The organism is Streptomyces lomondensis (assembly GCF_014651035.1).
Lineage (GTDB): Bacteria > Actinomycetota > Actinomycetes > Streptomycetales > Streptomycetaceae > Streptomyces > Streptomyces lomondensis.
In genome coordinates, this window is record NZ_BMWC01000003.1 from 1 (window position 1) to 461,373 (window position 461,373).

The following is a 461,373-nucleotide window of genomic DNA, read 5'->3' on the forward strand; positions in this document are numbered from 1 at the left end:
CACCGGCACTGAACAGCACCGTCACTTCCCTGCGACCTGATCCAAACGACAGGCCCTAGGGCCTGATCCGAACAACACCCCCTACGACCGGAGCAGCCGCAGGTCGACCGACTCCGCCAGGGCCGCCAGCCCCGCGTCGCCCGGATGCAGATGGTCCCCGCTGTCGTACGCGGGCAGCATCCGGGACGGCCGCTGCGGATCGCGCACCACCGCGTCGAAGTCGAGCACGCCGTCGAAGACCTCGCCGTCCCGGATCCACTCGTTGACCGCGACCCGCTCGGCGTCGACGGCGGCCGTGCACCGCGCCTCGCCCTCGCAGGGCAGGATCGTCGCCGCGAGCATCCTCACGCCCCGGGCGTGCCCGCGCGCCGCGATCTCCCGCAGCCCGGCGATCACCTGCTCCGCGGAGGTGTCCCACCGCAGGTCGTTGACGCCCTCGAAGACGACCGCCGTACGTACCGACGGCTGGGCGAGGACGTCCCGGTCGAACCGGTGCAGGGCGCTCACCCCGGCGGTGTCCGTGGACACCCCGTCGCCGGGGTAGCGGTCGGTGACCACGCGGTTGCCCGAGACGCCCTGGTTCAGCACGCCGTAGCGCGGGACGGTGTTCTGGGCGAGCAGCCGGTCGGCCAGGACGTCGGGCCAGCGCCGGTTCGCGTCCACCGTGGACCTGTCGCCGTCGGTGATCGAGTCCCCGAGCAGCACCACGGACCCGGGCCCGCCGCCCACGTCGACCCCGGCGAGCAGCGGCCAGCTGCTGATCACGGACGTGTACGCCCCCGCCGAGCCGTCCGCCGCGTGGTCGCCGGGCTCGCTGACGTACGACCGCTGCTGGGCGAGCCGGTGCACGGGCGCCGCCGCCACCGTGCCGGGCAGGTGGAAGCTCACCAGCAGGTTGGTGTCCGCGGGCACGGCGAAGCCGAGGGGATCGCTGTAGGCCTGCGCGCCGGCCGGGATCTCCACGCCCGCCGCACCGCCGAAGGACAGCGGCACCGGAGTGCCCCGCGAGGCCGCGCCCGACGCCTGCACCGCCACCGTCGCGCTCCCGATCCGCACCGGAGCCGCCGCGAACGTGTTGTCGAACCGCACCCGCACCCGGGGCCCGCCGGCCGAGGTGTGCACCACCAGCCGCAGCGTCCGGTCGGTCCAGGGCCCCACCGCGGCGTAACCGCCCGTGGACGTCGCCCAGCTGCCCGTCCAGCCCTGCGTCGCGGTCCGTACCGACAGCGCGAAGACATGCAGCCCGGCCGCGCGCGGCAGCCGGACCGAGGCGACCGCGCGCCCCGGCGCGAGCGGCACCGTCACGACGTACAGGCGGGCCCGCTCGGCGAGTTGCCCGCCGGGCGTGTTGATGTGCGGCAGGGCCACCGCCTTCGTGGCGAGCGGACCGGTGCGCCAGTCCGGCGCGGTCAGCCGGTAAGCGGAGCGCGTGCCGTTCGCGTACGTGATCGTGCCCGGCCCGCCCACCTCCGTGCCGGCGGTGCCCGCCACCAGGAAGGCGAGGGCGTCACCGCGCCCCGTGACGCGGACGTCCTGCCCGGCGGCCCGGACGTTGTCCGGCTCGCCGGGCTGCCGCTCGGGCCAGGTCAGCCGGGCCCCCTGGACGGTGAGGGTGCGGCCGGGTGTCCAGCCGGCGGCCCTGAGGTCCCGCGCCGACAGGGAGGCGCCGGCACCGTCGAAGTCGGCCCCCGCGGGCCGCTCGTCGTCGCTGACCGCGACGTTGTCGAACAGTCGCTCAAGCGGTACCGGCGCGGCCGGTCTCTCCTCGGCGGCCTGCGCCGGCACCGCCGAGATCAAGGACCCGCACAGGGTCAGGACGACCAGGACCCCCCGGACACATCGGCGCACGGCCGACTCCTCCCGCTCATCGACACACGACGCGACACCACGAAACGCAGGGACGGAACACGGCGACGGAACAGACGACGTACCGAAGACGTAACGACAGCCGATACGCAAGACGCACGGTGAAGCTAGGGAGACAACAGGGACTCGTCAACGAGCCAGGGGCGAACACGGCGTGAACTCGACCGTCACCGACGGCCCGCGCGCCTGTGGTGCGTACGGCGGTACGAATGACACGCTGGACGTATGAACATCCCTTTCCTGGGCAACCGGCGCCAGAAGGTGGGGTTCCCCGATCCGGCGGGCATCGCGGAACTCCTCGCCGAGTGTGAACTGCTCCGCTCCCAGGCGTCCCGGGCGGGTGTCCGGCTGGACGACTCGGCGGCCTCGCTGGAGGCGCTGGACCAGCTCCTGCCGCGCTGGCGGGACGACGAGGAGACGCTGCCCTGGCTCGGCAACGACGCCGGGCTCTACCTGGGCACGGTCATCGTGCGCACCGTCCCGGGAGCCGCCTGGGAGATCCGCTCCGACGGGCAGCCCGTCGTGCGGCTGGACTCCGGCCGGGAGTTCGACGTCGTGGACTCCGGGCACGAGTGGGCCGCGAACGGCGTGCCCGAGCTGTCGCAGCTGTACGCGGAAGTCGCGGAGGCATGAACGCCATGGCCAGAACCTTTGGCCCAAAGTCCGACGTAAATACGGCTAATGATCGAAAAGTGCGTGTCGCCCGACAAGTCTGATCTTGCCTGGATACGTTGCGGCAACCACCACACAGCTGAGAGTGAGTAGGGCTGAGCATGGCCGTCGATCCGCTGATCGAGCTGCGTGACGTCAACAAGCACTTCGGGGAGCTGCATGTCCTGCGGGACATCAACCTCACCGTCGGCCGGGGAGAGGTGGTCGTGGTCATCGGCCCGTCGGGGTCGGGAAAGTCGACCCTGTGCCGGGCGATCAACCGGCTGGAGACCATCGAGTCCGGACAGATCGTCCTGGACGGGCAGCCGCTGCCGGAGGAGGGCAAGCCCCTGGCCCGGCTGCGCGCCGACGTCGGCATGGTCTTCCAGTCGTTCAACCTCTTCGCCCACAAGACCGTCCTGCAGAACGTCTCCCTGGGGCAGGTCAAGGCCCGCGGGCGCCGGAAGGAGGACGCCGACAAGCGCTCCCGGGAACTCCTCGACCGGGTCGGCGTCGCCGACCAGGCGGACAAGTACCCGGCGCAGCTCTCCGGCGGTCAGCAGCAGCGTGTGGCCATCGCCCGCGCCCTGGCCATGGAGCCCAAGGCGATGCTCTTCGACGAGCCGACCTCGGCCCTCGACCCGGAGATGATCAACGAGGTGCTGGAGGTCATGCGGCAACTGGCCCGCGACGGCATGACCATGATCGTCGTCACGCACGAGATGGGGTTCGCCCGCTCGGCCGCCAACCGCGTCGTCTTCATGGCCGACGGCCGGATCGTCGAGGACCGCACCCCCGACGAGTTCTTCACCAACCCCAGCAGTGACCGCGCCAAGGACTTCCTCTCCAAGATCCTCAAGCACTGAACGGGCGGGCACCGGACGGCTCATCGCATCGGACCTCGACTACGATGTGCCCTTCATCCCTGTCGGAGAGGGGGACTTCGCCGAATTCCGCCGACACCGCCCGGGGTGAGCAGACCGCCCGCCCGGTCCGCGGGGCGTTCCCGCCGGGCGCGGACCCCATGGCGCTGTCGGCCACGGGGGCGGCGGTTCACATCGGCCAGGCCCGTCCGGCGGCAGCCGGAGATCACTGCTCGCGCAGCGGGACCGACACGTACGACGGGTCGCTCACCGGCGAGGAGAAGGTCAGCTGCGCGCCGGACGGGTTGTGCTCGATGTAGAGCGGGTCGACCGTGTCGACGACCAGGGCGAGGCGATGCCCGGCCGGGACGTCGTAGGCCGTGGAGTACAGCTCCAGGTCGACGCCGAACGGCTTTCCGGGGGTGCGCCCGTGGAAGGTGTACGGCGCGTGGGTGACCAGCTTGCCGAGGCCGAGCGGCCCCACGTCGTACAGGTAGGCGACGAGGGTGCCGCTCTCCTTGGCCGGTGTGAGGGTTGTGTGCAACTTCGCCGTCCCCCGTACCTGTTGGGCGGTGGCGTACTTCTCCGACTGCCACACGGCGGCCCAGCGGCGGGGGAGCAGCGGGATCGAGGCCATCGGGGGCAGCTGGGCCATCTGGTCGAGGATGCTGGACAGGAAGACGACCCCGCCGTCCGCGCCCGAGTTCACGTTCGCGTGGATCGTCTTCGAGCCCGCGAGGGCGATCTTCCGGTCGTTCGCGCCGACCGACTTCCAGTCCGGGTAGCCCTCGTAGCCGCCCGCGGAGCGGGACTTGAGCTGGACGGGCAGCTCGCGGTCGATGCCGTTGGCCTCGCCCCGCAGGTAGTGGTCGAACCAGCGCCGGGTGTCCTTCCACACGTCGTTGGGCAGCCCGAACAGGCCGGTCAGCTCGGCGGTGGCGTGGTCCCCGGGCCGCAGCTCCAGCCGCTTGGGGCCGGTCAGCTTCTCGTGGAAGTCGGCGTACTGGTTGGGCGGGAAGACCGAGTCGCCCCAGGCGTTGGCGAGCATGATCGCCGCGCCGTTCTTGTTGATCTGGTCGACGTACGTAACAGCGGAACGTTTCTTCCCCCAGGCGATGAGCTCCGGCTCCTTCGCCAGATTGGAGTTGTAGAAGTCGTCGAAGACCTGCCGGAGTTCGGCGCTCTGCCGGCCCGTGACGATGCTCGCGCCGTCCAGCAGGGCGGCCGCCTGGACGTGCTGGGTGCGCCCGGCGTAGATCGAGCCGATCAGGTCGGCCCAGCCGCTCAGCGAGGCGACCGCCTTGACCCGTTTGTCATGGGCGGCGGTGAGCAGGCTGATGCCGGCGCCGTAGGAGACGCCCGCCATGCCGATGTGCCCGGCGTCCGAAGGGGTGTTCGCGAGCGCCCAGTCGATGACCTTCGACGCGTCGGCGACATCGGGTGGGCCCGCCACTTCTATCTCGCCGCCCGACTGCCAGAAGCCGCGCACGTTGTACGTGACCACGACGTATCCGGAGTCGGCGAGCTGCTGCGCCTGCGCCAGGTACTCGATCTGGGGCAGGCCCCAGCTCGTGGGCAGGACGAGCAGCGGGAAGCGGTCGGTGCCGCGGGCGCCGGCCGGGGTGACGACGTTGGCCTTGAGGACGGTGCCGCCCTCGCCGGCGATGTCGACGAAGCGGACGGGGTTCGGCGCCGCCTGGGCGGTGGGGGCGATTCCGAGGGCGGTGCCGGCGACCAGGGTCGCCGAGACGGCGCCTACGGCGGTGGTGCGCAGGGCCTTGCGGTGATGTCCCACGGGTCACTCCTCACTCGTGTCAGTGCAAAGTGACCGAACGGTAACCGTGCCCCCTTACCAGTGGTAACCCGTCGGTAAGTTACGTGGCAGTAACGATTGTTGAGCAGTGGAGGACTTCAGGAGGCGCGGTGTGTACTGCGTGGAGCCGCGGCGGGCAGCGGCGTCTGGGCCGCACGGGTCACGTCCTCGACCAGTTCGACGACGTCCGGGCCGTACGCCTGGGAGTTGATCACCTTCAGCAGCAGCACGAAGGAGCTGCCGCCGTACTTGCGGGCCAGCCGCTCGTGGTTGCGGGCGAGGTAGCGGGTGGTTGCCTGGTTGGTGATCGACGTCTGGCCGCAGAAGAGGAACACCGGACGGGTGTTCTGGCTGCGCTCGGCGGTGAGCCGGGCGAGCAGCGCGTACTCCTCCCTGCCGTTCTCCACGCGGTAGCGCTCCGAGCCGACCAGGAACGAGCCCCGGTCCGGGCCCGGTTCGGCGTCCACGTTCACTCGCACACCGGGCAGCAGGGAGGACAGATGGGCCGCCATCCGGCGGTTCGACGCCGGGCCGCCCACACAGAACTCGGTGCGCTCACCGAAGCCCTGACGCGCGGTGTCGTGCGGGAGGATCTGGGCGTGGGCGTTGCAGTCCTTGATCAGCGCGGCGAGTTCGAGCAGCGCGAACACGTCGTAGCGCATCACCGCCAACTCGGGTCCCGCGGCACCGCGGTTCACCACCAGCAGCGACTCGGAGTTGTCGGGCAGCCCGAAGAACGCCTGCTTCCGGCGGAGCCTGCGCCGGTACAGGTAGGTGCGGGCCACCCAGCCCAGCGCGGCGCTGATGCCCGCCGCTATGACGCCCAGGACGATGTTGCGCACGTCGTCGTTCATGGGCGCGCATGGTAGCGGGCCCGACGCACCGGGGTTCGACGCCTGCCTGACGCGGCCATGGCGATGAATTAAGCTGCGCGAACGGCCTTTGACTGGAGGTGCGGATGCGTCGCCCTGTCGCACGGAATCTGACGGTCCTGGCGGTCTCGGCCGCCGTGGTGGCTTCGGTGGGGGCGGCAGCGCCACCCGCCGCGCAGAGCCCCGGGGGTGAGAAGACCCCCCTGGCCGTCGGCTACGGCGGCGCCGTCTCCAGCGTCGACCCGGACGCCTCCGCCGCCGGGATCGAGGTCCTCAGGAAGGGCGGCAACGCCGTCGACGCGGCCGTCGCCACGGCCGCCGCGCTCGGCGTCACCGAGCCCTACTCCGCCGGCGTCGGCGGAGGCGGCTACTTCGTCTACTACGACGCCGACTCCCGCACGGTGCGCACCATCGACGGCCGCGAGACCGCCCCGCTGAGCGCCGGCAAGGACCTGTTCGTCGAGAACGGCAAGCCCGTCCCCTTCGCCGAAGCCGTCAGCAGCGGCCTGAGCGTCGGCACGCCGGGCACGCCCGCCACCTGGCAGACGGCGCTGGACAAGTGGGGCACCAAGCGGCTCTCCAGTCTGCTGAAGCCGGCCGAGCGGCTCGCCCGCGACGGCTTCACGGTCGACGAGACCTTCCGCGCGCAGACGGCGGCCAACGAGACCCGCTTCCGCTACTTCCCGGACACCGCCGAGCTGTTCCTGCCGGGCGGGCGGCTGCCGGTCGTGGGCTCCACCTTCAGGAATCCCGATCTCGCGCGCACCTACGCGGAGTTGGGGCGCAAGGGTGTCGGGGCGATGTACCACGGCCCGCTCGGCCGGGACATCGTCGACACGGTCAACAAGCCGCCGGTGGACCCGGACTCGGGCTGGAACGCCCGCCCGGGCGACCTGTCCGCCACGGACCTGGCGGCGTACCGCACCAAGCTCCAGGCGCCCACCAGGACCTCGTACCGGGGCCTCGGCGTCTACTCCATGGCGCCGTCCTCCTCCGGAGGCACGACGGTCGGGGAGGCGCTGAACATCCTGGAGCGGACCGACCTGTCGAAGGCGAGCGAGGCGGAGTACCTGCACCGGTACATCGAGGCGAGCCGGATCGCCTTCGCGGACCGGGGGCGTTGGGTGGGCGACCCGGCCTTCGAGGACGTGCCGACGAAGGAGCTGCTGTCACAGCGGTTCGCCGACTCGCGGGCGTGCCTGATCAAGGACGACGCCGTGCTCACCAGTCCCGTGGCGCCCGGTGATCCGCGTGACCCGCAGCCGTGCGGTTCCGGCGGTACGGCCGCTCCCACGACGTACGAGGGGGACAGCACCACGCATCTGACCGTGGCCGACCGGTGGGGGAACGTCGTCTCCTACACCCTCACCATCGAGCAGACCGGTGGGAGCGGGATCACCGTGCCCGGGCGGGGGTTCATCCTCAACAACGAGCTGACGGACTTCTCCTTCACGCCGGCGAATCCCGCGGTGCACGACCCGAATCTGCCGGGGCCGGGGAAGCGGCCCCGGTCCTCGATGTCGCCGACGATCGTTCTCGACCGGCAGGACCGGCCCGTGGTGGCGCTGGGGTCGCCGGGCGGGGCGACGATCATCACGACCGTGCTGCAGACGCTCACCGGGTTTTTGGACCGGGGGTTGCCGCTCGTCGACGCGATCGCGGCGCCTCGGGCGAGTCAGCGGAATGCCGCGCAGACCGAGCTGGAGCCGGGGCTCGACCGTGAGGTTCGGGAGCGGCTGGAAGCGATCGGGCACGTCTTCAGGTCGAACCCGGAGATCGGGGCGGCTACGGGGGTTCAGCGGTTGCCGGGTGGGCAGTGGCTTGCCGCCGCCGAGACCGAGCGGAGGGGTGGGGGGTCGGCCATGGTGGTGTGGCCTGTGCGTTGAGGGCCGGGTGCGGGCGGGCGGGGGCTGGTCGCACAGTTCCCCGCGCCCCTAGGACGAGGGCGCTGCTGTCTCTTGAGTCCGAAACACCAAGTGACCGTCCTCCACGTCCACCGTCACCCGGCCGCCCCGCTCGACCCTGCCGTCCAGCAACAGCCGTGACAGTTCGTTGTCGACCTCGCGTTGGATCGTGCGGCGCAAGGGGCGGGCGCCGTACTCCGGTTGGTAGCCGCGGTCGGCCAGCCAGTCCACCGCCCGGTCGGTGAAGGTCACCGTGATGCCCTTGTCCTGGACCAGGGAGCGGGTGCGGTCCAGGAGGAGGTTGGTGATCTGGCGCAGCTGCTCCGTGGTGAGCTGGCGGAAGACGACGATCTCGTCGATGCGGTTGAGGAACTCGGGGCGGAAGTGCTCGCGCAGGGGGCGCAGGATCTGCTCGCGGCGGGCTTCCTCGTCGGCGTCGGCGCCGCCCGACGCGAAGCCCACGGAGGCGCCGCGGCGGGTGATGGCCTCGGAGCCGAGGTTGCTGGTCATGACGATGACCGTGTTGGCGAAGTCCACCGTCCGGCCCTGGGAGTCGGTCAGCCGGCCGTCGTCGAGGACCTGGAGCAGGATGTTGAAGACGTCCGGGTGGGCCTTCTCGACCTCGTCCAGCAGGAGCAGTGAGTAGGGGTGGCGGCGGACGACCTCGGTGAGCTGGCCCGCCTCCTCGTGGCCGACGTAGCCGGGCGGGGCGCCGACCAGACGGCTGACGGTGTGCCGCTCCTGGTACTCGCTCATGTCGAGGCGGACCATGCGGTCCTCGCTGCCGAACAGGGCCTCGGCGAGCGCCCGGGCCAGCTCGGTCTTGCCGACGCCCGTCGGGCCGAGGAACAGGAAGCTGCCGATCGGCCGGTCGGGGCTGGCGAGCCCGGCGCGGGAGCGCAGCACCGCGTCCGAGACGACCCGTACGGCCTCGTCCTGGCCGACCACCCGCTGGTGCAGATGCTCCTCCAGGCCCAGCAGGCGGTCCTTCTCCTCCTGGGTCAGGCTGCTGACCGGGATGCCCGTCTGGCGGGACACCACCTCGGCGATCGCCTCGGCCCCGACGACCAGGTCCTGGCCCTCGTCGACCTCGCCCTCGCCGCCGGCCTCGGTGATCCGCTGCTTCAGCTCCATGATCCGGTCGCGCAACTGGGTGGCCTGCTCGTACTGCTCGTCCGCGACCGCCTGGTCCTTGTCCCGGGTCAGCTGCTCCAGCTCCCGCTCCATGGCCCGCACGTCCGTGCCCTTGGTCCGGGCCCGCAGCCGCACCCGGGCACCGGCCTGGTCGATCAGGTCGATCGCCTTGTCCGGCAGCCGGCGGTCGGTGAGGTAGCGGTCGGACAGCTCCACCGCGGCGACCAGGGCCTCGTCGGTGTAGCGGACCTGGTGATGGGCCTCGTAGCGGTCCTGGAGGCCGCGCAGGATCTCGATCGCGTCGGCGGCGGTCGGCTCCGGCACCATGATCGGCTGGAAGCGGCGGGCCAGCGCCGCGTCCTTCTCGATCCGGCGGAACTCCTCCAGCGTGGTGGCGCCCACGATGTGCAGCTCGCCCCGGGCCAGGGCCGGCTTGAGGATGTTGCCGGCGTCCATCGAGCCGCCCTCGCCGCCACCGGCACCGGCGCCCACGACCGTGTGCAGCTCGTCGATGAAGATGATGAGCTGGTCGGAGTGGGCGCGGATCTCGCCGACGATGTTGTTCATCCGCTCCTCGAAGTCGCCCCGGTAGCGGGTGCCCGCGACCACGCCCGTCAGGTCCAGGGCGACCACGCGGCGCCCGATCAGCACGTCCGGCACGTCCGCCTCGGAGATGCGCTGCGCCAGCCCCTCCACGATGGCGGTCTTGCCGACGCCCGCGTCACCGATCAGCACCGGGTTGTTCTTGCCGCGGCGGGAGAGGACCTCGACGGTCTGCTCGATCTCCTGGTCCCGGCCGATCACCGGGTCGATCCGGCCCTGCCGGGCCAGCTCGGTGAGGTCACGGCCGTACTTGTCGAGGGTCGGCGTGTTCGTCGGGCGCGGCCGCTCGGCCTGGGGAACCTCCGGCGCCTCGGGCGGCTCGGAGGGGGCGAAGCGGGCCGCGTTCAGGATGTGCCCGGCGGCCGAGTCGGGGTTCGACGCCAGGGCGCTGAGCACGTGCTCCGGGCCGATGTAGCCGTAGCCGCGGGCCCGGGCCATGTCGTGCGCGTCCAGCAGGGCCCGCTTGGCGGCCGGGGTGAGGGAGAGCGCGGTCGGCGGCGGCGCGTCGTTCGGGCTGTGCTGGGCCGGGCCCGACCGCTCGTCGATCTGCGACGCCAGCGAGTCGGGGTTCGCGCCGGCCTTGCTGAGCAGGGTCCGGGTGGGTTCGGTGGCGAGCGCCGCCCGCAGCAGGTGCTCCGTGTCGAGGTCGCGGCTGCCGTGCTCGGCGGCGTACTGGGCGGCGCCGCGGACGAGCTCCCGGGCCGGCTGGCTGAGCAGCCGGCCCAGGTCGATCTGCCGGGGACCCGGACGCGGTCCGCCGAAGAAGCGTGCGAGGAATTCTCCGAAGGGATCCGAGCCGTAGCCCTCCGGGCTGCTGAAGCCGCTGCTCATGGGCCTTCCGTTCCCGGCGTCCCCGGCGCGCGGGCGGGGGACGCCCTCGCTGGTCGACGTGCCGGGGTCGGGTAACCCGGGTGGCAGCCCGTTACACCTGGGGCGCGCTCGTACAACACCTTCGCACGATCGCCGACAAGGGGCACCTTCGGGGCATACCCGGGTGAATCCGGCGGATGTCAGCGTGCGGTCAGGATCCTCGGGCCGGACTCCATGATCGCCACCGTGTGCTCGGCGTGGGCCGCGCGGGAGCCGTCGTCCGTCATCAGGGTCCAGCCGTCGGGGGCCGCGTGGAAGGTGTCCGTGCCGCCCGCGATGACCATGGGCTCGATCGCCAGCGCCATGCCGTGCCGCAGCCGCATGCCGCGCCCCGGCCGTCCTTCGTTCGGCACGCCGGGGTCCTCGTGCATCCGGCGGCCGATGCCGTGGCCGCCGAAGCCCTCGGGGATGCCGTAACCGGCGGCGCGGCAGACCGTGCCGATCGCGTGGGCGATGTCGCCGATGCGGTTGCCGACGACGGCCGCCTCGATGCCGGCCGCGAGGGCACGCTCGGCGGTCTCGATCAGGCGCAAGTCGGCCTCGCGCGGAGTGCCGACGACGAAGCTGAGCGCGGAGTCGCCGACCCAGCCGCCCAGTTCGGCGCCGAAGTCGATCGACACGAGGTCGCCGTCGCGCAGGCGGTAGCGGGTCGGGATGCCGTGCACGATCGCGTCGTTCACCGAGACGCACAGAACGGCGGGGAAGGGAGTCGGCGCGAAGGACGGCCGGTAACCGAGGAAGGGCGAGGTCGCGCCCGCCTCGCGCAGCACGTCGTGTGCCACCTCGTCCAGTTCCAGCAGGGAGACGCCCACGCCGGCGGCCTTCTGCGCGGCCGTCAGAGCGCGGGCGACGACCTGGCCCGCCTCGTACATGGCGTCGATCGATGTGTCTGTCTTCAGCTCCACCATGCCAATTACTATACCGGTATTAGAATGGGGTCATGGTGCGCACCCCTCTCACCCCCGAAGAGCGCGAACGCGGCGAGCGGCTCGGCAAGCTGCTGCGTGAGGCGCGTGGCGACCGGAGCATGACGGAGGTCGCGGCGACCGCGGGCATCTCCGCGGAGACCCTCCGGAAGATCGAGACCGGGCGCGCCCCGACCCCGGCCTTCTTCACGGTGGCCGCGCTGGCCGGTGCGCTCGGGCTGTCCATGGACGAGCTGGCGGGACAGTGTGTCCTCGTGCCTCTCTGAGGTGCGTGCTGAGACTCCTGCGCCCCATGTGAAAACTCCTTGTAGCACTGCTGTAACACGACTGGTGTTGCCTACTGGGCGGAGTGCTCCGTTCTGGCGGGAGTTGAGCGATGGCGGCGGATCAACTCCCGGCCGAAGTACGGGAGTTCGCGAATTACCTGGACGGTCTGCTGGCGCGTCTCGACCCGTCCGGCGGCTGGTACGCGGTGTTCTGGCAGCGTGACCCCGAAGGCATGCGGGCCTGTCTCGACGGGCGTGAGATGCCGCCCTGGGACGTGGTCGAGGCGCTGTTGCGGGACCTCGCCGGGCAGTACGGCCCGGGGGGCGCGGGCCCGGAGACGGAACGCGCCCGGGCCCTGCATGCCGCCGCGCTGGCCGCGTTCGACAGCAGGCCCGGCGGCCGTGACGCCCTCGGGGACCTGCTGGACGTCATGCTCCGCGAGCAGCGGCTCGCCGCCGAACGCCAGGCCGGCCTGGCCCGGCAGCTGGCCTCCGCCACCACCCGCGAGGAGGCCGACGCCCTGCGGCTGGACCTCGCCTGGGCCCGGGACGACCACGAGCGAGCGACCGTGCGCTGCGCGGAACTCAGAGCGCGGATGGCTTACCTGGACGGGCAGCGGCAGGGGGTGCCGCCGCTGCACAGGGACGATCGCGAAGCCGGTTCCGGGTGGTGGGCCGACGGGGACGGACCGGAGGCCGCGCCGCGTGCGCAAGGCGCGCGGGGTGCGCGGGGTGCGCGGGGTGGTGAGGCGGCGGGCAGTGTGCGCGGGTACGGCACGGGGCCGGTGGTTCCTGTTGCGCCGGAGGCCGGGGATGCGGTCGCGGGCGAGCGCGGCCCGCTGAGGGGCGGGGTGTTCCGGGAAGCCGTCTCACCTGGGGTGTCCCATGCCTTCGCGGGGCCGGGCCCGGCTCCGGCGGAGCGTGGCCCGGCTGCGGCGGGTCCAGACCGAGCCTCGGCTGGGTCGGGTTCGGGTTCGGTTTGGGCTGGGCCGGGTTCCGCTTTGGCGGGTCCGGACCCGGGTCCGGGTCCGGATTCGGCGGAGTCGGGCTGGGCGTCGGCTGCTCCGGGTCGGGCCCCGGACGGGTCGGGTTCGGCTCCGGCGGGTCCGGGTGCGGCCTCGGCTGCCGAAAGCTGGGCGCCGACGGATCCACGTCCGGCCCTGGCCCAGTCAGGCCCGGCTCCGGCGGCTCAAGGCCGGGCTCCGGGCGCCTCAGCCCCGGCCCAGTCCGCCCCAGGCCCGACCCTCGCCGCCCATGGCCCGACCCCGGCCCCTCAACGCCCGGGCCCGACCACCCAAGGCCCGACCCCGGCCATTCCCAGCCAGTCCGCAACCGCTGCGACCCCGTCCCCGGTCGCTCCAGCCCCTGCCCCGGCCGCACCCGAGCCCCCGGCCCCCCAGCCCCCCGCCCCCAAGCAACGCAAACGCCGTCGCGGGAGTGCCCGCTTCGCCGGGATGGTCGAGGAGGAGGCTGCGCCGGTCGTCGTGCCGCCCGCCGCCGTGCCGACGATGCCCGTGCCCGCGCCGGCCACCGGCCATACCCCGCGCGGCGCGCGCTTCGCCGGGGCCGCCGAGGAGGCGGTGGTGGAGCACGCGGCGCCGGAGGCCGGCGCGGTCGGCGCGGCGGAGCGGGCGGAGGTCGTGCGGGCCGTCGAGACGCTGGCGCGGCTGCGGAGCGAGGGGCGCAGCGGGGAGGCGCACGCCCTGCTCGTCGAGGCCGCGTACTGGGCCCCCGCCCGGTTCCCGCTGCTCGCCCACGAGCTGGAGCGGGCCGGGCTGGGGGCGCACTGGCAGACCCTGCTCTGGGAGGCCGCCTCGCTGCCCGCCGGACGGCTGGTCGCCGCCGCGGACGCCCTGGTCGCGGCCGGGCGAGCGGAGGACGGGCAGCAGATGCTGCGCCAGGGGGTCGCCCGGCCTGCGTGCGAGGTCGGGGAGGCCGTCCTCGGGCTGGTCGCCGAGGGGCGCCGGCGCGAGGTGCGCGCGCTGCTCGACGCCTACGTGCGGGCCCGTACCCCCGAGGAGGCCGCCCGCAGCGCCGAGCCCGATCCGCAGCGCCTGATGCCGCTCCTGCTGGAGGCCGCCCAGGGCGTGTCGGACGAGCGCCACTGGGATCTCCTGCACGCCCTCCGGGTCGCCGGATTCCCCGCCTGACCGGCGATATCGTGCCACCGGCGACTCACCCACAGGAGTGCGAATCGCACCCGGCCCCGCGGGTTGGCGACGATGGTCTTGGCAAGCCCGGGCCGGAGGCTTACGTTCGTGGCTCTACGGCCCGTCTCTACGGGCGTAGAGGCGCAGACGTCGCGTCGAAGGAGCAGCTCATGGCCAACGTCGTACGTGCCGCTCTGGTCCAGGCCACCTGGACCGGCGACACCGAGTCCATGGTGGCGAAACACGAGGAGCACGCCCGCGAGGCGGCCCGCCGGGGCGCGAAGATCATCGGTTTCCAGGAAGTCTTCAACAGCCCCTACTTCTGCCAGGTCGAGGAGCCGGAGCACTACCGCTGGGCCGAGCCGGTCCCCGACGGGCCGACCGTGCGGCGGATGCGGGCACTCGCGCGCGAGACCGGCATGGTGATCGTCGCGCCGGTGTTCGAGGCCGAGCAGCCCGGCTTCTACTACAACACCGCGGCCGTGATCGACGCCGACGGCACCTACCTCGGAAAGTACCGCAAGCACCACATCCCGCAGCTCAAGGGCTTCCGCGAGAAGTTCTACTTCAAGCCGGGCAACCTCGGCTGGCCCGTCTTCGACACCGCGGCCGGCAAGGTCGGCGTGTACATCTGCTACGACCGCCACTTCCCGGAGGGCTGGCGGCAACTGGGCCTGGCCGGAGCCCAGCTCGTCTACAACCCCTCCGCCACCCACCGGAGCCTGTCGTCCCACCTGTGGCGGCTGGAGCAGCCCGCGGCCGCCGTCGCCAACGCGTACTACATCGCCGCGATCAACCGCGTCGGCCAGGAGGAGTACGGCGACAACGACTTCTACGGGACGAGCTACTTCGTCGACCCGCGCGGGCAGTTCGTGGGGGACGTCGCCAGCGACAGCAAGGAGGAACTCGTCATCCGGGACCTGGACCTCGACCTCATCGAAGAAGTGCGGCAGCAGTGGGCCTTCTACCGCGACCGCCGCCCCGACGCCTACGAAGGGCTGGTGCAGCCGTGACCGACGACCTCCTGGGCCGCCACCGGGCCGTGCTCCCCGACTGGCTCGCCCTCTACTACGAGGAGCCGATCGAGATCACCCACGGCGAGGGCCGCCACGTCTGGGACGCCCACGGCAACCGGTACCTCGACTTCTTCGGCGGCATCCTCACCACGATGACCGCGCACGCGCTGCCCGAGGTGACCAAGGCGGTGAGCGAGCAGGCCGGGCGGATCATCCACTCCTCGACCCTGTACCTCAACCGCCCGATGGTCGAACTCGCCGAGCGTATCGCCCAGTTGAGCGGCATCCCGGACGCCCGGGTCTTCTTCACCACCTCCGGCACCGAGGCCAACGACACCGCCCTGCTGCTGGCCACGGCGTACCGGCGCAGCAACACGGTCCTGGCGATGCGCAACAGCTACCACGGCCGCTCCTTCAGCTCGGTCGGCATCACCGGCAACCGCGGCTGGTCCCCGACCTCGCTCTCCCCGCTGCAGACGCTGTACGTCCACGGCGGCGTGCGCACCCGCGGCCCGTACGCCGCCCTGAGCGACGACGACTTCATCGCGGCCTGCGTCGACGACCTGGTCGACCTGCTCGGCCACACCCGCCCCCCGGCCGCGCTGATCGCCGAGCCCATCCAGGGCGTCGGCGGCTTCACCTCACCGCCGGACGGCCTCTACGCCGCCTTCCGCGAGGTGCTGCACGAGCGCGGCATCCTGTGGATCGCCGACGAGGTGCAGACCGGCTGGGGCCGCACCGGCGAGCACTTCTGGGGCTGGCAGGCCCACGGGCGCAGCGGGCCGCCGGACATCATGACCTTCGCCAAGGGCATCGGCAACGGCATGTCCATCGGCGGGGTCGTCGCCCGCTCCGAGATCATGAACTGCCTGGACGCCAACAGCATCTCCACGTTCGGCGGCACCCAGATCACCATGGCGGCGGGCCTCGCCAACCTCACCTACCTGCTGGAACACGACCTCCAGGGCAACGCCCGGCGGGTCGGCGGCCTGCTCATCGAGCGTGTGCGGGCCGCCGCCGCGCAGGTACCGGCCGTCCGGGAGGTACGCGGGCGCGGGCTGATGATCGGCCTCGAGATCACCAAGCCGGGGACCGACGAGGCCGACCCGCAGGCCGCGGCGGCCGTCCTGGAGGCGGCCCGCGAGGGCGGCCTGCTGATCGGCAAGGGCGGCGGCCACAACACCAGCTCGCTGCGCGTCGCCCCGCCGCTGTCCCTCAACGTCGCGGAGGCCGAGGAGGGCGCCGCGATCCTCGAGAACGCTCTGAGGAGCATCCAGTAGCAGTGCACTGAGCAAGGGAACCGTCACCATGACCACCACCTGGGATTCCCTGGAACCGGCCCTGTCGGTGCGGCAGGTCCTCACCCTGGAGCGGGTGCTCGCCGGGGAGCCCGAGGTGGTGGCCGGCGCGAGCCACCTCGACCGGCCGGTGCGCTGGGTGCACGTCGCCGAGGCCGCCGACGTCGGGGTGATGCTCAGCGGCGGCGAGATGGTCCTCACCACAGGCGTGCTGCTCGCCGGCGACGAGGACAAGCAGGCCGAGTACGTCCGCTCGCTGCACCGCGCCGAGGCGGCGGCGGTCGTCCTCGGACTCGGTCGCGCCTTCCCCTCCCCGCCGGACGTGATGCGCCGGGCGGCCGAGCGGTGCGGGCTGCCGATGATCGTCCTGCACCGGCCCTTCCCCTTCGCCGAGCTGACCGAGGAGGTCCAGTCCCGGCTGGTACGGCGCAAGTTCGCCGCCGTCAGCCTCTCCGAGGCCGTCCGCACCGAACTCACCGCGCTCATCACGGCGGGCGCCCCGCTGCAACGCCTGCTCGACGAGGTCGCCCGGCACAGCGCCTGCCCGGTCGTCGTCACCAACCTCGCCCACCGCGTCCTCGGCACGGCGGGGGAGCGGCCGGCCGTGGACGACGTGCTGCGCGACTGGGAGCGCATAGCCCGCCAGGCATGGGGGCACCGCCCAGGCCGTTCAGGCACTGGGGGAGGCACCGAGGGTGACGGCTGGATCCGGGCCGAACTGGGCGGGCGCGGGGAGCGCTGGGGCCGGATCGTGCTGTGCGGCTACCGCGGCGACACCGCCACCGGGCAGCTGCTGGCCGACCGCGCCGCCGAGGCCCTCGTCCTGCACCGCATGCTCGGCGGCGGCGCCGCGTGCTCCTGGGAGGAGCAGTCCGCGCAGAGCCTGCTGACCGACCTGGTCAGCGGCATCGTCCCGGCACGCCAGCTGCTGCCCAGGGCGCGCGCGGCCGGGCTGCCGGTCAACCGCCGGACCTTCGTGCCCCTGGTCGTCCGCGACGGCGACCCCTCCCGGTTGGACCGGCTGCTGCGGCTGCTGGGTCTGCCCGGGCTGGTCGCCGAACTGGCCGACGGGGCCACCGCCGTGCTGCTCAGCGTCCCCCGCGACCAGGACGCGGACGCCCTCGCCGCGCACTTCGCGACCCGGCTGCGCACCGAGTCCGGCCCGGACCGTACGGTCGTCGCCGCGGCCGACCCTCGCGTCGCCTGGGACGACGTACCCACCGGCCTGCGCGAGGCCCAGCACGTGGCGGACGCGGTGGCCGACTCCTCCGCCGCCCTCGACCTCCCGCCGGTCGTCCGCCTGAAGGACGTCCATCTGCGGGGCCTGATCCGCCTGCTGCGCGACGACCCGCACGTGCAGTCCTTCGCGGAGCGGGAGCTGGACGGGCTGCTGCGCGAGAGCGACGAGGACCTGCTGTCCGTCCTGCGGACCTACCTCGCCACCGGCCGCAACAAGTCCCGCACCGCCCAGCTCCACCACGTCTCCCGGCCGGCCCTCTACCGCCGCCTGGAGGCCATACAGGGCCGCCTCGGGGTGGACCTCGACGACTTCGAGCAGGCCGCCTCGGTGCACATCGCCCTCCTCGCGCATGACGCGCAACAACAGTGAAACACGCGACCACCTGGGAAAACGGCGGTGAAACATGGGCCCACGGCAGAGTGACACGGTGGCACGCCGCACGCCCTCGGACGTGACACGGTGCAACTCAACGACGCCTTCCGCCCTCCCTAGGCTCACGGCACACCGAGCGACCGGAGGTCCCGATGAGCCGAGTGATCCGTGCCGCCGTCTTCCAGACCGCCTGGACCGGCGACAAGGAGTCGATGATCCAGGTCCACGAGCAGGCGGCCCGCGACGCCGCCGCGCAGGGCGCCCAAGTCCTGTGCTTCCAGGAGCTGTTCTACGGACCGTACTTCTGCCAGGTCCAGGACCCGGCCTTCTACGAGTACGCCGAGCAGATCCCCGAGGGCCCGATCGTCCGCCGCTTCCAGGCCCTCGCCAAGGAACTGGGCATCGTCCTGGTGCTGCCCATGTACGAGGAGGAGCAGCCGGGCGTCCTCTACAACACCGCCGCCGTGATCGACGCGGACGGCTCCTACCTCGGCAAGTACCGCAAGACGCACATCCCGCAGGTCAGGGGCTTCTGGGAGAAGTTCTACTTCCGCCCGGGCAACTCCGACTGGCCCGTCTTCGACACGGCCGTCGGCAAGATCGGCGTCTACATCTGCTACGACCGCCACTTCCCCGAGGGCTGGCGGGCCCTCGGCCTCGCGGGCGCCGAGCTCGTCTTCAACCCCTCGGCCACCTCCCGCGGCCTGTCCGGCTACCTCTGGCAGCTGGAGCAGCCGGCGGCGGCCGTCGCCAACGAGTACTTCATCGGCGCGATCAACCGGGTGGGCGTCGAGGAGTACGGCGACAACGACTTCTACGGCACGTCGTACTTCGTCGACCCGGAGGCCCAGTTCGTCGGCGAGGTGGCGAGCGACAAGGAGCCGGAACTCGTCGTCCGCGACCTGGACATGGCCAAACTCCGCGAGGTCCGCGACCGCTGGCAGTTCTACCGGGACCGGGCGCCCGGGGCGTATGGCCCCCTGACGGCTCCCTGAAGGGCGCCCGGGCTGCATCGTCCTTGAAGGGGCGCGGGGCTGTATTCGATATGCGGCTACCGCCGCGCGGGCGCGAGCAACCACCCACAACCCGCACATACCGACTGCGAGGAGCGACCACGACATGAGCAGCCGTACAGTCATCCGCGGCGGCCTCGTCATCACAGCCTCCGACGAGATCCACGCCGACGTCCTGATCGAGGACGGCCGCATCGCCGCCCTCGCAACCTCCGGCACCCCCGCCGCCGAGGCCTTCACCGCAGACCGCACGATCGACGCCACCGGAAAGTACGTCATCCCCGGCGGCGTCGACGCCCACACCCACATGGAGCTCCCCTTCGGCGGCACCTTCGCCTCCGACACCTTCGAGACCGGCACCCGCGCCGCCGCCTGGGGCGGCACGACCACGATCATCGACTTCGCCGTGCAGAGCGTCGGGCACAGCCTGCGCGAGGGCCTGGACGCCTGGCACGCCAAGGCCGAGGGCAACTGCGCCGTCGACTACGGCTTCCACATGATCGTCTCGGACGTCAACCAGGAGACGCTCAAGGAGATGGACCTGCTGATCGAGGAAGGCGTCACCTCCTTCAAGCAGTTCATGGCCTACCCGGGCGTCTTCTACAGCGACGACGGCCAGATCCTGCGCGCCATGCAGCGCTCCGCCGAGAACGGCGGCCTGATCATGATGCACGCCGAGAACGGCATCGCGATCGACGTCCTGGTCGAGCAGGCGCTGGCCCGCGGCGAGACCGACCCGCGCTACCACGGCGAGGTTCGCAAGGCCCTGCTGGAGGCCGAGGCCACCCACCGCGCCATCAAGCTCGCGCAGGTCGCGGGCGCGCCCCTGTACGTCGTCCACGTCTCGGCGATGGAGGCGGTCGCCGAGCTGGCCCGGGCCCGCGACGACGGGCTGAACGTCTTCGGCGAGACGTGCCCGCAGTACCTGTTCCTGTCCACCGACAACCTCGCCGAGCCGGACTTCGAGGGCGCGAAGTACGTGTGCAGCACGCCCCTCAGGCCGCGCGAGCACCAGGCCAAGCTGTGGCTGGGGCTCCGGACGAACGACCTCCAGGTCGTCTCCACCGACCACTGCCCGTTCTGCTTCGTCGGGCAGAAGGAACTCGGCCGCGGCGACTTCTCGAAGATCCCCAACGGCCTGCCGGGCGTGGAGAACCGTATGGACCTGCTCCACCAGGCCGTCCTCGACGGGCACATCTCCCGCCGCCGCTGGATCGAGATCGCCTGCGCCACCCCGGCGCGGATGTTCGGCCTGTACCCGAAGAAGGGCACCATCGCGCCGGGCGCCGACGCCGACGTCGTGATCTACGACCCGCACGCCGAGCAGGTCATGTCGGCCGAGACCCACCACATGAACGTCGACTACTCGGCGTACGAGGGCAAGCGCGTCACGGGACGGGTCGAGACGGTCCTCTCGCGCGGCGAACCCGTGATCACCGAGCGGGAGTACACCGGGCACGCCGGGCACGGCGTGTACACCCCGCGCTCCACCTGTCAGTACCTGAACTAGGGAGTGGCGATGGACTTCGGACTCGTCCTGCAGACCGACCCGCCGGCCTCGCGGGTGATCAGCCTGATGAAGCGCGCGGAACGGAACGGTTTCTCCTACGGCTGGACCTTCGACTCCGCCGTGCTGTGGCAGGAGCCGTTCGTGATCTACAGCCAGATCCTGGCCAACACCACGAAACTGAAGGTCGGGCCGATGGTGACCAACCCGGGCACCCGCACCTGGGAGGTCACCGCCTCCACCTTCGCCACCCTGAACGACATGTACGGCAACCGCACGGTGTGCGGCATCGGGCGCGGCGACTCCGCGATGCGCGTGGCCGGCCGCAAGCCCAACACCCTGGCCCGGATCAGCGAGGCCATGAAGGTCATCCGGGCCCTCGGCAGCGGCCAGGAGGCCGACCTCGGCGGCACGGTGATCCGCTTCCCGTGGATCAGGCCGGGTGCCGAACTGCCCGTGTGGATGGCCGCGTACGGCCCCAAGGCCCTGAAGATGACCGGCGAGGAGGCGGACGGGTTCATCCTCCAGCTGGCCGACCTGTATCTGACCGAGTACATGGTCAAGGCCGTGAAGGACGCGGCCGTCGCCGCCGGCCGCGACCCCTCCGAGGTGACCATCTGCGTGGCCGCCCCGGCCTACGTCACCGAGGACGACTCGCCCGCGGCGCTCGCCCACGCGCGCGAGCAGTGCCGGTGGTTCGGCGGGATGGTCGGCAACCACGTCGCCGACCTGGTGTCCAAGTACGGCGAGCACTCCGCCGCGGTGCCGGACGAACTCACCGACTACATCAAGGCCCGCGAGGGCTACGACTACTCCCACCACGGCCGCGCCGGAAACCCCGACACCCAGTTCGTGCCGGACGAGATCGTCGACCGGTTCTGCCTGATCGGCCCGGTCGAGCGGCACGTGGAGAAGCTGAACGCGCTGCGCGACCTGGGCGTGGACCAGTTCGCCGTCTACGACATGCACGACGCGCAGGAGGCCGTGATCGACGTGTACGGATCGCGGGTGATCCCGGCGGTCAACGGCTGACCCTCCTGCCCGGCACACCCCCTCGAACTCCCCCTTCCCGGCGGCTCGGGAAGGGGCCCAGGACGCTCGCGAGCGCACCCCCCATCGGCGCCACCCGCATGGCCTTTCCCGTCCCACCTCCCCTGATTGGCCTGGCCCATGACCGATACCGCTCCCACGGCCACACCGCCGACCACCCAAGTCACCCTCGCCGACGGCCGGGTGGAGATCGCCCCGGGCGCCCCGGCGCCGAGCGGTCCCTACGCCAACGAGGACCTGCTGCCGGTTCCCGTCGAGAAGCGCACCTGGACCACGTACAACTTCTCCGCGCTGTGGGTCGGCATGGCCCACAACACCGCCTCCTGGACCCTGGCCTCCGGGCTCATCGCCGTCGGCATGGACTGGAAGCAGGCGGTGTTCACCATCGCCCTGGCCAACGTGATCGTGCTGATACCCATGCTGCTCACCGGGCACGCGGGACCGAAATACGGCATACCCTTCCCGGTCTTCGCGCGGGCCTCCTTCGGCATCCGCGGGGCCAACCTGCCCGCCGTCGTACGGGCGCTGGTGGCGTGCGGCTGGTTCGGCATCCAGACCTGGATCGGCGGCGAGGCCATCTACTTCCTGGCCGGCAAGCTCGTCGGCAGCGGTTGGACGGACGCGGCGAAGGTCGGCGGCTACGCCTGGACCATGTGGCTGTCGTTCGCGATCTTCTGGGCGCTCCAGGTCGTCATCATCTACCGGGGCATGGAGACGATCCGCCGGTTCGAGAACTGGGCGGCGCCCTTCGTGCTCGTCGGCGCTTTCGTGATGCTGTGGTGGATGAGCGACAAGGCGGGCGGCTTCGGACCGCTGCTCGACCAGCCCTCCAAGCTCGGCTGGGGCGCCGACTTCTGGACGCTGTTCGCCCCCGCCCTGATGGGCATGATCGGCTTCTGGTCCACGCTGTCCCTGAACATCCCCGACTTCACCCGCTACGGCAGGAGCCAGAAGGCGCAGACCTGGGGCCAGGCCCTCGGCCTGCCGACCACCATGACCCTCTTCGCGTTCCTGTCGGTCATGGTCACCTCGGGCAGCCAGGCCGTCTACGGCGAGGCCATCTGGGATCCGGTGCAGCTCGCGGCCAAGACCGACAACACGGTGGGCCTGCTCTTCGCGCTGGTCACCGTCCTGGTGGCGACCCTGTCCGTCAATGTCGCGGCCAACCTGGTCTCACCGGCGTTCGACTTCTCCAACATCGCGCCCCGGAAGATCAGTTTCCGGGCCGGCGCCCTCGCCACCTGCGTCCTCGGTGTGCTGATCTTCCCGTGGAAGCTGTACTCCGACCCGCAGGGCTACATCTTCACCTGGCTCGGCCTGGTCGGCGGCCTGCTCGGCACCGTCGCGGGCATCCTCATCGCCGACTACTGGATCCTGCGCCGCTCCCGGCTCGACCTCGCCGACCTGTACCGCACGGGAGGCCGCTACTGGTACGCGGGCGGCTGGAACTGGCGGGCCGTCGTCGCCTTCGTGGCCGGCGGTGTCCTCGCCGTCGGCGGCGCGAGCTTCAAGCCGCTGATCGACGGCCGCCCCATCCCGGCACTGGCCGGTCTGGCCGACTACGGCTGGGCGGTGGGCCTGGGCACGTCGATGGTGCTCTACCTGCTGCTGATGGCGCCGCGGCGCCGCACGCTCTGACGCGGCCCGGTGACGCTGGAGGGCGGACGGATCAGCCCTTCTCGCTCTCCAGCGCGGCCACCGCTTCCTTCGCGGCCTTGATGGCGCCCTTGTTGATCGTGTCCGTGTCGGGCGCCTTCTTCGACTCGAAGTCGCTGCCGTTGTACGTGACCGTCACCAGCGCGTTGGAGGTGCGCGCGACCACGACGCCCTCGCGGGTCTGCTGCTTGTCCTCGGTGGTGAGGTTCACGACGGAGTAGGCGCTGTCGCCCAGCCCGGGGACGGCCCCGCCGCCGCTGTTCTTCTCGGTGCTCTCCCGGTACGCCTTCTCCGCCGCCTCGTCCGACCCCATGACCTCGTACGACACGTCGAGCCAGCGGTAGTCGTAGCCCTTGAGCGCGTTCCAGGAGCAGGTACGGCGCAGCTCCGAGTCCGTGGACGGGATCTCCTTGCCGGCCGTCTTGGCGCCCGGCACCAGCGACTCGATCGTCTTCTTGGCGACGCTCTGACACGGGGCGGGCGCGGCCGTGAACGCCTTCGACACGGTCGACGTCGACGGGGCGGACGCCGACTGCGTCCCGGTCTTCTCGTCGGCCGGCTTGTGCTCGGCGGCCTGCGGCGCGGCGAGCGGACCGGACGACAGCGCCCAGCCCGCCGCGGCGAGCACGGCCACCGGGGACAGGCGTGCGGTCAGGGCCAGGGGCAGAGGTAGGGAACGCACGGCGCCCTTCTCGTGGGGGACGGAGGGTGCGGAGCGGGTCCGCACGGCGGACGGGACGACAGTGTCACATGAGTCCCTGTGGTGCGGAAGTGCGGTCCGGCACACAGGCTGCGGGAATACCATTCGCACCGACGCGGTCGCGCTGCGCAGCCTTGACCCATGCCTTCGCGAGGACATCCTCGCTTACTACACCCTCGGCAAGGAGGACGCCCGCCTCAGACAGGGGCCGGGCCGCCTAGAGTTCTGGCGCACGCAGGACGTGCTCCGACGTCTCCTGCCCGCGGGCCCGGCACGCGTGCCGGACGTCGGCGACGCCCGTGCCTTGCCCGCACGGGACGCCGCGTACGACGCCCTCCCAGGAGGACGGCAGCCTCTTCACCACCGCCTACCTCGCCCGGCCGGACGAGCCGCCACGAGAGTTCACCGAGGCGGGGCTCGCCGTCGACGGCCAGTACGACGTCGAGGGGGTCGCCTGGCTCATGGCGGCGTGGAACGGTGGCTGGACGACCCGGAGCGCCGCGAGGCCGTCCTGTTCGCGACCCGCCGCACGACCTCGAACAGCACGGCGGCCGCACCATCGAAGGTGTCGGCGTCCGGGTGGCCCAGCGGATCCTGGCGAGGAACATCCCGTGCAGGTGGGCGTGTGCGAAGCGCAGCCAGCGGGCCTCGCAGTGAAAGCCCAGCACGGCCTGGGCCACCGCCAGGGTCACCAGCTCGGCATCGGTCAGCCGGGGGTTGGACACCCTCCCTACGTCTGGGAACCCTGCAATCGGAACTACTCGTCTAGTGCTGTGACCGCGTCGGTCCGCCGGGTTGGTGGTCGCCCCGTTCAGCCTGCGAGCGAGCGGTTGCATGGTGCTTCTGTGTGGTGGTGTCACCTACAGGAAAAGCGATTGCCTTGAGGCCAGGGCTACGCCACCGAGGCCGCGCTGTGCATGACCCGAGATCCCGCCGACGACTTCGACGACCCCACCGTGCCCGAGGGACCACTGTGTCCGAACGTGCTGTACCGCATCGCCCGTGGTACGAGCATCTGACGTTCTGCGCTGGGTCGTTCGATCAGGCCACGGTGGCGAGGGGGCGTCCGCCCCAGCGGACGCCCGACGGAATTCGGAACTGTCCGCTTCGCCCTTTCAGGGCACGTATGCTCACCGAGTCATCGCACTCAGCGTCGAGCAAGCGGCGATATCCGGCGCCATCGCTCCCGAGTCGCAGAGGGCTGTCCGCACAGGCATGGCCAACGGTTGAGGTCCGTCGGCGGAGGGTATGTCAGACGCGTCGGAGCCACCACGTCGACGCCGGGGGCGGAAGGAGGCGGTGGCGCGGTGGCCGGGTCCTGACGTCTTCGGGGGCTTCCATGACTATGGCCGAACGGCCGATGGTCGGAGTGGGCGTCATGCTGCTCAGGGGCTCCACCACGCTGCTGGGGAAGCGGTTGCGGGCGCACGGTGCCGGGGCCTACGGCTGGTGCGGCGGTCACGTGGAGTTCGGCGAGTCGCTGGAGGAGGCAGCCGCCCGGGAGGTCATGGAGGAGAGCGGCCTCAAGGTCCACGATCTCAGCCTGCTCTGCGTGAGCAACGTCCGCGAGTACGGACGCCACTACATCGACGTCGAGTTCCTCGCGCATGACTTCGAAGGAACCCCGAGCGTGAGGGAGCCGGACCGGCTGGAGAGCTGGGCGTGGTACCCGCTCGACGCGCTGCCCAGCCCGCTGTTCCTGCCCGTTCGACTGGCGCTTCGCAGCTATCGGACGGGACAGGTGTACAACCCGTGAGCCACCGTGTCGGGGCACCATTCGATTTCATCCGGGCTGGTGATCGATGAGAACGTCGGACGGGACGACGAGTGCTCCGAGTGCACCGACGTGCTATCCCCGTTTGGACTTCGTCACGCAGCCGATCCCGGAGGCCCTGTGCGGCGTCGTGGACGACTCCACCATTCTCCTGGCCGACGGCCACAACTTCCCCATCGTGCGGGGCCTGGGTGAGACGGTGCTCGTCACGGAACCGCATGTCGACACCGTGCACGACATCCGGACCAAGTACCGGTACGCCAAGGTGGTCGCCGTCGGTGGATGTTCGGTGCTGGACGTCGGCCGGGCATGCGCCGAACCGGGATCCTTACGGGTGTTCCCGTCGATTCTCTCCAACTCGTGCTTGAGCACGGACCGCAGTGTGCTGATCCGGGACGGCGTTCGTACCAGCAGGCGTACCGTCGCACCGGTCACCACGGTGATCAGCGAACCCTCCGTCCGGGCAGCCCACAGGGGCCCTGGCGTCAAGTGGACGATCTCGGGCCTGGGCGACCTGTTCAGTTCGCTCAGTGCCTCGATCGAGTACCAGTGCTCCCGCGGCGACGACAGGACCAACGTGTCGCTCAATCGAGTGACATCCTGCGTCCCCGTCGTTTGGGCGGCTGTGGAATGGGTGCTCGGCAGCCCGGTGCCGGTGAGTGAACTGGACCTGCGTTCGCTGGCCCGGTATCTGCACGAGTCGTCTCTCGACGTGCTCCGCCTCGGGCACACCAGGCTGAACGCCGCTAGCGAGCACCTGCTCTGCTATCGACTCCAGGAGAGGTATCACTACCCCGCCGACCGTGCGACACACGGAAGCCTGGTCAGCATAGGCACGTTGCTCGTGTGCGCGACGTTTTCCCGGAGCAGTGGAGAGCGCGATTTCTACAGGATGATCCGCCGGCTCTACGAGAAGTCCGGACTGCCTGGAACCTATGGGGACTTGGCCCGAATCGGTGTCCGGCGTGAGCACGTCCTGCGCGGGCTTGCCGACCTGGCCGACACCGACTGCCTTCTAGGACGGTTGTATCGGAAGTACGGGTGCCGCCTGGTCGACGACGTCTTCGGCTGACGCGAACCCTCCACCAGTGGGTCCATCGCCGAGAAGGGGAGCGGATGGTTCAGCAAACGGACGAGTGGCGGGCCGACGCCCCTCGACCGGACATCGTGGTGACGGGGAACTCGGTCATGGACCTCCTCTACCGTGTGCGGTCCCTGCCGAAGTGGTCCGGGGCCGTACCGGCCTCCGACGTGACCGTGCTGCCAGGCGGCAAGGGGTTCAACCAGGCGCTCGCCGCGGCCCGGCTGGGTGCCCGGGTCCACCTCCTCAGCGCCGCGGGGCAGGACCAGTGGGGTATGCGGCTGAAGGAATCGCTGGCCGACGAGGGAGTGGACGTCTCCCACTTCATGCTGAGGGAGGGCGCTCCCACCTCACCTGTGGCAGTCCTCGTGGGCCCTGGTGGAGAGACGGCCTTCGTGGGGTGGAAGCAGCCCCCGCCCCTGCAACTGCGCGACACTGACATCGAGGTGGCCCGCCCTGTTGTCAGCGGCGCGGACATCCTGATGGCCACGCTGGAAATACGCCCGGCCGCCCTGCTGCAGCTCTTCCAGATCGCGGCGGAATCGGGAGTCACCGTGATGCTCAATCCGGGGCCCACTCCCGACCTCGCCGACCTGCCGGAGGTCGGCAAGCTTCTTCCCTACGTGGACGTCCTGGTACCGAACCGTGAGGAGGCGTCTCTCCTGGCGCACGGCGCGGGTCTCGGCGAGCCGAGCGGTGCCGAGGAACTCGCCGCCGCGCTGCACGGAACGGGCATCCCCGTCGTCTGTGTCACCGACGCGGGCAGCGGATGCGCTGTGGCGTCGGCCGAGGGGACGTTTCGGTCGCCAGGATTCCCCTCCCGGGTGCGAGACGCGACAGGGGCAAGTGACGCGTTCTGCTCCGCGCTTGCGGTCAGCAGGGCCGCAGGAGCGGGACTTCGCGCCGCCGCGGCCTACGCCAATGCCGCCGGGGCCCTCACCGTACGCACGGTCGGGTCCTCCTCCGCCCTCCCTGACGACCGGGACATACAGCGTGTGCTGTCGGCATCGACCAGTGAGCCCCTGACGCAGAGGCCGGGAACTCCTGATGAGTGAGCGTCCCGCCGAGATCAACGCCCGGAATCTGCAGGGCGCCCAGATCGGCGACGGGGGCCACCAGGCGAACATCTGGAACAACACCTGGATCACAACAGGTCCGTCCGTCCAGTGGCCCATGCAGGTGGGACGGCCTCCCACCCGGCCGGCGGCCTTCCAGCAGCGGCACGCCATGTCCGCGATGATCTCGCGGATACTGGACGACGGCGGTGCCACCGTGCTGACGCAGGTGGTGGCGACCGGCGGCGGTGGCGTCGGCAAGACGCAGCTGGCCGCGCATACGTTCCTCCGGGCTCGCGACGAGGGCATCCAGCTGCTGCTGTGGGTGAACGCCATGTCCCGGGAATCGATCGTCAGTACGTTCGCCCAAGCGCGCATCGAGACCAGCCCCGGTGCCCTGCACGCCCAATCCGCCGATGTCCTCTGCGACCGCTTCCTCGACTGGCTCAGCACCACCAGGACGACGTGGCTGATCGTCCTGGACGACGTGAGCGATCCCGCCGACCTGGTGGGACTGTGGCCGGAAGGGCCGGCGGGGCGGGTGCTGGTCACCACGCGGCGCCGGGACTGCGCGCCGGCCGGCGCTCGGCAGATCACGGTGGACGTGTTCACCCCCGAGGAGGCGCACGCCTATCTCCTCCGCAGACTCGGTACCCCTGGTGCGCAGGACACCCATCCTCAGGTGCTGGACGAGGCCGCCGCGCTCGCGGACGACCTGGGGCGGCTGCCGGTCGCGCTGGCACAGGCTGCAGGTGTCATTCGCAACCAGGGCATCACGTGTGCCCAGTACCGGACATCCTTCGCGCAGCGGTCGCAGCGGCTTGACCACCTTTTCCCCAGGGACGCGAGTGCGGACGGCTACGCGCACACAGTCGCCACGACATGGTCCCTGGCCGTCGATCGCGCGGACCAGCTCCCTCCCAACGGACTGGCCCGTCCGGCTCTGTACGTGGCAGCCGTCCTCGATCCGAACGGCGCTCCCGACTCGATCTGGTCGGCCGAGTCCGTACGCCGGTTCCTGGCCGCGACACGGTTCCCCGCGCGGTCAGGGGTCACTCCGGCGGAGGCCAGGGCGGCACTGCGCAACCTGCATCGGCTGAGCCTGGTGACCCACGACCCCGCCGGGGGCTCAGTGGCGATCCGCACACACGCCCTCGTGCAGCGCGCGGTTCTCGACCCGCTGCCGGCCGACACCCGCGATGCCGCGGTGCGCGCCGCGGCGGACGCCCTGGCGCAGGACTGGCCGGAGATCGAGGACGACCCTGAGCACTCGCGCGTGCTCAGGCACAACGTCGCCGCCCTTGCAACCCATGAGGGCGCGGCACTGTGGCAACCCCGGCTGCACAGCGCACTGTTCCGGGCGGCCGGCAGCTTGGGTGAGCTGGGTCTGATCGACGGTGCGGTCGCCAACTGGGAGACACTCACAGCCACGGCGACCCGGCACCTCGGCGCCGACCACCCGGACACGCTGGCGGCCCGCTACGGCAAGGCCTACTGGCTCGGATCGGCAGGCCGCGTCACCGAAGCGCTCGAAGCCATGAGCGCGCTGCTTGAGGACCGGGCCAGGCTTCTCGGTCCGGAGCACCCGGAGACCCTCAACACCCGGCACAATCTCTGTGACTGGCAAGGAGCCGTAGGGGACGCCGCCGCCGCGGCGGCGGCACTGCGAACGCTGTTGCGGGACCGGCTGCGGTTGCTGGGGCCCGACCATCCGCACACCTTGAGCACCCGGCACAGCCTGGCCCGCTGGCAGGGTGTGGCCGGCGATCCGGACGGGGCGGTCCGGGAGTTCGACCGTCTGGTCGCCGACCGCAGTCGGGTGATCGGTCCGGACCATCCGGACACGCTGGCGGCCCGTCACGCCCTGGCGTGCTTCCGTGGAGTCGTAGGTAACCATCGGGACGCGGTGGCGGAGCTGAGGGCACTGCTGAACGCGAAGCTGGAGCTACAAGGTTCGGATCATCCCAGCACTCTGACGACCCGTCATGACCTGGCCTGCTGGCAAGGCGCCTCCGGGGACACCGCCACCGCGGTATCGGCCCTGACGGCACTGTTGGAGGACAGACGGCGGGTGCTGGGCGTGGACCACCCGCGCACCCTCACGACGCGTCAGGACCTCGCCGATTGGCTGGGAGAGACGGGGGACGCCGAAGGGGCCGCGCAGCTTTTCCGGGCACTTCTGGACGACCGGCTCCGCGTACTGGGTGGGCGACACCCGGACGTCACCATCACCTTGCACGGTCTGGCGTTCTGGCTCACCGAGGCGGGCCATACGAAACATGCGGCGGCCGTGGCGCGGGAATGGCAGCAGGCCACGGCAGCGAGCGGTCGCACGGCCTCGACCACCGGACTACGACCGGGGCCGGACGGCTGGCGCGAAGGCAGGGCGCATCGGTGGCTGACGCGCTGGTCCAGCCGGGCGCTCCAGTGAGCCGACCGGCTGGCGTTCCTCACTCCGCACCGTCCTGCTGTGTGCCGAAGCTGTTGTGCTGGTATCCGAAGTCGCCGATCTGCACGCCCTGTGAGTCGCGTACGTCAACCCTGTACTTCCCGCTCGCTGCACCCGTGGGGTCGGCGATGCGCATGATCTGGGCCGACGTGCGCAGTGCCTGTTCGTCGCCGTCGGCACCCGTCTCGGCGAGGTACCTGCGTACGGCCGCCGCGAACGTGTCGGGATCCTGCGCGTGGAGATCGAGGGCGGCCGGGGCCTGTGGATGTCGCGCGAACAGTTGCCGGAGCCGGTCACGCAGTGCGGTGTGGGCACTGTTGACGGCGAGTGTGGCTGATTGACCGACCGCGGCGGTACCACCAATCGCCAGGGCCGCGAGGATCAGGTCGGCGCCTTCCATGCATCCCCCCGGAGTCGCGCGTTCGGACTCCCATCATGACGCAACCGGGGCATGTCGGCCACAGTCACCTGACCTGTGGGTTGTTGAGTGGTACCCGGGCAACGAGGTGGAACTGCCGTGGGGCGGTCCTCAACCTGAAAGGGAGCGGAAGAAGCTCGGCCTCGTGCTGAGCCCAGGGGGCCAATAGGAAAGAGGCGCATGGCGGTCGATAACCTGCTGGGGGAGCGGGCCGGTCCTGGGCGCCGATCGGTCCGGCCGATGCGCGGAAACAGCGAGGTGAGAGCCCCATGTTCACCACCCGCCCCACCCTCCAGGGCACCTTCGGCATGGTGTCCTCCACCCACTGGCTCGCCTCGCAGTCGGCGATGGCCGTCCTGGAGGACGGCGGCAACGCCTACGACGCCGCCGTGGCCGGCGCCTTCGTGCTGCATGTCGTCGAGCCGCACCTCAACGGCCCGGCCGGCGAGGTGCCGATCCTGCTCGCCCCGGCCGGCGGCGAGGTGCGGGTGCTGTGCGGGCAGGGCGTCGCACCCGCCGGGGCGACCGTCGCGCACTACCGCGGCCTCGGCCTGGACCTCGTGCCCGGCACCGGGCCGCTGGCCGCCGCCGTACCGGGCGCGTTCGACGCCTGGATGCTGCTGCTGCGCGACCACGGCACCAAGTCCCTCGCCGACGTCCTGAAGTACGCCATCGGGTACGCCCAGCACGGCCACGCGCCCGTGGAGCGCGTCGGCGAGACCGTCGAGACCGTGCGCGCGCTCTTCGAGACCGAGTGGACCACGTCCGCGCAGGTCTACCTGCCCGGCGGCAGGGCACCGCGCCCCGGGGAGCTCTTCCGCAATCCCGCGCTCGCCGCCACCTGGAAGCGCCTGCTCGCCGAGACCGCCGGGGCGGGCGGCCGGGAGGCGGAGATCGAGGCCGCCCGGCAGGTTTGGCGCACCGGCTTCATCGCCGAGGCCCTCGTACGGCAGTCCGCGCGCCCCACCCTGGACACCAGCGGCGACCACCACACGGGCACCCTCACCGCCGCCGACCTCGCCGCCTGGTCCGCGACCTACGAGACACCGGCGACGTACGACTGGAACGGCTGGACCGTGTGCAAGCCGGGCCCCTGGAGCCAGGGCCCGGTCCTGCTCCAGCAACTCGCCCTGCTCCCGCCCGAACTGCCCCCCTACGGCTCGGCCGACTACGTCCACCTCCTGGTCGAGGGCTGCAAACTCGCCATGGCCGACCGCGAGGCCTGGTACGGGGACGCCGCCGAGGTGCCCCTCGACGACCTGCTGTCCGCGGAGTACAACACGGCCCGCCGCGCTCTTGTCGGCGAGCGGGCCGAGCACGACCTGCGGCCCGGCAGCCCCGGCGGACGCACCCCGCGGCTGTCCGCGCACGCGCGCGTGGCCGCCGCCGCCCAGGAGGGCTTCGACGCCCTGGGCATCGGCGAGCCGACCGTCGCCAAGCTCCCGACCTCGCCCGTGCCCGGCGAACCGGTCGTCACCGCCGACGGGAGCACCCGCGGCGACACCTGCCACATCGACGTCGTCGACCGCTGGGGCAGCATGGTCTCGGCCACGCCCAGCGGCGGCTGGCTCCAGTCCAACCCCGTCGTCCCCGAACTCGGCTTCCCGCTCGGCACCCGGCTCCAGATGACCTGGCTGGAGGAGGGCCTGCCCGGCTCCCTCACCCCCGGCCGCCGCCCCCGCAGCACCCTGTCCCCGTCGATCGCGCTGCGCGACGGCGTGCCCGTCATGGCGTTCGGCACGCCCGGCGGGGACCAGCAGGACCAGTGGCAGCTGCACTTCCTCCTGGCCGTCGCACTGCGCGCCCAGGTGCGCGGCGGCCCCGACCTCCAGGGCGCGATCGACGCCCCGAACTGGCACAACGACAGCTTCCCCGGCTCCTTCTACCCACGTGGCATGCGCCCGGGGAGCCTGACCGTGGAGGCCCGCACGGACCCGGCCGTCGTCGCGGAGCTGCGGCGGCGCGGCCACGAGGTGACCGTCGGCGCCCCCTGGTCGGAGGGCCGGCTCTGCGCGGTCGCGCGGGACCCGGAGACCGGCGTCCTGTCGGCGGCCGCGAACCCGCGCGGCATGCAGGGATACGCGGTCGGCCGGTGACCGGCCCGCACCCGCCGGTGTTCATCGCGATGCCACCCGGGGTGCACCGGGCGGGTGTGGATTGTCAGTGGCACGTGTTGTGATGGAGGGGTGATCGACAGCAACGAAACCATCGAAGAGTTTCTCGCACAGCACGCCTCCGACGTCGAAGAAGCGATCCGCAAGGCCGCAGCCGCCGAGATCATGCCGCGCTGGCGCCAGCTCGCCGCGCACGAGGTCGACGAGAAGAGCGGCCCGCACGACCTGGTGACCGACGCCGACCGCAAGGCCGAGCTGTACCTCACCGAGGCACTGGCCGCCCTGCTGCCCGGCTCGGTGGTGGTCGGCGAGGAGGCGGTCCACGCCAACCCGGCGTCGTACGAGGCGCTGCGCGGCGACGCCCCGGTGTGGATCGTCGACCCGGTCGACGGCACCCGGCCGTTCGTGCGCGGCGAGGCCGGGTTCTGCACGCTGGTCGCGCTGGCCCACGGCGGCACCCTGCTCGCGTCCTGGACCTACGCGCCCGCCCGCGACCGGCTCGCCACCGCCGAGCGGGGCAAGGGCGCCTACCTCGACGGCGAGCGGCTGTTCGCCGGTGTGCCGGAGCCGGGCCGCGACCTCCGGGTGGCCCACTCCCATCCGGACTACACGACGGACGAGCAGAAGCACGCCCTGCTCGGCCTGCGCACCGAGGGTGTGGCACCGCGCGCGTGCGGCTCGGCCGGCCTGGAGTATCTCGCCATCGCCCGGGGCGAGTTGGACGCCGTGGCCTTCTCCTGGGAGGCGGCGTGGGACCACGCGGCCGGACTGCTCCTCGTCGAGGAGGCGGGCGGCGCCCACCTGACCCGCGCGGGCGATCCGTTCCGCATCACGGGCGGCAACGACCTGCCGTTCACCGCGGCCCGCGACGCGGCCACGGCCCGGCGCGTGGCGGGACTGCTGTCGGGCGGAGCGTGAGCCCGCCGGAAGCACGACGAGCGGTCACCGACCGTATGCGTCCCGTAGCCCTGATCACCTCAGGGCTGCCCCCGCGCCCCGGAGATCACCCGCGGCCGGTGACTGTCAGTCCCCGGGCATATCCTGATCCTCAGTGGCCGTCGGCTGACGAAGGGGTCCGAAGGTGCCGTCGATGCTCGATGCCGTCGTAGTGGGTGCGGGGCCGAACGGACTGACCGCGGCCGTGGAGCTGGCCCGCCGCGGCTTCTCCGTCGCCGTCTTCGAGGCCCAGGGCACGGTGGGCGGCGGGGCCCGCACCGAGGAGCTCACCCTGCCCGGCTTCCGGCACGACCCGTGCTCGGCGGCGCACCCGCTCGCCATCAACTCGCCCGCCTTCCGCGCCCTGCCGCTGGAGCGCTACGGCCTGGAGTGGCTGCACGCCGAGCTGCCCATGGCCCACCCCTTCCCGGACGGCACGGCGGCCGTGCTGGCCCGGTCGGTGGGCGAGACGGCCGCCTCCTTCGGCCCGCGCGACGCCGGGGCGTACCGCCGGCTCGTCGAGCCCTTCCTGCCCAAGTGGGACACCCTCGCCCGGGACTTCATGTCCCTGCCGCTCACGGCACTGCCCCGCGACCCGGTCACCCTCGCCCGCTTCGGCCTCGTCGGGCTGCCTCCGTCGACCCTGCTGATGCGCCGCTTCCGCGACGAACCGGCCAGGGCGCTGTTCGCCGGGCTCGTCGCGCATGTCATGGCGCCGCTGGGTGGCTTCGCCACCGGCGCCATCGGCCTGGTCTTCGCCCTCGCGGCGCACGCCCGGGGCTGGCCCGTCGCCCGCGGCGGCTCCCAGGCGATCTCCGACGCCCTCGCCGCCCTCCTGCGCGACCTCGGCGGCAGCGTCCACACGGACTACGAGGTCAAGCGCCTGGACGACCTGCCGCCGGCCCGGGCGTACGTCTTCGACACCTCGCCCACCGCCCTGGCCCGTATCGCGGGCTTCGGCGACCACTACGCCGGCTACCGCTACGGGCCGGGCGCCTTCAAGATCGACTACGCGCTGGACGGCCCCGTGCCATGGACCGCGAAGGAGGCCCGCGTCGCCGGGACGGTGCAGATCGGTGCCAGCCGCGCGGAGATCGGCGCGGCCCTGCGCGCGGCGTCCCGGGAGGGCCGGGCTCCCGACAAGCCGTTCATGATCACGGTCCAGCCGAGTGTCGTCGACCCGACCCGGGCCCCCGCCGGCAAGCACGTCTTCTGGGCCTACGGCCACGTCCCGCACGGCTGGACCGGTGACCTCACCGACGCCATCGAGCGCCAACTGGAGCGTTTCGCCCCGGGGTTCCGCGACCGCGTCCTGGCCCGCGCCACGGCGGGCCCGCCCGAGCTCGCCGCCCGCAACGCCAACTACGTCGGCGGTGACATCGCCTCCGGCGCGGTCTCCGGCCTCCAGCTCCTGCTGCGCCCGAAGCTCACCCTGTCCCCATACCACACCCCTCACCCGGCCGTCTTCATCTGCTCGTCGGCGACCCCGCCGGGCCCCGGGGTGCACGGCATGTCGGGACACAACGCCGCGAAGGCCGTATGGAAGCGACTGAGGCAGACATGACCGCCATCGAACTGGTCCAGGGGGACATCACCCGCGAGAGCGTCGACGCGATCGTCAACGCGGCCAACTCCTCGCTGCTGGGCGGGGGAGGGGTCGACGGGGCGATCCACCGCCGCGGCGGCCCCGCGATCCTGGAAGACTGCCGCAAGCTGCGCGCCTCCCACTACGGCAAGGGCCTGCCCACGGGCCAGGCGGTCGCCACCACCGCCGGGAACCTGGACGCCCGCTGGGTCATCCACACCGTCGGCCCCGTGTACAGCGCGACCGAGGACCGCTCCGGCCTCCTCGCCTCCTGCTACCGCGAGTCCCTCCGCGTCGCCGACGAACTCGGCGCCCGTACCGTCGCGTTCCCCGCCATCTCCACCGGCGTGTACGGCTGGCCGATGGACGACGGCGACCGGATCGCGGTCGAGACCGTGCGTTCGGCGGACACGGCGGTCGAGGAGGTCAGGTTCGTGCTCTTCGACCGGCAGGCGTACGAGATGTTCTCCCAGCAGCTCCGCTGAGGCACTGCGGGCGGGCTCAGACGGGCTCGGGCTCGAAGTGCCGCAGCAGGTCCCGGCCGGGCTGGACGACGCCGTAGCTGCTCTCCGGTACGGCGTTCCAGACGCCGGGGAGATCGCCCAGCGGCTCCGACACGACGAGGCGGGTGTCGTCGGAGATGTGCTTCAGGAACGCGAGGTCGGGGTGGAGGGCGCGTACGTCCTCGACGCGGCTGCTGTAGTACAGCGACCGCGCGTCTCCGCCGCTGGCGTACCGGAAGAACCACATCCGTTCCCCGTCGGTCACCGCGACCGTCATCTGGAGGGGCTCCGGCACGCCGTGCTCGTGCCCGAGCCGCTCGATGAGCCCGGCCATACGGGCCACCGCGCCCGGCGGGTCGGCGTCGAGGCCGAGGGTGAGGGCCACGTGGAACATCACCTCGGAGTCCGTCGTGCCCTCGATCGACGGGAACAGCGCCGGGTCCACCGCCATCATCAGGTCCCGGCGCAGCTCGGCGAACCCGGTGATCGCCCCGTTGTGCATCCACATCCAGCGCTCGTGGCGGAAGGGGTGGCAGTTGGTCTGCTGCACGGCCGTCCCGGTGGAGGCGCGCACATGGGCGAAGAACAGGGGCGAGCGGACGTGGTCGGCGATCTCCCTCAGGTTGCGGTTGCTCCAGGCCGGGCCCGTGTCCCGGATGACGGCCGGACTGCGCAGGTGCCACGCGTACCAGCCGACGCCGAAACCGTCGCCGTTGGTCGTCTCGAGCCCCATCCGCGCGTGCAGGCTCTGATCGATCAGCGAGTGCTGCGGGCGGTAGAGGACGTCGTCGAGCAGCACGGGAGTGCCCGAGTAGGCGAGCCAGCGGCACATGGTCGGTACCCCCGTTCCGAGCCGGCCGCGGCGGTGCCGCGCGGCTCTATGGGTGGTGGTGCGGATACGCCTTCCGCGCGAGTACCCGGAACTCGCGGCCCTCCCCCTCGCACTGGTGGGACCCACGGCCACCTGGGGTGACGCGCCACCGGACGGCCACGCCCACGGGCCGTGCCTCCGCCGCCGGAGAGCACGGCCCTGGCCGGTTGCGCGGTGCTTGGCCCCATGGCGCTTGGTGCGCGCGGCGCCCGGTCACGCAGTGCGTGCCCGAGTGCCGCTCCGCGTCACGGCCGGCACCCGATCGCGCGGTGCCGGGTCTAGCGCGGCACCCGTCCGCGCGGCGTCAGGCCCCGCGGGCACTGGGTCCCGCGGGCCTGGTCCGGCGCGGCTCCTGGTCCTGCGGTGGGCGTGGCCGCGTGCGGTGCCGCGGTCTTGTGCGGCGTCTGGCCGTGTCGGGCGGTCGGGTGTGGTGCCGCGTCTGGTCGTGTCGGGCGGCCACGTGTGGTCGTGTCGGGCGGCCACGTGTGGTGTCGTGTCCTGTCCGGTATCTGGTCGTGTCGGGCGGCCACGTGTGGTGTCGTGTCCTGTCCGGTATCTGGCCGTGTCGGGCGGCCACGTGTGGTGTCGTGTCCTGTCCGGTATCTGGCCGTGTCGGGCGGTCACGTGTGGTGTCGCGTCCTGTCCGGCGTCTGGCCGCGTCGGGCGGCCACGTGCGGCGCGTGGCTCCGCGCCGCGCCTGGCTCCGCGCCGCGCCTGGCTCCGCGCCGCGCCTGGCTCCGCGCCGCGCCTGGCTCCGCGCCGCGCCTGGCCCTGCCCCGCGCCCGGTTCCGTGCCGTGCACGGCCGCTCGCCGGCCCCCGTCACGCGCCCGTCACGCCCGGCGTCTCGTCACCGCGTCACCGTCTCCGCCACCCCCTCCGTGTCCGTCGAGCGGTCCCGCGACAGCGTCAGCCGTGGCCAGGTGCTGATGTCGCGTTGCATCTGGCGGTCGTGGGTGGCCAGGATGACCGCCGCGTAGGTGGTGCGCAGGGCTTCGGTGAGTTCGTCGACCAGGGCGATGGACAGGTGGTTGGTGGGCTCGTCCAGCAGCAGGACGTGGGGGCGGGCCGCGACGGCCAGGGCCAGGTCGAGCCGGCGCTGCTGGCCGACCGACAGCTCGGCCACCGGCTTGTCGGCGTCGCGTGAGGTGAGCAGGCCCAGCGAGCCGAGCCCCACCACCTCGCCCTCCTTCAGCACACCCGCCGTGACCAACTGCGCGGTGTGCGCCTCGTAGAGGTCACGGGCCCGCCGGTGCGCCGCCCGCGGCGACTCCTGCCCGAGCAGTCGCAGCCGCACCCCGCGCGCCCGGTGCACCCGGCCCGTGCCCGGGGAGAGCCGCCCGGCCAGGACGGACAGCAGCGTGGACTTGCCCGCCCCGTTCGGACCGGTGACGGCCAGCCGGTCGCCGGACGTCACCGACAGGCTCGCCGCCCGGTGCAGCCGACCGTCGACCGTCACCTCCTCCGCACGCAGCAGGACGACGCCCGGCCGGGCGGGCAGGCCGGGCAGCGAGAGGCGCTGCGGCGGCACCGGCGCGGTGACCTTGTGCCGCTCCAGGTCGTCCTGGCGCCGGTGCACGGAGCGCACCAGGGCCCCGGCACGGGTGGCGCGCTGATGCTTGCCGGTGCCCTTGCCCGGACGCCACCCGGTGATCTGCCGGTTCTGCGCCTCGGACAGGGCCTGCTGGAGCCGGTGGTGCTCGCTCCGCTGCTGCTCGTACTCCTCCTCCCAGCGGGCCAACTCGGCCTCGCGGCCCTCGCGGTAGCCGGCGTAGCCGCCGCCGTGGACGGCCGGGCGGCCGTCCCGCGTGGGGTCGAGGTCGAGGATCGTGGTCGCCACGTCCGCGAGGAGCGCCCGATCGTGGCTGACCACCACGACGCCGCCCGGGTGGGCGCGCAGCCGTGCGGTGAGGTAGTCCAGCCCGGCCAGGTCCAGGTGGTTGGTCGGCTCGTCCAGGAGCAGGAAGTCGTACTCCGCGCCGAGCAGACAGGCCAGCCGGATCCGGTAGCGCTGGCCGACCGACAGCGTGGCCAGCCGACGGGCACGGTCGCTGACCGCGCCGAGTCCGTCCAGGGCGACGTCCACGCGGCGGTCGGCGTCCCAGGCGTCCAGGGCCTGTGCCGCCTCCAGGGCATCGGCGTAGGCCTGTTCGGCCCCGGGGCACTCCGCGGCGAGTGCTTCCGCGGCGGTGTCCAGGTTCCGCAGGGCCGCGCGGGCGTCGGCCAGGTGCTCGTCGACGAAGTCGCCGACCGTGCGCTCGTCCTCGGCGGGCATCTCCTGCTCGGCCAGGGCGAGGGTGCCCACGCGGTGCACGGTTCCCGCGTCCGGCGCCAGGAGGCCGGCCAGGACGTGCAGCAGGGTCGACTTGCCGCGGCCGTTCTCGCCGACGACACCCCACCGGGAACCGGGGGAGACCTTCATCTCGACGTCGTGCAGCACCGTGCGGCCCCCGCGCTCGACGCGGATTCCGGCACAGGTCAGCTGGGCCCGGGCACGAGCGGGCAGGGTAAGGGTGGTCACGTTCTCTTCCTCCGTGAGGAGGGCACACTTCACCCCCGGTTCGGGGGGATGCGAGCGGGCCTTCTGATCCGACGGACGGCCGGGCCCCAGGACGGGGCGGGCCGTGGGCGACGTCGCGGCTCCCGGCGCCTCAGCCCGTGTGCGACACGGCGTGTGAGGGGCGCGGAGCCAGTGGCCCGGATCAGAGGTAGAGAACGTAACTCACACCAGCATGCTAACAGTTGCGGCCCGAGCCGCCCCTCCGCACGCTCAGGCGCGGGCGCGCACCAGCAGGAGCGCGACATCGTCGTCGGGCTCCGGACGCAGCGCGCCGAGGAGGCTGTCGCCGGCCCGCTGCAGGCTGGGGCCCGGGGTCTCCAGGAGGCGGGTCAGCGTGCTGAGCCCGGTGTCGATCGGCTCCCCGCGGTTCTCGACCAGACCGTCGGTGTAGAGGGCGAGCAGGGAGCCCGGCGCGAAGTCGACTTCGACGGTGCCGAACTCGACACCCCCGACCCCGAGCGGAACGCCGCCCGGCACGTCGACGAGCTTCGCGCCGCCGTCCGCCCCGGCGAGCACGGGCGGCAGATGACCCGCGCTGGACAGGGCGCAGGTGCCGCGCCCCAGGTCGCACACGGCGTACACGCAGGTGGCGATCGCGTCGCCGAGCGAGCCGGCGATGTCGTCGAGGTGCCGCAGCAGCTCGGCGGGCGGCAGGTCGAGGCGGGCCAGCGCCCGCGTCGCCGTGCTCAGCTGCCCCATGATCGCCGCGGCCTGGACGCCCTTGCCCATCACGTCCCCCACGACGAGCCCGGTCCGTCCCGGCCCCAGCGGCAGCACGTCGTACCAGTCGCCGCCGACCTCGCTGAGGGCCGGCCGGTAGCGGGCGGCGATGTCGAGCCCCTCCCGCTCGGCGGGCGTACTGGGGAGCAGACTGCGCTGGAGGGTCAGCGCGGTGCCGCGCTCCCGTCCGTAGAGGCGGGCGTTGTCTATGCAGATCGCGGCGCGGGCGGCGAGTTCCGAGGCGAGCAGCTGGTCCCGGTCGTCGAAGGGGCGCTCATTGACCGTGCGGTACAGCGAGAGCGTGCCGAGCACCTTGCCCCGGGCCATCAGCGGCAGCGCCAGGTAGGAGTGGGCGCCGGCCTCGTGCAGGGCCTGGGCGGCCCGCGCGTCCCGGGCGAGGCGGCGCAGCATCTTCGGGTCCACGCGCTCGACCAGGACCGGGCGGGCCCGGCGGACGCACTGCGTGATGACCCGTGACGAACCGTAGGTCGCCAGCTCGCCCACCGGATCGGCGGCGTGGATGGCGTCGGTGGGATAGCCCGCCGCGACGGCCAGCGCCCGGAACTCGGCCGGGGCGCCGCCCGACACGGGCGTGATGGTGCCGTGGGCCACGACCGACTCCAGGACGTCGACGGCCGCCAGGTCGGCCAGTTGCGGCACGACCACCTCGGCCAGCTCCCGGGCGGTCTGCTGGAGGTCGAGGGTGGTGCCGATCCGCACGCCCGCGTCGGCGATCACCGACAGGTGCTGGCGGGCCTGGGCGACCTCGGCCGAGGCCTGCTGGCGCTCGGTGATGTCCAGCACGGCCATCGCGAGACCGAGCACCCGCCCGTCGGTGTCCTCGATGCGGTGGTACGACTCCGAGTAGGCGCGGTCCTGGGCGTCCGCCACCGTACGGCCGATGGTCTGCTGGTCGAGCAGGGGTGTGCCGGTCTGCAGGACGTGCCGCATCCGGGCCTCGATGGCCGCCACGTCCAGGCCCGGCAGCACCTCGCCGATCCGGCGCCCCACCACGGCCTCCTCGGGGACGCCGTTCATCCGCTCCAGCGCGGGGTTCACGCCGACCCAGCGCAGGTCGTTGTCGAAGACGGCGATGCCGAGCGGGGTCTGGTTGACCAGGCTGTGCGAGAGGGCGAGGTCCCGCTCCACGTTCCGTACGGTCGTCGCGTCCGCGGCCAGGCCCAGCAGGTGGGGCTGCCCGCCGGGGTCGAGGAGGCGCATCGTGCGGAACTCCACGGCGCGGTCCGTGCCGTCGCGGTGTCGCAGCGGGAAGACACCGGCCCACCGGCCCCCCGAACTGACCTGCGCGAACAGCTCCCTGCCGCGGGGGCGGTTCTCGGGCGCGACCAGGAGTGTGTCGGCGCGCTGCCGCAGGGCCTCCTCGGCGGTGTAGCCGAGCAGCTGCTCGATCTCGGGGCTCCACAGGGCGATGTGCCCGGTCCCGTCCAGGACCACGGCGGCGACCTTCAGCAGGTCCAGCAGCCCGCCGGGTGCGGCCGTGACGGCGTCGCGGTCCGAGGTCGCATACCCGTTCATGCGAGCCGCTCCTTCCGGCGCGGCAAAGGTACCGCCAAGATCCGTTGCTCAGGCTGTCCGATGAGGTCACATTACGGTCGGGAGAGCGACACTGTCGCGCCGAAATGACAAAAAAATCGCGGCTCGGTCCGCAGAGAATCGTGGCTCGGTCCGCAGAGAATCGTGGGCCGGTCCACGGAGAGAGGGGAAGAGGCATCTTGGGTGACTGGACATTGCGGGAGAGCCTGGCCACCGCGTCGGGGACCGTGCGCTGGGACCGGCTCGGGGACCCCGGGGGCGAGCCGGTCGTGCTGCTGCACGGGACGCCCTTCTCGTCGTACGTGTGGCACGAGATCGCCCCCGCTCTCGCCGCCTCGGGACATCACGTCCACGTGTGGGACATGCCGGGCTACGGCACCTCCGAGATGCACCCGGGCCAGGACGTCTCGCTGGGCGCTCAGGGCGAGGTGTTCGGGGAGCTGCTGGCGCACTGGGGCCTGCGGGAGCCGTCCGTCGTCGCCCACGACTTCGGCGGGTGCGTGGCACTGCGCGCCCATCTGCTGCACGGGGCCCGCTACCGGCGGCTCGCGCTGGTCGACCCCGTGGCCTTGAGGCCTTGGGGTTCCCCCTTCTTCCGGCTGGTCGGCGAGCACAGCCACGTCTTCGAGCAGGTGCCGGCCGCGCTGCACCAGGCCCTGGTGCGCGAGTACGTCACCTCCGCCAGCCACGCCGGGCTGCGCCCCGCCACGCTCGACGCGCTGGTCCGGCCCTGGACGGGGGAGCGGGGACAGGCCGCCTTCTACCGCCAGATCGCGCAGGCCGACCAGCGCTACACCGACGACATCCAGCCGCTGTACCCCACGATCGACCTGCCGGTGACGGTCTGCTGGGGCACCGAGGACACCTGGATCCCCTTCGCCAAGGGGCGGGAACTGGCCGCCCTGATCCCGGGCGCACGGCTGGTGCCCGTCCCGGAGGCCGGTCACCTCGTCCCGCTGGACGCGCCCGCCCGGCTGACGAGCGAGATACTCGCCTTCCTCAGGGGCTGAACGATCTGCGTCGGGGGCTAATCATCAGGACCGCACAAAGTCCGACGGGGTCATTGCTTCGGTTGTGTTCGAGTCCTAGGGTGTGCCTGCTCAGCAGTTGCTCCGTCACCGTCAGTTGCCACGATTCTCAACAGAAACACCCATCACCGGTGGGCAGTTGAGGAGCGCATCTGACGTGCCCTCAGTCCGTGCAGCACCCTGTCGAACCGAGGAAGGCCACGGTCATGCCGCACCCGCACCCGTCCCCCGCCGACCGGCCCGTCGTCAGCCGTCGTCGTCTGCTCGAAGGCGGCGCCGCCGTGCTCGGCGCGCTCGCCCTGTCCGCGTCGCCCGCCACGGCGTACGCGGCCGGCCGGCGACCGGCGGCGGACGGCCCGCCGGAGTGGAACGACGGCCTGTCCGTGTACCGCGTGGGCACCGAGCCGCCGCACACCACGCTCACGCCGTACGCGGACCTCGGACAGGCCCTGGCCGGTGACCGCGAGCGCTCGCCGTACCGGCTGAGCCTCGACGGCACGTGGAAGTTCGCCTACGCCGACCGCCCCGACGACCGGGACGCCGACTTCCACCGCACCGACGTCGACGACTCCGGCTGGGACACCATCCCCGTGCCCTCGGCCTGGCAGCTGCACGGCTACGACTTCCCGATCTACGTCAACATCACCTACCCCTGGTGGGGCCCGAACGGCGGCGGCGAGGACGCGCAGCCGCCGGCCGCCCCGACCCGCTACAACCCCGTCGGCCAGTACCGCCGTACGTTCACCGTCCCCCGGAACTGGTCGGGCCGGCGCACCTTCCTGCACTTCGAGGGCGTGAAGTCCGCCCACTACGTGTGGATCAACGGCGAGCTGGTGGGCTACCACGAGGACTCCTACACCTCCGCCGAGTACGACATCACCGCCCACCTCAAGCCGGGCACCAACCAGATCGCCGTCGAGGTGTACCGCTACTCCGACGCGGAGTGGCTGGAGGACCAGGACATGATCCGGCTGAGCGGCATCTTCCGCTCGGTCCACCTGTACTCGACGCCCAACGTGCACCTGCGCGACTTCAAGCTCGACACCCCGCTCGGCGACGGCTACACCTCCGCCGAGCTCAAGGTCACCGCGCACGTCCGCGACTACGGCGGCGAGGGCGCGGGCCGCTACACCGTCGAGACCCAGCTGTACGACGCCCGCGGTCACGCCGTCTGGTCGCGGCCCCTGAACCTGCCCGCCGACGTCCCCGACGGCGACGAGGCCACCGTCGAGGCGTCCAGAGCCGTCCCCTCGCCGCGGCTCTGGTCGGCCGAGCACCCGAACCTCTACACCGCCGTGCTGCGGCTGCGCGACCCGTCCGGCAAGGTCGTCGAGACGCTCTCGCACCGGGTGGGCTTCCGCGAGTTCGCGCTCAAGGACGGCCTGATGCGCATCAACGGCAAGCCGGTGTCCTTCCGCGGCACCAACCGGCACGAGATGCACCCCGTCACCGGCTCCGCGCTCACCCGCGCGCAGATGGTCGAGGACATCGAGATCATCAAGCGGCTCAACATCAACAGCGTCCGCACCTCGCACTACCCCAACAGCCCGCTGTGGCTCGAACTCGCCGACGAGTACGGCCTGTACCTCGTCGACGAGACCAACCTGGAGACCCACGGCATCCGCGACCGGTACCCCGGCAGCGGCCACCCCGAGTGGACCGAGGCGTGTGTGGTGCGCGCCCAGAACATGGTCCACCGCGACAAGAACCACGCCTCGGTGGTCATCTGGTCCCTCGGCAACGAGGCCGGCGGCGGCACCACGTTCAACGCCATGTACGACTGGATCCGCTCCTACGACCCCACCCGCGTCATCCAGTACGAGGGCGACGACCGCCCGGGCATCAGCGACATCCGCTCCGAGATGTACGACAGCCCGCAGCGGGTCGAGCAGCGCGCCAAGGACACCAGTGACACCCGGCCGTACGTGATGATCGAGTACTCGCACGGCATGGGGAACTCCAACGGCAACTTCAAGAAGTACTGGGACATCGTCCGCCGCTACGACGTCCTCCAGGGCGGCTGGATCTGGGACTTCGCCGACCAGGCCCTGCGCTGGCCCACCCCCACCCGCAAGCTGCTCACCGAGTCCGGCCCGGGCGCGCTGCGCGGCGAGATCATCGCGCCGGCCGGCACCTTCGACCGCGCCAAGGGCGTCTCCGGCGGCACCGTCTTCCCCCGCGACCCCGGCCTCGACCTCACCGGCTCCCTCACGCTGGAGGCCTGGGTCACCCCGGACGTGGCCTACGGCCACCAGCCCATCCTCGCCAAGGGCGACACCCAGTACGCCCTCAAGCAGACCGACAGGAACCTGGAGTTCTTCATCCACGGCGGCGGCCAGTGGGTCACCGCGAACTGGGCCCTGCCCGACGACTGGACGGGCAAGGAGCACCACATCGCGGGCGTCTTCGACGCGGACGCCGGCACGCTCACCCTGTACGTCGACGGCCAGGTGCGCGGCACCCGCACCACCACCCGGCGCCCCGCCGTCAACACCGCGTCCCTGGCGCTCGCCACCGATGTCGACAACCCCACCCGCGAGTTCAGCGGCACCATCCGCCGGGCCCGCGTGTACGCCCGCGCGCTCAGCGCGTCGGAGCTGGCCTCCGACAGCCGCGGTCCGGACGACGAGGGCGTGCGGTTCTGGTTCGACGCCGCCACCGTCGGCGTCACCGAGCAGCGCCCGCGCGACAAGACGTTCTACGCCTACGGCGGCGACTGGGGTGACAACCCGAACGACGGCGCCTTCGCCGGGGACGGCATCGTCCTGCCCGACCGCGCCCTCACCGGCAAGTCCGCCGAGGTCAAGCAGATCTACCAGGCGATCAACGCCACCTCGGCCTCGGGCGGCCCCGGCGCCGTCACCCTCACCAACGAGTACCTCTTCACCGACCTGCGCGAGTTCGACGGCCGCTGGTCCCTCGTCGCCGACGGCAAGGTCGTCCAGCGCGGCCGGCTGACCCGCGACCAGCTCAGTGTCGCACCGCTGACCAGCAAGGACATCAAGGTCCCGGTCCGGCTGCCCGCCAAGCCCGAACCCGGCACCGAGTACTTCCTGGAGCTCTCCTTCACCACCAAGGAGCGCACCAAGTGGGCGAAGGCCGGCTTCGAGGTGGCCAAGCAGCAGCTCGCCCTCGACGCGGGCAGCCCGGCCGTGAAACCAACGCCGCTGAGCAGCGTGCCCGCCCTGCGCCACACCGACGGCGACACGACCGTCACGGTCAAGGGGAAGGGCTTCTCCGTCACCGTCGACAAGAGCAGCGGCACCATCACCTCGTACGAGGCGGCCGGCACCCCTCTGATCACCTCCGGGCCCGTCCCGAACTTCTGGCGGGCGCCCACCGACAACGACCGGGGCAACGGCCACCACACCCGCAACCAGACGTGGCGCGACGCCGGGGCGCGGCGGAAGGTGGCGGACGTCCGGGTGCGGCCGCTGAGCGACCGGGCCGTCGAGATCACCTGCACCGGCACGCTGCCCACCAGCGCGCAGTCCACCTACAGCACGACCTACACGGTCTTCGGCAACGGCGAGATCAAGGTCGACAACACCCTGCACCCGGGCGCGGCGAACCTGCCGTACATCCCCGAGGTCGGCACCCTGCTGTTCCTGCCGCGCCGCCTTGACCGGCTGCACTACTACGGCCGCGGCCCCGAGGAGAACATGTGGGACCGCAACAACGCCACCGACGTGGGCCTGTACTCCGGCACCGTCTCCGGGCAGTGGACCCCCTATCTGCGCCCCCAGGAGAACGGCAACAAGACCGACGTCCGCTGGGCCGCGCTGACGGACTCCGGCGGCCGCGGACTGCTCGTCTGCGGTGAGCCGCTGGTGGAGGTGAACGCCTCGCACTTCACGCCCGAGGACCTGTCGGTCGGGGCCCGCCACGACTACCAGCTCACGCCCCGCGACGCGGTGGTCCTCCGGGTCAACCACCGCCAGACGGGCGTGGGCGGCGACAACAGCTGGGGCGCGCACCCGCACGACGAGTTCAAGCTGTTCGCCAACCGCGACTACGCGTACACCTACCGGCTGCGTCCCCTGACGGACGTGACCGACGCGATGGCCCTCTCGCGCCGCCCGACAGCGGCGGAGTAGGCGGAGCGGACCGGGGCACGGGCCGGGGAGCGCGTTCGGCTCCCCGGCCCGTGCCCCGTGCTGGCAGCGGTCCCATCGCCATGGGGACCACCGGCGGCCTACGCGCCGACCGTACGGCGCCGCCGTACCCCCACCGCCACGGCGACCGCCACCGGCCCGGCGGCCAGCAGCGCCGCCAGCGCCCCGTACCCGTACGTCAGCGTCGTCGCCGCGGCCACCCCGGCGACGAGCAACGGGCCGCCCGCGTCCCCCAGTTCGCGCCCGAGCTCGGCGGTGCCCATGGTCTGGCCGAGGCGTTCCCGAGGGGTGGACGAGGCCAGGGCCGCGAAGCCGAGCGGGGTGATCAGGCCGGTGCCCGTGCCGATCAGGGCGGCGGCGAGCAGGACGCCCGGCAGGCCGGGCAGCATCGCCGAGGCGAGACCGGCCGCCGTGAGCAGCAGACCGGCGGTGAGCCCGGAACGCGGCGTGATCCGGCCGGTGTCCAGGGCCCGCCCCGCACGCGGCTGGACGACCGCCGCGCAGGCGGCCAGCACCGATACCGCGGCCCCGGTCGCCACCGTCCCCAGCCCGGCCACCGCACCCGACACCGGCAGGAAGCCCACCCCGACCGACAGCGCGGCCGTCGCCCCCGCCAGCGCCGCCGTCGGGACCAGGAACACCGGGTCGGCCAGCCGCCGCGCCAGGTCCAGCACCGTCTGCCGGGCCCGGGGAAGGGGCGCCACGACGGGCACGGCCACCAGCGCCCACACCGCGACCCCGGCGCCCAGCACCGCCAGCACGGCGAACAGCAGCCACAGCCCGCCCGCCCACATCAGCAGCCCGCCGAGCAGCGGCCCGAGCGTGTAGCCGACCGACTTGTAAAAGCCGTAACTACCGAACGCCCGCCCGTGTTTCGCCGCCGGGTTCAGCCGGGCCACCAGGGCGGCGGCCGCCGGCGAGACGCCGAGGCCGCCGCGCCCTGCCCGAGCCGGGCGGCCCACAGCCAGCCGGGGGAGCCGGCCAGGGCGTACACCGCGGAGGCGGCGGCGAAGGCCAGCAGCCCGCCCAGCAGCACGGGCCGCGCGCCCACCCGGTCGGCCAGCGTGCCGAACACCGGCTTCAGCAGCACCTCCGCCCCGTCGTACAGCGCCAGCAGCCCGCCGAGCACGAGCAGTGAGGTGACCGCGTCCTCGCCGGAGGCGCCCAGGTTCGCGGCGATGCCGTGCGCCCCGAAGGCGGTGGTGAAGCCGGCCGCGTACAGGGGCCACATCCGGCGCGCGGACGCCGGGGCCGGCTCACTCGGCGGTGTCACTGATGCCCAGGCGCAGGTGCTCCACGTGGTACACGGCCTGGTCGAGCAGCTCGGCGACATGGTGGTCGTGCAGCGCGTAGACGACCGAACGGCCGCGTCGCTCGCCGACCACCAGGCCCAGGTTGCGCAGCAGCCGCAGCTGGTGCGAACAGGCCGACTGCTCCATGCCCACCTCGGCGGCCAACTCCGTGGCCGGCAGCGGGCCTTCCCGCAGCCGCGCCAGGATCAGCAGCCGGGAGGGTGTGGACAGGGCCTGGAGCGTGGTGGCGACCTTCGCGACGTTGTCCGCGTCCAGGCGTACGCGCTCGCTGGCGTCCTGCGCGGGGATGACGGCTCCATGACCCATGACGTCATCGTACCGGCCCCCACACGAACACATGAATGAATCTTCATCTGTGCCTGCCGGGCGGTGCCGCGCGCACAGGTCGATGTCGGATTCTCGCCAGACCCGGCCCCCGCCGGTGCCCGATGCTGGACGCATGCAGATGGGGATGCACACCGACACCGAGCGCTGCGTGCGCGCCGTCCAGTCCAAGGACGCGCGGTTCGACGGATGGTTCTTCACGGCCGTCCTGACGACCCGCATCTACTGCCGACCCAGTTGCCCGGTGGTGCCGCCCAAGCCGGAGAACATGGTCTTCCACCCGAGCGCGGCGGCCTGCCAGCAGGCCGGGTTCCGGGCCTGCAAGCGGTGCCGGCCCGACACCAGCCCGGGCTCGCCGGAGTGGAACCAGCGCGCCGACCTCGTGGCCCGCGCCATGCGGCTGATCGCGGACGGCGTCGTCGACCGCGAGGGCGTGCCGGGCCTGGCCGCCCGGCTCGGCTACAGCACCCGGCAGATCGAGCGCCAGCTGCTCGCCGAACTGGGCGCCGGCCCCCTCGCGCTCGCCCGTGCCCAGCGCGCACAGACGGCCCGGCTGCTCATCGAGACGACGCCCCTGCCGATGGCACAGATCGCCTTCGCCGCCGGCTTCTCCTCGATCCGCACCTTCAACGACACGGTCCGCGAGGTCTTCGCCCTGTCCCCGAGCGAGCTGCGGACCCGGGCGCCGAAGACGAGCACCGGCGGTACCGCGGGCGCGCTGACACTGCGCCTGCCGTTCCGCGCCCCCCTCAACCCCGACAACCTCTTCGGCCACCTGGCCGCCACCGCCGTACCCGGCGTGGAGGAGTGGCGCGACGGCGCCTACCGGCGCACGCTCCGGCTGCCGTACGGCCACGGCATCGTGGCCCTCACCCCGAACCCCGACCACATCGCCTGCCGCCTCACCCTCAGCGACCTGCGCGACCTCACCGTCGCGATCAGCCGCTGCCGCCGCATGCTCGACCTGGACGCGGACCCGGTCGCCATCGACGACCAGCTGCGCACGGACCCGGTCCTCGCCCCGCTGGTCGACAAGGCACCGGGCCGCCGGGTGCCGCGCACGGTCGACGAGGCGGAGTTCGCCGTCCGGGCCGTGCTCGGCCAGCAGGTCTCCACGGCCGCCGCCCGCACCCACGCGGCCCGCCTGGTCACCGCGCACGGCGACCCGGTCGACGACCCCGAGGGCGGCCTCACCCACCTCTTCCCGTCCCCCGAGGCACTCGCGGAGGCCGACCCGGAGTCGCTGGCCATGCCCCGCACCCGCCGGGCCACCTTCACCACCCTGGTCCGCCGGCTCGCCGACGGCTCCCTCCAGCTGGGCGTGGAGAGCGACTGGCCGCAGACCCGCGCGCAGCTCCTGGCCCTGCCCGGCTTCGGCCCCTGGACGGCCGATGTGATCGCCATGCGCGCCCTCGGCGACCCCGACGCCTTCCTCGCCACCGACCTCGGCATCCGCCGCGCCGCCCGGGAACTGGGCCTGCCCTCGACCCCGGCCGCGCTCACCGCCCGCGCGGCGGCCTGGCGCCCCTGGCGGGCGTACGCCGTCCAGTACCTCTGGGCGACCGACAGCCACCCCATCAACTTCCTTCCGGTATAGGGACGTTCCATGAAGCAGCACACCGTGACCGACAGCCCGTACGGCCCCCTCACCCTCGTCGCCGACGACGGCGTCCTGTGCGGCCTCTACATGACCGAGCAGCGCCACCGCCCCCCCGAGGAGACCTTCGGCCCGCGCGACGACACCCTCTTCGCGGAGGCGGAGGAGCAGCTGAAGGCCTACTTCGCGGGCGAGCTCAAGGAGTTCACCGTCGAACTGCGCCTGAATGGCACCCCGTTCCAGCGCGCTGTCTGGGACCGGCTGCGCCGCATCCCGTACGGCGAGACCCGCACCTACGGCGAACTCGCCGACGCCCTCGGCACCCCCACCGCCTCCCGCGCGGTCGGCCTCGCCAACGGCCGCAACCCCGTCGGCATCATCGTCCCCTGCCACCGCGTCATCGGCGCGAACGGCGGCCTGACCGGCTACGGCGGCGGCCTGGACCGCAAGCGGCGCCTGCTGGACTTCGAGCGGGGCGCCGCGCTTTTCAACTGAGCGGATCCTCAGTCTAGTCAATTTTGACTAGACTGAGGGCATGCCGGAGAAAACGATCCCGATCCTCCCGTGCCGGGCCCTCCCGCCCGTTCTCGACTTCTACACCGCCCTCGGCTTCGAGGTGACGTACCAGCAGCGCAGCCCCAACCCGTACGCCGTCGTGGAACGCGGCGGCATCGAGCTCCAGTTCTTCGCGACGAGCACTGCGAGCCCGACCGATCGCTCAGCACCTGCTACGTCCTGACCGACGACGTCGACGGCCTCTACCAGGCGTTCCGCGCGGGGCTCCGGGCGGCGTACGGCAGGGTCCCCACCCGGGGGCTGCCGCGGTTCGGGTCGGTCAAGGACATGTCGTACGGCGTGCGGCAGTTCCTGATGACCGATCCCGGCGGCAACTGCGTCCGCGTCGGGCAGCGCACCGGCGAGACCCGGGACCACGGACCCGCACCCGAGGAGACCTTCGCGCGGGCCCTGCACCACGCGTCCCTCCTCGCGGACTCCAAGGGCGACGCGGCGGGCGCCGCGAAGGTGATCGACCGCGTGCTGGGCATGACGGACGAGACACCGACGCGCCTCCAGCTGCTTCAGCTCCTCGTCCTGCGCGCGGACGCCGCGGGACGACTCGGCGACCAGGAGACGGCGGCGACCGCCCTGGCCCGGGCCGCCGCGGTCGACCTCACCGACGCCGAGCGCGACCTGGCCCGGGACGCGCTCACGCGCCTGGAGGACCTGCGGGCCGCTCCTCGGCCGTGAGGCCGCGCAACACCTCGGGCAGGGCCGTGCCGATGGGTTCGCGGACGATCTCGTCGGCACGGTCGTCGTACGGCGTCGGCTCCGCGTTGACGATGATCAGGCGGGCGCCGTGGTCGGCGGCGACACCGGCGAGGCCGGCGGCGGGCTGGACCTGAAGGCTCGTGCCGACGGCGACCATCACCTGGCAGGCCTTGCTGATGGCGACCGCCTCGCCGAGCACGACGGGGTCGAGCCGCTCGCCGAACATCACCGTCGCCGACTTCATGATCCCGCCGCACTCCAGGCACGGCGGATCGTCCTCACCGGCCTCGACCCGCGCGAGCGCGTCCTCCATGGGGCCGCGCGCGTGGCAGCCGGTGCACACGAAACTCCGCGCCGTGCCGTGCAGTTCGAGCACCTTGCGGGCGGGCATCCCGGCGAGCTGGTGCAGCCCGTCCACGTTCTGCGTGATCACCCGCACGGGCACCCCGGACCGCTCCAGCTCGGCGACCGCCCGGTGCGCGGCGTTGGGCTCCGCCTGGAGCGTCCGGTTCCCGCGCCGCATCTGCCAGGAGCGGCGGCGGATCTCCGGGTCGCCCATGTAGTACTCGTACGTGACGAGCTTCTCGGCCTCCGGATCCCGCCGCCACAGCCCGTTCGGCCCGCGGTAGTCCGGGATCCCGGAGTCCGTGCTGATACCGGCACCGGTGAGCAGCGCGACGAGTGGCTTGACCATGTCACCGAGGGTAGGCCGGGCCGTACCGGAGCGGCGAGCGGATATCGAACGGGGCGGTGCCGAGCGGACGGCCCGGGTCAGGACACCCGGTGGCCGTTCTCCAGCTCCGCCGTGCCCGAGCCGTCCGCCAGGACGTCCAGCCCGGCCAGGACCCGGCGGCCGAGCGCGCCCGGCAGGTACTCGGTGAGCTCCTCGCGTGCAACCAGCCGCCAGGACAGCAGCTCCTCCTCCTGGAGACGGATCGCCTTGAGGTCGTCCTCGCCCAGCACGCCGCCGTCGTACAGGTAGGCCACCAGCGGCGGCCGGCCCGTGCCGTGCACCCAGTCGACCGCCAGCAGCCGGCCCAGCTCACGGTCCAGGCCGATCTCCTCGGCCGTCTCGCGCCGCGCGCCCTGGCGCGGGGTCTCGCCGCCGTCGGACTCGACGGTGCCGCCCGGCAGCGCCCAACCCTCCCGGTAGTTGGGCTCGACGAGCAGCACACGGCCCTCGCCGTCCCGGAACAGCGCGGCGGCGCCGGCCAGGACGCGGGGCAGGGACGCGATGTAGGCGGCGAAGTCAGGTGAGGTGGTCATCGGTGCAGGGTAACCACCGGCTGCCGCCTCATCCGCACGGGAACCGGTTCCCACCGGTCAGGCCGCCGACTCCGCCAGCCGCACCGTCCGCTCCGCCAGCTCGCTGATCCGCACCCCGTCGAAGCCGAACACGGCACTGCGGACCGTGTCCTCCAGCGGAGCCTTCCACTGGTCCGGGATGGCCGCCGCCCCGCCGAACACGCCCGCGACGGAACCCGCCGTCGCGCCGTTGGAGTCGGTGTCCAGGCCACCGCGGACGGTCAGCGTGATGGTCCGGGTGAAGTCGCCGTCGCCGTAGAGCAGGCCGGCGGTCAGGACGGCCGCGTTCGGGACGGTGTGGATCCAGCCCATCCCGAGGGTCTCCTCCGCGAGCGTGGTGAGCGTGTCCTCCCAGGACAGCCCGGTGTCGTGCAGGGAGGCCACCCGGCGTACCGTGCGGGCCAGGCGACTGCTCCCCGGGATCACGGCCAGGGCCTCGTCGACGGCGTGCCGCACCGTGGGCGCCGTGAACGCCGCCGCGATCAGCGCCGCCGCCCACATCGCCCCGTAGACCCCGTTGCCCGTGTGCGACAGCACCGCGTCCCGCCGGGCCAGCGAGGCGGCCCGGCGCGGCACGCCCGGGCAGGTCCAGCCGAAGATGTCGGCCCTGATCAGCGCCCCGATCCACTCCTGGTACGGGTTGTCGTACGTCGCGGTCAGCGGTGGCTTGAGCCCGTTGGCGAGGTTGCGGTACGCGACCCGCTCGGCGGTGAACGTCTGCAGGTACGGCAGCCGCAGCAGCCACAGGTCGCCGACCTGCTCGGTGCTGAACCCGAAGCCGTGCGTCTCCAGCAGGTCCAGGCCGAGGATCGCGTAGTCGACGTCGTCGTCGCGGCAGCTGCCGTGGATGCGGCCGCGGACGCACTGGCGCCATTCGGGGCGCAGCTCGAAGCCGTCGTGTTCGCTGATCGGCTCGGGCAGGTAGTCGGTCAGCGGCAGCGCGGCGGCCTCCCGCAGGTAGCGGTCGATGCGGTCGCGCGTCCACACCTCGCCCTGCTCGACCGGCTTGCCGAGCATGTTGCCCGCGATGCGGCCCTGCCAGCCGCCGAGGATGCGGTCGGTGAGGTCTGTCTCCGTGCGCGCAAGGGCCATGGTGATGGTCTACCCGGTTTCAGCAGGACGCCCCAGGGGCGGGTGCTGCGGTGTGCGCGCGGCTGCGGGTCCGTTGTGGTTGGTCGCGCCCGCGCGGCGGTAGCCGCACATGTGACACAGCCCCGCGCCCCTGAGCCCGGTCCATAGGATGGGCGGAGGCTGACGACTGGGACTTCCTCCGGTTAAGGTCGCTGCGGCGCGACTGGCCCTGACGTGCGTGAGGGCCCGGAGAGCAAGGGGAGTGCGAGTGGCGGACGATGCAGTGAGCGATGCCCGCAGGACACAGCGGGTGCTCGTCGCCGCGGACAAGTTCAAGGGGTCGCTGACGGCCGTGGAGGTCGCCGAGCGGGTCACGGCCGGGCTGCGCCGTGTCGTGCCGGACCTGGAGGTCGAGGCGCTGCCCGTGGCCGACGGCGGCGACGGCACCGTGGCCGCGGCGGTCGCGGCCGGGTTCGAGCGCCGGGAGGTACGTGTCGCCGGCCCCCTCGGCGACGAGGTGACGGCGGCGTTCGCGCTGCGGGAGGGCACCGCGGTCGTGGAGATGGCCGAGGCGAGCGGCCTCCAGCGGCTGCCGGCCGGCGTCTTCGCCCCGCTCACCGCCTCCACCTACGGCTCCGGCGAGCTGCTGCGGGCCGCCCTGGACGCGGGTGCCCGCACGATCGTCTTCGGGGTCGGCGGCAGCGCCACCACGGACGGCGGTGCCGGGATGCTGTCCGCGCTGGGCGCCCGGTTCCTGGACGCCGACGGGGAGCCCGTGCCCCCGGGCGGCGGCGGTCTCGCCGAGCTGGCCACCGCCGACCTGTCGGGCCTCGACCCGCGCCTCACCGAGATCGAGTTCGTCCTCGCGAGCGACGTGGACAATCCCCTGACCGGCCCGAAGGGCGCGCCCGCGGTCTACGGCCCGCAGAAGGGCGCCTCGCCGGACGACGTGGCGGCCCTGGACGCCGCCCTCGCGCACTTCGCGAAGACCCTGGAAGGACCGTTCGGCCCGAAGGCCGCCGAGTACGCCGCCTCGCCGGGCGCGGGAGCCGCCGGCGGCATCGGCTACGGCGCGCTGCTGCTGGGCGCCCGTTTCCGCCCCGGCATCGAGGTCATGCTCGACGTCCTGGGCTTCGCGCCCGCCCTGGACCGTGCCGACCTGGTCATCACCGGCGAGGGCTCCCTCGACGAGCAGACCCTCCACGGCAAGGCCCCGGCGGGCGTCGCCGCGGCCGCCCGAGCCGCCGACAAGGAGGTCGTCGCGGTCTGCGGCCGCCTCGCCCTGCGCCCCGAGGTCCTGGGCCGGGCCGGCTTCCGGCGGGTGTATCCCCTCACGGACGCGGAGCCGGACGTGGCGAAGTGCATCGCAGAGGCGGGGCCGATCCTGGAGCGGGTGGCGGAACGCGTCGCCAGCGATTTCCTGACCTGAGACAGCGCCTCCTGTCCGACCGTGCCGGGCGGCGGGTGGGCACAGGCTCAAGACAAGCAAAGGGCCCCGAACCGAAACCCGGTCCGGGGCCCAAGCCAGTGCAACGCTACGGCAGCTGCGCCGCCCGCGCCTCACGCCGGTTGTCGCGGAAGTTGTTCACCCGCCGGGCCGTCGCGAACAGCGGGATCACCGCCCCCATGACCAGCTGGAGCGCACAGCCCGTCTGGAGCAGCAGCTGCCCGCTCGGCGCGTCGAACGCCCACGCCGCCAGCAGCCCCATGCTCAGCACGATCCACGACAGCATCGCCACGGCGAGTCGACCCCGCGGCTTGGGGTACTCCACGCGCGACACCATCAGCCACGCCGTCCCCAGGATCGCCAGCAGCGTCGCCACGAAGGGCAGCTCCAGCAGCACGATGGACACCACCGTCAGCGCGCCGAACGGCGACGGCATGCCCTGGAAGGTGCCGTCCTTGACCGTGACGCACGAGAACCGCGCAAGCCGCAGCACCACCGCCAGCAGGACGACGATCGCCCCGACCGCCGCCACCCGCTGGTGCGCGTCGTCCGCGACCATGCCGTACACCAGCACGAAGTACGCCGGCGCCAGGCCGAAGCTGATCAGGTCGGAGAGGTTGTCCAGCTCCGCGCCCATGGGGGAGGAGCGCAGCTTGCGCGCCACCAGCCCGTCGAAGAGGTCGAAGACCGCCGCGCAGAGCATGAGGATGACCGCCGTGGCCGCGCTGTGGCGGGCCATGCCGGTCTCCTGGCTGCCCGTGAGGTGCGGGATCAGGATGCCGGTGGTGGTGAAGTACACCGCCATGAAGCCGCACGTGGCGTTGCCGAGCGTCAGGGTGTCCGCTATCGACAGGCGCAGAGAGAGGGGCATCTCCTCTTCTTCGTCGACCTCGTCGGCGTCCGGGACCCAGCCGGCCTTGGTGTCAGGATCAATCACGGTCAATGCGAGTCACCCCAGCCACGGTCTTCTGTCCCACCTCGACCGCGACCTCCACGCCCTCGGGCAGGTAGAGGTCGACACGCGAGCCGAAGCGGATCAGGCCGATCCGCTCGCCCTGCTCGACCTTGGTGCCCTGGGGCACGTAGGGAACGATGCGGCGGGCGACCGCGCCGGCGATCTGGATCATCTCGATGTCGCCGAGCTCGGTGTCGAAGTGCCAGACGACGCGCTCGTTGTTCTCGCTCTCCTTGTTGAAGGCGGGAACGAAGCCACCGGGCACGTGCTCGACCGACGTCACCGTGCCGGCCAGCGGCGCGCGGTTGACGTGGACGTTCAGCGGGCTCATGAAGATCGCGACGCGGGTGCGGCCGTCCTTCCACGGCATGATGCTCTGCACCACACCGTCGGCGGGCGAGATGACCCGGCCCTGGGCGATCTCGCGCTCGGGGTCGCGGAAGAACCACAGCATCCCCGCCGCGAGCGCGGTGGCGGGAACGGCGACGGCCTTGGCGGCGCCGGAGCGGCGGGCCCGGGCCAGGCTGAGGGCTGCGGTGGCGACGGTCGGAAGGAGCCACGGCGATGCTCCGCGCGCGAGGCGTACGCCGGCCCGGCTGTCGCGAGGTGCAGAGGTTTGGCTGTGGGGCATGGATGACCTTCGTAGCGGATGATGCCGCACTCTGACGGGGGACGGCGGCTTTCCGGCGATCGTAGCGGCTCGGGGCCCTAACTGGGTAAGCCAGGCAGCCGAGTCGGCGGCCGAAGAGTGCTGACGGGGTGTGATCTTCTTCTCCAAGAAAACACCCCGTATCCGGACATCTAGCCCTGGAATCGATACTCTTCGAGCAGCCGCCTGCCGATGATCATTTTCTGGATCTCGGCGGTACCTTCACCGATGAGCAGCATCGGCGCCTCACGGTAGAGGCGTTCGATCTCGTACTCCTTGGAGAAGCCGTAGCCGCCGTGGATCCGGAAGGCATCCTCGACGACCTCCTTGCAGTACTCGGAGGCGAGGTACTTCGCCATCCCAGCCTCAAGGTCGTTTCGCTCCCCGGAGTCCTTTTTGCGAGCTGCGTTCACCATCATCGCATGCGCGGCCTCGACCTTGGTAGCCATCTCGGCCAGCTTGAACTGAATGGCCTGGTGCTGGGCGATCGGCTTCCCGAAGGTGTGACGCTGCTGCGCGTACTGGACACCCAGTTCGAACGCACGCTGAGCGACGCCACAGCCACGTGCCGCCACGTTGACGCGGCCGACCTCCACGCCGTCCATCATCTGGTAGAAACCACGGCCGGTGACCCCGCCGAGCACACGATCGGCGGGAATCCGCAGGCCATCCATGATGAGCTCGGTGGTGTCGACACCCTTGTAGCCCATCTTGTCGATCTTCCCGGGGATGGTGAGGCCGGGGCGGACCTCGCCGAAGCCGGGCTCCTTCTCGACCAGGAAGGTCGTCATCGACTTGTGGGGCGCGGTGCCCTCGGGGTGACCTTCGTCACTTCGCACCAGGACGGCCACCAGGGACGACGTCCCGCCGTTCGTCAGCCACATCTTCTGGCCGTTCAGGACGTACTCGTCGCCGTCCCGTACCGCCTTCGACGTGATCGCCGAGACGTCCGAGCCGAGGCCCGGCTCCGACATCGAGAACGCGCCGCGGATGTCGCCGGCCGCCATCCTCGGCAGGAAGTGGTCCTTCTGCTCCTGCGTGCCGTGCTGCTTGAGCATGTACGCCACGATGAAGTGCGTGTTGATGATGCCGGACACCGACATCCACCCGCGGGCGATCTCCTCCACGCACAGCGCGTAGGTCAGGAGCGACTCGCCCAGGCCCCCGTACTCCTCGGGGATCATCAGGCCGAACAGGCCCAACTCCTTCAGCCCGTCGACGATCGCTTGCGGGTACTCGTCGCGGTGCTCCAGCTCGGTCGCGACCGGGATGATCTCCTTGTCGACAAAGTCCCGGACGGTGGAGAGGATCTCCTGCTGGACGTCCGTCAGACCGGCGGTCTGGGCGAGTCGCGCCATGGCTACTTCTCCTGCTCCCTGAGCTCGGGGCGGCCGGGCTGCTCGCCGCCGCGCTCCTTGATGTACGTCTCGGTCGGCACCATCACCTTGCGGCGGAAGACGCAGACCAGCGTGCCGTCCTGCTTGTAGCCCTTGGTCTCGACGTGGACGATGCCGCGGTCGTTCTTCGACTTCGACGGCCACTTGTCGAGCACGGTCGTCTCGCCGTAGATCGTGTCGCCGTGGAAGGTCGGTGCCACGTGCCTGAGCGACTCGATCTCCAGGTTGGCGATCGCCTTGCCGGAGACGTCCGGGACGGACATGCCGAGCAGCAGCGAGTAGATGTAGTTCCCGACGACGACGTTCCTGCCGAAGTCCGTCGTCTGCTCCGCATAGTTCGAGTCCATGTGGAGCGGGTGGTGGTTCATGGTGAGGAGGCAGAACAGGTGGTCGTCGTACTCCGTGACCGTCTTGCCGGGCCAGTGCTTGTAGACCGCCCCGACCTCGAACTCCTCGTAGGTGCGTCCGAACTGCATCGCCGTCACGCCTCCGGGATCTCGAACGTGCTGGTGCGCCGCATGCCGGCGGCACGGCCCTTGCCCGCGATGACCAGGGCCATCTTGCGGCTGGCCTCGTCGATCATCTCGTCGCCGAGCATCGCGGAGCCCTTCTTGCCGCCCGCCTCGGACGTGTAGTAGTCGTACGCGTCCAGGATCAGCTCGGCGTGGTCGTAGTCCTCCTGGGACGGCGAGAAGATCTCGTTGGACGCCTCGACCTGGCCCGGGTGCAGCACCCACTTGCCGTCGAAGCCGAGGGCGGCGGCGCGCTGGGCGACCTCGCGGTAGCCCTCGACGTTGCGGATCTGGAGGTAGGGGCCGTCGATCGCCTGGAGGTTGTTGGCGCGGGCGGCCATCAGGATCTTCATCAGGATGTAGTGGTAGGCGTCCGCCGGGTAGCCGGGCGGCTGCTCGCCCACGACCAGCGACTTCATGTTGATCGACGCCATGAAGTCGGCCGGGCCGAAGATCATCGTCTCGATACGTGGACTGGCTTGAGCGATCTCGTTGACGTTGTTGAGGCCCTGCGCGTTCTCGATCTGCGCCTCGATGCCGATCCGGCCGACCTCGAAGCCCATCGTCTTCTCGATCTGCGTCAGCAGCAGGTCCAGCGCCACGATCTGCTGGGCGTCCTGCACCTTCGGCAGCATGATGCAGTCGAGGTTCTGGCCGGCGCCCTCGACGACCGTGACGACGTCCCGGTACGTCCACTCGGTCGTCCAGTCGTTGACCCGGACCACCCGCGTCTTGCCCGTCCAGTCGCCCTCGTTGAGGAACTTGACGATGGTGTGCCGCGCCTCCGGCTTGGCGAGCGGCGCGCACGCGTCCTCCAGGTCCAGGAAGACCTGGTCCGCCGGGAGGCCCTGCGCCTTCTCCAGGAAGCGGGGGTTGCTGCCCGGTACGGCCAGGCAGGAACGCCGCGGGCGGAGACGGTTGACGGTCATGCGGGGACCTCCAGGGGGTCGAGCTGGTTCGCTTTCCGGATCTCGTCGACGATGCGGCCGATGATTCCGGTGATGTCGAAGTCCTTCGGGGTGAAGACCGCGGCCACTCCGGCTGCCCTGAGCTGCTCGGCATCACCGTTCGGGATGATGCCACCGGCGATCACCGGTATATCTGTGGCACCGGCCACACGGAGCCGTTCGAGGACGTCCGGCACCAGCTGGGCGTGCGATCCGGACAGGATGGACAGGCCGACCGCGTGCACGTCCTCGGCGAGCGCCGCGTCCACGATCTGTTCGGGCGTCAGCCGGATGCCCTGGTAGACCACCTCGAAGCCGGCGTCACGCGCGCGCACGGCGATCTGCTCGGCGCCGTTGGAGTGGCCGTCCAGGCCCGGCTTGCCGACCAGGAAGCGCAGCTTGCCGACGCCCAGGTCCTTGGCCGTCAGCTCCACCTTGCGGCGCACGTGGGCGAGCGCGCTGCCCTCTTCCGCGGGGACGGCCACCGGCGCCGACGAGACGCCCGTGGGCGCCCGGAACTCGCCGAACACCTCGCGCAGGGCCCCGGCCCACTCGCCGGTCGTCGCCCCGGCGCGGGCGCACTCCAGGGTGGCCTCCATGAGGTTCTCGGTGCCGCGCGCGGCCTCCTTCAGCCGCTCCAGGGCCTTGCAGGGCCGCGGATGGTTGAAGGGCGGCTGGTAGCGGCTGTCGCGCCACTGCTGGAGCGCGGCGACGACCCGGGCCTCGACCTCCGGGTCCACCGTCTGGATCGCGGTGTCCAGGTCGGCGGTGAGCGGGTTCGGCTCGGTGCCCTCGAAGATGTTGACGCCGACGATCTTCTCCTGGCCGGACTCGATCCGGCCCCGGCGCTCGGCGTGCGAGGCGACCAGCTGCGACTTGAGGTAGCCGGACTCGACGGCCGCCATCGCGCCGCCCATCTCCTCGATGCGGTCCATCTCGGCGAGCGCCGCCTCGACCAGTCCCTCCACCTTCGCCTCGATCACCTTCGAGCCCTCGAAGATGTCCTCGTACTCCAGCAGGTCGCTCTCGTACGCCAGCACCTGCTGGATGCGCAGCGACCACTGCTGGTCCCAGGGGCGGGGCAGGCCGAGGGCCTCGTTCCAGGCGGGGAGCTGCACGGCACGCGCGCGTGCGTCCTTGGAGAGGGTCACGGCCAGCATCTCCAGGACGATCCGCTGGACGTTGTTCTCCGGCTGCGCCTCCGTCAGGCCGAGGGAGTTGACCTGGACGCCGTAGCGGAAGCGGCGCTGCTTGGGGTTCTCGATGCCGTACCGCTCGCGCGTGACCTTGTCCCAGATGCGGCCGAACGCCCGCATCTTGCACATCTCCTCGATGAAGCGGACGCCCGCGTTCACGAAGAAGGAGATGCGCGCCACGACATCGCCCATGCGCTCCTGCGGCACCTGGCCGCTGTCGCGGACCGCGTCGAGGACGGCGATGGCGGTGGACATCGCGTACGCGATCTCCTGGACCGGCGTGGCTCCCGCCTCCTGCAGGTGGTAGCTGCAGATGTTGATCGGGTTCCACTTCGGCATGTGGGAGACCGTGTACGCGATCATGTCCGTCGTCAGGCGGAGGCTCGGCCCCGGCGGGAAGACGTGCGTCCCCCGGGACAGGTACTCCTTGACGATGTCGTTCTGGGTCGTGCCCTGGAGCTGGGTGATGTCCGCACCCTGCTCCTCGGCGACGACCTGATAGAGCGCCAGCAGCCACATGGCCGTGGCGTTGATGGTCATCGAGGTGTTCATCTGCTCCAGGGGGATGTCCTGGAACAGCCGGCGCATGTCACCGACGTGCGCGATCGGCACGCCGACCCGTCCCACCTCGCCGCGGGCGAGGATGTGGTCGGAGTCGTAGCCGGTCTGCGTCGGCAGGTCGAACGCCACGGACAGACCCGTCTGGCCCTTGGCGAGGTTGCGCCGGTACAGCTCGTTGGACGCCTCGGCGGTCGAGTGCCCCGCATACGTCCGCATGAGCCACGGCCGGTCCTTCTGACGCTCTGTCATCTGCGGCTCTCAGACGTTCCGGAAGCGGTTGATGGCGTCGACGTGCTGGGCGCGCTTCTCCTGGTCGCGCACGCCCAGGCCCTCCTCGGGGGCCATGCACAGCACGCCGACCTTGCCCTGGTGCAGGTTGCGGTGCACGTCGTAGGCGGCCTGGCCGGTGTCCTCCAGGGAGTACACCTTGGACAGGGTCGGGTGGATCTTGCCCTTCGCGATGAGCCGGTTGGCCTCCCAGGCCTCGCGGTAGTTGGCGAAGTGCGAGCCGATGATCCGCTTCAGGGACATCCACAGGTAGCGGTTGTCGTACTCGTGCATGTAGCCCGAGGTGGAGGCGCAGGTGGTGATCGTGCCGCCCTTGCGGGTGACGAAGACGCTCGCGCCGAAGGTCTCGCGGCCGGGGTGCTCGAAGACGATGTCGATGTCCTCGCCGCCGGTGAGCTCGCGGATGCGCTTGCCGAAGCGCTTCCACTCCTTGGGGTCCTGGGTGTTCTCGTCCTTCCAGAACCTGTAGCCCTCGGCGTTGCGGTCGATGATCGCCTCGGCGCCCATCGCGCGGCAGATCTCCGCCTTCTGCGGCGAGGAGACGACACAGATCGGGTTGGCGCCGCCGGCCAGCGCGAACTGGGTGGCGTAGCTGCCGAGTCCGCCGCTCGCGCCCCAGATGAGCACGTTGTCGCCCTGCTTCATGGCGGCGCCGTTGCGGGAGACCAGCTGCCGGTAGGCGGTCGAGTTGACCAGGCCGGGAGCGGCGGCCTCCTCCCAGCTGAGGTGGTCCGGCTTCGGCATCAGCTGGTTGGACTTGACCAGCGCGATCTCGGCGAGGCCGCCGAAGTTGGTCTCGAAGCCCCAGATGCGCTGCTCGGGGTCGAGCATCGTGTCGTTGTGGCCGTCCGAGGACTCCAGCTCGACGGACAGGCAGTGCGCGACGACCTCGTCACCGGGCCGCCAGGCGTTGACGCCCGGGCCGGTGCGCAGCACGACGCCCGCGAGGTCGGAGCCGATGATGTGGTACGGCAGGTCGTGGCGCTTGGCCAGCTCGCTGGTGCGGCCGTAGCGCTCCAGGAAGCCGAACGTCGACAGCGGCTCGAAGATCGACGTCCACACCGAGTTGTAGTTGACCGAGGAGGCCATGACGGCCACCAGGGCCTCGCCCGGGCCGAGCTCGGGCAGCGGCACCTCGTCCAGGTGGATCGACTTGCGGGGGTCCTTGTCGCGCGTGGCGAGCCCGGCGAACATCTCCGTCTCGTCCTTGTGCACGGTGATCGCGCGGTACGACTCGGGCAGCGGGAGGGCGGCGAAGTCCTCCGACGTGGAGTCGGGCGACTGGATCGCGGCCAGGATGTCCTTCACGGTCACGGTGTTGCCTCCGGCGGTGAGCGCCCTGAGGGAGGGGCGCCGATGGTTACGTCGGTGCTGCTGAGGGTTGAGGGGTGCCGTCGGTTCGGCGGTGGTGCTGTTCGGCAGCGCTGGTGGCGCGGGAGGTTGCCTGTGACGCAGGCGTCCGGGCACGCGGGCACGGGGCTCGCTGGGACGGTTGCCCGGACCTCTTCAACGTATGACACCGCGTGTCACCCCGCAAGGCACTGAGTGCCAGAACTTGCTCTCAGATGAAATCTTTACGTAACAAATGAGCGATGATCGATCGAATCGTGCTATGGAACGCGCTGAAAAGGGGTCCTGACATGCCAAAACGGCCACCCGGTCGGGGTGGCCGTCATCACAAGGGCGGAGTGGCTCAGCGCTCCTTGAGCGCCTGCTCGATCGTCCGCATGACCTCGTCCAGCGGGGCGTCGGTGCGGGCGACCGTCACCAGGACCTCGCCCTGCGCCGAGGCCGTGGCCGCGGCCGGCTGCGGTTCCGTGGCGCGCCCGGCGCCGATCCCGGTGCCGAACGTCTTGCGCACGATCGCGAAGGCGTGGTCGAGCTGCGCCTCCACGTCGCCCTGTCCGCCGGCCCGCAGCCAGCGCCGCAGGACGTGGTTGTGGGCGGTGACCACGGCGGACGCGGCGACCTCCGCCAGCAGCGGGTCGTCGTTGGCGTCGTCGGCGTGCGCGCGCTCGTCGAAGTGGCCGAGGAGATAGCGGGTGAAGAGCCGTTCGTAGCGGGCCACCGACGCGATCTCCGCCTCGCGCAGGGTGGGTACCTCGCGCGTCAGCTTGTAGCGGGCGACCGAGATCTCCGGCCGGGCCGCGTACATCCTCATGACTTCCTTGATGCCGCGGCACACCGTGTCGAGCGGATGCTCGTGGGCGGGCGCGGCGTTGAGGACCGCCTCGGCGCGGATCAGGGTGTCGTCGTGGTCGGGGAAGATCGCCTCTTCCTTGGAGCGGAAGTGGCGGAAGAAGGTGCGGCGGGCGACCCCGGCCTGGGCCGCGATCTCGTCGACGGTGGTCGCCTCGTACCCCTTGGTCGCGAACAGCTCCATCGCGGCGGCCGCCAGTTCCCGGCGCATCTTGAGCCGCTGGGCGGCGGCACGGGAGCCTGCGGCACTCTCCGGCGCGTCGGTCGTAGCTGGTGTACGTGAGGACTTGGCGGGCTGGGACATGCCCCGAACGTACTGCATGTGCGCAGCTCGATGCGCATGACCTGGTTCTCCGCCGCCGCCGGAGGGCGGGGGAGGGGCGGCCCGGCCGGCCGGGTGGTGCCGGTCCGGGCCGAGCAGGCCGCCCCACTCGGAGCCGGACCGGAACCAGTCGCCGGGACGCTCAGCGCTTGGCATATTCGCGGAAGCCGCGGCCGGTCTTCCGGCCGAGGCAGCCCGCGGCCACCAGGTGCTCCAGCAGCGGCGCCGGGGCGAGCCCGGGGTCGCGGAACTCGCGGTGCAGGACCTTCTCGATGGCGAGCGAGACGTCGAGCCCGACGACGTCCAGCAGCTCGAACGGGCCCATCGGGTAACCGCCGCCCAGCTTCATCGCCGCGTCGATGTCGTCGAGGGTCGCGTAGTGCTCCTGCACCATCTTGATCGCGTTGTTGAGGTACGGGAACAGCAGCGCGTTCACGATGAAGCCGGCCCGGTCGCCGCAGTCCACCGCGTGCTTCCTGATCCGCCCGCAGACCTCGCGGACCGTCGCGTGGACGTCGTCGGCCGTCAGCACCGTGCGGACCACCTCGACCAGCTTCATGGCCGGGGCCGGGTTGAAGAAGTGCATGCCGATCACGTCCTGCGGGCGCGAGGTGGCCCGGGCACAGGCGACGACCGGCAGGGACGAGGTGGTGGTGGCCAGGACCGCACCCGGCTTGCAGACCTTGTCCAGCGCGGCGAACAGCTGCCGCTTGACCTCCAGGTCCTCGGCGACCGCCTCCACGGCCAGGTCGACGTCGGCGAAGTCGTCGTACGTGCCCGTGGCCGTGATGCGGTCCAGGGTCTCGGCGGCGGCCTCGGCGGTCATCCGGCCCTTGTCGACCGAGCGGGCCAGGGACTTGCCGATCCGCGCCTTGGCGGTCTGGGCCTTCTCCTCGCTGCGGGCGGCCAGCACGACCTCGAAACCGGCCTTGGCGAAGACCTCGGCGATCCCGGAGGCCATGGTGCCCGAGCCCGCGACGCCGACCGAGCGGACCTCCCGGCCCGGGACCAGGTCGCCGCCCTCCAGCGGGGTCAGCGCGTCCCGCACGACCGTGCCGCTGCCCGGCGCCTCGTACGTGTAGAAGCCGCGTCCCGCCTTGCGGCCGGTCAGGCCCGCCTCGCTGAGCTGCTTGAGGATCGGGGCCGGGGCGTGCAGCCGGTCGCGGGAGGCGGCGTACATGGCCTCCAGGACCGTGCGCGCGGTGTCGACGCCGATCAGGTCCAGCAGCGCCAGCGGGCCCATGGGCAGCCCGCAGCCCAGCCGCATCGCGGCGTCGATGTCCTCGCGGGAGGCGTACTTCGCCTCGTACATCGCGGCGGCCTGGTTGAGGTAGCCGAACAGCAGGCCGTCGGCGACGAAGCCGGGCCGGTCGCCGACCGCGACGGGCTCCTTGCCCAGGTCGAGCGCGAGGTTGGTGACCGCCGTGACGGCTGCCGGCGCGGTCAGCACCGAGGAGACGACCTCGACCAGGCGCATCGCCGGGGCCGGGTTGAAGAAGTGCAGGCCCAGCACCCGCTCGGGACGGGCCGAGTCGGCGGCCAGCCGCGTCACGGACAGGGCGTTGGTGCCGGTCGCCAGGATCGTCTCGGGGCGCACGATCCCGTCGAGTTCCCGGAAGATCTGCTGCTTGACCTCGTACGACTCCGGCGCCACCTCGATGACCAGGTCGGCGTCGGCCGCGGCCCGCAGGTCGGCGGAGGTGCGGACGCGGGCGAGGATCTCCGCGCGGTCCTGTTCGGTCAGCCGCCCGCGCTCCACACCACGGGCGGTGGAGGCCTCCAGGGCGGCGACGCACTTCGCGGCCTGGGCCTCGCTGATGTCGATGCCGACGACCTCGCGGCCGGCCTTGGCGAGGACCTCGGCGATGCCGGTGCCCATCGTGCCGAGGCCGACGACGGCGACGGTCCGCAGCGGGGACAGGGACGAGTCGGAAAGGGGAGTGGCCATCGCGGGACTCCAGGATGAGGGTGACGACGGGGAACGCGTCCCGGGTGCGCCGGCTACGGCCCGGCAAGGAGCCGGGTCCCGGGCGCACCGGGGGCGTGAGAAGTGCGGGTGTCTGCCGGGCTGCTGAGCGCACACGCCCGGTGCCGCCGCCACGGGCGTGCACACGCCCGGGGATGAACGGCTGTTCCGACCGGCCCTGTCCCGGGGCCGAGCCGTACTGCGGTACCTGAGGCACCGAACCGACTGCTCTCACGACGGCCGCGTCACCAGACCGCCGCGAGGAAAGCGAGTGGGTAACTCGCTCGTCTGAGCTTAACTGGCGGGTAACGAGCACGCCAGTCCCCATGTTTGTGATGTACGTCCCGCACCGCGGACCAGGGTCCTAACCTCGGTGTCATGGACGAAGAGTTGCGATCACTCACGGAGCGCTTACGGCAGGAGTCGGGGGCGTCGCCCGCGTTCGAGCGGCTCGTGGCGACCGACGACCTCGACGCCCTGGTGGCGGTGCTGACCGAACCCGGGCAGCCCCTCTGGGCGCGGGAGCTGGCCGCGTTCCGGCTGGGGCTCGCTCGGGACCGGAGGGCCTTCGAGGCCCTGGTGCTGCTGCTCAACCACCGCGACCCGCCGCGCTGCGCCTCCGCCGCCTACGCCTTGGCCCGCCTCGGCGACCCGCGCACGGCGCGCGCGGCCGCCGCCCTCGCCACCAACGAGTTGCGTGTCGCCTACGCCCTGCAGCCCGTGCGCCTCCTGGTCGAGCTGCGCGCCCCGGAGGCGGTGCCCGCGCTGATCACCACCCTCCAGCGCCGGCTGCGTCCGCACGATCCGTACCGCCGCGTGGCCCTCGCCTGCGTGGACGGGCTCGGGGCGCTGGGCGACGGCCGGGCCAGACCCGTACTGAACGAGGCCCTCGCGCATCCGGCGCTGGCCGAGGCGGCGGTGCGGGCGCTGGGGCGGATCCCGAAGCAGCGGTGAGCCCTCAGCCGGGGAGCCCCTTGGTGTACCGCACCTCCGGGACCGTGACACCGTCCACCTCGAAGGGCTCCTCGGCGCAGTCCGGGCGGAAGCCGGTCCGTTCGTAGAAGCGGCGGGCCCGGTCGTTCTCCTTGAGCACCCACAGGAGCACACGGCCGTGGCCCGCGGCGGAGCAGCGCGCGACCGACTCCGCGAGCAGCGCCCGCCCCGCGCCGCGCCCGACCTGCTCCGGATGGACGTAGAGGGCGTACAACTCGGCGTCCACCGTGACGACTTCGCCGTCCCGGTAGGGACCGTGGCACGCTCAGCCGACGATCTCGCCGGCGGTGTCCTCGGCAACTAGGTTCTGCACACTGCTGAGACCGCTCATTCCGCCACCACCGCGAACGCCTCGACCTCCATCAGGAACTCCGGGCGCACCAGCCCGGCGACCCGCACGGCCGACGCGGCGGGCAGCCGGTCGTCGGGTATGTGCTCGGCGCGGGCGGCCCGGATCGCGGGCATGTGAGCCATGTCCGTGACGAAGTAGGTGAGTTTGACGACGTCGTCGAAGCCGGCGCCCGCGGCGGCCAGGCAGCGCCGGAGGTTCTCGAAGACCTGGCGGGCCTGCGCCGCCGGGTCGCCCTTGCCGACCAGCCCGCCCCGCTCGTCGAGCGCGAGCTGACCGGCGATCGCGACAAAACGCCCGGTGCCCATGACCACGTGGCTGTACTGGGCCGCGGCGGCCACTCCGGCGGGGGCGGGGATCCTCGTCAGCTCGCTCATGGGTCCATGGTGGACCATGGGACTGACAACGCACGCCCCCGACGGACGGGCCGTCAACTGCTCAGCCGCGGAAGCCGAGCAGGCCGTGCAGCGTCGAGCCCTTCGCGGAGGCCGACCCCGCCTTCTCCGAGGCGGTCCCCTCGGCCGACGCCGTGGGCTTCGGGTCCGGCAGCGCCTCGCACACCGCGTCCGCCGCGCCGTACCCGCGCGGCACGGTGCCGTCGGTCAGATACGCCGCCAGGTGCTCGTCCAGGCAGGCGTTCCCGCTCAGCGTGATGCCGTGGTTGCCGCCGCCCTCCTCGACCACCAGGCTGGAGCGGGCCAGCAGATGGTGGACGGTGACAGCGCCCTGGTACGGAGTGGCCGCGTCGCCGGTCGCCTGGAACAGCAGCACGGGCGGCAGTGCGCCGTTGGCGACGTTCACCGGGCGCAGCGAGTCCACCGGCCAGAACGCGCACGGCGCGTTGTACCAGGCGTTGTTCCAGGTCATGAACGGCGCCTTCTCGTACACCGCCCAGTTGTCCTTGCGCCACTGGCGCCAGTCGCGCGGCCAGCCGGCGTCCCGGCACTGCACCGAGGTGTAGATGCTGTAGCCGTTGTCGCCGGAGGCGTCGACCGCGCCGTGGTCCTCGTACGCCTGGACGAGCGGCTCGGTGTCCTGCTCGTTCACGTACGCCGCGAACGCCTCCGCCAGGTCCGGCCAGTAGCCGTTGTAGTAGCCGCCCGGGATGAACGTGTCCTCCAGCTCCGAGGCGCCCACCGTGCCGCCCGCCGGCCTCTTTGCGAGGGCGGACCGCATCGCGTACCACTTGGCCTCGACCTTCTCCGGATCGGTGCCGAGCCGGTACGTCGCGTCGTGCTTGGCGACCCAGGCCAGGAAGGCGCGGTGGCGGTCGTCGAAGGCCACGTCCTGGTTGAGGTTGGCCTCGTACCAGACGTCCGTGGGGTCGACCACCGAGTCCAGGACCAGGCGCCGGACCCGCTCCGGGAAGAACTTGGCGTAGACCGCGCCCAGGTAGGTGCCGTAGGAGTAGCCGAAGTAGTTGATCTTCTTGGCGCCCAGGGCCTGCCGGATCGCGTCCATGTCGCGTACGGCGCTGGTGGTGTTGATGTACGGCAGCACAGGCCCGTACTTCTTGCCGCAGGAGGCGGCGAAGGACTTGGCGCGGTCGAGGTTGGCCTTCTCGATCGCGGGTGTGGCCGGCAGCGAGTCGGGACGCACCGCGTCGAAGTGGCCCGGCTTGCAGTCCAGGGCGGGTTCGCTCGCCCCCACGCCGCGCGGGTCGAAGCCGATGACGTCGTACTGGGCGGCGACCTTCTCCGGCAGCGAGGACGCGACGAACCCGGCGAGCCTCAGGCCGCTGCCGCCGGGGCCGCCCGGGTTGACCAGCAGCGGGCCCTGGTAGGTCTTGGCGGTGTGCGGGACGCGGGACAGGGCGAGGGTGATCTGCTTCCCGTGCGGCCTGCGGTGGTCGAGCGGGACCTTCAGGGACGCGCACTGGAGCGTCGGGTAGGTGTCGGTGGCGCAGTTCTTCCAGCTGAGTCTCGCGGTGCGCTCGGAGGTCGCGGTGCCCGGTGCGCTCGCCTCGGCGGGAACGGCCGTGAAGGTCCCGGCCAGGACGACGGCGGCGCCGCACAGCGCGGCTGCGCGTTTTCTCATGGAGTCCTCCCAGGACGGCGGGACGTCGGGCCGCGAGGGTCACCGTCCTCGCCGCATCGTCCCGGAAAGCAGTCCCGGAAGAACTCATTCCGTCAAATTCATGACCCAATTGGATCTTCGGATGCGCTCGTATGCTCTTACGGACGCGCTCGTGTGCTCTTAAATGAGCGTGAGTTGGGTCGGCCCGGACACCGGGGGCTCCGCCGCCGGCTCGGGAGGCCGGATCCGCCGCGGCATCCCCGCGCGCGTGGGCCCGATGCCGTACTCCTCGGCCAGTTCGTGCACCTGACGGGTGATCCGGCGCTGGTACCACTTCGGGGCGTAGGAGCCCTCCGCGTACAGCCGCTCGTAGCGGGGCACCAGGTACGGGTGGTGCTGCCCCAGCCAGGTCATGAACCACTCGCGGGCGCCGGGCCGCAGATGCAGCACCAGGGGCGTGACGGAGGTGGCGCCGGAGGCCGCGATCGCCCGTACGGTCGCCCGCAGTTGGTCCGGCCGGTCGCTCAGGAAGGGGATCACCGGCGCCATCAGCACACCGCAGCCGATGCCGTGCTCGCCGAAGGCCCGGACGACCTCCAGGCGCCGCTCCGGCGCGGGCGTGCCCGGCTCGACGGTGCGCCACAGCTCCTGGTCGGTGAAGCCGACCGAGACGGAGATGCCGACGTCGGTCACCTCCGCGGCCTGCCTGATCAGGTCCAGGTCGCGCAGGATCAACGTGCCCTTGGTCAGGATCGAGAAGGGGTTCGCGTGGTCGCGCAGGGCCGAGATGATGCCCGGCATCAGCCGGTAACGGCCCTCGGCGCGCTGGTAGCAGTCGACGTTCGTGCCCATCGCGATGTGCTCGCCCTGCCAGCGGCGCGAGCCGAGCTGCCGGCGCAGCAGCTCGGGTGCGTTGATCTTGACCACGATCTGGCTGTCGAAGCCGAGGCCCGTGTCGAGGTCGAGGTAGCTGTGCGTCTTGCGCGCGAAGCAGTACACGCACGCGTGCGTGCAGCCTCGATAGGGGTTGACCGTCCACTGGAACGACGTCCGGGAGACCGCCGGCACCCGGTTGATGATCGAGCGGGCCCGGATCTCGTGGAACGTGATCCCCGCGAACTCCGGCGTGTCGAAGGTGCGGGTCGTGACCGCGTCCGCGCCGAACAGCGCGGCATCGGCCCGGCTGTGTTCGGAGTCCACTGTGAGGTTCTCCCAGCGCATGACGCCTCCTCGGTAGCACTGAACACAGAATAGAACACATGTTCCCTTGATCGTGCGAGGGTGTTTTTCGAACGGGTGCGACCGGGTTGGGCGACCCCGATTTGGGGGGCCGGGCGGCGGGGTGGTTGGCTTGCCCCGACCCCCGAGCAACCATGTCCCTGGAGGAAAGCGATGGCGCAGGTCGAGGCCACTACGGAGCGGATCGTCGCGGCGGACGCGGAGACGGTGTTCGACGCCCTCGCCGACTACAGCGGCACGCGCGCGAAGTTGCTGCCCGAGCAGTTCAGCGAGTACGAGGTCCGCGAGGGCGGCGACGGCGAGGGCACCCTCGTCCACTGGAAGCTCCAGGCCACCAGCAAGCGCGTGCGCGACTGCCTCCTGGAGGTCAGCGAGCCCACCGACGGAGAGCTGGTCGAGAAGGACCGCAACTCCTCCATGGTGACCACCTGGCGGGTCACCCCGGCCGGCGAGGGCAAGTCCCGTGTCGTCGTGACCACGACCTGGACCGGCGCCGGCGGCATCGGCGGCTTCTTCGAGAAGACGTTCGCGCCCAAGGGCCTCGGCCGGATCTACGACGCGCTGCTCGCCAGGCTCGCCACCGAGGTCGAGAAGTAGCTCCGCCCCCAAGGCGCAAACCTCAAAGGGGTGTTGGGCCCCTCACCGTTTCGGGTGATCTTCTGGTGGCTCTGCCGTATGCCGTAACTCGTCGCGCTTGCTCATAGTTGTCGCTTTTACGCGGGAATTGTGCGGCGGCGCGACGAGGGGAGCGGTAGGTGGGCGGGATCACTCTGGCGCAGGACGAACCGGCGGTGGCACCGCCCGGCACCCCCGCAGCACCACCGCCCCCGGCCGCCGAACTGAGCCCGCGCCGGGTGCGGTTGGTCTTCCTCGCGCTCATGCTCGCGCTGCTCCTGGCCGCCCTGGAGCAGATGATCGTCGCCACCGCGCTCCCGAAGATCGTCGGTGAACTGCACGGCCTGGACCGGATGTCCTGGGCGATCACGGCGTACCTGCTCACCGCCACCGTCGGGCTGCCGATCTACGGCAAGCTCGGCGATCTCCTCGGCCGCAAGGGCGTCTTCCAGTTCGCCATCGTCGTCTTCGTCGCCGGCTCCGCGCTCGCCGGCCGGGCGCAGACCATGGACCAGCTGATCGCCTTCCGCGCCCTCCAGGGCGTCGGCGCGGGCGGCCTCATGATCGGCGTCCAGGCGATCATCGCGGACATCGTGCCCGCCCGGCGGCGCGGCCGCTACATGGGCCTGATCGGCGCCGCCTTCGGACTCGCCTCCGTGGCCGGACCCCTGGTCGGCGGCTACTTCACCGACCACCTGTCCTGGCGCTGGTGCTTCTACGTCAACGTGCCCTTCGGGCTGGTCACGCTCGCCGTCGTCGCCGTCGCGCTGAAGCTCCCGAAACCGGCCGCCAAGGCCCGGCTGGACCTCCTCGGCGCGCTGCTGCTGACCGCCGCCTCCACCTGCCTGGTGCTGCTGACCAGCTGGGGCGGCACCGAGTACGCCTGGGACTCGCGCGTGATCCTCGGCCTCGGCGCCGGAGCGGCCGCCGCGACCGTCCTCTTCCTCGTCGCCGAGCGCTTCGCCGCCGAACCCCTCATCCCGCTGCGGCTGTTCCGGGACTCCGTCTTCAACGTCACCGGCCTCGTCGGCGTGGTGACCGGCGTCGGGCTGTTCAGTGCCGCCAGCTACCTGCCGACCTACCTCCAGATGGTCGACGGGGCCTCCGCCACCGAGTCGGGCCTGCTCATGCTGCCGATGATGGCCGGGATCGTCGGCGCCTCGGTCATCGCCGCGCAGCTCATCAGCCACACCGGCCGCTACAAGGCCTACCCGATCCTCGGCGGCGCCCTGTCCGTCGCCGGCATGTGGCTGCTGTCGCGCCTGGAGGCCGGCACGCCCCGGCTGCACTACAGCATCTGGATGGCCGTCCTCGGCGCCGGTATCGGCATGGTGATGCCGGTGCTGATCCTCGCCGTGCAGAACTCCGTACGCCCCGCCGACCTCTCCACCGCCACCAGCGCCAACAACTACTTCCGGCAGATCGGCGGCAGCGTCGGAGCCGCCGTCTTCGGCACCCTCTTCGCCGACCGGCTCGCCGACGCCCTGGCCGACCGCCTCCCCCCGCGCGCGGGGACCCGGCTGCCCGACCCCGAGTCGATCACCCCGCAGCTCGTGCACTCCCTGCCCCCGGCGTTGCGCGACGGCTACATCCGGGCGTACGCCGACGCCATGCCGCGGATCTTCCTCTACCTGGTGCCGGTGCTCGTCCTCGGACTGGTCATCGCCTTCTTCCTCAAGGAGAAACCCCTGGTGTCCCACAACGCCCCCGTAACCGACCCGGACACGGCGCCGGGGACCGCCCCCATCCCGCAGGCACGCGCCGCGTACGCCGGCGGCGTCCCCGTCTGCGGTTCGGTCCAGCACCACGACGGCACCGTCGTGCCCCGCGCCGCGCTCACGCTCATCGACGTCACCGGGCAGCAGACCGGGCGCGGCGCGAGCGGCGAGGACGGGCGCTACGCGCTGGCCACCCCGGGCCCGGGGTCGTACGTGCTGATCGCCGCGGCCGGCGGACACCAGCCGCAGGCGGTCTCCGTGACCGTCGGCGAGCGCCCCGTCGAACTCGACATCGTCCTCGGTGGCGCGGGCAACCTCGTCGGCAGCGTGGTCACCGCCGACGGCACGCCCGTACGGGACGCCACCGTCACCCTCACCAACGTGCACGGCGAGGTCGTGGCCACCACCCGCAGCGGCCGCGAGGGCGGCTACGTCATCACCGAGCTGGTGGCCGGTGAGTACACCCTCGCCGCCAGCGCGCCCGCCTTCCGCCCGGCCGCGCTCCCCGTCACGGTCCAGGCCGCCCGCGAGACCCGCCGGGACATCGAGCTGGCCGGCGGCGCCGTGCTGCGCGGCACCGTCCGCGCGGGCGGGGGACGGCCGGTGGAGGACGCGCGCGTGACGCTGCTGGACGTGGCGGGCAACGTCGTCGACACCCTCACCACCGGCCCCGACGGCACCTTCCGCTTCGTCGACCTGTCCTCCGGCGAGTACACCGTCATCGCCGCCGGTTACCCGCCCGTCGCCACCGTCCTCCAGGTGGCCGGAGGCGGACGCACCGAGCGCGACCTCCAGCTGGGGCACGAGGACTGAACCGCACCGGCGCGCGGGGTCGTACGCCGGTGCGCACCCCGCGCGGGCAATTCCCGCGTTGCCCCACCTCACCACCGGCGGGAGCCGTACCGTGGTGCCGCCGGCACAGATCTTGCGGATCCGTGGGGAGAGAGGGCCTGGGCCATGGACCGTGGCACCGAGACGGACACCACCCCCAGCCCCGTGGCCGGAGACGGCACGGTGACGGAACCCACCGGCCGCGTCCCCCTGGCCGTGGTCGTCGTCGACCGCCAAGGCCTCGTGTCCCACTGGAGCCGGGGCGCGCGGCGCCTGTTCGGCGTCGCCAAGGAAGCGGCGATCGGCCGCGCGGCCCTCGACCTGCTCCCCGTCTCCGGAGCCCTGCCCGAGGAGCGGGACACCCTCCCGTACGCCGCCGGTGAGGGCCTCGGGCCCGACCTCGAATCGTCCCTCGACCAAGGGCTCTCCTACCCGGCCGCGGGCCGCGCCCGGCTCACCGCGCCCGGACGCGAGCGGGTCGACGTCCTGTGGTGGGCCTACCCGCTGGTCGGACCCGGGCCCGAGCGGCTGCTCGTGCTGGCCGCCGACGCCGACCGACTGCGCGCGGCGGACGTGGCGTTCGAACGGATCGCGCCCGGCTTCGCGCTGCACACCGACTTCCCCGGCTCGGAGGACCTCGCCCGCCGGCTCCCCGAGATCCTGCCCAGCATGAGCGTCGGCGAGAGCGCCCGCATCGTCGCGCAGGTCCTCGAACTGGGCTACCCGGTCCTGGAGTTCAGCCAGAACGAGCGGGTGCCCGTCACCCCCGACTGGGGAGTCGCCCGGCGCGCCGAGCGCCGGGCGCGCCGCGAACGGGCCGCGCGGGCCCTGGCCGCCGGGGAGCCCGTCCCCGAGGAACTGCGCGACGAGGGCGAGGACCTGGAGTACGCCGCCGTCCGCGAGCGCCTGGAGTTCCTCAACGAGGTCAGCGGCCGCATCGGCACCTCCCTCGACCTGTCCCGCACGATCCTCGAGGTCAGCAGGGCCGTCGTACCCCGCTTCACCGACGTCGCGGGCACCTACCTGCGCGAACAGGTCGTCGCCGGGGAGGGGTTCCCCGAGGGCGTGCCCGACACCACCACCCTGTGGCACCGGGTCGCCGTCGAGCACACCGACGAACCCGGCCGCTGGGACGACGTCGTCCCCGTCGGCGAGGCCATGCCGTTCCCGGCGCACACGCCGTTCTTCCAGTGCATGACCAGCGGCGAGCCCGTCCTCGTGCCGCGCGTCAGCGAGGAGATGGGGCACGCCATCGCGGCGCAGTTCGACAAGCGCGACATCCGGCCGCTCATCACCGGCCGCTCCATGCTGGTCGTCCCCCTGAAGGCACGCAACGTCGTCCTCGGGTTCATGATCCTGCTGCGGCACCCGGAGCGGCCCGTCTTCAACGACATGGACCGCGTCACCGGCGCCGAACTCGCCGCCCGCGCGGGCCTCGTGCTCGACAACGCGCGCATGTACACCTTCCAGGAGAACGTCGCCGAGACGCTCCAGGACAGCATGCTGCCGCACATCCCGCCCCGCATGGCGGGCTGCGACATCGCCACCCGCTATCTCCCCGGCACGCTGCTCGGACGGGTCGGCGGCGACTGGTTCGACGCGGTGAAGCTGCACGGCGGGCGCACGGCGCTCGTCGTCGGCGACGTCATGGGCCACGGCCTGAACTCGGCCGCCATGATGGGCCAGCTGCGGACGGCCGTGCAGACCATGGCCGGACTCGACCTGCCCCCCGCCCAGCTGCTGCGCAACCTCGACGACCTCGCCCAGCGCCTCGGCGACACCTACCTCGCGACCTGCCTCTACGCCGTCTACGACCCGATCGCGAGCGAACTGCACCTCGCCAACGCCGGGCACATCCCGCCCGTCCTGGTCCGTGCCGACGACGGCCGCAGCGAACTGCTGGACCTGCCCACGGGCGCGCCCATCGGCGTCGGCGGCGTGCCCTTCGAGGCGGTCCGCGTGCGCGTGCGGCCCGGCGACCGGCTGGTGATGTGCACCGACGGGCTGGTGGAGGTGCGCGGCGAGGACATCGGCGTGGGCCTCGCGACCCTCTGCGCGTCGGCCGCTCACCCGGCCGCGTCCATGGACGAGGCCTGCGACACCATCATCCGCGCCCTCAACACAGGGGGCGGGCGCAAGGACGACGTGGCCCTGCTGATGGCCCGGCTCAACGGCATGGAGCCCGACGACGTCGCCGAATGGCGGCTCGCCCTCGACCCGGCCGAGGTGGGCCGGGCCCGCGCGGTGGTCCGCGAGCAACTGCACGACTGGGGCCTGGCGAAGCTGGCCGCGCCCGCCGAAGCCATGGTCAGCGAACTCGTCACCAACGCCGTACGGCACTCCCACAGCCGCCCCGTCGCCCTGCGTCTGGTCCGCGGCGACACCCTGCTGTGCGAGGTGGACGACGACGACCACGAGCTGCCGATCCTGCTCGACGCGGGCCCGCTCGACGACGCCGGACGCGGCCTGCGCGTCGTCAGCACCCTGTCCCGCGAGTGGGGCAGCAGCCGGACCAAGGCCGGCAAGACGGTGTGGTTCGAACTGACCCTGCCGCGCCGCTGAACACCAGCGCGCCGCACGCGAGGCGAAGGAACGCGCCGCGTTCTTGTGGCCGCGGCCGAGGCGCGGTACACCGTACTCGCCCGTCACTCATGGCGGGATCCGTTCGCACCCTGGGGAGTCGGACATGAGCGTGACGAGGCGGTACCGGGAGGCCTGGGAGGGGTTCTGGCGTGAGGCGTCCGACGAACCCGGGGCGGTGATCTGGGACGCGGAACCGGCCCTGACCGCCGGTCCGCACCTCGCCCTGTTCGAACCGCATCTGGCCGATCCCGCGCTGCCGTTGGTGGACCTCGGCTGCGGCAATGGCACCCAGACCCGTTACCTCGCCGACCGCTTCGGGCGGGTCCTGGGCGCCGATCTGTCCGCCGCGGCCCTCGACCACGCCCGGCGGGCCGACCCGGCGGGGCAGGCGACGTACCGGCAGCTGGACGCCGCCGAGAAGAGCGAGGTCCAGGCCCTGCACGCGGAGCTCGGCGACACCAACGTCTATGTGCGGGGCGTCCTGCACCAGTGCGAGCCGGACGACCGGCAGGCGCTCGTGGACGGCATCGCCACGCTGGTCGGCGACCGCGGCCGCGCCCTCCTCGTGGAGCTGTCGGGGGCCGCCAAGCCGGTGCTGATGGGCCTGGCGAGCGGCCCGGCCGGTCCGCCGCCCAAGCTCGCGCCCGTGTTCCGGCACGGCCTCGCACCCGGCGAGGTGTCGGACGAGGCCGTGCCCGAGTATCTGCGCTCGGCCGGTCTCACCGTCCTCGCGAGCGGCGAACTGCCCCTGAGCACCACGGAGTACCGCCCCGACGGCACCCGCATCGAGCTACCCTCCCGCTGGCTGGTGGCGGGGCGCACGGGCTGACGCGGCCGGTCAATGGTCCGGGCCGCCGCCCAGCCGGTCCGACCGCGTCCCCGGGCACGACAACGCCTTCGCGGCCACCGGCCACGGCATGCTCGGCGTCACCCTCGGCCCGGTCACCGGGCACCGGCTCGCCGAGTACGTCGCCACCGGGCGGCGGTCCGCGGCGCTCCTGCCCTTCCGGTTCGACCGGCTGCGGAGCTGAGCGCGGACGCGGCCTGGCGAGGGTTGTTTTGTCGGTGTACGGTCACCTTTCCCGGTCCGTGCACCTGCCTCGTCCCCCGGAGGACAGTCATGCCGATGCCCTGGTTACGGATGCTGGTCGCGTCGACGGCGGCGATGGTGCTGGCCGGCCCGTCCGCGGTCGCCACGGCCGCCGCGCCGGACAAGGACGGGGTGGCGGCGAGCGTCCACACCGCCGGGCGGGTCAAGGACGCCGGAGACGTGCTCCAGTACAGCTGGCCCGGCGTCTACTTCGAGGGCCGGATCCGGGGCACCGGCGTCGGCATCGTGCTCGACGACCCCGCCGCCGACTACGACGTCCAGGTCGACGGAGCCACCGTCGCGACCCTCGTCACGCCGGGCCGGACCACCCACTGGGTCACCGGCCTGCGCGACGGCGTGCACACCGTCCGGCTCGTCAAGCGCAATGACACCCCCTGGAGCACCAGCGCGTTCGGCGGCTTCGTCGCCGCGCCGGGCGGCGCCGTACTGACCCGGCCGGCCGCGCGGAGCCGCCAGATCGAGTTCGTCGGCGACTCCCTCACCGCGGGCTACGGCAACCTCTCGGCCTCCCGCGACTGCGACGGCGAGCAGCTCAAGCGCACCACCAACGCCGACATGAGCTACGGCGCCCTCACCGCGCGGCGGCTGAAGGCCGACTACCAGCTCAACGCCTACTCGGGCCTGGGCATGGTGCGCAACTACAACGGAGGCAACCCGGAGGTGACCTACCGCACCTTCTACGACCGCGCGCTGCTGAACGTGCCGGGCGACGTCTGGCAGAACCCGGGCACCTGGCGCCCGCAGCTCGTCGTGGTGTACCTCGGCACCAACGACTTCTCGACGCCCGTCAACCCCGGGGAGCCGTGGACCGACGAGAGCCTCGCCGCCGCCTACCGCGGCGCCTACAGCGGCTTCCTGCAGAAGCTGCGGACCCGCTACGGAGCCGGGACCACCCTTCTGGCCGTCGGCACCGGCCCGTTCTCAGGACACGTCGAGCAGGTCGTCCAGGACCGCACCGGCGCAGGCGACCGCCGGGTCCGCTACTGGCACCTCGACGCCACCGGCCTGGACCACACCGGCTGCCACTGGCACTACTCGGCCCGCGACCACCGGCTCCTCGCCGACCGGCTCACCGCGTTCATCACCGAACTGCCGATACGGTGGTGACCGCCTCGTAGCCGGTTCCGCCCGCAGCGCGTAACGTGACGAACCATGAAGATCTGCACCCTGGACGGCTCGTCATGAGAATCCTCATCAGCGCCGACATGGAGGGCGCCACGGGGGTCACCTGGCCGGACGACGTGATGCCCGGCGCGTCGCAGTGGGAGCGCTGCCGCTCGCTGTTCACCTCCGACGTCAACGCCGCCGTGCTCGGCTTCTACGACGGCGGCGCCGACGAGGTCCTCATCAACGAGGCGCACTCGACGATGCGCAACCTGCTGCTGGAACAGCTGGACGAACGGGCCCAGATGCTCACCGGCCGGCACAAGGCCCTGTCCATGGTGGAGGGCGTGCAGCACGGCGACGTCGACGGCATCGCGTTCGTCGGCTACCACGCGGGCGCCGGCATGGAGGGCGTCCTCGCCCACACCTACCTCGCCAACTCCGTCACGGGCGTCTGGCTGAACGACGTACGGGCCAGCGAGGGCCTGCTCAACGCGCACGTCGTCGCCGAGTTCGGGGTGCCGGTCGTGCTGGTCACCGGGGACGACGTGGCCTGCGAGGACGCGCTCGGATACGCGCCCGAGGCGCTGAAGGTCGCCGTCAAGGACCACGTGTCGCGCTATGCGGCCGTGTGCCGCACGCCCGCCCGCACCGCGGCCGACATCCGGGCGGCGGCCAAGGAGGCCGCGTCGCTGGCGGTGCGTCACGAACCCGTGCGCGGCGGTCCGTTCACCGTCGCCGTGGAGTTCGACGCGGAGCACCTGGCGATGGCCGCCACCGTCGTGCCGGGTGTGGACCGGATCGGGGAGCGGAAGGTGGCCTACACGAGCGAGACCATGTACGAGGGCATCCGCGCCTTCAAGGCGGTCACCACGATCGTCTCGGCCGCGGTGGAGGAGCAGTATGGCTGAGCAGGCGGACGGGCAGGCGCTGGACGAGGTCGTGACGTTCACGTCCGACCTGATCCGGATCGACACCACCAACCGGGGCGGGGGCGACTGCCGGGAGCGGCCCGCCGCCGAGTACGCCGCCGCGCGGCTCGCCGAGGCCGGCCTCGAACCGACGCTCCTGGAACGCACCCCGGGCCGCACCAACGTCGTCGCCCGCGTCGAGGGCACCGACCCCACGGCCGGCGCGCTGCTGCTCCACGGCCATCTGGACGTCGTACCCGCCGAGGCCGCCGACTGGAGCGTGCACTCGTTCTCCGGGGAGGTCCGCGACGGGATCGTCTGGGGGCGCGGCGCCGTCGACATGAAGGACATGGACGCGATGATCCTGGCCGTGGTGCGCTCCTGGGCGCGCCAGGGCGTGCGGCCCCGGCGGGACGTCGTCATCGCGTTCACCGCCGACGAGGAGGCCAGCGCCGAGGACGGCTCCGGATTCCTCGCCGACGAGCACGCCGGGCTGTTCGAGGGCTGCACCGAGGGCGTCAGCGAGTCGGGAGGTTTCACGTTCCACGACGGGGCCGGGCGGCAGATCTACCCGATCGCGGCCGGCGAACGCGGCACCGCCTGGCTGAAGCTCACCGCGCGCGGACGCGCCGGGCACGGCTCCAAGGTGAACCGGGACAACGCGGTGACGCGCCTCGCGGGGGCCATCGCCCGGATCGGCGCGCACGAGTGGCCGCTGCGGCTGACCCCGACCGTGCGCGCCGCCCTCACCGAACTCGCCGCGGTGTACGGCATCGAGACCGACCTGACCGACGTGGACGCCCTGCTGGACAAGCTCGGCCCGGCCGCGCAGCTCGTCGAGCCGACCATCCGCAACAGCGCCAACCCGACCATGCTGGACGCCGGTTACAAGGTCAACGTGATTCCCGGGGAGGCCGTGGCACACGTGGACGGGCGGTACCTGCCCGGCGCCGAGGACGAGTTCCGCAGCACCCTCGACCGGCTCACCGGGCCGGACGTGGAGTGGGAGTTCCACCACCGCGAGGTGGCCCTCCAGGCGCCGGTGGACTCGCCGACCTTCGCCCGGATGCGGGCCGCCGTCGAGGAGTTCGCGCCGGAGGGGCACGTCGTGCCGTTCTGCATGTCCGGCGGCACGGACGCCAAGCAGTTCTCCCGCCTCGGCATCACCGGCTACGGCTTCACACCGCTGAAGCTGCCGGAGGGCTACGACTACGGCGCCATGTACCACGGGGTCGACGAGCGGGTCCCGGTCGAGGCACTGCACTTCGGGGTGCAGGTGCTCGACCGGTTCCTGCGGACCGCCTGAACGAGTGGGGGAGACAGTGCGGACGCTGGCGTACGGGGCGTGGCCCTCGCCCATCGACGCGGCCCTGGCCGCCGCGCACGACGGGCACCCGGAGTACGTGGACTTCGTCGGCGTCGAGGTGTGGTGGACCGAGCCGCGCCCCGCCGAGGGCGGCCGGCGCACCCTGGTGCGGCGGCACACCGACGGCCGGGAGGAGTCCCTGCTGCCCGCGCCGTGGAACGTGCGCAGCCGGGTCATCGAGTACGGCGGACACCCCTGGGCGGCCCTGCCGGGCGAGGACGGCCCGCTGGTGGTGTTCGTGAACTTCGCCGACCAGCGGCTCTACCGCTGCGAACCGGGCGGCGAGCCGCGCCCGCTCACGCCCGTGTCCCCGGTGGGCGGGGGCCTGCGCTGGGCGGAGCCGCTGCTCCGGCCGGAGCGGGGCGAGGTGTGGTGCGTGCTGGAGGAGTTCACCGGCGACGGGCCCACCGACGTGCGCCGCGTCCTGGCCGCCGTTCCGCTGGACGGCTCCGCCGCCCAGGACCGGGGCGCCGTGCGGGAACTCACCGACGACCGGCACCGGTTCGTCACCGGCCCGAAGCTCTCGCCCGACGGGCGGCGGGCGGCCTGGCTCGCCTGGGACCATCCCCGCATGCCCTGGGACGGCACCGAACTGGTCCTCGCCGACATCGGCCCCGACGGCACCCTGCGCGGTGCCCGGACCGTGGCCGGCGGACCCGGCGAGGCGATCGCCCAGGCCGACTGGACCCACGACAACCGCCTGCTGCACGCGAGCGACCGCACCGGCTGGTGGAACCTCTACCTCGACGGGGAGCCGCTGTGCCCGCGCGAGGAGGAGTTCGCCGACGCGCTGTGGAAGCTGGGGTCGAGATGGTTCACGCCCCTGGCGAGCGGTCTCGTCGCCGTCGTGCACGGCCGGGGCGCCACCGCCCTCGGCGTCCTCGACCCCGAGACCAGCGAGGTCGTCGACGCGGCCGGGCCCTGGACCGAGTTCGCGCCCACCCTCGCGGCCCACGGCGAACGGGTCGTCGCCGTCGGGGCCAGCCCGCGCAGCGCCTACGAGGTCGTGGAACTGGACACGCGCACCGGCCACGCCCGCGTCATCGGCGCCGAGCACGACGACGCCGTGGACCCCGCCTACTACCCCGAGCCGCAGATCCGCACCTTCACCGGCCCGGACGGACGCGACATCCACGCCCACATCTACCCGCCGCACCACCCCGGCTGCGTCGCGCCCGGCGACGAACTGCCGCCGTACGTCGTCTGGGCCCACGGCGGGCCCACCGGCCGTGCGCCGCTCGTGCTCGACCTGGAGATCGCCTACTTCACCTCGCGCGGCATCGGCGTCGCCGAGGTCGACTACGGCGGCTCCACCGGATACGGCCGCGCCTACCGCGACCGGCTGCGCGAGCAGTGGGGGGTGGTCGACGTCGAGGACTGTGCCGCCGTCGCCCTCGCCCTCGCCGACGAGGGCACCGCCGACCGCGACCGGCTCGCCGTCCGGGGCGGCAGCGCGGGCGGCTGGACCGCCGCGGCCTCGCTCACCACGACCGACGTCTACGCCTGCGGCACCATCAAGTACCCCATCCTGGACCTCAGCGGCTGGGGCACGGGGGAGACCCACGACTTCGAGTCGCAGTACGTGGAGAGCCTGATCGGGCCGCTCGCCGAGGTGCCCGCGCGGTACGCGGAGCGCTCGCCCGCCACCCACGCCGACCGCCTCCGCGTGCCGTTCCTGCTGCTCCAGGGCCTGGACGACGTGATCTGCCCGCCCGTCCAGTGCGAGCGGTTCCTCGCCCGGCTGGAGGGCCGGAAGGTGCCGCACGCCTACCTGGCCTTCGAGGGGGAGGGACACGGCTTCCGCAGGGCCGAGACCATGGTGCGCGCCCTGGAGGCCGAACTCTCCCTGTACGCCCAGGTGTTCCGCCTGAACCCGCTGGGCGTCCCCACCCTGGAGCTCACCAAGTGACCCCGCAAGTGACCCCGCTCGTCCGGCCGCCCCGGCTCGCCCCAGGTGCGCGCGTCGCCGTCGTGGCGCCCAGCGGGCCCGTGCCCGAGGAGCGGCTCCAGGCCGGGCTCGACCTCCTGCGCGGCTGGGATCTCGACCCCGTGGCCGCCCCCCATGTGCTCGGCCGGCACGGCGAGTTGGGCTACCTGGCCGGCACCGACGCGCAGCGGGCCGCCGACCTCCAGGACGCCTGGTGCGACCCGTCCGTCGCCGCGGTGCTGTGCGCCCGGGGCGGGTACGGGGCCCAGCGCACGGTCGACCTGCTCGACTGGACGGCGATGCGGGCGGCGGGCCCGAAGGTGCTCGCCGGGTTCAGCGACATCACCGTCCTGCACCAGGCGTTCGCCACCCGCCTCGGCCTGGTCACCCTGTACGGACCGGCGGCCGCCGGTGTCGACTTCCTCAAGAACGCCCGCGCCCAGGACCATCTGCGGGCCACGCTCTTCGAGCCGGAGTCCGTGCGGACCATCACCGCCGTGCCGCCGGGCGGTGCCGCACTCGTGCCCGGCCGGGCACGGGGCGTCACGCTGGGCGGCTGCCTGAGCCTGCTCGCGAGCGACCTCGGCACCCCGCACGCCCGCCCAGGGGCCCGGGGTGGGCTGCTGCTGATGGAGGACGTCGGCGAGAGCCCGTACCGACTGGACCGCTACTTGACCCAACTCCTGCGCACCGGCTGGCTGGACGGGGTCGCCGGGATCGCGCTCGGGTCGTGGGCGAGGTGCGGACCGTACGAGGAGGTGCGCGCGGTCCTCGCCGACCGGCTCGGCGGGCTCGGCGTCCCGGTCGTGGAGGAGTTCGGGTTCGGGCACGGCGAGGGCGCGTTGACGATGCCCCTGGGCGTCCGGGCCGAACTGGACGCCGAGGTGGGCACGTTGACGCTGGACGCGCCGGCCCTGAGCTGAGCCCCCCTGCTGAAATCCTGTCAAGAAACCCTCGTTTCGGTGGTTGACGCCCCCTGACACGTGTCACACCATGACTACCGGCCGGTACCTACTGGTCGGTATTCCGGGTTGCCCTCACCGTGGAGGTCCGTGTGTCCCGACGCGCGCCCAGATTCCGCGCACCCCTCGCTCTCGCTCTGGGCGCCGTCCTGGCCGCCCCGCTCGCCCTCACCCCGCCCGCGACCGCGGCCGGCTCCTACTCCGTCACCCCGCTGAAGTTCACCGTCCAGGCGGGCGGGCGGGCCTGCACGGTCGACGCCGACCTGTACCGCCCCACGGGCGTGGACCGCGACCACCCGGCGCCCGCCGTGCTCGGCACGAACGGCTTCGGCGGCAGCAAGTCGGACGGCTCGACGGACACCATCGGCAAGGCCTTCGCCCAGCGCGGCTACGTCTCCCTCGTCTACTCCGGACTTGGCTTCGGCCGCAGCGGCTGCCTCATCTCCCTCGACGACCCGGACATCGACGGCGCCGCCGCCTCCCAGCTGGTCGACTTCCTGGGCGGCAAACGCGCCGCCGACGACGGCACCACCGCCGACTTCGTCACCCTCGACGCGCCCGGCGACCCACGCGTCGGCATGATCGGCGGCTCCTACGGCGGCGCCGTCCAGCTGGCCACGGCCGCCGTCGACCACCGCCTCGACGCGCTCGTCCCGATGATCACCTGGAACGACCTGGCGTACTCGCTCGACCCCAACAACGCCGTCGGCGGCACCGGCGTCCCCGGCGTCTTCAAATGGCAGTGGACCAACGGCTTCTACCTCATCGGCGAGGGCCAGCCGCTGCTCCAGCCCAGCCTCGACCCGTCCCGGATCAACTCCCTCGGCTGCCTGCACTTCGTCACCGAGGCCTGCCGGACCGTCCACACCCTCAACTCCGGGCGCTACCCCGCCGACCGGACCGCCGAGCTGCTCGCCTTCGCGCACCGCGTCTCCCCGGCGTCGTACCTGCACCGCGTCGAGACACCCACCCTGCTGGTCCAGGGGCAGGCCGACACCCTCTTCAACCTCAACGAGGCGACCGCGACCTACCGGACCCTCAGGTCCCAGGGCACCCCGGTGAAGATGATCTGGCAGTCCTGGGGCCACAGCGGCGGCCCCGGAGCGGCCTCCGGCGAACTCGACCTGTCGAAGGGCAACCTGGAAACCAGCTACGTGGGCCGGCGCGTCCTCGCCTGGTTCGACCGCCACCTGCGCAAGCAGACCCACGTCGACACCGGGCCGGCCTTCGCCTACCACCGCGACTGGATCACCGACCCGGACCGCACCTACGCCACCGCCGACCGCCTCCCCGCCCTCAGCCGCACGCTGTACCTCTCCGGCGACGGCACACTCGTCGACCACCGCGACAAGGTCGTCCGCGGCAGCCGCGGTTACACCAACTGGCCGTTCCCCACCAGCCATTCCGAGAGCTCGCTGGCCGGCCTCCTCGGCGTGCCGGACACGCCGCCGCGCGACACCAAGGGCACCTACCTCGACTGGACCGGCGCACCGCTGGAACGCCCCCTCGACGTCGTGGGCGCCCCCCGGGTCACGCTCCGGGTGCACTCCCCGAAGGCCGAGCGCACCCAGAACTCCGGCGACGCGGCCGACAAGCTCGTCCTCTTCGCCAAGCTCTACGACGTCGCCCCCGACGGCACCCGCACGCTGGTGCGCCGCCTGGTCGCGCCGGTCCGCGTGCCGGACGTGACCAAGAGCTTCACCGTCACCCTGCCCGGCATCGTGCACCGGTACCAGACGGGGCACCGGCTGCGGTTCATGATCGCGGCGAGCGACGACGCCTACTTCGGCAACCGGGGGATCAAGCCGGTGACCGTGATCAGCGGGCCGCGGAACACCGGCGTGCTCCGGCTGCCGGTCGCCGGATCCTGAAGAGGCACGGCCGCGCGGTTACTGTGGCGGGGTGCCGCACAACGCATCCCGCTACCTCGCGGAAGGCCCCCGGGTGGGCATACGCCACTTCACCTACGAGGACGGCGCCGAGTTCACCGCCCGCGCCCGGGAGAGCAAGGACCTGCACCACCCGTGGCTCTTCCCGCCCCACACCGCCCCCGCCTACACGGCGTACGCGGGCCGGCTGATCGAGGACCCCTCCAAGGCCGGCTTCCTGGTCTGCGAGAAGACCGACGGGGCCATCGCCGGGTTCATCAACATCAACAACATCGTCGAGGGCGGCTTCCAGTCCGGGGCGCTGGGCTACGGCGCCTTCGCGCACGCCGCCGGGCGCGGGCTGATGCGCGAAGGGCTGGACCTCGTGGTGCGGTACGCCTTCGGGCCGCTGCGGCTGCACCGGCTGGAGATCAACGTCCAGCCGCTGAACGCCGCGTCGATCGCCCTGGCCCGCAGCTGCGGGTTCCGCCTGGAGGGCTTCTCGCCGAAGATGCTCTTCGTCGACGGGGCCTGGCGCGACCACGAGCGCTGGGCGATCACCGCCGAGATGGTGGGGGAGCCGGGGCGGCGCTGAGGCCGGCCCCGGCTCGTGTCACGGGCGGCGGTCCACGTACTCGTAGACCGACCCGTCCGGGTGCAGCGCGATCAGGTTGCGGCCCGCCGGTGAGGCGATGGGGCCCGCGATGATGTGGGCGCCCAGCTCGGTCAGCACCTTGTGGGTCTCCTCGACGTCCGTCACGGCGATCGTCGCGGCGACCTTGCGGAGCAACTCCAGCTCGGTCGGGGGACCGCTCATCAGCAGGAAGCAGCCGATCGCCGCCACCTGGACACCGCCCCGTTCGAAGCGCTGGGCGGGGCCACCCGCCAGCCGCTCGTAGAAGGGGATCGCGGTCTCGAGGTCGTCGACGCAGACGCGCAGTGTGGCACCGAGAATCTCCATGTCGACGAGCCTAGTTACGCGCCGGGGGCCGAGGGTACCCGGCCGGGTATGAAGCCGTTGGATCACCTGGAGCATCTGGACAAGCACCTGGTCGACGAGCTGGCACAGGTGGCGCGCGAGACCGTACGGGACGAACTGCGCGAGCAGACCCGCAAGCAGCGCCGCAAGGCCGCGCTGTACGCCGCGTCCGGTGCCCTCGCCCTGTACGCGGGCGCCGCCCTCGCGCTCGCCGTGGGCCTGGCCCTCGCCCTCGGCCTGCCCGACTGGGCCGCGGCGCTGATCACCGCGGTGATCCTGGGTGTCGCGGCGTTCGTGCTGCGCGGCATGGCCCGGCCGTCCCGCCCGGGCGAGCACGCGGCCGGTACGCGGCTCCCGGGCCGTGCGGGAGCGGACCAGGCGGCTGCCGGGGGCATGCCGTATCCGCCCGTGCCGCCGGCCCCGCCCGCCGGGACCGCTCCCGGCACCGTGCCGCCGCGGCCGGCGGACGACCCGGACGTACCCCACCACAGGGCGTGATGCCGGGTGCGCACGCCAGGGACGGCGCGCCGGCGTGGCCGGGTGGTCGTGGTGACCGGGGCCAGTGGCGGTGTCGGACGGGCCACGGCCCGGGCCTTCGCCGCCCGCGGCGACAAGGTCGCCCTGCTCGCTCGCGGGCGTGAGGGGCTCGCCGCCGCGGCGGACGAGGTGCAGCGCGCCGGCGGCGAGGCGCTCGTCGTCACGGTGGACGTCTCCGACGCCAAGGCCGTGGAGGACGCCGCCCAGCAGGTCGTCGACGCCTACGGCCGCATCGACGTCTGGGTCAACAACGCCTTCGCCGGGGTGTTCGCGCCGTTCACGGAGGTCGCCCCGGACGAGTTCCGCCGCGTGACGGAAGTGACGTATCTCGGCTGTGTGTTCGGCACCCGGGCCGCCCTGCGCCACATGCTGCCGCGCGACCGCGGCACGATCGTGCAGGTCGGCTCCGCACTCGCCTACCGGGGCATTCCGCTCCAGTCGGCGTACTGCGGCGCCAAGCACGCGATCCAGGGGTTCAACGAGTCGCTGCGCTGCGAGCTGCTGCACGCGCGCAGCCGGGTGCGGACGACGATGGTGCAGCTGCCGGGCGTCAACACCCCGCAGTTCGACTGGGTGCTGAACCGGATGCCCGGGCGGGCCCGGCCCGTCGCGCCCGTGTACCAGCCGGAGGTCGCGGCCCGGGCGATCGTGCACGCGTCGTCGCACGCGCGGCGCCGGGAGTACTGGGTGGGCGGCTCCACGGCCGCCACGCTCATCGCCAACGCGGTCGCCCCCGGGCTGCTGGACCGCTATCTCGCGCGGACGAACTTCGACGCGCAGCAGGACGAGGGCCGGCCCGACGGACCGGCGAACCTGTGGGTCCCGGCGGACGGCCCGCACGGGCAGGACCACGGGGCCCACGGGCGCTTCGACGACGAGGCGACGGACGGCAGCCCGCAGCAGTGGGTGTCCCGCAACCGAGGCCGGCTGGGCGCGGCCCTCACCGTGGGAGCCGGGGCGCTGGCCACGCGCAGGCTGGTCCGCCGCTGATCGGACCAGGTCCTGGGCGACGCGGTGTTCCTTCACCTCCTGCGTGCGCGGGGAGAGTCCGTGCACCGTCCACCCCCTTCCGTGCACCGCCCACCCCTTGGAGCGGGCGGTGCAGTGGCATGGGGCCCTGCCTCGTCAGACGGCCTGCTGGAGCTGGGGCAGCACCTTCGTGCGGTAGAAGTCGAAGAAGCCGCGCAGGTCCGGGCCGATCTGGTTGACGTAGACCCGGTCGAAGCCCGCGTCGGCGAACTGCTTCAACTCCGCCACGTGCTCGTCCACGTCGTCGCCGCACACCCGGTTCTCGCGCACCATGTCCTCGGTGACCAGCTGCTGCGCCTGCTCGAAGTGCTTGGGGGAGGGCAGCACCTGGCCCAGCTCGCCCGGCAGCTGCTCGTTCGCCCAGAGCCGGTGCACGGTCCGTACGGCCTCGTCCTTGTCGGTGCCGTAGCAGACCTTGGTGCCGCCGCTGACGAGCTTTCCGCCGCCTCCGCCCTTGCGGTACTGCTCGACCATCGTCTCGTCCGGCTGGATCGTGATGTAGCCGTCGCCGACGCGGGAGGCGAGCTGCGTGGCCGCCGGGCCGAAGCCGGAGATGTCGATCGGGATCGGCTCGTCGGGGACGGTGTACAGGCGGGCGTTCTCCACCGTGTAGTGCGGGCCGTGGTGGTTGACCTCCTCGCCGGTGAACAGCCGGCGCATCACCTGGATGGCCTCCTCCAGCATGTCCAGACGGACGTGCGCCGGCGGCCAGTGGTCGCCCAGGATGTGCTCGTTGAGCGCCTCGCCGGAGCCGACGCCGAGCCGGAAGCGGTTGTCCGTCATCACCGCGCTGGTCGCCGCGGCCTGCGCCACCACCGCCGGGTGCATGCGCACGGTCGGGCAGGTCACCGCCGTCTCTATCGGCAGCGACACCGCCTCGGACAGCGCGCCGATCACCGACCACACGAACGGGCTCTGGCCCTGCGCGTCGTTCCACGGGTGGTAGTGGTCCGAGATCCACAGCGCCTGGAATCCGGCCTGCTCGGCCATCCGCGCCTGCTCGATCAGCTCGGCGGGTCCGTACTGCTCGCACGAGAGGAAGTAACCGTACTCGGGCATGGGGAAGTGCCTCCGCGACATCGGCGGTCCGTATCCCGCACCGGGTACCCGGGCGCGGGGCCGGAAACCGGTGGCGTGCGGGCCCGGCGGACGTTTGGGGGCCCTGGCCAGGGGGACGCGGAAGGCTCCCGAGGTACGCGACAGCGCCGGAGGCGAGCCAACCGTGAGTCGACCCCGCATCCTGATCGTCGGTGCCGGCTTCGCCGGGTACCGCACGGCCCGCACCCTGTCCCGGATGACCCGGGGACGGGCCCACATCACCCTGCTGAACCCGACCGACTACTTCCTGTACCTGCCCCTGCTGCCCCAGGTCGCCGCCGGGGTCCTGGAGCCGCGCCGGGTGACGGTCTCCCTCTCGGACACGCTGCCGAACGTACGGCTGGTGCTGGGCGAGGCCGAGCGGATCGACCTCGACGACCGCACGCTGCACTACACCGGCCCCGAGGGCGAGGGCGGCACGCTCGCCTACGACCGGCTGGTGCTCGCCGCGGGCAGCGTCAACAAGCTGCTGCCCATCCCGGGCGTCGCCGAGCACGCGCACGGCTTCCGCGGGCTGCCCGAGGCGCTGTACCTGCGCGACCACGTGACCCGGCAGGTGGAACTCGCGGCCGCCGCCGACGATCCCAAGACGTGCGCAGCGCGCTGCACCTTCGTCGTGGTCGGCGCCGGATACACGGGGACCGAGGTCGCCGCGCACGGGCAGATGTTCACCGACGCGCAGGTCCGCCGGCATCCGCTGCGGCGGGGCATGCGGCCGCGCTGGATGCTGCTGGACGTGGCGCCGCGGGTGCTGCCCGAGATGGACGAGAAGCTGTCCGCCACCGCCGACCGGGTGCTGCGGGAGCGGGGCGTGGACGTGCGGATGGGGACCTCCGTGAAGGAGGCCACGCACGACGGGGTCGTGCTGACCGACGGCGAGTTCGTCGAGACCCGGACGCTGGTGTGGTGCGTGGGCGTACGGCCCGACCCGCTGGTCGAGTCCCTGGGGTTGCCGATGGAGAAGGGGCGGCTGCTCGTCGACCCGCATCTCCAGGTGCCGGGGCGGCCCGAGCTGTTCGCGTGCGGTGACGTGGCCGCCGTGCCGGATCTGGAGAAGCCGGGGAGCTATACGCCGATGACGGCGCAGCACGCCTGGCGGCACGGCAAGGTCGCGGCCGAGAACGTCGCCGCCTCGCTGGGCCTCGGCGGGGCGCGGAAGCCCTACCGTCACCGCGACCTGGGCTTCGTCGTCGACCTGGGCGGTGCGAAGGCCGCCGCCAACCCGCTGGGCGTGCCCCTGGCCGGGGTGCCGGCCGGTGTGGTGACGCGCGGCTACCACCTCGCCGCGATGCCCGGCAACCGCGTCCGGGTCGCCGCCGACTGGCTGCTGGACGCCGTACTGCCGCGCCAGGCCGTGCAGTTGGGGCTCGTACGGTCCTGGTCCGTGCCGCTGGACACGTCGTCGCCGGAGCTGGCCCGGGTGCCGGGCGGTCCGGAGCAGCGGCAGGAGGTGAGTGCCCGGTCCGGGCCGGGGGCGGCGATCGCGGCCGACACACGTGAGGGGGAGACCGGCACCGGCGGCTCCGGCCAGGGCCGGGCCGGGGACGAGCCCGCGAAGGGGCAGCCCGGATCCGGAACGGCGAGTACGCGACCCGGGTCCGGGACCGCCGAGCCGCGCTCGGAGGCCGAGACGGCGAAGGGCCGCCCGGGCGCCGATCCGGCCGTGCGTCGACCGCCCGGCTCCGGGATCGCGGAACCGCGCTCGGAGCCCGAGACGGCGAAGGGGCGACCGAATGCGCCCAGGAGCCAGGCCGGTGATGAGCCCACGAAGGGGCAGCCCGGTGGTGAGCCTGCCAGGAACCAGCCCGGGCCCGCGAAGGGACAGCCCGGCGGCGAGCCAGCGAAGGGGCAGCCTGGTGGTGAGCCCGCCAAGAGGCAGCCGGGTGGCGAGCCGGCCAGGAACCAGCCCGGCGGCGAGCCCGCCAAGGGGCAGCCGGGTGGTGAGCCCGCCAGGGGACAGCCGGGTGGCGAGCCGGCCAGGAACCAGCCCGGCGGTGAACCCGCCAAGAACCAGCCCGAGCCCACCCCCCAGCCCCCCGGCGACAAGCCCCCGGCCGACCAGCCGCCCCCGGAGCCCGGCGCCGCGCCCGGCCCCGTCAAGCGAACCGACGTCCCGGACGACTCCGCGAAGGGAGACTCATGAACACCGGTGAACTCACCGACCTCGGACAGCAGCTGCGCGTGGACAGTGTCCGCGCTGCCGCCGCCGCGGGCTCCGGGCACCCGACGTCCTCGATGTCCGCCGCCGACCTGATGGCGGTGCTGCTCGCCCACCACCTCCGTTACGACTTCGACCGCCCTGCCCACCCCGGCAACGACCGCTTCGTCCTGTCCAAGGGACACGCCTCACCGCTGCTGTACTCCGCGTACAAGGCGGCCGGCGCCATCGACGACGAGGAACTGCTCACCTTCCGCAAGCTGGGCAGCCGCCTCGAAGGGCACCCCACACCGCAGCGCCTGCCGTGGGTCGAGACGGCCACCGGCTCGCTCGGCCAGGGCCTGCCGGTCGGCGTCGGCATCGCGCTGGCGGGCAAGCGCCTGGACCGCACCGGCTACCGCGTCTGGGTGCTGTGCGGCGACAGCGAGCTGGCCGAGGGATCCGTGTGGGAGGCCGCCGAGCACGCCGGGTACGAGCACCTGGACAACCTCACCGTGATCGTCGACGTCAACCGGCTCGGCCAGCGCGGCCCGACCCGGCACGGCCACGACCTGGACGCCTACGCCCGCCGCTTCCAGGCCTTCGACTGGCACACCGTCGAGGTCGACGGCCACGACGTGGACGCCATCGACCGCGCCTACGGCGAGGCCGCCTCCACCAAGGGCCAGCCCACCGCGATCCTCGCCCGCACCCTCAAGGGCAGGGGCGTCGAGGGCGTCCAGGACCGCGAGGGCCTGCACGGCAAGCCGCTGCCGGAGGCCGAGGACGCGATCGCCGAGCTGGGCGGCCCGCGCGACCTCCGTGTCCGGGTGCAGGAGCCGCCCGCCGCCCGCATGCTGCACTCCGTCCAGACCGGGGACTTCGAACTCCCGACGTGGGACAAGGGCGAGGAGGTCGCCACCCGCAACGCCTTCGGGCAGGCGCTCGCCGCCCTCGGCACCGGCCGCGGCGACATCGTCGCCCTGGACGGCGAGGTCGGCGACTCCACCCGCGCCGAGTTCTTCGCCAAGGAGCACCCCGACCGCTACTTCGAGTGCTACATCGCCGAGCAGCAGCTGGTCGCCTCGGCGGTCGGCCTCGCGGCCCGCGGCTGGGTGCCGTACGCCGCCACGTTCGCGGCCTTCCTGACCCGCGCGTACGACTTCATCCGGATGGCGTCCGTCAGCGGCTCCGGCATCAACCTCGTCGGCTCGCACGCGGGCGTCGCCATCGGCCAGGACGGCCCCAGCCAGATGGGCCTGGAGGACCTCGCGATGATGCGGGCGGTGCACGGCTCGACCGTGCTGTACCCGTGCGACGCCAACCAGACCGCGCGGCTGGTCGGCGCCATGGCCGGCCTGGAGGGCATCCGCTACCTGCGCACCTCGCGCGGTGAGAGCCCGGTGATCTACGGCCCCGACGAGGACTTCCCGGTCGGCGGCAGCAAGGTGCTGCGCTCCTCCGACCGCGACCGGCTGACCTTCGTCGCGGCGGGCGTCACCGTGCACGAGGCCCTGGCCGCCGCGGACGCCCTGGAACAGGAGGGCATCCGGGCGCGGGTGATCGACCTGTACTCCGTGAAGCCCGTCGACCGGGCCACCCTGTGCCGGGCCGCCGAGGAGACGGGCTGCCTGGTGACCGTGGAGGACCACCACCCGGAGGGCGGTATCGGGGACGCGGTCCTGGACGCGTTCACCGACGGGCGCCCCGTACCGCGCCTGGTGCGGCTCGCCGTACGGTCGATGCCGGGCTCGGCGTCCCCGGCGGAGCAGCTGCACGCCTCGGGCATCGACGCGGAGTCCATCGCGGCGGCCGGACAGCTGCTGGTGGAGGAGGCGGTCGTGCGGTGAGCGGCGCCGACGGCACGCGCAGGGTGCGGGCGGGCCGCCGCACGGTGCAGGTGCACCGGCCGGACAAGGTGCTCTTCCCCGGCGGCGGCGACGCCAAGGAGTACACCAAGGGCGACCTGGTGGACTACCACCGGGCCGTCGCCCCCTTCATGCTGCCCCACCTGCGCGGCCGCCCGCTGATGCTGGAGCGGCACCCGGACGGCCTCGACGGGCCCACGTTCATGCAGAAGAACACCCCGGACCACTACCCGGAGTGGATCACCCGCGTCGAAGTGGCCAAGGAGGGCGGCACGGTCCGCCACGCCGTCTGCGACGACACCGCCACCCTCCTCTACCTGGCCGACCAGGCGAGCATCACCCTGCACCGCTGGCTGTCCCGCGCCGACAGCGTCGACCACCCCGACCGGCTGGTCTTCGACCTCGACCCGGCAGGCGACGACTTCGAGGCCGTACGCGCGGCCGCCCGGCTGCTGGGAGAGCTGCTCGACGAGCTGGAGCTGCCCTCGGCGCTGATGACCACCGGATCGCGCGGCCTGCACGCCGTCGTCCCGCTGAACGGCCGGCACGACTTCGACGAGGTGCGCGCCTTCGCCCGGGACGCCGCCGACACCCTCGCCGACGCCCACCCCGACCGGCTCACCACCGCCGCCCGCAAGAAGGACCGCGGCGACCGGCTCTACCTCGACATCCAGCGCAACGCCTACGCCCAGACCGCCGTCGCGCCCTTCACCGTCCGGCCCCGGCCGGGCGCGCCCGTGGCGACCCCCATCACCTGGGAGCAGCTGGACGACCCGGAGCTGCACGCCCGCCGCTGGACCATCGCCGACGCCGTCGAGCAGGCCCGCACCAACCCCTGGTCAGGCCTGCTGAACCGGGGCCGGGCGCTGGGACCGGCCCGGCGGCGGCTGAACGCCCTGCGCGGCTGAGGCACCCGCGCCTTCCGCCGGGCGGCGGCAGATGCATGGCTCGGGAGAGGTTTGGCGAACACGCTTGCGGCCACACGGAGGGGGAGGTGGCCATGTCGAACACAAAAAACACCCAAGAGTCGCAGAGTTCACAGAAGTCTCAGGACTCACAGAATTCCGGCACTTCGAACGACAACCAGACGGCCGACAACCGGCCGAGCCCGATGGAGGTACTGCGCCAGGCGCGCGGTCAGCTCGCGGAACTCACCGGCATGGACCCCGAATCCGTGTCGTCCTTCGAGCAGACGGAGGAGGGCTGGTCGCTGGAGGTCGAGGTGCTCGAACTCGAGCGCGTGCCCGACACGATGAGCCTGATGGCGAGCTACCAGGTGGAGCTCGACTCCCAGGGGCAGCTCACCGGATACCGGCGCGTCCGCCGCTATGAGCGCGGGCGGGCCGACGCGCGCAGGTCGGGCGGCCGCTAGGCCCGCCCGACCGGACCCACACCCACAGACGAGGAGGAACAGCCGGCATGACTGTAGTACCGGCACAGCAGACCGGCGGCGGAGGCGGCAGCAGCGGCCTCTACGACGTGCTTGAACTTGTTTTGGACAGGGGGCTCGTCATCGACGCATTCGTGCGAGTCTCCCTGGTCGGCATCGAGATCCTCAAGATCGACGTCCGCGTCGTCGTCGCCAGCGTCGACACCTATCTGCGCTTCGCCGAGGCGTGCAACCGGCTCGATCTGGAGGCCGGGCCGCGCAAGGCCCCGGGCCTGCCCGACCTGGTCGGGGAGATCACCGAGTCCGGCGCCCACGGCAAGTCCAAGGGGGCGCTGTCCGGCGCCGCCGAGACCATCTCCGACGCCTTCAAGCAGGCGCGCGGCGAAGGCTCCGAGCGTGAGACCGAGTCCCGTCCGAGGGCCCGCAAGAGCACGACGGCCCGCCGGAAGGAGGAGCAGGAGTGAGCACCTACGTCTATGGCATCGCGGCGAGCTCACACCCCGGGCTCCCCGAGGGTATGGGCGGCGTCGGTGACCCGCCCCGCCCGGTGCGCATCCTGCGGGAGGGCGATCTGGCGGCCGTCGTCAGCGACGCCCCCGAGGGGCTGCGGCCCAAGCGCAAGGACCTGCTCGCCCACCAGAACGTGCTCAGCGAGGCGGGCGCGGCGGGCTGCGTGCTGCCGATGCGGTTCGGCAGCGTCGCCCCGGACGACAACGCGGTGACCGGGGTGCTCGCCGAGCGCGCCGAGCACTACAAGGAGCGCCTGCGGACCCTGGACGGCCGGGTCGAGTACAACGTCAAGGCCAACCACGTCGAAGAGGCCGTGCTGCACCAGGTGATGGCCGAGAACCCGGAGATCCGGGGGCTCGCGGAGGCCAACCGGCAGGCGGGCGGCGGCAGTTACGACGACAAGATCCGGCTCGGCGAGATGGTCGCGGCAGCGGTCAAGGCCAGGGAGGCCGACGACGCCGCCGCTCTCCAGGACATCCTGGAACCCGTCGCCCAGGCCGTGAGCGTGGGCCCCGAGTCCACCGGCTGGCTGGCCAACGTGTCGTTCCTGGTGGACCGGGAGGCGGCCGAGAACTTCCTGGCCGCCGTCGAGCAGGCCCGCAAGGACCTGCCGCATCTGGAGGTGCGGGTCAACGGCCCGCTGCCGCCGTACAGCTTCGTCGAACCCGGCCCGACCGAGCCGGCGGGCACCGCGGCGGGTGGCACGGACACCGGAGCGGGGTGACGACGTGGGCCTGATCTCGGAGGTGCTGCTGCTGCCGTTCGCACCGGTGCGCGGCAGCGCCTGGGCCATCAGACAGGTGCTCCAGGAGGCCGAGCGGATCTACTACGACCCCGCCACGGTCCGGGCCGAACTGTCCCGCCTGGAGGAGCGGTTGGAGGCCGGAGAGATCTCGGAGGAGGAGTTCGACCGCCTCGAGGACGAACTCCTCGACCGGTTGGAGACCGGCGCGCGCAGGAGCACGGGAACAGGCGACGGGACGACACGATGAACCGAATGGGACTGGGCCTCGCAGTGGGGGCGGGATACCTCCTGGGGCGCACCAAGAAACTCAAGATGGCGATGGCCGTCGGCGGCCTGGTCGCCGGAAAGAAGCTGAACCTGAGCCCGCGCATGGTCGCGGACCTGGTCCAGCAACAGCTGAAGAACAACCCGCAGTTCAAGGAGATCGGCGACCAGCTGCGCGAGGATCTGCGCGGTGTCGGCAAGGCGGCCTCCGGTGCCATGGTCGAGCGGCAGCTCGACGCGGTCGCCGACCGGCTGCACAGCCGTACGTCCCAGGTGCGGGACCAGCTGGCGGGCGCGGTGCCCGGCGCGGGGCGCGACACCGACGCCGAGGACACCGAGGACGAGGAGCCCGAGGACTCCGCCGCGCAGGAGGACGAGGAGCCCGAGGACTCTGCTGAAGAGCCCGAGGACTCCGCGGAACAGGAGGACGAGGAGCCGGAGCCGGCGGCGAAGAAGGCCCCGGCGAAGAAGGCGCCCGCCAAGAAGGCGGCGAAGAAGGCCCCCGCCAGTAAGGCCCCCGCGAAGAAGTCGGCGGGCCGGAAGGCGGCGGCGAAGAAGACCACGGCCGCCAAGAAGGCGACCGCCGGGAGCAGGGGCGGCAGCGCCCGGTCCCGGCTGCCGAAGGGAGGTGGTGAGGGATGACCGACACCCTCGGATCGGCGACCTCCGCCGCGCGCGGAGCGACGAAGAATCCGCTCACCGACGTGGCCCACAGCGAGGCCGCCGACCGGCTCAAGGCCGAACTGCAGGAGTACCTCGCCGCGCAGGCCACCCGCATGCTGACCGGTGTGGGCCGCAAGCTCGGCGAGACCACCAACAAACTGAACGACATCGCCGAGGGCAACAGCCCCGGCTTCGGCAAGCTCGCCCTCGAGGGCGGCCGCAAGCTCACCGAGGGCAAGGGCCCGCTGCGTGCCGCACTGGAGACCGGCGGCTCACGCGTCAAGGACAAGGTCACAGGCGCCCTGAAGAACCTGGGCGGCGGCAAGGGTAAGCGCTCGGCGGGCAAGAAGCCCACCGTCATCATCGAGCACGTCGACATCGGCGTGCCGCTGCGCACGGCGTACGACCAGTGGACCCAGTACCAGGACTTCAGTACGTTCGCGAAGGGCGTCAAGAGCGCGAACAAGGCCGACGAGACCACGTCGGACTGGCAGCTGAAGGTCTTCTGGTCCAACCGCAGCTGGAAGGCTCGGACGACGGAGCAGGTGCCCGACGACCGGATCGCCTGGACGTCGGAGGGAGCCAAGGGCACGACGAAGGGCGTGGTCTCCTTCCACCGCCTCGCCGACAACCTCACCCGGGTCCTGCTGGTCATCGAGTACTACCCCACGGGGCTGTTCGAGAAGACCGGCAACATCTGGCGCGCCCAGGGCCGCCGGGCCCGGCTCGACCTGAAGAACTTCGTCCGCTTCGTCACGATCAAGGGCGAGACGGAGGACGGCTGGCGCGGCGAGATCCGCGACGGCGAGGTCGTCCGCAGCCACGACGACGCCGTCGCCGAGGAGGAATCGGAGGAGGAGCGCCCCGAGGACGAGGAGCCCGAGGACGAGGAGCCGGAGGGCGAGTACGAGGAAGAGGAAGAGGAAGAGGAAGGCGAGGAAGAGCCCGAGGCCGGCTACGACGAGGATGCCGAAGGCGAGGAAGAGTCCGAGGAAGAGCCCGAGGAAGAGTACGAGGACGAGCCTGCTGAGCAGTACGAGGACGAGTACGCGGAGGGCGGGAGCCGGCGATGACGATGTCCAGCAGGATGCCCGAGCCCTACGGCCAGGGGAGCGGCGCCAACCTCGCCGACATCCTGGAACGGGTGCTCGACAAGGGCATCGTCATCGCGGGTGACATCCGCATCAACCTGCTCGACATCGAACTGCTCACCATCAAGCTGCGGCTGATCGTCGCCTCCGTGGACAAGGCGAAGGAGATGGGCATCGACTGGTGGGAGACCGACCCGGCCCTGTCCTCGCGGGCCCGCCGCGACGAACTGACCCGTGAGAACGCCGAGTTGCGCGAGAGGCTGGCCCGGCTGGAGGAACTGGAGCCGGGCCGCGCGGAGAAGAAGGAGGCACCGTGACCGGACTGCGGTACGTCTACGCCGTCTGCCGCCCCTTCGGCACGCCGCTCCAGGCCCAGCTGACGGGGGTGGCGGGCGATCCGCCCAGAGCGCTGACCCACCACGGCCTCGTCGCCGTGGTCAGCCACGTGCCGGAGCGGGACTTCGCGGAGGAACCGCTCCGCGCCCATCTGGAGGACCTGGACTGGCTGACCGAGACCGCCCGTGCCCACCAGGGCGTGATCGACGCGCTCACCACCGTCACGACCCCGCTGCCGCTGCGGCTCGGCACCGTCTTCCGGGACGACAGCGGCGTACGGACGATGATCGAGGCCCGCGAGGACGACTTCCGGCGCACCCTCGACCGGCTGGAGGGCCGCGTCGAGTGGGGCGTCAAGGTGTACGCCGAATCCGAACCGCAGGAGAGCGCCCGGCCCGCGCAGAAGGCCACCTCGGGCCGGGACTACCTGCGCCAGCGGCGCATGCAGACCCGATCGCACGAGGAGATGTGGCAGAAGGCCGAGAATTTCGCGACCCGGCTGCACGAGAGGCTTTCCGTATTCGCGGAGGATTCCCGGCTGCATCCCCCACAGAATCCCGCCCTTTCCAAGGCGACCGGGCGGAACGTATTGAATGCCGCCTATCTCGTGCCACGCGCGCATTCCGAGGAATTCGTGGAAATGGTGGACCGTACCAAGGACGAGATGCCCGGAATGCGCGTCGAACTCACCGGGCCCTGGGCTGCCTATTCGTTCGCCGGGGAGACCACATGACCGACGGCCACATGACCGACGGAGAGAAGCCGTGACCGTAGTGGAACGCCGTGAGGTCGCCCTCGTGGACCTGCTCGACCGGCTGCTCGCCGGCGGTGTCGTGATCACGGGGGACATCACGCTGCGCATCGCCGACGTCGACCTCGTCCGTATCGACCTGAACGCGCTCATCAGCTCGGTGAACGCCCAGGTGCCCTCGCCCTTCGAGGAGTTGTTGTGACCGCCCCCGAGAACCCCCGGCCCGACCCGCGGCCGCGCCGCAACCGGCTGGACCTGGAGCCCGACACCGTCGAGCGCGACCTGGTCAAGCTCGTGCTGACGGTGGTGGAGCTGCTGCGCCAGCTCATGGAGCGCCAGGCGCTGCGCCGGTTCGACGTGGGGGATCTGAGCGAGGATCAGGAGGAGCGGATCGGGCTCACGCTGATGCTGCTCGAGGAGCGGATGGCGGAACTGCGCGACCGCTACGGACTGCGGCCCGAGGACCTCAATCTGGACCTCGGGCCGCTCGGACCGCTGCTTCCCCGGGACTGACTCGGTCCCGGGGAAGCGGTACGGCTCATTCACCTCGGTGGCTTCATCACCACCTGTACCAACGGCCCCTGCCGCCGGCTGCCGACGTCCCACGGACGAAGAATCCGAGCAGCCACAGGACGAGAACCGCCAGCGCGATCCACCAGAGTACCTTTACTGCAAATCCGGCGCCGAACAGAACCAAGGCCAGAAGCAGCACCAGCAGGATGGGAACCATAATTCGAACCTCCTGCTTTCCGGGTGTCCCCGAAACGGTGTTTCAGGCTTCCTTTCGGCAGAGAATTTCTCCGTGCAGCACGCTGAACCAGCCGTCCTCCCGCGTCCCCCACTCCCGCCAGGCCTCGGCCACGCCCCGCAACTCCTCCGTGGTGGCGTGCCCGCCCTGCCGGGCCCGGTCCGCGTACGCCGACGCCAGTGTGCGGTCGGCCCACAGTCCGCTCCACCAGGCCCGCTCCTCGGGCGAGGCGAAGGTCCAGGTGCCGGAGGTCGCCGTCACGTCCGTGAGCCCGGCCCGCAGCGCCCACGCCTTCAGCCGGCGTCCGGCGTCCGGCTCACCGCCGTTGGCGCGGGCGACCCGGCGGTAGAGGTCCAGCCAGTCGTCGAGCCCCGCGGACGCCGGATACCAGGTCATCGCCGCGTAGTCGGCGTCCCGCACGGCGACGAGGCCGCCGGGCCGGACGACCCGCTTCATCTCGCGCAGCGCCTGCACCGGGTCCCCCACATGCTGGAGCACCTGATGGGCGTGGACGACGCAGAACGTGTCGTCCGGGTAGTCCAGCGCGTGCACGTCGGCGACCGCGAAGCCGACGTTGGCCAGGCCCCGTCCGGCCGCCGTGGCCCGCGCCTGCTCCAGGATCTCCGGCACCCGGTCGACACCGGTGACGTGCCCGTCCGGTACCAGTTCCGCCAGGTCGGCGGTGATCGTGCCCGGCCCGCAGCCGATGTCCAGGATCTTCATGTGGGGCTTGAGCGAAGGCAGCAGGTACGCGGCCGAGTTGGCGGCGGTCCGCCAGGTGTGCGAGCGCAGCACCGACTCGTGGTGCCCGTGCGTGTAGACGGCGGTCTCCCGTGGTTCCGGCATGGCGGATCCCACCCCTTCCGTTCCGGTCGGCAGGAGATCACCGTACGCAGGCCACCCGAATAATGAGACCCAGGTATCACGATGTGGTCTGACGGAGTATCAGTAGCCGGTGATCGGCCGGTACACGGTCAGCGCCTCGGGCAGCTTCTCCAGCTCCACGCGGCCCTCCACCTCGGTCACTTCGCCGTCGTAGGCGAGGAGCGTGCCGGGCGCCACATGGTCCAGCCGCAGCCGCGCCACCTGGACGGCCGCGTGGGCGGGGGAGCGGGTCAGGGGCCCCGCGAGGGCGGCGGCGAGCAGCCGCGCGGCGGGCCGGCGGCCGCCGTGCACGACCCGCACGTCGAGGTGCCCGTCCGCCAGATCCAGCCGGCGTCCGGACGCGAGTCCCATGCGGTGGTAGGTGCCGTTCCCGGCGAACAGCAGCCACAGGGGGCGCCTGCGGCCCTGGAACTCGGCCTCCAGCGGGTGCCGGCCGGCCCGCAGCACGCGCACGGCCGCGACCACGCCGGCCGGCCAGCCGCCGATCCGGTGCGACCAGCGCTCCCGCTCGCGCACCAGCTCCGGATAGACGCCGATGCTGCACGTGTTGAGGAAAATGCCGTGCTGGTCGCCGCAGGAGTACCGCCCCACGTCCACGCGCACGGCGTCGCCCTGACGCAGCGCGCGGGCGAGATCGCGTACGTCCTCCACGCCCAGGTCGTAGGCGAAGTGGTTCAGGGTGCCGCCGGGCAGTACCGCGAGGGGCAGGCCGAAGCGGAGGGCGACCCGGGCGGCGGTGTTCACGGTGCCGTCGCCGCCGCACACCCCGAGGACCCGGGCGCGGGACGCCGCCTTCTCCAACTCGCCCGGCACGTCCTCCGGTTCACATGCGACGACCTCGGCGCGCGGCAGGGCGTCCCCCAGCGCACGGGCCCGCTCGGCGGATCCCGAGGCGGTGTTCGCGACGAGGACGAGACCCTCGCCCTCCAGCAGCGCCGGGACCTCGGCACGGGGGCGGGCCGGCGGGGTGACCTGGCCCCGCGTCGGCACCAGGCCCCGGACGGCGAACGCGGCGCCCACGCCCAGGGCGGCGCCCGCCAGGACGTCGCTCGGGAAGTGGGCGCCGGTGCTGACGCGGGCGAGGGCGACCGAGGCGGCCACCGGGGTGACGACCGCACCCCAGGCCGGGGACTCCAGGGCGACACCGGCCGCGAAGGCGGCGGCCGACGCGGCGTGCCCGGAGGGGAACGACGTGGTGACCGGCCGCCGCCTCAGCCGCCGGACCAGCGGGACCGGGGCGAGTACCGGGCGGGGGTGGCGGACCGTGCGCTTGCCGAGGGCGTTGACGGTGAGGGAGGCGAGGCCCCACGAGGCCAGCCCGCGGGTCGCCGCGCGGCGGGCGCGGGGGGTGCGGCTCGCCGCGAGGGCGGCGGCGGCCGCGAACCACAGCGCACCGCGGTCCGCGCCGCGGCCCAGCCCGGGCAGTGCGAGGCCGGACCCCGCACCGCGCCGGGCCGCGGCGGCCTCGAAGAGACGGCAGTCCAGAGCGAGGGCGCGGTCGCGCAGGGGATGGTGCCCGGGCTTCAGGGTGGTGAGGTCCAGGTCGGGGCTCGTCATGGGGTGCGGGTACCCGGCGGGGGTGGACACACCGGCCGCACCGGGGCAGGCTCATGGCTGATCATGGTGACCGAACAGGGGGAGACGACGACATGAGCGGGCGCGTGACGGCGGTCAGCAGCAACGGGGAGTACTCGTTCACCAAGCCGAACCGGGACAGCATCACTCTGCCCGCCGGCGTCGGTGTGGAGGGGGACGTGCACGCCGGCGTGACGGTCAAGCACCGCTCGCGCGTCGCGCAGGACCCCACCCGGCCGAACCTGCGCCAGGTGCACCTCATCCACGAGGAGCTCTTCGCCGAGGTCGGCGAGGACGGGTTCCAGGTGGCGCCCGGCGAACTCGGCGAGAACATCACCACCCGCGGCATCGACCTGCTCGGCCTGCCGACCGGCACGCTGCTGCGCATCGGCGACTCCGCGGTCCTGGAGGTCACCGGCCTCCGCAACCCCTGCATCCAGATCGATGCCTTCCAGGAGGGCCTGCTGAAGCGGGTCGTCGGCCGCGACGAGGCGGGGAACGTCGTGCACAAGGCCGGGATCATGAGTGTCGTGCGGGAGGGGGGCGTGGTGCGGCCCGGCGACGCGATCGCAGCGGAGCTGCCTGCCGGGCCCTACCGGGCGTTGGAGCGGGTCTGACGGTTCTGCGTGTTGCCGGGCGCGCGGCGTCCGTGCCGGGGCCGAGGCGTTGCGCAGCCCGACGCGACGGGGTGCCGCTTCTGTGGGACGGGTGCCGCCCCAGCGGCACGACTGCCCGCAGCCAGGGCTGGGCGGGAGCCACGGCGTGCCCGCACCCGTGTGCCGCGTTGCGCAGCTCGGCGCGACGAGGTGCCGCTGCGCCCACCCGTGCCGCCTTGAGTGGCCGACTGCCCGCAGCTAGGGCGACTACAGCGGCCCGCGGCCCGCAGCTAGGGCGACTACAGCGGCCCGCGGCCCGCAGCTAGGGCGGCTACAGCGGCCCGCCGCCCGCAGCTAGGCGGATCGCGCGGGCCCGCGATCAGGACGGCCGGGCGGGAGCCACGACGCACCCGCAGTCGCCGGACGGCGCAAGGGGACGTGTCGGGGGGTGTCCGCCCGCAGCGGTTGGCGCGTCAACGCCAGTGAGTCGGTGTGAGACCCCATCGCGCCGTTCCGAGGACGGACACCCCCCGGCGCGGCCCCGACCCACACCCGGCGAGAAGGCGCAACGCGCACCCCCCGAAGCAGCCACAGGCCGCCGCAGGCATCCGGAAATGCGTTTGCCCGGCACCCGAGCCGCCGCAGAGAATCGCGCCCATGGGTCACCTCGAAGCCGCGCACCTGGAGTACTACCTGCCTGACGGAAGGGCGCTGCTGGGCGATGTGTCGTTCCGGGTGGGGGAGGGCGCTGTCGTCGCCCTCGTGGGGCCCAACGGGGCCGGGAAGACGACCCTGCTCCGGATGCTCGCCGGTGAGATCAGACCGCACGGCGGATCCGTCACCGTCGGCGGCGGACTCGGCGTCATGCGGCAGTTCGTCGGATCCGTACGCGACGAGACGACCGTACGCGACCTGCTCGTCTCCGTCGCGACCCCCCGCATCCGCGAAGCCGCCCAGGCCGTCGACGCCGCCGAGCACGCCATCATGACCGTCGACGACGAGGCCGCCCAGCTGAAGTACGCCCAAGCCCTCGCCGACTGGGCCGAGGCCCGCGGCTACGAGGCCGAGACGCTGTGGGACATGTGCACCACGGCCGCGCTCGGCATCCCCTACGACAGGGCGCAGTGGCGCCAGGTCCGCACCCTCTCCGGCGGTGAGCAGAAGCGCCTCGTCCTGGAGGCCCTCCTGCGCGGCACCGACGAGGTGCTCCTCCTCGACGAGCCCGACAACTACCTCGACGTCCCCGGCAAACGCTGGCTGGAGGAACGGCTCGCCGAGACCCGCAAGACCGTCCTGTTCGTCTCCCACGACCGCGAACTCCTGGCCCGCGCCACCCAGCGCATCATCTCCCTGGAACCCGGCCCCGCCGGCGCCGACGCCTGGGTACACGGCGGCGGCTTCGCCACGTACCACGAGGCCCGCCGCGAACGCTTCGCCCGCTTCGAGGAGTTGCGCCGCCGCTGGGACGAGAAGCACGCCCAGTTGAAGAAGCTGGTACTGAACCTCCGGCAGGCGGCCAGCATCAGCGACGTGCTGGCCTCCCGCTACCAGGCCGCCCAGACCCGCCTGCGCAAGTTCGAGGAGGCCGGCCCGCCCCCGGAGCCGCCCCGCGAGCAGGACATCAGGATGCGCCTCAAGGGCGGCCGCACCGGCGTCCGGGCCGTCACCTGCGAGAACCTGGAGCTCACCGGCCTGATGAAACCCTTCGACCTGGAGGTCTTCTACGGCGAACGCGTCGCCGTCCTCGGCTCCAACGGCTCCGGCAAGTCCCACTTCCTGCGCCTCCTCGCCGGCGACGACGTCGCGCACACGGGGCACTGGAAGCTGGGCGCCCGGGTCGTGCCCGGCCACTTCGCGCAGACGCACGCCCACCCGGAGCTGGAGGGACGTACGCTCCTCGACATCCTGTGGAAGGAGCACGCGCAGGACCGTGGCGCCGCCATGTCCCGGCTGCGCCGCTACGAGCTGACCAACCAGGCCGAGCAGACGTTCGAACGCCTGTCCGGCGGCCAGCAGGCCCGCTTCCAGATCCTCCTGCTGGAGCTCCAGGGCGTGACGGCCCTGCTCCTCGACGAGCCGACCGACAACCTGGACCTGGAGTCCGCCGAGGCCCTCCAGGAGGGCCTGGAGGCCTTCGACGGCACGGTCCTCGCGGTCACCCACGACCGCTGGTTCGCCCGCTCCTTCGACCGCTACCTGGTCTTCGGCAGCGACGGCCGGGTCCGGGAGACCCCGGAACCGGTCTGGGACGAACGCCGCGTGGAACGGGCGCGATAGCAGCGCACCTGGGGGCGCGGGGACCTGCGCGACCGGCCACGACGCGCCCGCACCCGCGCCGGTGCCGCGCCCCTGCGGTGAAGCGGCGCGCAGGTCACTTCCAGCTGGTCACTTCCAGCGGAGCAACGCCCCGAGTCCGCCGACCGGAACCTCCTGCTCGGCAACGGCCAGTGCGCCGGCGTCCGACGCCACCGCCGACCGGATCAGCGCGTCGTCCGCCCGGGCCGGCCAGGAGTGCTGCTCGCCGAGGACCTTCAGCTCCGTGCGCCGCATCGCCAGCTGGTCCGGGTCCTCGCCGATCCACACCTCACGGTGCGTGTCCGGCCCGTCCAGCCTGATCAGCAGCTCGTCGATGCGATGCTCGCGCGCCGCCTCGACCAGCGCGGGCACGCCCTCGACGGCCCCGGCCCGGCCCTCGTCGTCCGGGTTCCGGGCGGCCCGGAACCGCTCCAGCTCCGCCTCGGCCTGCCGCGCCACATGCTCGGCGCGGGCCCGCTCGACGTCGTCGTCGAGGAGCCGGCTGCCCGTGCCGTGCGGCGCCTCGACGACCAGATCGTGCAGCCGCTTGGGCAGCCGCTCGTACACGGACCGCCGCTCACGGGTGTCACCGACGAGAATCAGCAGGTCGGCCCGTGTCTCCTCCTGGCACACGGCCAGCGCGTCGGCGATCTCCGCGGCGTTGTGCTCCCAGGTGTTCTCCACCCGCAGCTGGAAATGCCGCTCGGACCAGTCCACGGAACTCGTCCGGTGCACCGGCCACTGGCGCCCGGTGACGCCACCGGCGTCCTCCCGGCCCAGCGCGCTGCGCAGCTCGAAGTCCGCGCCCTTGCGGTCGACGTAGGCGACCACGCACACCGGGTCCTCGCCGGCCAGCTCCAGCAGGGGCGCGACCCGCGGCAGCGGGGCCCACTCGGCCCAGTCGCCGCCCCGCGGGGGACGGGTCAGCGGCGGGTCCAGGACGACCTGCCCGGCCAGGGCGAACAGGGCCCGGCCGTGGGGTTCGGAGGAGTGCCGCAGATCCTCGATCGCGCTCTGCACGGCCCGGCAGGTCGCCTCGTCCGCGCCCTGGTCGGCCAGCTGCCTGGCCATCGCCTGGGCCGTGAGCTGCCGCTCGTGGGGGGTGTCCTCCGTATGCCGGGAGGTGTCGACGTACACCGAGGCCCAAGGCCCGGGGTGTTCGTACAGTGGGTGCAGAAAGGCGAGATCCATGGCTCCCTCCCGGATGCCGCTCGGGTAGTGCTCACTTGCTCCCCAGGCGGGTACCCGGACCACATGAACGAACACGACGAGCGGGGCGACACCATGACCGGAGTGGACCCTGACCGGCTGGACGACCAGCAGCTCATGAAGGAGCTGGAGACCATCCACCGCACGCGCCACGACACGCTGCTCTACGGCTCGAACGACGCGCTGCGGGCCCACAACGAGCGCATGGCGCAGCTGGAGGGCGAGTACCTGCGCCGCAACCCGCGCCGCCCGGTGGCCGCGGGCCGCACACGCGAAGGGGCCCGGGAGCGCGGGAGCGGGGAGTCGACGACTCCCACGACCCCGGGCACCTGAGCCCCTCCGACGACCCCCGGCACCTGAGCCCCTCTAAGGACAGGCCCGGGAACAGGCCACCCGGCCAGACGACCCCGGCGGCCACGCGGAACGGAAACGGAACGGACCGGACCGGAAAACACCCGGCCCGGCCCCGCTACTCGGCGCGCTGCCGGCGCGCCCCGCTGCTCAGCGCCGCACCGGCGGACGCCCCCAGTGCCGATGCGCCGCGATCGCGTCCACGAACGCGTTCAGGAACTCCTCGCTCGCCGGGCCGGGCGACGTGTCCGTCACGATCCCCTGGTCGGCGACCACCCGCTGGAACTCCGTCGACAGATGGAGCCCCTCGGGCTCCAGCGCCGACAGGACCCCCACGCCCGAGCCGAGCGCACCCACCGGCTTGCCGTGCCGGTAGGCGTCCCGCACGAACCGCACCGCGTCCGGGTCGGCCGCCGTCGGCGGGGTGCCGACGGGCCCGCCGGGCAGCAGCACCGCGTCGTACAGCACGGACGCCACGGTCGGCAGCGCGCGGTCGACCGCGTACGTCTCGCCGTCGGCGCCGGTGATCGTCCCGTCCGCCGGGGCCAGCGCCTCGACGATCGCCCCCTCGGCGGCCAGCCGCTCCCGCACGGAGGTGATCTGCTCGGCGTCCACCCCGTCCGTGACGAGCACCGCGATCTGCCGGGTCCGGATCGAACCGTCCCCGCGCAGCGACTCCAGACTGAGCGCGGGGGAGGACAGCTTGGACGAAGCCCCCGCACCGGACGGCTCCGGCACCCCGACACCTCGCGCCACCTGCACCGCCAGCTCCCCGTCGACCTTGGCCAGATGCTCGACCGTACGCGCCCGCACGGTCATCGCGCCCACCTTGCCGAGCTCGAACCGGAACGCCTCCACGATGTGCTGCTTCTCCCAGTCCGCCATGCTGTTCCAGAACATCGCGGTCTGGCTGTAGTGGTCCTGGAAGCTGGGACTGCGCCGCCGGATCTTGTGGCCGTCGACCCGTTCGGCGTAGTGGGTGTAGGCGCTTCCGCCGGCACCCGCGTGGGCCGGGCAGCCCCCGCCCAGAGAGTTCGGGAAGTAGTTCGTGCCGGAGTGGATCGCGCTCTGGTGGTAGCCGTCGCGCTGGTTGTTGCGCACCGGCGCGACCGGCCGGTTCACCGGCAGCTGCGAGAAGTTGGGCCCGCCGAGCCGGATCAGCTGGGTGTCCAGGTAGGAGAAGTTCCGCGCCTGGAGCAGCGGGTCGTTGGTGAAGTCGATGCCGGGGACGACGTTCGCCGTGTGGAAGGCGACCTGCTCGGTCTCCGCGAAGAAGTTCTCCGGGTTGCGGTCCAGCACCATCCGGCCGATCGGCCGCACCGGCACCTGCTCCTCCGGGATGATCTTCGTCGGGTCGAGCAGATCGAAGTCGAACGCGAACTCGTCCTCCTCCGGCACGAGTTGCACGCCCAGCTCCCACTCGGGATACTCGCCCGCCTCGATCGCGTCCCACAGGTCACGCCGGTTGAAGTCCGGGTCGCGGCCCTGGCACTCCTGCGCCTCGTCCCACACCAGCGAGTGCACGCCGAGCCGCGGCTTCCAGTGGAACTTCACGAACGTGCCCTTGCCGGCCGCGTTGACGAACCGGAAGGTGTGCACGCCGAAGCCCTGCATCATGCGGTAGCTGCGCGGGATCGCCCGGTCCGACATCAGCCACATGATCGCGTGCAGCGTCTCGGGCTGGAGCGAGACGAAGTCCCACAGGGTGTCGTGCGCGGACGCGCCGGTCGGGATGTCGTTGTGCGGCTCGGGCTTCACCGCGTGCACGAAGTCCGGGAACTTGATGCCGTCCTGGATGAAGAAGACCGGGAAGTTGTTCCCGACCAGGTCGTAGTTCCCCTCCGACGTGTAGAACTTGGTCGCGAAGCCGCGCACGTCCCGCACCGTGTCCGCCGACCCCTTCGGGCCCTGCACGGTCGAGAACCGCACGAACACGGGCGTGCGCACGGACGGGTCCTGGAGGAAGGCCGCGCGGGTGAACTCCGCGCAGGACTCGTACGGTTCGAAGTACCCGTACGCGCCCGCGCCCCGCGCGTGCACCACCCGCTCCGGGATCCGCTCGTGGTCGAAGCGGGTGAGCTTCTCCCGGAAGTGGAAGTCCTCCATCAGCGTCGGGCCGCGCTCGCCCGCCGCCAGGGAGTCGTCGGTGTGGTCGACCTCGACGCCCTGGTCGGTGGTGAGCGGCCCGCCGGCCGGATCGTCCGCCCGGAACGCCTCGCGCTGCTCCTGCTTGCGGTCGGCGGGAGAGGCCATCAGGCGGCCTCCTGGGCGAAGACGTCGAGGAAGGTCTCGCAGAACGCCTTCAGGTCGTCCGGCTTGCGGCTGGTGACCAGCTTGTTGGCCCCGTGGTCGCAGACCTTCACCTGCTCGTCGACCCAGGTGCCGCCCGCGTTGCGGATGTCCGTCTGCAGGCTCGGCCAGGAGGTCAGCGTCCGGCCGCGCACGACGTCCGCCTCGACCAGCGTCCACGGCGCGTGGCAGATCGCGGCCACGGGGCGGCCCTGCTCGAAGAAGTCCCGGACGAACGCGACGGCCTTGCCGTCCATCCGCAGGAAGTCCGGGTTGGCCACGCCGCCCGGCAGCACCAGGGCGCCGAACGAGCCGGGCGAGGTCTCGCCCACGACCTCGTCCACGGGGAAGGTGTCGGCCTTGTCGAGGTGGTGGAACGCCTGGATCTCACCCTCCTTCGTCGACACCAGCACGGGCGCGTGGCCGGCGTCCTTCGCCGCCTGCCACGGATCGGTCAGCTCGACCTGCTCCACGCCCTCGGGTGCGACCAGAAACGCGATACGCATGATGCTCAACGTCCTTTCCCGGAGCGGTCGGCGCTCCAGTGCGCCGCGTCGCTCCTGACGTGCTTGTCGTTCTCGTTCTTCCTGTTCCTGCGGGCCGCGCGCACGCACCGCAGCAGCTCCTCGCCGTACGGCAGCAGCACGCACGTGCCGATCGCGGCGGCGATGCCCGCCAGGTAGCGGCGCGACAGCGGCCGCCGCCGCGGCACCAGCCGCCACGCGTCGGGATCGCACCGGCCGCCGCGCAGCAGCGACTTCACCTGGTCGGCGTGCAGGCACATCAGGGCGGCCAGTGCCCCGAACGGCAGCGACTCCAGAAAGCTGTGGATGTGCTGCTCGATCGGCTTGACCTCCCGCTCGCTCCCGACGGCCGTGCGGACGTCCCAGAGCGCCGTCGCCTCGTGCACCGCGGCCCCGCCCAGCTGCACGCTCAGCAGCAGCGGGTTGACCTCGTAGCGCAGCGTCAGCGCGATCGGGATGCCCACCTCGGCCATCATCAGCTGGGGGCACCTCCCACGCCCTTAAGGCAGTGGGGGAGGATCAGGGACTCCTTCGTCCCCGCCGTCTCCTCGATCCGGGTGCGCCGGTGCATCACCCAGTCGGCGACCCCGGGCACGAACCAGCTGGGCAGCAGCCCGTACATCAGGTACCGGGTCGTGGCGTCACCGACGTCGACCGTGACGCCGGTGACGCCGATCTCTTTCGCCTGGCCGATGCTCACGCACCTCCTCGGGCGTCCGGCTCGGCACGGCTGATGTCGGCGAGCGCCGACGCCGGGTCCTCGGCCTCGGCCACGTCGCCGAGGCTCACGATCCCGACCGGCAGCCCGTTCTCCACCACCGGCAGCCGGCGCACCGCGTGCTCGCGCATCAGCGTGACCGCGGTCGCCACCCGGTCGTCCGGCGTCACCGTCACCGGATCCGGCGTGCACACGGACTGGACGCTCACCGTCATCGGGTCGGCACCGTCGGCGACGGCCCGCACCGTGATGTCACGGTCGGTGAGCACACCGATCACGTCCTGACCGTCGGCCACCACCACATCGCCGATGTTCTGGGTGCGCATCAGCTGCGCCGCCTCGACGAGCGAGGCGTCCGGGCGCACGGCGACCACACCCGGAGTCATCACGTCCTTCACCAACTCGGCCATCACTGGGGCCCTCCCTCGGTTCCCAGGCCGGTGGGGGCACCGCGGCGCGCCGCGCTGCCCCCGACGCGGTCCCTACGCGTACTCCTGCGGCCCGGTCTCCCGGGCCCGGACCAGGGCCTGGGCCAGTTCCTGGACGTTGCCGTAGCGCTGCTGGCGCGGCAGCCGCTCCAGGGCCTCGACGAGCGCGTCGGGCGCCTGGTGGCCGCGCAGCTCGCGGACCAGCTCACGCGGGTTCGCGGGGAACGCCCTGCGGCCCAGGATCCGGGCCAGCTCCAGCCGTACCGACTCCAGGGACGTCGGCCGACGGCTCGGCGTCACCGGCCCGTACGTGACCTCGGGGTCGTCCTCGGCGGCCGGCTCCGGGTCGTGCCACTCCTCGCTGCGCGTGGGGTGCCCGGACCTGAGCAGACCCTGGAGTTCGTGCTTCATCTCGTCGTCCCGGTGGACGCTCAGCCGGTCGCTTCCTCGCTGCATGTTTCCCTCCAGACCTTCGGGGGTCCGCACCGCGTACCCGAACACCGGAAGCCGACACGGGTTCGGCACACCGGATCGCCGCCGTACGCGCTGGTTTGCGCCACGGTCTGCGGGAGACCCGGATCACACCCCCCACTCATCTCTGGGGAAGGACATGTCATGGCGATGCTCGCTGTGCTCATCCCGCTGCTCATGCTCGGAGTGGTGCTGGTGCTGGGCCGGTACGAGGAGCTGCTGCTGCCGCAGGACGACACCGACCGGCCCGAACCGGCCGGCGTCCCGGCCTCCGGCGTCGGACAGTAGGACCCGGGCGGTCGGCTCTCGGTCCATTGATTTCCTGAGCGTTCCAAAAACTTCCAAAGATGACTATCATTGGGTGCGACTAGTGGTGTCAGGCGTACAGTGGCGCTTCCCGAAGCGATGCGCCGTATGTCCAACAGGGGCAAGCCTTTCGTGCTGTTGGACGCAGATGTCGTAACTGATGCCGCGAGCATGTGCCTGGGCTCTCTGGGGAGGGCAGCCGAGGCCGTCGGAGGCCGCGCGGTGATCAGGCGTCGGTCGGGAGCCGTGCGTGAGGGGGGAGTTTCATGGCCGACGAGCAGGTCGTCTCTGCCGCGGCGCGGAAGATCGCAGACCTGGTCCGCGCCTTCCCGTCCGGAATCTCCGAGCGGGACCTGGCGGTGGAGGCGACCCGGCAGTACAGAAGACTGCCGGAGCAACGGCTGGCCAAGCTGGTCGCCGAGGCGGTCGACGGAGGTCTGCTCACCGCTTCGGACGGTTGTCTCATGCCGGCCGCTGCACCGGGGAGACGGGTCCGCGACCAGTCGGCGGCGCGTGACACCAAGCCGCTCGATCGTGCGTCGCCGTCAGGGAGGTCCGTCCTGCGGGTCGTCGCGCTCGACATCGAGAGCGTAGTACGCACCACCCCCACCGCACCCTACGTGGAACGACACGTCTACGAAGCGGCAGCCGTCAGATTCGGCGCCGACCCGGAATGGGCCGCGGCAGCGCCTCGCTGGCAGCGGTACCTCAGATTCCCCGGGGACAGCGACGAACTGCGTGAGGGCGCAGTGCGGACCGCCGTGCTGGAACGAGGGATCCCCGCGCAGCAGGCATGGACGGAGCTGTGCGCCTTCCTTGCGGACGCCGACGTCGTCGTCGCCTACAACGGCACGGGGCTGGACTTCCCCGTCGTCGCCGAGGCGGCGAAGGAGTCAGGCACCAGCGACCCGTTCGCCGCCGTACGCACCGTCGACGCCCTGTACCTCGCTCATGCCTTGTGGCCCACAGCCCCTACCCACCGGCTGCAGGACCTGGCGCGGGAGCTCGGCATCACCAGGAGCGACCTGCGTGCCCACACCGCGGACGGTGATGCGGCCCTGCTCGTCCGTCTTCTGGAGCGGGCCGCTGCCGAGTTCGCCGGCCAGACCCGCGAGTTACGCGAGCTTGTGGCCGACGTCTGCCCCGACTCCGACGCGTGGCGGCTGCTGCGGGAGCTCGCGGAGGGGGAGAGGGCCGCCGAACGGGAACCTCTCCTGTGGGAGCAGGCGCACGTGGCCCGTCTGCTGGCCGACGAGTTCGCTCAGCACCCACCGCGCCGGAACCCTGACGGCGAGACACCGGGACGTGGTGCCGTCGTCGTACCGGACGAGCTCCGCGGCGGCGCCGACGGCCGGGTCGATCCGACCGCTCTCGCCCGCTTCGTGCACGGCCCCCAAGTCGAACCCCGGCCCGTCCAGCAGAGGATGACCGCGACGCTGCACGACTGGACCGACGGGGGCGTCAGCGGGCTGCTGGAAGCACCCACCGGCACCGGCAAGAGCTACGCGGTGCTCGCCGCCGCACTCGACTGGCTAGCCGGTGGCGATGACCGTACGGCCGTCATCGCGACCTACACCAAACAGTTGCAGAACCAGATGGCCAAGGACATCCAGGACCTGGAGCGGGCCCTGCCCGGGGTCCTCGCCATCGCCGACTTGGTCAAGGGCAAGTCCAATCGGCTCTCCCTCGCGGCCCTCACGAAGACCCTCGCCGAAGCCTCGCGCAGACGCCGCTCCAGAACCACGACCCGCAGCCGTGCACGCTGGTCCCAGGGCCTCCGCTTCCGTGAACTCGCCGTCTTCCTCGCCTTGCGCCTGCTCGCTGCGAAGGAGCCTCCGCAGTCCTGGGCGGCGAAGTCCGTCGACCCGGTCGACCTGCCCGCCTTCTTCACCGACTACGTGGGCCCCGGCCTGTCCTTCTGGCTGGAGTCACTGTCTCAGCGCGACGGCGACTACGGCCCCGGTACGGGCAACCCTCTCACCGCGCACACCGACACGGTCCGGGAGGCCATCGGCAGCCATCGCCTCGTCCTCGCCAACCACGCGCTCGTCCTCTCCCACCTGGACGACCTGCGTGCTGTCGGACCGGAGGTGCTCCTCGTGATCGACGAGGCGCACGAACTGGAGAATGCCGCGACGTCCGCTCTGACCGTCGCCGCCGACTACCAGGACCTGGAAGCTGTGCTGTCGGAACATCAGGCCTGGATCGCGGAAGCCCACCCGGGCCCGGCACAGGACCAGGCCGCCTCCGCTGTCGCCGACCTGGAACGGCTGCTCGACGACGAACGGCTGCCCCGGATGGCGGCACAGGCCTTCGACGCGCAAGCCAAAGGAGTGGGCGTACGGATCGGTAATCGGGCGACCACGCTCGCCAGCCCTTACACCGGCACCTCCGGCACTCGGGACACCCGGCGGCTGTCGCTGCTCCTGGACCGTATCGCCAAAGCGCTCGTGGCCTGCCGCATCACACTGGAACGGTACGTCGTCCAGCACGCCGCCCACCTCGACCCGCTGGTCGAGGAACGGCTGAACGCGCTGGCATCGCACACCGACTCCCTGATCACGGCTCTCGACCGCGTCACCTCCGACCTCGGAGACTTCCTCGACCCCGCTGTCATGCTGGACGGAGCCCTCCCCTCGCGGGTCATCCACATGGAGGAACTGGCCGAACCCAAGGCAGAGCTGCGTTCTTACCGCTTCCGTATCGCCACCAGCCCCGTCGACCTGCCCGCCGATCCGGAGTGGCGGCGCTACCTGGAGTCGTTCGACCGCGTCCACTACGTCTCCGCGACCCTCCGCGTCGCGGGAGAGTGGGACTTCATGCGGAGCCGGCTGGGGCTGCCGGAGGACATGCCGACCCTGGCCCTGCCCTCCCCGTTCGACCTGCGGAACCAGGCCGAGGTGGTGTGCTTCTCCGACTTCCCGTCCTGGGCCGAGCAGGAGGAGGGCGCACTGCGCACCGTCGCTCACCAAGTGGCCGGATTCGCCACCGAGATGACACGTGCACGCTCCGACGGCAACGGGTTCGATGGCGGCGGCATGATTCTCACCACCGCCCGCTCGACTGCTGCGGGCGTCGGCTTCCACCTTGTGCAGGAGCTGCGCTCCCGCGGCCTGGACACCCCGGTCGTCGAGGCGCTCACCTTGGGAAACGGCCGCGCCTATCAGGCATTCACCAATCAGCGGGACGGCGGAGGGTTCCTCGTCGGCACCAAAGGGCTGTGGCAGGGCGTCGACGTCTCCGACGCCGAGCGGCTGCGGCTCGTCTGGATCAACAAACTGCCCTTCGCGCCCTTCGCCGCCCCGATCGTGGAAGCCCGGCGTGCCGCCGTCGCCGAGCGTGCCGAGCAAGCCGGCCACCCTGACCCGGACGGCGCCGCCACCGAGCACTACTACCTGCCGCTCGCCGCACTCCAGCTCCGCCAGGCGGTCGGCCGGCTCATCCGGTCCGACCGGCACCGCGGCGTCGTCGTCATCAGCGACCGTAAACTCGGCGGACAGAGCAGCCTGCGCCGCTCCTACCGGCGCGCCTTCCTCGGCAGTCTCGACGACGGACTGGAACGCCCCGACCCGGACACCGGCGACATCGGCGGCGGCAACGTCACCACCATGGCCGAAGGATGGCGCCGCATCTGGGAGTTCATGGCCGGTCAAGGAGTCCTGGACCCGGCCCGCGCCGCCGAGCTGTGCGCCGACGACGCCCTCGAACGGCACACCCTCCTGCCGCACACCCGGCGCATCCGCGAACTGGCACTGACTCCCGAGGAGACACGGAGGCTGCGGGAACAGGGCCTCCTCGCCGAGGAGGTCAGGGAACGCTGCGCACACATCGGCGGCCTGTTGGGGCTCTCCGACGAACCCGTGGCCCTCAAACCGGCCCAGCAGACCGTCATCACCGCCGCTGCCGAGGGCCGCAACGTACTCGGACTGCTGCCCACCGGCTTCGGCAAGAGCTTCACCTTCCAGCTGCCCGCGCTGGTCCTGCCCGGCGTCACCGTGGTGGTCAGCCCGCTCGTCGCCCTCATGCACGACCAGGCTCTCGAACTCAACCGGTCCATCGGCGGAGCGGTCCGCGCGCTGATCTCCCCGCTGCGGGAGTCCAGCAGCAGAGCCGGCAAGACAGAAGTGACTGACCAGCTCCTCGGCCGGGCCGACCACGGCATCCGCCTGATCTACGTCAGCCCGGAACGCCTCTGCCAGCGGCGCTTCCGCGAGACCGTACGGACAGCCGCAGCGGCGGGCCGGGTGACCCGGATCGCCGTCGACGAGGCCCACACACTCGCGCAGTGGGAGGACTTCCGGCCGAGCATGCGCCGGGTCAGCCGGTTCCTGGACGAACTGCGCCGCGCGCACGGTGTGGCCGTCACCGCGGTGACAGCCACCGCCAACCGCGCCGTCCACGAGGCCCTGCGCGAGGGGCTGTTCGCCCTGCCCGCCAAGGTGCCCGAGCCCGGTTCGGCCGAGGCCGACGCCGAAGCGGAACACCCCGGCGTCGTCGGCGGGCTCGTGACCGTGCGGGAGAACCCGATCCGGCCCGAACTCGCCGTATTCCGCCGCTCGCTCGACCGGCTGGGACAAGGCGGCGTGGCAGGGCTGGTGGAGCGCGTGGTCGACGCGCTCGAAGGCCACGCCATCCTGTACTGCCTCACCGTCAAGGAGGTCAACACCCTCTACACACACCTGCGCGAGTACGTCGGTGACGCAGGCGTCCGCGTGCTGCGGTTCCACGGCCGCCTGACGGAGGCGGAGAAGGCGGCCGTCATGACGGAGTTCCGGGAGGCGCCGCATGAGGGCGACGATCGCTTCGTGCCGGTCGTCATCGTCGCCACCTCCGCGTTCGGGCTCGGCGTCAACCGGCCCGATGTGCGCACTGTGATGTGCGTGTCGCCGCCCACCGACCTGGCAGCGCTGTACCAGCAGATCGGACGGGCCGGACGCGACGGCGCGGGCCGGGGGGCGGGCGCTGAAGGGCCCGTCAACAGCGGCCTTGCCCTTGCCACGAGCCGGGGACTGCGCATGGTCCGCTTCATGACCGGCCAGGAACTGGCCCCTTCTCTGCTGCGGCGCATGGGCGCCCTCGTGCTCGCACAGAACCACGGGACGCTGGACCCGGTGCGGCTGGCCGACGTCCTCATGGCCGAGGACGCGGCGACCGGCGCGTTGAGCGACGCCGAGCTGGAGGACCGGCACACCCAGGACCGCTACCAGGGCGGCATCATGCGGGTCTTCAGCGCGCTCGCCGACCTCGGAGCCGTGGAGGACCTCGGTGACCACCCGCCGTACTGCGCGGTCAGGCCCGGCGACCTGGGGCCGACGCGGTTCGGCACAGGGCAGACCGGAGCCCCTGCCGAGGAGTCCACAGCGGAGGAAGGCGAACTCGCACGGATCGAGCAGACCGTCATCGACACCGTTCTCTCCTGGGACACCCCGAGAAACGTCGACGTCCGGCTCCTCGACCAGGAACTCGCCGGCCGCTGCCCCGGCTACCGCTCGGTCGCCGATGGTCCCGCGGCCACCTGGGAACTCCTCGCCGACTTGCACGACCGCGGGCTTCTGGACGTCTCGGCGGCACCCAGCCGCCGCCTGGTCACCGGACTGGCCGTGCGCGCCCGCACCCTGCCCGACGGCTTCCTTCCACTGCTCAGCCGACGGGGCCGCCGAGCCTCGCAGGAGCTGTCCAGATTGAAGGACTTCTTCGACTCGACCACGGTCTGCGCCCAGCGGGTCTTCGCCGATTACTTCGGTATCACCGACCCTCCCGAGGGCTGCTGCACCACAGCCCGCTGCCGCTGCTCCGCCTGCTGGGACACCGGCCGTTGGCCCGTGGAGGAACGACGTCCCGCCGTCGCCGAGGCGTTCCACAGCCCACGCCCGCGCGACGGCGGCCGCATCGACACCTCGCTGCGCGACCAGCGCGTCGACCTCCAGGTCCACCGACTGCTGCAGCTCCAGCCGCAGGGGGTACATCCGCGCCGGCTCTGGCATGCGCTGCGCGGCGACGAATCCTCCTACAACCCGAGGAGCCGCAAGATGATCTCCCTGCCGAGGGCGATACGGGACAGCCGCCACTTCGGGGGTCGCGCCGACCTCCCCTATCCCGCGGTAGGGGAAAGCCTGACGAGGCTGGCCGCTTGCGGAGCCGCGGTCGAGGGCCAGGACGGCCTCTGGCGAGCGGCCCGCCCGGCACGACCCGCGGGGAACGGATCAGTGCGGAAGGAGAACCGGGCGTGACCACGATGATCACAGCCGGAACGGACGTCTGGCGGCCGTACGACCACGAGCCCGTGCTCACTCCCGCGATGACCGGGGGACACCGGACCACACCTTCCGCGGAGATGGACCGGCTCCGCCGCTACCTGGAGGCGGTCGTCGCCGACCGCCGGTGTCCGGTACACACAGCGGTCGCCTTCAACGCCGCCTACTTCGGATATGAACCAGGCGGCGAGGGCTACGGCAACGGCCCCTTCGACCTCGATGCCTTTCCCTCCCTCACCCTCGGGGACGAGGTACCGGCCCTTCCCGTCGGAGCACTGGTGCGGATCGAGACGGGCTCCGACCCGCTGTACGCCGAGATCGTCTACAAGGAAGGCCGGCACCCCGGCGCGGAGGAAGGCGTCTCGGTACCGGCCTGGATGTCCGGGGCACCTGCCGGTGTGCAGGGACCCGGCGTACAGCACGAAGCAACGGTTCCCGTGCGCCGGGAACTCCTCGTCCCCGACCTCACCGCCTTCGGCCCCGCGCTCCAGCTCAGCGAGGCCAAGCTCAAGCGGTTCCGCGCGCGACAGAAGTGGCTCAACAAGGACGGACATGTCGTCGTGGATGCCCGGTACGCCTCCGCGCCGGCGGCCGAACTCGACGACACGACGGCCTTCGTGCACAACCTGCTCACTGATCAGAGGGAATCCCTGGTGAGTCCTCTCGTTCCCGTGTCCGTCGCCCACCTGGCTGGTGGCGGCACGGAGGAGCGGATGCGGGACGCTCTCCTGGGGCTGATGGACGCGGTCGATCATGCCCTGCGCACCAGCGGCGCCCTGCGCAGCTGGGGCCACTACGCGCTGACCCGCAGCCGCATCGGAGCCGGCCTGTGCCACGACGGGCCGCTGGGCGGAGCGGACCTGCACGCCCTGGCCGGCTCCCTGGAACGCGGAGCCGTCCCGGACACCCGCCGGCGCCACGGCCTGAACGGCTCCCGAACCGTCTACACCGCGATCGGACCCTGGCTGCGCGGCGTGGACGGTGCCGAGCCGCTGCTGACCGGTGTCGAGTACGCGGTCTCGGTGTGCCGCGCCAATCTTGCGGTCACGGACTTCGTCCGCGGAGACACGGACAACGGCCTGCGCACCGAGAGCGACGTACGCATCACCCTGGACGACGACTTCGAGAGCGGCGGCATCTGGCGATCCCACCACCCGGGTTCGCAGGAGCCGGACGACAGCGACCCGCTGAGCCCGGCGGGACGCGGCTGGCGGGACACGGTGAACCCGCCCGAGCCCCGGGCCGCCGCGATCGTCCAGCAGCGCGTGCCCGAGGAGGAGCAGCCCGCCGACGCCTGTCCGGCCGACACCCCGCTCGCCGACGAGGGGATCGGCCTTCCGAACTACCTCAGGATCAACGACAGCGAGGTCTGCTGGCAGGTCCCGTTGCGCCTTGCCCACCTCATGGAAGACAGACTGCCGCTGAGCAGGATGGTCCGGGACGGGCTCGGTTACCTCGGCCTGGACACCGTCCCGGTACGGTTGGAAGTCAGCCACCCGGGAGGAATGGCCGACGTGTCGGAAGAGGTCCAGGAGGTCGTCCTGGACCTGACCAAGGAAACCGGCATGCTCCGCAACGTCCAGTGGCCCATCGATTTCTTCCCAGGACTGCGCCTCCACATCCAGTGGCCGCGCGGTGGGACGGTCTTCCGGCTGCACACGGTCGAGCTGGAAGACCCCGTCGACATCGACGGGCAGCTCGTCACCCACCGCTACGACCCCTCGGTCCTCACCCGTGAAGGCGCTCCCGGCAGCAGCCGGGACGGTGATTCGTCCGCCGGGCTGGACACCCGGCGCCTCGTGCTGCGCGCCGTACGACGCTTCGGCCGGCTCACGCCCGACGGTCACGCCCTCCTCGACCGCACCGCACTCCCCAGGGGCATTTATGACACGCCCCCGGCCCCGCACCAGGTCACCGCCCTGGAACAGGCCGTGGACGAACTCCTCGCAGAACGACACCTGTACGCGGCCACCGGCAGCCGCGGCGAGGACGGTGAGCCCCACCACCCCGCACGTGACGGCGAGTCCCCGATCGCCCTGATCGGCTACGCACCGAACCCCGTGGTAGTGCCCCGGCCGGGCCCCGGGGCCGGGTCCGCTCCGCAGAACAAGGGGACGGAGCACTTCGTCCACGGCTTCCTGCGACGGCTGCCCACGGGCTGCGAGCCGACCGACGCGCAACGCGCCGCCTACCGGGAGCACTGCCGCCACGTCGGGAAAGCGGACGGCTGGGAACTGCCCCGCGGCTACACCTTCGTTACCGCGCACGCCCGCCGCCGCTGACCGAGCCCCACACCAGTCAGGCCAAGCACCGGCACGCGGCCCTCCGCACACCGCACCACGCATCGACACAAGAGATCGGGACCGAATGACCGCCAGCTATCCCGTGGTTGCCAAACCACCGTGCTCCCCGCCGGGCACCCCTGTCGATCTGCTCGAGGAACTGGCCGCCGCGCTCGACGGACTCGGCCGGATCCTGGACTCCACCATCGACGAACTCACGGTCGGGGAAACGGAACTCGCTCTCAACTCCCTGGCTCCCAAAGACCGTCAGGCCATCATGCGGGGCCTTGGCTTCCGCAAGGTCGAGCCGCGGCGCTTCGGTCGCGTGCTGAGCGAGCAGGTGCTCAAACGGGTACAGCGGGTGGAGCCGGCCCGGAACCGCCGGCGCGCCGTATCTCACCTCACCGCCCGGATCATGAACGACATCGACCGCGTGGTCGGGGAATACGCTTCCCTCCGCACCGACACCGGGCTCGTGGATCGTTGGGGGGCACGGCTGCTGCGCCTTGCGCTGTTCGCGCGCCTCCAGGCATCGGCATACGACGCCCGTCTGCTCATGTGGGCGGCGGATCACGACTGGTTCGGTATCCAGGCGGACGAGGCGGCCCGAGACGCGGTGTACAAGGCGGCGCAACGGGTGATCGACGCGACTCCCGACTTCGACCAGCACGGCGCGCCGCACGAGGGCACAGCGGCCGAGGACCCGCGGCCGACAACAGCCATCCCGGTTCCCCGCCAACCCTTGGACGAGCCCCGGCGCAAACCTGCCAAAACCATCGTGGGGCAGGAACAACAACCCAGCGAAGAGCGACCCTCTCCCGACGATCTCACCTCGGCCGGGGAGGAACTCAAACGCGTCCTCGACGAGGCCCTCGGCGCCACCGACCGGGTGCGACTCGCCCTGCTGGACGGGCGTCCACCCGTCGACACCGATCTGGCACAGCTCGCGGCTGTCTCTCCGGCATTCGTCCGCACGCAGGCCATGCTCTCCGCAGCCGGGGTCACCGGCGTCGCTGATCGCCTCACCGAGGTTCTCACCGTCATCAAGGAGTTCCGTACGACGGCGGCGAGAAACGAGAGGGACGACCGGATCCGTCGCGTCATGGCGACCGTGCTGACCCTCGGCTGCTCACCGGAGAGCGCGGTGGCCGAGGTGATCGCGGATGCCCGACAGCGTGCCGAAGCACTGCTCGCCAAGCAGCGGTGGGACGAACAGGACGAAGCCTGTGCGCACTTCCTCACCTTGCTGGCGCGCCTCGTCGAGCTGAGCGAGAGCGACTCCCAGCAGGAGATCATCGACATCCAGCAGCAACTGTCGGTGGCGCACCCTCCGTACGCCGTAGCCGCTGTCCTTTATCAGCAAATCACCGTGACGACGGAGACGACGGACGCCACGGTTCCCGCCCGGGCCGAGGTGCCCATCAAGGGCCAGAAGAGCCGGAGAGGCACCGATGTCCGGATGGAGGCGGAGGAGTCCGCCGCATCCGACCGCGACTCCGGTGCGCACACAGGGGCAGCACATCACGTTCCCGAAGCCGCCCCTGTCGAGCGCGGTCCCTCTCCCGCAGAGCCCTCTGAGTCGCAGACCGAGCCGTCGCGAGCGGCCACAACGGAACCCGCAGGGACCGTCGAAGGCGGCGCGGACCCCGGCATCGACACAGCCACCCGCACCCGGCCGCATGACATCGAGCCGATCCTCGCCCGTCTCATCGCCGAGAAGCGCTTCGGACTCGCCGCCCACCTGTCACAGGCCGCCGACCGTCCGAAAACCGAGTCCACCGTACTGCGTCTGGCCGCCGCGTCGACGATGCTGCACTCCAGGACCGGCGCCGCGGCCCAGTTCATCGAGGAGTCCCTGCACGACTGGGACTCCCATGAGGGCAGTGACGGCGAGGGGCTGTCCCTGCTCCTGCTGCCCACCCTGGTACGCGCGGCCCTGGTGACGGGTGCACCCGTCGTCGGGGCACAGCTGAGGGAACTCACCCCGCAGCTGCCGGACGCCCTGCACGAAGTGGCGACCGCGGTGGCGGAGCGTACCCTTCAGGGCGCACTCCTTATCGCGCCGCCCCATGCCGTCATCGCAGACGTCTCCCAGACGGAGAGCAAGCTCCGTGCGGCCGTGGAAGGCTGCCAGACCCTGCTCACCGCTCCGAGGCTGCGCTACCAGCGGGCAAGTGCCATGGTGCAGCGCTGGCTGGCTCCGACCGGCCTTCTCGGCAGCGTGCTGACCGCGATTGTGAGCGGCGCCCCGGAGGCCGAGCAGCGCGCGGACGGCCTGCTCGAGAGCCTCGCCCGGCGGGCCCAGATCGAGGCGGCCATCGACGAGATGGACGGCGCCCTGCGCAGCCCGGGCGGACGCGGCATCCAGGGGTCGGGCCGCAACAACGTTCGCCAGTACGTGGAGCGTGTGCGGGACGCCGTACGGGAGTGGCGTGCCGTCAAGCGCGACTTGGAAGCGGGGCGCTCGGAGGAGAACGCGTGGGCCTTCCAGGCCGTTACCTCCCTACGGCTCTCCCTCCTCGGACTCCGCGAACGGGTCGCGGCCGACCTCACCGCGGCAGAGCGCAGTTCCGCCGCCCTGGCGAAGGCCACCGCCTCGGTGGCGCGAGACCTGTTCTCGGAGGTCTTCGGCGGACTGGACGCCGACGGCCGGGCGGTCGAGACGGGGCCCGAGCCCGATGTGCGGCAGGTCCTGGACGCCGAACTGTACAAGGCAGGGCGGAACCTGCCGGGTGAGAAGCTGACCTTGGGCGACCTCATCGAGGCCGTGGACCGTACCTGGGACGAGGCGATCGACCTCCAGGTCGGCCGAGACGGGTTCGCCGTAGTCCGCACCATCGTGGACCTCGCCGACCTGGGCGTGCTCCCCGCGGCCCGCACGCTGACCCTCTCCGAGGAGCGTCGGGCCCGGCTCACGGAGTCCGAGAGGGAGCGCCACGCGGCGCTGGCCGAGAAAGCGCGGGAACTGGCGGCCCGACTCCGCCGGTCCCAGGCGGACGAAGCGCTCACTGTCGAGCAGGACGTCAGTCTCCAGGAACTGCTGGCGGATGCCAGGGCACAACTGGAGAGCGACGGGCCCCGCGAGCTCGCGGCAGTGCGCCGCAACCTCGACCGGGTCGAGGAACTCCTGCCCCGTTACCGCAAGGAAGCCGCCGACCGGCTGCGCGCACGGCTGGCGGGGCTGACGGACGTGAGCGCGGAGGACCGTGAACGAGTCCAGCGCAATCTGGACACCGACAACCTGGCCACGGCGGCCGAACTCGTCTACTTCCTCGAACTGGGTGAGCCCGTACCGGAGATCAGGTCCGAGGATTCGCACCTGGAGGCGTTCTTCCCCGCAGCGCCCGACGCCCTGCCGGGCGGCATCGACACCGACTTGGTCGAGGCCGTCCGTGCCCGGGGCCGGTACGGCAACCAGGCGGTGCTGGACTACGCCGCGCTCTCCGAGGAGGAGGCCGAACGAGCAGCCGCAGCGCTTGAGCTGTGGAGCAAGCTGGCCGCGACCAAGGACCGTATCAAGATCAACCCGAGGGAGAGTCTCACCCCGGCCCTGTCCCTCCTCGGATACGAGGCGCGGCGGGCCCGGCCCCTGGACGATCTGCCACGCGGCAAGGACTACCGCTTCTTCGAGCTGGCGGACGTACACGTCACCGGCCGTGCCTGGGCGCCGGCCTTCGGATCGCAGATCAAGGACCGGGGAGGCAAGCTGCGCGCCCTGCTGATCTGGGGCCGCCCCACAGCGAAGTTGCTGATCAGCCGCATCTTGCAGGATCCCGACGAGAGCAGCCTGCTCGTCGTCCACTTCGGAACGCTGGACAGCAGGACCCGTACCGAACTGGCAGCCGACTCCCAGGACAGCAAACCGATCATGGTGGTCGACGACGCCGCGCTGGCCTACCTCACCGCTCACGGCAACCGGCGGGTGGACGCCGCGACGGAGACGCTGCTGCCGTTCTCCTCGGTGAACCCGTACATCAAGGAGAAGCGCGGTCAGATCGGCCGGGAGATGTTCTACGGCCGGGACCGCGAGCGCAAGAGCATCCACGACCCGGCGGGGACCCAGATCCTCTACGGAGGACGGGGACTCGGCAAGTCTGCCCTGCTCGCCGACGCGGGTGACCGCTTCGAGGAACAGCGCCCAGGCGCGTACCGCAAGCTCTACCTCAATCTGGACAAGATCGGCATCGGCAGGGGGACCGCGCTCGGCGCCGAGGCGATCTGGCCCACCCTGGACCAGGAGCTCACCAGGGAGGGTGTCCTGGAGGAGCCACGCCGCCGCGGCCCGCAGCAGGAGTCGTGGCAGAGAGTCACCGGCGGCATTGCCCGATGGCTCGAACAGGACCCCGACCGGCGGCTGCTCATCCTCCTCGACGAGTGTGACCGCTTCTTCGAGGCGGACGTGCCCGAGTGCACGGAGACCCGCCGCCTGCGCGGTCTCGGCGAGGACTCCCGGGGCCGGGCCAAAGTGGTCTTCGCCGGCCTGCACTCCGTCCAGCGTTTCACCCGGCTCGCCAGGAACGGCCCGTTCAGCCACCTGGCACAGACCCCCACGGTCGTCGGGCCGCTCGCCCCGCAGTTCGCGGCCGACCTGATCGTGCACCCGATGCGCGCTCTCGGCTTCGAGTTCGCCGACGTCGACCTCGTGAACCGGGTGCTGGGCTTCTGCTCGTACCAGCCGTTCCTGCTGCAGATCTTCGGCAGCCGGATGGTGCAGGTCATGCAGGACAAGCGGACGCGGCTTCCCCTCGCCCCGCCCCCCTACACGATCGAGGAGTCCGACGTGGACGCGGTGGAACAGGACGCCTCGCTGCGTTCGGACATCACCGCGGCCTTCAAGGACACCCTCGCCCTCGACGACCGCTACCACGTCATCGCCAACGTCCTCGCCCAGCACGCCCGGGACAACGGTCTGGAGACCCGCCTCAGTGACCGGGAGCTGCGGGAGGAGTGTGCCGGCTGGTGGCCCCAGGGCTTCGAACAGCTCGACAGTGAGGGCTTCCGCGCCTATCTGCAGGAGATGGTCGGCCTCGGCGTTCTGGCACCGAACAACGACGGGCAGGGCTGGCATCTGAGGGGCCCCAACGCGTTGCGCATGATCGGCACCGCACAGGAGATCGAGGCGCGGCTCCTCGGCGCGGAGAAGGAGTCCCGGCTGGAGGAGACCGTCGTACTGGAGAGCCGGCCCGACCTCTCCGACGGCCGGTCCGCCCCGCTCACCGTGAACCAGATCGACTACCTGCTGGGGGAGGGCGTCAACCAGGTCCGGGTGGTCCTCGGCACACAGGCGACCGGCGTCGCGGACGTGGAGCGGACCCTGCGGGAGGTGACCGGCAGGGTCGCGGGCTGGTCGGTGCCCCCGATCGGCAGCGCCAACACCTTCCGCAAGGAGCTCGCGGGCGGCCGCGCCGGTGAACGGCGGCTGCTCATCAGCGACCTCACGTGGGGCAGCGAGAAGCCCTGCCGGGAGTCCCTCGAACTGGCGAGGACCGTCCTGCCCGACACTGCCGAGGCCACCAGGTCCGTCGTCCTGGTGTCGGGGGTGGGACAGGCCGGTCTCTGGTCCGACCTCCTCACCGGTGACGAGGCCGACCACGACACCGTGGTGGTGCTGCGCCGGCACGATCCGCGGAGCCTGAAGGACTGGACGCAGCGGCACAGCCTGTGCGAGACGGACGAACGCCTGGCCCGTCTGGCGGCAGTGACCGGAGGCTGGCCGTTCCTGCTGGACAAGGCCCTGGACCTGCGTGAGCACCACCACGACCAGGACAAGGTGCTGCAGCGTCTCATGACCTGGCTGGAACAGAGCAGTGGCGCAGGGGAGTTCGTCGAGGCCGTGGGCCTGCTGGAGAGCGACACCCTCAAGGCCGGCTACTTCGCTGTCGTCGAACAGCTCGGCGCCGGATGGCACGACGACGCCTACACCGTGACCGCGGCCGAGATGGCGGGCCTGGCTCCCGACGAGGCCCTACGGGCTGTGATGTGCCTGGAGGTACTGCAGGCCCTGGACCGCGCGGGCGCGCGCCTGCGCGTCGAGCCGGTCCTCCATGCGGCGCTGGGCGTGCTCGGCGCCAAGGGATGACCTGCCGCGGCCCCGATCGCCCTCCCGGGACAGCCTGCCCAGCGGACCTGTCCGTGCTCCGGCCCACATGACGATGACAAGAGAAAGTGACCACCGTTGTCCGTACACTCCTCCCGATCCGACGTGGATGCGGCAGCAGCCGCGATCAAGGGCATCTGGTTCCCGGTCAAGGGCTCCGTGAAGAGCCTTCCCGAGGTGCTGATGCCGGACGAATCCGTTCAGGCCCTCGCTGTCGCCCACCACGACGGCGTGATGGGAGTGCTCGCCCTCACCGACCGCCGTGTGCTGTTCCGGGCGCAGGGGTGGACCGGCCAACGGCTCGTGTCCCACGCCCTGGGCGAGATCTCCGACTTGCGCTGGGCGGGCGGACTGGGCCAGGGAGTACTCACCCTGTCCGTCGCCGGATGGGCGGCCGAGTTCAAGAACATGGACAAGCGGGACGGCCAGAACCTCGCCGACCGCCTGCAGCAGTGGCGCCAGTGGTACGCCCAGCAGGTCGGCGTCGCTGCTCATCCCGCTCCCGGACAGCATCTCGCAGCACCGGCCCCTTTCGCAGCACAACCGTTCACCAGCTCCACACCTGCGCCCGTCCCCGCGCAGTCCGGGCCCACCACTCCGGCCACCTCAGCGCCGCAGCACTCGTCGAGGCCCGCCGGCAGTGGAGGTCTCTTCGGCCGCCGCCGGAAGGAAGCGGAGGCGGAGTCCGCCCGCCTGGGGGACGAGTTGCGTGCCCAGGCCGCCCATACCGAGGCCCTACGGGCGGAGAACCAGCGCCTGCTGGCCGAGCTGACCGCCCTCGCCGGCGCCGACGCGGCCCGCCTGGTCCAGGAGACCGAGCGCCTCCGCCGCACCCACACCGAGCACCTGACCGAGCTCCAGCGCATCGACACCGTCCTCGACGCGAAAGTGGAGGCGGCCGCCGAACGTGCCGAGAACGAGCTTCGGGGCACCCGGCAGCGGCTGCACGAGATGGAGGTACAGGCCCAGGAGGCCGAGCGCCGCCTGGCCGCGGCGCGAAGCGGTCTGGTCGTCACCGACGACCTGGTCCTGTTGCAGGAGGCCGGCATCTACGAGTACCGCCACCCGCTCGCGGACGCCTTGGCCTACAAGGCCGAACTCGACCGGATCAAGGACCAGTGCAAGGCTCTCACCAAGAACGGGCGGGCCGTCGTCGGAGTCACCGAGTGGACCGTCAACGGATCCGCTGCCGAGGGACGCCGCATGGTGCGTGACTTCTCCAAGCTGATGCTGCGCGCCTACAACGCCGAGGCCGACGCCGCCGTACGGGGCATGAAACCCCACCGCCTCGTCTCCCTCATCGACCGGCTGGTGAAGTCCCGGGAGACCATCGCACGGCTCGGCAAGACCATGCAGATCCGGGTGACCGACGAGTACCACCGGCTGCGGGTGCGCGAACTGGAACTGACCGCAGACCACTTGGCCAAGGTCGAGGAGGAGAAGGAGCAGCGTCGCGAGGAGCGGGCGCGGCAGCGCGAGGAGGAACGCCTGGAGCGGGAGATCGCCCGTGAGCGCGCCCGGCTCGACAAGGAGCGCAACCGCCTCATCCTCGCACTGAACCGGGCCCGTTCCGCAGGCCAGGCGGACCCGGCCCAGATCGCGGAACTGGAGCGGAAGCTCGGCGAGATCGACGTGGAGGAGGAGGCCATCAACCGCCGCGAGGCCAACAACCACGCAGGATACGTGTACGTCATCTCCAACATCGGCGCCTTCGGTGAGTCCATGGTCAAGATCGGCCTCACCCGCCGCCTCGACCCCATGGACCGCGTCAACGAACTCGGCGACGCCTCCGTGCCCTTCCGCTTCGACGTACACGCGCTGATCTACAGCGACGACGCCGTCGGCTTGGAACGCGCCTTGCATCAGGAGTTCGAGGACTGGAGGGTCAACAGGGTCAACGCACGACGAGAGTTCTTCCACGTGACCCCGGTGCAGGTCCGCGACGCCCTTGCCCGCCACGCGGGCCAGCATCTTCTGGAGTTCCACGAGGAACCGGATGCCCCGGAGTGGCGGGCCAGCACCGTGGCGGGACAGGGCCACCGCTGACACCGGACGGCTGAGAGGCGGCAGGGGGATACCGACAGCGATGCCCCTGCCGCCTTGGTGGCCCCCCGGACGGCTGTCAGACCCACCGGGTAATCTCGAGTTCATCGTCAACGCGGCCCGACGGGCTTCCGCTCCATCCCGGTGGAGTCTCCAGGACATGCCCCCACCCGCACGAGTCTCTTCGTGCTGCCTGGGGGAAATCCTTGCTGTTCCGCGCGTCCGCGAAAACGGTCGCCGTCATGGCACTCGACGGTTCACTGTTCCTTCACCTCACCGACCAGTTCGTCCACATGCACGGCTATCGGCCCGGCGCCTCGGAGGTCCGTTCCTGGGAGCGCAGCATCCCCGTCCTGGCCGCCGCACTCAACGACGCGGGCCTGGGGGACGTGGAGGTCATGCTGGAGTACGCGCTCCCGCTGAACAGCAAGCGCGCCGACGTCGTCCTGGCTGGAGTGCACCCGGTCACGGGAGAGTCGTCCTACGTCGTGGTCGAGCTGAAGCAGTGGAGCCAGGCACTGCCCCACGAGGACGACCCCACACTGTGCCATGTCGACGCCTACGCCCATCCGGTCCTCAACCCCATCGAGCAGGTACGCCGCTACTGTGAGTACCTCGTCAACTTCAATGGGGCGGTGGCCGAGCACGGCCACCGGGTGGCGGGAGTGGCGTACCTGCACAACGCCACCGAGTTCGGCGTGACCGGACTGCGGGAGATCGAGCGTGACGGCCGCGGACTGCTGTTCACCGCGGAACGCCGCGGAGCCTTCCTCGACCACCTTCGTACGAGGCTGAGCGACAAGCATCCAGGGGCCCGTGCGGCGGACGAACTGCGTGCGGGCGCCGCGGTGCCGTCGAAGCAGTTGATGTCCGTGGCCGCTGAGGAGGTGCGTGAGCGCACGCAGTTCGTCCTCCTCGACGAGCAGCAGGTCGCGTACCGCATGGTGCTCAACGCGGTGGAGAAGGCGAAGCACGCCGACCGCATGGAGGTCGTCATCGTCACGGGCGGCCCCGGCACCGGCAAGAGCGTCATCGCTCTCCAACTGCTCGGCGAACTCTACCGGCGTGGGGTTCCGGCGCTGCACGCCACCGGCTCGCAGTCGTTCACGAAGACGATGAGGAAGATCGCCGGAGCTCGCAAGCGGGAAGTCCAGGACCTGTTCAAGTACTTCAACAGCTTCATGACCGCTGAGAAGAACAGCCTGGGCGCGTTGATCTGCGACGAAGCCCACCGTGTCCGGGAGACTTCGGCCAACCGCTATACCCGCGCCGAGCATCGCACCGGCCGGGCACAGATCGACGAACTCATCGACGTCGCCTACGTGCCCGTGTTCTTCCTCGACGAGCATCAGGTCGTGCGACCTGGTGAGATGGGGACCGTAGCGGAGATCAAGGCCGCAGCGGAGAAGCGAGGCATCCCCTGCAATGTCGTCCCGCTGGACAGCCAGTTCCGCTGCGGCGGCAGCGACGCCTACCTGCGCTGGGTGGTCCGCCTTCTCGGCCTGGAGCCGGGTGGGCCGGTCATCTGGGAACCCGACGGCCGCATGCAGTTGCTGGTCGCCGACAGCCCGCAGGAGATGGAAGCCTTCCTCCAGGCTCGTCGCACTCAGGGATACGGCGCCCGGATGTCCGCGGGCTACTGCTGGCGCTGGTCCCCGGAACCCAAGCCCGGCGACCCGCTGCCGCCGGACGTCGTCATCGGCGACTGGGCCCGCCCGTGGAACCTGCGCGGCGACCGCTCCGTCTCCGGCGCGCCCCCGGCCGCCCTGTGGGCCACCGACCCGGCGGGCTTCGGACAGGTCGGCTGCGTCTACACCGCCCAGGGATTCGAGTACGACTGGTCCGGTGTCATCATCGGCCCCGACCTGGTCTGGCGCGGCGACCGCTGGATCACGGACCGCACGGCGTCCAAGGACCCGGTCTTCAAGAAGTCCACCCCCGACACCGACGTGGACCGCCTGATCCGCAACACCTACAAGGTGCTGCTGACCCGGGGCATGGTCGGCACGATCGTGTACTCGACGGATCCGGAGACGCGGGAGAAACTGCGGGAGCTGACGGCTGGGGTGGAACGGGAGACCGTACCGGCCTGACGGACAGGCCGAGGTTCGTCTGCGCTCAGGCGTTGTCGGAAGCCCGGCCGGGCCGGATCCTGCCGGGCTTCGCGCAGGCAGCGGCCGACCTGCGCAACGGGCAGCTCTGACCAGTCGGCTCTCGCGCCGAGCCAGGTGCGGAGCGGCGAACGTCGTGCCCGAGCCGTTATTTCCTCGTCAGGCCGTTGAGTTCACACCGGCGAAGGCGTGCAGGGCCACCTCCCCCGAGGCGCGGGGCGCGGTAGGGACGGCTCCACTCCGCGCGGCCCGCCACCTCGTCGGGGCCACCTCGACCTCCGCCGTCACCGGCTCGGATCCGACGGCCGGTTCTGGCTCGGGGGGCGTGCGGGGGGATCCGCAGCGCATGGTCGACCGCCATGTCGATCCGGAAGCTCGCCAGGCGCCCTCAGGCTGCACGCCGTAGCCCAGCCGTGGGGCGTAACCGACCGACAGGGTGATCAGGTCCTGGGGCAGGCCGGCTTTCTTCGACTGCGGGCGGCGTGAGAATCAGAAGTGGGCCGTGTGCTCGCTGTGCCCCAAGCGCTCCATCACCACCTGATGCGCCCGCCACCCGTCCGGAAACTTGGGCGGGACGTCCAGATACACCGGACTGCTGCGCGGATGCCGGTCCAGCAGGTCCGTGATTCCCGCGCGGGCCACCACCACGCAGGCGAAGCGGTGGCGGGAGAGCAGGACACACAGGCGGCCGGTCTCCAGGTGGAAGGCGGAGGCGTCCTGGCGGCCGGAGAGGGGGTGCCAGACGAGGGTGACATCGAACTCGCGGCCCTGAAGGCGGTTGGCGGTGTCCACCGTGATGGCCGTGCGGCCGCGTGCGGCGAGCCGGGATCGGACCGCGTCCGCCTGGACCGTGCGCGCCGCGCCGACCGCGATGCGCGACTCGGTGAGCGGCTCGCCGTTGACCAGCGCACCGCGCTCCAGGAGGCGGGCCGCCGTCGCCGCGAGGGCCTCGGCCATCTCCGGGTCGTCGTCCAGGGTGTGGCGGGCGGGCAGCTCCAGCAGGCCCCAGCCCGACTCCGCCGCGCGGGCCAGGACGGCGTCGTGCGGGGTCGTGCGGTGTGCCGCGCTGCGGTACGTGAGGACGCGGTCGGCGGCCTTCGTGCCGGAGGTGAACGGGTAGAAAGGGTAGAACGCCTTCTCCACCAGAGGCGCCGCCATCTCCGGCAGCCGCCAGGAGACGGGCAGTTGGTGGCGCTCCAGGTCCTCGTTGTGGGCGAGGGTGACGTCGACGGCGTTGCGCAGCGGGTCCCAGGTCAGGCCGTGCCAGCGGTCGGTGTCCACAGTCGCGAAGGGGTCGAGCTGGCCCGGGTCGCCGACGAACAGGACCCGTGAGTCCTCCGGGCCGAAGAGCGGTGCCGTGGCGAGCAGGGCATCCGACCGCATCTGGTACGCCTCGTCGACGATCGCCCAGCGCCACGGATCGCACTTGTCGGGCTTCACGTACGACCACTTCTTCGCCGTGGAGACCACGACCGGCAGGTCGCGCAGGTCTGATATGTCCTTGCTGCCCGTCACGTTGGCGTGCCGCCGCACCCGCTCCGGGAGCGTGAAGGTGCTCGCATGCAGGCGTCCGAGCGCGAGGTCCGGGTACTCCCGCGCGATGTTGTCGACCAGATCGTCCACCTGCTCGTTGGTCTGCGCGACGATCATCAGCTGGTGACCGGCCGCCGTGAGATGACCGGTGGCGCGCTTGACGAGCGTCGACTTCCCGGCGCCGGGCGGGGAGTCCACGACCACGCCCCGGCCGGTGGCCGTGTCCAGGCTGGACAGGATGCCCGCGACCGCCCGGTCGGCGAGCATGCCGGGGGCGGCAGGGGGGTCGGTGTCCGGGGCAGCGGTCATTCCCAGATCTCCTCGGCGTCCTCGTCGGTCGGTTCGTAGGGCTCGGGCGGGCCGCCGTGGGTCCACGGAGTGTCCTCCTCCGCGGGCAGGACGGACGGCATGGACTTGGGATCGACGGAGGTGTACGTGACCGTCTCGCCGACCTCGGCCAAGGTGCCCGGCGGCGCCGGGGGCTTGCGCGCCCGGTTGAAGCCGCCGTTGAGCTGGACCACCACGGTGTGCCCCTCGCCGTCCGGCACCACCTCGACGATCTGTGCCTTCTGCCCGGGGCGCGCCGGGCACTTGACCTCCTTGCCCGCGGTGAGCCGTACGGGCAGCTCGCTGTGCACGGTGATCGTCGGACGCCACACCATGGACCCGGGCCGTGGGCCGGGAGCGAAACGGTCCTCGTCGCGGGCCACGACCAGCCCCGTGAACGCCTCGCCCGACAGTTCGTACTCCGCCATCACCAAGGGGTCGTCGAACGCCCGTTCCGCGTCGTAGCGCGCCATCGCCTCCTCCAAGCGCGCCAGACGACGGGCCGCGCCCACGGCGTGGTCACGGCGGGCCTGCGGGCGGCCGTCCTCGTCGAGGTAGGCCGTGTACTCGCTGAACAGCCGACGGTCGTACGTCCACCGCTCGGCCACGTGCCCGCCCTCGGGGAGCCCGCGCAGCAGATCCACCCCGCGCCACACCAGCTCCCAGGTCGGCAGCATCTGGCCGCGTAACTCGCGGTCGATCTGGCGGCCGACGGCCTCCCGGCCACGGCCGTCGCCGGCCTCGTCGTAGCGGGACATCAGGTCGTGCAACGTCTGGTCGAAGACGACGTCCGTCGCCGGTCCCGCCGGTGGGAAGCGCAGCGGATCCTCCGCCTCACGGGCGGCCTGCGCGCCGGTGAGTCCGTCGGGCGGGTCGATCCAGGCCAGCAGGGAGGCAAGGTGGGAGTCCTCGGCGGGGCTCTGCCCGGTCGCCCAGTGGGCGGAGAGTAGCCGGGTCATGGCCTGAAACAGGCAGGAACCGGGAAACTCCGCCCGGTCCGCGAACCACGTCAGCCACTTGCCGAGGGCGGGCACGGACGGGTCCACGGCATACGGCCCCTCGACGGCACGCAGCCGGGTCAGCCGACCGAGCAGCCGGACGTACGCGATGCCTTCGCCGCCCGGGACCAGGAGCTGCGGCGCGCGCAGGAAGCGTCGACGCTCCTCCTTCTCCGCGCCGCGGCCCACGGTGTAGGTCTCCGTCTCCGCCGTACGGCACTGGTCGATGTACGGCAGCAGCAGTGCGGCAAGACGCTGGGTGAAGCGGAACCGTTCGGCTCGGTCACGTGGTTGACGCACCGTCAGCAAGGTCGGTCGCTCGCGGTCCGTCCCGGCGAGGGCGGCGAGCGGGGCGCACGCCTCTCCGGCGAGGGTGAGGGGGACCAGGACGAAGGGGTGGTCGTCGAGGTGGGCGTGGCGTACCGTCGTCAGCCGCTCGGCGCGGCCCGTCTCGGTGGCCCGGAGCGCGGCTACGGCGGCGAGCGTGCTCATGCGGCACCACCCCGGCGCAGTCGGCGCAGCCGTTCCGCCGCGCGCAACTGGTCGATGGCGGCAGTCTCGGCGGGGCCGGGCGCGTGCACACCCTCCAGGTACGCCAGGGCGGTGCGGGTGGAGTCGACGCCCGGAAGCGTGTTGCGGACCCTGCCGCCCAGCCGGGTAGGGGAGGCGCAGGCCGTGGCCTCGTCCCGGCAGTAGCGGGCCATCTCGCAGAAGGACAGGCAGTCGGGAGTGTAGGAGGCGTCCAACGCGCCCACCGAGGAGTCAAGTTCGTCCACGTCGCGGTCGGTGTCCAGGGTCGCCGAGGGCGGCAGAGCGAGTGCGAGGTCGTCGGCACGGCGCAGCCGGGTCAGCTGGAAACGCAGGGCGTCGAGTTCCTGGCGGAGGTCCACCAGACGGCCGTAGGGGCGGTTGGAGAAGTCCTTGGGGCAGATGAGCAGGAACTCGTGGGCGATCTGCTCCGGGTCGAGGTTCAGCTCCTCGAAGGTGCGGTGCAGGGCGAGGACGGACACGGCGGCCTGCTTCGCGGTCTGCGCGACAGCCGTCGGGTTCGCCTGCCCGTCGATCGCGGGAAAGGAGCGGATCTCGGCCACGTAGAACTTTCCGCCGACCCGGTGGGTCAGTGCCTGGGGCTCCAGATGAGCCGTCTGGCCGGCGACCTCCAGCGTCAGCAGCGGCCGGTCCAGAATCAGGCGCTCGTCGCTGCCGGAGGCCAGGCGGGCCAGCAGACCGCGGGTCTCCTTCGCCCGCCGGGTCAGGGAGGTGTCGCCGCCCACCGCGTTGAGGTCGGTGACCCCGGCTTCCTGCACGGGAACGCCGAGCTGTTCGCGCAGCAGCCGGATGAGTTCGGCGTAACCGCCCCACTTCACCAGGGCCTCGAACGCCTGCTCCCGTGCTATGGCGAAGGGCGACTGGCCGAAGCGTGGTTCGTAGCCCATGCGCTGGGCGAGCAGGGCCTTGTCGACGCCGGCGGCATCCAGTACAGCACGGCGGGAGCAGGCCGGGTTGGCGGTGAGGGCGGTTATTTTCCGCGCGGTGTACGGCTGTGGGGGGCGCGGCCCGCGTAGGGCGGCGAGCCGGCTGCCGGGAGGGTCAACAGGGTGCTGCGGAGGCATCTACTCTTCTTACCCGGTGTCGTGACACGGTGGTGTGCAGTGGCGGCTTGGAGACGTTCGCGGGTTCCCCGGCCGGGCGCTAGAGGCCCGCACCGCGCGCATCACGCAGGGCGTTGTGCAGCGGTGCCGCGCCGAAGAGCTGTTGGCTTTCGGTGAGTTGAGCGCATGCGCGGTCAGCGGCGGCGCCTCGCTCCGCGTCGTCGGCCTCTTGGTGGACCGCAGTTTCGGTGCGCGCCGCGGAGATCACCCGGGCCGGGTCGAGGTCGTCGTTGTCGTACGCGCCGGGGATGTTCAGCGCGAAACGGCGCAGCAGTTGCCAGGCGGCGTCCGACGGTGGATGGCCGGCCGCGGTGAGCCGTTGGATCTGCTCAGCGGTGCCGACGGCATGGGTGAGGAAGTCGACGCGCAGGCTGAGCGGTCCGATGACGCGCCGCTGGAGCGGCCAGACCGACACGGCCAGCAGACCACGCGCGGGCGTGAGCCGGTCGTGGGTGAGGGCCGCGCAGATGTAGTACGGGCGGGCGTACCCCTGGGCGTTGAAGGACCGTTCCTCGTCGCGGCGCAGCGAGGCGAGCTTGGTGGCGACGAGCGGCTCGCTGAAGAACGCCTCGTACACGGAGGAGATGAGCTTCGGAGCGGCGGGGGCGCCGAGCAGGGTGAGCGACTGGTGCACCTGTTCGCGGACGGGGACGGCTGCGTGAGCGGAACGTTTCCCTCGCGGTACCGGCTGTGAAGGGGGCGCTGCGGCGCGTGTCGCCCGAGGGGCGGGTGGGGGAGGCGGGGCCTGCTGCTCACCGGCTGCGGCCTCGGTCGCCTCCTCGGCGTCCAGCGCGTCCTCCCAGGCGGCCTCCGCCTCGCGCAGTTCGCTGCGGATCCGGGAAGCGGCAGCGGCGTCACGGGCGCGGCGGGCCTCGCGCAGCCGGGCGCGCAACTGCGACAGCCGCTCTTCCAACTCCTCCAGCGATGCGGTCATGTCGGCAGCCTACCGCTCCGGCCATTGAATTCCAAGCTGTGCCAATCTTTTCCAAAGTTCTGCGTTACGCTCGGTGGTGATGGCGCATCCGAGGTCTCGGCTGGGCCCGCTGAACACTGCGCTTCGGCCGGAAAGGGGAGGACATGGCGGACGCCACGGCATGGCGCAAGCCGCGATGGATGACGGGGGACGAGAGCCTGGTCCGGGTGGGGCCCGGGACCGGGACGGGCGGTGACGACGCGCACACCTGCCCGTCCCGGGACGCGGCCAAGGCCAGGCCGGCGGTCCGGGCGGGGGTGGCCTCCAGGTTGCCCCAGGAGCGGCTGGAGGACTTCACTCTCGGCCCGGTGTGCGAGGCCCTGGACCTGATGGAGTTCGACGGCACGCCTCTGGAGCGGGCGCTCAGCGCCCTGGCCCAGCGCCCACGGCCCCTGCATCCCGGGCATCTCGCCTACGCCGAGCACGCCGTCCGTCTCTACACCGGCCGACGCGACCCGCACGGCCTCGTACCGGTGAAGCCGTACTGGGTCGTGCGCAAGGACAACGGTCGGCGCTGGGAACTGTACGCGTGGTGGCGGCGTTATCAGTCGGCCGACGGCCGGCTGCGCGAGTACCGGCGGCTGAGGCACGCCGATGCGCGCGCGTCCGCGCCGGGCGAGACAGCCGTCGCCGCGTACGCCGCGGCCTTCGGCGCCAACGCCTCCTGGCCGCGGCGCTGGCACCAGGAGTTTCCGCTGCACCGTGCTCCGTCGCGGGTCACGCATGTACGGATCGTCGAGGTCGGCCTGGGCGACGGCTCCGAGTCCGTCCAGTTCGAGGGCACCGTCGCCGAGGCCAAGGCGTACTACGACACGCATGGCGACGCTCACGTCAGAAGCGTCGTCAACGGCGGCACCCCGCGCCCCGGCTCCGCGTGCGTCGACTGCAAGCAGTTCACGGGGTGCGACACCGTGCACCGCTCGCCTGGCGTACTGGCCTTGCCCTCGCGCAGGCTGCCGCTGCGCAAGGTCTCGGTGAGCGATCTGCGCTATCACGTGGTGTGCCCGGCCCAGGGCTTCCTGCGCTCTCTGCACCTGCCGAAGACGGACGAGTACAGCGACGCGGCCAAGCTCGGCCAGGCGGTGCACGCGTGGATCGAGAAGCTGCACCGACGGGACGGATGGCCGCCCTGTACGGCCGCCGACATGCCGGCCGAGGGCGAGAACTGGACACGCGGCCGATGGCAGGTCCCTGACGAGGAAGCCGAACTGGGCCGCAGGATGCTCCTGCAGCACGTGGCCGCCTGCCCGTTCCAGGACTCCGGACTCATCGAGCAGGCCGAGTGCGAGCCGCTCCGCGTGGTCCACGACACCGCCGCGCAGGCCCTCGTCATCGCCAAACCCGACCTCCTCTACCGGGAGGACGGCTCCTGGGTATGGCGCGAACTCAAGACCACCCGCAAGGCCCTGCGCCAGGGCACTGACCCCTTGGACACCTATCCCCAACTCGCCCTGGCTGTCGTCCTGCTGGCCCGCGGAGCGCTCGGCGGTGACCCGAGCGGCTCCCGGGTCGAGGTGGAGATCCTCCGGCCCGAGGATTCCACCCCGTACGTGATCGACCCGACCGACCCGCGGCGGGTTGCGAAGGCCGAGGCCGTGCTCCGTCGGTACGCCGGACCCTGGCGCGAGGACGACCAGTGGGAAGCCAGGCCGGGCCGGCACTGCCAGTGGTGCCCCGTCTCCCGGTGGTGTACGAGCGCCGCATCCGGCGAGAAGGCGGAGGAGGAGCAGGGATGAGCGCCCTGGACACGAGCGCCCCGCACACCGAGGACACCCGTCCCGGCTCGGAAACCGCCGCTCCCGAACCACCGGCCGCGGCCGGCGGAGGCCCGGACGAATCCCTGCTGCGGCAGATCGCCGGGGCCCTGGCCTGCCTGTCCCGGCTGCGCACGGTGCCGCATCCGGTCTACCCGGCCAAGGTGCAGAACGCCTACAACCGGCTCGTCCTGCATTGCCTGCGCCGCGGCGAGCAGCCACCGGGCAGCGTCCCGGAGATGGTCCGCTGGGCGTGCGAACGTCCCCTGCGGGCATGGCCGCTGGACCTGCCCGCCGAAGCCCGGACCGTCGGCGACCTGCTCGTCGATCCCGAGACCCGGCTGCCACACCAACTCTGCCTCGAATGGGAGGTCGACGCCGCCGACCCGGCGGCCGAACTCTTCGAGAACCAACGCATCCTCGAAGCCCTCGCCGAGTGCCGGTCCGCCAGGAACCCCAGGGCCTACACCGCCTTCCGGTCCCTGCTCACCACCAGACCGGTCCTCACCGGCGCCGAACTCGCCCTGCTGGGCGGGGACCCCGAGTGCGGCATGCTCCTCCAGCACGTCATCAAGCGGTGCTACGAACCGGTGCCCGCCTCCTACCGGCGCGCCGACGGCACGTACCAGCAGTGCGGACGCTGCCGCTGCCTGATGGTGCCCCTGCCCGACGGCGGCCACCGGTGCGAACTGGACCGCTGCCGCCGGGACGGCACGACCGGCACCGGAAACACCCTGCGTGCCGACCAGGGCGGCCTCCACCAGCTCAGCCGCCCCCTGCGGATGTTCGTCACCAGCCCGGGACTCGCCGAGACCGACCTACAAGCCGCCCTGCGCAGGAGGTTCGGCATCACCGCCGAGATGTGGCCCCACTACGACGCCTACGACCTGCGCGTCCCCCTGCCAGACGGCCGGTTCTGGGCCGTGGACGTCAAGGACCGGGTGAACCCCGTCCAGCTCGCCCGCACCCTCACGCCCTTCCGCACCGACCCGCCGTACGACCGGGCCTTCCTCGTCGTGCCCCGTTACCGCTTCCGGGACAACGAAGCGTACGGCCGGCAGTTCCGGCGCCACCTGCCCGACGCCCTGGGCGACCGGGTCACCCTCCTCGACGACCGGGCCTTCCTGCGTCTGGTCGGTGACGAGCTCGCCGCCCGCCCGGGCACACGCCCCGACGCCATGGAAGGAGACCGCCATGCGTGACCGCAGTGGCTGGCACCGCCGCTGCTCCCCGCGGCAGCTGAATGAGGTGTGGCCGGACGACCTCGGCTCCTTCCGGCCCGGTGACCTCCTCGACGTCGAACTCGGCCTGTACCTCCTGCAGAGCGTGACCCCCACCCGAGCCGCCATAGACGTATGGCCGCTGCTCGGGGGCTACCCCTACAGCGAGGCGTTCGGCGACGTACGGTCCGACGAGCAGCGCCTGCGCATCCTGCGTGCCCGGCACCACCTGTGGGACCTCAGGCGCGGACGGGCCTGGACGGAAGCGCTGACGGCGTACCTCGACGTGCCGCAGCAACTGCGCGGATACGACCTCGACGACCCGCACTCCGTTCCGCGCCGCCGGCAACCCTCCCGCGCTGCAGGACGGTTCGACGTCTTCGAGGAACTGCTCACCCAGGCACCCGAGTTCGCCACCCGCAGCCTCCCGCTCGCCGAAACCGGCGAGTACACCTTCCGCGCACAGGACCGCGTGCACGCCGTGGAATTCCCGCAGGACCTGCTGATCGGGACGGTGCCGCGCGCCCACGCTCTGGACGTGCTGCCCGGCGGACAGGGCGAACCCATCGACGTCACCTGGGCGGAACTGGAGAAGGCCGCCGAAGCGATGGACTGCGCCGAAGCCGCGTCGGCGAACGGACACGGCAACGACTGGGCCGGGCGGCTGCGCCGCGTCAAACTGCTCGTACGCGACGACGAACTCGGCCGCTTCACCCGGAAGGGGCGGCTCAGGGTCGACCGGCTGCTGCACATGGTGGGCATGGTCGGCGCGGGCAAGTCCACGATCCGCGACATCCTCACCTACCACCTGGTCACCCAGTCGCCCCGCCGCGTCACCATCGTGGTCGGCGACGTCGCCGAGACCCTCGCCGTCGTCGAGCAGTTCCACCGGCTCGGCGTACCGGCCGCGCCCATCCTCGGCCACTCCACCCGAGAGCGGAACATCAGTCGGCTGCACCGCCGTACGGCCACCGCGGGAGCCGCGACCATGCTCGGCCACGACCACTCCGGGTTCGCCTACCTGAGCAGCGCCTGTCCCGTGGACGTCCTGCGGGGCCTGGAAGCACGCCGGCCGCTCGGTATCCGGGAAGCCCCCTGCCTGGGGCTGTACACCGTTCCGGAACAGGAGGAAACCGCCGCGGCGGATCCCCTGCTCGACGAGGAGTACCCGACCGCGGAAGCCGCCCCCGCCGAAGACCGCCCCAAGCCGCAACGGCGGCTGTGCCCGCTGTGGCACCGATGCCCCCGGCACCGCGGCGCCCGGGATCTCGTCGACGCCCGCGTCTGGGTCGGCACGCCGGCCGGCCTGGTACACAGCTCCGTACCGCAACACCAGCACGACGAGCAACTGCGCTATCTCGAACTCGCCTGCCGCCTCACCGACCTGATCATCCTGGACGAGGCCGACCGCGTGCAGATGCAGCTCGACGCGGCCTTCGCCCCGGCCAGCACTCTGGTGGGCAAGTACCCCAACTCCTGGTTCGACGAGGTCGCCGTCCACAAGTTCCAGCAGATGGCGCGCGACGGACGGCTCCAGCTCTCGGCACGCGACGTCGACGACTGGACCAACGCCGTCAACACCGTCAGCGCCGCCACCGACCGGCTCTACGCCCTGCTGGTCAAGGACGACCAGCTCAGGCGATGGATCAGTGTCGACTACTTCAGCGCCTACACACTGCACAATCTGCTGCTCGACAGCTGGTTCCCCGGCCGGGCCCAGGGCGAGCAGCCACCCCCGGCCGCCCGCACGCTGGACGATGCCCTGCTGCGTTTCCGCGACGACCCGCTCCACGAACAGCCGGACCAGGGCGACGACGAGGTGACACCACTCGTGAACACCTTCGTGCACCTCACCCTGGAACTCCTCCACGCGCCCCAGGGCGCCCGCACCCGTGAACGGCTGCGCGCCACGCTCACCGGCATCGTCGGCCAGGGCTCCGCCGCCCTCGAGCGGACCGGGATCGACGTCCAGGCCCGGCGTTTCGAGTTCACGCTGATCCTCGCCGCCCTGCACAGCCGGCTCGACTTCATGACCACACTGTGGCCGCGCGTCGAAGCCGCCCTCCAACTGGAGAACGCGTCCAACCAGCTCTCCCGCAGGCCACCCAAGGACTACGAGCCGGTCATCCCCGAATCCCCCATGGGCAACGTCCTCGGCTTCCAGTTCCGCCTCGACGACCGGGAGCGGGACGGCGGCCGCAGCGGCGAGCTGCGCTTCTTCCACTGCAACGGCGTGGGCCGGGAACTGCTCCTGCGCCTCGGTGACCTGTGTTCGGTGGACGGGCGTCCCGCCCCGCACGTCCTGCTCATGTCCGCCACCAGCTGGGCCGGCACCTCCAGCAGGTACCACCTGCACACGGAGGTCGGCGCCGTGCTCCGCCCGCTGGACGACGAGGTCGAGGCCGTCCTCGGCACCGAGTTCCGCAAGGAGTTCCTCCACTGGCCCGGCGATGACCAACCCCGTCCGGTGCGCCTGTCGGGCTGCGACCCCGAGGAACGCCCGCAGGCCCTCCTGGAGATGCTGCGGCAACTGGCCGTTCCCGACCGCAGCCTGCCCGGCTCGATCAGCAGGCTGGACACCGAACTCCGCGAGATCGACGACGAGGACCGGCGCCGCCTTCTGCTGCTCGTCGGCAGCTACGAGGAGGCACGCCGGGCTGCCGAGTACCTGAACCAGGTCCCCGAGTGGAACGGCCGCGTCGTCCAGCTCGTCTCCGACGACGCCGACGCGGACACCGCCTGGAACCGGCTGCCCGAGGACACCGGGGTACGCACGCTCACCCGCGGCGATGTGAAGTCCTTCCCCACCGTGGGCGGTGACCTTCTCGTCGCCCCGCTCCTGGCGGTCGAGCGCGGACACAACATCGTGCTGCCCGGAGGCAAGGCGGCGATCGGCAGCGTCTACTTCCTGGCCCGCCCCCACCCCCGGCCCGACGACATCACGCTCGCCATCCAGTCCATCAACGACTGGGCGGTGCGGCACCTGCGCGACGTCGGCGGAGTCTTCACCCAAGGGGTCCTCGCCGGGGCCACGCCCCACGAGGCCGCCATCGGCTTCCGCAGTCGCGCCTTCCGCCAGTGGAACCGGTACCTCACCCGCCGACTGGCCTGGTCCAGCCTCCGCGACGACGAGAAGGCCGCGTTCACCTGGGACCAGCTCGTGGTGATGTGGCAGGTCATCGGTCGCCTCGTACGAGGAGGCGTCCCCGCCCGCGTGGTCTTCGTCGATGCCGCGTTCTCGCCCCGGGAAGCCGGCTTCCAGTCCACCGACACGCCCGACACCAGCCTGCTGGCCAGCATGCGCGCCGTGCTCGCCCCCTACTTCGACGACGCGGATGGCGTCACGGCCCCGGAGCCGCCGGCGCTCGACAAGTCCCTCGTACGGGAACTGTACGAGCCCCTGTACCGGGCCCTCGTGGACATGGGCTGACAGCCGTCCCTTGCTGCCCGCACCTGGACTCAGCACCCCGCCCGCACACCCAAGAGGAGAACCGAACGATGACGTATCACCACGTACGTGCGGCAGCCTATGTGCCCGACCCGGCACAGGCGCCGTTCACCATCCCCCTGCACACGCTCTGTCTGCCCGCCGGCTGGGAGGAACCACTCCAGCGCCTCCGCGAGCACGGGCAGGGCGGGGGACGGAGCACGACGTACCGCAGGGTGCCCACCCAGCAGATCAACCAGCTCATGCGCGCCACCGCCCCGGACGTCGTCACGGTCGACTCCACGGCCACCTTCGGAGCCGGCCGTCCCTGGCTGTACTGCGCGCAGCCCTATCCCGCACCCGTGACGAACCTCTACGTCGCCACCTGGCTCAGGAGTCTCCGGCGGAACCCGGAGGACCCCGAGGCCACCCGGCTCCTGCTGGACTGTTTCCGCGACCTGGACACCGGCTCGCTGAACTGGCAGCCCGCCGAGATCGACATCCTCGAGCAGGGCCTGTCCCCGGGCGGCACCGCTCTGCCCGCCCCGCACGTGTACCGCCTGCTGCCCGACGAACTGGCGGCCCGCATCGCCCGCCAGGGACCGTACGAACATGGAGGCCGGCGTCTGACCTTCCACCAGGTCGCTGGGGTGAGTGGTGCGCGCGGCGCCGGAAGCGGTGGCGCGGAACTGATGTCGTGGCCGCCCATCGAGTACGTCCCCGGGAAGGGTGACCGCCGCCCCGCCTACTACTCGGCCGTCATCCGTGTCACCGTCCGGACGGTCCCCTTCTCCGCGGTGCCACGGGTCCACCTCAGCGCCGGTGTTCGCCGTTTCGTCTCCGGGAAGGTGTTCATGCCCTACCGGAAGGGGGTCTCGGTGTACCTGCGGCCGGATGCGTCGCTCGTGCCGGAGGGGCCCGTACCGCAGCGCTTCTCGGTGGCGATGCTCCAGTGGAGGAACGGGACGACCGACTGGCGGCAGGGCGGCACCGAGGGCATGCTCGCCGCCGTCACCGCCCTCGACGCTCTGCCGTCCGCGGACCGGCTCATCAAGGAGGCCGACCACTGGATCGGTGAGGGCGGCAACGGCCGCGACGGCATCCGCCTGGCGGTGGGCCACCAGGCCGCCATGGGCAAGCACCTCATCAACACCGGACTGATGCCCAGCGAACGGCGCCGTCTGATGGAGTGGGCGGAGCAGGCCTTGGCGCCCGAATTCGTCCCCCTGCCGAAGCTGGAGCGCAGCCGTTACGCTCGGCCACCGCAGCGTCACCTCGCCAAGCTCCCCTCCGTCCCGAAGACCGCCACCCCTGAGAAGAGGGCGGAGATCCTCGCCAAGGCGGCGCCGGTCTCGGCCGAGAACGCGGCCGTGCGCCGACGGACGCTGGCCGCCGCGCTGGACGGCACCGACCTGGTGTGCGTGGTGCTTCACCAGACCGACGACCAGAGGGACCGGATCGTCGCCGCCGCTGAGAAGGACCTCGGCCTGCGGGCCCACCGCCGCGAGCAGGGCCCCGAGACCTGGGTGTGGCAGGCAGAGGAGTTGACCGTGCGGCTGCACGCACGACCGCTGGGCGTGCTGGGCGCCCCGCTCGGCGGAGACCGCGTTCCGCGCGCCGGGCGCGAGCACGACGAGGCCATCGGGGAGCGGCGCACCCAGGTCGCCGAAGCGATGGCGTCCCTGCGCGCATCGGCTCCCGGAGCACAGATCGCCCTCGTGGAGCTCGAGTGGGAGCCGTTCAAGCGGGAGAAGCGTCGCACCGACCCCAAGCACGCCATCCGCTTGGGCTGCGCGGACGCCGGCCTGGTGACCCAGTTCATCCAGCCTCTGGACACCTCGCTGGAGAAGGACAAGGCGGAAGAGGAGGCGGCTCTGCGCGCCGAGGCGGCCTGGGCGGACGCTCTGCGCCAGACGGGTATGCGGCTCGTGCCCCGGCACACCCTCGGCGAGCTGATCCCCGAGGAGCTCAACCAGGTCGCCTTCCACCTGGTGGAACGCAGGCACGACGGCCCCACCGGCAAGGCGCAGTTCACCCCCATCGCCGTGTTGCTGCGCCCCGGTGCGAAGTGCGTTCTGGGCCGCAGTGCCGACATGCACGCATGGGTGCCGTATCCGGAACTTCTCAAGGGCCTGACCGGGCGGGTGCGGGACAAGGACTGCACAACGGTGGCGCAGCAGTCCGCCCTGACCGCGGCCTTCGTCAAGAACACCCTGGCCGGGCTCCGCAGCTCGCCCACCCTCGTCCTGGCCCATGCCCAGGACCTCCGCAAGAGGTGGCCGTGGCTCAGGAACGACGGTCTGGAACAGGACCGGATCGGTCTCGACGGCGGACCGTCGCAGCGGATCAAGCTCTACGGAAAGCAGCTGCGGGTCATCAGGGTCGCCGACAGTGACCGTGACGAGACCGCCCAGTGGTGGGCGGAGCGGGAGGAGAACGACGAAGAGCTGGCAGGGCAGCAGCGCGGCGGCTTCACGATGGGGCTGTGGCTGCCCCGGACGCCCGGCGAGTCCGGCCGGGTCTTCTACAGCACGGCTGACAAGGCGAGCACACAGACGAAGCTGACCAACGACGACGCGAAGCTGACGCCGCACGTCAACGCCAAGGGCAAGAACGCCTATCGTCCGACGGCCAACGGCTGGAACCCGGAGCTTCTGGAAGTCACCGTTGCCTGCCTTCAGCCGGGTGACGACCCCGAGGCGTGGGCGGCCTTCGTCCATCAGCAGAGGATGTGCCGGGACGACTATCGGGATGTGCTCGGTTTGCCCCTGGCGCTCCACCTGGCCCGCCTCGCCGACGAATACGCGCTTCCTCACGATGAGGAAGACGTGGTGGACCCTTTGCCGGATGCGGCAGCACTGCGCTCGGAGAAGTGCAGCCCTGGCCAGCTTTCTTTCGATCTTTAAGGGGACATGTGCCACTGAAGTGTTTCGTGCTGTTGCCGATGCACACTCCCGCCCCCGCGGCCGCTACTTCTTCTTCTCACGCCCCGGCAGGAACTCCTGCATCTTCGCCTTGAAGCCCTGCTTGACCACCGATCCCCGGTCCGCGTCGCCCTTCAGGACCGACGCGGCGGTCGCCTCCATCTGGTCCCAGGTGGCGTGCGGCGGGATCGGTGGGACAGCCGGATCGGTCAGGAACTCGACCACCGCGGGACCGTCCGCCTCCAGCGCGGCACGCCAGGCCGGCTCGACGTCCTCCGGCTTCTCCACCCGGATGCCGGTCAGCCCCAGGGAACGGGCGAAGGCGGCGTACTGCACGTCCGGAAGCTCCTGCGAGGGCAGGAACGACGGCGCGCCCTCCATGGCCCGCATCTCCCACGTGACCTGGTTCAGGTCGTGGTTGTTCCACACCGCGACCACCAGCCGCGGGTCCTCCCACTGATGGCGGTACTTCGCCGCCGTGATCAGCTCCGCCATCCCGTTCATCTGCATCGCCCCGTCCCCGACCAGCGCGATCGCGGGCCGGTCCGGGTGGGCGAACTTCGCGCCGATCACGTACGGCACCCCGCAGCCCATCGTCGCCAGCGTGCCGGAGAGCGAGCCGCGCATGCCCGGCCGCATGGTCAGGTGCCGTGCGTACCAGTTCGCCGTCGAGCCCGAGTCGGACGTGACGATCGCGTTGTCCGGCAGCAGCGGGTCCAGCGCGCGGGCCACGTACTCCGGGTTGATCGGATCGGCGTCGAGCCCCGCCCGGCGCTCCATGACCTCGCGCCAGCGCGTCACGTTGTCGCACACCGTGTCGTACCACTCGCGCCCGCGGCCCTCCTCGATCAGCGGGATCAGCCGCTCCAGGGTGGCCTTCGCGTCGCCGACCAGGTTCACCTCGTACGGGTAGCGCATCCCGACCATGTGCGGATCGATGTCGATCTGCACGCCCCGAGCCTTGCCGAACTCCGGCAGGAACTGGGTGTACGGGAACGACGACCCGATGGTCAGCAGCGTGTCGCAGTCCCGCATCAGTTCGTACGACGGACGTGTGCCCAGCAGGCCGATCGAGCCGGTGACGTACGGCAGTTCGTCGCTGAGGACGTCCTTGCCGAGCAGCGCCTTGGCGACGCCCGCGCCGAGCAGCTCGGCGATCCGCTCCACCTCGGCGCGCGCCCCGGCCGCGCCCTGGCCGACCAGGATCGCCACCTTGTCACCGGAGTTGAGGATCTCCGCGGCCCGCCGCACCGCGTCGTCGGACGGAACCGCCGTCCACGAACTGCGGTCCAGGCTGGAGGGCACCATCTTGAACTCGTGGGTCGGCGGCGAGTAGTCCAGCTCCTGAACGTCCCCGGGGATGATGACCGCGGTCGGGCAGCGCCGGGCGTACGCGGTGCGGATCGCCCGGTCCAGCACGTTCGGCAGCTGCTCCGGCACCGTCACCGTCTCGACGAACTCGGAGGCGACGTCCTTGTACAGCGTGTGCAGATCCACTTCCTGCTGGTAGGAGCCGCCCATCGCGCTGCGGTGCGTCTGGCCGACGATCGCCAGCACCGGGACGTGGTCCAGCTTGGCGTCGTACAGGCCGTTCAGCAGGTGGATCGCGCCCGGCCCCGACGTCGCGGCGCACACTCCGAGACGGCCGCTGAACTTGGCGTAGCCGACCGCCTGGAACGCGGACATCTCCTCGTGGCGCGACTGCACGAAACGTGGCTCGTTCTCGGCCCGGCCCCACGCGGCGAGCAGGCCGTTGATGCCGTCGCCCGGATAGCCGAAGACCTGCTCCACCCCCCACTCGCGCAGCCTCTGCAGGACGTGGTCGGAGACCTTGGTGCTCATGTACGACCTCCCGGACGTATGGGGACAGAGCCAGCAGTACGAGTCACCCTGCGCGACGGCGGAAAACCTGACCGGGTTTGCGGGTGGGGGCCGGGGGCAGGCGCCCCTCAGTGCTTCGGACAGGAGGCACGCCCGTGGGAGCGGCGTTTCGCGCCGTCACCGGCGCCCCTGGTCCGCACCGTCTGCGCACTCCCACGGTGACTGTCCAACTCAGAGCACCCATCAAGGGAATTGCGACGCATCATGCCGACCCGAACCAGCGCGAAGCAGCACCCCCACGACGACGCCCCCGACACCGCCGAGGCCTTCCGCAGGCTCACCTCGATGCCCGCCGGCCCGGAGCGCGACGCGCTCCGGGACGAGATCGTCGAGGCCTGGCTGCCCATGGCGGACCGCCTCGCCGGACGCTTCCGCAGCCGCGGCGAGAGCTTCGAGGACCTGCGGCAGGTCGCGGCCCTCGGCCTGGTCAAGGCCGTCGACCGGTACGACCCCGAGCTCGGCAACGCCTTCGAGAGCTACGCCGTGCCCACCATCACCGGCGAGATCAAACGGCACTTCCGCGACCATATGTGGACCCTGCACGTACCTCGCCGCGTCCAGGACCTGCGCAACCGCGTCCGGTTCGCCTCCCAGGACCTGTCCCAGACCATCTCCGGCCGGCGGCCCACCGTGGCGGAGATCGCCGAGCACGCGAAGATGAGCGAGGAGGACGTCAAGGTCGGCCTGGAGGCGCTGGAGAGCTTCACCGCGCTGTCCCTGGACGCGGAGCTGCCCGGCAGCGAGGACGGGTACTCGCTGAGCGACGCGCTGGGGTCTTACGACCCGGCGCTGGACACGGTGGTGGATCGCGAGGCCGTGAAGTCGCGGCTGGCGGCGCTGCCGGAGCGGGAGCGGGCGATTCTGTACATGCGGTTCTTCTCCGACATGACGCAGAGCCGGATCGCCGAGGAGCTGGGGATTTCGCAGATGCATGTGTCCCGGTTGATCAGTCGGTGTTGTGGGCGGGTGCGGGAGCAAGTTATGCGGGATGTCGCCTAGCGTCGTGGGGGTTCCGGCGGTTTCGCGGGTGCCGGTCGTCTGTGGCTGGTCGCGCAGTTCCCCGCGCCCCTGGGTTGCTCCACTTTCACCCGGTTGGCGGGTGCTGTCCCGCTAATGGGGTCCGGTTTCGCGCGGGCCTGCTGTGGGCGGGCTGTCATGGCAGAGGGGCATGACGACCGAAGGAGGCCCCTCCATGCGCCGCAGCCTTCACGCCCTGTCCGTCGCCGTTCTCGCCGGGTCCGCCCTGGTGGGGTTCGCGCCGGGCGCCTTCGCCGAACCCGCCGCCGAGGTCAGTCCCGCCACCGTCGAGCCCGGGGGCACGCTCACCATCTCGGTCAGCTGTGACCCGACCGGGGGGCCGCCGCCCGACACCATCGACGCCACCTCGCAGGCCTTCGACGAGGGAACCGTGCCCTTGCGCAGGGTCACCGGCAACGACGACAAGGTGTCCGGCCCGGCCTACCGCGGTACGGCACGGATCGCCTCCGCAGAGAACTTCGAGGGCGATCCGGACGCCCTGGGCGAGGACTCCGCGTGGAGCGTCGACGGCACCTGTCCGGCCGCGCCCGGCGGGGAGGGCAAGCAGTGGAGCGCGACCTTCACGGTGACCCACGACCCCCGCCCCCAGCCGTCCCACCACCCCACGCACAAGCCCCCGCACAAGGCCTGCCCCGAGCCCTCGCACCACCGCGAACAGCATCACCATGAAATGCGTGACCCCGAAAACCATCACCCCGAACCGCACCACACCGACTGCGGCGGAGCGGCCGTCCAGCGCGGGGTGCGGGCCGGTGACGGCGGTGCCTTCACCGACTCCGTGCCGGCCCTGGTCGCGGGCGGGGTACTGATCGCGGGCGCGTTCGGCGCGGCCGTGCACCGGCTGCGCAACCGCGAGACCGGCACGTACCGCTGACCACCGGCGCGTACCAGCGCCCCGCACGCCCCCCGCTTCCCCCGGTCCGGCCCGCTCATGCTGTGACCGTCACAACCCGGCCGGGTGCCCATGGGGCGGCGGCACCCTGGGTACTCAGTGGCCGAGGGCACGAGCCGCACCGTACGGACCACCGGGCAGCGGACGGCGTACGCGCCGAAGGCGACAGAACACGGCGGCACCAGGCACTGCGGAGGTACGGATGCGGCGGACGGACCCGGTAGGCCACGGCCCCGTCCGGTTCGGGCCGCCGCTCCCCGAGGACGGGCTGCCCGTGCTGCCGGAGCTGTCCGCGGTGCTCGCCGCCGCGGCGTCCCGCGGCGGCCACGAGCCGGTCGGCGGCGGCCCGGCGCTGCGGGAGGCCGCCTGCGGCTACTGGGACCGGCGCGGACTGCACTGCGACCCCGGCCGCGTGGCCGCCGGCCCCGGCGCGCCCGCCCTGCTGCTCGCGCTGACCGCCGCCCTCGGCGGCGACGTCCTCGTGCCCAGACCCTGCGCCGCCTGGTGGGCGCCGTACGCACGCCTGCTGGGACGGCCCGTCTTCCACGTGCAGACCCCGCCCGAGAGCGGCGGGGTCCCCGATCCGTACGCCCTGCTGGAGACCGTGCGCCGGGTCCGCGCCGAGGGCGGCGACCCGCGCCTGCTGGTGCTGTCCGTCGCCGACGACCCGACCGCGACCGTCGCCCCGCCCGAGCTGCTGCACGAGACCGTCGAGGCCGCCCAGGGGGAGGGCCTGCACCTGGTCAGCGACGAGACCTGGCGCGACACCCTGCACGACCCGCACGACACCGTGCTGCTCAGCCCCGCCGAGATGCTGCCCGACCGGGTCACCGTCGTCACCGACCTGGCCGGTGCCCTGCTCCCGCCCGGCTGGCCGGCCGCCGTGGCCCGCTTCCCGGCCGACGAGGACGCCGACGGTCTCCACGACCGCGTGCTCGACGTCCTCACCGCGCTCGACGCCCGCGTCGCCGCCCCGGTCGCCGCGGCGGCGGCCCACGCCCTGGCGGAACCGGAACCGGTCACCGCGCGCGTGGCCACCGCCGTGCGCCTGCACGCGCGCGTGGCCGCCGCGGCGCACTCCGCCGTGGTCGGCGCGGGCGCCCTCGCCCGGCCGCCCCAGGCCGGCCGCCATCTGTACGTCGACCTGTCCCCGCTGCTCCCCGCGCTGACCGCGCACGACATCGGCGACGCCCAGGAACTGGAGGACTTCCTCTCCGCCCGTCTCGGCATGCCCGCGCCGGGCGGCCACCGCTTCGGCGACGACCTCGAAGCCCCGCGCGTGCGGCTCTCCACCGGCGCACTGGTGGCCGGGTCCGACCCGGAACGCGCGGAATGCCTCACGTCACCCACGCCGTTGGAACTGCCGCACGTGCACCGCGCGTTGATCCAACTGAAGTCGGTCTTCGACGATCTCCGCGACGACGCTCAGCGATGGGAGCCTCCTCGATGACGCAGCAGTCCGAATCGACCACGAGCACGACCACCCGGGAAGCCGACGGTCCTGCTCTCCCGTCTCCCCTCGCACCCCCGTACCCGCCCCTGGCCGAACCCCGGCCGCTGGCCGAGCGGAGAGTGTGGCCGCGCACCTTCCACGACCGGCTGACCGCCCCGCTCCCCGGCCTGAAGGCCATGGCCCGCTTCGCCCGCGAAGGCGCCGTGAGACCCGGTCCGGAAGGCCTCGCCGACATCCCCCGGCTGCCCTTCGCCCCGGCCCCGCTGCCCCGCGTCGACGCCCGCACGGTCGCCGTCACCTGGGCGGGACACGCCAGTTGGGTGCTGCAGATCGGCGGGCTGACCGTCCTCACCGACCCGGTCTGGTCCCGCCGGATCCTCGGCACCCCGGCCCGTATCACCCCCGTGGGCGTCCCCTGGGAGGACCTGCCGCGCGTCGACGCCGTCGTCATCAGCCACAACCACTACGACCACCTGGACGCCCCCACCCTGCGCCGCCTCCCGCGCGACACCCCGGTGTTCGTGCCGGCCGGCCTCGCCGGCTGGTTCCACCGCCGCCGCTTCACGCGCGTGACGGAGCTCGACTGGTGGGAGGCGGCCGAACTGGACGGCGTCCGCTTCGACTTCGTCCCGTCCCACCACTGGTCCAAGCGCACCCTCACCGACACCTGCCGCAGCCTGTGGGGCGGCTGGGTCCTCACCGACCAGCGGGGCCAACGCGTCTACTTCGCCGGCGACACGGGCTACGGGCACTGGTTCTCCCGCATCGGCCGCCGCTACCCCGGCATCGACCTCGCCCTCCTGCCCATCGGCGCCTACGACCCCCGCTGGTGGCTCAGCGACGTCCACTGCGACCCGGAGGAGGCGGTCCAGGCGGCCCAGGACCTGGGAGCGACCAGGATGGCTCCCATGCACTGGGCCACGTTCGTCCTCTCGGCGGAACCGGTCCTGGAACCCCTCACGCGAGTACGCGCGGCCTGGGAGAAGACAGGCCTGCCCCGAGAGAACCTGTGGGACATCCCGGTAGGCGCATCAAGGGTGCTGTTCGGTGACTGACCTCAAGGGGCGCGGGGAACTGCGCGAACAACCACAGACAACCCGCACGCCGAAGACCACATGACCTCCCACGGCGCTACCGCACCCGCCGCACCACACCCGGCACCGCACTGATCACCAGCGTCAGCACGATCGCCGCCACCACACCCTCCCACGGCTCATCGAACAACGACCCCCCGAGAATCCCGATCAGCTGATACGTCACGGCCCAGGCCAGACAGGCCGGAAAATTCCCCCGGGAGAACTTCCGCAGCGGCCACTTCGCCAGCAGACACGCCAGCATCACCGGAATCCGCCCCGCCGGCACCAGCCGGGACAACACCAGCACCGCGACCCCGTGCGCGGCGAGTCGCTCCTGCGCCTGCGCCAGCCGATCCTCCGGCGCCCGGGCCCGGAGCGCCTCCAGCCACCGCGACCCGTTCCTCGACTTCATCCCGCGCCGTCCCAGCCAGTACAGCGCCGCATCGCCCAGGAACGCCGCCAGCGACGCCGTCACGAACACCATCGCCAGCGAGAACGGCGCCGTCTGGTGAAACGCGACCACAGCCGCCGAACTCACCAGCGCCCCCGTCGGGATGACCGGCACCAGCGCCCCGATCAGCACCAGCAGGAAGAGCGACGGATACCCGATCGCCTGCTGCGTGGACTCCGGCACCACGGACGCCGGGGTGACGGCCGACACCGCCAGCAGGGGCAGGCCGGCCTGTGCCACGGGCGCGGACCAGGTCACCGCGCGACCTCCAGGCGCACGCTCTCCCCGTGCCCCAGCCGGTGCACCGCCACGCCGGGCGCGCGCAGCGCGGCCAACCGGACGAACTCGTCGCCCGGCGCATGGAACTCGTGGGGGCGCACGGCGTCCATCCCGATCGGCCAGTACGTGCCGTAGTGCACCGGCACCGCACTGCGCGGTGCCAGCCGCGCCAGCGCCTCCGCCGCCCGGCCCGCGTCCAGGTGCCCCTCGCCCAGGTACGGCCCCCAGCCGCCCACCGGCAGCAGCGCCACCTCGACCGGCCCGACCTCCTTGGCCATCTCGTCGAACAGCCCCGTGTCCCCGGCGAAGTACGTGCGCGCCTCACCGGCGATGACGTAGCCCAGAGCGGGGGAGCGGTGCGGTCCGAGCGGCAGCCGCCGCCCGTCGTGCCGCGCGGGCACCGCCCGGACGACGACGTCGCCGACCCGCGTCTCGTCCCCGGGCGCCATCTCGCTCACCCGCAGGTGCGCGAGCCGGCGCAGACCGGGCACGGCTCGGCGCGCGCCCCGGGGCACGAGCAGGCGCGTGCCCGGAGCGAGCCGCATCAGCGAGGGCACGTGCAGGTGGTCGGCGTGCAGATGCGACACCAGCGCCACGTCCGCGTGGTGGGCGCCGGGCGGCGGCAGGTCCCCGCGCCGGCGCCGCAGGTGCGCGAGCCGGCGCGCGAACAAGGGGTCGGTGAGTACGCGTACGTTCGAGTCCTCGACCGTGCAAGTGGCGTGACCCCACCAGGTGATCTCCACCGGCACTTCTTTGCCTCCTTCGCGCGACTCCCCGAAGCCTACGTGCAGGAGTAGGGTCGGCGGCGAAACCGGAGGTGAGGGGGGACGCCATGGTGCCGGTGAGGGTCACGGCGATCGCGAGTCTGACGCCGCTGGAGGAGCTGGACCAGGATCCGTTCCTGGTCGACTCCCGCAGCCAGCACGCGATGTGCGCCCGCTGGGCCGCCGAGCGGGGCTACGTGGTCAGCCGGGAGTTACTGGTGCGGGGGCTGCGTCCCGACCACGGCGCGCTGTGGGACGGCGTCCGGCCCGGCCTCGACCTGTTCGTGGCGCCCAGTCGGCGGGTACTGGAGAGCGCGCTCGCCTCCGTCGAGGAGTTCACCGCGGAGTGCGCGCGGCGCGGGGTGCGGGTCGAGACGGTGGGGCACGCGGAGCCCGCGTACGACGCGGCGATGAAGGCGTGCGTCCACCGCAGGCTGTCGATGCCGACCGCCGGCTACGACGGGCGCTGACACGACGGTTCGGGGGACCGGAGGCGACCCCAGGGCGTTGTGGCACTGTGGGGGAGGGCCCGTGGTCGCGACGGGCCGGGACGTGAGGTGGCTGGGCGTGCGGGGCGTGCGGTGGCGGCGGGTCGCCAGTCAGGTGGGGCGGAGCGTCGCCGTGTGGGCGGTCTCCACCGTCACCATGCTGGTGCTCGCCGGGATCCTGCCGGACTTCCGGCTCCGGTCGGCCGACGGTGACAGCGCGACCGACATCGCCGTCACGGCGGCCTTCGGCGCCGGCGCCTTCGGGCTGCTGTCGGCCGTGGTGTGGCCGCTGCTCGTCCGCCTCCTGCTCCTCGTACCGGCGCTCGTGCTCGGGCTGCTGGTGTTCTTCCTCAACGGCGCGCTGCTGCTGCTCGCCCTGCGTCTCGACCCCGGGGAGCGCGGCACCGCCGCCCCGGAGACCGCCGTCGTGGTCGCCGCCGTGATGTCGGCCGTGGCATCGGCGACCGGCGCCGCCCTGGCCGTGCGCGACGACGACGCCTACCGCCGCCGGCTGTACCGCCTCTCCGACCGCCGCCGCAGGTCCGGACCGCCCTGCCCGGCCGGCCCCGGCACGGTCTTCCTGCAACTCGACGGCGTCGGCCACGACACCCTGCTGGACGCCGTCGGCAAGGGCCTGATGCCCACCGTCGCCCGCTGGCTCGGCACCGGGGACGGCGGCCGCCCCACCCACCGCCTCACGCCCTGGCGCACCGACTGGTCCAGCCAGACCGGCGCCAGCCAGCTCGGCATCCTGCACGGCAGCAACCACGACGTCCCCGCGTTCCGCTGGTACGAGAAGGACACCCGCGAGATCGTCGTCTGCAACCGCCCGACCAGCGCCGCCGAACTCCAGCGCCGTGCCGCCGGACAGGCGGGACACGGCGGTCTGCTCAGCGTCGACGGCGCCAGCCGCGGCAACCTGTTCAGCGGCGGCGCCGAGCAGCTGGCCCTCGTGCTGTCGATCGCCACCCGCCGCCGCAGCCGCGAGAACCGCTCCCGGGCGGGCTACTTCGCCTACTTCTCCGACCCGGCCAACGCCGTGCGCACGGCCCTGTCCTTCGTCGCCGAGGCGGGCCGGGAGATCGGCCAGTCCACCCGGGCGGGGCTGCGCAAGCAGCGCCCGCGCGTCTCCCGGGGCGGCCTCTACCCGTTCATCCGCGCCTTCGCGACCGTCGTCGAGCGGGACGTCGTCGTCGCCGCCGTGATGGGCGACATGCTCGCCGGCCGCACCGCCGTCTACGCCGACCTCGTGGCCTACGACGAGGTCGCCCACCACTCCGGCCCGGCGAGCCGCGACGCGCAGAAGGTCCTGGAACGCCTCGACCGCTCCCTCGCCCTGATCGAGAACGTCGCCGAGCACGCCCCGCGCCCCTACCGGATCGTCGTGCTGTCCGACCACGGCCAGAGCCCCGGCGAGACGTTCCGCTCCCGTTACGGCCTCACCCTCGGCGACCTGGTGCGGGCGGGCTGCGGACTGCCCGTGCCGCGCCGGGCGGAGCGCACCCGCAGCGGCGCCGAGGCCCGCACCGCCGTACGGGCCGCCCTGCGCATCCCGGTCGAGGAGGGCGGCGAGCTGCACCGCCCCGCGCGCCGCTCGGAGCCGATCGTGCTGGCCTCCGGCAACCTCGGCCTGGTCTCCTTCCCGGACGTCACGCACCGGATGAGCAAGGAGGAGATCGACGCCCGCCACCCCGCGCTGCTGCCGACCCTCGCCAACCACCCCGGCATCGGCTTCCTGCTGGTCCGCAGCGAGGAGCACGGCGGTGTCGTCCTCGGCGCCTACGGCGCGGAGATCCCGCTGGCCGACCTCGACGCCGACCCGGGCCCGCTCGCCCCGTTCGGGCCGGGCGCCGCCGACGCGGTACGCCGTACGCACACCTTCCCGCACGCGGCCGACATCATGGTCAACTCCTTCCACGACCCGGCCGACGGCGAAGTCCTCGCCTTCGAGGAGCAGATCGGCTCCCACGGCGGCCTCGGCGGCGCCCAGGGCAAACCGTTCCTGCTGTCGCCGCTCGTCCTGTCCGCACCGCTGGAGGACGGGGAGGAGCTCGTCGGCGCGGAGCACGTCCACCGCGTCCTGCACCGCTGGCTGCGCGAGTCGAACGGACCGCAGGTGCCGCTGGAGACGAGCGAGGAGCGCGCCGCCTGAAACCGGGCCGTGCACGGCCGCCGCTCACCGCCAGGGGCCCGGTCTTCCGCGTGAGTTGGGCCGTAGTGTGATCGGATGGGGGCCAGGAACCCGGCAACGGGTCTCTTGGACCACTAAAGACAAGCACAGCCGGACATTTTCGAAAGGATGCGTCATGGCAGCCACGCGCTCCGCACACACCGTCTGGGAAGGCAACCTCTTCAAGGGCAACGGTGCCGTCACCTTCGACTCCTCCGGCATCCTCAGCGAGCAGCCGGTCACCTGGGCGGCCCGCACAGAGGAGCCGGGCGGGAAGACCAGCCCGGAGGAGCTGATCGCCGCCGCGCACGCCAGCTGCTTCTCGATGGCCTTCTCCAACATCCTCGACAAGGCCGGCACCCCGCCGACCAGGCTGGTGACCAACGCCGACGTCACCTTCCAGCCCGGTGAGGGCATCACCGGCATCCACCTCACCGTCGAGGGCACCGTCCCCGGCATGGACGAGGCGGCCTTCCTGTCCGCCGCCGAGGAGGCCAAGGTCGGCTGCCCGGTCAGCCAGGCCCTCAAGGCCACGCCCATCACCCTGACCGCCAAGCTCGCCTGACCCGGCCCACCCGGCGTCGCGCGGGCCCGCCCACCCGGGGCGGCCCGCGCGACGCCGTCGGTTCACGACCCGCGGCCGGGGTATGAACCAGACGCTTTCGAACCGATGGGCGGGAAGGAACGCGATGCTGCCGGGGACGTCCACGAACGCGACGGTGCTCGACTCCGCCACCCGTGACCGGACCCGCGTCCTGCTGCTGTTCAGCCTCTCCGGCCGGCTGCGCCCCCGGGACACCGCCCTCGGCGCCCTCGTCGACCGCTACGACTACGGCCGCTTCGCCTCCCACCTGATGACCAGCCAGGACGTACTCCCCGTCCCGGTGCTCGACGAGCGGGTGGCGCCGCGCCGGCTGCGGCTGCCGCACGGCGACCACGGCCTGGGCCTCGCCTCCTTGCGGCTCCTCGTCGTCACCACCCCGCGCGGCGACGCCACCCTGGTCGTGGACTGCGCCTTCGCCGGTGAGACCACGGCCGGCGACCTCGCCGTCTGGCTGGCCACCACCTGCTTCGACCGGGAGCGGATCGAACTCGACGACCGCCCGCTCCTGACGGCGCTGTCGGCACAGCTCGGCGGCCGGCCCCTCGCCCTCGGCCAGAACGTGCACCAACTCGTCTTCCCCGGCGGCCGGTTGCAGCGGGAGCTGCTCACCGCCGACGAGGCCCGCAAGGCCGTCCTGCTCAACGAGATCGTCTACCGCGGCAGGATGCCGTGGAACCCGGCCGCGCCCTACGACCCGGGCCTCGCGCCGCACCTCAGGAACCACGGCCTCACCCTGTCCGCCCTCGGCCGCGGCGTCTCCGTCCAGGCCGGCTGGGCCCCGCATGTCGAGAACGGCCTGATGCTCGTCGCCGTCGGCATGATCTCCGCCCTGTCGGTGCTCCAGCGCACCCGCCTCGCGGCGTTCGCCATGATGAAGGCCAACGAGCGGGCCCTCGCCGACTCGCCCACCGAGATCCGCTCCCTGATCTCCCGCCTCTCCGCGGGGGTCAACGAACTCCAGCTCGACCTCGCCTTCGGCGTCGAGGCCTACGTCGACAGCCTGCTGATCCCCGAGATGGTCACGGAGGCCTTCCAGTCCTCGCTGCGCGACGCGCTGGGCATCCGCGACAGCCTGGAGAACTCGGCCCGCATGGTCGAGCGGCTGACCTCGGTGATCAGCGCCCGCTCCGCCGCCCTGGACGCCGAGCTCGCCGAGCGCGACGACCGCCGCGACCGCACCGTCTCCGGCCTCCTCGCCGCCGCCACGCTGATCGCGCTGCCGCCGACGCTGCTGCTGGCCTTCTTCGGCGTGAACGGCACGAACGTGGACGAGCACCGCTCCATCCTGGACCTGCGCGCCTACGGAACGGCGTACGCGCTGGCCTGGCTTCCCTTCGTCGTGCTGGTCGTGATCGGCTGGGTCCTGCTGAGACGGGTCCGCACCGGCTCGGGCTCGCTGCTGCCCGCGCCCGACGACGACTTCGCCCCCCTCCCGCCTCCGCGCTCGCCCTCCGGGAGCCGACGACCATGACGCCACGCCCCGCCGTCTCCGCCCACCGGGGCGGCTCCGAGCGCGCCGGCCCCGCCACCTGGGAGGCCTACGAGGACGCGCTGGAGTCCGGCGCGGAGTACGTCGAGTTCGACATCCGCCGCACGGGGGACGGGGTCCTCGTCGTCTACCACGACCCCCGGGTGGGCCCCACCGGACCGCCGCTGTCCGCGCTCACCCACGCCGAGCTGTGCGAGCGGGCCGGATACGAGGTGCCGGTCGTGGAGGAGGTCATGGCACTGATCGCCGGGAGGCTCGTGGCCCACCTGGACCTGAAGGAGGTGGGCTATGAGCGCGAGGTGATCGACCGGGCCGTCGCCCTGCTCGGTGAGGACGGGCTGGTCGTGACCACGCTGGAGGACCGTTCCGTCGCCGCCGTCGCACGGGCCCACCCCGGCGTGCGCACCGCCCTCTCCCTGGGGCGCGACCGCCGCGAGCTGGCCCTGGCCCGGCTGCCCGGGACACGGCTGAGCGAGCTGTTCCCGGCCCGCCGCATCCGCGCCTGCGGGGCCCACGGCGTCGCCGTGCACCAGCGGCTGGCCAGGACCACCGTGCTGCGCGAGGCGACCCGGCACGGCCTGTTCACCATGGTGTGGACGGTCAACGACGACACCCTGATGCGGGCCTTCCTCGCCCACCCTCGCGTGGACGTGCTCGTCACCGACCGGCCCCGGCGCGCCGTGGCGCTCCGGGGGCCGATCACCCCCGCGCGGCATTGACAAGAACGCACTCAAGTTTTGTGCTGGAGTGTAGACAGAGCGCCCTGGCGGAAGGGGACAGCGATGGGACGTGCGGTCGGGATCGACCTCGGAACCACGAACTCCGTGGTCGCGGTGCTGGAGGGCGGCGAGCCCACCGTCATCGCCAACGCGGAGGGCGCCAGGACCACGCCCTCGGTCGTGGCGTTCGCCAAGAACGGCGAGGTGCTGGTCGGCGAGGTCGCCAAGCGGCAGGCCGTGACGAACGTGGAGCGCACCGCCCGCTCGGTCAAGCGGTACATGGGAGACACGAGCTGGCGCTTCCCGGAGCACGGCGACATCGACGGCACCCGCTACCGGGCGCAGGAGCTGTCCGCGCGCGTGCTCCAGAAACTGAAGCGGGACGCGGAGTCCTACCTCGGCGAGGACGTCACCGAAGCGGTGATCACCGTCCCGGCGTACTTCGACGACACCCAGCGCCAGTCGACCAAGGAGGCCGGTGAGATCGCGGGCCTGAAGGTGCTGCGGATCATCAACGAGCCGACGGCCGCGGCCCTCGCCTACGGCCTGGACAAGGAGAACGACCAGACGGTCCTCGTCTTCGACCTCGGCGGCGGCACCTTCGACGTGTCCCTGCTGGAGATGGGCGAGGGCGTCATCGAGGTCAAGGCCACCAACGGCGACACCCACCTCGGCGGCGACGACTGGGACCAGCGGATCGTCGAGTACCTGATCAAGCGCTTCAAGGGGCAGTACGGCGTAGACCTCGGCAAGGACAAGATGGCCGTGCAGCGGCTGCGCGAGGGCGCCGAGAAGGCCAAGATCGAGCTGTCCAGCTCCACCGAGACGACGATCAACCTGCCCTACATCACGGCCTCCGCGGAAGGGCCGCTGCACCTCGACGAGAAGCTCACCCGGGCGCAGTTCCAGGAGCTCACCGCCGACCTGCTCGACCGCTGCAAGGCGCCCTTCCACCAGGCGGTCAAGGACGCCGGAGTGAAGCTGTCCGCGATCGACCACGTGATCCTGGTCGGCGGCTCGACCCGGATGCCCGCGGTGACCGACCTGGTCAAGGAACTCACCGGCAAGGACCCGCACAAGGGCGTCAACCCCGACGAGGTCGTGGCCGTCGGCGCCGCCCTCCAGGCGGGCGTCCTGCGCGGCGACGTCAAGGACGTGCTGCTGCTCGACGTCACCCCGCTGTCCCTGGGCATCGAGACCAAGGGCGGCATCATGACGAAGCTCATCGAACGCAACACCACGATCCCGACGCGGCGTTCGGAGATCTTCACGACGGCGACCGACAACCAGCCCTCGGTCGGCATCCAGGTCTACCAGGGCGAGCGGGAGATCGCCGCCTACAACAAGAAGCTCGGCGTCTTCGACCTGACGGGCCTGCCGCCGGCGCCGCGCGGCGTGCCGCAGATCGAGGTGGCCTTCGACATCGACGCCAACGGCATCATGCACGTCTCCGCCAAGGACATGGCCACCGGCCGCGAGCAGAAGATGACCGTCACCGGCGGCTCGGCCCTGCCCAAGGAGGACATCGACCGCATGATGCGGGACGCCGAGCAGTACGCCGAGGAGGACCGCAAGCGCCGCGAGGCCGCCGAGACCCGCAACCAGGCCGAGCAACTCGTCTACCAGACGGAGAAGTTCCTTCGCGACAACGCCGACAAGGTCCCGGCCGACACCAAAACCGAGGTCGAGTCGGCCGTCGCCGACCTGAAGGCGCAGCTGGACCAGCAGGCGGACACTGCCGCCCTGCGCACCGGCGTCGAGAAGCTCGCCTCGGTCAGCCAGAAGATGGGCCAGGCGATGTACGCCCAGGCCCAGCAGACCCCCACCGAGGAGCCCCCCGGCACCCCGCGGGACGAGGAGGGCGTGGTCGACGCGGAGATCGTGGACGACGAGAAGGACCGGCGGGACGAGAAGGGCGGTGCCGCCTAGCGGGCCGGGGCGACGGGTGGCAGCGTCGCGCAGACCGCGTCCAGGACGGTGGCGTACGGCGTGCCGAAGTCGGTGAGGCGGCAGCGGAGCTGGTCCAGGCCGTCGCGGTGCTCCGTCAGCAGCTCGGCGGTGCCCGTGCGGGCCGAGAACTCCAGGACCGCGGGCAGGAAGTCCGGTGGTTCCTCGCCGGTGGTCTCCAGGCCGTGCGCGCGGTAGAGCTCCTCCGACGGCGCCGGTGCCGCCTCGCGCCAGACGCTCAGGTACAGGCTGTGGTCCTGCCCGGACTCGAAGACCTCGACGTAGTGCGCGGCCAGCTCCCGGGGCGGGGTGACGGCCGCGTGGTCGGCGAACTCCCTCAGCTGCGGGGCGGCTTCGCGCAGCAGCGGCAGCCGGGCGCGGAAGTCGTCGTCGGGGTACATCAGGCACAGCGCGGCCGCCTGGTACAGCACCTCGAATCCGGGCATCGGCCCTCCTTCGCGTGCGCTCCCTTGCCTGCCCCGTGGTCCCGACGCTAGGGGCGGGCCGGGGAGCACACCTGCCGACGGGGCCCGTACGGGTCAGCCCCCGGGCTCAGTAGCGCTCCCGGTACTCCCGCAGCAGCTCCTCCGTGCGCTGTGTGGAGCCCGCACGGGCCGTCATGTGGTCCAGGACCTCCAGATGCGCGGAGACCTCCTTGCGGGAGTCCAGGTACAGCGCCCCGGTCAGGTACTCGGTGAAGACCATGTCGGGCAGCTCCGGCTCGGCGAAGCGGAACAGCGAGAACGGCGCGTACGTGCCCGGATGCGGGCCGTCCTTGAACTCCGCCACCTGGAGCGTGACGCGGTCGCGGGCGGCGAACTCCAGCAGCTTGTCCAGCTGGTCGCGCATCACCCGGCCGTCGACGCTCACCGGGCGGCACAGCACCGTCTCGTCCATGATGACCCACACGTGCGGCGGGTTCGGGCCCTCCAGGAGTCGCTGCCGCTCCATCCGCAGCGACACGTGCCGCTCCACCGCCTCCGGCCCCGCGTTCCCGATCGTGCCCGCCTCCAGAACCGCACGCGCGTACCCCTCCGTCTGGAGCAGCCCCGGCACGAAGTGCGGCTCGTACGACCGGATGATCCGGGCGGCGCCCTCCAGGCTCACATACAGGCTGAACCACTCCGGCAGCACATCGTGGAACCGCTGCCACCAGCCCGGCCGGTTGGCCTCCTCGGCGAGCTCGACGAACGCGGTCACCTCGTGCTCCGGCACGCCGTACGCGGCCAGCAGGATCTGCACGTACGGGATCTTCAGCGCGACGTCGGCGGTCTCCATCCGCCGGACCGTCGCGGGGGCGACGCGCAGCACCCGCGCGGCCTCGTCACGGCTGAGCCCGGCCGCCTCGCGCAGCTCCTGGAGCCGCTTGCCCAGCACCACCTGGCCCACGGTCGGTGCGGCCCGCCGTTCACTCACGCCACGCCTCCCCAACGTGCCCAAGCCTGCGATCAGTCTGTCACGCCGCGTCGGCGGTATCACAGGGCCGGACGGTGGGAGATCGCGGGAATCGGGGGAGCGCCCGGGGCATTACCCCGCGGGTAATCGACCGGGCGCGGCCGGAACGGGATCGTGAACGCACCGGGCTCCCGGGCCGGCGCACTCCGGCCCGGGACTCGGTCCCTGCCGCACGACGACCCGACGGAGTGTGATGCCCCATGTCCGCGATCCAGCTCGCCGCGCTAGCCCGGACCTCCGAGCCGCAGTCGATGCTGCGCCGCTTCCTGGCCCTGGACGCCGTGGTCACCGGCGGCAACGCGCTCGCCTACCTGGCGTTCTCCGGCCCGCTCGGCCGGTTCCTCGGCGCCGACGCCACGCTGCTGACCGCCGTGGGCGCGTTCCTCGCGGTCTACGCGGCCGGCGTGGGCCTGCTGGCCGCCCGCCGCCGGCCGCCCGCGCTCGGCGTGCGGGCCGTCGTCGAGGCCAACCTCGCCTGGACGGTGCTGAGCCTCACGGCCCTGGCGCTGTGGCTCTCGCCGAGCACGGCCGGCGCGGTGTGGACGGTGCTCCAGGCCCTGACCGTGGCCGGGTTCGCCGCCCTCCAGTACACGGCCCTGAGGGCCCGTCAGGGCAGCAGCGCCTGAAGGTACTTGACCGTCGCCGGGTCGGCCGGGAGCAGCGTCTCGACGGCCAGCTCGGCGACGGTCACGTCCATCGGCGTGTTGAAGGTGGCGATCGAGGAGACGAACGACAGCGTCCGTCCCTCGTGCTCGATCCGCAGCGGCAGCGCGAAGTACGGCACCGGTTCCGAGGGCTCCTCCGCCGGATCCGCCTCGGGCACCGGATACGCCGCCACCTCCTCGTACAGCGCCCGCAGCGGCTCGGAGCGGTGCAGCGCGATCTGCCGCTCCATCTGCTCCAGCAGGTGCCCGCGCCAGGCGCGCAGGTTGCGGATGCGCGGCGCGAGACCCTCCGGGTGCAGCGCCAGCCGCATCGCGTTCAGCGGCGGCTCCAGCAGGGCCTCGGAGACACCGTCGACCAGCGTCATGATCCCCCGGTTGGCCGCCACCACGTTGTACAGCGCGTCCACCACCAGCGCCGGATACGGCTCGTAGCCGCCGATCAGCCGCTCGATGCCCTCCCGCAGGGCGCCCAGCGCCGGGTCGTCCAGCGGGGTCTCCGGGTAGCGTGGGGCGTAACCGGCCGCCAGCAGCAGCGCGTTGCGCTCCCGCACGGGGACGTCCAGATGCTCGGCCAGCCGCAGCACCATCTCCTCGCTGGGCCGGGAGCGGCCCGTCTCGACGAAGCTGATGTGCCGGGCCGAGGAGTCCGCGCGCAGGGCCAGCTCCAGCTGGCTGATCCGCCGCTGCTCCCGCCAGGCCCGCAGCAGCGGGCCCACGCCCTGGTCGGCGGTGGTCGGGTGAGTGGTCATGCCGGGACCGTAGTCGAGAACCGGTCGTGCCGGACAGGCACACGTCTGTGACCAGGGCTTCGGGCGTCCTGCTGTGGCAGGCTGAGAGGACACCGAGGACACCGGAGCCAGGGAAGGAGCGCAGCCCATGCCCGTCGAACCGCTGTCGCAGAAGGAGGTCGAGGACCGGCTGGCCGAGCTGCCGGGCTGGTCGCTCGACGGGGACCGCCTCACCCGCTCCTACCGGCTGGGCTCGCACTTCGCGGCGACGGCGATGGTCGTGCACATCGCCCAGGTCCAGGAGGAGCTCGACCACCACTCCGACCTCACGCTCGGCTACCACAGCGTCTCCCTGTCCGTGCACACGCACAGCGCGGGCGGCGCCGTCACCGAGAAGGACTTCGAGCTCGCCCGCAGGGTGGAGGACCTGGCCCCCGGGCACGGGGCACACTGACCGCGTGCTCGACTACGACAAGGAAGCGGAGCGGTACGACGCCTCGCGCGGCGGCGAGCCCAGGGCGGCCGCCGCCGCGGAAGCGGCGCTGAGCCTGCTGCCGCCGGACACGCGCAGCCTGCTCGACGTCGCCTGCGGCACCGGCATCGTGACCCGGCGGCTGGCGGCGGTGCGCCGCGGCATGCGGGTGACCGGCGTCGACCTCGCGCCGGCGATGACCCGGCAGGCCGCCGCCCGGCTCCCCGGCGCGGTCGTGCGCGCCGACAGCCGGCGGCTGCCGTTCCGGGACGGGGAGTTCGACGCCGTGTGCAGCGTGTGGCTGCTGCACCTGGCCGCCGGGCCCGCCGAGGTGCGGGCCATCGTCGGCGAGTGCGCCCGGGTGCTGCGGCCCGGCGGCGTCTACGTCACCACGGTCGACAAGGCCGCCTCCCACAACGTGGGCAGTGACATCGATGTCGTCCTGTCCTCGCGTCCGCCCAGCCCGGTCCGGGACGCGGCGGCGGACGTCGAGTCCCACGCCGCCGCCCACGGACTGGCCCCGGCCGGGCAGGCCCGCTTCACCGGCCGCGGCCAGGGCCGCAGCCCCCGCCGCACCATCGCCGACCTGCGCCGGGGCTGGTTCGTCACCCTGCCCCCCGGCGACCCGCTCGCGGAGGGCTTCGCAGCGCGGCTCGCGCAGCTCCCCGACCAGGACCGGCCCCGCCCCGCCCCGGTGTTCAGCCTGCGGGCGTTCCGGAAGGCCGGGTGAAGTCCATGGTCCAGTTGGTCAGCCAGGTCTCTCCGCCGTCGACGGAGAACGCCTGCTCCCAGCGGGCGGTCGTGGGGGAGATGCCCGACCAGACGAACCGCACGCGGACGTCCTTGCCGTCGTGGGTGTCGTCGCCGTAGAACCGGCCGCGTCCTGATTCGAACCGGCCGAAGACCGGGGGGAACAGGGTGCCGGTGATGCTGGAGGCCCAGTTCAGCGACCAGCGTTCGGTCTCCGGGTCGAAGAGCCGCAGCGTCGCGCCCTTGGCCGACAGGTGCGGCATGTCGATCTCGTCGAGGTTCGCGGTTCCGTCGAACAGCGGCCGGCAGCGGCTGGTGCCCGAGAACTCGTCCCAGCCGCTGTCCGGGTCGAGGAAGTCGGTGCGGCGGCGGTGCAGGACCTCCCAGTCGCCGTGGAAGAAGTCGAAGTCGTGCGCGCTGCTCATGTGCGGTCTCCGGTGGTTCCTTCGGGCAGGGAATCGGCCAAGTAGGCGTGCAGGTCGGGTACTTCGGGTGCGAGCAGGTGCCGCACCCAGGCGTCCCGTTCGTGCAGGATCGGCGGCAGCTCCCACACGCAGCCGATCCACGGCAGCTCCGGAGTGATGAAGTGGGTCGGGTCGCGGTCCGGGCAGCCCAGCACCGGCTGGCCCGCCGCCGCGCCCCGGAAGTGCAGGACGTTGTCCCACACCCAGCTGTACGCGTTCAGATAGGCGCCGTCGTCGCCGCCCCGGTGCAGGACGACGAAAGCCGCCGGGGGCGTGCCGTCCGGTTCCGGCAGCAGCTCCGGCAGGATGGCGTAGGCCGCCTTCTCCACCTCGGGGTCGACGCCTGCGGGGTCGGCGGTGACGTGGTAGCGCTTGACGTGCCGCCCGGCGACCTCGAGGGGCGGCGGCACGGTCAGCAGTTTCTCGCTGAAGGGCATGCCGGGACGTTAGAGCGGGTCCCCTGACATCCTGTGTCAGTGAAGTCCAGCCGACTCGTCTCCCTCCTCCTGCTGCTCCAGACCCGCGGCCGGATGACCGCCGCCCAGCTCGCCGAGGAGCTTCAGGTGTCGGTGCGCACGGTCTACCGGGACGTCGAGGCGCTGAGCGCGGCCGGTGTCCCGCTGTACGGCGACGCGGGCCACGCCGGGGGCTACCGCCTCATCGACGGCTACCGCACCCGGCTCACCGGCCTCACGCCGACGAGGCCGAGGCCCTCTTCCTCGCCGGCGCGCCCGGCGCCGCCGCCCAGCTCGGACTCGGCTCCGTCCTGGCCGCCGCCCAGCTCAAGGTCCGGGCGGCCCTGCCGCCGGAGCTGCGCGCCCACGCCGACCGGATCAGCGGCAGCTTCCACCTCGACGCCCCCGGCTGGTACGCCGACGCCGACGAGACGCCGTACCTCCCGGCCGTCGCCGACGCCGTCTGGAACCGCCGTGCCGTGCACGTCCTGTACCGCCGCTGGCGTGAGCCCACCGATGTGGAGCGCCGCCTGGAGCCGTACGGGCTGGTCCTCAAGGCGGGCCGCTGGTACGTCGTCGCGGGCCCGGGGCCGCGCACCTACCGTGTCGACCAGATCCTCCGGCTCACCGCCACCGGCGAGGAGTTCACCCGCCCGGACGACTTCGACCTGGCCGGGTACTGGGCGGCGTACCAGCGGGACTTCCACCACCGGCTGCGGACGGGCCGGGCCGTGGTCCGGCTGGCGCCGGGCGTGACGCTCCCCGGCGCGGCCGCGACCGAAGGGCAGCCCGGCGAGGACGGCTGGACCACCGTCACCGTGGCCATCGAATCCGTCGACCACGCCCACGCCGAGTTCCTGCGCCTGGGCTCCGGCATCGAGGTGCTCGAACCGCCCGGACTGCGCGAGAAGATGGCCCGGACCGCGGCCGAAATGGCGGACAGGTACGGCAACCCCCGGGCCGCCGGCGGCGACCTCTGAGGGAACCCCCCATCTCCCCAGGAGGTCCGTCAGTGAAGCACCCGCACAGGCACCGCAGACGCCGCCTGATCCTCCCCGTGGCCGTGACCGCGGCGGCCCTGGTCGGCGCCGGTCTGACCACGTTCGCCACGCAGGACGAGGCCCGGGCGGCCACCGCCCGGCAGGTCGAGAAGCTCGACCGGGGCGTGGTCAGCGTCCACACCGGCAGCGGCAACCTGATCAGCTGGCGCTGGCTGGGCACCGACCCGAACGACGTGTCGTTCAACGTGTACCGGGCCGGCACGAAGGTCAACTCCACGCCGATCACGGGCACCACGAACTACTTCCACTCCGGCGCCCCCTCCCAGGCCGACTACACCGTCCGCGCGGTGGTGAACGGCACGGAGCAGGGCGACTCGGTGCACGCGGTCCAGTTCCGCACCGGCTACAAGGACGTCCCGATCTCCCCGCCCGCCGGCGGCACGACCCCCGACGGGGTGGCGTACACCTACGAGGCCAACGACGCCTCCGTCGGCGACCTCGACGGCGACGGCGCCCTGGACATCGTCCTGAAGTGGCAGCCCACCAACGCCAAGGACAACTCCCAGTCCGGCTACACGGGAAACACGATCGTCGACGGCATCAAGCTCGACGGCACCCGGCTGTGGCGCATCGACCTGGGCCGCAACATCCGCTCCGGCGCCCACTACACGCAGTTCCAGGTGTACGACTACGACGGCGACGGCAAGGCCGAGGTCGCCATGAAGACCGCCGACGGCACGAAGGACGGCACCGGCGCGGTCATCGGCTCCTCCTCCGCCGACCACCGCAACTCCGGCGGCTACGTGCTGTCCGGCCCCGAGTTCCTGACGATGTTCAACGGCCAGACGGGCAAGGCGATGCAGAGCGTCGACTACGTCCCGGCCCGGGGCAACGTCTCCTCGTGGGGCGACAACTACGGCAACCGCGTCGACCGCTTCCTCGCGGGCACGGCCTACCTGGACGGCTCCCGCCCATCCCTGATCATGGCGCGCGGCTACTACACCCGCAGCGTGATCGCGGCCTGGGACTGGCGCAACGGCCAGTTCACCCGCCGCTGGACCTTCGACACCAGCTCCTCCACCAACAGCGGCAAGGGCTACGACGGCCAGGGCAACCACAGCCTGTCCGTCGCGGACGTCGACGGGGACGGCAAGGACGAGATCGTCTACGGCGCGATGACCGTGGACGACAACGGCAGCGGCCTGTGGACCACGAGGCTGGGCCACGGCGACGCCGGCCACGTCGGCGACCTCAACCCGTCCCGCGCGGGCCTGGAGTACTTCAAGGTCTCCGAGGACTCCAGCAAGCCCGGCTCCTGGATGGCCGACGCCCGCACCGGCCAGATCCTCTGGCAGACGGCGTCGGGCTCCGACAACGGCCGGGGCGTCGCCGCCGACGTCCACGCCGGCAGCCCGGGCGCCGAGGCCTGGTCCGCCGCCGACACCACCCTGCGCTCGGCGACCGGCGCCTCCCTGGGCCGGGAGCCGTCCAGCATCAACTTCCTGTCCTGGTGGGACGGCGACCCGGTCCGCGAACTCCTCGACGGCACCCGCATCGACAAGTACGGCACGTCCGGCGACCCCCGCCTGCTGACCGGCTCCGGCGTCTCGTCCAACAACGGCACGAAGTCCACCCCGGTCCTCTCCGGGGACATCCTCGGCGACTGGCGCGAGGAGGTCGTCTGGCGCACCAGCAACAACACGGCGCTGCGCATCTACTCGACCCCGCACGAGACCAGCACGAAGGTCACGACCCTGCTCCACGACACCCAGTACCGCACGGCCCTGGCCTGGCAGAACACGGCCTACAACCAGCCCCCGCACCCGAGCTTCTTCCTCGGCAGCGGCATGGCGACGCCGCCCAGGCCGACGGTCTACACCCCATGACACCCGTGGGTGCGCTGCCCCGGAGGACAGCGCACCCACCCCGCGTCAGCTGCAGCTCTGGTCGCCCAGCTTGAACGCGGCCGGTTTCGTGTTCGTTCCCGACCAGTTCGCCGTGAAGCCGAAGCTCACCGACGCACCCGCCGCCACCGTGCCGTTCCAGCCGACGTTCTTCGCCGTCACCGTCGTACCCGACTGCGCCGCCTCGGCGTTCCACGCCTGGGTCAGCTTCTGGCCGTCGGCGAAGGCCCAGTTCAGCGACCAGCCGTTCCAGGGGCCGGTACCGGTGTTGGTGAGCTGGACGTCCGCCTGGAAACCGCCCGACCACTGGCTGGTGACCTTGTACGTGACCTTGCAGGCGCCGGTCGGCGTGGGACCCGGCCCCGGGCCCGTCGTGCCGCCGTCGGAGCTGTCGCCGTAGATGACCCCGCGGCCGTTCGTCGAGACGTAGACACGGCCGTACACCCGCGGGTCACCGGTGATCGCCGCGCCCGTCCAGCCCCACTGGTGGGCGTCGTCGTTGACGCGTGTCCAGCTCGCGCCCTTGTCCGTGGAGCGGAAGATGCCGCGTACGCCGCCGATCTTGGCGCTGGTGTAGAGCGTCTGGTAGGAGGCGCCGGGCGCCGCCTTGCCGAAGCCGACGGTGTCGGCCTGCTCGACGTTCGGGAGCTTGGTGAAGCTCGTGCCGCCGTCCGTGGAGTGCCACAGGCCGTACGCCCCGTCCGGCGCGCCGCCCGCCAGCCAGATGTCGCCCTTCCCGCCGGGCAGGGCCTTGAAGCGGACGCTGTCGCCGCTCGGCAGGCCGGTGGCCGGGGACTCCTTGAACGTCGCCCCGCCGTCCGTACTGACGTAGAACTTCCCGGACTTGAAGCCGTAGAAGGTCCTCGGATCGACGCGGTCCGACTCGACGATCGCCCCGGCTGGGATCCCCCCGGAGGCCTGCCAGGACGTGCCGAAGCCCGTCGTGTGGTGCACGCCGGCGCCCTCGGGGCTCCACACGAACCTGCTGCCGTCCGCGGCCGAGGCGACCGTGCCGCCGCCGCTCACGCCCGAGGGGTCGGTCCCGGCGAACCAGTTGGCGCCGTTGTCCGTCGAGAACGCGATGTGCGGGCCCGAGTCCAGGTTGCCGACCCGGACGACCGTGTTCGGGTTCGACTCGGCGAAGTCCAGGCTCGTGGTCGTCGTGAAGTTCGGCTGCGTGAACATCATCGACGGGACCTTCGTCAGGTCCGTGTGGCGGAAGCCGCCGATGTCACCCAGCGCGCTCAGCAGCGGGGCGCCCGACGGGGGAGAGGCGAGGTCGTTGACCGCCGTCTCCTCCAGGCCCTGCACCATGGGCTTGACGGTGAACTTGCCGCCGTTGTCCCAGTTCCCGAGGTTCTCCGTGCCGTAGATCGTCGCGCCCGTCCCGTACATCATCCGGTTCGAGTTGAACGGGTCGATCTCCAGGGCTTCCGTCATCCAGCCCAGCTTCGGGGTCTGCTCCGGCGGTTGCGGGTTCGCGCCCCAGGTCAGCCACGGCGCGGACGAGACGTCCATCGTGTAGCGGTTCTCGCGGTTGGGGTACGAGGTGTAGTCCCACGCCTTGGTCCAGGTCGCGCCGCTGTTCGTGGAGCGGAAGATCTGCGTGTCCGGCCACCAGGCGCTGTACGCGGTCGCCATCACCGTGCCCGGCTTCTGCCGGTCCACGGTCAGCCCGCTGAAGCCGTAAAACGTGTCGGCCTCCGCAACCGGGCTGATGTTCGTCCACGCCCCGGTCCCGGTCGCGTACCGCCACAACTGGCCCTTGCCGCCGTCGTACGGCCCGCCCTTGTCGCTGTACGCGAGGTACAGATAGCCGTTCTTCGCGTCCAGGACGCCCTTGTGGGCGAGGTAGCCGGTCGGCTGGCCGGCCAGCCGCTGCCAGGTCGCGCCCGCGTCCGTCGAGCGGTACACCGCGTTGTCCTTGTCGGCGACCCCCACGTAGATCGTCTTCGTGGCGCTGCCCGACGTACCGGTGGACTCGTCGAAGGTGACCCAGACGATGCCCTGGTTGTCGCTGGAGTAGCCGGACGTGTCGCTCGGGTCCGCCACGTAGTTGCCGGCGTTGGGGAAGTTCGCCACCTGCGACCAGGTCACGCCCGAGTCCGTCGACCGCCACAGCCCCTTGCCGCTGGGCGCCCCCAGATACAGCACGCTGTTCCGGTTCGGGTCGACCGCCAGCCGCTCGCCCATGCCCCGCCCCGGCATGTTGCCGCCCAGCTTGAACGGCAGGTTCGCCTTCTGCCAGCTCGCGCCCCGGTTCGAGGAGCGCATGACCGCGCCGTTCTTCGGGTCCCAGCTGTTGGTGTACGTCCCGACCGCCGCGTACACCCGGTTCGGATCGACGGAGTCGGAGGCGATGCTCACCACACCGGTGTGCCCCCAGTCGTCCCAGCCGACCGAGTCCAGCAGCGGCGTCCAGGTCTTCGACGCCTCCTGCCAGCGGTAGGCACCGCCGATGTCTGTACGGGCGTAGGCGAGGTTCTTCTCGGTCCGGTTGAAGACGATCCCGGGAACGAAGCCGCCCCCGTCGATCCGGGCGTTCTTCCACGTGTACGTGTCGGCGGCGATCTTCACCGGCGGTGGATCGGCGGCCAGGGCGGTGGGCGCGCCCGACAACAGCCCGGCGGCCAGCGCCAGCACGGCCGTGAGGATACGGGTTCTTCGCACGGTGGGGTTCCTTCCGTGGGAGGGGGAACGTGCGAGGGCCGGGCGGCCCCCAGTGCGGGTGGGGACCGCCCGGCCGGTCGGCCTCGTCGTCAGGTGACGAGACCACGAACGCGGAGCTTCGGACGCTGTCAGGGGCGCGGGGAACTGCGCGACCAGCCACAACGGACCGGCAGCCGAAGTACGCCCGCCCCGCGGAGCGCCCGGCGGGGGCTATTCGAGAAGCTCCGCGTACGAGCCCATGGCCAACGCGATATCCGCCTGAGCCCAGAACCGGTGATACGTGAACGACGGCACCGCACCGCCCGCGAGATAGCTCTCGATCTTCGACCAGGCGGGGTCGTCCTCGTAGAAGGACCGGATCGAGTCGAACGTCGACGACGAGTTGATCGCGTCACCGTTCGGCATCGTGCCCGTCCAGCCGCTCGGGATGTACACCGGGTCGTCGAACCGGCTGTAGTCGGCCCGGTTCTCCGGGACGGCGATCCCCAGAGCGTCCTGGTGGTTGTCCCACATCCCGTCCAGCAGCTTCTTCGCCGCCGCCGCGGCCTCCGCGTCACCGGAGCGGTCGGCGTAGTACGTCAGCGTCTTGGCGTACGCGGCCGCCACACCGACGTCGTTGGTGTAGTCGACCACGCTGACGCGCAACCCGCTGTTGGAGCCGGGGTTCGACGCGTTCCAGGTGTCGGGCTGGCCCGACCACTGCAGCGTCGACGGGATGCGGAAGGTGCCGTCCGGGTTGAACGTGGTCTTGGACAGCGCCCAGTCGACCCACTTGTCGAGGACCGCCTTGGCCTGCGCGTTCCCCGTCTGCTGGTACAGCTCGGCGACCCGCTCCATGGACCACGCCTGGAAGCCGAACCACTGGTTGGACGGCGGGTCGTGGTACACGGGCTTCTCGTCGTAGTACATGCCGTAGAACGTCGACTTCCCGGCGGGCGGGGTCGCGTACCGGCCCGCCCAGCTGTTGGTCGCGCCGCCCGCGATGGCGCCCTCGTTCGACTGGAGCCAGCGGTAGAACTCCAGCTGCCGGTCGAGGGACTTGGCCCAGTCGGCCGCGCCCGTCGCCGACTTGGGCTTCAGCGGGGCGTAGTTGGCCAGCGCGTGCGCGGCCAGCGGGTTCTGGTAGCCGCCGTGGGCGTGGCTGGAGCCGATGCGCCAGGCCCAGCCGGCGCTGGTGTCGGTGGCGCCGCCCCAGGCGTAGTACCAGGACATCAGGTAGTGCGAGGCGTCCTTGCCGGTGCCCGCCGGGCAGGTCGAGGGACCGACGCAGTTGCCCACCTTCTTGAAGTACTTGTCGAACATGGAGTAGCGCAGGTAGTCGCCCATCTTGGCCGCCTTGGCGACCGTCGCGGAGACGTCCCCGCCCTTGCCCTGCTCCTTCGCCCACAGGTCCGCCCAGTAGGCGGCCTGCACGGCCCGCGCGTCGGCGTCCGGCGCGTTGGTGAACTTCCACTGCTTGGCGTAGGAGGCGTCACCGGTGAACAGGTCCAGGTAGCCGTTCTTGCCGCCGTACTTGAAGGCGTCGCAGGTCGGCTGCGGCACCGTCTCCCACACCGACTCCTGCGAACCGCGCTGGAAGGTGTTGATGTACGACGGGCCGGTGTCCGAGGGCCCCGCCTCGCACTTGCCGGGCGAGTTGCCGAAGCCGTAGACGTTGTCGACGTCCTGCAGCCAGTGCATGCCGTAGACGTCGTCCGTGCCGTACGCGCTCTTCAGCTCGGCCGCGATCGGGTCCGGGCCGACCGAGACGCCGGCGTCGAGCTTGGCCGGGTACTCGTTGGGTGTGTCCAGCTCGGGCGCGTAGGTCGCCGGCTTGGAGGCGTTGTAGAAGGAGTTGGTCGGCTGGTCGGCGCGGGTCGGGATCATGTACTTCTCCATCAGACCCCAGGCGCCGTTGAACTTCGACCAGTCACCGGTCACCTTGCCGTACATGGCCTGGAGCCACAGGAGGTAGCTGTACGCCTCCGAGGTGGTCTCATGGCCGTGGTCCGGCGCCTCGACGATCAGCGTCTCGACCGAGTGGTAGGGGATGCCCTCGGGGGAGAAGTAGCCGTTCGCCGGGTTGGTGATCTTCCCGTAGAGCTCCAGGAACCGGGCGTCGTACGCCTTCGTGGCCGCCAGCTGCGTCACGGTGACCGCGGCCTTGGCGTGTCCCGCGGCCGTCGACTCGAACACGGCCGAGCCGGTACCGGAGTTGGCGGCCGTGACGGTCACCTTCTGCGCGGTGTTCCAGTTCTGCGGGGTGAAGGTGAGCGAGGCGCCGGCCGTGACCGACAGGTTCGCGTTGCCGCTCGCGCGGGCCGAGGTCACGGTCACGTTGGAGGTGGGCTGCTTGGACAGCTTCACCTCGTAGGTGCCCGACTTGCCCGACTGCAAGCCCAGTTGGAGCGGCGAGGCCACGACGGTGGGACCGGCGGCGACCGTGATGCCGACCGGTGTGGAGTCGGCGGAGGCGCCCATGCTGTCGTACGCCTTCGCCACCAGGGAATGACTGCCCACGGTCAAATTGGAGACGGAGAGCGAGTAGGGGGCGCTGGTGTCCGTGCCCAGCAGCCTGGTGTCGTCGTAGAACTCCACCTTGCTGATCGTGGCGTTGTCCGCGGCCGCGGCGGTGGCCGCCAGCGGCACCGCCTCGCCCTGGCTGTAGACGGCGCCCGCGGCCGGGCTGGTCAGCACGGCGATCGGCGGCTGGTGCGCGCCGGTGCACGGGGTGCCGTTGACCGCGAAGGACGTCGGCGCTGTGTTGCTGCCGCTGTAGGAGAACTGGGCGCCGGTGGAGACGGCGGCGCCCGCGGCGACCCGGGCGTTGTGCTGAGCGTTCTTCACGGTGATGGTCTGGCCGGACTGCGACCAGGTGCCGTTCCAGCCGTTGCCCAGCTTCTGGTTGCCGGAGTAGGCGTAGGTCAGCGTCCAGCCGTCGATGACGTCCGTGCCGCGGTTGGTGAGGGTCAGGTCCGCCGTGAAACCGGAGCCCCAGTCGTTCGTCTTGTAGTCGACACTGCACTGGAGTGCCGCGGCCTGCGCGGGAGTCGTCCCTGAGGAGAGCATCGTCAACGGAAGCGCGAGAGCGGCGAGCGCGGCGGTCCACAGGCGCCGTACGGCTCTGCGTCTCCGGGGTGGGGGATGCATGGTGCTGGTTCCTCCTTGCGGCTCGGAGAAGTCAAGGCTTGAACCAGTGGGAGCGCTCCCATAGTGAGGACGGGTGTGGTATCGGTCAAGGTCCTTGAAGAGTCGAAAAGATTCGACGCCGTGTGTTGAGCGAAAGTCAGTTACTCCCCTGTTCTTTGCCCACACTTGGCGCTACCTTCCTTGACACCAGTGGGAGCGATTCCATCAGTCGGCGCGTCCGTCACGGCGTGCCCGAACTGCAAGGAGTCGCTCATGCGACACCCCCCCCGTTCAGTACTTGGAGCCGCCGCCGGCGTGAGAGCCCGCGTGCGGCGGACCCCTGCTGCCCCGGCGTCGGCCGCGTAGGACGCCGCACCGGCCCCGGCATGCCCCGGGAAGTCCCACCGCACCTCTGAACCCCCCACGTACCTGCGGAGACCGTACGAACCCGAAGGAAGAGGAACCCCCACTCATGAGCCGTACGAGAACTGCGTTACTGGCCGCCATGGCCCTGGTCGCCGGCGCGACCGGCACCGCGTTCGCCGTCGACCCGGGCGGCGTCGGCACCGCCGCCGTCCCGTGCACCGTCGACTACAAGATCCAGAACCAGTGGAGCACCGGCTTCACCGCCGCCGTGACCGTCACCAACAACAGCGCCGCGAAGTCCTCGTGGTCGCTGAAGTGGTCGTACGCCGGCAACCAGAAGGTCACCAGCGGCTGGAACGCCAAGATCAGCCAGAGCGGGCCCGCCGTCACCGCGGCCAACGAGAGCTACAACGCCCAGCTCGCGACGGGCGGTTCGGTCAACTTCGGCTTCCAGGGCAGCTACAGCGGCAGCAACGCGATCCCGGCCACCTTCACCCTCGACGGCGTGACCTGCAACGTCGATGCCGGCGGCCCCACGGATCCGCCGCCGGACCCGAACGGCCCCGCCAACCGGGTGAACAACCCGTACGCCGGCGCCAAGGTGTACGTGAACCCGGAGTGGTCCGCGAAGGCCGCCGCCGAGCCGGGCGGCAGCCGCATCTCCAACCAGCCGACCGGTGTCTGGCTGGACCGGATCGCGGCGATCAACGGCGTCAACGGCGGTATGGGCCTGCGCGCCCACCTCGACGAGGCGCTGCGGCAGAAGGGCTCCGGCGAGCTCGTCGTCCAGCTCGTCATCTACAACCTGCCCGGCCGGGACTGCGCCGCCCTCGCCTCCAACGGCGAGCTGAAGCCCGACGAGATCGGCCGCTACAAGACCGAGTACATCGACCCGATCAAGGCGATCCTCGCCGACTCGAAGTACGCCTCGCTGCGGATCGTCACGACCATCGAGATCGACTCGCTGCCCAACCTCGTCACCAACACCGGCAGCCGTCCCACCGCCACCCCGCAGTGCGACGTGATGAAGGCCAACGGCAACTACCAGAAGGGCGTCGGCTACGCCCTGAACAAGCTCGGTGACGTGCCCAACGTCTACAACTACGTCGACGCCGGCCACCACGGCTGGATCGGCTGGGACGACAACTTCGGGGCCAGCGCCACCCTGTTCAAGGAGGCGGCGACCACGGAGGGCGCGACCGTCAACGACGTCCACGGCTTCATCACCAACACGGCGAACTACAGCGCCCTGAAGGAGAACAACTTCACCATCAACGACAACGTGGCCGGCAAGTCCGTCCGCGAGTCGAAGTGGGTCGACTGGAACCGCTACGTCGACGAGCTGTCCTTCGCCCAGGCGTTCCGCAACCAGCTGGTCTCGGTCGGTTTCCCGTCCGGCATCGGCATGCTGATCGACACCTCCCGCAACGGCTGGGGCGGCACCGCCCGGCCCAGCGGCCCCGGCGCCCAGACCTCCGTCGACACCTACGTCGACGGCGGACGCTACGACCGCCGCATCCACGTCGGCAACTGGTGCAACCAGTCCGGAGCCGGCTTCGGCGAGCGCCCGCAGGCCAACCCGGCCGCCGGGATCGACGCGTACGTGTGGATGAAGCCGCCGGGCGAGTCGGACGGGGCGAGCAAGGAGATCCCGAACACCGAGGGCAAGGGCTTCGACCGGATGTGCGACCCGACCTACGAGGGCAACGCGCGCAACGGCTTCAACATGTCCGGTGCCCTGCCGGACGCGCCGATCTCCGGGCACTGGTTCTCCGCCCAGTTCCGGCAGCTGATGCAGAACGCGTACCCGCCGCTGTCGTGACCGGCTGAGGTCCCGTCCCCACGGGTCCGCCGGGGCTTCGGCCCCGGCGGATCGGTGCACGGGAATTTTGCGGGAGCGGCAACAGCAGTGGCCTTCTCGCGGTGCGTCGGCGCACGCTGACCGCATCCGAGCGAGAGGCTGACCACCATGGCGCACGACCACCACGAGCAGAAACACGACCATGGGCACGGGCCTGGGCACGGGCACCGTCACGGAGCTGGACACGGGCGCGGGCAGGGCCACCACCATGACCACACGGACATCGACTGGGCCGCGATGGGCCCGATGCTGGAGTCCTCGGCGGAGCTGTTCTCCTCCCTCTACGAGCGGGCCCTGGCCTGGCTGGCGCACGAGGTGACCGAACCGGGCCTGATCGTCGACGCGGGCAGCGGGCCGGGCGTGGTGTCCTGCCTGTTCGCCGAGACGTTCCCGGGCGCGCGGATCGTGGCCGTGGACGGCTCCGAGCCGCTGCTGGAACGGGCCAGAGCGCGGGCCGAGCGGCAGGGGGTCGCCGACCGCTTCAGCACGATCGCCGGTGAACTCCCCGATGTGCTCGACGAGTTGGACTACCCTGCCGACCTGCTCTGGGCGAGCCGCAGCCTGCACCACCTCGGCGACCAGCGGGCCGCGCTCGCCGCCTTCGCGGCACGGCTCGCGCCCGGCGGGACGCTGGCCCTCATGGAGGGCGGTCTGCCCCCGCGGTTCCTGCCGCGCGACATCGGCATCGGCCGGCCCGGCCTCCAGGCGCGGATCGACGCGGTGGAGGCGGAGTGGTTCACGCAGATGCGCACCGACCTGCCGGGCCATGTCGCGGTGACGGAGGACTGGCCGGCCCTGCTGGCCGGCGCGGGCCTGAAGTACACCAGGACGCACACGTTCCTCCTGGACCTGCCCGCACCCGCCTCGGACCGGGCGCGCGCCTATGTGATCACGTCCCTGTCGCGCCTGCGGGAGAGGATCACGGACGGCCTCGACGCCGAGGACCTCGCGACCCTCGACCGGCTCCTCGACCCCGGCGACGAGGCGAGCCTGCACCGTCGCCCGGACGTGTTCGTCCTGGAGGCCCACACCGTGCACACGGCGGTCCGGGCGGTCTGACCCGGGCCCTTGACTTCGAGAGCGCTTCAACTGATGGACTCCCCGGCATCGCACATCCGGCCGCAGCACAGGGGGAAGCCATGTCCGAGTCACAGGTCGCGCTCATCACCGGTGGGGGCAGTGGTATCGGCGCCGCCGTCGCACGGCAGTTGCTGGACGCCGGGTACCGGGTCGCCGTCACCGGGCGGGGGGAGGAGCGGCTGCGCGCCTTCGCCGAGGAACTGGGGCGGCCCGACGGGCTGCTGACGATCGCCGGGGACGCCGCCGTGTACGACGACGTCCGGGCGGCGGTCGACACCACGGTCAAGGCGTTCGGCCGGCTCGACACGGTCGTCGCCAACGCCGGTTTCGCCACCCACGACACGGTCGCGGAGGGCGACCCGGCCGGCTGGACCGACATGGTGCTGACCAACGTCCTCGGTCCGGCCCTGCTGATCCGGGCGTCGATCGACGCCCTGAAGGAGACGCGCGGCCGGATCGTGCTCGTCGGCAGCGTCGCCGGGATCGTGCACGGACCCGGCAACATCTACGGGGCGACGAAGTGGGCGGTGACGGGGCTCGCCGAGAACACCCGGCGGCAGGTCACCGAGTGGGGCGTGGGCGTCACCCTGGTCGCGCCCGGCCGGACGGAGACCCCCTTCTGGGACTCCTACGGCAGTCTCCCGCCCGGCCACCTCCTCACCGCCGACCAGATCGCGGACTCGGTGGTCTGGGCGATGCGCCAGCCGGCCGGTGTCGACGTCAACACGGTCGTCGTACGGCCGGTGGGGCAGCCGGTCTGAGAGGGGGGAACACGGACGGCGCCCCGGTTCCCGAACCCCTGCGGGGCCGGAACCGGGGCGCCGTCGGTGCGGGTCAGGAGCCGTTCAACGTCGCCGGGTCCGGGCCCAGACGGCGGTCCTCGTTCAGGGCGCTGATGGCCGCCAGGTCCTCGGTGTCCAGGCTGAAGTCGAACACCTCGATGTTCTCCTTGATCCGGGACGGCGTCACGGACTTCGGAATCACCACGTTGCCCAGCTGGATGTGCCAGCGCAGCACGACCTGGGCCGGGGTGCGGTTGTGCTTCCGGGCGATGGCCACGATCGCCGGGACCTCCAGCAGGCCCTTGCCCTGGCCGAGCGGCGACCAGGCCTCCGTGGCGATGCCCTGCTCCGCGTGGTACTCACGGGCGGCGTGCTGCTGGAGGTGGGGGTGCAGCTCGATCTGGTTCACCGCCGGGATGACCGACGTCTCGCCGATCAGCTTCTCCAGGTGCTCGGGAAGGAAGTTGGAGACACCGATGGCCCGGATCCGGCCGTCGGCGTGCAGCTTCTCGAACGCCCGGTACGTGTCCACATAGGTGCCCTTGTCCGGCATCGGCCAGTGGATCAGGTACAGGTCGACGAAGTCCAGGCCGAGCTTCTCCAGCGACGTGTCGAAGGCGCGCAGCGTGGAGTCGTACCCCTGGTCGGCGTTCCAGAGCTTCGTGGTGACGAAGAGCTCCTCGCGGGGGAGACCGGAGGCGGCGATGGCCTTTCCGGTGCCCTCCTCGTTGCCGTAGATCGCCGCTGTGTCGATGCTGCGGTACCCGGCCTCCAGGGCCGTCGCGACGGCCGCCTCGGCCTCGTCGTCCGGCACCTGCCAGACACCGAAGCCCAGCTGGGGCATCTCGACGCCGTTGTTCAGGATGATCGGGGGGACCTTGCTCACGAGCTCTCGATCCTTCGGTTTTGCGGTCAGGGTGTACTCCCATCGTGAACGATCACGCGCCGTGATGCGTTCCTGAGGGGAGAAGTCAGAAGCGCGCCTGCCCCGAAGGGCGGAGGTCACGCCCGGTACAGCGCCTCGACCTCGTTCGCGTACGCCTTCTCGATCGCCTTCCGCTTCAGCTTCAGCGACGGCGTCAGCAACCCGTGCTCCTCCGTGAACGGCTGGGCCAGGATGCGGAAGGTGCGGATCGACTCGGCCTGCGAGACCAGGGTGTTGGCCGCGACCACCGCGCGGCGCACCTCCGTCTCCAGATCCGCGTCGCGCACCAGCTGCGCGGGGGACATCCGCGGCTTTCCCCGCATCGCCAGCCAGTGCTCCACGGCCTCCTGGTCGAGCGTCACCAGGGCGGCGATGTACGGGCGGTCGTTGCCGACGAGGATGCACTGGTTGACCAGCGGGTGGTCCCGGACGCGTTCCTCCAGCACACCGGGCGACACACTCTTGCCGCCGGATGTGACCAGGATCTCCTTCTTGCGGCCGGTGATGGTGAGGTAGCCGTCCTCGTCGAGCGAGCCGAGGTCGCCGGTGGCCAGCCAGCCGTCGTGCAGGGCCTCGTCGGTGGCCTTGGGGTTGTTGAGGTACCCCTGGAAGATGTTGGCGCCGCGCAGCCAGATCTCGCCGTCGTCCGCGATGTGCACGGTCATGCCCGGGATGGGCTGCCCGACCGTCCCGTACCGGGTGCGCCCGGGCGGGTTGGCGGTCGCGGCGGCGGTGGACTCCGTCAGGCCGTAGCCCTCGTAGATGTGCACGCCCGCGCCGGCGAAGAACAGCCCCAGCCGCCGGTCCATCGCCGAGCCGCCGGACATGGCGTGCTTGATGCGGCCGCCCATCGCGGCGCGGATCTTGGAGTACACGAGCTTGTCGAACAGCTGGTGCTGCATGCGCAGGCCGGCGGAGGGGCCGGGGCCGATGCCCCAGGCCTTCGCCTCCATCGCGTCCGCGTACTTGATGGCGATGTCGACGGCCTTCTCGAAGGGGCCCGAGCGGCCCTCCTTCTCCGCCTTGCGGCGGGCCGCGTTGAACACCTTTTCGAAGATGTACGGCACGGCCAGGAAGAACGTCGGTTTGAACGCGGCCAGGTCCGGCAGCAGGGCCGCCGCGTTCAGCTGCGGCTGGTGGCCGAACTTCACCCTGCCGCGGATCCCGGCGACCTGCACCATCCGCCCGAAGACGTGGGCGAGCGGCAGGAACAGCAGGGTCGCCGCCTCGTCGCCCCGCTTGGAGTGGAACACCGGCTCCCACCGCTCGATGACGGTGTCCGCCTCGTACATGAAGTTGCCGTGCGTGATGACGCAGCCCTTGGGGCGGCCGGTGGTGCCCGAGGTGTAGATGATCGTGGCGACCGAGTCGGGTGTGACGGCCTGCCGGTGGCGGTGCACCACCTCGTCGTCGAGGTGCGCGCCCGCGTCGTACAGCTCGTGCAGGGCGCCGGAGTCCAGCTGCCACAGGCGGCGCAGCTGCGGCAGCCGGTCGATGACGGTGGCGATCGTCATCGCGTGGTCCTCGTGCTCCACGACCGCGGCCGTCACCTCGGCGTCGTACAGCATCCAGAAGCACTGCTCGGCCGAGGAGGTCGGGTAGACCGGCACCACCTGGGCGCCGATCGTCCACAGCGCGTAGTCGAACAGCGTCCACTCGTAGCGGGTGCGGGACATGATCGCGACCCGGTCGCCGAACCGGATGCCGCTCGCCAGCAGGCCCTTGGCCAGGGCGAGGACCTCGTCGCGGAACTCGGCGCTGGTGACGTCCCGCCACTGGCCGGAGTCGTCCTTGCGGCCCAGCGCGATGCGCAGCGGGTCCTCCTGGGCATGCTCGAAGACCACGTCGGCCAGACCGCCCACCGGAGGTGCCAACGCCAACGGAGGGTTGGTGAACTCGCGCAAACCCCGCTCCCCGCTCCTCAGCGTTCAGGTTGAGTGACGCTCCGCACAGCGTCGTGAAAGTTATCCCACCGGGCTAGGGGCGCGGGAGGGGGTGCGAAGGCGGACGATGCTCTCATCCCTGCTGGTCAGCTGGGGAAAATACGCCCACATGGGGAAGGGTCGGACAGAATCCTGACGGTTGAGTAAGTTTCGGTGCCGTAATCTCCACCGAATCTGTACGACTCCAGTGGTCGCACGTCACGCCCCCGAGCGGCTCTCTTCTCTCAGCGCGGTGGCGGCGGATTCTGTCACTCCGGTTCGTCACAGGCCCTTGCGCGGGCTGCGGTGCAGCCGGTCGCCGCCCGACAGGATCGCCGCCGCCAGGGCGTCCGCCGCGCCCTGCGCGGAGGAGCGGCGCCGGCCGTGCACCACGACGAAGTCGACCTGTCCCAGTTCCGGCAGCCCCGCCCGGTCCGGCACCCGCACCAGGCCCGGCGGGATGAAGCCGCGGGAGTGGGCCATCACGCCGAGGCCCGCCCGGGCCGCCGCGACGAGGCCGTTGAGGCTGCCGCTCGTGCACACGACGCGCCACTCGCGGCCCTGCCGCTCCAGCGCCTCCAGGGCGAGGGCGCGGGTGATGCCCGGCGGCGGGTAGACGATGAGCGGCACCGGGCGCTCCGGGTCGAGCCGGAGACGCTCCGCGCCGATCCACACCAGCCGGTCGTGCCGGACCAGCTCGCCGCGCGGGTCCTGCGGGCGCCGCTTGGCCAGGACGAGGTCCAGCTTCCCGGCGGCCAGCTGCTCGTGCAGCGTGCCCGACAGCTCCACCGTCAGCTCCAGGTCGACCTCCGGGTGCTCGTGCCGGAAGCCCTCCAGGATCTCCGGCAGCCGGGTCAGCACGAAGTCCTCCGAGGCGCCGAAGCGCAGCCGGCCGCGCAGCCGGGTGCCCGTGAAGAACGCCGCCGCCTGCTCGTGCACCTCCAGGATCCGGCGCGCGAAACCGAGCATGGCCTCGCCGTCCTCGGTGAGCTCCACCGAATGCGTGTCCCGGGTGAACAGCGTCCGCCCCGTCGCGTCCTCCAGCCGCCGTACGTGCTGGCTGACCGTCGACTGCCGCAGCCCGAGCCGCCGCGCGGCCTGCGTGAAGCTCAGCGTCTGCGCCACCGACAGGAAGGTGCGCAGATGGGAGGGGTCGTACATGAGCCCAGGTTATCGCGGTATGCGATAGCAGTGAGAGCGGCATACGGGATTCCCGATCGCCGACTGGGGGAGCAGGATGGAAGGGGGCCGTTCCGGCCCCGGGACCGACCGACGTACCAAGCAAGTGGAGCACCGTGAAACGCCTGCGCTGGCCGAGCCGGCTGCCGATCGACCCCTACATCCTGCTGCTCCTCGGGACGGTGGGCCTCGCCGCACTGCTCCCGGCGCGCGGGACGGCCGCCGATGTCTCCTCCGGCGCCTCCACGGCGGCGATCGCCCTCCTGTTCTTCCTCTACGGCGCCCGGCTGTCCACCCGTGAGGCGCTGGACGGCCTGCGCCACTGGCGGCTCCACGTCACGGTCCTGGCCTGCACCTTCGTGATCTTCCCGCTGCTGGGCCTCGCGGCCCGCGGGCTGGTGCCGGTGATCCTGACGCACCCGCTCTACCAGGGCCTGCTCTTCCTCACACTGGTCCCGTCGACCGTGCAGTCGTCGATCGCCTTCACCTCGATGGCCCGCGGCAACGTGCCCGCCGCGATCTGCGCGGGCTCCTTCTCCTCCCTCGTCGGCATCATCGCCACCCCGCTGCTCGCGGCCTCGCTGCTCGGCAGCAGCGGCGGGTTCTCCGCCGACTCGCTGCTGGAGATCGTCCTGCAACTGCTCGTGCCGTTCCTCGCCGGGCAGCTGCTGCGCCGCTGGATCGGCGGCTTCGTCACCCGCCACAAGAAGGCCCTGGGACTCGTGGACCGCGGCTCGATCCTCCTCGTCGTCTACACGGCGTTCAGCGAGGGCATGGTCCAGGGCATCTGGCACCAGGTCAGCCCCGCGCGCCTCGGCGGGCTGTTCGCCGTCGAGGCGCTGATCCTCGCCGTGATGCTCCTGCTGACCTGGTACGGCGGCAAGGCGCTGCGCTTCGGCCGGGAGGACCGGATCGCGATCCAGTTCGCGGGCTCGAAGAAGTCCCTCGCCTCCGGACTGCCCATGGCGAGCGTCCTGTTCGGCCCGCAGGCGGCGCTCGCCGTGCTGCCGCTGATGCTCTTCCACCAGATGCAGCTGATCGTGTGCGCGGTGATCGCCAAGCGGCGCGCGCAGGACCCGCCGGCGGACGTCACCCCGCGGGGGTCAGACGCAGCGTCACGAACCGCGGTCGGTACAGGGACACGTTCCGGCTGAGCTGGGCGGCGGCGCCCGTCGTCTCCAGCCAGTTGACGTCGTAGCTCAGCACGAGACGCCCGGCACGGCTCAGCACCGGATGCGCCTGCGGGTTGTAGGCGGCCACCTGCCCCGGCGGCAGCGACGGGCTGAACTCCTTCGCCGGCCCGTGCCACGGCCCCTCCGGGGAACAGGCCCAGTACGACGCCACCGTCGTCAGCCCTTTGGTGCCGGCGGCCATCGTGAACAGCACGTACGTCCCGCCGTCCCGGACGACCGAGAACGCGCTGCCCACGCCCGTGCGCTGCCCGTCCCCGAGCACCGGCCGGGGGCGGGCGCCGGGCACCCACGCCGAACCGCTCCAGTACTGCCAGGCCGACGGATCGGCGAGCCGGCCCTGGGGCACACGGGCCACGTACGCGTACGAGGCCGGGCGGGAGGCGGCCCGGCGGTCGTCGCCGCCGAAGACGTACGTCCAGCCGTCCTCCTCCACCAGCGTGGTGCCGAACAGCACGCGCCGGGACGGGTCGGGGACCAGCTGCTGGTCGAGCACCTTGACGACCGACTCCAGGCGCAGGCCGGGCAGGGACAGCGTGGCGACCTCGGTGGCGGTGGGCACGCCGTAGATCCACGGGGACGGGCCGGCCGTGCGCACCCACAGCAGCACCCGGACGACCTGCTCCGAGGAGCCGGGGGAGCGGGGTTCGACGCGGGCGGCGACCGGCCAGCGCCACTGGTTCGGCGCCGGGTCGGCGAAGAGCGGGGCGGGCAGGGTGGTCTCCAGCCGTCCGTCGCGCATCAGCACGGCCGAGTTGCGCACCAGCGGGGCGGTGGTGTCCCGCCAGGCGTAGGACTCGCCGTGCGGATTGGGCGGGCCGTACACCCGGCCCAGATAGGTGTCCGAGAACAGCCACAGCACCCGGCCGTCCGGCAGCCGCACCGAGTGGGTGCCGTCGCCGCCGGTCCAGTCGTCGGTGCGGGACGCGTCGTCGCCGTAGCGGGCGAACTCGGCGGTGAGGCCGTCGTCCGCCCGCCATGAGCCGACCGTGCGCGCCGCACAGGCGCCGTCGCCGTCCGGACTCTCGTCCCCCGGCAGGGCGATGAGCAGCGCGGCCCCGAGAACCAGGACCAGCAGCAGGCCGATCCCGGTTCCCGTGCGCTGCCGTGCTCGTGTTGCGTCTGCGTCGTCGGGCACGCCCCGTGACGTTAGTTGCTGCCGCTCACCTGGTCCATGGGCAGCCACAGGACCGTGCCCCGGGAGGCGGCGCCCCGGGCGCCGGAGGCCAACTCCTCGTCGGACAGGGCCCGGTTCCACACACGGACGTCGTCGATCGCCCCCGTGAGGTACGCCCGGCTGTCCATGCGCTGGCCGATGTGCACGCCGAACGGGGAGTTGCGGCTGACCGAGCCCGGCACGTCCGCGGTGCTGAGCGCCTCGCCGTCGAGGAAGAGCGTCAGCTGTCCTGCGCCGCGGCGCAGCACCAGGTGGTGCCAGCGGCCGTCGTTGTGGGCGCCGCTGGTCCACACCGACGCCGACCGGACGGTCGCCGCACCCGAGCGGGTGGTGATCAGCGCCCGGACCCGGTCGCTCGCCGGCTCCCCGCGCAGCCAGATCTGCGGCTGGGTGCTGCCGATGCCGCCCATCCACAGGAAGGGCTGCTCGCCGGCCGTGGCCGTGTAGCGGAAGAACAGCGACGCCGTGAAGTCCCCTTCCCCGAGCGGCAGCCGGGACCGGTACGGCAGGCGTACGGCGTCGTCGGTGCCGTCGAAGGAGAGCGCGCTGCCGCGGACGCCGGCCGTCCGCCCGGCCCCGCCGAGCACCGCCGCCGGCTTGGCGCCCGCCGCGGCGTCGCGGGTGGTCGGGTCGGCGCCCCGGCGGGGTTTCAGCCAGTCCTCGGTGAAGCGTGCGAAGCGGATCTCGTCGCGCGCGTCGACCGCGCCGCCCTCGTACAGCAGCCCCACGGTCGTGCCGTCGACCGCCGCCATGTCGGAGTAGCCGGACCAGTCGCTCGTGACGACCGTGCCCCGGTCCACGCTCTCCCAGGTGCGCCCGCCGTCGTAGGAGGAGCGGACCATCATCGTCCGGCGCCGGTCGGGGTCCGCCGGGGCGGACAGCAGCATGCGGTCGCCGAGGCGCAGCGTCGCGCCCTGGACCTGCGGGGTGTAGAGGTCCGGCAGAGCGCGGAAGGGCGTGGCGAAGCTGTCGCCGCCGTCCAGGCTGAAGGTCTGGGAACGGTGGCCCAGGTCGGTGCCGTCCTGTTCCCGGCCGCTGACGAGGACGGCCCCGTCGGCGCGTTCGGTGAGCGTCACCTCGGACGGCTTCTGCCGGAACGTGCCGTCCTGCGCAATGGGCCAGGAGTCGGTGGCGCCGACCCGCCAGTGGTCGCCGCCGTCGTCGCTGACGATGAGTGCGGCGTGGTTCGCGGAGACCCGGCTGCCGTTCCACGTCTCGGTGTTGACGCCGAACACCAGCCGCCCCGCGTGCTTGCCGCGGGTCAGCTGGATGCCGTGCACGGGGCCCGTGGCGTACCAGGAGTTCCAGTGGTCGGGCAGGATCTCGTCGCTCAGGTCGCGCGGCTCGGACCAGGTCCGGCCGTCGTCGTCGCTGTACTGGAGATGCGGGGTGCGGTCGCAGGGGATCGAGCAGTTCCCGGCGTCCGTACGGCCGGTGTTGTACGTCTCGGCCAGCAGGATCCGGCCGGTCCTGCGGTCCACGAGGGGCGCGGGGTTGCCGTGGGTGTCGCCGGCGCCCTCGTTGACGACCTGGAGCGGGCCCCAGGTGCGGCCGCCGTCGGTGGAGCGCTTGAGGACGATGTCGATGTCGGCCGCGTCACCGCAGTTGAGGACCCGGCCCTCGGCGAAGGCGAGCAGCGTGCCGGACGTGGTCCGCACGATCGCCGGGATCCGGAAGCAGGCGTAGCCGGGGTCCTGGGCGGCCTTGAAGAGGACCTGTTGCTCGAACTCCGGTAAGGCTGTGGTCGGTCGGGCATGGGCCGGGCCGGTGGGCGCGAGCAGCGCCGCGGCGGCGAGGACGGCTGTCAGGGTGGATCTCAGACGTGCGCGAAGACGTGCCGGCATGGTGCGACCTGCCCTTCATGCGTCTGTCGGCTGGACCACCGGGACATGGGAACAGACATCCGGTCATTCGGACATCCCACGTCCAATGTGTGGGCCACAGACGGTACTTGGCCTCACAGACCCCCCACAAGAAGCGTGCGTCAGGGGATCAGCACGACCTTTCCGAGGTTGGACCGCGCCTCGATCTCCCCGTGCGCCTTCGCCGCGTCCTCCAGGGCGAACTCCCCGTGGACGACCGGCTGGATCTCGCCCGCCGCGAACAGCCGCCACAGTTCCCCGCGCCACTGCTCGTACAACTCCGGCTTCCCGCGGGCGACACGGGCCATCTGGAAACCGATCACCGACTTGGCGCCCACGAGGAGGTCGTACGCCTGGATCGTGCCCCCGCCCGAGCTGAACGCCACGAGCCGCCCTTCCGGGGCGAGAGCGGCGAGGGCCGGGGTGAGCAGCTCGCCGCCGACCGCGTCCAGGGCGTAGTCGACCGGCGTGCCCCAGCTGTCGTCGCCGTACGTGACGACGTGGTCGGCGCCCAGGCTCCGGACGAAGTCGGCCTTCGCCGGGTCGGAGACGGCGCCCACGACCCGTCCGGCGCCGCGTGTCCTGGCCAGCTGCACGGCCAGATGGCCGACGCCGCTCGCCGCCGCCGTGACGAGGGCCGCCTCGCCCGGCTCGGGGCGCGCCGCCTCCAGGGCGCCGAGGGCGACCAGGCCGCTGCGGACCAGGGCGACCGCCTCGACCGCGCCCGCGTCCGCCGGGACCGGGGAGGCCATGGCCTCGTGCAGCAGCGCGAAGTCGGCGTAGCCGTGGCCGAGGCAGAGCCCCGTCACCCGGTCGCCGGTGCCGAAGCGGGTCACGCCCTCGCCGACGGCCGTGACCGCCCCGGCGATCTCGCCGCCGAGCGGGACCGGCTCCGCCGCCTCGGTGACCTTGCGCACGACCGGGAGCGTGACACCGATCGCCTCCGCGCGCACGAGCAGTTCTCCGGGGCCCGGCTCGGGGAGCGGCGCCTCCTCCACGAACAGGGGGCCGCCTCGGGATTCGTAGCGGACGCGGCGCATCGCACCTCCGGGGTCGTTGGTGATCCCAACGGATTCGTTGGGGTGCCCAACGGTATAGGAGGATCATAGGGAGAACCAACGATTTCTTGGTTAGGCTGCGGCCATGTCGGAAGCTCCCCTCCCCGCGATCCGCTCCCTGCCCAGCTGGCTGCTCGGCCGCGCCGCCGCCCGCGGCCGGGCCCTGGTGGCCGAGGCGCTGGCCGAGGAGGACATGCGGATGTGGCACCACGTGGTGCTGTCCGCCGTCCGGGACCTCGCACCCGTCGCCCAGGCCGACCTCGGCCGCGGGATCCGGCTCGACCCCAAGGACCTGGTCGGCATCCTCGACGACCTCCAGTCGGCCGGCCTGGTGATCCGCGAGCCGGACCCGAAGGACCGCCGCAAGAACGCGGTGTCCCTCACCGCGCGGGGGGCCCGGCTGCTGAAGCGCTGCGAGAAGGCGGCCCGCGCCGCCAACGACGAGCTGCTCGCCCCGCTGTCGGCGGCCGAGCGGGAGCAGTTCACGGGGATGCTGCTGCGGATATCCGGCACGGCGGACTGACGGCGCCGGCACGGCGGACTGATCTCGCCCAGGTGTCGATCACGAGCCTGGCCCCGGTCAGGCCGAGACGGGGCCCCTGCGGCGCAGGGGGCGCTCCCCGCCGGTCGGGGCCCCGCCGCCGTGTCGCGGAAGGACCTGGTCAGCCCTGTGCGGCCGCGGCCCGCAGAGCGATGCGGTCCTCACCCGCGTACACGTTCATGGAGCTGCCCCGCAGGAAGCCCACCAGCGTCAGGCCCGTCTCGGCGGCCAGGTCCACCGCCAGCGAGGACGGCGCCGACACGGCAGCGAGGACCGGTATGCCGGCCATCACGGCCTTCTGCGCCAGCTCGAAGGAGGCCCGGCCCGAGACGAGCAGGATCACTCGCGACAGCGGCAGCTCCCCGTTCTGCAGGGCGCGGCCCACCAGCTTGTCGACCGCGTTGTGCCGGCCCACGTCCTCTCGGACGTCCAGCAGCTCGCCCTCCTCCGAGAACAGGGCCGCCGCGTGCAGGCCGCCGGTCCGGTCGAAGACCCGCTGGGCCGCGCGCAGCCGGTCGGGCAGGCTCGCCAGCAGCTCGGGAGTGAGCCGGACCGGGGGAGTGTCGGCGACGGGCCAGCGGGCCGTCGTGCGGACCGCGTCCAGCGACGCCTTGCCGCACAGGCCGCACGAGGACGTCGTGTAGACGTTGCGCTCGAGCGTGATGTCGGGGATCACCACGTCCGGGGCCGTCTGCACGTCGACCACGTTGTACGTGTTGGAGCCGTCGGCCGTGGCTCCCGCGCAGTAGACGATGTTCCGCAGGTCCCGCTGCCCGCCCAGCACCCCCTCGCTCACCAGGAAGCCCGCCGCCAGCGCGAAGTCGTCGCCCGGCGTGCGCATGGTGATCGCCAGGGGCTTGCCGTTCAGTCTGATCTCCAGGGGCTCCTCGGCGACGAGCGTGTCCGGGCGGCTGGAGCCCGCCCCGTCGCGGATGCGGAGCACCTTGCGTCGTTCCGTGACTCGTCCCATGCCTGATCAGTCCCGGTTCTGTACGTGCTGGTAGCCGAAGCGGCCCTTGATGCAGAGGTTGCCGTGGGTCACCGGGTTGTCGTGCGGCGAGGTGACCTTCACGATCTCATTGTCCTGCACGTGCAGCGTCAGGTTGCAGCCCACTCCGCAGTACGCGCACACCGTGGTCGTCTCCGTCTGCCGCGACTCGTCCCACGTACCCGCCGCGCGCATGTCGAACTCGGATTTGAAGGACAGCGCGCCCGTCGGGCACACCTCGATGCAGTTGCCGCAGTACACGCACGCCGAGTCGGTCAGCGGGGCGTCGTGCTCCACGGCGATCCGGGCGTCGAAACCGCGCCCGGCGACCGAGATCGCGAAGGTGTTCTGCCACTGGTCGCCGCAGGCGTCGACGCACTTGTAGCAGAGGATGCACTTGTCGTAGTCGCGCACATACAGGTCGTTGTCGACCCTCGGTTCCTCGTTCAGGCGGGCCGCGTCCGGGCCGAAGCGGTCGGGCTTCGCCTCGTACTCCTTGAGCCACTCGGCGACCCGGGGTGTCGTCGACAGGTCGACGGAGGACGCGAGCAGTTCGAGGACGATCTTCCGGCTGTGCCGGGCCCGCTCGGTGCCGGTGCGGACCTCCATGCCCGGCTCGGCCTTGCGGGAGCAGGCCGGGACGAGGGTGCGGGACCCCTCGACCTCCACGACACAGACCCGGCAGGCGTTCTTCGGCCGCAAGGTGTCGCCCTCGCACAGGGTCGGGATGTCCTTCCCGGCCGCCCGGCAGGCGTCCAGAATGGTCGAGCCCTCGGGGACCCGGGCCTGTTCGCCGTCGATCGTGAACTCCAGCAGGCGGCGCGGGATCCCCAGCGGTGTGACGGTCATTCGTACGCCCCCAGACGGTCGATGGCGGATTCCACGGCGTTCCACGCGGTCTGCCCGAGACCGCAGATCGAGGCGTCCCGCATCGCGCGGCCGACCTCCCTGAGCAGGGCGATGTCGCCCGCGGCGGCGGCACCCGTGCGCTCCGCGATCCGGTGCAGCGCCTCCTCCTGCCGTACGGTCCCGACCCGGCAGGGCACGCACTGGCCGCACGACTCGTCGCGGAAGAACTCCGCGATGCGCAGCAGCAGCCGGGGGAGGGGCACGCTGTCGTCGAAGGCCATCACGACCCCCGAGCCCAGGGTCGTGCCGGCCTCGCGCGTGCCCTCGAAGGTGAGCGGGATGTCCAGCTCGTCGGCCCGGACGAAACCGCCGGCGGCCCCGCCGAGCAGCACTGCCCGCAGCCCGTCCCGCACCCCGGCGAGGGCGAGCAGGTCGCCCAGCGTCGCGCCGAGCGGCAGCTCGTAGACACCCGGCCGCTCCACGGTCCCGGACACGCAGAACAGCTTGGGACCGGTGGACCGCTCCGTGCCGATCGCCGCGTAGGCCGGGGCGCCCATGGTCAGGATCGGCAGGACGTTGACCAGCGTCTCCACGTTGTTCTCGACCGTCGGCTTGCCGAACAGGCCCTTCTCCACGGGGAACGGCGGCTTCGAGCGGGGCTCGCCCCGGTAGCCCTCGATGGAGTTGAACAGGGCCGTCTCCTCACCGCAGATGTAGGCGCCCGCACCGCGCCGGATCTCGATGTCGAAGGCGTAGCCCTGGCCGAGGACGTCGTCGCCGAGCAGGCCCCGCGCGCGTGCCTGGGCGATCGCGTGCTCCAGCCGGTGCAGGGCGCGCGGGTACTCGCCGCGCAGATACAGGTAGCCCTGGTGGGCGCCGGTCGCGTACCCGGCGATCGTCATCGCCTCGACCAGCGCGTACGGGTCGCCCTCCATCAGCACGCGGTCCTTGAAGGTGCCCGGCTCGGACTCGTCGGCGTTGCAGACCAGGTAGTGCGGACGGTCCGGCTGGGAGGCCGTGGCCTGCCACTTGCGGCCGGTGGGGAAGGCGGCGCCGCCGCGCCCGGCCAGGCCCGAGTCGGTGACCTCGCGGATGACCCCCGCCGGGCCCAGCTCGAAGGCCCGGCGCAGGGCGGTGTAGCCGCCGTGGGCGCGGTAGTCGTCGAGCGATGCCGGGTCGACCACGCCGACGCGGTGCAGCAGCGTCAGGCCGTCCTGACCGGCCTGCGGCACCGCCAGCGCGGCCGGGGGCTCCTCCGGCGCGGAGTCGGGGGCGCTCGCGGCGAGGACGGCCTCCTCGACGGTCGCCGGTGCCGACACCGCCGTACGGACCGGATCCCCGGCCTTGATCGCGAGCGCGGCCGGGGCGCGTTCGCACAGGCCGAGGCATGGACTGCGTTCGACACTGACGCCGCTGCCGAGGCCGAGCCGCTCCTCGATCCCGGCGCACAGCTCCGGTGCCCCGGCCGCCGCGCACGCCAGGTCCGTGCAGACGTGCAGCACGGTCGCCGGACGCGGCTTGACGGAGAACATGGCGTAGAAGGTGGCGACCCCGTACGCCTCCGCCGGCGGCACCGTCAGCCGCCGGCACAGGTAGTCGAGGGCGCCGTCGCTGATCCAGCCGACCCGGTCGTTGATCGCGTGCAGCCCCGGCAACAGCAGGTCGCGGCGGTCGCGGGCCGCGCGTCCGCCACGGGCCCACCTCAGGTCCGCGTCGGAGCGGTCGGCGCCCTCCCAGGACGACTCGGGAGGCCCCAGCAGGGCGTCCACGGCCGCCCGTTCCTCGTCCGTCGGTTTGCTGTCGCCGAAGTGCAGGTCCACAGTGCGTCACCCCACGATGGTCGCGATGGGCAGCTTCTCGATCCGGATCGCCGACGCCTTGAACTCCGCCGTCCCCGCGATCGGGCAGTTCGCCTCGATCGTCAGCGCGTTGGTGTCCACCTCGTCCGGGAAGTGCATGGTCATGAAGGCGAGCCCGGGCCGCAGCGCCGGGTCCACCCACACCGGCGCGGTCACCGACCCGCGCCGCGAGGTGACCTGGACCTCCTCGCCGACGACGACCCCGTAGCGCTCGGCGTCCTCCGGGCTCAGCTCGATGTACTCGCCGCGCCGGAGCGGAGAGGCGTAACCGCCGCTCTGCACGCCGGTGTTGTAGGAGTCGAGTCGCCGCCCGGTGGTGAGCCGGATGGGGTACCGCTCGTCGGTGAGGTCCACGGGCGGGTCGTGCTGCACGATCCCGAAGGGCGCGAGCCGCCCGCGCCTCGCCGGGTCGGTCTCCCATAACCTGCCGTGGAGGTAAGTCGGTTCGAGACCGTCGGTGCTGGGGCAGGGCCACTGGATGCCCTGGTGCTCCTCCAGGCGCTCGTACGTCATGCCGTGGTGGTCGGGCGAGACCGACCTCAGTTCGTTCCACACGGTCTCGGCGTCGGCGTACTTCCAGTCGTGCCCGAGGCGGGCGGCGAGGTCGCAGAGGATGTCGATGTCCTCGCGGGCCTCGCCGGGCGGGGTGACGGCCCTGCGGACACGCTGGACGCGCCGCTCGCTGTTGGTGGTCGTGCCCTCGGTCTCCGCCCAGCCGGCCGTGGCGGGCAGGACGACATCCGCCAGCTCCGCCGTCTTGGTGAGGAAGATGTCCTGGACGACCAGGAAGTCCAGCGCCTTCAGGCGCCGTACGGCCTGCTCGCTGTCCGCCTCCGACTGGGCCGGGTTCTCGCCGATGCAGTAGACGGCCTTGAGCGAGCCGTCCTCCATCGCCTCGAACATCTCCGTGAGGTTCATGCCGTAGTGCGGCTGGATGACGGTGTCCCAGGCCGACTCGAACTTCAGCCGGGTATCCGGGTCGAGGATGTCCTGGAAGCCGGGGAGGCGGTTGGGGATCGCGCCCATGTCGCCGCCGCCCTGCACGTTGTTCTGGCCGCGCAGGGGCTGGAGCCCCGAGCCGTAGCGGCCGACGTGCCCGGTGAGCAGGGACAGGTTGATCAGGGCGCGGACGTTGTCGGTGCCGTTGTGGTGCTCCGTGATGCCGAGCGTCCAGCACAACTGGGCGCGCTCGGCACGGGCGTAGGCGTGCGCCAGCTCGCGGATCGCCGCCGCCGGGACGCCCGTCACCTTCTCCGCGAGCGACAGCGTCCACGGCTCGACCAGGGCCCTGTACTCCTCGAAACCGGTGGTCGCCCGCGCGATGAACGCCTCGTTGGCGAGCCCCGCGTGGATGATCTCGCGTCCGATCGCGTGCGCCATCGGGATGTCCGTGCCGACGTTCAGCCCGAGCCAGCTCTCCGCCCACTCGGCGGTCGAGGTGCGGCGCGGATCGACCGCGTACATCCGGGCGCCGTTCCTGATCCCCTTCAGCACGTGCTGGAAGAAGATCGGATGCGCGAACCGGGCGTTGGAGCCCCACATCACGATGACGTCGGTGTGCTCGATCTCCTCGTACGACGACGTCCCGCCGCCCGAGCCGAACGCCGCCGACAGGCCCGCCACGCTCGGGGCGTGGCAGGTGCGGTTGCAGGAGTCGACGTTGTTGGTGCCCATGACGACCCGGGCGAACTTCTGCGCCACGTAGTTCATCTCGTTGGTGGCGCGGGCGCAGGAGAACATCCCGAAGGCGCCGCGCGCCGCCGACAGGCCCCGGGCGGCCCGGTCCAGGGCCTCGTCCCAGGTCGCCCGGCGGAAGGGCTCGTCGCGCGAGTCCCTCACCAGCGGATGGGTGAGCCGTGTGTAGGTCTTCGGGGTTCGATCGCGTTTGCTCATGCGGCGCTCCTCAGCGCGAGCAGGTCCGAGATGGCGTGCACGGTGCGCAGGGTGGGCACCTCCACGCCGGTGATCTCCGCCAGTTCGACGACCGCCGCGAGCAGCACGTCGAGTTCGAGCGGCTTGCCGCGCTCCAGGTCCTGGAGCGTGGAGGTGCGGTGGTCGCCGACCCGCTCGGCGCCCGCGAGCCGGCGCTCAATGGAGACGCCGACCTCGCAGCCGAGGGCGTTCGCCACCGCGAGCGTCTCGGTCATCATGATCTCGATGACCCGGCGGGTGCCGCCGTGCAGGCACATCTGCCGCATGGTCGCGCGGGCCAGCGCGCTGATCGGGTTGAAGGAGATGTTGCCGAGCAGCTTGACCCAGATGTCGCCCCGCAGGTCCGGCTCGACCGGGCACTTCAGGCCGCCCGCCCGCATGGCCTCGCTGAAGGCTTCGCAGCGCGCCGAGCGGCTGCGGTCGGGCTCGCCGATGGAGAACCGGGTGCCTTCCAAGTGCCGTACGACACCGGGCCCTTCCAGCTCGGTGGCCGCGTAGACCACGCAGCCGACGGCCCGTTCGGGCGCGAGCACCGCACTGACCGCGCCGTCCGGGTCCACGCTCTCGATCCGGTGGCCGTCGTACGGGCCGCCGTGCCGGTGGAAGTACCACCAGGGGATGCCGTTCTGGGCCGCCACGACGGCCGTGGTGCCGTGCAGCAGCGGCGCGATCAGCGGCCCGCACGCCGCGTACGCGTTGGCCTTCAGGCCCAGGAAGACGTAGTCGGCCGGGCCGACCTCGGCCGGGTCGTCGGTCGCGTGGGGGTGCGCGGTGAAGTCGCCGCGCGGGCTGCGCACTCGGACTCCGTGCCGCCTCATGGCCGCCAGATGCGGTCCACGGGCGATGAGATGCACGTCGGCGCCCGCGCGGTGGAGCGCGGCGCCGACGTAGGCGCCGATGGCACCGGCGCCGAGAACTGCGACTTTCATAACGAGGGAGCTCCGTTCGGTCGAGGGTACCGAGGAACTGCCGAGACTCTGTCGACGAAATATTGTCTACAGTATGGAGGTTGGGGCGGCAAGGGTCCGCGCGCCGACCGTTCGGCGCATGCCGGATACCGCTCACCGCATACGGTCGACGCGCCGCCTTCTCAACTCCCGTGCGGGTGCTTACCGTTCCGGGTTCATGAGTCCCCCCGTCGCACCGCCGGGCTGGAGCCGCTGGCTCGTCCCGCCCGCCGCGCTCTCCGTCCACCTCTCCATCGGCCAGGCCTACGCCTGGAGCGTGTTCAAGCCGCCCCTGGAGTCCGCGCTCGGCCTCAGCGGCACGCAGAGCGCGCTGCCCTTCCAGCTGGGCATCGTCATGCTGGGCCTGTCCGCCGCGTTCGGCGGCACGCTCGTGGAGCGCAACGGCCCGCGCTGGGCGATGACGGTCGCCCTGGTCTGCTTCTCGTCCGGCTTCCTGCTCTCCGCGCTGGGCGCGGCCCTGGAGCAGTACTGGCTGATCGTCTTCGGCTACGGCTTCGTCGGCGGCATCGGCCTCGGCATCGGCTACATCTCGCCCGTCTCCACCCTGATCAAGTGGTTCCCGGACCGGCCCGGCATGGCCACCGGCATCGCCATCATGGGTTTCGGCGGCGGCGCGCTCATCGCCTCGCCCTGGTCGGCGCAGATGCTGGAGTCGTTCGGCGGCGACAGTTCCGGCATCGCGCTCGCCTTCCTGGTGCACGGCCTGTCGTACGCGGTCTTCATGCTGCTGGGTGTGCTCCTGGTCCGGGTTCCGGGCAGTGCCCCGCAGTCGCGGGGACCTGCGCGGCCGGCTGCCACCGGCCCGCAGGTCTCCGCGAACCAGGCCGTCCGCACCCCGCAGTTCTGGTGCCTGTGGATCGTGCTCTGCATGAACGTCACGGCCGGCATCGGCATCCTGGAGAAGGCCGCCCCGATGATCACGGACTTCTTCGCGGACACCTCCACACCCGTGTCCGTGACGGCCGCCGCCGGCTTCGTCGCGCTGCTGTCGGCCGCGAACATGGCCGGCCGCATCGGCTGGTCGTCGACCTCCGACCTGATCGGCCGCAAGAACATCTACCGCGTCTACCTCGGCGCCGGCGCGCTGATGTACGCGCTCATCGCCCTGTTCGGCGACACCTCCAAGCCGCTGTTCATCCTGTGCGCGCTGGTCATCCTCTCCTTCTACGGCGGCGGATTCGCGACCATTCCGGCATATCTGAAGGATCTGTTCGGTACACACCAGGTCGGGGCCATCCACGGGCGGCTGCTCACCGCCTGGTCCACGGCCGGGGTCCTCGGCCCGCTGATCGTGAACTGGATCGCCGACCGGCAGGAGGAGGCGGGCCGGCACGGCGCGTCCCTGTACGGCATGTCGTTCGTCATCATGATCGGGCTGCTCGTCGTCGGCTTCGTCGCCAACGAACTCGTCCGGCCCGTCCACCCGCGTCACCACATCCCGGCACCGAAGGAGGCAGCGCATGTCCAGCCCCAGCAGTCAGAGTCCGCCTAGCCCGGACCGGCGGTGGCTGATCGCCTTCGCCTGGACGTGGGTGGGCGTGCCGCTCGCCTACGGTCTGTACGAACTCGTCCGCAAGGCGACGCAGCTGTTCACCGGCTAGGGGTCCGACGGCCGGCCGGGCGTCCCGGGCGCTGATGGAAGCCGACAACGCGGGCGGCCGTTTCCTGTCGCCTCGGCTGCCGTCGTACCCGCGAGTCACTGATCAGACTGGTGGATCCGCTACCCAAGGCAACGAGGGGGACCCGCCCACATGAACGGCTCGCGCATCGCCGCCGTCGGCCACTACCAGCCCGCCAAGGTGCTCACCAACGAGGACCTGGCGGGCATGGTGGACACCAGTGACGAGTGGATCAGGAGCCGGGTGGGCATCCGCACCCGCCACATCGCCGGACCCGACGAGCCGGTCGACGAGCTGGCCGCGCACGCCGCCGCCAAGGCCCTCGCGGCGGCCGGGCTGACCCCGGCCGACATCGACCTGGTGCTGGTCGCCACCTCCACCGCCGTCGACCGCTCGCCCAACACGGCCGCCCGGGTCGCGGCCCGCCTGGGCATCCCGCAGGCCGCCACCATGGACCTCAACGTCGTGTGCGCCGGCTTCACCCACGCCCTGGCCACCGCCGACCACGCCGTCCGCGCGGGGGGCGCGAGCCGGGCGCTGGTCATCGGGGCCGACAAGATGTCCGAGGTGACCGACTGGAGCGACCGCAGCACGTGCGTGCTCGTCGGGGACGGGGCCGGGGCCGCGGTGGTGGAGGCCGCCGGCGAGCCGGACATCGGGCCGGTGCTGTGGGGGTCCGTGCCCGAGATGGGGAACGCGGTGCGGATCGAGGGCACGCCGCCGCGCTTCGCCCAGGAGGGGCAGAGCGTCTACCGCTGGGCGACCACCCAGCTGCCGCCCATCGCGCGCCGGGCGTGCGAGCGGGCCGGACTGGAGCCCGCGGACCTCGCCGCCGTCGTGCTGCACCAGGCGAACCTGCGCATCATCGAGCCCCTCGCCGAGAAGATCGGCGCCGTGAACGCCGTCGTCGCCCGCGATGTCACCGAGTCCGGCAACACGTCCGCCGCGAGCATTCCGCTGGCCTTCTCCAAGCTGGTCGAGCGGGGCGAGGTCTCGACGGGCGACCCGGTCCTGCTGTTCGGCTTCGGCGGGAACCTCTCCTACGCCGGGCAGGTCGTCCGCTGCCCCTGATCCCCCGTCGGGCCCGCCGGGGTGTGACGCGGTCAACTCCCGGAAGCCCTGGCTCCTGTGCGCCGTAGACTGTAGACGAAAGACAATCGATACTGACTCTGCGGCGACACCGGCTTCCGCCGCGCTGTGCACGGCCCTGCCGAGGAGGGGGACCGCGATGCTGTCGACAGGCCTGCCCCAGGGGGCGGTACCCAAGCTGGAACGCCCGGGTCCGCTGCGCGACCGCGTGTACGAGGCGCTGCTCGAACTCATCACCACCCGTGCCCTCCAGCCGGGCCAGCACCTAGTCGAGAGCGAGCTGGCCGGGCATCTGGGGGTCTCCCGGCAGCCGGTGCGGGAGGCGCTCCAGCGGCTCAACACCGAGGGGTGGGTCGATCTGCGGCCCGCCCAGGGCGCGTTCGTGCACGAGCCGACGGAGGAGGAGGCCGACCAGCTTCTCACGGTCCGTACGCTGCTGGAGGCCGAGGCCGCCCGGCTCGCGGCGGCGGGCGCGGACAGCGCCGGCATCGCCGCCCTGGAAGCGCTGTGCGCGGAGGGCGAGAAGGCCGTCGAGGCCGACGACGTGGACGGGGCCGTCGCCATGAACGCCCGCTTCCACGCGAAGATCATGGAGCTCGCGGGCAACGCCGTCCTCGCCGAACTCGCCGCGCAGGTCGACCGGCGCGTGCGCTGGTACTACACGCCCGTCGCCCGCCAGCGCGGCCACCAGTCGTGGATCGAGCACCGCGAACTGATCGCGGCGGTCGCCGCCCGGGACGAGCAGCGGGCCACCCAGCTGATGCGCGAACACACCGAGCACACACGGCGGTCGTACCACGCGCGGGCGGGTTCCTGAGGCCTCACCGGCCGCGTTCCGGGGGCGCGTCGGCCGCGTTCTTAGGGCCTCACCGGCCGCGTTCCAGGGACGCATCGGCCGCGCTCCTCCGGCCTCAGCCGGCTGTCAGCACCGCCTGAGTCTGCGTCGTCTGGCCCACCAGGGTGCCGTTCTCGTCGCGCAGGTCCGTCCGGACGGCGATGAAGGAGCGGCCCACGTGCACGGGCTGCGCCTCGGCGTGGACGGTGCCCGACCGCACGGCGCGGAAGAAGTTCGTCTTCGATTCGACCGTCGAGGTGCTCGCGCCCGACGGCAGGTTGAGGAACGCGCACACCGCGCCGGCCGTGTCGGCCAGTGCCATCAGCGCGCCGCCGTGCAGGGTGCCACCCACCGTGCACAACTCCGGGGCCCAGGCGAGCGTGGCCCTGACCCGAGCGGGAGCGGCCTCCTCCAGAGCGATGCCCAGCTCACCGGCGAAGGGCACCGCCCGCAACAGGGCTTGCAGGGCAGGGGCGTCGGACATACGGGACCTCCCGAGGGGGCAACCAGGACGGAGGCCAGCCTGACCCGGGCCCGCACCAACGGTCGATTACCTGCGAGGTAAGGGCCGCACCCCTCGCCTTTGTCCTGTGAGTGGAAAAAGTGGAGGGCAATTCCTGCGCGACTTCTTCCCACCCTCGGCAGCCGCTGCTACGTTCCCTCCGAAAGCAAGCCACGATGTGGCGGAAAACCGGCGCGCACAGGCCGATCGAGGCGGGGAGGGGCTCGTGAGACGCATGACCGCACGACCCGGAAACGCCCACCAGGCCCGGCTGCTCAAGCTGTTGCGCGACGGCGGCCCCAACTCCCGCGCCCAGCTGGGCGACCAGATCGACCTCTCGCGGTCCAAGCTGGCCGTGGAGGTGGACCGGCTGCTGGAGACGGGTCTGGTCGTGGCCGACGGACTCGCCGCCTCGCGCGGTGGCCGCCGCAGCCACAACGTCCGCCTCAACCCCGAACTCCGGTTCCTCGGCGTCGACATCGGCGCGACCTCGGTCGACGTCGCCGTCACCAACGCCGAGCTGGAGACCCTCGGGCACCTCAACCAGCCCATGGACGTGCGCGAAGGCCCCGTCGCGGTCTTCGAGCAGGTCCTGGCCATGGCCGCCAAACTCAAGGCCTCGGGGCTCGCGGAGGAGTTCGACGGCGCCGGCATCGGCGTCCCGGGCCCGGTCCGCTTCCCCGAGGGCATCCCGGTGGCACCGCCGATCATGCCCGGCTGGGACGGCTTCCCCGTACGGGAGGCGCTCAGCCAGGAACTCGGCTGCCCGGTCATGGTCGACAACGACGTGAACCTCATGGCGATGGGCGAGCAGCACGCGGGCGTCGCCCGCACCGTCGCCGACTTCCTCTGCGTCAAGATCGGCACCGGCATCGGCTGCGGCATCGTCGTCGGCGGTGAGGTCTACCGCGGTACGACGGGCAGCGCCGGCGACATCGGACACATCCAGGCCGTGCCCGACGGCCGTCCCTGCGCGTGCGGCAACCGGGGCTGCCTGGAAGCCCACTTCAGCGGGGCGGCCCTCGCCCGCGACGCCACGGAGGCCGCCCAGCAGGGGCTGTCGGCCGAACTGGCCTCGCGGCTGGAGACGAACGGCGCTCTCACCGCCGTCGACGTCGCCGCCGCGGCCGCCGCGGGCGACGCCACCGCACTCGACCTGATCCGCGAGGGCGGCAACCGCACCGGCCAGGTCATCGCCGGCCTGGTCAGCTTCTTCAACCCGGGCCTGGTGGTGATCGGCGGCGGGGTGACCGGCCTCGGCCACACCCTGCTCGCCGCGATCCGCACCCAGGTCTACCGCCAGTCGCTGCCGCTGGCGACCGGCAACCTGCCCATCGTCCTAGGCGAGTTGGGCCCCGCCGCCGGCGTCACCGGCGCGGCCCGGCTCATCAGCGATCACCTGTTCTCTCCCGCGTAGTCCTGTTCGACAGCACGGCTCACCAGCACAGCGCCCTGTTCTGCCCTGCCCTGAACACGCCTGTTCGACAAGCGCCCTGACACCGGCCCGCCCGCCAAGGGGAATCCGCATGGCATCAGAACCACCGCTGCTCAGCATGTCCGGCATCACCAAGTCGTTCCCCGGAGTCCGGGCCCTCGACGGCGTCGACCTCGACGTCCTGGCCGGCGAGGTGCACTGCCTGCTCGGCCAGAACGGGGCCGGCAAGTCCACCCTCATCAAGGTCCTGGCCGGCGCCCACCAGCCCGACACCGGCACCATCCGCTGGCGCGGCGAGGGGGTCACGCTCCGCTCGCCGATCGCCGCCATGCGCCTCGGCATCGCCACCATCTACCAGGAACTCGACTTGGTGGAGCACCTGTCGGTCGCCGAGAACGTCCACCTGGGGCATGAGCCGACCGCCGCCGGCTTCGTCGTCCGGGGCAAGGCGGCGAAGGAGTCGACAGCAGTGCTGCTCAAGCGACTCGGCCATGCGGAGATCGATCCGGCCCGGCTCGTCGGGGAGTTGTCCGCGGCGCAGCAGCAGATCGTGTCCATGGCCCGGGCGCTCTCCCACGACGTGCGGCTGATCGTGATGGACGAGCCGTCCGCCGCCCTCGACCCGGACGAGGTCGACAACCTCTTCCGTATCGTCGGCGACCTCACCGCCGCCGGAGTCGCCGTCGTCTACATCTCGCACCGGCTGGAGGAGATCCGCCGCATCGGCGACCGGGTGACGGTCCTGAAGGACGGGCGGGCCGTCGCGAACGGACTCCCGGCGAAGTCGACCCCGACGCGTGAGGTCGTCGCCCTAATGACCGGGCGCAACGTCGAGTACGTCTTCCCCGACCGGCCCGTCTCCCCGCCGCCCGGCGAACCCGTGCTGAAGGTCCAAGGGCTGTCCCGGCAGGGCGAGTTCGAGACGCTCGACCTGGAGGTGCGGCCGGGCGAGATCGTCGGCCTCGCCGGACTCGTCGGCTCGGGACGCTCAGAGATCCTGGAGACCGTCTACGGCGCCCGCAAACCGACGGCCGGTCAGGTGCTGGTCGACGGCCGGGCGTTGAAGCCGGGCAGCGTCCGGGCAGCCGTCCGGGCCGGACTCGGGCTCGCCCCCGAGGAACGCAAGGCGCAGGCCCTGCTGATGCTGGAGTCCGTCACCCGCAACGTGTCGGTCTCCTCCATGTCCCGTTTCTCGCGCGGCGGCTGGATCGACCGGGGCGCCGAACTCGGCGCCGCCCGCGCCGCCACCCGCGAGCTGTCGCTGAGGCCCGACAACCCGTCCGTGCCGGTGCGCACCCTGTCCGGCGGCAACCAGCAGAAGGCCGTCCTGGCCCGCTGGCTGCTGCGCGGCTGCAAGGTGCTGCTGCTCGACGAACCCACCCGCGGCGTCGACGTCGGCGCCCGTGCCGAGCTCTACGCGGTCATCCGCCGGCTGGCGGACGAGGGCCTCGCCGTGCTGCTGGTCTCCAGCGAGGTGCCCGAGGTGCTCGGTCTCGCCGACCGCGTCCTGGTGCTGCGCGAGGGCCGGGTCGTCCACACGGCACCCGCGCGCCAACTCGACGAACACCGCGTACTCGACCTGGTCATGGAAGGAAGCCCGGCGTCATGACGCAGCCCGTCTCCCCGCCCCGGGACAGCAGCACCGACAAGGTGCCCGCAGTCCAGCCCCCGGCCTGGCGCGGCCTGATGGCCCGCGCCGACGTCCGCACCCTGTCCCTGCTCGGCGTGCTCGCCGCGCTGGTCCTCATCGGCGGCATCACCAAACCCGACGAGTTCCTCGACACCCGCAACCTGCAACTCGTCCTCACCCAGGCGTCCGTCATCGGTGTCGTCACCGTGGGCATGACCTTCGTCATCGTCTCCGGCGGCATCGACCTGTCGGTCGGCGCGATCGTCGCCCTCGCCTCCGTGTGGGCCACGACCGTAGCCACCCAGGAGTACGGCTTCGCGGGCATCCTCTTCACGGCGGTCGTCGTCGGCGTCGGCTGCGGCCTGGTCAACGGGGTGCTCATCGCCTACGGCGCGATGGTGCCCTTCATCGCCACCCTCGCCATGCTGGCCTCCGCCCGCGGACTCGCCCTCCAGATCACCGACGGCAAGACGCAGATCGTCACCGTGCCCTCGGTGCTCGACCTGGGCGAGCGCGACGCCTACGTGCTCGGCATCCCGCCGCTGGTGCTGGTGTTCGCCGTGGTCACGGTCATCGGCTGGCTGGTGCTCAACCGCACCACGTTCGGACGCCGCACGGTCGCCGTCGGCGGCAACCCGGAGGCCGCCCGGCTCGCCGGCATCGACGTCCGCCGTCAGCGGCTCTACCTCTACCTGCTGTCCGGGCTGTGCTGCGGCATCGCCGCCTTCCTGCTGATCGTCCTGTCCGGCTCCGGCCAGAACACCAACGGCAACCTCTACGAACTCGACGCCATCGCCGCCGCCATCATCGGCGGCACCCTCCTGACCGGCGGCCGCGGCACCATCACCGGCTCCGTCCTCGGCGTCCTGATCTTCACCACGATCACCAACATCTTCGCCCTGAACAACCTGCAGAGCGACGTCCAGCAGATCGCCAAGGGCGCGATCATCGTCGCCGCCGTGCTGGTCCAGCGCCGTACCGCGAGCACGACTTGAGGAAAGGGTTCCCCCGCCATGCCAGAGATCACGAGCCGCAGAGGGCTGCTCTTCGGGGCCGCCGCCGTCTCCGCCGGTGCCCTCCTCACGGGGTGCACCAGCAACGAGCCGTCCGACTCCAAGGACGAGCCGGCCGGGAACAACCAGCCGGCCGCCGACGACAAGCCCGGCAAGCAGGTCACCATCGGCTTCGCCGGACCGCAGGCCGACCACGGCTGGCTCAACGCCATCAACGACAACGCCAAGAGCCGCGCCGAGAAGTACTCCGACGTCACCCTGGAGATCACCGAGGGCTCCAACGACACCGCCCAGCAGATCGGCCAGATCGAGACCCTCATCAACAAGAAGGTCGACGTCCTGGTCGTGCTGCCCGCCGACGGCAAGGCCCTCACCCAGGTCGGGCTGAAGGCGATGCGCGCGGGCATCCCGGTCGTCAACCTCGACCGGATCTTCAACACCCCGCAGGCCTACCGCTGCTGGATCGGCGGCGACAACTACGGCATGGGCCTCAACGCCGGCCACTACATCGGCGAGAAGCTCAAGGGGAAGTCCGACGCCCGCGTCATCGAACTGGCCGGCCTGGACAACCTGGAGCTCACCAAGCAGCGCACCCAGGGCTTCGACGACGCCCTGAAGAACTACCCCAACATCAGGAAGGTCGCCCGCCAGGCCGCCGAGTTCACCGTCGAGTCCGGGCAGGCCAAGATGGCCCAGCTGCTCCAGGCCCAGTCCAAGTTCGACGCCCTGTGGAACCACGACGACGACCAGGGCGTCGGCGCGCTGCGCGCCATCGAGCAGGCCGGGCGCGACGACTTCCTGATGGTCGGCGGCGCGGGGGCCCTGTCCGCCTTCCAGGCCATCAAGCAGGACGACGGCGTGCTCAAGGCGACGGTGCTGTACCCGCCGACCATGGCCGCCTCCGCGATCGACCTCGCCCGCGCCCTCGGCCAGGGCAAGGGCATCGGCGGCATGGCCGAGTTCGAGATCCCCGCCTCCATCACGCTCTACTCGGCCGTCGTCGACAAGACCAACGTCGACCAGTACATGCCCACCGGCTTCCGGTGACCGGTTCCGCCCGCACCCCCCACGTGCGCCACCCCGACCAGGACGAGGAGGACACCCGTATGGGACAGCCGCAAGCGCAGCCAGAAGGGACCGAGGCAGGCAAGCCACCCCTGCGGGTGGGGATGGTCGGATACGCCTTCATGGGGGCCGCCCACTCCCAGGGCTGGCGCACCGCGGGTCGCGTCTTCGACCTGCCGCTGAACCCCGTGCAGTCCGTGATCTGCGGCCGGGACCGGTCCGCTGCGCGGGCGGCGGCCGACCGGCACGGCTGGGCGTCCGTCGAGACCGACTGGCGCGCCCTCGTCGAACGGGACGACGTCGACCTCGTCGACATCTGCACCCCCGGCGACAGCCACGCCGAGATCGCGCTGGCCGCCCTGGCCGCCGGCAAGCACGTGCTGTGCGAGAAGCCCCTCGCCAACACCGTCGCGGAGGCCACGTCCATGGCCCGGGCGGCCGAAGAGGCCCACGCGCGCGGCCAGGTGGCCATGGTCGGCTTCAACTACCGCCGGGTGCCCGCCACCGCCCTGGCCCGCCGGATGGTCGCCGAGGGCCGCCTCGGCAGGCTGCGGCACGTGCGCGTGACGTACCTCCAGGACTGGCTGGTCGACCCCGAGTTCCCGCTGACCTGGCGGCTGCGCAAGGAACAGGCCGGCTCGGGTTCCCTCGGCGATCTGGGCGCGCACATCATCGACCTCGCGCAGTACCTCGTGGGGGAGCCCCTGGCGGGCGTCTCCGCGCTGACGGAGACCTTCGTACGGCAACGGCCCCTGCCCACCGGCGCCACCAGCGGACTGTCCGCCGTCTCGGCCGCCGGCACCGGCGAGGTCACCGTGGACGACGCCGCCCTGTTCACGGCCCGCTTCCCCTCCGGCGCGATCGCCTCCTTCGAGGCCACCCGCTACGCCACCGGCCGCAAGAACGCCCTGCGCATCGAACTCAACGGCGAGCGCGGCTCGCTCGCCTTCGACCTGGAGCGCCTCAACGAGCTGTCCTTCCACGACGCCACGGAGCCGGGCGCGGAGGCGGGCTTCCGCCGCATCCTCGTCACCGAGCCCGACCACCCCTACCTGGACGCCTGGTGGCCGCCGGGCCACGGCCTCGGCTACGAGCACACCTTCGTCCACCAGGCCCGCGACCTCGTCCACGCCATCGCCGAGGGCCGCCGCCCCGAACCCTCCTTCACCGACGGGCTCCAGGTGCAGCGCGTGCTCGCGGCGGTCGAGGAGAGCGCCGAGAAGAACTCCGTCTACACGCCGATCGCGGTCTGAGGAGGCCACCGGAATGCCGCGCACCTTCACCCTGTTCACCGGCCAGTGGGCGGACCTGCCCCTGGAGGAGGTCTGCCGCCTGGCCCGCGACTTCGGCTACGACGGCCTCGAACTCGCCTGCTGGGGCGACCACTTCGAAGTCGACAAGGCGCTCAGCGATCCCTCCTATGTGGCGTCCAGGCACCAGCTCCTCGACAAGTACGGCCTGAAGTGCTGGGCCATCTCCAACCACCTGGTCGGACAGGCCGTCTGCGACGCCATCATCGACGAACGCCACCAGGCGATCGTGCCCCGTGAGGTGTGGGGCGACGGCGACCCGGAAGGGGTCCGGCAGCGGGCCGCGGAGCGCATGAAGGACACCGCCCGGGCCGCCGCCGCCTTCGGCGTCGACACCGTCATCGGCTTCACCGGCTCCGCCATCTGGCACCTGGTCGCCATGTTCCCGCCCGCCCCCGACACGATGATCGAACGCGGCTACCAGGACTTCGCCGACCGCTGGAACCCCATCCTCGACGTCTTCGACGCCGAGGGCGTGCGGTTCGCGCACGAGGTCCACCCCAGCGAGATCGCCTACGACTACTGGACGACCCAGCGGGCCCTCGAAGCCGTCGACCGGCGCCCGGCGTTCGGGCTGAACTTCGACCCCTCGCACTTCGTGTGGCAGGACCTCGACCCGGTCGGCTTCCTCTGGGACTTCCGCGACCGGATCTACCACGTCGACTGCAAGGAGGCCCGCAAGCGCCTCGACGGACGCAACGGCCGGCTCGGCTCCCACCTGCCCTGGGGCGACACGCGGCGCGGCTGGGACTTCGTCTCCGCCGGGCACGGCGACGTCCCCTGGGAGGACGTCTTCCGGATGCTGCGCTCCATCGACTACCAGGGCCCGATCTCCGTCGAATGGGAGGACGCCGGCATGGACCGGCTCCAGGGGGCGCCCGAGGCGCTGACCCGCCTCAAGGCCTTCGACTTCGAGCCGCCGTCGGCCTCCTTCGACGCAGCGTTCGGCAACTGACCCTCCGTGAGCTCTCCGGGATGACGGCGCATCCCGGCGTACGCACCCGCCCGTACCACCGGCTCCACTCTGGAGGCATTCGTGCACGGGAACCACCGCACCACCAGCACCGCCAGAACCGAGACCCACAGACGGCGCCTGCGCCAGGCGATCGCGCTGTTCAGCGGCGCGCTGCTGGCCGGGGCCTCGCTCACCCTCACCGCACCGCAGGCCGGAGCGGCCGCCGGCGACGACGGACCGGCCATCACGGCCGAGGACTTCCAGCAGGTCACCCTCGCCAAGGGCGAGGCGGAGGTCGGCGAGCCCATGTCGCTCGCCGTCCTCCCGGACCGCTCGGTCCTGCACACCTCCCGCGACGGCGAACTCCGCCTCACCGACGCGGCCGGCAACACGAAACTCGCCGGCAAGCTCGACGTCTACTCCCACGACGAGGAGGGCCTCCAGGGCATCGGCGTCGACCCCGGCTTCTCGGAGAACCGCTTCATCTACCTCTACTACGCGCCCCCGCTGAACACCCCCGAGGGCGACGCCCCCGAGACCGGCACCGCCGCCGACTTCGCCCCCTTCGACGGGGTCAACCGCCTCTCCCGGTTCGTCCTGAAGACCGACGGCACCCTCGACACCGCCAGCGAGAAGAAGATCCTCGACGTCCCCGCCTCCCGCGGCCTGTGCTGCCACGTCGGCGGCGACATCGACTTCGACGCGGCCGGCAACCTGTACCTGTCGACCGGTGACGACACCAACCCGTTCCAGTCGGACGGCTTCACCCCCATCGACGAGCGCTCCCACCGCAACCCGGCCTTCGACGCCCAGCGCTCCTCCGCCAACACCAACGACCTGCGCGGCAAGATCCTGCGCATCAAGGTGAACGCCGACGGCTCGTACACCGTCCCCGAGGGCAACCTCTTCGCCCCCGGCACGGACAAGACGCGCCCCGAGATCTACGCGATGGGCTTCCGCAACCCGTTCCGCTTCAGCGTCGACAAGAAGACCGGCATCCTCTACGTCGGTGACTACGGCCCCGACGCCGGCGCAGCCGACCCCGCGCGCGGCCCGGCCGGCCAGGTCGAGTTCGCCCGCGTCACCGGCCCCGGCAACTTCGGCTGGCCGTACTGCACCGGCGACAACGACGCCTACGTCGACTACGACTTCGCGACGGGCGCGTCGGGAGCGGCCTTCGACTGCTCCGCCCCGAAGAACACCTCCCCGAACAACACCGGCCTGACCGACCTGCCCCCGGCCCAGCCCGCCTGGATCCCCTACGACGGCGGCTCCGTCCCCGAGTTCGGCACCGGCTCCGAGTCCCCGATGGGCGGCCCGGTCTACCACTACGACCCGGCGCTCGACTCGCCGGTGAAGTTCCCGGAGGCGTACGACGGCGACTTCTTCGCCACCGAGTTCGGCCGCCGCTGGATCAAGCGCATCACCAGCGACGCCGACGGCTCCGTGCGGTCGATCAACGACGTGCCCTGGACCGGCACCCAGGTGATGGACTCGGCGTTCGGCCCCGACGGGGCGCTGTACGTCCTCGACTACGGCCTGTCCTGGTTCGGCGGCGACGAGCACTCCGCCCTGTACCGCATCGAGAACGCCACCGACGGCCACTCGCCCGTCGCCCAGGCGGCGGCGAGCAGGACCTCCGGCCAGGCGCCCCTGCGCGTCAGCTTCTCCTCCGCGGGCACGAGCGACCAGGACGGCGACGCCCTCACCTACAGCTGGGACTTCGGCGACGGCGGCACGTCCACCGCGGCCAACCCCACGTACCGCTACAAGAAGAACGGCACCTACACCGCCACGCTGACGGTCAAGGACCCCTCCGGCCGCACCGGCAACGCGAGCGTGCAGATCGTCGTCGGCAACACCGCGCCCACCGTGGTACTGGAGACGCCCAAGGACGGGCAGCTGTTCAGCTTCGGTGACGCCGTCCCCTTCAAGGTGAAGGTCACCGACCCGGAGGACCGGCGCATCGACTGCTCCAAGGTCAAGGTCACCTTCATCCTCGGCCACGACACCCACGGCCACCCCCTGACCTCGGCGAACGGCTGCACCGGCACCATCCAGACCAGCGCCGACGGCGGCCACGACGAGGACGCCAACATCTTCGGGGTCCTCGACGCCGAGTACACCGACAACGGAGGCGGCGGCCAGGCCGCGCTCACCACGCACGACCAGAACGTGACCCAGCCCCGGCACCGCCAGGCCGAGCACTTCGGCGACTCCTCCGGCGTCACGGTCATCACCAAGGCCACCGCGCACGGCGGCCGGACCGTCGGCGACATCAACAACGGCGACTGGATCTCCTTCACTCCGTACGTCCTGAGCAACGCCACGAAGGTCACCGCGCGCATCTCCTCCGGCGGCGCCGGCGGCACCCTCGAAATCCGCGCCGGCTCCCCCACGGGCACCCTGCTCGGCAAGGCGACCGTGCCCGTGACGGGCGGCTGGGAGACCTTCCAGGACGTCAGCGCCAACCTGTCCCGCGCCCCGAGGGGCACGACCACGCTCTTCCTGGTCTTCAAGGGCAGCGGCACCGGCGCCCTGTACGACGTCGACGACTTCACGTTCACGACGAGCTGAGGGGAGGACACCGACATGCGCTCAACCAGCCGATACGCGACGGGCATCATGGGCGCGGCCCTGCTCCTGGGCTGCGTCTCCGGACCGGCCTCGTCCCAGGACGACGCCGCGGGCAAGCGGGTCCTGGTCTTCTCCAAGACCGCCGGCTTCCGGCACGACTCCATCCCCGAGGGCGTCGCCGCGGTGCAGCAGCTCGGCGAGCAGGGCGGCTTCACGGTCGACGCGACCGAGAACGCGGGCGCGTTCACCTCGTCCAACCTGCGCCGGTACGCCGCGGTGGTGTTCCTGTCGACCACGGGCGACGTCCTCGACGCCAGGCAGCAGCGGGCCTTCGAGGGCTACATCCGCGCCGGCGGCGGCTACGTCGGCGTCCACGCCGCCGCCGACACCGAGTACGACTGGGCGTTCTACGGCGGCCTCGCCGGCGCCTACTTCCAGTCGCACCCGGCGATCCAGCCCGCGACCGTCCACGTCGAGGACCACGCCCACCCGGCGACCTCGGGCCTGGAACGGGCCTGGAACCGCACCGACGAGTGGTACAACTACCGCTCCAACCCCCGGGAGAGGGCCCACGTCCTCGCCTCCCTCGACGAGTCCTCCTACACCGGCGGCACCATGCGGGGCGACCACCCGATCGCCTGGTGCCAGGACTACCAGGGCGGCCGCTCCTTCTACACCGGCGGCGGCCACACCAAGGAGTCCTTCGCCGAACCCGCCTTCCGCGAGCACCTGCTGGGCGGGATCCGCTGGGCGATCGGCGACGCCCAGGCCGACTGCCGCCCGGAGACGGGCTACCGCCCGCTCTTCGACGGCACGTCCCTGGACGGCTGGCGGCAGGCCGGCCCGGGCTCCTTCACCCTGTCCGACGACGGCACCCTGACGTCGTCGGGCGGCATGGGAATGCTCTGGTACGCCGCCTCCGGCTTCTCGTCGTACTCCCTGAAGCTCGACTGGAAGATGGCCGGCGACGACAACTCCGGTGTCTTCGTGGGCTTCCCGCCCTCGGACGACCCGTGGTCGGCCGTGCACAACGGCTACGAGATCCAGATCGACGCGACCGACGCCGCCGACCGCACCACCGGCGCGGTGTACGGCTTCAAGTCCGCCGATCTCACCAAGCGCGACCGCGCGCTGAACCCGCCGGGGGAGTGGAACACGTACGAGATCCGCGTGGAGGGCGAACGCCTCCGCGTCTGGCTCAACGGCGTGAAGATCAACGACTTCACCAACACCGACCCGGCCCGGAGCCTCGTCGACGGACACTTCGGCATCCAGAACCACGGAGCCGAGGACGAGGTGTCCTTCCGCGACATCCGGATCAAGGAACTGCCCTCGAAGGTCTCGGAGGGCGACTGAGCGGCGGCGGGCGGGGGACGCCGGACTCCCGCCCGCCGTCTTCACCTGCCCCCACTGAAGTCCCTGTCTCGTACGACAAGGAGGCCGCCGATGTCCGCGTCCCGTTCCGAGTCCCGTGTGGGGGTGTGGCTGATCGGAGCGCGCGGCTCCGTCGCCACGACCGCCGTGGCGGGCTGCGCCGCCGTGACCGCGGGCCTGCATCCGCCGACGGGCATGGTGACCGAGACACCCCCGTTCACCGGCAGCGGCCTGCCGGCCCTGCCGTCCCTCGTCTTCGGCGGCCACGACACGCTGGACTGCCCCCTGCCGAAGCGCGCCGAGGCGCTGGCGGCCGGGGGAGTGCTGCCCCCGGGCCTCCCGTCCGCCATCAGCGCCGAACTGGCCGCCGCAGACCGGGAGATCAGGCCCGGCGGCCCCCTCCCCGGCGACACCCGGGACGCGGAGCGACTGATCACCGCGTTCGCCACCGACATCCAGGACTTCGTACGACGGCACGGCCTGGCCCGCGCGGTGGTCGTGAACCTGGCCTCCACGGAACCCGCCCCCACCGGCGGCGCCCTCCCGCCGAGCTCCCTGTACGCCGCGGCGGCCCTGCGCGCCGGCTGCCCCTACGTGAACTTCACCCCCTCGACCGGCCTGCACCACCCCGCCCTCGCTCCTCTCACGGAGGCGTCCGCCCTCCCGTACGCCGGCCGCGACGGCAAGACGGGCCAGACCCTGCTGCGCTCGGTGCTGGGCCCGATGTTCGCCCAGCGGGCGCTGACCGTCCGCGCCTGGTCGGGCACCAACCTGCTGGGCGGCGGCGACGGCGCGGCCCTGGCCGACCCGGCCGCCGCGGCCGCCAAGAACGCCGGCAAGGAACGCGTCCTCGCCGACACCCTCGGCACCACCCCCGAGGGCGAGGTCCACATCGACGACGTCCCCTCCCTCGGCGACTGGAAGACCGCCTGGGACCACATCGCCTTCGACGGCTTCCTCGGCACCCGCATGATCCTCCAGACGACATGGCAGGGCTGCGACTCCGCCCTGGCCGCTCCGCTCGTCCTCGACCTCGCCCGCCTCACCGCACGCGCGCACGAGACGGGGCTGTCCGGCCCGCTCGGAGCACTCGGCTTCTACTTCAAGGACCCGGTGGGGGACGGGCCGTCGGGCCTGGCCGAACAGTACGAGGAGCTGATCCGGTTCGCGCGGAGCCTTCGGGCGCCGGGGCCCGGGGACGAGGGGGCCGACGCACGGCAGGTCGCCCGCGAGGACCGCGCGCTCGGTCCGGCGGGGCCGGGCGACGGGACGGGGGAGCCGCGGTGACTCGGCGTGCCTGCCCTCCCGGCGGTGCCGCCGCAGACAGCGGTGCCGCTGCCTTGGGCGGGAGTGTCGGTGCCTTGGACGGGAGCGTTGGTGCCTTGGGCGGGAGTGTCGGTGCCTTGGGCGGGAGTGTCGGTGCCTCGGGCGGGGGCGTCGCCGCCTCGGACGTCAGCGTCGGCGCCTCGGACGGGAGCGTCGCCGCCACGGCGCACTGTGGGGACGCCGCCCGGTCGGGCCGAGCCCGCGCCTGGGCGGAACTCCTCCGCCTCCCTGCCCTGTTCAGCGTGCCCGGCGACGCACTGGCCGGCACGGCGGCGACCGGGGCAGCGCCCAACGCCCGCACTCTGCTCGCCATCGGTTCCTCCCTCTGCCTGTACGAGGCCGGCATGGCCCTCAACGACTGGGCGGACCGCGACGTGGACGCCGTCGAACGCCCGCACCGCCCCCTGCCCTCCGGCCGGATCCGGCCCGCCGCCGCACTCACGGCGGCCTGCGCCCTGACCGGAGCCGGACTGGCCCTGGCCGCCCGCGCCGGCCGCCCCGCCCTGGCCGTCGCCGCACCCCTCGCCGCGACCGTCTGGGCGTACGACCTCGGCCTGAAGCACACACCGGCCGGACCGGTGGCCATGGGCGCGGCCCGCGGACTGGACCTGCTCCTGGGAGCCGCGTCCACCACCGGCCGCCCCCGAGCGGCCCTGCCGTCCGCCGCCCTCCTCGGCACCCACACCATCGCCGTCACGACGGTTTCCCGCCAGGAGGCCCGGGGCGGCTCACCCCTGGCCCCCCTGGCCGCCCTCGCGACGACAGCCCTGCTGACCCGCGTGGTCGCGCACCGCTCCCTACGGCACCTGACAGGCCGACAGCAAGCAGCCGCTCCTGCCCTGCCGGGCATCCCAGCCGCCCGGCCGGGACGGCAGGAGCCCGGCGGCCCACAACCCGGGGCGCTGCTGACCACCGCCCTCGCAGCCGCCTATGCCGCGACCACCGCCCGCCCCTACGTCCACGCCGCCCTCAACCCGTCACCTCCCCTCACCCAACGAGCCGTCGGCGCCGGCATCCGCGCCACGATTCCCCTCCAGGCCACCCTCGCCTCCCGCTCCAGGGGCACGGCCACCGCACTCCTCATCGCCGCCCTCGCCCCCCTCGGAGCGAGATTCGCCAAGAAGGTGAGCGTCACATGAGCCCCGAAGCCCCTGCGTCCGACAGCGGCCCCACCACGGCCCCGCGGTCGGCCGGCCCTGTGACGCCCGCCGCGCACCAGGCGCTGACCTGCGAGCACCAGGCGCTGACCGGCTCCGGGGCGACCGCTGGCCACCAGGCGCTGACCTCCGAGCACCAGGCGCTGACCGGCTCCGGGGCGACCGCTGGCCACCAGGCACCGACCTCCGAGCACCAGGCGCTGACCGACTCCGAGGCGACCGCCACGCACCAGGCCCCGGCCGCCCCCGTGACGCCCGCCGCGCCCCACGTGAGTTCCGGCCCGGGGGCGGTCCCGGGCAACCGCCGCACCACCTCCGTGCCGACCGGGTCGGCAACGCAACCCGGCGTCCTTCCTCCCCTCCGCTTCGGCTACGGCACCAACGGTCTCGCCGACCTCCGGCTCGACGACGCGCTCTCCCTCCTCGCCGACCTCGGCTACGACGGCGTCGGACTGACCCTCGACCACATGCACCTCGACCCGCTCGCCCCCGGCCTGGCCGCCCGCACCCGCCGGGTCGCGCACCGGCTGGACGCGCTCGGCCTGGGCGTCACCGTGGAGACGGGTGCTCGCTATGTGCTCGACCCGCGCCGCAAGCACGGCCCGTCCCTGCTGGACCCGGACCCCGGCGACCGGGCTCGCCGCGTCGATCTCCTCGTCCGGGCGGTCCGGGTCGCCGCCGACCTCGGCGCCCACGCGGTGCACTGCTTCAGTGGGGTCGTCCCGGACGGCACCGACACGGACACCGCCTGGAAGCGGCTCGCCGAGACCCTCACCCCCGTCCTGGACGCGGCCGCCTCCGCCGGTGTCCCGCTGGCCGTCGAACCCGAACCGGGTCACCTCCTCGCCACCCTGGCCGACTTCCACCATCTGCGCCGCGTCCTCGGCGACCCGGGACCTCTCGGCCTCACCCTCGACATCGGCCACTGCCAGTGCCTCGAACCCCGATCTCCCGCCGACTGTGTGCGGGACGCCGCGCCCTGGCTGCGTCACGTCCAGATCGAGGACATGCGGCGCGGCGTGCACGAGCACCTCCCCTTCGGGGACGGGGAGATCGACTTCCCACCGGTCCTGGCGGCCCTCGCCGCCACCGGCTACCAGGGCCTGACCGTCGTCGAACTGCCCCGCCACTCCCACGCCGGCCCGCACTTCGCAGCCCACTCCCTGCCGTTCCTCCGTCACGCCGAGCGGACCGCGGCCACCGCGTCGCCCCACCCCGCTCCGGCCCTCCAGCAGGCCGCGCCACCCCACGGCGCTCCCTCCGCCACCTCTGAAGGGAGCAGCACCAGATGACCCACCCCCGCGCCACGCCCACGGCGAGAACCGAGAGCACCCAGGACGCCCCCAGCACCAGAACCCACACCGGCCGAACCACCTCTGACACAGTCCTCCCCACCGTCCCCACCCTCCCCACGCTCGCCGACCTCCGTCACCACCTCAGCACCCACCTCGACCCGGACGCCCGCGCCTGGCTTGAGCACGCCCTCGACGAGGCGGCCGCCCACCCCGGCATCCACGGGCCCATCTCCGCGTGGGAGCTGCGCCTCGCCGAGGCGGGCCGCCGCTGCGGTGCCGCGCATGCCGACGCCGCCCGGGTGCTCATCCTCGACGCGGCCCGCGCCGGCACCGACGCCCTGACCCGCGTGTACTTCCAGGGCACCGCCGACGAGCGCCGCGCCGTCCTGCACGCCCTGCCCCACCTCGTGTCCGGCCCCGATGCCCTCCCGCTCGTCGAGGACGCCCTGCGCACCAACGACACCCGGCTCCTCACCGCCGCCGTCGGCCCCTACGCCGCCCGGCACCTGGCCCCCCACCCTTGGCGCCACGCCGTGCTGAAGTGCCTGTTCACCGGCGTCCCCGTCGACCACGTCGCGGAGCTGCCCCGGCGCGCCCGCGGCGATGGCGAACTCGCCCGCATGCTCGGCGACTACGCCGCCGAACGCACCGCCGCCGGCCGCCCCGTCCCCGAGGACCTGCACCGCGTCCTGGACCTGACCGAGTCCGTCACCCCCGCCCCCGGCACGGACCACCCCCACGGCAAGGAGTCCTGATGCGCATCTTCGACCCCCACATCCACATGACCTCCCGCACCACCGACGACTACGAGGCCATGTACGCCGCCGGTGTCCGCGCCGTCGTCGAACCCTCCTTCTGGCTCGGCCAGCCGCGCACCTCGCCCGCCTCCTTCCGCGACTACTTCGACGCCCTCCTCGGCTGGGAGCCCTTCCGCGCCGCCCAGTACGGCATCGCGCACCACTGCACGATCGCCCTCAACCCCAAGGAGGCGAACGACCCGCGCTGTGTGCCCGTCCTCGACGAACTGCCCCGGTATCTCGTCAAGGACAACGTCGTGGCGGTCGGCGAGATCGGCTACGACTCCATGACTGCCGCCGAGGACACCGCCCTCGCCGCGCAGCTCCAGCTGGCCGCCGACCACGGCCTGCCCGCCCTCGTGCACACCCCGCACCGCGACAAGCTCGCCGGTCTGCGCCGCACCCTGGACGTCGTCCGGGAATCCGCCCTGCCCGCCGAACGCGTCCTGGTCGACCACCTCAACGAGACCACCGTCAAGGAGGCCAGGGACAGCGGCTGCTGGCTGGGCTTCTCCGTCTATCCGGACACCAAGATGGACGAGGAGCGGATGGTCGCGATCCTGCGCGCCTACGGGCCCGAGCAGGTCCTGGTCAACTCCGCCGCCGACTGGGGCAGGAGCGACCCCCTCAAGACCCGCAAGGTCGGCGATCTGATGCTCGCCGAGGGATTCGACGAGGACACCGTCGACCGGGTGCTGTGGCGCAACCCCGTCGCCTTCTACGGGCTCAGCGGCCGTCTGAATCTGGACGTCACCGGCACCGAGGCCACCCACGAGGGCAACTCCATCCTGCGCGGCGCCCCGAAGGACCTGGCAAGCCCGAAGGACCCGCACGAGCCGGACCGCGGCCCCGAAGTGCCGGCCCGCGTCCCCGCCGCGGAGGCGTGAGCCATGCGCTTCCGCCACCCCGACGGCTCCACCGTCCACCTCGCCTACTGCACCAATGTCCACCCCGCCGAAACCCTCGACGGCGTCCTCGCCCAGCTCCGCGACCACTGCGAACCCGTCCGCCGCCGCCTGGGCCGCGACCGGCTCGGCATCGGGCTGTGGCTCGCCAAGGACGCCGCGCACGCCCTCGTCACCGACCCTGCCGCGCTGCGCGGCCTGCGCACCGAGCTCGACCGGCGCGGCCTGGAGGTCGTCACCCTCAACGGCTTCCCCTATGAGGGCTTCGGCGCCGAGGAGGTCAAGTACCGCGTCTACAAGCCCGACTGGGCCGACGCGGAACGTCTCGACCACACCACCGCCCTGGCCCGCGTCCTCGCCGGACTGCTCCCCGACGACGTCACCGACGGCACCATCTCCACCCTGCCCCTCGCCTGGCGCACCGCGTACGACGACGAGCGCGCGGAGACCGCCCGCACCGCGCTGCGCACCCTCGCCGAACGCCTCGACGCCATCGAGGAGCTGACCGGCCGCTCCCTCCGCGTCGGCCTGGAACCGGAACCCGGCTGTGTCGTCGAGACCACCCGCGACGCCATCGCCCCGCTCACCGCGATCGCCCACGACCGCATCGGCGTCTGTGTCGACACCTGCCATCTCGCCACTTCCTTCGAAGACCCGCACACCGCCCTGGACGCGCTCACCGAGGCAGGCATCCCCGTCGTCAAATCCCAGCTCTCCGCCGCCCTGCACGCCGAACACCCCCATCTTCCGGAGGTCCGCGAGGCCCTCGCCGCCTTCGCCGAACCCCGCTTCCTGCACCAGACCCGCACCGCCACCGCCGCCGGCCTGCGCGCCACCGACGACCTCGACGAGGCCCTCGCGGGCCACGCCCTGCCGGACGCCTCACCCTGGCGCGCCCACTTCCACGTCCCCCTGCACGCGGCCCCCGCCGCACCCCTCACCTCCACACTCCCGGTCCTGAAAGCCGCACTGACCCGGCTCGTCGGCGGCCCGACCCCGCTCACCTGCCACCTGGAGGTCGAGACCTACACCTGGCAGGCCCTCCCGCCCGAGCTGCGCCCCAAGGGCCGAGCCCAGCTCGCCGAGGGCATCGCCGCCGAACTCACCCTCGCCCGCGACCTGCTGACCGACCTCGGCCTGAAGGAGCTGCCATGAGCACCCATGAGCACCCGGACCCGGCCACCGCGGACCGCGAGCGCCCCACCCCGCTCCTCGTCCTGGACGTCGTCGGCCTCACCCCCCGTCTCCTCGACCACATGCCCCACCTCAAGGCGCTCGGCCAGTCCGGCTCCCGCGCCCCGCTGGGCACCGTCCTGCCCGCCGTCACCTGCGCCGCCCAGTCCACCTTCCTCACCGGCACCATGCCCTCGGAGCACGGCATCGTCGGCAACGGCTGGTACTTCCGCGAACTCGGCGACGTCCTCCTGTGGCGCCAGCACAACGGGCTCGTGGCCGGCGACAAGCTCTGGGACGCTGCCCGCCGCGCCCACCCCGGCTACACCGTGGCGAACATCTGCTGGTGGTACGCCATGGGCGCCGACACCGACATCACCGTCACCCCCCGTCCGATCTACTACGCCGACGGCCGCAAGGAACCCGACTGCTACACCCGGCCGGCCGCACTCCACGACGAACTCACTGACAAACTCGGCACGTTCCCTCTGTTCCACTTCTGGGGCCCCGGAGCGGACCTCGTCTCCAGCCGGTGGATCATCGATGCGACCCGCCACATCATCCGCACCCGCCACCCCGACCTGACGCTCTGCTACCTCCCTCACCTCGACTACGACCTCCAGCGCTTCGGCCCCGACGACCCGCGCTCCCTGAAGGCGGCCACCGAACTCGACACCGCCCTGGCACCGCTCCTGGACGACGCCCGCGCCGAGGGACGCACGGTCGTCGCGCTGTCCGAGTACGGCATCACCCGCGTGAACCGGCCCGTCGACATCAACCGCGCCCTGCGCCGCGCCGGTCTGCTGGAGGTGCACACGCAGGACGGCATGGAGTACCTCGACCCGATGGCGTCCCGTGCCTTCGCGGTCGCCGACCACCAGATCGCCCACGTCTACGTGCGCCGCCCCGAGGACCTCGACGCCACCCGGGCCGCGCTCGACGGCCTGCCCGGCATCGAGCAACTCCTCGACGACGAGGGCAAGAAGAACCACCATCTCGACCACCCGCGCGCCGGCGAACTCGTCGCCGTCGCGGAACCCGACGCCTGGTTCACGTACTACTACTGGCTCGACGACGCCCGCGCGCCCGACTTCGCGCGACTCGTCGAGATCCACCGCAAACCCGGCTACGACCCGGTCGAACTCTTCATGGATCCCCTCGACCCCTACGTCAAGGTCAAGGCGGCCACCGCTCTGGCGCGCAAGAAACTCGGCATGCGCTACCGCATGGCGGTCGTGCCCCTGGACCCCTCACCTATTCGCGGCAGCCACGGCCGCCTCCCGGCGAGCGACGACGACGGTCCGCTCCTCATCTGCTCCACCCCCCGCGCTGTCGGCGACCGCGTCGCGGCCACCGATGTGAAGTCACTGCTGCTCCGACTCGCCGGTCTCACCTGAGGACGGACCCTCAGTCCCGACTGGTCACAAGTGAAGCACTCACCACTGACAACGCCCCGCGATCACGAGGAGTTCCCCGCATGAGCCGCTTCTCCCAGCCCGACCCCGAGCTCACCCACCGCCTCAGCAGACGAGGCATGCTCGGCGTGGCGGCCGGTGCCACCGCCGCCGCCCTGCTCGGCGCCGCGGCCCCGGCGACGGCCGCCACCGGCAACGCGAGTGCCGCGACCGCGTCCGGCGCCAAGGGCCGCGGCCGCCCCGTCCTGCCGCCCGGCCGCCTCGGCATCCAGCTCTACAGCCTGCGCGACAAGGTCTCCACCCTCGGCTTCGGCCCCGTCTTCGCCGAACTGGAGAAGTACGGCTACGACGAGGTCGAGTTCGCCGGCTACACCCAGGGCTCGGCGGGCCCCATCACGCTCGCCCAGCTCAGGCGACTGGCCCGCAGCCACGGCCTGAACCCGATCGGCAGCCACGTCGGATACTACTCCAGCGACCCGAACGCCTACACCTTCGCCCAGAACCTCACCAAGGTCCTCGACGACGCCCAGGCCCTCGGCCTGAAGCACATCGGCACGGCCGCCGGCCCGTTCCGCTACGGCTCGACCGTCGACGCCTGGAAGCGCGCCGCCGAGGACTTCAACACCTACGGCGCGGCGGCCAGGGCCCGGGGCATGAAGTTCTACCAGCACAACCACTCCGAGGAGTTCTCCTTCGCCACCGACAACCCCAAGGTCCGCCTCTACGACGTCCTGCTCAAGGAGACCGACCCCGACCTCGTCTACCTGGAGATGGACATCTACTGGGCGTACGTCGGCCAGTTCCGGTTCTCCAAGCGGCCCGACGGCACGCCCGCGCCGTTCGAACCGCTCGACTACGTCCTCCGGCAGCCCGACCGCTACCCGCTGTTCCACGTGAAGGACGGCGAGAGCGACCCGTCGAACCCGTACGGCTACCGCATGGTCGACGTCGGCGACGGGGACATCGACTACCAGCGGTTCATCTCCGCCGTGACGCGGCTGCGCGGACACCGCATGGCCCACCACTGGCAGGCCGAGCACGACAACCCGGCCGAGTCCTTCACCTTCGCGCGCCGCTCCAGCGCGCACCTGCACTCGCTGAGGGAGAAGTGCTGAGGGCCGTACGGGCATGAGGAGGCCCCTCCCCGGCCGGGGAGGGGCCTCCTCATGTGCGGGACGGTCAACCATCGTTTCGCGATGGGGACGGTGTGCGGCGGCGGACGGTGCGTGCGGGCTGCCGGCCGCGAACGGCTCCGCGGTCGTGTCAGGTCGTCAGGCCGTGTCCTCGCCGAGCGGTTGCGGGTTGGGAGCGATGCGGCGCCTTTCCTTGTCGCGTCCCGGCGGGCTGAGGAACACGGCCACACAGCCGGCGAAGAGGGAGATGGAGCCGGCCAGGATGAAGGCCCCGGAGTGCCCCCAGGCGCCGACGACCACGGCACCCATGCCGGCGCCCAGACCGGAGACGAGCTTGGCGCTGTAGACCATGCCGTAGTTGGACGCGTTGTTGTTCTCCCCGAAGTAGTCGGCGGTGAGGGCCGCGAACATCGGGAAGATCGCGCCGCCGCCGAAGCCGGAGATCGAGGAGAAGACCAGGAACATCGGGAGGTTCTCGGCGCTCGCCGACCAGAGGATGCCGTACTGGGACAGGCCCAGGATGACGCAGACGACGAGCAGGCACCGTTTGCGGCCGTACAGGTCGGAGAGCCAGCCGATGACGCCGCGCCCGGTGCCGTTGACGATGGCCTTCAGGGACATGGCCGTGGCGACGATGCCGCCCGCGAACCCTGCCTCCTCGCCGATCTCCACCTGGAAGGCGATGCCGAAGATGTTCACGCCGGACGTACAGGCCAGGCAGAACCACATCAGGGCCACCCGGCCGGTCTTCCAGGCCTCCTTGGGGGAGTACTGGCGCACCGCCGGCGGGTTCATCCGCAGGGAGCGGGCCGCGCGCGGGTCCTTCGGCGGGTTGAGCGGGTCGATGTCGGCGGGCCACCAGTTCTTCGGCGGGTCCTTGAAGAAGTAACCGGAGCAGGCGACTGTTCCGGCCAGGAACACACCCACGGAGACCAGGACCCAGCGGAAGTTGGTCAGGTCCATATAGCCGTTGAAGAGGAAGACGAAGGGCACCGAGCCGTAGGCGAAACCGCCGTTGACGAAGCCGGTCTTGCCGCCCTTCCGCTCCGGATACCACTTGCCCACCATGTTGACGCAGGTGGCGTACACCATGCCCGCGCCCATGCCGCTGAACATGCTGAAACCGATGTAGGCGAAGACGACGTGCGGCGCGAAGGCCAGTGACAGGTAGCCCAGCAGCGTGCCGGCCGCGCCGCACATCATCGCCCAGCGGGCCGGAAGTTTTCCGCTCTCCCGCAGCTTGCCCGCGGGGAAGGCCACCGCGGCCTGGAAGAAGACCCACACGGTCATCATCCAGAAGATGTGCATGCTGTCCCAGCTGTGCGCCGTGTGCAGGGTCTCCTCGGCCGACGCGAACGCGTACTCGGCGGAGGAGATGCCCATCATGCCGATCCAGGGCAGGATCACCATCCACTTGCGCTTGCGCCCCATGATGTCGATGTCGGTCTCACCGAGGCGGTAGACGCGACCGTTCGCGTCGGTGACCTCCCGGTAGGGAACCGTGGTGGGCAGATCGGTCGTTGTCATGTCGTGTCGCACCCCTTGCGTCGAAAGATCTGGCCAGCGCCCCCTGTCCCATGCCTTTCGTGCGCGTGCGGGTCCCGGGGCCGGCCGACGCGCACCGTCGGCCGGCCCCCTGCTCCCTCACCTCATGTACCGCCCCCCAGGAACCCCGCCGCCCGCGCCCAGCGGTACTTGGCGCCGAGCACGGCCACCGGCTTCTCGGTCGTGTACGGGTACGCCACGACGCCGCGCTCGAAGAGGTACTGGCAGGCCTCCTCGACCTCCACGTCCCCGGCGAGCGACGCCACCACGGGCTTCTCGATCCCCCGCTCCCGGAACTCGGCCACCACGCGCGCGGTGAGCTCCGCGAAGACCATGGGAGGCGTGACGATGGTGTGCCAGTAGCCGAGGACGAGCGCGTGGATGCGCGGGTCCTCCAGCCCCAGCCGGATCGTCGCCTCGTACGTCGACGGCGGCTCGCCCCCGGTGATGTCCACCGGGTTGCCCGCCGCACCGAAGGGCGGGATGAACTTCCGGAACGCCTGGTCGAGGTCCGGCGGAATCTCCATCAGCGACAGGCCGTTGTCCGTCACCGCGTCCGACAGCAGCACTCCGCTGCCCCCGGCGCCCGTGATGATCACGACGTTGTCGCCCTGCGGGGCGGGCAGTACGGGCAACGCGCGCGCGTACTCCAGCATGTCGTTCAGCCCGGGCGCCCGGATGACACCGGCCTGGCGGAGGATGTCGTCGTACACGGCGTCGTCGCCCGCGAGGGCACCGGTGTGTGAACCGGCCGCCCTGGCGCCCGCCGCGGTACGGCCCGCCTTCAGCACGATCACCGGCTTCTTCGGCACGGTCGCCCGCGCGGCCTCCACGAAGGCGCGCCCGTCCTTGAGGTCCTCCAGGTGCATCGCGATGCACTGGGTGTTCGGGTCCTCCCCGAACCAGGTGAGCAGGTCGTCCTCGTCCAGGTCCGACTTGTTGCCGAGCCCGACGATCGCCGACACACCCGTCTTGGTGGTGCGCGCGAAGCCCAGGATGGCCATTCCGATGCCGCCGGACTGCGAGGTCAGCGCGACCCCGCCCTTGACGTCGTACGGCGTGCAGAACGTGGCGCACAGGTCCTGCCAGGTCGAGTAGTAGCCGTAGATGTTCGGTCCCAGCAGCCGGATGCCGTGCCGCTCGGCGATGGCCACGATCTCCGCCTGAAGTTCGTGTTCGCCGGTCTCCGCGAACCCGGAGGGGATCAGCACGGCGTTCGGGATCCTCTTGCGTCCCACCTCCTCCAGGGCCGAGGCCACGAACTTGGCGGGGATCGCGAAGACCGCCACATCCACCTCACCGGGAACGTCGGTGACACTCTTGTACGCCTTGCGGCCGAGGATGTCATCGGCCTTGGGGTTCACCGGGTGGATGTCGCCCGCGAAGCCGCCGTCGACGAGGTTCCGCATCACCGAGTTGCCGATCTTGCCCTGCTCGTTGGAGGCGCCGATCACGGCGACCGAACGGGGCTGCATCAGCCGGCGCATCGAGGTGAGGATCTCGTCCCTCGAGTACTTGCGGCGGGGCGGAGGCTGCGACTCGGCGAGGATCACCCGGATGTCGGCCGCGACGGCCCCCTCCGCCGTCGCGATCACCGGGTTGAGGTCCACCTCGGCGATCTCCGGGAAGTCCGCGACGAGTTCCGACACCCGGCGGATCTGCTCGGCGACGGCCCACCGGTCCACGCCCGCCTGGCCGCGCACCCCGCGCAGGATCTCCGCCGAGCGGATCGAGTCCAGCATCGACAGCGCCTCGTCGGCGTCGACCGGCGCCAGCCGGAAGGTGACGTCCTTGAGGACCTCGACGAGCACCCCGCCGAGCCCGAACGCGACGACCTTCCCGAACGTCGGGTCCGTCACCGCCCCGACGATGACCTCCTGCCCCTTCGGCAGCAGCTCCTGCACCTGCACACCCGAGATGCGGGCGTTCGCGTCGTACGCACGCGCGTTGCCGATGAGGGTGTGGAACGCGGCCCGGACATCGGCGGCGCCCTCGACGCCGACGATCACACCGCCGGCATCCGTCTTGTGCAGGATGTCCGGCGAGACGATCTTCATCACGACGGGTCCGCCGAAGCGCGCCGCGAACGCCACCGCCTCGTCGACGTCCGTCGCCAGCTCCTCGCCCGGTACGGCGATCCCGTACGCGTCGGCGATCACCTTGCCCTCGGGCGCGGTCAGCGCGGTCCGCCCCTCGGCCCGCACGGAGTCGAGGAGGGACCGCACCCGCAGGACCCGGTCTTCGGCCATCACGTCAGATCACTCCGTTCGACTTGAGCAGGCGCACTTCCTCGTCACCGAGGCCGAGTTCGCCGACGTAGACCTCTTCGTTGTGCTCGCCGAGCAGGGGTGAACTGGTCACCTCGACGGGGGAGTCGGACAGCTTGAGCGGGCTGCCGACGGTGACGAACTCGCCCCGCTCGGGGTGGGGCACGGTGACGACCATCTCGTTGGCGGCCAGCGACCGGTCCTCGATGATCTCCCTGGTGGACAGGATGGGCCCGCACGGGATGTTGTGCGCGTTGAGCCGCTCCAGCACCTCCCACTTGGGCAGCGTCGAGGACCACTCCTCGATCAGCTGGAACATCTTGTTGAGCTTGGGCAGCCGGGCCTCGGGCGTCGCCCACTCGGGGTCGTCGGCCAGTTCGGGCCGGCCGATGAGCTCGCTGATCGGCCGCCAGCCGACGGGCTGCACGATGACGTACACGTAGTCGTTCGGGCCGCCCGGCGCGCACTTGACCGCCCAGCCGGGCTGGCCGCCGCCGGACGCGTTCCCGGACCTGGGAACCTCGTCGCCGAAGTCGTCGTTGGGATATTCAGCGAGCGGCCCGTGTGCCAGACGCTGCTGGTCCCGCAGCTTCACCCGGCACAGGTTCAGTACAGCGTGCTGCATGGCCACGTTGACCCGCTGCCCGCGACCGGTGCGCTCCCGTTGGTAGAGCGCGGCGAGGATGCCCGCCACGGCGTGCACACCCGTCCCCGAGTCCCCGATCTGGGCCCCCGTCGCCAGCGGCGGCCCGTCCTCGAAACCGGTGGTCGACATCGACCCGCCCATGGCCTGCGCGACGACCTCGTACGCCTTGAAGTTGGTGTACGGGCCCTCGCCGAACCCCTTGATGGAGGCATAGACGATACGTGGATTGATCTCCTGGATGCGGTCCCAGGTGAAGCCCATCCGGTCGACCGCGCCCGGTCCGAAGTTCTCGACCATGACGTCGGAGCGCCGGATCAGCTCGGTGAGGATCTCCTTGCCGCGCTCGGTCTTGGTGTTGAGGGTGATGCTCCGCTTGTTGCAGTTGAGCATCGTGAAGTAGAGGGAGTCGACGTCCGGCAGGTCGCGCAGCTGCTTGCGCGTGATGTCGCCGGTCGGCGCCTCCAGCTTGACGACGTCCGCGCCGAGCCAGGCGAGCAGCTGGGTCGCGGAAGGCCCGGACTGGACGTGGGTCATGTCCAGGACGCGGATGCCTTCGAGGGCCTTGGTGGAGGTAGCTGTCATCGGGGGCACCTCACTTGTACATGGTCTGGTTCATGGTTCCGGGGGCGTACGCGTCGGGATCGACCCAGACGTTGATCAGCGACGGCTTGCCCGACTCACGGGCGCGCCTGAGGGCCGGGCCGATGTCGGCGGGGTCGCGGACCTCCTCGCCGTAACCGCCCAGCATCTGGGCGAACTTGTCGTAGTGGACGTCGCCGAGGGTGTTGCCGACCCGCTCGCGGTCCTTGCCGTACTTGGCGGCCTGGCCGTAACGGATCTGGTTCATGGAGGAGTTGTTGCCGACGATGCCGACGAAGGGGAGGTCGTAGCGGACCAGGGTCTCGAAGTCCCAGCCGGTGAGGGAGAACGCGCCGTCACCGAAGAGGGCCACCACTTCCTTGTCGGGCCGCGCCTGCTTGGCCGCGAGCACGAAGGGGACGCCGACGCCGAGCGTGCCGAGCGGGCCCGGGTCCATCCAGTGCCCGGGCGACTTGGGCTGCACGACCTGCCCGGAGAAGGTGACGATGTCGCCGCCGTCGCCGATGTAGATCGAGTCCTCGGTGAGGAAGTCGTTGATCTCGCTGACCAGCCGGTACGGGTGGATGGGCGAGGCGTCCGACTTCAGGCTGGGCAGCCGCTTCTCCAGAGCGGTCTGCTCGGCCGCCCGCAGTTCGTCCAGCCACTCCTTGCGCCTGGACGCCCCGCCGTTGACGCGCCCGGAGGCCGCCTCGGTCACCGACTTCAGCACCAGCCCGGCGTCGCCCACGATGCCGAGGTCGATGTCGCGGTTCTTGCCGACCGTGCGGTAGTCGAGGTCGATCTGCACGACGGTCGCGTCCGGCGACAGCCGCTTGCCGTAGCCCATGCGGAAGTCGAAGGGCGTGCCGACGATGACGATGACGTCGGCGTGGGAGAAGGCGTACCGGCGGGAGAGCTGGAAGTGGTGCGGGTCGCCGGGCGGGAGGGTGCCGCGGCCGGCGCCGTTCATGTACGCCGGGATGTTCAGCGTGCGCACCAGCTCGATGGCCGACTCCGTGCCCCGGGTCGTCCAGACCTGGCTGCCGAGCAGGATCGCCGGCTTCTCGGCGTGCACGAGCAGGTCGGCGAGCTTCTCGATCGCCTCGGGGTCGCCGGCCGAGCGGGTCGAGGCGCGGTAGGCACCGGCCTGGGGCACGCGCGCCTTGGCCGCCGGCACCTTGGCGTCCAGCACGTCACGCGGGATCTCCAGGAAGGAGGGGCCCGGCGCGCCGTGGAAGCACTCGCGGAACGCCATGGACACCATGTCCGCCGCGCGCGCCGTGTCCGGCACGGTCGCCGCGAACTTGGTGATGGGGTTCATCATGTCGACGTGCGGCAGGTCCTGGAGGGACCCCATCTTGTGCTGGGTGAGGGCCCCCTGACCGCCGATCAGCAGCATGGGGGACTCCGCGCGGAAGGCGTTGGCGACACCGGTGACGGCGTCGGTCGTCCCGGGGCCCGCGGTGACCACCGCGCAGCCGGGCTTACCGGTGATGCGGGCGTAACCGTCGGCGGCGTGGGCGGCGACCTGCTCGTGGCGTACGTCGACGACCTCGATGCCCTCGTCGACGCAGCCGTCGTAGATGTCGATGATGTGGCCGCCGCACAGCGTGTAGATGCGCTCGACCCCCTCGGCCTTGAGCGCCTTGGCTACGAGATGACCACCGGAGATCACGTCCTGGGTGTCGTCGGGCATGGCGAAGTCCTGTCCCTTCGTAGGGGGTTGGAACGACTCGCGGTACATTGCATACAGTCGACGAATACTGTATGAAGCTTGTTATCCCGCATCCGGTGGGTGGTGTCCAGGGGGCGTGCGGCATTTTCGGGGGTCTGGGGGTCGCTCCCCAGAAGACACAGCAGACGGGAGCCGGAATGGACCTGTACGAACACCAGGCAAGGGAACTCTTCGAGGAACACGGCATCTTGGTGCCGAGGGCCGAGGTGACGGACTCATCCAAGGAGGCCCGTGACATCGCACGCCGGCTCGGCGGCCGGGTTGTGGTGAAGGCCCAGGTCAAGACCGGTGGACGCGGCAAGGCGGGCGGTGTGAAGCTCGCCGCCGACCCGGCCGCCGCCGAGCTGACCGCACGCCAGATCCTCGGCATGGACATCAAGGGGCACACGGTCGGCACCGTGATGCTGGCTCAACCGGTGGACATCGAGACCGAGTTCTACGTGTCCTACGTACTCGACCGCGCGGCGGGCCGCTTCCTCGCCATCGCCTCGGCCGAGGGCGGCATGGACATCGAGGAGGTCGCCGCCACGCGCCCCGAGGCCGTGGCCCGCGTCCCCGTCGACCCCGCCGAGGGCGTCACCTCCGCGAAGGCAGGCGAGATTGCCGAGGCGGCCGGACTGCCGCCGCAGACCGTCGACGTCCTCGTGCGGCTCTGGGAGGTGCTGGTCCGCGAGGACGCCCTCCTCGTCGAGGTGAACCCGCTCGTGCGCACCCGGCAGGGGCAGATCCTCGCCCTCGACGGCAAGGTCACCCTGGACGACAACGCCCGCTTCCGGCAGGCACGCTGGGGCGCGGAGGCCGCCGCCCACGACGACGCGCTGGAGGCGGCGGCCGCAGCCAAGGGCCTCAACTACGTCAAGCTCGACGGCGAGGTCGGCATCATCGGCAACGGCGCGGGCCTGGTCATGTCGACCCTCGACGTGGTCGCGGGCTGCGGCGCCCGTCCCGCCAACTTCCTCGACATCGGCGGCGGAGCGAGCGCCCGCATCATGGCGGACGGACTGTCGGTCATCCTCTCCGACCCGGCCGTCAAGTCCGTCTTCGTCAACGTCTTCGGCGGCATCACCGCCTGCGACGCGGTCGCCGACGGCATCGTCCAGGCCCTGGACAGCCTCCGCCTGACCAAGCCGCTCGTCGTGCGCCTCGACGGCAACAACGCGGCCCGGGGCCGGGCCGTCCTCGACGAGCACGCGCATCCGCTGGTCGAGCAGGTCACCACCATGGACGGCGCCGCACGCCGGGCCGCCGAACTCGCCACCGCAGCCTGAGGAGCCGGAACGCCATGGCCATCTACCTGACCAAGGAGAGCAAGGTCCTCGTCCAGGGCATGACCGGCGGCGAGGGCATGAAGCACACCCGGCGCATGCTCGCGGCCGGCACGAACGTGGTCGGCGGCGTCAACCCGCGCAAGGCGGGCCGCACCGTCGACTTCGACGACCGTGCCGTGCCCGTCTTCGGCTCGGTCGCCGACGGGATGAGCGCGACGGGAGCGGACGTCACCGTCGTCTTCGTGCCGCCCGCCTTCGCCAAGGCGGCCGTCGTCGAAGCGGCCGACGCCGGCATCGGCCTCGCGGTCGTCATCACCGAGGGCATTCCCGTCCACGACTCCGTCGCCTGCACCACCTATGCCAAGGACCGGGGCACGCGTGTCATCGGCCCCAACTGCCCGGGCCTCATCACCCCCGGCCAGTCCAACGCCGGCATCATCCCGGCCGACATCACCAAGCCCGGCCGCATCGGGCTGGTCTCCAAGTCGGGCACGCTGACCTACCAGCTCATGTACGAGCTGCGCGACATCGGCTTCTCGACGTGCGTCGGCATCGGCGGCGACCCGGTCGTCGGCACCACGCACATCGACTGCCTCGCCGCCTTCCAGGACGATCCCGACACCGAACTGGTCGTCCTCATCGGCGAGATCGGCGGCGACGCGGAGGAACGCGCGGCGGCGTACATCCGGGAGCACGTCACCAAGCCCGTCGTCGGCTACATCGCCGGGTTCACCGCGCCCGCGGGCAGGACGATGGGCCACGCGGGCGCGATCGTGTCCGGCTCCTCCGGCACGGCGCGGGCGAAGAAGGAGGCGCTGGAGGCGGTCGGGGTGAGCGTGGGCAGCACACCGACCGAGACGGCGAAACTCGTGCTGACGCGTCTCGAAGAGCGGCGCTAGCGAGCCAGGTCTTCCCGCCCCCGACCGTGCACCGAGAGCGGAGCGATCCCATGGCACCCACCCTCACCCTCAAGTCCGGCACGTCCTGGCCCGATGCCTGGCGGCGCTGTCTCGCCGTCGCCCCCGAGGCCTTCCGCGACGACCGGGTCCTCAACCTCTGGAACGCCGCCTGGCAGGCTGACGGCCGGGTCCTGCCCGCCGTCAGCCCGGTCGACGGCAGCCCGATCGCCGGCCCGCCGCGCCTGGACGGGGCCACCGCCCGGCAGGCCGTGCGCGCCGCCCTCGACCAGCACCGGGCCTGGCGGCACGTCCCACTGGAGGAGCGCCGGGCCCGCGTCGCGGCCACGCTCGACGCCCTCGCCGAACACCGGCGGCTGCTCGCGCTGCTGCTCGTCTGGGAGATCGGCAAGCCCTGGCGGCTCGCCCAGGCGGATGTCGACCGGGCCGTCGACGGGGTCCGCTGGTACGTCGACGGCATCGAGCCGATGGTCGCCGGCCGGGCCCCGCTGGACGGCCCGGTGTCCAACATTGCCAGCTGGAACTACCCGATGAGCGTGCTCGTTCACGCAGTGCTGGTGCAGGCACTGGCAGGCAACGCGGTCATCGCCAAGACCCCGACCGACGGCGGTGTCGCCTGTCTGACCCTGGCCTCGGCGCTCGCCGCCCGCGAGGGGCTTCCCGTCACCCTCGTCAGCGGCAGCGGAGGCGAGCTGTCCCAGGCGCTGGTCCGGGCGCCCGAGATCGGCTGCGTCTCCTTCGTCGGCGGCCGCGACACCGGCGCCGCGGTGGCCACGGCCGTCGCCGACCTCGGCAAGCGACACGTACTGGAACAGGAGGGACTCAACACCTGGGGCATCTGGAACTACTCGGACTGGGACACGCTCACCGCGGTGATCCCGAAGCTCTTCGACTACGGCAAGCAGCGCTGCACGGCGTACCCGCGCTTCGTCGTCCAGCGGCACCTGTTCGACGCGTTCCTGGCGGCGTACCTCCCGGCGGTCCGCACGCTCAGGGTCGGCCACCCGCTCGCCGTCGAGCAGCGGGACGACCCGTACCCGGAGCTGGACTTCGGGCCGTTGATCAACGCGGCCAAGGCGAAGGAGCTGCGGGACCAGGTCGCCGAGGCGATCGAGCGCGGCGCCGTACCCCTGCACCGCGGCAGTCCGGCCGACGCCCGCTTCCTGCCCGGCCAGGACACCTCCGCCTACGTCCATCCGGTCACGCTCCTCAACCCGCCCTCGTCCTCCCCGCTGCACCACGCGGAGCCGTTCGGCCCGGTCGACACGATCGTCCTGGTCGACACGGAGGCGGAGCTGCTGGCCGCGATGAACGCCTCGAACGGCGCGCTGGTGGCCACGCTGTCCACGGACGACCGGGCCACCTACGACCGGCTCGCCCCGCACATCCGCGCGTTCAAGGTCGGCCACGGCCGACCCCGCTCACGCGGCGACCGCGACGAGCTGTTCGGAGGGCTGGGCGCGTCCTGGCGAGGCGCGTTCGTCGGTGGGGAACTGCTGGTACGCGCGGTGACGCGGGGGCCGGCGGGGGAGCGGCTGCCGGGGAACTTCCCGGAGTACCAGCTCGTGCCGTGAGGAAGGGGGCGTGTGCGGTGCCGGCCTGCCATGCGCGGTGCCGGGCGCTTGGCGGTGTGTGTGGCGCCGGCCTGCCCCGCGCGGTGCCGTGAGGAACGGCGGTGTGTGCGGTGCTGGCCTGCCCCGCGTGGTGCCGGGCGCTTGGCGGTGTGTGCGGTGCCAGCCTGCTACGCGCGGTGCCCCGGCGCCTGGCGGTGTGTGCGGTGCCGGCCCGCCACGCGCGGTGCCCGGCGCCGGACGGCGCCGAGGCGTCGCTCAGCCGATGCCCTGCCGGTCCGGGCGCAGTGCGAACGCCCGGTCCGCCGGGGCCGGTGCGCTCCGGTCGACCGCCTGGCGGAGCAGTTCGCGGTGGCGCAGCAGCGGCTCGCGTCGTTCCGGCGGCGCGAGCAGGAGCAGGTCGTCCAGCCCGGCCAGCATGCGCCGCGAGACCTGCGGGCTGCCGGTGGCGCACCCCCGTACCTCGGTGAACCCCAGATCCACCAGCTCCGTCCACCCCGGCACGGGCTGCACCAGGCGCACCGTCCCGCCGCGGTCCCGGTGCCGGACGGCGTCCAGCGGATGCCGGCTCAACGCGGCCAGGAACTGCACGACACGGTCCAGCGCCTGGACGGCGGTCGTCGGATCGTTGATCGCGGGGGACAGGGCGCGCAGCGCGATGTCGGACAACTGCCGCAGCCCGAAGCCGAGATCCTGGTGGTAGGTCCGCTCCACTCCCACCGAGACCGTGTAGCGCAGCGCCCTGCGTGGCGGGGCGGGCCCGCCGTGCACCGCCAGCACGGGCGTACCGGGCACCACGAAGTCCCCGATCCGCGGGATCAGCCGCAGCACCACCCCGTGGGAGCGCGCCACCCGCACCAACCGCGCGATGTGCACGTCCCGCAGCACCCCCGCCCGGCCCTCGTGCGGCACCCAGGCGGTCGCCGGACCGAGGCCGGCGGCGTCCTCTCCGCCGGCCGGCACGGGCATCGAGGCGGCCACCCGGAAGGACTCCGTGGCGATCCGCGCGATCACATGGCTGATCCGCATCAGCCGCAGCGTGGTGTTCACGTACAGCACGAAGAGCAGCAGGCTCAGCGCGACCATGACGAGCGTGAGGACCGACTGCACCAGAGGCACCGACGTGACGGTACGGGGGTCGTCGGCCGTGTCGAAGGCGGTCAGCACCAGCAGGGTCAGTACGAAGGTCGCCAGGAAGACCGCGAAGGTCGCCTTGGTGATCCGGCTCCGCACGAACAGCCGCACCACGCGTGGCGTGAACTGGCCGCTCGCCATCTGCACGGCCACCAGCGAGATGCTGAACACCACACCGATGAAGGTCATCATCGCCGAGCCGACCGCGCTCACCACGGCCTTGGCGTCCTGCGCGAACCGCAGCAGCTCGTCGAGCGTCTCGTGGTCGCCGTCCTCCTGGAGCGCCTCGACGACGGCCGTGTCGAGCGCCTGTGCCCCCAGCCACACCACGAAGACGATGGCCATCGCCGCGGTGGGGGCGAACCAGAACGTGTCCCGCAGATGCTCCCTGAGCGGCGACAGCGCGCGCGGGCGACGCCGGGCAGCGGGACCCCGCGTAACCATCCAGTCACTCATGGTGTGACCCTAGGGGCATCGGGCCGTGAGGTCCCGGACCCCCGCCCGGTGGACGGAAACGCAGGTGAAAGGCACTCCGAAACCTTGGTATTGTTGTCCCTGTCGCCGCGGGGAACACCCCTGGCAAGGCGACGGACACCTCGTCCGGGTGGCGGAATGGCAGACGCGCTAGCTTGAGGTGCTAGTGCCCTTTATCGGGCGTGGGGGTTCAAGTCCCCCCTCGGACACGGACACGAAGGTGCCGACCAGATCATGGTCGGCACCTTTTCTCGTGCGGTCGCTTTCTCGGTTTTCGGTCGCTTTCGGATGCCGTCGACGCGCGCTACGTACCCGATCCGTCACGCCCGGCGACCTGGCGTGCGGCGACGACCATGACGACGGTGGCCGCCAGGGTGATGCCGGCGCCGACGTAGAGCGGTGAGGCGTAGCCGAAGCCCGCGGTGATGGCCAGGCCCCCGAGCCAGGCGCCGAGCGCGTTGCCGACGTTGGACGCGGACACGTTGGCGCTCGCGGCCAGTGCCGCCCCATGGGCGAAGTCGGTGACGCGAGTGATCATGCCGGGCACACTGGCGAACCCGGTCACCCCCAGCGCGAACACCAGCACGACCGAGGCGACGGGGCTTTCGGCCAGCAGACCGAACAGGGCCAGGGTGACGGTCAGTGCGAGCAGGGCGAGGACCAGGGCCCGGTCCCGGTCGCGGTCGGCCGCGCGCCCGCCGATCAGGTTCCCGACGACCAGACCGACGCCGTACACCATCAGCAGCCAGGCGACATCGTCCGGGGCGAAGCCGCTGACCTCGGTGAACGTGTAGGCGATGTAGCTGAACGCGCCGAACATCCCGCCGTAGCCGAGCGCGGTGGCCGTCAGCGTCAGCCAGACCTGCCAGGACCGGAACGCCCGCACCTGAGCGGCCAGGCCGAGGGGCTGCACCGGGTCGGCACCGTCCCCCGTCCTCTCCTGCGGCCGGCCCGCCCACGCGGGGACGAGGGCGGCGATACCCGCCAGCGCGAGCACGCCGATCGCGGTGACCGCCCAGAACGCCGCCCGCCAGCCCCAGCGCTCGCCGACCAGCGCGCCGAACGGCACGCCCAGCACGTTCGCGACGGTCAGTCCGGCGAACATGATCGCCACGGCCTGGGACTTCTTCTCCGGCGCGACCAGGCTGCGCGCGACCAGCGAGCCGATCCCGAAGAACGAACCGTGGCACAGCGCCGCGACGATCCGCCCGAGCAGCATCACCTGGTAGTTCGGCGCGATCGCGGACAGCAGGTTGCCGAGGACGAACAGCGCCACCAGGCCGACCAGGACCTGCTTGCGCGGCAGCCGTGCCGTCGCCGCGGTCAGCGCGATGGCCCCGACCGCGACACTCAGCGCGTACCCGGAGATCAGCCAGCCCGCAGCCGCCTCGGACACCGCGAAACTCGACGCCACCTGCGGCAGCAGCCCGGCGATCAGGAACTCGGTCAGCCCGATGCCGAACCCACCGAGCGCCAGCGCGACCAGCCCGCTCGGCATCCGCCGCCGCTCGGAGCCGGGCTTCTGTAACACGCGTATGGGGCTGTCGTCGCTCATATGCCCTTGGTTGCCTTTCGGGAGGGTTCGGGTGGATTGGGGGCGCGGTCGGCTCCGGCTTGCGAGCCACACGGCCCGGGTCGGCTCATGGTCCCACTCACACCTCTGGCGGTGGGGCCCATTAATGTCTCGTCGGCGTCGGCGTCGGCGTCGGCGTCGGCGCCGTCGAGCCGGGCGTGCAGCGCGGCGTACCGGCCGCCGCGCGCCGCCAGTTCGGCGTGCCCGCCCCGCTCGACGACGCGTCCCTCCTCCATGACCCGTGCCCTGCACCACGGGCTGCGCCAGCCGGCCGCGCCCCCAGGCGGCAGCATCGAGGCGCTCGACGCGCACATGCAGGAGGGGAACCGCTGGCTCGCGTCGGTCCTGAAGACCCTGACCCCCGGAGCGCGGCGTGCTGGGACCGGCCACCGGCGCTGCGGCTGTCACCACCGCGGCGGCTGACGGGGGGAGCTGGAGACGTCGAAGTGCCGGTGGGGCCCTTCAGCCCCGGTACCCCCGCAGCTTGCGGTACAGCGTCGCCCGGCCTATCCCCAGCGCCGCCGCTGCGCGGGCCTTGTTGCCGCCGTGGCGGCGCAGTGCCTCCAGGATCGCGGCGCGCTCGGCGTGCTCCATCGGGCTGAGGGGCCGCGCGGCCGGTCCGTCCCGCAGGGTGTCCGGCAGTTCCGCCCGGCGGACGGGGCCGGACAGCCGGCGGTTCTCCGCCAGGGCCCGGACGACGTGGGCCAGTTCGGTGACGTTCCCGGGCCACGGGTACAGCTCCAGCGCGCGCAGGGCGTCCAGGGTCCAGGTCAGGGGCGGCTGGCCGGGCGCCGGGCGGGGCGCCAGGGCCGGCAGCAGCTCCCGTATGTCCTCGGTGCGTTCGCGCAGCGGGGGCAGGGTCACCGAGCGGGCGGACAGCTTGTCCAGCAGGCGCTGGAGGCAGGGGCCGACCGGCGCGCCGGGCGTGTGGGTGACCAGCAGCGGGGCGTCCGGGTGCGTGTCGAGCAGGGCGTTGAGCGCGGCCACGCCGGGCTGGGCGAGGCGCTCGGCGTGCCGGAGCAGGAGCGGTCGGTCGGCCCGCCACGCGGACAGGGCCCGGTCGAGCCCGGCGTCCTGCGCGGCGTCGGCGACCAGGACGTCACCCGGCCCCAGCAACTCCCGTGCCAGGGCCGACTTTCCGGTCCCGCGCTCACCGGTCAGCAGCAGCGGCTCCCGCGAACGCGTCAGGTCGACCGCACGTCCGACGGCGTGCCGCCACGGCACCGAGGTACCGGCCAGGGTGACTGGTGGGGGAGGCGAGCCCGGCACTGAAGGCGCCGGATCGTCGAGCGGTTCCAGGACGGCCACGATCCCGATGACGGTGCCGTCCAGACACACCGGGGTGAGGTGCGCGGTGCAACCGGCCTCCTCGGGCAACACCGCGAACTCGGGCACCGTGGCTCCGTCGGGCAGTACGGCCGTCCCGTCGGACACCGTCCCCATTCCGGCCGTCCCCGTCCCCTCGGGCACCTCCGCGGTGCCAGGGGCCCCCGAGACCCCCACATGCCGCGCGCCCACCGCCGTCCGCTCCAGCGCTTCCAGCGCCTCAGGCGTGAGCAATCCCCGCGCCGTGCCGCTGATCAGCCGATTGCGGCCGTCGAGCGCGGCCACGGCCCGGTCCTTGCCCTGCGCCGCCCGCAGATACGCGTCGAGCAGCACCCGCTCGGCCCGCCCCGCCCGTGCGCGCAGCTCCGTCTCGACGGCCGCGGCGGTGGCCTCGGCGAGTGCGGCCTGCGGGTGGGGCGGACGCGCGGTGCACGGCCGCGACGCGACGGTCAGCGTGCCGAGCACCTGGCCGGTGTCCGGGGCGAGCACCGGGACGCTCACGGCGGACACGTCCTGCCACCGGTCGAGGAAGTGCTCGGGCCCGTGCACCTCGGCCCGCCGCCGGGTGCGCAGGGCGAGGGCCGCGCTGTTGTTGCCGACGTCCTGCTCGGAGAGGACGGGGCACGGGTCGAGCCCGGGCACGCTCCCCGCCGTCCACAGCACGCGCAGCCGCTCGTCGGTCAGGACGAGCAGTGCCCGGTCCGTACCCAGGGCGGGAGCGACCCGGTCGAGCACCGGCCGGGCCGCGTCGAGCAGCGCCGACTCCACCGGCACCGGCCGTACCGGATCCTCGGCCGGCTCCGTCAAGTCGTGCCGCACCCCGAAGAACCGGGCCCGCCGCCACGCCGCGACGACCTCCTCCGGCACGCCCCCCGGCAACTGACCCCCCGCCAGGAACCGCTCGCGAGCGAGACGCAGCGAGGGCCGGGGGGTGGCCGCGGCGGTGGCTGCGGTGGTCGTTGCGGGGGTGGCTGCGGAGGAGGGCTCTGTCGTGGTCACGGCATCCACACCGTAGCGGGTTCGGTTGAACGGGCAACAACCACCCGTGCCCGGAGCCCCACGCCCCGCCCTGTGAGGTGTCTCGTAATGAGACACCCGCACCCCGCCCGACCGCTCCACGATCATGAACGCGAGATGTCCGCCCCCATATCCCCCCCGCATGAGCGCCCCGTGTCCACCGTCGTCGAGACCGACGTCCTGATCGTGGGCAGCGGCCCCGCCGGTGCCTCCGCCGCGCTCGCCCTCAGCACCTACGGCGTGCCGACCATCGTGGTGACCCGCTACGCGAGCCTCGCCGACACCCCCCGCGCGCACATCACCAACCAGCGCACCATGGAGGTGCTGCGCGACCTCGGCGTCGAACAGGAGGTCGTCGCGCAGGCCACCCCGCAGCACCTGATGGGCAACACGACCTTCTGCACCAGCCTGGCCGGCGAGGAACTGGGCCGCGTCCGCTCCTGGGGCAACGACCCGCTCGCGCAGGCCGAGCACGAACTCGCCAGTCCCACCCGCATGTGCGACATGCCGCAGCACCTCATGGAGCCGGTCCTCGTCAACGCCGCCGTCGCCCGCGGCGCCCGCCTGCGCTTCGAGACCGAGTACCTCTCCCACACCCAGGACGCCGACGGCGTCACGGCCACCGTCCGCGACCGGCTGCGCGGGGACACGTACGAGATCCGCGCCAAGTACCTGATCGGCGCCGACGGCGGACGCTCGAAGGTCGCCGCGGACGCCGGGCTGCCGATGGGCGGACAGATGGGCGTGGCCGGCAGCATCAACATCGTCTTCGAGGCGGACCTGACGCGGTACACCGCCCACCGCCCCTCCACCCTCTACTGGGTCCTCGCCCCCGGCGCGACGGTCGGCGGCATCGGCGCGGGCCTGGTGCGCTGCGTCCGCCCCTGGAACGAGTGGCTGATCGTGTGGGGGTACGACGTCGGCGCGGGCGCGCCCGACCTGACCACCGAGTACGCCGAGTCGATCGTCCGCAAGCTCGTCGGCGACGACGACATCCCGGTGACGATCAAGTCGTCGTCGGCGTGGACCGTCAACGAGATGTACGCCGAGCGGTACGCGAACGGCCGGGTCTTCTGCGCCGGCGACGCCGTGCACCGGCACCCGCCGTCCAACGGCCTCGGCTCCAACACCTCCATCCAGGACGCCTACAACCTGGCCTGGAAGCTCAAGCTCGTCCTCGACGGCACCGCCCACCCGAGGCTCCTCGACAGCTACACCGCCGAGCGCGCCCCGGTCGGCCGGCAGATCGTCACCCGCGCCAACCAGTCCATCCGCGAGACCGCCCCCGTCTTCGAGGCCCTCGACGGGCTCTCCCCGCAGACCCCCGAGCAACTGTGGGCCAACATCGCCGCCCGCAAGGACGCCACCGGGGCCGCCGAGAAGCAGCGCACCCGCCTGCGGGAGGCGATCGCCTTCAAGGTGTACGAGTTCAACGCGCACGGCGTCGACCTCAACCAGCGCTACGCCTCCGCCGCGATCGTCCCGGACGGCACACCCGACCCCGGCTTCACCCGCGACCCCGAACTGCACCACCAGCCGTCCTCCCGCCCCGGCGCCCGCCTCCCACACGCCTGGATCACCTCCGGCACCCGCACCCTCTCCACCCTCGACACGGTCGGCCGGGGCCGCTTCACCCTGCTGACCGGCATCGGGGGAGAGGACTGGGTGCGGGCGGCCGAGGCCCAGGACGTCGAGATCGCCACCGTGGTGATCGGCCCGGGGCAGCAGTACGAGGACCCGTACGGCGACTGGGCACGCCTGCGCGAGATCCCCGACGCGGGCGCCCTGCTGGTCCGCCCGGACGGTTTCGTCGCCTTCCGGCACGCCTCCGCCACCCCGGACGCCGGGGAACTGCTGGGCGGCGCGCTGCGGCGGATCCTCGGACACACCTGAGCGCGCGCCATCATGGAAGAAGCGCACGCCGACGACGAGGAGCGGGGATGACCACCGACGCGACCGGGACCGGCGTCACCGAGCAGGCCCTCGCCAGCCTCCGCACGACGGCCGATCCGCGGCTGCGCGAACTGCTCACGGCGCTCGTCCGCCACCTGCACGACTTCGCACGCGAGACACGGCTCACCCAGGAGGAGTGGGAGCAGGCGGTCGCCTTCCTGACCGCGACCGGACAGGCCTGCACCGACACCCGGCAGGAGTTCATCCTGCTGTCGGACGTGCTCGGCCTCTCCATGCTCGTCGAGACCCTCCACGGCCACCACGCGCCCGGAGCCACCGAGTCGACCGTGCTCGGCCCCTTCCACCTGACCGAGTCGCCGGTCCGCGCACTCGGCGACGACATCGACCTGGTCGGCGGCGGCCAGCCCTGCGTGGTCAGCGGCCGGGTGCGCTCCGCGGACGGCACGCCGCTGCCCGGCGCCCGCGTCGACGTCTGGCAGGCCGACGACCAGGGCTTCTACGACGTCCAGCAGCCCGGCGTGCAGCCCCCCGGCAACGGACGCGGGCTGTTCACCGCCGACGCAGAGGGCCGCTTCTGGTTCCGCACCTGCGTCCCGGCGGCGTATCCCATCCCCACCGACGGCCCGGTCGGCGCCCTGCTGCGCGCGACCGGGCGGCACCCGTACCGCCCCGCGCACATCCACTTCATCGCGACGGCCGAGGGCCACACGCCCGTCACCACGCACATCTTCGTCGCCGGCGGCGACTACCTCGACTCCGACGCGGTGTTCGCGGTGAAGCGGAGCCTGGTCAAGGACTTCGCGGAGACCGACGACCCCGCCCTGGCCCGGGAGTTCGGCGTACCGAACCCCTTCCGGCACGCCGGCTTCGACCTCGTCCTGGAGCGCACCCCATGATGTTCCAGCAGGAGTTCACGTACGAGACCCGGCCCGTGCGGGTCGTGTTCCGGCCCGGCGCCGCCGTCACCGCGACCCCGGGCGAGGCCGCGCGCCTGGGGCTGCGGCGGCTGCTCGTGGTGTGCGGCAGCCGGGGCGAGCGCGTCGCCCGGTCGGTCGCGGACGCGCTCGGCGACAGCTGCGTGGGACTGCACCCCTGGGCCCGGATGCACGTGCCCGTCGAGGACGCCGACCGGGCCGTCGCGGCGGTCCGCGCGGCCGGGGCGGACGGCTGCGTCGCGGTCGGCGGCGGCTCCGCGATCGGGCTCGGCAAGGCGATCGCCCTGCGCACCGGACTGCCGCTGATCGCCGTGCCGTCGACCTACTCCGGCTCCGAGATGACCCCGGTCTGGGGCCTGACCGAGCACGGCACCAAGCGCACCGGCCGCGACCCCGTCGTCCAGCCCCGCTGCGTCGTCTACGACCCCCGGCTCACCCTGTCCCTGCCCGTCCCGCTGACGGTGACCAGCGGCGTCAACGCCCTCGCACACGCCGTCGAGGCGCTGTACGCCCCGGACGTCTCGCCGCTGGTCTCCGTCATGGCCGAGGAGGGCGTGCGGGCGATGGCCGAGGCGCTGCCGCTGCTGGCCGCCGGCCCCGAGGACCTGGAGGCGCGCAGCCGAGCGCTGTACGCGGCGTGGCTGTGCGGCGCGTGCCTGGGCGCCACCACGATGGGGCTGCATCACAAGGTCTGCCACGTGCTGGGCGGCACCTACGGACTGCCGCACGCCGAGACGCACACCGTGGTCCTGCCCCACGCCCTCGCGTACAACGCCCCCGCCGCGCCGCAGGCGCTGACGGTCCTGCGCCGGGCGCTCGACGCCGACGACGTGCCGCGCGCCCTGTGGGAGCTGTCCGGACGCCTCGGCGCACCCCGCTCCCTCGCCGAACTCGGCCTGCCGGAAGGCGAGGTGGCCCCGGCGGCGACCCGGGTCGCGGGCGAGCCGTACGCCAACCCGCGCCCGGTGACGGCGGACGGTGTGCGGGCCGTGCTGCGGGCGGCGTACGAGGGCGCCCCTCCGGAGCCCGCAGACGGGACTGCCGTATAGGCCCTTGCGGACAGAAGGTGACCGCAAGGGCTCCTACGGTCGTGGCATGACTCAGACGCAGAAGATCCTTGTCACCGGCGCCACCGGCACCGTCGGCCGCCAGGTCGTCGCGGAACTGCTCGCCCGGGGCCACGAGGTCCGCGCCCTCACGCGGGACGCCGCGAAGGCCGCCCTCCCGCCCGGTGTCGAGATCGTCGAGGGCGACCTGACCGCCCCGGACGGCCTGGGCCCGGCCCTGGAGGGGATCACCGGCCTCCACCTGATCACCTTCGGAGGGGCCGCCTTCACTCCGCTGGAGACCGGCCCGCGCATCCTGGAACTGGCCCGCTCCGCCGGAGTCCGCCGGATCACCGTGCTGCACGGCGGCGGGCCCACCCCGCTGGAGGACGCGGTGCGTGCCGACGACGAGGTGAGCTGGACCGTGCTCATGCCGGTCGAGTTCATGGCCAACGCCCTGGAGTGGGCGGACGGGATCGCGGCCTCGGGCGAGGTCCGGGAGCCGTTCGTCGACCGCCTCAGCGCCATGGTCCACGAGGGCGACATCGGCGCCGTCGCCGCGGTCGCGCTCACCGAGGAGGGGCACGCGGGCCAGGAGTACGTGATCACCGGCCCCGAGGTGCTCACCGTCGGCGACAAGGTGAAGACGATCGCGGCCGCGGCCGGCCGGGAGATCACCCTGGTCGAGCTGACCGAGGAGGAGGCGATCGCGCGGTGGCGGGCGGCGTTCCTCCCGGAGGACGTCATCGGCTTCCTGCTGGAGGCGTACGGGAACACCCCCGAGGTGGGCCGTACGGTCGCCGGCACCGTCGAGAAGGTCACCGGCCGCCCGGCGCGCACCTTCGCCCAGTGGGCCGCGGAGCACGCGGACGTCTTCAGGGAGCGGTCCTGACTGTCTCGTATTGAGACACCCGTGGCGAAGCCCGGTCCGTCAGGATCGACGAGGGGGTGTGACCGCAGCAAGGTGCGGGCGTGCGGCGTGCGCGGAACCGCCGCCGTACGCCCGCACACCCGAAGAAAGGTGAACCACATGGCCCTCGCACTGCTCCGGCGCCGGTGGCTCAAGAGCACCTCCGCCGCAGCGGCGGGCCTCGCCCTCCCCCTTCCGCCCGGCGCCGGTGCCGTGGCCCGCGAGGTCGTCGACCCGATGGGCTCGCCCCTGGCGGCCGCGGACGCCACCGTGACCGCCCTGGACACCCACCGCGTCGCCGCCCGCGGCACGACCGACCCGTACGGCTACTTCCTCGCGGCGCTGCCGCCCGGCCGGTACAGCCTGCTGATCTCGGCGCAGGGCCTGCGGCCGCACCGCGAGACGATCGAGATCGTGGCGGGGACGTCGACGCCCACCGAGCGCGTCTGGCTGGCACCGGCCGAGGCCCTCCAGCTGCCGACGCCCGGAACCTGGCTCTTCGACCCGCCGCACACCGCGATCCGGTTCATCGCCAAGCACGTCGGCATGGCCCATGTCCACGGCCGCTTCGAGCGCTTCGAGGGCGGCATCCAGATCGCCCAGGACATGACGGACTCGCGCGTGCACGTCCGCATCGACGCCTCCAGCATCAACACCGGCAACACCACCCGCGACAACCACCTGCGGTCCGCCGACTTCCTGGACGTCGAGCGCTTCCCCCACATCGACTTCACGAGCGCGCGCTTCGCCTATAGGGGCGGCAGCAAGTGGACCCTGCTGGGCTCCCTCACGATGCACGGCGTGAGCCGCTCGGTCTCGCTGGACACGACGTACCTGGGCACGGTGAACGGCGGCTACGGCCAGGAACTGCGCTGCGCGGCCCTGGCCACGGCGGAGCTGCACCGCGAGGACTACACCCTCAACTGGCGTTCCATGCTGGCCCGGGGCATCGCGGTGGTCGGCCCGACGGTGCAACTGGAGCTGGACGTCCAGGCGATGTACCGCACCCACGACACCCCGACCCCGCCGGAATAAATCCCTGGCCCCGCCCCTTCCGCCCTTCCTACACTCGGCACAGACCAGGCGCCGCCCACGACCGAGCGACGCGCCACCGTGACGACGAAGGGAGACGGCCATGCGTGACCACACCGCTGTCACCGTCTCCCTGTCGCGCTACGAGGTGATCCTCGTGTCCTCGTCGCTCCGGTGCCTGCTGCGCGGCCGGCGCCGGATGACCGGGACGAGTGCCTGAGAACACGCTTCTGACGTGCCGTCGGCAGGGCGCGCCTGTGCCGCCCTGCCCTGCTCGCCCGGAGATCGCGCTGCCCTTTTCCTGATCGCACCGAAAGGCCACGGGCCGTGCGCACCCACCGGAGTCCCCTCGCCGTCGTCCGCAACCTCGGCATCCTCGCCCATGTCGACGCCGGCAAGACCACCGTCACCGAACGGATCCTGTTCGCCACCGGAACCACGCACAAGCGCGGCGAGGTCCATGACGGCACGACCGTCACCGACTTCGATCCGCAGGAGCGGGACCGGGGCATCACCATCTTCTCCGCGGCGGTGAGCTGTTCCTGGGACGGCCACCGGATCAACCTGATCGACACCCCGGGGCACGTCGACTTCGCCGACGAGGTGGAGCGGGCGCTGCGGGTGCTCGACGGGGCGGTGGCCGTGTTCGACGCGGTGGCCGGGGTGGAGCCGCAGAGCGAGTCGGTGTGGCGGCAGGCCGACCGGCACGGCGTCCCGAGGATCGCGTTCGTCAACAAGATGGACCGCGCCGGTGCCGACCTCGACGCGGCCGTGGCGTCGATCCGGGAACGGCTGCACCCGGCCCCGCTGGTGGTGCAGCTGCCGGTCGGCGCGGAGGACGCCTTCACCGGCGTGGTCGACCTCGTCCGCATGCGCGCGCTGCTGTGGCCCGGCGGCGACGCCCTGGAGGACGCGCCGGTGCCGGACGGACTGCGGAACGAGGCCCGCACGCGTCGCCGGGCGCTGGAGGAGGCCGTGGCGGAACTCCACCCGGGCGCGCTGGAGGAGTTCTGCGACACCGGCACGCTCGGCGAGCGGACCCTCGCCTCGGCGCTGCGGGACCTGACCCGCAGCGGCGACGGCGTGGTCGTGCTGTGCGGCTCCGCGTACCGCAACCGCGGTGTCGAGCCGCTGCTCGACGCCGTCGTGGCCTACCTGCCGTCGCCGCTGGACGTGCCGCCGGTCCGCGGCACGCACCGGGGCGAGGAGCAGTACCGGCCCGCCGACCCGGACGCACCGCCGGCCGCGCTCGCGTTCAAGGTGCACGCCACGGCGACGGGACGGCTGACGTATCTGCGGATCTACTCCGGGACGATCGAGAAGGGAGACACGCTGTGGGACGCGAGCGCGGGGCGCACCGAGCGGATCGGCCGGATCCTGCGCGTCCAGGCCGACCGGCACGCACCACTGGACCGGGCGGTCGCCGGTGACATCGTCGCCGTCGTCGGGCTGAAGTCGGCCCGGGCGGGCTCGACGCTGTGCGCGCCCGACGCCCCGCTCGTCCTGGAACCGCCGGGTGTGCCCGAGCCGGTGGTGTCGGTCGCGGTCGAGTCCCGCGGGGCCGGTGACACGGACCGGCTGGCGTCGGGGCTGGCGCGGCTGACCGAGGAGGACCCGTCGCTGGTCGTGCGGACCGACCCGGAGACCGGGCAGACGCTGCTGTCGGGCATGGGCGAACTGCACCTGGAGGTGGCGGTGGAGAAGCTCCGCCGCGACCTCGGGCTGGAGGTCAACGTCGGCCGCCCCCGGGTCAGTTACCGCGAGACCGTCGGACGGGGCGTGTCCGGGCTGGTGTTCCGGCACGTCAAACAGGACGGCGGGGCGGGTCAGTTCGCCCATGTCGTCCTCGACGTGGAGCCGTACGAGGAGGGAGGCTTCGACTTCCGCTCGGCTGTCGTCGGCGGACGGGTGCCGCAGGAGTACGTCCGCGCCGTCGAGGCCGGCTGCCGGGACGCCCTCGCCGAGGGGCCGCTCGGCGGGCACCCGGTGACCGGGCTGCGCGTCACGCTCACCGACGGGGCGACCCATGTGAAGGACTCCTCGGACACGGCGTTCCGCACGGCCGGCCGCCTCGGTCTCCGCGAGGCCCTGCGCGCCTGCGCGATGGTCCTGCTGGAGCCGGTCGCCGAGGTCACGGTCACCGTGCCCGAGGACGCGGTGGGCGGCGTGCTCGGCGACCTCGCCGCCCGGCGCGGCCGGGTGACCGGCTCGGCCACCCGCGCGGGCGCCGCGGTCGTCACCGCGACCGTGCCGCTGGCCGAACTGTTCGGCTACGCGACCCGGCTGCGCAGCCGCACCCAGGGCCGCGGCACCTTCACGTCCCGGCCCACCGGCTACGCACCGGCGCCTGCCGTCGCCACCCCGGTCCGGTAGCGCCCAGGGCGGTCCCCTCCCGTAGCAGGAGGGGGCCGCCCCGACCGCACGGGTAGGACACCACCGACGACGGCACGGTGGACGTCCCCGACGGAAATCCAGTTGCTCCCGGCACCACCCGCTGTCAGTCTCGCCCCCATGCCCGCCTTCACCGCCCCGGACGGCACCACCCTCGCCTACCACGTGACCGGAGAAGGCCCGCCCTTGGTCTGTCTCCCCGGCGGCCCCATGCAGGACTCCGTCTACCTGGGGGACCTGGGGGGCCTGACCGCCCACCGCACGCTGATCCGGCTGGACCTCCGCGGCACCGGCCGGTCGGCGGTGCCGGGGGACACGGCGTCGTACCGCTGTGACCGGCAGGTCGAGGACGTCGAGGCGCTGCGGGTGGAGCTGGGGCTGGAGCGGATGGACCTGCTCGCGCACTCCGCCGGTGCGAACCTGGCCGCCCTGTACACGGCCCGTCATCCGGACCGCGTGGGCCGGCTCGCCCTCGTCACGCCCAGCGTCTTCGCCGTCGGCCTCGGCATCACCGCCGAGGACCGCCTGGAGACGGCCCGACTGCGCCGGGACGAACCGTGGTTCGCCCCGGCGTACGCGTCCCTGGATGCGATCACGTCCGGCCGGGGGGCGGACGGGGACTGGGACGCGGTCGCGCCGTTCTGGTACGGGCGATGGGACGACGAGGCGCGGGCCTTCCGTGCGGCGGAGCAGCTCCAGCGCAACGACGAGGCGGCTGCCCTGTACACCTCCGACGGCGCCTTCGACCCCGACGCCACCCGGACCGCCCTTGCCGCGTTCCCCTCGCCGGTCCTCGTCCTCGCCGGGGAGTACGACGTGGCGGCGCCTGCGCGTGTGATGAAGGAGTACGCGGGACTGTTTTCCAGCGCCGAGCTCGTGGTGCAGAGCGGGGCAGGGCACTTTCCCTGGCTGGACGGTCCGGGGCCGTTCGTGGCAGCCCTGGCCGCCTTCCTGGACGGCGTCAGCAGTCCCTGAACTCCGGTGACTGGTTCAGGATCTGGGAGCGTGCGGACGTGAAGCGGGTGTACGTCTCGCCGTCCCGGGACTCCGGGCGGAACGCCGCCACGCGGTGGCAGTTCTGGAAGGCCAGGGCGATGCCGAAGTGGCGTTCCAGGCTGGTGCGGATCGCGTCGCTGGCGAGGGCGCGCAGGAGTTGGCCGCGTTCCTGTTCGGACGGGGGAGGGGTCTGGTTGTCCGTGAACTCCGCCCGGCCGGCGTGGAGGTCGGTGGCCAGGGAGGCGATCAGGGCGTAGGCGTAGGGGAGGGACGTGCGGACCGTGTCCACGAAGTCCTCCTCGCGGATGTCGCCGCGTTCGGCCTCGGCGAGGAGCCGGTCGGATACGTCGAGAGACATGAGGGGACGTCCTGTCTGGTTGTCGGTGACTGTCGCTGAGGGGTGGCGGGGTCAGGCGGTGACCGGGCCGCCGGGGACGTAGTCCGGGTCCACCTGGGCCGCCAGGTCCTCGCCGGTGCGGGCGTCCGCCCAGGCGCGGGCGTTGCGCAGGTGGAATTCGACCGCGTGGCGGTGGAGCCGGTCCCAGTCGCGGGGGTGGGAGTCGACGGCCTCGCGCAGGATGTTCAGGGCGTGCCGGTTGTGTGGTTCCAGCTCGCCTCGCTCCCGGCCCTGTTCGGCCGCGCGGATCCAGGGGGACTGCTCCAGGTGGGTCAGGAGGTCGTCGCCCACGTGCTCCTTGAGGAAGAGGAGGTCGTCCTCGCACGTCACCTTGTTGCCGATGACCGCGATGCGGATGCCGAACTGTTCGGCGTGGTCGCGGTACTGGCGGTAGACCGAGACGCCCTTGCGGGTGGGTTCCGCCACCAGGAACGTCAGGTCGAAACGGGTGAACAGGCCGGAGGCGAAGGCGTCCGCGCCCGCCGTCATGTCGACCACGACGTACTCGCCGGGGCCGTCCACCAGATGGCCCAGGTACAGCTCGACCGCGCCGAGCTTGGAGTGGTAGCAGGCCACGCCCAGGTCGGACTCGTCGAACTCGCCCGTGACCATGAGGGGGACGCCGCCCGCCCGGCCGAGATGCCGCGCGTGCAGTTCGTCGTCGCCGAGCGGGCGCAGCAGGCGGGAGCCGCGGCCCGGCGGAGTCGTCTTGATCATCGACTCGGGGGAGGTGATGCGCGGGTTCGTGCCCCGCAGGTAGTCCTTGATCCCGGGCAGGTGCGCGCCCAGGGGAAGTGCGGGTTTCTCCTCGCCGCCGAGCGCCTCGGCCAGGTGCTGGTTGATGTCGCCGTCGATGGCGAGGACCGGCGCGCCGGAGCGCGCCAGATGGCGGGAGAACAGCGCCGACAGCGTCGTCTTGCCGCTGCCTCCCTTGCCGACGAACGCGACCCTCACGACCCACCCGCCTTTTTGAAAATGGATGTCATGTGGCTACATTCGAGGAGTGTGCGCCGGGCTGTCAAATTGCTTGGGCCGTATGGGATTTGGAGGGGGCTTCAGTCGTGCATCCCCCGGTTGATCGGCCCGTTCCCGCTGATGCATATGCTGTGCAAGTGCGTGACCTCAGCATCAAGCCCCGCCCCCGGTTCCTCGCCGCCCTCGCCCTCGTCCCGTGCCTGGCCGGCTGCTTCGCCTCCCCCGGCGGGGAGCCGTCGTCGGACGGCGGGCAGTCGGGCTCCCGGCTGCGCGTCGCCCTCGCCTTCCCGCCCGCCGAGAACTTCTCGCCGTACGGAGCCGACGCCACGCTGCTCAGCCGCCTCGGCGTCACCGAGGGCCTGACCGCCCTGGACGCCAACGGCGCCGCGGCCCCCGCACTCGCCGAGTCCTGGCGCCGCGAGAACGACCGCACCTGGCGGTTCACCCTGCGCGAGGCCACCTTCCAGGACGGCACGGACGTCACCCCGTCCGCCGTGGCCGCCGCCCTCACCCGCGCCACCCGGGCGAAGCCCGCGCCCGCCGCCCTCGCCGGTGTCACCCTCACCGCCGAGGCCGACGGCGACCGCGGCCTGCGCGTCACCACCGCCGCCGCCGACCCCGTCCTGCCCATGCGCCTGTCCAGCCCGAGCCTGGCGATCCTCTCCCCGAAGGCGTACGGGAAGGCGGGCCGCCCCGACCCGGTCGGCACCGCCACCGGCCCCTTCGAGATCACCGAGGTCAACGGCGGCGGCTCCGCCACCCTCGACCGCTTCGACGACTACTGGGGCGGCCGCGCCCAGGCCTCCGGCATCGACGCGCGCTTCGTCAAGGACGGCACCGCCCGCGCCAACGCCGTACGCACCGGCGACGTCGACATCGCCGAGGCGATCCCCGTCGCCCAGGCCGCCACGCTCGACCAGGCCACCCTCAAGGAAGCCGGCACCACCCGGACCACCAGCCTCCAGCTCAACACGCGGACCGGTCCCTTCAAGGACCCGGAGCTGCGCGCCGCCGCCCGCACCGCGATCGACTCCTCCGCCCTCGTCAAGGGCGTCTTCGAGGGCTACGCCGACCCGGGCGCGGGCATCTACGGCCCCGCCGTCACCTGGGCCGAGAGCAAGCGCGTGAAGCCGGCCGGACGCGCGAAGCCCGCCCGGCCCGACGGTACGCGGATCACCCTCGCCACCTACGACAACCGGCCCGAGCTCCCCGAGGTCGCCCAGGTCGTGCAACAGCAACTCCAGAAGGCCGGCTTCACGGTCAAGCTGGAGGTGCGCGAGTACTCGCGGCTGGAGAGCGACGCGCTCGCCGGGAAGTTCGACGCGTTCATCGGCGCCCGCAACAGCCTGCTGGACACCGGCGACCCCGTCGGCATCCTCGCCAGTGACTACACCTGCGACGGCGGCTACAACCTCGCCCGGCTGTGCGACAAGAAGGTCGACCGAGCCGTCGCCGAGGCCGACAGGACCGACGGCACGGGCGAGCGGCAGGACGCCGCCATGGCCGCCGAGGCCGCGATCCTCGGCACGGACGCGGTCGTGCCGCTGGCGCACCAGCAGATCATCGCCGGCGTCTCCACCAAGGTCCGGGGCGTGCTCCTCGACCCGTACGAGCGGACCCTGGTGGGCACCGGAACGCGTCGCTGAAACCGGCCGGTTCAGGCGGGCAGCTTCGTGTCGACCACGCAGCTGATCTCGACGAGCTGTCCGGGGAAGGTCAGTTCGGTGACGCCCAGGGCCGTGCTGACCGGGCGGTGCGTGCCGAAGTACGCCTTGTTGCCCTCGGCCACCACCTCGGCGTTGCGCACCAGGTCCACCGCGTACAGGGTCTGGGAGACGATCTGGTTGCTCGTCACGCCGTAGTGGGCCAGGACCCTGTCGAGGTTCGCGTAGGTCTGCTTGAGCTGGGCGGCGAGGTCGTCCTCGGGGTTGAAGCCGCCCGCCTCGTCGAACGAGAGCTGTCCGGAGACATGGATCAGATCGCCGGAGCGGATCGCCTGCGCGTAGCCGAAGTGGCTCTCGGCGGGGATGCCGTGGTCGTAGACGTCGAGGGTGGTCATGGTTCCCGTCCTTCCGTCGAGCGTGGAGTCCGATGGGGTCCACGCTCTCTTGCGGTTACTCGGAAACCGTAGGAGAGTGAGTGCCGACCTGGAAGAACGCACTTTTCGGTGACTGGGGAACCAGATGGTGACCAAGCAGTTGAGGGACCTGCCCGAGAACGCGGACCTGCGGCGGGCGGACTCCCTGGCGCGGGAGATCTTCTCGGACGTGGCCAACAAGTGGGCGCTTCTGATCATCGAGGCCCTCGGTGAACGCACCCTGCGCTTCAGCGAGTTGCGCGACGAGGTGGAGGGCGTCAGCCACAAGATGCTCACCCAGAACCTGCGGATGCTGGAGCGCAACGGCCTGGTCGACCGGAAGGTGCATCCCACGGTGCCGCCGAAGGTCGAGTACACCCTCACCGAACCGGGCCGGGCCCTGCGCGCCACGGTCGACCTGATCTGCGGCTGGACCCATGAGTACCTCGGGCACATCGAGACGGCGCGCGACCGGTTCGACGGCTGACCGGCCGGGGCGTTGACGGCTGACCGGCCCGGGCGTCAGCCCGCGACCAGTTCCCGCACCTGCCGCGGAGCCGGGGCCTTCTCGACCCGCGAGGTCCGGTACAGCCACAGCACGTCCCGCCCGAACGACCACACCAGCAGGCCCAGCGCCAGGGCCGCGACGGCGAAGTTGGCCGCGTAGGGCAGCAGATCGGCGCCCGCCAGCAGCAGCAGTACGCCCTGGAGCGCGGCGACCGTCTTGCGGGCGGTGCTCGGCGGGAGCGCGGCGGTCAGCCAGGGCCAGATCCGGGCGGCGCCGACGAAGACGTACCGCATGCCGCCGATCAGCAGGACCCACGGGCCCAGTTGCATGGACACGTACACGCTGAGCACCAGGATCAGGAACGCGTCGACCTCCATGTCGAAGCGCGCGCCCAGCGGCGTCGAGGTGCCCGTGCGGCGGGCCACCTTGCCGTCGACGCCGTCCAGGATCAGCGCCACCGCCGTCAGGCCGACGAACAGCGACACGGGCGGCGAGCTCTGGAAGGAGTCCGCGACGAGTGCGGTGACCCCGCCGACGAGGGTGGCCCGGCCGAGGGTGACCCGGTTCGCCGTGCCGAACGAGCGCAGCCGCGAGCGGTGCAGGGCCCGGGAGAGCACCGCCCAGGTGGCGATCGCGAACGCGAGGCCGGTCAGCCAGCCCGCCGGGCCCATCCCGATCGCGCTACCGATCAGGGCCAGCAGCAGGACCTGCACACCCGCCCCCAGGGCGGTCTCCTGCTGTACGAGCCTCGCGTCGTAAGTGTTGTTCAGGGCCACCGAACACCCTCCGGCCGTGTGACAGAGTCGATCAACGCCGCTACCTTGTGCGCGGCCTGTGCACCCCTCGGTACGCAAGCAGCTTCCCGATCGTTCAGGAGGACCTCGATGAAGCACACCGGACGTGCGTTCTGGATCGACTCGCCCGGGCGAGGCGCGATCCGGGACGTCGCCCTGCCGGACCCCGGCGAGGGCGAGGTGCTGGTCCGCACGCTGTTCTCCGGTGTGAGCCGCGGCACCGAGACGCTCGTCTTCCGCGGCGGCGTGCCCGTCAGCCAGCACACGGCCATGCGGGCACCGTTCCAGGAGGGCGACTTCCCGGGCCCCGTGAAGTACGGCTACCTCAACGTCGGCGTGGTGGAGGAGGGACCGGCCGCGCTCGCCGGCCGTACGGTGTTCTGCCTCTACCCGCACCAGACCCGCTACGTCGTGCCGGCGCGTGCCGTGACGCCCGTCCCGGACACCGTGCCCGCCGAACGGGCCGTGCTCGCCGGGACCGTGGAGACCGCCGTCAACGCCCTGTGGGACGCCGCGCCCCTGGTCGGCGACCGGATCGCGGTCGTCGGTGGCGGCATGGTCGGCTGCTCGGTGGCCGCGCTGCTCGCCCGGTTCCCCGGCGTCCGCGTCCAGTTGGTCGACGCCGACCCGGCCCGCGCGAAGGTCGCCGAGGCGCTCGGCGTCGGCTTCGCCACGCCCGAGAACGCCGCCGGGGACTGCGACCTGGTCGTGCACGCCAGCGCCACCGATCAGGGCCTGGCCCGGTCCCTGGAACTGCTCACCGCCGAAGGGACCGTCCTCGAACTGAGCTGGTACGGCGACCGGAAGGTCGGTGTGCCGCTCGGCGAGGCCTTCCACTCCCGGCGGCTCGTCATCCGCAGCAGCCAGGTCGGCACCGTCTCCCCGGCCCGCCCGAACCGCACCTACGCCGACCGGCTCGCCCTCGCCCTCGACCTGCTCGCGGATCCGGCGCTCGACGCCCTCGTCACCGGCGAGTCCGCCTTCGAGGACCTGCCGGACGTGCTGCCGAAGCTCGCCTCGGGCGAGATCCCGGCGTTGTGCCACCGCGTCCGCTACGCCTGACCTGAGAAAAGACGTACCCGAGGCTGAACAGGGGAAGGCAACGAGCCGTAATACACGGCATCCCCGGCAGCCATAGCGGGGGAGCAGACGCGCCGCACCTGGAGGGTCGTCCGTTGTTCAGCATCACCGTCCGCGATCACATCATGATCGCCCACAGCTTCCGTGGCGAGGTCTTCGGGCCGGCCCAGCGCCTGCACGGGGCCACGTTCCTCGTGGACGCCACATTCCGGCGCGAACAGCTGGACGAGGACAACATCGTCGTCGACATCGGGCTGGCCACCCAGGAACTCGGGGCGGTCGTCAGCGAGCTGAACTACCGCAACCTCGACAACGAGCCCGACTTCGCCGGGGTCAACACCTCCACGGAGTTCCTCGCCAAGGTCATCGCCGACCGACTGGCCGAGCGCATCCACAAGGGCGCGCTGGGCGAGGGCGCCAAGGGCATCGCGGGCCTCACCGTCACCCTGCACGAGTCGCACATCGCCTGGGCGAGTTACGAGCGTGCGCTGTGACCGACACGACCATCGAGCGGCCCGGGCCGACCGGACCGGCACCGGCGCGGCTGAACTACGTTCCGGTGCAGCACGCCGCTCTGAAGAACGCCGAGATCATCCCCATGTCCCTGCGCACGGTGCACTTCGTGCTGCCGGGCGGCGTCGACGACCCGGCGACCCCGAGCGGCGGCAACGCCTACGACCGGCGCGTCTGCCTGGACCTGCCCGGCTTCGGCTGGCAGGTGACCAAGCACGCCGTCGCCGGTGACTGGCCCCGGCCGTCGGCCGCGGCCCGTACGGAACTCGCCCGCGCCCTGGCCGGATTGCCGGACGGCGCCGCCGTCCTGCTCGACGGGCTGGTGGCCTGCGGCGTGCCGGAGATCGTCGTGCCGGAGGCGGAACGATTGCGCATGGCCGTTCTCGTCCATCTCCCGCTCGGCGACGAGACCGGGCTCGACCCGGCCGTGGCCGCCGACCTGGACGCCAGGGAACGGACGGTGCTGCGGGCCGTGCCGGCCGTGATCGCCACCAGCGACTGGGCGGTCCGCCGCCTGGTCTCCCACCACGGCCTGCCCCCCGAGCGGGTTCATGTCGCCGCTCCCGGCGCCGACATCGCGCCCCTCGCGCCCGGCACCGACGGTGTGTCGCGGCTGCTGTGCGTGGCAGCCGTGACCCCGCGCAAGGGCCAGCACCGGCTGGTGGAGGCGCTGGCCGCGGTGACCGACCTGCCGTGGAGCTGCGTGTGCGTCGGCGGTCTCACACAGGACCGGGAGTACGTCGCCCATCTGCGGTCCCTCATCAGGAAGCACGGCCTGGAGGACCGGCTGGAGCTGGCGGGCCCGCAGTCCGGCGCCGCGCTCGACGCCAGTTACGCCACGGCCGACCTGATGGTCCTTACCTCGTACGCCGAGACGTACGGCATGGCGGTGACCGAGGCGCTGGCCCGTGGCATCCCCGTGCTGGCCACGGACGTCGGCGGCGTCCCCGAGGCGGTCGGGCGCGCTCCCGACGGCGGGGTGCCCGGCATCCTCGTCCCGCCGGAGAACCCCGCCGCCATCGCCGCCGAACTGCGCGGCTGGTTCGGCGAGGCGGACGTACGGCGCCGCCTGAAGGCCGCCGCCCGCGGCCGCCGCGCCGCCCTCGGCGGCTGGGCGGCGACCGCACAGAGCCTGGCGGCGGTCCTGCGCCGGCTCCCGACCGAACCCCGGAGGGCCGCATGACGAACCCGGCGACGACCCAGCAGACCGGCACGATTCCGGCCCAGCCCGGGCCGAGAGAGACCGCCGAGCCGACGAACGGCGTGCTGCCGGGCGCGGGGCCTGGCGGGAAGCCCGGGGTGGGGCAGCCTGGCGACGCGGTGATGGTGGGGGTTGGCTCCGGCGGCGGGTCCGGGGTCGGGCAGGCCGGTGACGTGGTGGTGGCTGGTGTCGGTTCCGGCGGGAAGGCCGGGGCGGGGCAGGCTGGTGACGCGGTGGTGGCTGGTGTCGGCTCCGGCGGGAAGCGCGTGCCGGGGCAGGCTGTCGATGCCGTCGCCGCGGGTGTCGGACCCAGCGGCACGGCCGCCGTGCCGGGGCAGGGCGCCGACGGCGTCATCCCGGGCGCCGGACCCAGCGGGAAAGCCGGCTCGCGGCCCACCGTGAAGCTGCGCGAGGCCGATCCCGACGATCCGCCCCGCTACGCGCCCGAGTGGCTGGAGCTGCGGGAACCGGCCGACGCCGCCGCGCGGGCGCACGACCTGCTCGACCCGCTGCGCATCCGGCTCGCCAACCTGCCGGGCAAGTCGGGCGGTGTCGTCATCCACGACCTGGGCTGCGGCACCGGCTCGATGGGCCGCTGGCTCGCCTCCCGCCTGGACGGCGCCCAGCACTGGATCCTGCACGACCGCGACCCCTACCTGCTGCACTTCGCCGCCGTCGCCTCCCCGCGCTCCGCCGCCGACGGCAGCCGGGTCAGCGTGGAGACGCGGCGCGGTGACGTCGCCCGCCTCACCCCGGACGCCCTCCAGGGCGCGTCCCTGGTGACGGCGTCCGCCCTGCTGGACGTCCTCACCCGCGAGGAGATCGACACCCTCGCCGCCGCCTGCGCCGGAGCCGGCTGCCCCGCCCTGCTGACGCTGTCCGTCGCCGGGCGCGTGGAACTGACCCCGTCCCACCCGCTGGACTCGGAGATCGCCCAGGCGTTCAACGACCACCAGCGCCGCGACGGCCTGCTCGGCCCCGACGCGGTCACGGCGGCGGCCGAGGCGTTCTCCGAGCAGGGCGCGACGGTACGGCTGCACCCGAGCCCCTGGCGACTCGGGCCCGAGCAGGCCGCGCTGACCGAGCAGTGGCTGCGCGGCTGGGTCGGCGCCGCCGTCGAGCAACGCCCCGACCTGCGGGTCCTCGCCGACGCCTACCTGGCCGACCGCCTGGCGGCCTGCGCCGCGGGCGAGTTGCGCGTCACCGTCCACCACACCGACCTCCTGGCCCTGTGCCGCCCGGCGGGCGGAGCGTCATGAGCCCACAGGCGACGGGGACGGAGGCGGCACCGCGGGGCGTGGCGACGCCGGTCCGTGAGCGGCCGGCACCGGTCGGCACCGCGCGGGTGACGGAGACCGGCAGCGGCCGGTGCCCGCTCGGCGAATCCGCCGTACCGGCGCCGAGTTCGGTTTTGGCCGCCGCGCCGGCATCGACGCCGGTTTCGGCCGTCGCGCCGGCATCGACGCCGGTTTCGGCCGCCGCGCCGGCGCCGACGTCGGTTTCGGTCGTCGCACCGGCGCCGACCTCGGTTGGGGTCGCCGCGCCGGCGCCGACGTCGGTTTCGGCTGTCGCACCGGCATCAACGCCGGTTTCGGTCGCCGCGCCGGCGCCGACCTCCGCTTCGACCGTCGCACCGGCACCGACGCCGGTTTCGGCCGCCGGGTCGGCTCCGGCTCCGACGTCGGCCTTGGCCGCCAAGTCGTCGCCCCGGAGCGCCGATCAGACGTCAGCGCCATCGCCGACCACGGCGTCGGCCCCCGGCAGTGGCCTGGGGTCGGCCCCCGGCAGCGGCCCGGTGTCGCCCGCCCGCCGCGGCCCGGCATCGCCCACCGCGGCCACCTCCGCTGCCCGCCCCGCAACCACCCCGGGGACCGACCGCACCCCCGCCGGTTCCCCGTCGCCCGGCCCCCTCCGTGCCGCCCTCGCCCGGCTCGGTTCCCGCACAGTGCGTACGCACCTCGGGACCGTCGCCGGAGTGGCCATCCTCGGTGTGCTGTTCTGGCGGCTCGGTACCGGTGTGTTCCTGGACGGGCTGCGTCGGATCGACGGGGTGACACTGCTGCTCGCGCTCGGGATCGGGCTCGTCACCACGGTGTTCAGCGCGTGGCGCTGGGCGCTCGTGGCCCGGGGGCTCAGGATCCGGCTGCCGTTCGGGCCGGCAGTCGCCGACTACTACCGCGCGCTGTTCCTGAACGCGGCCCTGCCCGGCGGCGTCCTCGGCGACGTCCACCGGGCGGTCCGGCACGGGCAGAGCGAGGGGGATGTGCGGCGGGGCGTGAAGGCCGTCGTCCTCGAACGGGCCGCCGGGCAGATCGCGCTGTTCGCCGTCGGAGCCGTGGTCCTGCTGACCATGCCGTCCCCGGTGCTCGCCCAGGCCCGGCACGCCGCCCCGCTCGCGGCCCTGGCCGCACTCGGCGCACTCGCCGTCGTCCTCGCCCTGCGCATGAACCGGGCGGCGCCCTCCCGCCGGGGCCGGAAGCTGCGCGCGATGCTCGCCGAGGCACGCGAGGGGCTGCTGTCCCGGCGCAACGGCCCCGGAGTGGTTGTCTCCTCCGTCGTCGTCCTGGCAGGTTACGTCGCCATGTTCGTCCTCGCCGCCCGCGTCGCCGGAGCCGCCGCCTCCGTGGCCGTCCTGGTGCCGCTCGCGGTGCTCGCGCTGCTGGCGATGGGACTGCCGCTGAACGTCGGCGGTTGGGGACCGCGGGAGGGCGTCACCGCCTGGGCGTTCGGCGCCGCGGGCCTCGGCGCCGGCCGGGGGCTCGCCGTTGCGGTCGTCTACGGCGTGCTCAGCCTCGTGGCCAGCCTGCCCGGCCTGATCGTGCTCGTCGCCCGCTGGTACGCGGGCCTGCGCGCCGGGCCCCGGACCACCGCACGGGCCCCTGGACCCGGCCCCGCACCGGAAGGTGACTACCCGTCGGAGGTCAGCAACGAGAAATACGCCCCGAAGGAATCCGCCAGGCTCGCCAGGAGTTCCTTCCCCTTTTCCGCCGAACCCAGTGAAGGACGGCCGATGACACCCGAATCGGTATAGCCGGACATGCCGAGGGTGAGCAGATGACGCCGGTCGTCAGCGACGAAATCGGAGGTCTCATAACCGGGCCGGAGCATTTCGGGATGAGCGTGCAGAAGGATGGAGGTTTCTATTTCCCCCGCGTGCATGTCGGTGAGCAGCGAGGTGACCACACCCGCCCGCTCCCGCGCCGCCTCCCAGTCCTCCGGGGCCGGGAAGAGCGCCATCCGCTCGCCGCGGGCGGAGGACTCCTGGACGACGTTGCCCAGTACGTAGTTTCCGCCGTGCCCGTTGACCACCACCAGGGCGTCGACCCCGGACCGGCGGAGCGAATCCGCTATGTCCCGTACCACCGCATGAAGGGTCACCGAGGAGATGCTGACGGTCCCCGGCCAGGCCGCGTGCTCGTGCGAGCACGAGATCGTCACCGGAGGAAGGAGGTGCACCGGGTACGCGCCGGCTATCTCCCGCGCGACGGCACAGGCGACGAGCGTGTCGGTCGCCAGCGGGAGGAACGGACCGTGCTGCTCGAAGCTCCCCACGGGCAGCACCGCGACCTGCCGTGAGACACCGGCGCCCCGCGTCCGTATGTCTTCCGTGGTGTCCGCCGGTACCAGATCACTCATCACTCCACGGCCTTTCGTCTCTGCTTAGGAACTCGAGAATCATGACAGAAAACATTGGCGTACTCGGCAAGAAGTCCCCGCAGCGGACCGGCGTGGAACGCGTCGTCAATGCCCCTTTGCCCACCGTGTACGGGAAATTCCAGGCCGTCGGTTACCTGGACCATGACCGCGGTGACGAACAGGTGGCGCTGGTCTACGGCGAGATCGGCACGGATGACGTCCTCATCCGGCTGCACTCGGAGTGCCTGACCGGTGACGCCTTCGGCTCCCAGCACTGCGAGTGCGGCGACCAGCTCGACGCGGCCCTGCGCGCGGTCGTCGCCGAGGGCGCCGGAATCGTGGTCTACCTCAGAGGGCATGAAGGCCGCGGCATCGGCCTGCTCGCCAAGCTCCGCGCGATGGCCCTGCAGGCGGAGGGACTGGACACCGTCGAGGCCAACCTCGCCCTCGGCCTGCCGGTCGACGCCCGCGACTACGGCGTGGCCGCCCGGATCCTGGACGACCTGGGCGTGCGCTCCGTCCGCCTGATGTCCAACAACCCGCGCAAGCGCGAGGCCCTGGTGAACCACGGCATCCGGGTCGCCGAGCAGGTGCCGCTGCTGATACCGCCGTGCGAGAACAACATCACCTACCTGCGCACCAAGCGGGAGCGCCTCGACCACCACCTGCCCCACCTGGACGCGGTGGTCAGCTCCTCCTGAGACACCGGAACCCGTATCGGCGGTATCCGGTCCTCTCCGACGTGACCTGGGCGGATTCGTGCGCGACCCGTAGGAGGGCCGCGTACGCTTCGTGGACGTCCGCCCCTTGAGCGTCGGCCCGGAAGCGGCCGACGCCTCACGTCCGGAGGCCCGCCTGGTATGACCGAGCTCCATCTGTGGCTGCGCCACGAGGCCCGCACGACCGAGCGACGCACGCCCGTCGTGCCCGACGACGCCCGGCGGCTCGTCGAGAACGGAGTGGAACTGACCGTCGAGGAGTCCCCGCAGCGGGTCTTCCCGATCGAGGAGTACCAGGCGGCCGGCTGCCGCGTCGCCCCCGCGGGCTCCTGGGTGACGGCGCCGCCGGACGCCGTCGTGCTCGGCCTGAAGGAACTGCCCGGTGAACCGGCCGAACTGACGCACCGGCACATCTTCTTCGGTCATGCCTACAAGGGCCAGCCGGGCGCGGCCGGCCTGCTGCGCCGGTTCGCCGCCGGGGGCGGGACGCTGTTCGACCTGGAGTACCTGGCCGACGACACCGGGCGGCGCCTCGCCGCCTTCGGCTTCTGGGCCGGCTACCTGGGCGCGGCCCTGGCGGTGCTCCAGCACCGGGGCCGGCTGCGGGCACCGCTCGTGCCCACGACGAAGGACGCACTGGACGAGACGCTCAAACCGGCCGCCGACGACGCCGACTTCACCGGCCTGGTCATCGGCGCCCTGGGACGCAGCGGCCGCGGGGCCCGCGCGGCCTTCGCCACCGCCGGTGCGGACCCGACCTGCTGGGACCTCGCCGAGACCCGCGACCTGGACCGCCGCGCCCTGCTGGCGCACGACGTGATGGTGAACGCGGTGCTCGCCACCAGCCCCGTCCCGCCCTTCCTCCGCGAGCAGGACCTCGACACCCCGGGCCGCCGGCTGCGCACCCTGTGCGACGTGACGTGCGACGTCGGTTCCCCGCTCAACGTCCTGCCGGTGTACGACGACACCACCGACTGGGACGAGCCGGTACGCCGGCTGCGCGAGGAACCCCCGCTCGACCTGATCGCCATCGACAACCTGCCCTCCCTGCTGCCGCTGGAGTCCAGCGCCGACTTCTCGGCCGCCCTGCTGCCCCACCTGCTCGACTTCGGGGTCTCCGGGCCGTGGGGGCGCTGCCTGGACCGGTTCCGGCAGGCGTGCCGTGAGCACGGCCTCGACGAGGAGGAGTCCCTTGACCACTGACCTGGTACCCGCGAGCGGCACGGTCCACTGGATCGGCGCCGGACTGTCCACCGGCAGCGGGCTGGCCGCGCTGTGCGACACCGCCGAGCGCGTCCGGCTCTGGCACCGCACCGAGAGCCGCGCCGCCGACGCCCTCGACCGGCTGGGCCTGGCCGGACGGGCCGAGCCCCGCGCCTACACGCGGTCCGCGCTCGCTTCCGAACTGGCGCCCGGCGACATCGTCGTGTCGATGCTGCCCGCCCCGGAACACGCCCCGCTGCTCGCCGAGTGCGTACGGCTGGGCGCGCACTTCGCGTGCTCCAGCTATGTGTCGGACGCGGTGCTGGAACAGGTGCCCGCCGCCGAGAAGGCCGGGGTCGTCGTCCTCACCGAGTCCGGGCTCGACCCGGGCATCGACCACCTCTTCGCCCATGCCCTCGTCGCCCGGGCCCGGGAGGCCGTCGGCGACGGGACGCCCGCCTCGTACACCCTCACGTCGTACTGCGGCGGCGTCCCCGCCGTCCCGAACGACTTCACCTACCGCTTCAGCTGGGCACCGTTGGGCGTCCTCAACGCCCTGCGCTCCCCGGCCCGTTACATCGAGGGCGGTGCCGAGACCGTCGCCGACCGCCCGTGGGAGGCGACCCGGCGCCATGTCGTCGACGGGGAGACGTTCGAGGTCTACCCCAACCGCGACAGCGTCCCGTTCGTCGCGCAGTACGGGCTGCCGGAGGCCTGGACACCGCGGACGTTCGTCCGCGGCACCCTGCGCCTGGAGGGCTGGCTGCGCGCCTGGGACGCCGTCTTCGAGGAGCTGAAGACCGGCGACGACGCCCGGATCGCCGCCCTGGCCCGGGAACTGGCCGCCGCCCATCCCACCACGGACGACGACCGCGACCGGGTCGTCCTCGCCGTGTCCCTGGACGTGCGGGCCGGGGCGGGACGGACCTGGGCGGGCGGCTACCTCCTCGACCTGGTGGGCGACGCCGAGGAGAGCGCGATGGCCCGCTGCGTCTCGCGCACCCTCGCCCTGGGCGTCCGGCACGTCCTGGACGGCTCCCTGCCGCCGGGCCTGAACCGCGCCGCGGAGACGGCGGACCGGTCCGAGCAGTGGCTGCGTGAACTCGCCCGGGACGGCGTCGAGTTCACGCTCCGCGTCGACCGGTGACCGGCGTGCCGCCGGTCAGGGCCTCGTGGACCAGCCTCTTCAGGTCCCGGAACACCATGTGGGAGGTCCTGGGCCGTACCTGCGTCATGAACTGCACCGTCAGGTCGCGGCCCGGGTCGACCCAGAACGTCGTCGTGGCCACCCCGCTCCAGCCGTAGGCGCCGAGCCCGGACGGCGCCTGCGTGCGGGACGGGTCGATCACCACGGAGCAGTTGAAGCCGAAGCCGACTCCCTCGTTGCCGGGCTCGTCGTGCGCGGGCCGGCTGCCGAAGGCGCGCAGGTCGGCGCCGCCGGGCAGGTGGTTGCGGGTCATCAGGTCCACCGTCTCCGGGGCCAGCAGCCGAACCCCGTCCAACTCGCCCCGGCGGCGCAGCAGTTCCATGAAGCGGTGGTAGTCGTGCGCCGTGCACACCATGCCGCCGCTGCCCGACAGGAACCGCGGCCGGCCGCGCAGCGGCAGCCCCGGGATGGGCTCGATGCCGCCGCCGCCCTCCTTCTCCCCGTACATCTCGGACAGCCGGGGCGCCTGCGCGTCCGTGACGTGGAAACCCGCGTCCGTCATGCCGAGCGGCCTGAAGATCCGCTCGGCGAAGAACGCGTCGAGCGGCTGTCCTGACACGACCTCGATCACCCGGCCCAGGACATTGCTGGCGACCGAGTAGTTCCACTCGGTGCCCGGCTCGAACTGGAGCGGCAGACTCGCGTAGACCTCGATGGTCTCGGCGAGGTCCGCGCCCGGCGGGACGGACGACTCCAGACCGGCCGCGCGGTACAGGGCGTCGACGGGGTGGGCGTGGTAGAAGCCGAAGGTCAGGCCCGAGGTGTGGGTCAGCAGATGCCGGACGAGTATGGGGCCGGCGGCCGGGCGGGTCTTCACATCGGACCCGGAGCCGCTGACGTAGACCCGCGGGTCGGCGAAGGCCGGCAGATGGTCGGCGACCGGGTCGTCCAGCGACAGCCGGCCCTCCTCCACCAGCAGCAGCGCGGCGACCGCGGTGACCGGCTTCGTCATGGAGTAGACCCGCCACAGGGTGTCGGCCTCGACCGGAAGCCCGGCCGCGATGTCGCGCAGGCCGTGCGTGGCGAGGTGGACGACGCGTCCGCCGCGGGCGACGGACACGAGGAAGCCCGGCAGCCGCCCCGCCTCGACCAGACCGGCGAAGTGCCGGTCCAGGCGGCCCAGCGCCTCCGGATCCAGCCCGGCCTCACCCGGATCGGCCTCTTGTCGCAGCTGTGCCATCGCTCTTCCTCCATCGTGCTCGTCGAGGTGAGATCCGGCATACCCCGGCCGGACCGCCTCCGACCCCATCCTCGTGCAGGAACACTTCATGATCGCGCAGGAACAGGTGAGCGAGTGTCATCAGCTCGGGGCGGCGGTTGATAGGCAAGTCGCTACTTGCCTATCGTGGGGGTCATGGCGGAGGATGTCTTCAAGGCCCTGGCCGACCCCACGCGTCGGCGCATCCTGGACGAACTGGTGGAACGAGACGGCCAAAGCCTGTTCGAGATCTGCACCCGGCTGGTGACCAAGCACGGCCTCGGGCTGTCCCGCCAGGCGGTCAGCCAGCACCTGGCCGTGCTGGAATCGGCGGGTCTCGTCGTGACCCGGCGCGAGGGCCGCTACAAGTTCCACGACCTGAACACCGAACCCCTCAAGCGCATCATGACCCGATGGCTCAGGCCCGGCGCACCGGAGGACACCCCATGAGAATCCACATCACCAGCGTCTTCGTCGACGACCAGGAGAAGGCCCTGCGCTTCTACACCGACGTGCTGGGCTTCGTGAAGAAGCACGACGTCCCCATGGGGACCGACCGGTGGCTGACGGTGGTCTCACCGGAGGACCCGGACGGCACGGAACTCCTGCTGGAGCCCTCCGGCCACCCCGCCGTCCCGCCCTACAAGACGGCGCTGGTCGAGGACGGCATCCCGGCCGCGTCCTTCGCCGTGGACGACGTCCGGGCGGAGTTCGAGCGACTGCGCGGGCTCGGTGTGCGGTTCACCCAGGAGCCACTGGAAATGGGCCCGACCACCGCGGCGGTGCTGGACGACACATGCGGCAACCTGATCCAGATCGTCCACACCAAGGCATAGAGCCAAGTGCAGCACCCTAAGGGGCGCGGGGCTGTATCGACTTGCGGCTCCGCCGCGTGGGCGCGACCAGCCCCCACGCACCCGCACCCGAAAGCCAAGGTGTCAAACCGTCACCTTGTCGGCCTGAACGCCCCGACGGGCAGCACGTTCCCCCAACAACTCCGTCGGCACCCGGTGAGTCTCCCGCGCAGACACCGCCGCAACCACCGGCGGCACGCACAACGCCGCCGTGAACAGCGCCACCGCCGACCAGTCGTCCCCGCCCGGCCCGGCGATCCGCGCGGCGAACGTCACCGCGAACCCGGCCGCGGCGAACCCGATCTGCGTGCCGATCGCCACGCCGGACAGCCGTACCCGCGTCGCGAACATCTCGCCGTAGAAGGCCGGCCACACCCCGTTCGCGGCGCTGTAGACCACGCCGAAGCAGAGGACGCCCGTCAGGAAGGTCAGCGGGTAGGAGCCCGTGGAGACCGCCCACAGGTACAGGAACATCGTCACCGCGCTTCCGGCCGCGCCGATCAGGAACACCGGGCGGCGGCCGATCCGGTCGGACAGCGTGGCCCACAGCGGGATCGCGGCCAGCGCGACCGCATTGGCCAGGGCGCCCACCCACAGCATGGCCGTGCGGGACATGCCGACCGCGTCGCTCGTGGCGTACGCCAGCGCCCACACCGTGAAGATCGTGCTGACGGAGGCGATCAGCGCCCCCGCGATCACCCGCAGCACGTCCGCCCAGTGCTCCCGCACCAGCACCAGCAGCGGCATCTTCACGACGCCCTCCTCGGCCGCCTGCTGGGCGAACGCCGGTGTCTCGTCCAGCTTGCGCCGGATGACGTACCCGGCGACGGCCACCGCGACGCTCAGCCAGAACGGCACCCGCCAGCCCCACGACAGCAACTGCTCCTCGGGCAGCGCGGCGACCGGGATGAAGACCAGCGTGGCCAGCAGCTGCCCGCCCTGCGTACCGCTGAGCGTGAAGCTGGTGAAGAAGCCGCGCCGGTCCGGCGGCGCGTGTTCCAGCGTCATGGAGTTGGCGCTGGCCTGCTCGCCCGCCGCCGAGATGCCCTGGAGCACGCGGCACAGCACCAGCAGGACCGGGGCGAGGGTGCCGACCTGGTCCCGGGTCGGCAGGCAGCCGATGAGGAACGTCGACAGGCCCATCAGCATCAGCGTGAAGACCATGATCTTCTTGCGGCCCAGCCGGTCCCCGAAGTGTCCGAGCACCAGCGCGCCGACCGGGCGGGCGGCATAGGCGACACCGAACGTGGCCAGCGACAGCAGCGTCGCGGTGGCCGGGTCGGACTCGTCGAAGAACACCTCGGGGAAGATCAGCGCGGCGGCGCTGCCGTAGATGAAGAAGTCGTAGTACTCCAGCGCGCTGCCGATCCAGGCGGCGGTCGCGGCTTTCCTGGGCTGACCGGGCGGGGCGGCGGCCCCTCGGGGCGTGGCGGGGACGGACACGGAGGCTCCTTGGGCGGCTCCACCGTAGGCGGAGCGGGACACAGGGCGAGCAGAGGGGGACATGCCGGATCGCGGCTAATTAACCCACTGGATAGTTAGTAGGCGGTGGCCAGTGATGCTGCGCCCGCGTGCCGCCAGTGTCAAGGGGTCGCGTGCCGGGCGCTCAGTCCGCCGTGCGCTCCGCCGTCAGGTACGCGATCACCATGTCGCCCAGCATGGCGCGGTAGTGCGCGCGCTGCGCCGGGTCGAGCAGGTCGCGGCCGAACAGCGCGCCGAACGTGTGCCGGTTGGAGACCCGGAAGAAGCAGAAGGAGGAGATCATCGCGTGCAGGTCGACGGCGTCGACGTCGGCCGTGAACAGGCCCGACTCCCGGCCCGACGCCAGGATCCGGCGGATCACGTCCAGGGCGGGGGAACCGATCTTCCCGAGCTTCTCGGAGCCGGCGATGTGCTGTGCCTCGTGGATGTTCTCGATGCTGACCAGGCGGATGAAGTCCGGGTGCTGCTCGTGGTGGTCGAAGGTCAGCTCGGCCAGCCGCCGGATCGCCGCCACGGGGTCGAGGTGGTCGACGTCGAGCTGCTGCTCGGCCTCGCGGATCACGCCGTACGCCCGCTCCAGCACGGCCGTGAACAGCTGCTCCTTGCCGCCGAAGTAGTAGTAGATCATCCGCTTGGTGGTGCGCGTGCGGGCGGCGATCTCGTCCACCCGGGCCCCGTCGTAGCCGGCCCGGGCGAACTCCTGCGTGGCGACGTCGAGGATCTCGGCCTGGGTGCGGGCGGCGTCACGGATGCGCTCGCCAGGACGTGCCGGTTCTTCGACGCTGGTCATCAGGTTCCTTCGGGCGGAGGGGCCGGTGCCGGTGATTGTAGAAGCAGGGGTCCGTCCATCCGGTGGGTCTTCCCGAGTCCGTGCTCGACTGGTATAGCTAACGTACTGGTTCGTACATTAGTGAGCCGCTCGGGAGGCGCGCGTGCCCAAGGACTCGTATCTCGTCGGACTGATCGGCTCCGGCATCGGCCCGTCGCTCAGCCCGGCGCTGCACGAGAGGGAGGCCGACCGCCAGGACCTGCGCCTGCTGTACCGGCTCATCGACATCGACCCGCTCGGTGTGCCGCCCGAGGCGGTGGGCGACCTGGTGCGGGCCGCCCGCGACCTGGGCTTCGACGGGCTCAACATCACGCACCCGTGCAAGCAGCTCGTCATCGAGCACCTGGACGCGCTCGCCCCGCAGGCCGAGGCGCTGGGCGCGGTCAACACGATCGTCTTCGACGACGGCCGGGCCGTCGGCCACAACACGGACGTCACCGGCTTCGCCGCCTCCTTCGCCCGCGGCCTGCCCGAAGCGCCCCTGGAGCGGGTCGTGCAGCTGGGCGCCGGCGGCGCGGGCGCGGCCGTCGCGCACGCGCTCCTCACCCTCGGCGCCGAACACATCACCGTCGTCGACGCCCTGCCCGACCGGGCCGCGGCCCTCGCCGGCTCCCTGAACCGCGCCTTCGGCCGGGGCCGGGCCGCCGCCGCGCCCCCGGACCGGCAGGCCGGGCTGCTCGCGCACGCCGACGGCATCGTGCACGCCACGCCCACCGGCATGGCGGCCCACCCCGGCCTGCCCCTGCCCGCCGCACTGCTCCACCCCGGGCTGTGGGTCGCCGAGGTGGTCTACCGCCCGCTGGAGACGGAACTGCTGCGCACCGCCCGCGCCCTGGGCTGCGCCACCCTCGACGGCGGCGGCATGGCCGCCTTCCAGGCCGCCGACGCGTTCCGCCTCTTCACCGGGCGGGAACCCGACGCCGCGCGGATGCTGGCCGACCTGACCGAACTGGCCGGAGCCGTAGGCGCGCCGAACTAGGAAGGGACACCGACGTTGCGTACGTCCATCGCCACCGTCTCCCTCAGCGGATCCCTCACCGAGAAGCTCGACGCCGCGGCCAGGGCCGGCTTCGACGGGGTGGAGATCTTCGAGAACGACCTGCTGGCCAGCCCCCTCACCCCCGAGGAGATCCGCGCCCGCTGCGCCGACCTCGGTCTCACCGTCGACCTCTACCAGCCGATGCGGGACATGGAGGCCGTCCCCGAGGCCGAGTTCGCCCGGAACCTGCGGCGGGCCCGGCACAAGTTCGAGCTGATGCGCAGGCTCGGCGCCGACACGGTCCTCGTCTGCTCCAGCGTCTCCCCGCAGGCGGTGGACGACGACGCCCTCGCCGCCGAGCAGCTGAGCCGACTCGCCGACCTGGCACGGGAGTTCGGCGTCCGGGTGGCCTACGAGGCCCTGGCGTGGGGGCGGCACGTCAGCACGTACGACCACGCCTGGCGCATCGTCGAGACGGCCGGCCACCCGGCGCTCGGCACCTGCCTGGACAGCTTCCACATCCTCTCGCGCGGCTCCGACCCCAAGGGCATCGAGGACATCCCCGGCGAGAAGATCTTCTTCCTCCAGCTCGCCGACGCCCCGCTGCTCGCCATGGACGTCCTCCAGTGGAGCCGCCACTACCGCTGCTTCCCCGGCCAGGGCGGTTTCGACGTGGCGGGCATGCTGCGGCACGTGCTGCGCACCGGCTACGACGGACCGCTCTCCCTGGAGGTCTTCAACGACGTCTTCCGGCAGGCCGAGGCCAGCCCGACCGCCGTCGACGCCCGGCGCTCCCTGCTGGTCCTCCAGGAGGCGGTGGGCCGGGCCGTCCTGCCCGAGCCCGTCGTCCCCACCGGCGTCGCCTTCGCCGAGCTGGTCACACCCGACGCCGAACCCTTCGCCGCCCTGCTCGGCGCCCTGGGCTTCACCCGCACCGCACGGCACCGCGGCAAGCCCGTCGCCCTGTGGGAGCAGGGCGACGCCCGGATCCTCGTCAACACCGGGCCGGCCGTCCGCCGCGACGGCACCCAGCTCGCCGCCATCGGGCTGGAGTCACCGGACCCGGCCGGAGCGGCCCGGCGCGCCGAGGCACTGCTCGCACCCGTCCTGCCGCGCCGCCGGGCACCCGAGGACGTCCCGCTCGACGCGGTCGCCGCCCCCGACGGCACGGAGCTCTTCTTCTGCGCCACCGGCCGCCCGGAACTGCCCGACTGGCGTGCCGACTTCGAGGACACCGGCCGGCCCCCGGCCGCAGGGGGCGTCCGGGGCATCGACCACCTCGCCCTCACCCAGCCCTGGCACCACTTCGACGAGGCAGCCCTCTTCTACCGCGGCGTGCTCGGCCTGACCACGCGGGAGAGCGTGGACGTCGCCGACCCCTACGGCCTGCTGCGCAGCCGCGCCGTCACCACCGCGGACGGCGGGGTCCGGATCGCCCTCACCGTCGGCGCCGCGCCCACGGACGACACCGTCCACGCCCAGCACATCGCCCTCGCCACCGACGACGTGGTCGCCGCGGCCCGCCGCTTCCGCGCGGCCGGCGGCAGCCCGCTGCCCGTCCCGGCGAACTACTACGACGACCTCGCCGCCCGCTTCGAGTTCGCCGACGGCGAGCTGGAGACCTACCGCGAGCTCGGCATCCTCTACGACCGCGACGACCGCGGCGTCTTCCGCCACTGCTACACGCGTACGATCGGCCGGGTCTTCTTCGAACTGGTCCAGCGCGACGGCGGCTACCGGGGCTACGGCGCCGCGAACGCCCCGGTGCGGCTGGCCGCGCAGCACGCGGTGCGGGCGCTCACTGGCGGCTGACGGTCCGGGTGATGCCGGTGACGACGGTCGTGGCGAGGATCCAGCCCGTGAGCACCAGGGCGTAGGAGAGCCACTGGTATCCGCCGGTGGGGGCGAACGCCGCCTCCTGCCCGAAGGAGATCACCGGCAGGAGCAGGTCGAGGGTGTAGAAGACCGGGTTGAACTGTGGAGCCTCGTCCGGCTTCAGCGGCTCGGGGTGGTGCAGCGCGTAGGCGAGGGAGCCGATCACCAGCAGCGACACCAGCCAGCCCGCGGCGCGCAGGGGACGGAAGCCGTAGCCGACGGTGGCGTCCTGGACGTAGCCCCACAGCCGGCCGAACCAGGGCAGGGTGCCGCGCCGGCGGCGCTGCTTGGCGAGCTGGACGACGCGGGCGGCGTCGTCGTCGCCGATCCGGCGGTAGGCGGCGGTCAACTGCTCGTAGGCGTGCGGGACATAGCCCTCCCGGTCGCGCTCCAGCATCGCCAGGCGCCGCTCGGCGGGTTCGTGCGGGGTGAGGGAGGTGTAGACGAGGCTGTTGAGCAGGACCTCACCGGGGACCGTGTCCGGTTCGAGGAACAGCACCTCCAGCTGGGCGCGGCGCAGGTTGAGGGTGCCGGCCATGGGAGGGCTCTTGCGCAGCCAGAGTTCCCCGATGGTGCAGCTGCTGGCACGCAGCGCCGTGCCACCGGGGTTCGCCAGGCGCGCGCGGGAGAGGTCGAGACGGCCCGCGATCCGGGCGCCGCGCAGGCCGATCCAGCCGTGCACGTCCACGTCGCGCAGCAGGACGTCGCCTTCCACCGTGAGCGTCTCGGCGTCGAGGGCGGCTTGGCCGGTGCCGGCCTCCAGCCGCGCCGTGTTGAAGTCGATCGTCCCGGCGACCGAGGCGCCGTTCAGGCGGACCTCGCCCCGTATCCGCACACCCGGCGCCGACAGGCCGTCGCCGATGGTCACGTGGTTGAGCTGGAGCGCGGGCGGCCCGGCGGGCGGTCCGCCGATGTCGGCCCCGTCCATGAACAGCGCCCCGGAGATCTGCGCCCCGCCGAGCCGCACGGGCCCGTCGAACCGGCAGTCCGACACGCGCAGCACACCGTCCACGCGCAGGGTGGCGGCGTCCAGTCCGGGCAGGGCGGAGTCGCGCAGGTTCAGCTGGCGCAGCCGCGTCCCGTACAGGACGGGGACCTCCTCGAAGTGGCAGTCGCTGAGGCGCACGGCGTGGTCGACCTCTCCGTACTTGAGGTCCAGCACGCCCGTGATCCGCGCGCCCGCCACGCGGAGGGCGGCCGTCTCCCCGTCCTCCTGCGGGGCGCTCAGCAGCAGGGCCCGCAACACGGCCGCCCGTACGGTCCGTTCGGGGCCCCAGTCCGCGCCCCGCGCCGGGTCCTCGCCGGCCGGCCCGCGGAAGTCCACGTCCTCCCCACGCGGAAAGGCCCGCCACACCCGCTCCTCGGCGGCCGTCAAGTCGTCTGTCTGCATCGACGGGGACTCTGACGCGCCCGGCCGGAGGCTGTCAACTCACCTCCGGCCGGGGCGGGTTACGCCGTCGTGCTCACGCCCTGGTGTTCCACTCCGCGATCACGGGCCGGCCGTGCTCGGTCGACAGCCGGCAGACCGTGCCCGTCTCCAGCCGGAACAACCGCCCCTCCGCCGGGGACAGGCCCAGCCGGCGGGCCGTCAGGACGCGGAGGAAGTGGCCGTGCGCCACCAGCATCACATCGCCCTCGGGCAGCGCGTCGGCCACCCGGGACAGCACCCGGTCGGCCCGCTCGCCGACCTCCTCGGGGGACTCGCCCGGCTTGCCGTCGGGGCCGGGCGGGCCTCCGTCGGTCCACAGGTCCCAGTCGGGGCGGGTGCGGTGTATCTCCTCGGTGGTGACGCCCTCGTAGGCGCCGTAGTACCACTCGTGCAGGTCCGGGTCCCGCACGGCCCCCGTCAGGCCCGCGAGTTCGGCGGTGCGCACCGCGCGGCCGAGGGGGCTGGTGAGGACCAGCGCGAAGGGACGGTCCGCCAGGAGCGGCGCGAGCGACTTGGCCTGTTCCTCACCGTTCGGGGTGAGGGGCAGGTCGGTGAAGCTGGTGTGCTGTCCGCTCCGGCTCCACTCGGTCTCGCCGTGGCGGACCAGCAGCAGATCTCCCACGCCCTACGCCTTCTTCGCGGACTCGACGGCGTGGCCGCCGAACTGGTTGCGCAGCGCCGCGATCATCTTCATCTGCGGCGAGTCGTCCTGCCGGGAGGCGAACCGGGCGAAGAGCGAGGCCGTGATCGCGGGCAGCGGCACGGAGTTGTCGATCGCCGCCTCCACCGTCCAGCGGCCCTCGCCGGAGTCCTGGGCGTACCCCCGGAGCCCTTCGAGGTGCTCGTCCTCGTCCAGGGCGTCCACCGCCAGGTCCAGCAGCCAGGAGCGGATGACGGTGCCCTCCTGCCAGGAGCGGAACACCTCGCGGACGTTGTCCACCGAGTCCACGGCCTCCAGCAGCTCCCAGCCCTCGGCGTAGGCCTGCATCATCGCGTACTCGATGCCGTTGTGGACCATCTTCGCGAAGTGCCCGGCACCCACCCGGCCCGCGTGGACGAAGCCGTACGGGCCCTCCGGCTTGAGCGCTTCGAAGATCGGCCGGAGCCGGTCGACGGTTTCCTTCTCGCCGCCGACCATCAGGGCGTAGCCGTTCTTCAGGCCCCACACGCCGCCCGAGACGCCCGCGTCGACGAAGCCGATGCCGCGCTTGCTCAGCTCCTCGGCGTGCTTCTCGTCGTCCGTCCAGCGGGAGTTGCCGCCGTCGACGACGGTGTCGTACGGCTTGAGCAGGCCCGCGAGCTGGTCGATGACGTGCTGGGTGGGGCCGCCGGCCGGGACCATGACCCAGACCGTGCGGGGCGCTTCCAGCTGGTTGACCAGGTCGGCCAGGCTGGAGACGTCCGACTTCCCGGGGTCGGTGTCGTAGCCGACGACGGTGTGGCCGGCGTTGCGCAGGCGCTCGCGCATGTTGCCGCCCATCTTGCCGAGACCCACAAGACCGATCTGCATGTCAGTTCACTTCCCGAAGATTGCGGTAGGCGGCCACCAGCGCGGCCGTGGACGGGTCGAGACCGGGGACGTCAGCGCCCTCGGTCAGGGCGGGCTCGACGCGCTTGGCGAGCACCTTGCCGAGTTCGACGCCCCACTGGTCGAAGGAGTCGATGTTCCAGACGGCGCCCTGCACGAACACCTTGTGCTCGTAGAGGGCGACCAGCTGGCCGAGGACGGACGGGGTCAGTTCGGTGGCCAGGATCGTCGTGGTGGGGTGGTTGCCCCGGAAGGTGCGGTGCGGCACCTGCTCCTCGGGCACGCCCTCCGCGCGCACCTCGTCGGCGGTCTTGCCGAAGGCGAGCGCCTGCCCCTGCGCGAACAGGTTGGCCATCAGCAGGTCGTGCTGCGCCTTCAGTTCGTCGCCCAGCTCGGCGACCGGACGGGCGAAGCCGATCAGGTCGGCCGGGATGAGCTTGGTGCCCTGGTGGATCAACTGGTAGTAGGCGTGCTGCCCGTTGGTGCCGGGCGTGCCCCACACCACCGGCCCCGTCTGCCACTCCACCGGGTTCCCGTCGCGGTCCACCGACTTGCCGTTGGACTCCATGTCGAGCTGCTGGAGATAGGCGGTGAACTTGGACAGGTAGTGGCTGTACGGCAGCACCGCGTGCGACTGGGCGTCGTGGAAGTTGCCGTACCAGATGCCGAGCAGGCCCATGATCAGCGGGGCGTTGGCCTCGGCGGGGGCGTTGCGGAAGTGCTCGTCGACGATGCGGAAGCCGTCGAGCATCTCCCGGAAGCGGTCCGGGCCGATCGCGATCATCAGGGACAGGCCGATCGCGGAGTCGTAGGAGTAGCGGCCGCCGACCCAGTCCCAGAACTCGAACATGTTGGCCGTGTCGATGCCGAACTCGGCGACCTTCTCGCTGTTCGTCGACAGGGCGACGAAGTGCTTGGCGACCGCCTTCTCGTCACCTCCCAGGCCGTTCAGCAGCCAGGAGCGCGCCGAGGTCGCGTTGGTGATCGTCTCGATCGTGGTGAAGGTCTTGGACGCGACGATGAACAGCGTCTCCGCCGGGTCCAGGTCCCGGACCGCCTCGTGCAGGTCGGAGCCGTCCACGTTCGACACGAAGCGGAACGTCAGCTCCCGGGCGGTGAACGGCCGCAGCGCCTCGTAGGCCATCGCCGGGCCGAGGTCCGAGCCGCCGATGCCGATGTTGACGACGTTCCGGATCCGCCTGCCGGTGTGCCCGGTCCACTCCCCGGAGCGCACCCGGTTCGCGAAGTCGGACATCTTGTCGAGCACGGCGTGCACGCCCGGGACGACGTTCTCGCCGTCGACCTCGATCACGGTGTCCCGGGAGGCGCGCAGCGCGGTGTGCAGCACGGCCCGGTTCTCGGTGGTGTTGATCTTCTCGCCGCGGAACATGGCGTCGCGCAGCCCGAACACGCCGGTGGCGGTCGCCAGCTCCTGGAGCAGGGCCAGCGTCTCGTCGGTGACCAGGTGCTTGGAGTAGTCGATGCGCAGGTCGCCCACGTGCACGACGTAGCGCTCGGCGCGCCCCGGGTCCGCCGCGAACAGCTCACGCAGGTCCGGCTGCGGCAGGGCGTCCTTGCGGTGGTCCTCCAGGGCGGTCCACTCGGGCCGCCGGGTGAGCCGGGGGGAGCCGGCGGGGGAGTCAGACATGAGCGGGGGTCTCCTCGGTTGCCTCGCCGTTCAGGGCGATGGCGTACATCTCGTCCGCGTCGAGGCGCCGCAGCTCCTCGGCGATGAGTTCGGAGGTGGCACGGACCTTCAGCGCGAGGGTGCGGGAGGGCTGCCCCGGCAGGGTCAGCGTGGCCAGCGGCCCCTCGGGCCGGTCGATGAGGATCTCGCCGTTCTCCGTGCCCAGGCGTACGGCGGTGACGACCGGCCCGGCGGTGACCACCCGGTCGACCCGGACGTGCAGCCGCGCCTCCAGCCAGCGGGCCAGCAGCTCGGCCGCCGGGTTCTCGGCCTCGGCCTCCACGGCCGCCGAGATCACCTTCGCCCGGGCCTGGTCCAGCGCCGCCGCCAGCATCGAGCGCCAGGGCGTCAGCCGGGTCCAGGCGAGGTCGGTGTCACCCGGCGCGTAGGAGCGGACCCGGGACTCCAGGGTCTCCAGCGGGTTCTCGACGGCGTACAGGTCGGTGATCCGCCGCTGCGCCAGCGCCCCGAGCGGGTCCTTGGAGGGCACCTCCGGGGCGTCCACCGGCCACCACACCACCACCGGCGCGTCCGGCAGCAGCAGCGGCAGCACCACCGAGTCGGCGTGGTCGGACACCTCGCCGTAGGTCCGCAGGATCACCGTCTCGCCGGTGCCCGCGTCGGCGCCCACCCGGACCTCGGCGTCCAGCCGGGAGGACTGGCGGTCGCGCGGGGTGCGGGCGTGCCGCTTGATGACGACCAGGGTGCGCGAGGGGTGCTCGTGCGAGGCCTCCTCGGCCGCCTTGATCGCGTCGTAGGCGTTCTCCTCGTCCGTGACGATCACCATCGTCAGGACCATGCCCACGGCCGGCGTGCCGATGGCGCGGCGACCCTGCACCAGCGCCTTGTTGATCTTGCTTGCCGTGGTGTCGGTCAGGTCGATCTTCATGGCCTGCGCCAGCTCCGTCCGTCTCGTGCGAGCATCTCGTCGGCTTCCTCGGGTCCCCAGGTGCCCGAGGCGTACTGCGCGGGCCGGCCGTGCGTGGCCCAGTACCGCTCGATCGGGTCGAGGATCTTCCAGGACTCTTCCACTTCCTGGTGGCGGGGGAACAGGTTGGCGTCGCCCAGGAGGACGTCCAGGATCAGCCGTTCGTACGCCTCCGGGCTCGATTCGGTGAACGACTCGCCGTAGGCGAAGTCCATCGTCACGTCCCGGATCTCCATCGACGTGCCCGGCACCTTGGAGCCGAACCGGACCGTCATGCCCTCGTCCGGCTGGACGCGTATGACGATGGCGTTGGCGCCCAGCTCCTCGGTCGCGGTGGAGTCGAAGGGGGAGTGCGGGGCCCGCTGGAACACCACCGCGATCTCCGTCACCCGGCGCCCGAGCCGCTTGCCGGTGCGCAGGTAGAAGGGGACGCCGGCCCAGCGGCGGTTGTCCACCTGGAGCTTGATCGCGGCGTAGGTGTCGGTCGTGGAGGCCGGGTCGATGCCCTCCTCCTCCAGATAGCCGCGGACCTTCGCGCCGCCCTGCCAGGCGCCCGCGTACTGCCCGCGCACGGTGTGCAGCCCCAGGTTCTCCGGCAGCTTCACGGCCCGCAGGACCTTCAGCTTCTCGGTCAGCAGCGAGGCGGCGTCGAAGGCGGCCGGCTCCTCCATCGCGGTCAGCGCCATCAGCTGGAGCAGGTGGTTCTGGATCACGTCACGGGCGGCGCCGATGCCGTCGTAGTACCCGGCCCGGCCGCCGATGCCGATGTCCTCGGCCATGGTGATCTGCACATGGTCCACGAACGACCGGTTCCAGATCGGCTCGAACATCTGGTTGGCGAAGCGCAGCGCCAGGAGGTTCTGGACGGTCTCCTTGCCGAGGTAGTGGTCGATACGGAAGACCTGCTCCGGATCGAACACGTCGTGCACGATCGCGTTCAGCTCGCAGGCGCTGTCGAGATCGTGTCCGAACGGCTTTTCGATGACCGCGCGGCGCCAGGAGCCCTCCGGGGCGTCGGCCAGCTTGTGCTTCTTCAGCTGCTGGACGACCTTCGGGAAGAACTTCGGCGGCACCGAGAGGTAGAACGCGTAGTTGCCGCTGGTGCCCCGGGAGGCGTCCAGCTCCTCGACGGCGGAGCGCAGCTGCTTGAACGCCGTGTCGTCGTCGAAGTCGCCCGAGATGAACCGCATGCCCTCGGCCAGCTGCTGCCAGACCTCCTCGCGGAACGGGGTCCGCGCGTGCTCCCGGACCGCGTCGTGCACGACCTGCGCGAAGTCCTGGTCCTCCCAGTCCCGGCGGGCGAAGCCCACCAGCGAGAAGCCCGGAGGCAGCAGGCCGCGGTTGGCCAGGTCGTACACGGCCGGCATCAGCTTCTTGCGGGACAGGTCGCCGGTCACGCCGAAGATGACGAGCCCGGACGGCCCCGCGATCCTGGGCAGACGGCGGTCGCGCGCGTCGCGCAGCGGGTTGGTGAAGTCGGCGTCGGCGTGGTCCGTGCGCGGGGCGGACTGCGACGTGCCGTCGGCGCCGGCCTGCTCGTCCCCGGCCGGCTCGGCCGTGCCGCTCACCCCGGTCTGCTCGACCCCGGCCGCCTCCTGGGCCGCCCGGGCCTCCTTGTCCTCCTTGGTCCCCTTCGTCTCCTGTTCGGCGGTCTGGGGGATCCCCTCGCTCATTCCGCGTCAACTCCCTTGTCGTTCAAGGACTTGGTGACCGCGTCCAGCAGGTCCTGCCAGGCCACCTCGAACTTCGCCACACCCTCGTTCTCCAGCTGCCGCACCACCTCGTCGTACGAGATCCCGAGCCGCTCGACGGCCGCCAGGTCGGCACGGGCCTGGGCGTAACCGCCGGTGACGGTGTCGCCCTGGACGTCACCGTGGTCGGCGACGGCGTTCAGCGTGGCCTCCGGCATGGTGTTGACCGTGCCGGGGGCGACCAGCTCGTCCACGTACAGGGTGTCCTTGTAGGCGGGGTCCTTCACACCGGTGGAGGCCCAAAGGGGGCGCTGCCGGTTCGCGCGGGCGCCGCCCAGGGCCTGCCAGCGCGGCCCGGCGAAGACCTGCTCGTACGCCTCGTAGGCGAGCCGCGCGTTGGCCAGGGCCGCCCGGCCCTTCAGGGCGAGCGCCTCGTCCGTGCCCAGCAGCGTCAGCCGCTTGTCGATCTCGGAGTCGACGCGGGAGACGAAGAAGGACGCGACCGAGTGGATGGCGGACAGGTCGAGACCGGCCGCCCGCGCCCGCTCCAGGCCCGCGAGGTAGGCGTCCATCACCTCGCGGTAGCGCTCCAGGGAGAAGATCAGCGTCACGTTCACACTGATACCCGCGCCGATGACCTCGGTGATCGCCGGCAGGCCCGCCTTCGTCGCCGGGATCTTGATCATCACGTTCGGGCGGTCCACCAGCCAGGCCAGCTGCCGGGCCTCGGCGACGGTCGCCGCCGTGTCGTGCGCCAGCCGGGGGTCGACCTCGATGGACACCCGGCCGTCCCGGCCGCCGGTGACCTCGTACACCGGCCGCAGCACGTCGGCTGCGGCCCGGACGTCGGCGGTCGTCATCATCCGGACGGCCTCGTCGACGGTCACGCCCCGCACCGCCAGGTCGGCGAGCTGCTCCTCGTAGCCCTCGCCGGAGCCGATGGCGGCCTGGAAGATGGACGGGTTGGTGGTGACGCCGACGACGTTCCTCGTTGCCACCAGTTCGGCCAGGTTGCCGGACTCGATCCGCCGGCGGGACAGGTCGTCGAGCCAGATCGACACGCCCTCGTCGGACAGGCGCTGGAGTGCTCCCGCGCTCGCGGTCGCTTCGGTCACAGTGATCATCTTCTTTCTGGCGGTTCGGTCAACCGCGCGCGGCGGTGAGGGATTCCCGGGCGGCGGCGACCACGTTCTCGGGCGTGAAGCCGTACTCGGCGAACAAGGTCTTCGCGTCGGCGGAGGCGCCGAAGTGCTCCAGGGAGACGATGCGTCCCGCGTCGCCCACGAACCGGTACCAGGTCAGGCCGATCCCGGCCTCGACCGCGACACGCGCCTTCACGGACGGCGGGAGCACGCTGTCCCGGTACGCGCGCGGCTGCTCCTCGAACCACTCCACGGACGGCATCGACACCACGCGCGTGCCGATCCCCTCGGCCTCCAGCGCCTCGCGGGCGGCGACGGCGAGCTGCACCTCGGAGCCGGTGGCGATCAGCACCACCTCGGGCACCTCGGTCGAGGAGTCCGCGAGGACGTAACCGCCGCGCGCCGCGTCCGGGTTCGGCTGGTAGGTGGGCACGCCCTGGCGGGTGAGCGCGAGGCCGTGCGGGGCCGGAGCGGTGCTGTGCCGCCGCAGGATCTCGGCCCAGACGACCGCGGTCTCGTTGGCATCGGCCGGGCGTACGAGGTTCAGGCCCGGGATGGCCCGCAGCGCGGCCAGGTGCTCCACCGGCTGGTGGGTCGGGCCGTCCTCGCCCAGGCCGATGGAGTCGTGCGTCCACACGTACGTCACCGGCAGCTGCATCAGGGCCGACATGCGGACGGCGTTGCGCATGTAGTCGGAGAACACCAGGAAGGTGCCGCCGTAGATGCGGGTGTTGCCGTGCAGGGCGATGCCGTTCATCTCCGCGGCCATGGAGAACTCGCGGATGCCGAAGTGGACGGTGCGGCCGTACGGGTCGGCCTCCGGCAGCGGGTTGCCCTTCGGCAGGAACGACGACGTCTTGTCGATCGTGGTGTTGTTGGAGCCGGCCAGGTCGGCCGAGCCGCCCCACAGCTCGGGCACGACCGCGCCGAGCGCCTGGAGCACCTTGCCGGACGCGGCACGCGTGGCGACCGCCTTGCCCGGCTCGAACACCGGCAGGGCGTCCTCCCAGCCCTCGGGCAGCTCGCCCTTGCTGACGCGGTCGAAGGTGGCGGCGCGCTCCGGGTGCTCGCCGCGCCAGGCGGCGATCCGCTTGTCCCAGGCGGCGTGCGCGTCGGCGCCCCGGTCCAGGGCCTTGCGGGTGTGGGCCAGCACCTCGTCGGAGACCTCGAAGGTCTTCTCGGGGTCGAAGCCCAGGAGGCGCTTGGTGGCGGCGACCTCCTCCTCGCCGAGCGCCGAGCCGTGGGAGGCCTCGGTGTTCCGGGCGTTCGGGGCGGGCCAGGCGATGATCGTGCGCATCGCGATGATCGAGGGCCGCCCGGTCTCCGCCCGCGCCGCCGTCAGCGCCGCGTACAGCGCGTGCACGTCGACGTCGCCGTCCTCCCGCGGCGCGATCCGCTGCACATGCCAGCCGTAGGCCTCGTACCGCTTCAGCACGTCCTCGGAGAACGCGGTCGCGGTGTCGCCCTCGATGGAGATGTGGTTGTCGTCGTAGAGGAAGACCAGGTTGCCCAGCTTCTGGTGGCCGGCCAGCGAGGAGGCCTCGGCGGAGACGCCCTCCTGGAGGTCGCCGTCGGAGACGATCGCCCAGATCGTGTGGTCGAAGGGCGACTCGCCCTCCGGGGCGTCCGGGTCGAACAGGCCCCGCTCGTAGCGGGCGGCCATCGCCATGCCGACCGCGTTCGCGACACCCTGGCCGAGCGGGCCGGTGGTGGTCTCCACGCCGGCCGTGTGCCCGTACTCGGGATGCCCGGGCGTCTTGGAGCCGTGCGTGCGGAACGCCTTCAGGTCGTCCAGCTCCAGCTCGTACCCGGCGAGGTAGAGCTGCGTGTAGAGGGTCAGCGACGTGTGGCCGGGGGAGAGGACGAAGCGGTCACGGCCGGTCCACTCGGGGTCGGCGGGGTCGTGCCGCATCACCTTCTGGAAGAGCGTGTAGGCGGCCGGCGCCAGGCTCATCGCAGTGCCGGGATGACCGTTGCCGACCCGCTGCACGGCATCGGCCGCCAGCAGGCGGGCGGTGTCGACGGCACGCCGGTCGAGATCGGTCCATTCGAAGCTGTCCGCTGTCTGCGTGCTCATCTTCAAGAAGTCCTCGATAGGAGCGAAGGGGCTGGTCTGACGCCTTCAAAATTAAAAGTCTGACTTTTTCCACGGAAGGTCGCCGTGTGTCAGCCTGTGGTGAAAGTGGGACACCCAGAGGCAGCACGGCGCGCGGGCGGGGCGGTACGAGGCGGACATGGCGGACAGAAGCGTCCAAGGCGGCGACATCCAAGGCGGCGACGGGATCAGAACGTTCCCCTTCCCGGTCGAGCTGAGCGTCGGCGGCGTCGGCATGCAGGTCGGCCCGATGGGCACCGGCCGCACCTGGCACGCCGACGCGCCGCTGGAGCGCGTGCACCGCATCGACTTCCACGTCGTGATGCTGTTCGGCGAGGGCCCGGTCCGGCACATGGTCGACTTCACCGAGTACGAGGCCACGGCCGGGGACCTGCTGTGGATCCGCCCGGGGCAGGTCCACCGCTTCTCGCGCACCAGCGAGTACCGCGGAACGGTGCTCACCATGCAGCCCGGCTTCCTGCCCCGCGCGACCGTGGAAGTCACCGGCCTGTACCGCTACGACCTGCCGCCGCTGCTGCGCCCCGACGCGCCCCAGCGCGCCGCGCTGCGGGCCGCCCTCGGCCAACTGCGGCGCGAGTACGAGGACACCACCACGCTGCCGCTCAGCCTGCACACCGACGTGCTGCGCCACACCCTGACGGCGTTCCTGCTCCGCCTCGCCCACCTGGCGACGACGTCGGCGGAGGCGGTGCGCCGGCAGTCCGACTCCACCTTCACCCTCTTCCGGGACGCCGTGGAGAAGGACTTCGCCACCAATCACAGCGTCAGCGCCTACGCCGACGCACTGGGTTACTCCCGCCGCACCCTGGTCCGCGCGGTCCGCGCCGCGACCGGCGAGACCCCCAAGGCGTTCATCGACAAGCGCGTGATCCTGGAGGCCAAGCGGCTCCTCGCCCACACCGACCTGCCGATCGGCCGGGTCGGCGCGGCGGTCGGCTTCCCCGACGCCGCGAACTTCTCCAAGTTCTTCCACCAGCACACGGACCAGACGCCGGCGGCGTTCCGCGCGGAACTGCGCTGAGGGCAGCGGAAAGGGGCCCCACGCGCGCGTGGAGCCCCTTTCCGGGGAGCGTCAGTGCCCGAAGGTGAACCAGTTGACGTTCACGAAGTCCGCCGGCTGCCCGCTGGTGAAGGTCAGGTACACGTCGTGCGTGCCCGTCACGGCGGAGATGTTCGCGGGGATGGTCCGCCACGCCTGCCAGCCACCGGTGTTGCCCACCGCGAAGCTCCCGACGGGCGCGTTGCCGCGGCTGTCCAGCCGCACCTCGACCAGCCCGCTGACGCCGCCCGCCGCGCCGCTCGCGACCCGGGCGCTGAACTGCCGGGCCGCCGTGGAACCGAAGTTCACGCCCTTGAAGTGCAGCCAGTCGCCGTTGGCCAGCGAGCCGACGTTCCGGCCGCCGCCGGAGTCGGTGGTCGTCTCGGTCATGGCGCCGGACTGGCCGTCGAAGGACTCGGCCTGGATGGTGCCGTAGGCGTCACGGTTGCCGGTCGGCGGGGGTGTGGTGCCGCCGCCGGAGGAGGAGAGCACCTGGACGTAGTCGACGACCATCGGGTGGCCGGGCTGCGTCCCGGCGTCCGGGCCGCCGCCGAACGCGTCGGGGAAGCCGCCGCCCATGGCCACGTTGAGGATGATGAAGAAGCCGTGGTCGGTGGCGTTCCGCCAGGTCGTCGCGTCGACCTGGTTGGCGCGCACGGTGTGGAAGTTGACGCCGTCGAGGTAGAAGCGGATCTCCTCGACGCTCGTGGAGCGGTCCCACTCCATCCGGTAGGTGTGGAAGCCGGCCTGGCAGGTGGTGCCCTGGCAGGCGGTCGAACTGCCGATGCCGCTGTTCTCGTTGCAGGGGCCGCCCGGGGAGGTGCCGCAGTGCATCGTCGCGAACACCGTGTTCTGGCCCTGGGTGTTCTCCATGATGTCCAGCTCGCCGACGCTCGGCCAGTTCCAGTAGTTGCCGCGGTACGGGGCGCCCAGCATCCAGAACGCGGGCCAGTAGCCCTTGGCGGCCGCTCCCGTGACGTTCGGTACCTGGATGCGCGACTCGACGCGGAGCTTGCCGCCGGCCGGGGGCTGGAAGTCGGTGCGGCTGGTCTCGATGCGGCCGGAGGTCCAGTTGCCGGCGGCGTCCCGGCGGGGCGTGATGCGGAGGTTGCCGTTGCCGTCGAGGGAGACGTTGTCCGTGCTGCTCGTCATCGTCTCGATCTCGCCGGTGCCCCAGTTCGCGGGGCCGCCCGGGTAGCCCTTGCCGGTCGCGTACTGCCAGTTCGAGGTGTTGACGCCGCTGCCCGCCGGCCCGTTGAAGTCGTCCACGAACACCTGCGTCCAGCCCGACGGGGGCGGCGGCGCGGAGGCGTTCGCGGCCGGGGTGGCGGCCGTGGCGGCGGCCGCCGCGAGGCCGAGCGTGCTGACGACGGCGACGAAGGCCCGCCGGAAGGGGCGGGGTCTGCGGGGGGTGCCGGAGGTTTCGCTCATGTGGGGGCCTCTCGGGGAAGGGGGTGAGAGCGCCGAGACTGCTGAGAGCGCTCTCAAAGTGCCGTCAATGTGCTCCCCCGTACGCGGGTCGTCAAGAGGTAAAGCCAGGAAAAGTGCCGGGCTGCTTCTGGGTGCAGAGCCTGAACAGGGCGTCACGGCAAAGGAGTTCCGGCACGGCGGAGGGGCGGGCCACCGGGGGAAGCATGTCCCTCGTGCGGGTCGGGGACCAGGGGCCCTGTCCGCAGACCTGCCGGACAGGGCCCCTGGTCCTGATGACAACTCAGCGCTTGAGCATGAAGGTGAAGTCGCCGGAGAGCTTGCCGCTCAGCCGGGCTGCCGAAACGAGTTTCCCCTCCGCGATGAGTCTCTCGACCCCGGCCCGTGAAAGACCGCAGCCTTCGGCGATCAGGCGCACCGGCCGGACCGGGATCCGCGCCGCGAAACGGACCGAGACGTCGATCACCCCGCGGTCCGGGGGATGCGATCCGCCGGTGTCGAGGCGCCAGGCGTTGTCCCAGTCGAGGGCGATGCGATTACGGCGCCGCACGACCGGATCCTGGAGCAGTTCGGCTGTCAGGCCAAGGTCGTTGTCATGAAGCCGGTCCAACAGCTCGGGTCGTACGCAGCGCACGTTCATCCGCTCCAGGACCGTGAGTTTGGCGGTTTCCCCGCAAGCGGTACAGAGCACGAGGAGCCAGGCGTCGATGAGCTTGTGGTTCGCGTTGACGCGGAATTTGCCGCTCGCCCGGGAGCGCTCGGACGCGCACGCGTGGCAACGGCGGAGAACAAGCGGCAGGCAGGTGGGCATGACCACCCAGTTTTCGAGCACAGAAGTACACCGGTTTCAGTGAGAAGTCCGCAGCAGAAAGGAGCGCGGCGCAGATGCGCGACGCGCGACGGTTCAGCGCTCGGGAGGTCTCACAGGGTGTACAACGGCACGTCCTTCACCAGACGACTCGGTTCGGCAGCACGCTAATGGTCCACGGCGCCGCTCTTCCAACGGTTTTCGGGTGCCTCATCGCCGGGTTCTGTTGCGCAGGCCAGTCCGTTCCGGCCTCAGTCGTCAACAGGTGAAACAGAGAAATCCTTTTGCTCGTCCCGCCGGGCAGCCCGCAGCTTGCCGTATGCCTTCAGGACATCGTCGAGGAGGAGCAGCAGCAGGATCCCGATCCCTAGCGTCCACTCGGGCAGCCCGGCCCAGCCGACAAAGAGTCCCATGACCATCGCGAGAACGACCAGCACGAGCGGCCGCAGCAGCTGCCACCTCCCGACGTGCGACGCCAGCCATCGTGTCCCCTGCCGCATCATCGCCGACTCCCCCCCGTCGCAGGCAGCGTTGAGCCCTCCACAAAGTCCGACTTCCGGGGGCGGGGAACGGTTGCATCGCCTCGGGGCGGCCCGTCAACGGGTTCCGGCGCGACGGGGCGTTGTCAGTCCCTCCTGCGATGCTCGCGGTATGGACGTGACATTGCAGGTGACCATCGACTGCGCCGACCCGGTGACCCTGGTGAACTTCTGGACGGAGGCCCTCGGTTACCAGCCCGAGCCGGCGCCGGGCGGGCACCCCAGCTGGCGGGCGTACTGGGAGGACATGGGGGTGCCGGCGGAGGAGCTGACCGAGGGGGTGGGGGAGACGCCCGAGTCGATCGTCGATCCGGAGGGGCGGGGGCCCCGCATCTGGTTCCAGCGGGTGCCGGAGGGCAAGACCGTCAAGAACCGGGTGCATCTCGACCTCAAGGTCGGCGGCGGCCGGGGCGTTCCCCTGCCGGAGCGCACCCGGAGAATCGCGGCGAAGGTGGACCGGCTGGTCGCGACCGGGGCGACGGTACTGCGGATCATGGACGAGCCGGACATGGACTACTACGGGGTCGTGCTGCGGGACCCGGAGGGCAACGAGTTCTGCGTGGGCTAGGTGTGCTGTCCGGACAGCACACCTAGGGCCTTGTCGAAGGCCGGTGGGCGTTCTCCGGCCCGGCCGGCCCGACGCGTCGCAGGGCAGGTGGATCTCGCTGGTCAGCCCGCCTCACGGCCCGTCGGTCAGCCAGCCGCTTGCGGCCGGGCCGGGCCATTGGGCCCGGAGATGGCGCCGAGCTGGGTGAGACCGGCCAGCACGTCGGTGCAGGTCCAGTACTCGACGAACCTGCCGCCGGAAACCCGCAGGAGATCGGCCCGACGTCCACGGTGATGGAGATGTCGCCGAACGCCGCCATGGTCTGCTCGATCTCGGGAAGCCCACAACCGGGTCCGGCGCGGCAGCCACCATCGCGCCAGGCGGTCGTCGACGTCGTGACGTGGCTCGGCGAACGCTTCGCCGGCAGGCCGATGCCGGGCAACTGCTGACCCCGCGACGCCCTGCGCATGATCCGTGGGGTTCAGGCCCGCTCCGGCTGCCACCCCAGCGCCCGTGAGATGCCCCGGGCGGCCACCCGTACCGCCGGGGCCAGCACCGGCACCTGGGCGTCCGCGTGGGGTACCACGATCGAGACGGCGGCGGTCACCGTGCCGTCCGCACCGCGTACCGGCGCGGCCACCGACAGGGCGTCCTCCGTGACCTGTCGGTCGCTCACCGCGATCCCCGAGCGCCGTACCTCGGCCGGCACCCGCCGCAGCCGCGCCGGATCGGTGATCGTGTACGAGGCGAAGGACGCGAGGCCGCGCTCGCATGTCACCGCGTATGCCGACCGTCGCAACGCGACATGGACGGCGTACATCCGCCGTCGCCTCGGGCAGTGCAGCCTAGGGCCTGTCGTTTGGATCAGGTCGCAGGGAAGTGACGGTGCTGTTCAGTGCCGGTGAGCGGGGTCTGGTGCGTGCAGCTGCAAGGCGGAGGAGGGCGTCGACGCGATGGGGGTCCCCCCTGCTCGAGCGAAGTCGAGAGCTTGGGGGAGTCGGCAACCGACGACAACGCGGCAGATGCGCGTGCCAGACCCCGCGTCTGCGGCGTGATCCAAACGACAGGCCCTAGTTCCCCAAGATGCGCCACCGGTTGTCGGCAGTGCCGTTGTCCGATTCCTGGACTGCGAACGCGCCGACAGCGGTGGAGTTGTTCGCGATGGCGAGCAACTTGCCGCTGTGCTCGTTGCGGATCTTGTAGGTCCCGTCTCCCTGGGCGAGCAGCGTCCATCTGTGGTCGGCGGTGCCGTTGTCCGACCACTGCAGGACGGTCGCGTTGTCTGCCGTGGACATGTCCTGGACGCCGAGCACCTTGCCGCTGTGGGCATTGCGCAGGCGGACCGCGTTTCCGTCAGGGATCATGTGCCAGTTGTGGTCGGCGGTGCCCGAGTCGTTCCACTGCAGAGCGCGGCCACCGTCGGCCGTGGACATGTCCTGGATGCCCAGCACCAGACCACTGCCCACGTTGGCGAGACGGACGGTGGCGCTGGTGTTCCAGTAGACGGTGTAGTTGTGGCCGTGCGCGTCGTGGAACGGGCCCAGGTTGACGGTGGAGCCGTTGGCGGTGGCGGTGAAGGCGAGCGAGCTGCTGCTGGTCCGTGTGATGGAGGACGTGTTCAGCGAAGGGAGGGAGCTGAGCGAGGTGTTGCCGTAGTTGCCGGACAGGACCACCGGGCCGTAGGTGATCGCGGCGACGTTCGCGTTGTCGTTGGCCGCTCGCATGACGATCCGCATGGGCAGGCGGACGGTGACCGTGTCACCGGAGGCCCATGAGCGGCTCAGGGTGGCGTAGCTGCCGGGGGTGGCGGTGATGTTCTGCGCGACGCCGTTGACGCTGATGGTGGCCCCGGTGGTCCAGCCCGGGATGCGGATGCGCATCGCCCAGCTACCGCTGACGTTGCCGGTGACTTGCAGGGTCGTGGTGTCGCCGACCGGGTACGACGTGGTCTGGGTGACCGTGATCCCGCGCTCCGACCAGTTGAGCACCGAGGGCACGAACAGGTTCACGATCAGCGTGTTGTCACTGCGGAAGTAGATGGAGTCCATCAGCCTGGTGTGCATCTCCAGGCCCGTGCCCTGGCAGCACCAGAAGGTGCCGTAGTCGGTGCTCCAGGTGCCGCCGCCCCAGGCCGGGCCCACACCGCGCCGTCCTCCCGGGTTGAGCGGGGTGAAGTAGGTGACGTGGCCGTGGTTGTCGGCCGGGTTCTGCTGGCCGATCATCTGGTTCAGCCACGCCCGCTCGTAGTAGTCGAACAGCGCGGCCCGGTTCGGATCGAGCGCGAACAGTTCCCGGGTGAGGAGGAGCATGTTGAAGGTGTTGCAGCTTTCGCACGTGTCCTTGTTCAGGTACCCGGCGATGGCGTTCGGGGCGCGGAAATGCTCCGCCTGGCTGTTGCCGCCGATGGCATAGGTGTGCGCGTTGACGGTGATGTTCCAGGCGTTGGTGGCGATGTCCCGGTAGCGGGTGGTGCCGGTGGCCTTGTATTCCCGGGCGGCCCCGATCCACTTCGGTACCTGGGTGTTGGCGTGCAGTCCGTTGAGCCGGTCCTGGTTGGCGGCCAGAGGGTCGAACACCGCGGCGTGGTCGAACCGCCGGGCCGCGGTGAGCCACCGTGCGTCGCCGGTCTGCTGGTAGAGATCGGTCAGCACGGTGTTCATGCCGCCGAACTCGGTCTGCAGCATGGTCTGCATCTGCTGGCTGCTCAGCCGGCCGGTGCGCCAGTCGACCCATCCCGCCAGGGCGAGCAGTACGTCACGGGCTTGCGTGTTGCCGATGTGGCGCCATACGTCCAGCAGGCCGACGAGGGTCTTGTGGATGGTGTAGTACGGCACGTTGCCGTTGGTCAGGGTCCGCTGCTCGAGGGCGGTGAAGTCGGACTCGGGGTAGCCGGAGAGGTACCCGGCGTTGAAACCGGCGGCACTGTTGTTGGCCTGGCATTTGGCCAACTCCGCGACCATGTGGTTGGCCTTGTCCCGGCAGACGGTGTCGCCGGTCACGGCGTACAACTGCGCCCATGCCGTGAGGAAGTGCCCTTGGACGTGGGTGCGGAAGGGGAAGTTCGGTGCGTCCCAGCCGCCGTTGGCAGCCGCGCCGTTGGTGGACAGCCGGTGGTTGGCGCGGAAGTTGTACAGCAGCCGGTCGACATCGACGAACCGCAGGTAGTTCCGCGTGCGGTTCTGGTTGTCCAGCCACCGGCTCGCGGTGAGCCGGACCTGGCCGAGTGCGAAGGGGTGCGCGGAGGCCCCGATGTCGGCCCGTGCGGGGGGAATGGTCGCCGCTCGGGCGGGAGAACCGCCGATGAGGGATCCGGTGGCGGAGGCGGCGGCGGTGGCCCCGGCTATCTGCAGGAGGCGCCGTCTGCTGACGGAGGAAGACATCTTGCACCCTTTCCGTGACGGGAGAGCGATGGCTTGGTCGTTGGTCCGTTGGGGCACGTGTCCGGCGGTCGGGTGGGACCTGTCGGGCGTGGGATGGCTCCGAGCGTTGATTGCTGCGCATGGGGTGAAACGGCTCAGGCGGGCGAGGTCTCAGGGGGGCGAGGCCATGGGACCGGCGTACGGCGTGGTCATCAGGTAGTGGTAGCGCTGGTAATAGGCCATGTACGGGTGCGCGCCGCTGCTGGTGATCGGCTTGGTGAACGGGGGCGGCCGCCGACCCGGCCTTGATGCGTGCCAGCCACCGGTTTCCGGGCGAGGGCAGTGAGAAGAGCGGTGGGCTGAAGAGGCAAGCGGGAGTAGCGCACGCAGGGACGTCTCCTCACAGGCAGGGGCGGGAGTCGAACGTATGAACGCGGTGCTTTGCGGAGACCGGAGACGGCGGGGCCCCGAAACTGCAGGCAGTGAAGCGCAGGAGGTTCGTAATTTCGAACGGTGTTCGCGATGTCGCCGGAACCATAGTGGTCCCGTAATGTGACGTCAACGTTGTCGGCGTATTCAAGTGACGTGCGGATATGGGTGATTCAGCTCTTTCAGCGTTGCCGCTCCAGGGTGAGGATGGCTGCGTCGATGGACGACGGAACGGCGGCATGTGGGCTGGGATCTGAACGGCGCTGGATCAGGCGCGTAGTCACGTTCTTCGCCGGCACCGAGCACCGGACCGCCGCCTGGTGTCTCCTCGTCGGCGCGGGCTCCGCCCTGGTGGCCGTCGCCGCTCTTCTGATGGACGTCTGGGGGCCGGGCGACAGTGCCTCCCCGGCACAACCGGCTGCGGGCTCTCCGTCGGCCACAGCCTCACCGGGAGAGCCGGACCTCTATGTGACGGCTCGGTCCGTTCCCGTCGACACAGGCTGCCTGGCGCTTCCGGATGCCCCGGCATCCCTGGCCGACCGTGCGGAACTGGCCGCCGACAGCGACCCCTTCGCCTGGCCGAGCGTCACGGCAGCGCGATGGTAGGGCCGTTGACTGTCGACATCACACTCCAAGGCGGTCAACGCGCCTTGACGGTCAAGTCGATCGACGTCGTTCCCCGCACCCCGAGGCGGCGGGGTCGACCGGTCAGGACCGGCGTACCGGACGGATCGACGACTCGGGCAGGCGGTTGGCCGCGGCGACGGTTGAAAGACCGGCCCTTGTCACCGCCGCGCACTGCCGCCCCTCCCGGTTCGTAATTCTTTAACTAGCACTGCTCATCAACGCGTTCGTACCGTCATCACGTCTCCGCTCCACCCCCACGGAAGGGACGCTCTGACGTGATGTCACACAGGTCGAAGAAGCCGTCGCTGCGCAGAGTCGCGCTGCTCGGCGTCGGTGCTTTGTTCGCCACCGCCCTCGCCGTTCCCGCGGCGACGGCCGACGCCGCCCCGGCGGCCGACTGCGCCGCGGCGGACGCCGCGATCTACCGGCCCCCGGCGAGCGTCACCGCCGCCCCGGGAACCGTGCTCGCCTGCCGCCGCGTCGACGCCCTGCCGCTCGTCGGCGACGTTCCGCTGACCGCCTGGAAGGTGCAGTACGCCTCGACGGATGGACGGGGGAAGGCCGTCGCCGTGTCCGGCACGGTCGTCGTGCCCCGGGCGGCGTGGACCGGGCCCGGCGAGCGTCCGCTGGTCGCGTTCGCGCCCGGCACCCTCGGCATCGGGCCCCAGTGCGCCTTCTCCAAGCAGCTCGCGGGCGAGTACCAGGACGCCTACGAGGGCGGCAACATCGCCGCGCTGCTGCGCGCCGGATACGCCGTAGCGGCCACGGACGGCGCCGGCTACCTCGACGGCCAGGTCCATCCGTACGTCTCGGGAGCCGACGCGGGACACGCGCTGCTGGACATCGCGCGGGCGGCGCCCGGGGTGCCCGGCAGCGGGCTGAGCGCGGCGGCCCGGGTGGGCCTGTGGGGCTACTCCGAGGGCGGCGCCGGGAGCCTGTGGGCCGCGCAGCTGGCGCGGTCGTACGCGCCCGGGCTGAGCGTCGTGGGCGTGGCGTCCGGCGGGGTGCCCGGGGACCTGAAGGTCGTGGCGAAGAGCCTCAACGGCGGGGCGTTCGCCGGGTTCCTGCTCGACGCCGTCATCGGCATGGCCACCACCCACCCCGAGATGCCCTTCGACGAACTCCTCGACGAGGAGGGCCGCACCGCCGTACGGGACGCGAAGATGCTCTGCCTCGTCGGGACCCTCGCCCGGTTCGCCGGCGGCCGGACGGAGAACTACACCCGCGACGGGCTGACGCTCGACCAGATCTTCGCGGTACGCGGCCCCGACGGCAGGACCTGGGGCCAGATCGTCGACAAGAACAAGCTCGGTACCGGCGTGGGCCCCGCCGGATCCGGCGCCCGCCACGAGATCGGCTTCCCCGTGCTCCAGTACCGCGGCCTGCTCGACGAGGTGATCCCCGCCGAGACCGAGGAGGCCACCCGGCAGGCGTACTGCGCCGCCCGGATCCCCACCCAGTGGAACACCTACCCAGGCGACCACCTGCTGGCCGACTTCCAGGCGGTCGACGACGTGGTGAAGTGGCTCGGCGACCGCTTCGCCGGCAGGCCGATGCCGGGCAACTGCTGACCCCGCGACGCCCTGCGGATGCTCCCGAGGTTCAGGCCCGTTCCGGCTGCCACCCCAGCGCCCGTGAGATCCCGCGGGCGGCCACCCGTACCGCCGGGGCCAGCACCGGCACCTGGGCGTCCGCGTGGGGTACCACGATCGAGACGGCGGCGGTCACCGTGCCGTCCGCACCGCGTACCGGCGCGGCCACCGACAGGGCGTCGTCCGTGACCTGGCGGTCGCTCACCGCGACCCCCGACCGCCGCACCTCGGCCAGCACCCGCCGCAGGCGCGCCGGATCGGTGATCGTGTACGAGGTGAAGGACGCGAGGTTGCCCGCGCAGTACTCCTCCTGGAACTCCGGCTCGCCGTGGGCCAGCAGGGCGAGGCCGACCCCGGTGGCGTGCAGCGGCCAGCGCGCGCCGACGCGGATGTGCACGCCGACCGCCGACCGCCCCGACAGCCACTCGATGTAGACGACGTCCCGGCCGTCCCGCACGGCCAGCTGCACGTTCTCGTGCGTCGCCTCGTACAGGTCCTCCAGGTACGGCAGCGCGATCTGCCGCAGGGCGAGGCCGCGCGGGGCCAGTGCGGCGACCTCCCACAGCCGGAGCCCGACGTGGTAGACGCCGGACTCGTCCCGTTCCAGGGCGCCCCACCCGGTGAGCGCGCCCACCAGCCGGTGCGCGGTGGTGAGGCTCAGCCCGGCCCGCCGGCTGATGTCCGTCAGGCTCAGCGCCGGGTGCTCGTGGTCGAACGCCGCGAGCACGGACAGCAGTCGGTCGGCCGCGGTGGGGGCGCCCTGGGGCAGCACGGTCATGGCCGGGTGTCTCCCGGGTGGGCGAGGTCGTAGGGGCGGGGGTAGGCGGCCGGGCGGTAGGGGACGTAGCGGGGCTCGGCCGCCGGGTCCGCCGCCCGCGCCCGGGAGTTGAGGGCGCCGGGCGAGGTGTCCCAGCGGCCGGTGTCCAGGCGGTGTTCCAGGGTGCGCAGGGCGGCCAGCGTCTCTCCGGTGGTGAAGGTGCAGTGGCCGGGGCCGTCGACGTACGCCTGGCGCAGGAGCCCCGCCGAGCCCGTGGCGGTGGCCGCCCGCCGGTAGGCGCTCTGCGCCTGCACCGGGATCAGCGCGTCACCGGTCGTGTGGATGTTCAGCTGGGGGTCGGTCAGCCGGCCGGAGAGCACGCTGGTGTCCCGCATCCACCGCACGGCCGACGGGTCGGCGGAGATCCGGGGTGCCCGGCCGAGGGTCGTGAGGTCGGTGCGCAAGGACAGTCCCGCCTCCTTGTAGAGCTCGGTCACCTCTTTGTACAGCGGGGACCGGGCGAGCATCACCCCGTAGTCGACGCCTGTGTTCCAGGACGGGTTGCCGCCCGCCCGGCTCTCGGCCTCCTGCCGCCAGCTGAAGGCGGGCAGCTGGAGGAGGCCCCGGACGGCGGTGTACTGGTGGGACTGCCGGGTCTCCCAGTCGGTGGGGCCGGGCTTCGGCTGCGCGGGGTCGTTGTGGCCGGGGATGTTGTGCAGCGCGGCCGCAAGGGCGATCCGGGCCCGGCCCTCGGGGGTCCGCTGGGCGGCGTCGACCTTGGAGGTGAGCGACTTCGCGGCGGCGACCGCCTCCGCCTGGCCGGTGAAGTCCGCGAGCGGGACACCGGAGCCCGGGGCGAGCAGCGTGCGCAGCGCGAACACCGGGTCCAGGGTGCTGTTCCAGTTGGCGACGCCGCCCTGCACCAGCCCGCACATCGACAGCGAGCCGTCGAAGCGGGCGGCGTGCCGCTCCGCGAGCACCGTGGTGACGAAGCCGCCGTACGAGGTGCCCCAGGCGAGGGTCCGCCGTGCCGCCCCGAACCGCTGCGTGAACAGGTCCAGCGTGGCCAGCTGGTCGGGCACCGCCTCCGTGACCGCCCAGCCGGTCGTCGCGTACGAGGAGCCGATGAGGGCGTAGCCCTCGGCCAGCAGCTTGTCGCGGGCGGCCGGACCGGGCGTGTTCTGGGCCGGGTTGGGGGCTCCGGCCGGGGTGTAGCCGTGGCTGTACAGCAGCACCGTGCCGTTCCAGGACGCGGGGACGTCCATCACGTACGCGGCGCCGGAGGGGAGCCGGCCCTCCAGATGCGTGTCCGTGGCGGCGGCCTGGGCGGGCAGCGCGGTCGCCAGGGACAGGCAGGCGGTCAGCAACGCGAGGCGGATCCTCAACGCGGGGTCCCTTCCAGGGTGGGGGCGGAAGCGGGGGAGTCCAGGGCGTCCGCGTGGGTCTCGCGCAGCCGCCACACGGTGACCGCGGTGACGGCCGCGCCCGCGCACAGCAGCAGCGACACCGGGGTGCCGGCGCCACCGGCGGAGGCGACGAGGCTGCCCGCGATCAGCGGGGAGAACCCGGCGCCGATCAGGGTCGCCCCCTGGTAGCCGAGGGAGGCGCCGGTGTAGCGGACGCGGGTGCCGAACATCTCGGTGAGCAGCGCGCCGAGCGGCCCGTACATCGTGGACTGGGCGACGCCGTGGCCGAGGGCCAGGGCGAGGATCAGCAGACCGGGCGAGCCGGAGTCGACCAGGGCCAGCACGGGGAAGGCGAGCGCCGCCGAGGCGACGGCACCGGCGAGCACGACGGGCCGGCGGCCGACCCGGTCCGACAGCGCGGAGGCGGCGGGCAGCACGGCGAGGGCCACGCAGGAGGCGACGGTCACCGCGGTCAGCACCTGCGGGCGGGTGTACCCCTGGTCGACGGCGTAGGAGATCATGAAGCTGGTCAGCAGCGACTGCGTGGTGAAGGCGCCGATGCCGACGCAGGCGGCCAGCAGCACCGGCTTCGGGCGGCGCAGCACCTCCACGATCGGCGGCCTGTCCACGGGCTTCCGCTCGGCCTGCGCGAACAGCGGGCTCTCGGCGACCTTCAGGCGCACGAACAGCCCGACGGCCAGCAGCACGATGCTCAGCAGGAACGGCACCCGCCAGCCCCAGGACCGGAACTCGTCGTCGGGCAGCGCGGCGACGAGGGTGACCACACCGGCCGACAGCACGGAACCGAGCGGGGCGCCGAGCTGGGTGAAGCTGGACCACAGGCCGCGCCGGGAGCCCTGCGTGTGCTCGGCGTGCTCGACGACCATCAGCATCGCGCCGCCCCACTCACCGCCGATCGCGATGCCCTGCACGACGCGCAGGGCGACGAGCAGCACCGGCGCCCACACCCCGATCGCGTCGTACGTCGGCAGCAGGCCGATGAGGAAGCTGCCGCAGCCCATCAGGACCATGGTCATGAGCATCATCGACTTGCGGCCGATCCGGTCGCCGAAGTGGCCGAAGACGATGCCGCCCAGCGGGCGGGCCAGATAGCCCGCGGCGAACGTGCCGAACGCGGCGATGGTGCCCACCGCCGGATCGGCCTGCGGGAAGAACAGGTCGCCGAAGACGAGCGCGGCGACCGTTCCGTACACGAGGAAGTCGTAGAACTCGACGGTCGTGCCGAGCAGTCCGGAGACGGCGACGCGGCGCAACTGCCGGGGATCGGGGGCGGGTTGAGCGGCGGAGGCGGATGGCTGCACGGGGAGCTCCCTGGGGACGGGTCTCGGTTAGCCCGTGAAGTTAGGCACAGGATGTGCAGCCGTCAATCATTTGCACAACATCAGTTCAGTCCGTCCTCGGCGATCCGCAGCAGCAGCGCGTGCAGCGTCTCCCGCTCGGCCGGGTCCAGGGGGCCCAGCAGCTCGCCCGTCACCCGCTGGCCGGCCTCGTCTGTGTCGCGGAGGAACGCGCGGCCGCTCCCGGTCAGCACGACGATCCGGCTGCGGCGGTCGTCGGGGGAGGGGCGGCGCTCGGCGAAGCCCAGCTTCTCCAGGTCGTCGACCAGGCCGACGATCGCGCTCGGGTCGTAGCCGAGCCGCGCGCTCAGCTCGCGCTGGAGGGCGCCGTCGGAGGTGGCGAGGAAGCGCAGTACGGCGTAGTGGCGCAGGCGCAGGCCGGACTCCTGGAGGCAGGCGTTGAACAGCTGCCCCGAGCGCAGGCCCAGGCGGTACAGCAGGTAGCCCGTGTCGGCGTGCAGCCCGCGCATCCACGGCTCGTGGGCGTCGATGGGCTTCGGGGTGACGTTCTGGCGTGTGATGACGGGCTCCCTGTGCTCGGTGCGTCCTGAGGATTCCAGCATCTCGCACCTGTGGGTCGCCAACAACTATTGACGTCAACAATTATTGCTCTTAGCTTCGATCTCGTAGCCGCACCGCCCGTATCACCATGCGAAGGGACCCGCTCGTGCCCAGCATCGATCTCTCCGGCAAGGCCGCCGTCGTCACCGGCAGCGGCCGGGGCCTCGGCCTCGCCTACGCCCATGCCCTGGCCGCCCACGGCGCGTCCGTGGTCGTCAACGACGTCGACGAGGCGGTGGCCGAGGCGGCCGTGAAGTCCATCACCGAGGCGGGCGGCACCGCCGTCGCCGAGGTCGTCCCGGTCGGCACGACTCAGGCCGCCGAACGGCTCGTGAACCGGGCGGTGGAGGAGTTCGGCCGGCTGGACGTCCTGGTCACCAACGCGGGCATCCTCCGCGACAAGGTGCTGTGGAAGATGACCGACGAGGACTTCGACGCGGTGATCACCACGCACCTCAAGGGCACCTTCACCTGCGCCCGCGCGGCCGCCGTCCGGATGCGCGAGCAGGGCGAGGGCGGCTCGCTGATCCTGGTCGGCTCCCCGGCCGGCCAGCGCGGCAACTTCGGCCAGACGAACTACGCCGCCGCCAAGGCCGGCATCGCGGCGATGGCCCGCACCTGGTCCATGGAGCTGGGCCGCGCGAACATCACCGTCAACGCGATCGTGCCGGTCGCCGCGACCGCGATGACCGAGACGATCCCGGCCTTCGCCCCGTACATCGAGGCCATGCGCGGCGGCGAGCCCCTGCCGGACTTCCTGCGCAAGGGCGAGGGCTTCGGCACCCCCGAGGACTGCGCCGCCCTGGTGCCGTTCCTCGCCTCCGAGGCCGCCCGGGGCGTGACCGGCCAGTGCATCGGCATCGGCGGCGACAAGGTGGCACTCTGGTCGCATCCGCAGGAGATCAGGGCGGCCTACGCCGACGGCGGCTGGACCCCCGCGGCCCTGGCCGACGCCTGGCCCACCTCGGTCGGTGCCGAGCTCCAGTCGGTCGGCATCCCGGCGCCGAAGCTCCCGGAGGCGTGATGGACCCGGAGTCACTGGTCGCGATCGACGTCCACACCCACGCGGAGGTCTCCTCCAAGGGCCACTCCTCCCTGGACGACGACCTGCACGACGCCTCCTCGGCCTACTTCAAGGTCGAGGGCAAGCGGAAGCCCACGCTGGAGGAGACGGCCGCCTACTACCGGGAGCGGAACATGGCCGCCGTGATCTTCACGGTGGACGCCGAGTCCGCCACCGGCACCCCGCCCGTCCCGAACGAGGAGGTCGCCGAGGCCGCCGCCGCCAACGCCGACGTCCTCATCCCCTTCGCCTCCATCGACCCCTTCCGGGGGAAGGCGGGCGTGAAGCAGGCCCGGCGCCTGGTCGAGGAGTACGGGGTGAAGGGCTTCAAGTTCCACCCCAGCATCCAGGGCTTCTTCCCCAACGACCGGTCGGTGGCGTACGACCTGTACGAGGTGATCGAGGAGACCGGCACGATCGCCCTCTTCCACACCGGGCAGACGGGCATCGGCGCCGGCGTCCCCGGCGGGGGCGGGATCAGGCTGAAGTACTCGAACCCGCTCCACGTGGACGACGTGGCGGCCGACTTCCCGCACCTGAAGATCATCCTGGCGCACCCGTCCTTCCCCTGGCAGGACGAGGCCCTCGCCGTCGCCACGCACAAGCCGGGGGTGCACATCGACCTGTCCGGCTGGTCGCCGAAGTACTTCCCGCCGCAGCTCGTGCAGTACGCGAACACGCTGCTGAAGGACAAGGTCCTCTTCGGCTCCGACTTCCCCGTCCTCACCCCCGACCGCTGGCTCGCCGACTTCGAGAAGCTGTCGATCAAGGACGAGGTGCGGCCGAAGATCCTCAAGGAGAACGCCGCCCGCCTGCTCGGGCTGACGAAGACGTAAGGGGCGTGACATGCGCAACGAGGGACTGGGGTCGTGGCCCGCACGCCGGGCCCGCAAGACCCCGCACCGCACCGCCCTGATCCACGGCGAGAACGTCACGGACTACGGCACGCTGTACACCCGCACCACGCGCCTGGCCCACGCCCTGCGCGCCCGGGGCGTGCGCCGCGGCGACCGGATCGCCTACCTCGGCCCGAACCACCCCTCCTATCTGGAGACCCTGTTCGCGGCCGGCACGCTCGGCGCGGTCTTCGTCCCGCTCAACATCCGCCTCGCGGGCCCGGAGATCGCCTACCAGCTGGCCGACTCCGGCGCGAAGGCCCTGGTCTACGGCCCGTCCCACGCCGGTCTGGTCGCGGGCCTGCCGGGCAGCACGGACGTCCGCACCTACCTCGAGGTGGGGCCCGAGTACGAGGCGGCCGTCGCCGAGGCGCCCGGGGAGCCGATCGACGAACCGGTCGGCGCCGACGACACCTGCATCATCATGTACACCTCGGGCACGACCGGCCGCCCCAAGGGCGCCATGCTCACCCACGGCAACCTCACCTGGAACGCGGTCAACGTCCTCGTCGACACCGACCTGATCGCCGACGAACGGGCCCTGGTCTCCGCCCCGCTGTTCCACACCGCCGGTCTGAACATGCTGACCCTGCCGGTCCTGCTCAAGGGCGGTGCCTGCGTCCTGGTCGAGGCCTTCGACCCGGACGCCACCTTCGACCTGATCGAACGGCACCGGATCACCTTCATGTTCGGCGTGCCGACCATGTTCGACCAGGTGGCCCGGCATCCGCGCTGGCCGGACGCCGACCTGTCGTCGCTGCGCATCCTGACCTGCGGAGGCTCACCGGTCCCCACCCCGCTGATCGCGGCGTACCAGCGGCGCGGTCTGACCTTCCTCCAGGGCTACGGCATGACCGAGGCCGCCCCCGGCACGCTGTTCCTGGACGCCGAGCACGCCGTCAGCAAGGCGGGTTCGGCGGGCGTGCCGCACTTCTTCAGCGACGTACGCGTCGTCCGGCCGGACCTGACGCCGGTCGACGTGGGCGAGGTCGGCGAGGTCGTGGTGCGCGGGCCGCACGTCATGCCCGGCTACTGGGGGCTGCCCGAGGAGACGGCCGCGTCCTTCGCGGACGGCTGGTTCCGCAGCGGCGACGCCGCCCAGATCGACGAGGACGGCTACGTCCACATCGTCGACCGCCTCAAGGACATGATCATCTCCGGTGGCGAGAACATCTACCCCGCCGAGATCGAGGACCAGCTCCTCGCCCACCCGGACATCGTCGAGTGCGCGGTGATCGGGGTGCCGGACGACAAGTGGGGCGAGGTGCCGCGCGCGGTCGTCGTGCCCCGCGCGGGCGCCGCCCTCGACCCCGACGAGGTGCTCGCGTCGCTCGCGGGCCGCCTCGCCAAGTACAAGATCCCCAAATCGGTGGTGCTGGCGGACGAACTCCCGCGCACCGCCTCCGGAAAGCTCCTCAAGTCCCGTGTCCGCAGGCGATACGGCAACCAGTAAGGAACCGCATGAGCATCACCGTGAACGGCCTCGACGAACTCAAGAAGCTCGCCGGCAGCGATCTCGGCACCAGCGAGTGGATCGAGGTCACCCAGGAGCGGATCAACACCTTCGCCGACGCGACGGGCGACCACCAGTGGATCCACGTGGACCCCGAGCGTGCCAAGGAGGGCCCCTTCGGCGCCCCCATCGCGCACGGCTACCTCACGCTCTCCCTCTTCATCCCGCTGTTCACCGAGCTGCTGGACGTCCAAGGCGTGACGACGAAGGTCAACTACGGCCTGAACAAGGTGCGTTTCCCCGCCCCGGTGAAGGTCGGCTCCCGCATCCGGCTGGCGGCGAAGCTCGCCGAGGTCGAGGACGTGCCGGGCGGGGTGCAGATCACCGTCGAGGGCGCCATCGAGATCGAGGGCGGCACCAAGCCGGCCGCGGTGCTCCAGAGCCTGTCGCGGTTCTACGCCTGAGGCCGCGCGGGCACCAGGTCCAGAAGGCGTTCCGAGGCGGTGCGGGCGAGCGGTGAGAGCCGCTCGTGCACGGTCCGGAACGTCTTCTCGGCCTGTTCCGCCGGCCAGTCGTCCGGCAGGTGCTTGACCGGCAGGCGCGGGTCGCGGCGGACGATCCGCAGCCACTCCGTCTGGAGCCGCAGCCGCAGGACCAGCGCCTCGTCGGCGTCCGGGAGGTCGTCCTCCCAGGGCTGCCAGCGCCGTACGAACCTCTCGTAGCTGCCGGCCAGCTCGGACAGCTCCCAGGTCTCCTCGATCATCTGGCCGATGTCCGTGCCGGTGTCGGCGTGCGCCCGGAAGACCTTCACATGGGCGGACAGACCGAGCTCGGCCACCAGGGCCGACACGTCGACCTCGCCCGGGGCGATCCACAGGCCGTTGAACAGCGGTCCGAAGCCGCTCCAGGTCAGCTGGGAGCGCAGGTCGTGGCGCTGGCGCTGCCAGGACTCGGGCAGCGAGAAGCCGAGCAGGGTCCAGGTGCCGTCCCAGTGCCGGTTGACGGCACCGGTCTGCCAGATGCGCCGCTCGCCGTCGCGCAGCACCGCCTCGGACCGCTCGGTCAGCCCGAAGTACATACGACGGCCCTCGCGCTGGCGGCGCAGCAGGTCACGCTTGACCATGCGGGAGAGCGTGGAGCGGGTGGCCTGCTCGCCGATCCCGGCGCGGGCGAACACGTCGATGACGCTGCCCGAGTACACGCACACGTCGCGTCCGAGCACCTGGTCGCCCAGGAACGTCAGCATGAGGGACTGGGGCCGCAGCGACTCTTCACCGGTCACGCGGCCCACCGTACCTCCGCTCGATCAGTCCGTGACCTGCCGGTACGCGTGGACGGCCGTCGTCACCGCGCACACGCCCGGCGGGATCATCTGCACCCGCAGGGTGCCGCTGCTCGTGTCGTAGTCGACGCCCTCGGTCTCGAAGGCACCCGTGCACCCACTGCGCTGCGGCAGCGCGAACAGGCTCGTGACCGTGCCGGTGACCGGCCGTCCGTCGACCTTGCGGGGCAGGTCGACCTGGAGGAGCGGCCGGATCTCCGGGAAGAGGGTGCCCGAGGCGTCGTTCGAGGCGCACAGCAGGCGGGTGCCGGTGACGAAGTCGCAGCCCTGGATGTCGCGGACCGGCTTGTCCAGGGTGATCTGCCCGGCCTCCTGGAGGTCGCCGCCGGTGGCCGGTGTGGACGGGTTGAGCAGCGGCGCCGGGAACACCTGGAGCCGGTTCTGCGTGCCCCACTCGCCCGAGACCAGCCACTGCTCGTCGGGCGAGACGGCGGCGAAGGAGTTGTTCAGCTTCTCGCCCGGGTTCAGCGGGTGCGTGTACGCGTAGCGCTTCCCGGCCGGGGTGGTGACCGCGAACATCTTGGAGGTGGCGTTGTCCGGGCCCTGGTAGGCGTCGAAGACATGGCCGCGCGCGATGTCCGGGTCGCCTATGTGGTTCCAGCCCTTGACCCGCAGGTCCAGCGGGATGGAGGCCAGTCCGCGGTACAGCAGGGAGCCGTCCGCGCGGCTGGCGAGGCCCTGCCCGCCGCCGAGGGTGTCGGTGTACGCCGTTCCGGTCTCCGCCCAGCGCGGGGCACCGGCGGCCGAGGCCGTGCCGGCGCCCAGCGTGCAGACACCTAACAGGGCGGTGGCGGCGAGCAGTTGACGTCTCATCAGGTCAGGACCCTTCCACGTCGACGAACACGGGATTCGAATAGAACCACGTATCGGCCCACGGGTCACCGTCCCCGGGCGGGTGCGGAATCGGGCCGTGCGGGTCGACGGAGGCGCCGAGGTAGCCGGTGCCGTGCCGGTTGCCGTCGCTGCCGCGCAGCCGGACGTAGAAGGACTCCTCGCCCGCCGTGAGCGGGATGCGCAGGGTGTAGGTGCCCGTGCGGCCGGAGACGTCCTTCGACTGGACGACCTGGGTGTCGGGGGCCCTCCAGGTGTCGCGGTCGGCGACCGGTCCGCGCACCGCGCCCCGGATGACGTCCACATGCGCCAACTCGGGCAGGATGCCCTGCGGGTTGGGACGGGAGGCGGTCGTCACCGTGACGTTCAGCGTCAGCTTCTCGCCCTTGCGGACCCGCAGCCGGCCGCCGAGCGTCACGCCCCGGCCCCGGTCGCGCTCCCGCTTCAGCCGGACGTCGAGCCCGTCGAGCAGATGCCCGTGGTCGAGCCAGACGCGGCCCGCGCGCAGACCCGCCATGACGGCGCGGTAGCCGTAGCGGGTCACACCCACGTGCGTACGGCTGAACTGGCCGGGCCAGAAGTCGCTGCCGGGCTGCGGGGTGTCCGTGTTCACCGGGTCGGGCAGCTTCCCCGTGGTGTCGAAGGTCTGGCCGGGCTGCCAGTCGCCGTTCTTCCAGGTGTCGAAGACGATCCGGTGGGCGTCGGAGTTGGTGGTGATCGAGAACAGCCGCCCCTCGGCGAGCATCGAGTCCCACAGGCCGCCGACGGTCGCGGTCGCCCAGTCGAAGCCGCCGTAGGTCAGGTAGGCGTCCGCCGGGTAGCCGGGCCAGGACTGCGCGGACGGCTTGTTCTCGTACTCGCCGCGGATCGAGTTGGCCCCGCGCAGGCCGGGGATGGCCGCCCCCTGGGCGCCGGGCGCGCCCTCCATGCCGATCATGATGCCGGGCGCCGCGTCCCGCCAGGCGCGCATCTCGTGCGGGGAGTCGATGCCGAGGCGCATGGGGTGGTTGGCGAGCACCAGCACATCGTCGACGTAGCCCGAACGGTGCTGCTCCGCCAGCCACTTGAGGGCCTTCACGGCGTGCGCCTCGTTGCGGGCGGTGTCCGCGTCGGCGGGGCCGCCCTTGTCGTAGGCGAGGAGCTTGCCGTCGTAGGCGCGCTCGAACCGGGTGAGCAGGTCGACCTCGTGCGGGCCGGGCGCGGCGAACACCGTGCAGTGCTCGGCGGCCGGGATGTACCACTCCAGGCCCTGGAAGATCAGCTGACGCGGGTTCTCGGCCCGCGCCCTGAGGATCTCCCGGTGCTCCAGCGCGGCCCCGAAGTCGGCGTGCCCGACGTTCGAGTGCTCGGTGAACACCATCCAGTCCAGGCCGTACTTCGCGCCCGCGGCGGCCAGCTGGGAGAACGTGTACTTGGCGTCGTGGCTGTAGACGGTGTGGATGTGGTGGTCGCCGACGAGGTAGGCGAGGCGCGGGTCCTCGCCGCCCGGCCGTCCGCCGCCGTCGGCCGCGAGGGCGGGGGTGGCCGCCGATCCCAGGGCGAACGCGGCGCCGAACAGGCCCGCCCCGCGCAGGAGTCCGCGGCGGGAGACCCCCTGCGGATCGAGGGCGGCGGGGGAGACGGCCGGATCGGCCCAGGCGGGCAGCTGCTGCTCGGTCATGACGTACCTCTGCAAGGTTCAGTGGTTCATGAAGGAGGTGACGGGCAGCGCCCGGGCGACGATCCGGACGTCGCCGAGCCGGCCGTGCAGGATCTGGTCGATCTTCCCGCCGTACTCGTAGCCCCCGAGCAGCCACGGCAGCCCGACGGAGGTGATGCCGACCGCGGACGCCTTGGGGTTGCGGACCACCGGGCAGCCCTCGACGTACAGCGTGGTGTGGCTGCCGTCGTTGACGACCGCCAGGTGCCACCAGGTCTCCAGCGGGGTCTCCTGGCCCCAGTTGGTGGCGATGCCCTGCTGGTTGAGCGGGCGCATCGCCCACTGCGGTTCCCGGTCGTTCGACAGGGACAGGGTGGCCAGCGGCTCGTCCGGGTCGTCGGCGGTCTTGCCGGCGGCGCCGCCCGTGCCCGTCCTGCTGACCAGCCCGGACCAGGCGTTGTGGGCCGGGTCCCAGTCGGCGGGCAGGCGGTAGAACGCCTCGATGGTGTAGCCGTCCTCGAAGGTGGCCCGGTTGAGCGGGGCGCCGTCGACCGTGCGCAGGTAGGCGCCCTTCAGCGGCGGCTTGTTGCCCTGGAACTCCAGGCTGCCGTGGCCCGGCTGGTCGGGGTGGTGGTCGGCGGACCAGCCCAGCGTGCCGCCGCCCACCGTGACCAGGGAGAGGTCGTTGCCGCGCCCGGACAGGTCGCGGACGGTACCGGCCGTGACGTCGACGGGGTTCTCGAAGCGCCAGTACGCCATCGTGCCCGGCACCAGCATCGTCGAGGCGGGCCGCGCCGGGCGCGCGGGCACGGGCGCGAAACCGGAGAACCGCTCCTCGAAGTCGATCTCGACGGAGAACCGGTCGGCGTCGCCGCTCAGCTCCATCTCCTGCCGCTCCAGCTCGTTGAGCCCCTTCTTCGCCCGGCCGAGGATCCACGGGGAGACCGTCTCCACGTCGATGACGTTCCGGTCCAGGTCGAACCGGTAGAGGCGGATCATCGCCGCACCGCCGAAGTAGCGGTTCTGGTAGTTCGTCAGGTGCAGATGCACGTCGTGTCCGGCCGCGTTCTTGCGTATCGCGCGGGCGGCGGGCCAGTAGTGCCCGTTGAGGGTGAGGAAGATCTGGTCGTGGTCCTCGATCAGCCGGTCCCACAGCTGCTGCCCGTACGACGACAGGGAGTCGTCCTCGACGACCAGCTCGTGCGTCGTGAGGATCACCGGCGTCCTCGGGTGCTTCGCCATGACCTCCTTCGCCCACGCGTAGCCCTGCGGCGACAGCCGCCAGTCCAGCGCGAGCACCATCCATTCCCGGCCGCCCGCCGTGAACAGGTGGAAGGAGTTGTAGCCGTCCGGGGAGGCACCGCCGAACGTCCGCTGCCTTTCGAACCGCCGCGGCCCGAACGTGTCCAGGTACGGTGTCGCTCCGCGCTGGTCGGTCGTCGACGACTTCACGTCGTGGTTGCCGGCCAGGACGCTGTAGCCGACACCCCGCCGGTCCAGCAGCCGGAACGCCTCGCCGATCGCCGCGAACTCCTCCTTCGCGCCGTTCTGCGTGAGGTCCCCGAGGTGGGACAGGAAGACGATGTTCTCCTCCCTGCCGTGCTCCAGCAGATAGCGCAGCGAGGCCTCGACCGGCGCCTTGTCGATGCTCGGCCCGTCGAACAGGTACTGCGTGTCCGGCATCACGGCGAGCGTGAAGCGGCGGCTGTCCGGGTCGGGGCGCCAACTCGGCGTCGCCGCCTCGGCGGTGACGGCGGGCAGCGCGCTCACCGCGGCGGCCGTCGCACCGAGCAGCGCGGTCGCGCGCAGAAAGCCGCGTCTTCCGGCACCGGCCTGGGGCGCCTCGCCCGGGTCGTGGTCATGCGAAGTGCACACGGGTGCTCCATGAGGTGACTGGGAGGGGAGGAACTCAGAGAACGCGCAGCGTCCAGCTCCAGCGATGGACACCGACCGGGACGAGATAGGAGGCGAAGGTGTCGGGCCCGCAGGACGCCGTGCCCAGGCCGCGGTGCGCCGCGTCGATGTGCACCACGCACCCGGCGCGCGGCACCAGTTCGTCGTGGTGCGCGACGGCGGCGAGGTCGGCCCCGCGATGCCGGGTCACGGAGACCTGGCGGGGCCGGTCCAGCCGCACCGCGAGGCCGGTGGCGTCGGGCGCGGACAGCGTGAACCGCCGTACGCCGTGCCGCCCGCCGCTCTCCTGGGGCCGCAGATAGGGCGTGAACAGCTCGTCCACCGGCAGCGCGTGATGCCCGACGGGCGCGCCCGCGGCCCGGTCCGGATACGACTCCCAGGGGCCCTGCCCGAACCACTCCCACAGATTCAGCCCGGCGACCGTCTCGAACACCGACCCGACCCGGGCCACGTCGTCCAGCGCCTCGGGCAGCTCGGCGCACTCCTCGACGAGCAGCCCGCCCTCGACGGACGTGAACACCTGCTCGTGCCGGACGGTCCCGCCCTCGCAGAGGTAGTCGGCGACCACCGCCACCCGGCCCGGGTCCCGCCGTACGGCGACGACCTTGCGGGCGGGCGCCTCCAGCCCCCAGTCCCGCCAGCGGGCCGCCGTGCCGCCCAGTTCGTCGTTGTCGGTGGGGGCACGCCACAGGGACAGCGTGGGCGCCGCCGTCAGCAGCGGATGGACCAGCAGCCCGTCCTCGTCGACCTCGACCGGGCGGTTCGCGACGGGGGCGTACGCCGGCTGGGGCGCCGCCCGCAGCCGCACCTGGGGCAGGCACACGACTGTGCCGCGCGGCGCCCACGGCTCGTCCCGGGCCGTCGTGACCCGCAGCGTCAGCCACGCCTCGCCGCCGTCCTCGGGCAGCTCGAACGGCAGCGGCACCGCGGCCGTCTCGCCCGGCCGAAGGTCGGGCAACTCGGCGGGGCCCGTCAGGGTTCCGCCGTCGGCGAGGGACAGCTCCCACTCGCCGGACAGCCAGTCCAGGCCGCGGAAGTGCTGGTGGTTGCTCAGCACGACGCCCTCGTGCCGGAAGCACTCGATCCGCACCGGCGCGGCGATCTCCCGGTGCTCGAACATCACGGGCTTGGGGGTGCGGTCGGGGAAGACGACCCCGTCGGCGATGAAGGCGCCGTCGTGGTCCGTCTCCCCGAAGTCGCCGCCGTACGCCCAGCGATGCCCGGGCGCGGCGACACCGTTGCCGTAGAGCCCGGCGCCCCCACGCCCGGCCGGTCTGCCGTCGTTCACACGCTGGAGGATGCCGTGGTCCCAGAACTCCCAGATGAACCCGCCCTGAAGACCCGGGGTGGCCTCGATGGCCTCCCAATGGTCCGCCAGCGTGCCGTTGCTGTTGCCCATGGCGTGCGAGTACTCGCACTGGATGAGCGGCTTGGTCTGGGTGCCGGACATGGCGTGCGCGATGCACTCCTGCAGCGGCGCGTACATCGGGCAGGCGATGTCGGAGGCCAGGTCCGGGTCGGCCCAGCCGCGTTTGGCCGCGCCCTCGTACTGCACCGGACGGGTCGGATCGTGCCGGCGGACCCAGCCCGCCGCCGCGTCGTGGTTCGCGCCGTAGTCGGACTCGTTGCCCAGCGACCAGATGATGATCGACGGGTGGTTCTTGTCCCGCAGCACCATCCGGGCGACCCGGTCGACGAAGGCGCCCAGGTAGCGCGGGTCGTCGGCGATCTCGTGCGCGTGGTCGTGGGACTCGATGTCGGCCTCGTCGACGACGTAGAAGCCGAGCTCGTCGGCCAGGTCGTACAGGGCCGGGTCGTTCGGGTAGTGCGCGGTGCGGATCGCGTTGAAGCCGAACCGCTTCAGCAGGACGAGGTCGGCGCGCATGTCGTCGTACGACACCGTCCGGCCGGTCAGCGGATGGAAGTCGTGCCGGTTGACGCCCCGGATGAACACGCGCTCGCCGTTGACCAGCAGGTCCCGGCCGGCGATCTCGACGTCCCGGAAGCCGATCCGGTGGCGGGAGGTGTCGGCGACCGTGCCGTCGGCGCGGTGGAGGCGGACCGTCAGGCCGTACAGCTCGGGCGTCTCGGCGGTCCAGGCGCGCACGTCGGGGACGGTGTGCCGCAGCCGTGCCTCGCCGAGGAAGGCGGAGACGCGCTCGTCCTCGGCGTTGGCCCGGTCGAACTCCGCGTCCTGCCTGAGCAGTTGCCCGTCCAGCTCCCCGGTGACGTACCACCCCTCGGGCAGGGCGCCGCCCGCGTCCCGCACCAGGCAGTCGACGCGCAGGTCACCGTCGTACCGGGCGCGCACGGTCACGTCGGCCAGGTGCAGCGGGTCGGTCGCGTACAGCAGCACCGAGCGCGTGACCCCGCCGTGCCACCACTGGTCCTGGTCCTCGATGTGCGAGGCGTCCGACCACTTGACGACGGTCAGGCGCACGGTGGCCCGCTCACCGGGGCGGACGTGCCCCGTCAGGTCGAACTCGGCGGCCAGGTGGGAGTCCTTGGAGACGCCGACGGGCCGCCCGTCCACATGCACCAGCAGCACGCTCTCGGCGGCGCCGACCTGGAGCACGATCCGGCGGCCGGTCCACTCGGCCGGCACGTCCACCGCACGCTCGTACACCCCGGTCGGGTTGGCGGCGGGCACGTCCGGCGGGAACTCGGCGAACGGCATCCGGACGTTGAGGTACCGCGGAAGATCGTCCGTGCCCTGCACGGTCCAGACACCGGGCACGTACGACGACGACCAGACCTCCCCGGGCCGTGCGTCCGGCGCGGGCAGCAGCTGGAAACGCCAGTCGCCGTCGAGGCAGACGGCTCCGGAACGCCGGTCGACGGCGTTCATCGGCAGCCGCCGCCAGGAGGTCACCTCGGGTGCCTCCCAGGGGCGCAGGGCGAGCAGGGGATCGAGGGGTGCGTCGGTCATGACCATTCCGAAGTCGGGGCGGTGGGCCGGGCGAGTACGTGCCCTTGCAGGTCCCAGGCGGGGTCGGCGGGGATGCCGAGGCGGTCCAGGACGGTGGGGGCGATGTCGATGAGACGGGGCGTGTCGAGCCGGGTGCCCGCGGGCACGCCGGGACCGGCGAGGATGACGAAGACCTCCCGTTCGGCACGCGTGTCACCGCCGTGGCCGCCGGTGTCGAGGTGACCGTGGTCCGTGGTGACCAGCACGGTCCAGTGCTCCTCGGCGCGGCCGGGGTCGGAGCGCCGCGCGTCTATCGCCTCCAGGAGCCGCCCGAGGTGGGCGTCCTGGGCGAGGAGGGCGTCGTCGTAGGCGGGGGAGAGGGGGCCGGTGGCGTGGCCGGCCTCGTCGGTGGCGCCGAAGTACACGAAGACGACGTCCGGGTCGTCCTCGGTGAGCCAGCGTGCGGCGGTGCGGGCTACGAGGCGGTCCGCGGTCTCGTAGCCCTCGGACTCGCCGTCGTAGTACACCCGTCGGCCGATGGCGGCGCCGAGCACGCCGCGGCGGACCAGTTCCGGCCAGGACACCACGGCCGCGGTGCGCAGACCGGGCCGGGCGGTGACGGCGCGGCTCAGGACGTCGGGGTGGCGGGCGTAGTCGGCGCCGAGGAAGTCGTTGCCGGTCACCCCGTGACGGTCGGGCCACACCCCGGTCAGCACGCTCGACCAGCCCGGACCGGAGTCGGTGTAGGCCGCGTCGGCCGACGGTCCGTCCTCGGCCCGGCCGTAGGGCAGCAGGCTGGTGCCGTGCGCTCCCGCGGTCATCAGGGCGTGTAGTACGGGGGCGTTGGAGGGCTCGTGGGTCAGTCGGTCGTAGCGGAGGCCGTCCATGCCGACGAGGAGCACCTTGCCCTGCGTGGTGCCAGCGTCTGTCACTGCCGCCCCTCTCGTTGGTCGTGCCTGCTGCACCGGCCCAGGACCAAGAGCTCGGGACCGACTGCCGGTTCTTGGCCGCGCGACCGCTGTGGCTGGTCGCGCAGTTCCCCGCGCCCCTTTCGGGGCGCGTTCCGTCAGCTCCCCTGGACCGCCCCCTCCGTCGCTCCCGCGATGAAGCCGCGGGCGAAGATCGTGAAGACCACGACCAAGGGGACGGACGCCATGAGGACGCCGGCCATGACCATGCTGTAGTCGGTGGTGTGGCCGACGTGGAGCTGGGCGAGGGCCACCTGGAGGGTGAGATGGCTGGGGTCGGTGAGGACGACGAGCGGCCAGATGTAGTCGTTCCAGGCGCCGACGAACGCGTAGATGGCCAGGAAGGACAGCGCGGGCCTGATCATCGGCAGCACGATGTTCCAGTACTGGCGGAAGAACCCGGCGCCGTCGATGCGCGCGGCGTCGAGGAGTTCGTCCGGTACGCCGTTCTCGATGTACTGGCGCAGCCAGAAGATGCCGAAGGCGTTGGCGAGGGCGGGCGGGATCAGCGCCTTGAGCGTGCCGACCCAGCCGAGGTCGGACATCAGGATGAACTGCGGGAGGACGGCCAGCTGGAGCGGCAGCATCATGAACCCGAGCAGCGTGGCGAACAGCACCCGGCGGCCGGGGAAGTCGAACTTGGCGAAGGCGAAGGCCGCCAGCGAGTCGACGAACAGCACCAGGACGGTGGTGACGGACGCGACGACGACCGTGTTCAGCATCGACCCGAAGAAGTCGATGGTGTCGAGCACGTGCCGGATGTTCTCCAGCAGGTGCGAACCGAAGGTCAGCTTCGGCGGGCTCTTGTAGATGTCCTCGGTGGTGTTGGTCGCCATGACGATCGTCCACACGAACGGGAAGATCGATATCAGGACGGCCAGCACGAGGACGATGTGCGCGGTCAGGCCCTTGGGGCGCCGGGACCGCCTGGGGACCACCGCGGTCATGACTTCCTCCCGCGCTGCACGACGCGCCAGTTGATGACGACCATCACCATGATCAGTACGAAGAAGGCCCACACGATCGCGGCGCCGTAGCCGTAGTCGTTGTTGACGAAGGCGGACTGGTAGAAGTACAGCAGCGTGGTCAGGCCCGCCTGGCCGGGGCCGCCGAGGTTCGGGTTGGCGGCGTTGCTGCCGAACAGGACCTGGGGCTCGCTGAAGCTCTGCAGGCCGTTGATGGTCGAGATGACGACCGTGAACAGGATGATGGGCCGCATGATCGGCATGGTGATCTGGAAGAACGTACGGATCGGCCCGGCGCCGTCCAGCTTGGCCGCCTCGTAGATCTGCGTCGGGATGGCCTGGAGACCGGCCAGGTAGATGATCATGTTGTAGCCGGTCCACATCCAGGTCATCAGCAGCGCGATGACCAGCTTGATCAGCCACGGATTGCTCAGCCACGGGACGGGTGAGATGCCGACCATGCCCAGGATGGCGTTGACCAGGCCGAAGTTGTTGCTGAACACCGCGCCGAAGAAGATCGACACGGCGACGATCGAGGTGACGTTCGGTACGTAGAGGGCGATGCGGTAGAAGCCCTTGAAGCGACGGACCGAGTGCAGCAGCGTCGCCAGCACCAGGGCGCCGAACAGCGTGGGGACGGTGGACAGCACCCAGATCACCAGGGTGTTGCGGATCGACATCCAGAAGACCGGGTCCGACCACAGGAACCGGAACTGGTCCAGGCCCACGAACTGCATGGTGCCCATGCCGTCCCAGCGCTGGAAGGCCAGGTACAGCGAGTAGAAGACCGGGAAGAACGAGAAGCCGATGAAGATCAGGAAGAAGGGCGAGATCGCCAGGTACTGCCGCCAGTAGGACAGCACCCGGCGAGGTTTGGGCCGCACCGTGCCCGCGGGCGGTGTGCGCCGCGGGCGGAAGCGGGCCGGGCCCGGCCCGCCCCGGTGCCGTGGCACCGGGGCGGGACCGGTGACCGGAGGGGACGACACCTACTTCACCCCCTGTCGCCGGGCGATCTGCCTGGCCTGGCTCACCGCGTCGTTCCAGGCGTCGTCGGGCTTCTTGCCCTTGGCCTCGATGCTGGTCAGCTCGGTGAAGAAGGGGGCCATGACGGCGGCGTCGGCGGGCGCCTCGTAGCTGACCGGGATGGCCTTGGCGGCCGGGCCGAACACCTCGATGACCTTCTGCCCGCCGAAGAACGGGTCGGGCTGCGTCATGGCCGGCATGGCGTAGGCCGCCGGCGCGGCGGGGAAGATGGCGGCGTCGGCGAAGCCGCGGGCGTCGTTGGCCGGGCTGAGGATCCAGCTGATGATCTTGAAAGCCTCTTCGGGGTTCCGGCACTGCTTGGGCAGGGCCAGGTAGGAGCCGCCCTGGTTGGCCGGTCCGCCGGGGGTCGCGCAGACCCGCCACTTGCCCTTGGTCTTCGGGGCCGCCTGCTCGATGTCCAGGGCGTGCCAGGCCGCGCCGAGTTCGGTGGTGAGGCTCTTGCCGATGGCGGCGTTCCAGGTGTTGTCGTTGATCTTGGCGTCGATGCCCAGGGTGTAGGGGCGGATCGCCGTGGTCCACGCGGCGCGGATGTGGTCCTGGTCGCCGATGAAGCGGTTGTTCTTGTCGATGAACCGCTCGGTGCCCTGGCCGACCGCGATGGTGAACACCGCGCTGATGTTGTTGACCAGATAGGTGCCCGGCAGCTTCTTCCCCAGCTCGGTGCCGAGGTCGAAGTACTCGTCCCAGGTCCCGGTCCGGGCGGCGACCTTGTCGGGGTCGGTGGGCAGCCCGGCCTTGTCGAACAGGTCCGCGCGGTAGAAGAGCGCGGTGGGGCCGATGTCGATCGGGAAGCCGATCTGCTTGCCGTCCTCGGTCTGGGCGAGCTTGGTCTTCCACTCCAGGTACTGGGACGAGACCTGCTTGAAGCCCAGGTCGTTCAGGTCCAGGAAGCGGCCCGCGTTGGGCAGGAAGGACGCGATGTCCTCGCCCTTGATGCCGGTGATGTCGGGCACGGAGGTGCCCGCCGCGAGGGTCGTGGTGAGCTTCTGCTTGAAGTCGCCGCCGATCGAGGCGACGGTCAGCTTCACCTGGTCGGCGAAGTGCGTCCTGGCCTCCGCGACCACCTTGTCGCTGAGCGCGCCGCCCCAGTACCACATGGTGAGGTTCTTGCCGTTCTTGCTGCCGGCCGAGCCCGATCCGTTGCCGCATGCGACGGTCAGGCCGGAGGCGGCCGCGGTGAGCGCGGCGGCCTGGAGGAAGCCTCTACGGGAAAGGTCCACGGGTCACTCCTGTTGTTGCTGTTCGACGTGGTGAGGGCAATCGGGGGTCAGTGCGGCCGTTCGGAGGCGCGCGGACCGATGGGCATGAGAGGGGCGGGCGGGGTCACGGGGGCGTGGCGCACCGGCGGGCCGACGTTCGCCGGGATGCGGTCGGCCAGGAAGCCGTAGGCCTGCCGGAGTCCGGGGTCCGTCAGCGAGCGCCACCAGCGGTCCACGCCGTACCAGCCGGGGGCCGCGAGCGCCCCGCCGTGGTGCCGGACGGACAGCCCGGCCGCGAGCACCGCGAACCGCAGCCGCTCCGCCAGCGGCCAGCCGCCGAGGGAGGCCGCGACGAAGCTCGCGCCGAAGACGTCCCCGGCGCCCGTCGCGTCGAGGACGTCGGTGTCCAGGGCCTCGACCTCCGCGTACTCGCCGGTGATCTGGTCGACGGCGACGGCCCCCTCGCCGCCCCGGGTGACCACGGCCACCGGCACCAGCTCGGAGAGCGTGCCGAGCGCCGCCACCGCGCTGTCGGTGCGGGTGTAGGCCATCGCCTCGGCCTCGTTCGGGAGGAAGGCGTGGCACAGGGCCAGCTGTTCCAGGAGGCCCGTCGACCACTCCTGGGTGGGGTCCCAGCCGACGTCGGCGTAGATCTGCGTGCCGTTCGCGGCGGCCTTGGCGAGCCACTCGCGCGGCTCGGCCTCCAGGTGCACCAGGGCGGTACGCGCCTCGGGCGGGTCGCCCATCAGCGCGTCCTGCGAGTACGGCGGCTCCTGGCCGTGGGTGAGCAGGGCCCGGTCGTGGCCGTAGGCGACGGAGACGGTGACCGGGGTGGGCCAGTCGTCCGCCGTGCGGGAGAGCGACAGGTCGACGCCCTCCTGGTCGCACAGGACGTCCCGGCAGTGCTCGCCGTAGAAGTCGTCGCCGAAGACCGTGGCCAGCGAGGTGCTCAGGCCGAAGCGGGCGGCGGCCACCGCGAGGTTCGCGATGCCGCCCGGGCCGCAGCCCATGCCCTTGGTCCAGATCTCCTCGCCGGCGGTCGGCGGCTTCCCCAGCCCGGTGAGGACGAGGTCGTAGAAGAGCAGCCCGGTCAGCAGCACATCGGGCCGTTCGTCGTCCACGGAGTCGTCCTCTCGCTCGGAGCTTCGACCGAGATCGTCAAAACTCGTCATTTCGGTGACCGGAATCGTGCGCTGCTCGGAGAGATTGGTCAATACCCGAGCAGAACTGAGCATGGAAATGATTGAAGATGACGAGTAGTGTTCCGGCCGTGCTGGCAGAACGACGACACCAACTCATCCTGCGGTCCCTGCGCTCAGGCGGCCCCGCAGCTGTGACCGACCTCTCCGAACAGCTGGGTGTGAGCCCGGCCACCATCAGGCGTGACCTGGTGAAACTGGAGGAGGACGGCCTGCTGACGCGGGTCCACGGCGGTGCCGTGGTCGAGGAGGGCGACCAGCCCTTCGCGGAGGTCGCCGAGGTGCGCGTGGCCGAGAAGGACGCCATAGCCGAGCGCGCCGCGGCGATGATCACGGATGGTCAGTCGGTGCTGCTGGACATCGGGACGACCGCCTACCGCCTGGCCCGGCAGCTGCACGGACGCCGGCTCACCGTGATCACCAGCAACCTGGTGGTCTACGAGGAACTCGCCGACGACGAGGGCATCGAGCTGGTCCTGCTCGGCGGCATGGTCCGCCGTGAATACCGCTCCCTGGTCGGCTTCCTCACCGAGGACAACCTGCGCCAGCTGCACGCCGACTGGCTCTTCCTCGGCACCAGCGGCGTGCGGCCCGGCGGGCACGTCATGGACACCACGGTCGTGGAGGTGCCGGTCAAGCGCGCCATGATCAAGGCCGGTGAGAAGGTCGTGCTGCTCGCCGACGCGGCGAAGTTCCCCGGGCACGGGATGGCGAAGGTCTGCGGTCCCGAGGACCTGGACGTGGTGGTGACGAACGAGCCGCTCGACACGGCGACGCGGTCCTCCCTTCAGGAGGCGGGCGTCGAGGTCGTCGTGGTGGGAAAGGTGCAAGCGTGAGGCTGACGATTCTGGGCGGCGGAGGATTCCGCGTGCCGCTGGTGTACGGGGCGCTCCTGGCGGACCATGCCGAGGGCCGGGTGACGCATGTCGTCCTGCACGATCTGGATCCGGCGAGACTGTCCGCGGTGACGCGGGTCCTCGCCGAGCAGGCGGCCGACGTCCCCGACGCGCCGGAGGTGACCGCCACCACCGACCTGGACGAGGCCCTGCGCGGCGCCGACTTCGTGTTCTCCGCGATCCGCGTCGGCGGCCTGGAGGGCCGGGCGAACGACGAGCGGGTGGCCCTGGCCGAGGGCGTCCTCGGCCAGGAGACGGTCGGCGCGGGCGGCATCGCCTACGGCCTGCGCACCGTCCCGGTCGCCGTCGACATCGCCCGGCGGGTGGCCCGCCTGGCGCCGGACGCCTGGGTCATCAACTTCACCAACCCGGCCGGCCTGGTCACCGAGGCCATGTCCCGCCACCTAGGCGACCGCGTCATCGGCATCTGCGACTCCCCGGTCGGCCTCGGCCGCCGCATCGCCCGCGTGCTCGGCGCGAACCCCAAGGAAGCCTGGATCGACTACGTCGGCCTCAACCATCTCGGCTGGGTGCGCGGCCTGCGCGTCGCCGGCCGCGACGAGCTGCCGCGCCTGCTCGCCGACCCCGACCTGCTCGGCTCCTTCGAGGAGGGCAAGCTCTTCGGCGTGGACTGGCTGCGGTCCCTCGGCGCGATCCCGAACGAGTACCTGCACTACTACTACTTCAACCGCGAGGCCGTACGGGCCTACCAGCAGGCCGAGAAGACCCGCGGCGCCTTCCTGCACGAGCAGCAGGCCCGCTTCTACGCCGAGATGCGCAACCCCGACGCCCCCGCGTGGAAGGTCTGGGACGACACCCGCGCCGAGCGCGAGGCCACCTACATGGCCGAGAACCGCGAGACCGCGGGCGCCGGCGAACGCGACGAGGACGACCTGTCCGGCGGCTACGAGAAGGTCGCCCTCGCGCTGATGCGGGCCATCGCCCGGGACGAGCGCACCACCCTCATCCTCAACGTGCGCAACCAGCGCACCCTGTCGGTCCTGGACACGGACGCCGTCATCGAGGTCCCGTGCCTCGTCGACGCCAACGGCGCCCATCCGGTCACCGTGGACCCGCTGCCCGACCACGCCACCGGCCTGGTCTGCGCGGTCAAGGCGGTCGAGCGCGAGGTGCTGGCCGCCGCCGACTCCGGCTCCCGTACGACCGCTGTGAAAGCCTTTGCCCTGCACCCGCTCGTCGACTCCGTCAACGTGGCCCGGCGCCTCGTCGACGGGTACACCGCCGTCCACCCCGGCCTCGGCTACCTCAAGTAGAGCCCTCAGGAAGTCCTCAGGAGACGTGTCCCATGCATGACGAAAGCCGCCGGATCGAAGAGCGCGTGCAGCGCCTCCACGACCAGCGCATCAAGACCGCGATCTACGCGGCCACCGTCCCCTTCGAGGTGGAGGCGTGGCAGGCTCCCGGGGAGCCGGTGCCCTTCGAGGAGGCGGCCGCCGCGTCCTACGAGCCGTTCGCGATGGGCACCCCGTGGGGACCGCCCTGGGGCACCACCTGGTTCCGCATGCGCGGACAGGTGCCCGAGGAGTGGGCGGGCCGGCGCGTCGAGGCCGTCATCGACCTCGGCTTCGTGGGCGACTGGCCCGGCAACCAGGCCGAGGCCCTCGTCCACCGCACGGACGGCACCCCGCTCAAGGCCGTGAACCCGCTCAACCAGTACGTCCCGATCGCCAACCCGGCGACCGGCGGGGAGACGGTCGACTACCTGGTCGAGGCCGCCTCCAACCCGGACATCCTCGCGGACAACTTCTCCAAGGTCACGCCCCTCGGCGACAAGCTGACCGCCGGCGACAAGCCGCTCTACACCTTCCGCAGCGCCGACCTCGCCATCCTCGACGAGGAGGTCTGGCACCTCGACCTCGACGTGCAGGTGCTGCGCGAGCTGATGCACGAGCTCGGCGAGCACGACCCGCGCCGGCACGAGATCGCGCACGCCCTCGACCGGGCGATGGACCTGCTCGACCTGGACGACGTCTCCGGCTCGGCCGCCGCGGTGCGCGAGGCGCTGAAGCCGGTGCTGTCCAAGCCCGCGCACGCCAGCGCCCACACGATCTCCGGCGTCGGCCACGCCCACATCGACTCGGCCTGGCTCTGGCCGATCCGGGAGACCAAGCGCAAGACGTCCCGCACGTTCTCCAACGTCACGTCCCTGGCCGACGAGTACGACGACTTCATCTTCGCCTGCTCCCAGGCCCAGCAGTACGAGTGGGTCCGCGACAACTACCCCAAGGTCTGGGCCCGCATCCAGGAGTCGGTCAAGAACGGCCAGTGGGCGCCGGTCGGAGGCATGTGGGTCGAGTCCGACGGCAACCTGCCCGGCGGCGAGGCCGTCGCCCGCCAGTTCGTCCACGGCAAGCGGTTCTTCATGGACCACTTCGGCATCGAGACCAAGGGCGTGTGGCTGCCGGACTCCTTCGGCTACAACGCCGCCTACCCGCAGATCGCCAAGCTCGCCGGGAACGAGTGGTTCCTCACCCAGAAGATCTCCTGGAACCAGACCAACAAGTTCCCCCACCACACCTTCTGGTGGGAGGGCATCGACGGCACCCGCATCTTCACCCACTTCCCGCCGGTCGACACCTACAACGCCCGTTTCAGCGGCGAGGAGATGTCCCGCGCGGTCCGCAACTACCAGGAGAAGGGCGGCGCCTCGCGCTCCCTGGCGCCCTTCGGCTGGGGCGACGGCGGTGGCGGCCCCACCCGCGAGATCATGGAACGCGCCCGCCGGCTGGCGGACCTGGAGGGCTCCGCGAAGGTCGTCGTCGAACACCCCGACGAGTTCTTCGCCAAGGCCCGCGAGGAGTACCCGGACGCGCCCGTCTGGGTCGGCGAGCTCTACCTGGAGCTGCACCGCGCCACCTACACCTCCCAGGCCCGCACCAAGCAGGGCAACCGCCGCTCCGAGCACCTCCTGCGCGAGGCGGAGCTGTGGGCGACCACGGCCGCGCTGCACGCGCCGGGCTACGCCTACCCGTACGAGAAGCTGGACCGGCTCTGGAAGACGGTGCTGCTTCACCAGTTCCACGACATCCTGCCCGGCTCCTCCATTGCCTGGGTCCACCGTGAGGCCGAGGCCGAGTACGCCCGAGTGGCCCGCGAGCTCCAGGCGCTGACGGCCGATGCCCTCACGGCCCTCGGCGCCGGCGGGACCCGTGTCTTCAACACCAGCCCCTACGACCGCGCCGAGGTGGTCCGCACCGCCGAGGGCGCACCGGTGTACGTGGAGGTGCCCGCGAGCGGCTCCGCGCCCCTCGGCGACGCCGAGCCCCCGCAGCCGGTGACGGTGAACGGCCGGGTGCTCGACAACGGGCTGGTCCGCGTCGAGGTGGCCGAGGACGGCACCCTGGCGTCCGTCCGCGACCTGCGCGCCGGCCGCGAGGTCCTGGCCGAGCCGGGCAACCTGCTCCGCCTCCACACCGACCTGCCCAACTACTGGGACGCCTGGGACATCGACAAGCACTACAAGAACCGCTACACGGACCTCCTCGACGCCTCCTCCGTCACGGTCGTCGAGCAGGACCCGCTGGTCGGCGCGATCCGCGTCGAGCGGTCCTTCGGCAAGGGCTCGACGATCACCCAGACGATCACCGTCCGCGCCGGCAGCCCCCGGATCGACATCGAGACGGACATCGACTGGCACGAGACCGAGAAGATCCTCAAGGCGGCCTTCCCGGTGGACATCCGGGCCCCGCACTCCTCCGCCGAGATCCAGTTCGGGCACATCCAGCGCCCCACGCACACCAACACCAGCTGGGAGGCGGCCCGCTTCGAGGTCTCCGGCCACCGCTGGGTGCACATCGGCGAGCCGGGCTACGGCGTCGCGGTCATCAACGACTCCACCTACGGCCACGACGTCTCCCGCACGGTCCGCGAGGACGGCGGCACCACGACCACCGTCCGCCTCTCCCTGGTCCGCGCCCCGCGCATCCCGGACCCCGAGGCCGACCAGGGCCGCCACCGCTTCACCTACGCGCTGCTGCCCGGCGCCCGCATCGAGGACGCCGTCGCCGAGGGCTACGCCCTCAACCTCCCGCTCCGGGTGGCCGACGCGGCCGGCGCCCCGGAACCGGTCGTCTCCGTCGAGGGCGAGGGCGTGACGGTGGAGGCGGTCAAGCTCGCCGACGACGCCTCGGGCGATGTCGTCGTACGGCTCTACGAGTCCCGCGGCGGCCGCGCCACCGGCATCCTGCGCACCGGCTTCCCGCTGGCCGGCGCCCAGGTGACCGATCTGCTGGAACGCCCGCTGGAGGACGCCGGCATCGCCGACGGCGGTGTGCCCGTCACGCTGCGGCCCTTCCAGATCCTGACGCTCCGCCTGCGAAGGGGCTGACCCTTGGCCATGCAGCCGTGGTTCACGGACGCCAAACTCGGCATCTTCATCCACTGGGGCATCTACGCCGTCGACGGCGTCCAGGAGTCCTGGTCGTTCTACGACGACATCGTCCCGTACGACCGGTACATGTCCCAGCTCGACCGGTTCACGGCCGCCCGCTACGACCCGCGCGACTGGGCGAGGCTCTTCGCGCGGGCCGGCGCCCGGTACGCGGTGCTCACCAGTCGCCACCACGACGGCGTCGCCCTGTGGGACACCGCGTACGGCGACCTGAACGTGGGCCGGGACCTGATCGGAGGGTACGCGTACGCCCTGCGCGAGCAGGGCCTCAAGGTCGGCCTCTACTACTCGCACTCGGACTGGAGCCACCCCGACTACGCCTCCACCCGCAAGCCCGGCCGCCCGCCGGAGCTGGAGGACAACCGCTACTCGGAGGTCGCCGCCGAGGACGAGGACCTGGAGGCATGGGAACGCTTCCTCGCCTACCGGGACGGCCAGATCCGCGAACTGACCTCCCGCTACAAGCCCGATCTGCTGTGGTTCGACGGCGAATGGGACCGCAGCGAGGAGCAGTGGCGCATCCCGGAACTCGCCGCCCTCATCCGCTCCGAGGTGCCGGACGTCGTCTTCAACGCCCGCATGCTCAGCGAGGGCGACTACGCGACACCGGAACAGGGCGCCCCGGTCGTCCCGCCCGAGGGCCCCTGGGAGCTGTGCCTCACGATCAACGACTCCTGGGGCCACCAGCACCACGACCACAACCACAAGTCGGTCGACCAGCTGATCCGCTACTTCACCGAGACCATCGGCGGCGGAGGCAACCTGCTCCTCAGCGTCGGCCCCCGCGAGGACGGCACGATCACGGACGAGCAGGCGGAGCGGCTGGAAGGGCTCGGCGACTGGATCGCCCGGCACGCGGAGGCGGTGTACGGCACCGAACGAGGGCTGCCGCCGGGCCACCACTACGGCCCGAGCACCCTCTCCAAGGACCGCCGCACCCTCTACCTGACCCTCTTCGACGCCCCGCGCGCCGAGATCAACGTCCGCGGCCTCCTCAGCAAGGTCCGCAGGGTCTCGGTCCTGGGCAGCGGCACGGAACTGCCCCACCGCGTCACCGGCGGCCTCCACGAGACTCCCGGCATCCTCTGGATCGCACCCCCCGCGGCGGCGGACCTCGACCCGCACGCCACGGTGCTGGCCGTCGAACTGGAAGGGGAACTGGAGCTGTACCGCGGCGCCGGCCGGTTCTGACGAAAGTTTAAGAAAAGCGTAAGTGGCCTGCTCACGGGCGGTATGTGGACGCCCGTGAGCACGCCGGTTCGCCTTCTGGACATCTGAAGTTCGCCCGTTCCCCCTGGGATGCGGAATGCCCGGCGAAAGAAAGGTGTCACGGTGCGAGACCCGCGTATGTCCGCGATCGGCAAGGGACTGAAGCGTCGCGGAAGGCTGGTGATGCAGGCGGTCAGTCCACCGCGCCGGACCCTCGACGCCATCCCCGCTCCCCGCCCGTCCGCGGACCCCTACACGGCCCCGCCCGCGCCCCGGCTGGTGGACTCACCGGTCTTCGTCCTGTCCTCGGTGCGCTCCGGATCGACCCTGCTGCGCGTCCTGCTGAACAGCCACAGCCGCATCCGCGCCCCGCACGAGATGCACCTGCGCACCGTGCACGTCCACCTGTCCCGCGACTTCACCGCGGACGCCATGCGGGCACTCCACCTCGACAAGGACGAGCTGGAACACGTGCTGTGGGACCGGGTGCTGCACCTGGAGCTCGCCCGCAGCGGCAAGGACGTCATCGTCGACAAGACCCCGCCGAACACCCTCATCTGGCCCCGCCTGCGCCGATGTTGGCCGAACGCCCGCTACATCCTGCTGCTCCGCCACCCCGGCGCCGTCGTCACGTCCCTCACCGACCGCCGCGCCGACCCCGACCCCGAGGCCGTCCGCGCCGAGGTCCTCGACTACAGCGAGAAGCTGGAGGAGGCCCGCCGGAACCTCGACCCCCACGTGATCACCTACGAGGAACTCACCGCCGAGCCGGAGCGGGTCACCCGGGGCATCTGCGACTACCTCGGCCTGCCCTGGGAACCCGGCATGCTCGACTACGGCAGCAAGGACCACGGCACCTTCCGCCCCCAGCTCGGCGACTGGTCCAGCACGATCAAGTCCGGCCGCATCCAGACGGCGCGCACGGCCGCCCCGGACGTCGAACTGCCCCCACGCCTGAGGGAACTCGCCCAGGCGTGGGGCTACAACGCCTAGAGCGGCAGGGCCTCGACGGTGGTGGCCTGCGCGGGGGCCTCGACGGAGTCGACCGGCACCGCCGGCAGCGGCTCCGCCGCCTCCGCCCGCTGCTGCGGCAGCTGCACCGGCCGCAGCGGGCGCGGCCCCGACACCACCGTGTAGTCCTGGCCCAGGAACGGCGGAACCACCTCGCCCGGATCCTCGCCGAGCGCCAACTGCACAGCCGCCCAAGGGGCGTTGACGCCGCACAGCGACAGCTGGTGCAGGCCGCCGGCCGGGCGGGTGTTCACGTCCATCAGGACCGGCCGGTCGCCGAACATCCGGAACTGGATGTTGGACAGGTAGTGCAGCCCGAAGCCCTCCGCGATCCGCCGGGCCGGTTCGAGCCACTGCTCGTGCAGCGTGAAGCCCCGGCGGCGGCCGTTCTTGGTGCGTCCGATGGCCAGCCGGACCCGGTTGTCCGGACCGGTGAGGCAGTCCACCGACACCTCGGGCTGCTCCAGACGCGGCATCACCAGCCAGTCGACCGGTTCCTCGGCCCGCTCCAGCGCCTCCAGCACCAGGTCGAGCGGCACGTACGGGCTCGGGAACCCGCTCAGGTGCACCATCGAGAAGGGCGAGCGCGTGATCACGCGGAAGCCGACCCCGCCCGCGCCGGACGCCGGCTTGAAGCACGCCTTGTGCCCGGCGGCCTCCAACTCCTCCACGGCCGCGACGAGTTCCTCCCCGGAGCGGACCCGCCACCAGGACGGCACCGGAACGCCGATCGCCTGGACCGCCTCGTAGGCGATCACCTTGTCCTGGAAGACGGCCACCGCCTCGGGCGGCGGCGCCAGCACCGCCGTACCGGCCGCCTCGAACTCGGCGCGGTGCGCGACGATCGCCGACTGGTGCAGCCGGGGCACGAACACGTCGATGCCGCGCCGCGCGCACTGGTCCAGGGCGTATTCCACGTACCCGGCCGGGGACAGGCCCTCGGGCTCCAGCTCGGCGGTGTCGGCGGCGGCCAGCACGGGGGAGTTGGGGTCGCCGTGGGTCGCATGGATCTCGACGGCCCGGTCGCTGGGATTTCTCCGCAGCTGATCCATGAAGAACACGTTCTCCGCGTACGTGCGGTTGAGCCAGACGCGTACGCGAGAGACCATGCAGGCCGCCTTTCACGGTTCGCGGGCAGGGCTCAGCAGCCCGTGCCCGGGCAGGATGAATGGAGGGACACCAAACCGCCCCTCGGAAGGGAAGTTCGTAGCGGTGGTGTTGGGGCAGATCATACGGCTTCGGCGGGGTCCTACGTGCAACACGCGGGTTACGGATTGCACACCGGTCCGCCGGGGCCGCCCTTGTTCGGGCCGCGCGGATGTGATCTCGTAGGGGCGTTCGCGTGCGCGGAGGGGGCGAGAGGTGACGTCGACGGCCGGTGGTGCCGCACAGCTGCTGGCCATCAGCGACCTGCACATCGGCTACCCGGAGAACCGCGCCCTGGTCGAGGACATGCGGCCGGTCACGGACGACGACTGGCTGCTCGTGGCCGGTGACGTCGCCGAGACCGTGGCCGACATCCGCTGGACCCTCAAGACCCTCGCGGGCCGCTTCCGCAAGGTCGTCTGGGTGCCCGGCAACCACGAGCTGTGGACCCATCCGAGCGACGCCGTCACCCTGCGCGGTGTCGCCCGATACGAGTACCTGGTCGAGCTGTGCCGGGAACTGGGCGTGACGACACCGGAGGACCCCTACCCCGTCTGGGAGGGCCCCGGCGGCCCCGTGGCGATCGCCCCGCTGTTCCTGCTGTACGACTACTCGTTCCTGCCCGCCGGGTGCGCGACCAAGGAACAGGGCCTGGAGTACGCCCACGGCACCGGGATCGTGTGCAGCGACGAGTACCTGCTGCACCCCGACCCGTACCCGAGCCGGGAGGCCTGGTGCCGGGCCCGGGTCGCCGCGACCGAACGCAGGCTCGCCGAACTGCCCGGCGACCTGCCGGTGATCCCCGTCAACCACTATCCGCTGGACCGGCACCCGATGGACGTCCTGTGGCACCCCGAGTTCGCCATGTGGTGCGGCACCGGCCTGACCGCCGACTGGCACCGCAGGTTCCGCGTCCACACCATGGTCTACGGCCATCTGCACATCCCCCGCACCACCTGGCTCGACGGCGTGCGCTTCGAGGAGGTGTCGGTGGGCTATCCCCGTGAGTGGCGCAAGCGGCCCGGGCCGCCGGGGCGGCTGCGGCGCATCCTGCCGAGGGAGGGCGAGGAGCGGTGATCGAGGAACTGCTGCCGGAGACCGTGGTCACCGTCGAGGCATACGGAAACGAGGGCCCGGAGACCCCGCTGTACCCCGAGGAGGCGGCGCTCCTGACGCGGGCGGTCGCCAAGCGCCGCCGGGAGTTCGCCGTCGTACGCTCCTGCGCCCGCCGCGCCATGGAGAAGCTCGGTGTGCCGCCGCAGCCGATCCTGCCCGGCGAGCGCGGCGCCCCGGGCTGGCCGGCCGGGCTGGCCGGCAGCATGACCCACTGCGACGGCTACTGCGCCGCCGCCCTGGTCCGCGCCACCGACCTGGCCTCCGTCGGCATCGACGCCGAGGTCCACGGGCCGCTGCCCGAGGGTGTCCTGTCGTCCGTGGCCCTGCCGGCCGAGGCGGAGCGGCTGCGGCGGCTCGCGGCCGAACGCCCCGACGTCCACTGGGACCGGCTGCTGTTCAGCGCGAAGGAATCCGTCTACAAGGCGTGGTTCCCCCTCACCGGGAAGTGGCTGGACTTCATGGAGGCCGACATCGAGATCACCGCGGACGGCCGCTTCCGCGCCGCGCTCCTCGTCCCCGGGCCGCAGGTGGGCGACCGCCGCCTCGACCACTTCGACGGCCGCTGGACCGCCGGCCGCGGCCTGGTCGCGACGGCCGTCGCCGTACCGCACGGCTGAGGCTCGTCAGGAGCCCGGTTCCGGGCACCAGGTCTTCAGCAGCCGGAAGAACTCCTCCTCGTTGCCGGTCAGACCGGCCCGGTCGAGGGCCCGTTCCGCGTCGGCGAGCACGGCGGGCGGGACGACCGGCGGGCCGTCCTCCAGGTCGAAGGCGGCCCGGACGGTGTGCAGCAGCCGCAGATACGCCTGGACGGCGGTGCGTTCGCGGTCGGTCAGTACGGCGGTGGGCATCGGTCGGCTCTCCCCGGGTCGGCGTCGTCGGTCCCGCGCCCTCGCGGCGCGCGGCGCCCCGCACAGCGGTGACGCACCTCCAGCTTGCCGCCCACCACTGACAATCCGGCCCCGCCGCCCCTCGGTTCGCCCGCTCGGCGCAGACGGAACCGCCCCCGGTGACGCGGAGAACGGCCCGTCAGCTCTGCGGCCCCCGGTACCCGAGCGACGCCTCGATCCGTCCCGCCAGATGGTCCCGCTGCACCGGCCCTCGCGACGACGAACCGGCCAGCCAGGCACGGCACTTGCTGGCGAGCAGCAGACCGAAGCTCTCGGCCTCCTTCTCGTCGTCGAGGTCGAACCGGGTGCGCGCGGCGACCTTCAGCACGGTCGCCTGGAGGTCGGCGCCGTCGTCGAGCAGCCGGGCCGCGACGGCGGCGCCCTCGACGTGGTGGGAGCAGTGCCCGGCCTTCATGTGCCACAGCTCGTGGCCCAGGATCACCAACTGGTGGTCGGGAGCCGTGCGTTCCTCGATCACGACGAGGTCCTGCTCGGCCATGTCGAGCCAGAGCCCGCTGGCGGTCCCGGGCGGGAAGGCGGCGGTACGGAAGTGGACGGGGCGGCCGCGGCGTCTGCTCATGGCGTCGCACAGCGCGGTGTACAGCTCGTCGGGCCGTGCCGGTGCGGGGAGGGTCAGCTCCGCGACCAGCTCGCCGCACAGGCGGCGCATTTCCTTACCGATGCCCACAGTTCTCCCCACGGTCACGACTCGGGCCGCTTGACGCTCTCCAGGAGCATGTCCAGCCACTCCGCGACCTTGTCACGGTGCTGGTCGGTGGGCAGCTGCGCGGCCCGCCAGGCGATGCCGCGCACGCCGTGGTCCTGGAGCAGCCGCTCCAGCGGGTCGTCCGCCGCCGCGGCCGCCTCCCGCTCGCGGTCGGCGAGCTTCTGGAGCAGTTCCTGCTCGGTGTGCTGGAGGGCGCTCACGAGCGCCTCGGGGTCCTCGGCCGTCAGGAAGCCGGCGTGCACCCGGAAGAACCGCTGGAGGGCGTCGCAGTGCTCCATGGTCGGCCGCCGGTCGCCGTTGATGAGGGCCCCGGCCTGCTGCCGGGACATGCCCGCGCCGTCGGCGATCTCCTGCTGGGTGTATCTGCGGCCGTTGGGCTTGAGCCGGGTCCGGCGCAGCAGGTCCAGCCGCTGCAGGAACCGGGCCTGCACATCGGGCTCGCCCGCGGGCCGGCCGCCGAGCAGGGCCTTCACCACGGGTTCCGGGACCCCCGAGGCGACGGACAGCCGACCGGTGTCGAAGACCTCGGCGTGCGGCACGCCGAGCCGGTCGGCGAGCGCGGTGACACGGGAGACGACGGCCGCCAGCACGGCCGTCGGCGTGGCGCCAGGACCTTCGACGAAGCCACCCGTCACCGACAGATCTCCTACGTCTCTCACAGGCTTCTCACAAGCGGATGCCGTGACTTTCCCCGGCGTGAACTTCCCGGAGCGTAGCGGGTGCCTCGAACTCACATCCAGGTCTCGCCACAACTGTGGCCAATTTCAGCCGTCAACGGGCACAGAATGCCACGATAGTTGACACGCCTCAGCTCCGGGCAGCAGGATCGGGGCGCCGCGTCAAGGCCGCACAGGCAAGAGGGGTGACCTCCCGATGGCATATCAGGCAGGAGGGCAGCGGCCGGCACCGCGGCCCGTCCCCGAGACTCCCGAGGCCCGGGCCTACCTGGAGGACTGCGCCGGGCTTCTGGAGGCCGTCTCCTTCCCCTCGCTCGTCGTGGACCACTGCTGGGACGTCGTGCTCACCAACAGCGCGTTCCGGTCACTTTTCGGCGGCGTCGGTCCGCACCCGACGGCCCTGCCGGGCGACAACTTCCTGCGGTTCGTGCTCTTCCACCCGGACGCTCCCACGGTGCTCGGCGAGCACGAGGCGAGCTGGTGCCTGCCGATGCTCGCGCACTTCGCGCGGACCGTGGAGAGCCACGGCCCCGACCACGGGCTCCAGGGCATCCGCCGCGACATCGCCCAGGACCCCATCATGGAGGCCGCCTACCGGCACGGCCTGCCGCACTGGATCCGCTCGGTCGGCGAGGACGCCGCCGAGCTCGACGGTGCCGTACGGCCGCTGCTGCACCCGGACCCGCGCTGGGGCGCCACCGACTGCCGGGTCGTCGTCGAGACCTCCCGGACGCTCGCGGAACTGGGCTGCACCCGGCTGACGTTCGTCCTGCGCGAGGCCCGACGCACCCCCTCCCGGGACCGCCGGACGCGCCGTGGCGCCGCCCATCTGCGGGTCGTCCCGGCGGCCGACTGAGCCGCCCTGCCTCTGTACCGCCGCCGTCCGCCCCATTCCCAGGAAGTGTGGTGTGTGACATAGTACTGGCGTGAACGAGTCGCTGACCTGCGATGTCGTGGTGGTCGGAGCCGGAGTCGTCGGTGCCGCCTGCGCCCTGTACGCGGCCCGCGCGGGCCTCGACGCGGTCGTGGTGGACCGGGGCCCGGTGGCCGGTGGGACGACCGGCGCGGGGGAGGGGAACCTCCTCGTCTCCGACAAGGAGCCCGGACCCGAGCTCGAACTGGCCCTGCTGTCCGCCCGACTGTGGGCGGAACTGGCCCGGGAGGGGCTGGGGAAGGCCGTCGAGTACGAGGCCAAGGGCGGGGTCGTCGTCGCCGGCAGCGAGGCGGCACGGGCCGGGCTGGAGGAACTCGCCGCCGGGCAGCGCGCGGCCGGGGTGGAGGCCGTGTCCGTGCCCGCCGACCGCCTCACCGACCTGGAGCCGTATCTGGCTCCCGGCCTCGCGGGCGGTGTGCACTACCCGCAGGACGCCCAGGTGATGCCCGCGCTGGCGGCGGCGCACCTGCTGCGTGCCTCGGGCGCCCGGCTGCTCACCGGCCGGGAGGTGACCGGGGTGCTGCGGGGCCCCGGCGGCGCGGTGCGCGGGGTGCACACCGACAAGGGCGACATCCACGCCCCGGCGGTCGTCAACGCGGCCGGCACCTGGGGCGGCGAGGTGGCCGCCCGCGCCGGAGTCGCCCTGCCGGTGCTGCCCCGGCGCGGCTTCGTCCTGGTCACCGAGCCGCTGCCGCCCCGCGTCCGGCACAAGGTGTACGCCGCCGACTACGTGGCCGACGTCGCGAGCGACTCGGCGGCGTTGCAGACGTCCCCGGTGGTGGAGGGCACGCCCGCCGGGCCCGTCCTCATCGGCGCCAGCCGCGAACGGGTCGGCTTCGACCGGTCGTTGTCGCTCCCGGCCCTGCGGGCGCTGGCGGCGGGCGCCACCCGGCTCTTCCCGTTCCTCGCCGGAGTCCGGGCCATGCGCACGTACGCGGGTTTCCGGCCGTACCTGCCCGACCACCTGCCCGCGATCGGCCCCGACCCGAGGGCGCCCGGGCTCCACCACGCCTGCGGGCACGAGGGCGCCGGCATCGGGCTGGCCACCGGCACCGGGCACCTGATCGCCCAGGTCCTGACCGGGCAGGCGCCCGGCCTGGACCTCGGCCCGTTCCGTCCCGACCGCTTCACCGAGGAGGCCGAGTGAATCCGCTTCAGCTGGCGGGCGCCAGGCCCGGCCCCGCCTTCACCGTCACCTTCGACGGGCGGCCGGTCGAGGCGCTGCCCGGGCAGACGGTCGCCGCCGTGCTGTGGGCGGCGGGCATCACCTCCTGGCGTGCCACCCGGGGCGAGGGCCGGCCCCGCGGGGTGTTCTGCGGGATCGGCGTCTGCTTCGACTGCCTGGTCACCGTCAACGGCCGCCCCAACCAGCGGGCTTGCCTGGTGCCGGCGCGGCCGGGCGACGAAATCGGCACGCAGGGCGGGACGGGCCATGAGGAGGTGCGCCGTGCGGACTGAGCTTGCGGTGTTCGGGACGCAGGACGGTGCGCGCCATGAGGAGGTGCGCCGTGCGGACTGACCTCGCGGTGATCGGCGCCGGACCGGCCGGGCTCGCCGCCGCCCTGGCGGCCTCCGCGCGCGGCGTTGGCGTCACGCTCGTCGACGCCGCGGCCGAGCCCGGCGGGCAGTTCTACCGGCAGCCCGCCGCCGGGCTCGGGGCCGGACGGCCCGAGGCGCTGCACCACCGGTGGCGGACCTGGGAGCGGCTGCGGGACGGGCTCGCCGCCAGTGCCGTCCGCGTGCTGACGGAGCACCATGTGTGGTGCGTGGAGCGGACGCCGCAGGGCTTCACGGTGCACGCGCTGCTCGGGCCGGAGCAGGAGGAGCCCGCCGAGGTGCCTGCCCGGGCCGTGCTCCTGGCCACCGGCGGCTACGAGCAGGTGCTGCCCTTCCCCGGCTGGACCCTGCCGGGCGTCGTCACCGCCGGGGGAGCGCAGGCCATGCTCAAGGGCGGGCTCGTGGTGCCGGGGCGCAGGGCGGTGGTGGCCGGGACCGGGCCGCTGCTGCTGCCCGTGGCGACCGGCCTCGCGGCAGCGGGCGTAGAGGTCGCCGCGCTCGTCGAGTCGACCGACCCCGGGCGCCTCGCCCGCCACGGCCCGGCCCTGGCCGGCAAGCTCCCGGAGGGCGCCGGATACGCCGCCCGGCTGCTGCGCCACCGCGTGCCGGTCCTCGCCCGCCACACCGTCGTCCGCGCCCACGGCGACGACCGGCTGACCGGCGTCACGGTCGCCGCCCTCGACGCCGGGCGCGTCCGGCCCGGCACCGAGCGGCAGTTGCCCTGCGACACCCTCGCCGTCGGCCACGGCATGCTCCCGCACACCGACCTCGCCGACGGCCTCGGCTGCCGCCTCGACGGGCTCGCCGCGGCCGTCGACGCCGAGCAGCGCACCGATGTGCCCGGCGTGTGGGCGGCCGGGGAGGCCACCGGCATCGGCGGCGCCGCCCTCGCCCTCGCCGAGGGGCACATCGCGGGCTGCTCCGCCGCCGCCCGCCTGCGCGGCACCACGCCCGACCCGGCCCCCGCCGCCGTCAAGGCCCGTACGAGGCTCAGGAGATCCGCCGCCGCCCTCGACTCCGCCTACGCGCCGCCCGCGCACTGGCCCGAGCAGGTCACCGACGACACCGTGGTCTGCCGCTGCGAGGAGGTCACCGCCGGCGCCGTGCGCGACGCCCTGGACCTCGGAGCGGGCGACGAGCGCACCGTGAAGCTGCTCACCCGGGCCGGGATGGGCTGGTGCCAGGGCCGGATGTGCTCCGCCGCGGTCGCCGGTCTCGCCGGCTGCCCGCCCACCCCGTCCAGAAGGCCGTTCGCCCGTCCCGTGCCGCTCGGCGTCCTCGCCCGGCAGCACTACTCCCAGGAGGGACCGTCATGACCGACCACCGCCCCTGGCGCGGCGTCCTCGTCGCCACCGCGCTCCCGCTCAACGCCGACCTCTCCGTGAACTACGACCGGTACGCCGAGCACTGCGCCTGGCTCGTCGAGAACGGCTGCGACGGCGTCGTGCCGAACGGCTCCCTCGGCGAGTACCAGGTGCTCACCCCGGAGGAGCGCCGCCGGGTCGTGGAGACGGCCGTCGCCGCGATCGGCGGGCAGCGCGTCATGCCCGGCGTCGCCGCCTACGGGTCCGCCGAGTCCCGGCGCTGGGCCGAGCAGGCCGGCGAGGCGGGCTGCCGGGCGGTGATGCTGCTGCCGCCGAACGCCTACCGCGCCGACGAGCGCTCCGTCCTCGCCCACTACGCCGAGGTCGCCCGGGCCGGGCTGCCGGTCGTGGCGTACAACAACCCGGTCGACACCAAGGTCGACCTCGTGCCCGAGCTGCTCGCCCGGCTGCACGGCGAGGGGTACATCCAGGGCGTGAAGGAGTTCTCGGGCGATGTCCGCCGGGCCTACCGGATCGCCGAACTCGCCCCCGAGCTGGACCTGTTGATCGGCGCGGACGACGTGCTGCTGGAACTGGCCGTCGCGGGCGCCAAGGGCTGGGTGGCCGGCTACCCGAACGCGCTGCCCCAGGCCTCCGTCGAGCTGTACCACGCGGCCGTCGACGGCGACCTGGAGACCGCGCTGCCCCTGTACCGGCAGCTGCATCCGCTGCTGCGGTGGGACTCGCGGGTGGAGTTCGTCCAGGCCATCAAGCTGTCCATGGACCTCGTCGGCCGCCACGGCGGCCCCTGCCGCCCCCCGCGCGTGCCGCTGCTGCCCGAGCAGGAGGCCGCCGTACGAGCCGCCACCGAGAAGGCCGTCGCGGCCGGACTCGCATAACAAGGGACCGATCATGCGCAGCAGACTCGTCCTGCACGCCGTCGACTCGCACACCGAGGGCATGCCGACCCGGGTGATCACCGGCGGCATCGGCACCATCCCCGGCGCCACCATGAACGAGCGGCGGCTGTGGTTCCGCGAACACCGCGACGACATCAAGCAGTTGCTGATGAACGAGCCGCGCGGCCACTCCGCCATGAGCGGCGCGATCCTCCAGCCGCCGACCCGGCCCGACTGCGACTGGGGTGTCGTCTACATCGAGGTCTCCGGCTATCTGCCCATGTGCGGGCACGGCACCATCGGCGTGGCGACCGTGCTCGTCGAGACCGGCATGGTCGAGGCCGTCGAACCGGTCACCACCATCCGGCTCGACACCCCGGCGGGCCCGGTCGTCGCCGAGGTGGCCGTGGAGGGCGGCGCCGCCAAGGCGGTCACCCTGCGGAACGTGCCGTCCTTCGCCGTCGGCCTCGACCGCAAGGCCACCCTCGCCGACGGCCGCACGGTGACCTACGACCTCGCCTTCGGCGGCAACTTCTACGCCATCCTGCCGCTGGAGCAGTTCGGCCTGCCCTTCGACCGGTCCCGCAAGGACGAGATCCTCGCCGCGGGCCTGTCCCTCATGGCCGCCGTCAACGCCGAGGACCCGCCCGTCCACCCGGAGGACCCCTCCATCCACGGCCTCCACCACGTCTACCTGGCCGCCCCCGGATCCACCGCCCGCCACTCCCGGCACGCCATGGCCATCCACCCCGGCTGGTTCGACCGCTCGCCCTGCGGCACCGGCACCAGCGCCCGCATGGCCCAGCTGCACGCGCGCGGCGAACTCCCGCTGCACACCGAGTTCCTGAACGAGTCCTTCATCGGCACCCGGTTCACCGGCAGACTGCTCGGCACGACCGAGGTCGCCGGACGCCCGGCCGTGCTGCCCAGCTTCACCGGACGCGCCTGGATCACCGGCACCGCCCAGTACCTGATCGACCCCGAGGACCCGTTCCCGGCGGGCTTCGTCCTGTAAGCCGAAGACCACCTGAGTGCCAGAGAGGAACCCCGACCGTCATGGCCCCGCAGCACACCCCCGCCCTGCCCGTGCTGGGCAGCAGGAAACCCAGCCACCGGGAGCGGGTCGCGGACGCGCTGCGGGCCGCCCTGATCGCCGGTGAACTGCGGCCCGGCGAGATCTACTCGGCCCCCGGCCTCGCCGCCCGCTTCGGCGTCTCCGCCACACCCGTGCGCGAGGCCATGCTCGACCTCGCCAAGGAGGGCCTGGTCGACACCGTGCCCAACAAGGGCTTCCGGGTCACCGCCGTCTCCGAGCGGCAACTCGACGAGTACACCCACATCCGGGCCCTGATCGAGATCCCCACGACAGCCGGCCTCGCGGTCACGGCCGACCCGGTGGCCCTGGAGGCCCTGCGCCCGGTCGCCCAGGAGATCGTCACCTCCGCCGCGGCCGGTGACCTCATCGCCTACGTCGAGGCCGACCTGCGCTTCCACCTCGGCCTGCTGGCCCTCGCCGGCAACGGCCATCTCGTCGACGTCGTACGGGACCTCAGACGCCGCTCCCGGCTGTACGGGCTCACCGCGCTGGTGGAGCAGGGGCGGCTGGAGGCCTCGGCCCAGGAGCACCTGGAGATCCTGGACGCGCTGCTCGCCCGGGACGAGGACGCCGTACGCGAGGTGATGACCCGGCACCTGGGGCATGTCCGGGGGCTGTGGGCCGCTCACTGAACGGCCTTGCCGGCCCCTCCGCGCTTCGCCGCCTGGATCTGCTCGTACACCCGGGTCCGCAGCTCGGCGAAGCGCGGGGACACGCGCGTGTGCACCTGGTCCCGCTCGGCCGGCAGATCGACTTTCAGCTGCTCCTGGACGACGGTGGGGGAGGCGGACAGCACGATCACCCGCTCGCCGAGGTACACGGCCTCGTCGATGTCGTGGGTGACGAACAGGATCGTGATCCCGCGCTCCCGCCACAGCCGCCGTACGAGGTCCTCCAGATCGGCCCGGGTCTGGGCGTCCACGGCCGCGAACGGCTCGTCCATCAGCAGCACCTCGGGCTCGTACGCCAGCGCCCGCGCGATGGCCACCCGCTGCTGCATGCCGCCCGACAACTGCCACGGATACGCGCCGGCGGCGTCCGCGAGCCCCACCGACTCCAGCGCGTCCGCGACCAGTTCGCGGCGCCGCTCCCTGCCCAGCTTCTTCTGCTTCAGGGGCAGTTCCACGTTCTGCCCGACCCGCATCCACGGGAACAGGCTGCGGCCGTACTCCTGGAACACGAACGCCATCCCGGGCGGCGGCCCCTCGACCCTGCGGCCCGCGAGCCGCACCTCACCGGCCGTGGGGGCGAGCAGTCCGCCGACGCACTTCAGCAGGGTCGTCTTGCCGCAGCCCGACGGGCCCACGAGACAGACCAGTTCGCCCGCCTCCACGCTGAAGGTCAGGTCGCGCACCGCCTCGGTGCGCCGCCCGGAACCCTCGTAGACCTTCCGCAGGCCGTGTACGTCGAGCATGGACCGCCCTTTCGCGAGGTTCACGGGGACCGCCGGCCGGCCTCGCGCAGGCCGTGGTACCAGCCGAGCACCCGCCGCTCGACCAGCCGGAAGAGCACCGAGAGGAGAAAGCCGAGCAGGCCGAGCAGCAGGATCCCGGTCCACATGTCGGGGATCGCGAAACCGCGCTGGAACTGCACGATGGTGAAGCCGAGGCCGTTGCTGGCCGCGAACATCTCGCTGATCACCATGAGGATGATCCCGATCGACAGCGCCTGGCGCAGGCCCGCGAAGATCTGCGGACTCGCCGAGCGCAGCACCACCTCCCGCAGCCGGGCCGGGCCCGTGATGCCGTAGGAGCGGGCCGTCTGGGCCAGCACCGGGTCGACCGCGCGGACGCCCTCGACCGTGTTGAGCAGGACCGGCCACACGCAGCCGCTCGCGATCACCGCGATCTTCATCGTGTCGCCGATGCCCGCGAACAGCATGATGACCGGCACCAGCACCGGCGGCGGCACGGCCCGCAGGAACTCCAGGACCGGTTCGCACACCGCCCGCACCCGCCGGTAGGAGCCGATGACCGTGCCGAGCGCGACGCCCACGACGGCCGCCGTGGCGTAGCCCGCCGCGAGCCGCAGCACGCTGGGCCCCACGTCCGTGCGCAGCCGGTCGGCCGTCCAGACGTCCGGGAAGGTGCCGAGGATGGTGCGCAGCGGCGGCCAGTAGACGTTCGTGCTGCCGGCCGAGGCCGCCCACCAGACGGCCACCAGCACCGCGGGCAGGGCGAGCGCGAAGAACAGTCGGAGCAGCAGGCGTCTCACACCGCCACCTCCCCGCGCACCGACTGGTGCCAGGCCAGCGCCCGCCGCTCCACCGACCTCGCGCCGACGTTGATCAGCAGCCCGAGCACCCCGGTCACCACGATCAGCGCGTACATCTCCGGCACCGCCTGCGAGGTCTGCGCGACCGCGATCCGGGCGCCCAACCCCGGTGCCCCGATGACCAGTTCGGCGGTGACGGCGAGGATCAGTGCCACGGCCGCCGCCAGCCGCACCCCGGTCATGACGTACGGCAGCGCCGTCGGCCACAGCACGTGCCGGACCCGCGCCCAGGTGCCCAGGCCGTAGGAGCGTGCCGTCTCCTCCGCGACCGGGTCGACGTCCCGCACGCCGTAGAGGACCTGGATCAGCACCTGCCAGAACGAGGCGTACACGACCAGCAGCAGCACCGAGCGCAGTTCCGTGCCGTACAGCAGCACCGCCAGCGGGATCAGCGCGACCGACGGGATGGGCCGCAGGAACTCGATCGTCGAGGCGGTCGCCTCGCGCAGATACGGCACCACGGCGATCAGCACGCCCGCGAGGACACCGGCGCTCACCGCGATCGCGAGGCCCAGCGCCCAGCCGGTGAGGGTGTCGCCGAGCGCCGACCAGAAGGCGCCGTCGGAGAGCTCACGGCCGAGCGCGTCCGCGACACGGCCGGCCGGCGGGAAGTAGTCCTCGTCGACCAGGCCGAGCCTCGGCACCGCCTCGCAGAGCGCGAGGAACGCCGCGAGCCCGGCCGCGCCGAGTGCCGCGTCTGCACCTTTCACGGCAGCAGCTTGTCCAGGTCCGGCGCCCGCTCGAACAGCCCGTCCCGCTCGCCCAGTTCGGCCAGCCGCTCGATGGACGCGCGGTCGGGCTCGGCGGGCCAGCGCGGCAGGGTCAGCTTGTCCAGCAGCGTGTCGGGGATCTTCGTGTAGGTGGTGAGGATCTGCCGGACCTCGTCCGGGTGTTCGTCGGCGTACTTCAGCGACTCCGCGGTCGCCTCCTGGAACTTCTTCACGAGGTCCGGGTTCTTGGCGGCGTACTGCTGGGAGGTGAAGTACATGGCCACGGTGAGGTCCGGTGACACGTCGTAGAAGTTCGAGGCGATCTCCGTACCGCCCGCGGCCTTGACCGTGGCGAGCGCCGGTTCCGGGGTGCAGGCCGCGTCGACCTGCCCGCCGTCCAGCGCGGCGGGCATCTGGTCGAAGGGCATCTCGACGAACTCGACCTTCGCGGGGTCGCCCCCGGCCTTGCGGACCGACTCCCTGACCGAGGTGTCGCAGATGTTGTTGAGCGTGTTGACCGCCGTCTTCCTGCCCTCCAACTGCTTGGCGGACGTCAGGGAAGAGCCCTTCTTCACGGTGACGGCGGCGAAGTCGGCGCCGTCCTTCCCGGTGGAAGCGACCCCGTTCGCCACGGCCTTGACGGGCATGTTCTTGGACTGGGCCACCAGCAGCGACGTGGTGTTGCTGAAGCCGAACTGGAACTGGCCGGACACGACCCCGGGCACGATCGCGGCCCCGCCCTGGGCCGGTGTCAGCTCCAGCTCGATGCCGCGTTCGGCGTAGAAGCCCTGCTTCTCGCCCAGGTAGATCGGCGCGACGTCCAGGACGGGGACGACACCGACCTTGACGGTGGTGGTTCCGCCGGACGCGCCGGGCTTGTCCGTCCCACCGGAGTCGGACGAGCCGCAGGCGGTGACGGCGGCCAGGACGGACAAGGCCGTGAGGCCGACGAGCAGACGACGCATGGCTCCCCCGTGGGACCGGTCCAGGTGCTCCGACAGGCTGTGCTCAGGCAGTACCAGATGTGCTCAGGCAGTACAGATGTGCTCAGCCGGAACCTAGAGCCCGTTCCGAGCCATGGTCAATACCATTACGGTGAAGGGTAGTTGACACCGGCCTCTCGTCACAGGTCCAGCACGAGCCGCTTCCCGCGGCAGCGGGACACGCAGATGAGCATGGTCTCGCCCGCCGCGCGCTCGTCGTCGGTCAGCACCGAGTCGCGGTGGTCCGGTTCGCCGTCGAGGACGTCGGTCTCGCACGTGCCGCAGGTGCCCTCGGTGCAGGAGTACAGCACCTCCACCCCCGCGGCGCGCACGGCGTCCAGCACGGACACGTCCGGCGCGACGGTGATCGTCCGGCCGCTCCGCGCCAGCTCCACGTCGAACCCGGTGTCGCCGCCGGTCTCCTGCACCTTCGGGCGGAACCGCTCGACGCGCAGCACCCCGGACGGGCACCGGGCCTCGACCGCGTCCAGCAGCGGCCCGGGGCCGCAGCAGTAGACGAGGGTGCCCTCGGGCACGTCGTCCAGCACCGAGGGCAGGTCCAGCAGCCCCGTCTCGTCCTCGGGCGCGATCGTCACCCGGTCCCCGTACCGCGCCAGTTCCTCGCCGAACGCCATCGACCGGCGGGTGCGTCCGCCGTACAGCAGCGTCCACTCGGCGCCCGCCGCCTCGGCCGCGGCCAGCATCGGCAGGATCGGGGTGATGCCGATGCCGCCCGCGACGAAGCGGTAGCGGGGAGCGGGCTCCAGGCGGAAGTTGTTGCGGGGCCCGCGCACGCGGACCTTGTCGCCCTCGCCCACCTGCTCGTGCACATGCGCCGAGCCACCCCGCCCGTCCGGCTCGCGCAGCACCGCGATCCGCCAGGCCGACCGGTCCGCCGGATCGCCGCACAGCGAGTACTGCCGCTCCAGACCGGGGCCGAGCAGGACGTCGACGTGGGCGCCCGGCTCCCAGTCCGGGAGCGGCTCGCCCAGCGGGTGGCGCAGGGTCAGGGCGAGCACACCGTCGGCCGCGAAATCGCGGCGCTCGACGACGAGTTCGGCTTCGTACACGCTCATGAACTGTTTCCTCGCGGCTCGGGTCGCGGCTCGTGGCCTTGCGGGTGGGCGAGCATCCACTCCCACATCTCGACCGGGTCCTGCGCGGTGTGCTCCCGGCCGCAGTGGCAGGTGCCGTGCAGGAGGTCGGTGCCGGGCAGCCAGTCGATGCGGTAGATCTCGCCGGTGGGACGCGTCACTGGACCTTCTCCACGGGCTTCTCGCCCTGCTCCACCAGCCGGGCGAGGATGCGGCGGGCGGCCAGACCGCCGGTGTCGATGTTGATGCTCAGCTCCTGGTAGCCGGTGCGCTCGGTGCCGAGCGTCTTCTGCAGCAGGTTGAGCGCGGTGACGTCCTGCATGACGACCGTGTGGTTGTTGCCGCGCAGGAACTCGGTGACCTCGGCGTCGTCCGTCGCCCAGTCCCGGGAGACGGCCCAGAAGTCGTACACCTTGCCGTCGCCGGAGGGCGTGATGCAGTACGTGATCTCCGTGTGGAAGCCGTTCGGGTCGCTGCCGTCCGCCTCCGGCAGCACACCGACCGGGGCGATACGGCTGTGCAGCAGGTACAGGCAGGGGGCGTGGTACTCGATGTCCTGCCAGCGGGTGATCCGGCCCTCGATGCCGGTCGACTTGGCGTAGAAGGGCGGGCATTCGGCGTCGTCCATGTGCCGGCTCACCCGGACGATCCCGGCGCCCTCGTCGACCTCCGTGGTGATCGGTGTCTCGGCGACCTCGGGGGTGCCGATGTAACCGCCGTGCAGATACGTCTCGTGGGACAGGTCGAGGAGGTTGTCGACCAGCAGTCCGTAGTCGCAGTCGATGGGCTCCATGCCGCGCACGGTCACCCAGCCGGGGGAGTCGAGGTGCTTCGCCCGCGGGATGGCCTGCGGGTCGGCGAGCGCCGGGTCGCCGATCCACACCCAGATCAGCGAGTCCTGCTCGACGACGGGGTAGGAGGCGACGCGGGCCGTGCGCGGCACCCGTTTCTGCCCCGGTACGTACACGCACGTGCCGGTCGTGTCGTACGTGAACCCGTGGTACCCGCACACGATCCGGTCCCCGTCGAGGCGGGTCGGGGCCTCGGACAGCGGGTAACGGCGGTGCACGCACCGGTCGTGCAGGACGACCGGCGTGCCGTCCTCCTCGGTGCGGTAGAGCACGAGCGTCTCACCGAGGATCGTCCGTCCGAGCAACTCCCGCCCGACCTCGTGGCTGTAGGCGGCGACGTACCACTGGTTCCTGGCGAAGGCGGTCATGTGAGGCATGGGGTTCCCGTCCCTGTCGGCGGGGCGCCGTCGCCCCGCGTGCCGTGGTTGGCATCAGGGTCCTGACGGCCGTGGCCGCTACGCAAGGCGGCTTCTGCCAGGCGGAAGCGCTGCCGGTCCCGCGGACGCGGAGAAGTCCGCCCAGCGGGGGTCGTGTCATCAACCCGGCCATCAGCAACTCGCCGAGCACATCGGTCACCCAGACTGCTCGGAAACGCGATGCGTCAGCGCATGTCCGCCGCATCGAGCAGGGCGGCCACCGTGGGAGCGATGAGCCCTGTCAGTGTGTCGGCTCCGATTCCCGCGCGGGCACTGGCGCCGTCGAAGACCAGGATCAGCTGCCGGGCCAGCAGATCCGGGTCGCTCGCCCCACCCTGTGCGGCCTCGGCACGGAAGAAGGCTGTCAGGTTCTCCTTGACCCGTTGGGCCACCTGGCTCGCAGGGTGACTCCGGTCCTTGAGCTCGATCTGAACAGCCAGGTACCGACAGCCTTGGAAGTCGGGGGCACTCGCCTGCGACTTGAGCTCGTCGAAGACGTGCAGGATCCGCTCGCGGGGTGAACGGCCGTCGTCCGCCGCGGGCAGGAGTCGGGTCGCGTAGGAATCGGCTCGTCGCTCCAGGCTCGCCGCCAGCAGTTCGTCCTTGCTCTCGAAGAGCTGGTACATGGAGCGTTTCGACACTCCCGCCGCCTTGCACAGCGCGTCGACGCCGATGCCGACACCGTCCTGGTAGGTGAGCGTGGCCGCTGCCTCCAACAGCCGCTCTCTGGGACTTGGCTTCACCTCGGTGGTCATACCGGGAGGTTAACTCGCTTTCGGCGAATCGAAAACCGATCGGTTTACGATAGGGGAAACCGATTGGTTTCCAGGTCTGGGGGGGGGGTTGCGCCCTCCCAAGCCAGGAGCGAAGGAGTCTGCGCCATGCCCAGCCAGGAGACGCGTCCCACGATCCACATTCCGGGGACCACCAGCCACACCGTCGCCCCGCGCGCTGGACGCCACGGCCGCGAGGGGACGTTGCGCTACCTCAAAGCGGGCACCGGTGCTCCCCTGGTCCTGTTGCACACGGTGCGCACGCAGGCCGAGCACTTCCGCTTCCTCATCCCGATGATCTCGGACCGGTACACCGTGTACGCCCTGGACCTGCCGGGGATGGGCTACTCCGAGATCGTGCCCGATGCGTCGTACGACGAGCCGGCGATGCGTGCGGGCGTGGAACGGCTCCTCGCCGAACTCGACCTCCATGACGTGACACTGGTGGGGGAGTCCATGGGGGCGGTGCTCGCCCTGACCACCGCGGCCGATCTGCCGGAGCGGGTGCGGCGCGCGGTCGCGGTGAACACGTACGACTTCCGCGGCGGCATCGCCCGGTCCAGTCTCCTCGCCCGCCTGGTGGTCGGCGGTGTTCTCGCTCCGGGGGTGGGCCCGGTGGTCGCAGGCGTGGAGCCCAAGCCGATCCTCCGCAGGGTCCTGCGGGGTGGCCTGGTGGACAAGAGCGCTCTGCGGGAGGACTACGTGGACGAGCTCCTGCGGGTGGGCGGCCGCCCCGGCTACCCGACCGTCGCCCGGGCCGTGTACCAGAGCCTGCCCAGCCTCATCGCCGCCCGCTCCCGCTACCCGGAGGTCAAGGCTCCCATCCACCTCGTCTACGGGGAGAAGGACTGGTCCCGGCACGCGGACCGGGAAGCCAACAGGAAGCTGCTGCCTGCCGCCGATTTCACCCAGGTGACCGGAGCGGGTCACTTCATCGCACTCGAGAGGCCGGAGGTGGTCGCCGACCTGCTGAACGCGGTGGCGTGACCGGCCCTACGCCGACGCGGTCACCGTCGCCCTGGACGACCCGGACCCCTGGAACGGCTTCGTCGGTCACATCGAGGCCGCCTGCGCGCCGGATAGGGCGCTCCGATTGTTTGCGCGCCCCTTGACAGCCATCGCCTCTGACCCCAGTGTTAGCAACATGCAAAACGCAATATATTGCGTATCTCTAGGGGGTCACCCGTGACTACCCCCACCACCGCCGAGATCATCGGCATCCTCGGCGGCATGGGCCCGGCAGCCACCGCCGACTTCTACGCCAAGCTCGTCGCGACCACACCGGGTTCAAGCGACCAGGACCACCTCCGGACGGTCATCTGGTCCGACCCCACGATCCCCGACCGCACCGCGGCCCTGCTGGGCGACGGCCCCGACCCCACCCCATGGCTTCTCGACGGCAGCCGGGTTCTGCGCGAGGCCGGCGCCACCGTCATCGCCATCCCCTGCAACACCGCCCACGCCTTCGTCCCGCGCATCGCCGACCACGTCGGCCTGCCCATCATCCACATGATCGGCGAGGTCGCCCGGCATCTCACCACGCTGAGCCCCCGCATCCACACCGCCGGACTGCTCGCCACCACCGGCACCGTGCGCGCGGGCCTGTACCAGGAGTGGCTGGACCGCTTCGGCATCCGCCTCGTCCTGCCCGGCACCGTCAGCCAGAACCATGAGGTCATGACTGCCATCCACGCGGTGAAGGCGGGCATCCGCGACGACAGGACGACCGCGCTGCTGTCCCGCGCCGCACAGCGCCTGACCGAGCGGGGCGCGCAAGCGGTCATCGCCGGCTGTACGGAAATCCCCCTCGGCCTGCCAGGCGACGCCGTGGGCGTTCCCCTCATCGACCCGGCGCTCGTCCTGGCCCAGGCCCTGGTCCGCCGGGCTCGGACTGACGGCGGAGTCGAACAGGGCCGTTGAAAGGGGCGATGTACTGTACGCAATATGTCACTCGACAGCCCAGTCTCCCGACGCCTCCTCAGTGACGAGGTCTTCCACCGGCTGCGTGACTCCATCGTGCGCGGTGAACTCGTCCCCGGCGAGAAGGTCAAGGACAGCGAGCTGGCCGAGCGCCTCGGCCTCAGCCGCACTCCGGTGCGCGAGGCGCTCGCCCGGCTCGCCGACATCGGCCTCGTCGAGGCCAAGCCCGGCGTCTACACCCGCGTCACCACCCTCAACCGGCGTGACGTCGAGAAGACCCTCGCCGTCCTGCGCTCCCTCGACCAGCTCGCCATCGAGACGGCTGTGCCGGTCATGACCGAGCAGGACCTGCAGCGCATGCGCGAGGCCAACCGCGACTTCGAACGAGCAGTCGCCGCCGACGACACCAGCGCCGCACTCGCCGCCGACGACCGCTTCCACGCCGTCCCCATCGCGGCCGCCGACAACCCCGTACTCAGCCGGATCGTCGAGCAGCTCCACCCCCAGATCCACCGCATCCTCTACCGCAAGTTCTCCACGCTGCTCGGCGGCCGCAACACCATCGAGCACCATGACCGGCTCGTCGAGGTCTGCGCCGCCGGCGATGCCCGCGCCGCCGCCGAACTCTCCGGCCAGCACTGGTCCGAACTCGGCGGTCACATCAACGAGCTCTTCGACACCAACCAGTTCGCCGAGGCGGCCGCCGGTTAGGACGCCGGTGCCGGGGGCGCTCTCAGGTGGTGCGCCGGCCCGTCGGGGCCTGGTGGGGCGGCGGAGGCGCGGTCGAGCCGCGGACGACGAGTTCGACCGGTGGGTCGCTCGCCTGCGGCGGGTCGGTGTCGGGCCGCTCGATCGCGTGCACGAGAAGGCGGATGCCTTCCCGGGCCGCGGCCTCGAAGGGCTGACGCACGGTGGTCAGGGGAGGGGAGACGTAGGCGAAGACCGGGTTGCCGTCGAAACCGACGACACTGATGTCCTCCGGCACCCGGCGCCCTGCCTCCCGCAGGGCGTGGATGAGGCCGACGGCCATCTCGTCGCCCGCAGCGAAGACGGCGGTCACGGAACGGTCGGAGGCCAGCGCCTGGCCGGCGGCGTATCCGGAGGCGGCCGACCAGTCACCGTTGAGCAGCGGCGGCTCGTGCGCGCCACGGGCCCGGAGCGCCGCGCGCCATCCCTCGATGCGGTCCTTCGTGGCGTACCACCGGCGCGGACCGGCGAGGTGGTGCACGGTCGCGTGGCCCAGGTCCAGCAGATGCTCGGTGGCGGTCCGCGCCAGGGCGTGGGTGCCCACGCCCGCGGTCACCGTCCGGGCGGCGGAGAAGGCCGGCGGTGCCCCCAGGAAGAGGACCGGCACGTCGACGCGCACGCCGACCTCTCCCTCCACGATGGGTTCGGAGACGACGACACCGTCCACGCCCTGCTCGAGCAGTGACTCCACGGCGCCGGCGATCCCCACGGGGTCACCGTCCGGGGTGTTGACCACGCGGAGCGCGTACCCCGCGTCCCGCACGGCGTGCTCGGTGTGCACCAGCAGCGAGGCAGTGCCGTAACCGGCCGTTCCCAGAGCGACGACGCCGATGGAGCGGGTGCGTCCGGAGGCCAGTGCCCGGGCCGCGTGGTTCAGGCGGTAGCCGAGTTCCTCGGCGGCCGCGAGAACCCGGCGGCGGGCTTCGGCGGAGACGTACGGCTCGTTGTTGAGAACCCGCGAGACCGTCTTGCGCGACACCCCGGCCAGCTCGGCCACGTCCGCCAGTTCCCCCTGCTGCCCGGACAGTCGGTCGGCCTGGCCGGACAGGTCCAGCCGGACGCGACCGCCGATCTCTGGACGGAACGCGTCCGGCTCACCGGCGCGGAGGCCGTCGCCACGTACGCGGACGGACCCCTGGCCGGCGTCCCGGCGATCACCCGCCAACGCTACGGCGGCGGAACCGCCTGGTACCTCGCCACCCACCCGGACTCCGCCACCCTGGCCGCCGTCCTGGAACGCGTCAGCCAGGAGGCGGGCGTGCACCCGGAGCGTGCGGTGCCGCATCGAGGTGGTCCGGCGGCGCGGCACCGACGCCGGCTACCTGTTCCTGATCGACCACGCCGGCCGGGGTGCCGAGGTCCCCGCCGACGGCGTCGAACTCCTCACCGGGAAACCGGTCACCGGCTCGGTCACCATCCCCGAGGGAGGCGCGTCGCCGTCGTCCGGGAGCCGGTGAGCGGTTTCCGCATCGACAGGTGAGACCGGAACGGCGTCCTCATCGCCGCAGCGGTGCGTGAGCCGTCTCCGGCAACCGCAGGTACACCACCGACGACACCAGGCAGATCACCGCGACGTACCACGGGAACAGCCCCGAGTGCCCCTGCTCCTTGAACAGCGTGCCGACGTAGGGGGCCGTGCCGCCGAACAGGGCCACCGTCAGGGAGTAGGGGAAGCCGATGCCGGCCGCGCGGACCCGGGGCGGGAAGATCTCCGCGTTCACGGCCGCGCTGATCGAGGTGAAGCCGGTCAGCAGCACCATGCCGGCGCACTGCACGAGCAGCAGCACGGCGAAGGAGTCGCGCAGGGCGTGCAGCAGCGGCACCGTGAGCAGGGCGAAGCCCAGGCCGAAGAAGAGCAGCAGGGGGCGGCGGCCGAAGCGGTCCGAGAGCAGGCCGCCGAGCGGCTGGAGCAGGGCGAAGAAGGCCAGTGAGATCGTGCCCGCGAGCAGCGCGTCCGACTTCTCGACGCCCGCGTTGAGTTCGGCGTACGTCGGCAGGTACGACGTCCACGTGTAGTAGGCGATGGTGCCGCCCGCCGTGATGCCGCCGATGAGGAGCGACTCGCGCGGGTGCCGGCGCAGCGCCTCGAACAGCCCGGGGCGCGGCGCCCGCTGCTGCTCCGCGCTGCGGGTCTCCTGCGCGCCCTGCCGGATCCAGAAGCCGACCAGGCTCAGCACGGCCCCGAGGACGAACGGGACCCGCCAGCCCCAGCCGTTCATCTGCCCGTCGCTCAGCGTGTCCACGAGCAGCGTGGCGATGCCCGAGGCGACCAGCTGCCCCACGGTCGTCGACACGTACTGGAAGCTGGAGAACAGCCCGCGCCGGCCCGGGCCCGCCGACTCGACCAGGAAGGTCGTCGAGGCCGCGAACTCGCCGCCCACGGACAGGCCTTGCAGCAGCCGCGCGAGCACCAGGATGACCGGGGCCAGCACGCCCGCCGTCGCGTACGTCGGGGTCAGCCCGACCAGCAGGCTGCTGCCGCCCATCAGCAGGATGGTGACCGTCAGCGCGGCCCGCCGCCCGTGCCGGTCCGCGACCGCGCCCATCAGCAGCCCGCCGACCGGCCGCATGAAGAAGCCGACGGCGAAGACCGCGAACGTGGACAGCAGCGGCACCAGCGAGTTGTCCGCGCTCTTCGGGAAGACCTGCGCGGCGATATAGGTGGCCAGAAACGTGTAGGCGTACCAGTCGTACCACTCCACCGCGTTGCCCACGGAGGCGGCGAGGAGCTGGCGGACGGGCCGTTCGGTGGGCGGGGAAGCCGTCTTCGTCTCTGTCACGTCCATGACCCTCCCCTGGCGGCGCCCCGGCACACCTGGCGTACCGGCGACTTTCACACGAGTGTCACCAGCCCCTTCCTTGACGTTTGGTGTCCCTGAAACACTCCTTCCGCGCAGATTCCGTCACGTTCCGGCCATCCCGCACCTCAGGATGAGAGGTCTGTCCTTCATGTCCGAAGTCAACCGGCGCCGCTTTCTCCAACTCGCGGGTGCCACCACGGCCTTCAGCGCGCTGTCCGCCAGCATCCAGCGCGCCGCCGCGCTCCCGGCCAACCACCGCACCGGTTCGATCGAGGACGTCGAGCACATCGTCGTCCTGATGCAGGAGAACCGTTCCTTCGACCACTACTTCGGCACCCTGAGAGGCGTCCGAGGCTTCGGCGACCCGCGCCCGGTCACGCTCGACAACGGCAAGCCGATATGGCACCAGGAGAAGGACGGCAAGGAGATCCTGCCGTTCCACCCGGACGCCGACGACCTCGGCATGCAGTTCCTGGAAGGCCTGCCGCACTCCTGGCCCGACGGCCAACAGGCCTACAACGGCGGCAAGTACGACAAGTGGCTGCCCGCCAAGGGCACCACGACCATGGCGTACCTGACCCGCGAGGACATCCCCTTCCACTACGCCCTCGCCGACGCCTTCACCGTCTGCGACGCCTACCACTGCTCGTTCATCGGCTCCACCGACCCCAACCGCTACTACATGTGGTCCGGCTACACGGGCAACGACGGCACCGGCGGCGGCCCGGTCCTGGACAACGCCGAGCTCGGCTACGGCTGGACGACCTACCCCGAGCGCCTGGAACAGGCCGGCATCTCCTGGAAGATCTACCAGGACATCGGCGACGGCCTCGACGCGAAGGGCTCCTGGGGCTGGATCGAGGACGCCTACCGCGGCAACTACGGCGACAACTCCCTGCTCTACTTCAACAAGTACCGGAACGCCCAGCCCGGCGACCCCTGGTACGACAAGGCCCGCACCGGCACCGACGTCAAGAACGGCGACGGCTACTTCGACCTCCTGCGCGCCGACGTCAAGGCCGGCAAGCTGCCGCAGATCTCCTGGATCGCCGCCCCCGAGGCCTTCTCCGAGCACTCCAACTGGCCCTCGAACTACGGCGCCTGGTACATCGCCCAGGTCCTGGACGCCCTCACCGCCAACCCGGAGGTGTGGTCGAAGACCGCCCTGTTCATCACGTACGACGAGAACGACGGCTTCTTCGACCACGTCGTGCCGCCGCTGCCGCCGAAGGACGCCTCCCGCGGCCGGTCCACCGTCGACGTCTCCCTCGACCTCTTCCCGGGCGACGGCAAGAAGACCGCCGGCCCCTACGGCCTCGGCCCCCGGGTGCCGATGCTGGTCGTCTCGCCCTGGAGCAAGGGCGGCTACGTCTGCTCCGAGACCCTGGACCACACCTCGATCCTGCGGTTCATGGAACGCCGCTTCGGCGTGCGCGAGACGAACATCTCGCCGTGGCGCCGGGCGATCTGCGGCGACCTGACGGCCGCGTTCGACTTCTCCCGCAAGGACACCCGGCCGGCCCCACTGCCCGGCACCGACGAGTACGAGCCGCAGGACCGCGAACGCCACCCCGACTACAAGCCGACCCCGCCCGCCGATCCGCGCATGCCCCGCCAGGAGCGCGGCCTGCGCCGCTCCCGGCCGCTGAAGTACGCCCCGCACGTGGACGCCACGGTCGACGCGGCGGCCGGGAAGCTCACCCTCACCTTCGCCTCCGGGCCGAAGGCGGGCGGCGCCTTCCACGTCACCTCCGGCAACCGCGCCGACGGCCCCTGGACGTACACCACCGAGGCCGGCAAGACGCTCTCCGACACCTGGAACTCGGCCTACTCCGGGGGCTCCTACGACCTGACCGTGCACGGCCCGAACGGCTTCGTCCGGGTCTTCAAGGGCTCGAACAAGGCGGCCGGCTGCGAGGTCACCGCGCGCCACACCGGCGACGACATCGAGCTGACCTTCACCAACCAGGGCTCCGGCACGGCCCGGCTGAAGCTCGTCAACGGCTACGGCGGCCTGCCCTCGACCGTCACGGTCCGCCCGGGCGCGAAGATCCGGCGGACCGTCGAACTCGCCGCCAGCCGCCGCTGGTACGACCTGACCGTCACCGCCGAGGGCGACGCGTCCTTCCTGCGGCGGTTCGCGGGGCACGTCGAGAACGGCAAGCCGGGTGTGAGCGACCCGGCGATCATCACCGCGTAGCCGTAGTGAGGTGCCCCGGATCGTGCGGCCGGGGCACCAGCGCCGGTTCGGCCGTCGCCGAGCCGGGCTCCAGGGCCAGGACGGCGGCCACCGGATGGTCGTCGTCCGCCGCTTCCTCCCTGGGCGCCGTCCTGCTGAGCAGGACCACGCCCCATCCCGCGAGGCCGGCCCCGGCGAGCGCGAGCAGCACGCCCGCCGGGCCGCCCTGGAGGCGTTCGCCGAGTAGTGACAGGCCGATCAGCGCGGCGGCCAGCGGGTTGGCCAGGGTCACCATCGCGAGCGGGCCGCCCAGGCCGCCCCGGTACGCCGTCTGCGACAGCAGCAGCCCACCGGCCGCGAAGGCCGCCACGAGCAGCGCCACCCCGACCACCTGGACGCTCAGCACCGGGCCGGTCCGGTCCGTCGCGGCCACCGTCACGGTCTGCGTGAGGGCCGAGGCGACCCCGGAGGCGATCCCGGACGCGGTCGCGTGCCGCAGCCCGGGGCGGGCGCCCGGCCGGGACAGCACCCCGATGAGAGCCGCGGTGGCGCCCGCGACCGCCACGGCCTCGGGCACGCTCAGCACGTCGTCGGGCGCCGGAGCGGACGCCGTGACCAGGATCGCGGCCAGGCCGAGCAGCGTCAGCGCCGTGCCCTTCCACTCGACCGCGCTCACCCGCCGCCCCGCCAGCCGCGCCCCCATGGGCACCGCCGCGACCAGGGTGAGCGCGCCGAGCGGCTGGACCACGGTCAGCGGCCCGTAGCGCAGCGCCACCACGTGCAGCAGCGCGGCCGACGCGTTCAGCCCGACCGACCACCACCAGGCGCCGCTGCCGAGCAGCCGCAGCGCGCCCGAGCCGGGGGAGCGGGCGGCGAGCCGCTCCTGGGCGACCGCCGCGGCCGCGTAGGCGACGGCGGAGACGAGGGACAGGGCGACGGCGACGAGAACGGCGTTCATCGGCCCGCCCCCACGAGGGCCTGCTCGTCCCGCTGAGCCGGTACGAGCCCGCCCCGCGCGCGGCCCGCCGTGGTCGCCGTGCGGTGCGGTGGATGGATCGCTGCGAGCGCGAGGCCGAGCAGGGCCGTCGCCACGATCGCGTCCAGCCAGTAGTGGTTCGCGGTGCCGACGATCACCAGCAGCGTCAGCAGCGGATGCAGCAGCCACAGCCACCGCCACCGCGAGCGGGTCGCGACGATCAGGCCGACGGCCACCATCAGCGCCCAGCCGAAGTGCAGCGACGGCATCGCCGCGAACTGGTTCGACAGGGTGTCGGTCGCGGGATCGCCGTACACCGACGGCCCGTACACCCGCGCGGTGTCCACCAGGCCGGTCCCGGCCAGCATGCGCGGCGGGGCGAGCGGGAACAGCAGATGCCCCACCAGGGCGGCGGCGGTGACCGCGGCCAGCACCCGGCGGGCCCACACGTAGTGGGCCGGGCGGCGCAGGTACAGCCAGATCAGGAAGGTGGCGGTGGCCGGGAAGTGGACGGTCGCGTAGTAGGTGTTCGCGAGGTGCGCGAGGCCGTCGCCGTGCAGCAGCAGGGACTGCACCGCTCCCTCGCCGGGCAGGTGGAGCGCTCGCTCGGCGTCCCACACGCGGTGCGCGTTGCGGAAGGCCTCGCCCGTGTGGCCCGTGGCCAGCTGCCGGCCGAGCTTGTAGACGAGCAAGAGCCCTGCGACGAGCAGGAGCTCCCGGACGAGCGGCGGTCGCGCTATCGCGTCGGACCCCGCCGGCGCGGGCTCGGTGCGGGCATTCATCCCCCGGCCCCTTCGGTGACGGTGGTGCTGTTATCGGTACGGGTGCGTACCGATACGGCAGTGTACCGATACGGTTGCGTACCGGTACACTGGCGTATCGATAGACGTACGACACACCGCCGGCCGGAATTTTCCGGCCGCCCGACGAAAGCCAGGAGCACCGCCCATGACGTCGCAGGCTGCGGACCGGCCCGGGCAGGCCGGTTCCTCGCGCCGCTCCAAGATCACGCCGGAGCGTGAGCAGGAGTTCTTCGACGCCGTGCTGGACCAGCTCCGTGAGTGCGGCTACGACTCCCTCACGATGGAAGGGATCGCCGCCAGCACCCGGTGCAGCAAGTCCACGCTCTACCGCCAGTGGAAGACCAAGCCCCAGTTCGTGGCCGCGGCGCTGCGCTCCCACCGGCGGACGCGCTGCGTCGACACCGGCTCGCTGGCCGACGATCTGCGCGCGGCGGCCCGGGCGATGGGCGACCTGTCGGGCCGGGACACCCAACTTCTCCAGGCGCTCGCCCACGCCGCCACGCAGGACCCGGAGTTGCAGCGCGCGCTGCGGGAGGCGGTGGTCGAACCGGAGCTCGCCGCGCTGAAGGAGATCATCCGGCGCGGTGTCGAACGGGGCGAGGTGCCGGCCGACCATCCGGCGCTGGAGTACATCCCGGCGCAGCTGCTCGGCGTGCTGCGGCTGCGGCCCTTGCTGGAAGGGGAGTCCGCCGACCCGGACTATCTGGTGCGGTTCGTGGAGGCCGCCGTGCTGCCCGCGCTGGGCCTGACCTGAGACCCGGGCCGCCGTCCGCCGGATGACCGGACGGTGACCCGGCCGCGCCGACCCGTGGGGACGGGGGCGGCGCGCACCCCCCGGCCGGGTGGGGTTCCCCTGTGAGCGGCAGGGGCGCCCCACCCGGCCGACCGGTGCCGGGGGAGCGCCCTTTGCGGGTCAGACGTCCTGGCCGCTGCCGCCGCCCGTCGACACCCTGATGCCCTTGGCGATCTCGTCGAGGACGGACTCCTTCTGGTCGGCGTCGACGCCGAACCGGACGACGACCATCTGCCGCGCGTTCGCGGGGGAGGGGAACGCGAGCGACTCCACGATGCCGTCGGCGCCCTTGCTCGTGACGGCCTTCCAGCGGACCAGGTAGCCCTTCTGCCCGGCCACCGTCACCGCCTCGGAGGCCAGCACGTCATGGGAGGTGATCCCGCCGTAGGACTTGCCGCCGTAGGACTCCTCGGCGTTCGCCGCGATGTCCGCCTTCGCGATCTCCTCGGCGGTGTCGCCCCTGGTGCCGAGGGCCAGGGCCGGTGCCGAGTAGGCGCCGCCCTTGGTGCAGGTCGAGGAGGTGTCGCCGGGGCACTTGTAGGAGTCGTCGGACGTCACCTGCGCGCCGATCGTGAGCTGCTGGCCGTACCAGCCCTCGGGGATCGGCAGACTGATCCCGCTGACCGCGTCGGTCACCGAGCCGCTCCTGATCTTCGGAGGCTCGGACTGACCGGGCTGACCGGGCTGCGGGCTCTGCCCACCGGAACCACCGGATCCGCCGGAGCCACCGGATCCCCCGGATCCGCCAGTACCTCCCGACCCGCCCTGGCCCCCGGATCCGCCCGGCCCGCCGAACGGCCCGCCCTGGCCCCCGGGTCCGCCCGGCCCCTGCGAAGTGGCGGAGCCGCCGCCCGAGCCGCCGTTGTCGGTCAGCGCGTACACGCCGACACCGATACTGGCCAGGACGACGACGGCCGCCGCCACGGCTATCCCGACCCGCAGCCGCCGCCCCTTGCCGGCCGGAGGCGCGGCGGGGTAGGCCGGGTACCCGCCTGCCGGATACCCGGCGCCGGGCGGGTACCCAATGCCGGTTGCTTGCCCGGCGCCTGCCGGATAGCCAACGCCGGTTGCTTGCCCGGCGACTGCCGGATATCCGGCGCCGGCTGCGTGCCCGGCGGCTGCCGGGTGCCCGGCGCCATCGGGGTATCCGGGGACTCCCGGCTGTCCGGCACCGCCCGGATACCCGGAGGCTCCCGGCTGTCCGGCACCGATCGGATTCCCGGGGGTTCCCGGGGCGCCGGGGCCGGTCGGCTGCCCGGCGGCTCCCGGTTGGCCGGCAGCAACTGGATATCCGGGCGCTCCTGCCGCCCCGGCGCCGGTCGGCTGCTCGGCGGCAGCCGGATCCCCGGGGGTTCCCGGCTGCTCGGCACCGTCCCGTGCTGCCTCGGTGCCGGTCGGCTGTCCGGCTTCCGGCTGTGCGGAACTGGTCGGCTGCGCAGCGGTAGCGGGCTCCCCGGGGGTTCCCGGCTGCCTGGCACCGTCCGGTGCTGCCTCGGCGCCGGTCGGCTGTCCGGCTTCCGGCTGTACGGAACTGGTCGGCTGCTCGGCGGCAGCCGGATCCCCGGGGGTTCCCGAATGCCCGGCTCCCGGCTCCCCGGCGTCGGACGGCTGCTCAGCATCACCTCGTGCCGCCCCGGCGTCGGACGGCTGCTCAGCGCCACCCCGTGCCGCCCCGACGTCGGGCGACTGCTCAGCAGCCCCGAACTGCCCCGCGGCCGCCGTACCCCCGGAGGGCGTCGTATCGCCCGGCGGTGTCCCGCCAGGGGTCGGATCCGCCTGTGGAACCTCCGCTGCCGGGGGTGCCCAGGTCGTGGGCGGCTGGGTCGGACGGATGCGGTCCGTCCAGGCCCTGCCGTCCCACCAGCGTTCCGTGGCGGGCCCGTCACTTGTCTGTCCGGGGTCGGGGTACCACCCGGGAGGCGTCTCCTGCGTCATGCCCCCACCGTATGAGGCCTCGGTGAAAGAGGCATGAGAGGAGCCGGAACCAGCTATTCCAGCAGCAGCCGGGTCGGCCGCCGAGAGGCCGGTGGCGGCAGCCGCAGACCGTCCCGGCCGGGGGTCACGGAGCCCAGCACGCTCGGATGCCGGGCCCCGGTGCTCGCCGGCTCCGTGCCCGGCAGGCCGTGCACCGTCAGGAACCCCAGCACCGCGAAGGCATAGGCCTCCTTCGCGTCCGCCGGCAGCCCCAGTTCGTCCGAGGCCCGGACCGGCACCCCGGGCAGCAGGCCCGAGAGCATCGACATCAGCACCGGATTGCGCGTCCCGCCACCCGAGGCGATCACCTCCGTCGCGCCCACCGACCGCACCGCGTCCGCCACGGTCCTGGCCGTGAGCAGGGTCAGCGTGGCGACGACGTCCTCGGCGGGCAGGGTCCCGAACCCGGCCAGCGCGTCCCGCAGATGGTCGAGGTGGAACAGCTCCTTGCCCGTGGTCTTCGGCGCGGGCCGCGCGTAGTACGGCTCCCGGAGCAGCCGGTCCAGCAGCGGCCCGTGCACCCGCCCCCGCGCGGCCAGCGCCCCGTCCGTGTCGTAGGCCAGGGCGCCGCCGCTGAACCCCCGGGCCGCCGCGTCGATCAGCGCGCAGCCCGGCCCGGTGTCGAAGGCGGTCCCGTCGGGCGCGGTGAGGTTGGCGATCCCGCCGACGTTCAGAGCGACGGGCCGCCCCGGCCGGCCGCGCAGCCACAGCAGGTCGACCAGGCTGACCAGCGGGGCGCCCTGCCCGCCGGCGGCGATGTCACGCGCCCGGAAGTCGGCGACCACCGGCAGCCCGGTCGCCTCGGCGATCCAGGCCGGCTGCCCGAGCTGGAGCGTGCCGTGGACCCGCCCCTCATCGACCCAGTGGTAGACGGTCTGCCCGTGTGAGGCGACCAACTCCGCCCGGCCCCCGCAGAGTTCGCGGTCGGCCCGGACGGCGGCAGCCGCGAAGGCCCGCCCGATCCGGGTGTCCAGCCGGCACACCTCGCCCGGCGTGGCGGTCCCCGGCGGCAGGGCGGCGGCCAGCGCCCGGCGCAGTGCGTCGTCGTACGGCTCGCTCACCATGCCGAGCGGTTTCAGCAGCAGGCTGTCGCCGTCGAGGTCCAGCTCGGCCGCCGCCGCGTCGATCGCGTCGTACGACGTGCCGGACATGAGACCGATCACCCGCATCCGATCACCCGCATCCGTTCAACCAGCCCTCTCCTCAGCCGCGTTCGTCACACGGACCCGCCGTCCGGACAGCAGCGCGACCGCGCTCACCGCGCACGCCCCCGCCGCGTAGTACGCCGGGATGTCCACGCTCCCCGTCCGCTCGATCGTCTCCGTGATGACGATCCCGGCGCACCCCGAGAACACCGCGTTGGACAGCGCGTAGGCGAGCCCCAGGCCCGTGCAGCGCACCCGCGTCGGGAACATCTCCGACAGCATCGCCGGACCCGGCCCCGCCATCAGCCCCACCACCGCGCCCGCGCCGAGAACCGCCACATCCTTCACGGTGTTCGAAACGCCGGGTGCCTGAAGAAGGTTGAGCAGCGGCACCGCGAGGACCACGACCAGCACCGCCCCCGTCAGCATCACCGCCCGCCGCCCGAGCCGGTCGCTGAGCAGCCCGGCCGGGACGATCGTGACCGCGAACCCCAGATTGGCCAGCACGGTGGCGACCAGCGCCTGCTGGAAGGTCGCGCCCAGCGAGTTCTGCAGATACGACGGCAGCACGACGAGGAACGTGTAACCGGCCGCCGCCCAGCCCATGATCCGCCCGGCGCCCAGCGCGATCGCCCGCGCGACCTCGCGCCGGGGCGGAGTCTCCCGCGACCGCTCCGCCTCGAACGCCGGCGTCTCGTCCAGCCGCAGCCTCAGCCACAACGCCCCCAGCCCCAGCGGCAACGTCAGCAGGAACGGCAGCCGCCACCCCCACGCGCCCAACTGCTCCTCCGCCAATACCGTGGCGAGCAGCGCCGCCACCCCCGCACCGGCCAGCAGCCCCAGCGCCACCGTGAACGACTGCAACGACCCGTACAGCCCCCGCCGGCCGGGCGGCGCGAACTCCGTCATCACCGACACCGCGCCGCCGAACTCCCCGCCCGCCGACAGCCCTTGCAGCACCCGCAGGAACGTGAGCAGCCAGGGCGCCAGGGCACCCGCCTGCGCGTACGTGGGCAGCACGCCGATGAGTGTCGTCGCGACCGTCATCAGCGTGATCACCAGGACCAGCACCGGACGCCGCCCGATCCGATCGCCGAGTCGGCCGAAAAGCGCCGCCCCGACGGGACGGAAGAAGAACGCGAGCGCGAACGACGCGTACGTCTTCACCAGCCCCTCGATCTCGCTGCCGCCCTCCGGTGTGAAGAACCGCGCCGCGATGATCGTCGCGAAGTAGCCGTAGACGCCGAACTCGTACCACTCGATGAGATTGCCCACCGACCCCGCGACCAGCGCCCGCCGGTCCGGCCGCGTCTCCCGGTCGTGGTGAATGGCCGTCACCTCCCCTGCAATTGCACGCCGTTGACCCGAAGTCGGCTGGTGACGGGCCGGACGCGTCGTCCGGCCGCACCCGGTGTCACCCGTCACGGCAACAGGTGCCCCGACCCTCCTCCACTCAGGCAATCGGAGGGCTACGCTCGACGTCTGTACGTCGTTCGGGCGACTTGGGGAGGTAGCGGGATGACGGAGGTACGGCCCACGGCCGCCGCCTCGGCTCCCCTGTGGGAGCGCGACGAGGAGATCGCCGCCGTCACACGGGCGGTCGACAGCCTGTGCGCGGACCGCTCCTCGTCCGGCGGACTGCTCGTCTTCCGCGGCGAGGCCGGACTCGGCAAGACCGCGCTGCTGGCCGAAACCCGCCGCATCGCCGAGGCACGCGGCTGCACGGTCTGGTCGGCCCGCGGCGGCGAGACCCTCCGGTCCGTTCCCTTCAACGTCGTACGGCAGTTACTGCAACCGGCGCTCGTGTCGATGCTGCCCGAGGAGGCCCGGGAGTACCTCGGCGACTGGTACGACATCGCCGGCCCCGCCCTCGGCATCGCGGACCCCGGAGACCGCCAGGCCGACCCGCAGGGCGTGTGCGACGGCCTGGTCGCCGCCGTGCGCCGGCTCGCCCGCCGGGACTGGCCGCTGGTGCTGCTGATCGACGACGCCCACTGGGCCGACCAGGAGACCCTGCGCTGGCTCGCCTCCTTCGCCGAGCGCCTCGACGAGATGTCCGTCCTGGTCGTCGTCGCCCGCCGCCCGGGCGAGGTCTCCGGCGCGAGCGCCCGCCACCTCGACACCGTCGCCGCCGCCGCGGACGGCTCCGTCACGACCCTGAGCGCCCTCACCCCGGAGGCGACGGCCGGACTCACCCGCGCCACGCTCGGCAAGCACGCCGACGCCGCGTTCTGCCGCGAGGTCTGGGCCGTCACCGCCGGCAACCCCTACGAGACCGTCGAACTCCTCGCCAAGGTGCGGGACAGCGAAGTCGAACCGGTCGAGGCCCGGGCCGGGGAACTGCGCGAGCTGAACCGCTCGGCCCGCGGCGGCGGCCTCGTCGCCCGCCTGGAGGAACTCGGCATCGACGCCACCAGGTTCGCCTGGGCCGCCGCCATCCTCGGCACCGGCATCTCCATCGACCTCGTCGCCAAGCTCGCCACCCTGAAGCCCGACGAGGCCCGCCGCTGCGCCGAACTGCTGCGCACCGCCCGCATCCTCACCGCACCCGACCCGGCGGCCGGCCGCCGCGCCGACGGCGACCTGGAGTTCGTCCACCCGCTGATCGCCACCGCCGTCTACAACTCCATCCCGGACGCCCTGCGCACCGCCATGCACGGCATAGCCGCCCGGATCGTCACCGACGAGGGGCACGGCGCCGCGGCCGCCGCCCGCCACCTCCTGGAGGTCCACCCGGACGACGACGAGGAACTCGTCGGGCAACTGCGCGAGGCCGCCCGCGAGCACCTCGCCGTCGGCGCCCCCGACGCCGCGCGCCGCTGCCTGGAGCGCGCCCTGAAGGAACCGCCCCGGCCCGAGTCCCACCCGCATGTGCTGTACGAGCTGGCCGAGGCCACCTTCCTCACCGCGCCCGCCCGCACCATCAGCCATCTGCGGTCCGCGCTCGGCATGCCCGGACTCGGCGGCGAGAAGCGGGTGGACGCCGTCTTCCGGCTCTCCCAGGCGCTGCTCCACAACGACCAGCTGGAGGAGGCCGTCCGCACGGTCGAGGCGGAGGCCGCCCGGCTCGGGCCCGGGCCCGCCCGGATGCGGCTCCAGGCCGTGCACTTCATGTGGGAGGGCATCCACGCCGGCGAGGCCACCTCGCCCGACCGCTCCCGGCGGCTCGCCGAACTCGCGAGCACCTGCACCGGCCGGGACAACTCCGAACGCGCCCTGCTCATCCTGCGCGGCTTCGACGCCCTGATGCACGGCGACAACGCCGAGGTGGTCGCCGAGCTGTGCGACCGCGCCCGCGTCAACGGCCGCCTGGCCCCGGGGCTCGGCTGGACCGACACCGAGTGGGGCATCGAACTGCTGCTGATGCTGGCCAACGCGTACGCCTTCACCGACCGCCTCGACCGCGCCGAGACCCTCTACAACGAAGCCCTGCGCGCCTACGAGTCGGCCGGCTGGAGCGGCGGCCACCTCGCCCTGGCCCACGCCTACGTGGGGCTCGGCCACCGCAGGCGGGGCCGTCTGAAGGAGGCCGAGGCGTCCCTGCGCGAGTCGCTGCGCCTCGCCGAGCGCGTCGGCCGCGGCCTGCCGCTGTACTGGTCCGCGACCTGCAACCTCGTCGACACGCTGCTCGCCCGCGGCCACGTCCAGGAGGCGTGGGACGTCGCCGAACACCACGGCTTCGCTCCGCCCTACCCCTCCACCATCGTCCTGCCGGACCCGCGCTCGGTACGCGGCCGGCTGCTGCTGGCCGTCGGCCGCACCAAGGACGGCGTCAACGAACTGGAGGCCGCCGAGAAGGCGGCGGCGGCCCGCGGCCACCACAACCCGGTGCTCGTCCCCTGGGCGGCCGACCTCGCCCGCGCCCTCGCCACCGAGGACCCGGCCCGCGCCGCCCGGCTCGCCGTCGACGTCCGCCGCCAGGCCGAGCGCTTCGGCACGGACACCGCCATAGGAGAGGCCTTGCGCTGCGCCGCCGCCCTGGAGACGGGCCAGCGCGCGGTACGGCTCGCCGGCCAGGCCGTCGCCTACCTGGAGGCCTCGCCCTGCCAGTACGAGCACGCGGCGGCCCGCATCGAGTACGGCATCGCCGCCCGCTCGGTGACCGACCTCCGGCGCGGCCTGGACCTGGCGGTCTCGTGCGGCGCGGACGGCCTGGCGGCGCGGGCCCGCGCGGAACTGGAGGCGGGTTTCGGGCCGCGCTGAGCCTGGAGCGGGCGCCGGGCCGCGCTGAACCGGGGCGGGTCAGACCTGCACGAGCTGATCGGTCACCGCCGCCAGCCGGGCCCGCACACCCGGGTCGTACGCCGCCTCATGGGCCCGCGCCGGACTCGTCCCGTCGAAGTACCGGCCGCTGCCCAGATCCCGCGTGGCCAGGGCCAGCACGCCGGCCGCCCCGTCGGCGACCGTGCTCCACGGCGTGACGTCCGCCTCGCGGACCATTCCCGTGTCCATGTAGGTCGCCGGGTGCAGCACGTTCACCGAGACACCCGTGCCGTCCAGCTCCTCGGCGAGCGCGAAGGTGTGCGCGGCGAGCGCGAACTTGCTGCGGCAGTACGCCGAGACGCCGCTGTAGCCGCGGGCGAACTCGGGGTCTTCGAAGGAGAGGGGTTCCTGACCGGCCGAGCCGACGTTGACGATCCGGGCCGGCGCGTTCGCCCGCAGCACCGGCAGCAGGGCCCGGGTCAGCACGACCGGCGCCAGGTAGTTGACCGCGAGCCGCAGCTCGTGCCCGTCGGCGCTCAGCTCACGGCCCTCCCCGGGCGCCCCGAAGCCCACACCCGCGTTGTTGACCAGCACGTCCAGCTCGGGATGCGCGTCGGCGACATGCCCGGCCAGCTCCCGCACCTGCGCCAGCGACGCCAGATCGGCGACGAACGCCTCGGCGTCCCCCTCGGTGCGCAGCTCTTCGGCCAGCCGCTCGGTGCGGCCCGCGTCCCGGCCGTGGACGAGGACGACATGGCCGGAGCGGACGAGCTCGAAGGCGACGTACCGGCCGAGACCCGAGGTGGCACCGGTGATCAGGATGGTGGACATGCCCCCACCGTAGGCACGCCGTGTGCGCCCGAGCGAGCCACCGCCGGGGCTACGACCGGCAGGGTCACCCTGCGGTTCCGTCCTCCTCGGCCAGCACCCGCTGGGCCGTCGCGAACGCCGAGTTCGCCGCCGGCACCCCGCAGTACACCGCCGTCTGGAGCAGCACCGCGCCGATCTCCTCCGGGGTGAGCCCGCCCCGGCGGGCCGCCCGGACGTGCATGGCCAGCTCGTCGTAGTGGCCGTGCGCCACCAGCGCGGTGAGGGTGATCATGCTGCGCTCGCGGCGCGACAGCGTCGGGTCGGTCCAGATCTCGCCCCAGGCGTAGCGCGAGATGAAGTCCTGGAAGCGGGCCGTGAAGGGCGTCTGCCGGGCCTGGGCCCGGTCGACGTGCGCGTCGCCGAGCACCTCGCGCCGCACCTCCATCCCGCGCCCGGCGGGCCCGCCGAGGTGGGCGCGCAGCGCGGTCAGCACCGCCTCGGGGCACTGCGCGGGCGCCAGGTGCGAGGCGCCGGGGATCTCGACGAGCGCCGCGCCCGGCACCGCGTCGGCGATCTCCCGCAGATGCGCGGGCGGCGTCGCCGGATCGTCGCGGCCGGCGACCAGCAGGGTCGGCACGGCTATCCCGGCCAGCCGGTCCCGCAGATCGAACGCGGCGAGCGCGTCACAGCAGGCGGCGTACGCCTCCGGGTCGGCGCGGCGGTGGTCGTCCACCAGCTCCGGCACGGTGAACCCGGACGTGAACCAGCGGGCGTCGGCGTTCTCGGCCAGCTCGGCCAGCCCCTCCCGCCGCACCAGCGCGGCCCGCTCCTGCCACGGCCCGGCCCCGTTGAAGTGCGCCGACGAGCAGATCACGGCCAGCGAGGACAGCCGCTGCGGATGGTGCACCGCCAGATGCAGCCCCACGGCCCCGCCCAGCGACACCCCGGCGTACGCGAACCGCTCGATCCCGAGCGAGTCGGCCAGCGCCAGCACCAGCCCGGCGAGGTCACCGACCGTCGCCCCGGCCGCGATGAGGCCGGCCGCCGAACCCCCGTGCCCCGGCAGGTCCCAGCGCACCACCCGGTGCGTGATCGACAGCTCGGGCGCCACCTTGTCCCACAGGGCGTACGACGTGCCGAGGGAGGGGCCGAGCAGCAGGGGCGGCGCGGTGGCGGATCCTTCGGCACGGTGGTTCAGGAGTGTCAACGTCGCTCCAGAGCACGGTCGGTGAGGGCCCCGGCGGAGCCCGTGTAGTGGGTCGGATCCAGGTCGACGTCCGCCAGCTCGGGCGCCTCGGCGAGCGGGCGCCCCTGGGCGGCCAGCCGGGTGAGGAGTTCCTTGGCCCGGGCACGGCCCAGCACCGGGGCCAGTTCGGCGGCCAGCCGCTCGGAGACGATCAACCCGTCGGTCAGATCCAGGTGTTCACGCATGGCCTCGGGCCTGACCCGCAGTCCCTCGGCCAGTTCGGCGGCGTCCCGGGCGGCCCCGCCGGCCAGCCGCAGCAGGTCCCGCAGCGGTTCCCACTCCGCGTGCCAGGCCCCGGCCGGCCGCTCGTCCTCCGCCGCCAGCGAGCCGTACAGCGTGGCCGCGAGCTGCGGTGCCCGCCGCGCGGCCGAGGCGATGAGGGTGGAGCGTACGGGGTTCGACTTGTGCGGCATGGCGGACGAACCCCCGCCGCTGCCCTCCGCGACCTCAGCGATCTCGGTCCGCGACAGGGTGAGGACGTCCGCGGCCATCTTGCCGAGCGCGCCCGCCGTGAACGCCAGGCACCCGGCGAGATCGGCGACGGGCGTCCGCAGGGCGTGCCAGGGCAGGTCGGGGGCCTGGAGGCCGAGTTCGCGGGCGTACGCCACCGGCAGCGCGGTCGGATCGCCCGCGCCGTACGCCCCGAAGGCCGCCAACGTCCCCGCCGCGCCGCCGAGTTGGACGGGCAGCGACGCTCGTACGGCCGTCACCCGGTCTCGCGCGTCCAGCACCAGCGACCGCCATCCGGCCGCCTTCAGCCCGAAGGTGGTCGGTACGGCGTGCTGGGTGAGCGTCCGCCCCGGCAGCGCGGTGTCGCGGTGCTCGGCGGCCAGCCGGGACAGGGCCTGGGCGGTACGGCCGAGGTCGGCGAGGAGCAGGTCCAGGGTGCGCGCGGCGACCAGCATCGTCGCGGTGTCCATGATGTCCTGGCTGGTCGCGCCCCGGTGGACGTAGGGGCCGTACGCCTCGCCGACGGCCTTCGTGAGATCCGCGACCAGGGGGATGACGGGGTTGCCGCCCGCGCGGGCCCGCTCGGCCAGGGACCGTACGTCGAACCCGTCGGAACCGGCCGCCTCGGTCACCGCCTCGGCCGCCTCGGCCGGGGCGAGCCCCAGTGCGGCCTGGGCCCGGGTCAGGGCGGCCTCCGCGTCGAGCAGCGCCCGCAGATACGCCTCGTCACTGGTGGCGGACGCGGCCGCCGAGCCGGCCCACCCGGGGGCGAGCAGACCGGTGTCGCCGTGCGCGGCTGTCACTGGAACTCCAGGAAGACCGTCTCGCCTTCTCCCTGAAGGCGGATGTCGAAACGGTACGTGCCGCCCGTCTCCTCCTTGGCGATCAGCGTGTCGCGGCGCCCGTCCTCCAGCCGGGACAGCAGCGGGTCGGCGGCGAGCGCCGCAGCGTCGCCCGGCAGGTAGATCCGGGTGTACAGGTGCACGAGGAGCCCCCGCGCGAAGACGCACACACTGAGGTACGGGGCGTTCCGGCCGCGCGCCCCGGGCCGCAGCGTGCGCGCGTACCAGTGGCCGTCGGTGTCGGTCTGGATGCGGCCCCAGCCGGTGAACTCCACGCCGTTGCGCCCCAGGAAGCCGCCCGAGGCCGGGTCGCGTCGCATCGAGCCGTCGGCGGTCGGCAGCCGGCCCTCCGGGTCCGGGCCCCACAGCTCGATCAGGGCGTCGGGCAGCGGCTGGCCCGCGCCGTCGGTGACGTACCCGTGCACGGTGACCGTGTCCGGATGCCCGGCGGGCGCGATGTCCTCACCGCCGCGGAACGGCAGCGCGTGGCCGTAGAACGGCCCGACGGTGTGCGAGGGCGTGGGCAGCACGCTCTCCGGCCGGCTGGTGTCGATCCTCGTCATGGCAGGTCAGCGCCCTTCTTCGATCCAGGTGGCCCGCGGGCCGTCCAGCACGATGTCCCAGTGGTAGCCCATCGAGAACTCCGGCACCGACAGGCTGTGGTCGTACGTCGCGACCAGCCGCTGCCGGGCCGCGTCGTCCGTCACCGACTGGATGATCGGGTCGTAGGGGAACAGCGGGTCGCTCGGGAAGTACATCTGCGTCACGAGCCGCTGGGTGAACGCCGTGCCGAAGAGTGAGAAGTGGATGTGCGCCGGCCGCCAGGCGTTGAGGTGCTGGCGCCACGGGTACGGGCCCGGCTGGATGGTGGTGAAGTGGTAGCGGCCCTCGTCGTCGGTGAGGGTGCGGCCCACGCCCGTGAAGTTGGGGTCCAGCGGGGCGTCGTGCTGCTCGCGCTGGTGGGCGTAGCGGCCCGCCGAGTTGGCCTGCCAGATCTCCACGAGCTGGCCGCGCACCGGGCGGCCGTCGCGGTCCAGCAGCCGGCCGGAGACGGTGATGCGCTCACCGATCGGCTCCCCGTTGTGCTGCCGGGTGAGGTCGTTGTCGATCTCGGTGATGTCCCGCTCCCCGAAGGCCGGGGAGGACAGCTCCACCAGCTCCGGATCCTGGCTGACGTCGATGGTGACCGGCGCCTGCCTGGGGTGCCGGAGCACCGAGGAGCGGTACGGCGCGTAGTCCCGCCGCGGGTGGTGCTCGACGGGCCCGCCGTCGGCGAGCCGCTTCTCGTACGCGGCGTGCTCGGCCGCGATCTCCTGATCGATGTCGTGCTGCGTGAGAGTCATGGGGTTTCCTGGAGGGTCCTTGAGGGTCTCGCCCCGAAAGGGGCGCGGGGAACTGCGCGACCAGCCACAGACGGCCTGGAGTCGCGCGGATCGCCTAGCGTTCCAATACGAGGGCGAGTCCTTGGCCCACCCCGATACACAGCGTGGCGACACCGACACCGCCACCACGCCGGGCCAGCTGATGAGCAACCGTGCCGGCGAGCCGCGCCCCGGACGCACCCAGCGGATGCCCGAGGGCGATCGCACCGCCCTGCGGATTGAGAATCGCCGGATCGAACTCGGGCCACTCGGCCACACACCCCAGCACCTGCGCCGCGAACGCCTCGTTCAGCTCCAGCACGGACAGGTCGCCGAACCCCTTGCCCGCCTTGGCCAACGCCCGGTTCACGGCCTCGACGGGCGCCAGCCCGAAGTAGTGCGGGTCGGTCGCGGAGACACCGGTCGCCCGGACCCGGGCGAGCGGCTCGCGCCCCGTGGCCCGCAACCCCTCCTCGTCGACGAGCAGCAGCGCCGCCGCACCGTCGTTGAGCGGGGAGGCGTTGCCCGCCGTCACCGTCCCGCCGTCCTGACGGAACGACGGCTTCAGCTTGGCCATCGCCGTCAGGGAGGCATCCGCACGGACGCTCTCGTCGGCGGCGAACAGCACCGGGTCACCCTTGCGCTGCGGAATCGCCACCGGCGCCAACTCGACGTCGAACAAGCCCTGTCGCTGTGCGACGGCAGCCTTCTCGTGGCTGCGCAGGGCGAACTCGTCCTGCTGCTCGCGGCTGATCTTGTGCTTGTCCGCGATGAGTTCCGCGCTCTCGCCCAGCGGAATGGTCCACTGCGGGTCCATCCCCGGATTGACCATGCGCCAGCCGAGGGTCGTGGAGTACAGCTCGGTGTGCCCGGCAGGGAAGGGCTTGTCGCTCTTCGGCAGGACGTACGGCGCCCGGGTCATCGACTCGACACCGCCCGCCAGCGCGATCGAGGCATCGCCCAGCGCGATCGCACGGGCCGCCTGGACCACCGCCTCCAGGCCGGACGCGCACAGCCGGTTGACGGTCACGCCCGGCACGGACGTGGGCAGGCCCGCGAGCAGGGCGGCCATGCGGCCGACGTTGCGGTTCTCCTCACCGGCGCCGTTGGCGTTGCCGAGGTACACGTCCTCGATCCGCGCCGGGTCCAGCTCGGGCGTGCGGGCGAGGAGTTCACGGATGGCGTGCGCGGCCAGGTCGTCCGGGCGGACGGAGGCCAGTGCGCCGTTGTAGCGGCCGATCGGCGTGCGGACCGCGTCGACGATGTAGACGTCCTTCACTTCACGCCCTCCGGCACGGTCAGTTCGGCATCGGTCTTGGCCGCGATCTCGTCGGCGGTCACGCCCGGCGCGGTCTCGACCAGGACGAGCCCGTCGTCGGTGACGTCGAGGACGCCGAGGTCGGTGATGATCCGGTTCACGCACCCCTTGCCGGTCAGCGGCAGGGCGCACTCCTTGAGGATCTTCGGTGAGCCGTCCTTGGCGGTGTGCGTCATGACCACGATGACCGTGCGGGCGCCGTGCACCAGGTCCATCGCGCCGCCGATGCCGGTGACCAGCTTGCCGGGGACGGCCCAGTTGGCCAGGTCGCCCCGCTCGGACACCTGCATGGCGCCCAGCACGGCCACGTCGATGTGCCCGCCCCGGATCATCGAGAACGACAGCGCGGAGTCGAAGAAGGACGCTCCCGGCAGGACCGTGACGGTCTCCTTGCCGGCGTTGATCAGGTCCGGGTCGACGGTGTCCTCGGTGGGATAGGGGCCGGTGCCCAGGATGCCGTTCTCCGATTCGAGGACGACCTCGACGCCCTCGGGCAGGTGGTTCGGGATCAGGGTCGGCAGACCGATGCCGAGGTTGACGTACTGCCCGTCCCGCAGTTCCCGGGCCGCCCGCGCGGCCATCTCCTCACGACTCCAGGCCATCAGGACCTCACCGTCCGCTGCTCGATCTTCTTGTCCGCCGCCTGCTCCGGGGTCAGCGCGAGCACCCGCTGTACGAAGATCCCGGGCAGGTGCACCGCGTCCGGGTCGATCTCGCCGGGCTCCACCAGCTCCTCCACCTCGGCGATCGTCACCCGGCCCGCCATCGCGGCCAGCGGGTTGAAGTTGCGGGAGGACTTGTTGAACACGAGGTTCCCGTGCCGGTCCCCGCGCGCCGCCCGCACCAGGGCGAAGTCGGTGCGGATGCCCCGCTCCAGCACGTACTCCGTGCCCTCGAACTCCCGGACCTCCTTCGGCGGTGAGGCCAGCGCGACCCCGCCCTGACCGTCGTAGCGCCACGGCAGCCCGCCCTCGGCGACCTGGGTGCCCACCCCGGCCGGGGTGTAGAAGGCGGGGATCCCGGCCCCGCCCGCCCGCAGCCGCTCGGCCAGCGTGCCCTGCGGGATCAGCTCCACCTCCAGCTCCCCGGCCAGGTACTGCCGCGCGAACTCCTTGTTCGCCCCGATGTAGGAGCCCGTCACCCGGGCGATCCGCCCCGCGGCGAGCAGCACCGCGAGCCCGGACTCCATCGCCCCGCAGTTGTTGGAGACCACCGACAACCCGCCCACACCGCGCTCGTAGAGCGCCTGGATCAGCACGTTCGGCACACCGGACAGCCCGAAACCACCCACCGCCAGCGACGCGCCGTCCGGCACGTCGGCCACCGCCTCCAGGGCTGTGGCGACCACCTTGTCCATCCGAGAAGCCCCATCTCTTCCGAGCGACCGACCGAATTAATCAGGGCACTGAGTATTTCCCCGAAGCTCCCCTCACGCTGCCACCGGGGCAGCGGGGCGTCAAGACCTCGGGTTATTCGCCCGCTGATCGCCTCCGCGGGTGGCAGACAGTCTTGTCCTGGCCCGGTATTGTTCAGTGCACCGACGAATACGACCGAGGGGTGCACATGGCGGCGGCGGACCTCACCACCCACCCCGGGCACCTGGCCCGGCGGCTCCAGCAGGCCCACTACCTGCTGTGGAACACGATGGTCTCCGAGGAGATCACCTCGCCCCAGTTCGCGGTCCTCAATACGCTCGTCGCCGAGCCGGGCCTGGACCAGCGCACGGTGGGGGAGCGGGTCGGGCTCGACCGGTCCACGATCGCCGAGGTGATCAGCCGCCTCGGCCGGCGCGGACTGCTCGACAAGGTCCGCGACCCGCAGGACGGCCGCCGCTTCCTGCTGCGCCTGACGGACGAGGGCGTGCGCACGCACCGCAAGCTGACCGTGCGCACCGCGCGGATGAACCAGGTCTTCCTCGCCCCGCTGACCCCCGAGGAGCGGACGGTGTTCTTCGACCTCATCCGGCGGGTGGCGGACGCGGCCGAGGGGCTGCGCAACCCCGAGGAGCCCCTGGTGGCGCCCCGCTGACCCGCGCGGCCCGGGCGGAATGGGCTGAACGGTCAGGGCGCCTTGGCGTACACCACCCACACCTGGCCCTCCGCGAAGTTCACCGGCTTGCCGTCGCCGGTGGTGAACGCCGTGCCGTCGGCGGCGTCCCCGCGCTTCCAGTTCACGTCGTAGGCCCGGCCGTCGCGCAGCACCTTCGCCTTGCCCGAGCCGACCGTCTCGGTGTACGGCGTGTTGTTGCCGAGGAAGTCGCGGAAGGCGGACTCGCGCACCTTGACGTACTGCACGACAACCGTCGCGGCCGCCATCCGCTCGCCGCCGGCCATCGTGGCGGGCGCGCCGTCCATGCCGACCAGCCAGCGGTCGCGGGCGTCCGACCAGGTGAAGGTGAAGCGGGCCGCCGGGTAGCGCACCGTCTGCGACTCCGTCGCCGTGCCGCCGGCGGGGGCGGAGCCGTAGCGGAAGCCGGTGGTCAGGGCCGCCCGGCCCGGGGGCTCGGGCAGGATCCGCTCGGGCCGCAGGAAGAGGTTGTACGGGGCGGGCCGGTCGGAGCCGCGGAAGAAGGCCTCGGAGGCGCTGCTCGGCGTCTCCGCCCGCAGCGGGGCCCGGTCGATCAGCGGCAGGAGCTTCCGCTGCGCGCCGGAGAAGGCGAGCGTGGGCCGGTCGAACTGGCGCAGCAGCTCCAGATCCGACTCGCGTGCGCTGCGCACCGGCCCGACCGTCTTCGGCACCTGGGTCGCGTACACCGCCATCAGCCGGCTCAGCCCGCCCTCGACCTGCTCCACGTACACCACGTCCGCGGCGTCCACGCCTGTGTGGGGCCGGGCCGCGCGGGCGTTGTCGATCTTGACGGCGAGCACGGAGGAGCCGGTCGCCGAGGGCGATGTCCCCTGCTTCGACTCCCGGGCCGTTCCCCGTCCGTCGTCGGTGGTGCCGCCCCCGTTCGTGCAGCCCGCGGCCAGGGCGGCCGTCACCGTGGCGGCCAGCAGCGCCGCTGTCGTCGCCGCGCGCCGTCCGCGCGCCCCTCGTCCCATGCCCACCGTCGCCACCGCGCCCCTGTCATCGATTTGTCTTGATTGTGCACTTATCTGACCATCGATGGCCATACCCGATCGTTCTTGGTGGGACGGTGTCCGCCCGGTGTCCGCCGATCGGCTCAAGGTTCAGCGCGGGGCGCCCGGGTACCCGGGCCTCGCCGGCCGACCGACGCGCACGCTGACGGAGGGAGCGCGAGGCGATGAGGGCAGTGACCTGGCAGGGCAAGCGGAATGTGCGCGTGGAGGACGTGCCCGATCCGCGGATCCAGGAACCGACGGACGCGGTCATCCGCATCACCTCCAGCGGGCTGTGCGGATCCGACCTGCACCTGTACGAGGTGCTCACCCCGTTCATGACCCCGGGCGACATCCTCGGCCACGAGCCCATCGGCATCGTCGAGGAGGTCGGCGCCGGCGTCCCGGACCTCCAGGTCGGGGACCGGGTCGTGGTGCCGTTCCAGATCGCGTGCGGCAACTGCTGGATGTGCCTCACCGGCCTGCCCACCCAGTGCGAGACCACCCAGGTCCACGGCGAGGGCATGGGCGCCGCCCTGTTCGGCTACACCCGCCTGTACGGCGCGGTGCCGGGCGCCCAGGCCGAGTACCTGCGCGTCCCGCAGGCGCAGTACGGCCCGATCAAGGTCCCGGAGGGCCCGCCCGACGACCGCTTCGTCTACCTCTCCGACGTGCTGCCCACCGCCTGGCAGGCGGTCGCCTACGCCGACGTCCCGCAGGGCGGCAGCATCGCCGTACTCGGCCTCGGACCCATCGGCGACATGGCCTGCCGCGTTGCCCAGGTGCGGGGCGCCGGACGGGTGTTCGGCGTGGACCTGGTCCCCGAGCGACTGAGCCGGGCCCGTGCGCGGGGCGTGGAGACGTACGACCTCAGGTCCTTCGACAACGAGAAGGAACTCGTCGCCGCGATCCGCGACGAGACCGACGGCCGGGGCCCCGACGCCGTGATCGACGCGGTCGGCACCGAGGCCCACGGCAGCGCGGCGGCCAAACTCGCCCAGCAGGCATCGGCGATGCTGCCCCGCAAGCTGGGCGGCCCGCTCGCCGAACGCTTCAGCGTCGACCGCCTCGGCGCCCTGTACACCGCCATCGACCTGGTGCGCCGCGGCGGCACCCTCTCGCTCTCCGGTGTCTACGGCGGCATGGCCGACCCGATGCCGATGCTCACCCTGTTCGACAAGCAGATCCAGATGCGCATGGGCCAGGCCAACGTCCGCCGCTGGAGCGACGACATCATCCCGTACCTGACCGACGAGGACCCGCTCGGCGTGGACGACTTCGCCACCCACCGGGTGCCGCTGTCGGAGGCACCGCACGCGTACGAGATGTTCCAGCGCAAGCAGGACGGCGCGGTCAAGGTGCTGATGCAGCCCTGAGACCCGTCAGGCGCCGAGGATCTCCGCCAGGTCGTAGCGGACCGGCTCCTGGAGCTGCGCGTACGTGCAGCTCTCCGGGGTCCGGTCCGGGCGCCAGCGGCGGAAGCGGGCGGTGTGCCGGAAGCGCTGCCCGTTCTCCATGTGGTCGTACGCCACCTCGGCCACCCGCTCCGGCCTGAGCGGCACCCACGACAGGTCCTTCCGGCCCGACCAGCGGCTCGGCGCCCCGGGCAGCCGGGCCGTCTCGTGCGCGGCCTCCTCGGACCAGGCCGCCCACGGATGCCCCGCCACGTCGTCCATGCGCAGCGGCTCCAGCTCCGCCACCAGCTCGGCGCGCCGCTTCATCGGGAAGGCGGCGGACACGCCCACGTGCTGGAGGGTGCCCCGGTCGTCGTACAGGCCGAGCAGCAGCGAGCCCACGACCGGCCCGCTCTTGTGGAAGCGGTACCCGGCGACCACGACGTCCGCCGTGCGCTCGTGCTTGATCTTGAACATGGCGCGCTCGTCCGGGCGGTAGCGCACGGTCAGCGGCTTGGCGATGACCCCGTCCAGGCCGGCCCCCTCGTACTCCTCGAACCACTGCCGCGCCACCTCGATGTCCGTGGTCGCCGGCGCCAGATGCACCGGCGCCCGCACCCCGGCCAGTTCCCCGGTCAGCCGCTCCCGCCGGTCCGTCAGCGGGGCGTCCATCAGCGACTCGTCCCCCAGCGCCAGCAGGTCGAAGGCGACCAGCGAGGCCGGCGTCCGCTCGGCCAGCATCCGCACCCGCGAGTCCGCCGGGTGGATCCGCTCCGTCAGCGCGTCGAAGTCCAGCCGCCCCTCCCGCGCGATCACGATCTCCCCGTCCACCACGCACCGCTCGGGCAACCGCTCCCGCACGGCCGTCACCAGCTCGGGAAAATACCTGGTCAGCGGCTTCCCCGTCCGGCTGCCGAGCTCGACCTCGTCCCCGTCGCGGAACACGATCGCCCGGAACCCGTCCCACTTCGCCTCGTACTGCATGCCCGCCGGGATCGCCGCCACGGACTTGGCGAGCATCGGCAGCACGGGGGGCATCACGGGCAGATCCATGGCTCGATTCTGCTCTTGTATGCCATGGAGTGCCCGATGTGCGAGGTATGCGGGCTACGCCTACCGTGGCGGACATGGGTGACGCGGTGGAACTGGAGGTCGACGGCCGTACCGTACGGCTGTCCAGCCCGGACAAGGTGTTCTTCCCCGAGCGCGGTTTCACCAAGCTGGACCTCGCCCGCTACTACCTGGCCGTCGGCCCCGGCATCCTGCGCGCCCTGCGCGACCGGCCCACCACCCTGGAGCGCTACCCCGAGGGCGTGACCGGCGAGAACTTCTTCCAGAAGCGGGCGCCGAAGAACATGCCCGACTGGATCCCGACCGCGCACATCACCTTCCCCAGCGGCCGCAGCGCCGACGAGATGTGCCCCACCGAGGTCGGCGCGGTGGTGTGGGCCGCCCAGTTCGGCACGCTCACGTTCCACCCGTGGCCGGTCCGCCGCGACGACGTCAACCGCCCGGACGAGCTGCGCATCGACCTCGACCCGCAGCCCGGCACCGACTACGCGGACGCCGTCCGCGCCGCCCACGAACTGCGGGCGGTGCTGGACGAGTTCGGCGGACTGCGCGGCTTCCCCAAGACCTCGGGCGGCCGGGGCCTGCACGTCTTCGTGCCCATCGAGCCGCGCTGGACCTTCACCCAGGTCCGGCGCGCCGCCATCGCCGTCGGCCGGGAGATGGAGCGGCGGATGCCGGAGCAGGTCACCATCAAGTGGTGGAAGGAGGAGCGCGGCGAGCGCATCTTCCTCGACTACAACCAGACGGCCCGCGACCGCACGATCGCCTCCGCCTACTCCGTACGGCCCCGCCCGCACGCCCCCGTCTCCGCGCCGCTGCGCTGGGACGAGGTGGGGGTCGCCCACCCCGAGGACTTCGACCTCGCGACCATGCCCGCGCGCTTCGCCGAACTCGGCGACGTGCACGCGGACATGGACGACCACCGCTACTCCCTCGAAGCCCTGCTCGACCTCGCCCGCCGCGACGAACACGACCACGGGCTGGGGGATCTGCCGTACCCGCCCGAGTATCCGAAGATGCCGGGGGAGCCCAGGCGGGTACAGCCGAGCAGGGCCCGCAAGGAGGCCCCTCCTACAGCTCCTTGATCCGGATGTCCCGGTACGACACCACGTCCGTCGTGCCGTGCACCTGGAGCCCGATGTAGCCGGAGGCGAACCGCCGCCCGTCCGTGCCCGGGTCGTCCGAGCGGGGCGGGGTGAACTCCTGACCGCCGAGGTTGTCGAACTCGTTGATCAGCACGCCGTTGCGGAACACCGAGTAGTGCTGGCCCTCCACGCGGATCTCGTAGTCGTTCCAGGTGCCCTTCTGGGTGACGCCGGCACCGGCGAGACCCACCCGGTCGAAGCCGTAGACCGAGCCGGTCTTGTACATGTCGCCGTCGGGCCGGTCGAGCACCTGCACCTCGTGCCCGTACTTGATGGCGACCCACTCCGGCCGGGACTCCTCGGGGTGGTCGTGGACCCACGGGAAGCGCACGAACACACCGGAGTTGGCATTTCCCGTGCCGGGGGCGTCGTCACGCCACTGGAGCTTCAGCGAGAAGTCGCCGTACTTGCGCTGCGGGAACCACAGCATGCCCATCCCCGGCGTGGTGGTGCTGGAGGTGATCGTCCCGTCCGGGTTCAGTCCGAACGAACCGCCGCCCACGTGCTGCCACTTGGCCAGGGACTCCGCGCTGCCGTCGAAGATCGCCCGGTAGCCCTCGGTCTGCCCCGGCTTGCCGATGCCCGACTGCCGGGCGGCCTTCCGGATCGCGTTGTACTCCCGCTGGTCGATGACCCCTTCCTCCAGCAGCTCGTCGAGGACGGACGTCACGTGCTTGAGGAACAGCGCGTGGGACGTCCACTCCTTCTCGTCCTCGATCAGCTCACCGATCCGGCAGCGGTTGTCGGTGACCCGGTTGCGCACGCCCGAGTCGACCGTGCCGACGAACACCGTCAGCCGCTCGTCGTACTCCGGGCAGTCCGGTGCCGGGACCCCGCCGGAGACGACGGTAAAGGTCACGCTGCGGGCCGCCGAGGTGTTGCCCGCCTTGTCGGTCGCCCGGTACGCCACGGTGTGCGCGCCCGCCCGGTCGACCACCACCGGCGCCGAGTAGGCCAGGTACGGACCGCCGTCGAGCGAGTACTCGATCCGCTCGACGCCCGAGCCGTGCGCGTCGGTCGCCGTGACGGTCACCCGGGCACTGTTGACGTATGCCCCGTCCGAGTTCTTCGTGCCTTCCACGGTCACGCCCGTCACCGGCGGGGTGGTGTCCTGCGGCGGCGCCGCGACCACCTTGAACCGCACGCTCTTCTCGGCCGCCACGTTGCCGGCCTTGTCGGTGGCGCGGTAGCGGACGGTGTGCTCGCCCACCTGGTGCACCATCACGGGCGCGGTGTACGGCTGCCAGGCGCCGGAGCCGATCGCGTACTCGATCGTGTTGACCCCGGAGCCCGTGTCGGAGGCGGAGACGGTGACCGTCGCCATGTCGATGTACGCCCCGTCCGGGTTGCGCTCACCGGTCACCGTCGCCGAGGTCTCCGGCGCGGTGGTGTCGTCCGACTGCGGCGCCACGACCGTGAACGCGGCGCTCTTCTCGGCGGACACGTTCCCCGCCTTGTCGAACGCCCGGTAGCGGACCTTGTGGTCGCCGACCTGGTCGATCACGACCGGCGTGGTGTACGGCTGCCAGGCACCCGCGTCGCCGATCGCGTACTCGATCCGGTCGACGCCGGAGCCGCCCTCGTCGGTGGCGTGGATCATCACGCTCGCCGAACCGACGTACTGGCCCTGAGTGTTCTGCGTGCCGCTCACGTGCGCCGACGCCTCGGGCGCCGTGGTGTCCTCGCCGGTGCCCTCGGTCACCACGAGGATGCCCTGCATCTGGCCGTGGCCGGGGATCGTGCAGTGGTAGAAGTACCGGCCGGGCGTCAGCGTGACCTGGGCGGTGTGTTTGCCGCCCTGGGCGTCGTTCGGGTTGGCCAGGATGTTGAGCTGCACGTCGTTGTTGAACTCGGGATCGCTGGTCACGAACGTCAGCGTGTGCGGCATGCCCGTGGTGTTGCCGGTGGCCACACTGTTCTCGAAGACGATCGTGGCAGGGCCGGCGACCGCCGTCGCCGGCGCCGAGAGGTACTTGTCGATGTCGTTGCCGGCCGTCCAGGTGAGCACCTGTTCGGCGGCCGGCGCCTCCGACTGCCCGGCGGCGGGCATCGCCTGCACGCCGAGCATCACGAGCAGGGCGGCCAGCAGGGCGGCCCAGATTCTTCGCTGCCGGATCACTCGGTCCCCCTCGCCAGCTGGTCGGCGGCCGGGGTCGGCCCGCCGCCCTTGTAGGTGACCCGCCACAGGGCCGACTTGGAGTCCGAGGTGAAGAAGCCGCGCCCGTAGTCGAGGACGTACAGCGCGCCGTCCGGACCGAACCTCCAGTCCATGAGGTTCCTGATGCCGTCGTTGCCGACCGGCACGATCTTCTTCAGCGACTCCGAGTGCACCGGCAGACCGCCGTCGCCCTGCGTCTTCGGGTCCATCAGCACCGCGTTGCGCGGCTGGTCGGCGTCGTAGAAGTCACCGACGAACCACTTGCCGTCCCAGTACGCCGGCCACTTCACCGCACTGTCGGCCGCCGCCGTGTCGTAGCGGTAGACCGGCCCGTTCATCGCGGCCTGGCCGCCGCCCTTGAGCCACGGCAGCCGGTACGTCGCCTCCTCCGCCTTGTACGAGGGGACGCCGTTCGCGTCGCGCGGGTAGTCCGGCGCGCCGCCCTGCGGCGAGTACCAGATGTTGTTGCCGGTCACCGGCGGCAGGTTGACCAGACCGTCGTTGTTCGGCGACTCGTTCTTCGGGCGGTCGCAGTCGTACCAGCCCAGCGGCTTCGACGGGTCCGGCAGGTTGCGGTCGCGGTAGGGCTGCTTGTTGCCCATGCAGTACGGCCAGCCCCGGTTGCTCGCCTCGGTGATGGCGGCGAACGTGTCGTACTTGGCCGGTCCCCAGGTCGTCGAGGGCGCGCTCGCGTCCGGTCCGACCCAACCCGCGTAGAGCACGTCGGTCGACGTGTCGACGAAGATGCGCGCCGGGTTCCGTACGCCCATCACATAGATCTCGCCGCGCGTCTTGCCGCCGCCCTCGTCGGTCTCCTTCCCGGTGAACAGGTTGCCCTCGGGGAGCGTGTACGTGCCGTCCGGCTCCGGGTGGATGCGCAGGATCTTGCCGTTGAGGTTGTTGGTGTTGCCTGCGGTACGGCGCGCGTCCGCGAAGGAGACGCCCTTGTAGCTCGGCTGCGGGTTGTTGCCCGAGTAACCGCCGCTGAAGCCACTGGAGTTGTTGTCACCCGTGGCGATGTACAGGTTGCCCTTGGAGTCCCAGGCCATCCCGCCGCCCGCGTGGCAGCAACTGTGGATCTGCACCGGCCACTTCAGCAGCACCTTCTCACTGGACAGGTCCAGCTTGTTGGTGGCCTGGTCGAGCGTGAAGCGGGAGACCCGCCGCTCCGCCATGCGCGTCTCGCGGTTGATCCGCTCGTGCGGCGTGTAGTGCAGGTACACCCACCCGTTCTGCGCGAACTTCGGGTCCAGTTCGATGCCGAGCAGGCCTTCCTCGACCTTGACCAGCTCGTCGCCGCCGCCCTTGTTGCCGAAGACGGTCAGCGCGCCGGCCAGGGTGACCTGCTTGGTCTTCGGGTCGTAGACGTGGATCTCGCCCTTGCCCTTGCCGATGTCGGGGTTGTTCCAGTCAGTGATCACGGGCTGCGAGGAGTCGGCGCCGCCCCGGCCGATGTAGAAGACCCGGCCGTCGGGCGCGGTGACCAGCCCGTGCGGCTCGCCGATCTGGTCGTTCTGCCCCGGCTGGTTGGGCTTGGTCAGCCGCTCCGCCGCGTAGTGGGCGTTGATGGTGGCCTTGCAGTCGGCCTGCTCCAGCCGGGTCGTCCACAGCAGCGCACCGCGCAGGTGGGCCCGGAAGTCGGCCTCGTCGTACGACGACACCGTGCCGCCCATGCCGGTGTAGAAGGAGCGGCCGCCGTCGTAGTCCCGGCACCAACTGACCGGGTGGTCCCAGCCGTTGGCGCCCGCGCCCGGCTGGTACGTCGACTCCCGCACCCGGGCCACCGTATGGACATCACCCGAGGGGTTCTTCACCCAGTTCAGCCACTTGTCGGGGCGTTTCCACTGCACCGGCAGGTCCTTGGTCGCCGGGTGGCGGCGGTCGCCGACCTCCACGGTCGCCCGCTGCACGGCCGCCGGGCTCGACGCGGCCGGGCGGGCCCCCACCAGGCCGGTGAACCAGTCCGAGTACGGCTCCGCGCGCGCCGCGTCATGAATGCCGACGAACCCGCCGCCGGCCTCCATGTACGCCTCCAGGCCCGCCTCCTGCTCCGGGTCGAGGACGTCGCCCCCGCCGGTGAGGAACACGATCGCGTTGAAGCGGCCGAGCCTCGTCTCGTCCGTGAACACCGAGGCGTCGCCCGTGGCCTGAACCTTGAAGCGGCGGTTCGCGGGACCCGACAGCCCGATGTCCTCGATGGCCTCGATCCCGGCGTTCACGACCGGCGACTCCTCCCCGGCCGCGGAACCGTGGAAGATCAGCACCCGTACGTTCGCGGCGCCCGGTGGCGACTTGATCGACATCGTTGTCAGCGGCGGTTCCGGATACGGCCGCGCGCTCGCGGCCGGACCCGACAGCAGCCCGGCGGTCACGGCTCCGGCGGCCACGGAGGCCGCCCAGACACGTCTTCCCTTGCTCAACCCTCGTAAGTGCATGGGCACCTCCTCGGTCACAGCAACACCGCCAAGGAAGCTAAACCCCTTTGCATGTCTCGCCAATACCTATGACCGGGATGGCACCAACTTTGTCTTGAGTGTGGAGAAACGGGAGCGCGGCCGGTACCGTCTCACAGGTTCATCACAGGTACGTCTCCGTAAAAGCCTTACCAGGGTGGGGAGTTCCGCATGGACAGACGCAGCTTCAACCGGCGGGTCCTGCTGGGCGGCGCGGCCGTCGCGACATCGTTGTCCGTGGCGCCGGAGGCCATCAGCGCCGACGGACCGGCGAAGACGGCACCCGCCGGAGGCGAGGTGAAGCGCATCAAGCTGTACGCCGAGAAGCTCGCCGGCGGCCAGCTGGGCTACGGCCTGGAGAAGGGCAAGGCGACCGTCCCCGGCCCGCTGATCGAGCTCAACGAGGGCGACACCCTGCACATCGAGTTCGAGAACACCATGGACGTGCCGGTGAGCCTGCACGTCCACGGCCTGGACTACGAGATCACCAGCGACGGCACCAAGCTGAACCGCAGTCATGTCGAGCCGGGCGGCACGCGCACCTACACCTGGCGCACCCACGCCCCCGGCCGCCGCAAGGACGGCACCTGGCGGGCGGGCAGCGCGGGCTACTGGCACTACCACGACCACGTCGTCGGCACGGACCACGGCACGCAGGGGCTCCAGAAGGGCCTGTACGGCCCGGTCATCGTCCGCCGCAAGGGCGACGTCCTGCCCGACCGGACGCACACGGTCGTCTTCAACGACATGCTCATCAACAACAGGCCGCCGCACACCGGACCGAACTTCGAGGCCACGGTGGGGGATCGCGTCGAGTTCGTCGTGATCACGCACGGCGAGTTCTACCACACGTTCCATATGCACGGTCACCGCTGGGCGGACAACCGCACCGGCATGCTGACCGGCCCCGACGACCCCAGCCAGGTCATCGACAACAAGATCACGGGCCCGGCGGACTCCTTCGGCTTCCAGGTGATCGCGGGGGAGGGGGTCGGGGCCGGTGCCTGGATGTACCACTGCCATGTGCAGAGCCACTCCGACATGGGGATGGTGGGGCTGTTCCTCGTGAAGAAGCCGGACGGCACGATTCCCGGGTACGACCCGCACGAGCACGGGGAGGAGCCGCCGGGGGGCGGGCACGAGCACTGACCGGCACATGAGCGCGGCCGCTCTCCGAGGCGTGCGCGAGAGCGCTCTCACCAGTGTGCGGCACCGGGGCTATCCTGATCCGCAACCGCAGGTGAGGAGCCCCGAAGTGACCGACACAGCGCCGCGTCCCACCCTGGAGGCCGTGGCCGCCCGGGCCGGTGTGTCGCGGGCCACGGTGTCCCGCGTGGTCAACGGCGGGGACGGGGTGCGGGACAACCTCGTCGAGCGCGTGCGCAAAGCGGTGGACGAGCTCGGCTACGTGCCCAACCAGGCGGCCCGCTCCCTGGTGACCCGGCGGCACGACGCGGTCGCGGTCGTCGTCGCCGAACCGGAGACCCGCGTGTTCGCCGACCCGTTCTTCGCGCTCCAGCTGCGCGGCATCAGCAAGGAGCTGACGGCCCACGACAACCAGCTCGTGCTGCTGCTCACGGAGGGCCGGGACGACCACGCCCGGGTCGGCCGGTATCTCGCGGGCGGCCATGTCGACGGGGCCCTGGTCTTCTCCCTGCACCTGGACGACCCGCTGCCGGAGCTGATCCAGCGGGCCGGCGTCCCCACCGTCTTCGGCGGGCGGCCCGGCTGGAGCGGCGACCGGCGCGGTGTGGTGTACGTCGACAGCGACAACCGCGGCGGCGCCCGAGACGCCGTCCGCCACCTCGCCGGTCTCGGCCGCACCCGCATCGCGCACATCACCGGCGCCCTCGACCAGACCTCGGCGGTGGACCGGCTCGACGGCTACCGGGACGTCATGGTGGACGCCGACCCACGGCTGATCGCCGAGGCCGACTTCACCCCGGCCGGCGGCGAGCGGGCGATGCGCGAACTCCTCGACCGCTGCCCGGACGTCGACGCGGTGTTCGCCGCCAACGACCTCACGGCCTCGGGGGCCCTGCGCGTCCTGCGGGAGACCGGACGGCGGGTGCCCGACGACGTGGCCGTGATCGGCTTCGACGACATGCAGCCCGTCGCGGAGCAGACCGACCCGCCCCTCACGACGGTCCGTCAGGACATCGAGGAGATGGGCCGCCTGATGGCCCGCCTGCTCCTGCGCGGCCTGGACCGGGGCGCTCCCCGCGAGGGCGTAGCCGGCAGGCCGTCCAGCGTGGTCCTGCCGACGACGCTGGTGCGGCGGGCTTCCGCGTAGAGCGGTTACGCGTACACCCCCTAGGTCGTGCGCAAGGCGCCGAGGGCCAGGTCGATCATCAGGGCTCGGGACTCGGCGTCCGGGACGTCGTCGTCGGCGGCAAGGCCGGCCCAGCCGCTCTGCCGCAGCCGCTCCAACAGGCGGGTCAGTTTGGCACGTTCGGAGCCGGACAGCCCGTAGGGGTGGGTGTGGGCGACGGAGACGAACGAGTGGTCGACGTCGGGTCGCCGGAGCTCGGCGGCCAGGTGCTCGAAGGCTCCCGGCTCGGCCCGGCGCAGCGCCCCTGCCACGACGGCGGCGCGCACGCGCGGGTCGGTCGCCGCGGTGTGGCGGGCCAGAGCGGCCGACGCCGCCCGGGAGTTGGCCTCGTCGTCGCAGGAGATGCAGGAGAGGGCGCTCGCGGCGCACCACACGACCTCGGCGTCCGGATCCTGGTCCAGAGCCTCGATCAGCGCGGCGACGGCGCGCGTCTCCTGGGGCAGCCCCGACCCCACGGTGTCCAGCCCGGCAGCGGCGGCCGCCCGCACCAGCGGATCGGGATGGCCGATCGCCGAGAGGAAGAACTCGACCGGCGGGTCGTCCAGCGGCCGGTCCGCATGAACCGCGGCGTAGCAGTACAGCGCCTCGCTGAAGGTGAAGGGGTCCCGCTCCGCCACACGGAGACGGTCGAGCGTCTCGCGCACCGCGGCAGGACACAGCACCTCGTTGAGGACGTACATGCAATGGAGCGCCTCGACACCCAGGGCGACCCTCGCCGGTTCCCCGCTCCGGCACAGGGCGAGCGCCTCTTCGACGCACAGGACGGCCAGGGAGCGGTCGGCCCAGGACTCCTCGTCGGGACGCTCACACAGCGGGACCAGCAACTCCGAGCGCTCCTCACTGTTCGCCGGATGCTTCAGACACCGCTCCAGGGTGCCGCGGATCTCCTTGCGGACGCGTTCCGCCTCGTCGGCGTCCAACGGTCGGCAGCGGCGCACGGCACCGTGCAGCAGGTCCACGGCCGTGCTGAGCGTGACGTCGTACGCGAAGGAACCCGCCGGCATCCCGGGCAGCTCGCCGGGGCTCAAGCCCTGCGCACTCAGGCGCCGGAGCCGTCGGCGCACCTCGTCCGCCAAGTCGTCGTCGACCGACTCCACGGCGACGCCCCCCGTGTACTCCGCCAGAAACGCCGTCCAGGCGCGCACGAGCGCGGCGGGGGCGTCGGCGTGCGCCGCGAACACCTGCTCCAGGCGCTCGCGGGTGCTCCGGTCGCGGCAGACCGCGTCGCAGAAGGGGGGCACGAGATCGGAGAAGGCGTCCGGCGACGGCTCCCGGTCGAGCGCCTGGGCCAGCTCCCGCACCGCCCACTCCCGGTCCCGCACCCGGGCGATCTCCGCCGCCGCGGCGGCTCGGATCTCCGCCTCGGACGACCGGAGCCGTAGGGACAGGACGTGCTGCTTCTCCCGCTCTCGCCGGGCCCTGCGCTGGGTGAACATCCCGGCAGCCTAGGACACCCCGCACACCCGCGAGGCGCCAGGCTCAGCCCTGCTGCGGCTCGCTGCGCAGCACCGCGAAGCGCGCCCCGTACGGGTCGGTGAGCTTGGCGACGCGGCCCACGTCCGGGATGTCCGTGGCGGGCATGCGGACCGTGCCGCCCAGCTCCTGGGCCCGGGCGACGATCGCGTCCGTGTCCGTGACCTCGAAGTACGGCAGCCAGTAAGCCTCCTCCTCGCCCGGGGCGTCGGACAGCGGTACGACACCGCCGAACATGGCGTCCTCGCCCTCCCCGGCGGGGTTGAACGTCGTGTAGGTGCCGCCGGGGAAGTCGACGGCGAAGGTCTCCAGGCCGAGCACGGAGTGGTAGAAGGCGGCCGCCGCCGGGACGTCCGCCGTGTACAGCTCGAGCCAGCACAGCGAGCCGGGCTCCTGGACGACCTCCAGGCCCTTGTTCCGGCCCGGCTGCCACAGGCCGAAGGGCACCCCGGCCTGGTCGGCGAGGATGGCCATACGGCCCAGGTCCTGCACGTCCATGGGCTGCGTCAGCACCGAGCCGCGGGCCTGCTCGGCCGTCTTCGCCGTGGCGTCCGCGTCCGGGGCCTGGAAGTACACCGTCCAGGAGGGCGGGCCCTGCTCCGGGGTGGTCTGCATGCCGCCGGCGGCGGTCCTGCCGCCGAGCTGGAAGAGCCCGTAGCCGCCGACCTCGGGTCCGCCCGGCTGGAACCGCCAGCCGAACAGGCCGCCGTAGAAGGCGGCGGCGCCCTGGATGTCGGGTGTGCCGAGATCGATCCAGTTCGGTGCGCCGGTGACAAAACGGGTGGTGAGCATCGTCGCCCTCCTCGCGCAGGGGTCCCGTCGTCTGCTCTGCCGAGTCTCGCACCACCCACTGACAACCGCCGCCGGAGCGCCACGGAGCCGGACCCCTTTCACTCGTTCCCGCGCGCCGCCGTGCGCGGGTTCGTCCGGCAGGCGACCATCGAGGCCGGCCGGAGGCCCGTGAACGCCGTGTTGATCCCGCGTTGATCGAACGTTTTGTACCGCCCGGAACGCTTCCGGCATGCACACCGACACCATCACCTCGCCCGAACTCGCCTGGCAGCAGGAGGCGTTGTGCGCGCAGACCGGGGCGGACTTCTTCTTCCCCGAGCCCGGCAGCTCGGTGCGGGAGGCCAAGCGGATCTGCGGTCTGTGCCCGATCCGCGCGGCCTGCCTCGAGTACGCGATGAACAACGACGAGCGCTTCGGCGTCTGGGGTGGTCTGTCGGAGAAGGAGCGGCTGGAGCTGCGGCGTACGTCGCGCTAGCCGCACGGACGCGGCCCCCCGGCGGACAGGGGAAGAGTCTCCCGCCGGGGGGCCGCGGTCCGGGCTGCCGGGGTCAGCTCCAGGCGTTGAAGCCGATGCCGGCCGGCTTGGCCTCGTTCAGGGTCTGCCGGAAGCGGTCGCCCCGGTCCTGGAGCGGGAAGTTGGCCTGGCCCCAGTCCGAGTTCGCCAGCGCGTTCCAGGCCGTCCGGTTCTGGCTCCGCAGGGTGTCGTAGGGGACCAGCGCGGGCCTGTCCCAGCCGCCGTCGCCCCAGGCCTCCGCGGTCTCGCCCGCCTTCGCGAAGCGGAACGCGTGCGTGCCGAACTCGCCGTCCTTGTGGTACACGACCTTGAAGCGCCTGCCCTCCCGCTCCACGTCGTTGAACCGCTTGGTGGTGTAGTCGCCGTGGGCGGAGACGGACACGTAGCTCGGCCACTCGTCGTTGCCGTGGTACCAGACCACGGCGGCCTCGAAGTCGTGCCGGTGCCCGATGTCGAGGACCACGTTGCCCTGGTCCTTCTCGAAGTAGAGCGTGTAGACGATGCCGCACCAGCCGGTGCCCGGGTCGCACTTGGCCCGCGAGTAGGTGTTCGCCCTGCCGAGGTGGTCCCGCCCGCAGCCGCCGTTGAGCGCTCCGGAGGGGTTCAGGCCGCCGTTCAGCCTGCCGCTCGCGTCGACGGCCGCCGCGGGATAGCAGCCGTTCGAGTCGTAGTCGAAGAACGGCTGGAACATCTCCTGCTTCGGGGCGCTGCCGCCCATGGAGGGGAAGGGCGTCAGCAGGGCGGCCTGGGCGCTGCCGGCCAGGCCGACGGTCAGGGCGACGGCGGTGCCCAGGGCGAGGGCGGCCGTGCGGACGCGGGACGTTCTCCGAATCTTCTCGGCAAGGGACATGGGGGGTCTCCAGTCGCGCTCATGGTCCCCGGCGGGGGATATCCGGCCGGGCGCGACTGATATTGAAGGCTCAAGTAATAACCCCACAAGGATCGGCACGCGATGTTCCCGGGGTCGTCATGGTCCGCGCCGAGCGCGTGACGTGCCGTTCATCCCGGGGTTGCGATGCGCTGTTCACCCGAATCGCCCGCGCGGGCGCACCGGATGCCGCGAGGTCCCGACCGCTCGTGTCGGTCGGGGCCTCGCAGTCGTACGTGCCGGGTGTGCCGGGTCGGCGTCAGGCGCCGGCGGCGCGGGCCGCCATGCGGGCCTTGCGGGCGGCGAGCTTCTCGTCGAACTTCGACGCCTCGGAGTCCAGGCCGTCCATGTACAGGCCGAGCTCCTCCTGCGCCTTGCGGCCCTCGGTGCCCAGGCCGTCGATCTCCATGATCTTCAGAAAGCGCAGCACGGGCTGGAGGACGTCGTCGTGGTGGATGCGCAGGTTGTAGACCTCGCCGATGGCCATCTGCGCGGCGGCCCGCTCGAAGCCGGGGATGCCGTGGCCGGGCATCCGGAAGTTCACGACCACGTCCCGCACGGCCTGCATCGTCAGATCGGGGGCGAGCTCGAAGGCCGCCTTGAGCAGGTTGCGGTAGAAGACCATGTGCAGGTTTTCGTCGGTCGCGATGCGGGTCAGCATGCGGTCGCAGACCGGATCGCCGGACTGGTGGCCGGTGTTGCGGTGCGAGATGCGGGTGGCCAGCTCCTGGAAGGCGACGTAGGCCACCGAGTGCAGCATCGAGTGGCGGTTGTCCGACTCGAAGCCCTCGCTCATGTGGGACATCCGGAACTGCTCCAGCTTGTCCGGGTCCACCGCGCGCGAGGTGAGCAGGTAGTCGCGCATCACGATGCCGTGCCGGCCCTCCTCCGCGGTCCAGCGGTGCACCCAGGTGCCCCAGGCGCCGTCGCGGCCGAACAGCGACGCGATCTCGTGGTGGTAGCTCGGCAGGTTGTCCTCGGTCAGCAGGTTGACGACCAGCGCGATGCGGCCGATCTCGGTGACCTTGGACTGCTCCTTCTCCCAGGCCTCGCCGTCCTCGAACAGGCCGGGGAAGTTGCGCCCGTCGCTCCACGGCACGTACTCGTGCGGCATCCAGTCCTTGGCGACCTTCAGATGCCGGTTGAGCTCCTTCTCGACCACTTCCTCCAGTGCGTACAGCAGCTGAGCGTCGGTCCAGGCGCCGGCGGGGCTGCCGAGGTGGGGAGTGGTGATCGTCATGGACTCTCCAGGGGGACATGCGTATGAGCGGTGTGCGGCAACCTACGGAATCGTAGGCTACGTTTCCGTAGGTTACGATGCCGTAGGTTAAGGGCGCTGTAAAGGCCGCTGATCAGCGGTGTCGCTCGTATGGCCGCCCCGCCCTCCGGAGCCGCAGGTCGGCGGCCGGAGGGGCGGCCCCGCTCGGGTGATCAGACGTACAGCTCCCGCAGCCGCACCGAGAGGCATGTCACACATGCCTCGAGCTTCTCGAACTCGTTGATGTCCACGACGACCGGTTTGTACCCGAGGTCCGCGAACAGCTCCGCGGTCTTCGGCGCGCTCGCCGCCATCAGCAGCTTGTCGCCGCCGAGCAGCACGACGTGCGCCCCGGCCTCCTCCGGCACCGGCAGGAAGCGCGCGAACAGCGACGGCGCGTCCATCTTCGGGATGTGCCCGATGACCGTCCCGTCGGGCAGCGCCGTGACCGCCGACTTCAGGTGCAGCACCTTGCTCACGGGTACGGCGACGACCCGCGCGCCCAGCGGCTCGAACGCGGCGCGCAGCTGTTGGACGCCGGCGGCGTTGGTGCGCCCGCCCCGGCCCACGAAGACGGTGTCGCCGATCTTCAGTACGTCGCCGCCGTCCAGGGTGGCCGGCTCCCATATCCAGTTCACCGAGCAGCCCAGACCGGCCACGGCCTCCTCGACCCCGGCGGTCTCCGCACGCCGCGACTCGGCGCCCGGCCGGGCGATCAGCGCCACGTTCTTGTACATCACGACCGTGTCCTCGACGAACACCGAGTCCGGGCAGTCGTCGGCCGGGTCCACCTCGATGGTGTCCCAGCCGTGCGTGCGCAGGGCCGCCACGTACGCTTCCCACTGCTCGACCGCGAGGTCGGCGTCGACCCTCTCCCGCTCGATGTGCGTCACCAGCCCTTCGGCAAGGCGCGGGCTGGGGCGGCGGACGAGGGCCTTCTTGCTGGGCACGAGCGTGACTCCGTATCGGATGGGACGTGTCTGGACCGCACCGACGGAGCTTCCGGGATCGGCCGGAGCGCATCGGGCGTCGGCCGACCATCATGCAGGGCGAACGGGGCAGAGGACACCCCCGGGGGAGGGGAGCCCCGGGCCTCGACCACCCCACGTGGGCCTCCGCGCCACCGCCTCGAGGTGTCAACACCCCCGCCTCCGGCATTCCGTCGGAGTACCTGATCAACGGTCAGGCAGATCATTCACCTCGCCGAGGCCGTGTCGATCTTCCGGCGGGTCGTTAGTCGTAGTGCTCCGGCCGAACCGGCCGGCGATCGATCCAGCGGAAGGAAACCGACACAGATGTACGGCACGCGGCGCATGGCGGTAGTGGCCTCGATCGTGGGGATGCTGATGGCTGTTCCCGCCGGCATGGCCACGGCCCATGCCGGGGACGGCGACGCGGGGGCGGGCGGAGTGCTCTCCAACGTCTCCGGCAGGAACTCCTCCGGCCACGCCAACCTCTGCGGCACCGGCAAGGTGGCGCTCTTCAAGGAGCGCACCTGTGTGACCGAGGACGACAGCAGGGGCGGCGGCGACCAGGCGGGCCCCAGCGGCGGCGTCCTGTCCAACCTGCTCTTCGCCCGGAACGCCTCGGGCCACAGCAACAACTGCGGCAACGAGACGGTCGCGGTGTTCAGCACGACCACCTGTGTCACCAAGGACCGTTCCGGCCACTGAGCAGCCACAGCGGCGGAGAGAGAGGGGCCTCGGTGTCGTCGACTTCCTTGTGTGTGGGCGTGGTCGCGCCGTTGACGGGCCGGCTGGCCCCTCTCGGGTCACCGCTGTCGTACGTCCTGCGCAGACTCGCACCCCGGCTGGCGCACGTCCGCAACGGCAGCCGCCGCTACGACGTGACCGTCGCCGTGCGCGACAGCCGCTCGGATCCGGACGCGGCCCGGCGGGCGGTGCGTGACCTGGCCGAGGCCGATGGCGCGCACCTCGTGCTCACCATGGCCGGGACCCGGGTCCTGCCCGCCGTCACCGACGCCTGCGAACAGGCCGGGGTCCCCTGTGTGTCGACCACGTTCCCGTGGCAGGCGTACGTCCACACCCGCGGGGCCGGGCCCGGGCACCGGTTCCGGTGGACGTACCACTTCGCGTGGGGGCTGGACGACATCGCCGCCGTCTTCGCCGACCTGTGGGAGCGCGTCGACGGCCGGGGCGCCGTCGGATGCCTGTGGAACGACGACCTCCAGGGCGCGCTGCTGCGCCACGACCGGTACGGCTTCGCCCCGGTGACGTCCCCACGCGGGCACACCCTGGTCGACCTCGGCGCCTACCGGGAACCGGCCGACAGCTTCCGCGCCCAGGTCGAGCGCATGCGGGAGCAGGGCGCCGACCTTGTCACCAGCGCCGCCACCGCCACCGACCTGGCCCTGTTCCACCGCCAGGCCCGTGCGGCGGGGGTGCGGCCGCGGCTGATCACCTGCTCGCGCTGGCTGACCTACCCGCACACCCACACCACCCCCGCCCCGGACGTCCACGGCGAACTCGCCGACGCGCGTGTGGCCACTCTCGTGTACTGGAGCCCGGACCACCCCTACCGCTCCGGCCTCGACGGCACCACCTGCGCCGAGCTCGCCGACGCCTACCGGCGGGACACCGGAGCCGCCTGGCTCCAGCCCCTCGGCCTGGCCCACGCCCTCCTGGAGACCGCCCACCACGCCCTCACGGTCGCGGACGACCCCGCCGACCGGGCGTCCGTCGCGCGGGCCCTCGCCGGCACCAGCCTCGACACCATCGCCGGCCGCCTCGACTGGACCCGGGGGCCGACCCCCAACATCGCCCTCCTCCCGCTGGTCGGCGGGCAGTGGCAGCACGATCCGCACGGCCCCCGCCTCGCCGTCGTCAGCAACAGGGCCCACCCGGGCGTACGGCTCACCGGCGAGCTCACGCCGGCACGCTGATCTCCGCCCGGACTGCCCGCCGCAGATGCTCCGCGGTGAACGACCCGTCCGCCTCCAGGAGTTGCCGCGGCGTCCCCTCGAAGACGACCGCACCGCCGTCCCTGCCGCCGTCCGGGCCGAGATCGATCACCCAGTCGGCCCGGGCCACGACGTCCAGGTTGTGTTCGACGACGATGACCGTGTTGCCCTCGTCGACCAGCCGGTCCAGCAGGGCGACGAGTCCCGCCACGTCCGCCATGTGCAGGCCGGTCGTCGGTTCGTCGAGCACGTAGACCGCGCCCGTGCGGTGCAGCCGCGTGGCCAGTTTGATGCGCTGCCGCTCACCGCCGGACAGCGTCGAGAGGGGCTGGCCGAGCGTCAGATACGTCAGTCCGACGTCCCGCAGGGCGCGCAGCCGGCGCCGTACGCCCGTGTCGTCGAAGAAGCCGAGTGCCTGCTCCGCGGTCATCTCCAGGACGTCGGCGATGGACCGGCCGCGGACAGTCAGCCGCAGCACCTCCTCCTTGAAGCGCCGCCCCTCGCAGTCGTGGCAGGTCGTCGTCACCGGGTCCATGAAGGCGAGGTCGGTGTAGATGAGGCCCCGGCCTTCGCACGTGCCGCAGGCCCCGCTGGAGTTGAAGCTGAACGAGCCCGCCTCGGCTCCCGTCTCGCGGGCGAAGATCTTCCGTACCGTGTCCATGATCCCCAGGTAGGTCGCCGGGGTGGACCGGCCCGAGATCCCGATCGCCGACTGGTCGACGACCACGGCCTCCTCGTGGGCGTCGGTGAACTCCCCGACCAGGGTGCTCTTTCCCGACCCGGCGACCCCGGTCACCGCTGTCAGCACCCCGGTCGGGAACCGTACGGTCACGTCCCGCAGGTTGTGCCGGTCGGCGCCCTTGACCCACAGCTCGCCGGTGGGCCGGCGCACCTCCTCCTTGACCGCCGTACGCCTGCGCAGGCAGCGCCCGGTGAGCGTGCCGGACGCGGCCAGCTCCCGCGGCGTCCCCTCGAACACCACCGTGCCGCCCTCGGCGCCGGCCCCCGGCCCCATGTCGACGACGTGGTCGGCCAGCGCGATGACGTCCGGGTCGTGCTCCACGACCAGCACGGTGTTGCCCTTGTCGCGCAGCCGCAGCAGCAGATCGCCGAGTCGGCCCACGTCGCGCGGGTGCAGTCCGACGCTCGGCTCGTCGAAGATGTACGTCATGCCGGTCAGGCTGGACCCGAGGTGCCGCACCGTCTTCAGCCGCTGCCCCTCCCCGCCGCTGAGCGTGGCCGTCTCCCGGTCGAGGCTGAGATAGCCGAGGCCGATCGCCTCGATGCGCTCCAGCGCGGCCACGGCCGCCCCCGCGACCGGCCCCGCCACCGGGTCGTCGATCTCTTTCAGTACGGAGATCAGGTCCGTGACCTGCATGCGGGTGCAGTCGGCGATGGACCGGCCGTCGATCCGGGTCGCGAGCGCCGCCGCGTTGAGCCGTGCTCCCCGGCAGGCCGGGCAGGTGCCCTCGGCCAGGAACTCCCGGACCAGGTCGCGGGTCTTCTGGCTCATGCCCGACAGGTCCCGCTTCAGGTACAGCCGCTCGAAGCGGTCGGCGAGCCCCTCGTACTCGGTGGTCCAGGTGCCGCCGCTGCCGTTGACGGTGACCTTGCTGCCGGGCCGCCCGCGCATCAGGAACTCCCGCTCGGCGGCGGTGAACCGCCCCACGGGCTTGTCCGGGTCCAGGTCGGGGCTGTTGGTGTACGCCTGCCCCTGCCAGGTCCCCGCGGCGAACGGCGGGAAGCGGACCGCCCCGTCGGCCAGGGAGCGGTCCGGGTCCAGGATGCGGTCCCAGTCGGGCCGTACCGTACGGCCGAGGCCGTCGCACTCGGGGCACATGCCCGACGGGTCGTTGAACGAGTACGCCGTGGCCGGTCCGGCGCTCGGGGTGCCGTGCCGGGAGAACAGCACCCGGATCACCGAGTAGACGTCCGTCATGGTGCCGACCGTCGACCGGGAGTGGCCGCCGACCGGCCGCTGGTCGACGACGATCGCGGGGGTGAGGTCCTCCATGCCGTCCGCGTGCGGCCGCTCGAACTTGGGCAGCCGGTTGCGGACGAACCACGGATACGTCTCGTTCAGCTGGCGCTGCGACTCCACCGCGATCGTGTCGAAGACGACCGACGACTTCCCCGACCCCGAAACGCCGGTGAACACGGTCAGCCGGCCTTTCGGGATGCGGAGGGTGACGTCCTTGAGGTTGTTCTCGCGGGCTCCGGTCAGGGTGATGAATGCGGGCATGCACGCGACGCTAGGCGGTATACCCGACAGCTTCTGACGTGATTTCCCTCAGTTCTCCGTCCTCCAGCACCAGCCAGCGCGTGATGCCGATCGACTCCAGGAACGGCAGGTCGTGACTGGCCACGATCAGCGCCCCCTCGTACGACTCCAGGGCCGTGGTCAGCTGCCGCACGCTGGCCATGTCGAGGTTGTTCGTCGGCTCGTCCAGCATGAGCAGCTGCGGCGCGGGCTCGGCCAGCATCAGCGCGGCCAGCGCGGCCCGGAAGCGTTCGCCGCCGGACAGCGTCTCCGCCTTCTGGTCGGCCCGGGCGCCCCGGAACAGGAAGCGGGCCAGCCGCGCCCGGACCCGGTTGTTGGTGGCGCCCGGCGCGAACCGGGCCACGTTCTCGGCGACCGTCAGCTCCCCGTCGAGGACGTCGAGCCGCTGCGGCAGGAACCGCAGCGGGACGTGCGCCGTCACCTCGCCCGCCTCCGGGGGCAGCTCCCCGGTGATCGTGCGCAGCAGCGTGGTCTTGCCCGCGCCGTTGCGCCCGATCAACGCGACCCGCTCGGGGCCGCGCAGCTCGAAACCGCCCGTCACCCGTCCGCCGTAGCGGAGCCCGACATCCTGGAGCGTGAGGACCGTACGCCCCGGCGGCACCGCCGTGTACGGCAGGTCGACGCGGATCTCGTCGTCGTCCCGTACGGCCTCCACCGCCTCGTCGAGTCGCTCCCGGGCCTCGGCGAGCTTCTCCTCGTGCATGATCCGGTGCTTGCCCGCGGACTCCTGCGCCGCGCGCTTGCGCGCCCCCATGACGATCTTCGGCTCGCGCTTCTGGTCCCACATCTTCTGCCCGTACCGCTTGCGGCGGGCCAGTTTGACCTGGGCGTCGGCCAGTTCGCGCTTCTGCTTGCGGAAGTCGGCCTCGGCGACGCGCATCATGCGCTCGGCTGCCTCCTGCTCGATCGCGAGGGCCTCCTCGTAGGCGGAGTAGTTGCCGCCGTACCAGGTGATCTCGCCGGCGTGCAGATCGGCGATCTGGTCGACGAGCTCCAGCAGTTCCCGGTCGTGGCTGACGACGACCATCACGCCCGGCCAGGACTGCACGGCCGCGTACAGCCGCCTGCGGGCGTAGAGGTCGAGGTTGTTGGTCGGCTCGTCGAGCAGCAGCACGTCGGGCCGGTGCAGCAGCAGCGCGGCCAGCCGCAGCAGGACCGACTCGCCGCCCGACACCTCGCCGATGGTGCGGTCCAACTCGACGTGTCCGAGCCCGAGTTCGCCGAGGGTGGCCAGGGCGCGCTCCTCCACGTCCCAGTCGTCGCCGACGGTCTCGAAGTGCGCCTCGGACACGTCGCCGGCCTCGATGGCGTGCAGCGCCGCCCGCCGGTCGGCGATGCCGAGCGCCTCGTCGACGCGCAGGGCGGTGTCGAGCGTGACGTTCTGCGGGAGGTATCCGACCTCGCCGGCCACGCGCACGGTGCCGTCGGCCGGGGTGAGTTCACCGGCGATCAGCTTCAACAGGGTCGATTTCCCCGAGCCGTTGACGCCGACCAGGCCGGTCCGGCCGGGGCCGAACGCGACGTCCAGGCCCTCGAAGACGGGGGAGCCGTCGGGCCAGGTGAACGAAAGAGATGTGACAGTGACGGAAGTAGACATGTGGGCCTCACTCGCGGTTGCTCGAAGCAGACAGGGGCAAGCGCGTGTCGAGACACCTGCGACCAGGAGAGAGGGGCTCCACGGGCATGAGAAAAGCCCTGTACCGGAGGACGGCTCGATCGCCGAGGTCGCACGCGGCGCACACACCAAAGCGGTGTGAGGCGGTGTCTCAGGACCTCAGACGAGCAACGTCCTTCTCCAATCGACGGCAACAGGACCGCTGTACACCGTAGGAACGGGCGTGGAGCCTGTCAACGGATTAACGTGAAGCCCGATCTCCCCGCCCCGAGGAGGCCCCGTGCCCCACGGCCCGCTCTCGCTGCCGGCCCGGCTCTGCCTGCTGGCCTGGGACACCGGAGGGCCGACGGCCACCGGCACCGCCCGCCTGTCCGACCTCGTACGCGCCGGCGCCCTCACCGAACTGGCCCAGCGCGGCCTGCTCACCGACGAGGACGGCATCGCCACGCCGGTCGACCTGGACGCGGCCGCGGGTGACGCGGTCCTCGACGGGCTGCTGGAACTCGTCCGCGAGTCGTTCCCGCACCCCTGGCGGACGTGGGTGACGCTGCGGGCGCGGGTGACCCTCGACGCCGTGCGCGAGCAGCTGGTGGCCGAGGGGTGGCTGCGGGCGGAGAGGAAGCGGGTCCTCGGCGTGTTCCCGTCCGTGGAGTACGCGCTGGAGCGCGCCGCCGTCGTGGACGCGCTGCGGGCGGAGGCGCGGCAGGTCCTCCAGGGGCCGTCACCGGTCGCCGAGGTCGCCGAGCGGGACGCGGCGGTCGTCGCCCTCGCCGCCGCGGCGGACGTCCTCGGCCAGGATCACGTCGCCCGCGCGCGGCGCGTCGAGGAGCTGACCGGGCGCGCCGGGGCGGCCTCGCCCGGGCTGGTGACCGTCGTGCGCGAGGTGCGCACGGCGCTGTCCGCGGCGATGGCGGCACCGGCCTCGCCCTGACCGCGTCCCCGCCGTCCCGGGCGCGTCAGCTCAGCACGCGTCGCGCATCAGCTCGGCGAGGCCGTGGTCCAGATCCAGCTGGAGGTGCTCCAGGCCGACGGGCACGAGCTCGCTCGTGGCCTCCAGGAACCGGCGCACCTCGCTGGAGCGGACATGCACCACGGCGGTCCCCTCCGGGGCGTGGAACTCCAGCACGGTGCGGTCGTACCCGTACGGTCGCACGCGTACGTCGCCGTGGCCCTCGGAACCCTTCAGGCCCGCGGCGAGCAGCTCGCGGGAGAAGGTCCAGCAGACCTCGACGCCCTCCAGCGTGGCCGGGGCGGGGAAGGTCATGCGGACGGCGAACGGGTCACGCCGGTCGTAGTGCAGCGTCGCGGGAATGCTCGGCATACGCGGCGCGGCGGCGACGAGGCGGGCCTCCACGGGCTGCTCGATGACGATGGACAACGCCTTGCTCCCTTGTGACGGCGACGGACACTTCCGGGCGGATGAGGCCGGGCACTGGAAGAGACGACGGAATCAGCCAATCCGTGCACACGAAGGGCGAGTGACCTCTGTCACCGTGTTCATGCACAGGAGTGACGTGGCTCTCCTCGTGCGCCGCGAAAGGCACTTGTGGCGCCCGGCGGAACGCCCGCGGCACCCGTGAGGCCGTCTGGACGGCACCCGGGCGGTGGGCTAGCTTCCCCGCCCATGAGGCGCTTGGGGAGCACGCGACGCACGGGACGAACATGGCGCGGGACGGTTGCGGCGACGGCGTGTGCGGCGGCACTGGCCGCCCTGACCGCCGCACCGGCACAGGCCCACGAGCCGGAGCGCCGCGTGCCGCACTGGCAGCTCAAGGACACCGGCACTCCGGACGCGCGGTTCCGCGGGCTGGCCGCCGTCAGCCGGAACACCGCCTGGGCCGCCGGGACCGGCGGCACCGTCCTGCGCACCACGGACGGCGGCGCCACCTGGCGGAACGTCTCGCCCCCGGGCGCGGCGGAGTTGCAGTTCCGGGACGTCGAGGCGTTCGACGCGCGCCGGGCCGTCGTCCTGGCCATCGGCGAGGGCGAGGCGTCCCGCGTGTACCGCACCGACGACGGCGGCACGACCTGGACGGAGTCCTTCCGCAACACCGACCCGAAGGCCTTCTACGACTGCATGGCCTTCTTCGACCACCGCCACGGCCTCGCGATGAGCGACCCGGTGGACGGCAGGTTCCGCATCCTGTCCACCGGCGACGGCGGCCGTACCTGGAGGGTGCTGCCGAGCGAGGGCATGCCGCCCGCGCAGGAGGGGGAGGCCGGATTCGCGGCGAGCGGCCAGTGCCTGGTCACCTCCGGACCGAAGGACGTCTGGCTCGCCACCGGCGGGGCCGCACGCGCGCGTGTCCTGCACTCCGCCGACCGGGGACTCACCTGGACGGCCACCGACACCCCTCTCCCGGCGGGCGACCCGGCCCGGGGAGTCTTCGCCCTGGCCTTCCGCGACCGCACCCACGGTCTCGCCGTCGGCGGCGACTTCCGCCCGGATCAGCCCTCACCGCGGGCCGCCGCCCGCACCGCCGACGGCGGCCGCGCCTGGCGCCCCGCCGCCATGCCCCCGGCCGCCTACCGCTCCGGTGTCGCCTGGCTCCCGCACAGCCGCAGCGCCGCCCTCGCGGTCGGCCCCACCGGCACCGACCTCACCACGGACGGCGGCCGCACCTGGCGCACGGTCGACACGGGCTCCTACGACACCGTCGACTGCACCCCGGACCAAGCCTGCTGGGCCGCCGGGGAGAAGGGGCGCGTTGCCCGCCTGGAGCACTGAGCATGCGGTATGCCCTGATTGTTGGCAGTGTGGGTACTCGTTCACTGAAGTGAAAGGAAGTGAGCGGTAATGCCACGCGGTTCGAGCTCCAAACGGGAGCGGCAGTACGAGCACATCAAGAAGAGTGCGCAGGAGCGGGGCGAGGGCACCGGCCGCGCCAAGGAGATCGCCGCCCGGACGGTGAACAAGGAGCGCGCCCGCTCCGGCGAGTCGAAGACGGCCAGCCGCACGTCCACGAAGGACATGTCGTCCGGCAAGCGCGGCGGCCAGCGGTCGGGCCAGGGGTCCCAGGGTCCCACGTACGACCAGCTGTACCAGGAGGCCAAGCGCAAGGGCGTCGAGGGCCGTTCCAGCATGAACAAGAGCCAGCTGCAGCGCGCACTGGGCAAGTGAGGCAGACGCCTCCCGAGGCCGGCGGGACTCCCTGGGCCCGCCGGCCTTCGCGCTGCCCGTAGGCTCGTGCCCACCATGACGACCGTACGCATCCCCGAGGACTGGCCCGCCACCGAGGAACAGGCCCGCGCCGTCCAGGACGCACTGCGCGCACGCGTGATCCTCGACGAACCGGGGCCGCCGCCCGGAACGGGCCGTGTGACCGGGGTCGACGTCGCGTACGACGACGAACGGGACGTCGTCGCGGCCGCGGCGGTCGTACTGGACGCATCGACGCTCGACGTGGTCGCCGAGGCCACGGCGGTCGGCCGGGTCTCCTTCCCCTACGTGCCCGGACTCCTCGCCTTCCGCGAGATCCCCACGGTCCTCGCCGCGCTCGACGCCCTGCCGTGCCCGCCCGGCCTGGTGGTCTGCGACGGCTACGGCCTCGCCCACCCCCGCCGCTTCGGCCTCGCCAGCCACCTCGGCGTCCTGACCGGCCTGCCCACGATCGGCGTCGCCAAGAACCCCTTCACCTTCGCCTACGACGACCCGGACACCCCGCGCGGCAGTTCCTCCGCGCTGCTCGCCGGTGCCGAGGAGGTCGGCCGCGCCCTGCGCACCCGGGACGCCGTCAAGCCGGTCTTCGTCTCCGTGGGCCACCGCGTGACCCTGGCGAACGCCTGCGCCCACACCCTCGCCCTGACCCCCGAGTACCGCCTCCCGGAGACCACGCGCAGGGCCGACGCGCTGTGCCGGCAGGCGCTGCGGGCGACCTACTCCGCCTGAGCCTCCACGCGCCAGCGGCCCACCTCGCGGTACTCCGAGTCGTACACGACCGACCCGTCCCCGGGTTCGAGCGCGTAGTGGCGCAGATTGCCGCCCCAGTACCTGAGAATCCGGCCCAGCTCGCCCGCCGGGTCCTTGGTCAACGCGGCGTCGTCCATGGTGACTTCCAGAAGGAACTTCATGCCTTCCATGGTTTCATTGAAGTCCTTGTTGGCACTTTCCGAGCTGTCGCCCGGGCTGGGGCGCGGAAAGTCTCAAACCGGGGGAGGCCCCTGCCGCGAGCGGGCGGTGCGATCTGAGTACCGGCTCTGAGTACCTGTACGGATGCCGGGCCGCCACCCCCGTCGGCAGGCTGGGGCGCATGACAACGCACCGCGCCCCCAAGCCAGTTGCCGGCCCGACCCAGACCGTCGAGCGGGCCGTCACCATAGGGCTGATCCTCGCCGTGCTGGCGGGGTTCGCCTGGATCGCCGGGATGATCTACACGATCGCCGAGTGGCCGCTGTAGGCCGTCCGGCGGCCCCTCAGCGGGCCGACGCGACGCGGAAGCGGATGCCCGCCGCGCGCAGCCGGTCGATCAGCGCGTCGCCCATCGCCACCGCGGTGGTGACCTGACCCGCCGTCCTCGGCAGGTCGTCGAGGGCGAGGCACAGCGCCGACTCGGCGAGCATCTTCGCCGTCTCGTCGTACCCGGGATCGCCGCCCGAGACCTCCGTGCAGACCCGACGGCCGCCGCCCTCGCCCACGAAGCGCAGGGAGAACCAGCTCTTCGCCCGCTTCTCCGGGCTCGGACCGTCCCCGGGCCTGACCCGGCCGGACAGCCAGCGCCGCGCGGGCGGCACCTGGGCCGCCGCGACCAGCGCGCCGACGGCCGCGACCCCGCCCACCGCGACCGGCAGGTGCCGCACGGCCGCGTACTGCCGGTAGCGGAAGTCGGGCCCGTACCGGTCGAGCGCCGCCGCCGAGCGCCGCACGATCTGCGGGTCGATGGTCGGCAGCGGCAGCGCCCACGCGCCGACCTCCTTGGCGAACCGCGGCGCGCCCACCGGCGCCGACACCCGCCGGCCCACCAGCCGCGGCTCGTGCCGCCGCCGGTCCCGAGCGGCCGCAGCCATCTCCCGCTGCCGCGCGAACTGGTTGAGGGCGGAGGCGAAGGTCCCGCCCGAGAACGCGGCGTCCGCGGTGACGAAGCCCTCCACGGCCAGCGGCACGCCCTCGGGGAGCTGCCGCACGGTGAAGTACACGCCCAGGTCGTGCGGGATCGAGTCGAACCCGGCGGCGTGCACCAGCCGTGCGCCGGTCTCACGCGCGCGTGCGTCGTGCCGGACGTACATCAGGTCCACGAACTCGGGCTCGCCGCAGAGGTCGAGGTAGTCGGTCCCGGCGTCCGCGCAGGCGGCGACCAGGTCCTCGCCGTAGGTCACGTACGGGCCGACCGTCGTGGCCACCACGCGCGCGTGCTCGGCGAGGGCGCGCAGCGAGTCCGGGTCGGAAGCGTCCGCCCGCAGCACCCCGGCCTCCGCGCCGCCGGGCAGCCGCTCCCGCAGCCGCTCCAGCTTCTCGGTGCTGCGGCCCGCGATCGCCCAGCGCAGCCCCTTCGGCGCGTGGGCTGCGAGGTACTCCGCGGTGAGCGCTCCGGTGAAGCTGGTGGCCCCGAAGAGCACGATGTCGTACGGACGGTCCGTCCTGTTTTGCCTGCTCATGACACCCCTCGGTCGTGCAGCCCGTGCCGCTGTCGGTGGCCGAGGCTAGCGTGAGGAGTGCGGAGCCCGACGACGAGCCCGGAGGACGACGATGGCCGTGCCCAGGAATGCCCTGAAGAAGTGGGAGAAAGTGCGCGCGTTCGCGCTGGGGCTGCCGGGTGCCGTCGAGGAGTTCCCCTGGGGCGAGTCCGTCGCGAAGGTCAACAAGAAGGTGTTCGTCTTCCTCGGCGTCGAGGACGGCAGTTACCCCCTGGGTGTGACGGTGAAGCTCAAGGACGAGACGGCCCACGCGCACGCGCTGGCCTGCCCCGGCGCCGAGCCCGCCGGATACGGCCTGGGCAAGGCGGGCTGGGTGAGCATCCCCCTGGAACACGAGGGCGCCCCGGCCGCGGAGGTGCTGTGCGACTGGGTGGAGGAGAGCTATCGGGTGATCGCGCCGAAGCGGCTGACGGCGGAGCTGGACGGGCACTGACCCCGTCCGGCAGATTGCTAAGCGCTTGCTCGTTCAGGTCTTGTGCCGACTGGAACGTGTTCTTAGCATCACTGGTGTTACATCACTTGTGTCACAGCACTGGGGGCTGGATGACCACGGCAAGGACGCCAGGACACGGCCCGCTCACCGGCGTGCGCGTGGTCGAGCTGGCCGGCATCGGGCCCGGCCCGTTCGCCGCCATGCTCCTGGCCGACCTCGGCGCCGACGTCGTGCGCGTGGACCGGCCCGGCGGCCCCGGCCTCGGGATCGACCCGGCGTACGACGTCACCAACCGCAACAAGCGCTCCGTGGTCGTCGACCTGAAGTCCCCGGGCGGCCCGGACCAGGTGCTCGGCCTCGCCGCCCGCGCCGACATCCTGGTCGAGGGCTACCGCCCCGGTGTCGCCGAGCGCCTCGGCGTCGGCCCCGAGCCCTGCCACGCCCGCAACCCGCGTCTGGTCTACGGCCGGATGACCGGCTGGGGCCAGGACGGCCCGCTGGCCCACCGCGCCGGGCACGACATCGCGTACCTCGCCCCCACCGGCGTCCTCGGCATGATCGGCCGGCCGGACGAACCGCCGCCGGCCCCGGCCAACCTGCTCGGCGACTACGCGGGCGGCTCCCTCTACCTCGTCGTCGGCGTCCTCGCCGCCCTCCACCACGCGCGGGCGACCGGCACCGGCCAGGTCGTCGACGCCGCCATCGTCGACGGCGCCGCCCATCTCGCCGCGATGATCCACGGCATGCTCGCCGCCGGGGGCTGGCAGGACCGCCGCGGCGCCAACCTCCTGGACGGCGGCTGCCCGTACTACGGGACGTACGAGACGGCCGACGGGAGGTACATGGCCGTCGGCGCCCTGGAGCCGCAGTTCTACGCGGAGTTCCTCGCCCTCCTCGGCATCGAGGACCAGGGCGCGGCCCGCAAGGACATCGCCCGGTGGGGCGAACTGCGCGACCAGGTCGCCGCCCGTTTCAAGACCCGTACGAGGGACGAGTGGACGGCCGTCTTCGACGGCTCCGACGCGTGCGTGGCGCCCGTGCTGTCGCTGCGCGAGGCTCCGCACCACCCGCACCTGGCCGCCCGCGGCACCTTCACCGACCACGGCGGCATCAGCCAGCCCGCCCCGGCCCCCCGCTTCTCCGCGACCCCGACCTCCGTCCGCACCGGCCCGGCCCGGCCGGGCGCCGACACGGCGGACGTCGCCCGGGACTGGGACGTGCCCGGGCTGCTCCCCTCGTCCCGCATCCCTCAGCGAAAGGCCTCCTCGTGAGCACCGAAGCGTATGTGTACGACGCGATCCGCACCCCGCGCGGGCGCGGCAAGGCCAATGGCGCCCTGCACGGCACCAAGCCCATCGACCTCGTCGTCGGACTCATCCACGAGATCCGCGCCCGGTTCCCGGGCCTCGACCCGGCCGCCGTCGACGACATCGTGCTCGGTGTCGTCGGCCCGGTCGGCGACCAGGGCTCCGACATCGCCCGGATCGCCGCCATCGCCGCGGGGCTGCCCGACACGGTGGCCGGCGTGCAGGAGAACCGCTTCTGCGCCTCGGGCCTGGAGGCCGTCAACCTGGCCGCCGCCAAGGTCCGCTCGGGCTGGGAGGACCTCGTGCTCGCGGGCGGTGTCGAGTCGATGTCCCGGGTGCCGATGGCCTCCGACGGCGGCGCCTGGTTCAACGACCCGATGACCAACCTCCAGGTCAACTTCGTACCGCAGGGCATCGGCGCCGACCTGATCGCCACCATCGAGGGCTTCTCCCGGCGGGACGTCGACGAGTACGCGGCGCTCTCGCAGGAGCGGGCCGCCACCGCCTGGAAGGAGGGCCGCTTCGAGAGGTCCGTCGTCCCGGTGAAGGACCGCAGCGGCCTCGTCGTCCTCGACCACGACGAGCACCTGCGCCCCGGCACCACCGCCGACTCCCTCGCCAAGCTGAAGCCGTCCTTCGCGGACATCGGCGAACTCGGCGGCTTCGACGCGGTGGCGCTCCAGCAGTACCACTGGGTGGAGAAGATCGACCACGTCCACCACGCGGGCAACTCCTCCGGCATCGTCGACGGCGCCTCCCTCGTCGCGATCGGCTCCCGGGAGGTCGGCGAGCGCTACGGCCTCACACCCCGCGCGCGGATCGTCTCCGCCGCCGTGTCCGGCTCCGAGCCGACCATCATGCTCACCGGCCCCGCCCCCGCCACCCGCAAGGCCCTCGCCAAGGCCGGGCTGACCATCGACGACATCGACCTCGTCGAGATCAACGAGGCGTTCGCGGCGGTCGTGCTGCGCTTCGTGAAGGACATGGGCCTGTCCCTGGACAAGGTCAACGTCAACGGCGGCGCCATCGCGCTGGGCCACCCCCTCGGCGCGACCGGCGCGATGATCCTCGGCACGCTCGTCGACGAACTCGAGCGCCAGGACAAGCGCTACGGCCTCGCCACGCTGTGCGTCGGCGGCGGCATGGGCGTCGCCACGATCGTCGAGCGCATCTGACCCCCTCCCGACGGATCAACGGAGCACCTCCACATGAGCACTGAATCCACCACCATCCGCTGGGAACAGGACCGCACCGGCCTCGTCACCCTCGTCATCGACGACCCGAACCAGTCCGCGAACACCATGAACCAGGCGTTCCGCGACTCCCTCGCCGCCGTCACCGACCGCCTGGAGGCCGAGAAGGACACCATCCGGGGCGTCATCATCACCTCGGCCAAGAAGACCTTCTTCGCCGGCGGCGACCTGCGCGACCTGATCCGCGTCACGCCCGAGACCGCCCAGGAGCTGTTCGACGGCGGCATGGCCATCAAGCGGAACCTGCGCCGCATCGAGACCCTCGGCAAGCCCGTCGTCGCCGCCCTCAACGGCGCGGCCCTGGGCGGCGGTTACGAGATCGCCCTGGCCTGCCACCACCGCGTCGCCCTGGACGCGCCCGGCTCCAAGATCGGCTGCCCCGAGGTCACCCTCGGCCTGCTGCCCGGAGGCGGCGGCGTCGTCCGCACGGTCCGCCTGCTCGGCATCGCCGACGCCCTGCTCAAGGTCCTCCTCCAGGGCACCCAGTACAGCCCGCGCCGCGCCCTGGAGAACGGCCTCGTCGACGAGGTGGCCGACACCCAGGAAGAACTCCTCGAAAAGGCCCGCGCCTTCATCGACGCCCACCCCGAGTCCCAGCAGCCCTGGGACAAGCCCGGGTACAAGATCCCCGGCGGCACCCCGGCCAACCCCAAGTTCGCGGCGAACCTGCCCGCTTTCCCGGCCACCCTGCGCAAGCAGACGAACGGCGCCCCCTACCCGGCACCGCGCAACATCCTCGCGGCCGCCGTCGAGGGCTCCCAGGTCGACTTCGAGACCGCCCAGGTCATCGAGGCCCGCTACTTCGTGGAACTCGCCGCCGGGCAGACGTCGAAGAACATGATCCAGGCCTTCTTCTTCGACCTCCAGGCCGTCAACTCCGGCGCCAACCGCCCCAAGGGCATCGAGCCGCGCCAGGTCCGCAGGGTCGCCGTTCTCGGCGCCGGGATGATGGGCGCGGGCATCGCCTACTCCTGCGCCCGCGCCGGCATCGACGTCGTGCTGAAGGACGTCTCCCTGGAGGCGGCCGTCAAGGGCAAGGGCTACTCCGAGAAGCTCTGCGCGAAGGCCGTCGCCAAGGGCCGTACGACGCAGGAGAAGGCGGACGCGCTGCTCACGCGCATCACTCCCACGGCCGAGGTCCAGGACCTGGCCGGCTGCGACGCCGTGATCGAGGCGGTCTTCGAGGACACCTCCCTCAAGCACAAGGTGTTCCAGGAGATCCAGCACGTCGTCGCCCCCGACGCGCTGCTGTGCTCCAACACCTCCACCCTGCCCATCACCGCGCTCGCCGAAGGCGTCGAACGCCAGGCCGACTTCATCGGACTGCACTTCTTCTCGCCCGTCGACAAGATGCCGCTCGTCGAGATCATCAAGGGCGCGCGCACGGGCGAGGAGGCCCTGGCCCGCGCCTTCGACCTGGTCCGGCAGATCAACAAGACGCCGATCGTCGTCAACGACTCGCGCGGCTTCTTCACCTCGCGGGTCATCGGGCACTTCCTCAACGAGGGCGTCGCCATGGTCGGCGAGGGCGTCGAGCCCGCCTCGGTCGAACAGGCCGCCGCCCAGGCCGGCTACCCGGCCAAGGTGCTGTCCCTGATGGACGAGCTGACCCTGACCCTGCCCCGCAAGATCCGCGCGGAGACCAGGCGGGCCGTCGAGGAGGCCGGCGGCACCTGGACGCCCCACCCCGCCGAGGCGGTCATCGACCGCATGGTCGACGAGTTCGGCCGCGCGGGCCGCAGCGGCGGCGCCGGCTTCTACGACTACGACGAGGACGGCAAGCGCACCGGGCTCTGGCCGGGCCTGCGCGAGCACTTCACCAAGCCCGGCTACCAGATCCCGTTCCGGGACATGCAGGAGCGCATGCTGTTCTCCGAGGCGCTGGACACCGTCCGGCTGCTGGAGGAGGGCGTGCTGACCTCCGTCGCCGACGCCAACGTCGGCTCGATCTTCGGCATCGGCTTCCCGGGCTGGACCGGCGGCGTGCTCCAGTACATCAACGGCTACGAGGGAGGCCTGCCCGGATTCGTGGCACGCGCGCGGGAACTCGCCGAGCGCTACGGCGACCGCTTCACGCCGCCCGCGCTGCTGGTGGAGAAGGCGGAGAAGGGGGAGCGGTTCAGCGACTCAGCCTGACTCGGGCGATGGCTCGGTGAGCCACTCGCCCACCTCTTCCTTCAGCGACCGCTGGAAGGCGGTGAGGAGCGCCTGCACCACCAGCGGGTGCATGTGCGCGGACAGGGACCGCACGTCCAGGGCGTCACGCTCCGCGACCTCGCCGCGGAAGAGCTGGGAGAGCTCCCGGGCCGCGGCGCGCGCGTGTTCGAGGAGCACCTTGCGCGCCGCGAAGATCGCCTCCTGGGAGAGCGGCACGTCCAGCAGGCCGGCGCCCAGCCGCAGCAGACCGAGGTCGGCCTCGTAGCCGTCGTCCGCGGGCCGGACCACGCCCATCGCGACGAGCCGCTCGACGTCCTCGTCGCCGAGCGGCCGTCCGGCCCGCCGCTCCAGCTCCTCCCGCGTGACCGTCCCGACGGTGTCCGGCGCCCAGGAGGCCACCACGGCCCGGTGGACGGCGAGGTCGTGCGCGCTCAGGTCCGGCGGCAGCTGCCGCAGGTAGCGCTCGATGCCCGCCAGCGTCATGCCCTGCTGCTGCAACTCCTCGATCAGCGCCAGCCGGGCCAGATGCTCCCGCCCGTAGTGGCCCACGCGCCGGGGACCGAGCACCGGCGGGGGCAGCAGCCCCTTCGTGCCGTAGAAGCGGACCGTGCGCACCGTGACACCGGCCCGGGCGGCCAGCTCGTCGATCGTGAGGGTCGGCTGCTCGGTGTCGGTCGTCATGTGCAGCAGTATCGCTGTCTCACCAGTGCTGTGAAACCTCACCGGCACCCCTTCATGACCATGGAGTGAATGCCTGGCAGCCGCTGTGCAAGTCCGTAGTGGACCTTGTGAGAAGTCACGCTCTGTGACGTGGGCCACCGTATGCGGGCGGATCGGTGTGGGAAGGTGCTGCCTTGGTCTGTGCCGCGTCACAAGGGTGGTGCGGGCCAACGCACTGTACGGACCCCGGGCCCACGACGTCCGGGGCGATCCAGAGAGTGGAACCACCCGTGAGCAAGGACGCCGTGAACACGGCTGCGGCCACGCCGCGTACCGATGCGGCCCAGGTGCCCGCGGACGCGGGCGACGCCGGCTACAGCAAGGACCTCAAGGCCCGCCACGTCAACATGATCGCCATCGGCGGGGCCATCGGTACCGGCCTCTTCCTCGGCGCCGGCGGCCGCCTCCACAACGCGGGCCCGGCCCTGGCGATCGCCTACCTGGTCTGCGGCATCTTCGCCTTCTTCGTGGTCAGGGCCCTCGGCGAACTCGTCCTCTACCGGCCCTCCTCGGGCTCCTTCGTGTCGTACGCGCGCGAGTTCCTCGGCGAGAAGGGCGCCTACGTCGCCGGCTGGATGTACTTCCTGAACTGGTCGACCACCGGCATCGCCGACATCACCGCGATCGCGCTCTACACGCACTACTGGAGCCTGTTCACCGACATCCCGCAGTGGGTGCTCGCGCTGGCCGCCCTGGCGGTGGTGCTGGCCGTGAACCTGATCTCGGTGAAGATCTTCGGCGAGATGGAGTTCTGGTTCGCGATCATCAAGGTCGCGACGCTCGTCGGCTTCATGTTCATCGGCATCTTCCTGCTCGCCACCCAGCACGAGGTGGGCGGCCAGACGCCCGGCCTGAGCGTCATCACCGACAACGGCGGCGTCTTCCCGCACGGCATGATGCCCGTCGTCCTCGTCATGCAGGGCGTGATCTTCGCGTACGCCGCGCTGGAGCTGGTCGGTGTCGCCGCGGGCGAGACCGCCGAGCCGGAGAAGGTCGTGCCGCGCGCGGTGAACTCGATCATGTGGCGGGTCGGCCTGTTCTACGTGGGCTCGGTCGTCCTCCTGGCCCTGCTCCTGCCCGGCTCGGTCTACTCGGCCGACCAGAGCCCCTTCGTCACGGTCCTGTCGAAGATCGGCGTCCCGGCCGCGGGCGACGTGATGAACCTGGTGGTCCTGACGGCCGCCATGTCGTCGCTGAACTCGGGCCTGTACTCCACGGGCCGGATCCTCCGCTCGATGGCGATGGCGGGCTCGGCCCCGAAGTTCACCGCCCGCATGAACCGCAGCCAGGTCCCCTACGGCGGCATCCTGCTGACCTGCGCGGTCTGCGTGCTCGGCGTCGGCCTGAACTTCCTGGTGCCGGCCCAGGCCTTCGAGATCGTGCTGAACGTCGCCTCGCTCGGCATCATCAGCACCTGGGTGATCATCATGATCTGCCACCTGGTCTTCGTCCGCCGCGCCAAGGCGGGCCTGCTCGCCCGGCCCTCCTTCCGCCTGCCCGGCAGCCCGGTCACGGAGATCACCACGATCGCCTTCCTGCTCGCCTGCCTCGGCATGATGTGGAACGACCCCGAGGTCGGCCGCAAGACCCTCCTGCTCATCCCGATCATCGCGGCCATGCTGGTCGCGGGCTGGTTCGGCATCCGCCGCCGGGTGTCGCGCACGGCCGACCAGGAGCTGTCGCAGCTGACGAAGTAGCGGGCCGGGGCCGATGTCAGTGGCCTCGCCTACGGTGGCGTCATGTCGGGGATCAACTACGTCCGGGGTGACGCCACCGTTCCGTCGGTGAAGGGCGTCAAGGTCATCGCCCATGTCTGCAACGACATCGGTGGCTGGGGCAAGGGCTTCGTCCTGGCGATATCGCGCCGCTGGCCCGAGCCGGAGGTGGCGTACCGGGCCTGGCACCGCGGCCGCGCGGCGAACGACTTCGGGCTGGGCGCGGTGCAGCTCGTGGAGGTCGAGCGGTACGTGTGGGTGGCCAACATGATCGGCCAGCGCGGCACCAGGACCGGCAGCAAGGGAGTCCCCGTGCGCTACGAGGCAATCGACCAGGCCCTGGGAGCCCTCGCGGAGAAAGCCCGCGACCTGGGCGCCTCCGTGCACATGCCCCGCATCGGCTGCGGTCTCGCCGGCGGCAAGTGGTCCCGCGTCGAGCCGCTGATCGAGGAGCGGCTGATACGGCGGGGGATACCGGTGACGGTGTACGACCACGGGGACTGAACGGCCCCGGTTCAGTCCTGGCCGTCCCTGTCGAACGCCCGTACCAGGCAGTCGCCGAGGCGCCGCGCGATCGCCCCGCCGGGATCCAGCCGGGGGTTGAAGATCGCCACGTCGAGGCCGACGGCGCCGCCGCCGGACAGGGCCGTGCGCAGAACGGTCTCCAGCTCCTGCCAGGTCAGGCCGTCCGGCTGCCGGTAGTCGACGGCGGGCATCACCGCGTCGTCCAGTACGTCGACGTCTAGGTGGATCCAGTACCCGGCACCCGCGCCGTCGCCGGTCAGCAGCCCGACCGCGCGCCGGGCCGCCTCGCCCGCCCCCAGGGCGCGCACGGTGTCCAGCTCCATCGCGTGCAGCGCGTCCGGCAGCGGCTGCATGCCGTACGCCGCGGACTCCTCCGCGTCCCGGAACCCCAGGGCGACGACGTCCTCGTCCCGCACCAGCGGGCCCCTGCCCTCCAGGTCGGCCAGCACGCGCGGGCCGCGCCCGGTGGCCAGGGCGAGTTCCATGGAGGCCGCCTCACCGGCCGGCTCCGCCGACGGCTGGTAGAAGTCGGTGTGCCCGTCCAGGAACAGCAGACCGTGCCGGTCGCGGCGGCGCAGCGCGAGCAGGTTGCCGAGCAGCACGCTGCAATCGCCGCCCAGCACCAGCGGGAACCGGCCGTCGTCGAGGACGCCGCCCACGGTGTCGGCCAGCGCGACCGAGTACCGGGCGATGCCGTCCGGGTTCAGCACCCCGGTCTCCGGGTCCCGCTCGGGGTCGTACGGCGGCGGCTCCACCCGGCCCGCCCGCACCGCCCCGAGCCCCTCGGCCAGCCCGGCCCCGAGCAGCGCCTCGGGCAGCTCCTCCACGCCGGTCGGCCGCAGCCCGAGCACGGACGGTGCCTCGATGATCGCCAGATTCCGCACGTCCGGCTCCTTCGTCAGCGGCCTGGTCCCATACGGCCGGTGCGTATGGGCCCACCGTAAGCTGCGGGGCGGCGTTCAGCAGGCCCACGGCCGAGCGGAGGCGGAGCGGGTCACCTCAGTGCCCGTGCTCCTCATGCCCGTGCTCGCCGTGCTCGTGCTTCCCGTGCTCATGCTCCTCATGCGCGTGCTCTCCGCGCCCGTGCTCCCCGTGCTCGTGCACCCCGTTGGTCGCCGCGATCTTCTTCCAGGACCTCGGCTGCGGCACAGCCCCCGACCCCTTCGCGACCGCCGCGGCCCGAGCCGCCGGCACCCCCGGCTTCGACGGCTGGAACAGCCACGTGTCGAACAGCGCGGCCAGCGGCTTGCCGGACACCTCCTCGGCGTACCGCTGGAAGTCGGCGACCGACGCGTTGCCGTGGGCGTACTTCTGCGGCCAGCCCTTGAGGATCGTGAAGAACGCCTCGTCGCCGATCTCGTTCCGCAGCGCCTGCACGGCCAGCGCCCCCCGGTCGTAGACCGCGATGTGGAACTGCTTGTCCGGCCCCGGATCCCCGGGCTTCACCGTCCAGAACGGGTCGTCGGTGGGGTGCGAGGCGTACACGTAGTCGGCGAGTTCCTGCGTCGTGCCCTCGCCCTCGTGCTCGGACCACAGCCACTGCGCGTACCGCGCGAACCCCTCGTTGATCCAGATGTCCTTCCAGCGCTTGAGGGACACGTCGTCCCCGTACCACTGGTGGGCCAGCTCATGGACGACGACGGACACGTTCGACCCGTTCGCGAACTGCCGCGGGCTGTAGTACGGCCGGGTCTGGTTCTCCAGCGCGTACCCCGTGGTGGTGTTCGGCACGTATCCGCCGAGCGCGTTGTAGGGGTACGGCCCGAAGTACCCGCTCAGCCAGTCCACGATCTCCCCGCTGCGCTCGATGCTCGCGCGCGCCGCTCCGGCGTGGTCGCCCAAGTCCTTGCTGTAGGCGTTGACGACCGGAATGCCGCTCTCGGTCGTGCCGGTCGTGATGTCGAACCTGCCGACCGCGAGCGTGGCCAGGTAGGTGGCCTGCGGCTTGGTGGAGCGCCAGTTCCAGCGGGTCCAGCCGAGCCGTGAACTCGTCGACTGGAGCGTGCCGTTGGAGATGGCCTGCGTGCCGTCCGGGACCAGCACGGACACGTCGTAGGTGGCCTTGTCGAGTGGGTGGTCGTTGCTGGGGAACCACCACGCCGCCGCCTCGGGCTCGTTCGCCGCGACGCCGCCGTCCGGGGTGCGGTGCCAGCTGGTGAAGCCGTAGGCCTGCTTCGACGACGGCACCCCGCGGTAGCGCACGACGACCGTGACGGGCGTGCCCTTGGCCAGCGGCGTCCTCGGGGTGACCTCCAGCTCGTGCTCGCCGGAGGTCGTGAACGAGGCCCTGGCCCCGTTGACGCGCACCTCGCTGACGTCCAGCAGAAAGTCCAGGTTGAAGCTGGACAGGTCCTGCGTGGTGCGGGCCACGAGGGTCGCCGTGCCCTCCAGCTCGTCCGTGGCCGGCTGGTACTTCAGCCGGAGGTCGTAGTGGGAGACGTCGTATCCGCCGTTCCCGGAGGCCGGGTAGTAGGGGTCGCCGATACCCGGCGCGCCGGGGGAGCGAGGGGCGGCCGATGCCGGGATCGCCAGCAGGAGAACGGCCGCTGCCAGGGCTCCCGGCGCGATGATTCTGCGGTGCACGAGAAGGCTCCAAGTCGTAGGTCCCGAAGTCTGTCCGGAGCCTATTGACTCCCTGTGTCTCTGGTCATGTCCATGGCCCCTGCTGTCACACGATCGCCATTCGGCCGACATGAGACACCGGCCCCATCAGTCGATACCGGACACGCCGGTCCGTCAGCTGCCCTCTTCTGAACAGGAGTTCACCGATGTAGCGTCCGGCGCATGCCGAAACGCACGCGCTTCACGACCTGGAGACCGCTCGCGACGGCGGCCACGGCCGCCCTCTTGGCCACGCTGCTCACGCCGGCCGCCGCACACGCCGCCCCGCGCGGGAGCGAACCCGTCCACTCGTACGAGAACGCCATCCGCGAGGCCGTCTGGGTGGACACCGGGCTCGACGGCGACGGCGACGGAAAGGCCGACCGGGTCGCCGTCGACATCGTCCGCCCCCGCGAACCCGCCCGGCAGGGCCGGAAGATCCCCGTCATCATGGACGCCAGCCCGTACTACTCCTGCTGCGGGCGCGGCAACGAGAGCCAGAAGAAGACGTACGACGCGAACGGCGACGTCGTGCGGATGCCGCTGTTCTACGACAACTACTTCGTCCCGCGCGGCTACGCCTTCGTCGGCGTCGACCTGGCCGGAACCAATCGCTCGGACGGCTGCGTCGACGTCGGCGGCCGCTCCGACATCCAGTCCGCCAAGGCCGTCGTCGACTGGCTCAACGGCCGTGCCAAGGCCTACACGACCCGCACCGGCACCACCCGCGCCAAGGCCGCCTGGACCAACGGCAAGACCGGCATGATCGGCAAGAGCTGGGACGGCACCATCGCCAACGGCGTCGCCGCCACCGGCGTCGAGGGCCTTGAGACCATCGTCCCGATCAGCGCCATCTCCTCCTGGTACGACTACTACTTCCAGCAGGGCGCCCCGCTCTACGACTCCGGCCCCGACTGGCTCTCGAACTACGTCAACAGCCCCGACGCCCGCGCCCGGTGCGGCGCCGTCCAGCACAAGCTCGTCGACGGCGCCCCGCGCAGTGGCGACTGGACCCCGCTGTGGACCGAGCGCGACTACGTGAAGGCCGCGCGCAAGGTCAGGGCCAGCGTCTTCCTCGTGCACGGAATGCAGGACCTCAACGTCCGTATGAAGCACGTCGGCCAGTGGTGGGACGCCCTCGCGAAGAACGGCGTCGAGCGCAAGATCTGGCTCTCGCAGACCGGCCACGTCGACCCCTTCGACTTCCGGCGCGCGGAATGGGTCGACACCCTGCACCGCTGGTTCGACCACGAACTCATGGGCTACGACAACGGCATCGACCGGGAGCCCATGGCCGACATCGAGCGCGGTCCCGACCAGTGGGACACTTCCCGGGTCTGGCCGCCGAGCGGCACCCGGGCCGCCACCCTGCGCCCCGACCGGGGCACCCAGGCCGGCGTCGGCACCCTCGGCCTGCACCGCGGCCACGGCACCGAGACCTTCACCGACGACCCGAAACTGAGCGAGACCGACTGGGCCGCGCAGATCGACAAGTCGACGCCGGAGAAGGCCGGTTTCGTCACCGGGTCGCTCACCCGGGACCTGCGCCTGTCCGGCTCCTCCGAGGTCACCGTCACCGCCACGCCCTCCACCCCGACGGCCCACCTCTCCGCCGTCCTCGTGGACATCGGCCCCGCCACCATCCGCGACTACGCCGACGCCGGCGAAGGCATCACCACCCTCCCGGACCGCACCTGCTGGGGCCCGAGCACCGCCGGGGACAGCTCCTGCTTCAAGGAGACCGAGGCGAAGACCGCCGACGTCGACTACACGGTCGTCAGCCGCGGCTGGGCCGACCTCGGCAACCACGCCTCGGACTTCGAGGGCGCCCCGCTCACACCGGGCAAGCGGTACACGATCACCCTCGACCTGGCGGCGACCGACCACGTCGTCCCCAAGGGCCACCGTCTGGCCCTGATCGTCGCGGGCACCGACAAGGACCTCATCGACCCTCCCGCCGACCGCCCGAAGCTCACGCTCGACCTCTCCCGCACCTCGGCGCGCGTGCCGTTCGTCGGCGGAGCCACCGCCTTCGCCCGCGCCACCGCGGGTGCCGCGTCCGCCACGCCCGACGCCACCCTCCTGGACGGCGTACGGGAACCGCGCACCACTCACCGCGTCCCGGAGGGAAGCCAGTGATCCGCGTCCGCGCTCTGATCCTTACCGCCGCCGCACTCGCCGCATCCCTGGTCGCCGTCCCGGCGCAGGCCACCACCGACCCGCCGCCCCGCACCGGCTTCGAGAAGACCAACGGCGCCCGCTGGACCACCCAGCCCGAGGAACAGGACTTCCTCAGGACCGTCGACCGGTCGAGCAGCCGGGTCTCCCTGACCCGCTTCGGCACGACGAAGCAGGGCCGCCCGCTCCAGCTCGTCCGGATCGGCACCCATCCGAGCCCCAGCACGGTGCTGCTCGTGTGCGCCCAGCACGGCGACGAGCCCGCCGGCCGGGAAGCCTGCCTGACCACCGTCCGCGACCTCGCCTACGCCCGCGACAGCCGGACCCGGCGCTTCCTGGACCGCACCACGGTCCTGGTCGTGCCCACCGCCAACCCCGACGGCCGGGCGGCGAACACGCGCGGCAACAGCGACGGCGTCGACATCAACCGCGACCACCTGGCGCTCCGGACCGCCGAAGGCCGCGCCCTGGCCGCCCTCGTCCGCGACCGGCGCCCCGACATCGTCTACGACCTGCACGAGTACGGCGCCACACCCCCGTACTACGACCGGGACCTCTTCGACCTGTGGCCGCGCAACCTCAACACCCACGACGCGGTCCACGACGAGGCGCAGACCCTGTCCGAGGCGTACGTCCGCCCCGCCGCGCAGGCCGCCGGCCACTCGACCGGCACCTACGGCATCTGGACCGACCCGGTCACCGGCGAGCCGCTCAAACAGGTCGCCGGAGACGGACAGGAGCGCATTCTGCGCAACATGTCCGGTGTGAAGCACTCCGTCGGCCTGCTCATCGAGAGCCGCGTGGACCCGCTCACCGAGGCGGAGAAGGCGGACGAGGCGTTGAACAACCGGCGCCGGGTCACCTCTCAACTGGCTGCCCTCAAGGGCCTGTTCGGCTACACCGACCAGCGTCGCGGCCGGATCGAGGCGGCGACCGGAACAGCCCGGCTCGCCGGCTATGCCACCACCGGACCCGTCTACGTCGGCGGCGCCGACAACGACCCGCCCGAATCGGCCGAAATCATCCGGAACCCGCCCTGCGGATACCGGCTCACCGCCGCACAGTACGCCGAGGTGGGCGACGAACTGGCGCTGCACGGCGTACGCGTGCACAAGGACGGCGACGGCGCCTTCGTCCCCCTGCGCCAGTCCCTGCGCGCCCTGGTGCCGCTGCTGCTCGACGCGCGCGGAATGTACCACCTGACAGCCGGAGAGCCCGAGACGCAATGTTGAGGGGGGTGAAATTGCGCCACACGTGGTAGGGGCGTTACGGGAGGAAGAACGTCCCCTCCCGTCTGTCCCCATGAAAGGTGCCGCCTGTGACGCACGACCGACCAAGTGAGAAGGACCATGCGGGAGGCGCGCTGCCGGGTTCGGAAGCGGGCCTCCCCGGTCAGGAACGGCCCAGAACCGACCGGATCGTCTTCGGTGTCACCGCCGTGCTCACCCTCGCCTTCGTGGTCTGGGGAGCCGCCGCGACCGACTCCCTCGAAGACGTCTCCACCAGCATGCTCAGCGGTCTGCTGCACAACGGCGGCTGGGCGTTCATGCTCGCCGCCTCCGGCTTCGTCGTCTTCGCCCTGTGGCTCGCGGCCAGCCGCTACGGCCGCATCCACCTCGGCGCCGAGGGCGAGGAGCCGGAGTTCCGCACGGTGTCATGGGTCGCCATGATGTTCAGCGCGGGCATGGGCATCGGCCTGATGTTCTACGGCGTGAGCGAGCCGCTGTCGCACTACTCGACGGCCCCGCCGGGCACCGACCCGGCCGACTCCGGCGACCGCATGGAGACGGCCATGGCGACCACCCTGTTCCACTGGACGCTCCATCCCTGGGCGATCTACGCCGTGGTGGGCCTCGCCATCGCCTACAGCACCTTCCGCAGGCGCCGCCGCCAGACCATCAGCGCCGTGTTCACGCCGCTCATCGGCAAGAAGAACGCGAACGGCGCCGCCGGCCGGTTCATCGACATCCTCGCGATCGTCGCGACCGTCTTCGGCTCCGCCGCCTCGCTGGGGCTCGGCGCGCTCCAGATCGGCTCCGGTGTGCAGGAGCTGGGCTGGATGGACAAGGTGAGCACCGGGCTGCTCGTCGCGATCATCGCGGTGCTGACCCTGGCCTTCGTCGCGTCCGCGGTGTCGGGCGTGGAGCGCGGCATCCAGTGGCTGTCCAACACGAACATGGTGCTGGCGCTGATCCTCGCCCTGTTCGTGTTCGTGGCGGGCCCGACCATCATCGTCCTCGACCTGCTGCCCACGTCCGTCTTCGCCTACCTCGGCGACCTGCCGCAGCTGGCCGGGCGCACGGAGGCCAGCGGCGGCGAGGGTGTCGCGGACTGGCTGGGCAGCTGGACCGTCTTCTACTGGGCGTGGTGGATCTCCTGGACGCCGTTCGTCGGCATGTTCATCGCCCGGATCAGCCGGGGCCGGACCATCCGGCAGTTCGTCGGCGGGGTCATCCTCGTGCCCAGCACGGTCAGCCTGGTCTGGTTCGCGGTCTTCGGCGGCTCCGCGATGAAGATGCAGGAGCAGGGCCGGCTCGGCGAGGAGGCGACGCCCGAGGGGCAGCTCTTCGCGGTGCTCCAGCAGTTCCCCGTCGCCACCGCCACCAGCCTGCTCGTGATGGTCCTCGTCGGCATCTTCTTCGTCTCGGGCGCCGACGCGGCCTCGATCGTCATGGGCACCCTCTCGCAGCGGGGGGCGCTCGAACCGGGCCGTCTGGTGGTGGTGTTCTGGGGCGTGGTCACCGGTGCGGTCGCCGCCATCATGCTGCTGGTCGGCAGCGGGCAGGGGGACGCGCTGACCGGTCTCCAGAACCTCACCATCCTCGCGGCGGCGCCGTTCGTCGTCGTGATGATCTTCATGTGCGTCGCCCTCATGCGCGACCTGCGCCGCGACCCGGTCATCGTGCGCGAGCAGATGGGCTCCGAGGCCGTCGAACTGGCCGTCATCGAGGGCCACAAGAAGTACGACGGCGAGTTCGAGTTCCGCGTCGGCCCCGGCCGTGGCCCGGACGTGGAGGGCGACCCGATCGGCAAGCACTGACCAGGAGGACCGAGCGACCCGGGCACTTCCAGCCGGGTCGCCCGCGTCTGCCGGCTCGGGTGACTTCGGCCGGGTCGCTCGGGCTTGTCGGCTCGGGTGACTTCGGCCGGGTCGCTCGGGCTTGCCGGCTCGGTTGGCTCCGGTCGGGTCGCTCGGGCTTGTCGGCTCGGTTGGCTCCGGTCGGGTCGCTCGGGCTCGCCGGCTCGGTTGGCTCCGGCTCGGCCGGAGCGTCCCGACCGGAGCGGCCTGGCTCGGTTGCTCAGGCCGGTCGGGCTCGAGTGGCTTCGGCCGCAGGCGTCCCGGGGCCGCGCGGCCCGGTCGCCCGCAGTCGGAGGGGTCCTCAGCCGGTGAGCGTCCGGGCTGCCTGGTCCGTGCCCGGCCGTGAGCGTCCGGGCTGCCTCTTCCGTGCTCAGCCGGTGACCAGCGTGCTCAGCCGGTGACCAGCCGAGCCGCCTCCTCCGCGCACCCCCAGGCCACCGTCACACCCCCGCCACCATGGCCGTAGTTGTGCACCAGCACTCGCCCGTCCGGCAGGACATCGCGTTCCAGGCGGACCGCCGGCCGGGTGGGCCGCAGCCCGACCCGGTGCTCCAGCACCCGCGCCCCGGCGACCTCCGGCCGCAGCGCCGCGCAGCGCCGGACGATCGCCTCGGCCGTCGCCGGGTCGGGCTCCAGGGACCACGCGTCCTCCTCCGCCGTACCGCCGAGGACGAGCCCGCCCGGCTGCGGGAACAGGTACGCGTACTCCCCGGCCTCGTCGCCGGCGACCAGCCAGGTGTCGATCCCGGGGTTCTCCACCACGACCAACTGCCCGCGCACCGGCCGCACGGACGGATCCGGCACCAGCTCCCGCGCGGCGAGACCCGTGCAGTTGACCACGACGGGCGCGTCCACCTCCGCGAGGGAGGCCACCGTACGCGTCTCGACCACCCCGCCCGCCGCGACGAACCGCTCCCGAAGCCACGGCAGATGAGCCGGCATGTCGATGAGCGGCAGCCGCGCGCGGACGCCCGTCCCCGCGTACTCCCCGGCCGTGGCCGCCCGCAGCCCCGGCACCCGCCCCGCCAGCCACCCGTCGACCTCGTCGAGCCGGGTGCCACCCAGTACCCCTTCGACCATGCGTACGCCGGCCCGCTCGGTCCCCGCCGCCAGCTCCTCGTACACCTCCAGCGACCGCAGCGCCCAGGCACGCGCTCGCTCGACCGGCTCGATCCGGTACGGCCACCACAGCGCACCCGCAACGGCTGAGGTGGTCGCCTCGGCGGCGTCCCGCGTCCACACCCGCACCCGCCGCCCCCGCTCGGCGAGAACCACCGCGGTCGTCAGCCCGACGACCCCGCCACCGACCACCACGATCTCGTCACTCAGCTCGCTTGCCATGGCCCGGACCGTAGCGGAATGTGTCATGCCGTGCTCACATCACGCGCAGTGTGGGGATACTCACCGTATGTGTGCCGAGTATGCGACCTTCGGCCTGGCACCCGCGATGCGGGCCGGCGGAGTCCTCACCGACGGTGGTTACCAGGTCCACCGGGACTTCGTGGACTTCATCGTCGACGGACGCCCGCTGCTGTTCCAGCTCTCCGACCTCGACGCGGTCTCCCCGCTCGCCTCCGACGTACCGCCCGCCATCTTCACCGCGCAGGTCCGCAGCCTGCTCCTAGAGAGCCCGGCGCCGCTGCCCGGCGGCCGGTACGTCGTCTACGGCTGCCCCGAGTGCGAGGACCTGGCCTGCGGGGCCGTCACCGCGGTCATCCGCCCGGACGGTGAGGACTTCATCTGGCGGGACTTCGCCTGGCAGACCGACGAACACGCCGACCTGGAGCGCAACGGCTACCACGGCATCGGCCCGTTCCGTTTCCGCGGCGCCGAGTACCGGGCGGCGCTGAGCGCCCTGCTCAACGGCTCCGCCCAGGACCCCCGCCCCCGCGTCCTGCTGATCGGCGCCCGCGTCGCCGTCCTGGCCAAGCTCGCCGCGGCGTTACGCACCATCGGCGTCGGCGCCGACATCGCCCAGGACGCCGACGGCGTATCCGCCGACGAACTGCGCGGCTACGGCGCCGTCGCCTTCGGCCGGGGGGTCGGTGAGCGGGAACGTGCCGCCGTCCGCCGCGCCTTCGAACGCGCCGAGGTCCCGGTCGCCTACGTCGACGGCCTCGCCCCGATCGTCCCGCTCCTCGTCGCACAGATCGAACACGCCCTGGACCGCAGCCCCGTCGAACAGCGCCGCCTCACCGGCCTGACCGCCGACGGCGGCGGCGCGGACGTCGAGGTCACCTCCGCCTGCCGGGTCACCCTCACCGCGTACCGCCTCGACCGGCTCTCCCGCACTCACACCCACGAGCTCTTCGACGGCGTCCTGGAACCGGGCCGCCACCGCCTCGCCCTGGACCCGAAGGCGGTGAAGGGGCGGTCCTTCCTCGTCGCCCGCACCACCGGAAGCGTCCTGGCCACGGCCGTGACCCACGGAGCGGCCCATTAGGATCGGCGCTCTGATGACTGCCACCCTCGTCGCCAAGAACCTCGCCGCCGGCCACGGCGACCGCGCCCTGTTCACCGGGCTCGACCTCGTCGTCGCGCCCGGCGACGTGATCGGCCTGGTCGGAGCCAACGGCGCGGGCAAGTCCACCCTGCTGAGGATGCTCGCCGGACTCACCGCGCCCGAGCAGGGCGAACTGCGCCTGTCCCCGCCGGCCGCCACCGTCGGCCACCTCCCGCAGGAGCCGGACCGCCGCCCCGGCGAGACCGTACGGGCGTTCCTGGCCCGCCGCACCGGCGTCGCCGAGGCCCAGCGGCTCATGGACGAGGCGACCCAGGCCCTGGTCGACGGAGCCCCTGGCGCCGACGACGCCTACGCCACGAGCCTGGAGCGCTGGCTCGGCCTCGGCGGCGCCGACCTCGACGAACGCGCCGAGGAGGTCGCCGACTCACTCGGCCTCGCGGTCGACCTGGACCAGCCGATGACGTCCCTGTCCGGCGGCCAGGCGGCCCACGCCGGCCTCGCGTCCCTGCTGCTGTCCCGCTACGACGTCTTCCTGCTCGACGAGCCGACCAACGACCTCGACCTGGACGGCCTGGAGCGCCTCGAACGCTTCGTCGGCGGCCTGCGCGCCGGCACGGTCGTCGTCAGCCACGACCGCGAGTTCCTCACCCGCACGGTCACCAAGGTCCTCGAACTCGACCTCGCCCAGCAGCAGATCAACCTCTACGGCGGTGGCTACCAGGCCTACCTGGAGGAGCGGGACGTCGCCCGCCGGCACGCCCGCGACGAGTACGAGGAGTACGCCGACAAGAAGGCGGCCCTCCAGGACCGCGCGCAGATGCAGCGCTCCTGGATGGACAAGGGCGTGAAGAACGCGCGCCGCAAGGCGGGCAACGACAACGACAAGATCGGCCGCAAGTTCCGCAGCGAGGCCAGCGAGAAGCAGGCCGCGAAGGCCCGCCAGACCCAGCGCATGATCGAACGCCTCGACGTCGTCGAGGAGCCCCGCAAGGAGTGGGACCTGCGCATGGAGATCGCCTCCGCGCCGCGCTCCGGAGCGGTCGTCGCGACCCTGCGGGACGCCGAGGTGCGCCGCGGCGACTTCGTCCTCGGCCCGGTGTCCCTGCAGATCGACTGGGCGGACCGGGTGGCGGTGACGGGCGCGAACGGCGCCGGCAAGTCCACGCTGCTCGCCGCCCTGCTCGGCCGCGTCCCGCTGAACGCCGGCCACGCCGCGCTCGGCTCGGGCGTCCTGCTCGGCGAGGTCGACCAGGCCCGCAAGCTGTTCCACGGCGAGGAGTCGCTGCTCGACGCCTTCCGCGCGGCCGTTCCGGACACCGAACCGGTCGAGATCCGCACCCTCCTGGCCAAGTTCGGCCTCAAGACCGAACACGTCCTGCGCCCCGCGGCGACCCTCTCCCCGGGCGAGCGCACCAGGGCCGCCCTGGCACTCCTCCAGGGCCGCGGCGTCAACCTCCTGGTCCTGGACGAGCCGACCAACCACCTCGACCTGCCCGCCATCGAACAGCTGGAGTCCGCGCTCGACGCCTACGAGGGCACCCTCCTGCTGGTCACCCACGACCGCCGCATGCTGGACGCCGTACGCGTCACGCGCCGCCTGGAGGTGGCGGACGGCAAAGTGACCGAGCGCTAGTCAGCCGCCAGGCGCCTCGCGAGGGAGGGGTAGTCGACGACGAACCCCTCCTCGTCGAACTCCAGGTCGCTGTGGAAGCCGCCGGAGGCGAACCGGACCCGCCCCGGTCCGCGATGCCGGTACGTCTGCTGCGACGGCCGCACCGCCAGGTCCGGCACGGACACCCAGGCCATCAGGAACTCCAGCTCGCCCGGTCCCCGGTGCAGTCCGTGCCGCAGCACCGGCATGCTGTTGGTCAGCGGGCACAGCCCGAGATCGCAGTCGAGGGCTCCGTCGACGTCCGGGAGCCGCTCGCCGTCCGCGGTCCATCCGCCCCCGCCGTCGTGCCGCAGATCGAGCGTGCGGCTGCCGCGGGCGGACTCGATCGTCACCCGCAGCCGACGGGTGACGAACCCGCCGGCCGCGTCGAGGTCGTACGTGACCCAGTAGGGCTCCGGATAGGTCCCGACGGCCCGCCCGCGCGCCCGCAGCACGCCGCCCCCGACCTGGGCCCAGGCCGTCTCGAATCCCCGGCTGGCGGACACTTCCCAGGTGAGGACACGTGCAACAGACATACCGACCAGTTTAAGACCGACCCTTTAGGGGCGCGGGGAACTGCGCGACCAGCCACAACGGCCCCGCAGCTCCCCACGGCTCACGGCGGAGCCGTCAGCGCTTGCCGTTCTTGGGATCGACCAGCCCCGCGCGGCGCAACGCGTCGGCCATCGCGCCGTTGGCGGGCGGAGGCGCCTGCCGCGAACCGCCGCCGCCACGACCGGCGCCACCGCCACGGCCACCCTGCCGCTGCTGCGGCGGCCGCCCACCCCGCTGCCGGCGCTCGCCGGAGCCGCCGTCCTGGCCACCCTGCGGAGCCGCCTCGTCGTCCAGCCGCAGCGTCAGCGAGATCCGCTTGCGCGGGATGTCGACGTCGAGGACCTTCACCTTGACGATGTCCCCGGGTTTCACCACGTCCCGCGGGTCCTTGACGAACGTCTTCGACATCGCGGAGACGTGCACCAGGCCGTCCTGGTGGACACCGACGTCGACGAACGCCCCGAAGGCGGCCACGTTCGTCACGACGCCCTCCAGGATCATCCCGGACGACAGGTCGGAGATCTTCTCCACGCCCTCCTTGAAGGCGGCCGTCTTGAACGCCGGACGCGGGTCGCGGCCCGGCTTCTCCAGCTCCTTGAGGATGTCGGTGACCGTCGGCAGGCCGAACGTCTCGTCCACGAACTCCTGCGGCTTCAGCGAGCGCAGCACCGCCGTGTTGCCGACGAGGCCGGCGACATCCTGCCCGGTGGTCTTCACCATGCGCCGGACCACCGGATAGGCCTCCGGGTGCACGCTGGACGCGTCCAGCGGGTCGTCGCCGCCGCGGATCCGCAGGAAGCCCGCGCACTGCTCATAGGCCTTCGGGCCGAGCCGCGCCACCTTCTTCAGCTCACCGCGGGACTTGAAGGGCCCGTTGGCGTCGCGGTGCGCCACGATGTTCTCGGCGAGCCCGGAGGTGATGCCGGAGACCCGGGCCAGCAGGGGCGCCGACGCCGTGTTGACGTCCACGCCCACGCCGTTCACACAGTCCTCCACCACCGCGTCCAGCGAGCGCGACAGCTTCACCTCGGACAGGTCGTGCTGGTACTGGCCGACGCCGATCGACTTCGGGTCGATCTTCACCAGCTCGGCCAGCGGGTCCTGGAGCCGGCGGGCGATCGACACGGCACCGCGCAGCGACACGTCCATGTCGGGCAGCTCCTGCGAGGCGAACGCGGACGCCGAGTACACGGACGCGCCGGCCTCGGACACCATCACCTTCGTCAGGTTCAACTCCGGGTGCCTGGCGATCAGTTCCCCGGCGAGCTTGTCGGTCTCGCGGGACGCCGTGCCGTTGCCGATCGCGATCAGCTCGACCGCGTGCTCCTTCGCGAGCCGGGCCAGCTTGGCGATGGCCTCGTCCCACCGGTTGGCGGGGACGTGCGGGTGGATGACGTCCGTGGCGACGACCTTGCCGGTCGCGTCGACCACGGCGACCTTCACGCCCGTACGGAAACCGGGGTCCAGGCCGAGCGTCGCGCGCGTGCCCGCCGGAGCGGCGAGCAGCAGGTCGCGGAGGTTCGCCGCGAAGACCCGCACGGCCTCGTCCTCGGCGGCCGTGCGCAGCCGCAGCCTCAGGTCGATGCCCAGGTGGACGAGGATGCGGGTGCGCCACGCCCAGCGGACCGTGTCCGTCAGCCACTTGTCGCCGGGGCGGCCCCGGTCGGCGATTCCGAACCGGTGGGCGACGATCCCCTCGTACGACGACGGGCCGTCCGTCGGCTCCTCGGGCTCCAGGACGAGGTCGAGGACCTCCTCCTTCTCGCCGCGCAGCATCGCGAGGATCCGGTGCGAGGGCAGCTCCGTGAACGGCTCGGCGAAGTCGAAGTAGTCGGCGAACTTCGCGCCCGCCTCCTCCTTGCCCTCCCGCACCTTGGCGGCCAGCCGCCCGCGCACCCACATGCGCTCGCGCAGCTCGCCGATCAGGTCGGCGTCCTCCGAGAACCGCTCGGTGAGGATCGCCCGGGCGCCGTCGAGAGCGGCCTGCGGATCGGCCACGCCCTTGTCGGCGTCGACGAACGCGGCGGCCGCGGCGAGGGGCTCGACGGACGGATCGCCGAGCAGCCCCTCCGCCAGCGGCTCGAGACCGGCCTCCCGCGCGATCTGCGCCTTGGTGCGCCGCTTGGGCTTGTACGGGAGGTAGATGTCCTCCAGGCGCGCCTTGGTCTCGGCGCCCCGGATCCGGGCCTCCAACTCGTCGGTGAGCTTGCCCTGCTCGCGCACCGACTCCAGGATCGCCGCCCGCCGCTCCTCCAGCTCCCGCAGATAGCGCAGCCGCTCCTCGATCGTGCGCAGCTGCGCGTCGTCGAGCATCTCGGTCGCTTCCTTGCGGTAGCGGGCGATGAAGGGCACCGTAGAACCGCCGTCCAGCAGTTCCACGGCAGCCCTGACCTGCCGCTCCCGTACGCCGAGCTCCTCGGCGATCCTGCCTTCGATGGACCCTACGTTGATGGACCCGTTGGACCCGGGTGTCGTCACGATCCCGTACCGCCTTCTCCACTGAGGTTGCGCGGCAATTGTGGCAGGTGACACCGACACTCGGGGATCAGGGCGGCGCCCGGCAGGTCGGGCGCCGGAATCAGACCCTGCGGCTGCGGGTGGAGGACGAGGCCCCGCCGAAGAGCCGGGCCAGGGCCCGGAAGGGCAGCGTCACGACGGTGGCGATGGCACCGCCGATCTGGCGCAGCACGTCTGCGATAGCACGGAACACGTAATTCCCCTTTCTCTCTCCCGGCCGCACCGGCCAGGAGAGGACCGGGTACCTCGCAGAGCCCTCACCATGCGTCACGGCCGAACACATGTGCCCGGCGTGATTCAGGCGGAAGCGAAACGGCCCTCGGAACGGCCCTCGGAACGGCCCGCCTCTCGGGAGCGGCTCGCGAAGCGGCCCTCGGGGCGGCCTCCCGGGAACGGCCCGCGAAACGGCCCGCCGGATCATCCCCCCGGATCGGCCCCCGAGGCTCCGCCCGCAGCCCGGCCCTCACCCCTTGCCGATGAGATCCGCCGGGAACGCCCCCGCCGTGAGTGCCGCGCGCGCGAACACCGCGCCCAGCTCGGTCAGCCGGGCCACGCCCTCCGGACCCAGGTGCTCGTACGGGGCCCGGTCCAGGCGGTCCGTCTGCTGCTCGATCTCCTCGCGCAGGGCGACACCGCGTTCGGTGAGCTCGCCGGCCGCGTCCAGCAGCCCGCGCCCGCGCAGCCGGTCCCGCGCCGCGTCCCAGTCGTCCTGGGGCCAGCCCCGGGTGCTGAAGACCCACTTCGGTGTCATGCCCTTGCCCGTCGCCGTGTGGGTCACCAGCGCTTCGAGCCCGTCGAGCCCCGCGGACATCAGGGCGGCCAGGTGCCCGTCGCCGCGGTGCTCGCGCAGCAGGGTCGCCGCGTGCCAGTACGCGAGGTGCGGTTCCTCGGGCACGGGCAGGTCGGCGTGGGCGGCGTACAAGGGCCTCGCCTCGCGGGAACAGGCCTCGGCGGCGCGCAGGGCGAGCCGCGCGGCCTCGGCCATCTCCGCCGAGGCCACGGTCTCTTCGCCCAGCAGCCGGCGCAGGGTCGCGTCGACCGCACGCGCGCGTGCCGCCAGCACCCGGCCGGGCGTGGCGGACTCCCACACCGCCGGCACGTGCCGGGCCACGAGCTCGTACTTGTAGTTGTAGAAGGCCGCAGCCACCGCCCCGGCCCCGACGGGCCCGAGGGCGGCGGCCCGGACGGCGAAGTTCACGGCCCGGGGATCGCTGACCCCGACGGCGCCCAGTTCCCGTCCCAGATCGGGCGAGAAGTAGTGCGTCGAATGCAGCGAGTTGAGCACGTTGTGGCAGCGTCGGCCGGCGCGCGGCTCCAGGGCGGCAGTCGTCATGCCGGGCAGGTTACCAACCGCTCGGTATGGCCTCTACGGTCGTGAAGGCCATGGCAGGAAAGGTGGGGAACTCGTCATTGCCGCCATGCTCCCGGCCCGCGAAGAATCGACGGCATGGCCCAGCGCACCGTTCTCGCCGTGCTCTTCGACGGCGTGCAGAGTCTCGACGTCACCGGTCCCGTGGAGGTCTTCGCGGGCGCGGAGCTGTACTCCCCGGGGTCGTACCGGATCCGCACGGCCTCCCTGGACGGCACGCCCGTGCGGACCACCAGCGGCCTGACCCTCGTCCCCGACGAGTCCCTGGCCACGGCGGCCGACCCGGACGTCCTCCTCGTCCCCGGCGGGACGGGCAGCCTGCGGCCCGACCCGCGTCTGGTCGACTGGGTGCGCGGGCACGGGCCGCGCGCCGGGCGGCTGGTCTCGGTGTGCACCGGCGCGGCCGTGCTCGCCGCGGCCGGTCTCCTGGACGGGCGCCGCGCCACGACCCACTGGGCGTACTGCGACCGGCTCGCCCGCGACCACCCGGCCGTCGACGTCGACCCGGACCCCGTCTACGTACGCGACGGGCACATCACCACCTCGGCCGGTGTCACCGCCGGCATCGACCTCGCCCTCGCCCTGGTCGAGGAGGACCTGGGCCGGGACGCCGCCCTCACCATCGCCCGGCACCTGGTGGTGTTCCTGCGCCGGCCCGGGAACCAGGCACAGTTCAGCGCCCAGCTCGCGGCCCAGACCGCACACCGCGAGCCCCTCCGGGACGTCCAGCGGTTCATCGCCGAGCGCCCCGAGGCCGACCTCTCCGTCGAGTCCCTCGCCGCCCGCGCCCGTCTCTCGCCCCGCCACTTCGCCCGCGCGTTCCGGGCCGAGACCGGCATGACGCCGGGCCGCTACGTGGACCGCGTCCGCCTCGAACACGCCCGCCGCCTCCTGGAGGACACCACCGACGGCATCGAGGAGATCTCCCGCACCAGCGGCTACGGCACGCCCGAGGCCATGCGCCGGGCCTTCGTCAGAACCCTCGGAACGCCCCCGGCGGAGTACCGCCGCCGCTTCCGCCCCGCGACCACGCCCTGAGCCCCAGCACACCGATGGAAGGGACCCACATGCAGATCGCCATCGTCCTCTACGACCGCTTCACCGCCCTCGACGCCGTCGGCCCGTACGAGACCCTCGGCCGGATCCCGGGCGCGGAGACCGTCTTCGTCGCCGAGCGGCCCGGCCCCGTACGGAACGACTCGGGCAACCTCGCGCTCACCGCCGACCGGGCCCTGGTGGACGTACCGAACCCCGACATCATCGTGGTCCCCGGCGGCCCCGGCCCCCTCCCGCTGGCCCCGGACGGGCCCCTGCTCACCTGGCTGCGCGCCGCCGACGCCACGAGCACCTGGACGACGTCCGTGTGCACCGGCTCCCTGCTGCTCGCCGCCGCCGGACTCCTCCGGGGCCGCCGCGCGACCTCCCACTGGCTGGCCCTGGACGAGCTGAGGCGCCACGGCGCCGAGCCGACGGGGGAGCGGGTCGTCACCGACGGCAAGTACGTCACCGCGGCCGGCGTCTCCTCCGGCATCGACATGGGACTGACCCTGCTCGGCCGCATCGCGGGCGACGACCACGCCCAGATCGTCCAGCTCGCCACCGAGTACGACCCGCAGCCGCCCTACGACGCCGGATCACCCGAGAAGGCGCCCGCGCACGTCGTCGACCTGCTCCGGTCGCACGCCGGCCTCATCCTGACGTAGGCACGCTCCAGCCGAACCGCGGCTGCCTGCGCTCCAGGAACGCGGCGACGCCCTCCGCGGTGTCGCCGCTCGCGCGCGCCTGCCCGGCCCAGTGCGCGTCCCGGTCCGTACGCCCGTCCGCGAACTCCTTGGCCGCCGCCTGTGTCAGTTGCGAACGGGACACCAGGACCCGGGTGAACTCGGCGACCCGCTTGCCGAGTTCGCCCTCGGGCAGCACCTCGTCGGCGAGGCCGGTGCGCAGCGCCCGTTCCGCGTCGATCAGCTCGCCGGAGAACAGCAGGTACTTGGCGGTGGCCGGGCCCACCAGGGACACCAGCCGCCGGGTCGAGGACGCCGGGTACACGATGCCGAGCTTCGCTGGCGTCACCCCGAACAGCGCGCCCTCCTCGGCGAACCGCAGATCACAGGCCGCCGCGAGCTGTGCCCCACCACCCACGCAGTGCCCGCGGATCGCGGCCAGCGTCGGCTTGGGGAACGCGGCGAGCGCCTCCTCGGCCCGCACGGCCAGCCCCTGCGCCTCCTCCGGGGAGCCCCGCAGCGTCGAGATGTCGGCCCCCGCGCAGAACGTCCCACCCTCGCCGGACAGCACCAGCGCCCGCACGGCCGGATCGCCCGCCGCCTCCGCCAGCAGCGGCGGCAGGGCCCGCCACATCGCGGCCGTCATGGCATTGCGCTTCTCCGGATGGCGGATGACGACCGTCGCGACCGAGTCGGTCACGCTGTACAGCAACTGCGGATCCATGCGCCGGATGCTATCCGGATGCCAAACCCGTACAACCCGAATAGTTCGCCGAGATGGCACAACAGGGACAGGAGCAGTCCCACAACTGACCGTGTCATACGCCAACGGGTCAGAAGTGCTCGATAGTTGCTGACTTCTGTTCAGTCATGGGGTGTGGAGCGCATCGTTACCAACACTCGAGGTGTGGCGACAATCGAGTGCGAGGGTGGCGACCGGACGATGGACAACGACGGGCGCGGGTTCGGCCCGCGCCCAGAGGGCGGCGCGGCGCCCCTCGGCCCCGGGCCCGCGGATCCGCTGCCGTACGAGGGGATCTGGCGGTTCACCGCACCCGCGGTCGACGCCTCGGTCCCGCAGGCGCGGCACGCCGTACGGGACCTGCTGCTGCGTCAGGGGGTGCCGGTCTCGGACGACCTGGCCCAGGGGCTGCTGCTGATCGTCTCCGAGCTGGTGACGAATGCCGTGAAGCACGCGGCCGTGCTGTCGCCGACGATCGCCGTCGAGGTGGCCGTCGGCGCCGACTGGGTCCGCGTGGCGGTGGAGGACAACCACCCGTACCGGCCGACGGCCCTGGAGACCGACCACGGCCGGACCGGGGGCCGCGGACTGCTCCTGGTGCGCGAGATCACCCGGGAGGCGGGCGGCTCGTGCGAGGTCGAGTACACCGCGAGCGGCGGCAAGGTGATCTGGGCCGCCCTGCCGCTCAAACCCGCTCGCTTCTCCTAGGCCCCGTGGGGGCCCAGGTCACCAGCCGGCCGAGGGGCCCGTCAGCTCCCTGATCGCCGGCCGGGCCGCGTCCAGGACGGTCATGAACCAGGACGAGAAGGTGTCCTTGGCGTGCCGCTCCGCCAGCTCGGGCGGGGTCACGAACGCCGTCGACGCCACTTCCTCCGGATTCGGCCGCAGCACGGCCTGCAGCATGCCGACGAAGAGGTGGTTGTACTCCTGCTCCACCAGCCCGGACTCCGGGTCGGGGTGGTTGTAACGGACGGTGCCCGCCTCCGCCAGCAGCGACGGGGAGGCGCCGAGCTCCTCGTACGTCCGCCGGGCCGCCGCAGCGAAGGGCGCCTCCCCGGGGTAGGGGTGGCCGCAGCAGGTGTTGGACCACACACCGGGGGAGTGGTACTTGCCCAGCGCCCGCTGCTGGAGCAGCAGCCGGCCGTACTCGTCGAAGAGGAACACCGAGAACGCGCGGTGCAGCCGCCCGGGTGGCTGATGGGCGGCGAGCTTCTCCGCGGTGCCGATCGTCACGCCGTCCTCGTCGACCAGTTCCAGCAAAATCGCGTCTGCGGTGCCGTTCGACGGGCTGTGCGTCGCGGTGGCAGGTGTGATCGGCATACCCATCCTTCACATCGGTCTTCGCGCCCCAAGTCTGCCGTACGAATCCGGCACTCCCGGCACTTCGCGGCGCGCCCGCATGTCCCGCGCGGTGGCGCGGAGGGCGGACGGCGCCGCTCGGCGCCGGAAGAGGGACCCAGTAGGTGATCGTGCCCGGCCGGGTGGGCCGAAAATCGTCCCTGCCGGTGCCGGGGGGAGTCAGGGCGCGGGCGCGCGCCGGAGGGCCGCGTCACCCGGCGCACGCAGATCGAAATGCGCCCCACCAGCCCCATACGCCTCAGCAGGCGGCGCGTCAGTGACAGAGGTGCGCCTCGTGCTCCGCGTGCCCGCCGGGCTCCAGCTGGAAGGTGCAGTGCTCCACGTCGAAGTGGTCACCGAGGCAGGCCTGGAGTTCGTGGAGCATCTTCTCGTGGCCTATCGCGCTGAGCGTCTCCGAGCTGACGACCACGTGCGCCGACAGCACCGGCATGCCGGAGGTGATCGTCCACGCGTGCAGGTCGTGGACGTCCTCCACGCCCTGCGTCGCCAGGATGTGGGCCCGTACCTCCGCCATGTCGACACCCTTGGGCGCCGCCTCCAGCAGCACGTCGAGGGTCTCGCGGAGCAGCTTCCAGGTCCGGGGCGCGATCATCAGCGCGATGACCAGCGAGGCGATCGGGTCGGCGGCCTGCCAGCCCGTGAGCATGATCACCACGGCCGAGATGATCACCGTGACCGAACCGAGCGCGTCCGCCGCCACCTCCAGGAACGCGCCGCGCACGTTCAGGCTCTCCTTCTGGCCGCGCATCAGCAGCGACAGCGACACCAGATTCGCGACCAGGCCGATCGCACCGAACACGACGGTCAGACCGCCGTCGGTGTCCGCCGGCGTGACGAAGCGCTGGACCGACTCGTACACGACGTACCCGCCGGCCCCGAGCAGCAGCAGGCAGTTGGCCAGGGCGGCGAGGATCTCGGCGCGGGCATAGCCGAACGTGGCCCGGTCGCTGGGCGGGCGGTTCGCGAAGTGGATCGCGAGCAGCGCCATGCCCAGCCCCAGCGCGTCGGTCGCCACGTGGGCCGAGTCCGCGACGAGGGCGAGCGAGTCCGCGAGGACGCCGCCCACGATCTGGACGACCACGATGCCGAGCGTGATCGCCAGCGCCACCCGCAGCCTGCCGCGGTACGCCGAGGTCGCCGTACCGCCGGCCGCCGCGCCGTGCGCGTGCCCGTGATCATACCCAGCCCCCATGAAACGTCATCCTCCTGCGTCCACCTGATCGTGCTCGGGCACCCCAGTGAACTACGGGGAGGGGGTATGCGCAACGCGGCACTGAACACCGTTGTCATGTGCCCTGACCTGCGGAAACGAAGTGCAGGTCAGGGCACCCTCACTGGGTCACGAGCCGTGGTGCAGCAGCCAGCCACGCCACGCCGACTCGGCCATCTCGCGCACCCCGCGCCGGGCGGTCCAGCCGAGTTCCTCCGCCGCCCGGGCGGCCGAGGCCACCGCCCGGGGCGCGTCCCCGGGGCGGCGCCCCTCGACGAGAGGTGGCCGCCGGTCACCGGTGACCTCGCCGATGACCGCGATCAGCTCGCGCACCGAGACGCCCTCCCCGCGCCCGATGTTGACCGTCAGATCGCCGGTGACACCGCCCTCGGCGAGCCGCCGGGCCGCCGCGAGATGCGCCTCGGCCAGGTCGGCGACGTGGATGTAGTCACGGATGCAGGTCCCGTCCGGGGTCGGGTAGTCGTCGCCGAAGATCCGGGGCGCCTCGTCGCGGGTCAGCCGGTCGAAGACCATCGGGACGATGTTGAAGACGCCCGTGTCCGCCAACTCAGGAGCCGCCGCGCCCGCCACGTTGAAATACCGCAGGCAGACGGTGGAGATCCCGTGCGCCCGGCCCGCCGCCCGCACCAGCCACTCCCCGGCGAGCTTGGTCTCGCCGTAGGGGTTCACCGGCGCGCAGGGCGTGTCCTCCGTGATGAGGTCCACACCCGGGTCGCCGTACACGGCCGCCGACGAGGAGAACACGAAGCGCTCGATCCCGGCCTCGGCGACCGCGTCCAGCAGGGTCACCAGACCGCCGACGTTCTCGCGGTAGTACCGCGTCGGCTGGGCGACGGACTCCGCGACCTGCTTGCGCGCCGCGAGATGCACCACACCCGTCACGCCGTGCTCGGCGAACACCCGCTTCAGCAGATCCCCGTCGAGCGACGAGCCCTCGATCAGCGGGACGCCGGACGGCAGCCGCGCGGCCACCCCCGCCGAGAGGTCGTCCAGCGCGAGGACGCGCTCCCCGGCCTCGCTCATGGCCCTGGCCACGTGGGCCCCGATGTAGCCGGCCCCGCCGGTGATCAGCCAAGTCATGGTCGCCCACCCTATGCGGCCGCCGCCGGAGCCTGCGCGATGTCCCCGATGTCCGGTCTGGGGGGCGCGGTTTGTGGGGCAGGCCCCGGATCCACGATGATGATCGCGGCAAGGGCTTGTGCGAACCACGTCGATCCATCCGCCGAACGGGCGGTGAACGTGGCCTTCCCGGCATCCGATAGCCTCTGCCGACATGCCGCCCGGGAGCCACCGGCGCGGGCGCCCCCACCATGCACCTCACTGGCGCGCACGCGTCGGTACCCAGGGAGTGAATTCGGTTGTCGACCGCCATCCTCACCGGTCAGCCGGTCCCCGGATCGTCGATCGAGGGCGACCTGCGGTCCCTCGGGTTCGACGTGCGGATCGCGACCGACGCCGCCGAGGCCGAGACCCTGCTCGCCGAGGTGCCGTTCGAGGAGCGGGTCGCCCTGGTCGACGCCCGGTTCGTGGGGCATGTGCACGCGCTGCGCCTCGGCCTCACCGACCCCCGCTTCCCGCTCGCCGCGATCCCCGGCGCCGTCACCGCCCAGCCGTCCGGCCGCCAGGCCCTGACCCGGGCGATGGCCCGCGAGAACTCCGCGGGCGGCGGCACCACCCTGGTCGACAGCCTCGCCGACCGCGTCGGCACCGCCCTGGACAGCGACGGCACCGGCGTGCACCGCCCCGAACTGGGCAGCCTCGTCGCCGCCGTCCCCGCCGACCCGCAGGCCCGCAACGAGGCACGGCAGGCGGTGGCGGATGTCGACGACGAGGCCGTCCGCCTGAAGTCGGCCGTGAAGTCCCGCGACGGCTTCTTCACCACCTTCTGCATCAGCCCGTACTCCCGCTACCTCGCTCGCTGGTGCGCTCGCCGCGGCCTGACCCCGAACCAGGTCACCACCGCCTCGCTGCTCACCGCCCTCATAGCGGCGGCCTGCGCGGCCACCGGAACCCGCGGCGGCTTCGTCGCCGCCGGCGTCCTGCTGCTCTTCTCCTTCGTGCTGGACTGCACCGACGGCCAGCTCGCCCGCTACTCCCTCCAGTACTCCACGCTCGGCGCCTGGCTGGACGCCACCTTCGACCGGGCCAAGGAGTACGCCTACTACGCCGGTCTGGCCCTCGGCGCCGCCCGCGGCGGAGACGACGTCTGGGCCCTCGCCCTCGGCGCGATGGTCCTGCAGACCTGCCGGCACGTCGTGGACTTCTCCTTCAACGAGGCCAACCACGACGCCACCGCCAACACCAGCCCCACCGCCGCCCTCTCCGACAAGCTCGACAGCGTCGGCTGGACGGTGTGGGTGCGGCGGATGATCGTCCTGCCCATCGGCGAGCGCTGGGCGATGATCGCGGTCCTCACGGCGGTCACGACCCCCCGCATCACCTTCTACGCGCTGCTCGTCGGCTGCGCCTTCGCGGCGACGTACACCACGGCGGGCCGGGTGCTGCGGTCGCTGACGCGCAGGGCGCAGCGGACCGACCGGGCCGCCCGGGCGCTGGCCGACCTGGCGGACAGCGGGCCGCTGGCGGCCGGTCTGGCCTCGGTGCTGCGCAAGCTGCCCGCGAAGGAGCCGCTCGGCGCACGCGTCTTCGTCGCCCTGCCCGGCGCCGCGCTGGTGGTGCTCGCGGCTGCCGTGGAGGGGTACGGCAGCGCCCTGCCCGTTGCCCTCGCCGCGCTGTACGTCCTCACCTCCGCCGCAGCCGTCGCCTTGCCCCTCAAGGGCGCCCTCGACTGGCTCGTCCCGCCGCTGCTGCGCGCCGCCGAATACGGCACCGTCCTCCTCCTCGCGGCCAAAGCGGACGTGAACGGAGCCCTTCCTGCGGCTTTCGGGCTGGTGGCCGCGGTCGCCTACCATCACTACGACACGGTGTACCGCATCCGCGGCAACGCCGGAGCGTCCCCCGCCTGGCTGGTGCGCTCCATAGGGGGGCATGAAGGACGGACCCTGCTCGTCACCGTCCTCGCCGCGCTGCTCACCGCCCCGCAGTTCACGGTCGCGCTCACGGCTCTCGCCGTGGCCGTGGCCCTGGTGGTGCTCGTCGAGAGCATCCGCTTCTGGGTGTCCGCAGGGGCACCCGCCGTACACGATGAAGGAGAACCCGCATGATCGGCCTCGTGCTGGCGGCCGGCGCCGGACGGCGTCTGCGCCCCTACACCGACAGCCTTCCCAAGGCGCTGGTGCCGGTGGGGCCCGCGGGCATAGAGGGCGAACCAACGGTTCTCGACCTGACCCTCGCCAACTTCGCCGAGGTCGGCCTCAGCGAGGCCGCGATCATCGTCGGCTACCGCAAGGAGGCGGTGTACGCGCGCAAGGAAGCGCTGGAGAAGAAGTACGGCCTCAAGCTCACCCTCATCGACAACGACAAGGCCGAGGAGTGGAACAACGCCTACTCCCTGTGGTGCGGGCGTGACGTCCTCAAGGACGGGGTGATCCTCGCCAACGGCGACACCGTCCACCCGGTCTCCGTCGAGAAGACGCTGCTCGCCGCCCGCGGCGACGGCAAGAAGATCATCCTCGCCCTGGACACCGTGAAGGACCTGGCCGACGAGGAGATGAAGGTCGTCGTCGACCCCGCCAAGGGCATGACGAAGATCACCAAGCTGATGGACCCCGCCGAGGCCACCGGCGAGTACATCGGCGTCACCCTCATCGAGGGCGACGCTGCCCCCGAACTGGCCGACGCGCTCAAGACCGTGTGGGAGACCGACCCGCAGCAGTTCTACGAGCACGGCTACCAGGAGCTGGTCAACCGAGGCTTCCGTATCGACGTGGCGCCGATCGGCGACGTCAAGTGGGTGGAGATCGACAACCACGACGATCTCGCCCGTGGACGGGAGATCGCATGCCAGTACTGACCCGGCTCATCCCCTCGCCGCTCGTCGTGGACATCCGCCCGGGTGCCCTCGACGACCTGGCGTGCGTCCTCGCCGACGAGCGCATCTCGCACTCCGGCCGCCTCGCCGTCGCCGTCAGCGGCGGCTCGGGTGCCAAGCTGCGCGAGCGCATCTCGCCGAGCATGCCCGGCGCCACGTGGTACGAGGTCGGCGGCGGCACCCTCGACGACGCGGTCCGGCTGGCCGGCGACATAAAGGCCGGCCACTACGACGCGGTCGTCGGCCTCGGCGGCGGCAAGATCATCGACTGTGCCAAGTTCGCCGCGGCACGCGTCGGCCTGCCCCTGGTCGCCGTCCCGACGAACCTCGCGCACGACGGCCTGTGCTCCCCGGTCGCCACCCTCGACAACGACGCGGGCCGCGGCTCCTACGGCGTGCCGAACCCGATCGCGGTCGTCATCGACCTGGACGTCATCCGCGAGGCCCCGGTCCGCTTCGTCCGCGCCGGCATCGGCGACGCCGTCTCCAACATCTCGGCGATCGCCGACTGGGAGCTGGCCAACCGTGTCAAGGGCGAGCGGATCGACGGACTCGCCGCGGCCATGGCCCGCCAGGCCGGCGAGGCCGTCCTGCGGCACCCGGGCGGCATCGGGGAGAACGACTTCCTCCAGGTGCTCGCCGAGGCGCTCGTCCTCAGCGGCATCGCCATGTCGGTGTCGGGCGACTCGCGGCCGTCCTCCGGGGCGTGCCACGAGATCAACCACGCCTTCGACCTGCTCTACCCGAAGCGGGCCGCCGCCCACGGCGAGCAGTGCGGCCTCGGCGCGGCCTTCGCGATGTGGCTGCGCGGGGCGCACGAGGAGTCGGCTTACATGGCGGAGGTCCTGCGCCGCCATGGTCTGCCCGTGCTGCCGGACGAGATCGGCTTCACCACGGACGAGTTCGTCAAGGCCGTCGAGTTCGCCCCCGAGACCCGGCCCGGCCGCTACACCATCCTCGAACACCTCGACCTGAACACCGAACAGATCAAGGACACCTACACCGACTATGTCAAGGCCATCGGTAGCTGAACTACGCCCCGTCGTTCACCCTGCAGGGGTGAAGGACCGGCGCAGCGGTGAGCACTGGATGGGACGCCTCTACATGCGCGAGGTGTCCCTGCGGGTCGACCGCTACCTGGTCAACACCAGGGTCACGCCCAACCAGCTCACATACCTGATGACCGTCTTCGGTGTGCTCGCGGCCCCGGCACTGCTCGTGCCGGGGATCCCGGGCGCCGTCCTCGGCGTGGTGTGCGTCCAGATGTACCTGCTGCTGGACTGCGTCGACGGCGAGATCGCCCGCTGGAAGAAGCAGTACTCCCTCAACGGCGTCTACCTGGACCGCGTCGGCGCCTACCTCACCGACGCCGCCGTGCTCACCGGCTTCGGCCTGCGCGCCGCCGACCTGTGGGGCAGCGGCCGCATCGACTGGCTGTGGGCCTTCCTCGGTACGCTGGCCGCTCTCGGCGCCATCCTCATCAAGGCCGAGACCGACCTCGTCGGCGTCGCCCGCCACCAGGCCGGCAAGCCGCCGGTCAAGGAAGCCGCCGCCGAGATGCGCTCCTCCGGCATGGCACTGGCCCGCAGGGCCGCCGCCGCCCTGAAGTTCCACCGCCTCATCCTCGGCATCGAGGCGTCCCTGCTCATCCTGGTCCTGGCCATCGTCGACCAGGCCCGCGGCGACCTGTTCTTCTCCCGGCTCGGCGTGGCCGTGCTGGCCGGCATCGCCCTGGTCCAGACCCTGCTGCACCTGGTGTCGATCCTCGCTTCGAGCAGGCTGAAGTGAGCGGCATGAAGGTCGGCGCCGTCATCATCACCATGGGCAACCGCCCCGACGAACTGCGCGCCCTCCTCGACTCGGTCGCCAAACAGGACGGCGACCCGGTCGAGGTGGTCGTGGTCGGCAACGGCTCGCCCGTCCCGGACGTCCCCGAGGGCGTGCGCACGATCGAGCTGCCCGAGAACCTCGGCATCCCCGGCGGCCGCAACGTCGGCATCGAGGCCTTCGGCCCGGCCGGCCGGGACGTCGACATCCTGCTCTTCCTGGACGACGACGGGCTCCTCGCGAGCCACGACACCGCGGAGCTGTGCCGCAAGGCGTTCGAGGCCGACCCGAAGCTCGGCATCATCAGCTTCCGCATAGCCGACCCGGACACCGGCGTCACCCAGCGCCGCCACGTCCCCCGGCTGCGCGCCGCCGACCCGATGCGCTCCTCCCGGGTCACCACCTTCCTGGGCGGCGCCAACGCCGTCCGCACCCGCGTCTTCGCCGACGTCGGCGGACTCCCCGACGCGTTCTTCTACGCCCACGAGGAAACCGACCTCGCCTGGCGGGCCCTCGACGCCGGCTGGATGATCGACTACCGGTCCGACATGGTGCTCTACCACCCGACGACCGCCCCCTCGCGGCACGCCGTCTACCACCGCATGGTCGCCCGCAACCGCGTCTGGCTGGCCCGCCGCAACCTCCCCGGGCTCCTCGTCCCGGTCTACCTCGGCGTCTGGCTGCTGCTCACCCTCCTGCGCCGCCCCTCCCGCCGCGCCCTGCGGGCCTGGTTCGGCGGATTCCGCGAGGGCTGGACCACCCCGTGCGGGCCCCGCCGGCCCATGAAGTGGCGTACGGTGTGGCGGCTGACCCGACTGGGCCGGCCCCCCGTCATCTGACAAGCTCGTATCCGGGAGCGTCCGGGAGCACCCGGGCCGTACCCTGGCCCCCGGCTCATGCCAGGCCCGCACAGGCCGCGCATCTCGAAGACGAAAGTTTCCACTAGTGAGTGAGACAACGCACGACGCCCCGGTCGCGGTGAGCGCGCCCGCGGCGCCCGACGAGGGCCTCACGGCGAGGGAGCTCGCCGCCAAGCACGGACTGAGCGTCAGCGGCGCCCGGCCGACCCTCATCGAGTACGTCCGTCAGCTCTGGGGACGGCGGCACTTCATCATCGCCTTCTCCCAGGCGAAGCTGACCGCCCAGTACAGCCAGGCCAAGCTCGGCCAACTGTGGCAGGTGGCCACGCCGCTGCTGAACGCGGCCGTCTACTTCTTCATCTTCGGCCTGCTCCTGGAGGCCGACCGGGGCATGGCCCGCGAGGTCTACATCCCGTTCCTGGTCACCGGCGTGTTCGTGTTCACCTTCACGCAGAGCTCGGTGATGGCGGGCGTGCGCGCGATCTCCGGCAACCTCGGCCTGGTCCGCGCCCTGCACTTCCCGCGCGCCTCCCTGCCGATCTCCTTCGCGCTCCAGCAGCTCCAGCAGCTGCTGTTCTCGATGATCGTGCTGTTCGCCGTCGCGGTCGGCTTCGGCCACTACCCGGACCTGTCCTGGCTGCTGATCGTGCCGGTCCTCGTCCTCCAGTTCTGCTTCAACACCGGCCTCGCGCTCATCATGGCCCGGGCGGGCGCCAAGACCCCGGACCTCGCGCAGCTGATGCCGTTCGTGATGCGGACGTGGATGTACGCGTCCGGGGTGATGTTCTCCATCCCGATCTTCCTCGCGGACAAGCCCGACTGGATGGCGAACGTCCTCCAGTGGAACCCGGCCGCGATCTACATGGACCTGATGCGCTTCGCCCTCATCGACGAATACGACTCGAAGTTCCTGCCCGACCACGTATGGGCGGCTGCGGGCGCCTGGGCCGTGCTCTTCGCCCTCGGCGGCTTCGTGTACTTCTGGAAGGCGGAGGAGAGGTACGGCCGTGGCTGAGCAGAACGCCGAGCAGGACAAGGACGCGCGGATCCCCACCGTCATCGCGGACGACCTGCACATCGTCTACCGCGTCAACGGCGCCAAGACCGGCAAGGGCAGCGCCACCGCCGCCCTCAGCCGCATCATGAAGCGCGGCGAGGAGCGGGGCGTGCGCAAGGTGCACGCGGTCCGCGGCGTCTCCTTCGTGGCGTACCGCGGCGAGGCCATCGGCCTCATCGGCTCCAACGGCTCCGGCAAGTCGACCCTGCTGCGCGCCATCGCCGGACTGCTGCCCGCCGAGCGGGGCAAGGTCTACACCGACGGCCAGCCCTCGCTGCTCGGCGTCAACGCCGCCCTGATGAACGACCTCACCGGCGAACGCAACGTCATATTGGGCGGGCTCGCCATGGGCATGTCCCGCGAGGAGATCCGGGAGCGCTACCAGGACATCGTCGACTTCTCCGGCATCAACGAGAAGGGCGACTTCATCACGCTGCCGATGCGCACGTACTCCTCCGGCATGGCGGCCCGGCTCCGCTTCTCCATCGCCGCGGCCAAGGACCACGACGTCCTGATGATCGACGAGGCCCTCGCCACCGGCGACCGCAAGTTCCAGAAGCGTTCCGAGGACCGCATCCGGGAGCTGCGCAAGGAAGCCGGCACGGTGTTTCTGGTCAGTCACAACAACAAGTCCATCCGCGACACCTGCGACCGCGTCCTGTGGCTGGAGCGCGGCGAACTGCGCATGGACGGCCCGACCGACGAGGTGCTCAAGGAGTACGAGAAGTTCACCGGCAAGTAGTCCGGCGCGCCCGGGGCCCCGCCGGAACTGTTCCGGCGGGGCCCCGCGTCTGCAAAGGAAACGTCAACTCCGGCCTGTGGCAGGAATCTTGGAGCCAATCGGTGTGTTCTCGTGATGCGCGGGACACCCTGGGGAACCGCGTCGCGTTGTACAACGTAAGCTGGACCGGTCCCGAAACACGGCAATCAGGGCGATAATGCGCGACACCGCCCGTCGCACCGCCGTGCGGACGGCTGGGCGGCGTGTCCGAAATAGTGTGCATTGGGTCGGCAGTGTAGAACGGGAGATGTGACGGCAATGGCTACGGAAACTCCCCAGCTCCACGCAGCACGTGCCGTCCCCGCGCCGGGCAGTCGCCGGTGACGGGCACCGGCACGGCGCGCCCCCTGGACCCGGAGCGCGGCACCCTCGACAAGGCCGCGGGCGAGAACTTCCCGGTGGCCCCGTTCTTCCTGCCCCGGGCCTGGCGCGCCGACCTCATGGCCGTCTACGGCTTCGCCCGCCTGGTCGACGACATCGGCGACGGCGACCTGGCCCCCGGCGGCGCCGACGCGCGGCTGCTCGGCGTCTCCCCGCAGGAGGCCGAGGACCGGCTGGTCCTGCTGGACGCCTTCGAGGCCGACCTGCGCAGGGTCTTCGACGCCACCCCCCGCCACCCCCTGCTGCGCCGCCTCCAGCCGACCGTCCGCCGGTGCTCCCTGACCCCCGGGCCGTTCCTCGGCCTGATCGCCGCCAACCGCCAGGACCAGCTGGTCAGCCGCTACGAGACCTACGACGACCTGCTCGCCTACTGCGAGCTGTCCGCCAACCCCGTCGGCCGTCTCGTCCTCGCCGTCACCGGCACCTCGACGCCCGAGCGGATCCGCCGCTCCGACATGATCTGCACGGCCCTCCAGATCGTCGAGCACCTCCAGGACGTGGCCGAGGACCTCCGCCGCGACCGTGTTTACCTGCCCGCCACCGACATGAAGCGTTTTCAGGTCCAGGAGGCGGATCTCGCCACGGAATCCGCCGGAGCGTCGGTCCGTGCGCTGATTGCGTACGAAGCGCGAAGGGCCCTGGATCTCCTGAATGAAGGCGCCCCCCTGGTGGGTAGCGTCCACGGCAGGTTGAAGCTGCTGCTCGCAGGGTTCGTGGCGGGGGGAAGGGCGGCCGTCCGCGCGATCGCCGCCGCCGATTACGACGTACTTCCCGGCCCGCCCAAGCCTGGCAAGGTCCAGTTGCTGCGTGAGGTGGGCGTGACTCTGCGAGGAGAGGGGTGATCCGGACCGTGGAGTCGGAACCACACGCGTCCCCACCGGTACTCGCCGCCTACAGCTACTGCGAGGCCGTCACCGGGCGGCAGGCCCGTAACTTCGCCTACGGCATCCGGCTGCTGCCGACGCCCCAGCGCCGCGCGATGTCGGCGCTGTACGCGTTCTCGCGGCGGGTCGACGACATCGGCGACGGCGCGCTCGCCGACGACGTCAAGGTCGCCAGGCTGGAGGAGACCCGGGCGCTGCTCACCCGGATCCGCGAGGGCGGGATCGACGAGGACGACACCGACCCGGTGGCCGTCTCCCTCACGCACGCCGCCGGGCACTTCTCGATCCCGCTCGGCGGCCTCGACGAGCTCATCGACGGCGTCCTGATGGACGTCCGCGGCGAGACCTACGAGACCTGGGACGACCTGAAGGTGTACTGCCGCTGCGTGGCGGGCGCCATCGGGCGTCTCTCGCTCGGCGTGTTCGGCACGGAACCGGGGGCGCGCGGCGTGGACCGCGCGCCGGAGTATGCCGACACGCTCGGGCTCGCGCTCCAGCTCACCAACATCCTCCGGGACGTCCGTGAGGACGCCGTGGACGGGCGCACCTATCTGCCCGCCGACGATCTCGCCAAGTTCGGCTGCTCGGCCGGCTTCAGCGGACCGAAGCCACCCGAGGGCTCCGACTTCGCGGGCCTCGTGCACTTCGAAGTGCGACGGGCCCGCGCTCTTTTCGCCGAGGGCTACCGGCTGCTCCCCATGCTCGACCGGCGCAGCGGTGCCTGTGTCGCCGCGATGGCCGGCATCTACCGCCGCCTCCTCGACCGCATCGAGCGCGACCCGGAGGCCGTGCTGCGCGGCCGGGTCTCCCTCCCCGGCCGGGAGAAGGCGTACGTCGCCGTGCGCGGCCTGTCCGGCCTGGACGCCCGGCATGTGACCCGACGGACCGTCAGGAGGCGCGCGTGACGAACGAACCGGTCCACGGGAACGCCACCGCCGACCAGACTCACGCCCGCCGCTCGGGTGCGAGCCTGTGCCGCCAGGCACCGTCGACGAGCGCGACGCCACGCGCCCCGAAGGCGCGCCATGAGGCCGAGCCGGTGCACTCCCCGGTCCGTCGGCGGGGGCGAACTGTGGTGCGGGGTGTCGGGCAGGGTGTTTCCGACTGGGTGATCCCCTCAGCCGAGCGGGGCCACGGCGTTCCGCAGGCGCGCCATGAGGCCGAGCCGGTGCAGTCCGCGGTCCGCCGGCGGGGGCACACCGCGGTCCGAGGCGTCGGGCAGGGGGCTTCCGACTGCGTGACCCTCTCAGCCGAGCACGGTCACGGCGTTCCGCAGGCCCGCCATGAGGTCGAACCGGCGCTCTGCCCCGCCCGCCGGCGCAGGCGCGTCGCTGTCGTCGGCGTCGGGCCGGGTGGTCTCGCCCCCGTGGCCTCGGCGGCCGGGCGCGGTCACGACGCCCCTTCCGGCCACGCCGTCGGAGACAAGCGGCGGGCAACCCTCCGGCGTGGGCTCGCGTCCCTGACGGAGACGGTCGGTCGTGCGGCGTTCGAGGAGTACGGCCGCCGCGCAGGGGAGGGTGCGTGATGACCCACGGCACGCGGTCCCACGGGCCGGTCGCGGACGGACGGCACGCCGTCGTGGTGGGCGGCGGGCTCGCCGGTATCACCACCGCGCTCGCGCTCGCCGACGCCGGAGTGCGCGTCACCCTGCTGGAGGGCCGGCCGAGACTGGGCGGCCTGGCCTTCTCCTTCCAGCGCGGCGAGCTCACCATCGACAACGGACAGCACGTGTACCTGCGCTGCTGTACCGCCTACCGCTGGTTCCTCGACCGCATCGAGGGCGCGGAGCTGGCCCCGCTTCAGGACCGGCTCGACGTACCCGTCCTGGACGTCGCGCGGCCCGAGGGGCGCCGGCTCGGCAGGCTGCGGCGGGACGCGCTGCCCGTGCCCCTGCATCTGGGCCGCAGCCTCGCCACCTACCCGCACCTGTCGCTCGCCGACCGCGCCAAGGTGGGCCGGGCCGCGCTCGCGCTCAAGGGGCTCGACCTCGCCGACCCGGCCCTGGACACGCAGGACTTCGGCAGCTGGCTGGCCGCGCACGGCCAGTCGGCGCGCGCCGTCGAGGCCCTGTGGGACCTGGTCGGGGTCGCCACCCTCAACGCGGTCGCCTCCGACGCCTCCCTGGGGCTCGCCGCGATGGTGTTCAAGACCGGTCTGCTGTCCGACCCGGGCGCGGCCGACATCGGCTGGGCGCGTGTGCCGCTGGGCGAACTGCACGACCGGCTGGCCCGCAAGGCGCTCGACTCCGCGGGCGTCCGCACCGAGGTCCGTACACGCGTCACCGCCGTCTCCCACGATGTGAACGGACGGTGGAGGGTCGAGGTTCCCGGCGAGACGCTGGAAGCGGACGCGGTGGTGCTCGCCGTACCGCAGCGCGAGGCGCACGAACTGCTGCCCGAGGGCGCCCTCGACGCGCCGGAACGCCTCCTGCAGATCGGCACCGCGCCGATCCTCAACGTCCATGTGGTGTACGACCGGAAGGTGCTCGCCCGGCCGTTCTTCACCGCCCTCGGCAGCCCCGTGCAGTGGGTCTTCGACCGGACCGAGGCCTCCGGGCTGCGCGCGGGGCAGTACCTCGCCGTGTCGCAGTCGGCGGCCCAGGACGAGATCGACGAGCCCGTGGCGGCGCTGCGCGAGCGGTACCTGCCGGAGCTGGAGCGGCTGCTGCCGCCGGCCCGCGGCGCCGAAGTGAAGGACTTCTTCGTCACCCGGGAGCGCACCGCGACGTTCGCTCCCACCCCCGGCGTCGGCCGCCTCAGGCCCGGCGCCCGCACCAAGGCATCCGGCCTCTACCTGGCCGGAGCGTGGACCGCCACCGGGTGGCCCGCGACCATGGAGAGTGCGGTCCGCAGCGGTGTGAGCGCGGCGGACGCCGTGCTGGGCGCCCTGGGCCGGCCCCGCCCTCGCCACCTCTTCGAGTTCGAGGAGGCGGCGTGATGCCCGCTCGGCGCGGCGCGGCAGACGGCCCCCGCACCCCCGGTACCGCAACAAGAGGAGAGACTGTGCCCACTGTGCCCCCGGCCTCGAAGACTGCCGAGGCGGTGGACGTGACCGCGCTGCTGGAGCGCGGCCGGACCCTGGCCACACCGGTACTGCGGGCGGCCATCGACCGCCTGGCACCTCCCATGGACACTGTTGCCGCCTACCACTTCGGATGGATCGACGCCCAGGGCAGGCCCGCCGAGGGGGACGGCGGCAAGGCCGTGCGCCCCGCCCTCGCGGTGCTGTCCGCCGAGGTCATGTCAGCCGCCCCCGAGACCGGGATCCCCGGCGCCGTCGCCGTGGAACTCGTCCACAACTTCTCCCTCCTCCACGACGACCTCATGGACGGCGACGAACAGCGCCGCCACCGCGACACGGTCTGGAAGGTGCACGGCCCCGCCCAGGCCATCCTGGTCGGCGACGCCCTGTTCGCCCTCGCGGGCGAGGTGCTCCTCGAACTCGGCACCGTCGAGGCCGGCCGTGCCGCCCGCCGCCTGACCACCGCCACCCGCGCCCTGATCGACGGCCAGGCCCAGGACATCTCCTACGAGCACCGCGACCGCGTCAGCGTCGAGGAGTGCCTGGAGATGGAGGGCAACAAGACCGGCGCCCTGCTCGCCTGCGCCAGCTCCATCGGCGCGGTCCTCGGCGGCGCCGACGACCGCACCGCCGACACGCTGGAGAAGTACGGCTACCACCTCGGCCTCGCCTTCCAGGCCGTCGACGACCTGCTCGGCATCTGGGGCGACCCGGAGTCCACCGGCAAGCAGACCTGGAGCGACCTGCGCCAGCGCAAGAAGTCGCTGCCGGTCGTGGCCGCGCTCGCGGCGGGCGGCCCCGCCTCCGAGCGGCTCGGCGAGCTCCTCGCCGACGACGCCAAGAGCAGCGACTTCGAGAACTTCTCCGAGGAGGAGTTCGCGGCCCGCGCCGCCCTCATCGAGCAGGCGGGCGGCCGCGAGTGGACCGCCGACGAGGCGCGCCGTCAGCACACCATCGCCATCGAGGCCCTCGACGCCGTCGACATGCCCGACCGGGTGCGGGCGCAGTTCACGGCACTCGCGGACTTCGTCGTCGTACGAAAGAGATGATCACTATCGGTCGAATAGCCCTCGCGTAGTCGCCGGCCGGTGCCGCGGGTCTTCTCGTGACACCGGCCGACGGCGGACCCACAGCAGCTGCACGCCTTGCACCACTGCACGAAGGGGAAGCCATGACAGCGACGACCGACGGAAGCACCGGGGCCCTGCCGTCCCGCGCCGCCGCGGCCAGCGACACCGACATGCCCGCGGCGGCCGGAGTACCGCAAGCCGCCGCCCGCGCCGCACAGCGCGCCACCGACTTCCTGCTCTCCCACCAGGACGCCCAGGGCTGGTGGAAGGGCGATCTCGAGACCAACGTCACGATGGACGCCGAGGACCTGCTGCTCCGTCAGTTCCTGGGCATCCGCGACGAGAGGACCACCCAGGCCGCCGCGCTCTTCATCCGCGGCGAGCAGCGCGAGGACGGCACCTGGGGCACCTTCTACGGCGGCCCCGGCGAACTCTCCGCCACCATCGAGGCCTACGTCGCCCTCCGCCTGGCCGGCGACGCGCCCGACGCCCCGCACATGGCCAAGGCCTCCGCCTGGATCCGCGCGCGGGGCGGCATCGCCGCGGCCCGCGTGTTCACCCGGATCTGGCTGGCCCTGTTCGGCTGGTGGAAGTGGGAGGACCTGCCCGAACTCCCGCCGGAGCTCATCTTCTTCCCCAAGTGGGTGCCGCTCAACATCTATGACTTCGGCTGCTGGGCCCGGCAGACCATCGTCCCGCTGACGATCGTCTCCGCCAAGCGGCCGGTACGCCCCGCGCCCTTCCCGCTCGACGAGCTGCACACCGACCCGGACCGGCCGAACCCGCCCAAGCCCCTTGCCCCGCCGTTCAGGTGGGACGGGGCCTTCCAGCGGATGGACAAGGGCCTGCACGCCCTGCGCAAGGTCACCCCGCGCAGACTCCGCAGGGCCGCCATGAACAGCGCCGCCCGCTGGATCATCGAACGGCAGGAGAACGACGGCTGCTGGGGCGGCATCCAGCCCCCCGCCGTGTACTCGATCATCGCCCTGCACCTGCTGGGCTACGACCTCCAGCACCCCGTGATGCGCGAGGGGCTGGCCTCCCTGGACCGGTTCGCCGTGTGGCGCGAGGACGGGGCCCGAATGATCGAGGCGTGCCAGTCGCCCGTGTGGGACACCTGCCTGGCCGCGATCGCGCTCGTGGACGCCGGACTGCCCGCCGACCACCCGCAGTTGGTGAAGGCGGCCGACTGGATGCTGGGCGAGGAGATCGTCCGGCCCGGTGACTGGTCGGTGCGGCGGCCGGAACTGCCGCCCGGGGGCTGGGCGTTCGAGTTCCACAACGACAACTACCCCGACATCGACGACACCGCCGAGGTGATCCTCGCGCTGCGCCGGATCACGCACCACGACCCGGAGCGGGTGGACAAGGCCGTCGGGCGCGCCCTGCGCTGGACGCTCGGCATGCAGTCGAAGAACGGCGCCTGGGCCGCCTTCGACGTCGACAACACCAGCCCCTTCCCGAACCGGCTGCCGTTCTGCGACTTCGGCGAGGTCATCGACCCGCCCTCCGCCGACGTCACCGCGCACGTCGTCGAGATGCTCGCGGTGGAGGGCCTCGCCCACGACCCGCGCACCCGGCGCGGCATCGAGTGGCTGCTCGCCGAGCAGGAGCCGGACGGCTCGTGGTTCGGTCGCTGGGGCGTCAACTACGTCTACGGCACCGGGTCCGTCGTCCCCGCCCTGGTCGCCGCGGGCATCCCCGCCGCGCACCCGGCGATCCGGCGGGCGGTGGCCTGGCTGGAGTCGGTGCAGAACGACGACGGCGGCTGGGGCGAGGACCTGCGCTCCTACCAGGACGTCGAGGAGTGGAGCGGCAGGGGCGCCTCGACCGCGTCGCAGACGGCGTGGGCGCTGATGGCCCTGCTTGCGGCGGGCGAGCGGGACTCCAAGGCCGTCGAACGCGGCGTCGAGTGGCTCGCCGCGACTCAGCGGGAGGACGGCTCCTGGGACGAGCCGTACTTCACGGGGACCGGCTTCCCGTGGGACTTCTCGATCAACTACCACCTCTACCGGCAGGTGTTCCCGCTCACGGCGCTCGGCCGGTATCTGCACGGAGAGCCCTTCGCCGCGAAGCTCCGGGGGAGCGGTGAGGCCGGGAAGCCGCTCGCCGAGGCCAAGGGGAGTTGATGAGCGCACAGCCCGCCCCGGCCCCGCTGCTGATCGCCTGTGCGCTCGGCATCGAGCAACTCGCCCTGCGCGCGGGCGGCCGGGGCGGCGCCGACGGGCCGGTCACCGTGCTGCGCACGGGCATGGGTCCTGCGGCGGCCGAGCGGTCGGTCACGCGCGTGCTCGCCGACCCGGCCCTGTGCGACGCCGCCGTGCTGGCCACCGGCTTCTGCGCGGGGCTCGCGCCGGGCATGCACCCGGGGGACCTGGTCGTCGCCGAGGAGACCCGCGACCCGCGTGCCACGACCGCCTGCGTCGGGACCGACCTGCTGGTCAAGGAGCTGGTCCGGGCCGTGCCCGGGCGGACGGTGCACACCGGGCCGCTCACCGGCTCGGACCACGTCGTGCGCGGGCACGAACGGTCCGAGCTGCTCGCGACCGGCGCAATCGCGGTCGACATGGAGTCGGCGGCCACGCTCCTGAGCGCCGTGCGCGCGGGCGAGCGCCCGGTTGCGGCCGTCCGGGTGGTCGTGGACGCTCCTGAACATGAACTCGTCCGGATCGGCACGGTGCGCGGTGGAATATCAGCTTTCCGTGTCCTTCGCTCCGTCCTTCCCGCTTTCTTCGAATGGCACCGTTCCTTGCTGCTCCCCAGGAGGTGAGCCAGATGGCCATGCCGCTCCGACAGTCCATCAAGGTCGCTACATACTTGGCTGAACAGAAGCTCCGCCGGCGCGACAAGTTTCCGCTGATCGTCGAGTTGGAGCCGCTCTTCGCCTGCAACCTCAAGTGCGAGGGGTGCGGCAAGATCCAGCATCCGGCCGGGGTGCTCAAACAGCGGATGCCCGTCGCCCAGGCCGTGGGGGCGGTCATGGAGTCAGGTGCCCCGATGGTGTCCATCGCCGGTGGCGAACCGCTGATGCATCCGCAGATCGACGAGATCGTGCGGCAGCTGGTGGCCAAGCGGAAGTACGTCTTCCTGTGCACCAACGCCATGCTGCTGCGCAAGAAGATGGACCAGTTCAAGCCCTCCCCCTACTTCGCCTTCGCGGTGCACATCGACGGGCTGCGCGAGCGGCACGACGAGTCGGTGGCCAAGGAGGGCGTGTTCGACGAGGCCGTGGAGGCCATCAAGGAGGCCAAGCGGCGCGGCTTCCGGGTCACCACCAACTCGACCTTCTTCAACACCGACACCCCGCAGACCATCATCGAGGTGCTGAACTTCCTCAACGACGACCTCCAGGTCGACGAGATGATGATCTCGCCCGCCTACGCCTACGAGAAGGCCCCCGACCAGGAGCACTTCCTCGGCGTGGAGCAGACCCGCGAGCTGTTCAAGAAGGCCTTCGCCGGCGGCAACCGGCGGCGCTGGCGGCTCAACCACTCCCCGCTCTTCCTGGACTTCCTGGAGGGCAAGGTCGACTTCCCGTGCACCGCCTGGGCGATCCCGAACTACTCGCTCTTCGGCTGGCAGCGCCCCTGCTACCTGATGAGCGACGGGTACGTGCCGACGTACCGGGAGCTGGTCGAGGAGACCGACTGGGACAAGTACGGCCGCGGCAAGGACCCGCGCTGCGCCAACTGCATGGCGCACTGCGGCTACGAGCCCACCGCCGTCCTCGCCACCATGGGATCGCTGAAGGAGTCCCTGCGCGCCATGCGCGAGACGGTCTCCGGAAACCGGGAGTGACGCCATGACCGCCATCCCGCTGGGCGTCCCCGAGGTGCCGGTCCGGCCGATCGCGGAGCGGCGCGCCTCGCGCCGGATCCAGGTCGGTCCGGTGCCGGTCGGGGGCGGCGCCCCGGTGTCGGTGCAGTCGATGACGACGACCCGTACGTCGGACATCGGCGCCACCTTGCAGCAGATCGCCGAACTCACCGCGTCCGGCTGCCAGATCGTCCGGGTCGCCTGCCCCACGCAGGACGACGCCGACGCGCTCGCGACCATCGCGCGCAAGTCGCAGATCCCGGTGATCGCGGACATCCACTTCCAGCCGAAGTACGTGTTCGCGGCCATCGAGGCGGGCTGCGCCGCCGTCCGCGTCAACCCCGGCAACATCAAGCAGTTCGACGACCGGGTCAAGGAGATCGCGCAGGCCGCCAAGGACCACGGCACCCCGATCCGGATCGGTGTCAACGCCGGGTCGCTGGACCGGCGGCTGCTCCAGAAGTACGGCAAGGCGACCCCGGAGGCGCTCGTGGAGAGCGCGCTGTGGGAGGCGTCCCTGTTCGAGGAGCACGACTTCCGGGACATCAAGATCTCCGTCAAGCACAACGACCCGGTCGTGATGATCGAGGCGTACCGGCAGCTCGCCGAGCAGTGCGACTACCCGCTGCACCTGGGAGTCACGGAGGCCGGGCCGGCGTTCCAGGGCACGATCAAGTCGGCCGTCGCCTTCGGCGCGCTGCTCTCGCGGGGCATCGGCGACACGATCCGGGTGTCGCTGTCCGCGCCGCCGGCCGAGGAGGTCAAGGTCGGCATCCAGATCCTGGAGTCGCTGGGGCTCCGGCAGCGCCGACTGGAGATCGTCTCCTGCCCCTCCTGCGGACGCGCCCAGGTGGATGTCTACAAGCTCGCGGACGAGGTCACGGCCGGACTCGAGGGCATGGAAGTGCCGTTGCGGGTCGCCGTCATGGGGTGTGTGGTCAACGGACCCGGCGAGGCGCGGGAGGCCGATCTGGGGGTGGCCTCCGGCAACGGCAAGGGGCAGATCTTCGTCAAGGGCGAGGTCATCAAGACCGTCCCCGAGTCGAAGATCGTCGAGACGCTGATCGAAGAGGCGATGAAGCTCGCCGAACAGATGGAGCAGGACGGCGTGGGGTCGGGGGAGCCGGCCGTCACCGTGAGCTGAAGAGCACGGAACCGAAGGGGGCCCGATCGTGACGATTCTGGAGACCATCCGGGGACCACGCGACCTGAAGGCGCTGTCCGAGGCGGAACTCGGCGAACTGTCCGACGAGATCAGGGAGTTCCTGGTGCACGCGGTCGCCAGGACCGGAGGTCACCTGGGGCCGAACCTGGGGGTGGTGGAGCTCACCGTCGCCCTGCACCGGGTCTTCGAGTCGCCGGTCGACCGCATCCTGTGGGACACCGGCCACCAGAGCTACGTCCACAAGCTGCTGACCGGCCGCCAGGACTTCTCCAAGCTGCGCGGCAAGGGCGGCCTGTCCGGCTACCCCTCGCGCGAGGAGTCCGAGCACGACGTCATCGAGAACAGCCACGCCTCCACGGCGCTCGGCTGGGCCGACGGGCTCGCCAAGGCCCGCCAGGTGCAGGGGGAGAAGGGCCATGTCGTCGCGGTCATCGGCGACGGCGCCCTGACCGGCGGCATGGCCTGGGAGGCGCTGAACAACATCGCCGCCGCCAAGAACCGCCCGCTGATCATCGTCGTCAACGACAACGAACGCTCCTACGCCCCGACCATCGGCGGCCTCGCCAACCACCTCGCGACCCTGCGCACCACCGACGGCTACGAGCGGGTCCTGGCCTGGGGCAAGGAGGTGCTCCAGGCCACGCCCCTGGTCGGCAACACCCTCTACGAGGCCCTGCACGGCGCGAAGAAGGGCTTCAAGGACGCGTTCGCCCCGCAGGGCCTCTTCGAGGACCTGGGCCTGAAGTACGTCGGGCCGATCGACGGGCACGACATCGGGGCCGTGGAATCCGCGCTGCGGCGCGCGAAACGCTTCCACGGCCCGGTCCTCGTCCACTGCCTCACGGAGAAGGGCCGCGGCTACGAACCCGCCCTCGCCCACGAGGAGGACCACTTCCACACCGTCGGCGTGATGGACCCGCTGACCTGCGTGCCGCTGTCGCCGGCCGGCGGCCCCTCCTGGACCTCGGTGTTCGGCGACGAGATCGTGCGGATCGGGGAGGAGCGGGAGGACGTGGTGGCGATAACCGCCGCCATGCTGCATCCGGTCGGCCTCGGCAGGTTCGCCGAGCGGTTCCCGGACCGGGTGTGGGACGTCGGCATCGCCGAGCAGCACGCGGCCGTGTCCGCGGCGGGCCTGGCGACGGGCGGCCTGCACCCGGTCGTCGCCGTCTACGCCACCTTCCTCAACCGCGCCATCGACCAGCTCCTCATGGACGTGGCCCTGCACCGCTGCGGGGTGACCTTCGTCCTGGACCGGGCCGGCGTCACCGGCGTCGACGGGGCGTCCCACAACGGCATGTGGGACATGTCCGTCCTCCAGGTCGTCCCCGGCCTCAGGATCGCCGCGCCGCGCGACGCCGACCAGCTGCGGGCCCAGCTGCGCGAGGCGGTCGCCGTGGACGACGCGCCGACGCTGCTGCGCTTCCCGAAGGAGTCCGTCGGCCCGGCGGTCCCGGCGGTCGACCGGGTGGGCGGACTGGACGTCCTGCACCGTTCTGAGGAGCCGCAGGTTCTCCTGGTGGCCGTGGGCGTGATGGCGCCCGTCTGCCTCCAGGCCGCCGAGCTGCTCGAAGCCCGCGGCATCGGCTGCACGGTCGTCGACCCCCGCTGGGTCAAGCCCGTCGACCCGGCCCTGCCCGGGCTCGCCGCCGCACACCGCCTGGTCGCCGTCGTCGAGGACAACAGCCGGGCGGCCGGGGTCGGCTCGGCCGTGGCGCTGGCCCTCGGCGACGCCGACGTCGACGTGCCCGTACGGCGGTTCGGCATCCCCGAGCAGTTCCTCGCGCACGCCAAGCGCGCGGAGGTGCTCGCCGACATCGGCCTGACACCCGTCGAGATCGCCGGGCGGATCAGCGCGAGCCTGACCGTCAAGGAAGAGCTGTCCAAGGAGCCACAGGAATGACAACCGCCGAGTCCGCGTCGGAGTCGTCGCAGGCCGGGGAGTTCGACCTCGGCAAGCTGCTGGCCGAGCGCGGAGCCGAGCGCTACGAGCTGCACACCCGGTACCTCAACCACCAGCTCCCGCGCATGCTGCACACCATCGGCTTCGACAAGGTCTACGAGCGCGCCGAGGGCGCCTACTTCTACGACGCGGACGGCGACGACTACCTGGACATGCTCGCCGGCTTCGGGGTGATGGGGCTGGGCCGCCACCACCCCGTGATCCGCAAGGCGCTGCACGACGTCCTCGACGCGGGCCTCGCCGACCTCACCCGGTTCGACTGCCAGCCGCTGCCCGGCCTGCTGGCCGAGAAGCTGCTCGCGCACAGCCCCCACCTGGACCGGGTGTTCTTCGGCAACAGCGGCACGGAGGCCGTCGAGGGAGCGCTGAAGTTCGCCCGGTTCGTCACCGGCCGGCCCAGGATCCTGTACTGCGCGCACGCCTTCCACGGCCTGACCACCGGCTCCCTCTCCGTGAACGGCGAGTCCGGCTTCCGCGACGGCTTCGCCCCGCTGCTGCCCGACACGGCCGTACCCCTCGGCGATCTCGACGCGCTGGAGCGGGAGCTGAGGAAGGGCGACGTCGCCGCCCTGATCGTCGAGCCCATCCAGGGCAAGGGCGTACTGGAGGCCCCGCCCGGCTATCTGCGCGCCGCCCAGGAGCTGCTGCACCGGCACAAGGCGCTGCTCATCGCCGACGAGGTGCAGACGGGCCTCGGCCGGACCGGCGACTTCTACGCCTACCAGCACGAGGACGGTGTGGAGCCCGACCTGGTGTGCGTGGCCAAGGCGCTCTCCGGCGGCTATGTGCCGGTCGGCGCCACGCTCGGCAAGGACTGGATCTTCAAGAAGGTCTACTCGTCCATGGACCGGGTGCTGGTCCACTCGGCGAGCTTCGGATCGAACGCGCAGGCCATGGCGGCGGGCCTGGCGGTGCTGTCGGTGATGGAGAACGAGCAGATCGTCGCAGGCGTCCGGGCCACCGGCGAACAGCTCCGGTCCCGGCTCGCGGCGCTGACGGACAAGTACGAGATGCTCGCCGAGGTCCGCGGCCGGGGCCTGATGATCGGCATCGAGTTCGGCCGGCCGAAGTCGCTGAAGCTGCGCAGCCGCTGGGCCATGCTCCAGGCAGCGCGCAAGGGACTGTTCGCGCAGATGGTCGTCGTGCCGCTGCTCCAGAAGCACCGGATCCTCACCCAGGTCTCCGGCGACCACATGGAGGTGATCAAGCTGATCCCGCCGCTGATCATCGGCGAGCGGGAGGTGGACCGGTTCGTCGACGCCTTCACGGCCGTGATGGACGACGCGCACAACGGCGGTCTGGTGTGGGACTTCGGGAAGACGCTCGTCAAGCAGGCGGTGGCCAACCGGTAGCACTTGAGCCAGGTTTTTGCCTCAGAGGCAAGAAATTTGCCGCTGGGGCAAGGCTCCGGCTGAATGGAGGCATGAGCTCCTCCGAGAGCGAGCGGCCCTCCGGGGCCGACTCGCCGGCTGAACCGGCGGCCGGTGCGCTGCCCGCCGTCGCGCCGCAGCTGCGGGCGCTGCGGCGCCAGGCCTCCCTGACGCTGGAGGCCGCGGCCCGCGCCGCCGGGCTGTCGCCCGCCCATCTGTCCCGTCTGGAGACCGGGCAGCGCCAGCCCTCGCTGCCGATGCTGCTCGCGCTCGCCCGTGTCTACGGTACGACCGTCTCCGAGCTGCTCGGTGAGACGGTCGCGGGCCGGGACGCCGTCGTCCGCGCCGCCGACATGGAACCGACCGCGGCGGGCGGCTGGACCTACTGGCAGGCCGGTGCCTCCGGGCGCGGGATGCAGGCCTTGCGGGTCCACGTCCCGTACGGCTCCCAGGGCGACATCGTGCGCGTCCACCCGGGCGAGGAATGGCTCCATGTGCTGCGCGGCCGGCTGCGGCTGCGCCTCGGGGACACCGCGCACCGGCTGTCCCCCGGCGACAGCGCCCACTTCGACTCGCTCACCCCGCACCGGATCGCCGCCGAGGACCACGACGGCGTCGAGCTGCTCTTCGTCCACACCCTGCTGCAGAGCCCCACGGCCGCCCTGTGCCTGGGCCGCACCCCTGGAGAGACGCCATGAGCGACATGGAGGAGAAGTTCCCGCGCGCCCTGTGGGTGCGGCTGTTCGTCTACCTCGTGATGGGGCACGTCTTCGCCGCGTTCGTGTACTTCCTGTTCGAGGCCGGGGCCCGCTAGCCCGCCCTCAGTCGAGCAGCCGCTCGCGCAGGCGCTCCCGGGTCTCCGGAGCGAGTCCGAGGCCCTTCTCCAGGTAGGCGTCGACGCCGCCCCAGGTCTCCTCGATGGTGTCGAAAGCCGCCGCCAGGTACTCGGCGCGCGCGTCGAACAGGGGGCTGAGCAGCTCCATGACCTCGGGGGAGTAGGCCGAGGCGTGGGAGCTGCTGCGGTGCACCTTGTAGCGGCGGTGCCGGGCGTTCGACTTCAGGTAGTCCTCGACGATCGCCTCGTGCTCGACGCCCAGGGCGAGCAGCGTCACCGCGATGGACAGGCCCGCGCGGTCCTTGCCCGCCGCGCAGTGCATCAGCGCGGGGACGCTGTCCTCGGCGAGCGCGTGCAGCACCTGGGAGTGCTCGGCCGTGCGGTTGCTGATGATCATGCGGTAGGAGGCGATCATGCGGTCCGCGCCCTTGCCGTCCGAGAGGATCGCGCGCAGCTGGTCCAGGTCGCCGTCGCGGACCATCTTCCAGAACTCGGCGCCGTCGGCCGGGTCGCTCAGCGGCAGGTTCACATTGCGCACGCCCGGCAGCTCGACGTCCGGTCCTTCGAGCTTCTGGTCGGCCTCGTTGCGGAAGTCGAAGATCGTATGCAGGCCCAGGGCGGTCAGGAAGGCGGCGTCCTCCCCGGTCGCGTGCGCGAGGTGGCCGCTGCGGAACAGGACCCCCTGCCGCACCCGTCGTCCGTCCACGGTCGGCAGTCCGCCCACATCGCGGAAGTTGCGCACTCCGGCCAGCTCGGGCTCGGTCGACGGGACCTGCTGCGTCACGAGGGCTCCTCCCCTTCGGCGCCGCCGGCGCGGCTCGTCGACGGGCATCACTCGACGATACGACATGCCTGCGGGCGCCCATGAGTTGTCCACAGGCGTTGCCCGGAAGCCCCGCAGCCCTCGATGATGTTGCCGCCTGGTCGACCCTGGTCGGGCTTGTTCGAATCTGTGAGGCCTTGATGCTGGACATCTCCGAAGACGGTCGTACGTGGGTCCTCTCCGGGCCGGCCAGCAGCTACGCCGTCCATGTCACCGACCGGGACGAGCTGCTGCACCTCCACTGGGGCCCCCGGATCGCCCTCGCCGACGCCGAGGCCCTCGCCGTCCGGCCGCTGCCGGACTACTGGCCCTTCGAGTCCCCGCTCGACGGGCGCGAGGAGTACCCGGTCGAGGGCGGCCCCCGTTTCGCCCGGCCCGCCCTGTCCGTGCGCACCCCGGAGCGGCGCGGCACCGAGTGGGCCTACGAGGGGCATGACGCCGAGGACGGCGAGCTGCGGCTCCGGTTCCGCGACGGCGACCTGGCCGTCACGCTGCACTACCGGATGCGTTCCTCGTCGGACGTCGTCGAGCGCTGGGTGACCCTGGACAACCGGGGCCCGGCCGTCGAGGTGCTGCGCGCCGACTCCGCCACCTGGACCCTGCCCGACCGCGACACCTGGCGGCTGTCGCAGCTGCACGGCCGCTGGGGTGCCGAGTCCCGGCTGACGCGCTCCGCGCTCACCCACGGCGAGAAGGTCATCGGCAGCCGCCGCGGCCACACCTCCCACCAGCACCTGCCGTGGGTCGCGCTCGACACCGACGCGACCGAGGAGCGCGGCGAGGTCTACGGCTGCGCCCTGGGCTGGTCCGGCTCCTGGCGGATCGCCGTGGCCCAACTCCCGGACGCGCGCGTGCAGATCACCGGCGGCGCCGGCTACGACGACTCGGGCCTGCTGATGCTGGGCACGGGGGAGTCGTACACGACCCCCGTCTTCGCCGGGCTCTGGACCGACGGCGGCTTCGGCGGGGCGAGCCGGGCCTGGCACGCCTACCAGCGGGCCTATGTGATCCCGGACGCCGATCAGGACCGGCCGGTGCTGTTCAACTCCTGGGAGGCCACCGAGTTCGACATCTCTGAGGAGCAGCAGCGGGCGCTGGCCGAGCGGGCCGCCGCCATGGGCGTCGAGCTGTTCGTGGTCGACGACGGCTGGTTCGGGGCGCGCACCAGCGACCGGGCCGGGCTCGGCGACTGGACCCCCAACCCCGACCGCTTCCCCGGCGGGCTCAGGCCGCTCGCCGACCATGTGCACGGCCTCGGCATGCAGTTCGGGATCTGGGTCGAGCCCGAGATGGTGAACCCGGACAGCGACCTGTACCGCGCCCACCCCGACTGGGTGCAGTACCAACCGGGACGAAAGCGGACGGAGTTCCGCAATCAGCTCGTACTCAACCTCGCCCGGGAGGACGTCCAGGAGTACCTGTGGGAGCAGCTCCACGGGCTCCTGTCCAGCGCCCCGATCGATTACGTCAAGTGGGACTTCAACCGCTGCTTCACCGACGCGGGCTGGCCGGACGACCCCTACCCCCAGCGGCTCTGGGTCGACCACGTGCACGCCCTGTACGCCCTGCTGGACCGGCTGCGGGCCGCCCACCCGGGCGTCGCCTTCGAGTCCTGCTCGGGCGGCGGCGGCCGGATCGACCTGGGGGTGCTGAGCCGTACGGACCAGGTGTGGACCTCGGACAACACCGACCCGCTCGACCGGCTCGCCATCCAGCACGGCTTCAGCCAGATCCACCCCGCGCGCGTGATGGCCGCCTGGGTCACCGACAGCCCGAACGCCATGCTCAACCACCGGGCCAGCTCCCTGCGGTTCCGGTTCGTCAGCGCCATGGCCGGGGTGCTCGGGGTCGGCGGCGACCTCACGCGGTGGACGGAGGAGGAACTCGCGGAGGCGCGGGAGTGGGTGGGGCTCTACAAGGAGATCCGGCCCGTGGTGCAGCGCGGCGACCTCTACCGGCTGCGGCCCCCGGAGGGCGGCCTGAGCGCGGTGCAGTACGTCCTCGGCGACGAGACCGTCGTCCTCGCCTGGCTCCAGGCGCAGCGCTACGGCGAGCCCGTGCCGGCGCTCCGCCTGCGCGGCCTCGACCCGACAGCTATGTACGAATGCCCCGAAACGGGCGAAGTTCACCGGGGTGCCGTGCTCCTGCACCACGGGCTGCGGGTCGGTCTCCGGGGAGACCTGGACGCCACCGTCGTCCGCCTTAAGCGTAAGTAGCCGTTTCTGTCCGAATAGGTCGCTTAAGCCGTTTCGCCATAACGTGCCCCGATCGTAAAGGGGATGTGGTCGGGGTGCGTGACCATCGTCATAGTCGTGACGATGTGTTGTTGCCATGTGCACGTAATTCTCGCGTTATTCAGGGCGATTGAGGAAAGTGGGAGATCGGTAATCCACGCTCGGTGACGGGAAATGTGGCGGCGCGTCAAGAAAAACGCCCTCACAGGCAACCGCAAGCTTGTCCCGTTGCGTCTTGCTCGCTTACGTTCCACACCAATCCGGACGGACGCCTAATCCTGCCGCCGCCCGGAGCCCGCACACACTGACCCGACGTACGGCAGGAGCGGGGGACCCACAGGTACGACGCCTGTTCCGGTTCCCGGAACAGGCTTGGGGTTAAGCCGCGCCTCGGCGCGGCCGGGCATCTCCAGCCCGCACCCGACAGCTCACCTCGCAGGCGACGGAGAGGAATTCGCCATGCCCGCGAAGGGTAAGCACCGCCGCCCGAAGACCCAGCGTTTCACCCGGTCCATCGCCGTCGCCGGAACCGGCGGGGCCGCTCTCGCCCTTCCCCTCATGGGGGCCGCCGGCGCCCACGCCGCCACCCCGCAGTCGGCCCCGGAAAAGGCCGTCCAGTCCGCTCCGGCCGCTGAGAAGAAGGCCCCCGAAAAGGCCACGGAAGCCCGCACCTACACGGTGAAGGCCGGCGACTATCTGGCGAAGATCGCCGACGAGCAGAACGTCAGCGGCGGCTGGAAGAAGCTCTACTCGGACAACCGCGACGCCGTCGGCGACGACCCGTCGCTGATCCACCCCGGCCTGAAGCTCTCCCTCGGCGAGAAGGCGGCGACGAGCGCGCCCAAGGCGCCGTCCGCGCCGAAGGCCTCGGCCGAGAAGCCGACGAAGAAGTCCTCTTCCGCCGAGTCGTCCGCGAAGGCGGAGGCCGCGCCGAAGCCGGCCGCCGCCCAGCCGGCCGCCGAGAGCAACGCCGGCGGCTACACCTCCCCGGTGGACGGTGCCACCGTCGGTACCCCGTACCGCATGTCCGGCAGCATGTGGTCCAGCGGCTACCACACCGGCGTCGACTTCGTCGTCCCGACCGGCACCTCCCTCAAGGCCGTCGGCGCGGGCACGGTCGTCTCCGCCGGCTGGGGCGGCGCGTACGGCAACCAGGTCGTCATCAAGCTCAGCGACGGCCACTACGCCCAGTACGCCCACCTGTCCCAGCTCTCCGTCTCGGCCGGCCAGAGCGTGAGCGCCGGGCAGCAGATCGGCCTGTCGGGTGCGACCGGCAACGTCACCGGCCCGCACCTGCACTTCGAGATCCGCACCTCGCCGGACTACGGCTCGGACATCGACCCGGTCGCCTTCCTGCGCTCGCACGGCGTCTCCGTCGGCTGACCGACCGCACGACCACCTGCCTGACACGCAACCGTAGGCCGGACCCCGATCCCCGGGTCCGGCCTACGGCGTGTGTCCGCCGGCCGTCCCCAAGGGATCGACAGCGCACGGCAGTTGGGACACAGTGATCCCGTCGTGAGTGCAAGCGCTTTCTGAAGGAGCTGTGTCCCGTGCCGACCACCCGCAGAACGTTCGGAGCCCTGGCCGCCGGAGCCGCGCTGGCGGCCCTCGCCCCGACGGCGGCCGCGAACACCGCGCCCCGTCACCGCCGGCTCATCGCCCACGACGACTTCCGCCACGGCCTCCGCCGCTGGGCGACCGAACTCCAGGACGGCGGCACCGTCACCGCCTCTCGCGGAGTCCTGGAGATCGACGTGCCGAGCGGCGCGACCGTCTGGTACCGGCAGCGGCTCGAAGGGCCGTACCTCCTCGCGTACACGGCCACCGCCGTCTCCGAGGGCGGCGTCAACGACCGGGTCTCGGACCTCAACAACTTCTGGAACGCGACCGACGTACGCTCCCCGGACGACCTCTTCGCGACGCCCCGCGGCGGTGCCCTCGACGAGTACGACCACCTCACGACGTACTACGCCGGGTACGGCGCCAACTACAACACCACGACCCGGCTGCGCCGTTACGTCGGCGAGCCCGGCGTCCGCCCCCTGGTCTACGACTACACCGAGCCGCTGCTCGTCCCGAACGAGCCGAACCGGGTCCGGATCGTCTCCGACGGCTCCACGGTCAGGTGGTGGAACAACGGGCGGCTCGTCTTCGACTACACCGACCCGCAGCCGTACACGAGCGGGCACTTCGCCTTCCGGACCGTGTGGAGCCACTTCCGGATCAGGGACTTCCGAGTCTGGCGGCTTGCCCCGGAACATCCCTGACAAGCGGCCTATTCCGGAGTTGGCGAACACTTTGGGAGTGGCTTATCTCACCGCCCGTCAACCCTTGCCTACGGTCGCGTAGGTCACATTCGAGGGTGAATCATGAACGGCTGTGGCAGACGATTCGAAGAACGACAGCAGAGCAGTGATCGGGTCGTACGTGGCGGTGGGGGACAGCTTCACCGAGGGCGTCGGTGATCCCGGCCCCGACGGGGCGTTCGTCGGCTGGGCCGACCGGTTCGCCGTCCTGCTCGCCGACCTCCGGCCCGAGGGCGACTTCCAGTACACCAACCTCGCCGTACGCGGAAAGCTCCTCGACCAGATCGTGGCGGACCAGGTGCCGCGGGCCGTCGACATGGCCCCGGACCTCATCTCGTTCTGTGCCGGGGGCAACGACATCCTCCGGCCCGGCACCGACCCGGACGAGGTGGCCGAGCGCTTCGAGCGAGCGGTCGTACAGCTCACCGCCGTGGCCGGCACGGTGATGGTGACGACCGGTTTCGACACGCGTGGCATGCCGGTGCTCAAGCACCTGCGCGGCAAGATCGCCACCTACAACGGGCATGTCCGGGCCATCGCCGACCGGTACGGCTGCCCGGTGCTCGACCTGTGGTCCCTGCGCAGTGTGCAGGACCGCAGGGCCTGGGACGCCGACCGGCTGCACCTGTCGCCCGAGGGGCACACGCGCGTGGCGCTCCGCGCGGGCCAGGTGCTCGGGCTCCAGGTGCCGGCCGACCCCGAGCAGGAGTGGCCCCCGCTGCCGCCGCGCGGCACCCTCGACATCCGGCGCGACGACGTCCACTGGGCGCGTGAGTTCCTGGTGCCGTGGATCGGGCGCCGGCTGCGCGGGGAGTCCTCCGGGGACCATGTGACGGCCAAGGGGGCGCTGTCGCCGGACGACATCAGGATGCGCATCGCTGCGGTGGCGTGAGAGGGACCTCCGCGGGGAGGGCCGGCTCGGCGGATGCCGACGTGGCCCGCTCCGCGGTGGCCTACTGCCCCGAGGGCGTCAGCGCCTGCCCCTCCAGGCCCAGTTCGCGCGCCAGCGCCTCGTCCGTCCACTGCTGTGCCCGCGCTCGGGACACCGCACCGGCGTAGGACGTCAGCTGGACGGCGAGGCCGTCGAGGAGGGCGGTTAGGCGCAGGGCCGTGCCGTGCGGGTCCGGGCAGCGGAACTCGCCCGCCGCCACGCCCTCCGCGATGACCTCGGCGAGGGCCGCCTTCCACTGCCGGTCGAGGTCCTGGGCGACCTCCCGCAGCGCGGGCTCGCGCAGCGCCGCCGCCCAGCCCTCGATCCACAGCCGCCAGCCCTTGGCCTGGCCCGTGGGGGCGTACCACCGTACGGCCGACCGCAGCCGGCGCAGCGCCGACGTACGGCGGCCGAGCAGCTTGCGCAGCTGGGCGAGATCGACTTCGGCCGCGTGCCGGAACGCGGCGGCGACCAACTGCTCCTTCGTCGAGAAGTGATAGAGCACCAGCGCGTTGCTCACCCCGAGCGCCGAGGCCACGTCGGCGATCCTGACCGCCGCCACGCCCCGCGCCTCGATCTGCTCGATCGCGGCCCGCAGCAGTTCCCCGCGCCGTTCCGCCACGCTCAACCGGACTCTCGTCACGCCGCCACCCTACCCACGCGCATGCGGCCTCCCGGCATGCGGATCCGGCCGGTGGAGGCACGGGGCAGGCGGCTGCCTCAGCGGTACCAGCCGTACCGCTCCGCGATGACCGCCTGCCGGTCCGCCGCGATCGCGTGGGCGGCGGCCCGCGGGGTCGTCCCGTCGGCCTGCGCGCGGGCCGGCACCCGCTCGACCAGGGCCCGCATCGAGCGGCGCGTGTACGCGAACGCCTCCGCGGCGTCCGCGCCGATGTCCCCGAACAGCGTCCACCACCACCAGGCGTTCGTGCCGGAGTTGACCACGACGTCGGGCAGCACGGTCACCCCGCGCGCGGTCAGCAGCGGCTCCGCCTCGGCCGTACGGGCATGTCGGCCGCCTCCACGACCCAGCGGGCGGTGATCCGCTCCTGGTTCCCGGCGTCGACCGCGTACGACACCGCCGCCGGTACCAGCACCTCCGCGTCGGCCGACAGCCAGGCCTCGCCCGGCAGCTCGCGGTCGCCCGGCCGCAGCGCCGAGCGGTCCATGGTGCCGTGGGCGTCCCGCGTGGCGAGCAGCGCCTCGACGTCCAGGCCCGCCGGGTTGGCGATGGTGCCCTTGATGTCGGCCACGGCCACGACCGTGAGCCCCGCGCGCGTGAGAAAGCGCGCGGTGGCCCCACCCATGGTGCCCAGCCCCTGGAGAGCGGCCCGGGTGCCCGCGTACGGCACCCCGGCTGAGGGTCGCCTCGGCGACACCGCAGCCGCCGACCAGCTCGTCCGGGCCGATGCCGTCGACCTCGACCGCGAAGGCGTCGGCGAGCCGCCGCCGGGCCGCGGCCTCGTCGTCCAACAGCGGGTACACGGCCTGGATCGAGGAGACCAGCCCCGCCTCGGCGGCGGCCCGGTCCACCAGGTCCTGCGTGAGCCCGAGGTCCTCGCCCATCGTCCAGCAGCCCTCGCGGTCGTAGTGCAGGGCCTCCTTGGCGGTCATGCCGCGGGCCAGGCCGGCGACCTCCTCCAGGGTGCAGCCGGGGCGCATCCGCAGACCGCTGCCGGTGACACCGCGCACCAGCCGGTCGACGACCAGGAAGCCCTGCCGGCCGGTGAGGTGGTCGGTCCAGGTGAGGGACAGCAGGGGGCCGGCCATGCGAAGTCCTTCGCAGGTTACTGAATCATCGGTCAGTACCGTCCTAGGTGGGGCCCCTGCGCACCGGTGTTGTCGGAGGGGCCGACCATAATGGAAAGCCTGACCGACTCCACCTGGAGGTACCGTGGCCGGTTTCCGTTCCCCGAGTTCCGGGCTCCGCGCGTTGCGGCCCGGGGCGTTCGGCGCCGACCCACGGGGCGAGCGCATGGCACGCATCCGCAGATCTCCCCATTTCAAGGACGGGGTCTTCCAGAACCCCGGTGGCCCCGCGCGGACCCGGCCCTCGGGCTCGGCCCTGGACTTCGCGAAGGTCTTCTTCGACAAGGAGACCCGTCCCCGCCGCGCCCCGAAGGGCACGGTGCCGGTGCACGCCACCACCCTCGCCGACATCACCCGGCCGCCGGCCACCGGGCTGCGCCTGACCTGGATGGGGCACTCCAGCGTGCTCGCGGAGATCGACGGCCGGCGCGTGCTCTTCGACCCGGTGTGGGGCGAGCGCTGCTCCCCGTTCCCCTTCGCCGGGCCCAAGCGGCTGCACCCGGTGCCCCTGCCGCTGGCCGCGCTCGGCCCGGTCGACGTGGTGGTCATCTCGCACGACCACTACGACCACCTGGACATGCCCACCATCAAGACCCTGGCCGGCACGGACACGCTGTTCGCCGTGCCGCTCGGCGTCGGCGCCCACCTGGAGCACTGGGGCGTGTCCGCCGACCGGCTGCGCGAACTGGACTGGCACGAGGCGGCGAAGATCGGCGGCCTCACCCTGACCGCCACCCCGGCCCGGCACTTCTGCGGCCGGGGCCTGCGCAACACCCAGCACACCCTATGGGCCTCCTGGGTCGTCGCCGGTGACGAGCACCGGATCTACCACAGTGGCGACACCGGCTACTTCGACGGCTTCCAGGAGATCGGCGCCGCGCTCGGGCCGTTCGACGCCACGATGATCCAGATCGGCGCGTACTCCGACTTCTGGCCCGACATCCACATGACCCCCACCGAGGGCATGCGCGCCCACCTCGACCTCCAGGGCGGACCGGAGCACGGCCTGATGCTGCCGATCCACTGGGCCACGTTCAACCTGGCGACGCATCCGTGGGCCGATCCGGGCGAGGGGACGCTCGCGGCCGCCCGCGCGGTGGGCGCCCGCGTCGCCCTGCCCCGCCCCGGCGAGCCCTTCGAGCCCACGGCCGAGACCGTCCCGTCCGAGCCGTGGTGGCGCGGGGTGGCGCTCGCCCCGGCGGGTGGCCGGCCGGCCGGTGGCGGGTCGGTCGGTGGCGGTCCGGTCGGGGAGGCCCTCGCCGACGCCACGATCAAGACCGTCTCGGACGCGGCAGCCGTGGCCCAGGCCGACACGGTGCGTGACGGCCGGGGCGAGGCGGCCAAGGGCACCGAGGACCCCGAGACGCTCCCGGCGGGCTGACCCGGGACGCACGGCAGACGGACGGCGAGGGCCGGGGAGCGCGAGGCTCCCCGGCCCTCGCCGTCTCCGTGTGACCGCTTCTGACCAGGTCGGATCGGAATGTTGTCGTCCATGGCCGGATGCAGGGCGGGGTTATCGGTCTGTCGTACGAGACCTCATACCAGAGCGGGACGCTCACCGTATGAGTTTGTCAACTGCCCACCGCACATGATGCGCTGGTGACTACTGTCAGTGTCCGTCGGGAAACAGGCGGATCAGGGAGCGGGGGGCCGGTACGTGCAGGCGCAAGGCGGACGAGGGAGTCGACGCGAGGAGGATCCCCGCTGCCCGCGCACCACCGACACCGGCACGGGTGCAGCCCTCGCCTCCGCCCCGGAACGGCACCCGGACCCCGGACGTGCCGGCGCCGGACGGCAGCGGGGCGAGTCCGGGCGGACGGCCCGAGGCGCGCGGAAACGGCCACGCGAGCCGGGCCGTACCACCGCAAGCCCCCCTGGCACCCAGGACCGACGGACCAGTACGAGGACACCGATGTCTCACCTCCGCGCCCCGGCCGCACGCGCAGACCGCCGTGAGGGCGGGCGGCACGGGCGGCCGGCCGCCCGCACCGCGACCGCGCTGCCCGAGGCCCACATACGGCCCCAGCTGCTGCGTCTGGCCGTGCTGCCGCCCGTCGCCGTCGCCCTCAGCGGCTGCGCCGCCGTCCTCTTCACCGTCCGGTCCACCGGAGCGCGGCCGGGCCTGACGCTGTGGGCCGTGCTCGCCGGCGCGGTCTTCGTGGCCCTCGTCGGCATCGCCGTCGCCGCGGTGGCGGCCAACCGGACCGCCCGGTCCGTGCACGACCGCGTCGGCGTGCTGCGCCGCGCCACCGCGCGGCGCGAGGCCGACCTGCGCGCACTGGTCGAGACCCTGCGCCGCGGCGACGGACCGCCGCAGCACAGTCCGCAGAGCCCGCGCGGCGGCGCCGCCGAGGACGCCGACGACTTCGAACTGCTCTCCTCCGACCTGGCCCGCGCGCACGACGGCGCCGTCACCGCCGTCGTCCAGGCCTCACAGCTCTCCAGCCAGGCGGGCAGCGAACAGAAGCTCGAGGTGTTCGTCAACCTCGCCCGGCGGCTCCAGTCCCTGGTGCACCGCGAGATCTCCATCCTCGACGAGCTCGAGAACGAGATGGAGGACCCCGACCTGCTCAAGGGGCTCTTCCACGTCGACCACCTCGCCACCCGCATCCGCCGCCACGCCGAGAACCTCGCCGTGCTCGGCGGGGCCGTCTCCCGCCGGCAGTGGAGCAACCCGGTCTCCATGACCGAGGTGCTGCGCTCGGCCATCGCCGAGGTCGAGCAGTACTCCCGCGTCAAGCTGGTGCCGCCGATCGACGGCACCCTGCGCGGGCACGCCGTCGCCGACGTCATCCACCTGCTGGCCGAACTCGTCGAGAACGCCACGGTGTTCTCCGCCCCGCACACCCAGGTGCTGCTGCGCGCCAACCTCGTCACCTCCGGGCTCGCCGTCGAGGTCGAGGACCGCGGGCTCGGCATGCCCCTCGAGGAGCAGACGCGCATGAACGCGCTGCTCGCCGACCCGGACCAGGTGAACGTCGCCCGGCTCCTCGCGGACGGCCGCATCGGGTTGTTCGTGGTCTCGCAGCTGGCCAGGCGGCACGGCATCACCGTCCGCCTGCAGACCAACATCTACGGCGGCGTGCAGGCGGTGCTCGTCGTGCCGCAGGCGCTGCTGGGGGCGGAGGCGGGGGCGCCCGGCGGTGCGGTGCGGCCGCAGGGCGGCGGTACGACGACGGGTTCCGAGCGTCCGGCCGTGCCGATGCGGCAGGCGGGGCGCGACGGACGCCATGGGCAGCACGGACAGCCTTCGGCTGGGGTCGAAGGCGTGTCCGGAGGGCCGTCGTCTCCGGCCGAGGGAACCGTGTCCGGCTTCTCAACCGTGGCGGTTCCCGCCTCCGGGACGCGGTCCTCCGCCTCGCCCGCGGCGTCCGCCGTCCCGCCCGCGGCACCCCTCGCGCCCGAGGGCCTCCGGCAGGAGGCCGAACCGGCCCCGGGCGGAAGCCCGAAGAACGGCCGGCCCGCGCCGCTGCCCGTGCGCGGGGCCCGTCGGGAGCGGCCCACTCCGGCCGAGGCCCGGCCCGGCATCAGCCCCGACGACCGGCGCGTCCTCGACGAGAACGTGACGGCGCCGCCCACGCCCCGCAACGGCGCCGTGCGCGGCACCATGGGCAAGCCCCAACTGCCCCGCCGCCGCGCCCAGGAGCACATCGCGCCGCAGCTGCGCGACGGACCGACTCCGCGTCAGGACCCCGAGTACCTCGTCAGCCACGATCCCGGTCTCATGGCGGCCTTCCAGCGGGGCATCAGCCTCGCCGAGGCCCAACAGAACATGGAGGCCGGGAACATGGAGTGGGGCGACATGACGGATCCCCACACGGCGTCTGCGCACATGGAGCCTTCGCGCGTGGAGTCTTCCCACAGGGAGCCGACGCACATGGAGCCTCGGCACGCGGAGCCGAGGCACATGGAGCCGACACACGTGGAGCGGACGCACACGGAGTCCGCCCACAGGGACCCGATTCCCCTCCAGCCGGTCCACGCCGAGCGCGACGGTGCGACGACGTCCCGCCCCGACCACACCACCACCCGGCACGACGGGAGCGCACCCGCCGGATGACCACCCCCGTTTCCACCCCCACCCCCAGCGCTCCCGCAGACCTTCGTACCCCAAGGAGTCGATCCACCATGGCGAGCGATGCGCCGACCGCCCATGTATCCGATCTCGACTGGCTGATGAGCGGCCTCGTGCAGCGCGTGCCGCACACGACCGCCGCGGTGCTCCTGTCCTGCGACGGACTCGTGAAGTCCGTGCACGGCCTCGACCCGGACAGCGCCGACCACATGGCCGCCCTGGCCTCCGGCCTGTACTCCCTCGGCCGCAGCGCCGGCGTCCGCTTCGGCGACGGCGGCGACGTACGGCAGGTCGTGGTCGAACTCGACTCGACCCTGCTGTTCGTCACCACCGCCGGCTCCGGCACCTGCCTCGCCGTGCTCGCCGGCCGCGAGGCCGACGCGGCCGTGCTGGGTTATGAGATGGCGATGCTGGTCAAGAGCGTCCGCCCGTACCTGGTGACCGCTCCCCGGCAGTCCGTCGAATCCCCGGCGATGAGGCCTTGAGCGTGACGGCGGCCGGTGACGGGCCCTGGCTCGACGACGCGGCCGGGCGGCTGGTGCGCCCGTTCACGGTCAGCAACGGCCGCACCCGTCCCACCGTCGCGCTCGACCTCGTGTCGCAGGTGATGGCCACCGGGGCGACCCCCCTCGGCTATCTCGGCCCCGAACACGCGGAGGCGCTCGAGCGGTGCCGTGTGCCCGTCGCGGTCGCCGAGGTGGCCGCCCATCTGAAACTGCCGGTGGCCGTCACCAAGGTGCTGCTGGCGGACCTCGTCGACTGCGGGGCGCTGACCACCAAGCCCCCCGCGTTCCACCACAACCCGACGGACCGGGCTCTTCTGGAGGCAGTGCTCGATGGACTACGACGACAGCTCTGACTACGCCGACGGACCCGGCCGCGGCGCCGACCCGTTTCCCACCGCGCTGAAGATCCTCGTGGCGGGCGGGTTCGGCGTGGGCAAGACGACCTTCGTCGGCGCGGTCAGCGAGATCGCGCCGCTCAGCACGGAGGAACTGCTCACCACCGTCAGCGCCGCGACCGACAACCTCGACGGCATCGAGAACAAGGTCGAGACGACCGTGGCCATGGACTTCGGCCGCATCACGCTCGACCCGGAGCACGTGCTCTACCTCTTCGGCACGCCCGGCCAGGAACGGTTCTGGTTCATGTGGGACGAGTTGTGCGAGGGAGCGCTCGGGGCGGTCATCCTCGCCGACACCCGCCGCCTCCAGGAGTGTTTCGCGGCCGTGGACTTCTTCGAGCAGCGCGGCCTCGGATTCATCATCGCCGTCAACGAGTTCGACGGTGCCCACCGCTACGACCCCGAGGAGGTGCGCGCGGCGCTCGACCTGACCGACGAGGTCCCGGTCGTGTGCTGCGACGCCCGGATCTCCAGCTCCGGGGTCCAGACCCTGCTGACCCTGGTGCGCCACCTCATCGCCCACGCGCCCGCCCCCGCGACGGGGTATGGCGCCCACATGTGATCCCCCAACACCCCCAGGGAGACCGTATATGACCCATGCCCACACCCCCGGAGCACGCCCATGAGCTACGACCCGCCGCGCCCGGCCGGTCGTCTGCTTCTCACACCCGAGGACAAGGAGGCCCCGGCCCGCGCCCGCCGACTGCGCGGGCTGGGCCTGGGGGAGCGCCCCGTACCCGCACTCGACACCTTCGCGCACCGCCTCGCCGAACTGACCGGGGCGCCGTACGCCATGGTCAACTTCCCGGACGAGCAAGGGCAGTTCTACGCGGGCCTGTACGTCCCGGCCGTCGCGCCGGTCGTGCGGAGCGACGGCACCAGCCCGCAGCTCGGCCGTGCGCTGCCCCGCGACCATGGCTTCTGCCCCCATGTGGTGGCGCGCCGCAAGGCCCTGGTCCTGGAGGACGTCCACGACTATCCGCGGTTCGCGGGCAACCCGGTGGTCGACGAGTTCGGCATCCGCTCCTACCTGGGAGCACCGCTCATCGACGGCACGGGCCTGGTCCTGGGCACGGTCAGTGTCGCCGACGTCGAGCCCCGGCCGTGGGGGAAGCCGGGCCTGACGGCCATCAAGGAGCACGCCGCGCAGCTCGTCGTGGAGCTGGAGGGCCGGGACGGCCTGCTGCCCTACTGAACGCCCCGGGTTTCCGATGTGCCCCCTGAGGGTGTGAAGGAAAGCTGAGGCGGCGCTTAAGAAATCCTCGATGGACCGGTGCGGCCGCCGTACGGCAGATTGCAGTGCGATCCCACTCCTCTCCCGGCCCAGGGGCTCCTTCGGTATGCCCGGAGCCGGGACTCACCCCAGGAGCCGTAGCGGTGAAGGCGCTGGTCAAACAGAAGGCGGAACCCGGGCTGTGGCTCGCGGACGTCCCGGAGCCCGCCGTCGGGCCGGGCGATGTGCTGATCAAGGTGCTGCGCACCGGCATCTGCGGCACCGACCTGCACATCAGGGCCTGGGACGGCTGGGCCCGGCAGGCCATCCGCACCCCACTCGTGGTCGGGCACGAGTTCGTCGGCGAGGTCGTCGAGACGGGACGCGACGTCACCGACATCGGCGTCGGCGACCGGGTGAGCGGCGAGGGCCATCTGGTGTGCGGGAAGTGCCGCAACTGCCTGGCGGGCCGCCGCCACCTGTGCCGGGCCACCATAGGGCTGGGCGTGGGCCGGGACGGCGCGTTCGCCGAGTACGTGACCCTGCCCGCCGCCAACGTCTGGGTGCACCGGGTGCCCGTCGACCTGGACGTGGCCGCGATCTTCGATCCCTTCGGCAACGCGGTGCACACCGCGCTGTCCTTCCCGCTCGTCGGCGAGGACGTCCTGATCACCGGCGCGGGCCCGATCGGCCTGATGGCCGCCGCCGTGGCCAAACACGCCGGCGCCCGCCACGTCATGATCACCGACGTCAGCGAGGAGCGGCTGGAGCTCGCGCGCAAGATCGGCGTCAGCCTCGCGCTCGACGTCTCCGGCGCCACCATCGCCGACGGGCAGCGCACGCTCGGACTGCGCGAGGGCTTCGACATCGGCCTGGAGATGTCCGGCCGCCCCGAGGCGCTGCGCGACATGATCGCCAACATGACGCACGGCGGCCGCATCGCGATGCTCGGCCTGCCCGCGCAGGAGTTCCCCGTCGACTGGGCCCGGATCGTCACCTCGATGATCACCCTCAAGGGCATCTACGGCCGCGAGATGTTCGAGACCTGGTATGCGATGTCCGTGCTGCTGGAAGGCGGCCTCGACCTCGCGCCCGTGATCACCGGCCGGTACGGCTTCCGCGACTTCGAGGCGGCGTTCGCCGACGCGGCGAGCGGCCGCGGCGGCAAGGTCATCCTCGACTGGACGGCGTAACTCCCTGCCTCCTCCAGCACTGCGCAACTCCCTTTCTCCGCAAGCACTTTAGGAGCTTCCTGATGTTCGACTCCGTGCGCGACGACCTGCGCGCCACCCTCGACGAGATCCGCGCCGCCGGCCTGCACAAGCCTGAGCGGGTGATCGGCACCCCGCAGTCCGCCACCGTGAACGTCACCGCGGGCGGCCGCCCCGGCGAGGTCCTCAACTTCTGCGCCAACAACTACCTCGGCCTCGCCGACCACCCCGAGGTGATCGCCGCCGCCCGCGAGGCGCTGGACCGCTGGGGCTACGGCATGGCCTCCGTCCGCTTCATCTGCGGCACCCAGGAGGTGCACAAGGAACTGGAGGCGCGGCTGTCGGCGTTCCTCGGGCAGGAGGACACGATCCTGTACTCCTCCTGCTTCGACGCCAACGGCGGCGTGTTCGAGACGCTGCTCGGCCCGGAGGACGCGGTGATCTCCGACGCGCTCAACCACGCGTCGATCATCGACGGCATCCGCCTGTCCAAGGCCCGCCGCCTGCGCTACGCCAACCGCGACCTCGCCGAGCTGGAGGCCAGGCTCAAGGAGGCGTCCGACGCGCGGCGCCGGCTGATCGTCACCGACGGCGTCTTCTCCATGGACGGCTACGTGGCCCCGCTGCGCGAGATCTGCGACCTCGCCGACCGCTACGACGCGATGGTCATGGTCGACGACTCGCACGCCGTCGGCTTCGTCGGCCCCGGCGGCCGCGGCACGCCCGAGCTGCACGGCGTCATGGACCGCGTCGACATCATCACCGGCACCCTCGGCAAGGCCCTCGGCGGAGCGTCCGGCGGCTATGTCGCCGCCCGCGCCGAGATCGTCGCCCTGCTGCGCCAGCGCTCCCGGCCGTACCTCTTCTCCAACACGCTCGCCCCGGTGATCGCGGCGGCCTCGCTGAAGGTGCTCGACCTGCTGGAGTCGGCCGACGACCTGCGCGTCCGGCTCGCCGAGAACACGGCCCTCTTCCGCGGCCGCATGACCGAGGAGGGCTTCGACGTCCTCCCCGGCGACCACGCCATCGCCCCGGTGATGATCGGCGACGCGGCGGTGGCCGGCCGCATGGCCGAACTGCTGCTGGAGCGCGGCGTGTACGTGATCGGCTTCTCGTACCCGGTCGTCCCGCAGGGGCAGGCCCGGATCCGGGTCCAGCTGTCGGCCGCGCACTCCACGGACGACGTCAACCGCGCGGTCGACGCCTTCGTGGCGGCACGGGCGGAGCTGGACGGCTGAAAACAGCCGGTGACCTGAGAGAATCGATCGCATGATCGAGGCGCGGCGGCTCCACATCCTCCGTGCGGTGGCCGACCACCGTACGGTGACGGCGGCTGCCGCCGCGCTGTACCTGACCCCGTCGGCCGTGTCCCAGCAGCTCGCCGCGCTGGAGCAGGAGACCGGCCACCGGCTCGTCGAGCGCGGTGCGAAAGGCGTACGGCTCACCCCGGCGGGCGAGATCCTGCTCAACCACACCAACGCGGTCCTCGCCCAGCTGGAGCGGGCCGAGGCCGAGCTCGCCGCGTACAGCTCGGGAGCGGCGGGCACCGTCACGGTCGCGTCCTTCGCGACCGGGATCGCCCTGGTCGTGGCGCCCGCGGTGGCCCGGCTCGCCGAGTCGGCGCCCGGCATCCGGATCCGCGTCCAGGACGCCGAGGGCGACGCCAGCCTGCCGATGGTGCTGGACCGACAGGTCGATGTCGCCGTCGCCGTCGAGTACCGCGGCGCCCCGCCCGCCGACGACCCCCGGCTGGCCCACGTGCCGCTCTACGCCGAGCCCTTCGACGCCGTCGTTCCCGTCACCCACCGCCTGGCCGACGCGGCGGAGGTCCCGCTCGCCGAGCTGGCCAAGGACTCCTGGATCGGCCCGTACCCCGGCAACCCCTGCCACGACGTGGTGGTCCTGGCCTGCGAGAACGCCGGCTTCCAGCCCCGCATGGAGCACTCCTCGGACGACTTCCGCGCGGTCGTCGCCCTCGCCTCGGCCGACGCGGGCGTGGCCCTCGTACCGCGCTCGGCGCTGCGCGGCATGGACCTCGCCGGGGTGGTCGTCCGCCCCGTCGACGGCACGGCCCCCACCCGGCGGGTCTTCGCCGCCGTACGCCGGGGAGCCGAGGAGCATCCCCTGATCCGCCCGGTGCTGGACGCGCTGAGCGCGGCGGCCCCGGTGTGAGGACTTCTTAACGCGCCTGTCTCGAATCCGGGATAGCGTCCCGAATATGAGAAGCGATGACCTGGACCCCGTCGACACCCGGCTGGGCGCACGCCTGGCCGAGCTGCGGGCCCAACACGGCTACTCCCTGGGGGAGTTGGCCGACCGCAGCGGAGTGAGCCGGTCCACCCTCTCCCGTGCCGAGCGGGCCGAGATCAGCCCCACGGCCTCGCTCCTGAACCGCCTGTGCGCCGTCTACGGGCGGACCATGTCCCAGCTGCTCAGCGAGGTCGAGGCCGAGCCGGCACCCGTGGTGCGCGCCGCCGACCAGCCCCTCTGGCAGGACCAGGCCTCCGGCTTCGTACGGCGGTCAGTGTCGCCACCGCACTCCGCCCTGCGCGGCGAACTCGTCGAGGGACGCCTGACCGCGGGCGCCGACATCGCCTACGACCGACCGCCCCTGGCCGGCCTGGAGCAGCACATCTGGGTGCTGGAAGGGGCTCTGGACGTGACCGCGCAGGACACCGAACACCATCTGGGCAGCGGCGACTGCCTGCGGATGCGCGTGTGGGGTCCGACCCGGTTCCGGTGCGCCGCCCCCGAGGGCGTCCGCTACCTGCTGGCGGTGGTGCGGCCGTGATCCGGCTGGATGCCACTCAACTGCTGCGTGACGGGACGTTGGCGGACCTGCTGACCGACACGGTGAACGGCGGGGCGTCGGTCGGCTTCCTCGCCCCGCTCCACCGTGCGGAGGCCCTGGCCTGGTGGGAGGAGCGGGCCGCCGACGTGGCCGCCGGCCGGCTCGCCGTCTGGGCGGCGTACGGCGGCGACCGAGTGCTGGGCACCGTGAGCCTGGCCTTCCCCGACAAGGCCAACAGCCGCCACCGTGCCGAAGTCGTGAAGCTCATGGTGCGTCCGGAGGCCCGAGGGCAGGGACTCGGACGCAGGCTCCTGGCCACCGCGGAGGGCGCGGCCGCGGCGGCCGGTGTCACCCTGCTGCACCTGGACACCGAGACCGGCAGCCCCGCCGAGCAGCTGTACCGGTCCGCCGGCTGGACCGCGATCGGCGCCATCCCCGACTACGCGGCGAGCCCCGACGGAGTCCTGCGGCCGACGACGATCTACTACAAGCACGTACCGGCGACCTCCTCCCAGCACGTATCGGCAACCACTCTCACCAGGTGATTGTCAGTGGCAGCCGATACCGTGCCTGCCATGCCGGATGCCGAAGACGTACGACGTATCGCCCTGTCCCTGCCGGACACGACGGAGAAGATCGCCTGGAGCATGCCCACGTTCCGGGTCGCGGGAAAGATGTTCGCCACGCTGCCGGAGGACGAGACGTCCATCGCCGTGCGCTGCCCCAAGGAGGAGCGGGACGAACTGGTGCTCGCCGAGCCGGGAAAGTTCTGGATCGCGGACCACGAGGCGCAGTTCGCCTGGGTCCGGGCCCGGCTCGACGCGCTGGAGGGCGAGGGCGAACTGCGGGACATCCTCGCCGACTCCTGGCGCCAGGCGGCCCCGACCCGGCTCCTGGAGGCGTACCCCCGGCTGGGCCTCCCGGCGGGGGAGTGACCCCTTCCGGGTCTCACGCGGGAGCCGCCGCCCCGACGAAGCTCCCGATGCGCCCCCGCAGCGACCGGGCGTCGAGGCCGTGGGCGGCGACATGCTCCTCCAGCTGCCCGTACCGCCGCAGCTCACGGCGGCCCACCCCCAGCCCGAGCACCCGGTGCGGCACATCGGACAGCGCGTCGTTCGCCGCGGCCGTCGACGTGCCCGCGAGGTAGGGCTCGACCAGGACGACGTCCGTCCCCGCAGTCCCGGTGGCCCGGTGCAGGGCGGCCCCGTCGAAGGGGCGGACGGTCGTCGCGTAGAGCACGGTGACGTCCAGGCCCTCGGTGGCGGCGAGCACCGCGTCGAGCATCGGCCCGACGGCGACCACGACACCGGAGCGCCCCTCGCGAACGGTGTGGAAGCGCTCCCCGTCGACGGGGAGGGCCCGCCCGTTGGACTGGAGGGACAGCCGTACGTACACCTTGTCGTCGCCCGCGGCGACCGCGTGCCGCAGCAGTGTCTCGGCCTCGTCGGGGTGGCCGGGCACATGGACGGTCCAGCCGTCGAGGGTGTCGAGCAGCGCCACGTCGCCCGGCGCCATGTGGGTGTAGCCGCCCGCCGGCCAGTCGAAGGAGGCAGCCGCGCTCACCAGCACCGCGCCCGCGTCCTGGTGCCCCAGGTCCAGCTTGACCTGCTCGAAGGGCCGCTCGACAAGGAAACTGGCGAAGGTGTGCACGACGGGCCGCAGCCCGGTCAGCGCCAGCCCCGCCGCGGCCCCGACCAGGAGCTGTTCGCGGATGCCGACGTTGACGACCCGGTCGGGATGGCGCCGGGCGGCCTCGGCGAAGCCGTCCGTGCCGATCTCGGCGAGAACCACGGCGACCCGGGGATCCTCGTCGAGCAGCCGCGAGACGACAGGGGCGAAACGGTCACGCATGGTGTCCATGGGGTGGGGATTCCTTTCCGGTCGGTCGGGGGTCAGGCGGACTTCGGCTCGACCTGGGCCACCACTACGTGCGGCCGGCCCGGGTGCGGTGCGGTGAAGGCGGTGTACAGCGCCTCGTGGTCACGGCCGTCGACGGTCAGCGCGGACCAGCCCGCGGCCTCGAAACGGGCGGCGATCCCGCCGGGCCGCGCGTAGGTCGCGGAGGAGTTGTCGACGACGACCGTGTGCAGCCGGTCGAGTCCGGCCGGCCCGGCGAAGGCGATCGCCTCGTGGTTGCTGCCCTCGTCCAGCTCGGCGTCCCCGATCAGCGCCCAGACCCGTGGCTCGTCCAGCCCCTGGGCGCGCAGCCCCAGTGCCGTACCGACGGCGATCGGCAGCCCGTGCCCCAGCGAACCGCTGCCGATCTCGGCCCCCGGCACGAGCGTGCGGTCGGGATGGTGCCCGAGCGGGGAGTCGTACGAGCCGAAGCCCGGCAGCCACTCCACCGGCAGGAAGCCCTTGGCGGCCAGGACGGCGTAGTACGCCATCGGTCCGTGCCCCTTCGACAGCAGGAACCGGTCCCGCTCCGGGTCGGTCATCCCGTCCGGGCTCACCCGCAGCACCCGGTCGTAGAGCACCCACAGCACGTCCAGCGTGGAGGTCGCGGCCGGGCCGTGCTTCTCGTCGCCGGTCATCAGACCCATGAGTTCCGGCAGGTCGGCGTAGGTGTACGTGAGTGTCGTGTTGGTCATGGACACGAGCGTGCAACCTCAACCAATCTTGAGGTCAAGGGGGGAGGGGTCGGGAAACGGATGCGCGATCACCGGCGCGAGTGCGGTATTGTTTCCCTGCGCGTTCGGCCAGGGGAAACCCCCAGGTCAGATGGGCAACGGGACGTGGCGCAGCTTGGTAGCGCACTTGACTGGGGGTCAAGGGGTCGCAGGTTCAAATCCTGTCGTCCCGACAGAATCGATCAGCGGGTCTGCCGATATCGGCAGACCCGCTGATTGCTGTGCGGCGGCCGTCCGTCCGGTTCAGCCGCCGCTGTCCAGATCGTCGCGCCGGCGCAGGATCTCCAGTTCGTGGCCGTCCAGCCGCATC

General features: G+C 72.0%; 385 protein-coding genes, 2 tRNA genes, 11 pseudogenes and 1 riboswitch (1 of these 399 only partly in view). Of the genes and pseudogenes, 227 read left to right on the forward strand and 171 right to left on the reverse strand.

Going from position 1 to position 461,373, the window contains the following annotated elements:
- Positions 1-81: 81 nt before the first annotated feature.
- The gene (locus IE255_RS11575; protein WP_190050126.1) at positions 82-1,848 is read right to left on the reverse strand and encodes an SGNH/GDSL hydrolase family protein; all 1,767 of its coding nucleotides are present in this window, start codon (positions 1,846-1,848) and stop codon (positions 82-84) included.
- 243 nt (positions 1,849-2,091) lie between these two features.
- Between IE255_RS11575 and IE255_RS11580 the strand changes: the two genes are divergently transcribed.
- The gene (locus IE255_RS11580) at positions 2,092-2,499 is read left to right on the forward strand and encodes a DUF6278 family protein (protein WP_190050127.1); all 408 of its coding nucleotides are present in this window, start codon (positions 2,092-2,094) and stop codon (positions 2,497-2,499) included.
- Positions 2,500-2,639: 140 nt separating this feature from the next.
- Positions 2,640-3,383: an amino acid ABC transporter ATP-binding protein gene (locus tag IE255_RS11585; RefSeq protein ID WP_190050128.1), complete on the forward strand. Its 744-nt coding sequence runs from the start codon at positions 2,640-2,642 to the stop codon at positions 3,381-3,383.
- A 223-nt stretch (positions 3,384-3,606) separates the two neighbouring features.
- Here the strand turns inward: IE255_RS11585 and IE255_RS11590 are convergent, their stop codons facing one another.
- Together IE255_RS11590 and IE255_RS11595 are read right to left on the reverse strand one after the other, a co-directional pair.
- Positions 3,607-5,175, reverse strand: coding sequence for a CocE/NonD family hydrolase (locus tag IE255_RS11590; protein ID WP_190050129.1), 1,569 nt, complete (start codon positions 5,173-5,175; stop codon positions 3,607-3,609).
- Positions 5,176-5,291: 116 nt separating this feature from the next.
- Positions 5,292-6,047 carry a hypothetical protein gene (locus IE255_RS11595; protein WP_190050130.1) on the reverse strand — a complete coding sequence of 252 codons (756 nt, stop codon included), beginning with the start codon at positions 6,045-6,047 and terminating at the stop codon, positions 5,292-5,294.
- Positions 6,048-6,151: 104 nt separating this feature from the next.
- Here IE255_RS11595 and ggt point away from each other — a divergent pair, with 104 nt between their 5' ends.
- On the forward strand, positions 6,152-7,951 hold the full coding sequence (ggt, locus tag IE255_RS11600) for a gamma-glutamyltransferase (protein WP_190050131.1): 1,800 nt from the start codon (positions 6,152-6,154) through the stop codon (positions 7,949-7,951).
- A gap of 48 nt (positions 7,952-7,999) precedes the next feature.
- Here the strand turns inward: ggt and IE255_RS11605 are convergent, their stop codons facing one another.
- Together IE255_RS11605 and map are read right to left on the reverse strand one after the other, a co-directional pair.
- Entirely contained in the window at positions 8,000-10,537 is a 2,538-nt protein-coding gene (locus IE255_RS11605) for an ATP-dependent Clp protease ATP-binding subunit (RefSeq protein ID WP_190050132.1), read from the reverse strand.
- A 179-nt stretch (positions 10,538-10,716) separates the two neighbouring features.
- Entirely contained in the window at positions 10,717-11,484 is a 768-nt protein-coding gene (gene map / locus IE255_RS11610) for a type I methionyl aminopeptidase (protein WP_190050133.1), read from the reverse strand.
- A 32-nt stretch (positions 11,485-11,516) separates the two neighbouring features.
- On the opposite strand from map, the gene IE255_RS11615 reads away from it, so the two are divergent.
- The 9 genes from IE255_RS11615 to IE255_RS11655 all read left to right on the forward strand — a co-directional run bounded on the left by IE255_RS11615 (position 11,517) and on the right by IE255_RS11655 (position 23,052).
- Positions 11,517-11,768, forward strand: a complete 252-nt coding sequence (locus IE255_RS11615; RefSeq protein WP_190050134.1) for a helix-turn-helix domain-containing protein — start codon at positions 11,517-11,519, stop codon at positions 11,766-11,768.
- A 110-nt stretch (positions 11,769-11,878) separates the two neighbouring features.
- Positions 11,879-13,918: a hypothetical protein gene (locus tag IE255_RS40555; RefSeq protein ID WP_190050135.1), complete on the forward strand. Its 2,040-nt coding sequence runs from the start codon at positions 11,879-11,881 to the stop codon at positions 13,916-13,918.
- A 170-nt stretch (positions 13,919-14,088) separates the two neighbouring features.
- Positions 14,089-14,931, forward strand: coding sequence for a nitrilase-related carbon-nitrogen hydrolase (locus IE255_RS11625; protein WP_190050136.1), 843 nt, complete (start codon positions 14,089-14,091; stop codon positions 14,929-14,931).
- On the forward strand, positions 14,928-16,214 hold the full coding sequence (locus tag IE255_RS11630; protein ID WP_190050137.1) for an aspartate aminotransferase family protein: 1,287 nt from the start codon (positions 14,928-14,930) through the stop codon (positions 16,212-16,214). Before IE255_RS11625 ends, IE255_RS11630 begins: the two co-directional genes overlap by 4 nt.
- Positions 16,215-16,242: 28 nt before the next feature.
- Entirely contained in the window at positions 16,243-17,841 is a 1,599-nt protein-coding gene (locus IE255_RS11635; protein ID WP_190050138.1) for a PucR family transcriptional regulator, read from the forward strand.
- A gap of 155 nt (positions 17,842-17,996) precedes the next feature.
- Positions 17,997-18,839, forward strand: coding sequence for a nitrilase-related carbon-nitrogen hydrolase (locus IE255_RS11640; protein WP_190050139.1), 843 nt, complete (start codon positions 17,997-17,999; stop codon positions 18,837-18,839).
- Positions 18,840-18,963: 124 nt separating this feature from the next.
- Positions 18,964-20,367 (forward strand): dihydropyrimidinase, encoded by a 1,404-nt coding sequence (hydA, locus tag IE255_RS11645; RefSeq protein ID WP_190050140.1) that lies wholly within the window; start codon positions 18,964-18,966, stop codon positions 20,365-20,367.
- Between the two features lie 9 nt (positions 20,368-20,376).
- Positions 20,377-21,396, forward strand: coding sequence for a TIGR03842 family LLM class F420-dependent oxidoreductase (locus IE255_RS11650; protein ID WP_190050141.1), 1,020 nt, complete (start codon positions 20,377-20,379; stop codon positions 21,394-21,396).
- Positions 21,397-21,534: 138 nt separating this feature from the next.
- Positions 21,535-23,052, forward strand: coding sequence for an NCS1 family nucleobase:cation symporter-1 (locus IE255_RS11655; RefSeq protein ID WP_190050142.1), 1,518 nt, complete (start codon positions 21,535-21,537; stop codon positions 23,050-23,052).
- Positions 23,053-23,083: 31 nt separating this feature from the next.
- Here IE255_RS11655 and IE255_RS11660 read toward each other — a convergent pair whose 3' ends face one another.
- On the reverse strand, positions 23,084-23,752 hold the full coding sequence (locus tag IE255_RS11660) for a hypothetical protein (protein WP_190050143.1): 669 nt from the start codon (positions 23,750-23,752) through the stop codon (positions 23,084-23,086).
- Positions 23,753-24,654: 902 nt separating this feature from the next.
- On the opposite strand from IE255_RS11660, the pseudogene IE255_RS11665 reads away from it, so the two are divergent.
- The 5 genes and pseudogenes from IE255_RS11665 to IE255_RS11685 all read left to right on the forward strand — a co-directional run.
- Positions 24,655-24,789 (forward strand): annotated as a pseudogene (locus IE255_RS11665) (GNAT family N-acetyltransferase); the annotation flags it as partial.
- A gap of 320 nt (positions 24,790-25,109) precedes the next feature.
- Entirely contained in the window at positions 25,110-25,526 is a 417-nt protein-coding gene (locus IE255_RS11670; RefSeq protein ID WP_190050144.1) for a nucleotide triphosphate diphosphatase NUDT15, read from the forward strand.
- Between the two features lie 103 nt (positions 25,527-25,629).
- On the forward strand, positions 25,630-26,616 hold the full coding sequence (locus IE255_RS11675) for a dehydroquinate synthase/iron-containing alcohol dehydrogenase family protein (protein WP_190050145.1): 987 nt from the start codon (positions 25,630-25,632) through the stop codon (positions 26,614-26,616).
- Positions 26,617-26,660: 44 nt separating this feature from the next.
- Entirely contained in the window at positions 26,661-27,680 is a 1,020-nt protein-coding gene (locus tag IE255_RS11680) for a PfkB family carbohydrate kinase (RefSeq protein ID WP_190050146.1), read from the forward strand.
- A gap of 172 nt (positions 27,681-27,852) precedes the next feature.
- Positions 27,853-30,111: a tetratricopeptide repeat protein gene (locus IE255_RS11685; protein ID WP_190050147.1), complete on the forward strand. Its 2,259-nt coding sequence runs from the start codon at positions 27,853-27,855 to the stop codon at positions 30,109-30,111.
- 19 nt (positions 30,112-30,130) lie between these two features.
- Here the strand turns inward: IE255_RS11685 and IE255_RS11690 are convergent, their stop codons facing one another.
- Positions 30,131-30,529, reverse strand: coding sequence for a hypothetical protein (locus IE255_RS11690; protein ID WP_190050148.1), 399 nt, complete (start codon positions 30,527-30,529; stop codon positions 30,131-30,133).
- Between the two features lie 287 nt (positions 30,530-30,816).
- On the opposite strand from IE255_RS11690, the gene IE255_RS11695 reads away from it, so the two are divergent.
- The 4 genes from IE255_RS11695 (at position 30,817) to IE255_RS11710 (ending at position 35,667) form a co-directional block, all read left to right on the forward strand.
- Complete coding sequence (locus tag IE255_RS11695) at positions 30,817-32,643, forward strand: gamma-glutamyltransferase family protein (RefSeq protein ID WP_190050149.1); 1,827 nt, start codon at positions 30,817-30,819, stop codon at positions 32,641-32,643.
- Between the two features lie 90 nt (positions 32,644-32,733).
- Positions 32,734-33,579 carry an inositol monophosphatase family protein gene (locus IE255_RS11700; protein ID WP_190050150.1) on the forward strand — a complete coding sequence of 282 codons (846 nt, stop codon included), beginning with the start codon at positions 32,734-32,736 and terminating at the stop codon, positions 33,577-33,579.
- A 172-nt stretch (positions 33,580-33,751) separates the two neighbouring features.
- Entirely contained in the window at positions 33,752-35,161 is a 1,410-nt protein-coding gene (locus IE255_RS11705; protein WP_190050151.1) for a phytoene desaturase family protein, read from the forward strand.
- Positions 35,158-35,667 (forward strand): O-acetyl-ADP-ribose deacetylase, encoded by a 510-nt coding sequence (locus IE255_RS11710; RefSeq protein ID WP_190050152.1) that lies wholly within the window; start codon positions 35,158-35,160, stop codon positions 35,665-35,667. The genes IE255_RS11705 and IE255_RS11710 overlap by 4 nt, the downstream gene beginning before the upstream one ends.
- Before the next feature lie 16 nt (positions 35,668-35,683).
- On the opposite strand, the gene IE255_RS11715 is transcribed toward IE255_RS11710, so the two are convergent.
- From IE255_RS11715 to IE255_RS11725, 3 genes are all read right to left on the reverse strand, one after another.
- The gene (locus tag IE255_RS11715) at positions 35,684-36,517 is read right to left on the reverse strand and encodes a class II glutamine amidotransferase (RefSeq protein WP_190050153.1); all 834 of its coding nucleotides are present in this window, start codon (positions 36,515-36,517) and stop codon (positions 35,684-35,686) included.
- 887 nt (positions 36,518-37,404) lie between these two features.
- Entirely contained in the window at positions 37,405-39,075 is a 1,671-nt protein-coding gene (locus IE255_RS11720) for an ABC-F family ATP-binding cassette domain-containing protein (RefSeq protein WP_229906372.1), read from the reverse strand.
- 249 nt (positions 39,076-39,324) lie between these two features.
- Positions 39,325-41,370 (reverse strand): SpoIIE family protein phosphatase, encoded by a 2,046-nt coding sequence (locus IE255_RS11725; protein ID WP_190050154.1) that lies wholly within the window; start codon positions 41,368-41,370, stop codon positions 39,325-39,327.
- Positions 41,371-41,567: 197 nt separating this feature from the next.
- Here IE255_RS11725 and IE255_RS11730 point away from each other — a divergent pair, with 197 nt between their 5' ends.
- Both IE255_RS11730 and IE255_RS11735 read left to right on the forward strand, forming a co-directional pair.
- Entirely contained in the window at positions 41,568-42,398 is an 831-nt protein-coding gene (locus tag IE255_RS11730) for an alpha/beta fold hydrolase (protein WP_190050155.1), read from the forward strand.
- Between the two features lie 224 nt (positions 42,399-42,622).
- Entirely contained in the window at positions 42,623-46,513 is a 3,891-nt protein-coding gene (locus tag IE255_RS11735; protein ID WP_190050156.1) for a glycoside hydrolase family 2 TIM barrel-domain containing protein, read from the forward strand.
- Positions 46,514-46,611: 98 nt separating this feature from the next.
- On the opposite strand, the gene IE255_RS40560 is transcribed toward IE255_RS11735, so the two are convergent.
- The 3 genes and pseudogenes from IE255_RS40560 to IE255_RS11745 form a co-directional block, all read right to left on the reverse strand.
- On the reverse strand, positions 46,612-47,070 hold the full coding sequence (locus tag IE255_RS40560) for an MFS transporter (protein WP_444546187.1): 459 nt from the start codon (positions 47,068-47,070) through the stop codon (positions 46,612-46,614).
- Positions 47,050-47,864 (reverse strand): annotated as a pseudogene (locus tag IE255_RS40565) (MFS transporter); the annotation flags it as partial. The gene IE255_RS40560 and the pseudogene IE255_RS40565, both read right to left, overlap by 21 nt.
- Positions 47,788-48,150 carry an ArsR/SmtB family transcription factor gene (locus IE255_RS11745; RefSeq protein WP_190050157.1) on the reverse strand — a complete coding sequence of 121 codons (363 nt, stop codon included), beginning with the start codon at positions 48,148-48,150 and terminating at the stop codon, positions 47,788-47,790. The pseudogene IE255_RS40565 and the gene IE255_RS11745, both read right to left, overlap by 77 nt.
- Before the next feature lie 133 nt (positions 48,151-48,283).
- Between IE255_RS11745 and IE255_RS11750 the strand changes: the two genes are divergently transcribed.
- From IE255_RS11750 to IE255_RS11760, 3 genes and pseudogenes are all read left to right on the forward strand, one after another.
- A complete protein-coding gene (locus IE255_RS11750; RefSeq protein WP_308280916.1) occupies positions 48,284-49,765 on the forward strand; it encodes an AlkA N-terminal domain-containing protein in 1,482 nt (493 codons plus the stop codon).
- 9 nt (positions 49,766-49,774) lie between these two features.
- Positions 49,775-50,260 carry a methylated-DNA--[protein]-cysteine S-methyltransferase gene (locus IE255_RS11755; protein ID WP_190050158.1) on the forward strand — a complete coding sequence of 162 codons (486 nt, stop codon included), beginning with the start codon at positions 49,775-49,777 and terminating at the stop codon, positions 50,258-50,260.
- A 40-nt stretch (positions 50,261-50,300) separates the two neighbouring features.
- Positions 50,301-51,013, forward strand: a pseudogene (locus tag IE255_RS11760) (bleomycin resistance protein).
- Here the strand turns inward: IE255_RS11760 and IE255_RS11765 are convergent.
- From IE255_RS11765 to IE255_RS11775, 3 genes are all read right to left on the reverse strand, one after another.
- On the reverse strand, positions 50,973-51,728 hold the full coding sequence (locus IE255_RS11765; RefSeq protein WP_190050159.1) for an SIR2 family NAD-dependent protein deacylase: 756 nt from the start codon (positions 51,726-51,728) through the stop codon (positions 50,973-50,975). The pseudogene IE255_RS11760 and the gene IE255_RS11765 sit on opposite strands and share 41 nt — an antisense overlap.
- A gap of 77 nt (positions 51,729-51,805) precedes the next feature.
- On the reverse strand, positions 51,806-52,300 hold the full coding sequence (locus IE255_RS11770; RefSeq protein WP_190050160.1) for an NUDIX domain-containing protein: 495 nt from the start codon (positions 52,298-52,300) through the stop codon (positions 51,806-51,808).
- 57 nt (positions 52,301-52,357) lie between these two features.
- Positions 52,358-53,431 carry an ADP-ribosylglycohydrolase family protein gene (locus IE255_RS11775; RefSeq protein ID WP_190050161.1) on the reverse strand — a complete coding sequence of 358 codons (1,074 nt, stop codon included), beginning with the start codon at positions 53,429-53,431 and terminating at the stop codon, positions 52,358-52,360.
- Positions 53,432-53,720: 289 nt separating this feature from the next.
- Here IE255_RS11775 and IE255_RS11780 point away from each other — a divergent pair, with 289 nt between their 5' ends.
- Positions 53,721-54,839 carry a glycerate kinase gene (locus IE255_RS11780; RefSeq protein WP_190050738.1) on the forward strand — a complete coding sequence of 373 codons (1,119 nt, stop codon included), beginning with the start codon at positions 53,721-53,723 and terminating at the stop codon, positions 54,837-54,839.
- 106 nt (positions 54,840-54,945) lie between these two features.
- Here IE255_RS11780 and pssA read toward each other — a convergent pair whose 3' ends face one another.
- The 9 genes from pssA to IE255_RS11825 all read right to left on the reverse strand — a co-directional run bounded on the left by pssA (position 54,946) and on the right by IE255_RS11825 (position 65,831).
- A complete protein-coding gene (gene pssA, locus IE255_RS11785) occupies positions 54,946-55,728 on the reverse strand; it encodes a CDP-diacylglycerol--serine O-phosphatidyltransferase (protein ID WP_050810223.1) in 783 nt (260 codons plus the stop codon).
- A gap of 58 nt (positions 55,729-55,786) precedes the next feature.
- Entirely contained in the window at positions 55,787-56,443 is a 657-nt protein-coding gene (locus tag IE255_RS11790) for a phosphatidylserine decarboxylase (RefSeq protein WP_184990621.1), read from the reverse strand.
- Positions 56,444-56,613: 170 nt separating this feature from the next.
- Positions 56,614-57,819, reverse strand: a complete 1,206-nt coding sequence (locus IE255_RS11795; RefSeq protein WP_190050162.1) for an acyl-CoA dehydrogenase family protein — start codon at positions 57,817-57,819, stop codon at positions 56,614-56,616.
- Between the two features lie 2 nt (positions 57,820-57,821).
- Positions 57,822-58,334, reverse strand: a complete 513-nt coding sequence (locus IE255_RS11800) for a MaoC family dehydratase (protein ID WP_190050163.1) — start codon at positions 58,332-58,334, stop codon at positions 57,822-57,824.
- A gap of 5 nt (positions 58,335-58,339) precedes the next feature.
- Positions 58,340-59,299 carry an HpcH/HpaI aldolase/citrate lyase family protein gene (locus IE255_RS11805; protein ID WP_190050164.1) on the reverse strand — a complete coding sequence of 320 codons (960 nt, stop codon included), beginning with the start codon at positions 59,297-59,299 and terminating at the stop codon, positions 58,340-58,342.
- Positions 59,296-61,323 (reverse strand): ethylmalonyl-CoA mutase, encoded by a 2,028-nt coding sequence (locus tag IE255_RS11810; protein WP_190050165.1) that lies wholly within the window; start codon positions 61,321-61,323, stop codon positions 59,296-59,298. The genes IE255_RS11805 and IE255_RS11810 overlap by 4 nt, the downstream gene beginning before the upstream one ends.
- Positions 61,324-61,332: 9 nt before the next feature.
- On the reverse strand, positions 61,333-62,676 hold the full coding sequence (gene ccrA, locus IE255_RS11815) for a crotonyl-CoA carboxylase/reductase (RefSeq protein WP_190050166.1): 1,344 nt from the start codon (positions 62,674-62,676) through the stop codon (positions 61,333-61,335).
- Positions 62,677-63,055: 379 nt separating this feature from the next.
- A complete protein-coding gene (locus tag IE255_RS11820) occupies positions 63,056-63,865 on the reverse strand; it encodes a TetR family transcriptional regulator (protein WP_229906375.1) in 810 nt (269 codons plus the stop codon).
- 160 nt (positions 63,866-64,025) lie between these two features.
- On the reverse strand, positions 64,026-65,831 hold the full coding sequence (locus IE255_RS11825) for a 3-hydroxyacyl-CoA dehydrogenase family protein (protein WP_190050168.1): 1,806 nt from the start codon (positions 65,829-65,831) through the stop codon (positions 64,026-64,028).
- Positions 65,832-66,227: 396 nt separating this feature from the next.
- Here IE255_RS11825 and IE255_RS11830 point away from each other — a divergent pair, with 396 nt between their 5' ends.
- Positions 66,228-66,803 (forward strand): adenylosuccinate lyase, encoded by a 576-nt coding sequence (locus tag IE255_RS11830; RefSeq protein WP_190050169.1) that lies wholly within the window; start codon positions 66,228-66,230, stop codon positions 66,801-66,803.
- A 4-nt stretch (positions 66,804-66,807) separates the two neighbouring features.
- On the opposite strand, the pseudogene IE255_RS11835 reads toward IE255_RS11830, so the two are convergent.
- The 4 genes and pseudogenes from IE255_RS11835 to IE255_RS11850 form a co-directional block, all read right to left on the reverse strand.
- A pseudogene (locus IE255_RS11835) lies at positions 66,808-67,155 on the reverse strand (GNAT family N-acetyltransferase); the annotation flags it as partial.
- Between the two features lie 14 nt (positions 67,156-67,169).
- On the reverse strand, positions 67,170-67,568 hold the full coding sequence (locus IE255_RS11840) for a RidA family protein (protein WP_190050170.1): 399 nt from the start codon (positions 67,566-67,568) through the stop codon (positions 67,170-67,172).
- A 61-nt stretch (positions 67,569-67,629) separates the two neighbouring features.
- Positions 67,630-69,228: an alpha/beta hydrolase gene (locus IE255_RS11845; protein ID WP_190050171.1), complete on the reverse strand. Its 1,599-nt coding sequence runs from the start codon at positions 69,226-69,228 to the stop codon at positions 67,630-67,632.
- A gap of 159 nt (positions 69,229-69,387) precedes the next feature.
- Positions 69,388-70,428 carry an Rv2578c family radical SAM protein gene (locus IE255_RS11850; RefSeq protein WP_190050172.1) on the reverse strand — a complete coding sequence of 347 codons (1,041 nt, stop codon included), beginning with the start codon at positions 70,426-70,428 and terminating at the stop codon, positions 69,388-69,390.
- Between the two features lie 171 nt (positions 70,429-70,599).
- Between IE255_RS11850 and IE255_RS11855 the strand changes: the two genes are divergently transcribed.
- The 11 genes from IE255_RS11855 to IE255_RS11910 all read left to right on the forward strand — a co-directional run bounded on the left by IE255_RS11855 (position 70,600) and on the right by IE255_RS11910 (position 86,037).
- A complete protein-coding gene (locus IE255_RS11855; protein WP_190050173.1) occupies positions 70,600-71,043 on the forward strand; it encodes an SRPBCC family protein in 444 nt (147 codons plus the stop codon).
- A 158-nt stretch (positions 71,044-71,201) separates the two neighbouring features.
- Complete coding sequence (locus IE255_RS11860; RefSeq protein ID WP_190050174.1) at positions 71,202-73,592, forward strand: MFS transporter; 2,391 nt, start codon at positions 71,202-71,204, stop codon at positions 73,590-73,592.
- Positions 73,593-73,736: 144 nt separating this feature from the next.
- Complete coding sequence (locus tag IE255_RS11865; protein WP_190050175.1) at positions 73,737-76,172, forward strand: ATP-binding SpoIIE family protein phosphatase; 2,436 nt, start codon at positions 73,737-73,739, stop codon at positions 76,170-76,172.
- 124 nt (positions 76,173-76,296) lie between these two features.
- Entirely contained in the window at positions 76,297-77,022 is a 726-nt protein-coding gene (locus tag IE255_RS11870) for a class I SAM-dependent methyltransferase (RefSeq protein WP_190050176.1), read from the forward strand.
- Between the two features lie 297 nt (positions 77,023-77,319).
- Positions 77,320-78,411 (forward strand): SGNH/GDSL hydrolase family protein, encoded by a 1,092-nt coding sequence (locus IE255_RS11880; protein WP_229906376.1) that lies wholly within the window; start codon positions 77,320-77,322, stop codon positions 78,409-78,411.
- A 74-nt stretch (positions 78,412-78,485) separates the two neighbouring features.
- Positions 78,486-79,319, forward strand: a complete 834-nt coding sequence (locus IE255_RS11885) for a M55 family metallopeptidase (RefSeq protein ID WP_190050177.1) — start codon at positions 78,486-78,488, stop codon at positions 79,317-79,319.
- The gene (locus tag IE255_RS11890; protein ID WP_190050178.1) at positions 79,312-80,625 is read left to right on the forward strand and encodes a M20/M25/M40 family metallo-hydrolase; all 1,314 of its coding nucleotides are present in this window, start codon (positions 79,312-79,314) and stop codon (positions 80,623-80,625) included. The genes IE255_RS11885 and IE255_RS11890 overlap by 8 nt, the downstream gene beginning before the upstream one ends.
- A gap of 4 nt (positions 80,626-80,629) precedes the next feature.
- Entirely contained in the window at positions 80,630-82,594 is a 1,965-nt protein-coding gene (locus IE255_RS11895; protein ID WP_190050179.1) for a S9 family peptidase, read from the forward strand.
- An 8-nt stretch (positions 82,595-82,602) separates the two neighbouring features.
- Complete coding sequence (locus IE255_RS11900) at positions 82,603-83,535, forward strand: S66 peptidase family protein (protein ID WP_190050740.1); 933 nt, start codon at positions 82,603-82,605, stop codon at positions 83,533-83,535.
- 131 nt (positions 83,536-83,666) lie between these two features.
- On the forward strand, positions 83,667-85,445 hold the full coding sequence (locus tag IE255_RS11905) for a CocE/NonD family hydrolase (RefSeq protein WP_190050180.1): 1,779 nt from the start codon (positions 83,667-83,669) through the stop codon (positions 85,443-85,445).
- A 31-nt stretch (positions 85,446-85,476) separates the two neighbouring features.
- Positions 85,477-86,037 (forward strand): GNAT family N-acetyltransferase, encoded by a 561-nt coding sequence (locus tag IE255_RS11910; protein ID WP_190050181.1) that lies wholly within the window; start codon positions 85,477-85,479, stop codon positions 86,035-86,037.
- Between the two features lie 18 nt (positions 86,038-86,055).
- Here IE255_RS11910 and IE255_RS11915 read toward each other — a convergent pair whose 3' ends face one another.
- Positions 86,056-86,403 (reverse strand): VOC family protein, encoded by a 348-nt coding sequence (locus tag IE255_RS11915; RefSeq protein ID WP_031118227.1) that lies wholly within the window; start codon positions 86,401-86,403, stop codon positions 86,056-86,058.
- Positions 86,404-86,451: 48 nt separating this feature from the next.
- On the opposite strand from IE255_RS11915, the gene IE255_RS11920 reads away from it, so the two are divergent.
- Entirely contained in the window at positions 86,452-86,919 is a 468-nt protein-coding gene (locus tag IE255_RS11920; RefSeq protein ID WP_190050182.1) for a phage holin family protein, read from the forward strand.
- 6 nt (positions 86,920-86,925) lie between these two features.
- Positions 86,926-87,948 carry an SDR family oxidoreductase gene (locus IE255_RS11925; protein WP_190050183.1) on the forward strand — a complete coding sequence of 341 codons (1,023 nt, stop codon included), beginning with the start codon at positions 86,926-86,928 and terminating at the stop codon, positions 87,946-87,948.
- A gap of 135 nt (positions 87,949-88,083) precedes the next feature.
- Here IE255_RS11925 and IE255_RS11930 read toward each other — a convergent pair whose 3' ends face one another.
- A complete protein-coding gene (locus IE255_RS11930) occupies positions 88,084-89,046 on the reverse strand; it encodes an LLM class F420-dependent oxidoreductase (protein WP_190050184.1) in 963 nt (320 codons plus the stop codon).
- A 163-nt stretch (positions 89,047-89,209) separates the two neighbouring features.
- Here IE255_RS11930 and IE255_RS11935 point away from each other — a divergent pair, with 163 nt between their 5' ends.
- The 13 genes from IE255_RS11935 (at position 89,210) to IE255_RS11995 (ending at position 99,353) form a co-directional block, all read left to right on the forward strand.
- Positions 89,210-91,228 (forward strand): NAD(P)/FAD-dependent oxidoreductase, encoded by a 2,019-nt coding sequence (locus IE255_RS11935; RefSeq protein WP_190050185.1) that lies wholly within the window; start codon positions 89,210-89,212, stop codon positions 91,226-91,228.
- Complete coding sequence (locus tag IE255_RS11940; RefSeq protein ID WP_190050186.1) at positions 91,225-93,072, forward strand: transketolase; 1,848 nt, start codon at positions 91,225-91,227, stop codon at positions 93,070-93,072. Before IE255_RS11935 ends, IE255_RS11940 begins: the two co-directional genes overlap by 4 nt.
- Positions 93,069-93,998, forward strand: coding sequence for a non-homologous end-joining DNA ligase (gene ligD / locus IE255_RS11945; protein ID WP_190050187.1), 930 nt, complete (start codon positions 93,069-93,071; stop codon positions 93,996-93,998). The genes IE255_RS11940 and ligD (IE255_RS11945) overlap by 4 nt, the downstream gene beginning before the upstream one ends.
- Before the next feature lie 92 nt (positions 93,999-94,090).
- Positions 94,091-94,462, forward strand: coding sequence for a gas vesicle protein GvpO (locus IE255_RS11950; RefSeq protein WP_190050188.1), 372 nt, complete (start codon positions 94,091-94,093; stop codon positions 94,460-94,462).
- A gap of 47 nt (positions 94,463-94,509) precedes the next feature.
- Positions 94,510-94,944: a gas vesicle structural protein GvpA gene (locus tag IE255_RS11955; protein ID WP_190050189.1), complete on the forward strand. Its 435-nt coding sequence runs from the start codon at positions 94,510-94,512 to the stop codon at positions 94,942-94,944.
- Positions 94,941-95,714 (forward strand): GvpL/GvpF family gas vesicle protein, encoded by a 774-nt coding sequence (locus IE255_RS11960; RefSeq protein ID WP_190050190.1) that lies wholly within the window; start codon positions 94,941-94,943, stop codon positions 95,712-95,714. The genes IE255_RS11955 and IE255_RS11960 overlap by 4 nt, the downstream gene beginning before the upstream one ends.
- Before the next feature lie 4 nt (positions 95,715-95,718).
- On the forward strand, positions 95,719-95,982 hold the full coding sequence (locus IE255_RS11965) for a gas vesicle protein GvpG (protein WP_190050191.1): 264 nt from the start codon (positions 95,719-95,721) through the stop codon (positions 95,980-95,982).
- Complete coding sequence (locus tag IE255_RS11970) at positions 95,979-96,641, forward strand: DNA primase (RefSeq protein WP_190050192.1); 663 nt, start codon at positions 95,979-95,981, stop codon at positions 96,639-96,641. Before IE255_RS11965 ends, IE255_RS11970 begins: the two co-directional genes overlap by 4 nt.
- Positions 96,638-97,735 (forward strand): SRPBCC family protein, encoded by a 1,098-nt coding sequence (locus IE255_RS11975; RefSeq protein WP_190050193.1) that lies wholly within the window; start codon positions 96,638-96,640, stop codon positions 97,733-97,735. The genes IE255_RS11970 and IE255_RS11975 overlap by 4 nt, the downstream gene beginning before the upstream one ends.
- Complete coding sequence (locus tag IE255_RS11980) at positions 97,732-98,070, forward strand: gas vesicle protein (RefSeq protein WP_190050194.1); 339 nt, start codon at positions 97,732-97,734, stop codon at positions 98,068-98,070. The genes IE255_RS11975 and IE255_RS11980 overlap by 4 nt, the downstream gene beginning before the upstream one ends.
- Positions 98,067-98,822, forward strand: coding sequence for a GvpL/GvpF family gas vesicle protein (locus tag IE255_RS11985; RefSeq protein ID WP_190050195.1), 756 nt, complete (start codon positions 98,067-98,069; stop codon positions 98,820-98,822). Before IE255_RS11980 ends, IE255_RS11985 begins: the two co-directional genes overlap by 4 nt.
- Positions 98,823-98,853: 31 nt before the next feature.
- Complete coding sequence (locus tag IE255_RS11990; protein WP_003994122.1) at positions 98,854-99,042, forward strand: gas vesicle protein; 189 nt, start codon at positions 98,854-98,856, stop codon at positions 99,040-99,042.
- A complete protein-coding gene (locus IE255_RS11995) occupies positions 99,039-99,353 on the forward strand; it encodes a gas vesicle protein K (RefSeq protein WP_190050196.1) in 315 nt (104 codons plus the stop codon). The genes IE255_RS11990 and IE255_RS11995 overlap by 4 nt, the downstream gene beginning before the upstream one ends.
- Positions 99,354-99,399: 46 nt before the next feature.
- Here IE255_RS11995 and IE255_RS12000 read toward each other — a convergent pair whose 3' ends face one another.
- The 3 genes from IE255_RS12000 to IE255_RS12010 form a co-directional block, all read right to left on the reverse strand.
- Positions 99,400-99,570 (reverse strand): hypothetical protein, encoded by a 171-nt coding sequence (locus tag IE255_RS12000; protein ID WP_020270859.1) that lies wholly within the window; start codon positions 99,568-99,570, stop codon positions 99,400-99,402.
- Positions 99,571-99,612: 42 nt separating this feature from the next.
- Positions 99,613-100,434 carry a class I SAM-dependent methyltransferase gene (locus IE255_RS12005; protein ID WP_190050197.1) on the reverse strand — a complete coding sequence of 274 codons (822 nt, stop codon included), beginning with the start codon at positions 100,432-100,434 and terminating at the stop codon, positions 99,613-99,615.
- Positions 100,435-100,533: 99 nt separating this feature from the next.
- A complete protein-coding gene (locus IE255_RS12010) occupies positions 100,534-102,030 on the reverse strand; it encodes a bifunctional phosphatase PAP2/diacylglycerol kinase family protein (RefSeq protein WP_190050198.1) in 1,497 nt (498 codons plus the stop codon).
- 92 nt (positions 102,031-102,122) lie between these two features.
- On the opposite strand from IE255_RS12010, the gene IE255_RS12015 reads away from it, so the two are divergent.
- Both IE255_RS12015 and IE255_RS12020 read left to right on the forward strand, forming a co-directional pair.
- Positions 102,123-102,665 carry an MOSC domain-containing protein gene (locus IE255_RS12015; protein WP_190050199.1) on the forward strand — a complete coding sequence of 181 codons (543 nt, stop codon included), beginning with the start codon at positions 102,123-102,125 and terminating at the stop codon, positions 102,663-102,665.
- A 636-nt stretch (positions 102,666-103,301) separates the two neighbouring features.
- Entirely contained in the window at positions 103,302-104,921 is a 1,620-nt protein-coding gene (locus tag IE255_RS12020) for an ABC-F family ATP-binding cassette domain-containing protein (RefSeq protein ID WP_190050200.1), read from the forward strand.
- A gap of 108 nt (positions 104,922-105,029) precedes the next feature.
- Here the strand turns inward: IE255_RS12020 and IE255_RS12025 are convergent, their stop codons facing one another.
- Positions 105,030-106,130 (reverse strand): baeRF2 domain-containing protein, encoded by a 1,101-nt coding sequence (locus IE255_RS12025; protein WP_190050201.1) that lies wholly within the window; start codon positions 106,128-106,130, stop codon positions 105,030-105,032.
- 63 nt (positions 106,131-106,193) lie between these two features.
- Between IE255_RS12025 and IE255_RS12030 the strand changes: the two genes are divergently transcribed.
- Complete coding sequence (locus IE255_RS12030; protein ID WP_190050202.1) at positions 106,194-106,481, forward strand: DUF6158 family protein; 288 nt, start codon at positions 106,194-106,196, stop codon at positions 106,479-106,481.
- A gap of 168 nt (positions 106,482-106,649) precedes the next feature.
- Here the strand turns inward: IE255_RS12030 and IE255_RS12035 are convergent, their stop codons facing one another.
- The 5 genes and pseudogenes from IE255_RS12035 to IE255_RS12055 all read right to left on the reverse strand — a co-directional run bounded on the left by IE255_RS12035 (position 106,650) and on the right by IE255_RS12055 (position 110,914).
- A complete protein-coding gene (locus IE255_RS12035) occupies positions 106,650-108,752 on the reverse strand; it encodes a catalase (RefSeq protein WP_190050203.1) in 2,103 nt (700 codons plus the stop codon).
- The gene (locus tag IE255_RS12040) at positions 108,752-109,294 is read right to left on the reverse strand and encodes a type 1 glutamine amidotransferase domain-containing protein (RefSeq protein WP_190050204.1); all 543 of its coding nucleotides are present in this window, start codon (positions 109,292-109,294) and stop codon (positions 108,752-108,754) included. Before IE255_RS12040 ends, IE255_RS12035 begins: the two co-directional genes overlap by 1 nt.
- Before the next feature lie 5 nt (positions 109,295-109,299).
- Positions 109,300-110,006, reverse strand: a pseudogene (locus IE255_RS12045) (diguanylate cyclase).
- 2 nt (positions 110,007-110,008) lie between these two features.
- Positions 110,009-110,440: a CBS domain-containing protein gene (locus IE255_RS12050; RefSeq protein ID WP_190050205.1), complete on the reverse strand. Its 432-nt coding sequence runs from the start codon at positions 110,438-110,440 to the stop codon at positions 110,009-110,011.
- Between the two features lie 72 nt (positions 110,441-110,512).
- Complete coding sequence (locus tag IE255_RS12055) at positions 110,513-110,914, reverse strand: DUF2795 domain-containing protein (protein WP_190050206.1); 402 nt, start codon at positions 110,912-110,914, stop codon at positions 110,513-110,515.
- Between the two features lie 159 nt (positions 110,915-111,073).
- On the opposite strand from IE255_RS12055, the gene IE255_RS12060 reads away from it, so the two are divergent.
- The 6 genes from IE255_RS12060 (at position 111,074) to IE255_RS12085 (ending at position 130,004) form a co-directional block, all read left to right on the forward strand.
- Positions 111,074-111,217 carry a hypothetical protein gene (locus IE255_RS12060; protein ID WP_190050207.1) on the forward strand — a complete coding sequence of 48 codons (144 nt, stop codon included), beginning with the start codon at positions 111,074-111,076 and terminating at the stop codon, positions 111,215-111,217.
- 284 nt (positions 111,218-111,501) lie between these two features.
- A complete protein-coding gene (locus IE255_RS12065; RefSeq protein ID WP_190050208.1) occupies positions 111,502-117,465 on the forward strand; it encodes a DEAD/DEAH box helicase in 5,964 nt (1,987 codons plus the stop codon).
- A 5-nt stretch (positions 117,466-117,470) separates the two neighbouring features.
- Positions 117,471-119,771: a hypothetical protein gene (locus IE255_RS12070; RefSeq protein WP_229906408.1), complete on the forward strand. Its 2,301-nt coding sequence runs from the start codon at positions 117,471-117,473 to the stop codon at positions 119,769-119,771.
- 85 nt (positions 119,772-119,856) lie between these two features.
- Entirely contained in the window at positions 119,857-125,850 is a 5,994-nt protein-coding gene (locus IE255_RS12075; RefSeq protein WP_190050209.1) for a hypothetical protein, read from the forward strand.
- Between the two features lie 123 nt (positions 125,851-125,973).
- Positions 125,974-127,914: an SNIPE associated domain-containing protein gene (locus tag IE255_RS12080; protein ID WP_190050210.1), complete on the forward strand. Its 1,941-nt coding sequence runs from the start codon at positions 125,974-125,976 to the stop codon at positions 127,912-127,914.
- Positions 127,915-128,117: 203 nt separating this feature from the next.
- A complete protein-coding gene (locus tag IE255_RS12085) occupies positions 128,118-130,004 on the forward strand; it encodes a DUF2075 domain-containing protein (protein ID WP_190050211.1) in 1,887 nt (628 codons plus the stop codon).
- A 507-nt stretch (positions 130,005-130,511) separates the two neighbouring features.
- On the opposite strand, the gene IE255_RS12090 is transcribed toward IE255_RS12085, so the two are convergent.
- The 4 genes from IE255_RS12090 to IE255_RS12105 all read right to left on the reverse strand — a co-directional run bounded on the left by IE255_RS12090 (position 130,512) and on the right by IE255_RS12105 (position 135,466).
- Positions 130,512-131,864, reverse strand: coding sequence for an AAA family ATPase (locus tag IE255_RS12090; protein ID WP_190050212.1), 1,353 nt, complete (start codon positions 131,862-131,864; stop codon positions 130,512-130,514).
- Positions 131,861-133,372, reverse strand: a complete 1,512-nt coding sequence (locus IE255_RS12095; RefSeq protein ID WP_190050213.1) for a hypothetical protein — start codon at positions 133,370-133,372, stop codon at positions 131,861-131,863. The genes IE255_RS12090 and IE255_RS12095 overlap by 4 nt, the downstream gene beginning before the upstream one ends.
- Positions 133,369-134,493 (reverse strand): hypothetical protein, encoded by a 1,125-nt coding sequence (locus IE255_RS12100; protein WP_190050214.1) that lies wholly within the window; start codon positions 134,491-134,493, stop codon positions 133,369-133,371. Before IE255_RS12100 ends, IE255_RS12095 begins: the two co-directional genes overlap by 4 nt.
- Before the next feature lie 79 nt (positions 134,494-134,572).
- The gene (locus tag IE255_RS12105; RefSeq protein ID WP_190050215.1) at positions 134,573-135,466 is read right to left on the reverse strand and encodes a hypothetical protein; all 894 of its coding nucleotides are present in this window, start codon (positions 135,464-135,466) and stop codon (positions 134,573-134,575) included.
- A 143-nt stretch (positions 135,467-135,609) separates the two neighbouring features.
- On the opposite strand from IE255_RS12105, the gene IE255_RS12110 reads away from it, so the two are divergent.
- The 4 genes from IE255_RS12110 (at position 135,610) to IE255_RS12125 (ending at position 144,812) form a co-directional block, all read left to right on the forward strand.
- The gene (locus IE255_RS12110; RefSeq protein ID WP_190050216.1) at positions 135,610-137,241 is read left to right on the forward strand and encodes a PD-(D/E)XK nuclease family protein; all 1,632 of its coding nucleotides are present in this window, start codon (positions 135,610-135,612) and stop codon (positions 137,239-137,241) included.
- Positions 137,238-138,461, forward strand: coding sequence for a pPIWI_RE_Y domain-containing protein (locus tag IE255_RS12115; RefSeq protein ID WP_190050217.1), 1,224 nt, complete (start codon positions 137,238-137,240; stop codon positions 138,459-138,461). The genes IE255_RS12110 and IE255_RS12115 overlap by 4 nt, the downstream gene beginning before the upstream one ends.
- Positions 138,454-141,909, forward strand: coding sequence for a pPIWI_RE_Z domain-containing protein (locus tag IE255_RS12120; protein ID WP_190050218.1), 3,456 nt, complete (start codon positions 138,454-138,456; stop codon positions 141,907-141,909). Before IE255_RS12115 ends, IE255_RS12120 begins: the two co-directional genes overlap by 8 nt.
- A gap of 68 nt (positions 141,910-141,977) precedes the next feature.
- Positions 141,978-144,812 (forward strand): pPIWI_RE module domain-containing protein, encoded by a 2,835-nt coding sequence (locus IE255_RS12125; RefSeq protein ID WP_190050219.1) that lies wholly within the window; start codon positions 141,978-141,980, stop codon positions 144,810-144,812.
- Between the two features lie 63 nt (positions 144,813-144,875).
- On the opposite strand, the gene IE255_RS12130 is transcribed toward IE255_RS12125, so the two are convergent.
- Entirely contained in the window at positions 144,876-146,672 is a 1,797-nt protein-coding gene (locus IE255_RS12130) for a thiamine pyrophosphate-requiring protein (protein WP_190050220.1), read from the reverse strand.
- A gap of 243 nt (positions 146,673-146,915) precedes the next feature.
- Here IE255_RS12130 and IE255_RS12135 point away from each other — a divergent pair, with 243 nt between their 5' ends.
- The 4 genes from IE255_RS12135 to IE255_RS12150 all read left to right on the forward strand — a co-directional run bounded on the left by IE255_RS12135 (position 146,916) and on the right by IE255_RS12150 (position 151,149).
- On the forward strand, positions 146,916-147,710 hold the full coding sequence (locus IE255_RS12135; protein ID WP_190050221.1) for an RNA polymerase sigma factor SigF: 795 nt from the start codon (positions 146,916-146,918) through the stop codon (positions 147,708-147,710).
- Positions 147,711-147,903: 193 nt separating this feature from the next.
- Positions 147,904-148,623, forward strand: coding sequence for a hypothetical protein (locus IE255_RS12140; RefSeq protein WP_190050222.1), 720 nt, complete (start codon positions 147,904-147,906; stop codon positions 148,621-148,623).
- Positions 148,624-148,843: 220 nt separating this feature from the next.
- The gene (locus IE255_RS12145; protein WP_190050223.1) at positions 148,844-150,091 is read left to right on the forward strand and encodes an aminotransferase class I/II-fold pyridoxal phosphate-dependent enzyme; all 1,248 of its coding nucleotides are present in this window, start codon (positions 148,844-148,846) and stop codon (positions 150,089-150,091) included.
- Positions 150,088-151,149, forward strand: a complete 1,062-nt coding sequence (locus IE255_RS12150; RefSeq protein WP_190050224.1) for an MBL fold metallo-hydrolase — start codon at positions 150,088-150,090, stop codon at positions 151,147-151,149. Before IE255_RS12145 ends, IE255_RS12150 begins: the two co-directional genes overlap by 4 nt.
- Before the next feature lie 76 nt (positions 151,150-151,225).
- Here IE255_RS12150 and IE255_RS12155 read toward each other — a convergent pair whose 3' ends face one another.
- Together IE255_RS12155 and IE255_RS12160 are read right to left on the reverse strand one after the other, a co-directional pair.
- Positions 151,226-151,837 (reverse strand): DedA family protein, encoded by a 612-nt coding sequence (locus tag IE255_RS12155; RefSeq protein WP_372487619.1) that lies wholly within the window; start codon positions 151,835-151,837, stop codon positions 151,226-151,228.
- Between the two features lie 38 nt (positions 151,838-151,875).
- Entirely contained in the window at positions 151,876-152,649 is a 774-nt protein-coding gene (locus IE255_RS12160; RefSeq protein ID WP_190050226.1) for an MBL fold metallo-hydrolase, read from the reverse strand.
- 83 nt (positions 152,650-152,732) lie between these two features.
- On the opposite strand from IE255_RS12160, the gene IE255_RS12165 reads away from it, so the two are divergent.
- From IE255_RS12165 to dnaK, 6 genes are all read left to right on the forward strand, one after another.
- Complete coding sequence (locus IE255_RS12165) at positions 152,733-153,134, forward strand: hypothetical protein (RefSeq protein ID WP_190050227.1); 402 nt, start codon at positions 152,733-152,735, stop codon at positions 153,132-153,134.
- Positions 153,135-153,231: 97 nt separating this feature from the next.
- Positions 153,232-155,304, forward strand: a complete 2,073-nt coding sequence (locus IE255_RS12170) for a phage holin family protein (protein WP_190050742.1) — start codon at positions 153,232-153,234, stop codon at positions 155,302-155,304.
- A gap of 154 nt (positions 155,305-155,458) precedes the next feature.
- Positions 155,459-155,887: an OsmC family protein gene (locus IE255_RS12175; RefSeq protein ID WP_190050228.1), complete on the forward strand. Its 429-nt coding sequence runs from the start codon at positions 155,459-155,461 to the stop codon at positions 155,885-155,887.
- 124 nt (positions 155,888-156,011) lie between these two features.
- Positions 156,012-157,397 carry a hypothetical protein gene (locus tag IE255_RS12180; RefSeq protein ID WP_190050229.1) on the forward strand — a complete coding sequence of 462 codons (1,386 nt, stop codon included), beginning with the start codon at positions 156,012-156,014 and terminating at the stop codon, positions 157,395-157,397.
- Positions 157,394-158,134, forward strand: coding sequence for a glycerophosphodiester phosphodiesterase family protein (locus IE255_RS12185; RefSeq protein ID WP_190050230.1), 741 nt, complete (start codon positions 157,394-157,396; stop codon positions 158,132-158,134). The genes IE255_RS12180 and IE255_RS12185 overlap by 4 nt, the downstream gene beginning before the upstream one ends.
- A gap of 63 nt (positions 158,135-158,197) precedes the next feature.
- A complete protein-coding gene (dnaK, locus tag IE255_RS12190) occupies positions 158,198-160,063 on the forward strand; it encodes a molecular chaperone DnaK (RefSeq protein WP_190050231.1) in 1,866 nt (621 codons plus the stop codon).
- On the opposite strand, the gene IE255_RS12195 is transcribed toward dnaK, so the two are convergent.
- Together IE255_RS12195 and IE255_RS12200 are read right to left on the reverse strand one after the other, a co-directional pair.
- Positions 160,060-160,527: a nitrate reductase molybdenum cofactor assembly chaperone gene (locus IE255_RS12195; protein ID WP_190050232.1), complete on the reverse strand. Its 468-nt coding sequence runs from the start codon at positions 160,525-160,527 to the stop codon at positions 160,060-160,062. The two genes, dnaK and IE255_RS12195, sit on opposite strands and share 4 nt — an antisense overlap.
- A gap of 106 nt (positions 160,528-160,633) precedes the next feature.
- Positions 160,634-161,497 carry a Sco1979 family transcriptional regulator gene (locus IE255_RS12200; RefSeq protein WP_190050233.1) on the reverse strand — a complete coding sequence of 288 codons (864 nt, stop codon included), beginning with the start codon at positions 161,495-161,497 and terminating at the stop codon, positions 160,634-160,636.
- A 239-nt stretch (positions 161,498-161,736) separates the two neighbouring features.
- Between IE255_RS12200 and IE255_RS12205 the strand changes: the two genes are divergently transcribed.
- A complete protein-coding gene (locus tag IE255_RS12205; protein WP_190050234.1) occupies positions 161,737-162,162 on the forward strand; it encodes a hypothetical protein in 426 nt (141 codons plus the stop codon).
- Here IE255_RS12205 and IE255_RS12210 read toward each other — a convergent pair.
- Entirely contained in the window at positions 162,144-162,950 is an 807-nt protein-coding gene (locus IE255_RS12210) for a helix-turn-helix domain-containing protein (protein ID WP_190050235.1), read from the reverse strand. The genes IE255_RS12205 and IE255_RS12210 overlap by 19 nt on opposite strands.
- Before the next feature lie 127 nt (positions 162,951-163,077).
- Between IE255_RS12210 and IE255_RS12215 the strand changes: the two genes are divergently transcribed.
- Positions 163,078-163,383: a 4a-hydroxytetrahydrobiopterin dehydratase gene (locus IE255_RS12215; RefSeq protein ID WP_190050236.1), complete on the forward strand. Its 306-nt coding sequence runs from the start codon at positions 163,078-163,080 to the stop codon at positions 163,381-163,383.
- 4 nt (positions 163,384-163,387) lie between these two features.
- Positions 163,388-164,131, forward strand: a complete 744-nt coding sequence (locus tag IE255_RS12220) for a class I SAM-dependent methyltransferase (RefSeq protein WP_190050237.1) — start codon at positions 163,388-163,390, stop codon at positions 164,129-164,131.
- Here IE255_RS12220 and IE255_RS12225 read toward each other — a convergent pair.
- Together IE255_RS12225 and IE255_RS12230 are read right to left on the reverse strand one after the other, a co-directional pair.
- Positions 164,100-164,576, reverse strand: a complete 477-nt coding sequence (locus IE255_RS12225; RefSeq protein ID WP_190050238.1) for a hypothetical protein — start codon at positions 164,574-164,576, stop codon at positions 164,100-164,102. The two genes, IE255_RS12220 and IE255_RS12225, sit on opposite strands and share 32 nt — an antisense overlap.
- Complete coding sequence (locus IE255_RS12230) at positions 164,573-165,052, reverse strand: hypothetical protein (RefSeq protein ID WP_190050239.1); 480 nt, start codon at positions 165,050-165,052, stop codon at positions 164,573-164,575. The genes IE255_RS12225 and IE255_RS12230 overlap by 4 nt, the downstream gene beginning before the upstream one ends.
- Positions 165,053-165,091: 39 nt before the next feature.
- On the opposite strand from IE255_RS12230, the pseudogene IE255_RS12235 reads away from it, so the two are divergent.
- Both IE255_RS12235 and IE255_RS12240 read left to right on the forward strand, forming a co-directional pair.
- Positions 165,092-166,050, forward strand: a pseudogene (locus tag IE255_RS12235) (helix-turn-helix transcriptional regulator).
- Positions 166,051-166,082: 32 nt separating this feature from the next.
- Positions 166,083-167,957: a rhamnogalacturonan lyase gene (locus IE255_RS12240; protein WP_190050240.1), complete on the forward strand. Its 1,875-nt coding sequence runs from the start codon at positions 166,083-166,085 to the stop codon at positions 167,955-167,957.
- Positions 167,958-168,002: 45 nt separating this feature from the next.
- Here the strand turns inward: IE255_RS12240 and IE255_RS12245 are convergent, their stop codons facing one another.
- Together IE255_RS12245 and IE255_RS12250 are read right to left on the reverse strand one after the other, a co-directional pair.
- Entirely contained in the window at positions 168,003-170,645 is a 2,643-nt protein-coding gene (locus tag IE255_RS12245; RefSeq protein WP_190050241.1) for a cellulose binding domain-containing protein, read from the reverse strand.
- Positions 170,646-170,855: 210 nt separating this feature from the next.
- Positions 170,856-173,774, reverse strand: a complete 2,919-nt coding sequence (locus tag IE255_RS12250) for a glycoside hydrolase family 48 protein (protein ID WP_190050242.1) — start codon at positions 173,772-173,774, stop codon at positions 170,856-170,858.
- 451 nt (positions 173,775-174,225) lie between these two features.
- Here IE255_RS12250 and IE255_RS12255 point away from each other — a divergent pair, with 451 nt between their 5' ends.
- The 3 genes from IE255_RS12255 (at position 174,226) to IE255_RS12265 (ending at position 177,821) form a co-directional block, all read left to right on the forward strand.
- Positions 174,226-175,941 carry a glycoside hydrolase family 6 protein gene (locus IE255_RS12255; protein WP_190050243.1) on the forward strand — a complete coding sequence of 572 codons (1,716 nt, stop codon included), beginning with the start codon at positions 174,226-174,228 and terminating at the stop codon, positions 175,939-175,941.
- A 147-nt stretch (positions 175,942-176,088) separates the two neighbouring features.
- The gene (locus tag IE255_RS12260; protein ID WP_190050244.1) at positions 176,089-177,039 is read left to right on the forward strand and encodes a class I SAM-dependent methyltransferase; all 951 of its coding nucleotides are present in this window, start codon (positions 176,089-176,091) and stop codon (positions 177,037-177,039) included.
- 80 nt (positions 177,040-177,119) lie between these two features.
- Entirely contained in the window at positions 177,120-177,821 is a 702-nt protein-coding gene (locus IE255_RS12265) for an SDR family oxidoreductase (RefSeq protein ID WP_190050245.1), read from the forward strand.
- A 73-nt stretch (positions 177,822-177,894) separates the two neighbouring features.
- On the opposite strand, the gene IE255_RS12270 is transcribed toward IE255_RS12265, so the two are convergent.
- The 3 genes from IE255_RS12270 to IE255_RS12280 form a co-directional block, all read right to left on the reverse strand.
- Positions 177,895-178,686 (reverse strand): aldo/keto reductase, encoded by a 792-nt coding sequence (locus IE255_RS12270; protein WP_190050743.1) that lies wholly within the window; start codon positions 178,684-178,686, stop codon positions 177,895-177,897.
- A 158-nt stretch (positions 178,687-178,844) separates the two neighbouring features.
- Positions 178,845-180,671 (reverse strand): AMP-dependent synthetase/ligase, encoded by a 1,827-nt coding sequence (locus IE255_RS12275; protein ID WP_190050246.1) that lies wholly within the window; start codon positions 180,669-180,671, stop codon positions 178,845-178,847.
- A 300-nt stretch (positions 180,672-180,971) separates the two neighbouring features.
- Entirely contained in the window at positions 180,972-181,850 is an 879-nt protein-coding gene (locus tag IE255_RS12280; RefSeq protein ID WP_190050247.1) for a LysR substrate-binding domain-containing protein, read from the reverse strand.
- Positions 181,851-181,984: 134 nt separating this feature from the next.
- Here IE255_RS12280 and IE255_RS12285 point away from each other — a divergent pair, with 134 nt between their 5' ends.
- Positions 181,985-183,022, forward strand: coding sequence for a bile acid:sodium symporter family protein (locus tag IE255_RS12285; RefSeq protein WP_190050248.1), 1,038 nt, complete (start codon positions 181,985-181,987; stop codon positions 183,020-183,022).
- Here IE255_RS12285 and IE255_RS12290 read toward each other — a convergent pair.
- From IE255_RS12290 to IE255_RS12300, 3 genes are all read right to left on the reverse strand, one after another.
- Positions 182,958-184,196 carry a DUF5005 domain-containing protein gene (locus IE255_RS12290; RefSeq protein ID WP_190050249.1) on the reverse strand — a complete coding sequence of 413 codons (1,239 nt, stop codon included), beginning with the start codon at positions 184,194-184,196 and terminating at the stop codon, positions 182,958-182,960. The two genes, IE255_RS12285 and IE255_RS12290, sit on opposite strands and share 65 nt — an antisense overlap.
- Positions 184,197-184,207: 11 nt before the next feature.
- On the reverse strand, positions 184,208-186,079 hold the full coding sequence (locus IE255_RS12295) for a sialidase family protein (RefSeq protein ID WP_190050250.1): 1,872 nt from the start codon (positions 186,077-186,079) through the stop codon (positions 184,208-184,210).
- Between the two features lie 140 nt (positions 186,080-186,219).
- Positions 186,220-187,137 (reverse strand): quinone oxidoreductase family protein, encoded by a 918-nt coding sequence (locus tag IE255_RS12300; protein ID WP_190050251.1) that lies wholly within the window; start codon positions 187,135-187,137, stop codon positions 186,220-186,222.
- Positions 187,138-187,240: 103 nt separating this feature from the next.
- Here IE255_RS12300 and IE255_RS12305 point away from each other — a divergent pair, with 103 nt between their 5' ends.
- Complete coding sequence (locus IE255_RS12305) at positions 187,241-187,678, forward strand: MarR family winged helix-turn-helix transcriptional regulator (protein ID WP_190050252.1); 438 nt, start codon at positions 187,241-187,243, stop codon at positions 187,676-187,678.
- Positions 187,679-187,817: 139 nt separating this feature from the next.
- Here the strand turns inward: IE255_RS12305 and fdhD are convergent, their stop codons facing one another.
- Genes fdhD through IE255_RS12330 form a run of 5 tightly spaced genes read right to left on the reverse strand, consistent with a single transcriptional unit; the run spans position 187,818 to position 194,253 of the window.
- On the reverse strand, positions 187,818-188,666 hold the full coding sequence (fdhD, locus tag IE255_RS12310; protein WP_190050253.1) for a formate dehydrogenase accessory sulfurtransferase FdhD: 849 nt from the start codon (positions 188,664-188,666) through the stop codon (positions 187,818-187,820).
- Positions 188,667-188,672: 6 nt separating this feature from the next.
- The gene (locus IE255_RS12315; RefSeq protein WP_190050254.1) at positions 188,673-189,533 is read right to left on the reverse strand and encodes a 2Fe-2S iron-sulfur cluster-binding protein; all 861 of its coding nucleotides are present in this window, start codon (positions 189,531-189,533) and stop codon (positions 188,673-188,675) included.
- On the reverse strand, positions 189,530-191,353 hold the full coding sequence (locus IE255_RS12320) for an NAD(P)H-dependent oxidoreductase subunit E (protein ID WP_190050255.1): 1,824 nt from the start codon (positions 191,351-191,353) through the stop codon (positions 189,530-189,532). The genes IE255_RS12315 and IE255_RS12320 overlap by 4 nt, the downstream gene beginning before the upstream one ends.
- 6 nt (positions 191,354-191,359) lie before the next feature.
- Positions 191,360-193,285 (reverse strand): molybdopterin oxidoreductase family protein, encoded by a 1,926-nt coding sequence (locus tag IE255_RS12325; RefSeq protein ID WP_190050256.1) that lies wholly within the window; start codon positions 193,283-193,285, stop codon positions 191,360-191,362.
- Complete coding sequence (locus IE255_RS12330) at positions 193,282-194,253, reverse strand: 2-dehydropantoate 2-reductase (RefSeq protein WP_190050257.1); 972 nt, start codon at positions 194,251-194,253, stop codon at positions 193,282-193,284. Before IE255_RS12330 ends, IE255_RS12325 begins: the two co-directional genes overlap by 4 nt.
- Before the next feature lie 196 nt (positions 194,254-194,449).
- Between IE255_RS12330 and IE255_RS12335 the strand changes: the two genes are divergently transcribed.
- From IE255_RS12335 to IE255_RS12350, 4 genes are all read left to right on the forward strand, one after another.
- Entirely contained in the window at positions 194,450-195,784 is a 1,335-nt protein-coding gene (locus IE255_RS12335; RefSeq protein WP_190050258.1) for an OFA family MFS transporter, read from the forward strand.
- Positions 195,753-195,893, forward strand: coding sequence for an MFS transporter small subunit (locus IE255_RS12340; RefSeq protein ID WP_190050259.1), 141 nt, complete (start codon positions 195,753-195,755; stop codon positions 195,891-195,893). The genes IE255_RS12335 and IE255_RS12340 overlap by 32 nt, the downstream gene beginning before the upstream one ends.
- Before the next feature lie 150 nt (positions 195,894-196,043).
- Positions 196,044-196,982 carry a beta-ketoacyl-ACP synthase III gene (locus IE255_RS12345; protein WP_190050260.1) on the forward strand — a complete coding sequence of 313 codons (939 nt, stop codon included), beginning with the start codon at positions 196,044-196,046 and terminating at the stop codon, positions 196,980-196,982.
- A gap of 157 nt (positions 196,983-197,139) precedes the next feature.
- Positions 197,140-197,817 (forward strand): GntR family transcriptional regulator, encoded by a 678-nt coding sequence (locus tag IE255_RS12350; protein WP_190050261.1) that lies wholly within the window; start codon positions 197,140-197,142, stop codon positions 197,815-197,817.
- Positions 197,818-197,911: 94 nt separating this feature from the next.
- Here the strand turns inward: IE255_RS12350 and IE255_RS12355 are convergent, their stop codons facing one another.
- Positions 197,912-198,319, reverse strand: coding sequence for a PaaI family thioesterase (locus tag IE255_RS12355; RefSeq protein ID WP_190050262.1), 408 nt, complete (start codon positions 198,317-198,319; stop codon positions 197,912-197,914).
- Between the two features lie 253 nt (positions 198,320-198,572).
- Here IE255_RS12355 and IE255_RS12360 point away from each other — a divergent pair, with 253 nt between their 5' ends.
- From IE255_RS12360 to IE255_RS12435, 16 genes are all read left to right on the forward strand, one after another.
- Positions 198,573-199,754: an ROK family transcriptional regulator gene (locus tag IE255_RS12360; protein ID WP_190050263.1), complete on the forward strand. Its 1,182-nt coding sequence runs from the start codon at positions 198,573-198,575 to the stop codon at positions 199,752-199,754.
- Positions 199,755-199,863: 109 nt separating this feature from the next.
- A complete protein-coding gene (locus IE255_RS12365) occupies positions 199,864-201,381 on the forward strand; it encodes a sugar ABC transporter ATP-binding protein (RefSeq protein ID WP_190050264.1) in 1,518 nt (505 codons plus the stop codon).
- A complete protein-coding gene (locus IE255_RS12370; RefSeq protein WP_190050265.1) occupies positions 201,378-202,397 on the forward strand; it encodes an ABC transporter permease in 1,020 nt (339 codons plus the stop codon). Before IE255_RS12365 ends, IE255_RS12370 begins: the two co-directional genes overlap by 4 nt.
- An 18-nt stretch (positions 202,398-202,415) precedes the next feature.
- Complete coding sequence (locus IE255_RS12375) at positions 202,416-203,462, forward strand: substrate-binding domain-containing protein (protein ID WP_190050266.1); 1,047 nt, start codon at positions 202,416-202,418, stop codon at positions 203,460-203,462.
- A 59-nt stretch (positions 203,463-203,521) separates the two neighbouring features.
- Positions 203,522-204,733 (forward strand): Gfo/Idh/MocA family protein, encoded by a 1,212-nt coding sequence (locus IE255_RS12380; RefSeq protein ID WP_190050267.1) that lies wholly within the window; start codon positions 203,522-203,524, stop codon positions 204,731-204,733.
- A gap of 13 nt (positions 204,734-204,746) precedes the next feature.
- Complete coding sequence (locus tag IE255_RS12385) at positions 204,747-205,745, forward strand: sugar phosphate isomerase/epimerase family protein (RefSeq protein WP_190050268.1); 999 nt, start codon at positions 204,747-204,749, stop codon at positions 205,743-205,745.
- Positions 205,746-205,826: 81 nt separating this feature from the next.
- The gene (locus tag IE255_RS12390) at positions 205,827-208,322 is read left to right on the forward strand and encodes a PQQ-dependent sugar dehydrogenase (protein WP_190050269.1); all 2,496 of its coding nucleotides are present in this window, start codon (positions 205,827-205,829) and stop codon (positions 208,320-208,322) included.
- A 15-nt stretch (positions 208,323-208,337) separates the two neighbouring features.
- Positions 208,338-209,678, forward strand: a complete 1,341-nt coding sequence (locus IE255_RS12395; RefSeq protein ID WP_190050270.1) for a ThuA domain-containing protein — start codon at positions 208,338-208,340, stop codon at positions 209,676-209,678.
- A 90-nt stretch (positions 209,679-209,768) separates the two neighbouring features.
- Positions 209,769-210,983, forward strand: coding sequence for an inositol-3-phosphate synthase (locus IE255_RS12400; RefSeq protein ID WP_190050271.1), 1,215 nt, complete (start codon positions 209,769-209,771; stop codon positions 210,981-210,983).
- A 116-nt stretch (positions 210,984-211,099) separates the two neighbouring features.
- Positions 211,100-212,161: an SCO3242 family prenyltransferase gene (locus IE255_RS12405; protein WP_190050272.1), complete on the forward strand. Its 1,062-nt coding sequence runs from the start codon at positions 211,100-211,102 to the stop codon at positions 212,159-212,161.
- 335 nt (positions 212,162-212,496) lie between these two features.
- Complete coding sequence (locus tag IE255_RS12410) at positions 212,497-213,471, forward strand: sugar phosphate isomerase/epimerase family protein (protein ID WP_190050744.1); 975 nt, start codon at positions 212,497-212,499, stop codon at positions 213,469-213,471.
- Positions 213,468-214,229 carry an EboA domain-containing protein gene (locus IE255_RS12415; RefSeq protein WP_190050273.1) on the forward strand — a complete coding sequence of 254 codons (762 nt, stop codon included), beginning with the start codon at positions 213,468-213,470 and terminating at the stop codon, positions 214,227-214,229. The genes IE255_RS12410 and IE255_RS12415 overlap by 4 nt, the downstream gene beginning before the upstream one ends.
- Entirely contained in the window at positions 214,229-215,158 is a 930-nt protein-coding gene (locus tag IE255_RS12420) for a TatD family hydrolase (RefSeq protein ID WP_190050274.1), read from the forward strand. Before IE255_RS12415 ends, IE255_RS12420 begins: the two co-directional genes overlap by 1 nt.
- Before the next feature lie 3 nt (positions 215,159-215,161).
- Entirely contained in the window at positions 215,162-216,331 is a 1,170-nt protein-coding gene (gene eboE / locus IE255_RS12425; RefSeq protein ID WP_190050275.1) for a metabolite traffic protein EboE, read from the forward strand.
- Positions 216,328-217,746 (forward strand): alkaline phosphatase family protein, encoded by a 1,419-nt coding sequence (locus tag IE255_RS12430; RefSeq protein WP_190050276.1) that lies wholly within the window; start codon positions 216,328-216,330, stop codon positions 217,744-217,746. The genes eboE and IE255_RS12430 overlap by 4 nt, the downstream gene beginning before the upstream one ends.
- A gap of 80 nt (positions 217,747-217,826) precedes the next feature.
- Positions 217,827-218,879 carry a sugar phosphate isomerase/epimerase family protein gene (locus tag IE255_RS12435; RefSeq protein ID WP_190050277.1) on the forward strand — a complete coding sequence of 351 codons (1,053 nt, stop codon included), beginning with the start codon at positions 217,827-217,829 and terminating at the stop codon, positions 218,877-218,879.
- Between the two features lie 156 nt (positions 218,880-219,035).
- Here the strand turns inward: IE255_RS12435 and IE255_RS12440 are convergent, their stop codons facing one another.
- The 4 genes from IE255_RS12440 to IE255_RS12455 all read right to left on the reverse strand — a co-directional run bounded on the left by IE255_RS12440 (position 219,036) and on the right by IE255_RS12455 (position 225,630).
- Entirely contained in the window at positions 219,036-220,424 is a 1,389-nt protein-coding gene (locus tag IE255_RS12440; protein ID WP_190050278.1) for an OFA family MFS transporter, read from the reverse strand.
- 122 nt (positions 220,425-220,546) lie between these two features.
- Positions 220,547-222,691 carry an acetate--CoA ligase family protein gene (locus IE255_RS12445; protein ID WP_190050745.1) on the reverse strand — a complete coding sequence of 715 codons (2,145 nt, stop codon included), beginning with the start codon at positions 222,689-222,691 and terminating at the stop codon, positions 220,547-220,549.
- A 4-nt stretch (positions 222,692-222,695) separates the two neighbouring features.
- Positions 222,696-223,937: a formyl-CoA transferase gene (frc, locus tag IE255_RS12450; RefSeq protein WP_190050279.1), complete on the reverse strand. Its 1,242-nt coding sequence runs from the start codon at positions 223,935-223,937 to the stop codon at positions 222,696-222,698.
- 10 nt (positions 223,938-223,947) lie between these two features.
- Positions 223,948-225,630 (reverse strand): thiamine pyrophosphate-binding protein, encoded by a 1,683-nt coding sequence (locus IE255_RS12455; RefSeq protein WP_190050280.1) that lies wholly within the window; start codon positions 225,628-225,630, stop codon positions 223,948-223,950.
- A gap of 176 nt (positions 225,631-225,806) precedes the next feature.
- On the opposite strand from IE255_RS12455, the gene sucC reads away from it, so the two are divergent.
- Genes sucC through IE255_RS12470 form a run of 3 tightly spaced genes read left to right on the forward strand, consistent with a single transcriptional unit; the run spans position 225,807 to position 229,428 of the window.
- A complete protein-coding gene (gene sucC, locus IE255_RS12460) occupies positions 225,807-226,937 on the forward strand; it encodes an ADP-forming succinate--CoA ligase subunit beta (RefSeq protein WP_190050281.1) in 1,131 nt (376 codons plus the stop codon).
- Positions 226,938-226,951: 14 nt separating this feature from the next.
- Positions 226,952-227,836 (forward strand): succinate--CoA ligase subunit alpha, encoded by an 885-nt coding sequence (sucD, locus tag IE255_RS12465; protein WP_190050282.1) that lies wholly within the window; start codon positions 226,952-226,954, stop codon positions 227,834-227,836.
- 50 nt (positions 227,837-227,886) lie between these two features.
- Positions 227,887-229,428, forward strand: a complete 1,542-nt coding sequence (locus IE255_RS12470) for an aldehyde dehydrogenase family protein (protein WP_190050283.1) — start codon at positions 227,887-227,889, stop codon at positions 229,426-229,428.
- A gap of 255 nt (positions 229,429-229,683) precedes the next feature.
- On the opposite strand, the gene IE255_RS12475 is transcribed toward IE255_RS12470, so the two are convergent.
- Complete coding sequence (locus IE255_RS12475) at positions 229,684-231,015, reverse strand: DUF2254 domain-containing protein (protein WP_190050284.1); 1,332 nt, start codon at positions 231,013-231,015, stop codon at positions 229,684-229,686.
- A gap of 142 nt (positions 231,016-231,157) precedes the next feature.
- On the opposite strand from IE255_RS12475, the gene IE255_RS12480 reads away from it, so the two are divergent.
- Positions 231,158-231,242: transfer RNA gene (locus tag IE255_RS12480), tRNA-Leu, on the forward strand.
- A 95-nt stretch (positions 231,243-231,337) separates the two neighbouring features.
- On the opposite strand, the gene IE255_RS12485 is transcribed toward IE255_RS12480, so the two are convergent.
- Both IE255_RS12485 and IE255_RS12490 read right to left on the reverse strand, forming a co-directional pair.
- On the reverse strand, positions 231,338-232,531 hold the full coding sequence (locus IE255_RS12485; protein WP_190050746.1) for an MFS transporter: 1,194 nt from the start codon (positions 232,529-232,531) through the stop codon (positions 231,338-231,340).
- Between the two features lie 53 nt (positions 232,532-232,584).
- Entirely contained in the window at positions 232,585-232,842 is a 258-nt protein-coding gene (locus IE255_RS12490) for a hypothetical protein (RefSeq protein WP_190050775.1), read from the reverse strand.
- On the opposite strand from IE255_RS12490, the gene IE255_RS12495 reads away from it, so the two are divergent.
- Positions 232,841-233,029, forward strand: coding sequence for a hypothetical protein (locus IE255_RS12495; protein ID WP_190050776.1), 189 nt, complete (start codon positions 232,841-232,843; stop codon positions 233,027-233,029). The genes IE255_RS12490 and IE255_RS12495 overlap by 2 nt on opposite strands.
- Positions 233,030-233,068: 39 nt before the next feature.
- Here IE255_RS12495 and IE255_RS12500 read toward each other — a convergent pair whose 3' ends face one another.
- Complete coding sequence (locus IE255_RS12500) at positions 233,069-234,931, reverse strand: helix-turn-helix domain-containing protein (protein ID WP_443732527.1); 1,863 nt, start codon at positions 234,929-234,931, stop codon at positions 233,069-233,071.
- Positions 234,932-235,102: 171 nt separating this feature from the next.
- Between IE255_RS12500 and IE255_RS12505 the strand changes: the two genes are divergently transcribed.
- From IE255_RS12505 to IE255_RS12535, 7 genes are all read left to right on the forward strand, one after another.
- Positions 235,103-236,842 (forward strand): FAD-dependent oxidoreductase, encoded by a 1,740-nt coding sequence (locus IE255_RS12505; protein WP_190050286.1) that lies wholly within the window; start codon positions 235,103-235,105, stop codon positions 236,840-236,842.
- Positions 236,843-236,889: 47 nt separating this feature from the next.
- Complete coding sequence (locus IE255_RS12510; protein ID WP_190050287.1) at positions 236,890-237,759, forward strand: intradiol ring-cleavage dioxygenase; 870 nt, start codon at positions 236,890-236,892, stop codon at positions 237,757-237,759.
- Positions 237,756-238,847, forward strand: coding sequence for a maleylacetate reductase (locus IE255_RS12515; RefSeq protein ID WP_190050288.1), 1,092 nt, complete (start codon positions 237,756-237,758; stop codon positions 238,845-238,847). Before IE255_RS12510 ends, IE255_RS12515 begins: the two co-directional genes overlap by 4 nt.
- 46 nt (positions 238,848-238,893) lie before the next feature.
- Positions 238,894-239,736 (forward strand): NmrA family NAD(P)-binding protein, encoded by an 843-nt coding sequence (locus IE255_RS12520; protein ID WP_190050289.1) that lies wholly within the window; start codon positions 238,894-238,896, stop codon positions 239,734-239,736.
- Positions 239,737-239,874: 138 nt separating this feature from the next.
- Positions 239,875-240,789 (forward strand): YceI family protein, encoded by a 915-nt coding sequence (locus IE255_RS12525; protein WP_190050290.1) that lies wholly within the window; start codon positions 239,875-239,877, stop codon positions 240,787-240,789.
- A gap of 324 nt (positions 240,790-241,113) precedes the next feature.
- On the forward strand, positions 241,114-243,159 hold the full coding sequence (gene fusA / locus IE255_RS12530; RefSeq protein ID WP_190050291.1) for an elongation factor G: 2,046 nt from the start codon (positions 241,114-241,116) through the stop codon (positions 243,157-243,159).
- A 138-nt stretch (positions 243,160-243,297) separates the two neighbouring features.
- Complete coding sequence (locus IE255_RS12535; protein ID WP_190050292.1) at positions 243,298-244,152, forward strand: alpha/beta fold hydrolase; 855 nt, start codon at positions 243,298-243,300, stop codon at positions 244,150-244,152.
- Here IE255_RS12535 and IE255_RS12540 read toward each other — a convergent pair.
- Complete coding sequence (locus IE255_RS12540; RefSeq protein WP_190050293.1) at positions 244,139-244,531, reverse strand: SCO5389 family protein; 393 nt, start codon at positions 244,529-244,531, stop codon at positions 244,139-244,141. The genes IE255_RS12535 and IE255_RS12540 overlap by 14 nt on opposite strands.
- Positions 244,532-244,582: 51 nt before the next feature.
- Positions 244,583-245,524 carry an ATP-binding protein gene (locus IE255_RS12545; protein WP_190050294.1) on the reverse strand — a complete coding sequence of 314 codons (942 nt, stop codon included), beginning with the start codon at positions 245,522-245,524 and terminating at the stop codon, positions 244,583-244,585.
- Positions 245,525-245,676: 152 nt separating this feature from the next.
- Here IE255_RS12545 and IE255_RS12550 point away from each other — a divergent pair, with 152 nt between their 5' ends.
- Positions 245,677-247,191 carry an ABC transporter substrate-binding protein gene (locus IE255_RS12550; protein ID WP_190050295.1) on the forward strand — a complete coding sequence of 505 codons (1,515 nt, stop codon included), beginning with the start codon at positions 245,677-245,679 and terminating at the stop codon, positions 247,189-247,191.
- Positions 247,192-247,202: 11 nt separating this feature from the next.
- Here the strand turns inward: IE255_RS12550 and IE255_RS12555 are convergent, their stop codons facing one another.
- Positions 247,203-247,604: a RidA family protein gene (locus IE255_RS12555; protein WP_190050296.1), complete on the reverse strand. Its 402-nt coding sequence runs from the start codon at positions 247,602-247,604 to the stop codon at positions 247,203-247,205.
- 124 nt (positions 247,605-247,728) lie between these two features.
- Here IE255_RS12555 and IE255_RS12560 point away from each other — a divergent pair, with 124 nt between their 5' ends.
- Entirely contained in the window at positions 247,729-248,109 is a 381-nt protein-coding gene (locus tag IE255_RS12560) for a winged helix-turn-helix transcriptional regulator (RefSeq protein WP_190050297.1), read from the forward strand.
- Positions 248,110-248,144: 35 nt separating this feature from the next.
- Here IE255_RS12560 and IE255_RS12565 read toward each other — a convergent pair whose 3' ends face one another.
- On the reverse strand, positions 248,145-248,906 hold the full coding sequence (locus IE255_RS12565; RefSeq protein WP_190050298.1) for a CDP-alcohol phosphatidyltransferase family protein: 762 nt from the start codon (positions 248,904-248,906) through the stop codon (positions 248,145-248,147).
- A gap of 108 nt (positions 248,907-249,014) precedes the next feature.
- Here IE255_RS12565 and IE255_RS12570 point away from each other — a divergent pair, with 108 nt between their 5' ends.
- From IE255_RS12570 to IE255_RS12585, 4 genes are all read left to right on the forward strand, one after another.
- On the forward strand, positions 249,015-249,986 hold the full coding sequence (locus IE255_RS12570; protein ID WP_190050299.1) for a zinc-dependent alcohol dehydrogenase: 972 nt from the start codon (positions 249,015-249,017) through the stop codon (positions 249,984-249,986).
- Positions 249,987-250,099: 113 nt separating this feature from the next.
- Positions 250,100-250,498, forward strand: a complete 399-nt coding sequence (locus IE255_RS12575; RefSeq protein ID WP_010043117.1) for a 6-pyruvoyl trahydropterin synthase family protein — start codon at positions 250,100-250,102, stop codon at positions 250,496-250,498.
- A complete protein-coding gene (locus IE255_RS12580) occupies positions 250,495-251,700 on the forward strand; it encodes a glycosyltransferase family 4 protein (RefSeq protein ID WP_190050300.1) in 1,206 nt (401 codons plus the stop codon). Before IE255_RS12575 ends, IE255_RS12580 begins: the two co-directional genes overlap by 4 nt.
- Before the next feature lie 140 nt (positions 251,701-251,840).
- Positions 251,841-252,977 (forward strand): methyltransferase domain-containing protein, encoded by a 1,137-nt coding sequence (locus tag IE255_RS12585; RefSeq protein ID WP_372487629.1) that lies wholly within the window; start codon positions 251,841-251,843, stop codon positions 252,975-252,977.
- Here the strand turns inward: IE255_RS12585 and IE255_RS12590 are convergent.
- Complete coding sequence (locus tag IE255_RS12590; RefSeq protein ID WP_190050301.1) at positions 252,919-253,416, reverse strand: hypothetical protein; 498 nt, start codon at positions 253,414-253,416, stop codon at positions 252,919-252,921. The genes IE255_RS12585 and IE255_RS12590 overlap by 59 nt on opposite strands.
- 319 nt (positions 253,417-253,735) lie before the next feature.
- Between IE255_RS12590 and IE255_RS40120 the strand changes: the two are divergent.
- Positions 253,736-254,467 (forward strand): annotated as a pseudogene (locus tag IE255_RS40120) (lysylphosphatidylglycerol synthase transmembrane domain-containing protein); the annotation flags it as partial.
- A 158-nt stretch (positions 254,468-254,625) separates the two neighbouring features.
- On the opposite strand, the gene IE255_RS12595 reads toward IE255_RS40120, so the two are convergent.
- Positions 254,626-255,354: a creatininase family protein gene (locus IE255_RS12595; protein WP_190050302.1), complete on the reverse strand. Its 729-nt coding sequence runs from the start codon at positions 255,352-255,354 to the stop codon at positions 254,626-254,628.
- A 41-nt stretch (positions 255,355-255,395) separates the two neighbouring features.
- On the opposite strand from IE255_RS12595, the gene ribA reads away from it, so the two are divergent.
- The 3 genes from ribA (at position 255,396) to IE255_RS12610 (ending at position 258,423) form a co-directional block, all read left to right on the forward strand.
- A complete protein-coding gene (ribA, locus tag IE255_RS12600; protein ID WP_190050303.1) occupies positions 255,396-256,055 on the forward strand; it encodes a GTP cyclohydrolase II in 660 nt (219 codons plus the stop codon).
- A gap of 159 nt (positions 256,056-256,214) precedes the next feature.
- The gene (locus IE255_RS12605; protein ID WP_190050304.1) at positions 256,215-257,276 is read left to right on the forward strand and encodes a saccharopine dehydrogenase; all 1,062 of its coding nucleotides are present in this window, start codon (positions 256,215-256,217) and stop codon (positions 257,274-257,276) included.
- Positions 257,266-258,423 carry a saccharopine dehydrogenase family protein gene (locus IE255_RS12610; RefSeq protein ID WP_190050305.1) on the forward strand — a complete coding sequence of 386 codons (1,158 nt, stop codon included), beginning with the start codon at positions 257,266-257,268 and terminating at the stop codon, positions 258,421-258,423. The genes IE255_RS12605 and IE255_RS12610 overlap by 11 nt, the downstream gene beginning before the upstream one ends.
- On the opposite strand, the gene IE255_RS12615 is transcribed toward IE255_RS12610, so the two are convergent.
- Positions 258,401-259,663 (reverse strand): serine hydrolase domain-containing protein, encoded by a 1,263-nt coding sequence (locus tag IE255_RS12615; RefSeq protein ID WP_190050306.1) that lies wholly within the window; start codon positions 259,661-259,663, stop codon positions 258,401-258,403. The genes IE255_RS12610 and IE255_RS12615 overlap by 23 nt on opposite strands.
- A gap of 174 nt (positions 259,664-259,837) precedes the next feature.
- Between IE255_RS12615 and IE255_RS12620 the strand changes: the two genes are divergently transcribed.
- Together IE255_RS12620 and IE255_RS12625 are read left to right on the forward strand one after the other, a co-directional pair.
- Positions 259,838-260,131: an ArsR/SmtB family transcription factor gene (locus IE255_RS12620; protein WP_190050307.1), complete on the forward strand. Its 294-nt coding sequence runs from the start codon at positions 259,838-259,840 to the stop codon at positions 260,129-260,131.
- A complete protein-coding gene (locus IE255_RS12625) occupies positions 260,128-260,517 on the forward strand; it encodes a VOC family protein (RefSeq protein WP_190050308.1) in 390 nt (129 codons plus the stop codon). The genes IE255_RS12620 and IE255_RS12625 overlap by 4 nt, the downstream gene beginning before the upstream one ends.
- Before the next feature lie 102 nt (positions 260,518-260,619).
- Here IE255_RS12625 and IE255_RS12630 read toward each other — a convergent pair whose 3' ends face one another.
- Both IE255_RS12630 and IE255_RS12635 read right to left on the reverse strand, forming a co-directional pair.
- Positions 260,620-261,978: an MFS transporter gene (locus IE255_RS12630; RefSeq protein ID WP_190050309.1), complete on the reverse strand. Its 1,359-nt coding sequence runs from the start codon at positions 261,976-261,978 to the stop codon at positions 260,620-260,622.
- Positions 261,979-262,141: 163 nt separating this feature from the next.
- Positions 262,142-262,807: a TetR/AcrR family transcriptional regulator gene (locus tag IE255_RS12635; RefSeq protein WP_190050310.1), complete on the reverse strand. Its 666-nt coding sequence runs from the start codon at positions 262,805-262,807 to the stop codon at positions 262,142-262,144.
- Positions 262,808-262,949: 142 nt separating this feature from the next.
- Here IE255_RS12635 and IE255_RS12640 point away from each other — a divergent pair, with 142 nt between their 5' ends.
- Together IE255_RS12640 and IE255_RS12645 are read left to right on the forward strand one after the other, a co-directional pair.
- Positions 262,950-263,825, forward strand: a complete 876-nt coding sequence (locus IE255_RS12640; RefSeq protein ID WP_190050311.1) for a shikimate dehydrogenase — start codon at positions 262,950-262,952, stop codon at positions 263,823-263,825.
- Positions 263,826-263,840: 15 nt separating this feature from the next.
- Positions 263,841-265,637: a bifunctional sugar phosphate isomerase/epimerase/4-hydroxyphenylpyruvate dioxygenase family protein gene (locus tag IE255_RS12645; RefSeq protein ID WP_190050312.1), complete on the forward strand. Its 1,797-nt coding sequence runs from the start codon at positions 263,841-263,843 to the stop codon at positions 265,635-265,637.
- Here the strand turns inward: IE255_RS12645 and IE255_RS12650 are convergent.
- The 8 genes from IE255_RS12650 to tkt all read right to left on the reverse strand — a co-directional run bounded on the left by IE255_RS12650 (position 265,624) and on the right by tkt (position 276,182).
- Positions 265,624-267,090 (reverse strand): membrane-associated oxidoreductase, encoded by a 1,467-nt coding sequence (locus IE255_RS12650; protein ID WP_190050313.1) that lies wholly within the window; start codon positions 267,088-267,090, stop codon positions 265,624-265,626. The two genes, IE255_RS12645 and IE255_RS12650, sit on opposite strands and share 14 nt — an antisense overlap.
- A gap of 73 nt (positions 267,091-267,163) precedes the next feature.
- Complete coding sequence (locus tag IE255_RS12655) at positions 267,164-267,751, reverse strand: histidine phosphatase family protein (RefSeq protein ID WP_190050314.1); 588 nt, start codon at positions 267,749-267,751, stop codon at positions 267,164-267,166.
- 3 nt (positions 267,752-267,754) lie between these two features.
- Positions 267,755-268,639 (reverse strand): phosphogluconate dehydrogenase (NAD(+)-dependent, decarboxylating), encoded by an 885-nt coding sequence (gnd, locus tag IE255_RS12660; RefSeq protein WP_190050315.1) that lies wholly within the window; start codon positions 268,637-268,639, stop codon positions 267,755-267,757.
- 1 nt (position 268,640) lies between these two features.
- Entirely contained in the window at positions 268,641-270,305 is a 1,665-nt protein-coding gene (pgi, locus tag IE255_RS12665) for a glucose-6-phosphate isomerase (protein ID WP_190050316.1), read from the reverse strand.
- Positions 270,298-271,233, reverse strand: coding sequence for a glucose-6-phosphate dehydrogenase assembly protein OpcA (gene opcA, locus IE255_RS12670; protein ID WP_190050317.1), 936 nt, complete (start codon positions 271,231-271,233; stop codon positions 270,298-270,300). Before opcA ends, pgi begins: the two co-directional genes overlap by 8 nt.
- Positions 271,230-272,945 (reverse strand): glucose-6-phosphate dehydrogenase, encoded by a 1,716-nt coding sequence (zwf, locus tag IE255_RS12675; protein ID WP_190050318.1) that lies wholly within the window; start codon positions 272,943-272,945, stop codon positions 271,230-271,232. The genes opcA and zwf overlap by 4 nt, the downstream gene beginning before the upstream one ends.
- A complete protein-coding gene (tal, locus tag IE255_RS12680; RefSeq protein ID WP_190050319.1) occupies positions 272,942-274,087 on the reverse strand; it encodes a transaldolase in 1,146 nt (381 codons plus the stop codon). Before tal ends, zwf begins: the two co-directional genes overlap by 4 nt.
- A gap of 19 nt (positions 274,088-274,106) precedes the next feature.
- Positions 274,107-276,182: a transketolase gene (gene tkt, locus IE255_RS12685; RefSeq protein WP_190050320.1), complete on the reverse strand. Its 2,076-nt coding sequence runs from the start codon at positions 276,180-276,182 to the stop codon at positions 274,107-274,109.
- 157 nt (positions 276,183-276,339) lie between these two features.
- Between tkt and IE255_RS12690 the strand changes: the two genes are divergently transcribed.
- On the forward strand, positions 276,340-277,242 hold the full coding sequence (locus IE255_RS12690; RefSeq protein ID WP_190050321.1) for a helix-turn-helix domain-containing protein: 903 nt from the start codon (positions 276,340-276,342) through the stop codon (positions 277,240-277,242).
- Positions 277,243-277,293: 51 nt separating this feature from the next.
- On the opposite strand, the gene IE255_RS12695 is transcribed toward IE255_RS12690, so the two are convergent.
- From IE255_RS12695 to IE255_RS12705, 3 genes are all read right to left on the reverse strand, one after another.
- Entirely contained in the window at positions 277,294-278,691 is a 1,398-nt protein-coding gene (locus IE255_RS12695) for a glycoside hydrolase family 16 protein (protein ID WP_190050322.1), read from the reverse strand.
- Between the two features lie 280 nt (positions 278,692-278,971).
- Entirely contained in the window at positions 278,972-279,520 is a 549-nt protein-coding gene (locus IE255_RS12700; RefSeq protein ID WP_190050323.1) for a DUF1062 domain-containing protein, read from the reverse strand.
- A 227-nt stretch (positions 279,521-279,747) separates the two neighbouring features.
- Positions 279,748-279,999: a hypothetical protein gene (locus IE255_RS12705; RefSeq protein WP_190050324.1), complete on the reverse strand. Its 252-nt coding sequence runs from the start codon at positions 279,997-279,999 to the stop codon at positions 279,748-279,750.
- Between the two features lie 148 nt (positions 280,000-280,147).
- Here IE255_RS12705 and IE255_RS12710 point away from each other — a divergent pair, with 148 nt between their 5' ends.
- Together IE255_RS12710 and IE255_RS12715 are read left to right on the forward strand one after the other, a co-directional pair.
- The gene (locus tag IE255_RS12710) at positions 280,148-280,603 is read left to right on the forward strand and encodes a VOC family protein (RefSeq protein ID WP_190050325.1); all 456 of its coding nucleotides are present in this window, start codon (positions 280,148-280,150) and stop codon (positions 280,601-280,603) included.
- A gap of 278 nt (positions 280,604-280,881) precedes the next feature.
- On the forward strand, positions 280,882-281,031 hold the full coding sequence (locus IE255_RS12715) for a hypothetical protein (protein ID WP_190050326.1): 150 nt from the start codon (positions 280,882-280,884) through the stop codon (positions 281,029-281,031).
- Positions 281,032-281,063: 32 nt separating this feature from the next.
- Here IE255_RS12715 and IE255_RS12720 read toward each other — a convergent pair.
- Together IE255_RS12720 and IE255_RS12725 are read right to left on the reverse strand one after the other, a co-directional pair.
- Positions 281,064-281,354: pseudogene (locus IE255_RS12720) on the reverse strand (IclR family transcriptional regulator domain-containing protein); the annotation flags it as partial.
- 298 nt (positions 281,355-281,652) lie between these two features.
- The gene (locus IE255_RS12725) at positions 281,653-283,962 is read right to left on the reverse strand and encodes a beta-L-arabinofuranosidase domain-containing protein (protein ID WP_190050327.1); all 2,310 of its coding nucleotides are present in this window, start codon (positions 283,960-283,962) and stop codon (positions 281,653-281,655) included.
- Between the two features lie 1,340 nt (positions 283,963-285,302).
- On the opposite strand from IE255_RS12725, the gene IE255_RS12730 reads away from it, so the two are divergent.
- Positions 285,303-286,568 carry a lipase family protein gene (locus tag IE255_RS12730; RefSeq protein WP_443732524.1) on the forward strand — a complete coding sequence of 422 codons (1,266 nt, stop codon included), beginning with the start codon at positions 285,303-285,305 and terminating at the stop codon, positions 286,566-286,568.
- 31 nt (positions 286,569-286,599) lie between these two features.
- Here the strand turns inward: IE255_RS12730 and IE255_RS12735 are convergent, their stop codons facing one another.
- From IE255_RS12735 to IE255_RS12750, 4 genes are all read right to left on the reverse strand, one after another.
- On the reverse strand, positions 286,600-287,367 hold the full coding sequence (locus IE255_RS12735; RefSeq protein ID WP_190050329.1) for an IclR family transcriptional regulator: 768 nt from the start codon (positions 287,365-287,367) through the stop codon (positions 286,600-286,602).
- Positions 287,364-288,731 carry an alpha/beta hydrolase family protein gene (locus IE255_RS12740; RefSeq protein ID WP_229906378.1) on the reverse strand — a complete coding sequence of 456 codons (1,368 nt, stop codon included), beginning with the start codon at positions 288,729-288,731 and terminating at the stop codon, positions 287,364-287,366. Before IE255_RS12740 ends, IE255_RS12735 begins: the two co-directional genes overlap by 4 nt.
- Positions 288,728-290,074 carry an MFS transporter gene (locus IE255_RS12745; protein ID WP_190050331.1) on the reverse strand — a complete coding sequence of 449 codons (1,347 nt, stop codon included), beginning with the start codon at positions 290,072-290,074 and terminating at the stop codon, positions 288,728-288,730. The genes IE255_RS12740 and IE255_RS12745 overlap by 4 nt, the downstream gene beginning before the upstream one ends.
- A gap of 80 nt (positions 290,075-290,154) precedes the next feature.
- Entirely contained in the window at positions 290,155-290,580 is a 426-nt protein-coding gene (locus IE255_RS12750) for a MarR family winged helix-turn-helix transcriptional regulator (RefSeq protein ID WP_190050748.1), read from the reverse strand.
- A 197-nt stretch (positions 290,581-290,777) separates the two neighbouring features.
- Here IE255_RS12750 and IE255_RS12755 point away from each other — a divergent pair, with 197 nt between their 5' ends.
- Genes IE255_RS12755 through IE255_RS12770 form a run of 4 tightly spaced genes read left to right on the forward strand, consistent with a single transcriptional unit; the run spans position 290,778 to position 294,547 of the window.
- Positions 290,778-291,695 (forward strand): SDR family NAD(P)-dependent oxidoreductase, encoded by a 918-nt coding sequence (locus IE255_RS12755; protein WP_308280893.1) that lies wholly within the window; start codon positions 290,778-290,780, stop codon positions 291,693-291,695.
- The gene (locus tag IE255_RS12760; protein ID WP_190050332.1) at positions 291,695-292,570 is read left to right on the forward strand and encodes an amidohydrolase family protein; all 876 of its coding nucleotides are present in this window, start codon (positions 291,695-291,697) and stop codon (positions 292,568-292,570) included. Before IE255_RS12755 ends, IE255_RS12760 begins: the two co-directional genes overlap by 1 nt.
- A gap of 10 nt (positions 292,571-292,580) precedes the next feature.
- Complete coding sequence (locus IE255_RS12765; protein WP_190050333.1) at positions 292,581-294,083, forward strand: acyl-CoA synthetase; 1,503 nt, start codon at positions 292,581-292,583, stop codon at positions 294,081-294,083.
- Positions 294,084-294,091: 8 nt separating this feature from the next.
- Positions 294,092-294,547: a MaoC family dehydratase gene (locus tag IE255_RS12770; protein ID WP_190050334.1), complete on the forward strand. Its 456-nt coding sequence runs from the start codon at positions 294,092-294,094 to the stop codon at positions 294,545-294,547.
- Here IE255_RS12770 and IE255_RS12775 read toward each other — a convergent pair.
- The 10 genes from IE255_RS12775 to IE255_RS12820 form a co-directional block, all read right to left on the reverse strand.
- Entirely contained in the window at positions 294,538-295,365 is an 828-nt protein-coding gene (locus IE255_RS12775) for a PaaX family transcriptional regulator (protein ID WP_190050335.1), read from the reverse strand. The genes IE255_RS12770 and IE255_RS12775 overlap by 10 nt on opposite strands.
- Before the next feature lie 24 nt (positions 295,366-295,389).
- Entirely contained in the window at positions 295,390-296,238 is an 849-nt protein-coding gene (locus IE255_RS12780) for a hypothetical protein (RefSeq protein WP_190050336.1), read from the reverse strand.
- A gap of 4 nt (positions 296,239-296,242) precedes the next feature.
- The gene (locus IE255_RS12785; protein WP_190050337.1) at positions 296,243-297,916 is read right to left on the reverse strand and encodes a PHP domain-containing protein; all 1,674 of its coding nucleotides are present in this window, start codon (positions 297,914-297,916) and stop codon (positions 296,243-296,245) included.
- Between the two features lie 18 nt (positions 297,917-297,934).
- Entirely contained in the window at positions 297,935-299,770 is a 1,836-nt protein-coding gene (locus IE255_RS12790) for a LamG-like jellyroll fold domain-containing protein (RefSeq protein WP_190050338.1), read from the reverse strand.
- A gap of 34 nt (positions 299,771-299,804) precedes the next feature.
- The gene (locus tag IE255_RS12795) at positions 299,805-302,738 is read right to left on the reverse strand and encodes a glycoside hydrolase family 2 TIM barrel-domain containing protein (RefSeq protein ID WP_190050339.1); all 2,934 of its coding nucleotides are present in this window, start codon (positions 302,736-302,738) and stop codon (positions 299,805-299,807) included.
- Entirely contained in the window at positions 302,735-303,604 is an 870-nt protein-coding gene (locus tag IE255_RS12800) for an alkaline phosphatase family protein (protein ID WP_190050750.1), read from the reverse strand. Before IE255_RS12800 ends, IE255_RS12795 begins: the two co-directional genes overlap by 4 nt.
- Before the next feature lie 179 nt (positions 303,605-303,783).
- The gene (locus IE255_RS12805; protein WP_190050340.1) at positions 303,784-304,632 is read right to left on the reverse strand and encodes a carbohydrate ABC transporter permease; all 849 of its coding nucleotides are present in this window, start codon (positions 304,630-304,632) and stop codon (positions 303,784-303,786) included.
- Positions 304,629-305,513 carry a carbohydrate ABC transporter permease gene (locus IE255_RS12810; protein ID WP_190050341.1) on the reverse strand — a complete coding sequence of 295 codons (885 nt, stop codon included), beginning with the start codon at positions 305,511-305,513 and terminating at the stop codon, positions 304,629-304,631. Before IE255_RS12810 ends, IE255_RS12805 begins: the two co-directional genes overlap by 4 nt.
- A gap of 123 nt (positions 305,514-305,636) precedes the next feature.
- The gene (locus IE255_RS12815; RefSeq protein ID WP_190050342.1) at positions 305,637-306,914 is read right to left on the reverse strand and encodes an ABC transporter substrate-binding protein; all 1,278 of its coding nucleotides are present in this window, start codon (positions 306,912-306,914) and stop codon (positions 305,637-305,639) included.
- A 47-nt stretch (positions 306,915-306,961) separates the two neighbouring features.
- A complete protein-coding gene (locus tag IE255_RS12820; RefSeq protein WP_190050343.1) occupies positions 306,962-308,014 on the reverse strand; it encodes a carbohydrate kinase family protein in 1,053 nt (350 codons plus the stop codon).
- A gap of 149 nt (positions 308,015-308,163) precedes the next feature.
- Between IE255_RS12820 and IE255_RS12825 the strand changes: the two genes are divergently transcribed.
- The 5 genes from IE255_RS12825 to IE255_RS12845 all read left to right on the forward strand — a co-directional run bounded on the left by IE255_RS12825 (position 308,164) and on the right by IE255_RS12845 (position 315,601).
- Positions 308,164-308,928 carry a DeoR/GlpR family DNA-binding transcription regulator gene (locus IE255_RS12825; protein WP_190050344.1) on the forward strand — a complete coding sequence of 255 codons (765 nt, stop codon included), beginning with the start codon at positions 308,164-308,166 and terminating at the stop codon, positions 308,926-308,928.
- Entirely contained in the window at positions 308,925-310,262 is a 1,338-nt protein-coding gene (locus tag IE255_RS12830; RefSeq protein ID WP_190050345.1) for a 6-phospho-beta-glucosidase, read from the forward strand. The genes IE255_RS12825 and IE255_RS12830 overlap by 4 nt, the downstream gene beginning before the upstream one ends.
- Before the next feature lie 32 nt (positions 310,263-310,294).
- The gene (locus tag IE255_RS12835; RefSeq protein ID WP_190050346.1) at positions 310,295-313,336 is read left to right on the forward strand and encodes an alpha-mannosidase; all 3,042 of its coding nucleotides are present in this window, start codon (positions 310,295-310,297) and stop codon (positions 313,334-313,336) included.
- Positions 313,337-313,339: 3 nt separating this feature from the next.
- Positions 313,340-314,590, forward strand: coding sequence for an alpha-L-fucosidase (locus IE255_RS12840; RefSeq protein WP_190050347.1), 1,251 nt, complete (start codon positions 313,340-313,342; stop codon positions 314,588-314,590).
- Between the two features lie 141 nt (positions 314,591-314,731).
- Entirely contained in the window at positions 314,732-315,601 is an 870-nt protein-coding gene (locus IE255_RS12845) for a sulfotransferase family protein (protein WP_229906380.1), read from the forward strand.
- Here IE255_RS12845 and IE255_RS12850 read toward each other — a convergent pair.
- Positions 315,598-316,728, reverse strand: coding sequence for an ATP-grasp domain-containing protein (locus IE255_RS12850; protein WP_190050348.1), 1,131 nt, complete (start codon positions 316,726-316,728; stop codon positions 315,598-315,600). The genes IE255_RS12845 and IE255_RS12850 overlap by 4 nt on opposite strands.
- 253 nt (positions 316,729-316,981) lie before the next feature.
- Here IE255_RS12850 and IE255_RS12855 point away from each other — a divergent pair, with 253 nt between their 5' ends.
- Entirely contained in the window at positions 316,982-317,842 is an 861-nt protein-coding gene (locus IE255_RS12855) for a metallophosphoesterase family protein (RefSeq protein ID WP_190050349.1), read from the forward strand.
- Positions 317,839-318,498 carry a 4'-phosphopantetheinyl transferase family protein gene (locus IE255_RS12860; protein ID WP_190050350.1) on the forward strand — a complete coding sequence of 220 codons (660 nt, stop codon included), beginning with the start codon at positions 317,839-317,841 and terminating at the stop codon, positions 318,496-318,498. The genes IE255_RS12855 and IE255_RS12860 overlap by 4 nt, the downstream gene beginning before the upstream one ends.
- A gap of 6 nt (positions 318,499-318,504) precedes the next feature.
- On the opposite strand, the gene IE255_RS12865 is transcribed toward IE255_RS12860, so the two are convergent.
- The 3 genes from IE255_RS12865 to IE255_RS12875 all read right to left on the reverse strand — a co-directional run bounded on the left by IE255_RS12865 (position 318,505) and on the right by IE255_RS12875 (position 320,130).
- Positions 318,505-318,729: a hypothetical protein gene (locus IE255_RS12865; protein ID WP_190050351.1), complete on the reverse strand. Its 225-nt coding sequence runs from the start codon at positions 318,727-318,729 to the stop codon at positions 318,505-318,507.
- Positions 318,730-318,907: 178 nt separating this feature from the next.
- Positions 318,908-319,438, reverse strand: a complete 531-nt coding sequence (locus tag IE255_RS12870; protein ID WP_190050752.1) for a toxin-antitoxin system, toxin component — start codon at positions 319,436-319,438, stop codon at positions 318,908-318,910.
- A 32-nt stretch (positions 319,439-319,470) separates the two neighbouring features.
- On the reverse strand, positions 319,471-320,130 hold the full coding sequence (locus IE255_RS12875; protein WP_190050352.1) for a helix-turn-helix domain-containing protein: 660 nt from the start codon (positions 320,128-320,130) through the stop codon (positions 319,471-319,473).
- A 238-nt stretch (positions 320,131-320,368) separates the two neighbouring features.
- On the opposite strand from IE255_RS12875, the gene IE255_RS12880 reads away from it, so the two are divergent.
- The 7 genes from IE255_RS12880 to IE255_RS12910 all read left to right on the forward strand — a co-directional run bounded on the left by IE255_RS12880 (position 320,369) and on the right by IE255_RS12910 (position 326,594).
- Entirely contained in the window at positions 320,369-321,028 is a 660-nt protein-coding gene (locus IE255_RS12880) for an MmyB family transcriptional regulator (RefSeq protein ID WP_190050353.1), read from the forward strand.
- Positions 321,029-321,098: 70 nt separating this feature from the next.
- Positions 321,099-322,253 carry an NAD(P)/FAD-dependent oxidoreductase gene (locus IE255_RS12885; RefSeq protein WP_190050354.1) on the forward strand — a complete coding sequence of 385 codons (1,155 nt, stop codon included), beginning with the start codon at positions 321,099-321,101 and terminating at the stop codon, positions 322,251-322,253.
- Entirely contained in the window at positions 322,250-322,564 is a 315-nt protein-coding gene (locus IE255_RS12890; protein ID WP_190050355.1) for a (2Fe-2S)-binding protein, read from the forward strand. The genes IE255_RS12885 and IE255_RS12890 overlap by 4 nt, the downstream gene beginning before the upstream one ends.
- Before the next feature lie 35 nt (positions 322,565-322,599).
- Positions 322,600-323,979, forward strand: a complete 1,380-nt coding sequence (locus tag IE255_RS12895) for an FAD/NAD(P)-dependent oxidoreductase (RefSeq protein WP_190050356.1) — start codon at positions 322,600-322,602, stop codon at positions 323,977-323,979.
- Positions 323,976-324,866: a dihydrodipicolinate synthase family protein gene (locus IE255_RS12900; RefSeq protein WP_190050357.1), complete on the forward strand. Its 891-nt coding sequence runs from the start codon at positions 323,976-323,978 to the stop codon at positions 324,864-324,866. The genes IE255_RS12895 and IE255_RS12900 overlap by 4 nt, the downstream gene beginning before the upstream one ends.
- A 13-nt stretch (positions 324,867-324,879) precedes the next feature.
- A complete protein-coding gene (locus IE255_RS12905) occupies positions 324,880-325,881 on the forward strand; it encodes a proline racemase family protein (RefSeq protein WP_190050358.1) in 1,002 nt (333 codons plus the stop codon).
- 41 nt (positions 325,882-325,922) lie between these two features.
- The gene (locus IE255_RS12910) at positions 325,923-326,594 is read left to right on the forward strand and encodes a GntR family transcriptional regulator (protein WP_190050359.1); all 672 of its coding nucleotides are present in this window, start codon (positions 325,923-325,925) and stop codon (positions 326,592-326,594) included.
- Here IE255_RS12910 and IE255_RS12915 read toward each other — a convergent pair.
- From IE255_RS12915 to IE255_RS12950, 8 genes are all read right to left on the reverse strand, one after another.
- Positions 326,588-327,376, reverse strand: a complete 789-nt coding sequence (locus IE255_RS12915; protein WP_190050360.1) for an ABC transporter ATP-binding protein — start codon at positions 327,374-327,376, stop codon at positions 326,588-326,590. The genes IE255_RS12910 and IE255_RS12915 overlap by 7 nt on opposite strands.
- A 20-nt stretch (positions 327,377-327,396) precedes the next feature.
- The gene (locus IE255_RS12920) at positions 327,397-328,176 is read right to left on the reverse strand and encodes an ABC transporter permease (RefSeq protein WP_190050361.1); all 780 of its coding nucleotides are present in this window, start codon (positions 328,174-328,176) and stop codon (positions 327,397-327,399) included.
- A complete protein-coding gene (locus tag IE255_RS12925; RefSeq protein ID WP_190050362.1) occupies positions 328,173-328,946 on the reverse strand; it encodes an ABC transporter permease in 774 nt (257 codons plus the stop codon). Before IE255_RS12925 ends, IE255_RS12920 begins: the two co-directional genes overlap by 4 nt.
- Positions 328,943-329,911: an ABC transporter substrate-binding protein gene (locus tag IE255_RS12930; protein ID WP_190050363.1), complete on the reverse strand. Its 969-nt coding sequence runs from the start codon at positions 329,909-329,911 to the stop codon at positions 328,943-328,945. The genes IE255_RS12925 and IE255_RS12930 overlap by 4 nt, the downstream gene beginning before the upstream one ends.
- A 158-nt stretch (positions 329,912-330,069) precedes the next feature.
- The gene (locus tag IE255_RS12935) at positions 330,070-331,005 is read right to left on the reverse strand and encodes a PDR/VanB family oxidoreductase (protein ID WP_190050364.1); all 936 of its coding nucleotides are present in this window, start codon (positions 331,003-331,005) and stop codon (positions 330,070-330,072) included.
- Positions 331,002-331,184, reverse strand: coding sequence for a hypothetical protein (locus tag IE255_RS12940; protein WP_190050365.1), 183 nt, complete (start codon positions 331,182-331,184; stop codon positions 331,002-331,004). Before IE255_RS12940 ends, IE255_RS12935 begins: the two co-directional genes overlap by 4 nt.
- The gene (locus IE255_RS12945) at positions 331,181-332,251 is read right to left on the reverse strand and encodes an aromatic ring-hydroxylating dioxygenase subunit alpha (protein WP_190050366.1); all 1,071 of its coding nucleotides are present in this window, start codon (positions 332,249-332,251) and stop codon (positions 331,181-331,183) included. Before IE255_RS12945 ends, IE255_RS12940 begins: the two co-directional genes overlap by 4 nt.
- 224 nt (positions 332,252-332,475) lie before the next feature.
- A complete protein-coding gene (locus tag IE255_RS12950; RefSeq protein ID WP_190050367.1) occupies positions 332,476-333,045 on the reverse strand; it encodes a TetR/AcrR family transcriptional regulator in 570 nt (189 codons plus the stop codon).
- Positions 333,046-333,171: 126 nt separating this feature from the next.
- On the opposite strand from IE255_RS12950, the gene IE255_RS12955 reads away from it, so the two are divergent.
- The 3 genes from IE255_RS12955 (at position 333,172) to IE255_RS12965 (ending at position 335,694) form a co-directional block, all read left to right on the forward strand.
- Positions 333,172-334,050, forward strand: coding sequence for an alpha/beta fold hydrolase (locus IE255_RS12955; RefSeq protein WP_190050368.1), 879 nt, complete (start codon positions 333,172-333,174; stop codon positions 334,048-334,050).
- Positions 334,051-334,248: 198 nt separating this feature from the next.
- Positions 334,249-334,983 (forward strand): cysteate racemase, encoded by a 735-nt coding sequence (gene cuyB / locus IE255_RS12960; RefSeq protein WP_190050369.1) that lies wholly within the window; start codon positions 334,249-334,251, stop codon positions 334,981-334,983.
- Between the two features lie 24 nt (positions 334,984-335,007).
- Entirely contained in the window at positions 335,008-335,694 is a 687-nt protein-coding gene (locus IE255_RS12965; protein ID WP_190050370.1) for a GntR family transcriptional regulator, read from the forward strand.
- A gap of 22 nt (positions 335,695-335,716) precedes the next feature.
- Here IE255_RS12965 and IE255_RS12970 read toward each other — a convergent pair whose 3' ends face one another.
- Positions 335,717-336,757 carry a LacI family DNA-binding transcriptional regulator gene (locus IE255_RS12970; RefSeq protein ID WP_229906414.1) on the reverse strand — a complete coding sequence of 347 codons (1,041 nt, stop codon included), beginning with the start codon at positions 336,755-336,757 and terminating at the stop codon, positions 335,717-335,719.
- Positions 336,758-336,766: 9 nt separating this feature from the next.
- Here IE255_RS12970 and IE255_RS39130 point away from each other — a divergent pair.
- A pseudogene (locus IE255_RS39130) lies at positions 336,767-336,931 on the forward strand (beta-galactosidase trimerization domain-containing protein); the annotation flags it as partial.
- 70 nt (positions 336,932-337,001) lie between these two features.
- Positions 337,002-337,187 carry a Beta-galactosidase C-terminal domain gene (locus IE255_RS39135; RefSeq protein ID WP_229906381.1) on the forward strand — a complete coding sequence of 62 codons (186 nt, stop codon included), beginning with the start codon at positions 337,002-337,004 and terminating at the stop codon, positions 337,185-337,187.
- Between the two features lie 39 nt (positions 337,188-337,226).
- On the opposite strand, the gene IE255_RS12980 is transcribed toward IE255_RS39135, so the two are convergent.
- The gene (locus IE255_RS12980; protein ID WP_190050372.1) at positions 337,227-338,516 is read right to left on the reverse strand and encodes an MFS transporter; all 1,290 of its coding nucleotides are present in this window, start codon (positions 338,514-338,516) and stop codon (positions 337,227-337,229) included.
- Positions 338,517-338,679: 163 nt separating this feature from the next.
- Here IE255_RS12980 and IE255_RS12985 point away from each other — a divergent pair, with 163 nt between their 5' ends.
- The gene (locus tag IE255_RS12985; RefSeq protein WP_190050373.1) at positions 338,680-340,731 is read left to right on the forward strand and encodes a phosphocholine-specific phospholipase C; all 2,052 of its coding nucleotides are present in this window, start codon (positions 338,680-338,682) and stop codon (positions 340,729-340,731) included.
- Here the strand turns inward: IE255_RS12985 and IE255_RS12990 are convergent.
- A complete protein-coding gene (locus IE255_RS12990) occupies positions 340,721-341,668 on the reverse strand; it encodes a DMT family protein (RefSeq protein WP_190050374.1) in 948 nt (315 codons plus the stop codon). The genes IE255_RS12985 and IE255_RS12990 overlap by 11 nt on opposite strands.
- Positions 341,665-342,468, reverse strand: a complete 804-nt coding sequence (locus IE255_RS12995; RefSeq protein WP_190050375.1) for a phosphatase PAP2 family protein — start codon at positions 342,466-342,468, stop codon at positions 341,665-341,667. Before IE255_RS12995 ends, IE255_RS12990 begins: the two co-directional genes overlap by 4 nt.
- A gap of 166 nt (positions 342,469-342,634) precedes the next feature.
- Between IE255_RS12995 and IE255_RS13000 the strand changes: the two genes are divergently transcribed.
- Positions 342,635-343,243, forward strand: a complete 609-nt coding sequence (locus IE255_RS13000; protein WP_190050376.1) for a TetR/AcrR family transcriptional regulator — start codon at positions 342,635-342,637, stop codon at positions 343,241-343,243.
- A gap of 159 nt (positions 343,244-343,402) precedes the next feature.
- On the opposite strand, the gene IE255_RS39140 is transcribed toward IE255_RS13000, so the two are convergent.
- The 4 genes and pseudogenes from IE255_RS39140 to IE255_RS13015 form a co-directional block, all read right to left on the reverse strand.
- On the reverse strand, positions 343,403-344,494 hold the full coding sequence (locus IE255_RS39140; RefSeq protein ID WP_229906415.1) for a hypothetical protein: 1,092 nt from the start codon (positions 344,492-344,494) through the stop codon (positions 343,403-343,405).
- Positions 344,495-345,136: 642 nt separating this feature from the next.
- Positions 345,137-345,217 (reverse strand): annotated as a pseudogene (locus IE255_RS39145) (DUF2510 domain-containing protein); the annotation flags it as partial.
- Positions 345,218-345,270: 53 nt separating this feature from the next.
- Complete coding sequence (locus IE255_RS13010) at positions 345,271-346,425, reverse strand: anhydro-N-acetylmuramic acid kinase (protein ID WP_190050378.1); 1,155 nt, start codon at positions 346,423-346,425, stop codon at positions 345,271-345,273.
- An 18-nt stretch (positions 346,426-346,443) separates the two neighbouring features.
- A complete protein-coding gene (locus IE255_RS13015; protein ID WP_190050379.1) occupies positions 346,444-347,739 on the reverse strand; it encodes an MFS transporter in 1,296 nt (431 codons plus the stop codon).
- A gap of 180 nt (positions 347,740-347,919) precedes the next feature.
- Between IE255_RS13015 and IE255_RS13020 the strand changes: the two genes are divergently transcribed.
- Positions 347,920-350,604, forward strand: coding sequence for an ATP-binding protein (locus IE255_RS13020; protein WP_190050380.1), 2,685 nt, complete (start codon positions 347,920-347,922; stop codon positions 350,602-350,604).
- A 39-nt stretch (positions 350,605-350,643) separates the two neighbouring features.
- On the opposite strand, the gene IE255_RS13025 is transcribed toward IE255_RS13020, so the two are convergent.
- The 8 genes from IE255_RS13025 to IE255_RS13060 form a co-directional block, all read right to left on the reverse strand.
- A complete protein-coding gene (locus IE255_RS13025) occupies positions 350,644-351,435 on the reverse strand; it encodes an SDR family NAD(P)-dependent oxidoreductase (protein ID WP_190050381.1) in 792 nt (263 codons plus the stop codon).
- A gap of 64 nt (positions 351,436-351,499) precedes the next feature.
- Positions 351,500-352,621: a bifunctional 3-oxoadipate enol-lactonase/4-carboxymuconolactone decarboxylase PcaDC gene (gene pcaDC, locus IE255_RS13030; RefSeq protein WP_190050382.1), complete on the reverse strand. Its 1,122-nt coding sequence runs from the start codon at positions 352,619-352,621 to the stop codon at positions 351,500-351,502.
- Positions 352,618-353,913 carry a 3-carboxy-cis,cis-muconate cycloisomerase gene (gene pcaB / locus IE255_RS13035; protein ID WP_190050383.1) on the reverse strand — a complete coding sequence of 432 codons (1,296 nt, stop codon included), beginning with the start codon at positions 353,911-353,913 and terminating at the stop codon, positions 352,618-352,620. Before pcaB ends, pcaDC begins: the two co-directional genes overlap by 4 nt.
- The gene (pcaG, locus tag IE255_RS13040; protein WP_190050384.1) at positions 353,910-354,515 is read right to left on the reverse strand and encodes a protocatechuate 3,4-dioxygenase subunit alpha; all 606 of its coding nucleotides are present in this window, start codon (positions 354,513-354,515) and stop codon (positions 353,910-353,912) included. The genes pcaB and pcaG overlap by 4 nt, the downstream gene beginning before the upstream one ends.
- A gap of 6 nt (positions 354,516-354,521) precedes the next feature.
- Positions 354,522-355,295: a protocatechuate 3,4-dioxygenase subunit beta gene (gene pcaH / locus IE255_RS13045; RefSeq protein ID WP_190050385.1), complete on the reverse strand. Its 774-nt coding sequence runs from the start codon at positions 355,293-355,295 to the stop codon at positions 354,522-354,524.
- A gap of 94 nt (positions 355,296-355,389) precedes the next feature.
- Positions 355,390-356,592, reverse strand: a complete 1,203-nt coding sequence (locus tag IE255_RS13050) for a thiolase family protein (protein ID WP_190050386.1) — start codon at positions 356,590-356,592, stop codon at positions 355,390-355,392.
- Complete coding sequence (locus tag IE255_RS13055; protein WP_190050387.1) at positions 356,589-357,233, reverse strand: CoA transferase subunit B; 645 nt, start codon at positions 357,231-357,233, stop codon at positions 356,589-356,591. Before IE255_RS13055 ends, IE255_RS13050 begins: the two co-directional genes overlap by 4 nt.
- Complete coding sequence (locus IE255_RS13060) at positions 357,233-357,988, reverse strand: CoA transferase subunit A (RefSeq protein ID WP_190050388.1); 756 nt, start codon at positions 357,986-357,988, stop codon at positions 357,233-357,235. The genes IE255_RS13055 and IE255_RS13060 overlap by 1 nt, the downstream gene beginning before the upstream one ends.
- Positions 357,989-358,194: 206 nt before the next feature.
- Here IE255_RS13060 and IE255_RS13065 point away from each other — a divergent pair, with 206 nt between their 5' ends.
- On the forward strand, positions 358,195-358,659 hold the full coding sequence (locus IE255_RS13065; RefSeq protein ID WP_190050389.1) for a MarR family winged helix-turn-helix transcriptional regulator: 465 nt from the start codon (positions 358,195-358,197) through the stop codon (positions 358,657-358,659).
- A gap of 32 nt (positions 358,660-358,691) precedes the next feature.
- Here IE255_RS13065 and IE255_RS13070 read toward each other — a convergent pair whose 3' ends face one another.
- Positions 358,692-359,672 (reverse strand): DUF3048 domain-containing protein, encoded by a 981-nt coding sequence (locus IE255_RS13070; protein ID WP_190050390.1) that lies wholly within the window; start codon positions 359,670-359,672, stop codon positions 358,692-358,694.
- A 203-nt stretch (positions 359,673-359,875) separates the two neighbouring features.
- Between IE255_RS13070 and IE255_RS13075 the strand changes: the two genes are divergently transcribed.
- Positions 359,876-361,066, forward strand: a complete 1,191-nt coding sequence (locus IE255_RS13075) for a zinc-dependent alcohol dehydrogenase (RefSeq protein ID WP_190050391.1) — start codon at positions 359,876-359,878, stop codon at positions 361,064-361,066.
- A 6-nt stretch (positions 361,067-361,072) separates the two neighbouring features.
- On the opposite strand, the gene IE255_RS13080 is transcribed toward IE255_RS13075, so the two are convergent.
- Positions 361,073-362,137: an ATP-dependent DNA ligase gene (locus IE255_RS13080; RefSeq protein WP_190050392.1), complete on the reverse strand. Its 1,065-nt coding sequence runs from the start codon at positions 362,135-362,137 to the stop codon at positions 361,073-361,075.
- Positions 362,138-362,211: 74 nt separating this feature from the next.
- Here IE255_RS13080 and ligD (IE255_RS13085) point away from each other — a divergent pair, with 74 nt between their 5' ends.
- The gene (gene ligD / locus IE255_RS13085; protein WP_190050393.1) at positions 362,212-363,240 is read left to right on the forward strand and encodes a non-homologous end-joining DNA ligase; all 1,029 of its coding nucleotides are present in this window, start codon (positions 362,212-362,214) and stop codon (positions 363,238-363,240) included.
- On the opposite strand, the gene IE255_RS13090 is transcribed toward ligD (IE255_RS13085), so the two are convergent.
- The gene (locus IE255_RS13090) at positions 363,227-365,368 is read right to left on the reverse strand and encodes an OmpL47-type beta-barrel domain-containing protein (RefSeq protein WP_190050753.1); all 2,142 of its coding nucleotides are present in this window, start codon (positions 365,366-365,368) and stop codon (positions 363,227-363,229) included. The two genes, ligD (IE255_RS13085) and IE255_RS13090, sit on opposite strands and share 14 nt — an antisense overlap.
- Positions 365,369-365,415: 47 nt before the next feature.
- Positions 365,416-367,893, reverse strand: coding sequence for a ThuA domain-containing protein (locus tag IE255_RS13095; RefSeq protein ID WP_190050394.1), 2,478 nt, complete (start codon positions 367,891-367,893; stop codon positions 365,416-365,418).
- 189 nt (positions 367,894-368,082) lie between these two features.
- Between IE255_RS13095 and IE255_RS13100 the strand changes: the two genes are divergently transcribed.
- Both IE255_RS13100 and IE255_RS13105 read left to right on the forward strand, forming a co-directional pair.
- Positions 368,083-369,060: a multicopper oxidase domain-containing protein gene (locus IE255_RS13100; protein WP_190050395.1), complete on the forward strand. Its 978-nt coding sequence runs from the start codon at positions 368,083-368,085 to the stop codon at positions 369,058-369,060.
- 106 nt (positions 369,061-369,166) lie between these two features.
- A complete protein-coding gene (locus IE255_RS13105) occupies positions 369,167-370,204 on the forward strand; it encodes a LacI family DNA-binding transcriptional regulator (RefSeq protein ID WP_190050396.1) in 1,038 nt (345 codons plus the stop codon).
- Between the two features lie 20 nt (positions 370,205-370,224).
- Here the strand turns inward: IE255_RS13105 and IE255_RS13110 are convergent, their stop codons facing one another.
- Both IE255_RS13110 and IE255_RS13115 read right to left on the reverse strand, forming a co-directional pair.
- Positions 370,225-371,679, reverse strand: coding sequence for a HEAT repeat domain-containing protein (locus tag IE255_RS13110; RefSeq protein WP_190050397.1), 1,455 nt, complete (start codon positions 371,677-371,679; stop codon positions 370,225-370,227).
- Between the two features lie 43 nt (positions 371,680-371,722).
- Positions 371,723-372,508 (reverse strand): VOC family protein, encoded by a 786-nt coding sequence (locus IE255_RS13115; RefSeq protein ID WP_190050398.1) that lies wholly within the window; start codon positions 372,506-372,508, stop codon positions 371,723-371,725.
- A 229-nt stretch (positions 372,509-372,737) separates the two neighbouring features.
- Between IE255_RS13115 and IE255_RS13120 the strand changes: the two genes are divergently transcribed.
- Positions 372,738-372,983: a WhiB family transcriptional regulator gene (locus IE255_RS13120; RefSeq protein ID WP_190050399.1), complete on the forward strand. Its 246-nt coding sequence runs from the start codon at positions 372,738-372,740 to the stop codon at positions 372,981-372,983.
- Between the two features lie 73 nt (positions 372,984-373,056).
- Here the strand turns inward: IE255_RS13120 and IE255_RS13125 are convergent, their stop codons facing one another.
- From IE255_RS13125 to ddaH, 3 genes are all read right to left on the reverse strand, one after another.
- Positions 373,057-373,872, reverse strand: a complete 816-nt coding sequence (locus IE255_RS13125; RefSeq protein WP_190050400.1) for an NPP1 family protein — start codon at positions 373,870-373,872, stop codon at positions 373,057-373,059.
- 277 nt (positions 373,873-374,149) lie between these two features.
- On the reverse strand, positions 374,150-375,130 hold the full coding sequence (locus IE255_RS13130) for an acyl-ACP desaturase (protein ID WP_190050401.1): 981 nt from the start codon (positions 375,128-375,130) through the stop codon (positions 374,150-374,152).
- A 191-nt stretch (positions 375,131-375,321) separates the two neighbouring features.
- Positions 375,322-376,098, reverse strand: a complete 777-nt coding sequence (ddaH, locus tag IE255_RS13135; protein WP_190050402.1) for a dimethylargininase — start codon at positions 376,096-376,098, stop codon at positions 375,322-375,324.
- 345 nt (positions 376,099-376,443) lie between these two features.
- Between ddaH and IE255_RS13140 the strand changes: the two genes are divergently transcribed.
- Both IE255_RS13140 and IE255_RS13145 read left to right on the forward strand, forming a co-directional pair.
- Positions 376,444-376,821 (forward strand): hypothetical protein, encoded by a 378-nt coding sequence (locus tag IE255_RS13140; RefSeq protein ID WP_190050403.1) that lies wholly within the window; start codon positions 376,444-376,446, stop codon positions 376,819-376,821.
- Positions 376,822-376,853: 32 nt separating this feature from the next.
- On the forward strand, positions 376,854-378,050 hold the full coding sequence (locus IE255_RS13145; protein WP_190050404.1) for an ABC transporter substrate-binding protein: 1,197 nt from the start codon (positions 376,854-376,856) through the stop codon (positions 378,048-378,050).
- On the opposite strand, the gene IE255_RS13150 is transcribed toward IE255_RS13145, so the two are convergent.
- Positions 378,034-380,310, reverse strand: a complete 2,277-nt coding sequence (locus tag IE255_RS13150) for an ATP-binding cassette domain-containing protein (protein ID WP_190050405.1) — start codon at positions 380,308-380,310, stop codon at positions 378,034-378,036. The genes IE255_RS13145 and IE255_RS13150 overlap by 17 nt on opposite strands.
- 10 nt (positions 380,311-380,320) lie before the next feature.
- Positions 380,321-381,946, reverse strand: a complete 1,626-nt coding sequence (locus IE255_RS13155) for an ABC-F family ATP-binding cassette domain-containing protein (protein ID WP_190050406.1) — start codon at positions 381,944-381,946, stop codon at positions 380,321-380,323.
- Positions 381,947-382,244: 298 nt separating this feature from the next.
- On the opposite strand from IE255_RS13155, the gene IE255_RS13160 reads away from it, so the two are divergent.
- Positions 382,245-382,895 (forward strand): GOLPH3/VPS74 family protein, encoded by a 651-nt coding sequence (locus IE255_RS13160; RefSeq protein WP_190050407.1) that lies wholly within the window; start codon positions 382,245-382,247, stop codon positions 382,893-382,895.
- Positions 382,896-382,925: 30 nt separating this feature from the next.
- Here the strand turns inward: IE255_RS13160 and ssgD are convergent, their stop codons facing one another.
- Positions 382,926-383,342, reverse strand: a complete 417-nt coding sequence (gene ssgD / locus IE255_RS13165) for a spore wall synthesis regulator SsgD (protein WP_190050408.1) — start codon at positions 383,340-383,342, stop codon at positions 382,926-382,928.
- Between the two features lie 246 nt (positions 383,343-383,588).
- Here ssgD and IE255_RS13170 point away from each other — a divergent pair, with 246 nt between their 5' ends.
- The 3 genes from IE255_RS13170 to IE255_RS13180 all read left to right on the forward strand — a co-directional run bounded on the left by IE255_RS13170 (position 383,589) and on the right by IE255_RS13180 (position 385,853).
- A complete protein-coding gene (locus tag IE255_RS13170) occupies positions 383,589-384,692 on the forward strand; it encodes a WD40/YVTN/BNR-like repeat-containing protein (RefSeq protein ID WP_229906382.1) in 1,104 nt (367 codons plus the stop codon).
- A gap of 69 nt (positions 384,693-384,761) precedes the next feature.
- Complete coding sequence (locus IE255_RS13175) at positions 384,762-385,085, forward strand: plasmid stabilization protein (RefSeq protein ID WP_190050409.1); 324 nt, start codon at positions 384,762-384,764, stop codon at positions 385,083-385,085.
- A gap of 75 nt (positions 385,086-385,160) precedes the next feature.
- Positions 385,161-385,853, forward strand: coding sequence for an endonuclease V (locus tag IE255_RS13180; protein WP_190050410.1), 693 nt, complete (start codon positions 385,161-385,163; stop codon positions 385,851-385,853).
- Here IE255_RS13180 and IE255_RS13185 read toward each other — a convergent pair.
- Positions 385,841-386,035 carry a hypothetical protein gene (locus IE255_RS13185; RefSeq protein ID WP_190050411.1) on the reverse strand — a complete coding sequence of 65 codons (195 nt, stop codon included), beginning with the start codon at positions 386,033-386,035 and terminating at the stop codon, positions 385,841-385,843. The genes IE255_RS13180 and IE255_RS13185 overlap by 13 nt on opposite strands.
- A 179-nt stretch (positions 386,036-386,214) precedes the next feature.
- Between IE255_RS13185 and mmpA the strand changes: the two genes are divergently transcribed.
- Entirely contained in the window at positions 386,215-386,361 is a 147-nt protein-coding gene (gene mmpA, locus IE255_RS13190; RefSeq protein ID WP_190050412.1) for a morphogenic membrane protein MmpA, read from the forward strand.
- 16 nt (positions 386,362-386,377) lie between these two features.
- On the opposite strand, the gene IE255_RS13195 is transcribed toward mmpA, so the two are convergent.
- Positions 386,378-387,556 carry a saccharopine dehydrogenase family protein gene (locus IE255_RS13195; RefSeq protein WP_190050413.1) on the reverse strand — a complete coding sequence of 393 codons (1,179 nt, stop codon included), beginning with the start codon at positions 387,554-387,556 and terminating at the stop codon, positions 386,378-386,380.
- A 91-nt stretch (positions 387,557-387,647) separates the two neighbouring features.
- Between IE255_RS13195 and IE255_RS13200 the strand changes: the two genes are divergently transcribed.
- The 4 genes from IE255_RS13200 (at position 387,648) to IE255_RS13215 (ending at position 392,724) form a co-directional block, all read left to right on the forward strand.
- Entirely contained in the window at positions 387,648-388,028 is a 381-nt protein-coding gene (locus tag IE255_RS13200; protein ID WP_190050414.1) for an MmcQ/YjbR family DNA-binding protein, read from the forward strand.
- A gap of 110 nt (positions 388,029-388,138) precedes the next feature.
- Complete coding sequence (locus IE255_RS13205; RefSeq protein ID WP_190050415.1) at positions 388,139-389,299, forward strand: CaiB/BaiF CoA transferase family protein; 1,161 nt, start codon at positions 388,139-388,141, stop codon at positions 389,297-389,299.
- A complete protein-coding gene (locus IE255_RS13210) occupies positions 389,296-390,510 on the forward strand; it encodes an acetyl-CoA C-acetyltransferase (protein ID WP_190050416.1) in 1,215 nt (404 codons plus the stop codon). Before IE255_RS13205 ends, IE255_RS13210 begins: the two co-directional genes overlap by 4 nt.
- 33 nt (positions 390,511-390,543) lie before the next feature.
- Positions 390,544-392,724: a 3-hydroxyacyl-CoA dehydrogenase NAD-binding domain-containing protein gene (locus IE255_RS13215; RefSeq protein WP_190050417.1), complete on the forward strand. Its 2,181-nt coding sequence runs from the start codon at positions 390,544-390,546 to the stop codon at positions 392,722-392,724.
- Here IE255_RS13215 and IE255_RS13220 read toward each other — a convergent pair.
- On the reverse strand, positions 392,716-393,426 hold the full coding sequence (locus tag IE255_RS13220) for a MerR family transcriptional regulator (protein ID WP_190050418.1): 711 nt from the start codon (positions 393,424-393,426) through the stop codon (positions 392,716-392,718). The two genes, IE255_RS13215 and IE255_RS13220, sit on opposite strands and share 9 nt — an antisense overlap.
- A 269-nt stretch (positions 393,427-393,695) precedes the next feature.
- Between IE255_RS13220 and IE255_RS13225 the strand changes: the two genes are divergently transcribed.
- Positions 393,696-395,162: an amino acid permease gene (locus IE255_RS13225; protein WP_190050419.1), complete on the forward strand. Its 1,467-nt coding sequence runs from the start codon at positions 393,696-393,698 to the stop codon at positions 395,160-395,162.
- A gap of 42 nt (positions 395,163-395,204) precedes the next feature.
- A complete protein-coding gene (locus IE255_RS13230) occupies positions 395,205-395,684 on the forward strand; it encodes a macro domain-containing protein (protein WP_190050420.1) in 480 nt (159 codons plus the stop codon).
- An 11-nt stretch (positions 395,685-395,695) separates the two neighbouring features.
- On the opposite strand, the gene IE255_RS13235 is transcribed toward IE255_RS13230, so the two are convergent.
- Positions 395,696-396,589: an arginase family protein gene (locus tag IE255_RS13235; protein WP_190050421.1), complete on the reverse strand. Its 894-nt coding sequence runs from the start codon at positions 396,587-396,589 to the stop codon at positions 395,696-395,698.
- Positions 396,590-396,704: 115 nt separating this feature from the next.
- Complete coding sequence (locus IE255_RS13240; protein ID WP_229906383.1) at positions 396,705-398,288, reverse strand: M1 family metallopeptidase; 1,584 nt, start codon at positions 398,286-398,288, stop codon at positions 396,705-396,707.
- Between the two features lie 201 nt (positions 398,289-398,489).
- Here IE255_RS13240 and IE255_RS13245 point away from each other — a divergent pair, with 201 nt between their 5' ends.
- From IE255_RS13245 to IE255_RS13255, 3 genes are all read left to right on the forward strand, one after another.
- Positions 398,490-400,445, forward strand: a complete 1,956-nt coding sequence (locus tag IE255_RS13245) for a Xaa-Pro dipeptidyl-peptidase (RefSeq protein WP_190050422.1) — start codon at positions 398,490-398,492, stop codon at positions 400,443-400,445.
- Positions 400,442-401,716, forward strand: a complete 1,275-nt coding sequence (locus tag IE255_RS13250) for a M14 family metallopeptidase (protein ID WP_190050423.1) — start codon at positions 400,442-400,444, stop codon at positions 401,714-401,716. Before IE255_RS13245 ends, IE255_RS13250 begins: the two co-directional genes overlap by 4 nt.
- Before the next feature lie 86 nt (positions 401,717-401,802).
- Positions 401,803-403,524 carry a BCCT family transporter gene (locus IE255_RS13255; protein ID WP_190050424.1) on the forward strand — a complete coding sequence of 574 codons (1,722 nt, stop codon included), beginning with the start codon at positions 401,803-401,805 and terminating at the stop codon, positions 403,522-403,524.
- A gap of 429 nt (positions 403,525-403,953) precedes the next feature.
- On the opposite strand, the gene IE255_RS13260 is transcribed toward IE255_RS13255, so the two are convergent.
- Positions 403,954-404,904, reverse strand: a complete 951-nt coding sequence (locus IE255_RS13260; protein ID WP_190050425.1) for an FAD-dependent oxidoreductase — start codon at positions 404,902-404,904, stop codon at positions 403,954-403,956.
- 67 nt (positions 404,905-404,971) lie between these two features.
- Between IE255_RS13260 and IE255_RS13265 the strand changes: the two genes are divergently transcribed.
- Together IE255_RS13265 and IE255_RS13270 are read left to right on the forward strand one after the other, a co-directional pair.
- Positions 404,972-406,006: an oxidoreductase gene (locus IE255_RS13265; RefSeq protein WP_190050426.1), complete on the forward strand. Its 1,035-nt coding sequence runs from the start codon at positions 404,972-404,974 to the stop codon at positions 406,004-406,006.
- Positions 406,007-406,019: 13 nt separating this feature from the next.
- Positions 406,020-407,660, forward strand: coding sequence for an ABC-F family ATP-binding cassette domain-containing protein (locus IE255_RS13270; protein WP_190050427.1), 1,641 nt, complete (start codon positions 406,020-406,022; stop codon positions 407,658-407,660).
- Here IE255_RS13270 and IE255_RS13275 read toward each other — a convergent pair.
- From IE255_RS13275 to IE255_RS13285, 4 genes are all read right to left on the reverse strand, one after another.
- Positions 407,657-408,214, reverse strand: a complete 558-nt coding sequence (locus IE255_RS13275; RefSeq protein WP_190050428.1) for a putative glycolipid-binding domain-containing protein — start codon at positions 408,212-408,214, stop codon at positions 407,657-407,659. The two genes, IE255_RS13270 and IE255_RS13275, sit on opposite strands and share 4 nt — an antisense overlap.
- Positions 408,215-408,308: 94 nt before the next feature.
- On the reverse strand, positions 408,309-410,711 hold the full coding sequence (locus IE255_RS13280) for a Tex family protein (protein ID WP_190050429.1): 2,403 nt from the start codon (positions 410,709-410,711) through the stop codon (positions 408,309-408,311).
- Between the two features lie 100 nt (positions 410,712-410,811).
- Entirely contained in the window at positions 410,812-410,943 is a 132-nt protein-coding gene (locus IE255_RS39890) for an LPFR motif small protein (RefSeq protein ID WP_010042827.1), read from the reverse strand.
- Between the two features lie 270 nt (positions 410,944-411,213).
- Positions 411,214-412,083 (reverse strand): SCO6745 family protein, encoded by an 870-nt coding sequence (locus tag IE255_RS13285; RefSeq protein WP_190050430.1) that lies wholly within the window; start codon positions 412,081-412,083, stop codon positions 411,214-411,216.
- A gap of 114 nt (positions 412,084-412,197) precedes the next feature.
- On the opposite strand from IE255_RS13285, the gene IE255_RS13290 reads away from it, so the two are divergent.
- Complete coding sequence (locus tag IE255_RS13290) at positions 412,198-413,157, forward strand: GlxA family transcriptional regulator (RefSeq protein ID WP_190050431.1); 960 nt, start codon at positions 412,198-412,200, stop codon at positions 413,155-413,157.
- 29 nt (positions 413,158-413,186) lie between these two features.
- Positions 413,187-413,822 carry a DJ-1/PfpI family protein gene (locus IE255_RS13295; RefSeq protein WP_190050432.1) on the forward strand — a complete coding sequence of 212 codons (636 nt, stop codon included), beginning with the start codon at positions 413,187-413,189 and terminating at the stop codon, positions 413,820-413,822.
- On the opposite strand, the gene IE255_RS13300 is transcribed toward IE255_RS13295, so the two are convergent.
- Positions 413,809-414,564, reverse strand: coding sequence for an enoyl-CoA hydratase/isomerase family protein (locus IE255_RS13300; protein ID WP_190050433.1), 756 nt, complete (start codon positions 414,562-414,564; stop codon positions 413,809-413,811). The genes IE255_RS13295 and IE255_RS13300 overlap by 14 nt on opposite strands.
- Before the next feature lie 219 nt (positions 414,565-414,783).
- Here IE255_RS13300 and IE255_RS13305 point away from each other — a divergent pair, with 219 nt between their 5' ends.
- Positions 414,784-415,290, forward strand: coding sequence for an ATP-binding protein (locus IE255_RS13305; protein WP_190050755.1), 507 nt, complete (start codon positions 414,784-414,786; stop codon positions 415,288-415,290).
- An 18-nt stretch (positions 415,291-415,308) separates the two neighbouring features.
- Here IE255_RS13305 and idi read toward each other — a convergent pair whose 3' ends face one another.
- The 3 genes from idi to galE form a co-directional block, all read right to left on the reverse strand.
- A complete protein-coding gene (gene idi / locus IE255_RS13310; protein ID WP_190050434.1) occupies positions 415,309-415,902 on the reverse strand; it encodes an isopentenyl-diphosphate Delta-isomerase in 594 nt (197 codons plus the stop codon).
- Positions 415,903-416,194: 292 nt separating this feature from the next.
- On the reverse strand, positions 416,195-417,133 hold the full coding sequence (locus IE255_RS13315) for a cation diffusion facilitator family transporter (RefSeq protein ID WP_190050435.1): 939 nt from the start codon (positions 417,131-417,133) through the stop codon (positions 416,195-416,197).
- A gap of 147 nt (positions 417,134-417,280) precedes the next feature.
- The gene (gene galE / locus IE255_RS13320; RefSeq protein ID WP_190050436.1) at positions 417,281-418,252 is read right to left on the reverse strand and encodes a UDP-glucose 4-epimerase GalE; all 972 of its coding nucleotides are present in this window, start codon (positions 418,250-418,252) and stop codon (positions 417,281-417,283) included.
- A gap of 278 nt (positions 418,253-418,530) precedes the next feature.
- Here galE and IE255_RS13325 point away from each other — a divergent pair, with 278 nt between their 5' ends.
- The 9 genes from IE255_RS13325 (at position 418,531) to hpnD (ending at position 427,798) form a co-directional block, all read left to right on the forward strand.
- Complete coding sequence (locus tag IE255_RS13325; protein WP_190050437.1) at positions 418,531-420,336, forward strand: DUF5941 domain-containing protein; 1,806 nt, start codon at positions 418,531-418,533, stop codon at positions 420,334-420,336.
- The gene (locus tag IE255_RS13330) at positions 420,333-421,085 is read left to right on the forward strand and encodes a phosphocholine cytidylyltransferase family protein (protein ID WP_190050438.1); all 753 of its coding nucleotides are present in this window, start codon (positions 420,333-420,335) and stop codon (positions 421,083-421,085) included. Before IE255_RS13325 ends, IE255_RS13330 begins: the two co-directional genes overlap by 4 nt.
- Positions 421,073-422,134, forward strand: a complete 1,062-nt coding sequence (locus IE255_RS13335; RefSeq protein ID WP_190050439.1) for an iron-containing alcohol dehydrogenase family protein — start codon at positions 421,073-421,075, stop codon at positions 422,132-422,134. The genes IE255_RS13330 and IE255_RS13335 overlap by 13 nt, the downstream gene beginning before the upstream one ends.
- On the forward strand, positions 422,112-422,891 hold the full coding sequence (locus IE255_RS13340) for a CDP-alcohol phosphatidyltransferase family protein (RefSeq protein ID WP_190050440.1): 780 nt from the start codon (positions 422,112-422,114) through the stop codon (positions 422,889-422,891). The genes IE255_RS13335 and IE255_RS13340 overlap by 23 nt, the downstream gene beginning before the upstream one ends.
- A gap of 5 nt (positions 422,892-422,896) precedes the next feature.
- Positions 422,897-423,769, forward strand: a complete 873-nt coding sequence (locus tag IE255_RS13345) for a glycosyltransferase family 2 protein (protein ID WP_190050756.1) — start codon at positions 422,897-422,899, stop codon at positions 423,767-423,769.
- A 106-nt stretch (positions 423,770-423,875) separates the two neighbouring features.
- Positions 423,876-424,805, forward strand: coding sequence for an ABC transporter permease (locus IE255_RS13350; RefSeq protein WP_190050441.1), 930 nt, complete (start codon positions 423,876-423,878; stop codon positions 424,803-424,805).
- Positions 424,798-425,589, forward strand: a complete 792-nt coding sequence (locus IE255_RS13355) for an ABC transporter ATP-binding protein (RefSeq protein WP_190050442.1) — start codon at positions 424,798-424,800, stop codon at positions 425,587-425,589. The genes IE255_RS13350 and IE255_RS13355 overlap by 8 nt, the downstream gene beginning before the upstream one ends.
- Positions 425,590-425,948: 359 nt before the next feature.
- Complete coding sequence (gene hpnC, locus IE255_RS13360) at positions 425,949-426,851, forward strand: squalene synthase HpnC (RefSeq protein ID WP_190050443.1); 903 nt, start codon at positions 425,949-425,951, stop codon at positions 426,849-426,851.
- Complete coding sequence (gene hpnD / locus IE255_RS13365) at positions 426,848-427,798, forward strand: presqualene diphosphate synthase HpnD (protein ID WP_190050444.1); 951 nt, start codon at positions 426,848-426,850, stop codon at positions 427,796-427,798. Before hpnC ends, hpnD begins: the two co-directional genes overlap by 4 nt.
- 341 nt (positions 427,799-428,139) lie before the next feature.
- On the opposite strand, the gene IE255_RS13370 is transcribed toward hpnD, so the two are convergent.
- A complete protein-coding gene (locus tag IE255_RS13370; RefSeq protein WP_190050445.1) occupies positions 428,140-428,286 on the reverse strand; it encodes a hypothetical protein in 147 nt (48 codons plus the stop codon).
- On the opposite strand from IE255_RS13370, the gene IE255_RS40350 reads away from it, so the two are divergent.
- The 11 genes from IE255_RS40350 to IE255_RS13420 all read left to right on the forward strand — a co-directional run bounded on the left by IE255_RS40350 (position 428,260) and on the right by IE255_RS13420 (position 440,112).
- Positions 428,260-428,418, forward strand: coding sequence for a DUF6380 family protein (locus IE255_RS40350; RefSeq protein ID WP_372487581.1), 159 nt, complete (start codon positions 428,260-428,262; stop codon positions 428,416-428,418). The genes IE255_RS13370 and IE255_RS40350 overlap by 27 nt on opposite strands.
- Positions 428,418-429,830 carry a hydroxysqualene dehydroxylase HpnE gene (gene hpnE, locus IE255_RS13375; RefSeq protein WP_190050446.1) on the forward strand — a complete coding sequence of 471 codons (1,413 nt, stop codon included), beginning with the start codon at positions 428,418-428,420 and terminating at the stop codon, positions 429,828-429,830. The genes IE255_RS40350 and hpnE overlap by 1 nt, the downstream gene beginning before the upstream one ends.
- A gap of 65 nt (positions 429,831-429,895) precedes the next feature.
- Complete coding sequence (locus IE255_RS13380; protein WP_229906384.1) at positions 429,896-430,963, forward strand: polyprenyl synthetase family protein; 1,068 nt, start codon at positions 429,896-429,898, stop codon at positions 430,961-430,963.
- 122 nt (positions 430,964-431,085) lie between these two features.
- On the forward strand, positions 431,086-433,113 hold the full coding sequence (gene shc / locus IE255_RS13385) for a squalene--hopene cyclase (RefSeq protein ID WP_190050448.1): 2,028 nt from the start codon (positions 431,086-431,088) through the stop codon (positions 433,111-433,113).
- Positions 433,113-433,754 carry a phosphorylase family protein gene (locus IE255_RS13390; protein WP_190050449.1) on the forward strand — a complete coding sequence of 214 codons (642 nt, stop codon included), beginning with the start codon at positions 433,113-433,115 and terminating at the stop codon, positions 433,752-433,754. Before shc ends, IE255_RS13390 begins: the two co-directional genes overlap by 1 nt.
- A gap of 5 nt (positions 433,755-433,759) precedes the next feature.
- A complete protein-coding gene (hpnH, locus tag IE255_RS13395) occupies positions 433,760-434,782 on the forward strand; it encodes an adenosyl-hopene transferase HpnH (RefSeq protein ID WP_190050450.1) in 1,023 nt (340 codons plus the stop codon).
- A gap of 4 nt (positions 434,783-434,786) precedes the next feature.
- Positions 434,787-435,944 (forward strand): flavodoxin-dependent (E)-4-hydroxy-3-methylbut-2-enyl-diphosphate synthase, encoded by a 1,158-nt coding sequence (ispG, locus tag IE255_RS13400; protein ID WP_190050451.1) that lies wholly within the window; start codon positions 434,787-434,789, stop codon positions 435,942-435,944.
- Positions 435,945-435,972: 28 nt separating this feature from the next.
- Positions 435,973-437,868, forward strand: a complete 1,896-nt coding sequence (gene dxs, locus IE255_RS13405; protein WP_190050452.1) for a 1-deoxy-D-xylulose-5-phosphate synthase — start codon at positions 435,973-435,975, stop codon at positions 437,866-437,868.
- Complete coding sequence (locus tag IE255_RS13410; RefSeq protein ID WP_190050453.1) at positions 437,865-439,280, forward strand: aspartate aminotransferase family protein; 1,416 nt, start codon at positions 437,865-437,867, stop codon at positions 439,278-439,280. Before dxs ends, IE255_RS13410 begins: the two co-directional genes overlap by 4 nt.
- A gap of 71 nt (positions 439,281-439,351) precedes the next feature.
- Positions 439,352-439,996, forward strand: a complete 645-nt coding sequence (locus IE255_RS13415) for a helix-turn-helix domain-containing protein (RefSeq protein WP_190050454.1) — start codon at positions 439,352-439,354, stop codon at positions 439,994-439,996.
- Positions 439,993-440,112 carry a DUF6126 family protein gene (locus IE255_RS13420; RefSeq protein ID WP_190050455.1) on the forward strand — a complete coding sequence of 40 codons (120 nt, stop codon included), beginning with the start codon at positions 439,993-439,995 and terminating at the stop codon, positions 440,110-440,112. Before IE255_RS13415 ends, IE255_RS13420 begins: the two co-directional genes overlap by 4 nt.
- A gap of 7 nt (positions 440,113-440,119) precedes the next feature.
- Here IE255_RS13420 and IE255_RS13425 read toward each other — a convergent pair whose 3' ends face one another.
- Positions 440,120-440,917 (reverse strand): tyrosine-protein phosphatase, encoded by a 798-nt coding sequence (locus IE255_RS13425; protein WP_190050456.1) that lies wholly within the window; start codon positions 440,915-440,917, stop codon positions 440,120-440,122.
- A gap of 179 nt (positions 440,918-441,096) precedes the next feature.
- On the opposite strand from IE255_RS13425, the gene IE255_RS13430 reads away from it, so the two are divergent.
- The 4 genes from IE255_RS13430 to IE255_RS13445 all read left to right on the forward strand — a co-directional run bounded on the left by IE255_RS13430 (position 441,097) and on the right by IE255_RS13445 (position 446,391).
- Positions 441,097-443,172: an alpha-galactosidase gene (locus tag IE255_RS13430; RefSeq protein WP_190050457.1), complete on the forward strand. Its 2,076-nt coding sequence runs from the start codon at positions 441,097-441,099 to the stop codon at positions 443,170-443,172.
- 317 nt (positions 443,173-443,489) lie between these two features.
- A riboswitch (cyclic di-AMP (ydaO/yuaA leader) is annotated at positions 443,490-443,645 on the forward strand.
- Positions 443,646-443,649: 4 nt separating this feature from the next.
- Positions 443,650-444,573, forward strand: a complete 924-nt coding sequence (locus IE255_RS13435) for a M23 family metallopeptidase (protein WP_190050458.1) — start codon at positions 443,650-443,652, stop codon at positions 444,571-444,573.
- 170 nt (positions 444,574-444,743) lie between these two features.
- Positions 444,744-445,460, forward strand: a complete 717-nt coding sequence (locus IE255_RS13440; protein WP_190050459.1) for a DUF6250 domain-containing protein — start codon at positions 444,744-444,746, stop codon at positions 445,458-445,460.
- A gap of 145 nt (positions 445,461-445,605) precedes the next feature.
- Positions 445,606-446,391: an SGNH/GDSL hydrolase family protein gene (locus IE255_RS13445; protein WP_190050757.1), complete on the forward strand. Its 786-nt coding sequence runs from the start codon at positions 445,606-445,608 to the stop codon at positions 446,389-446,391.
- Between the two features lie 61 nt (positions 446,392-446,452).
- Here IE255_RS13445 and IE255_RS13450 read toward each other — a convergent pair whose 3' ends face one another.
- Both IE255_RS13450 and IE255_RS13455 read right to left on the reverse strand, forming a co-directional pair.
- Positions 446,453-447,073 carry a TetR/AcrR family transcriptional regulator gene (locus IE255_RS13450; RefSeq protein WP_190050460.1) on the reverse strand — a complete coding sequence of 207 codons (621 nt, stop codon included), beginning with the start codon at positions 447,071-447,073 and terminating at the stop codon, positions 446,453-446,455.
- 77 nt (positions 447,074-447,150) lie between these two features.
- Positions 447,151-448,200, reverse strand: a pseudogene (locus IE255_RS13455) (Rossmann-fold NAD(P)-binding domain-containing protein).
- Positions 448,201-448,324: 124 nt separating this feature from the next.
- On the opposite strand from IE255_RS13455, the gene IE255_RS13460 reads away from it, so the two are divergent.
- The 12 genes from IE255_RS13460 to IE255_RS13515 all read left to right on the forward strand — a co-directional run bounded on the left by IE255_RS13460 (position 448,325) and on the right by IE255_RS13515 (position 459,368).
- Positions 448,325-449,620 (forward strand): MBL fold metallo-hydrolase, encoded by a 1,296-nt coding sequence (locus IE255_RS13460; protein ID WP_190050461.1) that lies wholly within the window; start codon positions 448,325-448,327, stop codon positions 449,618-449,620.
- Positions 449,621-450,151: 531 nt separating this feature from the next.
- Complete coding sequence (locus tag IE255_RS13465) at positions 450,152-452,299, forward strand: sensor histidine kinase (RefSeq protein WP_190050462.1); 2,148 nt, start codon at positions 450,152-450,154, stop codon at positions 452,297-452,299.
- A 68-nt stretch (positions 452,300-452,367) separates the two neighbouring features.
- Positions 452,368-452,799, forward strand: coding sequence for a roadblock/LC7 domain-containing protein (locus tag IE255_RS13470; protein WP_031112764.1), 432 nt, complete (start codon positions 452,368-452,370; stop codon positions 452,797-452,799).
- 2 nt (positions 452,800-452,801) lie between these two features.
- On the forward strand, positions 452,802-453,173 hold the full coding sequence (locus IE255_RS13475; RefSeq protein ID WP_114256583.1) for a DUF742 domain-containing protein: 372 nt from the start codon (positions 452,802-452,804) through the stop codon (positions 453,171-453,173).
- Positions 453,151-453,780 carry a GTP-binding protein gene (locus IE255_RS13480; RefSeq protein ID WP_190050463.1) on the forward strand — a complete coding sequence of 210 codons (630 nt, stop codon included), beginning with the start codon at positions 453,151-453,153 and terminating at the stop codon, positions 453,778-453,780. The genes IE255_RS13475 and IE255_RS13480 overlap by 23 nt, the downstream gene beginning before the upstream one ends.
- Before the next feature lie 60 nt (positions 453,781-453,840).
- A complete protein-coding gene (locus IE255_RS13485) occupies positions 453,841-454,413 on the forward strand; it encodes a GAF domain-containing protein (protein WP_190050464.1) in 573 nt (190 codons plus the stop codon).
- 182 nt (positions 454,414-454,595) lie between these two features.
- Complete coding sequence (gene tdh, locus IE255_RS13490) at positions 454,596-455,624, forward strand: L-threonine 3-dehydrogenase (RefSeq protein ID WP_190050465.1); 1,029 nt, start codon at positions 454,596-454,598, stop codon at positions 455,622-455,624.
- Positions 455,625-455,686: 62 nt separating this feature from the next.
- The gene (locus IE255_RS13495; protein WP_190050466.1) at positions 455,687-456,880 is read left to right on the forward strand and encodes a glycine C-acetyltransferase; all 1,194 of its coding nucleotides are present in this window, start codon (positions 455,687-455,689) and stop codon (positions 456,878-456,880) included.
- 31 nt (positions 456,881-456,911) lie between these two features.
- Positions 456,912-457,814, forward strand: a complete 903-nt coding sequence (locus tag IE255_RS13500; protein WP_190050467.1) for a LysR family transcriptional regulator — start codon at positions 456,912-456,914, stop codon at positions 457,812-457,814.
- 46 nt (positions 457,815-457,860) lie between these two features.
- Entirely contained in the window at positions 457,861-458,433 is a 573-nt protein-coding gene (locus IE255_RS13505) for a helix-turn-helix domain-containing protein (protein ID WP_190050468.1), read from the forward strand.
- Positions 458,430-458,978 (forward strand): GNAT family N-acetyltransferase, encoded by a 549-nt coding sequence (locus IE255_RS13510; protein WP_190050469.1) that lies wholly within the window; start codon positions 458,430-458,432, stop codon positions 458,976-458,978. Before IE255_RS13505 ends, IE255_RS13510 begins: the two co-directional genes overlap by 4 nt.
- Before the next feature lie 30 nt (positions 458,979-459,008).
- Positions 459,009-459,368, forward strand: coding sequence for an MmcQ/YjbR family DNA-binding protein (locus IE255_RS13515; RefSeq protein WP_190050470.1), 360 nt, complete (start codon positions 459,009-459,011; stop codon positions 459,366-459,368).
- 13 nt (positions 459,369-459,381) lie between these two features.
- Here the strand turns inward: IE255_RS13515 and IE255_RS13520 are convergent, their stop codons facing one another.
- Both IE255_RS13520 and IE255_RS13525 read right to left on the reverse strand, forming a co-directional pair.
- A complete protein-coding gene (locus tag IE255_RS13520; RefSeq protein WP_190050471.1) occupies positions 459,382-460,293 on the reverse strand; it encodes a transketolase family protein in 912 nt (303 codons plus the stop codon).
- Positions 460,294-460,325: 32 nt separating this feature from the next.
- Positions 460,326-461,024 (reverse strand): thiamine pyrophosphate-binding protein, encoded by a 699-nt coding sequence (locus IE255_RS13525; RefSeq protein ID WP_190050472.1) that lies wholly within the window; start codon positions 461,022-461,024, stop codon positions 460,326-460,328.
- A 138-nt stretch (positions 461,025-461,162) separates the two neighbouring features.
- Between IE255_RS13525 and IE255_RS13530 the strand changes: the two genes are divergently transcribed.
- Positions 461,163-461,236 (forward strand) — tRNA-Pro (locus tag IE255_RS13530).
- Positions 461,237-461,306: 70 nt separating this feature from the next.
- Here IE255_RS13530 and IE255_RS13535 read toward each other — a convergent pair.
- Positions 461,307-461,373: the 3' end of a glycoside hydrolase family 43 protein gene (locus IE255_RS13535; RefSeq protein ID WP_190050473.1), read on the reverse strand. Its footprint extends 935 nt past the window's final position; 67 of the gene's 1,002 nt are visible here — the last part of the coding sequence; its start codon lies off the right edge, out of view; the stop codon is at positions 461,307-461,309.

Coding starts and splice junctions, on each gene's coding strand:
- IE255_RS11580 (WP_190050127.1), top strand. CDS start 2,092: ATGAACATCCCTTTCCTGGGCAACCGGCGCCAGAAGGTGGGGTTCCCC.
- IE255_RS11585 (WP_190050128.1), top strand. CDS start 2,640: ATGGCCGTCGATCCGCTGATCGAGCTGCGTGACGTCAACAAGCACTTC.
- IE255_RS11595 (WP_190050130.1), bottom strand. CDS start 6,047: ATGAACGACGACGTGCGCAACATCGTCCTGGGCGTCATAGCGGCGGGC.
- ggt (WP_190050131.1), top strand. CDS start 6,152: ATGCGTCGCCCTGTCGCACGGAATCTGACGGTCCTGGCGGTCTCGGCC.
- IE255_RS11605 (WP_190050132.1), bottom strand. CDS start 10,537: ATGAGCAGCGGCTTCAGCAGCCCGGAGGGCTACGGCTCGGATCCCTTC.
- map (WP_190050133.1), bottom strand. CDS start 11,484: ATGGTGGAGCTGAAGACAGACACATCGATCGACGCCATGTACGAGGCG.
- IE255_RS11615 (WP_190050134.1), top strand. CDS start 11,517: ATGGTGCGCACCCCTCTCACCCCCGAAGAGCGCGAACGCGGCGAGCGG.
- IE255_RS40555 (WP_190050135.1), top strand. CDS start 11,879: ATGGCGGCGGATCAACTCCCGGCCGAAGTACGGGAGTTCGCGAATTAC.
- IE255_RS11625 (WP_190050136.1), top strand. CDS start 14,089: ATGGCCAACGTCGTACGTGCCGCTCTGGTCCAGGCCACCTGGACCGGC.
- IE255_RS11635 (WP_190050138.1), top strand. CDS start 16,243: ATGACCACCACCTGGGATTCCCTGGAACCGGCCCTGTCGGTGCGGCAG.
- IE255_RS11640 (WP_190050139.1), top strand. CDS start 17,997: ATGAGCCGAGTGATCCGTGCCGCCGTCTTCCAGACCGCCTGGACCGGC.
- hydA (WP_190050140.1), top strand. CDS start 18,964: ATGAGCAGCCGTACAGTCATCCGCGGCGGCCTCGTCATCACAGCCTCC.
- IE255_RS11650 (WP_190050141.1), top strand. CDS start 20,377: ATGGACTTCGGACTCGTCCTGCAGACCGACCCGCCGGCCTCGCGGGTG.
- IE255_RS11655 (WP_190050142.1), top strand. CDS start 21,535: ATGACCGATACCGCTCCCACGGCCACACCGCCGACCACCCAAGTCACC.
- IE255_RS11670 (WP_190050144.1), top strand. CDS start 25,110: ATGACTATGGCCGAACGGCCGATGGTCGGAGTGGGCGTCATGCTGCTC.
- IE255_RS11680 (WP_190050146.1), top strand. CDS start 26,661: ATGGTTCAGCAAACGGACGAGTGGCGGGCCGACGCCCCTCGACCGGAC.
- IE255_RS11685 (WP_190050147.1), top strand. CDS start 27,853: ATGTCCGCGATGATCTCGCGGATACTGGACGACGGCGGTGCCACCGTG.
- IE255_RS11690 (WP_190050148.1), bottom strand. CDS start 30,529: ATGGAAGGCGCCGACCTGATCCTCGCGGCCCTGGCGATTGGTGGTACC.
- IE255_RS11695 (WP_190050149.1), top strand. CDS start 30,817: ATGTTCACCACCCGCCCCACCCTCCAGGGCACCTTCGGCATGGTGTCC.
- IE255_RS11705 (WP_190050151.1), top strand. CDS start 33,752: ATGCTCGATGCCGTCGTAGTGGGTGCGGGGCCGAACGGACTGACCGCG.
- IE255_RS11710 (WP_190050152.1), top strand. CDS start 35,158: ATGACCGCCATCGAACTGGTCCAGGGGGACATCACCCGCGAGAGCGTC.
- IE255_RS11715 (WP_190050153.1), bottom strand. CDS start 36,517: ATGTGCCGCTGGCTCGCCTACTCGGGCACTCCCGTGCTGCTCGACGAC.
- IE255_RS11725 (WP_190050154.1), bottom strand. CDS start 41,370: ATGAACGGGTATGCGACCTCGGACCGCGACGCCGTCACGGCCGCACCC.
- IE255_RS11735 (WP_190050156.1), top strand. CDS start 42,623: ATGCCGCACCCGCACCCGTCCCCCGCCGACCGGCCCGTCGTCAGCCGT.
- IE255_RS11745 (WP_190050157.1), bottom strand. CDS start 48,150: ATGGGTCATGGAGCCGTCATCCCCGCGCAGGACGCCAGCGAGCGCGTA.
- IE255_RS11750 (WP_308280916.1), top strand. CDS start 48,284: ATGCAGATGGGGATGCACACCGACACCGAGCGCTGCGTGCGCGCCGTC.
- IE255_RS11755 (WP_190050158.1), top strand. CDS start 49,775: ATGAAGCAGCACACCGTGACCGACAGCCCGTACGGCCCCCTCACCCTC.
- IE255_RS11765 (WP_190050159.1), bottom strand. CDS start 51,728: ATGGTCAAGCCACTCGTCGCGCTGCTCACCGGTGCCGGTATCAGCACG.
- IE255_RS11770 (WP_190050160.1), bottom strand. CDS start 52,300: ATGACCACCTCACCTGACTTCGCCGCCTACATCGCGTCCCTGCCCCGC.
- IE255_RS11775 (WP_190050161.1), bottom strand. CDS start 53,431: ATGGCCCTTGCGCGCACGGAGACAGACCTCACCGACCGCATCCTCGGC.
- pssA (WP_050810223.1), bottom strand. CDS start 55,728: ATGCCCCTCTCTCTGCGCCTGTCGATAGCGGACACCCTGACGCTCGGC.
- IE255_RS11790 (WP_184990621.1), bottom strand. CDS start 56,443: ATGCCCCACAGCCAAACCTCTGCACCTCGCGACAGCCGGGCCGGCGTA.
- IE255_RS11795 (WP_190050162.1), bottom strand. CDS start 57,819: ATGGCGCGACTCGCCCAGACCGCCGGTCTGACGGACGTCCAGCAGGAG.
- IE255_RS11800 (WP_190050163.1), bottom strand. CDS start 58,334: ATGCAGTTCGGACGCACCTACGAGGAGTTCGAGGTCGGGGCGGTCTAC.
- IE255_RS11805 (WP_190050164.1), bottom strand. CDS start 59,299: ATGACCGTCAACCGTCTCCGCCCGCGGCGTTCCTGCCTGGCCGTACCG.
- IE255_RS11810 (WP_190050165.1), bottom strand. CDS start 61,323: ATGACAGAGCGTCAGAAGGACCGGCCGTGGCTCATGCGGACGTATGCG.
- IE255_RS11820 (WP_229906375.1), bottom strand. CDS start 63,865: ATGTCCCAGCCCGCCAAGTCCTCACGTACACCAGCTACGACCGACGCG.
- IE255_RS11825 (WP_190050168.1), bottom strand. CDS start 65,831: ATGGCCACTCCCCTTTCCGACTCGTCCCTGTCCCCGCTGCGGACCGTC.
- IE255_RS11830 (WP_190050169.1), top strand. CDS start 66,228: ATGGACGAAGAGTTGCGATCACTCACGGAGCGCTTACGGCAGGAGTCG.
- IE255_RS11840 (WP_190050170.1), bottom strand. CDS start 67,568: ATGAGCGAGCTGACGAGGATCCCCGCCCCCGCCGGAGTGGCCGCCGCG.
- IE255_RS11845 (WP_190050171.1), bottom strand. CDS start 69,228: ATGAGAAAACGCGCAGCCGCGCTGTGCGGCGCCGCCGTCGTCCTGGCC.
- IE255_RS11850 (WP_190050172.1), bottom strand. CDS start 70,428: ATGCGCTGGGAGAACCTCACAGTGGACTCCGAACACAGCCGGGCCGAT.
- IE255_RS11855 (WP_190050173.1), top strand. CDS start 70,600: ATGGCGCAGGTCGAGGCCACTACGGAGCGGATCGTCGCGGCGGACGCG.
- IE255_RS11865 (WP_190050175.1), top strand. CDS start 73,737: ATGGACCGTGGCACCGAGACGGACACCACCCCCAGCCCCGTGGCCGGA.
- IE255_RS11870 (WP_190050176.1), top strand. CDS start 76,297: ATGAGCGTGACGAGGCGGTACCGGGAGGCCTGGGAGGGGTTCTGGCGT.
- IE255_RS11880 (WP_229906376.1), top strand. CDS start 77,320: ATGCCCTGGTTACGGATGCTGGTCGCGTCGACGGCGGCGATGGTGCTG.
- IE255_RS11885 (WP_190050177.1), top strand. CDS start 78,486: ATGAGAATCCTCATCAGCGCCGACATGGAGGGCGCCACGGGGGTCACC.
- IE255_RS11890 (WP_190050178.1), top strand. CDS start 79,312: ATGGCTGAGCAGGCGGACGGGCAGGCGCTGGACGAGGTCGTGACGTTC.
- IE255_RS11915 (WP_031118227.1), bottom strand. CDS start 86,403: ATGGAGATTCTCGGTGCCACACTGCGCGTCTGCGTCGACGACCTCGAG.
- IE255_RS11920 (WP_190050182.1), top strand. CDS start 86,452: ATGAAGCCGTTGGATCACCTGGAGCATCTGGACAAGCACCTGGTCGAC.
- IE255_RS11930 (WP_190050184.1), bottom strand. CDS start 89,046: ATGCCCGAGTACGGTTACTTCCTCTCGTGCGAGCAGTACGGACCCGCC.
- IE255_RS11940 (WP_190050186.1), top strand. CDS start 91,225: ATGAACACCGGTGAACTCACCGACCTCGGACAGCAGCTGCGCGTGGAC.
- IE255_RS11950 (WP_190050188.1), top strand. CDS start 94,091: ATGTCGAACACAAAAAACACCCAAGAGTCGCAGAGTTCACAGAAGTCT.
- IE255_RS11955 (WP_190050189.1), top strand. CDS start 94,510: ATGACTGTAGTACCGGCACAGCAGACCGGCGGCGGAGGCGGCAGCAGC.
- IE255_RS11970 (WP_190050192.1), top strand. CDS start 95,979: ATGAACCGAATGGGACTGGGCCTCGCAGTGGGGGCGGGATACCTCCTG.
- IE255_RS11975 (WP_190050193.1), top strand. CDS start 96,638: ATGACCGACACCCTCGGATCGGCGACCTCCGCCGCGCGCGGAGCGACG.
- IE255_RS11980 (WP_190050194.1), top strand. CDS start 97,732: ATGACGATGTCCAGCAGGATGCCCGAGCCCTACGGCCAGGGGAGCGGC.
- IE255_RS12000 (WP_020270859.1), bottom strand. CDS start 99,570: ATGGTTCCCATCCTGCTGGTGCTGCTTCTGGCCTTGGTTCTGTTCGGC.
- IE255_RS12005 (WP_190050197.1), bottom strand. CDS start 100,434: ATGCCGGAACCACGGGAGACCGCCGTCTACACGCACGGGCACCACGAG.
- IE255_RS12010 (WP_190050198.1), bottom strand. CDS start 102,030: ATGACGAGCCCCGACCTGGACCTCACCACCCTGAAGCCCGGGCACCAT.
- IE255_RS12015 (WP_190050199.1), top strand. CDS start 102,123: ATGAGCGGGCGCGTGACGGCGGTCAGCAGCAACGGGGAGTACTCGTTC.
- IE255_RS12020 (WP_190050200.1), top strand. CDS start 103,302: ATGGGTCACCTCGAAGCCGCGCACCTGGAGTACTACCTGCCTGACGGA.
- IE255_RS12025 (WP_190050201.1), bottom strand. CDS start 106,130: ATGGATCTCGCCTTTCTGCACCCACTGTACGAACACCCCGGGCCTTGG.
- IE255_RS12030 (WP_190050202.1), top strand. CDS start 106,194: ATGAACGAACACGACGAGCGGGGCGACACCATGACCGGAGTGGACCCT.
- IE255_RS12035 (WP_190050203.1), bottom strand. CDS start 108,752: ATGGCCTCTCCCGCCGACCGCAAGCAGGAGCAGCGCGAGGCGTTCCGG.
- IE255_RS12040 (WP_190050204.1), bottom strand. CDS start 109,294: ATGCGTATCGCGTTTCTGGTCGCACCCGAGGGCGTGGAGCAGGTCGAG.
- IE255_RS12050 (WP_190050205.1), bottom strand. CDS start 110,440: ATGGCCGAGTTGGTGAAGGACGTGATGACTCCGGGTGTGGTCGCCGTG.
- IE255_RS12055 (WP_190050206.1), bottom strand. CDS start 110,914: ATGCAGCGAGGAAGCGACCGGCTGAGCGTCCACCGGGACGACGAGATG.
- IE255_RS12060 (WP_190050207.1), top strand. CDS start 111,074: ATGGCGATGCTCGCTGTGCTCATCCCGCTGCTCATGCTCGGAGTGGTG.
- IE255_RS12065 (WP_190050208.1), top strand. CDS start 111,502: ATGGCCGACGAGCAGGTCGTCTCTGCCGCGGCGCGGAAGATCGCAGAC.
- IE255_RS12070 (WP_229906408.1), top strand. CDS start 117,471: ATGATCACAGCCGGAACGGACGTCTGGCGGCCGTACGACCACGAGCCC.
- IE255_RS12075 (WP_190050209.1), top strand. CDS start 119,857: ATGACCGCCAGCTATCCCGTGGTTGCCAAACCACCGTGCTCCCCGCCG.
- IE255_RS12090 (WP_190050212.1), bottom strand. CDS start 131,864: ATGACCGCTGCCCCGGACACCGACCCCCCTGCCGCCCCCGGCATGCTC.
- IE255_RS12095 (WP_190050213.1), bottom strand. CDS start 133,372: ATGAGCACGCTCGCCGCCGTAGCCGCGCTCCGGGCCACCGAGACGGGC.
- IE255_RS12100 (WP_190050214.1), bottom strand. CDS start 134,493: ATGCCTCCGCAGCACCCTGTTGACCCTCCCGGCAGCCGGCTCGCCGCC.
- IE255_RS12105 (WP_190050215.1), bottom strand. CDS start 135,466: ATGACCGCATCGCTGGAGGAGTTGGAAGAGCGGCTGTCGCAGTTGCGC.
- IE255_RS12110 (WP_190050216.1), top strand. CDS start 135,610: ATGGCGGACGCCACGGCATGGCGCAAGCCGCGATGGATGACGGGGGAC.
- IE255_RS12115 (WP_190050217.1), top strand. CDS start 137,238: ATGAGCGCCCTGGACACGAGCGCCCCGCACACCGAGGACACCCGTCCC.
- IE255_RS12120 (WP_190050218.1), top strand. CDS start 138,454: ATGCGTGACCGCAGTGGCTGGCACCGCCGCTGCTCCCCGCGGCAGCTG.
- IE255_RS12125 (WP_190050219.1), top strand. CDS start 141,978: ATGACGTATCACCACGTACGTGCGGCAGCCTATGTGCCCGACCCGGCA.
- IE255_RS12130 (WP_190050220.1), bottom strand. CDS start 146,672: ATGAGCACCAAGGTCTCCGACCACGTCCTGCAGAGGCTGCGCGAGTGG.
- IE255_RS12135 (WP_190050221.1), top strand. CDS start 146,916: ATGCCGACCCGAACCAGCGCGAAGCAGCACCCCCACGACGACGCCCCC.
- IE255_RS12140 (WP_190050222.1), top strand. CDS start 147,904: ATGCGCCGCAGCCTTCACGCCCTGTCCGTCGCCGTTCTCGCCGGGTCC.
- IE255_RS12145 (WP_190050223.1), top strand. CDS start 148,844: ATGCGGCGGACGGACCCGGTAGGCCACGGCCCCGTCCGGTTCGGGCCG.
- IE255_RS12150 (WP_190050224.1), top strand. CDS start 150,088: ATGACGCAGCAGTCCGAATCGACCACGAGCACGACCACCCGGGAAGCC.
- IE255_RS12165 (WP_190050227.1), top strand. CDS start 152,733: ATGGTGCCGGTGAGGGTCACGGCGATCGCGAGTCTGACGCCGCTGGAG.
- IE255_RS12175 (WP_190050228.1), top strand. CDS start 155,459: ATGGCAGCCACGCGCTCCGCACACACCGTCTGGGAAGGCAACCTCTTC.
- IE255_RS12180 (WP_190050229.1), top strand. CDS start 156,012: ATGCTGCCGGGGACGTCCACGAACGCGACGGTGCTCGACTCCGCCACC.
- IE255_RS12185 (WP_190050230.1), top strand. CDS start 157,394: ATGACGCCACGCCCCGCCGTCTCCGCCCACCGGGGCGGCTCCGAGCGC.
- dnaK (WP_190050231.1), top strand. CDS start 158,198: ATGGGACGTGCGGTCGGGATCGACCTCGGAACCACGAACTCCGTGGTC.
- IE255_RS12195 (WP_190050232.1), bottom strand. CDS start 160,527: ATGCCCGGATTCGAGGTGCTGTACCAGGCGGCCGCGCTGTGCCTGATG.
- IE255_RS12205 (WP_190050234.1), top strand. CDS start 161,737: ATGTCCGCGATCCAGCTCGCCGCGCTAGCCCGGACCTCCGAGCCGCAG.
- IE255_RS12210 (WP_190050235.1), bottom strand. CDS start 162,950: ATGACCACTCACCCGACCACCGCCGACCAGGGCGTGGGCCCGCTGCTG.
- IE255_RS12215 (WP_190050236.1), top strand. CDS start 163,078: ATGCCCGTCGAACCGCTGTCGCAGAAGGAGGTCGAGGACCGGCTGGCC.
- IE255_RS12225 (WP_190050238.1), bottom strand. CDS start 164,576: ATGAGCAGCGCGCACGACTTCGACTTCTTCCACGGCGACTGGGAGGTC.
- IE255_RS12230 (WP_190050239.1), bottom strand. CDS start 165,052: ATGCCCTTCAGCGAGAAACTGCTGACCGTGCCGCCGCCCCTCGAGGTC.
- IE255_RS12250 (WP_190050242.1), bottom strand. CDS start 173,774: ATGCATCCCCCACCCCGGAGACGCAGAGCCGTACGGCGCCTGTGGACC.
- IE255_RS12255 (WP_190050243.1), top strand. CDS start 174,226: ATGAGCCGTACGAGAACTGCGTTACTGGCCGCCATGGCCCTGGTCGCC.
- IE255_RS12260 (WP_190050244.1), top strand. CDS start 176,089: ATGGCGCACGACCACCACGAGCAGAAACACGACCATGGGCACGGGCCT.
- IE255_RS12265 (WP_190050245.1), top strand. CDS start 177,120: ATGTCCGAGTCACAGGTCGCGCTCATCACCGGTGGGGGCAGTGGTATC.
- IE255_RS12270 (WP_190050743.1), bottom strand. CDS start 178,686: ATGCCCCAGCTGGGCTTCGGTGTCTGGCAGGTGCCGGACGACGAGGCC.
- IE255_RS12280 (WP_190050247.1), bottom strand. CDS start 181,850: ATGTACGACCCCTCCCATCTGCGCACCTTCCTGTCGGTGGCGCAGACG.
- IE255_RS12295 (WP_190050250.1), bottom strand. CDS start 186,079: ATGCCGGCACGTCTTCGCGCACGTCTGAGATCCACCCTGACAGCCGTC.
- IE255_RS12300 (WP_190050251.1), bottom strand. CDS start 187,137: ATGCGCCGCGTCCGCTACGAATCCCGAGGCGGCCCCCTGTTCGTGGAG.
- IE255_RS12305 (WP_190050252.1), top strand. CDS start 187,241: ATGTCGGAAGCTCCCCTCCCCGCGATCCGCTCCCTGCCCAGCTGGCTG.
- fdhD (WP_190050253.1), bottom strand. CDS start 188,666: ATGGGACGAGTCACGGAACGACGCAAGGTGCTCCGCATCCGCGACGGG.
- IE255_RS12315 (WP_190050254.1), bottom strand. CDS start 189,533: ATGACCGTCACACCGCTGGGGATCCCGCGCCGCCTGCTGGAGTTCACG.
- IE255_RS12325 (WP_190050256.1), bottom strand. CDS start 193,285: ATGAGCAAACGCGATCGAACCCCGAAGACCTACACACGGCTCACCCAT.
- IE255_RS12330 (WP_190050257.1), bottom strand. CDS start 194,253: ATGAAAGTCGCAGTTCTCGGCGCCGGTGCCATCGGCGCCTACGTCGGC.
- IE255_RS12335 (WP_190050258.1), top strand. CDS start 194,450: ATGAGTCCCCCCGTCGCACCGCCGGGCTGGAGCCGCTGGCTCGTCCCG.
- IE255_RS12340 (WP_190050259.1), top strand. CDS start 195,753: ATGTCCAGCCCCAGCAGTCAGAGTCCGCCTAGCCCGGACCGGCGGTGG.
- IE255_RS12345 (WP_190050260.1), top strand. CDS start 196,044: ATGAACGGCTCGCGCATCGCCGCCGTCGGCCACTACCAGCCCGCCAAG.
- IE255_RS12350 (WP_190050261.1), top strand. CDS start 197,140: ATGCTGTCGACAGGCCTGCCCCAGGGGGCGGTACCCAAGCTGGAACGC.
- IE255_RS12355 (WP_190050262.1), bottom strand. CDS start 198,319: ATGTCCGACGCCCCTGCCCTGCAAGCCCTGTTGCGGGCGGTGCCCTTC.
- IE255_RS12360 (WP_190050263.1), top strand. CDS start 198,573: ATGACCGCACGACCCGGAAACGCCCACCAGGCCCGGCTGCTCAAGCTG.
- IE255_RS12365 (WP_190050264.1), top strand. CDS start 199,864: ATGGCATCAGAACCACCGCTGCTCAGCATGTCCGGCATCACCAAGTCG.
- IE255_RS12370 (WP_190050265.1), top strand. CDS start 201,378: ATGACGCAGCCCGTCTCCCCGCCCCGGGACAGCAGCACCGACAAGGTG.
- IE255_RS12375 (WP_190050266.1), top strand. CDS start 202,416: ATGCCAGAGATCACGAGCCGCAGAGGGCTGCTCTTCGGGGCCGCCGCC.
- IE255_RS12380 (WP_190050267.1), top strand. CDS start 203,522: ATGGGACAGCCGCAAGCGCAGCCAGAAGGGACCGAGGCAGGCAAGCCA.
- IE255_RS12385 (WP_190050268.1), top strand. CDS start 204,747: ATGCCGCGCACCTTCACCCTGTTCACCGGCCAGTGGGCGGACCTGCCC.
- IE255_RS12395 (WP_190050270.1), top strand. CDS start 208,338: ATGCGCTCAACCAGCCGATACGCGACGGGCATCATGGGCGCGGCCCTG.
- IE255_RS12400 (WP_190050271.1), top strand. CDS start 209,769: ATGTCCGCGTCCCGTTCCGAGTCCCGTGTGGGGGTGTGGCTGATCGGA.
- IE255_RS12415 (WP_190050273.1), top strand. CDS start 213,468: ATGACCCACCCCCGCGCCACGCCCACGGCGAGAACCGAGAGCACCCAG.
- IE255_RS12420 (WP_190050274.1), top strand. CDS start 214,229: ATGCGCATCTTCGACCCCCACATCCACATGACCTCCCGCACCACCGAC.
- eboE (WP_190050275.1), top strand. CDS start 215,162: ATGCGCTTCCGCCACCCCGACGGCTCCACCGTCCACCTCGCCTACTGC.
- IE255_RS12430 (WP_190050276.1), top strand. CDS start 216,328: ATGAGCACCCATGAGCACCCGGACCCGGCCACCGCGGACCGCGAGCGC.
- IE255_RS12435 (WP_190050277.1), top strand. CDS start 217,827: ATGAGCCGCTTCTCCCAGCCCGACCCCGAGCTCACCCACCGCCTCAGC.
- IE255_RS12440 (WP_190050278.1), bottom strand. CDS start 220,424: ATGACAACGACCGATCTGCCCACCACGGTTCCCTACCGGGAGGTCACC.
- IE255_RS12445 (WP_190050745.1), bottom strand. CDS start 222,691: ATGGCCGAAGACCGGGTCCTGCGGGTGCGGTCCCTCCTCGACTCCGTG.
- frc (WP_190050279.1), bottom strand. CDS start 223,937: ATGACAGCTACCTCCACCAAGGCCCTCGAAGGCATCCGCGTCCTGGAC.
- IE255_RS12455 (WP_190050280.1), bottom strand. CDS start 225,630: ATGCCCGACGACACCCAGGACGTGATCTCCGGTGGTCATCTCGTAGCC.
- sucC (WP_190050281.1), top strand. CDS start 225,807: ATGGACCTGTACGAACACCAGGCAAGGGAACTCTTCGAGGAACACGGC.
- sucD (WP_190050282.1), top strand. CDS start 226,952: ATGGCCATCTACCTGACCAAGGAGAGCAAGGTCCTCGTCCAGGGCATG.
- IE255_RS12470 (WP_190050283.1), top strand. CDS start 227,887: ATGGCACCCACCCTCACCCTCAAGTCCGGCACGTCCTGGCCCGATGCC.
- IE255_RS12475 (WP_190050284.1), bottom strand. CDS start 231,015: ATGAGTGACTGGATGGTTACGCGGGGTCCCGCTGCCCGGCGTCGCCCG.
- IE255_RS12485 (WP_190050746.1), bottom strand. CDS start 232,531: ATGCCGAGCGGGCTGGTCGCGCTGGCGCTCGGTGGGTTCGGCATCGGG.
- IE255_RS12495 (WP_190050776.1), top strand. CDS start 232,841: ATGACCCGTGCCCTGCACCACGGGCTGCGCCAGCCGGCCGCGCCCCCA.
- IE255_RS12490 (WP_190050775.1), bottom strand. CDS start 232,842: ATGGAGGAGGGACGCGTCGTCGAGCGGGGCGGGCACGCCGAACTGGCG.
- IE255_RS12510 (WP_190050287.1), top strand. CDS start 236,890: ATGACCACCGACGCGACCGGGACCGGCGTCACCGAGCAGGCCCTCGCC.
- IE255_RS12515 (WP_190050288.1), top strand. CDS start 237,756: ATGATGTTCCAGCAGGAGTTCACGTACGAGACCCGGCCCGTGCGGGTC.
- IE255_RS12520 (WP_190050289.1), top strand. CDS start 238,894: ATGACTCAGACGCAGAAGATCCTTGTCACCGGCGCCACCGGCACCGTC.
- IE255_RS12525 (WP_190050290.1), top strand. CDS start 239,875: ATGGCCCTCGCACTGCTCCGGCGCCGGTGGCTCAAGAGCACCTCCGCC.
- IE255_RS12535 (WP_190050292.1), top strand. CDS start 243,298: ATGCCCGCCTTCACCGCCCCGGACGGCACCACCCTCGCCTACCACGTG.
- IE255_RS12540 (WP_190050293.1), bottom strand. CDS start 244,531: ATGTCTCTCGACGTATCCGACCGGCTCCTCGCCGAGGCCGAACGCGGC.
- IE255_RS12555 (WP_190050296.1), bottom strand. CDS start 247,604: ATGACCACCCTCGACGTCTACGACCACGGCATCCCCGCCGAGAGCCAC.
- IE255_RS12560 (WP_190050297.1), top strand. CDS start 247,729: ATGGTGACCAAGCAGTTGAGGGACCTGCCCGAGAACGCGGACCTGCGG.
- IE255_RS12570 (WP_190050299.1), top strand. CDS start 249,015: ATGAAGCACACCGGACGTGCGTTCTGGATCGACTCGCCCGGGCGAGGC.
- IE255_RS12585 (WP_372487629.1), top strand. CDS start 251,841: ATGGTGGGGGTTGGCTCCGGCGGCGGGTCCGGGGTCGGGCAGGCCGGT.
- IE255_RS12595 (WP_190050302.1), bottom strand. CDS start 255,354: ATGAGTGATCTGGTACCGGCGGACACCACGGAAGACATACGGACGCGG.
- ribA (WP_190050303.1), top strand. CDS start 255,396: ATGACAGAAAACATTGGCGTACTCGGCAAGAAGTCCCCGCAGCGGACC.
- IE255_RS12605 (WP_190050304.1), top strand. CDS start 256,215: ATGACCGAGCTCCATCTGTGGCTGCGCCACGAGGCCCGCACGACCGAG.
- IE255_RS12615 (WP_190050306.1), bottom strand. CDS start 259,663: ATGGCACAGCTGCGACAAGAGGCCGATCCGGGTGAGGCCGGGCTGGAT.
- IE255_RS12620 (WP_190050307.1), top strand. CDS start 259,838: ATGGCGGAGGATGTCTTCAAGGCCCTGGCCGACCCCACGCGTCGGCGC.
- IE255_RS12625 (WP_190050308.1), top strand. CDS start 260,128: ATGAGAATCCACATCACCAGCGTCTTCGTCGACGACCAGGAGAAGGCC.
- IE255_RS12635 (WP_190050310.1), bottom strand. CDS start 262,807: ATGACCAGCGTCGAAGAACCGGCACGTCCTGGCGAGCGCATCCGTGAC.
- IE255_RS12650 (WP_190050313.1), bottom strand. CDS start 267,090: ATGCAGACAGACGACTTGACGGCCGCCGAGGAGCGGGTGTGGCGGGCC.
- gnd (WP_190050315.1), bottom strand. CDS start 268,639: ATGCAGATCGGTCTTGTGGGTCTCGGCAAGATGGGCGGCAACATGCGC.
- pgi (WP_190050316.1), bottom strand. CDS start 270,305: ATGTCTGACTCCCCCGCCGGCTCCCCCCGGCTCACCCGGCGGCCCGAG.
- opcA (WP_190050317.1), bottom strand. CDS start 271,233: ATGAAGATCGACCTGACCGACACCACGGCAAGCAAGATCAACAAGGCG.
- zwf (WP_190050318.1), bottom strand. CDS start 272,945: ATGAGCGAGGGGATCCCCCAGACCGCCGAACAGGAGACGAAGGGGACC.
- tal (WP_190050319.1), bottom strand. CDS start 274,087: ATGATCACTGTGACCGAAGCGACCGCGAGCGCGGGAGCACTCCAGCGC.
- tkt (WP_190050320.1), bottom strand. CDS start 276,182: ATGAGCACGCAGACAGCGGACAGCTTCGAATGGACCGATCTCGACCGG.
- IE255_RS12690 (WP_190050321.1), top strand. CDS start 276,340: ATGGCGGACAGAAGCGTCCAAGGCGGCGACATCCAAGGCGGCGACGGG.
- IE255_RS12695 (WP_190050322.1), bottom strand. CDS start 278,691: ATGAGCGAAACCTCCGGCACCCCCCGCAGACCCCGCCCCTTCCGGCGG.
- IE255_RS12705 (WP_190050324.1), bottom strand. CDS start 279,999: ATGATGCGGCAGGGGACACGATGGCTGGCGTCGCACGTCGGGAGGTGG.
- IE255_RS12710 (WP_190050325.1), top strand. CDS start 280,148: ATGGACGTGACATTGCAGGTGACCATCGACTGCGCCGACCCGGTGACC.
- IE255_RS12715 (WP_190050326.1), top strand. CDS start 280,882: ATGTCGCCGAACGCCGCCATGGTCTGCTCGATCTCGGGAAGCCCACAA.
- IE255_RS12725 (WP_190050327.1), bottom strand. CDS start 283,962: ATGTCTTCCTCCGTCAGCAGACGGCGCCTCCTGCAGATAGCCGGGGCC.
- IE255_RS12735 (WP_190050329.1), bottom strand. CDS start 287,367: ATGACCGTGCTGCCCCAGGGCGCCCCCACCGCGGCCGACCGACTGCTG.
- IE255_RS12750 (WP_190050748.1), bottom strand. CDS start 290,580: ATGCGCGGGCTGCACGCCGACACGGGCTACCTGCTGTACCGCCTGGGC.
- IE255_RS12760 (WP_190050332.1), top strand. CDS start 291,695: ATGGACCCGGAGTCACTGGTCGCGATCGACGTCCACACCCACGCGGAG.
- IE255_RS12765 (WP_190050333.1), top strand. CDS start 292,581: ATGCGCAACGAGGGACTGGGGTCGTGGCCCGCACGCCGGGCCCGCAAG.
- IE255_RS12770 (WP_190050334.1), top strand. CDS start 294,092: ATGAGCATCACCGTGAACGGCCTCGACGAACTCAAGAAGCTCGCCGGC.
- IE255_RS12780 (WP_190050336.1), bottom strand. CDS start 296,238: ATGAGACGTCAACTGCTCGCCGCCACCGCCCTGTTAGGTGTCTGCACG.
- IE255_RS12785 (WP_190050337.1), bottom strand. CDS start 297,916: ATGACCGAGCAGCAGCTGCCCGCCTGGGCCGATCCGGCCGTCTCCCCC.
- IE255_RS12795 (WP_190050339.1), bottom strand. CDS start 302,738: ATGACCGACGCACCCCTCGATCCCCTGCTCGCCCTGCGCCCCTGGGAG.
- IE255_RS12800 (WP_190050750.1), bottom strand. CDS start 303,604: ATGGACGGCCTCCGCTACGACCGACTGACCCACGAGCCCTCCAACGCC.
- IE255_RS12805 (WP_190050340.1), bottom strand. CDS start 304,632: ATGACCGCGGTGGTCCCCAGGCGGTCCCGGCGCCCCAAGGGCCTGACC.
- IE255_RS12835 (WP_190050346.1), top strand. CDS start 310,295: ATGCATGACGAAAGCCGCCGGATCGAAGAGCGCGTGCAGCGCCTCCAC.
- IE255_RS12850 (WP_190050348.1), bottom strand. CDS start 316,728: ATGGTCTCTCGCGTACGCGTCTGGCTCAACCGCACGTACGCGGAGAAC.
- IE255_RS12865 (WP_190050351.1), bottom strand. CDS start 318,729: ATGCCCACCGCCGTACTGACCGACCGCGAACGCACCGCCGTCCAGGCG.
- IE255_RS12870 (WP_190050752.1), bottom strand. CDS start 319,438: ATGCGCCGCCTGTGCGGCGAGCTGGTCGCGGAGCTGACCCTCCCCGCA.
- IE255_RS12880 (WP_190050353.1), top strand. CDS start 320,369: ATGGCATATCAGGCAGGAGGGCAGCGGCCGGCACCGCGGCCCGTCCCC.
- IE255_RS12895 (WP_190050356.1), top strand. CDS start 322,600: ATGAGGAGGTGCGCCGTGCGGACTGACCTCGCGGTGATCGGCGCCGGA.
- IE255_RS12900 (WP_190050357.1), top strand. CDS start 323,976: ATGACCGACCACCGCCCCTGGCGCGGCGTCCTCGTCGCCACCGCGCTC.
- IE255_RS12905 (WP_190050358.1), top strand. CDS start 324,880: ATGCGCAGCAGACTCGTCCTGCACGCCGTCGACTCGCACACCGAGGGC.
- IE255_RS12910 (WP_190050359.1), top strand. CDS start 325,923: ATGGCCCCGCAGCACACCCCCGCCCTGCCCGTGCTGGGCAGCAGGAAA.
- IE255_RS12915 (WP_190050360.1), bottom strand. CDS start 327,376: ATGCTCGACGTACACGGCCTGCGGAAGGTCTACGAGGGTTCCGGGCGG.
- IE255_RS12930 (WP_190050363.1), bottom strand. CDS start 329,911: ATGCGTCGTCTGCTCGTCGGCCTCACGGCCTTGTCCGTCCTGGCCGCC.
- IE255_RS12935 (WP_190050364.1), bottom strand. CDS start 331,005: ATGAGCGTGTACGAAGCCGAACTCGTCGTCGAGCGCCGCGATTTCGCG.
- IE255_RS12945 (WP_190050366.1), bottom strand. CDS start 332,251: ATGCCTCACATGACCGCCTTCGCCAGGAACCAGTGGTACGTCGCCGCC.
- IE255_RS12950 (WP_190050367.1), bottom strand. CDS start 333,045: ATGACCACCGAGGTGAAGCCAAGTCCCAGAGAGCGGCTGTTGGAGGCA.
- IE255_RS12955 (WP_190050368.1), top strand. CDS start 333,172: ATGCCCAGCCAGGAGACGCGTCCCACGATCCACATTCCGGGGACCACC.
- IE255_RS12965 (WP_190050370.1), top strand. CDS start 335,008: ATGTCACTCGACAGCCCAGTCTCCCGACGCCTCCTCAGTGACGAGGTC.
- IE255_RS12980 (WP_190050372.1), bottom strand. CDS start 338,516: ATGGACGTGACAGAGACGAAGACGGCTTCCCCGCCCACCGAACGGCCC.
- IE255_RS12985 (WP_190050373.1), top strand. CDS start 338,680: ATGTCCGAAGTCAACCGGCGCCGCTTTCTCCAACTCGCGGGTGCCACC.
- IE255_RS12990 (WP_190050374.1), bottom strand. CDS start 341,668: ATGAACGCCGTTCTCGTCGCCGTCGCCCTGTCCCTCGTCTCCGCCGTC.
- IE255_RS12995 (WP_190050375.1), bottom strand. CDS start 342,468: ATGAATGCCCGCACCGAGCCCGCGCCGGCGGGGTCCGACGCGATAGCG.
- IE255_RS13000 (WP_190050376.1), top strand. CDS start 342,635: ATGACGTCGCAGGCTGCGGACCGGCCCGGGCAGGCCGGTTCCTCGCGC.
- IE255_RS13010 (WP_190050378.1), bottom strand. CDS start 346,425: ATGCGGGTGATCGGTCTCATGTCCGGCACGTCGTACGACGCGATCGAC.
- IE255_RS13020 (WP_190050380.1), top strand. CDS start 347,920: ATGACGGAGGTACGGCCCACGGCCGCCGCCTCGGCTCCCCTGTGGGAG.
- IE255_RS13025 (WP_190050381.1), bottom strand. CDS start 351,435: ATGTCCACCATCCTGATCACCGGTGCCACCTCGGGTCTCGGCCGGTAC.
- pcaG (WP_190050384.1), bottom strand. CDS start 354,515: ATGACGAGGATCGACACCAGCCGGCCGGAGAGCGTGCTGCCCACGCCC.
- pcaH (WP_190050385.1), bottom strand. CDS start 355,295: ATGACTCTCACGCAGCACGACATCGATCAGGAGATCGCGGCCGAGCAC.
- IE255_RS13055 (WP_190050387.1), bottom strand. CDS start 357,233: ATGGCCTGGAGTCGTGAGGAGATGGCCGCGCGGGCGGCCCGGGAACTG.
- IE255_RS13060 (WP_190050388.1), bottom strand. CDS start 357,988: ATGGACAAGGTGGTCGCCACAGCCCTGGAGGCGGTGGCCGACGTGCCG.
- IE255_RS13065 (WP_190050389.1), top strand. CDS start 358,195: ATGGCGGCGGCGGACCTCACCACCCACCCCGGGCACCTGGCCCGGCGG.
- IE255_RS13070 (WP_190050390.1), bottom strand. CDS start 359,672: ATGGGACGAGGGGCGCGCGGACGGCGCGCGGCGACGACAGCGGCGCTG.
- IE255_RS13075 (WP_190050391.1), top strand. CDS start 359,876: ATGAGGGCAGTGACCTGGCAGGGCAAGCGGAATGTGCGCGTGGAGGAC.
- IE255_RS13080 (WP_190050392.1), bottom strand. CDS start 362,137: ATGGATCTGCCCGTGATGCCCCCCGTGCTGCCGATGCTCGCCAAGTCC.
- ligD (WP_190050393.1), top strand. CDS start 362,212: ATGGGTGACGCGGTGGAACTGGAGGTCGACGGCCGTACCGTACGGCTG.
- IE255_RS13090 (WP_190050753.1), bottom strand. CDS start 365,368: ATGCTCGGCGTGCAGGCGATGCCCGCCGCCGGGCAGTCGGAGGCGCCG.
- IE255_RS13095 (WP_190050394.1), bottom strand. CDS start 367,893: ATGCACTTACGAGGGTTGAGCAAGGGAAGACGTGTCTGGGCGGCCTCC.
- IE255_RS13100 (WP_190050395.1), top strand. CDS start 368,083: ATGGACAGACGCAGCTTCAACCGGCGGGTCCTGCTGGGCGGCGCGGCC.
- IE255_RS13110 (WP_190050397.1), bottom strand. CDS start 371,679: ATGTTCACCCAGCGCAGGGCCCGGCGAGAGCGGGAGAAGCAGCACGTC.
- IE255_RS13115 (WP_190050398.1), bottom strand. CDS start 372,508: ATGCTCACCACCCGTTTTGTCACCGGCGCACCGAACTGGATCGATCTC.
- IE255_RS13120 (WP_190050399.1), top strand. CDS start 372,738: ATGCACACCGACACCATCACCTCGCCCGAACTCGCCTGGCAGCAGGAG.
- IE255_RS13125 (WP_190050400.1), bottom strand. CDS start 373,872: ATGTCCCTTGCCGAGAAGATTCGGAGAACGTCCCGCGTCCGCACGGCC.
- IE255_RS13130 (WP_190050401.1), bottom strand. CDS start 375,130: ATGACGATCACCACTCCCCACCTCGGCAGCCCCGCCGGCGCCTGGACC.
- IE255_RS13140 (WP_190050403.1), top strand. CDS start 376,444: ATGTACGGCACGCGGCGCATGGCGGTAGTGGCCTCGATCGTGGGGATG.
- IE255_RS13150 (WP_190050405.1), bottom strand. CDS start 380,310: ATGCCCGCATTCATCACCCTGACCGGAGCCCGCGAGAACAACCTCAAG.
- IE255_RS13155 (WP_190050406.1), bottom strand. CDS start 381,946: ATGTCTACTTCCGTCACTGTCACATCTCTTTCGTTCACCTGGCCCGAC.
- IE255_RS13170 (WP_229906382.1), top strand. CDS start 383,589: ATGAGGCGCTTGGGGAGCACGCGACGCACGGGACGAACATGGCGCGGG.
- IE255_RS13175 (WP_190050409.1), top strand. CDS start 384,762: ATGCCACGCGGTTCGAGCTCCAAACGGGAGCGGCAGTACGAGCACATC.
- IE255_RS13180 (WP_190050410.1), top strand. CDS start 385,161: ATGACGACCGTACGCATCCCCGAGGACTGGCCCGCCACCGAGGAACAG.
- IE255_RS13185 (WP_190050411.1), bottom strand. CDS start 386,035: ATGAAGTTCCTTCTGGAAGTCACCATGGACGACGCCGCGTTGACCAAG.
- mmpA (WP_190050412.1), top strand. CDS start 386,215: ATGACAACGCACCGCGCCCCCAAGCCAGTTGCCGGCCCGACCCAGACC.
- IE255_RS13195 (WP_190050413.1), bottom strand. CDS start 387,556: ATGAGCAGGCAAAACAGGACGGACCGTCCGTACGACATCGTGCTCTTC.
- IE255_RS13200 (WP_190050414.1), top strand. CDS start 387,648: ATGGCCGTGCCCAGGAATGCCCTGAAGAAGTGGGAGAAAGTGCGCGCG.
- IE255_RS13205 (WP_190050415.1), top strand. CDS start 388,139: ATGACCACGGCAAGGACGCCAGGACACGGCCCGCTCACCGGCGTGCGC.
- IE255_RS13215 (WP_190050417.1), top strand. CDS start 390,544: ATGAGCACTGAATCCACCACCATCCGCTGGGAACAGGACCGCACCGGC.
- IE255_RS13220 (WP_190050418.1), bottom strand. CDS start 393,426: ATGACGACCGACACCGAGCAGCCGACCCTCACGATCGACGAGCTGGCC.
- IE255_RS13230 (WP_190050420.1), top strand. CDS start 395,205: ATGTCGGGGATCAACTACGTCCGGGGTGACGCCACCGTTCCGTCGGTG.
- IE255_RS13245 (WP_190050422.1), top strand. CDS start 398,490: ATGCCGAAACGCACGCGCTTCACGACCTGGAGACCGCTCGCGACGGCG.
- IE255_RS13260 (WP_190050425.1), bottom strand. CDS start 404,904: ATGGCAAGCGAGCTGAGTGACGAGATCGTGGTGGTCGGTGGCGGGGTC.
- IE255_RS13265 (WP_190050426.1), top strand. CDS start 404,972: ATGTGTGCCGAGTATGCGACCTTCGGCCTGGCACCCGCGATGCGGGCC.
- IE255_RS13270 (WP_190050427.1), top strand. CDS start 406,020: ATGACTGCCACCCTCGTCGCCAAGAACCTCGCCGCCGGCCACGGCGAC.
- IE255_RS13275 (WP_190050428.1), bottom strand. CDS start 408,214: ATGTCTGTTGCACGTGTCCTCACCTGGGAAGTGTCCGCCAGCCGGGGA.
- IE255_RS13285 (WP_190050430.1), bottom strand. CDS start 412,083: ATGACGACTGCCGCCCTGGAGCCGCGCGCCGGCCGACGCTGCCACAAC.
- IE255_RS13290 (WP_190050431.1), top strand. CDS start 412,198: ATGGCCCAGCGCACCGTTCTCGCCGTGCTCTTCGACGGCGTGCAGAGT.
- IE255_RS13295 (WP_190050432.1), top strand. CDS start 413,187: ATGCAGATCGCCATCGTCCTCTACGACCGCTTCACCGCCCTCGACGCC.
- IE255_RS13300 (WP_190050433.1), bottom strand. CDS start 414,564: ATGGATCCGCAGTTGCTGTACAGCGTGACCGACTCGGTCGCGACGGTC.
- IE255_RS13305 (WP_190050755.1), top strand. CDS start 414,784: ATGGACAACGACGGGCGCGGGTTCGGCCCGCGCCCAGAGGGCGGCGCG.
- idi (WP_190050434.1), bottom strand. CDS start 415,902: ATGCCGATCACACCTGCCACCGCGACGCACAGCCCGTCGAACGGCACC.
- IE255_RS13315 (WP_190050435.1), bottom strand. CDS start 417,133: ATGGGGGCTGGGTATGATCACGGGCACGCGCACGGCGCGGCGGCCGGC.
- galE (WP_190050436.1), bottom strand. CDS start 418,252: ATGACTTGGCTGATCACCGGCGGGGCCGGCTACATCGGGGCCCACGTG.
- IE255_RS13330 (WP_190050438.1), top strand. CDS start 420,333: ATGATCGGCCTCGTGCTGGCGGCCGGCGCCGGACGGCGTCTGCGCCCC.
- IE255_RS13335 (WP_190050439.1), top strand. CDS start 421,073: ATGCCAGTACTGACCCGGCTCATCCCCTCGCCGCTCGTCGTGGACATC.
- IE255_RS13340 (WP_190050440.1), top strand. CDS start 422,112: ATGTCAAGGCCATCGGTAGCTGAACTACGCCCCGTCGTTCACCCTGCA.
- IE255_RS13345 (WP_190050756.1), top strand. CDS start 422,897: ATGAAGGTCGGCGCCGTCATCATCACCATGGGCAACCGCCCCGACGAA.
- hpnE (WP_190050446.1), top strand. CDS start 428,418: ATGACCCACGGCACGCGGTCCCACGGGCCGGTCGCGGACGGACGGCAC.
- shc (WP_190050448.1), top strand. CDS start 431,086: ATGACAGCGACGACCGACGGAAGCACCGGGGCCCTGCCGTCCCGCGCC.
- IE255_RS13390 (WP_190050449.1), top strand. CDS start 433,113: ATGAGCGCACAGCCCGCCCCGGCCCCGCTGCTGATCGCCTGTGCGCTC.
- hpnH (WP_190050450.1), top strand. CDS start 433,760: ATGGCCATGCCGCTCCGACAGTCCATCAAGGTCGCTACATACTTGGCT.
- ispG (WP_190050451.1), top strand. CDS start 434,787: ATGACCGCCATCCCGCTGGGCGTCCCCGAGGTGCCGGTCCGGCCGATC.
- IE255_RS13410 (WP_190050453.1), top strand. CDS start 437,865: ATGACAACCGCCGAGTCCGCGTCGGAGTCGTCGCAGGCCGGGGAGTTC.
- IE255_RS13415 (WP_190050454.1), top strand. CDS start 439,352: ATGAGCTCCTCCGAGAGCGAGCGGCCCTCCGGGGCCGACTCGCCGGCT.
- IE255_RS13420 (WP_190050455.1), top strand. CDS start 439,993: ATGAGCGACATGGAGGAGAAGTTCCCGCGCGCCCTGTGGGTGCGGCTG.
- IE255_RS13430 (WP_190050457.1), top strand. CDS start 441,097: ATGCTGGACATCTCCGAAGACGGTCGTACGTGGGTCCTCTCCGGGCCG.
- IE255_RS13435 (WP_190050458.1), top strand. CDS start 443,650: ATGCCCGCGAAGGGTAAGCACCGCCGCCCGAAGACCCAGCGTTTCACC.
- IE255_RS13465 (WP_190050462.1), top strand. CDS start 450,152: ATGTCTCACCTCCGCGCCCCGGCCGCACGCGCAGACCGCCGTGAGGGC.
- IE255_RS13470 (WP_031112764.1), top strand. CDS start 452,368: ATGGCGAGCGATGCGCCGACCGCCCATGTATCCGATCTCGACTGGCTG.
- IE255_RS13480 (WP_190050463.1), top strand. CDS start 453,151: ATGGACTACGACGACAGCTCTGACTACGCCGACGGACCCGGCCGCGGC.
- IE255_RS13485 (WP_190050464.1), top strand. CDS start 453,841: ATGAGCTACGACCCGCCGCGCCCGGCCGGTCGTCTGCTTCTCACACCC.
- IE255_RS13495 (WP_190050466.1), top strand. CDS start 455,687: ATGTTCGACTCCGTGCGCGACGACCTGCGCGCCACCCTCGACGAGATC.
- IE255_RS13500 (WP_190050467.1), top strand. CDS start 456,912: ATGATCGAGGCGCGGCGGCTCCACATCCTCCGTGCGGTGGCCGACCAC.
- IE255_RS13505 (WP_190050468.1), top strand. CDS start 457,861: ATGAGAAGCGATGACCTGGACCCCGTCGACACCCGGCTGGGCGCACGC.
- IE255_RS13515 (WP_190050470.1), top strand. CDS start 459,009: ATGCCGGATGCCGAAGACGTACGACGTATCGCCCTGTCCCTGCCGGAC.
- IE255_RS13520 (WP_190050471.1), bottom strand. CDS start 460,293: ATGGACACCATGCGTGACCGTTTCGCCCCTGTCGTCTCGCGGCTGCTC.
- IE255_RS13525 (WP_190050472.1), bottom strand. CDS start 461,024: ATGACCAACACGACACTCACGTACACCTACGCCGACCTGCCGGAACTC.